Source organism: Paenibacillus sp. B01 (assembly GCF_009649995.1).
Lineage (GTDB): Bacteria > Bacillota > Bacilli > Paenibacillales > Paenibacillaceae > Paenibacillus_O > Paenibacillus_O pasadenensis.
The window spans coordinates 742,501-1,203,873 of sequence record NZ_CP045802.1 but is presented as its reverse complement, the minus strand read 5'-3'; the positions used below and the strand labels follow the sequence as shown (position 1 = coordinate 1,203,873).

383 protein-coding genes, 11 tRNA genes, 1 rRNA gene, 2 pseudogenes, 1 CRISPR repeat array, 1 riboswitch and 1 other annotated feature (2 of these 400 cut by a window edge) are annotated in these 461,373 nt (G+C 62.5%); of the genes and pseudogenes, 100 read left to right on the top strand and 297 right to left on the bottom strand.

Translation table 11 applies throughout. The features are described from left to right. The 7 genes from GE073_RS05285 to GE073_RS05255 form a co-directional block, all read right to left on the bottom strand. Positions 1-969, bottom strand: partial view of a copper resistance D family protein gene (locus GE073_RS05285; protein WP_153782946.1) — the 5' portion only. The gene continues 141 nt to the left of window position 1, outside the view; the window shows 969 of its 1,110 coding nt (coding positions 1-969); it begins with the start codon at positions 967-969; the stop codon falls past the left edge of the window. Beyond that, positions 969-1,649 (bottom strand): copper resistance CopC family protein, encoded by a 681-nt coding sequence (locus tag GE073_RS05280; RefSeq protein ID WP_153782945.1) that lies wholly within the window; start codon positions 1,647-1,649, stop codon positions 969-971. The genes GE073_RS05285 and GE073_RS05280 overlap by 1 nt, the downstream gene beginning before the upstream one ends. Positions 1,650-1,853: 204 nt before the next feature. Further along, positions 1,854-2,228 (bottom strand): ArsR/SmtB family transcription factor, encoded by a 375-nt coding sequence (locus GE073_RS05275; protein ID WP_153782944.1) that lies wholly within the window; start codon positions 2,226-2,228, stop codon positions 1,854-1,856. Between the two features lie 61 nt (positions 2,229-2,289). Continuing rightward, positions 2,290-3,387, bottom strand: coding sequence for a copper resistance D family protein (locus tag GE073_RS05270; protein ID WP_153782943.1), 1,098 nt, complete (start codon positions 3,385-3,387; stop codon positions 2,290-2,292). Between the two features lie 163 nt (positions 3,388-3,550). After that, positions 3,551-4,030: a signal peptidase II gene (gene lspA / locus GE073_RS05265; protein ID WP_228551286.1), complete on the bottom strand. Its 480-nt coding sequence runs from the start codon at positions 4,028-4,030 to the stop codon at positions 3,551-3,553. Between the two features lie 20 nt (positions 4,031-4,050). Continuing rightward, complete coding sequence (locus tag GE073_RS05260) at positions 4,051-6,156, bottom strand: DUF5693 family protein (protein ID WP_153782941.1); 2,106 nt, start codon at positions 6,154-6,156, stop codon at positions 4,051-4,053. Positions 6,157-6,657: 501 nt separating this feature from the next. Then, positions 6,658-7,362 carry a response regulator transcription factor gene (locus GE073_RS05255; RefSeq protein WP_153782940.1) on the bottom strand — a complete coding sequence of 235 codons (705 nt, stop codon included), beginning with the start codon at positions 7,360-7,362 and terminating at the stop codon, positions 6,658-6,660. A gap of 129 nt (positions 7,363-7,491) precedes the next feature. On the opposite strand from GE073_RS05255, the gene GE073_RS05250 reads away from it, so the two are divergent. Continuing rightward, the gene (locus GE073_RS05250; RefSeq protein ID WP_153782939.1) at positions 7,492-8,403 is read left to right on the top strand and encodes a cation diffusion facilitator family transporter; all 912 of its coding nucleotides are present in this window, start codon (positions 7,492-7,494) and stop codon (positions 8,401-8,403) included. Positions 8,404-8,456: 53 nt separating this feature from the next. On the opposite strand, the gene GE073_RS05245 is transcribed toward GE073_RS05250, so the two are convergent. The 7 genes from GE073_RS05245 to qoxA form a co-directional block, all read right to left on the bottom strand. Continuing rightward, positions 8,457-8,864 carry a C40 family peptidase gene (locus GE073_RS05245; protein ID WP_153784671.1) on the bottom strand — a complete coding sequence of 136 codons (408 nt, stop codon included), beginning with the start codon at positions 8,862-8,864 and terminating at the stop codon, positions 8,457-8,459. A 36-nt stretch (positions 8,865-8,900) separates the two neighbouring features. After that, a riboswitch (cyclic di-AMP (ydaO/yuaA leader) is annotated at positions 8,901-9,037 on the bottom strand. Between the two features lie 132 nt (positions 9,038-9,169). Next, a complete protein-coding gene (locus GE073_RS05240; protein ID WP_194843279.1) occupies positions 9,170-10,024 on the bottom strand; it encodes a M56 family metallopeptidase in 855 nt (284 codons plus the stop codon). Next, positions 10,017-10,457 (bottom strand): BlaI/MecI/CopY family transcriptional regulator, encoded by a 441-nt coding sequence (locus tag GE073_RS05235; protein WP_153782937.1) that lies wholly within the window; start codon positions 10,455-10,457, stop codon positions 10,017-10,019. The genes GE073_RS05240 and GE073_RS05235 overlap by 8 nt, the downstream gene beginning before the upstream one ends. Before the next feature lie 71 nt (positions 10,458-10,528). Continuing rightward, a complete protein-coding gene (qoxD, locus tag GE073_RS05230; protein WP_153782936.1) occupies positions 10,529-10,849 on the bottom strand; it encodes a cytochrome aa3 quinol oxidase subunit IV in 321 nt (106 codons plus the stop codon). After that, a complete protein-coding gene (gene qoxC, locus GE073_RS05225) occupies positions 10,842-11,465 on the bottom strand; it encodes a cytochrome aa3 quinol oxidase subunit III (RefSeq protein ID WP_153784670.1) in 624 nt (207 codons plus the stop codon). Before qoxC ends, qoxD begins: the two co-directional genes overlap by 8 nt. 10 nt (positions 11,466-11,475) lie before the next feature. Beyond that, positions 11,476-13,416, bottom strand: coding sequence for a cytochrome aa3 quinol oxidase subunit I (gene qoxB, locus GE073_RS05220; RefSeq protein WP_153782935.1), 1,941 nt, complete (start codon positions 13,414-13,416; stop codon positions 11,476-11,478). A gap of 11 nt (positions 13,417-13,427) precedes the next feature. After that, positions 13,428-14,369, bottom strand: a complete 942-nt coding sequence (gene qoxA / locus GE073_RS05215; protein WP_153782934.1) for a cytochrome aa3 quinol oxidase subunit II — start codon at positions 14,367-14,369, stop codon at positions 13,428-13,430. A 763-nt stretch (positions 14,370-15,132) separates the two neighbouring features. On the opposite strand from qoxA, the gene GE073_RS05210 reads away from it, so the two are divergent. Both GE073_RS05210 and GE073_RS05205 read left to right on the top strand, forming a co-directional pair. Next, positions 15,133-15,465 (top strand): transposase, encoded by a 333-nt coding sequence (locus GE073_RS05210; RefSeq protein WP_153782933.1) that lies wholly within the window; start codon positions 15,133-15,135, stop codon positions 15,463-15,465. Next, the gene (locus tag GE073_RS05205) at positions 15,462-16,313 is read left to right on the top strand and encodes an IS3 family transposase (RefSeq protein WP_153782932.1); all 852 of its coding nucleotides are present in this window, start codon (positions 15,462-15,464) and stop codon (positions 16,311-16,313) included. Before GE073_RS05210 ends, GE073_RS05205 begins: the two co-directional genes overlap by 4 nt. Before the next feature lie 78 nt (positions 16,314-16,391). Here the strand turns inward: GE073_RS05205 and GE073_RS05200 are convergent, their stop codons facing one another. From GE073_RS05200 to GE073_RS05185, 4 genes are all read right to left on the bottom strand, one after another. Beyond that, positions 16,392-17,441 carry a flavin-containing monooxygenase gene (locus tag GE073_RS05200; RefSeq protein WP_153782931.1) on the bottom strand — a complete coding sequence of 350 codons (1,050 nt, stop codon included), beginning with the start codon at positions 17,439-17,441 and terminating at the stop codon, positions 16,392-16,394. Positions 17,442-17,475: 34 nt separating this feature from the next. Next, the gene (locus GE073_RS05195; protein WP_153782930.1) at positions 17,476-17,892 is read right to left on the bottom strand and encodes a disulfide oxidoreductase; all 417 of its coding nucleotides are present in this window, start codon (positions 17,890-17,892) and stop codon (positions 17,476-17,478) included. Positions 17,893-17,908: 16 nt separating this feature from the next. After that, positions 17,909-18,592 (bottom strand): DsbA family protein, encoded by a 684-nt coding sequence (locus GE073_RS05190; protein ID WP_228551284.1) that lies wholly within the window; start codon positions 18,590-18,592, stop codon positions 17,909-17,911. Between the two features lie 125 nt (positions 18,593-18,717). Continuing rightward, entirely contained in the window at positions 18,718-20,136 is a 1,419-nt protein-coding gene (locus tag GE073_RS05185; protein WP_194843278.1) for a LysM peptidoglycan-binding domain-containing M23 family metallopeptidase, read from the bottom strand. 635 nt (positions 20,137-20,771) lie between these two features. On the opposite strand from GE073_RS05185, the gene GE073_RS05180 reads away from it, so the two are divergent. Continuing rightward, positions 20,772-22,943, top strand: coding sequence for a heavy metal translocating P-type ATPase (locus tag GE073_RS05180; RefSeq protein WP_153782928.1), 2,172 nt, complete (start codon positions 20,772-20,774; stop codon positions 22,941-22,943). A 72-nt stretch (positions 22,944-23,015) separates the two neighbouring features. Further along, complete coding sequence (locus tag GE073_RS05175; protein ID WP_153782927.1) at positions 23,016-23,471, top strand: hypothetical protein; 456 nt, start codon at positions 23,016-23,018, stop codon at positions 23,469-23,471. Positions 23,472-23,551: 80 nt separating this feature from the next. Here GE073_RS05175 and GE073_RS05170 read toward each other — a convergent pair whose 3' ends face one another. The 20 genes from GE073_RS05170 to coxB form a co-directional block, all read right to left on the bottom strand. Further along, positions 23,552-23,722 carry a twin-arginine translocase TatA/TatE family subunit gene (locus GE073_RS05170; protein ID WP_153782926.1) on the bottom strand — a complete coding sequence of 57 codons (171 nt, stop codon included), beginning with the start codon at positions 23,720-23,722 and terminating at the stop codon, positions 23,552-23,554. Positions 23,723-23,733: 11 nt separating this feature from the next. Beyond that, positions 23,734-24,915 (bottom strand): ZIP family metal transporter, encoded by a 1,182-nt coding sequence (locus GE073_RS05165; RefSeq protein WP_228551282.1) that lies wholly within the window; start codon positions 24,913-24,915, stop codon positions 23,734-23,736. Positions 24,916-24,946: 31 nt separating this feature from the next. Next, a complete protein-coding gene (locus GE073_RS05160; RefSeq protein ID WP_153782924.1) occupies positions 24,947-25,987 on the bottom strand; it encodes a multicopper oxidase domain-containing protein in 1,041 nt (346 codons plus the stop codon). A gap of 781 nt (positions 25,988-26,768) precedes the next feature. Beyond that, a complete protein-coding gene (locus GE073_RS05155) occupies positions 26,769-28,520 on the bottom strand; it encodes a UvrD-helicase domain-containing protein (RefSeq protein ID WP_153782923.1) in 1,752 nt (583 codons plus the stop codon). Positions 28,521-28,523: 3 nt separating this feature from the next. Next, positions 28,524-30,647 (bottom strand): ATP-dependent nuclease, encoded by a 2,124-nt coding sequence (locus GE073_RS05150; protein WP_153782922.1) that lies wholly within the window; start codon positions 30,645-30,647, stop codon positions 28,524-28,526. 507 nt (positions 30,648-31,154) lie between these two features. Beyond that, complete coding sequence (locus tag GE073_RS05145; RefSeq protein WP_153782921.1) at positions 31,155-31,949, bottom strand: hypothetical protein; 795 nt, start codon at positions 31,947-31,949, stop codon at positions 31,155-31,157. 597 nt (positions 31,950-32,546) lie between these two features. Beyond that, positions 32,547-33,863, bottom strand: a complete 1,317-nt coding sequence (locus GE073_RS05140) for an ABC transporter permease (RefSeq protein WP_153782920.1) — start codon at positions 33,861-33,863, stop codon at positions 32,547-32,549. Then, the gene (locus GE073_RS05135) at positions 33,856-34,761 is read right to left on the bottom strand and encodes an ABC transporter ATP-binding protein (RefSeq protein ID WP_153782919.1); all 906 of its coding nucleotides are present in this window, start codon (positions 34,759-34,761) and stop codon (positions 33,856-33,858) included. Before GE073_RS05135 ends, GE073_RS05140 begins: the two co-directional genes overlap by 8 nt. A 34-nt stretch (positions 34,762-34,795) precedes the next feature. After that, positions 34,796-35,743: an ABC transporter ATP-binding protein gene (locus tag GE073_RS05130; protein ID WP_228551280.1), complete on the bottom strand. Its 948-nt coding sequence runs from the start codon at positions 35,741-35,743 to the stop codon at positions 34,796-34,798. 20 nt (positions 35,744-35,763) lie between these two features. After that, positions 35,764-36,180, bottom strand: coding sequence for a GntR family transcriptional regulator (locus GE073_RS05125; protein ID WP_153782918.1), 417 nt, complete (start codon positions 36,178-36,180; stop codon positions 35,764-35,766). A 30-nt stretch (positions 36,181-36,210) separates the two neighbouring features. Continuing rightward, complete coding sequence (locus GE073_RS05120) at positions 36,211-36,936, bottom strand: hypothetical protein (RefSeq protein WP_153782917.1); 726 nt, start codon at positions 36,934-36,936, stop codon at positions 36,211-36,213. A 294-nt stretch (positions 36,937-37,230) separates the two neighbouring features. Beyond that, a complete protein-coding gene (locus GE073_RS25920) occupies positions 37,231-38,256 on the bottom strand; it encodes a protoglobin domain-containing protein (RefSeq protein WP_228551279.1) in 1,026 nt (341 codons plus the stop codon). A gap of 125 nt (positions 38,257-38,381) precedes the next feature. Then, on the bottom strand, positions 38,382-39,344 hold the full coding sequence (locus tag GE073_RS05110) for a PfkB family carbohydrate kinase (RefSeq protein WP_153782915.1): 963 nt from the start codon (positions 39,342-39,344) through the stop codon (positions 38,382-38,384). 147 nt (positions 39,345-39,491) lie between these two features. Continuing rightward, positions 39,492-40,469 carry a LacI family DNA-binding transcriptional regulator gene (locus GE073_RS05105; protein ID WP_153782914.1) on the bottom strand — a complete coding sequence of 326 codons (978 nt, stop codon included), beginning with the start codon at positions 40,467-40,469 and terminating at the stop codon, positions 39,492-39,494. A 12-nt stretch (positions 40,470-40,481) separates the two neighbouring features. Further along, positions 40,482-40,946: a DUF420 domain-containing protein gene (locus GE073_RS05100; RefSeq protein ID WP_028600337.1), complete on the bottom strand. Its 465-nt coding sequence runs from the start codon at positions 40,944-40,946 to the stop codon at positions 40,482-40,484. Positions 40,947-40,989: 43 nt separating this feature from the next. After that, on the bottom strand, positions 40,990-41,886 hold the full coding sequence (ctaG, locus tag GE073_RS05095; protein WP_028600336.1) for a cytochrome c oxidase assembly factor CtaG: 897 nt from the start codon (positions 41,884-41,886) through the stop codon (positions 40,990-40,992). Between the two features lie 141 nt (positions 41,887-42,027). After that, the gene (locus tag GE073_RS05090; protein WP_028600335.1) at positions 42,028-42,348 is read right to left on the bottom strand and encodes a cytochrome C oxidase subunit IV family protein; all 321 of its coding nucleotides are present in this window, start codon (positions 42,346-42,348) and stop codon (positions 42,028-42,030) included. A 3-nt stretch (positions 42,349-42,351) separates the two neighbouring features. Continuing rightward, positions 42,352-42,972, bottom strand: coding sequence for a cytochrome (ubi)quinol oxidase subunit III (locus tag GE073_RS05085; RefSeq protein ID WP_028600334.1), 621 nt, complete (start codon positions 42,970-42,972; stop codon positions 42,352-42,354). Next, positions 42,969-44,873 carry a cytochrome c oxidase subunit I gene (gene ctaD, locus GE073_RS05080; RefSeq protein ID WP_153782913.1) on the bottom strand — a complete coding sequence of 635 codons (1,905 nt, stop codon included), beginning with the start codon at positions 44,871-44,873 and terminating at the stop codon, positions 42,969-42,971. The genes GE073_RS05085 and ctaD overlap by 4 nt, the downstream gene beginning before the upstream one ends. Positions 44,874-44,883: 10 nt before the next feature. Beyond that, entirely contained in the window at positions 44,884-45,930 is a 1,047-nt protein-coding gene (gene coxB, locus GE073_RS05075; RefSeq protein ID WP_028600332.1) for a cytochrome c oxidase subunit II, read from the bottom strand. Between the two features lie 457 nt (positions 45,931-46,387). Here coxB and GE073_RS05070 point away from each other — a divergent pair, with 457 nt between their 5' ends. Continuing rightward, entirely contained in the window at positions 46,388-47,221 is an 834-nt protein-coding gene (locus tag GE073_RS05070; RefSeq protein WP_194843277.1) for a hypothetical protein, read from the top strand. A gap of 51 nt (positions 47,222-47,272) precedes the next feature. Here the strand turns inward: GE073_RS05070 and GE073_RS05065 are convergent, their stop codons facing one another. Beyond that, positions 47,273-48,136: a DUF421 domain-containing protein gene (locus tag GE073_RS05065; RefSeq protein WP_028600331.1), complete on the bottom strand. Its 864-nt coding sequence runs from the start codon at positions 48,134-48,136 to the stop codon at positions 47,273-47,275. A 180-nt stretch (positions 48,137-48,316) separates the two neighbouring features. Here GE073_RS05065 and GE073_RS05060 point away from each other — a divergent pair, with 180 nt between their 5' ends. From GE073_RS05060 to GE073_RS05050, 3 genes are all read left to right on the top strand, one after another. Beyond that, positions 48,317-49,093 carry an ABC transporter permease gene (locus GE073_RS05060; RefSeq protein WP_028600330.1) on the top strand — a complete coding sequence of 259 codons (777 nt, stop codon included), beginning with the start codon at positions 48,317-48,319 and terminating at the stop codon, positions 49,091-49,093. Beyond that, positions 49,090-49,905, top strand: a complete 816-nt coding sequence (locus GE073_RS05055; RefSeq protein ID WP_194843276.1) for an ABC transporter permease — start codon at positions 49,090-49,092, stop codon at positions 49,903-49,905. The genes GE073_RS05060 and GE073_RS05055 overlap by 4 nt, the downstream gene beginning before the upstream one ends. A 76-nt stretch (positions 49,906-49,981) precedes the next feature. Continuing rightward, positions 49,982-50,971, top strand: coding sequence for an ABC transporter ATP-binding protein (locus GE073_RS05050; RefSeq protein ID WP_153782912.1), 990 nt, complete (start codon positions 49,982-49,984; stop codon positions 50,969-50,971). Positions 50,972-51,171: 200 nt separating this feature from the next. Here GE073_RS05050 and GE073_RS05045 read toward each other — a convergent pair whose 3' ends face one another. Then, positions 51,172-56,421: an OmpL47-type beta-barrel domain-containing protein gene (locus GE073_RS05045; RefSeq protein ID WP_153782911.1), complete on the bottom strand. Its 5,250-nt coding sequence runs from the start codon at positions 56,419-56,421 to the stop codon at positions 51,172-51,174. A gap of 342 nt (positions 56,422-56,763) precedes the next feature. On the opposite strand from GE073_RS05045, the gene GE073_RS05040 reads away from it, so the two are divergent. Beyond that, positions 56,764-57,255 carry a C40 family peptidase gene (locus GE073_RS05040; protein ID WP_028600327.1) on the top strand — a complete coding sequence of 164 codons (492 nt, stop codon included), beginning with the start codon at positions 56,764-56,766 and terminating at the stop codon, positions 57,253-57,255. Positions 57,256-57,398: 143 nt separating this feature from the next. Here GE073_RS05040 and GE073_RS05035 read toward each other — a convergent pair whose 3' ends face one another. The 9 genes from GE073_RS05035 to GE073_RS05000 form a co-directional block, all read right to left on the bottom strand. Beyond that, positions 57,399-58,187, bottom strand: a complete 789-nt coding sequence (locus tag GE073_RS05035) for an alpha/beta hydrolase (RefSeq protein WP_101808620.1) — start codon at positions 58,185-58,187, stop codon at positions 57,399-57,401. A gap of 38 nt (positions 58,188-58,225) precedes the next feature. Next, positions 58,226-58,987 (bottom strand): sulfite exporter TauE/SafE family protein, encoded by a 762-nt coding sequence (locus tag GE073_RS05030; RefSeq protein ID WP_101808619.1) that lies wholly within the window; start codon positions 58,985-58,987, stop codon positions 58,226-58,228. A 211-nt stretch (positions 58,988-59,198) separates the two neighbouring features. Beyond that, a complete protein-coding gene (locus GE073_RS05025; protein ID WP_084137545.1) occupies positions 59,199-59,921 on the bottom strand; it encodes an amino acid ABC transporter permease in 723 nt (240 codons plus the stop codon). A 15-nt stretch (positions 59,922-59,936) separates the two neighbouring features. Continuing rightward, the gene (locus GE073_RS05020; RefSeq protein WP_028600324.1) at positions 59,937-60,587 is read right to left on the bottom strand and encodes an amino acid ABC transporter permease; all 651 of its coding nucleotides are present in this window, start codon (positions 60,585-60,587) and stop codon (positions 59,937-59,939) included. 3 nt (positions 60,588-60,590) lie between these two features. After that, positions 60,591-61,448, bottom strand: a complete 858-nt coding sequence (locus GE073_RS05015; RefSeq protein ID WP_101808618.1) for a transporter substrate-binding domain-containing protein — start codon at positions 61,446-61,448, stop codon at positions 60,591-60,593. A gap of 27 nt (positions 61,449-61,475) precedes the next feature. After that, positions 61,476-62,204: an amino acid ABC transporter ATP-binding protein gene (locus GE073_RS05010; RefSeq protein WP_101808617.1), complete on the bottom strand. Its 729-nt coding sequence runs from the start codon at positions 62,202-62,204 to the stop codon at positions 61,476-61,478. 220 nt (positions 62,205-62,424) lie between these two features. Next, positions 62,425-62,757: a thioredoxin family protein gene (locus GE073_RS05005; RefSeq protein WP_052333570.1), complete on the bottom strand. Its 333-nt coding sequence runs from the start codon at positions 62,755-62,757 to the stop codon at positions 62,425-62,427. Between the two features lie 122 nt (positions 62,758-62,879). Then, the gene (locus GE073_RS25750) at positions 62,880-63,008 is read right to left on the bottom strand and encodes a hypothetical protein (RefSeq protein ID WP_267238404.1); all 129 of its coding nucleotides are present in this window, start codon (positions 63,006-63,008) and stop codon (positions 62,880-62,882) included. A gap of 79 nt (positions 63,009-63,087) precedes the next feature. Continuing rightward, positions 63,088-64,122, bottom strand: coding sequence for a TVP38/TMEM64 family protein (locus GE073_RS05000; RefSeq protein WP_228551278.1), 1,035 nt, complete (start codon positions 64,120-64,122; stop codon positions 63,088-63,090). 298 nt (positions 64,123-64,420) lie between these two features. Between GE073_RS05000 and GE073_RS24990 the strand changes: the two genes are divergently transcribed. Further along, positions 64,421-65,239, top strand: coding sequence for an alpha/beta fold hydrolase (locus GE073_RS24990; protein WP_194843275.1), 819 nt, complete (start codon positions 64,421-64,423; stop codon positions 65,237-65,239). 686 nt (positions 65,240-65,925) lie between these two features. Here GE073_RS24990 and GE073_RS04990 read toward each other — a convergent pair. After that, positions 65,926-66,780 carry an SDR family oxidoreductase gene (locus tag GE073_RS04990; protein ID WP_153782909.1) on the bottom strand — a complete coding sequence of 285 codons (855 nt, stop codon included), beginning with the start codon at positions 66,778-66,780 and terminating at the stop codon, positions 65,926-65,928. A gap of 138 nt (positions 66,781-66,918) precedes the next feature. After that, on the bottom strand, positions 66,919-68,031 hold the full coding sequence (locus GE073_RS04985) for a GIY-YIG nuclease family protein (RefSeq protein WP_153782908.1): 1,113 nt from the start codon (positions 68,029-68,031) through the stop codon (positions 66,919-66,921). Between the two features lie 179 nt (positions 68,032-68,210). On the opposite strand from GE073_RS04985, the gene GE073_RS04980 reads away from it, so the two are divergent. After that, positions 68,211-68,423, top strand: a complete 213-nt coding sequence (locus GE073_RS04980) for a hypothetical protein (protein ID WP_153782907.1) — start codon at positions 68,211-68,213, stop codon at positions 68,421-68,423. Positions 68,424-68,536: 113 nt separating this feature from the next. Here the strand turns inward: GE073_RS04980 and GE073_RS04975 are convergent, their stop codons facing one another. Continuing rightward, positions 68,537-69,496, bottom strand: a complete 960-nt coding sequence (locus tag GE073_RS04975; protein ID WP_153782906.1) for an NAD(P)/FAD-dependent oxidoreductase — start codon at positions 69,494-69,496, stop codon at positions 68,537-68,539. A gap of 303 nt (positions 69,497-69,799) precedes the next feature. On the opposite strand from GE073_RS04975, the gene GE073_RS04970 reads away from it, so the two are divergent. Further along, positions 69,800-71,011, top strand: coding sequence for an MFS transporter (locus GE073_RS04970; protein WP_153782905.1), 1,212 nt, complete (start codon positions 69,800-69,802; stop codon positions 71,009-71,011). A 78-nt stretch (positions 71,012-71,089) separates the two neighbouring features. Here the strand turns inward: GE073_RS04970 and GE073_RS04965 are convergent, their stop codons facing one another. From GE073_RS04965 to GE073_RS04860, 21 genes are all read right to left on the bottom strand, one after another. Beyond that, entirely contained in the window at positions 71,090-71,608 is a 519-nt protein-coding gene (locus tag GE073_RS04965) for a hypothetical protein (RefSeq protein ID WP_153782904.1), read from the bottom strand. A gap of 4 nt (positions 71,609-71,612) precedes the next feature. Beyond that, a complete protein-coding gene (lepB, locus tag GE073_RS04960) occupies positions 71,613-72,137 on the bottom strand; it encodes a signal peptidase I (protein WP_194843273.1) in 525 nt (174 codons plus the stop codon). A gap of 89 nt (positions 72,138-72,226) precedes the next feature. After that, the gene (locus GE073_RS04955; protein WP_153782903.1) at positions 72,227-72,682 is read right to left on the bottom strand and encodes a VOC family protein; all 456 of its coding nucleotides are present in this window, start codon (positions 72,680-72,682) and stop codon (positions 72,227-72,229) included. Between the two features lie 393 nt (positions 72,683-73,075). Beyond that, positions 73,076-73,660, bottom strand: a complete 585-nt coding sequence (locus GE073_RS04950) for a histidine phosphatase family protein (RefSeq protein WP_153782902.1) — start codon at positions 73,658-73,660, stop codon at positions 73,076-73,078. Positions 73,661-74,144: 484 nt separating this feature from the next. Next, complete coding sequence (locus GE073_RS04945) at positions 74,145-74,510, bottom strand: DUF4180 domain-containing protein (protein WP_153782901.1); 366 nt, start codon at positions 74,508-74,510, stop codon at positions 74,145-74,147. A gap of 163 nt (positions 74,511-74,673) precedes the next feature. Then, positions 74,674-75,120, bottom strand: coding sequence for a GNAT family N-acetyltransferase (locus tag GE073_RS04940; RefSeq protein WP_153782900.1), 447 nt, complete (start codon positions 75,118-75,120; stop codon positions 74,674-74,676). 824 nt (positions 75,121-75,944) lie between these two features. Then, on the bottom strand, positions 75,945-76,397 hold the full coding sequence (locus GE073_RS04935; RefSeq protein WP_153782899.1) for a RidA family protein: 453 nt from the start codon (positions 76,395-76,397) through the stop codon (positions 75,945-75,947). A 256-nt stretch (positions 76,398-76,653) separates the two neighbouring features. Beyond that, on the bottom strand, positions 76,654-77,082 hold the full coding sequence (locus GE073_RS04930) for a hypothetical protein (protein ID WP_228551277.1): 429 nt from the start codon (positions 77,080-77,082) through the stop codon (positions 76,654-76,656). 222 nt (positions 77,083-77,304) lie between these two features. Beyond that, entirely contained in the window at positions 77,305-77,862 is a 558-nt protein-coding gene (locus GE073_RS04925) for a hypothetical protein (protein ID WP_153782897.1), read from the bottom strand. 257 nt (positions 77,863-78,119) lie between these two features. Next, complete coding sequence (locus tag GE073_RS04920) at positions 78,120-78,674, bottom strand: P-loop NTPase family protein (RefSeq protein WP_228551276.1); 555 nt, start codon at positions 78,672-78,674, stop codon at positions 78,120-78,122. A 181-nt stretch (positions 78,675-78,855) separates the two neighbouring features. After that, positions 78,856-79,155: a hypothetical protein gene (locus GE073_RS04915; RefSeq protein WP_416362084.1), complete on the bottom strand. Its 300-nt coding sequence runs from the start codon at positions 79,153-79,155 to the stop codon at positions 78,856-78,858. Between the two features lie 193 nt (positions 79,156-79,348). Next, a complete protein-coding gene (locus GE073_RS04910) occupies positions 79,349-80,095 on the bottom strand; it encodes a peptide arginase family protein (RefSeq protein ID WP_153782896.1) in 747 nt (248 codons plus the stop codon). A 169-nt stretch (positions 80,096-80,264) separates the two neighbouring features. Beyond that, on the bottom strand, positions 80,265-80,738 hold the full coding sequence (locus GE073_RS04905; RefSeq protein WP_153782895.1) for a DinB family protein: 474 nt from the start codon (positions 80,736-80,738) through the stop codon (positions 80,265-80,267). 31 nt (positions 80,739-80,769) lie between these two features. After that, on the bottom strand, positions 80,770-81,033 hold the full coding sequence (locus GE073_RS04900; protein WP_153782894.1) for a hypothetical protein: 264 nt from the start codon (positions 81,031-81,033) through the stop codon (positions 80,770-80,772). A 196-nt stretch (positions 81,034-81,229) separates the two neighbouring features. Further along, positions 81,230-81,901: a DUF998 domain-containing protein gene (locus GE073_RS04895; protein WP_153782893.1), complete on the bottom strand. Its 672-nt coding sequence runs from the start codon at positions 81,899-81,901 to the stop codon at positions 81,230-81,232. Next, positions 81,898-83,205 (bottom strand): alpha/beta fold hydrolase, encoded by a 1,308-nt coding sequence (locus tag GE073_RS25315; protein ID WP_228551275.1) that lies wholly within the window; start codon positions 83,203-83,205, stop codon positions 81,898-81,900. Before GE073_RS25315 ends, GE073_RS04895 begins: the two co-directional genes overlap by 4 nt. Positions 83,206-83,248: 43 nt before the next feature. Next, positions 83,249-83,569, bottom strand: coding sequence for an ArsR/SmtB family transcription factor (locus GE073_RS04880; RefSeq protein WP_028600310.1), 321 nt, complete (start codon positions 83,567-83,569; stop codon positions 83,249-83,251). A gap of 195 nt (positions 83,570-83,764) precedes the next feature. Beyond that, positions 83,765-87,517 carry a family 10 glycosylhydrolase gene (locus GE073_RS04875; protein ID WP_228551274.1) on the bottom strand — a complete coding sequence of 1,251 codons (3,753 nt, stop codon included), beginning with the start codon at positions 87,515-87,517 and terminating at the stop codon, positions 83,765-83,767. An 810-nt stretch (positions 87,518-88,327) separates the two neighbouring features. Beyond that, positions 88,328-88,660 (bottom strand): hypothetical protein, encoded by a 333-nt coding sequence (locus GE073_RS04870; protein WP_153782891.1) that lies wholly within the window; start codon positions 88,658-88,660, stop codon positions 88,328-88,330. Between the two features lie 674 nt (positions 88,661-89,334). Beyond that, positions 89,335-90,114, bottom strand: coding sequence for a Cof-type HAD-IIB family hydrolase (locus tag GE073_RS04865; RefSeq protein WP_028598067.1), 780 nt, complete (start codon positions 90,112-90,114; stop codon positions 89,335-89,337). A gap of 23 nt (positions 90,115-90,137) precedes the next feature. Then, complete coding sequence (locus GE073_RS04860; RefSeq protein WP_101808603.1) at positions 90,138-90,551, bottom strand: acyl-CoA thioesterase; 414 nt, start codon at positions 90,549-90,551, stop codon at positions 90,138-90,140. Positions 90,552-90,806: 255 nt separating this feature from the next. Between GE073_RS04860 and GE073_RS04855 the strand changes: the two genes are divergently transcribed. Beyond that, a complete protein-coding gene (locus GE073_RS04855) occupies positions 90,807-91,823 on the top strand; it encodes a nucleotide-binding protein (protein WP_153782890.1) in 1,017 nt (338 codons plus the stop codon). Then, the gene (locus GE073_RS04850; protein WP_127464482.1) at positions 91,820-92,071 is read left to right on the top strand and encodes a hypothetical protein; all 252 of its coding nucleotides are present in this window, start codon (positions 91,820-91,822) and stop codon (positions 92,069-92,071) included. The genes GE073_RS04855 and GE073_RS04850 overlap by 4 nt, the downstream gene beginning before the upstream one ends. A gap of 55 nt (positions 92,072-92,126) precedes the next feature. Here GE073_RS04850 and GE073_RS04845 read toward each other — a convergent pair whose 3' ends face one another. The 4 genes from GE073_RS04845 to GE073_RS04830 form a co-directional block, all read right to left on the bottom strand. Further along, on the bottom strand, positions 92,127-93,449 hold the full coding sequence (locus GE073_RS04845) for an MFS transporter (RefSeq protein ID WP_180968452.1): 1,323 nt from the start codon (positions 93,447-93,449) through the stop codon (positions 92,127-92,129). A gap of 514 nt (positions 93,450-93,963) precedes the next feature. Then, the gene (locus GE073_RS04840) at positions 93,964-95,202 is read right to left on the bottom strand and encodes a multidrug effflux MFS transporter (protein WP_228551273.1); all 1,239 of its coding nucleotides are present in this window, start codon (positions 95,200-95,202) and stop codon (positions 93,964-93,966) included. A gap of 36 nt (positions 95,203-95,238) precedes the next feature. Beyond that, the gene (locus tag GE073_RS04835) at positions 95,239-95,664 is read right to left on the bottom strand and encodes a type II toxin-antitoxin system VapC family toxin (protein WP_101808601.1); all 426 of its coding nucleotides are present in this window, start codon (positions 95,662-95,664) and stop codon (positions 95,239-95,241) included. Continuing rightward, on the bottom strand, positions 95,661-95,903 hold the full coding sequence (locus GE073_RS04830; protein WP_101808600.1) for a type II toxin-antitoxin system Phd/YefM family antitoxin: 243 nt from the start codon (positions 95,901-95,903) through the stop codon (positions 95,661-95,663). Before GE073_RS04830 ends, GE073_RS04835 begins: the two co-directional genes overlap by 4 nt. 188 nt (positions 95,904-96,091) lie before the next feature. Here GE073_RS04830 and GE073_RS04825 point away from each other — a divergent pair, with 188 nt between their 5' ends. Further along, positions 96,092-97,240, top strand: a complete 1,149-nt coding sequence (locus tag GE073_RS04825; protein ID WP_153782888.1) for a copper amine oxidase N-terminal domain-containing protein — start codon at positions 96,092-96,094, stop codon at positions 97,238-97,240. Positions 97,241-97,323: 83 nt separating this feature from the next. Here the strand turns inward: GE073_RS04825 and GE073_RS04820 are convergent, their stop codons facing one another. Next, complete coding sequence (locus tag GE073_RS04820) at positions 97,324-98,679, bottom strand: outer membrane protein assembly factor BamB family protein (protein WP_153782887.1); 1,356 nt, start codon at positions 98,677-98,679, stop codon at positions 97,324-97,326. A 151-nt stretch (positions 98,680-98,830) separates the two neighbouring features. Here GE073_RS04820 and GE073_RS04815 point away from each other — a divergent pair, with 151 nt between their 5' ends. Then, complete coding sequence (locus GE073_RS04815; RefSeq protein ID WP_153782886.1) at positions 98,831-99,529, top strand: hypothetical protein; 699 nt, start codon at positions 98,831-98,833, stop codon at positions 99,527-99,529. Between the two features lie 40 nt (positions 99,530-99,569). Here the strand turns inward: GE073_RS04815 and GE073_RS04810 are convergent, their stop codons facing one another. Both GE073_RS04810 and GE073_RS04805 read right to left on the bottom strand, forming a co-directional pair. After that, positions 99,570-100,823, bottom strand: a complete 1,254-nt coding sequence (locus tag GE073_RS04810; protein WP_228551272.1) for a YbfB/YjiJ family MFS transporter — start codon at positions 100,821-100,823, stop codon at positions 99,570-99,572. Continuing rightward, a complete protein-coding gene (locus tag GE073_RS04805) occupies positions 100,820-101,905 on the bottom strand; it encodes a polysaccharide deacetylase family protein (RefSeq protein WP_153782885.1) in 1,086 nt (361 codons plus the stop codon). The genes GE073_RS04810 and GE073_RS04805 overlap by 4 nt, the downstream gene beginning before the upstream one ends. 130 nt (positions 101,906-102,035) lie before the next feature. Between GE073_RS04805 and GE073_RS04800 the strand changes: the two genes are divergently transcribed. Next, positions 102,036-102,932 carry a LysR family transcriptional regulator gene (locus GE073_RS04800; RefSeq protein ID WP_101808595.1) on the top strand — a complete coding sequence of 299 codons (897 nt, stop codon included), beginning with the start codon at positions 102,036-102,038 and terminating at the stop codon, positions 102,930-102,932. A gap of 88 nt (positions 102,933-103,020) precedes the next feature. Here GE073_RS04800 and GE073_RS04795 read toward each other — a convergent pair whose 3' ends face one another. The 3 genes from GE073_RS04795 to GE073_RS04785 are packed head-to-tail and all read right to left on the bottom strand — an operon-like array spanning position 103,021 to position 105,991. Next, the gene (locus tag GE073_RS04795) at positions 103,021-103,932 is read right to left on the bottom strand and encodes a glycine betaine ABC transporter substrate-binding protein (RefSeq protein WP_153784659.1); all 912 of its coding nucleotides are present in this window, start codon (positions 103,930-103,932) and stop codon (positions 103,021-103,023) included. A gap of 18 nt (positions 103,933-103,950) precedes the next feature. Beyond that, the gene (locus GE073_RS04790) at positions 103,951-104,796 is read right to left on the bottom strand and encodes an ABC transporter permease (RefSeq protein ID WP_028598076.1); all 846 of its coding nucleotides are present in this window, start codon (positions 104,794-104,796) and stop codon (positions 103,951-103,953) included. Beyond that, positions 104,771-105,991 (bottom strand): quaternary amine ABC transporter ATP-binding protein, encoded by a 1,221-nt coding sequence (locus tag GE073_RS04785; RefSeq protein ID WP_101808594.1) that lies wholly within the window; start codon positions 105,989-105,991, stop codon positions 104,771-104,773. The genes GE073_RS04790 and GE073_RS04785 overlap by 26 nt, the downstream gene beginning before the upstream one ends. 248 nt (positions 105,992-106,239) lie before the next feature. On the opposite strand from GE073_RS04785, the gene GE073_RS04780 reads away from it, so the two are divergent. Then, complete coding sequence (locus tag GE073_RS04780) at positions 106,240-106,815, top strand: GbsR/MarR family transcriptional regulator (RefSeq protein ID WP_028598078.1); 576 nt, start codon at positions 106,240-106,242, stop codon at positions 106,813-106,815. Between the two features lie 337 nt (positions 106,816-107,152). Continuing rightward, positions 107,153-107,872 (top strand): GH12 family glycosyl hydrolase domain-containing protein, encoded by a 720-nt coding sequence (locus GE073_RS04775; RefSeq protein ID WP_153782884.1) that lies wholly within the window; start codon positions 107,153-107,155, stop codon positions 107,870-107,872. 184 nt (positions 107,873-108,056) lie between these two features. On the opposite strand, the gene GE073_RS04770 is transcribed toward GE073_RS04775, so the two are convergent. From GE073_RS04770 to GE073_RS04755, 4 genes are read right to left on the bottom strand one after another with little or no spacing between them, the layout of a single operon-like run. Beyond that, positions 108,057-109,133 carry an ABC transporter substrate-binding protein gene (locus tag GE073_RS04770; RefSeq protein ID WP_101808592.1) on the bottom strand — a complete coding sequence of 359 codons (1,077 nt, stop codon included), beginning with the start codon at positions 109,131-109,133 and terminating at the stop codon, positions 108,057-108,059. Further along, the gene (locus GE073_RS04765) at positions 109,130-109,978 is read right to left on the bottom strand and encodes an ABC transporter permease (protein WP_153782883.1); all 849 of its coding nucleotides are present in this window, start codon (positions 109,976-109,978) and stop codon (positions 109,130-109,132) included. Before GE073_RS04765 ends, GE073_RS04770 begins: the two co-directional genes overlap by 4 nt. Next, on the bottom strand, positions 109,975-110,778 hold the full coding sequence (locus tag GE073_RS04760) for an ABC transporter permease (RefSeq protein WP_101808590.1): 804 nt from the start codon (positions 110,776-110,778) through the stop codon (positions 109,975-109,977). The genes GE073_RS04765 and GE073_RS04760 overlap by 4 nt, the downstream gene beginning before the upstream one ends. Beyond that, a complete protein-coding gene (locus GE073_RS04755; protein WP_101808589.1) occupies positions 110,778-111,956 on the bottom strand; it encodes an ABC transporter ATP-binding protein in 1,179 nt (392 codons plus the stop codon). Before GE073_RS04755 ends, GE073_RS04760 begins: the two co-directional genes overlap by 1 nt. Positions 111,957-112,396: 440 nt before the next feature. On the opposite strand from GE073_RS04755, the gene GE073_RS04750 reads away from it, so the two are divergent. Both GE073_RS04750 and GE073_RS04745 read left to right on the top strand, forming a co-directional pair. Further along, positions 112,397-114,211: a C40 family peptidase gene (locus GE073_RS04750; RefSeq protein WP_153782882.1), complete on the top strand. Its 1,815-nt coding sequence runs from the start codon at positions 112,397-112,399 to the stop codon at positions 114,209-114,211. Between the two features lie 831 nt (positions 114,212-115,042). Continuing rightward, complete coding sequence (locus tag GE073_RS04745) at positions 115,043-116,890, top strand: hypothetical protein (protein WP_194843270.1); 1,848 nt, start codon at positions 115,043-115,045, stop codon at positions 116,888-116,890. A gap of 67 nt (positions 116,891-116,957) precedes the next feature. Here the strand turns inward: GE073_RS04745 and GE073_RS04740 are convergent, their stop codons facing one another. Further along, a complete protein-coding gene (locus tag GE073_RS04740; protein ID WP_153782880.1) occupies positions 116,958-117,596 on the bottom strand; it encodes a hypothetical protein in 639 nt (212 codons plus the stop codon). A gap of 101 nt (positions 117,597-117,697) precedes the next feature. Here GE073_RS04740 and GE073_RS04735 point away from each other — a divergent pair, with 101 nt between their 5' ends. Together GE073_RS04735 and GE073_RS04730 are read left to right on the top strand one after the other, a co-directional pair. Continuing rightward, a complete protein-coding gene (locus tag GE073_RS04735) occupies positions 117,698-118,669 on the top strand; it encodes an aldo/keto reductase (RefSeq protein WP_153784658.1) in 972 nt (323 codons plus the stop codon). 30 nt (positions 118,670-118,699) lie between these two features. Then, positions 118,700-119,152: a DoxX family protein gene (locus tag GE073_RS04730; RefSeq protein WP_228551270.1), complete on the top strand. Its 453-nt coding sequence runs from the start codon at positions 118,700-118,702 to the stop codon at positions 119,150-119,152. Between the two features lie 151 nt (positions 119,153-119,303). Here the strand turns inward: GE073_RS04730 and GE073_RS04725 are convergent, their stop codons facing one another. Further along, complete coding sequence (locus GE073_RS04725) at positions 119,304-120,779, bottom strand: DHA2 family efflux MFS transporter permease subunit (protein ID WP_153782879.1); 1,476 nt, start codon at positions 120,777-120,779, stop codon at positions 119,304-119,306. Positions 120,780-121,020: 241 nt separating this feature from the next. Between GE073_RS04725 and GE073_RS04720 the strand changes: the two genes are divergently transcribed. Continuing rightward, positions 121,021-121,644 (top strand): TetR/AcrR family transcriptional regulator, encoded by a 624-nt coding sequence (locus GE073_RS04720; RefSeq protein WP_153782878.1) that lies wholly within the window; start codon positions 121,021-121,023, stop codon positions 121,642-121,644. Positions 121,645-121,886: 242 nt separating this feature from the next. Here the strand turns inward: GE073_RS04720 and rbsK are convergent, their stop codons facing one another. Beyond that, positions 121,887-122,918: a ribokinase gene (gene rbsK / locus GE073_RS04715; RefSeq protein WP_228551269.1), complete on the bottom strand. Its 1,032-nt coding sequence runs from the start codon at positions 122,916-122,918 to the stop codon at positions 121,887-121,889. A gap of 185 nt (positions 122,919-123,103) precedes the next feature. Between rbsK and GE073_RS04710 the strand changes: the two genes are divergently transcribed. The 4 genes from GE073_RS04710 (at position 123,104) to GE073_RS04695 (ending at position 127,192) form a co-directional block, all read left to right on the top strand. Further along, on the top strand, positions 123,104-124,801 hold the full coding sequence (locus GE073_RS04710) for a M3 family oligoendopeptidase (RefSeq protein WP_416362083.1): 1,698 nt from the start codon (positions 123,104-123,106) through the stop codon (positions 124,799-124,801). A 117-nt stretch (positions 124,802-124,918) separates the two neighbouring features. Beyond that, complete coding sequence (locus GE073_RS04705; RefSeq protein ID WP_153782876.1) at positions 124,919-125,320, top strand: hypothetical protein; 402 nt, start codon at positions 124,919-124,921, stop codon at positions 125,318-125,320. 142 nt (positions 125,321-125,462) lie between these two features. Next, entirely contained in the window at positions 125,463-125,957 is a 495-nt protein-coding gene (locus GE073_RS04700; protein WP_028598088.1) for a cation:proton antiporter regulatory subunit, read from the top strand. Between the two features lie 2 nt (positions 125,958-125,959). Beyond that, positions 125,960-127,192: a cation:proton antiporter gene (locus GE073_RS04695; RefSeq protein ID WP_101808581.1), complete on the top strand. Its 1,233-nt coding sequence runs from the start codon at positions 125,960-125,962 to the stop codon at positions 127,190-127,192. Positions 127,193-127,294: 102 nt separating this feature from the next. Here the strand turns inward: GE073_RS04695 and GE073_RS04690 are convergent, their stop codons facing one another. Continuing rightward, on the bottom strand, positions 127,295-127,726 hold the full coding sequence (locus GE073_RS04690; protein WP_101808580.1) for a hypothetical protein: 432 nt from the start codon (positions 127,724-127,726) through the stop codon (positions 127,295-127,297). A gap of 126 nt (positions 127,727-127,852) precedes the next feature. Between GE073_RS04690 and GE073_RS04685 the strand changes: the two genes are divergently transcribed. From GE073_RS04685 to GE073_RS04670, 4 genes are all read left to right on the top strand, one after another. Next, positions 127,853-129,250 carry a GNAT family N-acetyltransferase gene (locus GE073_RS04685; RefSeq protein WP_153782875.1) on the top strand — a complete coding sequence of 466 codons (1,398 nt, stop codon included), beginning with the start codon at positions 127,853-127,855 and terminating at the stop codon, positions 129,248-129,250. A 173-nt stretch (positions 129,251-129,423) separates the two neighbouring features. Then, positions 129,424-130,842: an aspartate ammonia-lyase gene (aspA, locus tag GE073_RS04680; protein ID WP_153782874.1), complete on the top strand. Its 1,419-nt coding sequence runs from the start codon at positions 129,424-129,426 to the stop codon at positions 130,840-130,842. Positions 130,843-130,970: 128 nt separating this feature from the next. Further along, entirely contained in the window at positions 130,971-131,720 is a 750-nt protein-coding gene (locus GE073_RS04675; RefSeq protein WP_153782873.1) for a general stress protein, read from the top strand. Between the two features lie 3 nt (positions 131,721-131,723). Continuing rightward, positions 131,724-132,146 carry a DUF948 domain-containing protein gene (locus GE073_RS04670; protein WP_153782872.1) on the top strand — a complete coding sequence of 141 codons (423 nt, stop codon included), beginning with the start codon at positions 131,724-131,726 and terminating at the stop codon, positions 132,144-132,146. Here GE073_RS04670 and GE073_RS04665 read toward each other — a convergent pair. Together GE073_RS04665 and ald are read right to left on the bottom strand one after the other, a co-directional pair. Further along, a complete protein-coding gene (locus tag GE073_RS04665) occupies positions 132,126-132,755 on the bottom strand; it encodes a hypothetical protein (protein ID WP_153782871.1) in 630 nt (209 codons plus the stop codon). The genes GE073_RS04670 and GE073_RS04665 overlap by 21 nt on opposite strands. 49 nt (positions 132,756-132,804) lie before the next feature. Beyond that, positions 132,805-133,917 (bottom strand): alanine dehydrogenase, encoded by a 1,113-nt coding sequence (ald, locus tag GE073_RS04660; RefSeq protein WP_153782870.1) that lies wholly within the window; start codon positions 133,915-133,917, stop codon positions 132,805-132,807. Positions 133,918-134,106: 189 nt separating this feature from the next. Between ald and GE073_RS04655 the strand changes: the two genes are divergently transcribed. After that, the gene (locus GE073_RS04655; RefSeq protein ID WP_153782869.1) at positions 134,107-135,801 is read left to right on the top strand and encodes a PucR family transcriptional regulator; all 1,695 of its coding nucleotides are present in this window, start codon (positions 134,107-134,109) and stop codon (positions 135,799-135,801) included. A 162-nt stretch (positions 135,802-135,963) separates the two neighbouring features. Here the strand turns inward: GE073_RS04655 and GE073_RS04650 are convergent, their stop codons facing one another. From GE073_RS04650 to gpmA, 6 genes and pseudogenes are all read right to left on the bottom strand, one after another. Further along, complete coding sequence (locus GE073_RS04650; RefSeq protein WP_153782868.1) at positions 135,964-137,412, bottom strand: glycan biosynthesis hexose transferase WsfD; 1,449 nt, start codon at positions 137,410-137,412, stop codon at positions 135,964-135,966. A 12-nt stretch (positions 137,413-137,424) separates the two neighbouring features. Then, positions 137,425-138,471, bottom strand: a complete 1,047-nt coding sequence (locus GE073_RS04645) for a glycosyltransferase family 2 protein (RefSeq protein WP_153782867.1) — start codon at positions 138,469-138,471, stop codon at positions 137,425-137,427. A 248-nt stretch (positions 138,472-138,719) separates the two neighbouring features. Then, positions 138,720-139,514: an ABC transporter ATP-binding protein gene (locus tag GE073_RS04640; RefSeq protein WP_101808570.1), complete on the bottom strand. Its 795-nt coding sequence runs from the start codon at positions 139,512-139,514 to the stop codon at positions 138,720-138,722. 1 nt (position 139,515) lies between these two features. Next, on the bottom strand, positions 139,516-140,466 hold the full coding sequence (locus GE073_RS04635; protein ID WP_153784656.1) for an ABC transporter permease: 951 nt from the start codon (positions 140,464-140,466) through the stop codon (positions 139,516-139,518). A gap of 23 nt (positions 140,467-140,489) precedes the next feature. After that, positions 140,490-141,533, bottom strand: coding sequence for an ABC transporter substrate-binding protein (locus GE073_RS04630; protein WP_153782866.1), 1,044 nt, complete (start codon positions 141,531-141,533; stop codon positions 140,490-140,492). 291 nt (positions 141,534-141,824) lie between these two features. After that, positions 141,825-142,508, bottom strand: a pseudogene (gene gpmA, locus GE073_RS04625) (2,3-diphosphoglycerate-dependent phosphoglycerate mutase); the annotation flags it as partial. Between the two features lie 142 nt (positions 142,509-142,650). Between gpmA and GE073_RS04620 the strand changes: the two are divergent. After that, on the top strand, positions 142,651-143,319 hold the full coding sequence (locus GE073_RS04620; protein ID WP_153782864.1) for a class I SAM-dependent methyltransferase: 669 nt from the start codon (positions 142,651-142,653) through the stop codon (positions 143,317-143,319). 110 nt (positions 143,320-143,429) lie between these two features. Here the strand turns inward: GE073_RS04620 and GE073_RS04615 are convergent, their stop codons facing one another. After that, entirely contained in the window at positions 143,430-144,224 is a 795-nt protein-coding gene (locus GE073_RS04615) for a sugar phosphate isomerase/epimerase family protein (protein WP_153782863.1), read from the bottom strand. A gap of 47 nt (positions 144,225-144,271) precedes the next feature. Then, positions 144,272-145,093 (bottom strand): phytanoyl-CoA dioxygenase family protein, encoded by an 822-nt coding sequence (locus GE073_RS04610; RefSeq protein ID WP_101808566.1) that lies wholly within the window; start codon positions 145,091-145,093, stop codon positions 144,272-144,274. A 126-nt stretch (positions 145,094-145,219) separates the two neighbouring features. Between GE073_RS04610 and GE073_RS04605 the strand changes: the two genes are divergently transcribed. Next, positions 145,220-146,110 (top strand): AraC family transcriptional regulator, encoded by an 891-nt coding sequence (locus tag GE073_RS04605; RefSeq protein ID WP_153782862.1) that lies wholly within the window; start codon positions 145,220-145,222, stop codon positions 146,108-146,110. A gap of 74 nt (positions 146,111-146,184) precedes the next feature. On the opposite strand, the gene GE073_RS04600 is transcribed toward GE073_RS04605, so the two are convergent. Next, positions 146,185-149,133, bottom strand: coding sequence for a glycosyltransferase family 2 protein (locus GE073_RS04600; protein WP_153782861.1), 2,949 nt, complete (start codon positions 149,131-149,133; stop codon positions 146,185-146,187). A 151-nt stretch (positions 149,134-149,284) separates the two neighbouring features. After that, the gene (locus GE073_RS04595) at positions 149,285-150,118 is read right to left on the bottom strand and encodes an alpha/beta hydrolase (RefSeq protein ID WP_153782860.1); all 834 of its coding nucleotides are present in this window, start codon (positions 150,116-150,118) and stop codon (positions 149,285-149,287) included. 352 nt (positions 150,119-150,470) lie between these two features. On the opposite strand from GE073_RS04595, the gene GE073_RS04590 reads away from it, so the two are divergent. After that, on the top strand, positions 150,471-151,115 hold the full coding sequence (locus GE073_RS04590) for a pyroglutamyl-peptidase I (protein WP_153782859.1): 645 nt from the start codon (positions 150,471-150,473) through the stop codon (positions 151,113-151,115). A gap of 96 nt (positions 151,116-151,211) precedes the next feature. Here the strand turns inward: GE073_RS04590 and GE073_RS04585 are convergent, their stop codons facing one another. The 8 genes from GE073_RS04585 to GE073_RS04550 all read right to left on the bottom strand — a co-directional run bounded on the left by GE073_RS04585 (position 151,212) and on the right by GE073_RS04550 (position 160,987). Then, positions 151,212-151,952 (bottom strand): SDR family NAD(P)-dependent oxidoreductase, encoded by a 741-nt coding sequence (locus tag GE073_RS04585; protein ID WP_153782858.1) that lies wholly within the window; start codon positions 151,950-151,952, stop codon positions 151,212-151,214. A gap of 480 nt (positions 151,953-152,432) precedes the next feature. Then, positions 152,433-152,975: a hypothetical protein gene (locus GE073_RS04580; protein ID WP_153782857.1), complete on the bottom strand. Its 543-nt coding sequence runs from the start codon at positions 152,973-152,975 to the stop codon at positions 152,433-152,435. Positions 152,976-153,320: 345 nt separating this feature from the next. After that, positions 153,321-154,607: a Gfo/Idh/MocA family protein gene (locus GE073_RS04575; protein WP_153782856.1), complete on the bottom strand. Its 1,287-nt coding sequence runs from the start codon at positions 154,605-154,607 to the stop codon at positions 153,321-153,323. Between the two features lie 51 nt (positions 154,608-154,658). Further along, on the bottom strand, positions 154,659-156,332 hold the full coding sequence (locus GE073_RS04570; RefSeq protein ID WP_153782855.1) for an extracellular solute-binding protein: 1,674 nt from the start codon (positions 156,330-156,332) through the stop codon (positions 154,659-154,661). A 48-nt stretch (positions 156,333-156,380) separates the two neighbouring features. Next, a complete protein-coding gene (locus tag GE073_RS04565) occupies positions 156,381-157,262 on the bottom strand; it encodes a carbohydrate ABC transporter permease (protein ID WP_101808562.1) in 882 nt (293 codons plus the stop codon). A 13-nt stretch (positions 157,263-157,275) separates the two neighbouring features. Continuing rightward, positions 157,276-158,217 (bottom strand): ABC transporter permease, encoded by a 942-nt coding sequence (locus GE073_RS04560; RefSeq protein ID WP_153784655.1) that lies wholly within the window; start codon positions 158,215-158,217, stop codon positions 157,276-157,278. Between the two features lie 622 nt (positions 158,218-158,839). Continuing rightward, positions 158,840-159,541 carry a hypothetical protein gene (locus GE073_RS04555; protein WP_153782854.1) on the bottom strand — a complete coding sequence of 234 codons (702 nt, stop codon included), beginning with the start codon at positions 159,539-159,541 and terminating at the stop codon, positions 158,840-158,842. Positions 159,542-159,844: 303 nt separating this feature from the next. Continuing rightward, entirely contained in the window at positions 159,845-160,987 is a 1,143-nt protein-coding gene (locus GE073_RS04550; protein ID WP_153782853.1) for a LacI family DNA-binding transcriptional regulator, read from the bottom strand. Positions 160,988-161,139: 152 nt separating this feature from the next. Here GE073_RS04550 and GE073_RS04545 point away from each other — a divergent pair, with 152 nt between their 5' ends. The 3 genes from GE073_RS04545 (at position 161,140) to GE073_RS04535 (ending at position 164,229) form a co-directional block, all read left to right on the top strand. Beyond that, a complete protein-coding gene (locus GE073_RS04545) occupies positions 161,140-161,697 on the top strand; it encodes a helix-turn-helix domain-containing protein (RefSeq protein ID WP_153782852.1) in 558 nt (185 codons plus the stop codon). Positions 161,698-161,955: 258 nt separating this feature from the next. After that, complete coding sequence (gene tdh / locus GE073_RS04540) at positions 161,956-162,999, top strand: L-threonine 3-dehydrogenase (protein ID WP_153782851.1); 1,044 nt, start codon at positions 161,956-161,958, stop codon at positions 162,997-162,999. A gap of 51 nt (positions 163,000-163,050) precedes the next feature. Continuing rightward, entirely contained in the window at positions 163,051-164,229 is a 1,179-nt protein-coding gene (locus tag GE073_RS04535) for a glycine C-acetyltransferase (RefSeq protein WP_153782850.1), read from the top strand. A gap of 440 nt (positions 164,230-164,669) precedes the next feature. On the opposite strand, the gene GE073_RS04530 is transcribed toward GE073_RS04535, so the two are convergent. The 4 genes from GE073_RS04530 to GE073_RS04515 are packed head-to-tail and all read right to left on the bottom strand — an operon-like array spanning position 164,670 to position 168,849. Beyond that, positions 164,670-165,482, bottom strand: coding sequence for a carbohydrate ABC transporter permease (locus tag GE073_RS04530; protein ID WP_028598113.1), 813 nt, complete (start codon positions 165,480-165,482; stop codon positions 164,670-164,672). Between the two features lie 29 nt (positions 165,483-165,511). Beyond that, the gene (locus GE073_RS04525; RefSeq protein WP_028598114.1) at positions 165,512-166,384 is read right to left on the bottom strand and encodes a carbohydrate ABC transporter permease; all 873 of its coding nucleotides are present in this window, start codon (positions 166,382-166,384) and stop codon (positions 165,512-165,514) included. A 1-nt stretch (position 166,385) separates the two neighbouring features. Continuing rightward, entirely contained in the window at positions 166,386-167,588 is a 1,203-nt protein-coding gene (locus GE073_RS04520; protein ID WP_052333070.1) for an ABC transporter substrate-binding protein, read from the bottom strand. Positions 167,589-167,622: 34 nt separating this feature from the next. Next, entirely contained in the window at positions 167,623-168,849 is a 1,227-nt protein-coding gene (locus tag GE073_RS04515) for an LLM class flavin-dependent oxidoreductase (protein ID WP_052333067.1), read from the bottom strand. Positions 168,850-169,115: 266 nt separating this feature from the next. Here GE073_RS04515 and GE073_RS04510 point away from each other — a divergent pair, with 266 nt between their 5' ends. Continuing rightward, positions 169,116-169,976, top strand: a complete 861-nt coding sequence (locus GE073_RS04510) for an AraC family transcriptional regulator (protein WP_028598116.1) — start codon at positions 169,116-169,118, stop codon at positions 169,974-169,976. Positions 169,977-169,997: 21 nt separating this feature from the next. Here the strand turns inward: GE073_RS04510 and GE073_RS04505 are convergent, their stop codons facing one another. The 7 genes from GE073_RS04505 to GE073_RS04475 form a co-directional block, all read right to left on the bottom strand. Beyond that, positions 169,998-171,386, bottom strand: coding sequence for an LLM class flavin-dependent oxidoreductase (locus GE073_RS04505; RefSeq protein WP_153782849.1), 1,389 nt, complete (start codon positions 171,384-171,386; stop codon positions 169,998-170,000). After that, positions 171,383-172,246 carry an ABC transporter permease gene (locus tag GE073_RS04500; protein WP_153782848.1) on the bottom strand — a complete coding sequence of 288 codons (864 nt, stop codon included), beginning with the start codon at positions 172,244-172,246 and terminating at the stop codon, positions 171,383-171,385. Before GE073_RS04500 ends, GE073_RS04505 begins: the two co-directional genes overlap by 4 nt. Next, on the bottom strand, positions 172,247-173,044 hold the full coding sequence (locus GE073_RS04495) for an ABC transporter permease (RefSeq protein ID WP_052333068.1): 798 nt from the start codon (positions 173,042-173,044) through the stop codon (positions 172,247-172,249). A gap of 4 nt (positions 173,045-173,048) precedes the next feature. After that, complete coding sequence (locus GE073_RS04490) at positions 173,049-174,110, bottom strand: aliphatic sulfonate ABC transporter substrate-binding protein (RefSeq protein WP_043111074.1); 1,062 nt, start codon at positions 174,108-174,110, stop codon at positions 173,049-173,051. A gap of 29 nt (positions 174,111-174,139) precedes the next feature. Beyond that, the gene (locus tag GE073_RS04485; RefSeq protein WP_028598120.1) at positions 174,140-174,907 is read right to left on the bottom strand and encodes an ABC transporter ATP-binding protein; all 768 of its coding nucleotides are present in this window, start codon (positions 174,905-174,907) and stop codon (positions 174,140-174,142) included. A gap of 216 nt (positions 174,908-175,123) precedes the next feature. Next, positions 175,124-175,744 (bottom strand): TetR/AcrR family transcriptional regulator, encoded by a 621-nt coding sequence (locus tag GE073_RS04480; protein WP_028598121.1) that lies wholly within the window; start codon positions 175,742-175,744, stop codon positions 175,124-175,126. A 156-nt stretch (positions 175,745-175,900) separates the two neighbouring features. Beyond that, positions 175,901-176,764: an AraC family transcriptional regulator gene (locus tag GE073_RS04475; protein WP_043111075.1), complete on the bottom strand. Its 864-nt coding sequence runs from the start codon at positions 176,762-176,764 to the stop codon at positions 175,901-175,903. A gap of 131 nt (positions 176,765-176,895) precedes the next feature. Here GE073_RS04475 and GE073_RS04470 point away from each other — a divergent pair, with 131 nt between their 5' ends. Next, the gene (locus GE073_RS04470) at positions 176,896-178,194 is read left to right on the top strand and encodes a Gfo/Idh/MocA family protein (RefSeq protein ID WP_028598123.1); all 1,299 of its coding nucleotides are present in this window, start codon (positions 176,896-176,898) and stop codon (positions 178,192-178,194) included. A 271-nt stretch (positions 178,195-178,465) separates the two neighbouring features. Here GE073_RS04470 and GE073_RS04465 read toward each other — a convergent pair whose 3' ends face one another. From GE073_RS04465 to GE073_RS04455, 3 genes are all read right to left on the bottom strand, one after another. Further along, on the bottom strand, positions 178,466-178,990 hold the full coding sequence (locus tag GE073_RS04465) for a hypothetical protein (protein WP_153782847.1): 525 nt from the start codon (positions 178,988-178,990) through the stop codon (positions 178,466-178,468). A 235-nt stretch (positions 178,991-179,225) separates the two neighbouring features. Next, a complete protein-coding gene (locus tag GE073_RS04460) occupies positions 179,226-180,518 on the bottom strand; it encodes a glycoside hydrolase 5 family protein (RefSeq protein WP_153782846.1) in 1,293 nt (430 codons plus the stop codon). 788 nt (positions 180,519-181,306) lie between these two features. Continuing rightward, a complete protein-coding gene (locus GE073_RS04455) occupies positions 181,307-182,401 on the bottom strand; it encodes a LacI family DNA-binding transcriptional regulator (RefSeq protein WP_153782845.1) in 1,095 nt (364 codons plus the stop codon). 171 nt (positions 182,402-182,572) lie between these two features. Here GE073_RS04455 and GE073_RS04450 point away from each other — a divergent pair, with 171 nt between their 5' ends. Both GE073_RS04450 and GE073_RS04445 read left to right on the top strand, forming a co-directional pair. Beyond that, complete coding sequence (locus GE073_RS04450; protein WP_153782844.1) at positions 182,573-183,052, top strand: DinB family protein; 480 nt, start codon at positions 182,573-182,575, stop codon at positions 183,050-183,052. After that, positions 183,049-183,381, top strand: coding sequence for a hypothetical protein (locus GE073_RS04445; protein ID WP_153782843.1), 333 nt, complete (start codon positions 183,049-183,051; stop codon positions 183,379-183,381). Before GE073_RS04450 ends, GE073_RS04445 begins: the two co-directional genes overlap by 4 nt. Before the next feature lie 57 nt (positions 183,382-183,438). Here the strand turns inward: GE073_RS04445 and tyrS are convergent, their stop codons facing one another. The 6 genes from tyrS to GE073_RS25745 all read right to left on the bottom strand — a co-directional run bounded on the left by tyrS (position 183,439) and on the right by GE073_RS25745 (position 194,196). Continuing rightward, a complete protein-coding gene (gene tyrS, locus GE073_RS04440) occupies positions 183,439-184,728 on the bottom strand; it encodes a tyrosine--tRNA ligase (RefSeq protein ID WP_153782842.1) in 1,290 nt (429 codons plus the stop codon). 381 nt (positions 184,729-185,109) lie between these two features. Beyond that, positions 185,110-185,865, bottom strand: coding sequence for a class I SAM-dependent methyltransferase (locus GE073_RS04435; protein WP_028600305.1), 756 nt, complete (start codon positions 185,863-185,865; stop codon positions 185,110-185,112). A gap of 77 nt (positions 185,866-185,942) precedes the next feature. After that, positions 185,943-186,998: a GNAT family N-acetyltransferase gene (locus tag GE073_RS04430; protein ID WP_101808553.1), complete on the bottom strand. Its 1,056-nt coding sequence runs from the start codon at positions 186,996-186,998 to the stop codon at positions 185,943-185,945. A gap of 736 nt (positions 186,999-187,734) precedes the next feature. Continuing rightward, positions 187,735-188,100 (bottom strand): glyoxalase superfamily protein, encoded by a 366-nt coding sequence (locus GE073_RS04425; RefSeq protein WP_028600304.1) that lies wholly within the window; start codon positions 188,098-188,100, stop codon positions 187,735-187,737. Positions 188,101-188,104: 4 nt separating this feature from the next. Further along, entirely contained in the window at positions 188,105-188,602 is a 498-nt protein-coding gene (locus GE073_RS04420) for a hypothetical protein (protein WP_028600303.1), read from the bottom strand. A gap of 551 nt (positions 188,603-189,153) precedes the next feature. Next, positions 189,154-194,196 carry a CIA30 family protein gene (locus GE073_RS25745; RefSeq protein ID WP_194843269.1) on the bottom strand — a complete coding sequence of 1,681 codons (5,043 nt, stop codon included), beginning with the start codon at positions 194,194-194,196 and terminating at the stop codon, positions 189,154-189,156. A 290-nt stretch (positions 194,197-194,486) separates the two neighbouring features. Between GE073_RS25745 and GE073_RS04410 the strand changes: the two genes are divergently transcribed. Continuing rightward, a complete protein-coding gene (locus GE073_RS04410; RefSeq protein ID WP_153782840.1) occupies positions 194,487-194,927 on the top strand; it encodes a hypothetical protein in 441 nt (146 codons plus the stop codon). Here GE073_RS04410 and GE073_RS04405 read toward each other — a convergent pair. The 4 genes from GE073_RS04405 to GE073_RS04390 all read right to left on the bottom strand — a co-directional run bounded on the left by GE073_RS04405 (position 194,905) and on the right by GE073_RS04390 (position 202,692). After that, positions 194,905-196,194: a sensor histidine kinase gene (locus GE073_RS04405; protein WP_052333547.1), complete on the bottom strand. Its 1,290-nt coding sequence runs from the start codon at positions 196,192-196,194 to the stop codon at positions 194,905-194,907. The two genes, GE073_RS04410 and GE073_RS04405, sit on opposite strands and share 23 nt — an antisense overlap. Positions 196,195-196,217: 23 nt before the next feature. Beyond that, on the bottom strand, positions 196,218-197,870 hold the full coding sequence (locus GE073_RS04400; RefSeq protein WP_228551805.1) for a hydroxysqualene dehydroxylase: 1,653 nt from the start codon (positions 197,868-197,870) through the stop codon (positions 196,218-196,220). A gap of 543 nt (positions 197,871-198,413) precedes the next feature. After that, complete coding sequence (locus tag GE073_RS25300; protein ID WP_228551267.1) at positions 198,414-199,652, bottom strand: DNA-3-methyladenine glycosylase family protein; 1,239 nt, start codon at positions 199,650-199,652, stop codon at positions 198,414-198,416. Between the two features lie 895 nt (positions 199,653-200,547). Continuing rightward, positions 200,548-202,692, bottom strand: a complete 2,145-nt coding sequence (locus GE073_RS04390) for a beta-galactosidase (RefSeq protein WP_028600299.1) — start codon at positions 202,690-202,692, stop codon at positions 200,548-200,550. Positions 202,693-202,817: 125 nt separating this feature from the next. Here GE073_RS04390 and GE073_RS04385 point away from each other — a divergent pair, with 125 nt between their 5' ends. The 4 genes from GE073_RS04385 (at position 202,818) to GE073_RS04370 (ending at position 205,447) form a co-directional block, all read left to right on the top strand. After that, positions 202,818-203,663 carry an AraC family transcriptional regulator gene (locus GE073_RS04385; protein WP_052333545.1) on the top strand — a complete coding sequence of 282 codons (846 nt, stop codon included), beginning with the start codon at positions 202,818-202,820 and terminating at the stop codon, positions 203,661-203,663. 134 nt (positions 203,664-203,797) lie between these two features. Then, positions 203,798-204,409 carry a TetR/AcrR family transcriptional regulator gene (locus tag GE073_RS04380; RefSeq protein WP_028600297.1) on the top strand — a complete coding sequence of 204 codons (612 nt, stop codon included), beginning with the start codon at positions 203,798-203,800 and terminating at the stop codon, positions 204,407-204,409. Beyond that, the gene (locus tag GE073_RS04375; RefSeq protein ID WP_043111758.1) at positions 204,406-205,017 is read left to right on the top strand and encodes a GNAT family N-acetyltransferase; all 612 of its coding nucleotides are present in this window, start codon (positions 204,406-204,408) and stop codon (positions 205,015-205,017) included. The genes GE073_RS04380 and GE073_RS04375 overlap by 4 nt, the downstream gene beginning before the upstream one ends. 127 nt (positions 205,018-205,144) lie before the next feature. Further along, entirely contained in the window at positions 205,145-205,447 is a 303-nt protein-coding gene (locus GE073_RS04370) for a hypothetical protein (RefSeq protein ID WP_028600295.1), read from the top strand. Between the two features lie 188 nt (positions 205,448-205,635). Here GE073_RS04370 and GE073_RS04365 read toward each other — a convergent pair whose 3' ends face one another. From GE073_RS04365 to GE073_RS04350, 4 genes are all read right to left on the bottom strand, one after another. Beyond that, positions 205,636-207,225, bottom strand: coding sequence for an extracellular solute-binding protein (locus tag GE073_RS04365; protein WP_307719991.1), 1,590 nt, complete (start codon positions 207,223-207,225; stop codon positions 205,636-205,638). A gap of 172 nt (positions 207,226-207,397) precedes the next feature. Further along, a complete protein-coding gene (locus tag GE073_RS04360) occupies positions 207,398-208,285 on the bottom strand; it encodes a carbohydrate ABC transporter permease (protein ID WP_028600293.1) in 888 nt (295 codons plus the stop codon). 13 nt (positions 208,286-208,298) lie between these two features. Further along, a complete protein-coding gene (locus GE073_RS04355; RefSeq protein WP_028600292.1) occupies positions 208,299-209,213 on the bottom strand; it encodes an ABC transporter permease in 915 nt (304 codons plus the stop codon). 28 nt (positions 209,214-209,241) lie between these two features. Beyond that, positions 209,242-210,267, bottom strand: coding sequence for a LacI family DNA-binding transcriptional regulator (locus tag GE073_RS04350; protein WP_228551266.1), 1,026 nt, complete (start codon positions 210,265-210,267; stop codon positions 209,242-209,244). 247 nt (positions 210,268-210,514) lie between these two features. Between GE073_RS04350 and GE073_RS04345 the strand changes: the two genes are divergently transcribed. The 3 genes from GE073_RS04345 to GE073_RS04335 all read left to right on the top strand — a co-directional run bounded on the left by GE073_RS04345 (position 210,515) and on the right by GE073_RS04335 (position 214,302). After that, a complete protein-coding gene (locus GE073_RS04345) occupies positions 210,515-211,531 on the top strand; it encodes a LacI family DNA-binding transcriptional regulator (RefSeq protein WP_028600290.1) in 1,017 nt (338 codons plus the stop codon). A 70-nt stretch (positions 211,532-211,601) separates the two neighbouring features. Continuing rightward, a complete protein-coding gene (locus tag GE073_RS04340; RefSeq protein WP_028600289.1) occupies positions 211,602-212,543 on the top strand; it encodes a hypothetical protein in 942 nt (313 codons plus the stop codon). 250 nt (positions 212,544-212,793) lie between these two features. Then, entirely contained in the window at positions 212,794-214,302 is a 1,509-nt protein-coding gene (locus GE073_RS04335; protein ID WP_028600288.1) for a glycoside hydrolase family 30 protein, read from the top strand. 1,491 nt (positions 214,303-215,793) lie between these two features. Here GE073_RS04335 and GE073_RS04330 read toward each other — a convergent pair. The 11 genes from GE073_RS04330 to GE073_RS04280 form a co-directional block, all read right to left on the bottom strand. Further along, positions 215,794-216,726 (bottom strand): manganese-dependent inorganic pyrophosphatase, encoded by a 933-nt coding sequence (locus tag GE073_RS04330; RefSeq protein ID WP_028600287.1) that lies wholly within the window; start codon positions 216,724-216,726, stop codon positions 215,794-215,796. A 186-nt stretch (positions 216,727-216,912) separates the two neighbouring features. Continuing rightward, a complete protein-coding gene (locus tag GE073_RS04325) occupies positions 216,913-217,761 on the bottom strand; it encodes an inositol monophosphatase family protein (protein ID WP_084137532.1) in 849 nt (282 codons plus the stop codon). A gap of 49 nt (positions 217,762-217,810) precedes the next feature. After that, a complete protein-coding gene (locus GE073_RS04320; RefSeq protein WP_028600286.1) occupies positions 217,811-218,758 on the bottom strand; it encodes a ComEC/Rec2 family competence protein in 948 nt (315 codons plus the stop codon). Further along, positions 218,718-219,875 (bottom strand): ABC transporter ATP-binding protein, encoded by a 1,158-nt coding sequence (locus tag GE073_RS04315; RefSeq protein ID WP_052333544.1) that lies wholly within the window; start codon positions 219,873-219,875, stop codon positions 218,718-218,720. The genes GE073_RS04320 and GE073_RS04315 overlap by 41 nt, the downstream gene beginning before the upstream one ends. Next, a complete protein-coding gene (locus GE073_RS04310; protein ID WP_028600285.1) occupies positions 219,872-221,485 on the bottom strand; it encodes an ABC transporter permease in 1,614 nt (537 codons plus the stop codon). Before GE073_RS04310 ends, GE073_RS04315 begins: the two co-directional genes overlap by 4 nt. Before the next feature lie 94 nt (positions 221,486-221,579). After that, on the bottom strand, positions 221,580-222,695 hold the full coding sequence (locus GE073_RS04305) for an ABC transporter substrate-binding protein (protein WP_164820200.1): 1,116 nt from the start codon (positions 222,693-222,695) through the stop codon (positions 221,580-221,582). Between the two features lie 181 nt (positions 222,696-222,876). Continuing rightward, positions 222,877-223,584, bottom strand: coding sequence for a GntR family transcriptional regulator (locus tag GE073_RS04300; protein ID WP_153782839.1), 708 nt, complete (start codon positions 223,582-223,584; stop codon positions 222,877-222,879). 94 nt (positions 223,585-223,678) lie between these two features. Continuing rightward, positions 223,679-225,013 carry a hypothetical protein gene (locus tag GE073_RS04295; protein WP_194843267.1) on the bottom strand — a complete coding sequence of 445 codons (1,335 nt, stop codon included), beginning with the start codon at positions 225,011-225,013 and terminating at the stop codon, positions 223,679-223,681. Positions 225,014-225,186: 173 nt separating this feature from the next. Continuing rightward, positions 225,187-226,350: an MFS transporter gene (locus GE073_RS04290; protein ID WP_028600282.1), complete on the bottom strand. Its 1,164-nt coding sequence runs from the start codon at positions 226,348-226,350 to the stop codon at positions 225,187-225,189. Positions 226,351-226,521: 171 nt separating this feature from the next. Further along, positions 226,522-228,165 (bottom strand): MDR family MFS transporter, encoded by a 1,644-nt coding sequence (locus GE073_RS04285; RefSeq protein ID WP_028600281.1) that lies wholly within the window; start codon positions 228,163-228,165, stop codon positions 226,522-226,524. 151 nt (positions 228,166-228,316) lie between these two features. After that, positions 228,317-228,946: a TVP38/TMEM64 family protein gene (locus tag GE073_RS04280; protein WP_043111756.1), complete on the bottom strand. Its 630-nt coding sequence runs from the start codon at positions 228,944-228,946 to the stop codon at positions 228,317-228,319. Positions 228,947-229,121: 175 nt separating this feature from the next. Here GE073_RS04280 and GE073_RS04275 point away from each other — a divergent pair, with 175 nt between their 5' ends. After that, complete coding sequence (locus GE073_RS04275) at positions 229,122-229,892, top strand: ZIP family metal transporter (protein WP_101808552.1); 771 nt, start codon at positions 229,122-229,124, stop codon at positions 229,890-229,892. A 67-nt stretch (positions 229,893-229,959) separates the two neighbouring features. On the opposite strand, the gene GE073_RS04270 is transcribed toward GE073_RS04275, so the two are convergent. The 9 genes from GE073_RS04270 to GE073_RS04230 form a co-directional block, all read right to left on the bottom strand. Next, positions 229,960-230,301: a hypothetical protein gene (locus tag GE073_RS04270; protein WP_228551265.1), complete on the bottom strand. Its 342-nt coding sequence runs from the start codon at positions 230,299-230,301 to the stop codon at positions 229,960-229,962. Between the two features lie 158 nt (positions 230,302-230,459). Then, entirely contained in the window at positions 230,460-231,191 is a 732-nt protein-coding gene (locus GE073_RS04265; protein ID WP_153782837.1) for a DsbA family oxidoreductase, read from the bottom strand. A 108-nt stretch (positions 231,192-231,299) separates the two neighbouring features. Further along, positions 231,300-231,683 (bottom strand): ArsR/SmtB family transcription factor, encoded by a 384-nt coding sequence (locus GE073_RS04260; RefSeq protein ID WP_101808550.1) that lies wholly within the window; start codon positions 231,681-231,683, stop codon positions 231,300-231,302. Positions 231,684-231,687: 4 nt separating this feature from the next. After that, positions 231,688-232,116, bottom strand: coding sequence for an SRPBCC family protein (locus GE073_RS04255; protein ID WP_028600276.1), 429 nt, complete (start codon positions 232,114-232,116; stop codon positions 231,688-231,690). A gap of 117 nt (positions 232,117-232,233) precedes the next feature. Next, a complete protein-coding gene (gene pdaA / locus GE073_RS04250; protein ID WP_028600275.1) occupies positions 232,234-233,079 on the bottom strand; it encodes a delta-lactam-biosynthetic de-N-acetylase in 846 nt (281 codons plus the stop codon). Between the two features lie 273 nt (positions 233,080-233,352). Continuing rightward, positions 233,353-233,829 (bottom strand): hypothetical protein, encoded by a 477-nt coding sequence (locus GE073_RS24975; RefSeq protein ID WP_194843266.1) that lies wholly within the window; start codon positions 233,827-233,829, stop codon positions 233,353-233,355. Between the two features lie 202 nt (positions 233,830-234,031). After that, positions 234,032-235,663: a copper amine oxidase N-terminal domain-containing protein gene (locus tag GE073_RS04240; RefSeq protein ID WP_153782836.1), complete on the bottom strand. Its 1,632-nt coding sequence runs from the start codon at positions 235,661-235,663 to the stop codon at positions 234,032-234,034. 335 nt (positions 235,664-235,998) lie between these two features. Further along, positions 235,999-237,456, bottom strand: a complete 1,458-nt coding sequence (locus GE073_RS04235) for a SulP family inorganic anion transporter (protein ID WP_228551264.1) — start codon at positions 237,454-237,456, stop codon at positions 235,999-236,001. 324 nt (positions 237,457-237,780) lie between these two features. Further along, positions 237,781-239,127 (bottom strand): alpha-L-fucosidase, encoded by a 1,347-nt coding sequence (locus tag GE073_RS04230; RefSeq protein ID WP_153782834.1) that lies wholly within the window; start codon positions 239,125-239,127, stop codon positions 237,781-237,783. Positions 239,128-239,245: 118 nt separating this feature from the next. Here GE073_RS04230 and GE073_RS04225 point away from each other — a divergent pair, with 118 nt between their 5' ends. Beyond that, entirely contained in the window at positions 239,246-240,115 is an 870-nt protein-coding gene (locus GE073_RS04225) for an AraC family transcriptional regulator (protein WP_153782833.1), read from the top strand. Between the two features lie 31 nt (positions 240,116-240,146). On the opposite strand, the gene GE073_RS04220 is transcribed toward GE073_RS04225, so the two are convergent. Further along, the gene (locus GE073_RS04220; protein ID WP_153782832.1) at positions 240,147-241,187 is read right to left on the bottom strand and encodes a Gfo/Idh/MocA family protein; all 1,041 of its coding nucleotides are present in this window, start codon (positions 241,185-241,187) and stop codon (positions 240,147-240,149) included. A gap of 135 nt (positions 241,188-241,322) precedes the next feature. Here GE073_RS04220 and GE073_RS04215 point away from each other — a divergent pair, with 135 nt between their 5' ends. Further along, positions 241,323-242,198, top strand: coding sequence for a helix-turn-helix transcriptional regulator (locus GE073_RS04215; protein ID WP_153782831.1), 876 nt, complete (start codon positions 241,323-241,325; stop codon positions 242,196-242,198). A 37-nt stretch (positions 242,199-242,235) separates the two neighbouring features. Here GE073_RS04215 and GE073_RS04210 read toward each other — a convergent pair whose 3' ends face one another. From GE073_RS04210 to GE073_RS04195, 4 genes are all read right to left on the bottom strand, one after another. After that, a complete protein-coding gene (locus GE073_RS04210; RefSeq protein ID WP_228551263.1) occupies positions 242,236-243,015 on the bottom strand; it encodes an ATP-binding cassette domain-containing protein in 780 nt (259 codons plus the stop codon). After that, positions 242,939-243,763: an ABC transporter permease subunit gene (locus GE073_RS04205; RefSeq protein ID WP_228551262.1), complete on the bottom strand. Its 825-nt coding sequence runs from the start codon at positions 243,761-243,763 to the stop codon at positions 242,939-242,941. The genes GE073_RS04210 and GE073_RS04205 overlap by 77 nt, the downstream gene beginning before the upstream one ends. Positions 243,764-243,854: 91 nt before the next feature. Then, positions 243,855-245,000 (bottom strand): FMNH2-dependent alkanesulfonate monooxygenase, encoded by a 1,146-nt coding sequence (ssuD, locus tag GE073_RS04200; protein WP_153782828.1) that lies wholly within the window; start codon positions 244,998-245,000, stop codon positions 243,855-243,857. A gap of 13 nt (positions 245,001-245,013) precedes the next feature. Next, positions 245,014-246,006, bottom strand: a complete 993-nt coding sequence (locus GE073_RS04195) for a sulfonate ABC transporter substrate-binding protein (RefSeq protein ID WP_153782827.1) — start codon at positions 246,004-246,006, stop codon at positions 245,014-245,016. A gap of 278 nt (positions 246,007-246,284) precedes the next feature. Between GE073_RS04195 and GE073_RS04190 the strand changes: the two genes are divergently transcribed. The 8 genes from GE073_RS04190 (at position 246,285) to GE073_RS04155 (ending at position 259,042) form a co-directional block, all read left to right on the top strand. Then, a complete protein-coding gene (locus tag GE073_RS04190) occupies positions 246,285-247,655 on the top strand; it encodes a helix-turn-helix domain-containing protein (RefSeq protein ID WP_194843265.1) in 1,371 nt (456 codons plus the stop codon). 130 nt (positions 247,656-247,785) lie between these two features. Next, a complete protein-coding gene (locus GE073_RS04185) occupies positions 247,786-248,688 on the top strand; it encodes a hypothetical protein (RefSeq protein WP_153782825.1) in 903 nt (300 codons plus the stop codon). A 120-nt stretch (positions 248,689-248,808) separates the two neighbouring features. After that, positions 248,809-249,747, top strand: a complete 939-nt coding sequence (locus GE073_RS04180; RefSeq protein WP_153782824.1) for an ArsR/SmtB family transcription factor — start codon at positions 248,809-248,811, stop codon at positions 249,745-249,747. A 191-nt stretch (positions 249,748-249,938) separates the two neighbouring features. Then, positions 249,939-251,255 (top strand): ABC transporter substrate-binding protein, encoded by a 1,317-nt coding sequence (locus GE073_RS04175; RefSeq protein WP_153782823.1) that lies wholly within the window; start codon positions 249,939-249,941, stop codon positions 251,253-251,255. A gap of 139 nt (positions 251,256-251,394) precedes the next feature. Further along, positions 251,395-252,327, top strand: a complete 933-nt coding sequence (locus GE073_RS04170) for a carbohydrate ABC transporter permease (RefSeq protein ID WP_228551261.1) — start codon at positions 251,395-251,397, stop codon at positions 252,325-252,327. 4 nt (positions 252,328-252,331) lie between these two features. After that, a complete protein-coding gene (locus GE073_RS04165) occupies positions 252,332-253,138 on the top strand; it encodes a carbohydrate ABC transporter permease (RefSeq protein WP_028600251.1) in 807 nt (268 codons plus the stop codon). Beyond that, positions 253,135-254,154, top strand: coding sequence for an acyltransferase family protein (locus GE073_RS04160; protein WP_153782822.1), 1,020 nt, complete (start codon positions 253,135-253,137; stop codon positions 254,152-254,154). The genes GE073_RS04165 and GE073_RS04160 overlap by 4 nt, the downstream gene beginning before the upstream one ends. A gap of 196 nt (positions 254,155-254,350) precedes the next feature. After that, the gene (locus GE073_RS04155; RefSeq protein ID WP_153782821.1) at positions 254,351-259,042 is read left to right on the top strand and encodes a DUF7507 domain-containing protein; all 4,692 of its coding nucleotides are present in this window, start codon (positions 254,351-254,353) and stop codon (positions 259,040-259,042) included. A gap of 220 nt (positions 259,043-259,262) precedes the next feature. Here the strand turns inward: GE073_RS04155 and GE073_RS04150 are convergent, their stop codons facing one another. The 17 genes from GE073_RS04150 to GE073_RS25915 all read right to left on the bottom strand — a co-directional run bounded on the left by GE073_RS04150 (position 259,263) and on the right by GE073_RS25915 (position 278,840). Further along, positions 259,263-260,501 carry a hypothetical protein gene (locus GE073_RS04150; protein ID WP_153782820.1) on the bottom strand — a complete coding sequence of 413 codons (1,239 nt, stop codon included), beginning with the start codon at positions 260,499-260,501 and terminating at the stop codon, positions 259,263-259,265. Positions 260,502-260,617: 116 nt separating this feature from the next. Beyond that, positions 260,618-262,255, bottom strand: coding sequence for an FAD-dependent oxidoreductase (locus GE073_RS04145; protein WP_153782819.1), 1,638 nt, complete (start codon positions 262,253-262,255; stop codon positions 260,618-260,620). Further along, entirely contained in the window at positions 262,252-263,544 is a 1,293-nt protein-coding gene (locus tag GE073_RS04140; RefSeq protein ID WP_153782818.1) for an ROK family protein, read from the bottom strand. The genes GE073_RS04145 and GE073_RS04140 overlap by 4 nt, the downstream gene beginning before the upstream one ends. A 19-nt stretch (positions 263,545-263,563) precedes the next feature. After that, a complete protein-coding gene (locus tag GE073_RS04135) occupies positions 263,564-264,403 on the bottom strand; it encodes a MurR/RpiR family transcriptional regulator (protein WP_153782817.1) in 840 nt (279 codons plus the stop codon). Next, positions 264,381-265,094, bottom strand: coding sequence for an N-acetylmannosamine-6-phosphate 2-epimerase (locus tag GE073_RS04130; RefSeq protein ID WP_153782816.1), 714 nt, complete (start codon positions 265,092-265,094; stop codon positions 264,381-264,383). Before GE073_RS04130 ends, GE073_RS04135 begins: the two co-directional genes overlap by 23 nt. 4 nt (positions 265,095-265,098) lie before the next feature. Next, positions 265,099-266,679 (bottom strand): DUF4127 family protein, encoded by a 1,581-nt coding sequence (locus tag GE073_RS04125; RefSeq protein ID WP_153782815.1) that lies wholly within the window; start codon positions 266,677-266,679, stop codon positions 265,099-265,101. Between the two features lie 1,623 nt (positions 266,680-268,302). Continuing rightward, positions 268,303-269,292, bottom strand: a complete 990-nt coding sequence (locus GE073_RS04120) for a carbohydrate ABC transporter permease (protein ID WP_228551260.1) — start codon at positions 269,290-269,292, stop codon at positions 268,303-268,305. Continuing rightward, positions 269,289-270,176 carry a carbohydrate ABC transporter permease gene (locus GE073_RS04115; RefSeq protein WP_043111755.1) on the bottom strand — a complete coding sequence of 296 codons (888 nt, stop codon included), beginning with the start codon at positions 270,174-270,176 and terminating at the stop codon, positions 269,289-269,291. Before GE073_RS04115 ends, GE073_RS04120 begins: the two co-directional genes overlap by 4 nt. Before the next feature lie 22 nt (positions 270,177-270,198). After that, positions 270,199-271,665, bottom strand: coding sequence for an extracellular solute-binding protein (locus tag GE073_RS04110; protein WP_228551259.1), 1,467 nt, complete (start codon positions 271,663-271,665; stop codon positions 270,199-270,201). 280 nt (positions 271,666-271,945) lie between these two features. Beyond that, positions 271,946-272,203 carry a hypothetical protein gene (locus GE073_RS04105; protein WP_101808546.1) on the bottom strand — a complete coding sequence of 86 codons (258 nt, stop codon included), beginning with the start codon at positions 272,201-272,203 and terminating at the stop codon, positions 271,946-271,948. Positions 272,204-272,318: 115 nt separating this feature from the next. Beyond that, complete coding sequence (locus GE073_RS04100; protein ID WP_153782814.1) at positions 272,319-273,236, bottom strand: DNA translocase FtsK 4TM domain-containing protein; 918 nt, start codon at positions 273,234-273,236, stop codon at positions 272,319-272,321. Positions 273,237-273,333: 97 nt separating this feature from the next. Then, complete coding sequence (locus GE073_RS04095; RefSeq protein ID WP_028600238.1) at positions 273,334-273,627, bottom strand: hypothetical protein; 294 nt, start codon at positions 273,625-273,627, stop codon at positions 273,334-273,336. Between the two features lie 430 nt (positions 273,628-274,057). Beyond that, on the bottom strand, positions 274,058-274,951 hold the full coding sequence (locus GE073_RS04090; RefSeq protein ID WP_153782813.1) for a hypothetical protein: 894 nt from the start codon (positions 274,949-274,951) through the stop codon (positions 274,058-274,060). Between the two features lie 498 nt (positions 274,952-275,449). Then, positions 275,450-276,016, bottom strand: coding sequence for a histidine phosphatase family protein (locus GE073_RS04085; protein ID WP_153782812.1), 567 nt, complete (start codon positions 276,014-276,016; stop codon positions 275,450-275,452). Continuing rightward, the gene (locus GE073_RS04080) at positions 276,013-276,315 is read right to left on the bottom strand and encodes a Dabb family protein (protein WP_153782811.1); all 303 of its coding nucleotides are present in this window, start codon (positions 276,313-276,315) and stop codon (positions 276,013-276,015) included. The genes GE073_RS04085 and GE073_RS04080 overlap by 4 nt, the downstream gene beginning before the upstream one ends. Positions 276,316-276,336: 21 nt before the next feature. Beyond that, positions 276,337-277,215, bottom strand: a complete 879-nt coding sequence (locus GE073_RS04075; protein ID WP_153782810.1) for a DUF4362 domain-containing protein — start codon at positions 277,213-277,215, stop codon at positions 276,337-276,339. A gap of 173 nt (positions 277,216-277,388) precedes the next feature. Then, a complete protein-coding gene (locus GE073_RS25915) occupies positions 277,389-278,840 on the bottom strand; it encodes an aminoglycoside 6-adenylyltransferase (RefSeq protein WP_194843263.1) in 1,452 nt (483 codons plus the stop codon). A gap of 101 nt (positions 278,841-278,941) precedes the next feature. On the opposite strand from GE073_RS25915, the gene GE073_RS04065 reads away from it, so the two are divergent. After that, a complete protein-coding gene (locus tag GE073_RS04065; protein WP_373864132.1) occupies positions 278,942-279,985 on the top strand; it encodes an LLM class flavin-dependent oxidoreductase in 1,044 nt (347 codons plus the stop codon). Positions 279,986-280,070: 85 nt separating this feature from the next. On the opposite strand, the gene GE073_RS04060 is transcribed toward GE073_RS04065, so the two are convergent. Continuing rightward, on the bottom strand, positions 280,071-280,646 hold the full coding sequence (locus GE073_RS04060) for a GNAT family N-acetyltransferase (protein WP_052333535.1): 576 nt from the start codon (positions 280,644-280,646) through the stop codon (positions 280,071-280,073). Between the two features lie 251 nt (positions 280,647-280,897). Between GE073_RS04060 and GE073_RS04055 the strand changes: the two genes are divergently transcribed. Continuing rightward, positions 280,898-281,965, top strand: coding sequence for a copper amine oxidase N-terminal domain-containing protein (locus GE073_RS04055; RefSeq protein WP_153782808.1), 1,068 nt, complete (start codon positions 280,898-280,900; stop codon positions 281,963-281,965). Between the two features lie 370 nt (positions 281,966-282,335). Further along, positions 282,336-282,637: a CRISPR direct-repeat array (repeat unit 33 nt; unit sequence GTCGCTCCCCGTACCGGGAGCGTGGATTGAAAC). A gap of 459 nt (positions 282,638-283,096) precedes the next feature. Here the strand turns inward: GE073_RS04055 and GE073_RS04050 are convergent. The 17 genes from GE073_RS04050 to GE073_RS03970 all read right to left on the bottom strand — a co-directional run bounded on the left by GE073_RS04050 (position 283,097) and on the right by GE073_RS03970 (position 301,133). Then, complete coding sequence (locus GE073_RS04050; protein WP_153782807.1) at positions 283,097-283,702, bottom strand: GNAT family N-acetyltransferase; 606 nt, start codon at positions 283,700-283,702, stop codon at positions 283,097-283,099. Positions 283,703-283,880: 178 nt separating this feature from the next. Beyond that, on the bottom strand, positions 283,881-286,508 hold the full coding sequence (locus tag GE073_RS04045) for a glycosyl hydrolase (RefSeq protein WP_153782806.1): 2,628 nt from the start codon (positions 286,506-286,508) through the stop codon (positions 283,881-283,883). A 277-nt stretch (positions 286,509-286,785) separates the two neighbouring features. Continuing rightward, complete coding sequence (locus tag GE073_RS04040) at positions 286,786-287,610, bottom strand: pilus assembly protein TadG-related protein (protein ID WP_194843262.1); 825 nt, start codon at positions 287,608-287,610, stop codon at positions 286,786-286,788. Position 287,611: 1 nt separating this feature from the next. Continuing rightward, entirely contained in the window at positions 287,612-289,051 is a 1,440-nt protein-coding gene (locus tag GE073_RS04035; protein ID WP_028600226.1) for an S-layer homology domain-containing protein, read from the bottom strand. Positions 289,052-289,103: 52 nt separating this feature from the next. Beyond that, positions 289,104-289,400 carry a hypothetical protein gene (locus GE073_RS04030; protein ID WP_028600225.1) on the bottom strand — a complete coding sequence of 99 codons (297 nt, stop codon included), beginning with the start codon at positions 289,398-289,400 and terminating at the stop codon, positions 289,104-289,106. Positions 289,401-289,419: 19 nt separating this feature from the next. Then, positions 289,420-291,225, bottom strand: a complete 1,806-nt coding sequence (locus GE073_RS04025) for a hypothetical protein (RefSeq protein ID WP_153782804.1) — start codon at positions 291,223-291,225, stop codon at positions 289,420-289,422. 10 nt (positions 291,226-291,235) lie between these two features. Continuing rightward, positions 291,236-291,706, bottom strand: coding sequence for a TadE/TadG family type IV pilus assembly protein (locus GE073_RS04020; protein WP_194843261.1), 471 nt, complete (start codon positions 291,704-291,706; stop codon positions 291,236-291,238). Beyond that, complete coding sequence (locus GE073_RS04015) at positions 291,651-291,866, bottom strand: Flp family type IVb pilin (protein ID WP_043111752.1); 216 nt, start codon at positions 291,864-291,866, stop codon at positions 291,651-291,653. The genes GE073_RS04020 and GE073_RS04015 overlap by 56 nt, the downstream gene beginning before the upstream one ends. 58 nt (positions 291,867-291,924) lie before the next feature. After that, positions 291,925-292,860 carry a type II secretion system F family protein gene (locus GE073_RS04010; protein WP_153782802.1) on the bottom strand — a complete coding sequence of 312 codons (936 nt, stop codon included), beginning with the start codon at positions 292,858-292,860 and terminating at the stop codon, positions 291,925-291,927. Then, complete coding sequence (locus GE073_RS04005) at positions 292,860-293,801, bottom strand: type II secretion system F family protein (RefSeq protein ID WP_028600222.1); 942 nt, start codon at positions 293,799-293,801, stop codon at positions 292,860-292,862. The genes GE073_RS04010 and GE073_RS04005 overlap by 1 nt, the downstream gene beginning before the upstream one ends. Continuing rightward, entirely contained in the window at positions 293,788-295,137 is a 1,350-nt protein-coding gene (locus GE073_RS04000; protein WP_043111750.1) for a TadA family conjugal transfer-associated ATPase, read from the bottom strand. The genes GE073_RS04005 and GE073_RS04000 overlap by 14 nt, the downstream gene beginning before the upstream one ends. Beyond that, complete coding sequence (locus GE073_RS03995) at positions 295,085-296,320, bottom strand: CpaE/TadZ family protein (protein WP_028600221.1); 1,236 nt, start codon at positions 296,318-296,320, stop codon at positions 295,085-295,087. Before GE073_RS03995 ends, GE073_RS04000 begins: the two co-directional genes overlap by 53 nt. Before the next feature lies 1 nt (position 296,321). Then, positions 296,322-297,227, bottom strand: coding sequence for an SAF domain-containing protein (locus GE073_RS03990; protein ID WP_028600220.1), 906 nt, complete (start codon positions 297,225-297,227; stop codon positions 296,322-296,324). Positions 297,228-297,371: 144 nt separating this feature from the next. Further along, complete coding sequence (locus GE073_RS03985; protein WP_052333532.1) at positions 297,372-297,824, bottom strand: prepilin peptidase; 453 nt, start codon at positions 297,822-297,824, stop codon at positions 297,372-297,374. Positions 297,825-298,217: 393 nt separating this feature from the next. Further along, positions 298,218-299,330, bottom strand: coding sequence for an NADH:flavin oxidoreductase (locus GE073_RS03980; protein WP_153782801.1), 1,113 nt, complete (start codon positions 299,328-299,330; stop codon positions 298,218-298,220). A gap of 262 nt (positions 299,331-299,592) precedes the next feature. After that, the gene (locus tag GE073_RS03975) at positions 299,593-300,705 is read right to left on the bottom strand and encodes an NADH:flavin oxidoreductase (protein ID WP_153782800.1); all 1,113 of its coding nucleotides are present in this window, start codon (positions 300,703-300,705) and stop codon (positions 299,593-299,595) included. An 80-nt stretch (positions 300,706-300,785) separates the two neighbouring features. Next, positions 300,786-301,133, bottom strand: coding sequence for an ArsR/SmtB family transcription factor (locus GE073_RS03970; RefSeq protein WP_228551258.1), 348 nt, complete (start codon positions 301,131-301,133; stop codon positions 300,786-300,788). 228 nt (positions 301,134-301,361) lie between these two features. On the opposite strand from GE073_RS03970, the gene GE073_RS03965 reads away from it, so the two are divergent. Beyond that, positions 301,362-301,604: a hypothetical protein gene (locus tag GE073_RS03965; RefSeq protein ID WP_127464601.1), complete on the top strand. Its 243-nt coding sequence runs from the start codon at positions 301,362-301,364 to the stop codon at positions 301,602-301,604. A gap of 659 nt (positions 301,605-302,263) precedes the next feature. On the opposite strand, the gene msrA is transcribed toward GE073_RS03965, so the two are convergent. The 3 genes from msrA to GE073_RS03950 form a co-directional block, all read right to left on the bottom strand. After that, positions 302,264-303,241 (bottom strand): peptide-methionine (S)-S-oxide reductase MsrA, encoded by a 978-nt coding sequence (msrA, locus tag GE073_RS03960; protein WP_228551257.1) that lies wholly within the window; start codon positions 303,239-303,241, stop codon positions 302,264-302,266. A 72-nt stretch (positions 303,242-303,313) separates the two neighbouring features. Next, on the bottom strand, positions 303,314-304,933 hold the full coding sequence (locus tag GE073_RS03955; RefSeq protein ID WP_153784653.1) for a gamma-glutamyltransferase family protein: 1,620 nt from the start codon (positions 304,931-304,933) through the stop codon (positions 303,314-303,316). A 182-nt stretch (positions 304,934-305,115) separates the two neighbouring features. After that, entirely contained in the window at positions 305,116-305,322 is a 207-nt protein-coding gene (locus tag GE073_RS03950; protein WP_153782798.1) for a hypothetical protein, read from the bottom strand. A gap of 105 nt (positions 305,323-305,427) precedes the next feature. Here GE073_RS03950 and GE073_RS03945 point away from each other — a divergent pair, with 105 nt between their 5' ends. Beyond that, on the top strand, positions 305,428-306,396 hold the full coding sequence (locus GE073_RS03945; protein WP_153782797.1) for a quinone oxidoreductase family protein: 969 nt from the start codon (positions 305,428-305,430) through the stop codon (positions 306,394-306,396). A gap of 85 nt (positions 306,397-306,481) precedes the next feature. Here the strand turns inward: GE073_RS03945 and GE073_RS03940 are convergent, their stop codons facing one another. Then, on the bottom strand, positions 306,482-308,293 hold the full coding sequence (locus tag GE073_RS03940; RefSeq protein WP_153782796.1) for a proline--tRNA ligase: 1,812 nt from the start codon (positions 308,291-308,293) through the stop codon (positions 306,482-306,484). 158 nt (positions 308,294-308,451) lie between these two features. Between GE073_RS03940 and GE073_RS03935 the strand changes: the two genes are divergently transcribed. Then, positions 308,452-308,835: a hypothetical protein gene (locus GE073_RS03935; RefSeq protein WP_153782795.1), complete on the top strand. Its 384-nt coding sequence runs from the start codon at positions 308,452-308,454 to the stop codon at positions 308,833-308,835. A gap of 823 nt (positions 308,836-309,658) precedes the next feature. On the opposite strand, the gene GE073_RS03930 is transcribed toward GE073_RS03935, so the two are convergent. Beyond that, the gene (locus GE073_RS03930) at positions 309,659-311,410 is read right to left on the bottom strand and encodes a (Fe-S)-binding protein (RefSeq protein ID WP_228551256.1); all 1,752 of its coding nucleotides are present in this window, start codon (positions 311,408-311,410) and stop codon (positions 309,659-309,661) included. Further along, a complete protein-coding gene (locus GE073_RS03925) occupies positions 311,403-312,818 on the bottom strand; it encodes an FAD-linked oxidase C-terminal domain-containing protein (RefSeq protein ID WP_028600110.1) in 1,416 nt (471 codons plus the stop codon). The genes GE073_RS03930 and GE073_RS03925 overlap by 8 nt, the downstream gene beginning before the upstream one ends. Before the next feature lie 136 nt (positions 312,819-312,954). Between GE073_RS03925 and GE073_RS03920 the strand changes: the two genes are divergently transcribed. Then, positions 312,955-313,707: a FadR/GntR family transcriptional regulator gene (locus GE073_RS03920; RefSeq protein ID WP_052333503.1), complete on the top strand. Its 753-nt coding sequence runs from the start codon at positions 312,955-312,957 to the stop codon at positions 313,705-313,707. 42 nt (positions 313,708-313,749) lie between these two features. On the opposite strand, the gene GE073_RS03915 is transcribed toward GE073_RS03920, so the two are convergent. The 3 genes from GE073_RS03915 to GE073_RS03905 form a co-directional block, all read right to left on the bottom strand. Beyond that, complete coding sequence (locus GE073_RS03915) at positions 313,750-314,274, bottom strand: hypothetical protein (protein WP_127464499.1); 525 nt, start codon at positions 314,272-314,274, stop codon at positions 313,750-313,752. 60 nt (positions 314,275-314,334) lie between these two features. Continuing rightward, complete coding sequence (locus GE073_RS03910; RefSeq protein WP_127464498.1) at positions 314,335-315,330, bottom strand: hypothetical protein; 996 nt, start codon at positions 315,328-315,330, stop codon at positions 314,335-314,337. 240 nt (positions 315,331-315,570) lie between these two features. Continuing rightward, positions 315,571-316,689 (bottom strand): zinc-dependent alcohol dehydrogenase family protein, encoded by a 1,119-nt coding sequence (locus GE073_RS03905; RefSeq protein ID WP_228551803.1) that lies wholly within the window; start codon positions 316,687-316,689, stop codon positions 315,571-315,573. Positions 316,690-316,854: 165 nt separating this feature from the next. Here GE073_RS03905 and GE073_RS03900 point away from each other — a divergent pair, with 165 nt between their 5' ends. The 8 genes from GE073_RS03900 to GE073_RS25280 all read left to right on the top strand — a co-directional run bounded on the left by GE073_RS03900 (position 316,855) and on the right by GE073_RS25280 (position 322,935). After that, positions 316,855-317,223 (top strand): winged helix-turn-helix transcriptional regulator, encoded by a 369-nt coding sequence (locus GE073_RS03900; RefSeq protein ID WP_052333502.1) that lies wholly within the window; start codon positions 316,855-316,857, stop codon positions 317,221-317,223. A gap of 246 nt (positions 317,224-317,469) precedes the next feature. After that, positions 317,470-317,703, top strand: a binding site (T-box leader). Between the two features lie 207 nt (positions 317,704-317,910). After that, positions 317,911-319,596 (top strand): 2-isopropylmalate synthase, encoded by a 1,686-nt coding sequence (locus GE073_RS03895; protein WP_153782794.1) that lies wholly within the window; start codon positions 317,911-317,913, stop codon positions 319,594-319,596. A gap of 51 nt (positions 319,597-319,647) precedes the next feature. Continuing rightward, positions 319,648-319,857, top strand: coding sequence for a hypothetical protein (locus GE073_RS03890; RefSeq protein ID WP_153782793.1), 210 nt, complete (start codon positions 319,648-319,650; stop codon positions 319,855-319,857). 101 nt (positions 319,858-319,958) lie between these two features. Then, positions 319,959-321,194, top strand: a complete 1,236-nt coding sequence (locus tag GE073_RS03885) for an acyltransferase family protein (protein ID WP_101808534.1) — start codon at positions 319,959-319,961, stop codon at positions 321,192-321,194. 154 nt (positions 321,195-321,348) lie between these two features. After that, positions 321,349-321,648, top strand: a complete 300-nt coding sequence (locus GE073_RS03880; protein WP_146000494.1) for a hypothetical protein — start codon at positions 321,349-321,351, stop codon at positions 321,646-321,648. Between the two features lie 52 nt (positions 321,649-321,700). Beyond that, positions 321,701-322,447: a MerR family transcriptional regulator gene (locus tag GE073_RS03875; RefSeq protein WP_228551255.1), complete on the top strand. Its 747-nt coding sequence runs from the start codon at positions 321,701-321,703 to the stop codon at positions 322,445-322,447. Further along, positions 322,444-322,686, top strand: a complete 243-nt coding sequence (locus tag GE073_RS25285) for a hypothetical protein (RefSeq protein WP_228551254.1) — start codon at positions 322,444-322,446, stop codon at positions 322,684-322,686. Before GE073_RS03875 ends, GE073_RS25285 begins: the two co-directional genes overlap by 4 nt. A gap of 18 nt (positions 322,687-322,704) precedes the next feature. Then, positions 322,705-322,935, top strand: a complete 231-nt coding sequence (locus GE073_RS25280) for a hypothetical protein (RefSeq protein ID WP_323744213.1) — start codon at positions 322,705-322,707, stop codon at positions 322,933-322,935. Positions 322,936-323,011: 76 nt separating this feature from the next. On the opposite strand, the gene GE073_RS03865 is transcribed toward GE073_RS25280, so the two are convergent. From GE073_RS03865 to GE073_RS03820, 9 genes are all read right to left on the bottom strand, one after another. Then, positions 323,012-323,995 (bottom strand): ring-cleaving dioxygenase, encoded by a 984-nt coding sequence (locus GE073_RS03865; protein WP_101808533.1) that lies wholly within the window; start codon positions 323,993-323,995, stop codon positions 323,012-323,014. Positions 323,996-324,013: 18 nt separating this feature from the next. Continuing rightward, the gene (locus GE073_RS03860) at positions 324,014-324,637 is read right to left on the bottom strand and encodes an alpha/beta hydrolase (RefSeq protein ID WP_180968524.1); all 624 of its coding nucleotides are present in this window, start codon (positions 324,635-324,637) and stop codon (positions 324,014-324,016) included. A gap of 8 nt (positions 324,638-324,645) precedes the next feature. Continuing rightward, positions 324,646-325,596, bottom strand: a complete 951-nt coding sequence (locus GE073_RS03855) for a VOC family protein (RefSeq protein ID WP_028600104.1) — start codon at positions 325,594-325,596, stop codon at positions 324,646-324,648. A gap of 114 nt (positions 325,597-325,710) precedes the next feature. Then, positions 325,711-326,244: a MarR family winged helix-turn-helix transcriptional regulator gene (locus GE073_RS03850; RefSeq protein ID WP_280522975.1), complete on the bottom strand. Its 534-nt coding sequence runs from the start codon at positions 326,242-326,244 to the stop codon at positions 325,711-325,713. A gap of 181 nt (positions 326,245-326,425) precedes the next feature. Next, the gene (locus tag GE073_RS03845) at positions 326,426-327,409 is read right to left on the bottom strand and encodes a C40 family peptidase (protein ID WP_101808532.1); all 984 of its coding nucleotides are present in this window, start codon (positions 327,407-327,409) and stop codon (positions 326,426-326,428) included. An 89-nt stretch (positions 327,410-327,498) separates the two neighbouring features. Continuing rightward, positions 327,499-329,043: a solute symporter family protein gene (locus tag GE073_RS03840; protein ID WP_028600103.1), complete on the bottom strand. Its 1,545-nt coding sequence runs from the start codon at positions 329,041-329,043 to the stop codon at positions 327,499-327,501. After that, on the bottom strand, positions 329,040-329,378 hold the full coding sequence (locus tag GE073_RS03835; RefSeq protein WP_028600102.1) for a DUF485 domain-containing protein: 339 nt from the start codon (positions 329,376-329,378) through the stop codon (positions 329,040-329,042). The genes GE073_RS03840 and GE073_RS03835 overlap by 4 nt, the downstream gene beginning before the upstream one ends. A gap of 496 nt (positions 329,379-329,874) precedes the next feature. After that, positions 329,875-330,858, bottom strand: a complete 984-nt coding sequence (locus GE073_RS25275; RefSeq protein ID WP_228551253.1) for a LytR/AlgR family response regulator transcription factor — start codon at positions 330,856-330,858, stop codon at positions 329,875-329,877. Then, on the bottom strand, positions 330,855-332,780 hold the full coding sequence (locus GE073_RS03820) for a LytS/YhcK type 5TM receptor domain-containing protein (RefSeq protein ID WP_228551252.1): 1,926 nt from the start codon (positions 332,778-332,780) through the stop codon (positions 330,855-330,857). The genes GE073_RS25275 and GE073_RS03820 overlap by 4 nt, the downstream gene beginning before the upstream one ends. A 250-nt stretch (positions 332,781-333,030) precedes the next feature. On the opposite strand from GE073_RS03820, the gene GE073_RS03815 reads away from it, so the two are divergent. Continuing rightward, positions 333,031-333,432 carry a VOC family protein gene (locus GE073_RS03815; RefSeq protein ID WP_028600099.1) on the top strand — a complete coding sequence of 134 codons (402 nt, stop codon included), beginning with the start codon at positions 333,031-333,033 and terminating at the stop codon, positions 333,430-333,432. 97 nt (positions 333,433-333,529) lie between these two features. On the opposite strand, the gene GE073_RS03810 is transcribed toward GE073_RS03815, so the two are convergent. Both GE073_RS03810 and GE073_RS03805 read right to left on the bottom strand, forming a co-directional pair. Then, positions 333,530-334,090, bottom strand: a complete 561-nt coding sequence (locus GE073_RS03810) for a hypothetical protein (RefSeq protein ID WP_153782791.1) — start codon at positions 334,088-334,090, stop codon at positions 333,530-333,532. 93 nt (positions 334,091-334,183) lie between these two features. Then, positions 334,184-334,573 carry an MmcQ/YjbR family DNA-binding protein gene (locus GE073_RS03805; RefSeq protein ID WP_043111682.1) on the bottom strand — a complete coding sequence of 130 codons (390 nt, stop codon included), beginning with the start codon at positions 334,571-334,573 and terminating at the stop codon, positions 334,184-334,186. Between the two features lie 164 nt (positions 334,574-334,737). Here GE073_RS03805 and GE073_RS03800 point away from each other — a divergent pair, with 164 nt between their 5' ends. Further along, the gene (locus GE073_RS03800; protein ID WP_153782790.1) at positions 334,738-335,694 is read left to right on the top strand and encodes a hypothetical protein; all 957 of its coding nucleotides are present in this window, start codon (positions 334,738-334,740) and stop codon (positions 335,692-335,694) included. Positions 335,695-336,334: 640 nt separating this feature from the next. On the opposite strand, the gene GE073_RS25270 is transcribed toward GE073_RS03800, so the two are convergent. Both GE073_RS25270 and GE073_RS03780 read right to left on the bottom strand, forming a co-directional pair. Further along, complete coding sequence (locus GE073_RS25270) at positions 336,335-339,823, bottom strand: OmpL47-type beta-barrel domain-containing protein (protein ID WP_416362100.1); 3,489 nt, start codon at positions 339,821-339,823, stop codon at positions 336,335-336,337. A gap of 257 nt (positions 339,824-340,080) precedes the next feature. After that, positions 340,081-340,824 carry a copper homeostasis protein CutC gene (locus GE073_RS03780; protein ID WP_153782789.1) on the bottom strand — a complete coding sequence of 248 codons (744 nt, stop codon included), beginning with the start codon at positions 340,822-340,824 and terminating at the stop codon, positions 340,081-340,083. A gap of 139 nt (positions 340,825-340,963) precedes the next feature. Here GE073_RS03780 and GE073_RS03775 point away from each other — a divergent pair, with 139 nt between their 5' ends. Then, complete coding sequence (locus GE073_RS03775; protein WP_028600096.1) at positions 340,964-341,404, top strand: VOC family protein; 441 nt, start codon at positions 340,964-340,966, stop codon at positions 341,402-341,404. Between the two features lie 145 nt (positions 341,405-341,549). On the opposite strand, the gene GE073_RS03770 is transcribed toward GE073_RS03775, so the two are convergent. Further along, positions 341,550-341,828, bottom strand: a complete 279-nt coding sequence (locus tag GE073_RS03770) for a hypothetical protein (protein ID WP_127464496.1) — start codon at positions 341,826-341,828, stop codon at positions 341,550-341,552. 84 nt (positions 341,829-341,912) lie between these two features. Beyond that, positions 341,913-342,179 carry a hypothetical protein gene (locus GE073_RS03765; RefSeq protein WP_043111681.1) on the bottom strand — a complete coding sequence of 89 codons (267 nt, stop codon included), beginning with the start codon at positions 342,177-342,179 and terminating at the stop codon, positions 341,913-341,915. 236 nt (positions 342,180-342,415) lie between these two features. Here GE073_RS03765 and GE073_RS03760 point away from each other — a divergent pair, with 236 nt between their 5' ends. The 3 genes from GE073_RS03760 (at position 342,416) to cstA (ending at position 347,001) form a co-directional block, all read left to right on the top strand. After that, a complete protein-coding gene (locus GE073_RS03760) occupies positions 342,416-344,215 on the top strand; it encodes a sensor histidine kinase (RefSeq protein WP_153782788.1) in 1,800 nt (599 codons plus the stop codon). Next, entirely contained in the window at positions 344,187-344,966 is a 780-nt protein-coding gene (locus GE073_RS03755; protein WP_153782787.1) for a LytR/AlgR family response regulator transcription factor, read from the top strand. Before GE073_RS03760 ends, GE073_RS03755 begins: the two co-directional genes overlap by 29 nt. 241 nt (positions 344,967-345,207) lie before the next feature. Beyond that, positions 345,208-347,001 carry a carbon starvation protein CstA gene (gene cstA / locus GE073_RS03750; RefSeq protein WP_153782786.1) on the top strand — a complete coding sequence of 598 codons (1,794 nt, stop codon included), beginning with the start codon at positions 345,208-345,210 and terminating at the stop codon, positions 346,999-347,001. A 392-nt stretch (positions 347,002-347,393) separates the two neighbouring features. On the opposite strand, the gene GE073_RS03745 is transcribed toward cstA, so the two are convergent. Both GE073_RS03745 and GE073_RS03740 read right to left on the bottom strand, forming a co-directional pair. After that, complete coding sequence (locus tag GE073_RS03745; RefSeq protein WP_028600091.1) at positions 347,394-347,699, bottom strand: hypothetical protein; 306 nt, start codon at positions 347,697-347,699, stop codon at positions 347,394-347,396. Between the two features lie 178 nt (positions 347,700-347,877). Continuing rightward, positions 347,878-348,852 (bottom strand): beta propeller repeat protein, encoded by a 975-nt coding sequence (locus GE073_RS03740; protein WP_153782785.1) that lies wholly within the window; start codon positions 348,850-348,852, stop codon positions 347,878-347,880. Positions 348,853-349,144: 292 nt separating this feature from the next. On the opposite strand from GE073_RS03740, the gene GE073_RS03735 reads away from it, so the two are divergent. Further along, positions 349,145-350,709, top strand: a protein-coding gene (locus tag GE073_RS03735; RefSeq protein ID WP_101807520.1) for an IS3 family transposase whose coding sequence is annotated in 2 segments (ribosomal slippage) — positions 349,145-349,781 and positions 349,781-350,709 — 1,566 coding nt in all. Because the reading frame shifts where the segments join, the coding sequence is not laid out codon by codon here. 74 nt (positions 350,710-350,783) lie between these two features. Here the strand turns inward: GE073_RS03735 and GE073_RS03730 are convergent. From GE073_RS03730 to GE073_RS03650, 17 genes are all read right to left on the bottom strand, one after another. Further along, complete coding sequence (locus GE073_RS03730; protein ID WP_153782784.1) at positions 350,784-352,754, bottom strand: ABC transporter ATP-binding protein; 1,971 nt, start codon at positions 352,752-352,754, stop codon at positions 350,784-350,786. Further along, positions 352,747-354,471: an ABC transporter ATP-binding protein gene (locus GE073_RS03725; RefSeq protein ID WP_153782783.1), complete on the bottom strand. Its 1,725-nt coding sequence runs from the start codon at positions 354,469-354,471 to the stop codon at positions 352,747-352,749. The genes GE073_RS03730 and GE073_RS03725 overlap by 8 nt, the downstream gene beginning before the upstream one ends. 661 nt (positions 354,472-355,132) lie before the next feature. Beyond that, positions 355,133-355,621: a GrpB family protein gene (locus GE073_RS03720; RefSeq protein ID WP_101808527.1), complete on the bottom strand. Its 489-nt coding sequence runs from the start codon at positions 355,619-355,621 to the stop codon at positions 355,133-355,135. A gap of 1 nt (position 355,622) precedes the next feature. Next, positions 355,623-356,783, bottom strand: a complete 1,161-nt coding sequence (locus GE073_RS03715; RefSeq protein ID WP_101808526.1) for a phosphotransferase enzyme family protein — start codon at positions 356,781-356,783, stop codon at positions 355,623-355,625. A 264-nt stretch (positions 356,784-357,047) separates the two neighbouring features. Beyond that, positions 357,048-357,749 (bottom strand): DUF4166 domain-containing protein, encoded by a 702-nt coding sequence (locus GE073_RS03710; RefSeq protein WP_028600088.1) that lies wholly within the window; start codon positions 357,747-357,749, stop codon positions 357,048-357,050. Between the two features lie 169 nt (positions 357,750-357,918). After that, on the bottom strand, positions 357,919-359,157 hold the full coding sequence (locus GE073_RS03705) for a DoxX-like family protein (RefSeq protein WP_228551250.1): 1,239 nt from the start codon (positions 359,155-359,157) through the stop codon (positions 357,919-357,921). Beyond that, a complete protein-coding gene (locus tag GE073_RS03700) occupies positions 359,150-359,686 on the bottom strand; it encodes a thiol-disulfide oxidoreductase DCC family protein (RefSeq protein ID WP_084137487.1) in 537 nt (178 codons plus the stop codon). Before GE073_RS03700 ends, GE073_RS03705 begins: the two co-directional genes overlap by 8 nt. 1,001 nt (positions 359,687-360,687) lie before the next feature. Then, positions 360,688-361,485 (bottom strand): response regulator transcription factor, encoded by a 798-nt coding sequence (locus GE073_RS03695; protein ID WP_153782782.1) that lies wholly within the window; start codon positions 361,483-361,485, stop codon positions 360,688-360,690. Continuing rightward, positions 361,482-363,050, bottom strand: coding sequence for a sensor histidine kinase (locus GE073_RS03690; protein ID WP_153782781.1), 1,569 nt, complete (start codon positions 363,048-363,050; stop codon positions 361,482-361,484). Before GE073_RS03690 ends, GE073_RS03695 begins: the two co-directional genes overlap by 4 nt. A 301-nt stretch (positions 363,051-363,351) precedes the next feature. Next, positions 363,352-363,729, bottom strand: coding sequence for a sensory rhodopsin transducer (locus GE073_RS03685; RefSeq protein ID WP_028600087.1), 378 nt, complete (start codon positions 363,727-363,729; stop codon positions 363,352-363,354). 156 nt (positions 363,730-363,885) lie between these two features. After that, positions 363,886-365,136 carry a rhamnogalacturonan acetylesterase gene (locus tag GE073_RS03680; RefSeq protein WP_153782780.1) on the bottom strand — a complete coding sequence of 417 codons (1,251 nt, stop codon included), beginning with the start codon at positions 365,134-365,136 and terminating at the stop codon, positions 363,886-363,888. Positions 365,137-365,233: 97 nt separating this feature from the next. Then, positions 365,234-366,073: a carbohydrate ABC transporter permease gene (locus tag GE073_RS03675; protein ID WP_028600085.1), complete on the bottom strand. Its 840-nt coding sequence runs from the start codon at positions 366,071-366,073 to the stop codon at positions 365,234-365,236. A gap of 3 nt (positions 366,074-366,076) precedes the next feature. Beyond that, on the bottom strand, positions 366,077-366,982 hold the full coding sequence (locus GE073_RS03670) for a carbohydrate ABC transporter permease (protein ID WP_028600084.1): 906 nt from the start codon (positions 366,980-366,982) through the stop codon (positions 366,077-366,079). A gap of 205 nt (positions 366,983-367,187) precedes the next feature. Then, on the bottom strand, positions 367,188-368,480 hold the full coding sequence (locus GE073_RS03665; RefSeq protein WP_028600083.1) for an ABC transporter substrate-binding protein: 1,293 nt from the start codon (positions 368,478-368,480) through the stop codon (positions 367,188-367,190). Positions 368,481-368,631: 151 nt separating this feature from the next. Continuing rightward, on the bottom strand, positions 368,632-370,284 hold the full coding sequence (locus GE073_RS03660; RefSeq protein WP_101808523.1) for a response regulator: 1,653 nt from the start codon (positions 370,282-370,284) through the stop codon (positions 368,632-368,634). Next, complete coding sequence (locus GE073_RS03655; protein ID WP_228551249.1) at positions 370,259-372,067, bottom strand: sensor histidine kinase; 1,809 nt, start codon at positions 372,065-372,067, stop codon at positions 370,259-370,261. Before GE073_RS03655 ends, GE073_RS03660 begins: the two co-directional genes overlap by 26 nt. Positions 372,068-372,302: 235 nt before the next feature. Beyond that, positions 372,303-373,250 (bottom strand): ribose-phosphate diphosphokinase, encoded by a 948-nt coding sequence (locus tag GE073_RS03650; RefSeq protein WP_028600080.1) that lies wholly within the window; start codon positions 373,248-373,250, stop codon positions 372,303-372,305. 182 nt (positions 373,251-373,432) lie between these two features. Here GE073_RS03650 and GE073_RS03645 point away from each other — a divergent pair, with 182 nt between their 5' ends. The 3 genes from GE073_RS03645 (at position 373,433) to GE073_RS03635 (ending at position 376,359) form a co-directional block, all read left to right on the top strand. Continuing rightward, positions 373,433-374,671 (top strand): MFS transporter, encoded by a 1,239-nt coding sequence (locus GE073_RS03645; protein WP_153782779.1) that lies wholly within the window; start codon positions 373,433-373,435, stop codon positions 374,669-374,671. Positions 374,672-374,675: 4 nt separating this feature from the next. Continuing rightward, positions 374,676-375,386, top strand: a complete 711-nt coding sequence (locus tag GE073_RS03640; RefSeq protein ID WP_194843259.1) for an MOSC domain-containing protein — start codon at positions 374,676-374,678, stop codon at positions 375,384-375,386. Between the two features lie 601 nt (positions 375,387-375,987). Continuing rightward, positions 375,988-376,359: a hypothetical protein gene (locus GE073_RS03635; RefSeq protein ID WP_101808520.1), complete on the top strand. Its 372-nt coding sequence runs from the start codon at positions 375,988-375,990 to the stop codon at positions 376,357-376,359. Positions 376,360-376,376: 17 nt separating this feature from the next. Here the strand turns inward: GE073_RS03635 and GE073_RS03630 are convergent, their stop codons facing one another. Further along, positions 376,377-376,871 (bottom strand): LURP-one-related family protein, encoded by a 495-nt coding sequence (locus GE073_RS03630; RefSeq protein WP_101808519.1) that lies wholly within the window; start codon positions 376,869-376,871, stop codon positions 376,377-376,379. Between the two features lie 208 nt (positions 376,872-377,079). On the opposite strand from GE073_RS03630, the gene GE073_RS03625 reads away from it, so the two are divergent. From GE073_RS03625 to GE073_RS03615, 3 genes are all read left to right on the top strand, one after another. Further along, positions 377,080-378,609: a long-chain-fatty-acid--CoA ligase gene (locus GE073_RS03625; RefSeq protein ID WP_101808518.1), complete on the top strand. Its 1,530-nt coding sequence runs from the start codon at positions 377,080-377,082 to the stop codon at positions 378,607-378,609. Between the two features lie 256 nt (positions 378,610-378,865). Beyond that, positions 378,866-379,381 (top strand): SRPBCC domain-containing protein, encoded by a 516-nt coding sequence (locus GE073_RS03620; RefSeq protein ID WP_101808517.1) that lies wholly within the window; start codon positions 378,866-378,868, stop codon positions 379,379-379,381. A 214-nt stretch (positions 379,382-379,595) separates the two neighbouring features. After that, on the top strand, positions 379,596-381,059 hold the full coding sequence (locus GE073_RS03615; protein WP_180968445.1) for a M20/M25/M40 family metallo-hydrolase: 1,464 nt from the start codon (positions 379,596-379,598) through the stop codon (positions 381,057-381,059). A gap of 263 nt (positions 381,060-381,322) precedes the next feature. Here the strand turns inward: GE073_RS03615 and GE073_RS03610 are convergent, their stop codons facing one another. Next, complete coding sequence (locus tag GE073_RS03610) at positions 381,323-382,084, bottom strand: hypothetical protein (protein ID WP_153782777.1); 762 nt, start codon at positions 382,082-382,084, stop codon at positions 381,323-381,325. Between the two features lie 202 nt (positions 382,085-382,286). On the opposite strand from GE073_RS03610, the gene GE073_RS03605 reads away from it, so the two are divergent. From GE073_RS03605 to GE073_RS03590, 4 genes are all read left to right on the top strand, one after another. Then, positions 382,287-382,940 carry a phosphatase PAP2 family protein gene (locus GE073_RS03605; RefSeq protein WP_052333495.1) on the top strand — a complete coding sequence of 218 codons (654 nt, stop codon included), beginning with the start codon at positions 382,287-382,289 and terminating at the stop codon, positions 382,938-382,940. 215 nt (positions 382,941-383,155) lie between these two features. After that, on the top strand, positions 383,156-383,866 hold the full coding sequence (locus tag GE073_RS03600; protein WP_052333494.1) for a lysoplasmalogenase: 711 nt from the start codon (positions 383,156-383,158) through the stop codon (positions 383,864-383,866). 307 nt (positions 383,867-384,173) lie between these two features. Continuing rightward, positions 384,174-387,389 (top strand): response regulator, encoded by a 3,216-nt coding sequence (locus GE073_RS03595; RefSeq protein WP_084137481.1) that lies wholly within the window; start codon positions 384,174-384,176, stop codon positions 387,387-387,389. Between the two features lie 19 nt (positions 387,390-387,408). After that, positions 387,409-388,638 carry an ATP-binding response regulator gene (locus GE073_RS03590; RefSeq protein WP_052333493.1) on the top strand — a complete coding sequence of 410 codons (1,230 nt, stop codon included), beginning with the start codon at positions 387,409-387,411 and terminating at the stop codon, positions 388,636-388,638. An 84-nt stretch (positions 388,639-388,722) separates the two neighbouring features. On the opposite strand, the gene GE073_RS03585 is transcribed toward GE073_RS03590, so the two are convergent. The 3 genes from GE073_RS03585 to GE073_RS03575 form a co-directional block, all read right to left on the bottom strand. Then, complete coding sequence (locus GE073_RS03585) at positions 388,723-389,280, bottom strand: cysteine hydrolase family protein (protein WP_028600070.1); 558 nt, start codon at positions 389,278-389,280, stop codon at positions 388,723-388,725. A 24-nt stretch (positions 389,281-389,304) separates the two neighbouring features. Beyond that, a complete protein-coding gene (locus tag GE073_RS03580; protein WP_028600069.1) occupies positions 389,305-389,778 on the bottom strand; it encodes a GNAT family N-acetyltransferase in 474 nt (157 codons plus the stop codon). 151 nt (positions 389,779-389,929) lie between these two features. Continuing rightward, complete coding sequence (locus tag GE073_RS03575) at positions 389,930-390,589, bottom strand: FusB/FusC family EF-G-binding protein (RefSeq protein ID WP_153782776.1); 660 nt, start codon at positions 390,587-390,589, stop codon at positions 389,930-389,932. Between the two features lie 257 nt (positions 390,590-390,846). On the opposite strand from GE073_RS03575, the gene GE073_RS03570 reads away from it, so the two are divergent. Further along, entirely contained in the window at positions 390,847-391,152 is a 306-nt protein-coding gene (locus GE073_RS03570; protein WP_052333492.1) for a hypothetical protein, read from the top strand. Positions 391,153-391,291: 139 nt separating this feature from the next. On the opposite strand, the gene GE073_RS03565 is transcribed toward GE073_RS03570, so the two are convergent. The 4 genes from GE073_RS03565 to GE073_RS25740 all read right to left on the bottom strand — a co-directional run bounded on the left by GE073_RS03565 (position 391,292) and on the right by GE073_RS25740 (position 399,120). Continuing rightward, positions 391,292-393,085 (bottom strand): ABC transporter ATP-binding protein, encoded by a 1,794-nt coding sequence (locus GE073_RS03565; protein ID WP_228551798.1) that lies wholly within the window; start codon positions 393,083-393,085, stop codon positions 391,292-391,294. 55 nt (positions 393,086-393,140) lie between these two features. Then, on the bottom strand, positions 393,141-394,913 hold the full coding sequence (locus GE073_RS03560; RefSeq protein WP_153782774.1) for an ABC transporter ATP-binding protein: 1,773 nt from the start codon (positions 394,911-394,913) through the stop codon (positions 393,141-393,143). 304 nt (positions 394,914-395,217) lie between these two features. Continuing rightward, positions 395,218-395,622, bottom strand: a complete 405-nt coding sequence (locus GE073_RS03555; protein ID WP_028600065.1) for a MarR family winged helix-turn-helix transcriptional regulator — start codon at positions 395,620-395,622, stop codon at positions 395,218-395,220. 1,206 nt (positions 395,623-396,828) lie between these two features. After that, positions 396,829-399,120 (bottom strand): galactose-binding domain-containing protein, encoded by a 2,292-nt coding sequence (locus tag GE073_RS25740; protein ID WP_153782773.1) that lies wholly within the window; start codon positions 399,118-399,120, stop codon positions 396,829-396,831. Between the two features lie 197 nt (positions 399,121-399,317). On the opposite strand from GE073_RS25740, the gene GE073_RS03545 reads away from it, so the two are divergent. Then, the gene (locus tag GE073_RS03545) at positions 399,318-401,087 is read left to right on the top strand and encodes a sensor histidine kinase (RefSeq protein ID WP_153782772.1); all 1,770 of its coding nucleotides are present in this window, start codon (positions 399,318-399,320) and stop codon (positions 401,085-401,087) included. Continuing rightward, positions 401,062-402,681: a response regulator transcription factor gene (locus tag GE073_RS03540; protein WP_028600062.1), complete on the top strand. Its 1,620-nt coding sequence runs from the start codon at positions 401,062-401,064 to the stop codon at positions 402,679-402,681. Before GE073_RS03545 ends, GE073_RS03540 begins: the two co-directional genes overlap by 26 nt. Here the strand turns inward: GE073_RS03540 and GE073_RS03535 are convergent, their stop codons facing one another. The 10 genes and pseudogenes from GE073_RS03535 to GE073_RS03490 all read right to left on the bottom strand — a co-directional run. Further along, positions 402,682-403,713: a glycoside hydrolase family protein gene (locus GE073_RS03535; protein WP_153782771.1), complete on the bottom strand. Its 1,032-nt coding sequence runs from the start codon at positions 403,711-403,713 to the stop codon at positions 402,682-402,684. Positions 403,714-403,782: 69 nt separating this feature from the next. After that, positions 403,783-404,664 carry a carbohydrate ABC transporter permease gene (locus GE073_RS03530; protein WP_028600060.1) on the bottom strand — a complete coding sequence of 294 codons (882 nt, stop codon included), beginning with the start codon at positions 404,662-404,664 and terminating at the stop codon, positions 403,783-403,785. Between the two features lie 16 nt (positions 404,665-404,680). Next, a complete protein-coding gene (locus GE073_RS03525) occupies positions 404,681-405,580 on the bottom strand; it encodes an ABC transporter permease (RefSeq protein ID WP_028600059.1) in 900 nt (299 codons plus the stop codon). Between the two features lie 123 nt (positions 405,581-405,703). Further along, positions 405,704-407,401, bottom strand: coding sequence for an extracellular solute-binding protein (locus GE073_RS03520; RefSeq protein WP_153782770.1), 1,698 nt, complete (start codon positions 407,399-407,401; stop codon positions 405,704-405,706). A 118-nt stretch (positions 407,402-407,519) separates the two neighbouring features. Beyond that, positions 407,520-411,401, bottom strand: coding sequence for an S-layer homology domain-containing protein (locus GE073_RS03515; RefSeq protein WP_194843258.1), 3,882 nt, complete (start codon positions 411,399-411,401; stop codon positions 407,520-407,522). 288 nt (positions 411,402-411,689) lie between these two features. After that, on the bottom strand, positions 411,690-412,712 hold the full coding sequence (locus GE073_RS03510) for an S-layer homology domain-containing protein (RefSeq protein ID WP_153782768.1): 1,023 nt from the start codon (positions 412,710-412,712) through the stop codon (positions 411,690-411,692). 49 nt (positions 412,713-412,761) lie between these two features. After that, complete coding sequence (locus GE073_RS03505; RefSeq protein WP_194843257.1) at positions 412,762-420,006, bottom strand: sugar-binding protein; 7,245 nt, start codon at positions 420,004-420,006, stop codon at positions 412,762-412,764. A gap of 308 nt (positions 420,007-420,314) precedes the next feature. Next, complete coding sequence (locus GE073_RS03500) at positions 420,315-420,962, bottom strand: amino acid ABC transporter permease (protein WP_153782766.1); 648 nt, start codon at positions 420,960-420,962, stop codon at positions 420,315-420,317. Positions 420,963-421,082: 120 nt separating this feature from the next. Further along, positions 421,083-421,883 (bottom strand): transporter substrate-binding domain-containing protein, encoded by an 801-nt coding sequence (locus GE073_RS03495; RefSeq protein ID WP_028600052.1) that lies wholly within the window; start codon positions 421,881-421,883, stop codon positions 421,083-421,085. A 386-nt stretch (positions 421,884-422,269) separates the two neighbouring features. Continuing rightward, positions 422,270-422,782: pseudogene (locus tag GE073_RS03490) on the bottom strand (acyl-CoA thioesterase); the annotation flags it as partial. Between the two features lie 184 nt (positions 422,783-422,966). On the opposite strand from GE073_RS03490, the gene GE073_RS03485 reads away from it, so the two are divergent. After that, complete coding sequence (locus GE073_RS03485) at positions 422,967-423,860, top strand: LysR family transcriptional regulator (RefSeq protein ID WP_153782765.1); 894 nt, start codon at positions 422,967-422,969, stop codon at positions 423,858-423,860. A gap of 32 nt (positions 423,861-423,892) precedes the next feature. Here GE073_RS03485 and GE073_RS03480 read toward each other — a convergent pair whose 3' ends face one another. The 14 genes from GE073_RS03480 to GE073_RS03415 all read right to left on the bottom strand — a co-directional run bounded on the left by GE073_RS03480 (position 423,893) and on the right by GE073_RS03415 (position 442,301). Continuing rightward, positions 423,893-426,025, bottom strand: a complete 2,133-nt coding sequence (locus GE073_RS03480; protein WP_153782764.1) for a GH92 family glycosyl hydrolase — start codon at positions 426,023-426,025, stop codon at positions 423,893-423,895. Positions 426,026-426,064: 39 nt separating this feature from the next. Continuing rightward, the gene (locus GE073_RS03475; protein ID WP_101808502.1) at positions 426,065-426,901 is read right to left on the bottom strand and encodes a carbohydrate ABC transporter permease; all 837 of its coding nucleotides are present in this window, start codon (positions 426,899-426,901) and stop codon (positions 426,065-426,067) included. Between the two features lie 3 nt (positions 426,902-426,904). After that, positions 426,905-427,807 (bottom strand): carbohydrate ABC transporter permease, encoded by a 903-nt coding sequence (locus GE073_RS03470; protein WP_153782763.1) that lies wholly within the window; start codon positions 427,805-427,807, stop codon positions 426,905-426,907. A gap of 87 nt (positions 427,808-427,894) precedes the next feature. Next, entirely contained in the window at positions 427,895-429,280 is a 1,386-nt protein-coding gene (locus GE073_RS03465) for an ABC transporter substrate-binding protein (RefSeq protein ID WP_153782762.1), read from the bottom strand. Positions 429,281-429,387: 107 nt separating this feature from the next. Next, positions 429,388-432,171 carry a sensor histidine kinase gene (locus GE073_RS03460; RefSeq protein WP_153782761.1) on the bottom strand — a complete coding sequence of 928 codons (2,784 nt, stop codon included), beginning with the start codon at positions 432,169-432,171 and terminating at the stop codon, positions 429,388-429,390. 21 nt (positions 432,172-432,192) lie between these two features. Further along, positions 432,193-433,494, bottom strand: a complete 1,302-nt coding sequence (locus tag GE073_RS03455; RefSeq protein WP_153782760.1) for a response regulator — start codon at positions 433,492-433,494, stop codon at positions 432,193-432,195. A 226-nt stretch (positions 433,495-433,720) separates the two neighbouring features. Then, positions 433,721-434,260 (bottom strand): GNAT family N-acetyltransferase, encoded by a 540-nt coding sequence (locus tag GE073_RS03450; protein ID WP_153782759.1) that lies wholly within the window; start codon positions 434,258-434,260, stop codon positions 433,721-433,723. A 219-nt stretch (positions 434,261-434,479) separates the two neighbouring features. After that, complete coding sequence (locus tag GE073_RS03445) at positions 434,480-435,883, bottom strand: amidohydrolase family protein (RefSeq protein WP_153782758.1); 1,404 nt, start codon at positions 435,881-435,883, stop codon at positions 434,480-434,482. Positions 435,884-435,899: 16 nt separating this feature from the next. Further along, the gene (locus tag GE073_RS03440; protein WP_228551248.1) at positions 435,900-436,973 is read right to left on the bottom strand and encodes an ABC transporter substrate-binding protein; all 1,074 of its coding nucleotides are present in this window, start codon (positions 436,971-436,973) and stop codon (positions 435,900-435,902) included. Positions 436,974-436,991: 18 nt separating this feature from the next. After that, positions 436,992-438,329, bottom strand: a complete 1,338-nt coding sequence (locus GE073_RS03435; protein WP_153782757.1) for an amidohydrolase family protein — start codon at positions 438,327-438,329, stop codon at positions 436,992-436,994. A 58-nt stretch (positions 438,330-438,387) separates the two neighbouring features. After that, positions 438,388-439,275 carry an ABC transporter permease gene (locus GE073_RS03430; protein WP_153782756.1) on the bottom strand — a complete coding sequence of 296 codons (888 nt, stop codon included), beginning with the start codon at positions 439,273-439,275 and terminating at the stop codon, positions 438,388-438,390. Further along, on the bottom strand, positions 439,272-440,633 hold the full coding sequence (locus GE073_RS03425) for an FAD-binding oxidoreductase (protein ID WP_052333491.1): 1,362 nt from the start codon (positions 440,631-440,633) through the stop codon (positions 439,272-439,274). The genes GE073_RS03430 and GE073_RS03425 overlap by 4 nt, the downstream gene beginning before the upstream one ends. A 57-nt stretch (positions 440,634-440,690) precedes the next feature. After that, a complete protein-coding gene (locus tag GE073_RS03420; protein ID WP_028600045.1) occupies positions 440,691-441,464 on the bottom strand; it encodes an ABC transporter ATP-binding protein in 774 nt (257 codons plus the stop codon). A gap of 33 nt (positions 441,465-441,497) precedes the next feature. Continuing rightward, positions 441,498-442,301, bottom strand: a complete 804-nt coding sequence (locus tag GE073_RS03415; protein WP_153782755.1) for a creatininase family protein — start codon at positions 442,299-442,301, stop codon at positions 441,498-441,500. Between the two features lie 301 nt (positions 442,302-442,602). On the opposite strand from GE073_RS03415, the gene GE073_RS03410 reads away from it, so the two are divergent. Both GE073_RS03410 and GE073_RS03405 read left to right on the top strand, forming a co-directional pair. After that, positions 442,603-443,388 (top strand): DeoR/GlpR family DNA-binding transcription regulator, encoded by a 786-nt coding sequence (locus GE073_RS03410; protein WP_194843255.1) that lies wholly within the window; start codon positions 442,603-442,605, stop codon positions 443,386-443,388. Between the two features lie 135 nt (positions 443,389-443,523). Beyond that, positions 443,524-445,374 (top strand): glycoside hydrolase family 43 protein, encoded by a 1,851-nt coding sequence (locus GE073_RS03405; RefSeq protein WP_228551247.1) that lies wholly within the window; start codon positions 443,524-443,526, stop codon positions 445,372-445,374. Positions 445,375-445,647: 273 nt separating this feature from the next. Here GE073_RS03405 and GE073_RS03400 read toward each other — a convergent pair whose 3' ends face one another. From GE073_RS03400 to GE073_RS03295, 22 genes are all read right to left on the bottom strand, one after another. Then, a complete protein-coding gene (locus tag GE073_RS03400; RefSeq protein WP_153782752.1) occupies positions 445,648-446,157 on the bottom strand; it encodes a GNAT family N-acetyltransferase in 510 nt (169 codons plus the stop codon). 198 nt (positions 446,158-446,355) lie between these two features. Beyond that, entirely contained in the window at positions 446,356-448,191 is a 1,836-nt protein-coding gene (glmS, locus tag GE073_RS03395; RefSeq protein WP_101808493.1) for a glutamine--fructose-6-phosphate transaminase (isomerizing), read from the bottom strand. Positions 448,192-448,814: 623 nt separating this feature from the next. After that, on the bottom strand, positions 448,815-450,155 hold the full coding sequence (gene glmM, locus GE073_RS03390) for a phosphoglucosamine mutase (RefSeq protein ID WP_153782751.1): 1,341 nt from the start codon (positions 450,153-450,155) through the stop codon (positions 448,815-448,817). A gap of 190 nt (positions 450,156-450,345) precedes the next feature. After that, entirely contained in the window at positions 450,346-451,758 is a 1,413-nt protein-coding gene (locus tag GE073_RS03385; protein ID WP_028600028.1) for a CdaR family protein, read from the bottom strand. After that, positions 451,751-452,593, bottom strand: coding sequence for a diadenylate cyclase CdaA (cdaA, locus tag GE073_RS03380; protein ID WP_028600027.1), 843 nt, complete (start codon positions 452,591-452,593; stop codon positions 451,751-451,753). The genes GE073_RS03385 and cdaA overlap by 8 nt, the downstream gene beginning before the upstream one ends. Positions 452,594-452,753: 160 nt before the next feature. Further along, complete coding sequence (locus tag GE073_RS03375) at positions 452,754-453,380, bottom strand: zf-HC2 domain-containing protein (RefSeq protein ID WP_028600026.1); 627 nt, start codon at positions 453,378-453,380, stop codon at positions 452,754-452,756. 141 nt (positions 453,381-453,521) lie between these two features. Continuing rightward, positions 453,522-454,088, bottom strand: coding sequence for an RNA polymerase sigma factor SigW (gene sigW / locus GE073_RS03370; protein ID WP_028600025.1), 567 nt, complete (start codon positions 454,086-454,088; stop codon positions 453,522-453,524). Positions 454,089-454,234: 146 nt separating this feature from the next. Further along, on the bottom strand, positions 454,235-457,039 hold the full coding sequence (gene ppc, locus GE073_RS03365) for a phosphoenolpyruvate carboxylase (RefSeq protein WP_101808490.1): 2,805 nt from the start codon (positions 457,037-457,039) through the stop codon (positions 454,235-454,237). A 263-nt stretch (positions 457,040-457,302) separates the two neighbouring features. Next, positions 457,303-457,376 (bottom strand) — tRNA-Gly (locus GE073_RS03360). A gap of 29 nt (positions 457,377-457,405) precedes the next feature. Then, positions 457,406-457,482 (bottom strand) — tRNA-Pro (locus GE073_RS03355). Between the two features lie 9 nt (positions 457,483-457,491). Beyond that, positions 457,492-457,568, bottom strand: a tRNA-Arg gene (locus GE073_RS03350). A 3-nt stretch (positions 457,569-457,571) separates the two neighbouring features. Then, a tRNA-Gly gene (locus tag GE073_RS03345) sits at positions 457,572-457,646 on the bottom strand. An 83-nt stretch (positions 457,647-457,729) separates the two neighbouring features. Then, on the bottom strand, positions 457,730-458,533 hold the full coding sequence (locus tag GE073_RS03340) for a hypothetical protein (protein ID WP_153782750.1): 804 nt from the start codon (positions 458,531-458,533) through the stop codon (positions 457,730-457,732). 41 nt (positions 458,534-458,574) lie between these two features. Then, entirely contained in the window at positions 458,575-459,435 is an 861-nt protein-coding gene (locus tag GE073_RS03335; RefSeq protein ID WP_028598547.1) for an ABC transporter ATP-binding protein, read from the bottom strand. A 214-nt stretch (positions 459,436-459,649) separates the two neighbouring features. Then, positions 459,650-459,730 (bottom strand) — tRNA-Leu (locus GE073_RS03330). A 10-nt stretch (positions 459,731-459,740) separates the two neighbouring features. Further along, positions 459,741-459,813, bottom strand: a tRNA-Lys gene (locus tag GE073_RS03325). 4 nt (positions 459,814-459,817) lie between these two features. Further along, a tRNA-Gln gene (locus GE073_RS03320) sits at positions 459,818-459,892 on the bottom strand. Positions 459,893-459,902: 10 nt separating this feature from the next. Continuing rightward, positions 459,903-459,978: transfer RNA gene (locus GE073_RS03315), tRNA-Val, on the bottom strand. A 48-nt stretch (positions 459,979-460,026) separates the two neighbouring features. Further along, a tRNA-Glu gene (locus GE073_RS03310) sits at positions 460,027-460,101 on the bottom strand. A gap of 7 nt (positions 460,102-460,108) precedes the next feature. Next, positions 460,109-460,184, bottom strand: a tRNA-Thr gene (locus GE073_RS03305). Between the two features lie 3 nt (positions 460,185-460,187). Continuing rightward, positions 460,188-460,263: transfer RNA gene (locus tag GE073_RS03300), tRNA-Asn, on the bottom strand. An 85-nt stretch (positions 460,264-460,348) separates the two neighbouring features. Beyond that, positions 460,349-461,373: ribosomal RNA gene (locus tag GE073_RS03295) — 23S ribosomal RNA — on the bottom strand (it continues 1,904 nt past the right edge of the window).

The following is a 461,373-nucleotide window of genomic DNA, read 5'->3' as shown; positions in this document are numbered from 1 at the left end:
ACTAAAAACAATGCCAAGTGCGCTAAACTGGAATGTAATCTGTGCGTTTGCAGCTAGATCCTGCCCATTAAAGAAACTCCAAAGGTTTGAAACAGATACTTCACCATTCGCGAGTGTTTCGTTAAGGTCGTGAGGAGGAGCTTGTTGCGACAGATAAGCAGTTCCGAAAAAAACAGTTAACGCAAGCACAGACTCCATTCGAAGCCAAGTTAAAGGATTGAATCCAGGCTCCTTCATTAAACGCCGTCTTAGTCCAAAGCCATTCGTGATTGCTAGCGCAATAAGCGGTAAGAGTAAAGCATGCTTGATTAACAATGCCTGACCAAATGGAACGACAAGCCCTTCAACATAGTTATCCGACAGATACAACATCACCACTATGCCTGAGGCAACAGTCACCACAAAACATGTTACTGCGAGCGGGGACATCCATGCCAACCATCTTTTCCAATTGTCAGAGCCTCTTGTAAACCAAGAGACCGCCATCAAAATGCCTAGCCATAATGAAACTCCAAGCAGATGGATAGAATGCGTTGCAAAGCCTTTGTAGCCGTATAAACCTGCAGAGTGGCTTGCATATCCGACCCCCGCCAGCATGCCGATCGATAAAACCAACTGGATTACCGCGGCCAGTCTTTCATGTTTCGTTTCTATCCGCTGGTAGACCAATGAACCAAGAAGCAGTGCAAAGATTACGGTCATTATCCATCCATGGCCCACATTATAGTCCCTTAGAACCCGGTACGTAACAAATCCTACATCGTATTTCAGCTCGGTTACAAAATAAATAATAAGATTTACTACCGGGAAGGCCGAGAAAAAAACAACGGCGGCTATTAGCCAAGTTAACTGTTTTTTTGTGACCATTACCTTTGGTTTTCGATCTTCAGGGACTAAGTTTAGAAATAATAATCCAATTACCAAGGCGATACTGATATAGAGTAAAAAGTCGCCAAGTACATAAAACACTAGGCTCTCCTCCTCCTGCTAATCAGGAAGCCGATAAGGGCAACGACAACAAAAAGGCCTGCCCCCAAAGCAATATAGAGAATTGGATAGCTGGCGTTGCTCGTTTCCTGAGTTGCCTCACTCTCGCCAGCTTCAGCCGCGGCTTGATTCTCTTGTTCTATTGCGTTACTTGGAGCTGTGTTACCTGCTGTTTGGTTACCTGTATTCATGTTTCCTGTTGTTCCTGTTTCATTTGTTCCATTGGAAGCATTATTGTTTGCTGCCGGAGTATTCGCATCAGAATCGGTCTCGGGTTGTTCTGTAGCCGCCGGTTGCTCAGACACAGGAAGGTCAACAGCAAATGAATAGCTGCCTTTGATCGGATGACCGTCTACACCAACGATTTTCCAGTCAACGGTATACTTGCCTGTTGCCAGCGGTTGTTCAAGCTGACCTGACATCTCCTTTTCTTTCACCGAAATTGAATTGACTGAGATCTCTTCACCTTTATCATTCTTGAGCGTGAAGGTACTTAAATCTTCAATTGTAGTTTTGAACGTCATTTCAACGGTTGTAATCTCTTTCTGAACGGTTGCATCTTTATTGGGTGAGGCAGTATCAAGGCCAGTGTGTGCAAATGCGCTTATCGGCAACAGCAAAGTAAAGAACAATAGAACAAAACTCATCTTGATTGCTTTCATAACTAGCTATCACTCCTTTGTGTAAAAACAGTTTATCATATGTTCATATGTTGAGTATGCGAATTGTTTATGACATTTGCAAACCTCTAGAACTACAACGACTCGTTTCGCATATTATCCAGAGATGAATACAAAAAAGCCCCAAAATCGGGACTTTTTTTCGTACTCGGGTCTCCAACTTTACGTTTGGTTTCCATTTATATTTCAGCTATGACTTAAGTGCTCCATCGTCTGCAAGAAAATCTCCTTAACATGATCATCGTCTATAGAGTAGTAAACCGTTTTTCCTTCTTTCCGCCGCTTAACAATCCTCAAATTCCTCAAGAAACGAAGTTGGTGTGAAACAGCTGACTGCCCCATTCCCAACACTTCTGTTAAATCATGCACACAAAGCTCACATTGGATCAATGAGTGGATGATCTTCACCCTGGTAGGGTCGCCAAGTGCCTTGAATAGATCAGCCATATCACCTGCAGCAGGATCATCTATTAAATTTTGCTTAACCGAACTGACATTAATATTCGTCCCGTTACAGGAAGTGTCGCATGCTTCCGTTTCTTGTACTGTTTTCTCCGTCACTTTTCCACCAACCACAAATGTTTTTCGTAATTATAACACATTTGCAATTGATCATCACAGCTTATCGAAACGTGGTTGCACTCATAATTGCCAGATAAGCGCTTGAGACGAATAGTAAACCGAGCAACTGCGTCCAACGCCATCCACGTTTCTTCCAAGACATATAAAAGAGACTACCCATCAAAATAATCGAACTGATGCCTAAACCAAAGCTCAAACCGTTGAAGGAGAGCATCAAATCGATCTCTTCTGTTACGGGTTCACCGACGAAATAGTCAAACCACTGCGCAACGCCAGCCTCTCTAACCGTAAGGGATACATCATGCGGAGGAGACTGTTGTCCCATGAACCCCGTTATTGCGAAAACAAGAAGTATCGCTCCTCCCTCCATACGAAGGGAATATAAGGGATTCCAATCTGGATTTCGTTTCTGTTTGAAACGAAACATCACACCATTCATAAAGGCAAAAACAAGAAGCGGAATAATAGCCAAATGCTTTAATAGCAGCGCTTGTCCGTATGAGAGCACCCAACTATCTATATAGCTCGGTACAATAGCCTGCATCATTAGAAATCCAGATGCTGAAATCATTACGAGACATGCGACAGCAAGCGGCGTAAACCACCTCAGAAACACGAGCCAATGATTTAAATTAGTTGCAAAAAAACCTGTAACTAGGAGTGTTCCCGCCCACACGATAATCGATAAGAAATGTGCGAAGTGTCCTATAGCGCCTAACCAGCCATATAAAGAAGCAAGATGACTTGCCGAGCTTAATATCAAAGCCATTACAAATGTAAGCAAGCCGATAATGATGTACGATTGTCTCCGGTTTTCAAATGAGTTTTTGTATATAAACCAAAGAAGCAAAAAGGAGCTTGTCATGATCTTGAGATATGCCTTACCTTCTTCAAATGAAAAAAGGACATTTTTCAATGTAAGCCAAAAACCGATGTCTTCAGAGAAGAAAAAGACAATTCTTAAGACCGGCATTAAAGCCAATATAGGTATCGCAGCAATCGAGATGAAAATGACCCTGGTGGGAATGTTTATTGTTGGCCTATAGCATTGCGGTACTAAATTCATAATCGAATACCCTGCAATTAGAGAAAAGCAAAGATAAAGCAGAGCTTCGGATATCCAGGCTACTAAGGTCATTTTTCTGCCTCTTCGACTTTAGTATCCGGTTTTCTAATTGATTTACTAATACCGATTCCTAATATTCCTGCTGCACAAAGGACGACAAAGAAATACACGGCTAATTGAAACAAATAGAGCCCCTCCTTACACGATTAATCATTATTATACTATGATTTGTAGTTCAATTGGATGGTTTCATCCCGTCTATTTCCTTTTGGGCTCTGCTTTCTCTAAGATTCGAAATGATGATGCAGCCCACGCCAACTGTAACAAAGCAATCCGCTACGTTAAAGACCGGAAAATTAATCAAACGGAGATCAAACATATCGACAACTTCCGCTCTTAAAAGGCGGTCTATCAAATTACCTAATGCACCGCTGAGTATAAATGACAATCCTATTGCCATGCTCTTGTTGGACTGATGGATGCGTTTCAAATAATAAAGGACAAAGGCACTGACTACGGCAGCAATAACAATAAGCAATCCCCTTTGCTCCCAGAGAATACTGAAAGCTGCGCCGCGGTTACGAATCGAAGTTAAATGAAATATATCTGGCAGCAACGGGATCGTTCCTCCCACATCCATGCCCACCGTTATTAGCCATTTGCTGATTTGATCAATTGCGATAAGAATGACTGACAGAGCCAAGTAATAGAGCACAATTATTTTCCTCCAATACATTAGTTCATGTATTTCCCTACTCTCCCTATGAAACGCCGTTTTGCAGAATAACGACTCAATATCCTTTCCGACAATTGCCATAAGGCAATCAGAACGAGACCAATCAAGAATCCTATTCCAAGACCAAGGAACACACGAGTTAACGAAATCTTCAAAGGCGTATGAAGATGTGCAATCGTGTCGATCATCGACAACTGACCGATGGTACCCACTACCATAAAAATCCATCCGAAACGATAGCGAAGGCTGAGGAATAGACCAAGCAACAATAAGGGATGTGCCAATAAAAACTCTTTTGTTCTGGGCCGAACACCAAATTTTTCTTCCAGTGTAGTGCGAAACATAAGTTCAAACGACGACACTGTTCCAGCATTACCAGTGCGAGACAAATAGTATAAACCAGCTATACTCACTAGTACACCAACTACCACCCACAGAAAGGTGATCTTCATTGTCAGTAATCGGCGCAGGTTTTCACCAACGGACCTTTGCATATACAGAAGTGCATAGAGTGTAACCAGAGCTATTGGCACTAAATGCAGCATTCCAACTCCCCGGAATTGCTCCAGACGCAGATTATACGTTATATCACTCAGTATACCTATGATGAAAGGAAAACCAAGCATCGAAATCAGGGATAATATTATAAACAAGGACATGGCAATCAACAGACGATAGCCTGATGACCAGTTAACCTCGTTTTTTTGATTTGCACCACTCTTTTTGAAAGTAAGGTGCCCGTTACCGATTGAGCTTCCTCGCCCCCAGTAAGATCGAATACGTTTTAATGACCATATTAGAGCAAGCGTAGGCGCGCTAATTCCTGCTCCTAAAGCGAGTCCCAGGTCTAGCCATGTAGTGGAAATGAAATATAGTCCCACACTACCAATGAGACCTGCGAGAAAAGCAGGAAGATACATGTTTGAAACAAATGTACCGAGTAGAAGAGCCATCAGCGCGATAGCCCCAATGGAGACTAATATTTTTATCCATTTATACGATATAGGAGGATGAACAGAAAACATTTTAGCTTCACCTGGCGGAAATCCAAACATTCTTAATGTTTCAACCACACCGTTTTTGCCTACCAATGTCTTGTATACATTCTCCACTGAATCGGTAATAGAAGCTTTAGCAGTGTCTTTAATTGCCATCCCATTGATATAAAACATACGAATATTACGATCTTTTGCTGCAAGCAAAAAACGGTCGGTGATAGCTTCCGGTTTCATTCTCGCCGCATCTTTTTCGGATAATGACAATAAACGAACGACATTATAATTGGTTAAACGAGCAAGTGCATTAAATCCCAATTCCGGTTTGTTTAAATTTTCGATCGTTGCCAGTCCAATACCGTGTTTATTTAATAACGATGCAAAATTTTCAATACTCTTGTTTTTGTTTATGATATTATCCCCATAACCTTTAACAGCGTCACCTTCAAACAGTATCCGATTGACTCCTAGATTTTGAAACTTCGCCAGCATCCTCTCAGTCTCGACCGGATTGTAAGGTCTGTCGCGGTCAGATAGCCTCGGCATGATTTTAAACCCTTCATTGAGGAGTTGTTCAATTGCTATTGGATCGGGCTCCATTGTCTTAAGTGTGGCGTTTTCTATAGGGGTCTCCAACATAAGCCCTGTTTTCCCGCCATGCATCCAGGTACGAACAACTATACCCTCTTTATCGAATCTGTATTTAATCATGAACGTAAGTTGCCTGGCTTCTTCGGATCCCTCAAATAACAAATAAGTAAAATTTTGATTATGATTTGGGGGGTTACCCTTTAATTGATTCGCCTCTTGTTCTGTATACAGTACTAAACGTCCAGCTGTTGCTAGGTCCGATAATGTACTCTCTGAAACAACCATTGTTGTAATTCCAGCTCGTTTCAGCACAAGGAGTTGTGATTTTAAGTAATCGTCTTTTCTAGCTTGATAGGAACTAATTGTCACCAAATCACGATAATCAAACAGATATTCGATCTGTCTAGATGTACGCTCCATTTGCATCCGTGAAATACCAAACGGAATCGCAGCGACGACTCCTAATAAGGTTAGAATCCACAGCCATTTTTGAACATTCTGATTTCTGCCAGTTTGCACAGAAGTATCTCTCCTTACTTAACGTTCAATCATCCAGTAGAATAATTGTAACATATGAGAATGTATTCATACAAATGAGTAAAAATTGGCGATAAGCCCGATGGAGATGTGCAGAGGGTATCCCATTATTGTAGTGGCTACGGATGGAGCTAAGCTATGGTAAACGGTATCAATCGAGGAGTGGGTACCTGTTGTGTGGATGTGGGAGTAATTAGCGAAGCCAGAATTTCAACTGCTCTACAGAGCGATTGTCGCGCTGCACCAAGCCGGAATCTTCACCCCCTTTAGCGGTCAGCATCATCCCGTCCATCCCAACTCAAAAATAAGAAGAATACGTCTACCGTCATCAAATCTTATTACACGTTGCGTTTTTATGATCACTTATCCTTGTCCCCTTTGTCCATATACGAGATTACTGCCCACTTGCGGGTTTGATCTAGGATAATTGCCACAAAAGCAATCAAATAATAATAAATCACGCTTATCGCCCCTAAACGAGTGTTATTTCATGAACTTATAACCAACCCCCCAGACCGTTACGATCATTGCAGCCGCATCTGGCGAAAAATGATTTAACTTTTCTCGAATCCGTTTTACGTGTGTATCAACGGTCCGTACATCATATCTGTACTCATAATGCCAAACATCGGCAAGCAGTTCTTCGCGCGAAAATACTTTATCAGGTCTTCTTGATAAATAATGCAGCAAATCAAACTCTTTCGGTGTCAAGAGCACTTCTTGCCCGGCAGCCCTCACACGTCGTGCATCTCCCTCAATCACTAAGAACGGATAGACAACATTCTTTTCTAATTGTTTAACGGGAAACTCATGACCTGAAGATCGTTTCAGAACCGCTCTAACTCGATATATCACTTCACGCGGACTAAAGGGCTTTACAACATAATCATCCGCCCCGGCTTTAAATGCTTTTAATCGACTGTCCTCTTCCCCTTTAGCTGTCAACATAATGATCGGGGTATTCTTCATCCTTCGCAAATGGCTGCATACTTTAATTCCATCCATTCCAGGAATCATGACATCAAGTAAAATAATATCATACCTGTCCTCAGTGGCCATTTGGAGTGCAGTTTGGCCATCCACTGCTTCCCTTACGATGTATCCCTCCTTCTGAAGGTACATTCGGAGAACTCGTCTGATTCGTTCCTCATCGTCAACGACAAGAACTGTTAAGGATTGTCCGTACATGTTATGCCCCTTCCGACTTTCTAAGTAATAAATAATCATATATTCATATGATGGACAGTAATGCTGAATAGACCCAATTCTCGTTGGGTATATTATTTCTAAACATGCTATTGAGAGAGGTGGATACCTATGGGTCACTCCCATGATCATGCTGGACATGCTCACGGCCCAGCCAATTATAATAAAGCTTTTCTCATTGGTATTATATTGAACACTGCCTTTGTGATTACCGAAGCGACCTACGGTGTATTAAGCCATTCTCTTGCTTTAATCGCGGATGCCGGCCATAATCTAAGCGATGTCCTTGCCCTTGTTCTTTCTTGGATCGCAAGTTTGCTTGCCAAAAAAGAACCATCAAAACGTCGAACCTACGGTTATAGACGTTCTTCCATCCTAGCGGCCTTATTCAATGCGATTTTTTTATTAGTCGCTATTGGCGCAATTGCCTGGGAGGCTTTGCAACGCTTTGGTGATCCGGCGCCCGTAACTGGAAACACGGTTATCTGGGTTGCCACAGTAGGCATTATTATAAACACATTTACTGCACTCATGTTCCTTAGCGGCAGCAAGGGAGATATCAATATCCGCGGCGCATTCCTACATATGGCGGCTGATGCAGGTGTATCTCTAGGTGTCGTTATTGCCGGATTCGTTATATTGTGGACCAACTGGCTTTGGCTTGATCCGGTAATAAGCCTCGTCATTGTACTTGTTATATTCATAAGTACGTGGGGGTTATTAAAAGAATCGTTTAATCTGTCCTTAGATGCGGTGCCCAGTGGAATTAACTACTCACTCGTGAAGGAATATTTCGATAGGATTCCTTCCGTCATCAATACGCACGATCTTCACATTTGGGGAATAAGCACGACAGAAAATGCTTTAACAGTGCATCTGATCGTTTCAGATTCAATTAATCGGGATGAACTTATGAAGCGATGCTCAGCGGATTTACATGAAAAATTTAATATTGACCATGCCACGATTCAGTTGGAATCCAGCCTGTATGACTGCCCTCTAGCTCCAGATCACGTAATATAAGTAGAAATAAAAATGCAGTTCTTCGTTCGCGCCGAAGAACTGCATTTCTGCCATTATGTGGAGGAAATGACCCGGCGTGCGGTGACATAACGGGATTCATAATAGGAATCACTCATCTTGCTCACGATGACTCCTTTACTGCTGGATGAGTGAGCAAATTTCCCTCCGCCTAAATAAATACCAGCGTGAGAAATCCCCTTTCCACTCGTATTAAAAAACACAAGATCACCCTGTTTTAGGTCCTCTTTAGCAACCTCAACGCCTTCTTTAGCTTGCGTTTGAGAAGTTCGTGGCAGTTTAATCTCATACTGCTTGAATATATATATTATAAATCCCGAACAGTCAAAACCAGCTGAGCTCGTCCCTCCCCATTTATAAGGAACCCCAAGCACTTCATCAACTGCATCTTGCAAATCCCCTTCTGCAGCGAATGTTTGCTGCCCTCCAAAAATCAATGCCATACAAATTGCAATTACTGATAATGCCTTCTGCAATGCCCTTTCTCCCTTCGCAGCCTACCGAGTTAGCTTAAGGGTTCGGTTGAAGGTACCCTATAATTCCAAAGAATTAATTCACCCACATTATTAATGGTTCCCCGGCTTCTCAGATACTGAGAATTAAGCATTAATTATTCTACGATATGTAGTTTAATTCGATCTAATTCCCCCCTTTTCCTTTCTACTTATGATTAGAATCCTTTCATTTTCGTCAATCCAGATCAGAACCTGTCAGATTCTTGTCGGACTCTTAAGGTTCTGCTCCTAATCTAGACATGACTCAAAAAAGGGATGATCAACACTATAATCAAGACAGGTATTGATAACATCATTTGCCTTTTAGTAACGATCGTTATCTGCAAGCTACTCGAAGGATCTAAAATCTGTTTAATCCTGAAGTTCACGGCATCTTCAGCAAAATAAACTGTACCTTTCGTTGCTACTGTTTGGTTCTGGTGGTGAAGTAAAACTAGCAGCGCATTCCCCAGTGGCTTCGCACTGTTCATTTGACGCATCGCATATCGGTCTGCCATTAATTCCATCCATACGGAGTAATATTTCACCAAAGCCTCGATAACGGGCAAATACATAAAGCTCTTCCTAGTAAGCGTTAGTATAAGGTTTTGCAAGGGATGATAAAAACGACAGTGGTAAACTTCATGCCAAATGATGGCTTGAAGTTCATTTTTCCCAAGCACTTCAATTGCTCCGGTCGATAATACGATTTTCGGTTTCAATGCGCCCACCGCCATGGCAACAAAGGAGGGGGTCGATATGACAGTAATCCTCATATTTTCCTCAGGGAATAAAGCTTGCCACTCTCTGGACAACTCATGATTCGAGAATCTTCTCATTGATAATTCCAGGCGAAAATGTAACACTGCTTGTGAAATCAGATGGTAAAAGAATACTGCCGAAGAGTATAGGATAAGTCCATTAAAAAGTCTTTCATAAAGCATATGGTTGCTGAAAATATCAAACATAACCTGCCCTATCCAGTGTAACAAATCCGTGCTTTCCGGAACGTCTCGCAGCTGATGAAGTACACTAGATCCCATCTGATAGACCACCCAACCCACAATACAGAAAAGCAGGATCAAAATGTTTCTCGGTTTCTTAATCATGATTACCTTCATTCCTGTCGTCGAGTTCACTTAGCTTATCACGTAGTTTGTCTATTAATAGTGAATCCACCTGGTCAATACGATCCAGAAAATGACTTACGATCAGCGCATCAAAATCCTGAAATAGCCCTTCAGTAACGGCTTTGGTTTGTTCCATAATAAACTGGTCCTTATTTTGTACTGGATAAAAAAAGGTCAATTTATTCCGTCCGCCGCCACTCGTTTCTTTTCGAAGATGTCCCTTTTCCGCTAAACGAATCATGACCGTCATTACGGCAGTTAAGGAGATGGGATCTTCTTGGTTTATAATTTCATGCAATTGTTTGATGGTCAGTTTCTCTTTCTGCCAAATAATCTCCATAATCTTGGCTTCAAGTGAGCCAAAAAATCGATGCAAGCCTTCTTCATTAACGTTGTATTTATTTATTCGCAATTCTCTTTTCCTCCCGAACAGCTTTCTCTCATTTTAGCATGTCCAGTTGGATAGACAAAGAGCCGGGTAATTTAAGAGTGTCCTGAGGCTAGTACCCATACCGAACCTGCAACGACTGTGATCGCAATAAAGACTGCGAATAAAATCGTGCTGGTTTGTATCTTGCTATTTGCGCTTTCCGTTATATGCATGAACATCAATAACTGAAGAGCGGCTTGCAAGAATGCAAAACTATAAATGATGACCAGAATCGTTGAAGTAGAAAAACTCGATCCGAACGTAACAATTAAAGCAAGTACAGTAAGTAAAATTGAGAACAAATAGCCAATTAAGTGGCTCCACGGAAAACCTTTGTGAACCTTTATTGATGCTACAGCCTTCTCATTATCCATTGTTCACCATTCCTGTCAGGTAGACTCCTGTGAATATGAATATCCACACCACATCAAGAAAGTGCCAATATAAGCTTGAAATAAATACTTTGGATGAGGTTTCGGGTGTCAGTCCCTTTCTCCACAGTTGCAATAGTATGAGTATCATCCAGCCTATACCGAAAGTAACATGTACGCCATGCGTGCCGGCAAGAACAAAAAATGCAGACCAGAATGCACTGGTACCCAGTGTGGCGCCTTCATGAATATAGTTGACGAATTCATAAATCTCGTATCCTAAAAAACCAGCCCCCAGGCCAAGGGTTACCAGCAGCCATGCAACCAAGCCTTTTAAGTTCTGTTTACGCATTTGATGGATCGCTAAACCGCATGTAAAGCTGCTTGTAAGCAGCAGAAACGTTTGAATGAATACCCCTTTCATTTCAAACAGTTCTGAAGCTGTAGGACCATTTGCTGTTCGATCGGTCAACACAGCATACGTTGCGAATAAGGTAGCAAATAGTGCGATCTCAGCCCCAAGAAAGATCCAAAATCCAAGTATATTAAGCCTGCTTGTTTCCGATTGATATTCTAACGGCCCTACTTGCTGACCGTTTGAGTGCTCCGTTGATCCCATGGAAATCCCCCTATCTTTGATGATCGCGTTCAATTTCCTCCACGCTGACATAATAACCCTTATCAAAATCACACGATCGTAGAATCATCACTACGACGACACCAAGTGCACCTGCAATCGCCATCCAAAACCATTCAAACACAAGTCCAAAACCGCTTATAAAGAAAAAGATACTCATGACAAATGGTTTGCCTGAGTTACTAGGCATATGAATAGGTTGAAGAGCTTTAGGGTTGTGCTCCCCACCTTTTTTGGTTTTCTTCATAAGCCAGAAAGCATCTAGCCCTTTGACCTCCGGCACAAGAGCAAAATTGTAATGCGGCGGCACCGCCGTGGTTGTCTGCCACTCGAGGGTGCGCCCATTCCAAGCATCTCCACTTTCTTCTCGTTTTGAATGACGGATACTATAATTAATATTGTAGACAAGTAGCAAGAAGGCAGCTCCCATCATGAATCCGCCGATCGTCGCAATGAAATTGAGGCCAAACCACCCAGACTCGGCCGAGTAGGTATAGATACGTCTTGGCATGCCGGCAAGACCGAGGAAGTACATCGGCATAAAGCAGATATTGAAACCTATCATAAACAGCCAAAAACACCATTTGCCAATACGTTCATTCAATTTATGACCAAACATTTTCGGGTACCAGTAGTGCAGCCCCGCAAAACATGCAAAGACAGTACCTGCGATTAATACATAATGGAAGTGCGCAACCAAAAAGTACGTATTATGATACTGATAATCGGCTGCCGCCATTGCGAGCATGACTCCTGTTACCCCGCCTATGACAAAGTTAACGATAAATCCTAACGACCAGAGCATCGGAGTCGTAAATTGGATACTTCCCTTATACATGGTAAATAGCCAATTGAAGATTTTTACGCCTGTCGGTATTCCAATAGCCATCGTCGTAATCGAGAAAACAGAGTTCACCAATGCGCCCGAACCCATTGTGAAAAAGTGATGGACCCAAACGATAAAGCTTAGTCCGGCAATAAGAAGCATGGAGTACACCATTGCTTTGTAACCAAATAGCGTTTTTCGCGCAAAGGTACTAATGATTTCAGAGAAAATACCAAAGGCAGGCAAAATAACAATATAAACCTCCGGATGCCCCCATAACCAAAAGAGGTTCGCCCAGAGCATATCCATCCCTTCCCCGGCCAGCGTAAAGAAATGACTGCCGAAGATACGGTCAAACGTCATTAGTGCAAGTGCAACGGTGAGAATCGGGAATGCAAACACAATGATAATACTGGTCACCAAGGAGGACCAAGTAAAGATGGGCATTCTAAACAATGTCATGCCTGGAGCGCGCATCTTAAATATCGTCACGATGAAGTTGATTCCCGTCAACAATGTACCAATACCGGAAATTTGGAGCCCCATAAGATAGTAATTTTGACCGGGACCGGGGCTTAACTCATTGCTTGCAAGCGGCATGTAGCTTGTCCAACCCGCCGCAGGCGATCCCCCGATTACGAATGAGATGTTAAATAGCATCGCGCCCATAAAGAAGGTCCAGAAACTTACAGCATTTAAGAAAGGGAAAGCAACATCTCGGGCACCGATTTGCAAAGGCACGATGACATTGATCAAGCCGATTAGGAATGGCATCGCCATAAAAATTATCATGATCGTGCCATGTGTAGTAAAGATCTCATTATAATGCTGCGCGTCCAAAAACTTGGCATCCGGGACAGCAAGTTGGGTTCGCATGAGTAGGGCATCAACGCCCCCCCTAAAGAGCATCAGAACGGCAGCGATAATATACATGATACCAAGACGCTTATGGTCAACCGTTGTAAGCCATTCTCTCCAAAGCCATCCCCATTTCTTGAAATACGTCAATGTCGCCACGATTGCAATCATAGTGACGGCAATCGCTACATCAGCACCGTAAATCATGGGATTGCCCGTAACAAAGAACTCATTCCACTTCATTCTTATCTTCGCTCCTCCTAATGTGCACCTGTATGAGTCGATGACGTATCCGCTTCGTTCATTCGGTTGCTTTCATTCATGTCTACTGTTCCTTCCGGCAGTTGACCCAAGCGAACGCGAGCTCTTAATGCATACTCAGCATCTTTGGCGTGATTAACCCACGTTAAGTGCGTAGATGAGTACGTTTGTTCCTCTACATGACCTTGCAGCATAAGCTGGTCATAGATTTCTTGGGTCAATGGGGCAGCGGCTTGTGCCTTCTTCACCCACTCCATCCAATCTGATTCAGTGAGTGCTTCGACTCGAAACGTTTGTTCGGTGAAGCCTTCTCCTGTGAAATTGGCATTCCTCCCCTGGAAGATTCCCTCAACATCGGCTTGGAGGTAAAGCTGCGTCTGCATCCCAGCCATCGCATATTTTTGTCCCCCAAGGGCAGGTATCCAAAAGGATGCCATGGAATCCGCCGAAGTTAACTTAAATAAAATAGGACGCGACTTCGGGATTTTAAGATAATTGACAGTCTCGATATTTTCCTCGGGATAGCTGAATATCCATTTCCAATCTACGGAGGTTGCTTCGATGACCAGCGGCTGCGAGTCTATTGAATTTACCGGCGGCTTCTCCAAAGCGTAAATAGCTTTAACGGTTGGAATAGAGAGCGCAATGACGATTATGATTGGAATTACGGTCCATAGAATTTCAAGCCATTTACTCCCATGCTCACCTTCATAATCGATACCAGCTACTCCCGGCCGTTCCCTGAATTTGATCACAATGAACGTGAACAAGACATAGACAACGATAACAATAATGGCCATGAACAAAATGGAGTACAAAATAAGATCTTTTTGAATCTTCGCAACTGGACCCTTCGGATCTAATACAACATAATTACATCCGGACAACAGCATTACGGCTATAACCATTAACGCCATAAATAACGGCTTCATCCGTTTCATCCGTACCCACCTTCCCCAACCATGTAGTTCAGAGTAACTTCACTCTAACTTTCACTCTACATAAATTAAACTACTTTATGTAGTATTTTAGGCAAGTGTCATACCATGTTCATCCTTTGATCACGCTCAGCACACAATTCGATCACTTTTCAGCCACAAACATGAACAATTGATCATGTATAATACATCGAAATTCATCCGACAAACAGCACGCCAAGAAAATGCAGTATGCCTACGCCCATATAGTAGCCGGCTGAAGCTTCGCTTACCTCTATCTGACCGTCTAAATTTCTTGCCGGATAATAGGCATGTCCGGAGGCTCTACTTTCTCTTCCGCCTACTGGTCAAAAGCTTGCCGAGTATAAGGATGACCACGATTAAAACGACTCCCATTCCAAGATAAAACCCGGCTGGTGCAATTTGCTCGTTCGAGATCGAGTAAGATGAAGTAAGAAGTGCATTATCGGTAAAATTATTTGCATATACATCAATCGGCGCGACAATGAAAAGCAAATACAAAATGACAACGATTTGAATGATCCTCATTGAACATCTCCCTATCTCACATTTAACCACTGCCCTTTCAAAATAACATATGAGCACTTGTTCATCAATTGCATTGGGATCATTAGTTGTTTCAATTTAAAGAACATGCAAGCATAAAAAACCGACACGGACATGGTATTATCCCCTTCAAGTAGACACTCAAAAAAAACTCCATGTTATGATGGGGGTTCGAGTGGAACTTGGAGGGGATATTTTTATGGCATTAAAGGGACAAACATTCCGTACGTACACAGACGATTTCAAGTTGAAGGCGGTTAGAGCGTATCTGGAGGGTTCGGTGAGTTATAAAGTAGCAGCCGAGCGTGAGGGAATTCGTAACTGTTCGCAACTGAAGATGTGGGTGAAGAAATGGCAAAATGGGGAATCATTTGACGAGCGGAAAGCTAGCGAACCCAACCCATTGAAGGGGCGTCAGCGCACCAACTTTATCAGTGTTGAAGAAGAACGAGATTACCTAAAGGCACAGGTGGCCTACTTAAAAAAGCGGTATCCAAATCTAATAAAGGAGCAGCTCCCAGTCAGCGAATGAACTATGAAATAGTCGAAGATCTCCGCCAACTACATAGCATTACATGCCTGTTAGCCATTGCGGGGATACCACGAGCTAGCTACTACAAATGGCGTGCTACACAGCCACTGCGCAAAGCCAAACAAGATCAAGACTACGAAATCAAAGAACACATGATGGCTATACATGCTGCACATCCAGAGTTCGGTTACCCTCGGATGATGATTGCTTTGTGGGAGGCAGGCTACAGAGTGAATCATAAGAAAGTATGGCGACTTATGCGGGAGTTAGCGATTCAATCCGCTATTCGAAGGAAGCGAAGACAGTCGAATTATACACCTTCGGTGATCTATCCAAATCGCTTAAAACGTCAATTCCATGCTACTGCTCCGCAGCAAAAAATGGTGACGGATATTACGTATATTTCCGATGGAACGAACTTTCATTACTTATCCGTCATTCAAGATCTCTTCAATAATGAAATTGTCGCTTGGCAACTATCCGAACGTAACGATGTTCAGCTGGTACTGGATACAGTTAAGCAGTGGACAAGCAAAAGAGACGTGTCAGAAGCCGTGCTCCATTCGGACCAGGGCTTCCAATACACGTCTCAGGCGTACAACAAACGATTAGAGGCATTCGGCGTCAAAGGCAGCCACTCTCGCAAAGCAACCTGCCTGGATAACGCATGCATCGAATCCTTCTTTTCGCATCTCAAGACAGAGAAGCTGTACCTTAACCAGTGTAATTCAGGAGTAGAGATTCGGCAAGCTGTAGAGGACTACATATACCACTACAACTACCGCCGATTTCAGGCCAAATTGAAACAACGCGCACCGGTTGAGTACCGCTGCGCGTTGGCTGCATAGCTTTTTTTCATCTGTCTACTTGACAGGGGTATGACCAGACATCTCCGTAATCGGTTAAATATTGCTATATCTATGCTGTCAGGCCTGTTCCGTGGCCTCACAAATTTTATCTGCTATTTTCTGCGCATCAATCTTCACCCAGCCCAGAAGAGAAGACCCTCTGGAAGTCTGCCATTGCATACCGATATAATATAGTCCTTGGACGGAAGATACTCCATCGGTATGTCTTATTTGGCCATCCGAGTCGAATGCGCCAGGTATTCTAATCCACGCATCATTTCGCTTAAACCCCGTAGCCCAAATAACGTTGCTAACTTCTATGCTGCGTTGATCCGAAAATGTAATGCGTTTACCATCTGCTCTTACTGCGCGTGGATGGACAATAATTTTATTTTCTCTAATCCGATTTCTTAACTCATTACCATAGACGTATTCCGGCTTTTTCCTAAGCCATTTCCCAACAGCGGTACTTTTATGTGCTTTCATCAGCCCCGCTTTATCGAAATACCAAAAGATACTTCTGCCTAGAAGTGTTAGCGGCAGTTGTGATATTGATTTACTTGCAGCTAAGTGAACGTCATGAGTGGCTGTCAATTCACATGCGATTTGTGCCCCAGAGTTGCCAGCCCCGACAACAAGTACACTCCCGTCATGCAGCTGTGAAGCGTTACGATATTCCGAGGAATGCATTTGGTTAACAACTTCAGGTAATGATGATGCAAATTGCGGTATGGCCGGCTCCTGAAAGGGACCTGTAGCAATTACAACCTGATGAGCAAACAGTTGTTCACTTGTCAGGTTGACCTGAAACCCACCATTTTCTCTCGATATCGACAGGACATGCTCAGATGTTCTCACCGGCAAATTAAATTCCTTCGTATAGGCTTTTAAGTAAAGCGCAGCCTCATCTTTACTCGGAAATCCATCTAATTTACCCGGAAAGTCAAAACCCGGCAAACTGTTATAACGTCTTGGTGTAAACAAATGCAGCGAATCATATCGTTGCACCCATGAGTCTCCTACACTTGCGTTCCGCTCCAAAATAATAAAACTCTTATTCCTTTGGGACAGATAGTATCCGACTGCAAGTCCGGCTTGTCCAGCCCCTATTATAATAACGTCATACATTCACTGTACTCCTTTTTGCTCCTACATTCCCCTGTCATTTCTGCCGCTCGTCTTTAGTCCAGAACATGAACAACGTAATGAGTATAAACGCAATGAGAGCCAGGAACGGTATTGTAATAAATCCAAGCCAGTTAATGTAATCAAGGTTACACGGAACACCACTTTTGCACGGCTTTATCGCTGCAAACCCGGGTATCTTTTGCTCCATATAATGAAAGGTTGATATCAAACCGCCTATTATGGATAGGGGCAGCACGTATAATTTCATCTTCTTATCATCACGGTACGCGGCGATCCCCAGCAAAATACTTAACGGGTACATGGCGATTCGCTGGTACCAGCATAATTCGCACGGCATATAGCCCCGCACTTCACTAAAATAAAGGCTTCCTAGAGTGGCAACGATAGCTACAATCCAGCCAAAATACAACGAGTAGTCCCTAATCCGCATATTGGATCCCCCAGTATTACAGTTCTTCCTCGATTAATTTGACGATCGTATCATAATTGAACGGATCGGTGACCATGACATTATTAATCATGATCGTTGGGGTTTGCTTCACCTTAAAATCCTGAACCATCTGCTCATCTTGGTTGACTTCCGGCAGCGTCGATAAGTTGGATAAGGTTTGACCTAGTTCAGAGACATTGATCGCTGGTTCGATCGTTCCTGCAATCTCAAGAATCTTCTCTGTTGTTATCCATGCCGCGTCGTGATCTTCGGTTGGCTGCGCATCAAATAACGCCTTATGGAATGGCCAGAATGCCTCGGGATTCTGAGACCACACTGCCTCGCTTGCCAACGCGCCTAATCTTGACTCTTCGCCGTGAAACAATACGTTCACATAGGCGAACTTCGCTTTCCCGTTATCAATGTAGGCTTCCTTTAACTTCGGATAAATCTGCTCGCCCCACGCTTTACAGGACGGGCACTTGTAGTCACCGAATTCAACAATGGTCACTTTTGACTCAGGATCACCTACTATTGGCTGGGTAGAAGTATCGGGGCCGTTCTTGAACGAATTCGTTTCACCTCCATTCTTTAAAGCTTGATTAGATACGAACAACATCACGAATAAAGCTACAAATACTAAGGTGGAAATAACGAGAGTTTTGCGATTAGGTCCCTGACTTTGACTCTTAGATGGCAAGATTAGTCCCCCTCATTCAGTCTCAAACGCTCTAATAAACTACACAACATAGTATAATATTGCCACTAGCTTCTTACCATCGATTCTAGAGACGGGTCATTGAGAGTTAGCGAATTGTTGCATGACTATTCCAAAAATTTCAATGGATTTAGCTGTTGTCCATTCTTACGCACTTCAAAATGCAAATGTACGCCAGTAGAGCGGCCTGTCGTTCCCATTACGCCTATTTCTTCGCCCTTCTCGACTACCTGTGCTTCTTTCACGCTAATTTTGCTCAAATGCGCATAAAGGGTTCGATAACCATTTCCATGGTTGATAATAATATGGTTGCCATATCCAGAATCGTAACCGGCATACTCAACCTTGCCATGGTCCGAAGCATAGATCGAGCGATCTTGAGATACGGTATCCGTCCCCGCATGCAACCTTCCCCATCGTTTTCCGAAATGACTCGTAATCTCCGGTGATGTGATCGGCCATGCAAAAGAACCGGTACCAATCCCCTTCACTACCTTGGTACCTTGGACAATACGTTTAGGTACAGCCTTCTTAAGTATAGTCGCTTTTATGGCTTTCTCCTCTACAATCTCCCCATTGATTCTTGTCACTAAATAAGTTACTTTTTTCGTTCCTGGAGAACCATTGGATAAAACTTTAGTGACTTCGGAACGCAATGATTCATCGTAATTAACTTCGGTGCCTTGCGGTATTTCCAATGTTTCTGAAACCTCTTCTTCTGTTTTTACAGATAAAATCGGCTGTTGAACGGATAAATTCAAAACGTCCCCTATTGTGATGAGGTCATCCTGTATCCATGGATTATTATCATAAATAACCTTCAACGGAACATTAAATTTCTGCGCAATACAAGAGACACAATCTCCGCTTCTAACAGTGTACGTGACCTTCTTCTCTTCGCTTTCCTCGAGCTTTTTCATCATGGCTTTAGTAGTTAAAAAGTATTGTGAATCGATCACGATTTCTTCCATTGTAATTGACTCTACGAATTCAGTTGTCTTTACGGAAGCAGCATTTACAGGGGAAGCTGAGTAGGATAAGGCTGTGACTCGGCTATTGTTTTTAACAGGCAGATAGCGATTCTTATATTGAGTTAGAATGAGATTTGCTTCTTGCTTGCTCCTAACTACCCCAATAGGTTTATTATCGATCTCCACTAATACGCCCTTGCTTTGAATGGTGAAAAATTGTTCCAGTTCAAGAATGGTCTTCTCGTCTTCTGCTTTACCGAACCATGTCTTTATGGGAACGATAGACATCTCTTCTTCATTCGTTTCAAAGTTCACTCCCGGATGTTTACTCTTATAGGCGAGTATTTTTTGCTGCATCCATGCTTGGATGGTTTGAGGCGATGATACAATGCCTAATTCTTGATTGTTCCTGAGCAGAACGCGATATTCTGTTTTATAGTTTGAAGTTATATAGGCAGTAGCAGCAATAATCCCGAGTAATACTACAATAAAAATGAACCACTTCGATCCTTTAGGTGACAAGCCTCTGATTGATGATGATCGAATAGTCTGCATAACACTCTCCCTTACCATTTTAGTTTTCACATCTTTTTACACGTTAACATATGAATACTTATTCATCAATTATATGTTTTACAATAGCCTTGAAAATACTGTGACATTGATAATAAAAAAAGTGCTTACCATGAACATGGCAAACACTTAGTAGAACCTACCCATTTACACGCATATTGATAACGAAACTTAGTACCATTCCCATAAAAAAAACAGTCGTTATTACACCCATACTGTTGCGCCATAGCCTAATACGAAGAAAGGATTTGTCCTTAGGTTCGCTGTTTCTTTTCTTTTCCTGATACGACCTATGTAAAAACAAGAAAGTAATAAAAGCAGTTACGAAGATGCAATTTGTGAAAAACCAAACTTGTGTCCACACGATCATTGACCCCTTCATTGAGTTCTTTCGCATACAATATAACATATGCGTATATATTCATACTACATTTTTTAGCCAAGAACCTTCGAGAATCAATTGCTTTTTAGCCTAGCAACCGCGTGACAGGGCATGACTTCGGTCTGAAGGGGTACAGTATTAGAAAAGCCCAAAAACAGTAAACAGGTTTGACTTTTCGAACCAATCGTTTTAATATATGAACAAATACTCATATGTTATGAAAGAAGGCGGTTTTGTGAACGAGTATCGGGTTAAAGGCCTGTCCTGCGGAAACTGCGCAATGGGGTTAGAGCATCAGATAAAGGAACTGGAACATGGCGATACGGCTACGCTTAGCTACAATACCGGTAAGCTAAAATTGGACCCTCGGGTATCGTTACCCCAAGTCGAAAAGATTCTAAAAACCGATAATGCCTATATTGATCGAAGCCAAGAGCATTCCCATAACGCCCATTCTGGTCACGCACATGGGGATGGGGATCATAAACACGAGCATGCTCATTCCCACGGTCATGCCCATTCTCACGACCATGCCCATGATCACAGTCATGAACACGGGAATTCTAAGATAATCAAATTGTTAGTTGTCGCCACAATTATCTATCTAGCGGCAGTGTTCGCTGCGGACCAAGTTAATAATATCCTGCAGATTGGATTATATTTAGTTGCAATCGTCTTAAGCGGTTATTCTACCTTCCTAAGGGGACTAAAAAACCTTTTTGCCCTTCGATTCAATATTGATACCCTAATGACGATCGCGTTGACAGGAGCTGTTGCAATTGGCGAGTGGAAAGAAGCTACGCTTGTCGCCCTCCTGTTCGGACTCAATGAACTGCTTGAAGGACTCGGGATGGAAAAAGCCCGCCGCTCAATGGAGACCCTTCTTAAAGTAGCCCCTAAGGAAGCGGTCCGTCTTGAGAACGGGATTGAAACCATCGTTCCCATTGCTTCTCTAAAAGTTGGAGATCTGGTTGTAGTCAAACCAGGCGAGAAGATCCCGTCCGATGGATGGGTAGAGGAAGGCAAAAGCTCGGTGAACGAAGCGGCTATTACCGGGGAATCGCTTCCTGTTGAGAAAGAGAGCGGCGAACGGGTTTTCGGCGGGAGCGTCAATAATGAAGGGCTCTTGAAAGTACGAATCGAAAAGGCATATCAAGACTCTTCGCTGGCTCGAATTCTCCATCTCGTCGAAGAAGCGCAGGAAACCAAAACACCGACCGAGTTGTTTATTAATAAGTTTGCGCGTTACTATACGCCGCTAATCATGATTATTGCTGCCCTTGTTATCTTGATCCCTCCACTATTTCTCGGCGGAGATTGGGGCACCTGGGTATACCAAGGTCTGGCCGTTCTCATTGTAGGGTGCCCATGCGCGCTTATCCTTTCTTCCCCGATCGCGATTGTGTCTGGCATCACACGCAATGCGCGCAACGGTATTCTCATTAAAGGCGGCGTGTTTCTTGAGCAATTGGGGAAAATCGATACCCTTGCATTCGATAAAACAGGTACGTTGACGAAAGGCGAGCCTCACGTCGAACAGCTTGTCGTTTATGATGAAGAACGCTTTTTAAAGGTCGCAGGCTCGATCGAGAAATCGTCCTCACATCCGCTTGCTAAAGCAATCATGAAAAAAATTAGCGATGAGAATATCGAGATTGTTGATCCTGACGAGATTCAAACGGTTTCCGGGCAAGGCATCATCGCTCGGATACAAGGCACACAGTTCTGGCTCGGCAACGAGAAAAGTATGGGACATCTCGTTATCCCTACAGAAGTACGTTCCCAAATCGATGCCTTAAAAGAAAGTGGATTAACACTCGTATTAGTTGCAGATCAAGAACGAATACTCGGCATGTTCGGCATCGCCGACGAAATACGTGAAGAAAGCAAGGATGTCATCGCGAGGCTTCATCGGGTTGGAATCCGGCAAACGGTTATGCTTACAGGCGACCATCAGAAGACAGCTGAAAAAGTGGCTTCCCTGGTAGGTGTTAGCAAGTTCTACGGCAATCTCCTCCCAGAGGACAAAGTAAGCAAAATACAGGAGCTTGGTCAAAGAGGTACGGTCGCCATGATCGGCGATGGCATTAATGATGCGCCTGCGTTGGCATCAGCCCAACTAGGGATTGCAATGGGCAAGGGTACCGACAGTGCAATCGAGACAGCTGATATTGTCCTTATGCAAGACCACCTTGGTAAGCTTCCAGAGGCCGTTTCGGTAGCCAAGAGAGTAAACACGGTTATTAAATTCAATATTGCCTTCTCCCTAGGATTGAAGATAATCGCGCTACTTTTAACAATACCGGGTTGGCTTACACTGTGGTTTGCCATTCTATCTGACATGGGCGCAACTATATTTGTCACCTTAGTTAGCTTGACGATCCTTATTGGTAAAAAACAAGGTTAAATGTTTAGGCAGAGTTTAGCACTCTGCCTTTTTCTTTGTGTTGCAGTCATTAAACTATGGAGGGAATGAAATATGCTTGTTAAAGTAACAACAATTTTCAATTGCGATTCAGAAGAATTATTTCATGAAGTGAAAAAATCTAAGTCCCTTCTTTATATAGCAAAACCGCTTGTGAAATTTGTTCACTCCCCGGAATCCCCCATACCAGAAGTGTGGGAAGATGGTAGATACCTTGTCAGTATGTACTTATTGGGGTTTATTCCGTTCGGCAAACAATGGATCGTCATATCTGTCCATAATGACATTAAACACATTAGGGACAATGGTTATAGTAGATTAATAAAAAAATGGGACCACAATATACACTTAACAAAATTAGGTGACAATAAAACCCTTTACGTGGATACAATCGAAATAAATGCAGGGATACTAACATATTTTATTGTGTTGTTTGCTCATGTATTTTATAGGTGGCGACAAAAAAGATGGTGTAAGCTTCTAAATAATAACTTTGATTATGACGGATAGTAGTCCGTTTTTACTCCCCTCAATAATAAAGAGCATCGTCGTACAACGATGCTCAACGATGCTCTTTATCGTATTAAACTTCATTTCTGTTTCTCAGCTTCTGCATCCATTCCTTCTCGTGTACCTTTCCGAAATTCGGAAAATGTTGAACCAATAGCTCTTCCGAGCTGTGGGAGCTTAGACGGTCCGAAAAGAAGCAGCCCAGCGACAATAATGACCAGAATACCAGTTACCCCAATACCGTAAGGCATAGCCATCCCCCCTAGAAATTCACTAATAGTGCAGTCGCATACATGACCGCGATTCCAAGCGTTATTCCAAGGAAATTGAACCAACTAACCGCTGGGATTTGGATACGCTGGGATTCTCGTAGGATCATCTTGCTGATCACATATACCACCTGCAAAATCGCGCCTGCACCTATGCCGAAAAATAAAGCAGCTAAGGTGTCATTGAAGATAAAACCACCTGTCCAGGTACCCAGAATGGCCGGTGCCCCTGCAATAAGCGCGAGGGAGGCGAATACGTTCCACTTCGGCTTCGCGTTAAGGAGCGGTGCTGCTATACCAACTCCCTCGGTAACGTTATGGAGCGTAAACCCGATAATTAGGAACGTCCCCAAGGCAGCCTCTCCTGCCGCGAATGCAGCACCTATGGCGAGACCTTCCCCAAAGTTATGAAGTCCTATGCCGGCAGCTATTTTATAGGCTATCCCATGTTGATTGCTGTTCTTATCCTTGTTTTTGTTATTCCCTGATTGATCGACTGCAAGGAGGAATAAGAAGCTAAGTATAGCCCCAATCCATACGAGCCCGGTGCCTTGAAATACATTCGGTGCTTCAGCACCTAACTCAAGGCCTTCCTGCATGGTATCGATAACCAAGAAAACCAGCAGACCTACGGTAAAAGCTAATACAGCCTGCATCCCTCTTATCGAAAACCGGCGTAACAACGGATACCAAAGAAGACCCAGTCCCACAGGAACAATACCAACATAGAACCCGATCAAAGCATATTGCATGAAACGATTTGCATCTGGTTCAGGCGTTTTCATCGCCGCGGCTACTTCTCCAGCAAAAATGATTCCATTCGAGGTGATAAGACGAATTTCATGAGGATCTCCTTCTACCCATGGATAGGGTATCGCAATCTTAGCCCGATCGAAGCGATCTAAAGTCGGGCTTGGATCAAAGGTTGCATTCCAGAACGCATCATCGACGACAACCTGCGCAATCGTCACCTCTTCAGGACCACTGTTCAGAATAGTGACTTCAAAACCTTCATCTAGCAGCGTGATTCGCTCGATATCTATGACCTCAATCGGTGCAGCTTGTTGCTCCTCTACGCCACTTCCTACTTTAGTTATTAACGTAATGATTACAGTAAGTATCAGAAGAGGACCCAGAGCCCAGACCCAAACCTTTCCGCTTTTACCTAATCGCAATATCCTTCACCTCCTATGAACGGCTTGTGTACTATTCGACTTGGAAGAATCCCATCCAACCAAGCTCCGTAAATTCGCTCTGATGCGCATGAAACATGTACTTCCCAGGTGCAGGGAATATGATTTCTACAAGGCCTCGTTCTCCCTGGCATTGCATAATGGTATCAGTAAAAGCAGGTCTAGCCTCAGGATCTGCCCCTGTAGCGTAGTAGTGAAAATAATTCGCATGCAAGTGGAAGGAATTAATAAGATCAAATTCTGTCATATTGCTAATATAGATTCGAATCAACTCCCCTGCCCTTACCTTGATCGGCCTCGACATATATGCAAAGGCATATCCATTAACAGTGTACACCTCATTCTCGCCATCCAAATCCAGGTCAAACCCGTTCATAACCATAGAGAACTCTTTGGCCGGCTTACGTGGAACTTTGGGGTCGATAATGAAATTACCATAGAGTCCTTTATGAATATGTCTTGTAAAAGGTTGAACGTGGCAATGATAAACTTGCATCCCCGCAGGCTTCGCCTCAAACTCATAAATGAACGTCTCACCCGGAAGGACTGGCTCTAGACCATCCATATCTGTTGGATGAATGCCATGAAAATGAATGGAGTGAGGGTGTGCTGAACCGTTTCGGAAGGTGACTCTCACAATGTCTCCTTCTGTACATCGAAGCGTAGGACCAGGAATGGTGCCATTATAAGCCCATCCTGGGAACCGAATTCCTTTAGCAATTTCCAGTTCCCAATCTGCTGCGATCATCTCGTAGTCTCTGACTGTCCTCCCGTCAGCTCGCACGCTTACCTTCCCATAATCAAATGCTGTCAGTGCTTGAACTGCCTTCTCTAGCCCTTCTGTCATTTCTGCTCCTGGGTCATAACCATGCGACATACTCTGATGGCCTTGTGCTTTCAGCTTATCGTGTGCATCGTGCTTCGTCGTGTCTTGTGCTGCCTTCGCAAACATGGAAACGGGGTTCATTATTGAACTCCCCAACAATCCAACTATTCCCCCCGCACCAATCTTCAATATATTGCGTCTGCTTATTCTCGTTTTTGGATCCAACATGGAATGCCCCCTTCTGGTAATTGAAACATTCTCTCGACCAAAAAATATAGACTAACGAAAAACTATTTTCCTTAGGACAAAATGTTTCCTGAAGGAAACTTTAATTCGAATATATGCTATTATCTGGGCGCTGTAAACCACTTTTTTCTAAGGCTTGTCCAATATAAAAAGAGACCCTTAGGGGTCTCATCAAAACCGAGCAGTAAAAGCTTCACCTGCCGCTCGTCATTTTGTTATACTTAACACAATTAACCAACAGGGACGCAAGGAGGGGGAAGAGTTGGCTCCTGTAATTAAACGCAATATAATAAGGTGCCTGAGCTGCAACGATATGTTAGAATCAAGGCACAGATATGATTATCGATCTTGTGGCTGCGGATCTGTATCAATTGATGGAGGTATGGATTATTTAAGACGATCGTTCCCTTCTGGAAATCCTGAAGATTGGTATGAGGAATTGTCTGAGTATATTGCCTCGGACACTGACGATGACTTTATCGGTTAAAGTATAAGATTAAGAGAAACACCTTTGGATAACAAATTTGCTCTCCTCTAACGAGGTGTCCTAGAGCCTCTAGCGCCCCAATATTTATAAGGAGCCTTTAGGAGGTTATATCCCCGAAGCCCTAGACTACAACCTCAATTATTAAAACCGAATCCAAAGCTTTGGAATGCAAAAAGACCCGATTAATTACACTCGGGACCTTTCGTGTTATTTGTACATCTTGACTAGCTCTCGCCTCCAAATTTTCATCCACCAACCGACTGTTCAGCTAAGTCTTCAAATATCAATACTATCAAAATTATAATTCAAGTCTCGTAACTGCTTATTTATTTCAGTGTTATACTTTCTACCAACTTCTGATATTAAATGCAGGTTTTTTTTGGCTCTAGAACAAATAACATATAACAACTTTTTTGACGATTCTTCCGAAGCTTGACTGTTATTCCTTAAAGAGAAGTGTGGAATAAGACCCTCGAGTAGTCCGAATGCAATTACTGTCGTGAACTCTTCCCCCTTAACACCCTGACAGGTGTTTACAACAACCCCCTTATGCTGCTTAAACATAGTTCTGAAGCTGGAAATATCTAGTGAAGATAGAGAAAGTTCCTTCTGCAGTCTTTGTTTCAAACCGTTGAAAAACGCATTGTAATGCTCTTCAAGTAAATGATGATCTGCCAATTGGATTTTCAATTTCTGAAGGAACTCGCTAAATGACTCGCGCAAAAACAGTTCGCCATCATATTGATGAGAGTGGATCGAATTAATAATTTTTAATAGGCCCCTTGGTTCCAAATCGTATGGGCTACCGGTGAACTGATTCATTTCTCGTAGTACTTCATTGGCCCAGCGAATACGATTCATATAAAGACTAGGCTGTGGTTCTGTTAGAAATAATCGTGCAACTTTAAACCAAAAATTCTCAGCTCGACGTGGTAGTGGAGATAATCCCGGTGCATCAAAATCAATATGCGGCAATAATATCTTTAAACGTCTTGCCATTGGAATTAGTAACATCCACTGGGGTGCTATAACACATATTTCATTCATAGGAATACCTTTTTGAATACTCCTGTTAATTAAACTTGCGATTTCTTCAGTTAATGAGTCAACGTCCACAACATCATTAAGAGTAATTTCCCCTTGCACTCGTGAAGTCTCTCCTAAAGCAGTTATTTCAAGATCTGTGAGTTGAAAAGTACGATATAGATCAATAATTCTTTGGGAGGACCGGTAGTTTCCTGACAGGTTGCAATGTGTAATTGAATAGCCGCCGATTTCTTCGACAATTTCTCCAAGGGATTTTGCAACCCCTCCTAAAGTGTCAAATATTGCTTGATCAGGATCTCCGACGAATAATACCCTAGTAATACCATTTCCACAACTAACAATTTTACCTATAATTCCGTACTGTAAATCTGAGGTATCTTGATACTCGTCAACAAATATTCTTGGAAATAAACTTGACAACGTTTTTGCGATTTGAGGGCGTTCGGTAAGAATTTGAAAAGCAATATAAAGTATCATGTCAAAATCGATCAATTTATTACTCTCCAGATAATTATGATATTCTATAACAATATCCCTTTTGCTCTGGGTTACGTTTAGAACATCTCCACTACGATTAAACTTTGTATTAACTCCGTCGTAATACCTTAATCCATAATCTTCTTTTAGCCTTGATAAAAGTGCCTCCTGTCTATGCTCATCAATTACAGTAAAGCCATTTTTGGTTTTATCATGATAGCCAGCATAGGGTTTTATAATCCATTCCAAACAAAAAGAATGAATTGTGCCAGTCCACAATTGGCTTGTTTCAATGTTCATCAAATCTATTCTGCTTTGAATTTCATCCGCAGCTCTGTTAGTAAATGTAAGAGCGATCAAGAACTTTTTGCGTTCGATTGTCGAAAGTTCATGTGCAATCTTTCTAGTCAGTGTCCTAGTCTTGCCACTTCCAGGACAGGCTGTGACTAATATATTTCCTTCCATATCAATAATTCTTTGTTGTTCAGGATTAAGACCATCCATACCTTACAACCCCATCTTATATAGTAGTTCCGTTAGTTGATCGTCGGGTAAGTTTTCCTTATAGCTTTTCATATACTCCTCAATATAAAGAGTATGCTCAAGATTTTGCGCTCTCAGTCGCTCCCTAATTTCAAAGACTGTTTGGTAATCTAGGTCCTCCGCAATAAATGATTCGATGCGGAAATCAGCCATTTTTTCAAAGTGTCGATCAGATAAATGCGAACACGCGAATGCGACAGCGTCTAAAATATACTCAGGTATATACGTTTTATAAGACATCTCTTCAGCAACTAAAACTGCCATCCAACCTTTTCCTACTTTTTTAGCCAGCCTCAGAACTTCAACCCCGGATGTACTTACTTCCTGCTCTTCTAATATTTTTTTGGATTTTGCAATATCCGTTGGTCTTTCATAAATTTGCTCTAAACAATTAACAATCTCATATGCATTATCATTCAATAAAAAATCCACTTCAAAAGTATAATTTGCAAAATACGAATTAACCCATTGATTGGATTGATATTCATTTAATAGAGCATCTTGTCTTCGTACACCAACCTCTTGGGAAGCTCGACATTTTTTTTGAAAAGGAGTATCACTAGCCGGATTGGTTGGTAATGGGATTACAGACTTATCTAAGTCCGTGATAATTGCACAACGTCTTTGGATTCTCTCGTCAGCAAAGAGGTTAGCGACGTGTGTGAATACGGTACTACTTACACTCACTAAGCTGATACCAACCTCATCTAAGCTAATGTTAAACACTGCTTTAAACATTGCAGGAATAAGTATTAGCTCCGCATCTCCCTCGACAAGGATTACACTTTTTGCGAAGAGTAAGTTGGATCTGACCGCGTCTAGATACCTTTCAATTTTCTTGCATTCCTCTGCTCCTAACCCATTACTTGGCTGGAAAACCATCGCTTCCTGTTTTCGTTTAGCTAATATATTTACAGAGCGTATCTTATTGGCTGCGGAAATATGAGTTGAATGTGTTGAAATAATAACTTGGGTATTACGGTAACTTGATTTTTCGAATAACGTTTTTTGGATATGAGTATGAATGTGAGATTCGGGTTCCTCTATTAATAAAAAATGCGCGACTTTATTTGTCGAGATTTTTAACTCATACTCAAGTAATTTAAGGCTAATATAAATGAGGTTTGCACCGCCCAAGCTAAGTTCACTTAATTGACCCTGGTACCCATCATCATCAGAATCGCCGACCCACAAGGTAAGGGATTGAAGTAATTTCTCAAGATCAGATGGTAGTTGTGACTTGATGTCAATAAGCGGTGAATATGTGATACCTACTGTATTTTGAAGCGTGGCTCTTATTCGCGCCTTCATTTCATGCACTTCATCTAACGTACTGATTGATGTATTAAGATCATTCACTTGCTCAATGATACGCGCGCCATCAATTCCATCACTCATACCACGCATCAAGTTAAGTAATGGGTTGCTTTTAATGTTACGGAGTTCATATACTGCATCCCTTAGCGCCTTTACGTACGTACAACTTACCTCGTTATACAAAGAAAATTTGTTTGCGGGTACTCCCAAAATTTCTTGCGCTTCAACAGCCGGATCAGGAAAATTCATTTGCGAAAAATCACCGACAAACCTATTGTAAATCGCATCATCAGCGAAATTTGCTGTTCCTCGACAAGTAAAGACGGTTTCATAATCGTCGATCGAAATGCTCGATAACAGAGTATTTAGGTCTGCACGATTTCTCCCATTTGTAGTAATTTCAAAAAGCCGTTGACGAACTGCTTTCTTAGGTCGATAAAACATACAATATGTACCTTTAGACGTTTCATCCATATGCTCAATACCGTGTGATAGGTTTTGAATCCCTTCACTTGTATCCAAGTCAGAGAACTCCATATTAATAATGATCCAGTGGCCCTTCCAACCATCAGTAATACTTCTGTTAAAATCACTTTCCGTCAATTTAGTGGATCTTGGAAGCTCATCATCTAATAATAGCCGCATCGCATGAAATACATTCGTTTTTCCAGCCCCATTCTCGCCAATCAGTGTATTAACACCGTCAGTAAAATGGAACGTTGCCTTCTTAAAGTTTCTAAAATTCCGAAAATCAACTTTTGAAATATACAATTTCCACACCTCTTATATGTATTAATCGCTTACCTAATTTGTACCTGCCAATTACCTCAAGTGCTACTATTGCATTAGTATACTGTACACTTGCTGTTTTCTTTGTCGAATAATGCAAAAGGATGGTTGAGTATTTTCTAAAATTATTCCGTGGCTCCGCCACTGACAGCGATTCTCAAGGCTCTGCCGCGGCAGTTATTAGCAGAAATTAAAATAGCACTGACCAATTTTAAAGATATTGCAAGAAATCCTCCTCGCCTCTGAATTTTTCGCCGCGCATGCTCCTGATTTCGCCGTCTTCTAATGTCGATATCGCGTCAATTGCTGGTGCTATAGATAGGAGGCCGTCACATAGGTCTGGACAAACGCTCTGCTTTAGTGTCCTCATACATCATTCATTTGGACATTCAATGTGCATCGCGGCTACGTCGTATTCCTCAAAAGAAAAAACAGCCGAATGTTTGTCAGCTGTCGTAAGTAAGGTGAATCATAATCGCAACGATTTGTTTATGTCGGGGCATTAAAATGAAACAGATTCACAAAGTCTTGTTTCGAATCGAAAGTATATTGAATAAAATGTTCTTTTTTTACATCTACCTCTTGACTCCAAAGTCTAAAGCCCAGACCACTTGTATCTAATTCCACGATTACATAATCGAGGTCTAATTCATAACACTCTTTATATTCGTGCGCCGGTGACGGGAAGTTGTTTTTAAATTTGTCGTTATATGGGGGCTTAAAATAGTTTATTAGAGCAGCTTCTGCAACAGCAATATTTTGCTTAGCAGACACTTGTAAAAATCGGGTGTTATTCTTTTTTGATTCAACTAAGTTATGAATGTAGCTTCTTAGGTCATCTGAGGGTTCATTGGGATCGAAGAACGCAATTGAGTTAGGAGTAAATCTCCAAGCTGTCAACCAAATATCGCTATCCCAACTTCTTTCACTATATATTTTTTGTACTGTTTCATGATGTTGCAACCGATCGAAAACATTGCGTGTAGGCGTTTCCTTAGAACCAAAAGCGCGGCCAATATACAATACTTCAAGATCCATGATAGATAAGTCCAGTTCAGAATGAACAAGGAAGGTTTGAAATACTAATACAGCATGAGCCTTAAATACTGACTTATTAGAGGTTTCAATAATTACATATTGATCGTTCAGTTCAAAGCTCACCTTAAGAATCATGCCATCCATAGGGATTTGAATACCAACATCCTTAAAAGTACCATTATGGGCAATTCGGATACTTCCTTTAAAAACTGTCCCTACAATATCGAATGAGGATGTGTTGAACATGATAAGAGTTCGTCTACCGACCATGTAAATGTGAAAGTTATCCCCGTTATTTTTAAACAGATCCTTGAGAGTGTTAAGTTGATCCTGTTTAAACATATACGTGTAGTTTTGAACTAGCGAGATCCCTATATTATTTATCGAAAACACCTCTATAGGATAGATTTTATACTAATATTTTAACAGGACCTAGAAGCTTATTCTATTCACTACCAGACCATTAGCTTACGGTACTGCATATTATTATTTTACAAGCAAAATAACCAATCAATACGATGATTGGTTATTTTCTATGTCGCCATAGTACAACGTTACACTGTTTTATTTCTCCGATCGTAGATGGCTAGTGTACAGAGTCTCTGTTTGCGTTATTCCCATCTCTTTCGAAAAACGTCATTTTATCACAAAGATGTTTTTCTGCAATTTCCCTAATAGAAAACTTCTTACACTTATTCGCCTATGTTCCAGAAACTCAGTATTTTCAAAGTCTCTAGCACTATTGATCAAACCTTATACCGCCATAATATTATCAACCTACCGCCAAAATACTATCAAGTTTCCGCCATTATTAAATAAAGTTTACATTTACTCCCCTTGAGATCAGATTTTATAGGCCTTCATCGCCTTGCGCAGCTCCTTGAAGCTCGGGCGCTTGCCGTAGAGCAGCACGCCGGTGCGGTAGATCTTGGCCGACAGCCAGCCGAAGACGTAGATGCTGACGAGCATGATGATCAGCGAGACGCCAATCTCCCAGTATTCGACGCTGCCGACGCCGGAGCGCAGCACCATGACGTACGGCGAGAAGAACGGGATGAACGAGGTGATCTTCACCAGCATGCTGTCTGGAGCGGCCAGGTTGAACATGCCGAGGTAGAAGCCGCCGAGCGACAGGAACGTGAGCGGCATGACCGCCTGGCCGAGATCCTCGGTGCGGCTGACGAGCGAGCCGACGGCCGCGTACAGCGTCGCGTACAGGAAATAGCCGGTCAGGTAGAACAGCAGCGCCACGATCAGCAGGTCGGGGCTGACCTCGGACAGATGGATGTTCATGTCCCCGAGCGCTCCCTTGTTCGTCGGCAGGCTGACGTTGACGAACACGGCCAGCACGTAGATCGCGATCTGCAGCAGGCCGACGAGGAACATGCCGAAGATTTTGCCGAACATGCTGTTCAGCGGCGATACGCTCGTGATGAGCACCTCCATGATGCGCGAGCTCTTCTCCGTCGTCACCTCGCTGGCGATGATCTGTCCCGTCGCCATGATCGACATGAACAGCAGGAACAGGATCGCGTAGACGAGGCCCATGTTGATGCCCTGCTGGGTAGCGGAGCGTCCGTCCTCCTCGCCGGTGCCCGCGTTGATCTGCACCGACTTGACGTCGACCGGCGAGTAGAGCAGCTGCTTCTGCTCGGGCGTCAGGCCGGCGGCGTTCGCCTTGACGAGCTGCAGTCCGGCCCGCAGCTCCTCGGCGGAAGAGCCGTCCATCATCTTCTCGGACTTGTAGACGGCGTCGTAAAAACCCGTGTCCGCGTTCGGCTGGAGCTGGATATAGCCGTCGATGCGGCCGTCCGCGATCGCAGCCTTCAGCGCGGCTTCATCCGCGGCCGCATCGCCGGAGGCGTCGATCGGCACCATCGCGAGGCTGCGCGCCTCCTCCGGCTGGGAGGCGAAATACTCCTCCAGCCAGCCGCCGACGAGCGTCGGCGTGACGCGGCTCTCCGCCGCCTCGGCCTGGACGGACGCGTAGCCGACCTGCTTGGCGCTGGAGCCGCCCTCTCCTTTGAACAAGGAGATGATGTAGGGCAGGTTGATGACGAGCGAGAGGATGGCGACGAGGATGATCGTCGTAACGATGAACGCCTTGCCTCTCGTCTTGTTGCGGAACGTGAATCCGGTTACGTTCAGGAAATCATTCATGCGTCTCACCTACCGTCTTGATGAAGATTTCGTTGAGCGTCGGCTCGAGGATCTCGAACCGGCTCACTTCCGCCTGCGCCATCGCATGGCGCAGGATGCCCCTGCCGGACGCCTCGTCGGCGATCCGGATCTCCCAGCCTCCCTGCTCGAGCGCCTTCACGCCGAGCACGCCCGGCAGCCGCTCCAGTCCGTCGATGTCGCCGTCGGCGGCAAGCCGCACCTTTTCTCGCGGGAAGCGGCCCTTGATCTCCTTGAGGCTGCCCTTGAGCACCTCATTGCCGTACCGCAGGATCGTGATCTGGCGGCACAGCTCCTCGACATGCTCCATGCGGTGCGTCGAGAACAGGATCGTCGAGCCGTTGTCGCGCAGCTCCTTGACCGTCGCCTTGAGCAGCTCGACGTTGACGGGGTCGAGGCCGCTGAACGCCTCGTCGAGGATGAGCAGCTGCGGCTGGTGGATGATCGTCGCGATGAACTGGATCTTCTGCTGGTTGCCCTTGGACAGCTCCTCCACCCGCTTGCCGTAATACTCCGGCACGCCGAAGCGCTCCAGCCACTGCTTGAGGCTCCTGTCGGCGTCGGCCGCCGACATGCCCTTGAGGCGGGCGAGATAGACGAGCTGGTCGCTCACCTTCACCTTCGGGTAGAGGCCCCGCTCCTCCGGCAAGTAGCCGATGCGGCGCAGCTGCTCCTTGGAGTAAGGCTTGCCGTCGTACAGGATCTTTCCTTCGTCCGGGAAGATCAGTCCGAGCACCATGCGCATCGTCGTCGTCTTGCCGGCGCCGTTCGCTCCGAGCAAGCCGTAGATCTCCCCGCGGTCCACCTCCAGGCTGATGCCGTTCACGGCGGTCTTGTCTCCGTACTGCTTGACGACCTGGTCGACTACTAGCGGCTTCATCGTTCGCATTCCCCCATTCGTTGGTAAAAAAAGCTCATCGCGCCTGCCGGATCAGCTGCTCCATGATCTCGTCGAGCTCGAGGGCGCGCTGGCCGGTGATCGGCAGCCCTCGCTCCCGGCACCAGCCTTCCGCTTCCCAGGCCCGGCTCGTCACGACGCGGCAGGTGCCGCCTCCCGACTCCTCGGCCTGGACAAGGCCGGGCAGGTCGGCGACATCGCCTTCCGACACGGCGCCCCCGAGTCCCGGCCCGACGTAGAACCGGTGCCAGGAGGAGAGCAGCTCATCCTTCTCGTACACGCCGATGATCCGGCCGTCCGCCATGATCGCGATGTAGTCGGCCAGCCGCTTGACCTCGTCCAGAATATGCGTGGCCATCAGGATCGTATGCCGCCCCCGCTCCATATAGCGGTGCAGCTCGCCGACCAGCTTGCGCCAGGACAGCGGATCGAGGCCCGAGGAAGGCTCGTCGAGCAGCAGCAGCTCCGGCTCGCGGGCGAGCGCCAGCGCCAGCTCGAACTTGCGCCGCATGCCCTTGGACATCTTGCCGAGCCGCTTGGACGGCTCTACCTCGAATTCCCGCAGCAGCCGCTCGAACTCGCCTTGATTCCAGTCCGGGTACCAGGCGGAGACGAACTCCGCCTGGCTCGTGCCGCGGAGCGAGGCTTCGATCTTGCTGTCCTCCTCCGGCACATAGGCCATCCGCCGCTTGAGCTCCGTATCGTCGAGGCCATCGCCGACGCGCTCGCCGAGCAGGCGGATCTCCCCCTCGTCCGCCGCTGTCAGGCCGAGCAGCAGCCGGAACGTCGAGCTCTTGCCGCTGCCGTTCGGGCCGACGATCGCGGTGACGCAGCCGACCGGAGCTTCCAGGTTGAGCGGCCCGAGCCGGAACGCCTTGCGCAGCTGGACCGCCCCGTGGAGCCATACCGCCGCTCCCGCCGTCTCCCGCTCGGCAGCTCTCGCTTCCGTGTTCATCTCCCGCATGCCAGCCTCTCCCTTCTCCGTCATGATGGGTCCTGCCTATCGCCTGTCTCCGGTCCGCAGCGCCGGTCCAGCTCGACGGCGAACAGCCGCTCCAGCTCCGCCCGCTCCAGCCCGGCGGCCAGGCCGGCGTCGACGGCCGCGCGGATCGCTTCCTCGGCCAATTGCCGCAGCTGCCTCGTGCCGGCCTCGGAATCGACCTTGGCGACAAAGGTGCCGCTGCCCTGGCGAGAGCGCAGCAGCCCCTCGGCCTCGAGATCCTGATACACCCGCCGGATCGTGATGAGGCTGCAGCCGAGCGACTGGGCCAGCTCCCGATTGGACGGGAGCAGCGTATTTTCGGTCAGCTGCCCGCTGACGATGAGCGCCCGCAGCTGCGATTCGATCTGATGATACAGCGGTTCCGCGCTGTTGTCGTTGATTTGGATGGGAAGCCGCACGGCCGCACCTCGTTTCGTTCGTTATCGCCCTCAGGCGTGCAGGCTGCGCCTGCCGATCGAGCGCGCCATCAGCCGCTGGACGACGAGCGTGACCGCCGCTCCCGCGGCTGCCGTCGCCAGCATCGGCAGCCAGCGGCCGGCCGCGGCCTGCTCCAGCGCCCAGCGCATGATCTCGAAGCCGCTCACGGAGAGGACCACGCCGACGCCGATGAGGACGACCGTGACGACGGAGCAGAAGAGCAGGTAGCGCTTGCCGTCCATCACGATCTCCATCCAGGCGTACAGGCTCCCTCCCGCCGCCGCATAGCCGATCCAGAACAGCGAGTAGAGCGCCATCCCGGCCGGATCGACCTCATGCCTCAGCACCATCGCGTATTGAAGGACCAGCAGCAGCAGCAGCGACGGCACGAGCAGCGACAGCATCGTCAGCAGCCGGCCGGCCGCGATCTGGCTGCCGGTGATCGGCAGCTGCCTCCATGCGGCGAGCTTGCCGGACATATAGTTCAGCCGCCATCCGCCCAGCGTCGCCCGGTTCAGGAAAAAGCCGAAGCAAGGCAGAAGCGCCAGCATGAAGAAATTGGCCGCGCCGCCCGGGTACCAGGCGCCGTCCCTCGCCTGCGGCTCGGTCACATCGCCGAGCAGCGGTATGGTCATCAGCGTGAAGTACAGCACCAGGATCAGGTTGAACCAGGATCCGTGTCCGGCCAGGCTCCATTCGTATCGGGCCAGCCTGACGGCCCCTTTCCACGTGCTCACTTGCGTAGCCTCCCTGTGCGCCCCGGCCGCCAAGCGGCCCTATTCGGTCTATATAATGTATATATCTTTATATACACTATACACAGCGTTTCCTGCTTCTGTCAATAGGTCGAGACGATAAAAAAACCCGCATCGCCCCGCCTCCTCGGCGGGTTCGATGCGGGCTGCCGCATGCGGCGGCGCTGGTCTCAAGCGTTCGCTTGGACGCGGCGCAATTCAATCGTTCGGCCAGCTCGGCCAAGAGGCGGAGCGGCGGAGCGGCGGCGCTATCCGCCACGGACCGGCTCCCCCCGACTAGACGGATTCGGCCGCCTCGGCCTTTTCCTTCAGCCGCTCCAGCTCCTTCGACACCTTTTCGATCATGCCGATGAACAAGCCGAGCTCCGTGGAGCTCGCCGCCTGCTCCTGCGCCGCTCCCGACGTTTCGGCGGAGAGAGCCTGCACGCGGGACAGCGCGGCCGTGATCGCCTCCAGCTTGTCCTGGATGAGGTCGAGCGACTCCTTGGAGTGCCGGGCAAGCTTGCGCACCTCGCCGGCGACGACCTCGAAGCCTCGCCCGGCCTCGCCGGCCCGAGCCGCCTCGATGGCGGCGTTGAGCCCGAGCAGATGGGTCTGCTCGGAGATGCCGTTCATGACCGAGCCCATCGATTCGATGCCGCCGATCTGCTCGCCGAGCAGATCCAGCTGCGCCATCGTCTGCTCCTGCGATTCTACGGTCCGCACCGCCAGGCGGCCGACCGTATCGGCGCTGCGCCCGACCTGCTCCATGCCGGCGGCCAGCTCCTGCACGGCGGCGTTGACTCCGTGCAGGATGTCGCTCTGGCTGTCGCTGATGCGCTGCAGCTTCGCCTTTTCGTCCCGCTCGTACGCCTCCAGCACGAGCTGGGAGTCGAGGTTGAACATCTTGGTCAGCGCATGCAGCACCGGCCGCCAGCGGTCCGGCAGCGCTGCCGCCAGATGCGCGGAGGCGAGGTCGAGATAGATCATGTACGTGCCGAGATACCACTGGCTCGTCAGTCCGATCCGCGAGTGGATCGCGCCAATCTTCAGCCTCTCCTCGAAGTAGCGTTCATCGATCGCGCCCTCCGTCATCGACAGGAAATAGCGCTTCTGCGCCCCCATGAGCCGGTCCAGCGAGCTGTGCCGCTCGATCAGCGCCTTCAGCTCGGGCTGCCGCACGATCTGCCCGTAAAGCGCCTCCACGATGCCGTCGGCCGCCGCCTCGAAGACGGGCGCCGCTCCCCGCAGGAGCTGCAAGTCCTCTTCCTTCAGTCCGATGTAGTCCAGCTGTTTCTGCCTTGCTTCGGATAAGGCGATCACCGTGTCCATCTCCTTGTATCTCGTTGTCGTCCATCTGAATCTTATCGGGTGTCAGGCTCGGAAAATGTAGCTTGCCCTCCCGCACAGCAGGGGGAAGCCTCGAGCCCTGGCGCTGCCGGACAGGCTCAGCGCCTGCCGGCGAGCAGCTCCTCGACCTCATGCGGCCTCGGCAGCGCCGCGATCGCGCCCGGCCGCGTCGTCGTAATCGCCGCCGCCGCGTTGGCGTAGGCGAGCAGCTCGCGCGCCGCCCGCTCGTCGATGCCGGAGCGGAAGTCCGGCCGCCGCTGCACGCCGTACAGCAGCGCTCCGATGAACGAGTCGCCCGCCGCCGTCGTATCGACCGCCTTCACCGCATGGCCGGGCACGTCCGCGCGGAAGCCGCGGCTCAGCCACGTCGCGCCCGCCGGGCCGCGCGTGTAGATGACATGCTCGACGTCTCCGGCCAGCAGCGAGCTCAGCGCCTCCTCCTCGTCGTCGATGCCCGTGATGAACGCGAGCTCCTCGTCGCTGATCTTGACGATCCGCGCGAGCGGCAGGAACTCCAGGATCGCCTGGCGGCAAGCTTCCGGCGACGGCCAGAGCGGCAGCCGCACGTTCGGATCGAAGCTGACGATGCCTCCCGCCTCGCGGCACTTGGCGATGGCCGCTCGATGGGCCTCCTTGACCGGAGCGTCGATGAGGTCGACCGAGCAGAAGTGGAGCACGTCTCCTGCCGCGAACCAGTCGCCGATCTCCTCCGGCCGCAGCAGCATGTCCGCGCTCGGGCTGCGGTAGAAGCTGAAGTCCCGGTTGCCGTCTTCCTTGAGGCTGACGAACGCCAACGCCGTATTCGCCTCGCGGGTGCGAAGGACGCGCGTCGTGTCGACGCCGACCTCGTCCATCGTCTCTACGAGGAAGTCTCCGAACGCATCCTCTCCGAGCTTGCCGATGAAGGCGCTGGCTCCGCCGAGGCGGGCGACCGCGCAGGCGACGTTGGCCGGAGCGCCGCCCGCCGCTTTCGAGAAGGCCGTCACCTCCTTCAGTCCGACTCCCTTCTCCGCCGGAATCCAGTCGATCAGCGCTTCTCCGATTGTGAACACGCGACTCATCCTTCGCCTCTCCTCTCGATGCTTCCGATGCTCGGCCATCACCCTTGATATGCGCATTATAGGATGAGCCGGCATCATGTGTCAAACGTTTGACATGCCAGCTGAAAAATAAGCTCTCCCACGCGGCCGAAGCCGCCTCGGAGAGCATCAGGTCGTGCCGCGCTGGACCAGCGTGACCGGCAGCGGCCTCGCCGGCTCGAGCGGAATCCCCTCCAGCTGCCGCACCAGGCAGTCGACCGCCAGCGCCGCCATGTCCGCAAGCGGCTGGCGGATCGTCGTCAAGCCGGGCTGCAGCCAGCGGCTGACGCCGGAGTCGTCATAACCGACGAGCTTGATCCGTTCCGGCACGCGCCAGCCCGCCTCGGCGCAGGCTTGCAGCGCATAGGCCGCCATCAGATCGCTCGTAAAGAACAGTCCGTCCGCCCGGGGATGCTGCTTGAGCACGCGCGCCATCAGCTCCGGATAGCCTGTCTCGTCCAGCGCGTCCCCGGCCGTCTCGACGATGTCGGCCTGCACGCCGGCTGTGCGGGCGGCTTGCAGGAAGCCGCTCGTGCGCCCGGCCGTGAACATGTTCGGCTTGTAGCGGCCGCTGACCATGACGAGCCTGGAGCAGCCTCTCTCGATCAGATGCTCGGCCGCGAGGCGCCCTCCCTGCTCGTTGTCCGAGGTGAACCACGGAATGTCGGGCGAGAGCCTGCGGTCGAAGCTTGCCATCGGCGCCTTCAACTTGCGGTATTCCTCGACGTCCAGCTCATGGCTGCCGAGGATGATGCCGTCGACGCGGTTGCGCGCCAGCAGCCCGAGCAGCTCCCTTTCCTTGGATGCGTCGAACCCGGAGTGGCAGAGCATGAGCTTGTAGCCGCGCTCGCAGGCCGCGGCCTCGACATGATGGGTCAGCTCGCCGAAAAAGGGATGCGCCGTCGTCGGCACGATCAGGCCGAACACATGCGACTGCTTGCGCAGCAGCGAGCGGGCGATCTCGCTCGGCTCGTAGCCGAGCTCGTCCATCGCCCGCCGCACCTTCGCTCTCGTCGCCTCGCTGATATAGCCCCGGTCGTTCATGACCCGGGATACCGTCGTCACGGACACGCCCGCTCGGGCCGCGACATCATGGATGGTCGCCATGCGCAGCGCTCCTTACAGCCGGAACAGGATGTCGAATACCGGCTTCGTATGTCCGCCCGGATACATGATGTACAGCATGATGTAGACCGCCACGCCGGTGATCGCGGTGATGAACCAGATGACCGAGGTGACGCGTCCGAGCCGGCGGTGCTTGGCGAACTTCTCCTTGAAGCCGAGCGTGAGCGTCGTGATGCCGAATACGGCTGCGACCGTCGCCAGCACGATGTGGAAGATCAGGAAGACGTAATAGTACGGGGCGAGGCTATCCGGGCCGCCCCAATCCGTATTGCCGACGAGCAGCGTACGGGACGAATAGATGATGAAGAACACGATCGCGGCGATGGCGCCGGCGATCATCATTTTTTTGTGGGCCTCGAGCCGGCGCTTGATCGCCAAGCTCCAGCCGATGGCGACCAGAATGGCGCTGACGACGATGAAGAACGTGCTGATGGTCGGAAATAACGTGTACAGATCCAAGCTGATTCCTCCGCTTCGGGATGTAGGCGCGCGAGCCGTCCGGTCAGACCGGATCGGCTCCGCGCACGTCGCTGTCGTTGCCGGCATTTTCGTGGCGGTACCACTGGGCGAAGATGATGCCCAGGATGCAGCCGTACATGATCTCCTGTACGAGCTTCATCAGGATGCCGCCGAGCTGCTGGTCTTCCTTGGCGCTCATGAGGTTGAAGAACATCGGCCCCTGGAAATTGTCCAGCAGCCATTTTGTGTCGCCGGAGACGCAGAAGCTCATTGCTTGCGCCCAGACGTTCGGATCGTTGTACACCGCGTACATGGACTCTCCGGCGAAGATGATGAGCGCGCAGGCCGGCGTCAGCAGCACGCCGCTTGCGAATACGTAGGCCATCTTGCGCAGGCCGTTCAGGCGCGTCCACTCCGGCACCGGAGAGGTGATCTGCCACCACATGATCATCGCGGCGATGAAGAGCGCCAGATAATACGCCTCATGCAGCCAGTAGCGCGTCATCACATAGTCATGGATGTCCGGCAGATGGTAGAGCGAGAACAGGACATTGAACAGCAGCAGAGAAAAGATCGGGTTCATGACCGGGCTCAGCCGCTTCCAGAACGGGGCGCCGAAGGCCGAGCGCCATATGTACGCGGGCGTGCCCAGGATAAGGAGCGGCGGCGCGATCAGATAGCTGATCGACATGTTCGCCATATGGAAGCTGAACATGAGATGGCCGAGCAGATTGAGCGGTCCGCCCTGCGCGAGATAAAGCAGCACGAGGCCGGATACGGCCATCACCTGCTGCCAGAAGCTCGGCCGTTTCTCCAGCGGATGATGCTTTTGCCTCCATGGTCCGATCAGGTAGAAGTAGCCGATCAGCATCGCCAGCATAATGAAGAGCAGCCAAGGGCTCCAGAGCGCCTTGAAGCTGAAGTATTCGAGTCCAAGCATAACGATTCATCTCCTTCAAGCTTACTTTACCGGATGCGGACAGCCAAGGCAAAGGGCAATATTGCGAACGCTGTCATGCCCGCCGCCAAAATAAAAAAGAGGAGGTCTGCGGGCAGACGCTCCTCTATGGTCATGCGCGGCTTACCACCAAGTCCAGTATTCCGCCATGATGACAATCGTAAACACGACGAACACTCCGGTGAGAATGCCGACGATCGGGAACAGATGTCCCCGGTCCTTCATATGCATCCAGAAGCCCATCTGGATGATGACCTGCAGCACGGCCATGACGAGCAGCAGGATGTACGTGAAGGAGGCGTTGATCTCTCCGCCGATGACCGTCGCGAAGGCGACGAGCGTCAGCAGCATCGAGAAGATGTAGGCGACGATATGCTTGCGCGGGCCTTCGTGCTTATGCCGCTTGGCGGGTTCTTCGGAATGGGTCGTATGATTGGCTGCCATTCGTTACCCCACCTTTCCCATCAGATAGACGACGGTGAAGATGAATACCCATACGACGTCGATGAAGTGCCAGTACATGCCGGCGACGTATACCTTCGGAGCCGTCACGACCGTCAGTCCCTTGCGGTAGACCTGCCCGATCAGGAGCGAGATCCACACGATGCCGAACAGGACGTGCGCGCCGTGGAAGCCGACGAGCGTATAGAACGACGAGCTGAAGGCGCTCGTGCTGAACTTATGTCCCTCATGGACGTAATGGAAGAACTCGTAGATCTCGAGGCCGAGGAAGCCGAGGCCGAGCACGACCGTCACGATCAGCCACAGCTGCATCGACTTCACCTGATTGCGGTGCATCGCCTGGATGGCGAACACGCTCGTCAGGGAGGAGGTCAGGAGCAGCACCGTCGCGATCGCGACGAGCGAAAGCTTGAACAGCTCCTGGCTGGTCGGGTTGCCGTCGCCGACCTGGTCGCGGAGCGCCAGGAAGGCGGAGAAGAGGGTGCCGAACAGCACCGTCTCGCCTCCGAGGAACAGCCAGAATCCGAGAACCTTGTTGCGTCCTTCCAGGGTCGCGCGTTCCGGCTCATGAGGCAGCTGGCCGTCTAGATGCGAATGTGCGCTCATGCCTTAACCCCCTTGCCCGTAATTTCATCCGGCTCGATGTGGAAGCCGTGGTCGTCCTTGAGGGAACGGACCACCATGCAGCCCAGCGTAATGAGCAGGCCGGCGCCTGCTACCGCATGCGAGGCGAACAGGTCGTGCATGATGCCGGTCCATTCGTTCTCGGCGTACATGAAGCCGTAGCCGGCGATGAACAGACCGAGCGACATCAGGAACGGCAGGATCGACGGAGACGGCATATGGATCGGTCCGATCGGCTCGGCCGGCGTCATCGCCTCGTTGCCATCCATTTTTTCTTTCCAAAGCGCGTCGTAGCCGCGGACGAGCGGAGTCTGCGCGAAATTGTATTCCGGAGCCGGGGAAGGAATGGACCATTCGAGCGTGCGGCCGTCTTCCCACGGATCGTCGCCTGCCGTTTTCGGCTTGGCGGCCGTGACGATGATGTTGATGATGAACAGGATCGTGCCGACGCCCATCAGGAACGCGCCGATCGTGCTGATCAGGTTCATCGTGTTGAAGCCCAGTCCGTCCAGATACGTCCAGACACGGCGCGGCATGCCGAGCAGGCCGAGGAAGTGCTGCACGAAGAACGTCAGGTGGAAGCCGATGAAGAACGTCCAGAACGTCAGCTTGGCGAGACCCTCATTCAGCATGCGGCCGAACATCTTCGGCCACCAGTAGTGGAGGCCGGCGAACAGGCCGAGCACGAGGCCGCCGACGATGACGTAGTGGAAGTGGGCGACGACGAAGTAGCTGTCATGATATTGGAAGTCCGCCGGCGCGGCCGCCAGCATGACGCCGGTGACGCCGCCCATGACGAACGTCGGGACGAAGCCGACCGCGAACAGGTTGGCAGCCGTGAACTTGATCGAGCCGCCCCACATCGTGAAGATCCAGTTGAAGATCTTGATGCCGGTCGGCACGGCGATCAGCATCGTCGCGATGGAGAACAGCGCGTTGGCTACAGGACCGAGGCCGACCGTGAACATATGGTGGGCCCATACCATGAAGCCGAGGAAGCCGATCAGCACCGTCGCGAACACCATCGAGCTGTAGCCGAACAGGCGCTTGCGCGAGAAGGTGCTGATGACCTCGGAAATGATGCCGAAGGCCGGAAGGATCAGGATATAGACCTCAGGGTGACCGAAGATCCAGAAGATATGCTCCCAGAGGACGGTATTGCCGCCGCCGCTGACTTCGAAGAAGTTCGCGGAGAATAGGCGGTCGAACATCAGCGCGACCAGGCCGACCGTCAGCGCCGGGAAAGCGAACAGGATCAGCGCCGAGGTGATGAACACGGTCCAGGTGAACATCGGCATGCGCATGAAGCTCATGCCCGGAGCGCGCATGTTGATGATCGTGACGAGGAAGTTGATGCCGCCGATCAGCGTTCCGATGCCCGCGATCTGCAAGCCGAGGACGTAGTAGTCGACGCCTTTGTGCGTGCTGTAGGTCGGGCTTGCCAGCGGCAGGTAAGAGGTCCAGCCTGCATCCGGCACCGCCTGGGCGATCCAGCTGAGGTTCAGCAGCAGGCCGCCGAACAGGAACGTCCAGAAGCCGAGCGCGTTGAGGAACGGAAACGCGACGTCGCGCGCTCCGATCTGCAGCGGCACGATGGCGTTCATCATCGCGAAGATGACCGGCATCGCCGCGAGGAAGATCATCGTCGTGCCGTGCATCGTCAGCAGCTCGTTGTATGTATCCGCTCCGACAAAGTCGTTGAGCGGCTTCCAGAGCTGGACCCGGATCAGCAGCGCCTCGAGGCCGCCGATCAGGAAGAAGAATCCACCGGCAATCAGGTAAAGGATGCCGATTTTTTTGTGGTCAACAGTCGTAAGCCAGTCCATAAGACCGGTATAACGCTTGACCGGATGTGCATGAGCCAAGGCTGGTACCCCCTTCATTACCGATAGGTTATTGCTCCACGTTCAGCTTGTATTCCGACAGATACTTGGCGATGCCTTCGATCTGTTCCGGAGTCAGGTCAACCTTCGGCATGGAGTTGCCAGGCTTAACCGCTTGCGGATCTTCGATCCAGCGCTTCAAGTTGTCATGCGTCGTGCCTTCGTTCTTGTACTGCGGGTCGTCCGTATTGACGAGGATGCCTGCGATGGTCTCCTTGTCGCCGATGCCGGTCAGGTTCGGATACAGCTGCAAGCCTTTGTCGCCGACAGCGTGGCAAGTGAGGCATTGCTTCTCGAACACTTCGGCGATCGCCGGATCGGCCGGCAGCTTGCCCGGCTCCTTCATCGCCGCTACCCAGCGGTCGAAGGCGCCTTCGTTGACGGACTTGACCTTGAAGTCCATCAGAGCATGCGAAGGCCCGCAAAGCTCGGCGCATTTGCCGAGGTAGACGCCGTCGTGATCGGCGCTGAAGAACATCGTATTGACGTTCGCGCCCGGGTTCGTGTCGATCTTGCCCGCGAGCGCCGGAATCCAGAACGAGTGGATGACGTCGGCAGACTTCGCCTGCACCGATACCGTCTTGCCCGTCGGGATCATGAGCTCCTGGGAGGTCTTGATTCCGTATTGCGGGTATTCGAATTCCCACCAGTATTGATGAGCGGTTACGATGACCTGAACCGCATCGGGATCTTTCGTGTAGTCCTTGGCTAGGCCGAATACATGCTTGACCGTCGGCACGGCGAGGATCAGCAGCAGCACGATCGGAACGACCGTCCAGATGATCTCCAGCTTGTGGTTGCCTTCCACCTGTACCGGAATCTTGTCGTTCGGACGCCGACGGAACTTGACGATGACGTAGAACGCCAGCGCGAATACAACGATGACGACGAGCACCATGATCAGAATGGACAGCTTCATCAATCCAAATTGAGCTTCCGCCACCGGACCTTGCGGATTTAGAGTGGACAAATCCTCCCGTCCGCAAGCGGACAAGAGCAAGGCCATCCCTGCGAGCAGCGGCAGGAGACGTCGTGCAAGGTGCCACCTTTTCATCATTCATCAACCCCACTTTTGACATTTTAGCCATTTGCCCAAGCAAAAACGGAGAACCGCCGGAGGGCGGCTATCCGTTTACGGAATCAATTTAGAAGTTGGAAAACCCGCCGGCAAAGCCGGTTAAACGCTTTCTCTTCCTTATGTACGGCTTGCGGCAAATGCTTCATGCACAGCTGTAAAATGGCAACTCCTGCATGTCAATTACACTTTATTAAATATAAAGTTGAAGCCCTTGATTGTCAATGTTCCACAGAGAGTTCACAAATTGTTCTCAAAGCTGTCAAAAAAGCGATTTCGCGCGATTTGACCGGTCCTAGCGGATGTTTCTCCCGCCTGCTCCTTATCATTTTTAACCAAAGCCGTGGGCATTTATGTATGCTCCCGAGGACGCATATTTGAAGCTCTGGGGCGAACCCTAACGGCATGGCTCGAAACTCTGAAGGAGGCCTGATGACCGATGCCAATCCCGCGCAAGACCGCCCTGCTCCACTCGCTGCTCGTCCTGTCGATCGCCGCTTCGGGCTGCGGCTACAAGCAGCTCGTGCAGGACAGCGACCAGAACTACGGCACCCGCCAGAAGAACGATCCGAAAGCGTACGGCAGCAAGATGTACGGCAAGTCCGGCTCTACCGCCGGCCAGCACGACAACCGCTTCATGGAATACAGCGCCCATCTGTCGCGCGAGGTGACGGGCCTGAACGGCGTCGCCCAAGGCATCGTCATGCTGACGGACCGCAACGCCTACGTCGGCATCGTGCTCGACTGGACCGCGACCCAGCCCGTCAAGAGCGGCAGCAAGATCATGCGCGAGCAAGACAACGGCGGCTGGATGGAAGGCGTCTACGACAACAAGACCGGCAGCGACACCTGGACCAACCGCCAGCTCGTCACGCCTTATAATTCCTACTTCTCCGTCAACGACCACAACGAGCTGTCGTCCAAGCTGAAGCAGACGATCGCCATCCGCGTGCGCAAGCTCGCTCCATCCGTGCAGGAGGTCCATATCACGGCCAATCGCGACGTCGTCAACCAGTTCGTCGAGTACGCGCGCGAGTCATGGGGCGGCCGCGATCTGAACCGCTACGTCAAGCCGTTCAACGTGCTCGTGCAGAAGCATTTTGCCGGCGGAGCCGCCATGCCGGTGCCGCTCAACCTCATCAAGGAACGCGCCGCGAAGGGCAAGAGCGTCGAAGGAACCTCGATCTCGCAGAGCGGCCATGCCGGCAGCAACCCGAGCAGCGGCAGCTTCGGCAGTCCGGGACTGGCGCGCGGCGAGAAGCCGCGGCGCTGACAGCCCTCGTTCTGTTTCTTCATATTATATAGTAGCTATTCGAGCGGGAGGTCACTTCAGCTCCGGCTGCGCCTGGCGAATCACTTGCTTCAGCTGGCGCGAGCAGGAGAGAAGCGCCTCCCGCTCTTCTTCGCTGCGGGCGAATCGGCCGAACTGCTCGAAGTCCGACTCGCATTGCTGCAGCGTCTGCAGCAGCTGCTGGCGCGCGGTCTGCTTGGCCGGAGCGAGCGATCCGTCCTGCGAGCCGGTCTGCACGTCCAGCTGGCCCTGATCGTCGATCTGGGCGAGGAATACGCTCTCCGGCTTCACCTTGAGCTTCGCCAGCTCATGGCGCAGCCACTGCTCGTCCTTGCCGGTGCTGCGGAGCGGCTCCTGAAGAACCTCGCCGTCCATCATGACGGTCTGCGGCTCCGTCTCCTTCGACATCTTCCAGCCGAGCATGGCGGGCGTGAGCGGCTGGTTCTCCTTTTTCAGCAGAAGGTTGATCTCTCCGCTCTTCTCCATGACGGCGAATTCGACCTCCGCCACCTTGAATACACTCTTCTTGCGCAGCTGCTCGAGCAGCTCGTCGAGCGTGATCCGCTCCTTGAACAGATTCGTCTCCAGGATGGACCCGTTCTTGATGAGCACCGTGCCTTGCCCGTCCGCGATGCCGCGGACCCAGCGGCTCTTGAGCGTCCAGAACTCGATGCCGACGGATACGATCGTCCAGGTGCCGATGGCGACGAACCCCAGGTACCACTCTGTATCGGTGTCGAGCGAGATGTAGCCGGCGATGTTGCCGATCGTGATGCCGGTAATGTATTCGAACAGGGACAGCTGGGAGATCTGCCGCTTGCCGAGCAGCTTCGTCACGAGGAACAGGACGACGACCGAGCTCAGCGTTCGCAGAATAATCTCGAGCCATAACGACATTCAGGCTCCTCCTTCCTTCCGTATGTTTCCTAATCTGCTCCAATCCCCGTACGTCCATGCGCGCGAAAAAAAGTTGTTGCCATCCTCACCATCAAGATGGTAGGATGTTTTTCCGCTCTCTGCCGCATTTCACCTTATTTTCCGGACATTTCAGGATGATCTTTCGAAATGAGGTGCCTCATGGTCTTTTTCGCGCTTGCGCGCGCCAGCTTTTCCCGCAACCTGCAGTATCGGGCTTCCCATCTGCTCCATAATGGAGCAAGCGCCATGTTCGGCTTCATCTACCTGTCGATCTGGATCGGCATCGGCGAAGGCCGCGATCTCGGCGAGTACGGCCTCAGCGGGCTCGTCTCCTACGTCGCCCTCAACCAATGCCTGCTCTGGGTCACCTCGTTCACGACGTTCGGCCTTGGCATGCCGCAGCTGGTGAGAACCGGCGCGATCGCCATCGAGCTTGCTCGTCCCGTGCATCTGTTCTACAGCATGATGAGCCGCGAGTGGGGCACGATCGCTTACCAGCTGCTGTACAAAAGCTTGCCGATCTACTTGCTGTACGTATTCCTTGTCCCGCTGCGCCTGCCCGCCGGCCTCGCCGAGACGGCCGCATTTTTCGCCGCGCTTCTATGCGCCGCCTACCTGGCACTCTGCATCCAGTATCTGATCGGGGCCGTCTCGCTCTGGACGACCGAGGCGATGTGGCTGCACTGGGTCAACAACGCCCTGCTGATGCTGTTCTCCGGCTTCCTCGTCCCGATCGAATGGCTGCCCGGCTGGCTCGCCTGGCTGAGCCGCTGGTCGTTTTACCCGTCCCTGCAGTACATACCGACCCGCATCTATCTCGGGATGGACGGCATCGCCGCCGTGCTGCCCTCGCTGGCCTGGTGCGCGGCGCTCACCGCGCTCTGCTTCGCCGCCACCGGCGCGATGCGCCGCCGAACGGAGGTGCAGGGAGGATGACGACGCTCCGCTCCGTGCGCGGCCTGATCGCCATGCACCTGCTGCTGATCCGCTTCAGCTTCCGCAGCAGCATGCAGTACCGCTTCAACTTCTGGTTCGGCACGATCGCCTCTGCCGTCATCGCGTCGGTGGAGTTTTCCTTGCTCGCCGTCATCCTCGCGCGCTTCGGCGCGATCCAGGGCTGGACGCTGACCGAGTCCGCCTACCTGTACGCGGTGCTGGTGCTGGCCAAGGCGCTGTACCGCTCATTGGCCTCCGACGTGCATCATCTGGAGAAATACCTGGTCAGCGGCGATCTCGACGGTCTGCTGCTGCGGCCCGTGCCCGTGCTGCTGGCGCTCATGACGAGGAACTTCTCGGTCCGCGTCGGAGAGACGCTGCTCGGCGCCTCGATGCTCGCCTACAGCTTGGCCGCGCTCGCGCGGGACGGCGCGATCGAGCTGTGGGTCGCGCTGCCGCTTACGCTGGCGGCCGTCGTGAACGGAGCGCTGCTGCTGTTCGGCATCGGGCTCGCGACCGCGGCCATGGGCTTCTGGATGACGCGGATCGAGGTGCTGCAGAACATGACGGAGGATGCCGCCCACACGGCGGTGCGCTATCCGCTGTCGATCTATCCGGGATGGCTGAAAGCGCTGCTTTCGACTGCCCTTCCCGTCGCCTTCGTCAATTACTGGCCGGCGATGTTCATTCTCAAAGGCGCTGTCGGCGGCTGGACGCTCGCGCTGAGCACAGCTGCCTCCGCCGCGGCGCTGGCCGCAGGCGGCTGGCTGTGGAGCCGCGGCCTGCGCAGCTATCAGAGCACCGGCTCGTAATAGCGCTTTCGCTTCCAATTCCAATCCAATTCCGATCCAATTCCGATTCCAATTCAAATAAGGAGGCCTGTCTCTCATGATCGAAGCCGCCCATCTGCATAAGTCCTTCAAGCTGCGAAAGCCCGGTCCGCGCAAAGGACTGCGCTCGCTGATCGGCGGACCGACCTTCGTCAAGGAAGCGGTGCGCGACGTCAGCTTCACGATCGCCTCCGGCGAGTTCACCGGCTTCATCGGCCCGAACGGCGCCGGCAAGTCGACGACGATCAAGATGCTGTCGGGCATCCTGCATCCGAGCTCGGGCTCGGTCCGGCTCGGCGGCATCGATCCCCATCGCCGCCGGGTCGAGACCGCGCGCACGCTCGGCGTGCTGTTCGGGCAGCGCACGCAGCTGTGGTGGGACCTGCCGCTGCGGGACTCGTTCGAGGTGCTCGGCGCGATGTACCGCATGGATCCGCAGCGCCGCCGAGCGCGGCTTGCCGAGCTCGACGGCCTGCTGCGGCTTGGCGAATTCCTCGACACGCCGGTGCGCAAGCTGTCGCTCGGCCAGCGCATGCGCGGCGACCTCGCTGCCGCGCTGCTGCATGAGCCGCCCATCCTCATTCTCGACGAGCCGACGATCGGCCTCGACGTTTCCGCCAAGCGGGATATCCGCTCCCTGCTGCGCAGCATCAACGAGGAGCTCGGCACGACGATCCTGCTGACGACCCACGACATGGACGACATCGAGCAGCTGTGCGGCCGCGTGCTCGTGCTCACGGACGGCACGCTCAGCTACGACGGGCCGATCGGCGGATTGCGCTCGCGCATCGGCATGCCGGCGTCGATCGAGGCGACGTACCGGACGCTTGAGCAGGCGCAGGCGGCGTGGAGCGCCCTGCAGCGGCTGGACTCCGCAAGCCTCGCCGCAGTCGGCCTCCAGGAGCGGACGCTCACCGTCCAGTGCAGCCTGGAGCAAAGCCGCTTCATGGACGTGCTGCGCAAGCTGGAGGCGTACGGAGAGCTCGAGGACGCGCGCATGCGCGAAGCCGATTTCGAGGATGCCGTCCAGCGGCTGTACGCGAATTAGCGCGGCGCATCGCCGCAACAGGAAAAAGGCTGTCTCCCGTCGATGAAGTCGACGGAGGGACAGCCTTTTTTTGGCGAAAGAGGCTCGTTCAGGCAGCCCGGCGGCGGGGCTTGCCAGTAGTATATTTACCACTGAAGCGGGCCGTTTCCCGACGGCGGGGCTTGTCAGTATGATTCGGCATTTTACTGTCAGCGGGCCGGCTATAGCGACGGAGAGCCGTCGCGCGCATCCATCATCCGCATGAGCAGAACCGCCGCTTCGGCACGCGTGGCCGCGGCAGCCGGGCCGAAGCTTCCGTCCGGCCGGCCGCCAGCCAAGCCGCGTTCGATCGCTGCGGAAACGTAGCCCGCCGCCCAGGCTGGAATGCGGGAGCGGTCGGCCACATGGCGCAGCGCCGAAGCGGCGGCCTCTTGAGCGAGCGGCTCCAGCCGCAGCGCGTTGCCGGCCATGACGAGCATTTCCGCGCGCGTGACGACCGCGTCCGGGCGGAAGGTGCCGTCCTCGTAGCCGCGCACGATGCCGCGCGCTCGAGCTTCACCGACCGCCTGCAGCGCCCAATCCGGAATTCGGGCCGCGTCGCGGAAAGATGCCGCGACGTCGGCGCCGGATCGCGGACCGGCGCCGTCCGGCAGCGGTTCCAGCGCGTTCAGGAGCATGACTGCGAACTGCGCTCGCGTCAGCCCGTTGTTCGGACGGAACGTTCCGTCCGCGAAGCCGCTCACGATGCCGCAGCCGAACGCTTCGGCAATCGCCTGCGAGGCCCAGTGGCCTTTCAGATCCGTAAAGGGCGCCGCGTTGCCGGAAGCGCAGCGCGGCGGCGCAGGAGTCTCGGCAGGCATGCCGCCTGGCGTCGGCTCTGCCGGTCCGGCAGGCGCCGTACTGGGCGCCGGCGTGTCCGGCGGCTCCGTCGGAACCGGCTGCGGACTCGGTGTCGCTGTCGCAGGCGGGGCAGGCGTACCTGGCTGCTCCGGGCTCGGTGTCGCGGGAGGCTCCGGCGTCGGCGTTCCCGTGGGTTCCGGTGTCGGCGTTGCCGGCACTTCCGGCGTCGGCGTTGCCGGAGGTTCCGGCGTCGGCGTTTTCGGAGGCTCCGGCGTCGGTGTTGCCGGGGGCTTCGGCGTCGGCGGCGGTTCGGCGCGGTAGATCGTCAGCTCATAAGCCTGGACGGTTGTCCCGTCCTCTGCCGTCACGACAAGGCTCACCGTCTGCTCTCCGACACGGAGGAGCAGCGGATTCGGAGCAGGCGCGCCTCCGATCTCGAGCCGCACCGATGCGCCGGCATGAGCCGGCTCAGCCTCGATGTACGCCTCCTCCATCTCAAAAGGAGCATTCGCTGTGTAGCGGTAGGTCGTTTCCGTCACCGTCTCGTTCAGCTTCAGTCCCGTCACGGCCAGCGCGCGCAAGCCGGAGTTCCCCGACACGACAGTGAATCGCAGCGGCTCGGACAGCGGGCTCGCGTGTCCGGCCCGATCGACGGCCTGGGCTTGCACGGCGTAGGTCCCCAGCTCGAGCGAGCGATCAGGGACGTAGCGCCAGCTTCCGGCTTCGTCGGCTTGGATCGTACCGATGCTCTCGCCGTCCAGATACAGCCGGACCTGCGCGAAGCTTTCCGCGACGCCGCTGAGCAGCGGCCTGGCAATCGACGAGCTGCTATCCGCTGCTGGCAGCAGAATGGACGGCGCATCAGGAGGCCTTGTATCCACCGTCCACGCCGAAGGCTCGGACTCCGGACTGGCATTGCCTGCCGCATCCGCCGCCACGGCGCTCAGCCGATATGTTCCGTCGGCGAGCGGGCTCGGAGCCGGCAGGCTCCATGCGCCGGGAATTCCGTTGTAAACAGCGTAAGTGACGCCGACGACCGTATCGTTCAGCAGAACGGTTACTCGAGCGCCCGGCTCCGCTGTTCCGGAGAAGCTTGCCGGCGCTGCGGGGAGCCAGGCATCCGGGTCAGGATCGAGGACGATCGGCGCCGCCGGAGCCTCCGTGTCTACGGAGAAGCTTCTTGCCGCGCTCGGACCGCTGCGGTTGCCGAGCGCATCCGCAGCATGCAGCACGACCGAGTAGCTGCCGTCTGCCAAAGCCGCAGGAGCGGCGAGCGACCAGCGGCCTTCCGCATCCGCCGCATCCTCTCCCCACAATTCTCCGCTCACCGTCACCTGGACGATCGCCATCGGCTCGGCGATCCCTTCCAGCACGATCTCGCCCGTGTTCAGGCTTGCGCCATCCGCCGGAGACTGAAGCTGTGGAGCCGCAGGGGCCGTACGGTCGATCTTCACAACGGCCGATGCGGCCGGGCTGGTGTTGCCCGCCCGGTCCACCGTCCGCGCCTCGATGGTCGTCTCGCCTTCCGCGCTTACCGTCAGCGGGCCGCTGTAGGTTGTCCAGCCCAGCATCGTCGCTCCCGTCAAACGGTACTCCGTCCGGCTGACGCCGGAGCCGCCGCTGTCCGTGCCGGCCGCTACCGTCACGCTCACGCTGGCCGCGTTCGTCCAGCCGACCGCGCTCGGCGTCACCGTCGGCGCGGTCGGCGCGGCGCGGTCGATGAGGATCGGCTCCAGTACGAGCGACCCGACATTGCCCGCCCGGTCGACGGTCCGGGCATGCACCGTCGTCTGGCCGGGAGCCGTCACGGCAAATGGGCCGGTGTAAGTCGTCCAATCTTGAACGGTTGCCGCCGTAAGTCGATATTCGACGCGAGCAACGCCCGAAGCCGCGTCCGTTCCCGGCGCGATGCTGACCTGAACTTCCGCCTCGCGAGTCCAGCCGACGACGCTCTGGCTGATCGTCGCAATACCCGGCGCCGTGCGGTCGATCCGCACGACGGCGGATGACGACGGCCCGGCGTTCCCCGCGCCGTCTACCGTGCGCGCCTCGACGGTCGTCTCGCCTTCCGCGCTCACCGCCACCGGGCCGCCGCTGTAGGCGGTCCAGACTCGCGTCGTCGCTCCCGTCAGCCGGTACTCCGTCCGGCTGACGCCCGAGCCGCCGCTGTCCGCTCCCGCCGCCACCGTCACGCTGACGCTCGCCGCGTTGCTCCAGCCGGCCGCGCCCGGCGTCACTGTCGGCGCGCCCGGCGCCGTGCGGTCGATCCGCACGACGGCGGATGACGACGGACCGGCGTTCCCCGCTCCGTCCACCGTCCGCGCCTCGACAGTCGTCTCGCCTTCCGCGCTCACCGCCACCGGGCCGCCGCTATAGGCCGTCCAGATCCGCGTCGTCGCTCCCGTCAGCCGGTACTCCGTCCGGCTGACGCCCGAGCCGCCGCTGTCCGCTCCCGCCGCCACCGTCACGCTGACGCTCGCCGCGTTGCTCCAGCCGGCTGCGCTCGGCGTCACCGTCGGCGCGCCCGGCGCCGTGCGGTCGATCCGCACCGTGCCGGTCCCCGCAGAGCTGACATTCCCCGCGCCGTCCACCGTGCGCGCCTCGACGGTCGTCTCTCCTTCCGCGCTCACCGCCACCGGGCCGCCGCTGTAGGCGGTCCAGCTCCGCGTCGTCGCTCCCGTCAGCCGGTACTCCGTCCGGCTGACGCCCGAGCCGCCGCTGTCCGTTCCCGCCGCTACCGTCACGCTGACGCTCGCCGCGTTGCTCCAGCCGGCTGCGCTCGGCGTCACCGTCGGCGCGCCCGGCGCCGTGCGGTCGATCCGCACGACGGCGGATGACGACGACCCGACATTCCCCGCGCCGTCCACCGTGCGCGCCTCGACAGTCGTCTCGCCTTCCGCGCTCACCGCCACCGGACCGCTATAGGCCGTCCAGCTCCGCGTCGTCGCTCCCGTCAGCCGGTACTCCGTCCGGCTGACGCCCGAGCCGCCGCTGTCCGCTCCCGCCGCCACCGTCACGCTGACGCTCGCCGCGTTGCTCCAGCCGGCTGCGCTCGGCGTCACCGTCGGCGCGCCCGGCGCCATGCGGTCGATCCGCACCGTGCCGGTCCCCGCAGAGCTGACATTCCCCGCGCCGTCCACCGTGCGCGCCTCGACGGTCGTCTCGCCTTCCGCGCTCACCGCCACCGGGCCGCCGCTGTAGGCGGTCCAGACTCGCGTCGTCGCTCCCGTCAGCCGGTACTCCGTCCGGCTGACGCCCGAGCCGCCGCTGTCCGCTCCCGCCGCCACCGTCACGCTGACGCTCGCCGCGTTGCTCCAGCCGGCTGCGCCCGGCGTCACCGTCGGCGCGCCCGGCGCCGTGCGGTCGATCCGCACGATGGAGCTTGCCAGCGGACTGGCGTTGCCAGTCTGGTCGATCGTGCGCGCCTCGACCGTCGTCTGTCCTTCCGCCGTTATGACGAAGGTCCCTTCAGCCGGCACTTCCGTCCAATCCTGGACCGTCGCGCCGCTCAGCCGATATTCGGTCCGGGCGACGCCGCTCTCTCCGTCCGTGCCCGGCACGACGGACACCGTCACTTCCCCGGCATTCGTCCAGCCTCCCGGCGCTCCGGACAGAACCGGCGACGTCGGCAGCTCGAAGTCGAACGTAAGCTGGTAAACCTTGCGGCTTAGCTCGTACGTGTCTTCGTTGTAGCCGCCGATGACGAACACCTTGCCTCCTGCCTGCACCAGGCTGGCGTTCGACAAGCGGCCGACGTTGGGGCTGTCCAGGCTCCATTTCCCCGTCGACGGATCGTAGAGGGAGAAATTCCGGTTGCCCATGACAAGGACAAGCCCGTTGTCGAGCGTCAGCTGGGCATGCCGGAAATAGATGTCCCAGCCGTCGTAAGGCAGCGAGGCCGTCTTGCTCCATCCGTCCAGAGCCGGGTCGTACAGATAGCTGTTGAACGAATAGGCATACCCGCTCAACCCCCCGGTCAGCAGCACTCTGCCGTCCTTCAGCGTGCTTTGCGCCGCTCCATAGACGGGAATCGGCAGCGGCGAGCCCTCGCTCCAGGCGTCGCGGGCCGGATCGTACAGATACACGTCGTCATACGTCTCGCTCCGGCCTGCCGAGTAAATCTCGTTGGAGCCGCCGGCGATCATGGCGCGACCGTCCCGCAGCGTCGACTGCGCGTTGCCCAGCATCGTCTTCGGCAGCGGAGCCGCCGAAGTCCATAAGCCTGTCGCCGGATTGTACAAGCGGGCTTCGTCGGTATAGACATAGCCGATCCTGTCGCGGAAAGAGTTCCCGCCCGTCACGAGAACGCTGCCGCCGCTCAGCTCCGACTGCTGATGATAGGCGAGCTGGAGCGGGCTGCCGAACGGCGACCAGGTGAGCGTGCGGGGATCGAACCGGTACGAGCTCGGCGCGAACCCGTTGTTCGAAGCATGCTGTCCTCCCGTCGCCACGATCTCGCTGCCTCCGCGGGCCGAGCTTGCCCGGATTCCGCTTAGCGCAGCGGGAAAGTCGGAGGTAGGAGGCAAAACCTCCATCTTCACCGCTGCCGCGGCCTGGCCTCCCCACGCCAGTCCCGCAGCGGCGGCGATCGCCAGCGCCAGCAGCCCCGGCCTTCGTTTTCTTCTCCTCATCTAGCGGCACCCTCCTTGCTTGTCCATCGTTTTTCACAGGAGTCTTCAGTGTAGGACCATCGGCCCTGTCCCGCCTATTGACGAACGTTAACGGCAGACGAAAAACGGCCGCAAGCAAAAGGTTGCAGCTTGAATCGCGCATGAGAGCATTCTCATTTTTTTCTCACAAACGGACCGAATCCCTTGGCAGCGCTCGCCTTGGCATCTCAGAGGAAAGGCTTGGCAACAAATCGATGTGGTATGGTTGTCTCACCGGATCAGCAAGCAGCTCGGCCGACCCCAAGCGGCGGTCAGGGCCCACGGGAATCCCCTTACATTCAAACGAAAAGAGGAATAGACATCATGAACTACATCATCGGAAAATCGTTCACGAAAAAACTTGCCGCTGCAGCGATCGCGCTGTCCATCGCCATTGCCGGATCGGTCGCGCTTCCCGCGACCAGCGCTGCCGCAGCCGAAGTGTCGACCTCTTCCAAAGCCTCCACCGTCGTCTCCGCAGCGCGCAGCCAGATGGGCACGCCTTATAAATTCGGCGCTTCCACGAGCACGACGAGATACTTCGACTGCTCCAGCCTGATGAAATACGCCTATAAAAAAGCCGGCATCAACCTGCCGCGCACGTCCAAAGCCCAATCGAAGGTCGGCAAGTACGTCTCCAAGAGCAATCTGAAGGCCGGCGACCTCGTATTCTTCTACTCCCCGATCTCCCATGTCGGCATGTATATCGGCGGCGGCAAGATCATCCACACGTACGGCAAGCCAGGGGTGACGATCGACACGATCAACTCCGGCTGGTGGAGCAACAACTACACGACGGCCCGCCGCGTGCTGTAACGATTCCTTGGATCGATAAACGGATTAAAAAAGCTGCTTCCGCCGCCCGAAAGGGCGATGGAAGCAGCTTTTTCTGTTGCCGCGCGGCGAGGAGCCGGCTCTGGCGCAGCGGACCAATCCAGCCCCCGCAGTCCGCAGAGGCATCAGAGCTGCTGCAGCGGCAGCCATTCCAGGACGCGCCGGATCTGCGCGTCCCAGTAGCCCCATTCATGCTCGCCGGGGCCTTCCTCGTACGTCAGCGGCAGGCCGAGCGACCGGGCATGCTCGCGGAAGGCGACATTTTCTCCGTAGAGGAAATCCTCCGTGCCGCAGCACTGGTACAGGAGCGGCTGCCGTGCCTTCGGAAGGCTGGACAGCTGTTCCGCAAGCGCGAACAAATCATTCGGCCCGCCGACGGCTTCCTCCCGCTTGCCGAGGATCGACTCGACCTCGGCGAGAGCCACCACGCCGGCCCTGTCGTAACGGCCGCGAATGTCGAGCCCGCCCGAGAGGCTGGCGACCGCCGCGAAGCGGTCCGGACAAGCCAGTCCCAGCTTGAACGCGCCGTAGCCGCCCATCGAGAGGCCTGCGGCGAACGTATCCTCGCGGCGGTCCGACAGCGGAAACAGCGCGCCCGCGATCTCGGGCAGCTCCTCGCTGACGAACGTCCAGTAGCGGTGGCCGACCTTCATGTCCGTGTAAAAGCTGCGCGCCACGGCCGGCATGACGACCGCCAGGCCGTACTGGGCCGCATAACGCTCGATCGACGTGCGGCGCAGCCAGATCGAGTGGTCGTCGGACAAGCCGTGCAGCAGGTAGAGCACCGGGAAGCGGCCGTCGGCCGCCTTGCCCTCCAGTCCGATCTGCCGCTTCGTCTGCTGCGGCAAAATGACGTTCATCGAGCAGCTCAGTCCGAGCACGTCGGAGAAGAAACTGGTTTGCGCAAGCGCCATGAGCAAAATCCCCTTTTCAATAGGATGGTAAGGCTGGTTCAGCCGCGCAGCAGCTCCCAGGCCTGCCGCAGGAGCAGCAGCGTGCTGACGGCGATGAACAGCGGCCGCACGTAGCGGGCTCCGCGCCGGATCGCCAGGCGCGAGCCGGCGAGCGAGCCGAGCACCATGAAGGCGCCCATCGTGAGGCCGATCGTCCAGTCGATGCTCTGCAGCAGGGCGAAGGTCGCCAGGCTGGCGACGTTGCTGCCGAAGTTGAGCGCTTTGGCGTTGCCGGCGGCCCGCACGAAGTCGTATCCGGCCATCAGGAACACGAAGATCAGGAACGAGCCCGTGCCCGGACCGAAAAAGCCGTCGTACCCGCCGAGCGCGAACGCCGCGCAGGCGATCAGCGCCGCCGAGCGGCGGGTGAACGCCCGCCGCGCCTGGCCGTCGACGCCCCAGCTGCGCTTGAATACGGTATAGACCGTGATGAGCGAGAGCAGGACGACGACGAGCGGGCGCAGCCAGTCGGACGGCAGCAGTTGGAGCAGCAGCGTGCCGCCGGCCGCGCCGGCGACGGTCAGCGGGAACAGGCGCCGCACGATCCGGCCCTCGATCTTGCCCGAGCGGAGGAAGGCCAGCATGCTCGTCAGCGAGCCCATCGTGCCGGCCAGCTTGTTCGTGCCGAGCGCCAGATGCGGCGGCAGTCCCGCCGACATCAGCACGGGCACCGAGACGAGCCCGCCGCCTCCGACGACAGAGTCGACGAAGGCCGCCAGGAAGCCGCCTGCCGCGATCCAGACGAATAGTTCCCAGCTCATCTTAGCCGACCTCATTTGTTAGGTAGAATTAGGTGCCGCCGCCGGGCGGCGACGCTCTTTCATTGTAGGCTCGCTGCACGGAAGCTGTCTACGGGATCTGTCGGTCTGCCGCTTCAAAAAGCGCCGCCGCCAGCGCAACGCAAACGGGACGAAGAAGGGAGACCCCCCTCTTCGTCCCGTTCGTGGCGCAAAGAACGCCTTTCCTGTCGATTCAAGCCTGCGCCTTGGCCGTGGCAGCCGGCGCCGCCGGCTTGCCCTTGCCCGCGCCGGGCGTACGCCGGCGCGCGCCTTCGTTGCTCTCCAGCCGCTTGGACAGCAGCGAGAGGCTGTAATTGACGGCGAAGTACAGCACGGCCGCGAGCAGCAGCACCGGGAACACGTACGATACGTCGTGCCCGTAGACGATGTTGGCGCTGTGCATCAGCTCCGGCAAGGAGATGACGACCGCAAGCGACGTATCCTTGAGCAGCGAGATGAACTGGCTGACGAGCGGAGGCACCATGCGGCGCATCCCGATCGGCAGCACGACATGCCGCAGCGTCTGCGCCTGGGTGAGGCCCGACGAGCGCGCCGCCTCCACGAGCCCTTTATTGACCGACTGCAAGCCGCTGCGCACGATCTCGCTGATCATCGCGCCTTCGAACAGCGTCAGCGCCACGACCGCCGCCCAGAACGTGGACAGCTGGATGCCGACCTCCGGCAAGGCGAACTTGACGAAGAAGATGATGAGCAGCAGCGGCAGGTTGCGGATCGTCTCGACGACGAGCATCGTCAGCGTCCCCAGCCCTTTGATCCGGCTGTAGCGGATGAGGCCGAGAGCCGTGCCGAGGATGAAGCTGAGCACGATCGCGACGGCGGCGACGATAAGCGTCATGCCGAAGCCTTTGAGCAGGAATAGCAAATTGTCGGAGCTGAATGCGCCTGCGAAGTCCATGCCGATTCCTCCTCTCTAGCCCGTCCGCGCCAGCTTGCGCTCAAGCACGTTGGTCGCATAGGCCAGCGGAACGGTCAGGATCAGATAGAACGCCGCCGCGACCATATAGGTCTCCATCGTCTGGAACGTATAGCTGTTGACGTTGTCGGCGAAGTACATCAGGTCGAAGCCAGCGACGACCCCGAGAATCGACGAGTTCTTGACCAGGTTCAGAAACTGGTTGGTGATCGGCGGAATGACGATGCGCACCGCCTGCGGCAGAATGACGAGCCGCATCGCCTGCACGTAGCTGAGGCCGGTCGAGCGCGCCGCCTCCATCTGCCCGGCCGGGACCGACTGGATGCCGGCCCGCACCGCCTCGGCGATGAACGCCGAGGTGTAGATCATGAGGCCGAGCGTGCCGGAGGCGAAGCCGTCCAGATCGGCGCCGAGCGACGGCAGGCCGAGGTAGAAGATGTACACGACGAGCAGCAGCGGGATGTTGCGGAAAAACTCGACGTACGCCGTGCCGATCGCCCGCAGCGCCTTCCACGGCGCGATGCGCATGACGGCGAGCACGAGGCCGAGGACAAAGCTGCCGGCCAGCCCGAGCAGGCTGGCGTAGATCGTATTCTTAAAGCCCTCGAGGAAATCTCCGGAGTAGGAGCCGACAAAGGAGAAGTCCATCCGTTATTCCTCCGGCGGCTTCTCGCCCATCCATTTCTCATAGAGGGCCGCGTAGTCGCCGCTGTCCTTCAGTTCCTTGAGCGTCTCGTTGACGGCGGCGACGAGATCGGCATTACCCTTCTTGGCGGCGATGCCGTAAGGCTCGTCGGTGAACGTGCCTCCGACGACGACATACTCCGGATCCTGCTGGCTCATGCCGAACAGAATCGCGTTGTCGGTCGTCAGCACCTCGCCCTTGCCGGCCTTGAGCGCGGTGAACGCCTCCTGGTAGTTCTCGTACTGCTGCACGCGCAGGCCCGGCACCTTCTCCTCGATGTTCTTGATCGAGGTGGCGCCCTTCTGGCCGATGACCTTGGTGTCCTTGGTCACGTCGTCGATGCTTTTGATCGCGCTGCCCTTCTTGACGAGCAGCGACTGGCCGGCGTGGAAATACACATCCGAGAAGTCGACCTGCGTCTTGCGCTCCTCGTTGATCGTCATCGTCGCCACGATGAGATCGATCTCGCCGTTGTCGAGCATCGGGATGCGCGTCTTGCTCGTCACTTCCTTGAGCTCGAGCTTCGTCTCGTCGCCGAGGATCTTCTTGGCGATCGCGCGCGCGACGTCGATGTCGAAGCCTTCGACCTCGCCGCTGCCGGGATCCTTCAGGCCGAACAGCTTCGTGTCGAACTTGACGCCGACGACGAGCTTGCCGCGGTCCTTGATCGCCTGCACGGCGGAGCCATCGTCTGCCGGAGCGGTCGACGCCGAGCCGCCCGTATTCGTCGACGCCGGCTCGTTTTTCGCGCCGCATCCGGTCAGGGCGACTGTCGCCAGCAGCAGCAGGGATGCCCCTGCGCCAAGCCATCTTCTTTTTCTCATCTTTTCTCGTCCCCTTTCGATCTCGTGCTAATGGTTGATGACGCGGCTCAGGAAGTCGCGCGCCCGCGGCTGCTCAGGCTGCCGGAAGAAGTCGGCCGGAGCGGCCTGCTCCACGATGCGGCCCTCGTCCATGAAGACGACCCGGTCCGCGACCTCGCGGGCGAAGCCCATCTCATGCGTCACGACGGCCATCGTCATGCCTTCCTTGGCCAGCAGCTTCATGACGGAGAGCACCTCGCCGATGACCTCCGGATCGAGCGCCGACGTCGGCTCGTCGAACAGCATGACGTTCGGCTTCATCGCGAGCCCCCTGGCGATCGCCACCCGCTGCTGCTGGCCGCCCGACAGCTCCGACGGATAGGACTCCGCCTTGTCCGGGATGCCGACCTTCTCCAGGTAGTGCATCGCCGTGCGCCGCGCTTCCTCCTTGCTCACCTTGCCGGCCTGCACCGGCGCGAGCGTGATGTTGTCGATGACCTTCAGATGCGGGTACAGGTTGAAATGCTGGAATACCATGCCGATGCCACGGCGCAGCGCGTTGATGTCCGTCGTCTTGTCATGCACGGAGACGCCGCCGATGGTAAGGCTGCCGCCGGAGATGTCCTCCAGGCGGTTGATGCAGCGGAGCAGCGTGCTCTTGCCGGAGCCCGAAGGGCCGATGATGACGACGACCTCGCCCTCGGCGATATCCAGATCGATGTCCTTCAGCACGTGAAAGCTGCCGTAATGCTTGTTGACCTGCCGGAAAGAGATCATGCCTGGCCTCCCATTCGGAATTTTGAACTACCTCTAGGCCATGAACTCGATAAAACGTCATGGTCGTGTCAAATATCATAACCTAACCCTCCGATATTTTGAATAAAAAAATAAATCCGGGCTCATTTATGCGACTTTTTTCCCATAAATAGAAAAAAATCCACCCAATATGTCAGGTAGATTAACGCGAATGATGTCGAATGCTTTCCTATCGTCGGCCTCAACCGTGCGGCTGGTCCTGCCGCTTTTGTCTCAGAGCCTCGTACAGGTCGCCCGCGGACCTCATCGCATAGACGATCCGGTACGGGACGCCGTCCTCCAGCAGCGCGAGCGCCGGCACGCTGGCGATCTTCCACCGCTCCCGCAGCGTCGGCGCAAAGTTCACGTTCAGCTTCTGCACCGGCATCGTCCCCGGCGCGGCCGCGGCGATTTCCAGCATGCGCTCGGCTACCTTGCAGGTGCCGCACAGCGGCGTCGCAAAAAAGACCGCCTCCTGGCGGTGAAGCCTTCCGATCGCCATGAATTCCTTCTCGCTCGTTTCCGTCAACCCCATGCTCCCCCAGCCTTTCTTTTTTCTTCGTTGCGGCGCGGCGCCAGGCTGGCCCGGCTCCCGCTTCTGCGCTTTCGACTTTCGGCTTTCGGCTTTCGGCTTTCGGCTTATCGTGTTCCGCTTTTTCACTTTTCTGCTTTTCGTTTTCCGCCAGGCCAGTCCCGGCTTGTTTCGGCATCGCCGCCGCGTCCTTCCTGCTTGCCATTCCCATGCGCCGGCAGCTTGCCGGCCATCCAGCGCGGCATGTATTCCATGATGTCGCTCCTCCCAAGGATGCGAGTCGTTCGAGGCCTCCTCTTCAGGCTTTTCATGCCCGCGCGAGCGCCCGCTCAGTCAGTCGGCTTCCGGAGGAGAGGCGGGACGAGCAGTCAGCATCCGGTAGGCGATGAAGACCGCCGCGAGGAACGCCAGGTAAGCGAGCACGAGCGCGCCGATCCGCAGCGGACCGCTGCCGCCGCTGCCGCCGAGCGTGGCGAAGAACAGCATGCCGGGCGCCTTGCCGAGCAGCGAGGCCGCTGCATAGGTCCGCAGCCGGATGCCGGTGAGCGCGGCGTAGGCGTCGACCGTCATTTCCGGCACGACGGGCACGACCCTCGCGACGAGCACGAACAGGAACGGGCTGCGCTCCGTCAGCCGCACGAGCCGATCGAGCCGGCCGGTCCGCTCCAGCCAGGCGCGGCCGCGGTCGCGGAACAGCAGGCGGAAGCCCGCGTAGGATGCGAGGCATGCGAGCCAGGTGGCGCTCAGGCTGATGACGCCGCCTCCGAGCGCGCCGAACAGATAGCCGAGCGTGGCGATGACGGCCGCGTACGGGAACACCGGGAAAAACGCCAGCGCAAACGCCGCCGCCAGCATCGGCAGCGGCGCCGGCCGCGCTCCGGCCAGCCAGGCCGAGATCGCCTCGCGCTCGTACCAGACGAGCGCGAGCAGCGCCGCGTACAGCAGCACGGCGAGCAGGCGCGGCCAGATGCGCCTCGGCCCGCTCTCTCGGGCCCGGCGGAGTCGATGCGGACGCTCCGGCGCTCTCTCTGGGGCGCGGTCCGGACCGGGCGGACGCTCCCGCGCGTCCTCTCGGGCGCGGGCCGGACGGCTCGGATTCTCCGGCGCGTCCTCTCGGGCGCGGGTCGGACGGCTCGGATTCACCGGCGCGTCCTCTCGGGCGCGGGTCGGACGGCTCGGATTCTGCGGCATCTCCTCTCGGGCGCGGGCCGGACGGCTCGGATTCCCCGGCGCGTCCTCTCGGGCGCGGGCCGGATGGCTCGGATTCTCCGGCACGTCCTCTCGGGCGCGGGCCGGACGGTCCGAGCGCTCTTCAGGCTCCTGCCCGCCCAGCCGGCTTCCGCCACCGGAATCGAAGCTTCTATTCACCGCCATCCCCCTTTCGGCTCATCGTTCGTTTCGTCCATGGCGCGACTGGCGCCTCGCTCCGCGCAGGTCAGGGCTTGTCATCCATTATATGCCCAAGCGATGCGAAAAGATCAACTTCGGCAAGCCCGATCCGATCCCATCATCCTGCGGCGGCGGCCTCCGTCCGAAGCCGAGCAGGCTTGCGGCCACCTTCCCTTGCCAGGCTGCCTGCCGGGAAGCCTGCCGGCCGCAGGCGCTCATATGCGGGCCGGACGGCTCATACAGTAACAGACGATCTCGTGAAAAGGAGGCTTTTTCCATGACCTGGGTGCCGACCGACGACGGCGTCTCGCTGTATGCCCATCAGTCCGGCCCTGCCGGCGGCCAGACCGTGCTGCTCCTCCACGGCTGGCCGCTCAGCCATCGCATGTTCGATCGCCAGCTGGCGCTGCTGCCGGAAGCCGGCATCCGCTGCGTCGCGCCGGACCTGCGCGGCTTCGGCCGCTCCGACGCGCCGGCGGACGGCTACGGCAGCGACCGGCTTGCCGACGACCTGCGGCGCATCGTCGATGCGCTCGGACTGGAGCGCTTCGCGCTTGCCGCCTTTTCCTCCGCAGCCGCGACGGCCGTCCGCTACATGAGCCGGCACGCGGGCAGCGGCGTCAGCGGCCTGCTGCTGATCTCGCCGGCCGCGCCGTCCCTGCTCCAGCCGGATGCTCCGACAGCCGACGAGGCGAGCGGACGGCTCGAGCGGCTCATCCGCCACGCCCGGCTCGACCGGCCGCAGATGGCGGCGGAGTTCGCCCGCCAGCTTTTTTACCGCTACCACAGCCCGGAGTATATGAGCTGGTTTTCCGGCCTCGCGATGGACAGTCCGCTTAGCGCGACGCTCGGCCTCGCCCGCGCCATGCAGCAGGAGCGGACGAGCGCGGAGGAGCTCACCCGAATCGCCGTTCCGACGGTGGTGTTCTACGGCGCCCACGACCGGGTCGTTACGCCCGAGGCAGCCCAAGGACTGGCCGCCGCCATACCGGGCGCGTCGGCGGTCCGGTTCGCCAAGAGCGGCCACGGCTTGTTCCAGGACGAAGCCGACCGCTTCCAGCTGGAGCTGGAGCAATTCATCCGCGGCCTGCCATGAGGGCAAGTCGCCGCCCGAGGGAACCGGAGCGGTTTGCCCGCAGCTTGCCCGCGGCTTGCCTGCAGCTTGCCTGCAGCTTGCCTGCGGCTTGCCTGCGGCTTGCCCGCAGCTTGCCTGCGGCTTGCCCGCAGCTTGCCTGCGGTTTGCCCGCAGCTTGCCTTGATGGCGTCGGCTCTGTTTCACAGTCGCAGACACTTGCCAATCTGAAGCCGTTACCAGTTGCCCACGGCATCCGTCCTTAGGCGCGCCGCCACAGGCTAACGACGGATCAGATTGTTAGAGGGGCTAAATCACGACTCCGAAAAATGCAACGACTCGTGATACGCTTAGATGCAGCAAAACTCCTCAAAAGCCTGCAAAAACGAGAAGCGGGCGGGTTTAAGCGTCTGAGCCGTCGTTAGAAATCCGCATAGGCGAAAAAACGGCCTGTAAGCGTCTCAGTCGTCGTTAGCAAAGCCGCCCTCAGCGTAGCCGGCAGGATCGAGCACTTAGGAATCCGGCATCGGGCAAGGGCATGCAACAATAAAAGAGCGGGCTGCCGGGAGCAGCTCGCTCTTACTTCATGCTCCGCGGCCATCCGCGGTTCATCCTCTTCCATCATCTTCCATCCTCTCCCATCCGCCGTCCATCTGCCGTCCATCCTCGTCCATCTGCCGCCCATCCGCCGTCAAAGCCTCGTCAAAGCCTCAGTCCCAGCGCACGCCCGTCTGCTGCTCGCTCCATGCCCACAGGCGCCGGGCCGCGTCGAGATCCTCCGCCTTGGCGGCGGGCCGCAGCGGCTTGCTGTCGGCGTAGTACAAGCTCCCCTCGCGGCCGCCCTCCTCGGACAGCGCCAGATGGATCGCCGTCGCGGCCCCCTCCTCCGCCGTCTGGAAAAACGGCCGCAGCAGCTTGTAGACACCGCGCCCGAAGCCGGTTTCCCGGCTGACGCCGAGGCTTGTCGCCACCGCTCCAGGATGGAGCGCATGGGCGCGGACCGCCGTCTCCCGCAGCCGCTCGCGCAGCTCCAGCGTGAACAGCAGGTTCGCAAGCTTGGACTGGGCGTAGCCTTTGACCACGTTGAAGCCTTTGCGCAGATGCGGGTCGGGATCGTGAATCCGCCCCGCCTTATGCGCCCCGGAGGACACGACGACGATTCTCGCCGCCGGGGCTGCGAGCAGCGCGGGCAGCAGGCGCCCGGTCAGCGCGAAATGGCCGAGATGGTTGACGCCGAGCATCCGCTCGAAGCCGTCCTCCGTCTCCTCGCGCCGAATCGTGACGACTCCGGCGTTGTTCACGAGTACGTCGAGCCGCGGGTAGCGGCTGTGGAACCGCTCCGCGAAAGCCTCGATGCTCGCCAGCGAGGCGAGGTCGGCGGTCATCAGCTCGATGTCCGCCGGACCAGGCCCGCTGCGCCGCAGCGCTTCCTCCCGAGCCGCCTCTCCGCGTCCCGGATCGCGGCTCAGCAGCACGACCCTCGCTCCCGAGCGGGCCAGTCCGATGACCGTTTCGAGACCCATGCCGGCGTTCCCGCCGGTGACTAGCATGATTGGCTGCGCCATCGCTCAAGCCCTCCTTTTCTTCTCCATTACCTCGGAGAGGCTCCGCCGAAGCCGCGCGGATCGTGTCCCGCCCTGCCCTAGCCGTCGTTTCTCGCGCCAGTCAGTCTCGTCCCCTTCCCGCCCCGCCTCGCGCCCTCTTCAACGCTTGGCCGCCGCTGCCGCTGCCGCCTCCATGCGGAACTCGTAGTTCTGCTTGCACAGCTGGAGCAGCGAATGCTTCAAGCCGCGCTTCGGCAGCGTGATGACAAGCGCAGGCCGCGAGCGGTCCGCAGGCCGCCGCAGCGCCCGGCGCACGGCCGCCGGGTCGGCGATGCGGTTGACGATCAGCTCGTCCGGCAGCTGCTGCTCGCGGTAGCGGCGGATCAGGAAGCGGTCGCAGGCCGCCTCCCCGCCGCCATCAAGGCCATGCAGCTGCAGCTCGCGCAGCATGCCCTGCTGGACCTTGGCCACGAGCACAGTGTCCTCGCCGAAGTAAAGCACCTCCTGCATCAGATCCGTTTCCCGGTCGACGATCTGCTGCTCCGGCGTCTTCTCCAGGTTGCGGATGTGGCTCAGCATGTTCTGGGCCTTCTCGAACTTGAGCTGCTCCGCGTACTCCGTCATCTGGGCGTACATGCGGGCGACGAGCGCATCCTTGCTCCCGTCGAACAGCAGCTCCGACACCTGGCGCACCTGCTCTATGTACTCCTCGCGGCTCATATGGCCTTCGCAGATGCCGCCGCAGCGCCCGATATGGTACAGCAGGCAAGCCCGCTTGGGCAGCTTCGTGCAAGAGCGCAGCTTGTAGTGGTCGGCGACGAACTCCAGCAGCTCGTTGCGGAAACGCGCGCTCGCGAACGGCCCGAACCGCTTGCCCGGAGCCGCCGTGGCGGCGATCCGCTCCTCCGGCTCCCTGCGGTCGCGGTAATGCACCGCCAGACGCGGAATCTCCTCGTCGGTGAGCATCAGGTAGGCGTAGCCGCTGTTGTCCTTCTTGAGCGCCCGATTGTACGGAGGCTTGTGGATCTTGATGAGATTGTTCTCGAGCAGCAGGCTCTCCGTCTCGTTGTTGACGAGCAGCACCTCGATGCGGGCGATGTTCGCCACCAGCTCCCGCAGCCGCTTGCTCTTGTGGTTCGTATGGAAATAGGACCGCAGGCGGCTCCTTAGATTCTTTGATTTTCCGACGTACAGCAGCCGTTCCTGCTCATCGCGCATCAGATAGCAGCCCGGCTTCTCGGGATAGTCGCCTGCCTTGAACATAAAGGCCATCGCCTGAAGTTCCCCCTCGCGTGCGGAGTTCCTGGAGCTCCAACAGCCAAACAAACGTTCCAGGAGCTTCATTGTACCCTCGGCCTCTGGAAAAGGGAAGATCAGTCGCGCCCCATATGGAAGGTGCTGGTCGATATGTTATAATTCAGACAATTCTCGATTTAAGGAGGCTGACTGCCATGGCGTCGACTGCCCGCCGTCCCAGCGCTGCGTCATCGTTCCGCATTATCGAAAAGGATCCTGTCTTCTCTGCGCTCGACATTTTCAGGGGAGCCTATCTACGCCTCGCCTTCGTCTCCGCGCTGTCGGCGCTCACGCTCCGCCGCAGTCCGGCGATCGAGCGCTGGCGCGCCAACGCCGCCCGGCTCGCGCAGGAAAGCCGGCGCGTTTGACTGCCGCAAGCTGGAATTGCACATTCGAGGAGATCCAGCCTTGAAAGACAAAAAGAACCGCTCCAAGGAGTCGGTTCTTTTTCTCATCCAACAGCAATTCCCCGACCGGCCTCTCAGCCCTTGCCCGCCACATGCTCCACCGCATCCCGCAGCGGCTGCAGCAGCTCGCTGCCCTCGCGGCCGACGAGGCTCTTGTGCATCCAGATCGCCGCCTGCGAGCCGTCGCCCATGGCGATCGACGCCTGCTCCGAGTGGGCGAGCACGTCGCCGGCCGCCCACACATGCTTCACGTTCGTCATTTTCGTGCGCGGATCGGCCTCGATGTGGCGGTTGGCATGCAGCTTCACGCCGAGCTGCTCCGCCAGCTGCGAGCGCACCTCGTTGCCGCCGAAGGCGACGAACGCGCGGCCGCCCTCGATCCACTCCCCGCCCGCCAGCCGCACGCCGCGCAGCTGGTCGCCTTCCGCGTCCAGCTCGGCGATCGACTCGTCCACGATGCGGATGCCCTTTTCCCCCAGCTTGTCCCGCAGCTCCGCGGACACTTCCTTGCGTTCATGGTTGATGTACACCAGATCCTCGGTCCAATAGGCCAGGATGCGAGCCATCGAAGCGCCGGCATCGCCCGAGCCCATGACGATCGCGCGCCGTCCCGTCAGCTCGTAGCCGTCGCAGTCCGGGCAGACGTAGACGCTGATGCCGAGACATGGCCGCAAGCCCTCGAGCGGCGGCAGCCGGTCCATGACGCCGGTCGCGAGCAGCAGCCGCCGGCCCTCGTACGTCTCGCCCGACTCCCCGTGCACGGCGAAGCCTTCCCCGTCGAGCGCCAAGGCGCGCACCGCCTTGTCCTTGACGAAGCGCACGCCGGCCTTCTCCGCCTGGATTCTCCCCGCCTTGCGCAGCTCCGGCCCGCTGACGCCGTCGGTCCAGCCGATCAGGTTGTGGTAGCGGAGGCAGAAGCTCGAGCGTCCGTCCTCCGAATCGACGACAAGCACGCGGTGATTGTACCGTCCGAGCTGCACGGCGGCGCTGAGCCCGGCCAGTCCGCCTCCGACGATGAGCGCATCATATCGCATCGGTTCCTCTTCCTTTCCTCTCCAGCCTGTTTCCGTATTATTACCGAATCGAGGCGGCTCCTAATCGGACCTTCTGCCGGATCGGCCAGCCGGCTAGCCTTTTGGCGGATGCCCGTTTTTCCCGTCGCGGGTTGGAATATCCAGAGGGGAGGAGTACAATATAGAGGACGGAAGTGTGCGGATTAGGTTTATCTCGTCTCCTCGGAGACGGTTTTTCTTCTCGTTCGGAGAGGTCGTGGAGCCTCCCTATTCTCGGCTACGATCCGGGTCCGGCCAGCCCTGGAAAGGATCTGAAGCGCCTTTATGGCAGACACTTATTTATGGAAGCGCAACTTGATCGTCCTATGGACCGGCGTCTTTTTCTGCAGCACCGCTTATTCGATCTCCATCCCCTTCATGCCGATGTTCCTGCGCAACGATCTCGGCGTCACGAGCCATCTGACGCTCTGGTCAGGCATCGCGTTCGGCATCACCTTCCTCGCCAGCGCCCTGATCGCCCCGTACTGGGGTTCCCTCTCGGACAAATACGGACGAAGGCCGATGCTCATCCGCTCCGGCTTCGCGCTCGCCGCGCTGTACATGGCGACCTACTTCGTCCATGATCCCTATCTGTTCCTGGCGCTGCGCATCGGCCAAGGCCTGCTTGCCGGCTACGTGCCCGCGGCGATCGCGCTCGTCGGCACCAACACGCCCGAGAGCAAGGCCGGCTACGCGCTCGGCATCATGGCGACGTCCGGGGCGACCGGCGGCATCATCGGCCCGCTCATCGGCGGCGTCGTCAGCCATTACTTCAGCAACCGCGAGAGCTTCCTGTTCTCCGGCTGCATCGTGCTCGTCTCGGCGCTGATCGCCGTCTTTTTCGTCAAAGAGCATAAGTTCAACCGCCAGGCCGTGCGCTCGCCGATCCGCGCCGACCTCAAGGAGGCGTTCTCGAACCGCGTCTTCGTCACGATGCTCGGCCTCGTCGCGCTCGGCACGTTCTCCGTCATGATCCTGGAGCCGCTGCTCACCGTCTACATGATGGATCTCGGCGGCAACGAGGGCAATGCCAGCCTCGTCGCGGGCTTCGTGTTCTCCGCCGTCGGCATCGCCACGCTCATCGCCGCTCCGCAGTGGGGCAAGTTCGGCCCGCGCATCGGCTACACCAACGTGCTCGTCATCGGCCTCATGGGCGGCGGCATCGGCAACCTGCTTCAGTTCTTCGTCCATGACTTCGTCGCGTTCGGCGCGCTCCGCTTCCTGTATGGCCTCTGCTTCGCGGGCGTCTATCCGGCGCTGAACGCGCTCATCGTCAAAGTGACCGCGCCGGAATTCCGCGGCCGCGCCTTCGCGCTCAACCAGTCGGCGACGCAGCTCGCCACGATGATGGGCCCGATCATCGGCGGCGTGCTCGGCGGCATCCTGCCGATCCGCTGGGTGTTCGTCATCAACGGCGCGATGCTGATCGGAGCCGCGCTGCTCATCCGCAGCCGGCACCTGGAGCGGCACGCGGTTTTGGCGGCGAAGAGTTCTTGATTCTCTCGAAGCCGCTATCGAAATGGAAAGAACCTCTCGAAAATCCGAGAGGTTCTTTTTGTTCCATTTTGATGTTTTTTAGAAAAGCTTAGCCAGATATTCATTCGAAATCTCATGAATGACATAGATAATAACCGCGAGGTTCAACAAACTGAACCCAATGAGCAGCATTTTTTCTTCGGTACTTGAGACAAACCATTTGTTTAGCTGGAATCCCAGCGAAATACTTTCGCCAATCAAATTAATCGGCAACACCACAAGGGTATAGAACACGACGACCAGCACGATTTCCAGAAATTGTCCGATCAATAACGAAATGAATAAGACACCCAAATGAACGATCGGCCACGCGATGATGATGTTGGCTGCCGGTGTTGATTTGCGGATCAGATATCCAAGCACGAATCTAAAGCCTGCCAACAAGAACGTGAATCCGAGCGAATATGGAACTGGAACAGCTCCATGACTGAATAGTTCTGCATCTAGTCGATCAAAAACGATATAACCGATCACAGAAGCAAAGAGAGCTAGAACGACCAGTAAACCTGCAAGCAGCTTTCTCATTTCGGGCTCAATATCGTTTATTTTTGTCTTCATGGGATCATCGACTTTCTTCCCCGTTTCCGAAAATCAGGTGCGTGGGCAAGGTCAGAATAACCTTGCCGATCAAGTCTTCCTCATCCACAAAAGGCGTCTCCCACATATGAGCATCGTAACTTTGGTTGCGGTTGTCGCCTAGAAAGAAATACTGCTTCTCCGGCACTTGGATCGGACCAAACTCATACCTCATCGGCTCTTTAATATAAGGCTCCTCGATTCTTTCCTCGTTCCGATAAAGCACGCCGTCTTTAATTTGAATCGTATCTCCCGGCAGTCCGATAAGCCTCTTCACATATCTCTTGCCTGCCTCCTCTTCAACCGGCGGATAGAAGACGATCCTGTCGCCATGACGGAGATGCGTGATCGGCAGAAGTTTTTCGACAACAACACGGTCCTTGACCTGGATGGTCGGAATCATCGAGCCGGTCGGGACGACCATCGCCTCGACGACATAGGTTCGAATGAGCAGAGAGCAGACTAACGCGATCATCAGACTAGGAATCCATGTTTTCAAGAAACGCTTCAATGCGCCACCTCATTCGGGTTTAAATGCCTTCCCTGTCTTCACGTTTTCATTCGGCTCAAGCTTTCCCTGATCGATGCAAACAGCATATTTCACTTGATTTTGAGCTGTTCGGCCAGTCCAACTAGAATCCCTTCGACGCCACGAATGTAGCAGAGCCGATAGGAGTCGCCGTACTGGACCACTTCGCCAACGAGCTCAGCCCCGTGCTTGCGGATAAGGCGAGAGACCAGCTCGTCTATATCTTGAACGGCAAACATGACCCGAAGATAACCGAGCGCGTTTACCGGAGCCGTCCGATGATCGGATATCGTAGGCGGAGTGAGGAATCTCGAAAGCTCAATTCGGCTATGGCCGTCTGGAGTAGCCATCATGGCGATCTCCACGTTTTGATTTCCTAGCCCGGTTACGCGGCCGGCCCACTCTCCTTCGACATTGGCTCGCCCTTCAAGCCTCAAACCGATCTCCTCGAAGAAAGCAATTGCCTCATCAAGGGATTCGACAACGATGCCGACATTGTCCATTCGGAGCAGGTTGTTGGTGGTCATGGAATTACCTCCTATGAAATCTCATTCATGTCATCGCGTCAATTCCGCTTTCCAATTTCACGACTCCTAGGTTAGTCAATTAATAATCATCAGAGGTATAACTCTTTTGGCACTGAGGGCATTCCAAGGAGAAAGTCTTTTTGAATTCCTTCATATACGAATATCTCCCCATAAAATTAGACCATCCTTCACCAAGAAATTGATCATGGGAGACTCTTTTTAGTCTAGTATCACAGTATTTGCAGTTGTGTCTTTTAAAAAAATAATCCTTGACCTGATCTATCGTCAGCTCTATTTCATAGATTCTGTTGTTTCCATATCGAGCAAGAAAAAGTCCAAGACCAACTACAGCAATAGCGGCTACAACAATGAATACAATTAATCTTGAGTCCGTCATGCCTTTCTATCCTTTTGTTCACTCCATAGCCTTGTTACCGCTTGCAGTTCCAAGCCTTCAAATTGCAATTTGTACACGTCCGGTTTGGTCGTCTGATTCATGAAGTCGAATTCGTACCGGGAATCAAAATAGTTCATCATCAACGTCATCACATTGCCGTGGGATCCGATAACAATTTTTTGCCCTTTGCATTCATCTAAAATCTTCTTCAGCACACTTACCGATCGTTTCTGACAAACCGTGCTTGATTCTCCTCCTGGCAATGCAAAGTCAGGGTCTTCGAACGATTTCTTCAGAGCCGGCATGAAGTATTCATCCGAAATGAAATCGTCTGAATAATGCCTCTCTCTGAAATCCTCATCCGTCTTGATCTCCACCCCCAACTCCTTGGCCAACCCCTCCAAAGTGAGCACGGCTCGAGCATAAGGACTGGATATGATTCTGTCTATTCCTTCGTCCCTCAGCATGCTTGTTATCATTTCTGCATCCAAGCTTCCCTTTGAGGTCAGGCCTCTCGTTCTTTCATTTCCTTCTGCGTAGGACGACTCCGCATGCCTGACCATGTAGATGATGGTGTTCATTGAATCCTCCTCGGAATGCCTGGCATCCTTATCCCGTGCTGAGCTAATGGGAGTAGGGAAAAGATCCATATGGGGATAAACTTCAACCTTCATATTGAACTTTCAATAGAGCTGCAAAAGGGACTTATTTGATTTGGTTCACATTTTGCGGCGAAACTAATTTCAAAGAAAAAATATGTCCACAGTCTTTACATGCAACAGCTTGGATAACGGAATAATTCTTCGTGAATGGGAGTTTTCTTTGCGATGTTATTGTTGTAAAAACGACACCACCAAAACCTGTTGAAAGCTTTCCCTCTATAGTATTTTCTGAATTACATATTTCACAATTCATAATAATTGTGCTCCTTCATCTATACACTGAGCTATCTATCATCTCATGGAGCCATCGGAGTAGGATAAGCGTACATCGAAGCGCGATTAAGATGATAAAAGATGTGGCCTACTTCTTCGAATCAACGTGTACAGTTTTAGTCTGTAAAACTTATACCCTGCTTAATTTTTCAATAGCCTGTTCTTCATTGGACAAGAAAAATATATCCCTTCCATTATTGCTCTCATATATAAAATCCTTAAGGCTCTTACTTGAATAACTTGAAAAATCCCCAACAATCGCGATCTTCGTTCGATAATTAATGAACTTTTGAAGTATTTCTCCCGCAAGTCGCGTTTTCAAATCAAAGAACTCCTCGCATATCGCTGATTTATTTAAAACTATTCTATTGCAACCTGTTTCATAACTAACCGTTGCCATAAAATCCAAGGCTGACTGGACATCAGTAATGAGTTCTTCATTGCTAGTAACAATGGCAATCTCTACTCCATTTTGTTCAATTTTTCTTGTATTCATAGTTATCCTCCAGTTGATATTAGTTTTTAAAAACTTCTTTATTTTCGGGTTTCGGCCATTTCTAATAATGTTGTTGTATTGACGACGCCAACCACCTTAAGGCATCGATGGGTGCCGGCCGCGATGCGATTATCCAGTTTTCATCTGACTTCAAATAATAATTTCAAGGCTTTGTCCATTCATACTTTATATCTTCAAGCTCCTCTTCATTTTCATTTCCTCTACAAACGATCTTAAATCCGTTTCTCTCATAAAATTTCTGAGCTTTCTTATTCACTTCAAATGTGTATAAAAATAGTCTTTTATCAGATTGCTGTTTAGCAAGATCTAAGAGCCTTTTCCCTATTCCTCTCCCTTGATATTGAGTATGAATATATAATTGATTAACCCAATTCTCATTACAGGCGAGTATGCCTATTACTTGCTTGTTTGTATCTTCAATTGCTAGAAATACCTTATTATTATCGATCAATATATGGTTCAGAAAATATACATGGTCTTCAAAAGAATGTTTCTCTTTTTGTCCAATTGCTTGTTCCTTGCTGTCTCTCCACATCTGAACTGTTTGTAACGCAAAGGTAGGATCATATTCGATAATTGTAAATTCCATTCGTACCAGCTCCTGCTACTCTGTTCTAGATACTATAAAGTATTCTGAAACTGTTTTTCGAACTCGGAGATTTCCGATAACGTTGTTTCCTCCCCGAACCTCACTCGCTTAAGTGAGCGTCAGCGAGCGGGTCGTAGAATTAGCCAGTTCAGGTTGTCCAGCTGTTACTACTCCCCCGAAATCTCTTCGGTCCGTATTTAAGGCGTCAGCCCGAAGTGGGGATGCGGTGTTGCGGATGTGTCCGGCTGATTATGCTTCTTCGCCACTGAAATGCCTCATCGATTTACATCGAGCTGCCGCCGGACCGAGGGGCGCCAACGTTGACCCGATGCGTGAATATGATGTCTTCGGCACTTGGAAGATCTGAGGCTCTAATTGAGTATATATTTCTCGATCTTCTATTGACGTTTTTATCGTTAGTGTTATTCCATCTTCCTGGAGAACAGCAAACACTTTATTCTTAAGTCGGAATGAAGGTTTTCCCCAATGTCTGCCTCGTAGGATTCAGGCAAATTCATAATATATTCTCGGATCTCATGAACTGGTATCATTTCATCCCCTTTTGAATTTCTGTGGTTTGAGTGATGTTCTTACCGAGTTTTCACCTAACGTCTTACGCATTCACGAACCCAAAAGGCTTAAGCTGCCGCGCGATCAAACGAAGTTATCGCCACGCCGGGTCCAAGACTTAGTCTCTCAGGTGTTGTCCGCTGAATCCGCTTCTCCGAATTGCCTCCGGCGAACCGAGGGAGCGACAGCGACCGATGCGTGAGTGCGGTGTTAGGTGATGCCCTAGCCCTCTTGATTCGCTCCAATTGGTCTTTCTATTCTTCCACCTCAAAGATGGAGTCTACAATGATTGGGAGATTGCCCCTCACAGAAGTTGCCCCAAAAACAGATCTTGCATGTATGCCTTTATCTTTAAAAACTTCGAACATCAATTCCGAAAATCCATTTAATACTAAGTGATGCTCCTCAAAATCTGGCTCGGCGTTCACAAACCCTTGAACCTTCACTACTCTCTTTACTTTATCTAATGAACCAAGCCCCTCTTTGACTACGGCTAGCACTTCTATGCCCGTCTGCCGTGCAAATTCGTAGCCATCTCGGGTATTATAATCCTTTCCTAACTTGCCCTTGGGGTTCCCGCTTGGTCCTTTTCCGGAGACAAACATCAAGCCATTCACAATTACAAAGTTTGTATAACTGGCTGCCGGATTACTTGCAAGTGGAAGTGTAATCCCTAGGCTTAGCAAATGCTCTTCAATTTGTCCCATCCTTGAATTCGCTCCTTTACAATATCTCGCTGGGATTTCACCTAACGTTCTTGTATTCACGACGTCGAAAGACTTAAGGGACTGCTGGATTGGCGCTGCCACCCAGCACACCGGTTCGCGCAGCGAGATTAGTCTTGCAGATGTGTCCGGCTGAATAGCTTCCTGGAAGCTCACTTCGGTCCGGACCGAGGGCGTATGCCCGATGCGTGAATGCGGTGTTATTTGACGTTGCCCACTTCATGAATTAACATTCGAATTATCTTAATTTCTCTTCAATTTTTAAATTTAACTTTTTAAAATATTCAATTAATTTTTCTGATTCTTGTTTAAATCCATTTGAGTAAGAAACAGATATCCCATTAGATCCTGTATATTCAAAGCTCAACCCTTTAAATCCGCCTCTCGATCCGACATATTTAGTTATGTTTTTAGCGGTTTTAAATTCTTCTAACCTCTGCTTTCTTTGGACTTCCAATTCTTCTAAATATTTTTGATCAATTATTTCTAAAGAAGACCAAAGTACATCTAGAGAACCTAACCCAGGAAAATGTACTCCCGTAAAATTATCGTTAGCTCGCGACCAACTCCCATAACTCCCGATTGTATAACCTTCAGTTCCAGCCACAAGGCCATTAAGGTATTGTGTTAAATCAACAGTTAATTTTACTTGAATTCTCTTATGCACTTTGATTTGTCCCTCCTTAAAAATAATCATTAGGTAATGTCATATACCGTTCTTGTATTCACGAACCCGAGAGGCTTAGGGCGACCAACGGGAGCCGTGTCGAAGACTTAGCCTCGCAGGAGTTGTCTGGCTGCATCAGCTTCCCCGAAATGCCCCGGTCCAGACCAAGGGCAAATGCCCGCCGCGTGAATACGGTGTTATGCGATGCCTCGGCTTCTCTGATTAGACTACAAAATTCCCCTCTATATATTTCATAAGCTCTTCATACTCATTCCAGAATGATTCAATTTGTCCTTCGAATTGTTCCCATTCGGATTTAATATTTCTTCGACCTTCAAAGAATTTATAAGTCTCAATAGCAAAATTATATATGACAATTGCATACTCTTGGGCCGGCACTATAACTTCATCTCCAGGATAAAGTACTAGTTCGTTCTTAACAAAGTTACTCAGTTTAATGTCATCATCTAATAACGTAACATTCCACTTAATACTTGAGGGACAGAAAAGCATGTACACACCACAACAATTAATTAAAGTATCTTCGCTAATTCCTTCAAAGAAATAAACCGGTGGAGCAACTTTAGAATTGGGGTAACCATACTTTACAGTCCTCATCAATGCCAAGGCTGCTTCGTTTATAACCCAATCTCCATCCTCTTCACTAGAAATGACTCTATCATTTATTCGAATTAATAATTGCCCATGTGAGCATGGCTCTGTCGGATCATCTGATAAGAATTTATGACTTAAGATCTTTATTTCAATTTTCTCATTCATACTGAAACATCCTTATACATTTATTAATTCATTAAATAATGGTCTTATTATGCCCTTCCGAGGTTTCGCATAACGTCTCTTGTGTTCACGAACCCGAGAGGCTTAAGTGACCGAAGGGAACGGGGCGCCAGCCTTAGCCTCACAGGAGTTGTCCGGCAGAATTTACCCTCGGCTTTTCTACTTCCGTCCGGACCAAGGGCGAATGCCCGCAGCGTGAACACGGTGTTATCGGATGTTGCCACTCCTCAGAATAACTATCAGGGATGAAATGTTTTTAAGTTTTTATTGTCAGTTAATCTAATAAGTTTATTTTCATGTAATTGTAATCTCTCTTCAAAGTTAGCCCGATTTTTTTCAAAATCATTGGTCCAAATGTACATCATCTTTAACATTTTTATATCTGGTTTATAATTACTTTTTTCAACACCGAACTTTTGTTTTAGGAATCTTACAAATATTCTAAGCCTCCGTTTCCACAACGGAGTATCAAGGAAAATGATTGTGTCAGCCATATCAAATAAGCATCGATAAGATTCTCTATCTGTTCCTTCAAATATCCAAGATCCCAGACTATCAATCTTGTTAATTACCGCAATCTGTTCTTCTTGTGTTCGTTTATATCTTTCATTTTCTGTTTGGATGTGAACAATACAGTCTAGTTCAAACCACGGGATACTTAATGTCTTTGATAGTCTCTTGGCTAAAGTTGTTTTACCACTTGCTACAATTCCGATTATTAAGATTTTATTCATTTGAAGTTTAGCTCCTAATGAATTAATACTATTTGGTAATTTCCGATAACGTTCTTGCATCCCCGAACCTCACTGGCTTAAGTGAGCGTCAGCGAGCGGGTCGGAGACTTAGCCAGTGCAGGTTGTCCGGCTGTTGCTTCTCCCTTGACATCTCTTCGGTTCGGATCGAGGGCGTCAGCCCGAAGTGGGGATGCGGTGTTATCGGATGTTAATGCCTTCTTCGAATCGACTATACTTGTTTTTATTCAAGCATTACGTATGTTTGTTCAAGATGCATTACTAATTTTAAAGCAGATGCTTTCGAGTAATGGTTTGGCTTATCTTTTTTAATTATACATATGATATTTCCGGCTTCACCTTGAGATAAATTTGTCAGTTGTAGATTATCATCATTGTCATAAATATATGAAACTAAATATTCATTAAAATCATCTGACTTATGAACCACATTCAAACCGATTCCATATAATCTAACTCTCGTACCAGCCCAAATGATTTGGTTGTCTTCTAACTCCTTAAGTGGTATCCAGTCTTTTGTCATGTCTTTTAACCCCACAGCATTAATTTCCGATAACGTTTCGTATATTCACGACACCCGGCGAATGCCGGGTGTGTCCACAGCAACCACTTCTCTGAAGCCGCTTCTGGGACCGAGGGCGAAAGTCCGATGCGTGAATATGGTGTTATAGGATGTCAGCGCCTTCTTCGAATTGCTTGCCAAAATTAATACGTTGTTAAATCTCAATCATGTAATCTCTTATTACTTCCAACATAAAGTCCGCTGATTTTGGAGTATATCCGGGTGATTGACAAAAAACTATATAATCGAATTTTTCTTTTGCTTGATAATCTTTCCAAGGTGTTAATCTATATGGAATCTCCTTATCTAATTTTGTTGGAGGAATCGTTCCATCAATGATCTTTTCGTAGTACATTCCGATTTTAATATCTTGGGGATATGCCTTAAACTGAAACATTTTTTCTTTGTCAGAAAAGTTTTTTAAATGAGCTCGAATAATATCATTATCCCAAGATTCATGTAGAACAAAATCAATTTCATTGATCCATCCGCATGCTAGTGCATACGATAAATAATTCCCCATATAAACTTTTTTTGTATCAAGATATCTTCTCCTATTATCGATCGGATGATTATTCAATTCCCCCATAATGTATACATATCCACTATCTCCTAAACCAGTATCAGAATGGGCATCTATATGCGTTACCTTGAAAGGAGTTTTCAATGTTTTAGAATCAATTAGTTCATCCCAAAAGAAAAATGCTTCGTGATGATTAACTATAACTCTTCCTTGTATTGGATTTTTTTTAGACAATAAGCATCTGTCCTCAAGAAATTTTCTGAATTCTTGTTCACTCCAAGTATTGAAATCGTCACTATCTAAACGGTCGTCTTCATTAATCCAATGAGCAATTTGGTCCAGAAAAAAGTCCATATCGATGTCTAAGATATTCTTCACTTGTATCGTCTCCTTTTCATTTTTTAAATATTTTTGGGGTTATGTTTGCGCTGATTTCCTATAACGTCTTATTTCTGTATTTCTAAAAACCTTCCTTAATCCGGGTGTTTCTGTACTTGTACGCGAAGCATCTACAATGGGGAGGATTTGCGAACACGCCCCCTCGTTCCTATCTCCTCAAAAACAATATATAGTCCGTCCCGATACCGGGATGTCCCAGCGAGCGGAGGATCGTAGAGATATTTCCTCGGTGATAAGCTCCGTGATACAGAACTTGCCGGACGATGTCCGAGATCTTGCTTTGAAACTCCTTGCCGGCTAAATTGCGGTACGTAATGACTGACTCCGAATCGGGGTTGTTGTCCAAAAACTGCCGCATGGTTTTGAATACGCCTTCGAAAGCCAGACGAGCCTGTTCCACCGTCTGGAATGGACGTGGAGTCAATGAAGGCGCCAGCTCTCCCTTCAGACGGGCAAGCCAGATCTCTTCCGCCGCGGCCAGGTGGCCCAGCACTTCCGCCAGACTCGCGAAGCCGAGCTGGACTTCCTGGGTCAGCGTACCGGCGGGCAATGTTTCCAGATGCTCCAGCACCCGCATCGAGGCCCAAGCATGATACTCATAGTCGTCATAAAGTCGGGTCATTCCGTATTCTCCTCCATTCTCCTGCGAGCCTTCATTCTTCCAGCCCGATCCCGTCCAGCGGACTCCAAACCGGGCGAAGTCGGCCGAGCGACCGCCATGCCTGGATCGGCCGTCCAGATGGGAATTGCCAGCGGGCGCTGCCTGCGGCAAGCCAGCTGATGCAACCCGCAGAGAGGCGGCTGGCCGCTGCGGCAAGCCGCTTCCTCCCCGCTGCCTTCTTGATGGCTTCAATGTCGAAGACAATCGTGCTCCAAGAAACCCATTGATCGTTTTTCCTTGCGATTCGTACGTGCATGGCGCTTCATCTCCTTCAGTATACCTCGCCTGCCTAAATGTGGAAATAAAAAAAGAGATTCAAGTCCGCCTCGGAAGGAGGCGGTCTGAATCTCCGATGCTTTCGGATAAAAGGATGCTTGTCTTGCATAAATTGGCTAGCCGACAACAACTTCAGTATACAAGGCAGACCTTGATTTGGAAATAACCCCGCCGCTTCAACGATTCGAATTCAGCCGAGCCAGCTTGGCGGCATGACTTCCCACGAGGAGCAGCCAGGCGACTTCCGTCAAAATCAGGAATCGTCCATACAGACCGGTCCGAACCTCGGGACCGAATTGTCCATCTTGGGGAATTTGCAGCACGAATGCGAGCATCGCAACGATGGCAAGAACCGAACTGGCGATCAGCGCTTTTTTCACAGGCCGCCAAGCCTCGAGCCGCCCTAACGAAAGACTGATGAACAAAGCGGCTGCCGGCGTGTAGTCCAGCATCGCCCCGATGGAGTGCATGCTGCCGCTGAATGTGGCGTCATCCGGATGAATGGAGATCGGATCGGTGGCGAAGATGCCCGCGATCGCGACGCCTATGGCGCTGATGCCGAGGATGACAAGCCCGATGGATCCCGCAACCGAGCGGACATGCGGAACGATCGCGAGCGCCACGCAGATTTGCGCCGTACCCAGCAATCCGAAAGCCAGATGCATGATCCAGCCAAAGTCGCCTAGCGCGTATTCACTGATAAAACGCCAGGTTGGATCAAATTCGGGCTGCAGCAGATGCAGGCTGACCAAGAGAACCACGAACAGTCCGCTGCAGAAGACGGATGCAAGCGCGAGCCGGAGAGCCTTCTCCGTCAATGGTTTTGCCAGGACGGGCTTCTGAATCATCGCTTGAAATCCACGACAGCTTGTGCCACGGCTTCAGGGGCCATGATGACTGCGGAATGGTCTTGGCCGACGAGGGAATGAGCCGTCGCCCTTGGCAGAAGCTCGACAAGCGCGCGTGCCGCCTCATGGAGAAACGGCTCGCTGTTCTCCCCGGTCAGGATCAAGGTCGGAGCGCTATGTTCCCATCTGCCGGCCGGCAGCGGGTTTCCGGATTGCGCCGTTCCCATGATCGTTCCATCGTAAGCGAGCGTATGGGCCAGCAGCTCCATTTTGTTCCACGAAGGATCGGCTTTCATGTACCCGATGTATTCTTCCGGTATGCCTAAGGCTTCGGATGCAAAATATTCGACGGCTTCGGATCTCTTTCCAGCTTCGACAAGCGAATTCAACTGGTCGACATAGCCGCCAGGAACAGGCTTGCGGCTGTCGCTCACAATGAACGGCGGCTCGAATAGAAAGACCTTCGCGATCGAATCCGCCAGCCTGTTGGCCGCCTCGAGCGCCAATACGGCTCCGGACGAGCTCCCGAACAAGCTGGCTTGTCCGCCGGCGGCGGCAATCAGCGCTTCGATGTCTTCCACCTCTCGGACTGTATCGTAAGGCGCGGTATCTGCACTGCGTCCGCGTCCTCGTCGATCGTAATTGTAAACGGTGAAATGGCCCGACAAGCGTTCGGCTAACGGCTCGGCATCCTGATGATCCGCCGCTGCCGATGAAATCAGGATCAGGGCCGGACCGGTCCCTTGTTTGACATAAGCAATTTTTGTCCCATCCTTCGAAATGACAGTCTCCATTGAGTCCTTGCCTCCCTGTAAAGTTTCCAAATAGTCTTCCAGCCGGTCATAGGCATCCGTGAAGCCTTCGATCATGCCCATCGCCTCCGCGTTGTCCAGCTGGTCGCTGGAAGCGAATCGCGTCACGATGCTGATTTTTGTTCCGCCGCTTTGCGCCTCGAAGGATACGGTCGTATGCATTTCGCTGTCCGAAACGATCTTCCACTCGCTGTCGGCAAAACGGTCGGTGTACACCAGCCTGCTCGGCGCCTCGACTTCATCGTAGGCCGCTCTGCAATAGGCGGTCTCGCCGCTGCCGTCATCCGCTTGGAGACTGTAGCGCCACGCTCCTCCTGGCCGTACGTCCATTTCATAGACGGTCGTGGTCCAGCCCTTTGGGCCCCACCACCGGACGATATGCATCGGCTGCGTCCAGCCTTCCCATGCAAGCTGGGCAGGCATCGCAACGGTTCGTTCGATCGTGAGCTCCCTGCGCTCGCGGTCTTTGCGAACGGTCGTTTTTGTTTTCATCGAATATCACCTTTCTCGTGGGCTCGTGGATTGTCCATGCCTGTCATTGATCCTCCTTCTTAATGGAATCCAGCATTGTCTGCTCAAACGCATCCAGACGCTCTTCCCACAGAATGCGGAAGGAATCGAACCATTCGTCCAGCTCCTGGAAAGGCCCGGCTTCGAGGCTGTAGATCCGCAATTGAGCCTTGCTGCGCGATCGCACGAGACCGGCTTCTCCCAAGATGCGCAAATGACGGGATACTTGCGGCTGGCCCAATCCCAAGGCTTGAACGATTTCTCCTACGGATTTCGGTCCGTTTTTCAGCAATTCGACGATGTTGAACCGACTCGGTTCAGCAAGGGCAAGCAAGGTCAGCTGCATGGTTGTTGTTCTCATGAGCCTAATATATATCAATTGGTGTATATACGTCAACATATATATAAAAAGAAGACCATCGCCGCCGCGGCCATGAGATGCCTGCCGGAGCGCTTGGCCTGCCTTGCCGTACCGAAAAAAGCCCCGAACGGATTCGTTCGGGGCTTCTTTTCCCATCTTAGTCATGCTGGTACCTCAACGCTACCGCTTCACCACGACTGTCAGCTCGCCGCTCGCCGTCACGCCGGCGGCGTTGGCCAGCTCGACGCGGTAGACGTACGTGCCCGGAGCCCGATCCGCGACGTCGGTGAACGCTCGCTGCGCCGCAGGAGTGTTCGCCTCCAGCGCCTGCGTGTCGATCAGCGCGCCGTTCTCGTACAGGCGGTATTCGGTCGCATTGGTGCCCCACCACAGGTTGGCGGTGATCCGGTAGCGGCCGTCGCCGTCCCAGTTGTCATGCGATACGTCCGGCTTGCCCGGCGCCGCGTCGGTCACCTGCACGGTGAGCGGCGCGCTCGCCGTCGTGCCGGAAGCGTTGCTCAGCTCGGCGGTGTAGACGTAGGTGCCGTTCGGCTTGCCTTCCAGCTCGGTCCGCACCGACTGCGCCGCCGGCGTCCGGTCGTCCAGCAGGACGGTCCGGATGAGCTTGCCGTTCTCGTAAAGGCGGTACACCGTGCCGTTGTTGCCCCACCACAGGTTCATCGTGACGGCGTACTTGCCGTCCTTCAGTCCGTAGGCCTGGCCGCTCGTATCGCTCAGCTGCGGCTTGCCCGGAGCGAGCTTGGCGTCTCCGCCTTCCCTCACCGTGACGGTGGCCGGCGCGCTCGCGGCGCTTTCGTTGTGCGCGCGGTCCAGCGCCGTGACGACGTAGGTGTAGGTGCGGCCCGCTACGGCCGAGTCATCCGTATAAAGCGGCTCGGCGCCGAGCGCGCTGCGGTGCAGCACCGCCTGGATGGCGGATGCTTCCCCGATGCTGCCCGCCTTCGCGCCGTCGAAGCGGTAGATCACATAGCTGGCCGCGTCCGCGGATGCGCTGGCTTGCCAGCTGACGAGCACGTCGCCGCTCGCCTGGGCGGCTGCCGCCGCGCCCGGCGCGGCCGGAGGCTCGGCGTCCAGCCAAGGCATCGCCGGCACGAGCGCCGGATCGCGATGCAGCTCCGCCTGCAGCCGATCGGTTACGCCGAGCGGATTCAGCTCGAACCATTTCGCGCTGAAATACATGCTGCCCTTCACGGCCTCGTAGCCGCGGTTCAGGATGATCTGGCCGGGCAGCTCCTCGGGATTGCGCCAGCCCTCGGCATCCGTGCCGACGCGGTAGATCGCCTGGCCGGCGTACAGATGCACGTTTTTGCCCGCGACCTCGCGGCTCCACCAGTCGACCAGCTTCTCGTAGGCGGCCGGCGAGTAGCCCATGTTCCAATAGATCTGCGGCGTGATGTAGTCGATCCACTCCTCGGCGATCCAGGTGCGGGAGTCGGCGTAGATCGCGCTGTAGCTGCTGAGGCCGTTCGTGTCCGAGCCGGTCGGGTCCTCGCTCTTGTTGCGCCAGATGCCGAACGGACTGATGCCGAACTTGACGTACGGCTTCTCGGCCTTGATCGCCTCGCCCATCGTCTGCACGAACGTGTTCACGTTGCTCCTGCGCCAGTCCGCCTTGGCGAGCGTGCCGCCGGACGCCTGGTAAGCCGCGTACTGGACCTCGTCCGGGAAGTCGACGCCCGTCACCGGATACGGGTAGAAGTAGTCGTCGAAATGCACCGCATCGATGTCGTACTTGCCTACGACCTCCATGATGCTGTCCCGGATATGCTGCTGCGCCTCGGGAATCGCCGGATTCAGGTACAGCTTGCCGCCGTAGCTGATCCGCCATTCGGGATGGAGCACCGCGACGTTGTTCGGCGCGAGCTTGCTCACGTCGTCCTGGATGCTGACGCGGTACGGGTTGAACCACGCATGGAATTCCATGCCGCGGCGGTGGACCTCCTCCAGCATGAACGCCAGCGGGTCATAGCCGGGATCTTTCCCTTGCGTGCCCGTCAGCCATTCGGACCACGGCGCCATTGCCGAGGGGTAAAAGGCGTCCGCCGTCGGCTTCACCTGCACGATCGCGGCATTCATGCCGGCCGCCTGCAGCTCGTCGAGCAGCGCGATGAAGTCCTGCTTCTGCTGCTCGGGGTCGGTGACGCCCTTGCGCGGCCAGTCGATGTTGTCGACCGTCGCGATCCAGGCGGCGCGCATCTCGCGCTTCGGCGCGGCCATCGTCTCGCCGACGACGAGATAGACGCTGCTCGTCTTGCCTTGGTACGTCGCCGTGATGCGGGCCGCGCCCTTGGCCTTGCCTGTCACGACGCCGCTCGCGGCGATCTCGGCGACGGCCGGATTGCTGCTCGTGTAGGCGACGCCTTCGGTCAGCTTGACCGGCGCCGGCAGCCGCGTGTACGTGCCCGTGACGAGCGTCTGCGCGCTGTCGCCCGGATTCAGCGAGCGCAGGCTCGCCAGCTCGATCGACTGCAGCACCGGCACCGGATCGGCGACGGTCGCCTGCATCGTCGCCTGCTGGCCGCCGAAGCGCGCCGTCAGCACGGCGGAGCCGGCCTTCAGCGCCTGCAGGCGGCCGTCCGGCGACACGCTCAGCACCGCCGGATCGCTGCTCGACAGCTCGGCTCCGGCGATCAGACGCACGGGAACTTCAGGCGCGGAGGCGTAGATGGCGAAGGCTTTCAGCTCCGCGGCCGCTCCCGTCTCGAGGCGGGTCGGCGCCGACAGCTCGACAGTCTGGACGACCGGCGCCTCGTAGGTGACGGCCACGACCGTCGATGCCTCGACCGGCTGTCCCGGCACCTGCGCGGTGATGATCGCCGTGCCGGGCATGCCGGCGACGACCGTGCCGCTCGCATCCACGGAGGCGACCGTCTCGTCGCTGCTCCGGTAGGCGAGGCCCGTGGAAGCGAGGCGCTCCGGGGCGGTGCGGCCGGCGTATGTAGCTTCGACGAAGCTCGCTCGCGTCTCGCCCGTCTGCAGCGGGCCGAGTCCTTGAAGCGTCAGCTCATGCGTCGGCGGCGCGGCGGCGAACGCCGTCAGCTGGTCGAAGCGGAGCGCGCCGGCGTTTTTGTTCGTATCCTTCGTCTCGGCGAGGTAGATCTGGGAGAGCTTGAGCGGACGGGGCAGGTTGGAAGGGATATTGGCGGTGACGTATTTCCAGCCGGTCCAGTTCACGCTTGCCGCCAGGTCGACGACCGACTTCACGCCGGCGGCGTCGATGACCTGCATGCGCAGCCAGTGGTTCTGGCCGTCGCCGTTGACCCAGAGGCCGAGCTGCGCGGCGCTGCCCGGAATCGGCTTGCCCAGCGTGCCGTCGCTGTGGTTGAAGTTGAGATAAGCCGCCGACGTCCCGGTCGTGCCGGTAAAGTCATACGACAGCTTCATCGCGTAGCGGCCATGCGGAATTTCTTCCGGCCGCGCGGCCGGATCGAGGCGCGCCGACACCGCGCGCACCGAGGTGACCTGCAGATGGCTCGTCTGCTCAAACGGGTCGACGAGCGCTTGCGAAGCGGCAGCCGTTTCCAGCGCAGCGGCAGGCGCGGGAGCTGCGGCAAGCGCAGATGCGTCGAGCGCAGCGGCAGGTGCGGGAGCTGCGGGAGCGTCGGGCGCAGGAGCTGCGGGAGCGTCGGGCGCATCGGCAGGCGCGGGAGCTGCGGCAGGCGCGGGAGCAGCAGCAGGCGACGATTTTTCGGGCGCCTCCGCTGCAAGCGCCGGCGGGGCTTCAAGCTCGGACGAGGCGATTGCCGGCAGAGCGGCGAGCTGCTCTGCCGCATGGGCCGGCAAAGCCGCAAGCCCGGCCGCATCGGCCGTGCCGGCCAGGCCGAGGCCCGGCAGAACGGCGGTCCAGCCGAGCACGAGCGCCGCCGCCATCGGGAAAGTCCTTTTCAACGCATTTTTCAACACCAACTTCACTTCTCCCCTTCCAGTGGCTTTGAAATCGTTTCCACTTTCAGAGTAGTAGATTTATTTTAAGATTTCAATATATTTTGAAATTTAATTTTACTTTGGAACAAAGTTTTGACACTTTGTACAGTCGAGAGCAGCGGACGGGAGCTTCTGCGATTCCGTTGAAGCTCCGATTTTAGGAGGTTCAGCTCCCTCGCTGCGCGCTAGGAACCTTTCCGATTCTGCATCATCGCCCGCACGGCAGCACGCGAAGGATTTTACAGGTGGGCAGGAATCCGGTGCAGCTGCTTAACGAGGGAGTCGAAAGTTCCTTCGCGGCCTGGAATCCGGCAAAGGGGCTCGACGAGGGAGTCGAAAGTTCCTTCGAGGGCTGAAATCCGGCGCAGCTGCTTAACGAGGGAGTCGAGAGTACCTTCGTGGCCTGGAATCCGGCAAAGGGGCTCGACGAGGGAGTCGAAAGTTCCTTCGTGGGCTGAAATCCGGCGCAGCTGCTTAACGAGGGAATCGAAAGTGCCTTCGTGGGCAGGAACTCGGCGCGGCTGCTTAACGAGGGAGTCGAAAGTTCCTTCGTGGGCAGGAACTCGGTGCGGCTTCTCGACGAGGGAGTCGAAAGTTCCTTCGTGGGCAGGAACTCGGCGCGGCTGCTTAACGAGGGAGTCGAAATTTCCTTCGCGGGCAGGAACTCGGCGCAGCTGCTTAACGAGGGAGTCGAAAGTACCTTCGCGGGCAGGAAATCGGCTTAGCGGCTGCCGGGCAGCCCCTAATTGAGCCGCCTTCCGTTCAATAGAATGAAGTTCGGCTTCAGCCCTTTGAAATCTATTTCCCATAAGCCCCACGGTTCTGCAGCCGATAGACGACTCCATCCTCCACGACGGCGATCGCTTCCTGCGGGTCTATGTCACGGATGGAGTAGACCTCCGCTCCGGTCCGGAACCGATTGGAGCCGAAGTTGCCGGACTCGGCTGCTTCGTGATCGGAGTAGGCTTTGATCCGGCCCAGCTTCTCCTGCAATTGATCGGCGGGGATCGAGTCCTTCAGTTCGTAGATATGATCCCTGTAGATGACGAAATGAAACGCCCAGTCAGAGCTTGAAACCGAGCAGCCGCAAAGCAGAAGCAACACCAGCATGCCGCTTGCCCATCTTTTCAATGCAATCAGCTCCTTCGGACTTTCCTCCATTGTCGAATCAATTCCCTGCCTTTTCAAGAAGAGAAAAGGATACTACGAGCTCGACTACTATTTTGTATGAAACGTCGTACAAATCCTCTATGAAATAGGTCGATTCCGACCCATTTGTACGATAAAACACACAAAATCCCCAACGGGATTTCCAAGACGATCGAATTTGTAAGAGAAATCATACAAAACGCTCTGAATGCTCTCCATGAGATCAAAGTTTGTGTGATTAATCACATAAGCAGCTTCATTCTTTTTCGTCATGCGTCGCCAAGAGCCCTGGTCCTCTTGCGCGACAGGCCCTCGACATGATTCCGGCGCTTCAACAAGTTGCTGGCCTTCACCACTCTGCGAAGCATGCGGCGGTCAGTCCGCCCTGCTTGCAGAGACTGCTCCGGAGGATCAAGGAATCCGGGGTTCAGAGCAATCGGAGGGAGGGACTGCCCGCGCAGCGGGGGTTCGCTCTCGGCATGTCATGCCGAGCTGCACGCGAAGCGCAGCCAGCCCGCAGCCAGCCCCTGCGCCTCCCGACCGCACGCTGCCCGCGCAGCGCAGCCGGCGGCCCTCCCAACAAAAAAGGCCCAGACGCCATTCCGCGCCCAAGCCCGATTCCCATCCTTTACAGCCGCCCCGCCAACTCCCAATCCTTACAGCAGCCCCACCAGCTCCAGCCCATGCCGGATGCCGTCCTCGGCCACATCCTTCGTCACATGCTTCGCCGCCTTCTGCACGCTCTCGACCGCGTTGCCCATGGCGACGCTGTTGTGCACCGTCTGCAGCATCTCGATGTCGTTCAGCCCGTCGCCGAACGCATACACATCCTCCGGGCGCACGCCGGCGAGCTTGCGGTACGTCTCGATGCCCTGCGCCTTGGAGCCGCCGAGCGGCAGCACGTCCATCGAGAACTGATGCCAGCGGATGAACCCGAGCTCCGGGAATTCCTCGCGGTACTTCATCTCGTCGCCGATCGTGCAGAACAGCAGGCACTGGTAGATCTCGCGGCCGATATGGTAGTCCTTGTCCCAAGCCATCGTCTTGTCGACGAGCTCGAGCGAGGCCATGCTCTCCTCGATGTAGTCGTGGCGCTCGATGTTCGCCTTCATCGCCTCGTCGTTCATGTAGACGATCGGATGGTCGAGCTCCAGCGCGCGCTCGGTGATCTTCTGCACAAGATCAGGACGGATCGGATTGCGCAGGATGACCTCTCCCCGACGCACCGCGAACTGGCCGTTGTAGCTGATGTACGAGTCGATGCCGAGCTCCTCGCGGATCTCCCGGAACATGAACGGGCCGCGGCCCGTGGCGATCGCCACCTCGTGTCCGGCGTCCTGCAGCTCGCGCACGGCCTGCTTGGCCGAAGCCGGGATGCGCTTGTCATGGTCGAGCAGCGTTCCGTCCACGTCGAAAAAAATCAGTTTGCCTGTCATCGATAGTCCCCCTTGAATGTCTCTTAAGCGGTGGCCGCTCCGTCCGCCGCCAGCGCCGCGCGCAGCCGCTCCGGCAGCTCCCGGCTCCGGCGCTCGGCCGCGTCCAGGCAGACGCTCGTCACCTCGGCATCGGCGCGCGCCGCGCCGCCGGCATCGAGCAGCTCCTGACGGAGCGCGTAGCTCGTGCGTCCGATCCGCAGCGCGGACGTGCGGACGACGAGCTTTTCCCCCTGCACGCACTCGCGGCGGTAGTTGATGTTCACGTTGACCGTCACCGTCTGGATGCCCAGCTCCAGAAAAGCCGCGTAATCCAGCCCGGCGCGCTCATACCAGTCCTCCCGGCCCCACTCCAGATACTCCAGATACTTCGCGTTGTTCACATGCCCGTTGACGTCGATCTCCGTCGAGCGGACGACCAGCTCCAGCTCCGATGGCATCCCGAGCCCTCCTCCCCGCAACTCCGCCGGATACGGCAAAAAATCCGCCGACGGCGGATGGATCATGAAAGCGTTGCCGCCCAGCGGGCCAATCACAGACAGGATAACACAGGTTCCGGACAGGGGCAAAGCACCTCCCCAGGCGCTCTTCGAGGCCGGGCATCGAGAGCAGGCTCTTTCCCGCATCGGGACGGGCCTGTATACTTACTTTTGCGAGCGGTTTTGGAAGTTCATGCCTTTGAAGGGGATGCTTGAATGACGATATCGAGGAGGCCGAGGGCGTTCATCGGCAGCTCCGCCGAAGCGATCCCGATCGCGCGGGCGGTCGCCGAAGCGATCGAAAGGCAGGTCGAGGTGAACGCCTGGTACGCCAATACGTTCCAAGCGAACGATTATACGATGGAGGCGCTCGAGCGCGAGCTGGATGCGAACGACTTCGGCATCTTCGTTTTTGCCGCCGAGGATGTCGCTACCATCCGCAATGAAACGCACTTCATCACCCGCGACAACACCTTGTATGAAATGGGGCTGTTCTGGGGGCGGCTCGGACGCAGGCGCGTCTTTTGCCTCGTGCCCAGCGTCGTGCCGCAGCCGAAGGAGGCCGGCCCGGCCTCGATCCATCTGCCGTCCGATCTGGACGGCCTCACCCTGCTCCGCTATGACGCCGCTCATTCGCGAGGTCCGCACAGCGGGGTATCCACGGCATGCGGACGGATCCTGACGGCGATGCGCAGCGAAGGCCCGTTCAAGCAGCGGCATGAGATTCTCGCCGAGAGCGAGACGCTCGTCCAGCGCAAGGACAGCGTGCTGCATTTTTTCTGGGAGTTCCTCAAAAACGTCGACATCGCGGATGCGGAGCAGCGCTATGCCGCCTACGCCGAGGCGATCCGCAATTCCATCCTCCCTCCGGCCGGCTACCGCACGACAGGCGCCGCGCTCTGGAAGCTCACGGACGACGGGCATATCCGCCAGGTCGGCGGCAACGTAGGCCGCGGCCGGACGTTCCCGATCCGCGCCGACCAGGGAAGATCCGCGGAGGACGAGCCGATCATCGTCGTCAGGGTCCATCTGGACGGGCGCTGGAGCTTCTTCAGCCGCAGGGCGATTGCTGACGTGCATGTCCTGTGTTATCCTTTGGGTAGTGAACATGTTCTGTCGGTCCATTTTTCGGGCAGCCGGCCTCTGGCCGCCGACCGATTGAAGGAGATTGTCGAGATGAACGACGATCTTCTGGCGACCGTCCGCAGCCTGATCGGAGGCGATTCGAGATGAAGCGTACCGGCAAGTCGAATAGTCGTGGATTCGGATCCATCAACGGCCGCAGCCGCGCCGGCCAGGCAGGAGCTCGGGCGGCAGCCGCCCGTCGGCTCAGGCCGATGATGGGCAGCCTGGCGGAGGACCCTGCAGCGGTCGTCGGCAGTCGGGTGTTTGTCGGGCCTTCCGTCGAGGGCGCCGATGTGGAGTTTATCGAGATCGTACGGGGCCCGGTTTCCGAACGGAAGCCGTCCTTCGCCCGCTAACGAAATGCAAGAGCGCATGGCCTCGGCCATGCGCTCTTTTCGTTTGGCTGACAGATCAGCCGGACACGGCAGTCGAGCCCGCAGCGGCGGCGGCCGGAGCGGCGGCAGCCGGAGCAGCGGCGACTGCGGAGGCCGCCTCCCGCTCCTCCTCGCGGACGAAGCGGGGCAGCGTCGCCAAATAGATAGCGGCGGCGACCAGCAGCAGCGCGCCGATGAACAGATGCAGCCCCTCGACCGAGAACAGGCTCGGGAACAGCCAGGCGATCAGGCCGAGCATCAGCGTCTGGCCGCCCATCATGATCGGGTCGATCCAGGCGTTGACCCGCCCCATCTTCTCCGGCGCGACGAGCTTCGGCAGCCAGCCGCCGATCGCGATGTTGAACGGAGCGAGGAACAGCGCCGCGACGAAGGTGAAAGTGAGGTAAGCCCAGGGCGAGGTCGACCAGCCGAGGCCGAACACGCAGACCGCCGCAGCGGACATGCAGGCGATGATGACTTTGTGCAGGGCGAACTTGCCGACGAGCACCGAGCCGATCGTGCTTCCGATCAGGAAGCCGACGCCCATGAACACCGAGAACATCGAGACGTAGAACGGATAGTTCTCTCCGGCGAGCTTGTATTTCATCGTCAGCATGGGCAGCATGGCGAAGCAGCCGTTGATGAGGCCGAACAGGATGAAGCCGGCGAGCAGCGAGGCGAGCAGCTTGCGGCTCAGGATGTAGCGGAGGCCTTCGCGAAAATCGCCCCATACCGACGGCAGGCGCAGCGAGGAAAGGCGGCTGCGGCCGTTCGGCAGGCGGACCGCCTCCGGCACGCGCAGTCCCCGCAGCAGCAGCGCGCCGATCAGGAAGCCGATCAGATCGACCGTCACTGCGCCGAGCACGCCGACCGAGTGGTAGACGAGCGCGCCGAGTCCCGTGCCGAACAGCATGAACACGCCCATGATCGACTGGTTGAGGCCGGCCGCCCTGACGTACTGGCTGTCATGCAGGATGCCCTGCAGCATGGCGCTTTCCGCCGGATAGTAGAACTTTGTCACCGCGCTGCGGAGAAAAAGGAGCAGGAAGATCATCGGGATCCAGACGTCGGAGGCGATGGCTCCGACGATGAGCGCCGACAGGCCGGCGCGGATCCAGAGCGAGTTCTCGGCGATCCGCTTGCGGTCGAAGCGGTCGGCGAACACGCCGACGAACAGGAAGACGAGCAGCGTCGGCGCGGAGTACATCATCTCGGCGACCGTCGCGTAGGCGGGCTGGCTGGAGAAGCGGTCGAGCAGGTAGAACGCGAACGCCATCATGCCGATCGTCGCGGCCAGCTGCGAGCAGACCGTTGCGAAGAACAAGCGGGCGAACGTGCGGTTGCGGAACAATTCGATCATGGCGGATCCCATCCTTTTTCCGGGGGAGTAGTTCATCTGCTTCCAAGTATAGGATGGGAGGCCGTGTCCGATGAAGCGGCGCGGGGATGAACCTGCGCTCGTTCCCTGGCCTGCGAAGGGACTCGGTCCCGAGACGGAGGCGGGCGGGGACGGAGACGGGACGGAGGCGGGGCAAAAAACGTGAAGGCACCTGTTCGAGCCTAGTTGCCCGATTTTTCCGCGTAACTCCGCCGTGAAGGCACCTGTTCGAGCCTAGTTGCTCGGTTTTTCCGCGCAACTCCGCCGTGAAGGCACCTGTTCGAGCCCAGTTGCTCGGTTTTTCCGCGTAACTCCGCCGTGAAGGCACCTATTCGAGCCTAGTTGCTCGGTTTTTCCGCGTAACTCCGACGTGAAGGCACTTGTTCGAGCCTTGTTACTCGGTTTTTCCGCGTAACTCCGACGTGAAGGCACTTGTTCGAGCCTTGTTACTCGGTTTTTCCGCGTAACTCCGACGTAAAAGCGGTGGAATCACCGCTCAGGCCGCCCGTCGGCGGCCGAGCAGCGCCGCCATCGCCAGCAGCGCGAGCGCCTGGGCGCCTGCGATGACGAGCGCGAGCGGCAGCGCGCTCGATACGCCGCCGAGTCCGGACAGCGGCGAGGCGAGCGCGCCGGTCAGGAACTGCAGCATGCCGAGCAGCGCCGAGGCGCTGCCGGCGGCTTGGCCGGCGTTTTCCATGGCGAGCGACGAGGCGCAGGTGCCGACGATGCCGACGCTCGAGACGACGACGAACAACGAGGCGAGCACCGCCCACAGCCCCAGGTCCAGCAGCGCCGACAGCAGCAGGCTGGCTCCGCCGGCCATCGCGAACCAGACGCCGGTCCGCAGCAGCCGCTCCGTGCTGTAGCGCAGCACGAGCCGGCCGGTCAGCTGCGAGGCGAGGATGATGCCGATGCCGTTGGCCGCAAAGATGAAGCTGTACGCGGACGAGCTGACGCCGTACACGCCCTGCAGCACGAACGTCGAGCCGGAGATGTAGGCGAACATCGCGCCGGACACGAGGCTCATCGTCAGCACGACGCCCATGAAGGAACGGTCCCGGAGGAAATGGCCGAAGTTGCCGAGCGTCTGCCCCAGCCCGCCGGTCGTACGCCGCTCCCGCGGCAGCGTCTCCGGCAGCGCCAGCGCCGCCGAGACGAGCAGCAGCACGCCGAGGACCGTCAGGAAGTAGAATGTGCCGCGCCAGTCGGTGAAGCGCAGCAGCTGGGCGCCGAAGATCGGCGCGAGGATCGGGGCCGCTCCGTTGATGAGCATGAGGCGCGAGAAGAAGCGCGTCATCTCCCGGCCGGAATACAGGTCGCGCACGACGGCGCGCGCGATGACGATGCCGGCCGCTCCCGACAGCCCCTGCACGAGCCGGCAGAGCAGCAGCATGCCGATCGTCGGGCTCAGCGCGCAAAGCAGCGAGGCGGCCGCGTAGATGCCGAGCGCCAGCAGCAGCGGACGCCTGCGGCCGAGCGCGTCGCTGAGCGGTCCCGCCAGCAGCTGGCCGGCGGCGAGGCCGACCAGGCAGGCGGTCAGGCTGAGCTGGCCGAGCGACTCGGAGGCGCCGAGATCGCGGGTGAGCTCCGGGAGCGCCGGCAAGTACATGTCGAGCGAGAAAGGGCCGATCGCCGTCAGCGATCCGAGCATGACGGCCAGCCCCCAGTTGCGCGAGGCGGGCGCCGATGCCGCGACGGACGCTTCAGCTGGATTCGGCGGGTTTGATGGATTCAAGTCAAGTTCCTTCTTTCGAATTGTCGATGCTTTGGATTACTTGTTTATCCATGGGTTGAAAACGGAAGCCTTGCAACGCTCCAAGTCATGCACATTGCGGGTTACAACCGTTAAATGATGGGCAATGGCTGTAGCTGCAATCAGGCTGTCCATGACCGGCAGCGGCGTTCCGTTTCTTTCCGCTTGTCCCTGGATGCTGCCCCACGCAAGCAGGGTATCCAGATCAAGGGGGAGAACTCGCCCGTCAAACCGACTGCTCAAGTCCTGGTCGATCCAGACTTGCAATCGTTCGGCACGGTTTTTGTCGCTTAATTTGGAAATCCCTTTTTGTAATTCTCCAAACGTGATGACGCTTAAGAATAGTGTGGATTCGTCTCGTTCATCAATCCAGCGTAGGACGCCTGAATCGGGTTCCTTCTTTACAAGTTCGGAAATTACGTTCGTATCCAGAAGATAATTCATAAATCAACTTCCCGGGCGATATCCTGGCTTCGATCCAAATCGAGATCGTACAGAGGAGAGTCCTTGAAAAAATCCGTCAGACGCGTTTTCGGTTTCGTTAAACGTTGATATTCTTCCATCGACAGAACGACTGCTGCAGGCATCCCCCGTACCGTTATCATTTGGGGGCCTTCATCGGCTGCTTTCTTCACGACGGAGCTTAATTGATTCTTAGCGTCTTGAAGCTGCCACTGCATCATGAAAATCTCCTCCAATCGCAATCGGCTAGACTGTCTAGCTATAATTAGTATAGCACATCCTTAGCGTTTCATTCGCCCAAAATGGAAGCTATGCTAGCCCCATGGAGTGAAATAAAGTAAAATTCAATCATCACCAAATTATGTAAGAATTTCATCAACATTCAACTCCGATAAAATTGAGGTGCACGATGAAAGCAAAAATGATTGTCCTGCTGTTCGCTTCAACCTTGCTCCTGGCGTTCAGCTGCCCGGCCTACGCAAGCCCGCTTTATGACATTTATGAAGACGTAACGGAAACGGACTTAAAAGGCAGCTTGATCCTTTCTCCCGAAAGCTCCTTGGCGTTCATCAACGGGCACGATGTCTCCGGCGTCCAGCCGATCGTCAGAGAGGGAAGGACATTGGTCCCCCTTCGCTTTGTGTCGGAAGGATTGGGCGCTAAGGTTGCTTTCCATCCGAAAGACCAATCCATCACGATCCAATACGCCGGCAAGTCGATTCTCCTTCAAGCTGGAAAAAAGACGATTTCAATAGATGGCCGCGTGCACGAGATGGATGCAGCAGCAATCCGGTACAACCAATCCACCTATATTCCCTTGAGGCAGATCGGCGAGGCGCTTGATAAAAAAGTCGTCTATTTGAAAAAGACAACCTTCCAGCCCTACAGCTTGATCGTCATCCGGGATGCTGATGCCGCGGCGATCGAAAACTCCAGCCTCATGCTCGTCTGTCAATTGCTTTACCAAGGAAAAGCCATGGTTTACAGCGACCGCTTTACGAGCTTCATCAAAGAAAACGGCCAATTGTTCATCAGCACTAATTTTTACTCTTTCCATCCTTTTGTCTATCATGACTATGTTCCGGTGAAAAACGAGGTTCGGCTCGGGGACATCTGGTTCAATACCGACATAGGCCATTTTTATTTGAATTATGCCTTCGGCACGACTCAGGAATTTATTTTATATCGTGTGGATGGAGAAACGATCACCCGGGTAGCGGTTGAAAAAGCCCCGATCAAGGCAGTGAAAACGTATCGGGACGATGTCTACTTTTTGACAAGCTATGAGCGCGGCTTGCTCAATGCCCATGAAACGACCAATCTGAAAGCGGCAACGTTCCACGACGGGAAATGGGCGGCGGACTTTTTGGGGGAGCCCGGCTATTATTACGGCTTTGACACGTTGGGCAAAGCCTATGAATGGCCGATCACGGATGACGGCATCTCTACCTTCGGCTATCAACGCTCCGGGAATCTAAGCTCGGAAGAAAGGAAAAAAACGTTCGGGTTTTATCAGCTCGATCTGAAGGGGCATCGCCACGAGCGTATGACGCGATAAAAGCAACGGCCCGTCGAAGCTCTCCTTGAGAAGAGTTTCAACGGACCTTTGCTTCAATGCGGATGTTCGGCATGCTCCCTGCGCTAGCGAGGCAGCTTCACAGCCATAAGCCTGCCCTTCGTCTGCACGATCAGCACATCGCCTGTCTTGAGCGTCGGCCCGTACTCGCGCGAGCCTGTCGCCACCTTGAGCAGCGGCTCCGTCGTCTGCAGGTCGAAGCCGTACAGATACCCGTCCGACTGCGCGCTGAAGATGCGGTTCCCGTAAATCTCGCTGCGCACGACCGGGTTGTCGGCCAGCCACGTCACCGGATGGCCGTTGGCCGTCTTGATTCCATACAAGCCGCCGTTGTCCTGGCTGACCAGCAAAATGCGCCCTCCCTGCGGCGGTCCGGCCAGCTGCATCCGCTCATTCCGCTTGAAGTAGGTCTCGACGGGTTTGGCGCCTGCCGCATAAGACTTGAAATCAAACTTGAACAGCTTCGCGCCGCCCCCGTCCACGTACAGGTCGTTTTTATCCAGCGCCAGGATCGGGCTGCGGATCGGATAAGGCGGCGAGCCTTCCACTTCATAGTCGTAGAGGCGGGTTCCCTTGACGGCTCCGCTCCTCAGGCTCAGCACCGGCATCTCAATCTGCCGCTCGGGCGTACGATCCATGTCCGCGAGCATCCACATCTCTTTCACCGTATAAACGAGCCCGTCCCGGACGAGCAGAGGCGCGCCTGTTCGGTTCGCCGTCCACAGCAGCTTGCCCGTCGCCGCGTCGACCGCATTGAGCTGGGTCGAGGTGATCGCTCCGGATACGACATACGTCAAAAGCAGCACTCCGTCATGCTCGGACAAGCTGTACGGCCCCATGCCCATCGGCTCCTTGACGTCCGCCCACAACCGCTTCCCGTCGGAGGCGCGCAGCGCGGTCAGGCCATCGTCGTTGAGCGCATAGATGCGGTCCTTTCCGATGAACGGAGTTCGGCCGTCCGCCTGCATGCCGGCCTGGGAGATCCATTTCCTCTTGCCGGTGGCAGCCGACAGCGCCGCGATGCGGCCGTCCTTATGGACGACGACCGCCAGATCCGCGGCCAGCTTGACGAAAGGCCTCAGGTCCTTTCCGTAAGAGAAAAGCACCTTGCCGTCAGCCGCGCTGCGGGCGACGAGCTTCGAGCCGGAGATCGCGTACACGATGCCGTTCTCTGCCGCCGCGTTGCCTTCATAGAAAAAGCCGTTCGCTCCCGGTACATCGATGGAAGCAGTCCATAGGGGCTTCGCCAATGGAGCGGTCCGCTCCGCCGGGGCATAGCCCGGAACCGACAGCGACGGCATTTCCGCTCGCACCGGCGCAGCAGACAGGACAGGGACGAGCAGCAGCGCGGCGCCGAGGATGGCGCAGCCGGCTCGACGAAAAGCTTTCGAGGCCATTTTCTTCCTGCGAAAATCAATCATTTAAAATGACTCCTCTCCACGACCGGCCGAAGAAGAAGCCTTTCGAACGGCCTGATCGGTCTAATAGGGCGACTCCCATTTCCAGTTGCACCCATATCTAGACGAGCCATCCGGCAAAAGGTTGCGCGTCGTGGAAGGAGCCTGATCGCAAATGAATTCGCTCTTGCTGTCGACCGGCTCGGTCGCCCTTGCAGCCGCCTGCCTCGTGCTGCTGTCCATTCTCGGCTGGCTGCTCGCGGCGACGCGGCGCAAGCCCGGCGGCGCGGCCGCCGCTCCAGCCCCCCTCCCGGACCCCGCCGATCACGGCTTCCTCCGCATGCTTCGGTGCGCAGGACCGATCCTGCTCGGCATGCTGCTCGTGCTGGCGCTCGGCCTCGCCTCGATCGGCTTCAGCCTGCTCGGCAGCGTGGATGGCCCGCGCTCTCAGCCGGGCGACATCGCCTTCCGGCTGTCCGTCGATCGTGGCCTCTACGAGATTCAGCCGGTCTGGCAGCGCGAGCCCGAAGGCTCCGATCTCGGCCGCGATGCGGTCCTGCTCGTGCTCCCGTACGGCACGACTCCAGCCGATGCCTCTCCCGCTCTCCAATCGGAGAGCATGGAGACTCGCCGGCTGCGCAGCGAATTCGTCGCGTGGGGTCGTTCCTTGCCCGATCCGCCTGCGGCTCCAGCCTACCTGATTCCCGTCGATCCGGCACGGCCGGAGATCGTCTCCTTCCGCCTGCCGGAATCCGTCGATCCCGGCTCGGTCCGCCTCTTCTACGCCCATGGCCGAGCGGAGCCGATGGACCTCCCCGAGCTCTGGTTCCGTGAGATCCGGCACTCCGATCTCGCCTCGCCGCCTCGCCGCTGACCGGCACTCCGATCTCGCCTCGCCGCCTCCCCGCTGACCGTCACGCCTGCTCCGCCCGCTCCCGCCGCTGCTGCCGCCCGTACCAAGCCGCCAGCGCCGCTGCGATCGCCATGAAGATCGCGCTGGACGCGACCCCGGCCTGCAGCCCGTACCGTTCGACCGCCGCGCCGCCGACGATCGGGCCGATGATCTGTCCCGAGGCGAAAAAAGCCGTCGCCAGGCTCAGGCAGGCCGCATACGCATGGGGCGGAACTTGCCGGCGAAGCAGCGCCGTCGTCATGAGCGGCGGCGTAATGAACGACACGAGCCCGACCCCTGCCGCTCCCATCACGGTGACCCACATCTCGTCGAAAATCGCCCCGCCCGCGCCGAGCGTCCCTAGCGCCAATCCGATCGCAAGCGTATGCCCGCTCGGCCACCGGTCGATCGCTTTGCCTCCGATCCATCCGTTGAACAAGCCGGCGAAGCCGATTCCCGACCAGATCAGCCCGGCATAGAGGGTCGGAACGCCTTTGCTCGTCACATAGGGAATCAGATACGTGAAGTAGATGATGTAGCCCCAGCCGAAAAAGAAATACGAAGCGACCAGCAGCAGATGCTTCTTCGGGCTGAGCAGGAGGCGATATGCCTTCTCCCTCGCATCGTGCTGCTGCGGCTCCGGCCGGGAGCCTGCAGGATGGGCTGCGGCTTTCCTCGCGGCAAGCTCGAATCCGCAGGCGGCCACGATGCCGAATGCGCCCATGAGCGCCCAGGCTTGCCTCCACCCTTGCAAGCGCGAAGGATCGATGGCGAAGGGGGCGAGAAATCCCGTCAGCAGAATGCCGGCGGAGCCGCCGAGCCAGATGAGGCCCGATGCCGTCCCTCTTTCCTCCGGCCGGACGGCATCCAGCGCGATCGACAGCACCAGCACGGTCGCGAACGCCGACAGCCAGCCGATCGCCAGCCGCCACAGCCCGAGCTGCACGAGGCGCCCGCTGAACGCCGAGCCGATCAGCGTCAGCCCGAGCAGCAGGCAGGAGGCACGGTTCATCGCCGCCCTGCGGCCGGGGAACCGCGCGATCAGCAGAGGGAGGCTCAAGGTTCCGGCCAAATACCCGATGAAGTTGACGGTGCCCAGCGTCCCCAGCTGGCCGTAGCTTCCTCCGATCGCCCTCTGGATGCCCGGCAGGAGCATGCCGTAGGACAGCCGGGAAAAGCCGAGGATGACGGCAAACAGCAGCGACGCCCAGAGCGTGAGCGGATTGAACGCGGAGCGCATCTCCAGGACGGCCCCCTGCTCCGCCGCAGCCGTCATCCGTTCAACCGGACGATCTCCGCTTCGATGCCCATCTGCTCGCAAAGCTTGCGGATGCGGCGCATGTCCAGCGCGGTCGAGATCCATCCGCAGCCCGCGGCGGATGCCTCATGAGCCGCCCATTGCAGCACATAGACCAAGGCATCGGCATGCGCTTCCTTCGTCGCGAAGTCCTCCAGCACCAGCGTGCCGCCCTTGACCGAAGCACGCGCGTACGCCCAATGCTGGCCGGCGAAGCTGCGGGCGGCGAACCGCGTCTCCCCCTCCGCTTGGACGGCGGCGGAGAGCATCTCCAGCCATTTCCCGTAAGCGCCGGCTCCCGTCGGAGCTTTCGGATTCCCCCATTCCAGCGAATCGGCGGCCAGCCTGCGCAGCTCCTCGCCCTCCTCCACACGTCTCCACTGCTCGCCCAGGAACGCGCTCGAAGGAGCCGCCTTGAAGCGGACCTGCCAGGCGCGCTCGCGGATCGGGATGCCGTCCGCATGCAGCAGCTCGGAGACGGGAACGGAGGCCAGGCCTTCGGCTTGGGCATGGCGGACGAGCGAGCGGACCGCCTGCGGCGTCTCTTTTGCGTTTTCGTTGGCATGGAACACGAGGATCGCCCCCGGGATCAGCGCCGGAATCGCCCGCTCCACGAGCTGGGCGCTCGGCGGTCCCGACCAGTCGACCGTATCCTCCCCTTCGACGAGCAGGTAATCCCACTCCCGCAGCCATTCCAGGTTCTCTTCCCGATAAGAGGCGTAAGGAAACCGCAAGATCGCCGGAGCCGGCCGGCCCGTCGCTTCCTGATAAGCGAGCTCGGCCAGCTGCAGCTCCTCGAAAAAGACGTCCCGGCTCACCTCCGCCATCCGGCGGTGATGGTACGTATGCATGGCGAGCTCATGGCCTCTGGCCAGCAGCTCCCTTGCCTTCTGCGGATGGCGGTCGAACCACTCGCCCGTCAGGAAAAACGTCCCTCGCGCGCCCCCCTGCTCGAGCGCCTCGAGCCAGGCGTCGATCGAGATCCGCATCGGACCGTCATCGAACGTAAAGGCGCATAGAGCCGCCTCCGGATTGCCGCGAGTTATTGTTGCCGCTGTCATGGTGCATCCCCCTTTGGAGGCATCGCTTCCATGCGGATGCCGTCGGCCCTATTGTAAAAGGCGAGGAATGTTTTGTAAAATTGAATAATATGAACTATTCATTCGATAAACGCAAACAAAGGAGGGAGCCATGGATCTTCGTGCCTTAAAAACCTTCGAGGCCTGCGCGCGTCTCGGACATTTCCTGAAAGCCGCCGAGGAGCTCCAGTACGCCCCCTCTACGGTCACCTTGCAGATCCAGCGCCTCGAGGCCGATCTCGGCGCTTCCTTGTTCCTGCGCGACGGCAAGCGCATGATCGTGACCGAGGCCGGCCGCTGGCTGCAGCAGGAGGCCGCGGCGCTGCTGAAGTCGATCGGGACGATGAGGCAGACCGTATCGGATATTGCGGCGGGTGAGAGCGGCTCGGTGCGCTTCGCCGCGATCGAGCCGGTCGCCAGCCAGCAGCTCGCGGCCGTCGTCGCGGATTTTTGCATGAAGCGGCCGGACGTGGACGTGTCGATGGAAGTAAGCGGCAGCCGGTCGATCGCGGAGCGGGTTCGGGACGGCGAGCTGGACTTCGGCATCTGCTCGGCCCCGCCGGCCGCGCTCCTGCTGGAGTTCGAGCCGCTGATCGAGGAGCGGCTGGGGGTCATGCTGCGCAAGAGCCATCCGCTGGCCGGCCGAGACCGCATCGAGGCCCGCGATCTGGCGGGCCATGCCGTGCTCGTCAAGGAGCCGACCTGCATCTATCGGGAGCTCTGGGACAAGGCGATCGGTCCGACGGGACGCGACCGGATCGCCTGCCGGGAGGTCGGAAGCTTCTACGTCATCCAGCGAATGGTCAAGGCCGGCTTCGGCATCGGCATCGTCCCGATGTACAGCGGGCTGGAGCAGGACGGCTCCTTGTCCATCCGGCCGCTGGCCGATCTGGAGCCCGTCGTGCAGGTCGGCCTCGCTTCCCGAACCAAGCCTTTGCTCGGCAAGGCGGCCCTGTCGTTGATGGAGGCGGTCCGAGGCATCGGAGAGCCCGTCCCGAACGCCGGGTAAGCTCCGGGCTCTCGCCCCCGGATGCAAAAAAAACCGTTTCGAGCCATGTCTCCATGGCTCGAAACGGCTTTCCTGCCGGCGAGGCTCCTCAGCCGGCCAGATCCTCGATGGACGAGACGTCCATGTACGATGGCACGACCAGGCCGAGCTTCGTTCCCTTGAGGTTCGCGCCGAGGTCCTCGTACTTGCCCTCGTACTGCTCCGCATAGTCCTTGTGCGTGATCGGCAGCCAGGCCGCGACCATCGCGTCGGCGTCGCCGCCGGCTACGCCTGCCCACATCGGGCCGGCCTCGACCTGCATCAGCTCGGTCTTGTAGCCGAGCCGGTGCTCGAGCACCCAGCCGACGACATTCGTGCTGGCGATCTCGGAATCCCAGGCGACATAGGCGAGCTTGATCGTCTCGCCGGCGCCCGGCTCGATGCCGTCGACCCAGCCGTCGATCATCGCCGCGTTGTCCTCCGCCCAGGCGGCGGCAGCATCGGCCGGCTCCGCGCCTTCCTGCACGGCCGCCATCACCTTCGCCATGTCGGCGTCGGTCCACTCGAAGCGGTCGAGGAATTCATACGCGGACGGCGCGTCTTCCTTGAGGCCGAGGCGGGCGACCGTGCGGATCTCCTCGTCCTCGCCGAACGACTTCTTCGGATCGTCCAAGTACTTGAGGTCGTACTTGGCGAACATCCAGTGCGGCGTCCAGCCGGTGACGATGATCGGGTCCTCGTTCTTGACCGCCTTGTCGAGCGCGACGGCCATCGCCGCCGAAGAGCCCTCGACGAGCGTCCAGTCCGTCAGGCCGTAGTCCGTGACGGCGCGGTCCGCCGCGGCCATCAGGCCGGCGCCGGGGTCGATGCCGATGATCTTGTGGCCTACCGCCGCGCCGATGGAGCCGCTGCCGCCGCTCCCGGACGCTTCTCCGCCTGCGTTTGCGCCCTCATTGCCGTTCGACGAGCAGCCTGCCAAGACCAGCGCCGTCGCGATCGCGGCGGTTCCAAGCGTCTTCATCCATTTTTTGTTCAACGTTTACCCTCTCCTGTCTGCTTGTCTTTTTCCTTTGACCAGATGCTGCGTCAGGCGGTCCAGGAAGATCGCCAGAATGACGATCGCCAGCCCCGCCTCGAAGCCTTTGCCGGTCTTGATCTGGCTGACCGCCCGATAGACGTCCGCTCCGATGCCCTGCGCGCCGATCAGCGACGCGATGACGACCATCGACAGCGCCAGCATGATCGTCTGGTTGATGCCCGCCATGATGGAAGGCACGGCCAGCGGCAGCTGCACCTTGACCAGCTTCTGCGCCGGCGTCGAGCCGAACGAGTCGGCCGCCTCCACGAGGTCGGCCGGCACCTGGCGGATGCCGAGGTTCGTCAGCCGGATCGTCGGCGGCACGGCGAAGATGACCGAAGCAATGACGCCGGGCACGACGCCCAGGTTGAAAAACGTCACGGCCGGGATCAGATAGACGAAGGCCGGCATCGTCTGCATGAAGTCGAGGATCGGCGTCACGATCTGCTGCGTCCGCTTGCTGCGGGCGCAGGCGATGCCGATCGGGATGCCGATGACGATGCTTACGATCGCCGACGTCAGCACGAGCGCGAGCGTATCCATCGTATGGTCCCAGTACCCGAGGTTGTCGATCAGGAACAGTCCGACGAGCGTGAACAGCGCCATCTTCCAGCGCATGAACCGCCAGGCGAGAGCGGCCAGCAGCACGATCATCGCCAGCGCGGGCAGCAGATGCAGCACGTAGGAAATGCCCTCGACCGCGCCTTCGATGCCGGCCGCGATCGGATCGAGCACGAACCCGAGGCTGCTCTCGATCCAGTCGACCGCCGCGTCGACCCATTTATCCAGCGGAAGTTTCGGAAGCATCTCCGTCCACCTCCCGTCCCGGCACATGTCCGGCCAGCGCGCCGAGCACCGCTCCGCGCACGATGACGCCGACGATGCGGCCGGTCTCGTTCACGACGGCGACCGGCACCTTGCTGCTGCCGACGAGCTCGAACAGCTCGTTCAGCAGCACGCCGGGAGCGACCGTCGGCGCATCGCGAATGACGATGTCCTCGAGCGGCAAGCCGCGGCGCGCCGCCTCCGAGGCGTCCTCCGCCGTCAGCACGCCGATCAGCCGGCGGCTGCGGTCGGTGACGAACAGATTGGAGATGCCGCTCTCCCGCATGAGCTGCAGCGCGACCCGCGCGCCGCGGTCGATGCCGATCGTCTCCGGCCGGCGCATCACATGCGCCGCCGTCAGCACCTTGGACAGATCGACATCCTCGACGAAGCGCTCGACGTATTCGCTCGCCGGATTGACCATGATCTCCTCCGGCGTGCCGATCTGCACGATCGCGCCGTCCTTCATGAGGGCGATTCGGTCGCCGATGCGCAGCGCCTCGTCGAGGTCATGCGTGATGAAGACGATCGTCTTTTTCATCGTGTCCTGCAGATCGAGCAGCTCATCCTGCATGTCCTTGCGGATCAGCGGATCGAGCGCGCTGAACGCCTCGTCCATGAGCAGGATGTCGGGATCGTTCGCCAGCGCGCGGGCCAGCCCGACGCGCTGCTGCATGCCGCCGCTCAGCTCGTCGGGATAGCTGTCCGCCCGCGTTTCCAAGCCGACCAGCTTCAGCGCCTCGCGGGCTTTCGGCTCCCGCTCGGCCTTCGGCACCTTTTGCACCTCGAGCCCGTACTCCACGTTCTCGAGCAGCGTGCGATGCGGGAACAGGGCGAACTTCTGGAACACCATGCTGATCTTTTTCTGCCGCACGGTCCTCAGCTGATCCGCCCCGAGCCGCGTAATCTCCTGCCCGTCGATCTCGATCATGCCCGATGTCGGCTCGATCAGCCGGTTGAGCAGCCGGACGAGCGTCGACTTGCCGCTGCCGGACAGCCCCATGATGACGAAGATCTCGCCCGGCTCCACCGAAAAGGACACCCGATTGACCCCTACCGTATGTTTCGTCTCGTTGAAAATGCGGTCCTTCGACCAGCCCTGACCGAGCAGGGCGGAAATCCGTTTCGGATCCTCGCCGAATACCTTGGTCAGGTCCTTGACTTCAATGATGGGCAAATGCCTGCACCTCCTTGCGCCGCGGCCCCATCGGCCGGGCATTCACTCGAACCAGTCTAGCGAATGAAACCCGAAACCGTCAACCGTTAATTCCGTATATTTCGTATGTACGGTTTTTACTGTACAAAGTATATCTCCCATATCCTCCCGTTTCCTTACCGATCCTCCCAATCGCATCGCTTTACATTGGGGAATTTGTCTCATACAATTATTTTGTCAGCCGAGAAGGCGATGAAGGAGCGGACAAGATGAACGACAAATTTGCCGGACTGGAGCCAGATCAGGAGCAGGCGATCCACAAAGCCCGCAAGCGGGTGATCGAGTCCATCGGCAAGAACATGGATCTGTACGGGATCACGCAATCGACCGGGCTGCTGTACGGCCTCATGTTTTTCCAGGACAAGCCGATGAATCTCGACGAGATGGGACAGGCGATGGAGATGAGCAAGACCAGCATGAGCACGGGCATCCGGACGCTGGTCGATTTGAATATGGTCAACAAGGTGTGGGAAAAGGGCTCGCGCAAGGACCTGTACGAGGTCGAGCGGGACTGGCATCAGACGTTCGCGGACTTTTTCGTCTTGAAATGGCGGAAAGCGGTGGAGATGAACCTGACGGCGCTGCGGCGCTCGCAGAACGAGCTCGTCAAGCTTGCCGAAGGAGCGTCCGCGGAGACAGCCGAGCCGGTGCGGGCGGCCGTGGCCGGCGATCTCGACAAGATCGGCCAGGCGATCGCCTATTACTTGTGGCTGGACCGGGTCATCGACTTGCTGGAATCCGGCGGCATCTACGAGCATGTGCCCAAGGAGCCGGACTCCGACTGAGGCATGGCGCGGACGGACAAGCCCCGCGCGGGCAGCGGCTCGTCCCGAGCCTTGAGCCTGCGCGAACGAGAGCGGGAACGGAAGGAAGCTTCCGTCCCCGCTTTTCGGCATGCCTTTTTTCGCCTTCCGACCTCTAATTTAAATGGGATTTTTCGTCTATTTTTGTGGGTATTTCCTATTCCTTCCTTCATGCTAAAATGCAGATGCGCCCTCATGATAGCGCTTCCAATAAGAAGCACCGAGCGCCAATCCACAAGCGAAAGGAGGACCGCAGCCCGCCGCTGCCGGCCTTGCCCGGCCTCCCAACCCGAATCGTAAATCAAAGGAGATGAACGTAATGAAAAAAACAACGCGCCTGACCGCCTTCCTCAGCGTGCTGATCGGCTCGCTGCTGCTGTCCGCCACCGCCTTCGCCGCCGTCTGGACAAGCTCGGCCCAATGGGGCAGCTGGTCGAACGGCGGCTACACCGTCTACAACAACATCTGGGGCAGCGGCGCCGGCACGCAGACGATCTGGGCCGACTCGTACAGCAAATGGGGCGTGACCGCCAACCATCCGAACACGGGCGGCATCAAGTCGTACCCGAACAGCACTCGGCCGATCAACACGCAGCTGGCGGCGCTGTCCAGCCTCAAGAGCTCCTTCAACGTCACCGTGCCTTCGAGCGGCTCGAGCTTCGTCGCCGCCTACGACATCTGGAGCGGCAACAACGCGCATGAGATCATGCTGTGGATGAACAAGCAGGGCGCCGTCGGTCCGATCGCCGGCTCCTGGGATTCAAACGGCAATCCGGTCGCGAACTTCACGAACGTGAGCGTCGGCGGCCATACGTGGAACGTGTACAAGGGCAGCAACGGCTCCAATGACGTGTTCTCCTTCGTCCGCACGAGCAATACGAGCTCCGGCACGGTCGACGTGCTCGCCATCCTGAACTGGTGCAAGTCCAAGGGCTGGATGGGCAACGAGATCGTAAACAGCGTGCAGTTCGGCTATGAGATCACCTCCGCGCCGAACGCCACGTTCACGACGAACAGCTACTCCGTCAGCTTCTCGTAAGCCGCAGCCGGATCGGATAAGCGCGGCAGGCGGAGCCGCTCTCTGCGCCGCCGCCGGTGCGCCGTCATCCATTCCATCCCTGAAAAAAGGGGCTGTCCCGCGAGGCCGAATCGAATCGGCCTTGCGGACAGCCCCTTTTTCCATGCCGCTTCCCCGGCAAGGGGGAGCGGCGGCTTCGGGCGGTTCATTTGCGATGCATCTTGAACTCGAGGAACAGCTCGTTGTAATGCGACAGCATGCGCTTGCCGAGGTTGTCGTACACCTCGAGCCGGCTCGTCAGCTGCGGCGGCGGATAAAAGCGCTCGTCGGAGCGGATCTCCTCCGGCAGCAGCGGCACCGCGTCCTTGTTCGGCGTCGAGTAGCCGACGTACTCCGCGTTGCGCGCGGCATGCTCGGGCTCGAGCATGAAGTCCATGAACCGGTACGCGCCGTCCAGGTTGCGGGCCGTGCGCGGGATGACCATGTTGTCGAACCAGACGTTGGAGCCTTCCTTCGGAATCACGTAGTCCAGCTTGTCGTTCTCGTCCATGATCTCGGCCGCGTCGCCCGACCAGACGACGCCGGCAGTAGCTTCCTCGTTCGCCAGCAGCATCTTGATCTCGTCGCCGACGATCGCCTTGACGTTGGGCGTCAGCTTCTGCAGCTTGGCCAGCGCCTCCTGCAGATGGGCTTCGTTCGTATCGTTGAGCGAGTAGCCGAGGCTGTTGAGGCCGAAGCCGATCACCTCGCGCGCGCCGTCGACGAGCATGAGTCCGTTGCCCAGGCGCGGGTCCCACAGATCGTCCCAGCTGTCGAACACGAGCCCGTCCGGCACGAGCTCCGGATTGTAGACGATGCCGACCGTGCCCCAGAAGTACGGGACGGAATAGCCGTTGCCCGGATCGAAGCGCAGGTCGAGGAAGCGCTCGTCGATATGCTTCAGGTTCGGCAGCTTGGCATGGTCGATCGGCAGCAGCAGCCCCTCCTGCTTCATCTTGTCGATCGCGTACTCCGAAGGCATCGCCACGTCGTACGTCGTGCCGCCCTGTTGGATCTTGGTCATCATCGCCTCGTTGGAGTCGAACGTCTGGTAGATGACGGTGATGCCCGTCTCCTTCTGGAACTCCTCGAGCAGCTCGGGGTCGATGTAGTCGCCCCAGTTGTAGATGGTCAGCGTATTGGCGCCCGAGTAGCCCTGGCTGGAGTTCAGCCAGGACGTGAGATACAGGCAGCCGAGCGCGACGACGAGGATCGCCGCGAACGAGCGGATCAGGCTTTTCATGGCGTTCCCTCCTTGGCCGCTCCACGCGCCGCGCCGCCGCGGCCGGCCGCCGCCTGCGCGCCCGTGCCGCTGCGCCGCGTGAGGAAGTAGTACCCCGCCACCAGCAGCATCGTGAACAGGAAGATGAGCGTCGACAAGGCGTTGATCGACAGCGAGATGCCCTGCCGCGCCCGCGAGTAGATCTCCACCGACAGCGTGGAGAAGCCGTTGCCCGTCACGAAAAACGTGACGGCGAAGTCGTCGAGCGAATACGTCAGCGCCATGAAGAAGCCGGCGAAGATGCCGGGCTTGATGAACGGCAGCACGACGCCGGTCAGCACCTGCCAGCGGCTCGCGCCGAGATCGCGCGCCGCGTCGATGAGCGTCGGGCTCATCTCCTGCAGCTTGGGCAGCACCATCAGCACGACGATCGGCACGCTGAAGGCGATATGCGCGAGCAGCACCGACACGAAGCCGAGGCGGATGCCGATCATCGTGAACAGGATCAGGAACGACGCGCCGATGATGACGTCGGGGCTGACGATCAGCACGTTGTTGAAGCTGAGCAAAGTGTTTTTCGTCCGGCGGCGGCGCGCCTCGTGGATCGCCAGCGCGCCGAACACGCCGAGCACGGTCGACAGCAGCCCGGACAGCAGGGCGATGACGAGCGTGTTCAGCACGATGATGAGCAGCCGCGTATCGGCGAACACCTCGCGGTACCAGTCGAGCGTGAAGCCGTCGTAGCCGTGCATCGTGCCGCCGCTGTTGAACGAATAGGCCATCAGATAGAAGATCGGCGCGTACATGATCGCGAACACCGCGATCAGATACAGGTTGGACCAGCGCCAGCGCCTGCTCTCGCTCATCGGATCACCCCCTTGCGCTGTCCGGCCGCGAACATGATCGCCACCATGACGAGGATGAGGAACACCGCGATCGTCGAGCCCATGCCCCAGTCCTGGGTGACGAGGAAATGCTGCTCGATCGCCGTGCCGAGCGTGATGACGCGGTTGCCGGCGACGAGGCGCGTAATCATGAACAGCGACAGCGCCGGGATGAACACGGCCTGGCAGCCGGCCTTCACCCCGTCGATCGTCAGCGGGAACACGACCTTGGCGAACGTCGTCCACGCCGAGGCGCCGAGATCGCGCGCGGCGAACACGAGCGACGGATTGAGCTCCTCGAGCGCGTTGAAGATCGGCAGGATCATGAACGGGATGAAGATGTACACCGAGACGAACACGAAGCTGAAGTCGGTGAACAGAATCTGCTGCGTGCCGATGCCGACGAGCTCCAGCAGCTGGTTGACCGAGCCGTACGTGCCGAAAATGCCGAGAAACGCATACACCTTGAGCAGCAGGTTGATCCACGTCGGCAGGATGATGAGCAGCAGCCACAGCTGCTTGTGCTTGGCGCGCGTCAGCGCCCATGCCGCCGGATAGGCGACGAGCAGCGAGAACAGCGTGATCAGCAGCGCGTACCAGAACGAGCTGAGCGTCATCCGCAGGTACACCGGGGTGAAGAAGCGCGCGTAGTTGTCGAGCGTCAGCGCGCCCTCCACGTCGAACAGCGAGCGGTACGCGATGAGCGCGATCGGCGCCGCGACGAACAGCACGATCCACAGCGTGTACGGCACGAGGAAAAGGTTGCGGCTGCGGACGGACACTAGCTGTTCCCTCCCGGGCGGCCGGTCTCGACGATCGGCGGCCCTTCGCCAAGCTCGCGCCGCAGCGCGGCTTCCTCGGCATTCTCCGCTTCCTCATAGCCCTCGAGGCGGCGGTCGAAGTCCTCCTCCGACTCGCCGAAGCGCATGACGTGGATCGCCTCCGGGTCGAAGTCCAGCCCGATCGCCTCGCCGACGACCGCCTTGCGGGTCGAGTGGACCATCCACTCGTTGCCGGAGTCGTCCATGCAGATGATCTCGTAGTGCACGCCGCGGAACAGCTGCGTGTCGACGGTCGCGGCCAGCTTGCCCGCTCCCGCCGCCGTCATCTCCAGATCCTCCGGGCGGATGACGATCTCGACCGGCTCGCCGCGCCGCAGGCCGCGGTCGACGCATTCGAACTCCTTGCCGGCGAACTCGACGCGGTAGTCGTCGAGCATGCGCCCCGGCACGATGTTGGACTCGCCGATGAAGTCCGCGACGAAGCGGTTGATCGGCTCGTCGTAGATGTCGGTCGGCGTGCCGCTTTGCTCGATGATGCCTTTGTTGAGCACGAAAATCTCGTCCGACATCGCCAGCGCCTCCTCCTGGTCATGCGTGACGAAGATGAACGTGATGCCGAGGCGGCGCTGCAGCTCGCGCAGCTCGTACTGCATCTCCGTGCGCAGCTTGAGGTCGAGCGCCGACAGCGGCTCGTCGAGCAGCAGCAGCTTCGGCTCGTTGACGATCGCGCGGGCGATCGCCACGCGCTGGCGCTGGCCGCCGGACATCTCGCGGATCTCCCGCTTGCCGTAGCCCTCCAGGTTGACGAAGCGCAGCGCCTCCTCGACCTTGCGCTCGATCTCGTCCTTCTTGAGCTTGCGGATGCGCAGGCCGAAGGCGACGTTGTCGAACACGTTCAGATGAGGAAACAGCGCGTAGTCCTGAAACACCGTATTGACCTGCCGCTTGTTCGCGGGCAGGTCGTTGATGAGCTTGCCGTCCATGCGGATCTCGCCGCTCGTCGGCTCCATAAAGCCCGCGATGAGGCGGAGGATCGTCGTCTTGCCGCAGCCCGACGGGCCGAGCAGGGTGTAGAACTTGCCCCTCTCGATGTCGAAGGATACGTCGTTCAGCACGGGAACGCCGTCCTCGTATTGCTTGGTTACTCCCCGGAACGAAATGACCGGTACCTGCTCCATGCCGCAGCTTCCCTCCTGTTCAGCGCCTGTGCGTCTGTCCGCCCGGCTTTGCGAGCCGCTGCGGGACAGGCTTGATCATGCCCCCATTATACCCCAAACGGCGCGCTCTGGGACGTTTTTCCGCCAGATGCGGCTCCTCCGGCGGGACGCCGGGGCCGACCGGAGCCTTACGCCGGAGCCGACCGGAGCCTTACGCCGCAGGCCGCAAGGCCCAGCCCGGACCGTCCGGCGTTTGATTTTTTGCCGTCGCCGGCCCTCTCGGCCCCGATCTATCGGGATAAGAAGAGCGGACAGGGACTTTCGAAGGGGATAGATGAAAATCGAAATGACGCAACTATCGTGACGCAAGTCCGATTAACAGAATTCGACATCCTGTTATAATTCAGGTTGATCCGGCCCTTTAGGCCCCCTTACATCATGACGAGACCAGGAGTGAGTTCATGCGACGTTTGATCCAGACCGGCACCGCCTTTGCCCTGATCGCAGCGGCAGGAGCGGGAGCCGCAGCCCCCGCCGGAGCCAGCCTCCCATCCCCATCCGGCTCCCCTTACGCCGATGCCGCCTCCGCTCGAGTGCTCGCCGGCATGGCCGGCGCAGGCGCGCCCTCTTCCCTGTCCGCCGAAGCCGACGCGCCTTTCTCGGAGCGGGGAACCCCTCAGGCGCTCGGCGGCGCGATCGCCGACTATGCGCTCGACTACGTCGGCACCCCCTATCAGTACGGCGGCGCTTCGCCCGCCGGCTTCGACGCTTCCGGCTTCCTGCAGTACATCTATCGCTTCTCCGCCGCCGAGGTCCAGCTGCCCCGCACGGTCGCCGCGCAGTTCGAGAACGGCGCGCCGGTAGGCGGGCAAAGCCTGCTGCTGCCCGGGGACGCCGTCTTTTTCCGCAGCGGCGCGGCCGTCTCCTTCGCCGGCATCTACATCGGCAACAAGGAATTCGTCTCCGCCACCGTCGACGGCGTCAAGCGCTCGTCGCTCGCCTCCGCCTACTGGCAGGAGCGGTATGCCGGCGCACGCCGCATGACGGAGAAGGCGCCATCCGCCGGAGGCGGGTCGGGCACGAGCGCAGGCTCGGGCGTCGGCACAGGGACGGGCGCTGGCAGCGGCTCGGGCGCTGGCACAGGATCTGGGACGGGCACAGGCTCCGGCGCAGGCACAGGATCTGGGACGGGCGCTGGCAGCGGCTCCAGCAACGGGCTGGCCGGCCCCGATCAGACGCGCGCCGCGATGCGGGAGAACGCCTATTTCGCCTCCGTATCCCGGTTCCTGGACAAGGCCAAGCCCGTGCTGGACGCCTCCGCCTACAACCGGCTGGCGGACAAGGCCGAGCTCGCCTTCCAGCAGTACGAGCAAGGCCTGTACCCGGCGATGCTCGCCGCGCATGAGGAGATCATCGACGAGGTCGAAGCGCTCCCTGCCGACGCGCGGAGCCGGATCGGCATCAAGGGCAGCGAGCTGTACGGCTCCTCCATCCCCGCCGGCCTGTACACGGTCGCGGCCAACGGAGAGCTGAAGCTGAAGAACGAGAGCGGCTACTCCGTCACGCTTTCCCAGCGCGCCGCCGCGGAGCAGCTGTGGAAGCAGGTGCAGGCCGCGTATCCGAAGGCGTATCTCGCTCTCGTCAAGGAGCTGCGGCTGGACGTCCATCGCGGCGGCCTGTCCCGGGTGGAGACGCTTGCCAAAGGAAGCGTGCGGCTCGTGCTCGACCCGTCGGATCTGACGCCGGGAGCGGTGCAGAAGACGCGCTGGTCGCTCGCGCGCGAGCTCGGCAAGCTCGTCACGCAGCAAGGTCCCGCCGGCTCGCAGCTCGATCATCTCGGCGGCGCCTCGTCCGCGCTCGGCGGCGCGGGCGGCCTGGTCGGGGGCGCCTTCGCCGGTCCCGCCGCCGGCAGCAGCCAGTGGCTCTATGCTCGCAAGGACTCGCTCCTGACGGCCTACTACGGCAAGTTCTGGCCGGCCGAGGTCGCCTCCGCGGCGCGCGCCGGCAAGCCGATGACGACGCTCTATACGAAGCTGTTCTTCCGCGACGCGAGCGCCTATCAGGCGCAGGAGGACATCGCCGACGCCTGGGCCGCGTTCCTGCTCTACGACAAGCCGGCCAAGCCCGCCGATCGCCGCGACGAGAAGATCCTCTTCTTCTACGCCAAGCCGGAGCTGGTCTCCGTGCGCGCCCAATACCGCAGCGGCGTCGGCCTCTCCAAGTCGTATCCGAAAACGACCACCTTCGCCGACCTGATCGGTCCGCGCACCTGGTAGCGGCTTCGCCGGCTCGCCGGCGAAGCGACGGTAGCTGATGCCTTGGGAGCCCGAGCGGCAACTGGCGCAGCTGGCGGCCGGCGGCTCCCTGGCGAAGCGACGGCTGCCGACGCCTTGGCAGCCCGAGCGGCAACTGCCTCAGCTGGCTGCCGTCGGCTCCTTGGCGAAACGACGGCTGCCGATGCCTTGATAGACGAACGAGACGCAGCGGAGCGAGGCTCCGGCTCGGCTCGTTTTTTCATTTTCCCTTGTTTCGTCGGCATGCAGTCGATGGCTTGCCCGGATTCCACGGTTGCGCCGAATCCAAGGCACATTTATGCCTTGGTTCGCCCGGTTTCCACGGTTGCACCGAATCCAAGGCACATTTATGCCTTGGTTCGCCCGGTTTCCACGGTTGCACCGAATCCAAGGCACATTTATGCCTTGGTTCGCCCGGATTCCACGGTTGCACCGAATCCAAGGCACATTTCTGCCTTGGTTCGCCCGGCTCCCGGTCGTAGGGCCGGATCCAAGGCACATTTCTGCCTTGGTTCGCCCGCTTCCCGGCCGGAGGGCCGAATCCAAGGCACATTTCTGCCTTGGTTGGCCCGCTTCCCGGTCGTAGGGCCGGATCCAAGGCACATTTCTGCCTTGGTTGGGCCCGCTTCCCGGCCGGAGGGCCGAATCCAAGGCATATTTCTGCCTTGGTTCGCCCGGCTCCGGCCCGGTTCTCGCGCGCAGTCGCCCCTGCAAGTCCGTTTTTTCCGCGCTCCCCCCGCCTGTTGTCCCTTTCCAACTGCCGCGGCCGTTCATATGGTAAGAGATAGAGCGGAAGGAGTGGAAGATCGGCACATGAACGGATCGGACGTCGTCATGACCATATGGGCGGAAAAAGGGCTGCGTCAGATCTACTGCGACCGCGCGTCGGACTCATCCTTCGTCCGCGAGCTGGCCGGGGCTGCCCGGCGGGCAGGCCTGTCCGTCCACGGCTGCTCCAGCCTGGCGGCCGCGCTGAGCGCGGCGGAAGGCTATGCTCTCGCCTCCGGCTCCCCGGCGGCTGCGATCGGGACAAGCGCAGAGCTGTCCCGCGCCGAGGCGGCCTCGATCCGGGCGCTGTCGGCCGCGAGCGTGCCGCTGCTGCTGCTGCTGCCCGGCTGCGCCGGCAGGCCGTCGCGGTCCGGCTCGGGCTTCAAGTCGAGCGCATTGCTGCGGCAGGAGGACGACTGCCGCAGCACGCTGGAAAAAGCTTATTTCCTTGCGGCGCGGCACGGCCGGAAGGGTCCTGCGCTCGTGCGGCTGGCTCCTTCCTTCGCCGGCGAACGCTCGCGCCGCCCGCCCTTCTCCATGCCCGCCTACGAGGACAGCGAGGATTATATGGAACGGCTCGTCTCCGAGCCGCCGATCCGCGACGAGCAGCTGGACCGGATCGCGGACGGACTCGCGCGCGCTCGGAGGCCCCTGATCGTCGTCGGCGGCGGCGTGCTTCATGCCGGAGCGGCGGCGGAGCTGGGAGAGTTCATCGCCCTGACCGACATCCCGGCGGCAGCGACTCCCGGCGGCTGGAGCGCGCTTGCCGGGGGAGGCCGTCCCGTGCAGAATCTTGTCCTCCCTGTGACGTCGCTTCCCGGCGGCCGGAACGTCCTGCCGGGCGAAGTGCCGAACGCGCAAACCGGCCTCCCTGCGGCAGCAGCTCCCGACGAGGGAAGCGCTCTGCCGGGCGGCGTTCCGACTGCACGCGAGCTGCCGGCTCAAGGTCGGCAGGCGCCAGCCGACTATGTGCTCGTGCTCGGCAGCGGAGAGCCGGCTCCGGCCGCATCCGGGGCGCGCATCGACATCGATCCGGCTGCGCTGGCGCGACCGGAAGAGGCCGCTCTCGAACGGCTGCAAAGCGACATCCGGCTGTTCCTGACCGCGCTCTCGGCGCGCTGGCTCGCACGCGGACTGCGGCGGCAGCCGGCTCTGCTCCCGCAGACGCCGGAGCCGGCACCCGGCTGCGAAGCTCCATGCGGTCCGATTCCTCCGGCCGCCCCGGTTCCTCCAGCTGCCGAGCTCCTGCCACCGGGCGGTCCGATTCTCCCAGCCGCAGCACTACCTCCGGCTGCACCGCTACCTCCGGCATCTGCGTTACCTTCAGCCTCCGCGCGTCCTCCGGCCGCCTTGGTTCCTTCGGCTGCCGAGCTCCTGCCACCGAGTGGCCCGATTCTCCCGGCCGCGGCGCTACCTCCGGCTGCACCTCTACCTCCGGCCGCTGCGTTACCTCCAGCCTCCGCGCACCCTCCGGCCCCCCCGGTTCCTCCGGCTGCCGAGCTCCTGCCACCGGGCGGCCCGCTCGCCCCGGCTCTCGCGTCCAGCCCCGTCGATCCGGTTATCCCGGACGACGCTGCGGACGGCGCGGAAAGCTGCCGCCTCCCCGGCTCCGTGCTGCTCGCCCGCCGCGGCTGGTCCGGCTTGCCCGAGCTGCAGCGACTGCTGCTGCTCGAGCCGGGACAGCGGCTGCTGCTGCTCGCGGGGCCGGCGGGGCATGAGGCGGACGCCGCGCTCGGCGCGTCGCACGGCGCTCCGAGCGCGGACGTCACGCTGCTTTTGCCCTGCGCCGCGGGCAGGGGCGCGCCGCTGCTGCGTCCCCCTGCCCGCGGCGCCCCGTCGGCGCGGGTGGCGCGGCTGAGGCGCCCCTCCGCCCGGCCAATGCCAAAGGCCTGAGCGGCTGCCGTCCGGCAGCCCTCAGGCCTCGGGATATGCTATAATCGGGGGAACGGCCGGTCCGGCATCAGCTGCCGGCCAATCGGTCCACGGCTTGCTGCACGCCGGCCTCGGCGATGCCGTTCAGCTGCGGAAAGCCCTTGTCCTCCAGGCTGACGGTGCGTCCGCCCTGAATCGGGTAGACGCCCTGCAGCAGCCCGAGCGGCACATAGCTGTCCGTGCCTTCGAGCTTGTGCAGGAACAGCAGGTAATCCGGTCCCGTCGCCCATGCGCCGGGATAGCGTTCGTTGGCCTCCAGCTGCGACGGCGGCGGCAGCGGCTCGATCCCGGTCGTGACGACCGTCAGCTCGTTGCTGCCGCCGCCTTTGATCCAGCGCTTGACCGTGAACTTCTGCACGAAGTTGACCAGCCTGCCCTGCGGGGCGCTCTGGCCGGTCTGCACCATGCGGTCGCTCTCGCCGAAGCTCCCCACGGCGATGCCGTCCGCATGGCGGACAAGCTCCGACGCGCTCGCCTGGCTCTGCTCCGGCACGACATCCTGGTCGAGCCGAAATGGCGCCGCCTGCGCCGTGCCCGGAGCCGCCAGCGCGCCGGCCGCCGCGACCGCCAGCACCGCCGGCAGCGCCGCCAGCCGGCATGCCAGCAGCCCTCCCGGAGCCTTGCCTCGCAGCAGCTCCTGCAGCTTTTTCTTCAATCGGGAATACATCGCTCGCTTCACCCTTCCAGTCGTTTCCTAGCGGTAGTATGCATAGGAGGCTGGAAAATCATCCATCACCTCGAATCAGGAGGAGGAACGTTCCCATGACCATGACGTACCGCAAGCTCGGCGCGAGCGGCCTGACCGTCTCCGCGCTCGGCCTCGGCACGAACGCCTTCGGCAAGCGGACCGGCGAGGAGGAGAGCATCCGCATCGTCCACGCCGCGCTCGACGCCGGCATCACCTTCCTCGATACGGCCAACATCTATGCGGGCACGCTCAGCGAGACGATCATCGGGAAGGCGCTCGCCGGCCGCCGCGCGGATGCCGTGCTGACGACCAAGGCCGGCCTGCCGCGCGGCGAAGGGCCGGGGAAGCGCGGAGCGTCGAGGGCGCATCTGACGGCCGAGCTCGAGGGCAGTCTGCGCCGGCTCGGCACCGATTACGTCGACCTGTACCAGATCCATACGTTCGATCCCGAGACGCCGCTGGAGGAGACGCTGCGCACGCTCGAGGACATGGTCCGCTCCGGCAAGGTCCGCTACATCGGCGCGTCCAACTATCAGGCGTGGGAGCTGATGAAAGCGCTCGGCATCAGCGACCGGCTGCAGCTGGAGCGCTACGTCTCCATCCAGACGAGCTACTCGCTCGCCGACCGCACGCCGGAGCTGGAGCTCGTGCCGCTCTGCCTCGACCAAGGCATCGGACTCATCCCTTACTTCCCGCTCGCGGGAGGCATCCTCACGGGCAAATACGCCGCCGGAGCGGAAGCCCCGCCCGGCTCGCGGCTCGACAAGGACGGCTCGTTCGGCCGCTTCCTGAAAGGCGACGTCATCGGCCTCGGCCAGGATGTCGCCGAGCTGGCCGAGGAGGCGGGCTGCGAGCCGGCCGCGCTGTCGATCCGCTGGCTGATGGACAAGCCGGCCGTCTCGACCGTCATCGCCGGCGCGACGAGCGTCGAGCAGCTGACGGCCAATCTGCGCAGCCTCGAGCTCGCGCTCGAGCCGTCCATCCAGGACGAGCTGGAGCGCATCAGCCGGCCGTTCCGCTACGGCGAGCCGTTCGCCCGCTACCGGATCTGACGCGCCACCGATGAGGAGGAATCGAAGCTCATGACATCCGCTTCCGACCTGCGCTATTTCCAGACGACCTGGCCGCGGCTGATCGGCCTGCTGCTGTTCGCCGCGCTGATGGTCGCGGCCTGCCTGTACCACTTCCGCGAGCCGGACGGCTTCGCGGCGATGCTGCCGGACTGGGTGCCGCTGCGGCTGCCGATCGTCTACGCGACCGCCATTCTCGAGCTGGCCATCGCCGCGCTGGTCCTCGTGCCGGCGACGCGCGGCTGGACCGGCCTGTTCGCCGCGCTTTACCTGGTCGTGATCGTCGTCGCCAACGTCTACGCCGCCGCGCGCGGCATTCCGGCTCCGGGCAGCGACAGCGCCTCCAAAACGGCGCTCTGGCTGCGCGTCGCCGCCCAGCCGCTGCTCGTCTGGTGGGCGCTCTGGTGCACCCGCTACCCTTCCCGCGACACGTCGCTCAAAGGCCCGCCGCGCAAAGCCCGCTGACCGCCCGGCGGCCGCTGGCCATGAGCGCGCCCCGGTCCGCCTGACGACCGCATGCGGGCCCTGCTCCGCCAAAAAGGCGCTTCGCTCCCCGCAAGGGGACGCGAAGCGCCTTTTTGCTGCTGCGGACCTGCTTCATGGACGAAGCGAAGCGTCAGTGCCCGCCCATCATCATGCCCGGCTCGGAAGAAGGCGCGGCGCCTTCCTGCGGCTTCGGACGGCTCAGCAGGAAGCCGAGCACGACGCCGGTCGCCGCGATCCAGATGAGCAGCGCGAACGTGTCGCCGTACGAGGCGCTGAGCAGCTCGGCGGGCTGCGCGCCCAGCTCCGGGCCGTTGTCCTTGATGCGGCCGGTCAGGTAGGTCGAGAGGCCGGCGATGGCGAACGAGCTGACGACCTGCTGCGCCGCCGCCGTCAGCGACGTGACGCGTCCGACCAGCTGGGCCGGAGCCGACTGGATGATATGCGTGTTGAGCGGCATCATCGACAGGCCCATGCCGGCGCCGATCAGCGCGAGCGGCAGGATGAGCGAGCCGACGCCGGTGTCCGCCTCGATGCCGGAGAGCAGGAACGCCGCCACGCTCACGAGCGCCATGCCCGTCATGACGAGCGGGCGCGCCCCGACCTTGTCGTACAGCCTGCCGCCGATCGGCATGAACAGGCCGGCGGCGAGCGCCTGCGGCAGCAGGATGAGGCCGGTGTCCAGCGCCCCGTAGCCTTTGGCCGTCTGCAGGAACAGCGGCAGCAGGAAGATCGTGCCGAACAGCGCCGCCTGGGAGATCCATTGCACGAGGATGCCCTTGGTGAAGTTCGGCGAGCGGAATACGCGCAGCTCGAGCAGCGGGTTCGAGCGGCGCAGCTCCGCGATGATGAAGACGACGAGCGCAACGCCGCCGACGATGAGTCCCGTCAGCGTGCGCGCCGACGTCCAGTCCGTGCCGCCCTCGGAGACGCCGTAGGCGAGCGCGGCGAACGCCAGCGGGCCGAACACGATGCCCATCATGTCGAGCACGGGCACCGTCTGGCGGTCGATGACCGGCAGCGTGCGCAGCGCGACGATGACGGCGATGACGCCGATCGGCAGGTTGATGAGGAAGATCCAGTGCCAGGACACGTACTCCACGAGCCAGCCCGAGACGACCGGACCGAGCGCCGGAGCGAGCAGCATCGGGATGCCGATCATGCCCATCACCGCGCCGACCTTGCCCGGAGGCGCGATCCGATACGTGAACGCCATCGCGATCGGCGCGACCATGCCCCCGCCGAGCCCTTGCAGCACGCGGAACGCGATCAGCTGCTCCGCGCTGCCGGCCATCGCGCACAGCGCGGAGCCGAGCGTGAACAGCACGACGGACAGAATGAAGATCGTCTTGGCTCCGAACCGGTCCGACAGCCAGCCGGCCAGCGGGATGACTGCGGCCTGCGCGAGCGCGTAGCCGGTGATCGTCCACTGGATGAGCGACAGCGACGCGCCTCCGAAGTCCTGCTGCAGCTTCGGCACGGCGACGTTCATCGCCGTCCCGTCCAGAATGACCATGAACATTCCGATGATGATCGCCACCAGCGGCGCCAGTATGGCCCGCATCGACAGCTCCGGTCCGGCCGGGCCGCCCCCTGCGACTTGCGACATGCTCTCCACTCCTTCATCTCTCTTTTCCTTCCCTCCGCCCGGAGGCGCCGGCCGCGGTCCGCCCTTCATTGACCCCTGCCCGCAGAAGGGATAAAATAAGGCAGCAAGCGGCTTCGAGCCGTCCGGTACGGCAAGCGGACAATTGTCCGCTTATGGGAAACGTTTTGACTATAGCGGACAATTGTCCGCCTGTCAACGACGTTTTTTAGTTGTAAACTTTTTAGGAAAGAGATGAAAGCGCATGCCGATTCCGGATAAACGAAAAGGATCCCGCGAGCTGAGCGCATCCATATTGGATACGGCGCGCAGCCTGTTCGCCGAGCATGGCGTCGATGCGGTCAGCATGCACCAGATCGCCAAGGCGGCCGGAGTCGGCCAGGGCACCTTGTACCGCCGGTACGCCCAGAAGGGCGACCTGTGCCTATGCCTGATGGAGGAGGAGTTCCACAGGCTGCGGGAGTCGATCCTCGTCCGGCTGGAAGCGCTCGCCGGCGAGCCTCCGTGCGTGCGTCTGGCGGCGTTGGCGACGCTCGTCGTCGAGCATCTGATCGCGGACAGCCGCATCGTCGAAGCGATGCACACGGCGATCTACAACGGGCGCAACACGTTCAAGGAGATCGAGCAGTTCTATGAGAGCCCTCCCTACCGCTTCCTGTACGAGACGATCCAGGCGCTGCTGGACGAAGCCCGGATCAAGGGACAGACGATCGAGGCGGTCGATCCGGCCGTGAGCGCCCATCTGCTCATCTCGCTGTTCTCGCCGCAGTCGCTGCTTCATCTGCACGAAAAGCTGGAGGTCGATCCCGAGGAGATCGTCCGGCGCATCGTCTGCACCGCGATCCGGCCGCTGTTCCGCGCGGAGTAGCGCCGCGCCGGCCGCTTTTTTCGCCGTGTCCGCACGCGCGGCTTCCCCGATCCGAGGCATCGCGCCCGCGATGCTTCGGATTTTTTCTGTCGGCGTCCTCTCCGCATCGCCTTGGTCCGACGCGAAAAAGCCGCCCCGGCCGTTCGGAAGAACGGTCGGGGCGGCCGAAGCCAAGCCTGCTGGCGCAGGGTAAAGCCTGCTGTCGCCAGAGCACAGCCGGCGGCGCGAATGCGCCTCAAGCCTCAAGCCTGCTGCAGCGCCGCTTCGACCTCCTCGCGGGAGGGCAGGCCGTCCTGCGCGCCGAAGCGCGTCACCGCCAGCGAGGCCGCCTGCACGGCGAAGCGCAGCGCCTCCAGCAGCTCGGCGTCGCCCGCGGCGGCTCCCTGCGCGGCCAGCTCCGCGAGCTTGACGCACAGCGCCGCGTTCAGCGTGTCGCCGGCTCCGGTCGTATCGACGACCTCGACGCGCGGCGCCGGCACCGTCACGAGGCGTCCGTCCTCGCCGACGAACGAGCAGCCGGCGGCGCCGCGCGTGACGATGACGCGGCCGCCCACGCTTGCCTGCCAGGCGGCGATCGCCTCGCGCAGCTCGTCCTCCGACTCGGCGGATGCCCCCGTCAAGGCGGCGAACTCGGTCTCGTTCGGCGTGATGTAGTCGGCGAGCTCGAGCAGCTCCCGGGGCAGCTGCTGCGCCGGCGCGGGATTGAGCACCGTCGCGACGCCGGCCTCGCGGGCGATGCGCAGCGCCGCGCGCACGCCCTCCAGCGGGATCTCGAGCTGCACGAGCAGCGCCTGCGCGCGCTCGATCGACTCGCGCCGGCTTTCCACCCACGCCTCGCCGCATTCCCCGTTCGCGCCGGCGACGATGACGATGCAGTTGTCCTCCGGCGTATGATAGATCGAGGCGACGCCGGTCGGCTCGCTCGGATGGACGCCGATGCCGGAGGCGCCGACCCCCATCCGCCGCATCTGCTCCAGCAGCTGCTTGCCGAAGGCATCCTCGCCGACGCGGCCGATCATCTCGGTCGCCGCTCCAAGCCGGGCGCAGCCGGCCGCCTGATTGGCGCCTTTGCCGCCGGGCAGCGTATGCAGCGCGCTGCCGCTGATCGTCTCTCCGGCCAGCGGCATCCGGCCCATGCTGATGACCAGATCCATATTGAGGCTGCCGGCCACGGCGACGCGCGGCGGCGCCGCCGCGCGTCCCGGGACGTCCCGCCTTTGCGGCGCGGCTTCCGGAGCCGCTCCGTTCCTCTCGTTCGCTCCTTGCTTCATCATGCCTGCACGCACCTTTCCTTCATTTCAGCCTCTCTCATTCTAGCTCATTTCAAGCTTCCTGCGCAGGGGAGCGATGGCGGGAAAGCACGGCTATAAGGAAATTCGCCTCCACCGGCAATCGCCGATCCGGTATAATGGAGATTGTTTCCTGCAGGACGACAACGATAACGAAAGAGGTGTCCCTCGTGTTGAAATTCAGCGAATACCGCTACGAACGGCCGGACCGCGAAGCGGCAGCCGACGCCTTCAAGGAAAAGATCGCCGCCATGCGCGCCGCCGCCAGCCTCGAGGAGCTGCTGGAGGCGATCTCCGCCGTGAACAAGCTGCGCAACGAGATCGAGACGATGTTCCAGCTCGTCTACATCCGCCACTCCATCAATACCGAGGATGCCTTCTACAAAGCCGAGCAGGACTACTCCGACGAGACGTCCCCGATCCTCCAGGAGTACGTCACGGACTACTACCGCGCCCTCACCGAGTCCCCGTTCCGCAGCGGGATCGAGGAGAAGTACGGCACGCAGCTGCTGCGCACGGCCGAGCTCGCGCTCAAGACGTTCAAGCCGGAGATCATCGAGGACCTCCAGCTCGAGAACAAGCTGCGCACCGAATACAGCCAGCTGATCGCCTCCGCCCGGATTCCGTTCGACGGCGAGGAGCGCACGCTGTCCCAGCTGACGCCGTATACCCAGTCGACGGATCGCGCCACCCGCAAAAGCGCCAGCGAAGCGGCCTTCGGCTTCCTCGCCGGCAACGAGGCCGAGCTCGACCGCATCTACGACGAGCTCGTCCAGGTGCGCACGCGCATCGCCCGCCAGCTCGGCTACGAGAACTACGTGCAGCTCGGCTACGACCGCCTCGGCCGCACCGATTACGACGCGGCGATGGTCGCGAACTTCCGCCGCCAGGTGCGCGAGCATATCGTGCCGGTCGCCTCCCGCCTGTACGAGCGCCAGCAGGCCCGCATCGGCGTGGACAAGCTCCATTACTACGACGAGGGCTTCCGCTTCAAGAGCGGCAACCCGACGCCCAAGGGCGATCCCGACTGGATCCTCGAGCAGGGACGACGCATGTACCGCGAGATGAGCCCCGAGCTCGACGAGTTCTTCACGTTCATGTCCGAGCGCGAGCTGCTCGACCTGCTGAGCAAGAAGGGCAAGGAAGGCGGCGGCTACTGCACGTACATCTTCGATTACGAGTCGCCGTTCATCTTCGCCAACTTCAACGGCACCTCCGGCGACATCGACGTGCTGACGCATGAGGCGGGCCACGCGTTCCAGGTGTACATGAGCCGCGGCTTCGACGTGCCGGAGTATTTGTGGCCGACGATGGAGGCGGCGGAGATCCACTCCATGAGCATGGAGTTCCTCGCTTGGCCGTGGATGGAGCTGTTCTTCCAAGAAGATACGGACAAATACCGCTTCGACCATCTCGCCTCCGCGCTCAGCTTCATTCCGTATGGCGTGAGCGTCGACGAGTTCCAGCACTTCGTCTACGAGCATCCCGAGGCGACGCCGGCCGAGCGCAAGGCCAAGTGGCGGGAAATCGAGCGCGTCTACACGCCGCATCGCAGCTTCGACGGCAACGCCTACCTTGAAGGCGGCGGCCGCTGGCAGCGCCAGAGCCACATCTACCAGACGCCGTTCTACTATATCGACTACACGCTGGCCCAGCTGTGCGCCTTCCAGTTCTGGAAGCGCTCGAGGGAGGACTTCGACGCCGCCTGGCAGGACTACCTCGCTCTTTGCCGGCTCGGCGGCAGCAAGTCCTTCACCGCGCTCGCCGCTAGCGCGGGGCTGCTGTCTCCGTTCGAGGACGGCTCCGTGACGAGCGTCATCGGCGAGATCCGCAGCTGGCTCGACAGCGTCGACGACAGCAGCTTCTAAGCCCTTTTTTCCGCAGCCCTTTCCTTGAATTTCAAGGAAAAGGGCTGTTTTTTGCCACCAAATCGCTTTTATTCCGTATAATAAGGGTAATTAGCTAACAAAAAGGGGGGAAAGGTCATGATGAATCGCTCGGGCTCGCCCGCACGCTGGCTTACGCTGCTGCTGGTCGCCCTGATCCTGATCTGCTCCACGCCCACCCCTCCGATCCTGCTGCCGGAAGCAGCCGCCGCCGGGGCGGCCGCCGAAAGCGCCATGTCCCGTTCGTTCGACACCGGCGTGCCCGTGACGGCCCGCTCCTATGCGGCCGAACGGGAGCAGTCGGGTCCGCTCCATCGTCCCGATCCTCCGTCGCAAGCTCCGTCCGCGCTCGCGCCGCCCTTGGCCGCCGCGATTTTGATGCTGGCCGCGGTATTCGCCGCTCCCGCCTGGTCGCGCAAGCTGCGCACCGCGCCATCCGTCGCCCGCCGGCTCGTCCGCTGCCTGCTCGCTCCTGTCCGCAGCGCCTCTTATGCCGCCTGACGCAAGGCTCGTCCTCCCCCCGCCCGGCCTGTCGCCGCGCGGAGCGGACGCTCTCTGCTTTTTCGGCGGGGAGCGATAGGATTCGGCTTTTTTCGGCAAGCTAACGCACTAGAGGAGAGAACCCACTACAGGAGGTAGATGTATGGACATCAGAGAGACGTACCTGCCGGGAATCGGCAAAAAATTCCAGATCAAGTCGCGCGGGGGCGACGTGCTGATCGTCGTCGTGCATGACGACGGCCGCCGCGAGTGCTATATGGAAGCGGATCGGGACAACGACTTCAAGCCCGTCTTCTCGCTCGACGACGACGAGGCGCGCATGCTCGCCTCCATCGTCGGCGGCATGCAATACAAGCCGCGCGCGCTGGAGAACATCGAGATGGTGCTCGACGACCTCATCATCGAATGGTACCGGGTGGAGCCGACCTACAAGAGCGTCGGCAGCTCCATCGGGCAGCTCGGAGTCCGCAACCGTTCCGGCGCGAGCGTGCTCGCCGTCGTCGAGAAAGGCGGAGCGACGAAGCATATCAACCCGGGACCCGATCTGGTCCTCACCGAGGAGGCACTCCTGATCGTAGCCGGCGAACGCAGCCAGCAAAAGGCGTTCCGCGACATCCTGAAGAACGGATGTGAGTGACGATGGACCATCTCGTCATGGAAATCGGCCTCGCCATCGGCCTCGTCGCGCTTGCAGGCATACTGTCCGCCAAGCTCAAGTTTTCCGTCATCCCGTTCTACATCATTGTCGGCATGCTCGTCGGCCCGCATGCGTTCAAGATCGGACACTTCGACTTCCGCTTCGTCGAAAGCGCCGAGCTCATCCACTTCTTCGGCCGCATCGGCGTGCTGTTCCTGCTGCTGTACCTCGGCCTTGAATTCTCCGTCGGCCGGCTCATTAAGTCGGGCAAGTCGATCGTCGTCGGAGGCAGCATCTACATCGGCATCAACTTCACGCTCGGCCTGCTCTACGGCTTCCTGACCGGCCTGCCGCTGTCCGAGGTGCTGATCATCGCCGGCATCACGACGATCTCCTCCAGCGCCATCGTCGCCAAGGTGCTCGTCGACCTGAAGCGGACCGCCAACCAGGAGACCGAGATGATCCTCGGCATCATCATGTTCGAGGACGTCTTCCTGGCCCTCTACATCTCCATCGTATCCGGCCTCGTGCTCAGCTCGTCCTCGAGCCTCGGCGGCGTGCTGCTGTCGGCGCTGATCGCGCTCGTGTTCATGCTCGGCGTGCTCATCGTCGGACGCAAGCTCGTCCCTCAGCTGAACCGCTGGCTCGACATCCGCTCCAACGAGCTGTTCCTGCTCATCGTATTCGGCTCGCTGTTCCTGATCGCAGGCTTCGCCGAGACGATCCACGTCGCCGAGGCGATCGGCGCGCTGCTCGTCGGGCTCGTGCTGGCCGAGACCCAGCATGCCCACCGCATCGAAAAGCTCATCCTGCCGTTCCGCGATTTCTTCGGAGCGATGTTCTTCTTCAGCTTCGGCCTCACGATCGATCCGACCGCCCTTGGCGGAGCCGTATGGATGGCGCTCGGCGCTGTCGCGATCACGCTGGTCGGCAACTTCGCCGCAGGCATGCTCGCGGGCCGCAGCGCGGGCATTCCGCCGTACGCCTCCGCCAAGATCGGCCTGACGATCGTCGCGCGCGGCGAGTTCTCGATCATCATGGCCAATCTGGCGATGGCCGGCGGCCTGGCCGCCATCATTCAGCCGTTCGCCGCGCTGTACGTGCTGATCCTCGCGATTCTCGGGCCGCTGCTGACCAAGGAAAGCAAGTGGGTATTCCGGATGCTCGATCCGATCTTCAAGTTCAACGCTCGCTACGACCGCCGGCAGCAGCAGGCTCCGGAGACGAGCAGCTGACGATCCGCCGGCCGGCGCCTTGCCGCCGCGCCGGTTCCTCCACTCGCCAAAAAGCGGTCAGAGCCCTAGGCTGCTGACCGCTTTCTTTTTTGCCGGCTTGCCCTACGTGTCGGAGGAGCCGATGAAGTTGAAGCTTTCCGGTCCGACGCGCGTGGCGCCGAGAGCCGAGACCGAGGCGAATACGGTGTAGGTCTGGACGGCGTTCGGAGCGAAGAAGTCGGAGCCGGCGATATTGATGAGCTGCGGTCCGAGCAGGCTGATGTCGAGCACCTGGGCAGCGGAGAAGACAAGCGTATCCGTCGGCAGCGTGCCGCGCACGACGCTGATCGTCACCGTCGTCGCCACCGGCAGCAAGCCGAGCTGGATGGCCATCATGCCGACAAAATCGACCCGCGTCTGACCTGAGACTCCGGCAGTCAGGTCGAGCGTCTGCTGGGCGATAAGCTGATCTTCGTTGATGATCGTGATCGGAATTGCGATCGAGTTCGCGAAGCTGGCGTTCTGGCTAGTCTTAAGATCAAGGAAGCGGGACATAGGAACCCTCCTTTCCAACGAGGATAGGATAGCATATGATAGGTTTCTAGATTTGGAATGGATGGAAGCCCCTTCGCGCCATATTTCTCTCCATCCGCATTCTTGCCGCCAAAGGAGTGAGTCCGCATGAAGCAGCTGCGCAAGCGCCTGAACCGACAGGAGCTGAACGAGGCCGTCGCCCTCGCCGACCGGATTTTCCGCGAGGAAGGCGAGCCCTCGATGGGGACGAGCTTTCCCCGCATCTTCGATCCGGCGATCGGCTTGTCGATCGGCATCGCCGAGGAGGGCCGCCTCGTCTCGTTCATCGGGTTCGTGCCCCATCAGATCCGGATCGGCCCCGCGCTGCTGAGCGTCTGCGCGCTCGGCTCCGTCTGCACGCATCCCGACTATCGGGGGCAGGGACATGCCAGCGTGCTGCTCCAGGAAGCGTTCCATCAGGCGGAGCGGATGGAAGCGGCGCTCATGCTCGTCTCCGGCACGCGCTCCCTCTACCGGCGGGGCGGCTGCCATGCCTTCGGCTCGGTGCGCCGCTACCGCCTCGCCGCCGCGCCGGACGCGGCGCAGACGCTGCCGCCGGGCATGCGCGTCCGGCCGATGGCGGCCGACGACTGGTTCCGGCTCAAGGAGCTTGCCGACGCCAAGCCGGCCGGCTATTTGCGCAGCATCCCCGACTTCGCGTCCGAGCTGGCGAGCGAAGCGGTCGCGGCGATGTACGGCTTCCATCACGAGGTGCTCGTCGCCGAGGCTGCCGGTCGGCTGCTCGCCTATGTCGTCATCGCCGCCGGACCGATCCCGGACGGCTCCGACCTGGAGCCGTTCGTCGTCGAATGGGGCGGCAAGGCCGCCGACGTCCTGCCGCTCGCGCGCGCAGCGATGGCGCAGCTGGAGCTCTCCTCCCTGCTGCTGTTCGCTTCCGCCCATGAGCGCCGCATGATGCAGCTGCTGGAAGGGCATCCTTACACCGACAGCCACAACCAAGGCACCGTCCGCATCATGAACCTGCCGCTGCTCTGGCGGCAGCTGCAGCCATACTTCGAGGCGAAAGCGGCGGCAGCCGGCAGCCGGCTCCCGGACTGGACCGTCGAGCGGCTGGCCGAGGGCGAGCATGCCCTCGCGCTTGACGGGCGCCTCATACCGCTGAGCGCGCGCGACTGGACGCTGCTCCTGTTCGACGGACCCGACGCCGAGCCGGATGACGGTCCTGACGCCTTCGTCCGGCAGCAGGCCGCGGAGCGCGAGCGCGATTCGGCGGATCTGCTGCCCGCGCTCGCCGGCGCCTCCGGCGGCAGCGCCGAGGCCGAATCGGCGGCCGCGAGCGAGAGCGGCGGCGCTTCGAGCCGGGCTCGGGCCTCCGGCCGCACCGGCAAGCCCGGCACGGCCGCAGCCGCGGCGGAATGCCCGGCCGACCCCCGCTCCTCGAGCGGGACGAGCCGCCATTTGCCTTTGACCGATGCCGAAGCCCGGCAGCTGCGGACCTACTTTCCGCTCCCGTTTCCATATACGGCCGGACTCAGCTATATTTGACCGGCTCCTGCGTCCTTCGCCCGTGCGCCTTGCTGCCCGCGAAGGACGCTTTCTGTTTCGCGGCAGAGCATTAGCGCGAGCTTTTGACGGAAGGGCGGGGCGCATGGTAGAATCTGCCCGGCTTCACCCTCGGCTTGTACGAGAGAAGGATATGCAGAAGGGATGAATAGAAGATGGCGTTTAGACTCGAGCATGACTTTCTTGGAGAAAAAGAAGTTCCGGAGAGCGCCTATTACGGCATCCAGACGCTCCGCGCCGTCGAAAACTTCCCGATCACCGGCGTGCCGATCCATCCGGAGCTGCTCGTCGCGCTGGCCCATGTGAAAAAAGCCGCCGCACGCGCCAACATGGACGTCCATCTGCTGCAGTCGTCGATCGGCGAAGCGATCGTGAAGGCGTCCGAAGAGGTGATCGAGCAGCAGCTGCTCGACCAGTTCATCGTCGACAGCATTCAAGGCGGCGCCGGGACGTCCATCAATATGAACATGAACGAGGTGCTGGCCAACCGGGCGCTCGAGCTGCTCGGACGGGAAAAGGGCGACTACTTCCACTGCAGTCCGAACAACCATGTGAACATGTCGCAGTCGACGAACGACGCGATCCCGACCGCGCTGCGCATCGCCGCCTATACGCTGACCCAGCATCTGCTCGAGGCGCTGCAAGCGCTGCAGGACGGCTTCCTCGCCAAGCGCGACGAGTTCGACAGCGTCATCAAGATGGGCCGCACGCATCTGCAGGATGCCGTGCCGATCCGCCTCGGCCAGGAATTCGGCGCCTACGCCGCCGTGCTCGGCCGCGACATCGCCCGCATCCGCAGCGCGGCCCTTCATGCGCTGACCGTCAACATGGGCGCGACGGCGGTCGGCACCGGCCTCAACGCCAAGCCGGAGTACATTTCCTCCGTCATCGCCCATCTGCAGGAGCAGACGGGGCTGCCGATCCGCGCCGCCGACGATCTCGTCGACGCCACGCAGAACAGCGACGCCTACACCGAGCTGTCGGCCGCCCTCAAGGTATGCGCGGTCAACCTGTCCAAAATCTGCAACGACATCCGCCTGATGGCTTCCGGTCCGCGCGTCGGCCTCGCCGAGCTGTCGCTGCCGCCGCGCCAGCCGGGCTCGTCGATCATGCCGGGCAAGGTCAATCCCGTCATGGCCGAGGTCGTCAACCAGGTCGCCTTCCAGGTGATGGGCAACGACCATACGCTGTGCATGGCATGCGAGGCGGGACAGTTCGAGCTCAACGTCATGGGTCCGGTCATCGCCTTCAACCTGCTGCAGTCGCTCAAGATTCTGCGCAACGGCGTCGACGTGTTCCTCCGCCATGCCGTCGAGGGCATGCAGGCGAACCGCGAGCGCTGCGAGAGCTATGTCGCGAACTCGTTCGGCATCGTCACCGCGCTCAACCCGCATCTCGGATACGAGGTGGCGGCCCAGCTCGTCAAGGAGGCGCTCGCGACCGGCCTGACGATCCGCGAGCTGATCCTCGAGCGCGGCCTGCTTACGCCGGAGGAGATGACCGAGATTCTCGATCCGTACGCGATGACCTCGCCCGGCATTGCCGGCGAGCATCTGCTCGAGGACGCGAAGTAATTTCCGGTTCTAAAAGAAATGTTGCCGCCCTGCCCGTCCGCCTTGTTTGCGCCGCTTGTCCCCTTGGTGATGTTCTGAGTAGCTCGAGCTGACAGAGAGGACATTCGACCAACCGAGGAGGAATCGAGATGACGGCACCAGTGGTAGGGATATTCCGAACGGAGAAGGATGCGCTGCATGCGATGGAGGAGCTGAAGGCCGCCGGCTGGAGCAAGGAGCAGCTGTCGGTCATACGGCGGACCCGCGAGGAGGTATGCCGGGTAGAGTCGCAGACGGGAACGAACGCTTCGGAGGGCATGGTGTCCGGAGGGCTGGCCGGGGCCGTGCTCGGCGGGGCGGCGGGCGTGCTGGCGACGGCGGGCTTGCTGTTCGTGCCCGGCATCGGGCCGCTGCTGGCGGCCGGGCCGATCGCTACGGTGCTGGCCGGAGCGGCGTTCGGCGGCAGCGCCGGCACGCTTGTCGGCGGCCTCGCCGGCCTCGGCATCCCGGATCATCAAGCGGAGCAGTACCGGACGCTCGTCGAGCAGGATCATGTGCTCGTCATCGCTACGGCCGACGCAGGCAATCAGGCGCTGGCGGAGCGGATCGTGACGGCATGCGGCTCGCTCGAAGGGGCTGCCGCCGAATTGGCGGCCGCAGAGGCGATCGCGCTGGACAGGGGCCGGCTGCGCGACGAGGCCGCGGCTCCCGGCTCGGCGGACCGCGCCGTCCGCCTGAACCGGGTGCGGGAGGAATCCGCCGCCGCGGCCGGAGCCGCATCGGGCGCAGCGGCCGAGGACGTGCGGGTGCTGATCGGTCCGCGGCCCGGCGAGAGCACGGTCGACGCTCCCGCTCCGGCGCAGGAGCTGATCGTGCCGATCCCGCCGGCGGGAGAGTAAGCGATGACGCTCGCCGGAGCAAGCGCCGCGCTCGCCTCCCTGTCCCTGGCCGCAGTCGCCTGGTTCGGCATCCAGTCGCTGCGCAAGCTCCGCTCGACGCTCGACGAGGTGCAGCAGACCGTAGCCGAGCTGCGGAGCCGGATCGATCCGCTCGCGGGCGAAGCGACCTCCCTCGTCCGGACGGCGAACAGCACGATCCGCGAGGTGAAAGGCCGCATCACGACGGTCGATCCGCTGCTGGACAGCGCTCATGACGTAGGCGACGTCATCCATCAGGTCGCCGAATCGTTCAAGCAGGCGATGGCCGAAAAAAGCGTCGGCTCCCGCCCTGGCGCCGCCCCGCGTCCGAGCCGCCCGCTCCCGGGAGAAGCTGTCTCGATCCGCATCGGCGGCCCTTCGGCGGCTTCAGGCCCGCGCAGCCGGTAGCGGATCGGCTCGCGAGGACGAAGCGTCGGACGCGACGGCAGCCCGCATGTCGCGGACCGCGCTTCCGCCGACCGACCAAAGCCCCTCTCGCGATGCGAGAGGGGCTTTTTCGGGCCGCTGGGGCGTGTATGGAAACCACCGGCAGAACCGAGGCACTTTCCGCTCCCTCATGGAGCCGATGTGCACGTTCTGCGCGAGCCGAGGCACTTTCCGCTCCCTCGTGAAGCCGATGTGCACGTTCTGCGCGAGCCAAGGCACTTTCCGCTCCCTCGTTGAGCCGATGCGCACGTTCTGCGCGAGCCAAGGCACTTTCCGCTCCCTCGTGGAGCCGATGCGCCCATTCTGCGCGAGCCGAGGCACTTTACGCTCCCTCGTGGAGCCGATGCGCACGTTCTGCGCGAGCCAAGGCACTTTCCGCTCCCTCGTGGAGCCGATGCGCCCGTTCTGCGCGCACCAAGGCACTTTCCGCTCCCTCATGGAGCCGATGCGCCCATTCTGCGCGAGCCAAGGCACTTTACGCTCCCTCGTGGAGCCGATGCGCACGTTCTGCGCGAGCCGAGGCGCTTTCCGCTCCCCGGCGCCGCCAGTCCAGAGGAAGTGAGGACGCATCCCATCCTGCTTCCGATGGACCTGCTCGCTTCACATGCGGACGAGTCCGCTACACCAGCTCCAGCACCGGCTTATACGTATAGCCGAGGTCGCGGGCGACCGCCTCGTAGGTGATATGGCCGCCCATCGCGTTGACGCCCTCGCGGATCGGCTGCGAGGCGCGGATCGCGGCCGCGGCGCCGAGCGAGGCGAGCTGCAGCGCGAACGGCAGCGTCGCGTTCGTGAGCGCCATCGTCGATGTGTACGGCACCGCGCCAGGGATGTTGGCGACGGCGTAGTGCAGCACGCCATGCTTTTCGAATACCGGATCGTCATGCGTCGTGATGCGGTCGATCGTCTCGACGCTGCCGCCCTGGTCGATCGCCACGTCGACGATGACGGAGCCTTTCTCCATCGAGCGCACCATCTCCTCGGTGACGAGCTTCGGCGCCTTGCCGCCTGGGATGAGCACGGTCGAAATGACGAGGTCCGACTCGCGCACCGACTCCGCCAGATTGTGCGTCGTCGACTGCAGCGTCTGCAGGCGGCTGCCGAAGACGAGCGCCAGGTCGCGCAGCCGGTTCGTGTTCGTGTCGAGCACGGTCACGTCCGCGCCGAGGCCGACCGCCAGCTGCACCGAGCTCGTGCCGGCGATGCCCGCGCCGATGACCGTCACCTTGCCGCGCTTCACGCCGGTCACGCCGGACAGCAGCTTGCCCTTGCCGCCGTAGGCCTTCTCCAGCATCTGCGCGCCGACCTGTACCGCCATCCGGCCGGCCACCTCGCTCATCGGCGCGAGCAGCGGCAGCGCGCCGTTCACGCGGATCGTCTCGTAGGCGACCGCCGTCACGCCCGACGCGCGCAGCGCCTCCGCCAGCTCCGGCTCGGCCGCCAGATGCAGATAGGCGAACAGCAGCAGCCCTTCGCGGAAGAAGCCGTATTCGGCCGGCAGCGGCTCCTTCACCTTCATCACCATCTCGCTCCTGCCCCATACCTCCGCCGCTTCCGGCGCGATCGACGCGCCGGCCGCCTCGTACAGCGCGTCGGCGAATCCGCTCTCCTCGCCTGCGCCGCGCTCGATCAGCACGCTATGGCCGGCCCGGATCAGCTCGGCCGCTCCCATCGGGGTAAGGGCGACGCGGTTCTCGTTGTTTTTGATTTCCTTCGGAATTCCGATTTTCATGGGACAGGCACCTCGTCTATAATAGGGTTGTTTTCCTTTTTCTATGGTACGGCAGCGCGGGACGGGCGGCATCTTACACGTTGTCGAAGCTTTCGCCGCCGCGGGTCGACGTGTTGCCGATAGCTGACATGAACCGGAAGGCGTCTCCTTGCTTCAACTATATGCTCCACGGAAAGGTGTTGTCCCTCCATGAACGTGACGGACTTGCAAGTACGGGACATCCTGCAGCGCCCCTTGTTCGCAGGCGCCAGGCTGGCCGCGGGCGGCCTGGGGATCGGCCGTCCGGTCGGGTGGGTGCATGTGATCGAGATCGTGCGCAACGCGCCTTTCGTCAGCCGCCATGATCTTATTCTTACCACAGGACTGTGGCTCAAACAGTCGATCCAGGATCGGCTCGACTATGTCCGCCAGCTGATCGTGCAGGAAGCGGCCGGCCTCATCCTCGAGCTCGGCACGAGCATCGACGAAGTGCCGGAGGAGGTGCTGGAGCTGGCGGAGGAGCATGGCTTTCCCGTCATCGTCTTTGACCGGCCGGTCCGCTTCTCCGATATTACCCAGGATATCCACGCCCTCATCCTCGGCCGGCGGCGCGGGCAGCAGGATGCGGCCGACCGCTTCGCGCGGCGGCTGCAGCAGCTGACGCTGCAGCACAGCGACATCGCCGCCGTGCTGCGCCTGCTGCATGCCGACACCGGCCGGCAGACGCTGTTCTACTCGCTGCTGGAGCCGGACCGGCATCATCCGCCGCTCGCCGCCGAGCCGGAGCTGCGCGAGCTGGCCGGGCTCGACGTGCGCGAGCTGGAGCAGGCGGGGCGCTTCGGCGACGGGTTCGGCCCGCTGCTGCTGCCGCTGGAGCAGGGCGGGCAGCTGCTGCTGCGCCCGGTGCTCGGCTACGGCCAGCTGCTGGCCGCCGTCGGGCTCGTCGTCGAGGACGCCGAGGAGGCGGAGCTGCGCTCGCCCTATCTGGAGGCGGCCGCCTCCGCCGCGGCCGCGCTGACGCTGCGCACGCAGTTCAGCCGCGAGCATGACGCGCGCCGCCAGGACCGCCTCATCCCCGAGCTGATGGAGGGAAAAGCCCGCAGCGAGGAGCAGGCCCGCTCGCTCGCCGGCCTGCCTGCCGGCGGCGCCGGCGCCGCGCTCGCGCTGCTGCTCGAGCTCGATGCCGACGACGGCGAGGATCGCGGCGACCGGCTCGAGGGAGCGGCGCGCGACCTGCCCGTGCTGCTGCGCACCTTGCTGCGCAAGCACGGCCTGCGCGGCAGCCTGCACGCGGAGTCGGCCTCGCTGACGCGGCTGCTGCTGCTGGCGGACGGCTCGTTCGCCGCCGCCGAGCAGCGGCTGCTCGGCGGCGCGCGGCGCGTGCTCGAGGACGCGCTGCGCTACGCCGGCGAGCAGCTCGGCGGCATGCGGCTGCGCGCCGCCGCGGGCAAAGCCCGCGGAGCGCTGCTCGACGCGCCCGCCGCGTTCCGCGAGGCCGGCCAGGCGCTCGAGATCGCGCGGCGCGTGCCGGAGCTTGGAGAGGCCGTCTTTTACCATGAGCTCGGCGCTTATCAGCTGCTGCAGGCGATACCGGACGCGCAGCTGCTGGGCGGCTACGTGCAGGACCATCTCGGCCCGATCCTGCAGCTGGAGAAGGAAGCCCGCCGGCAGCTGCTCGAGACGCTCGACATGTACCTCAAATGCTTCGGCTCCAAGCACGAGACGGCGCGGCGGCTGTTCATCCACCGGCAGACGCTCTACAACCGGATGGAGCGGCTGAACGAGCTGATCGGCGATCCGTTCCGCGAGCCTCACAAGCGGATCGGCCTGGAGATGGCGCTCATGGCGTACAAGCTCCGCACCGGAGCCGCCATTGCCCGCGGCCCGGGCCCGGGCGAGGCGTAAGCTCTCGCCGAGGGACGCGGCGAACAAGGGAACTTTTTCCCTTGCGGGGCCACGAAGGCCGAGAAACGCGGTTGGCGCGTCAGTCTCCTTCCCAACAAAAAGAACGTCCCCGCCAGGCTGGCGGGGACGTTCTTTGGCATTCGCGCGCATGAGCGCCCGAGGTTAATAGCGGTACGATCCGTAGCCGCTGCGGCGGCGCCGTCCGCCGATCAGGCCGGCGATCCGGTGGACGAGCCATGCGGCGGCGGCGACGAGCATCATGTCGGAGGCCGCGTTGTAGAGGAACAGATGCTTCTCCAGGTCGGCCAGCCCGTCTCCGACGACGGGGATGACGAACGAGAAGACGCCGACGAACGCGACGAGCAGCATCAGCTCCGCCGTCATGCGGCCCGCCGTGCTGCGGGCGCGCAGCCATTCGACGACGCAGACGGCTGCGTAGAGCAGGTAGAAGAGCGCCACGAACCACAGCGAGCGCGGCATGAACTCCGCCTTGAGCCGGCTCCAGCCGCTGTAGCGGTCGCTGAGCGCGAGCGCCGGCTTGCCCTCGCTCTTTTCGTAGTTGCCGAGATAGCTGATCTTCAGCTGCACGCCCCGCTCGGCCGCCCGGTCGAGCAGGCCGATCAGCCGCTGCGGATGCGTCGCGTAGAACAGCATCACCTTGCCGTGCGACATGCGGTCGTAAAAGTCCTCCTTCATCTCCGGCGCCTCCTGCTTGATCGGGGCGTCCGTCTGGAAGAAGTTCGTGCCCGCGTTGACCGCCAGCTTCTCCGGCAGGCCGAGATCGCGCAGGTCGCCCTTGACGTCCGGCGATTCGTTGAGGATGCCGAAAAAGACGGTCTGGTACAGGTTGATATGCTTGAGCCCGTCCGGCGCGAACGCGTAGAGCAGCGCGGACAGCAGGAACAACGTCGAGCAGCCCCACAGCACGCAGCGCCGCCACGCCCGGTCCCAGCGCAGCGGGAGCAGCCGCAGGCCGTACAGCGCCAGCACGATGCCGATCGGCGTATTCTGCAGCTTGGCCGTCGCGAGCATGAACGCGCAGACGAAGAAGAGCAGCGCCGCCCCGGTCGTCGGCTTGTCCTGCTGAGCCAGCCTCAGGCCAGTCGCGGCCGTGAGCAGCAGGAAAAGCAGCGACACCGGCTCCGCGAAGAATGAGTTGAAATACGCGACATACCGGACGTCGAGGAATACGAACAGCAGCCCCGCCGCCAGCATGAGCGCCGCGGACAGGCTATGCCGCCTGCCGGAGCGGACGATTAGGAAGACGGCGGAGACGAGCAGCGCCGAGTAGACCGCGCCGAGAAAGCGCACGTTGAACAGCGTCTGGTCGTACAGCCAGCCGAGCGAGCGGGCGATGTAGACCGGAATCAGCTGGGAGGTGATGTAGGCGCCGCGAAGCCCTTCGTAGTCGAACACCGAGTTGGCCCAGCCGAAAAACCGGTCCTCGTAGCTGACGGCCGCCGGATTGTAGTCGAGCCCCGCCGTCATGAGCACGCGCAGGAAGTCGCCGTTGTCGGCCATGCCGACGAACGGCGAGGCGAACAGCAGTCCGATCAGGATGCCGATCGCGGCCGCGGCCGCGGCATATTCGAGCTTGATGCGTTCGTTCAAGCCTGGCACCCCCTAGTACAAGGCAGGAGCAGGAGCGGCGGATGCTCCTTCCTGCTCTGCCTCGACTTGCTCGCGGACCGCGCCCTCGCCCCTCTGCCGCACGGCCGGAGGCAGCTCCCGCTCGACGATGTACAGCGGGCGACGCTTCACCTCGCGGTAGATCTTGCCGATGTACTCGCCGATCAGGCCGATCGAGAGCAGCTGCACCCCGCCGATGAACCAGAGCGAGACGATGAGCGACGACCAGCCGCTGACTGCCCGGCCCATCAGGTTGGAGACGATGCCGTAGATGGCCATGACGATGCTGACGGCGAACACGGCGAAGCCCGCCGCCGTCACCATCCGGATCGGCTTCACCGACAGCGAGGTGATGCCCTCCAGCGCGAAGCTGATCATCTTTTTGAGCGGATACTTGGACTCTCCCGCCGCCCGCTCGAGCCGCTCATAATAGACGATGCCGGTCTGGTAGCCGAGCATCGGCACCATGCCGCGCAGGAAGATGTTTACCTCGGAGAAGCGGGACAGCTCGTCCAGCGCGCGGCGGCTCATGAGCCGGTAGTCGGCGTGGTTGTTCACGATGCGCAGGCCGAGGCCTTCCATCACCTTGTAAAAGCCTTCGGCTGTCGTGCGCTTGAACCAGGTGTCGCGCTGCCGGCTGCTGCGCACGCCGTAGACGATGTCGCAGCCTTCGCGGTAGCGCAGCACCATGTCGCGGATGACGCGGACGTCGTCCTGCAGGTCGGCGTCGATGCTGACGAGGCAGTCGGCATGGCGCCGCGCCGTCATGAGGCCGCCCAGCAAGGCGCTCTGATGGCCGACGTTGCCGGCCAGATTGAGGCCGGAGACGCGGCGGTAGCGCTCCTTGAGATCGGCGATGAGCGGCCAGGTGCGGTCCCGGCTGCCGTCGTTGACGAACAGGATGAAGCTCTCCGGAGACACGAGCCCTTCCTTTTCCAGGCCGGCCAGCACCGCGTCCAGCTCGACGACGGTCAGCTCCAGCACTTCCTCCTCGTTGTAGCACGGCACGACGATGCCGAGTATCGGCTGCTGCTTGAACATAGCTTTCACTCCTACTCTGAGCCCGAGGCAAAATGATGCCTAATTATACCTCATCCTTCGGCAGAAATCCTTAATCATGCATGAACGGACGAAAACTTCCCCCATCGCATGCCGGAATCGTCCCCCTCGGCGCTTCTGCCGGGCGGCGCCGGCCCTTCCCTGCTCAGCCTTGCCCGAAGCGCGTCGCTTCAATCAAAAAAAGCGTCCAGGCCGCCTGCGAGGGCGGGCCTGGAACGCCTGTCTGTCTGTCAGCCGAGCACGAGCCGGTCGTCGGCCAGCTTTTGGCCGCTGATCTGCTCGAACTCGCCGAGCAGCCGCTGGACGGTGAGGCCGTCCTTGCGGCTGGCCGGGATGTCGAGGATGATGCGGCCCTTGTCCATCATGATGAGGCGGTTGCCGAGGCGGATCGCCTGCTCCATGTTGTGCGTGACCATGAGCGTCGTCAGGTTCATCTCGCGCACGAGCGTCTCCGTCAGCCGCGTGATCAGCTCGGCGCGGGCCGGGTCGAGCGCCGCCGTATGCTCGTCGAGCAGCAGGATGTCCGGCTCGGTGAACGTCGCCATCAGCAGGCTGAGCGCCTGGCGCTCGCCGCCCGACAGCAGGCCGACCTTGGCGGTGAGCCGATTTTCCAGGCCGATGCCGAGCTTGGACAGCTGCGCGCGGAATACGGCGCGGCGGCGGCTCGTCACCGCCCAGCTGAGGCCGCGCTTGCGGCCCCGGTTGTACGCCATCGCGAGATTTTCCTCGATCGTCATGTTCGGCGCGGTGCCGGCCATCGGATCCTGGAACACGCGGCCGATCCAGCGGCTGCGCTGCGCTTCGGAGCGGACGGTGATGTCCGTGCCGCCGATCGACACCGAGCCGAGATCGGGCTTCATGACGCCGGAGATCAGGTTCATGAGCGTCGACTTGCCGGCGCCGTTGCTGCCGATGACAGTGACGAAGTCGCCCTTGTCCAGATGCAGGTTGACGTCCATCAGAGCGACCTTCTCGTCGACGGTGCCGGGATTGAACAGCTTGGAAGCGGATCGGATCGTCAGCATGTCATTTCCCTCCCTTGGCCGAGGCGGAGGCGATCTCCGCCGTGCGGCGCCGCGCCTGGCGCCGCTGCTTGAGCGCGCGGTTGGCCGTCGGCACGACGAGCGCCACGATGACGATGGCCGCCGTGATGATCTTGAGATCGGAGCTCTTGAGATGGAGCCAGTCCGCGTTCAGCGCGGCCGCGATGACGACGCGGTAGACGACCGCGCCGACGACGACGGCGAGCGTCGTGCCGAGCACGCCGCGGGCGCCGAAGATCGCCTCGCCGATGATGACCGACGCCAGGCCGATGACGATCATGCCGATGCCCATGCTGATGTCGGCGAAGCCGGCATCCTGGGCGATCAGCGCCCCGGAGAGCGCGACGAGCCCGTTGGAGAGGCTGACGCCGATGATCGTCGTCCGGTCGGTGTTGCCGCCGAAGCTGCGGATCATGCGCTTGTTGTCGCCGGTCGCGCGCAGCGACAGGCCCAGGTCGGTCTTGAGGAAGGCGAACAGCAGCAGCCAGACGATGCCCGCGACGACGGCGAGCATCGCCAGATACAGCCACGAGATGCCGCCGATCGTCCAGGCATCGGACTTGATGAAGCCGCCGAACAGGCTGTCCTGGACCTTGACCGGCAGGTTCGGCTTGCCCATGATGCGCAGGTTGATGCTGTACAGGGCGATCATCATGAGGATGCCGGCCAGCAGGCCGTTGATCTTGCCCTTCGTATGGAGCAGGCCCGTGCAGGCGCCTGCCGCCATGCCCCCCGCCATGCCGGCGAGCGTCGCCAGCAGGGGCGATTGCCCGTGGCTGATCATCAGCACCGAGATGGCGGCTCCGGTCGTGAAGCTGCCGTCCACGGTCAGATCGGGAAAATCAAGGATGCGGTACGTGATGTAGACCCCGAGCGCCATCAAGGCATAGATGAGTCCGAGCTCAAGCGCTCCGTTGAAGGAGACGAGGGACATGATCGACACGGCAGAAACACCTCTTATTGGATAATATTCGCTTCCGGATCCTTCACCTGGCTCTTCATGGCGTCGGTCACCGTGATGCCTTGGGCTTCAGCGGCTTTGAGATTGAGGATCAGATCAAGCTTCTCTTGCATCTTGACCGGCATGTCGCCGGGATTTTTGCCGTCCTTGAGCACCTCGGCGGCCATTTGGCCGACCTGGTAGCCGTGGTCGTAGTATTTGAAGCCGACCGTGGCGAAGGCGCCCTTTTCGACCGTGTCGCGGTCGCTGGAGAAGAACGGGATCTTGTTGGCATTGGCGACCTCGATGATGGAGTCCACGCCGCTGACGACCATGTTGTCGAGGGCGATGAACAGCGCGTCGGCCTTGCCTATGAGCGATTCGGCGGCCTGCTTCACCTCGGAGGTGTTCGTGACGGACGCCTTGACCAGCTTGATGTCATGCTTGGCGAGCGCCTGCTCGGCGTTGTCGGCCATGATGACCGCGTTGGACTCGCCCTCGTTGATGACCATGCCGACGCTCTTCACGTTCGGGAAGTCGGAGGCGATGAAGTCCATCAGCTGCACGACTGCCGCCGGATTCGTATCGGAGGCGCCGGTGACGTTGCCGCCCGGCTTGTCCAGGCTCGTCACGATTTCGGAAGCGACCGGATCCGTCACCGCTGCGAAGAGGACCGGCATGTCGGTTACTTTGTCCACAAGCGCCTTGGCCGACGGCGTCGCGATGCCGAGCGCCAGATCCGCCTTGCTGCCAGAGATCTTCTGCGCGATCGACAGGTTGTTGCTCTGGTCGCCCTGAGCCGAGTCGAAGTCGACCTTGAGGTTGTCGCCCTCGACGATGCCCGCGTCCTTGAGCGCGTCAAGGAAGCCTTGGCGCGTCGCGTCGAGCGACGGGTGCTCGACGATCTGCGAGATCGCGATCGTATAGGACTTGCCGTCGGCGTTTGCCGCCGCCGTCGGAGCCGGGCTCGCCGCGCCGCCCTCGTTGCTCGATTTGGCGCCGCAGCCGGAGGCGACGAGCGCGAGCGACACGAGTGCCGCCGCCAACATTCTCTTGTTCATTTCAGATCCCCTTTTCGTGTATGAAATGGAAAAGACAAGCATTTTTTCACCAATAACTTTACCAAATGTAAAACTCAGTACCACCAGTTTAAGTCCCTTTGTTCCATTCGTCAATTAAAGCATGACTGCCCAAGCGGGTCGAAGCGTCGGTTCGGAGCAGGAGCAACGCCCTGTCCGGATGATCCGCCGGCGCGCGGCAAAAAAGCGGGAAGGCCGGCCCGGCCTTCCCGCTTCGCGGCCAATCATTCGGAGCGCACGTCCGGCGCTCCCTCTGCCGCCTCGCTCGTTTTCCTCCAAATAATAATGGCGGATCGGCCGCAGGCTGTCATCCAGCTCGTAGACGAGCGGCGTGCCGGTCGGAATGTTGAGCGTCGCGATGCCGTCGCCCGGGATGTCGTCCAGGTAGCGGACGAGCGCGCGGATCGTATTGCCGTGCGCGACGAGCAGCACCCGCCGGTTCTCGTGCAGCGACGGCTCCACCTTTTCCCGCCAGTAGGCGAGCACCCGCTCTTCCGTGTCGTCGAGGTTCTCCGTCACCGGCACCCGGTCCGCGATCGCCTTGTACTTCGGATCCGTCCCCTCGTACCTCGGATCGGACTTGTCCAGCGCGGGAGGACGCACGCTCACCGAGCGCCGCCACAGATGCACCTGCTCCTCCCCGTACTTGCGGGCCGTCTCCTCCTTGTTGAGCCCCTGCAGGGCGCCGTAATGGCGCTCGTTGAGCATCCACGTCTTGTCGGTCGGAATCCACAGCAGCCCCATCTCGTCCTGCATGATCCAGAGCGTGCGGATCGCCCGCTTCAGCACCGACGTGCAGGCGATGTCGAAGACGAACTTGTTCTGGCGGAGGATCGCTCCCGCTCTCCTCGCCTCCTCCTTGCCCCGCTCGGTCAGATCGACGTCGGTCCAGCCGGTGAACCGGTTCTGCTCGTTGTACTCGCTTTGCCCATGGCGGACAAGCACGATTTTGATCACTTACAGGCCGCCTCCTTCCTTCTGTTTCCGCTCTCTCTTTCAGTTTACCCGTCCCGGGCGGAATGAGACCAATCCCCGTCTACCCGGGGGATTTCCTTCATACGGTAGAAGCAGCGTCTCCACGCGAAAGGAGCCTGAAGCCATGAAGGAAACCTGGACGCTGCACGAGCCCGATTTTGAGTTTGAAAGGCTTTCGCCCCTGTTCCGCAGCGAGTCCGCCTGGCGCGGCCATCTCGCCTTCGGCTACGACCTCGTCGCCAACCTGCGCCCGGCCGCCGTCGTCGAGCTCGGCACCCATTACGGCGCTTCCTTTTTCAGCTTTTGCCAGGCGGCCAAGGATCTCGGGCTCGCAGATACGGCGCTGCATGCCGTCGATACATGGGAGGGCGATGCCCATGCCGGCCGCTACGGCCACGGCGTCTATGAGCTCGCCAGCCGCGCCGCCGCCCTCTATCCGGGCGCCCGGCTCGTCCGCGCTTCGTTCGACGAGGCGTGCGGCCGGTTCGCCGACGACTCCATCGACATCCTGCATATCGACGGGCTCCACACGTACGAGGCCGTCCGCCACGACTGCGAGACGTGGCTGCCCAAGCTCGCTCCCGGCGGGCTGCTGCTGCTGCATGACATCGAGGTGAGGATCGGCGACTTCGGCGTGTGGAAATGGTGGGCGGAGCTGGCCGCGGGCTGCCCGTCCGTATCGTTCGGCCACTCGGCCGGACTCGGCGTCGCCGCTCCGAAAGGAGAGCATCCCGCGATCGGGCTGCTGCGCGGCCGGCTCGCGGAGCTGCAGGCGCATTATGCCCGCGGCTGATGCCGGCATCCGGCATCAGCAAAATCGCGTTTCCTCCGGTCCGGGACCGGAGGAAACGCGATTTTGCCGCAAAAGGGCAGACGCGCGGCGCGCGGCAGGCTCCGAAACGCTCAGCCCTGCAGCCGCTCGCGGGCATGCTCCCGCATCCATTCGTTGAGCTCCCACAGGTCGGCCACCGGCTGCCGGGTGAAAGGGAGCGTCGGCAAGTAGCCGGGCGGGCCGAACTCCGCCGTGAACGTAAGCTGCGGGCTGCCGGCAGCTCTCCGGACGGCCGCGATGTCCCGCCACCAGCCCGTGAACAGCTCCAGCTCGCGGGCGTATTCCGGCGCGGCGGGATGCGGCACCTGCGGGCCTTGGGGATGGCCGATCCGCCCATGGATATGGAAGGAGCGGGCGATCGCCTGCTCGAGATGGTCCTGCTGATCCTCCAGATGCGACTCGCATACGGCCATCCAGTGGCTGAAGTCGGCCGCCAGCTTCAGCTCGGGAAACTTGCGCAGCAGCCGCGACGTCGTCCACGGCGTGAACATCGCGCGCCCGCGATGCGTCTCATGGCAGACGGTCGCCCCATGCCGCCGCTCGATCTCCAGCGCCGCGTCGAAAAAGCGGTCCTGCTCCTCCTCCGGCATGGCGTCGCGCGCGCTGTGCGACACGATCGCCGCCGGCCGGAACGCCGCCGCCCGCTCCATCTGCTGCCTGAACGAGGCGACATGATCGCCGTCCGTGAACAGCTGCACGATCAGCTGCAGTCCGTGCCGCTCCAGCAGCGCCTCCAGCAGCGCCTCCTCTCCGACCGGCGGCAGAGGCATCTCGACCCCCGCATAGCCATGGGCGGCGGCACGGGACAGCTTGTCCTCCAGCGTCCCCTCCATCCCCCACAGCGCCTTGAAAAACAGCAGCTTCATCGGCTTTCCCCTTTCTACGCCTTTGAGTCCGGCTGCGGCCGGCTTGATTATGGATACAAAATCGGGTTGAGCCGGCTCGCGGCGGCATCTCCCGGCGAGAGCTCGGGGAACCAGCGGGCCAGATCGCTCCGGCGCGCGCCGCTGTCCGGCTCGGCGATCGTCAGCCCGTCGGCGATGTAGATGACGGTCATGACCTCGCGCATGAGGCTCGTCGGGTTGCCCGGCGCGCTGTGCAGCGTCCAGCCGGCGTGGAACGTGGCGTCGCCTGCCGCCATCGCGCCGTAGTTGATCTGCGGCAGTCCTTTTTGCTCGATATAGGCCTTCAGCGTCCGATGCGACTCGTCCGATATCTCCTGCTTGGAAATGTAGCCGTTCTTGTGGGAGCCCGACACGAAGGTCATCGAGCCGACCTCCTCGGGCACCGGTACGAGCGGCATCCAGAGCGTGATCGTCTTGTCCGTATCGAGCGGCCAGTAGATCTGATCCTGATGCCAGGGCGTATGCCCGCCGCCCGGCTCCTTGAACAAGGCCTGGTCATGGTAGATGCGCACCGCAGGCACGCCCATCAGGTCGGCGGCGGCTTTGGCGAAGCGGCGGGCGAACACGAACCTTCGAGCCGCCTCGCTCAGCTCCCAGACGTTGCCGATCTGGATGAAGGCCTTGCCGTACGTATCGCGCTCCTCCAGCGGCTTGGTGTGATAGTTGTGCTCCCGCACGACCTCGCCGATCACCTCGCGGTAGGCGGCGATCTCGTCCGGCCGCGCCAGCTGCCGGATGATCGCATGCCCGTCGCGAAGATAGCCTTCCCGCTCGGCGGCAGACAGCTCCACCGTGTCGTTCAGCTCCGGAAGTTGGTTCCCTATGCTCATGGCTTTCGCGCTCCTTATCGGTAAAATCGCTTTCATAAAGGAGTTTATCGCGATTTTACTTTCCTGTATGTGCATGGCATGATGATTGGAGTTGCCTAAAATGACTGACTTGCGAAAGGAGCCGCCATGGACCTGCTTCCCGACTCCGCCGCCCTTCCGATCGTCCCCTACATCCGGGAAAGCGACTTCGCCGTCCGCCCGGCTTATTACTTTCCCTTCCGCAAGCTGCTCGACTACCTGTTCATCTACATCCGCAAGGGCGAGCTCCATGTCGTGGCCGACGGGACGAGCCATCGGTTCGAGGAAGGCCAGTTCTGCCTGCTCCAGCCGGGCACGGTCCACGATCTGAGGGCGGACGGGGCCAATGAGACGCCCTTTGCGCATATGGATATTTTCTATGAGCCCCAACGGGAAAAAAGCTTTCCTACGCGGCCGGGCCAGCTGGACCTCGCTTCTTTTGCCCACCTGATGCAGCCGAGGCTGAACGACTTCGACGGCATCGCCATCCCCGTCCTGCTGCAGCCGCAGAAGCCCCATCTCTACCGGCATCTCCTTCTCGAGATGGTGGAAAGCTGGCAGGACCGCGACCCGCTGTCCAAGCTGAAGGCGCAAGCGGCGGCCACCCGGCTCGTGCACCTCGTCTTGCAGGATCACGCGCATCCCGCCGCTTCCAAGCCGGGCCGCCCTCAGCTGGACTGGATTCCGTCCTACTTCTCCTTCCATCTGGCCGACCCGCTGGACATCGAGGAGCTGGCCCGGCGCGCCCATCTGTCGACGTCCCGCTTCCGGGCCGTCTTCCGCGAGCGCTTCGGGCTTCCGCCCCATCGCTATCTGATGGAGCTGCGGCTCGAGCATGCGCGGGAGCTGCTCGCCGGCTCGGACCATACCGCGTCCCAAATCGCGGATTATTGCGGATTTTCGAGCCTCAGCCACTTCCATCATGCTTTCCGGGCGCGGATGGGCGCCTCGCCCGGCGCTTACCGCGAGCAGAGCCGAAAAGCCGGCCCGGCGGAATGAGGAGCGCCGAGGGGCGCCAGCATGCGGCCCGGACTGAGGGGCGCCAGCATACGGCCCGGACCGAGGCCGCCCGCTCAAGACGGCGAGCGGGCGGCTCCGTACCAGGACAGCGGCTTGGGCGCCCAATCGTACTCGTAGAGCACCGCCTCGATCCGATGCTGGACCACGATGTCGGCGCTGGCGCGCGCAGCCCATTCGTCATCCTCGCCGTAGCCGATGTCCAGGTACCGATGCCGCAGCGCCAGCTCCCGGCGGTAGGCCATCAGATGGTTGGGCTTGCGGGTATACCCCTCCGCGTCGCTGCCATGATCCAGCTCGATTCCGTACCGGCATAGGCGGGAAGGCGATCCGTCCGCGTGCACCCGCACGTCGAACACGATGCAGTCCGCGTCCGGCTCGCTGCGGATCGCCGCGAGCAGCCGCTCGGCATAGCCGTCGGCGATCCGGTCGTCGTCGTCGACGAAGGCGACGAACTTCCCTTGGGCGAGCTCCAGCAGCGCGTTGCGCTTGGCTCCGGTCGTCCGCAGCCGGTTGTCCGTCAGCGCCAGCAGCTCCACCGGACGTCCGTGCGCCTGGGCCCGCAGCCGCTCCAGCAGGACGGACAGCGAGGCGCTTCGCTCTGGCAGCGAGGGAATCAGCACGGACAGCAGCGGCTGCTCCGAGCCGCCCCCGCTCATGCGCTCCGCCATCATCTCCCGATTGGCCTCGATGCTGCGCTGCCCCGGCGGCGCGTGGACCGCCGCCGCTTCGTTGCTGAGCCAGGCCAGCTCCGGCCGGCCGAGTCGGTCGTCGCAGACCGCCAGCTGCAGCCTCGGCAGCCAGCGTAGATCCGGATCCAGCCGTCTTCCGAGCTGGCGCTCGCAGGAGACGGCGAGCTCGGCGAGACGGAGCCAGACCGACGCGCTCTCGTAGTCGAGCTCCTCCATCGCCTTCGCTCCGGCGCGGTAGCAGGCCAAGGCCGGGGCCGACAGATCCAGCTCCGGCTCAGAGCTGCGCAGCGTGCGATGCCAGTAGCTCCCCCTCCTCCACGTAAGCCGCATGAAGCCCGATACGCGCATCCAGGCATCGACCCTTTTTTCGAACAGCTCTCCGCCGTAAGCCGGGTACCGCTCCGATGCCGGATGGCGCTCCCCGTAGATGCGCGCGCGAAAATCGAGCGTCCGCACGAGGTAGCACTGGTCGGAGAAGCCATAGCCGAGATGGAAGTCGCCGTCGGTCAGCAGCGCCTCCCGCGCCGCTTCGTCCATCCGCCCGTTCGGCACCGGATTCGCCGCGACGATCGACCGCTGCAGCCGCATCCGCTCCAGGCACGGCCGCAGCCAGTCGGTCGGCTCCTCCAGCATGCAGTCGCCCGCATAATGGAGCAGATATTCCGTGCGGCAGCGATAAAGGGCGACCAGCTCGGCGATCGAGTAGCGATAGCCTCCCTGGAAGTCCTCCTCCGTCAGGCCGAAAAAGAGCAGCGCCTCCTCGCTATGCTCGTCGACGAGCACGCAGTCCGTCAGCACGCCTTCGTCGACGAGCCGCCGCGCATGGCGGAGGACGAGCTCGGGCCGTTCGACATTGTTGACGTACAGGATCCGCTCGGCAAACGGAAACCGATGCTGCGCGATCGCCCGGCTCAGGCGGTCGGTCAGCAGCAGCTCGCGCCAGTCCCGCTCGTAGCACTTCGTCTCAAAGGTGACACCGGGCCGCAGCACCGGAGCCGGACCGCCGCCGGTCGGCCTCGCCAGCGGCGCGGCGTACCCGCCGGCGGCGGCGTCCCAGCGCGGACGCGCCGACGCGAGGACCAGGCGGCTGGCCGCCGCGTCCCGCAGCCGTGTCGGCTGGACCGCCTCGGCCGCGAGCCGCTCGCCCTCGGCCGCCTCCGGCTGCGCCGCCGGGACCTGCATCCCCTCGCGCCCGGCCGCCCCCGGCTGCGCCGTCGGGACCCGCAGCCGCACCGGCTCGATCGCCGCCAGCGGCTCCTCCGGCCGCCGCAGCCGGGCCAGCAGCCGGCGCGCCTCCTCCGGCGCGAGCTCCTCGCCGGCGCGCAGCCACAGCGCATGCTCGCGGCCGGCCTCCTCCAGCGCGGCCCTCGCTCCGGCCGGCTCGCCGAGCTCGGCGCGCACCGTCTTGAGGTCGCGCTCGCGGCCGAGCCGCGCCGTCCGCTCCCAGCCCTCGCGGCCGTGATGGACGAGCAGGATCTCGTCCGCCAGTCCGCGGATGGAGGCGAGCGTCGCGTCGAGCGCCGCCTCGTCCGCCTCGCCGCCGATGCCGATCGAGCAGCTGACGGCCGGCGACCGCCGATACAGCAGCTCGACCGGATCCTCTCCCCACTTGGCCCGCGCCACCTGGCGGCCCTGCTCCAGCAGCATGCTCAGGTCCTGATCCTCCAGCGCGTTCATCGTCACATGTCCGTAGTGATGCACGAACGAATCGCAGGCGACGAGCAGCCGCCAGCCGTCGCGCCGCAGCCGCAGGCACAGATCGTCGTCCTCGTAGTTGCCGAGACCGTAGCCTTCGTCGAAGCCGCCCATCTCCAGCGCCAGCCGGCGGCGCAGCAGCAGGCAGAACCCGACGAGCCGCGGCAGCTCCCAGCTGCGTCCGCGCCAGCCGGCCGCGCGCTGCGCCGCGAACGGCTCCAGGCCGTCGATGCCCGGGCCGTACGGGGCGTCGACCCGCTGCGGCCCGCTGACGTAATTCGAGACCGGACCGACCATGCCGCATAGCGGCTCCCGCTCGAGCAGCCTTTCCATCGCCTCCAGCCAGCCGGCCGTGACGACGGTGTCGTTGTTGAGGAACAGCACGTTGTCCCCCTCGGCCAGCGCCAGCCCCTGGTTGCAGCCCTTGGCGAAGCCTTCGTTGCGGCGGTTGAGCTCCGTCTTGAAGCCGCTCTGCCGGAGCAGCTCCGCCGTGCCGTCCGTCGAGCCGTTGTCGACGACGATGAGCTCGTAGTCGGACGTATGCGCCTGCACGCTCTCCAGGCAGCGGAGCGTATAGTCCAGCTGGTTGTGCGTCAGTATGACGATGCTTGTCTTCATAGCAAAAGCCGCCTCCTCTGCCTCATCTATATGAGGCTTGGAAAGGCGGCATGACGATCGATCTCCGCTCGTTCAGCAAGGCGGCCATTTGGCGGCCGAGCCGACCTTTTCGTGGGATTGGAGCTGACGGATCGTCCCTGACAACAGGCTGTCAGCTATTGCCGCAGCGTCCCAGCATCCAGTCGGCGGCGCAGGCGAGCACCTCCTGCCGGCCCGCCTCGGCATGCAGCTCATGCCGGAAGCCCGGCCATTCGCGGTAGGAGCAGCGCTCTCCCGCGCGCTGCGCGAAGCGCCGGCTCGCCCGCGGCGACGTGATGCGGTCGGCCCCGCCGTGCATGAGCAGCAGCGGCACGCTCAGCTCCGGCGCGTGGCTCAGCGCCCAGCGGCCCGCCTGGCTGACGGCGGCGAACGTGCGCAGCGTGATCCGTCCGTGCCGCAGCGGATCCTCGTCATAGCGGCGCTGCATGTCCGGGTCGGAGGTGCCCCGGCGGTTCGCGCCGACCAGGCGATAGCCGGGCTGCATGCGCTCGCGGAGGCGGCCCCACAGCAGCTTTGCCGGCGGCGGCGCCGGAGCCAGCTTCAGCCACGGTCCCGCCACGACGGCTCCGGCGAGCGGCGGGCGGCGTCGCAGCATGAAGTTGAGCGCTACATTTCCGCCCATGCTGTGGCAGAACAGGAACCGCGGCAGCCCCGGCCAGCGGCGCTGCATGTCCTCGACGATCCGTTCCACGGGCTCCAGCAGCGCGTCGTAGCCGGGGCAGTCGCCGCGCCGGCCTTCTGTCCGGCCATGCCCCCGCTGGTCGAAGGCGATCACCGCGAAGCCGCGCTCCGTGAAGAACGAAGCCACATGCGCGTAGGCGCCGCAATGCTCGCCCAGCCCGTGCACGATGCCGACCGCGGCGACCGGCTCGCCCTCCGGCATCCAGCGGCAGCCGTAGATGCTGACGCCGTCGCGGCTTTTCCAGCTCAGCTCCTCGTAGGACATCGATCCTTCCTCCTTTGACGTTTCGGTTTGCCTTTTCTTCCTATTACCCTGTATGCAGGACGCTCTGTTGCCGTGCGGCGAAAAAAGGGCTTGGCCCCGGCCGGACAGGCATGGAATAATGGCGAGAGAAGATTCGTCGCCCATAACCTGTGAAGCTAGGGCGTGTTTGCAAACCCGCTCAGGCTTTTTGCCCCCTGCTTCGTCACGCAGGCTCGACGTACCCCCGGTACGCCTTCGCCTACGTTCCTCGCAGGGATTAAAAATTCGGCAATATCGGCTTCCTTCGGAGGTTGCAAACACGCCCTAGAGAACCTGCGGCTGCGGCCGCGAGCGAAAAGGAGCCTTTCCTTCCATGAGAAACCTGCTTATTACCGGCTTCGAGCCCTTCGGGGGCAGCCGCATCAACCCGACCGAGGCGCTGATGGCATCCATCCGCGAGGAATCGTTCCCCGGCGCCGCCGTCCATACGCTGCTGCTGCCGGTCGTCTTCGGCGAGTGCGCCGAGCGGCTCAAGCGGGAAATCGACCGCCTGCAGCCGGATGCCGTCCTCTGCTGCGGCCTGGCCGCCGGACGCGCGGCCGTCACGCCGGAGCGGATCGCCGTCAACGCGATGGACGTGCCGGCCGGCGCCGCTTTTGGCGACAACGACGGCAATCGCCCGCAGGACGAGCCGATCCGGGCCGGCGGGCCGGACGGCCTGTTCGCCACGCTGCCGATCCGCCGCATCGAGCTGGCGCTGCGAGCGGCGGGCATCCCCGCCTCCATCTCGGACACCGCGGGCTTGTTCATCTGCAACAATACGATGTACGCCGCTCTCGACCATGTCCGCGACAGCGGGTCAGGCGCCCTCGCCGGCTTCATCCACTTCCCCGCCTCGACGGAGCTGGCGCTGGACAAGCCCGGCCTGCCCTCGCTGCCCCAGTCCATGCTGCATGACGCGCTGCGTATCGCGATCGCCGAGACGCTGGCGGAGCTGGACGAGCGGAGCGGAGCCTGAACAGCTTGACGCGCGAAAGGGGAGGCTCCGGAACGTTCCGGAGCCTCCCCTTTGTCCATGGCGCTGCCGCTCGCCGGCTGCCATGGCCTTGCTGCGCTACACCGCCGTATATCCGCCATCGACGAGCAGGCTCGCTCCGGTGACGAAGGAAGCGTCGTCGCTGGCGAGGAACAGCACCGCCGCCGCGACCTCCTCCGGCCGGCCGAGCCGCGCCATCGGATGCAGCGACACGAGATGCTGCGTGATCGCCTCCGTGCGGCCGCCGATGAGCGGCGTGTCGATGTAGCCCGGGCAAACGGCGTTCACGCGGATGCCCCTAGCCGCGTAATCGGCGGCCATCGACTGAGTCAGCAGCTTCACGCCGCCCTTGGCGGCCGCGTAGGCGCTGACCGAGCCTTTGCCGACATGGCTGTGGATCGAGCCGCAGTTGACGATGACGCCGCCGCCCTGCGCCAGCATCTGCTGGACGGCGTACTTGTCGCACAGGAAGACGCCCGTCAGGTTGATGTCGATCGTCCGCGCCCAAGCCTCATGGCTCAGCTGGTCGACCGGCGCGTCCTTGGCGATGCCCGCGTTGGCGAACAGGATGTCCAGCCGCCCGAACGTCCGCACCGTCTCGTCGACCATGCGCTTCACCTGCTCCTCGCTCGTCACGTCCGTCTTGACGAACAGCGCCTCGTGGCCAAGCCCCTTCAGACGCTCCGCCTCGGCCTGTCCTTGATCGGCGAAGTCCGCGATGACGACCTTGGCGCCCTCCTCCGCGAACTTCTGCACGGTCGCGGCTCCGATGCCGCTCGCGCCGCCGGTGACGACGGCGACCTTGTCCTTGAACCTCATGTCCATCTCTCCCATCCGGATCGGATCGCGGGAGCCGTGGCCCCCGTTCCACTCTCTAGATTGGTTCGGCTTTCCTTTTCCTATGCAGATTCACGGATGCCGCTCTGGAGATCGGACCGATGCGCCGGGAAAAGGAAAGGAGCTGCCTCAAGTCGAGGCAGCTCCTGGCTCGGGTCCAAGGCATAGGACTGCCTTGGATTGGCGAAGTCGGGCCCGAGCACCGAATCCAAGGCATATTTCTGCCCTGGATGGAGGGAATTAAGGCCCGATAACCGAATCCAAGGCACATTTCTGCCCTGGATGGAGGGAATTCAGGCCCGATAACCGAATCCAAGGCACATTTCTGCCTTGAATTGAGGAATTCGGGCCCCGATAACCGAATCCAAGGCACATTTCTGCCCTGGATTGAGTAATTCGGCCCCGAAAATAAAATCCAAGGCACATTTCTGCCTTGGATTTCCCGCCTCAGGCCCGCCGCGCTCAGCGGATGCCGCGGCGCTTGCGCGAGCTCGGCTTGTTGACGGCTTTGCCGCCGCCGCCGACCGCGTCCTGCTGCCATGTGCCGGGGCTGCCGATCGCGGAGTTCGTGCCGCCCGTGCTGCTTCGGCCGGCCCCGCTGGCGAACTGCGTGGCGGAGGAGCTCTGCGTCCCCTTCGCCAGCTTGACGATCTGGTCATTGATGACGATGACCAGCTCCTTGCCGCCCGGCACGCGCAGCAGCGGCCGAGAGCCGCCGACGCGGCCGCCCTTCAGCCCGATGTTGCGCGCCGTGCCGCCGGCGCCGACGCTCTCCTGCTGGCGCGTCCACGGCGAGTCGATCGCCGCGTTGCTGCCGGATGCGCTGCTGCGCCCGGCTCCGCTGGCGATCTGGGTCGTGTTCGGGGCGTTCGTGTACTGGCGGTTGATGACGCAGACGATGCGGTCGATGCCGCCGAGCGGCGCTTTCGCGACGATTCTGCGGCGGTCTTTCTCGATGATGACGATCACATGACCTGGTGTGCGGGGCAGAGGAATCAACTCCATGCTCAAAATGGCTTGCTGCTCCCATCCTATGCCTGCCCCCCGGATGCCCGTCAGGGATGTCCGCCTGCCCGGACATCCCGTCGCGCGCCCGCCCACCTTCCTGCCGCCCCTCCGCCCCGCTCGCCGCCCCACCTTCCTGCCGCCCCTCCGCCCGCTCGCCGCCCCGCCTTCCTGACGCGTCTCCGCCCGCTCGCCGCCCCGCCTTCCTGACGCGTCTCCGCCCGCTCGCCGCCCCGCCTTCCTGACGCGTCTCCGCCCGCTCGCCGCCCCGCTTCCTGCCACGCCTCCGCCCGCGCACCGGCCCCGCTTCCTGCCGAGCCTCCGCCCCCTTCGCCTCGGCCGCCGCTACTCCTTCACTCCAGCCGCCCCGGCCGCTCCGGCCGCGCGCAGCTCCTGCGCATACTCGTCGAGCCGCACGGGAGCGCCTCCGGCGAGGCGCGATTTCTCCGCCGCGAACGCCATCAGATGGCTGCGCACGGAAGCGGCCGCGGACGTCAGGCTTTCCTGCCCGCCGTAGTTCCGCACTTCCTCGATGAAGCTGCGCACGATGCCGCTGTCGCCGCCGCCGTGGCCGGACCAGGTCACCGGCGGGTGGATGATCGTCTTTTGGCCGGTCAGAAAGTCGTACACGGTGATGAGGTCGTCCTCGCCGCGGATCTCGCCGCGCGTGCCCATGATCTGGATGCGCCGCTCCTGCTCATGCGTGAAGCCGCTCATGCTGAACATCGCCGTCGCGCCGCCGTCGAACTCCATCGCCACGACCTGATGGTCGACGACGTTGTTGTCGCTGCGGTAGACGCAGCGGCCGTAGTCGGTCGTGCGCAGCCCGTGCAGGATCGTCTCCCGCTCCAGATCGTCGCAGAAATGCCCCGCCCAGCCCATATACGGCTTGCTCAGGTAGAAGCGCGTCGCCGAGTAAGGGCAGTCCGGCTCGACGGCGCAGTCGAGGCAGCGGTCCGCCGAGCCCGGCGGCGCCTGCTCCTCGCGGAAATGCATCCGCGAGCCGAACGAGCTGACGCTCGTGCAGGGCTTGTCGATCAGCCAGCTCAGCACGTCCATGTCGTGGCAGGACTTGGCGAGGATCATCGGGCTCGCCTTGTCGGAGTTGTTCCAGTTGCCCCTCACGAAGCTGTGCGCGATATGCCAGTAGCCGACGTTCTCGTTGAGCTGGATCGAGGCGACCTCGCCGATCGTCCCGTCCGTGATCAGCTTCTTGATCGCCGCCCAGAACGGCGTATACCGCAGCACATGGCAGATCGTCAGCAGCCGGCCGTGGTCGCGGGCCGCCTGCTCCATGTCGAGGCATTCCAGCGGATCGGGCGACATCGGCTTCTCCAGCAGCACGTGGTAGCCTGCCGCGAGCGCGCGCATCGTCGGCTCGTAGTGCATCCGGTCCTGCGTGCAGATGATGGCGATGTCCGCCTTCCGCGGTCCGTCCAGCAGCGGCTCCCAGCTGGCGTAGCGCTCCTCGGGAGGCACGCCGTGCTGCTCGGCGGTCCGCTCCAGCCGCACCGGGTCGAGCTCCGCGACCGCCGTCAGCTTCAGCTCATGCGGACGATCGAGCGCATAAGGAGCGTAGCCCTTGGCTCCGCGCGCCCCCGCGCCGATCAATACAGCCGTCAGTTGTGCCATGTTGTCTCTCCTTGCTTCTATAATATAGATGGCTCCGCCTGCGTCCGAAGCCTACCCGTTCGAGCCGATCGTGCGGTCGAGGGCGGACTGGTAGATCTCGATGTACCGCTTCAGCCCCATGCTCTCCAGCGTCGAGACATAAGCGTCCCACTCGCCGGTTCCATTCAGGATGAACTTGTCGCGCATCTCGTCGACGTACGTCTGGATGTCCGTGCCGAGCGTCCCCATCTCCTCCTGCTCCTCTTGGGCGAAGTTGAAGCCCGGCCAGACCTGATCCGCCTGCAGCGTGTACGGGTCGGCCTTTTTCGAGTTCTCGACCGAGGTCGGCAGCCCTTCGGCGCCTTTGAAGTACTTGTGCGTGACGAAGCCCGGATAGTAGCCGCCCGGCCAGATCAGATACTGGCTGACCGCCTGGTCGAGGCTGAGCCCGGCCTTGTTGTTCTTGATGTCCTCCGTGTAGTCGACGCTGCCGTCCGCGTTCTCCACGTACGTCTCGTCCTTCCAGCCCATGAAGAAGTTGCGGATGCCCTCGTCCCCGTAAAAATAGTCCATCCAGCGGATCATCGCCTCGGGATGCTCCGCCTTGTCCGTCAAGGCGAACATGCCGATGTTGCCGAGCGGCGCGCCGAGGTACGTGTACATCCGGTCGCCGTGCGGCCCTTCCAGCACGGGCAGGCCGACGTAGCCCTGCTGGTTGTAGATCGCCACCGGGTCGACGTTGTCGACGACGCCGAGCAGCCCTTCCGCGCCTTTCGCGTCGATCTCCTCCGCCTTGACCGAAGCGATGTCCTTCTCCAGCAAGCCGTCCTTGTACAGGCCGTGCACGAACTCCAGCAGCTCCTTGTAGCGCTCGGAGGAGGGCACGAAGCGGACCTTGCCGGCCGCCTCCGGATCCTCGTCTACGTACGGGTTGGCCGTGCCGTGGTTGTTCAGGCCGTAGGCGCCCTTCAGATAGTTCACGAGGCCGAGCGTGCCGACGCCGCCCCAAGCGATCTCGTCGGGCTTGCCGTTGCCGTTCGGATCGCCGGTCTTGATCGCCTTCAGCATTTCCTTGAACTGCTCCAGGTTCGCCGGCTCCGCGACGCCGAGCTTGTCGAGCCACTCCTTCTTGATCCACGGCGTGTTGAAGAAGACGGAGCGGAATTCCGGGTCGTACACCGTCGGCAGCGAGTAGATATTGCCGTCCGGCATCGTGATGCCTTGCTTGATGACCGGGTACTTTTCCATGAGCGCCTTGAAGTTCGGGGCGTAGCGGTCGATCAGATCGTTCAGCGGCAGGAACACGCCCTGGTCGCCGTACTTGGCCACATCCGTCTTCGGAAAAGCGGAGGCGAAAAACAGCTCCGGATAATTGCCGCCGGCGAGCAGCAGGTTGCGCTTCTCCTTGAGCACGTCCTTCTGCACCGTCTCCCATTCCACATGGATGTTCGTGCGCGCCTCATAGTCGGTCCACAGCTTGAGCGTGCTCCAGTCGACGTTGGCCATGAACTTGCCGGCGAAGCCGCTGACCGTGATCTTCTCGCCGACGATCGGGAAGCCGCTCTCGTTCAGTCCGGCCGGAGCGGCAGCGTCGGCCTTGGTCCCGCCGTCTCCGCCTGCGCCGTTTTCACCGCTGCCGCCGCTTGCGTTTCCTGCGCCGTCGCCGTTGCTGCATGCCGCCAGCATTGCCGCCGCGAGCGCCAGCGCCAGCATCCCCTTCGTCCGCTTCCGTTTGCTTCTCTCCATGTTCCTACCCCTCCCGATTGATCGTTCGATATGGATCGATATGGAAGATCAGCCCTTGATGGCGCCGACCAGAATCCCCTTGACGAAATACCGCTGCAGGAACGGATAGAGCAGCAGCATCGGAATGTTCGCGACGATCAGCACGGCGTACTTGATGCCCTCGACCGCCTGCCTCGCCTTGATCGCCGACTCGGTCGAAGCCCGCACCATGTCGTCGGTCTGGCCTTGGATCAGAATCTCGCGCAGGATGAGCTGCAGCGGGAATTTCGGCCGGTCCGACAAATAGAGCAGCGCGTTGAAAAAGGCGTTCCAGTGGCCGACCGCATAGAACAGCACGGTGACGGCGAGGATCGGCATCGACAGCGGCAGCACGACGCGCAGCAGCGTGCCGAAGCTCGAGCAGCCGTCGATGACGGCCGCCTCCTGGATCTCCGGCGGAATCGACTGCTGGAAGTAGGTGCGCATGATGATGATGTTCCAGATCGACACCGCTCCCGGCAGAATCATGACCCAGAACGTGTCGAGCAGGCCGAGGTTCTTGATGAGCAGGTACGACGGGATGAGGCCGCCGCCGAAAAACATCGTGAACACCATCAGGCCCATGAACAGGCTGCGGCCGACGAAGTCGGAGCGCGACAGCGGATAGGCGGCGAGCACCGTCATCGTCAGGTTGAGGGCGGTTCCGGCCACGGTGTAGAGCACCGTGTTCAGGAAGCCGCGCAGGATCGCGTCGTTGTCCAGAATCTTCGCGTACGAGTCGATGGTGAAGCCTTTGGGCCAGAGCCAGATCTCGCCGTTCATGATCTTGAGCGGCTCGCTGAAGGAAGCGATCAGCACATAATACAGGGGATACAGGACGATCAGCGAAACGATGCCGAGCACGGCGTAGACGACGATGCCAAACGCTCTGTCCTCGCGGGTAGCGGGCATGGCGGTTCCCTCCTTACCACAGGCTGCTGCCGCCGGCGCGGCGGGCGATCGAATTGACGGTGACGAGCAGGATGAAGTTGATGACGGCGCTGAACAGTCCGATCGCCGCCGAGAAGCTGTAGTTCGCGTCCAGGATGCCGCTGCGGTACACATAGGTGTCGATGATGTCCGAGCTCGCGAAGTTCAGGTTGTTCTGCATGAGCAGCACCTTCTCGAAGCCGATCGACATGATGCTGCCGACGTTCAGGATGAGCAGGATGAGGATCGTCGGGCGGATGCCCGGCAGGTTGATGTGCCAGATGCGCCGCAGCCGGCTCGCCCCGTCGACGCGGGCCGCCTCGTGCAGGGCGGGATCGATGCCGCCGAGCGCGGCCAGGTAGATGATCGAGCTCCAGCCCATCGTCTGCCAGACGTCGGAGAGCACGTACAGCGTTTTGAACCAGGCGGAATCGGCCATGAAGTTGACGGATTCGCCTCCGAGCGAGACGAGCATCGTGTTGACGAGGCCGTAGCGGGGGTTGAGGAAGATCATGAGCATGCCGACGACGACGACCGTCGAGAGGAAGTGCGGCGCGTACGTGACCGTCTGCACGAACTTCTTGAACTTCTCCGAGCCGGCCTCGTTCAGCAGGAGGGCGAGCAGGATCGGGATCGGAAAGCCGACCGCCAGCAGATAGGCGCCGAGCTCGAGCGTGTTCGTCAGCAGCCGCTCGAAGAAGTAGCTGTCGAAGAAGCGCTCGAAATGCTTGAAGCCGGCCCACGGGCTGTCCCAGATGCCCTTGTTGATGCGGAAGTCCTTGAACGCGATCTGGATGCCGTACATCGGGGCGTAATGGAACACGAGATAGTAGGCGATGACCGGCGCGATCATGACGTACAGCTGCCAGTTGCGGGCGATCCGGCGGCCGAGCGGCGCTCCGCCGCCGGCACGGGCGAGCGGCCGGCGGAGCCGCATAAGCCGCTGAGGCGCGGACGCCCCGCCGGTTGCGGGCGGCGCGGGCGGTGGCGACGCAGATGTCGCGAGCGCGGCCGGCGGCGCGGACGGCGACGCAGATGCCGCGAGTGCAGCAGGCGGCGCGGACGGCGACGCAGATGTCGCGAGCGCGGCAGGCAGCGCGGACGGGGCGGGCGGCGGGCCCAGTGGCGACGCAGGCATCGCGCCGGCTTGCTGCTGAAGGTTGGCCACGACTGTTCTCCCCCTAGCACGTTAGTTTAGCGAATCCATTGTCAGCTTCTCTAACACAGCTCGATAGTAGCAGGCTTCGCTCCAAACCGTCAACCAAAAATTCCAACTATTCATTGGATTTGGAATGAGAGTTTAGCTTGTTCGTTGCATCGGATGCCGCCAAACGCCACTTCGTTGTCGATTTTAAGATAAAGATAGCGCTTCCAAAGATATGATGCTTAGATTATCAGATTTTTTTTCGGTCGACAAGATCAATTTTTGGTTTCCCACATCCAAATAATTTGGATTCGAGCCCATATAGATCAAACCAGACGATTTCTCGCCCGACGCTTTGCGAGCAAAACACAAAAAGACGAGGCCAGGGCGGCTGGCCTCGTCTTTTTGTGTTTTTTCATCCTGCCCGGCCCGTTCGGTCCGCTTCGCTCGGTTTTTCCATCGTAGCGCGCGATCCGCCTTCTTGGTTGGCTGAATCCTGGCACATCGTCGCGACGAGGGAGTCGAGAGTGCCTTGGGTGGCGGTAATCCGGCACATCGTCGCGACGAGGGAGTCGAGAGTGCCTTGGGTGGCGGTAATCCGGCACATCGTCGCGACGAGGGAGTCGAGAGTGCCTTGGGTGGCAGTAATCCGGCGCGCCGGCGCGACGAGGGAGTCGAGAGTGCCTTGGGTGGCAGTAATCCGGCGCGCCGGCGCGACGAGGGAGTCGAGAGTGCCTTGGGTGGCAGTAATCCGGCACATCGACACGACGAGGGAGTCGAGAGTGCCTTGGGTGGCAGTAATCCGGCGCGCCGGCGCGACGAGGGAGTCGAGAGTGCCTTGGGTGGCAGTAATCCGGCGCGCCGGCGCGACGAGGGAGTCGAGAGTGCCTTGGGTGGCAGTAATCCGGCACATCGACACGACGAGGGAGTCGAGAGTGCCTTGGGTGGCGGTAATCCGGCACATCGTCGCGACGAGGGAGTCGAGAGTGCCTTGGGTGGCGGTAATCCGGCGCGCCGGCGCGACGAGGGAGTCGAGAGTGCCTTGGGTGGCAGTAATCCGGCACATCGACACGACGAGGGAGTCGAGAGTGCCTTGGGTGGCGGTAATCCGGCACATCGTCGCGACGAGGGAGTCGAGAGTGCCTTGGGTGGCAGTAATCCGGCGCGCCGGCGCGCCCTACTCATGGTTTTTTCGTGCGTAGCGCAGGCTCGCGGGCTACACGCGGTTTTTCCGTGCATAGCCCGACCAGGGCTTGCGCTTGTGGAAGGCATTGTCCGAGCCGAATGGCGGCCGTCCTGACACCTTCAGCGCCAATAAGTCCTCTCCCTCGATTGCGCCAATGGCCATAAGTCCGTCATGGCCGCGCCTCCAGCTTCTCCGCCGCTCTCTCCGTCGACCACTCACCGGCTTCGCCAGGCCCTACTCGACCGCCTTCTCCGCGCCCTTCTCCACCGCCCTCTCCGCCAACGATTCCGCCGCTCTCTCCGCACCATTCTCCACCGACTTCTCCGCCGCTTCCGCATCCGCGCCACCCGGCGCCGCGCCGGAGGACTCGCGAACGATCAGCTCGCAGGGGAGCAGCAGCTTCCTTGCGCCATGGTGCTCGCCCTGCGCGTAGTCCAGCAGGAACGTGCAGGCGGCGCCGCCGATCTCCTCCCGGGGCACGTGGACCGAGGTGAGCGGCGGCGACGTGTACTGGGCGAACTCGATGTTGTCCATTCCGACGAAGGCGATGTCCTCCGGGATGCGCAGTCCCGAGTCGATGACCGCCCGCATGGCGGGAATCGCCAGCGAATCGCTCGCGCAGAAGATGGCGCTCGGCCGTTCGGCCGGCCCCAGCCTTCTCAGCATGTCGAGCGTCTCGCTGTAGCTTTTTTCGATGATCCACTCGGAATTGACGATCCAGCGCGGATCGGGATGCCGATCCGCCTCCAGCATCGCGAACTTGTAGCCGATGTAGCGCTCGTCCCGCTCCAGAGTGCGGTCGAACGCCGGTCCTCCGACGAAGCCGATCCGCGCATGCCCTCTCTCCTGCAAATGGCGGACCGCCAGCCGAGCGGCCGCCAGCCGATCGCAATCGACGATCGGGACGCCGAAGATGGATTCGTCGTTGAGGCTGACGCCGACGATCGGCACGCCCGCCGCCGCCAGCTGCCCGTACAGCCGCGAATCGTACCAGCTGAGCGCCAGCACGCCGCGGGTGCCGCTTTCCTCCAGCATGGACGCCAGCCGTCCCGGCTCCCGCAGCTCCTCGCTCGCCCGCATCAGCGCCGGCGGCTGGCCGAGCTCCTCCAGCTTGCGGTGAAAGCCTTCCAGCACGGCGGTGAAATAAGGGTGATGGCCCATCAGGCCGCCCGGCAGGATGCAGGCCAGCTGGACGCGATCCGCTCCTGCCGCATGAGCCGGTCCCCCCTGCAGCGGATAGCCCAGCTCCCGCGCGGCATCCAGCACCCGGCGCTTCGTCTCCTCGCTGACCGGACGAGTCCGGTCTCCGCTGATCGCGCGGGAAACGGTCGATATCGATACGCCGAGCCGCTCGGCGATGTCTTTGAGCTTAGCCAATGCTTTCTTCCTCTCCGGCATCGCGCCTGAATTGCTCTCATCTTAGCACAAGAGGCGAACCGAGTTACAGCGCCCCCGAATCTGCCGATAGCGCGCTGACGCTTCATCGTGCTAGAATAAGAGATCATGTTCCTTTCGCACGGAGGTGTCTCATGGATACGATGGTGCTGCGCGTCGCCCGCAACCTCAAGAGAATCCGCAAGTCCAGGGGCCACAGCCTGGACAAGCTGTCCGAGCTGACCGGCGTCAGCAAGACGATGCTCGCCCAGATCGAGCGCGCCGACTCCAACCCGACGATCACGATCCTGTGGAAAATCGCCAGCGGCCTGCGCATCTCGGTGTCCGACCTGATCGAAGAGGACCGCACGAGCGTGACGCTCGTTCCCGCCTCGACGGTCGTGCCGATTACGGCCGACGACGGCCGCTACGCGAGCTATCCGCTGTTTCCGTACCATGACGAGTCCCGCTTCGAGATCTACCGCGTCGTCATGCAGCCCGGCTGCGCCTACGAGTCCGAGCCCCATCACGAGGGCGTCGAGGAGTACGTCGTCGTCACGCGCGGCGCGCTGCGCCTGCGCATCGGCGAGGAGTGGCACGCGGCAGCCGCAGGCGACGCCATCCGCTTCAGCGCGGACCAGCCTCATGCCTACCACAACGAATCCGCCGAGGATGTCACCGAGCTGCAGAGCATCATCCGCTATCCGTTCTGAGCGGACCCCATCGCTCGATCCGGCCCGCCGGCTCGAGCCGGCGCTGAACCTGCGTCGCATTACCGCTTCCACCACCCAAGCCGGCCCTGCGCCGGCTTTTTTTGTTGTTTACAAAAGACCGCCGCCTAATATACTATTACATACGCGGTTGTTCTTTATAGTGAACATATGTACTTTATCAAGCGCTGCCATAACGGAGAAAAGCGTTCAAGCGGCATCCCGTCCCCATCCCGCCGCGCAAAAAAAGGAGAATGCCCCATGCCAACGACGATGACCGGCCTCGTAAAGGCCGAACGCAAGCCCGGAGCCGTGCTCCGGGAGCTGCCGATTCCGCAGATCGGACCGGACGAGGTCCGCATCCGCGTGAAGGCCAGCTCCATCTGCGGAACGGACATGCACATCTATCGCTGGGACGAGTGGGCGGAGCAGAACGTCGTCACGCCCAATGTGTTCGGCCATGAATTCGCCGGCATCGTCGACGAGGTCGGCAGCTCCGTGCGCGGCATCGCCCCCGGCGACCCCGTGTCCGCCGAAGGCCACATCGTCTGCGGCGTCTGCAAGCAGTGCCGCTCGGGCAACGCCCATGTGTGCCCGCACACCCGCAGCTTCGGCATCAGCGCGCCGGGCTGCTTCGCGGATTATGCCGTCACCAAGGCGGTCAACGTCATCCCGAACGACCCGTCGCTGCCGCATGAGCTCGCTTGCCTGCAGGACCCGCTCGGCAACGCGGTGCATACGGTGCTGTCCGGCGACATCGTCGGCCGCTCCGTCGCCGTCGTCGGCTGCGGGCCGATCGGCCTGATGGCGATCCAGGTCGCCAAGGCGGTCGGAGCCGGCCGCATCATCGCGGTCGATCTGCATGACTATCGGCTCGGCATGGCGGCGAAGCTCGGCGCGGACGCCTGCCTGAAGCCGTCGCCCGGCCTCGACACGGCCGAAGAGCTTCGGCGCCTGACGGACGGAGCCGGCATCGAGGTCGGCCTGGAGATGTCCGGCAGCGGCGCCGCGATCTCGAGCCTGCTCGAGGCGATGGCTCCCGCCGGCCGCGTCTCGCTGCTCGGCATCCCTCCCAAGGCGGTGCCGATCGATCTGGGGCGCCATGTCATTTTCAAAGGACTCGAGGTGCACGGCATCACGGGGCGGCGGATGTACCGGACGTGGCATCAGCTCAAGGGGCTGCTCGACTCCAAGCGGATCGACCTGCAGCCGCTCGTCGACCATACGTTCACGCTGGACCGCTTTGAGGAAGCGTTCGAGCTGATGGGCTCGGGACAGTGCGCCAAGATCGTGTTCAAGCATTAGCGCCAGCATTCATGACGGGCAGCCCGCCGGCTGCGGAAGGAGAGGAAAGCGATGGCAGGATTGGACTTTCTGAAGGGCGAGCTCGAGGAGCTGAAGCGGCAAGGGAAATACCGGCTGCCCGCCGTCTGGGAAAGCGGCTCGGGAGCGTGGATGGAAATCGGCGGCAGGCGCGTGCTGCAGATGGCGTCCAACAACTATCTCGGCTTGACGGACCACCCGCGGCTCAAGCGCGCGGCCATCGAGGCGACGGAGAAGTACGGCGTCGGCGCCGGCTCCGTCCGCACGATTTCCGGCACGCTGGACATCCATGAGCAGCTCGAGCTGGAGCTGGCGCGGTTCAAGGGCACGGAAGCCGCGCTCGTGTTCCAGTCCGGCTTCACGACGAACCAGGGCGTGTTCGGCACGCTGCTGCAGGAAGGCGACGTCGTCATCAGCGACGAGCTTAACCACGCCAGCATCATCGACGGCATCCGGCTGACCAAGGCGGCGCGCCGCATTTACAAGCACAAGGACATGGACAGCCTGGAGCAGGCGCTGCGGGAATCGTCCGGCTACCGGACGCGCTTCGTCGTGACCGACGGCGTGTTCAGCATGGACGGCGACATCGCGCCGCTGCCGCAGATCGTGGAGCTGGCGGAGCGCTACGACGCGGTCGTCTGCGTCGACGACGCGCATGCGAGCGGCGTGCTGGGACGGTTCGGCAAAGGCTCGACGGATCATTTCGGCCTCCACGGCCGGGTGCACATCCAGATCGGCACGCTGTCCAAGGCGGTCGGCGTCGTCGGCGGCTATGCCGCCGGCAGCCGGGAGCTCAAGGAGTATCTCATCCACAAGGCGCGGCCGTTCCTGTTCAGCACGTCGCAGACGCCGGCCGTAGCGGCCGCCTGCCTGGAAGCGATCCGCGTGCTGCAGGACAGCCCCGAGCTGGGCGAGCGCCTGCACGCCTCCGCCGCGTCGTTCCGCGCGCAGCTGCAGGCGGACGGCTTCGACACCGGCGTCAGCGAGACGCCGATCCTGCCGATCGTCATCGGCGACTCGGCGCAGACGATGCGCTTCTCGGCGCGGCTGCTGGAGCTCGGCGTGTTCGCGCCCGGCATCGTCTACCCGACGGTCGCCGAGGGCAAGGGCCGCGTCCGCTTCATCGTCACCGCGATGCACAGCGACGACGACCTCGCCTTCGCGCGCGACGCGCTGCTGCAGGCCGGACGGGAGTTCGGCCTGATCGGCTAGCAGGGCCGATTCGACGTGACGGCTGCACTTCTCGCATCCAAGCCACCGTCCACGTTCCATCCGCAGGCGAAGTACAAGGCGCTCATCGACCATTGCCGCGGCTGCAGGTATTCTTCCACAAGACCAGATCGGAGCAGGGATGGGATTCTTCCAAGGCGCGCTCTATCTTGGAGCAGGATCAGGAGCGAGCCTCATAGGAGCTTTCCTGTATTGCCGTCCTGGTCGCCTTGATTATGTGGATAAGTAAACCTGTGGGTAAGTGAGCAAGTTTTTCAATTTCATTAAAATTCCTCCTCTTAGGCTGTTCAAAGCGGGGATAACTCTGTGTATAACCTGTGAACTCACAAAAAAGCCGGCCCGCGGATGCGGAGCCGGCTGATGCTGTTCCAGGTCGGCGTTCATCGGGACGGCGGCGCTGGCCCCGCAATGGCGGATCTCCGCTACCCCTTCACCGCTCCGGCCGTCATGCCGGCGACGAAGAACCGCTGCAGGAAGACGAACAGGACGACCATCGGCAGCGAGGCGAGCGCCACGCCTGCCAGCAGCATCGTATAGTTGGTCACGTACTCCCCGCGGAACTGCATGAGCGCGAGCGGCAGCGTCAGGTTGTCGCGGCTCCCGAGCAGCAGCATCGGCATCAGCAGGTCGTTCCAGGACATGACGAACAGGAAGGCCGTGACCGATGCGACCGCAGGCTTGGACAGCGGCATGGCGATGCTGGCGTACAGCCGCCATTCTCCGCAGCCGTCGATGCTGCCCGCCTCGAGCAGCTCGCGGTGCAGCCCCTGCATGAAGCTGCTCAGCATGAAGACCGTGATCGGCAGCAGCAGCGCGGCCGACACGAGGACGAGGCCCCAAAGGCGGTCGGACCAGCCGAGGCTGCGGACGAGCGAGTACAGCGGCAGCATGTTCACCTGGGACGGCACGATGAGGCCGAGGGTGAACAGGCCGGCGATCCACTTGCCCGCGCGGCCGCCCCAGCGGACGGAAGCGTAGGCGATGAGGCTGCCGAGCAGCAGCGTCAGCAGCACGGTGCCGAGCGTGACCGTCACGCTGTTGAGGAGGTAGGCCCACATCGGCTGGCTTTCGAACAGCCCCCGGATGTTGGCCAAAGTCATCGGCTTCGGCCAGCTCAGCGGCTTGGTGAAGAAGGCGGACGGCTCCTTCAGCGTGGAGACGAGCAGGAAATACAAGGGCGCGGCCACAACGGCCGCATAGAGCGCCAGGCAGGCGCGCCGAATCCATCGGCCCACGGTCGCCCCCTCCTTTCGGGAATCATCGGTCAATAGCTGGCGCGGTCGGCCCGCAGCGCCTTGAACTGCGCGTAGGTCAGCAGGCCGAGCACGGCCAGGAACAGCATGGAGCCGGCGGAGGCCAGGCCGAAGCGGTAGCTTGCGAACGCGGTGTGGTAGATGTAGGTGGACAGGATCTCCGTCGCATGGTTCGGCCCGCCGTCCGTCATGACGAAGATGAGGTCGAACGCCTTGAACGACTGGATCGTCGTGTAGGCGACGACGATCGTCGCCGACGGCGCCAGCAGCGGCCAGGTGATGCGGCGGAAAATCTGCAGCCGGTTCCCTCCCTCGATGCGCGCCGACTCGTACAGCTCGGCGGGAATCGACTGCAGCCCCGCGATGAACACGATCATCATCTGCCCGGCGTGGGCCCACACCTGGACGAACGCGATCGAGTAGATGGCGATGTCCTTGCTGCCGATCCAGTTGCGCGTCCAGCTCTCCAGGCCCGCGGCGCGGAGCGAGGCGTTCAGCATGCCGATGCCGGGATCGTAGACGAACGACCAGATGAGCCCGACCGAGACGGAGGAGAGGATCGCCGGAAAGAAGTACAGCGCCCGCAGCGCCGTGCTCGAGCGGGAGTTCCGGGCGAGCAGGAGCGCCAGGCCGAGCGACAGGGCCGACTGGGCGATGACGACGGCCAGCATGAACTTGACGTTGTTGAAGACGGCTTTTTGGAACACGAGGCTCTCCAGGCTCGTCGCGTAGTTGTCCAAGCCGACAAAACGGAAGGACGGCGAGAGGCCGTCCCAGTCCGTAAAGGAATAGAACAGGCCCGCTGCCGTCGGGTAGAGGAACAAGAAGCCGTACAGAAGCACTCCGGGAAGCAGGAACAGCAGCAGCGTCCTTTTTCTCGCCATCCTATTTCACCAGGTTCTGGTCAACCGCAGCCTGGGCTTCGGAGGCCGCTTCCTCCGGCGAGGAGCCGCCGAGCACCGCCTGGATGGAGCCGGTGACCGCCTTCTGGTTGTCGGCGTTCTTGATCGTGAAGCGCGGCTGGAACAGCGTCTTGCGCGTGCTCCACTCGGTCGCGACCTTCAGCTCCGGCGTCGAGTACTCCACGTCCTTGACGGTCACGTTCTGGCCGGTGGCGTTGGCGTATTCCGAGGCGATCTCCTTGCCGCTGAGGAAGTCGAGGAACTTGCGCGCCTCGTCCGGATGCTTGGAGCGGCTGTTCACGCCGAGCAGGAAGGTGCTCGTGTGCACGCCCTCGTACTTGGCCTCGCCCGCCGCCACCGTGATCGGAGCGAGCAGCTTCTGCTCCAGGCCGGGGTTCTGCTTGGCGTTCTGCGCGAGCTGGTAGGAGCCGCTCGCCAGCATGGCCGCCTTCTCCTGGATGAACAGCGCGCCTGCGGCCGCGTCCTTCGTGCCGAGCGCGTCCGGCTGGAAGTAGCCCTTGTCGTTCAGCTCCTTGATCTGCGAGAGCGTCTTGACCCACCACTCGTCGGTGAGCTTCGCTTCTCCGGCCTCGACCTTCTCGAAGATATCCTCGCTCGGCTCGTTGTTCATCACCATCGTGTTCATGAACTGGCCCGGGCCGATGTCCGCGCCGGCGAACGCGATCGGGATGACGCCGTTCTGCTTGAGCGTCTCGCAGAGGGCGAGGAAGCCTTCCCAGTCCTTGGGCGGAGTCAGGCCGTACTTGTCGAACAGCTTGACGTTGTAGATCGGATCGTTGTAGACGAGCTGGTACGGCACCGCCAGCTGCTTGCCGTCCTTGACGCCCGGCTGGATCAGGTCGGCGTTGAAGCGGCCCAGAAAGTCGGCGCCGGTCAGGTCCGCGAACTGTCCGGCCTTGGACAGCGCCTCGAACTGCGCGCCCGGGAACGAGGCGAACACGTCGCCGGCCGAGCCGTCCGTCAGCTTGGCCGCCGCCGCCGTCTGGTACTGGTCGGACGGGAGCGTCTGCATGTCGACTTTGATGCCGGGATTCTGCTGCTGGAATTTCTCGATGATCTTGTTCAGCGCCTCTACGTCTTCCCCGCGCCAGTGAAGGAAGCTGATCTTGACCTCCTTTCCGCCTGACGAGCTGTCGCCGCCCGAAGAACCGCAGGCGCTGAGCATCGCTCCCAAAGCGATGGTGCCTGCCAGAAGCGCATTACGTACGTTGAACACGGGCCATACCTCCTGATGGCAGCTCCTGCTGCCGGGATGATTTCACTTGCAGAGCTCTCCATTTCTCGTGAAACTTCGGCATCGCCTCGCGGCCGAACCGCTCGGCCTCCTCCAGATGGGGATAGCCGGAAAGGATGAAGGACGTGACGCCGAGCTCGGCGTACTCGATCAGCCGGTCGCTGACCTGCTCCGCCGTGCCGACGATGAGGATCGCTCCGCCGGAGCGGACAGTCGACAGCCCCGTCCACAGGTTCGGCCCGGCCACATAGCGGCTCGCCTCCGACTGCTCCCGCAGCTCGTTCTGGCGGCGCTGGTTCGTGGCGTCCGTGGCAGCGAAGCTCCGCTGCGCCTGCTCGCGCGCCTCGGGGGATACCTTGCTGATGATCTCCCACGCCGCGGCCCAAGCCTCCTCCTCCGTATCGCGGACGAGCACCTGCGCCCGCAGGCCGTACCGCAGCGGACGCTTCAAGCCCTCCGACTGCTCCAGCTCGGCGCGAATCCGCTCCACGTCCTCGATCTGCTCGCGGATCCAGTCGTGGGGCTCCCCCCACATGAGGAACGTCTCGGCGTGGCGGATGGCCGTTTCCTTGGCCGCCCGCGAGCTGCCGCCCAGATAGAACGGAGGATGCGGCCGCTGCACCGTGCGCGGCGAGCTGACCGGCCGCGAGAACTGGTAGTACTTGCCCTGGAACGGCTGGATCTCCCCGCCTGTTCCTTGCGCGCCGCCGAACTCCGAGGGCGTCAGGCCTTCCGCGCCCGTCCATGCCTGGCGCATCACCTCGAGGTATTCGCCGGCGCGCTCGTAGCGCTCGTCATGGGCATGGGCGAGCGGATCGCCCAGCTCCTCCAGGTCGGCGACGGAGCTGCCGGTGACGACGTTGATCATCGCCCTTCCCCCGGAGAGCACGTCGAGCGCGGCGCCCATGCGGGCGGCCAGGACGGGAGCGACGAGCCCCGGCCGCACGGCGACCAGGGGGCGCAGGCTCCGGGTATGGCTCATGACCGCCGATCCGACGACCCAGGCGTCGAGGCAGGCGCCGCCGGTCGGGATGAGTGCGAAGCCGAAGCCCGCCGCCTCGGCCGCCTTGGCCACATCGATCAGATAGTCAAGGGAAGGCTCCCTTTCCGGAGCGACGCCGACATAACGTCCGTCGCCCGCCGTCGGGAGGAACCAGCCGAACTCTACCGTTTCATTCGCCGCGTTTGCCATGCCTGCATCCTTCTTTCTGCTGTAAATTGAATCCATCATCAGCCGCCAGTTGACTGGAATATAACCAACCTATATAGTCGGATTACTGTGAGATTCATCATAGCAAGAGCGGAGCCTTCGCGGAATGTCATTTTGCGTGGTTCCCGGCTTGTCAATTTGTCGGGTGGATCCATTCGGAACAACGGAAAAAGGAACGGCACGGGGCCGTTCCTTGGCGGAGAGATGGAAAAAAGCGGGGACGAAGAGAAAGAAAGGAGAGGCGCGACATGCCTGTGACGAAGCGGGAAGACCATCAGGAAAAGCTGGAGATCGCCTTTTTCACCCCATCCGGCTATGAGCTGGCCTCGCCGGCCTGGCCGATCCGGATCGGCCGCAACCGGACCAAGGAAGGCTACCGCATCGGGCCGCGGACGACGCCCTTCCACTATCTGATCGCCGTCGCGGAAGGAGAAGGCGAATTCCTCCAGGGCGGCGGACGCTATCGCCTCGGGCCGGGCGACCTGTTCGCGCTGTTTCCCGAGACGATCCACGAGTATTATGCCTCGCCGGACAACCGGCTGCAGCAGCTCATCCTGGCCTTCGACGGACCGGAGGCCGCAGCCCTGCTGGAGCGCGGCGGGCTGACCCCGGAGCGCCCCCATCGGAGCGGGCTCTCGGCGGGAGAGCTTATGCGCTGCCTCGACCGCTTCCTGGAGGAGGCCGACGGGGAGCCGTCGGACCTCGCGCGTCTGGCGCGCTTCCATGAAGCGATGGCGCTGCTGGCCGAGGCCTCGCCCGGCGCGGGCCGCCGGCCCGCCGAGGAAGGGTGGCTGCGGCAGGCCCGCGATTACATCGACCTCCACTATGCGGGCGGCATCACCGTATCCGGGGCGGCCGACCATGTCGGCATCGACCGGACCCACTTCTCCAAGCGGTTCCGAGAAGCCTACGGCGTCACGCCGATCCGCTACATCCAGGGGCTCAAGCTGGCGGAGGCCGAGCGGCTGCTCGGACACACCTCGCTCACGTTGTCGGAAATCGCCTACTCGGTCGGATACCCCGACCTGTTCTCGTTCTCCAAGGCGTTCAAGAAGCATAAAGGCCGGTCGCCCAGCGAGTGCCGCAGCAAAGCGGCGGGCCCGGACTGAAGGCCGGGGCCGCGCTGCCCGTCATTCAGCAAGAAGCCCCGATGCCTGCGCCGCGGCCGGCCGGCCCGCCGGCCGCGCGCCCAGCGCGCCCGCGGCCGGGCGCTCCAGGCCGAGATGGCCGCGCAGCGTGCGGCTCTCGTATTCGCGGCGGAACAGGCCGCGCCGCTGCAGGATCGGCACGACCTCGTCGACGAACGTGTCGAGATCGCCGGGCAGCACCGGCGGCATGACGTTGAAGCCGTCGCAGGCGCTCGAGCGGAACCAGTCCTCGATGAGGTCGGCGAGCTTCTCCGGCGTGCCGACGAACTGCAGATGGCCGCGCGCGCCGAGCAGCCGCCGCCCGAGCTCCAGGATGCTGAGCCCGTCCTTGCGGGCCAGGTCCATGATGAGCTGCACGCGGCTCTTCATTCCGTTGGACGCCTCCACCGGATCGGGGATGTCGGGCAGCGGCCCGTCCGGCGGATAGCCGGACAGGTCGAACTGGAGCATGCCGGAGAGGAAGCCGCTCGCCTCCTCCGGCCGGATCAGGTCGAGCAGCTCCCGCTCGCGGCGGCGCGCCTCCTCCTCGGTCGAGCCGAGGATCGGCGACAGCCCGGGCATGATGTGCAGGCTGCCCGGCCTCCGGCCGGCCTCGGCCAGCTTGCCTTTCATCACGGCATAAAACGACCGGGCCGCCTCGACATGCGGCTGCGCGGTGAAGATCACCTCCGCGACGCGGGCGGCGAACGCCTGGCCCGGCTCGGACGAGCCCGCCTGGATGAGCACCGGATAGCCCTGCGGCGGACGGGGCACGTTGAGCGTCCCATGCGCCGAATACCAGCTGCCGTCGTAGTCGACGGGCCGAAGCTTGGCGGCGTCGGCGAAAATGCCGGACTGCCGGTCCATGACGAGCCCGCCGTCGTCCCAACTGTCCCACAGGCTGGCGACGACCTCGACGAACTCCTCCGCCATCCGGTAGCGCACGCCGTGCTCGGGATGCCGGTCGCGGCCGAAGTTGCGCGCCTCGGCATCCGTCTGCGACGTGACGATGTTCCAGCCGGCGCGCCCGCCGCTGATATGGTCGAGCGTCGCGAACTTGCGGGCGGCGTTGTACGGCTCGTTGTACGTCGTGCTCATCGTCGCCGTCAGTCCGATCCGCTCGGTCGCCGTCGAGATCGCCGACAGCAGCGCGATCGGGTCCATCATGCCGGCGGCGGCATGGGTCGGGTAGATCAGATGCAGCAGGTCGGCGAAAAAGATCATGTCGAACTTGCCCCGCTCCGCCGTCCGCGCCATCCGCACGTAATTCGCGATGTCGAACATCGCCTCCACGCCGGAGTCCGGATGCCTCCAGCCGGCATGATGATGCCCCGTGAAATAAAGGAACGCCCCCAGATGGAGCTGCTCTCCCTCTCGCCTCTTGTCGCTCATAGTCCCTTCTCCTTTCCGTCCTGGAACGGCCGCCGCCACCGGAGCCAGCGCAGCTCCAGCCGCCTGACGCCGGCATCCGTCAGCTTGCCCGCCAGCATGAACAGCACGATGCCGACGAACACGAGATCCGTCTGCGCGTACACGCGCGCGTCCTGGATCATGTAGCCGATGCCCTCGCTCGCTCCCATCATCTCCGCCACCGACAGCATCAGCCAGGAGACGCCGGCCGACAGCCGCGCCCCGAGCAGGATGTTCGGCAGCGCCGCCGGCAGGATGAGGCCTCTCACCAGCTGCAGGCGGGTGAACTGCAGCACGCGCGTCACCTCGTACAGCTTGGCCTCCGCGCTGCGGACGCCCAGATAGGTGTGGAAGTACACCGGGAAAAAGGCGCCGAGCGCGATGAGCAGCCCTTTGGAAAACTCGCCCACGCCGAACCAGAGGATGAACAGCGGAATGACCGCGAGCAGCGGCACTGTCCGCAGCATCTGCAGCGACGGGTCGAGCAGCCGCTGCGCCCAGCGGCCGAGCCCGGTGAACAGGCCGAACAGCAGCCCGGTCGCGCCGCCGAGCAGGAAGCCCGCCGCCGCCCGGCGGAAGCTCGCCCACGCATGCTCGCCGAGCTCGCCGCTTGCGAGCAGCCGCAGCGCCGAGGCGGCGATGACGCTCGGCGCGGGCAGCATCGCCGGCGAGACGAGGCCGGCGCGCGCGGCCGCTTCCCAGACGAGCAGGACGGCGAGCGGCAGCAGCCAGCCCTGCGCCCAGCGGGGCATCCCGAGCCAGTCCCGCTGCCGCGCCGCCTCGGCGCGCGGCGCCGTGACGGCGCGTGCCTGCGCCTTCGCCGCTTGCGGATCAGCCGCCATCTACTCCACCCCCTTGAGCGTCGTCTGCCAGCGCAGCAGGCGGCGCTCCAGCAGCTTGACGATGGAGTCGGTGAGCTTGCCCGCCGCCGCGAAGACGAGGATGCCGACGAAGATGACCGACGTCAGCGAGAACGAGCGCGCGTCGTTCAAAATGTAGCCGAGCCCGTCGCTCGAGCCCATCAGCTCCGCCACGACGAGGCCGAGCCAGCTCACGCCGAGCGAGAGCCGGACGCCGAGCAGGATCGACGGCAGCGCGGCCGGCAGGATGAGATGCCGCAGCGTCTGGCTGCGCGTGAACTGCAGGACGCGGGCGACGTCGAACAGCTGGCGGTCGACCGAGCGCACGCCGAGGAACGCGTTGACGTACAGCGGGAAAAACGCGCCTTTGGCGATCAGCAGGATTTTGGACGCCTCGCCGAAGCCGAACCACAGAATGAACAGCGGCGCGACCGCCAGATGGGGCAGCATGCGCAGCATCTGCAGCGTCGGATCGACGAGCCGCTCGGCCCGCCAGGAAAAGCCGACCCACAGCCCGGCGGCAAGTCCGAGCCCGCCTCCGAGCACGAAGCCGAGCAGCGCCCGCCAGGCCGAAATGCCGAGGTTCAGCGGCAGCTCGCCGCTGCGGCTCATCGCCGCGAATTCCTCCGCGATCGCCGACGGAGGCGGCAGCAGCACTTCGTTCAGCCAGCCGCCCCAGGCGGCCGCCTGCCAGGCGGCCAGAATCGACAAGGGCAGCAGCAGGCCGACCAGCGCATTCAGCAGAGCCGCCTTGGTCCGGGATGGCTCCAGCATCGTCATGACCTCACTTTCCGCCGCTTGCTTCGGCTTCGGCTTGCTTCAGCGCTTCCTCGACGAAGCGGTTGTCGAAAACTTCCTTGACGTCGATCCCCTTGCGGATCGTGCCGAGCTCGAACTGGAAGTCGGCCGTCTGCTGCTGCTCGGCAATCACCTCGTCCGTCACCGAGATGTTGATGAACGCCGAGCGCTCCTGCATGCCCTGCACGAGCGCAAGCGGAATGCCGCGCTCGTCGGCGTACCGTTGGAACGCCTCTTCCTGATGCGCCTTCTCCCACTCGATCGCCTGCTGCAGCACCTTGAGGTACAGCGTGACCAGCTCCGGATGCTGCTCGGCGAGCTCCGCCCGCACGAGCTGGAACGACGGCGACAGGATGCCGCTCGACGCGCCGTCGGCGATCACCCGGCCTTTGCCGGAGAGCGCGTTCAGCGTGATGTACGGGTCCCAGGTCGCCCAGGCGTCGACCTTGCCGCCCTCGAATGCCGGCTGCGTCTCGTCCGGCTGCAGCTGGATGACCTGCAGGTCCGATTCGGACAGGCCCTCGGCGTCCAGCAGGCGGTACAGGAAGTTGTAGGCGTTGCTGCCCTTCGTCACCGCCACCTTTTTGCCCTTGAGGTCGGCGACCGACTGGATCGGACTGTCCTGCGGCACGATGAGGGCGACGTTGTTGCGGCCCTCGAGCACCTGCGAGACGATCTTGAACTTCACGCCGGCCGCCTGCGCGGAGATCGGCGGCATGTTGCCCATGCCCGCGAAGTCGAGATGGCTCGACGCCATCGCCTCGACCATCGGCGGCCCGCTCTGGAATTCGATCCACTCCACCTTGGCGCCGAGCTTGCCGAACGCGTCCTCGAACCATTTCTCCTCCTGCGCCTTGCCGAACAGGCCGCCCTTGCCCTGCACGCCGATCTTGACCGTCAGCCCCTCGGCGGACGCGGCCCCGGCAGCTCCTGCCGAAGGCTTCTCCGCCCCCTCGTCCGCTCCGCCTCCGCCGCAAGCCGACAGCGCAAGCGCTCCGAGCAGCAGCATGGCGGCGATCCAGCCCTTCTTTCCCTTTTTCCGTTCCATCTTTCGTCTCCCCCTCTTGTGCATGTCCGTCAAATGCCCGCGCCAGGATCCGGCACCGGCGCCTCCTCGACCTTTTCGAACTCCCGCAGCACGACGCCGCGGATCTCCTGGAACGGCGCTCCCGTCCGCTGGCGCGGATAGGGCAGATCGACGCTCACGACGCGCCGGATGTGGCCCGGACGCGGGTTCATGATGACGACCTGCTGGCCGAGAAACACCGCTTCGTCGAGGTCATGCGTCACGAACAGCATCGTCGTCCGGTCCGCCTGCCAGATGTCCAGCAGCACCTCCTGCATATGCGCCCGGGTGAACGCGTCGAGCGCGCCGAACGGCTCGTCGAGCAGCAGCACCTTGGGCCGCCGCAGCAGCGCCCGGGCGATCGCCACGCGCTGCGCCATGCCGCCGGACAGCTCCGACGGATAGGCCTTCTCGAAGCCCTTCAGCCGGACGAGCTCGATCAGCTCCCCGACCCGGCGCCGCACGGCCGCGTCCCGCAGGGAGGCGTTGGCGGCGATATTCTTCTCCACCGTCCACCACGGGAACAGGCGCGGCTCCTGGAAGATGACGCCCTTCTCCACGCTCGGTCCCTCGATCGGCCGCCCGTCCAGCGTGATCGAGCCTTCGTAGGAGGCGTCCAGCCCGGCGGCGATCTTGAGCAGCGTGCTCTTGCCGCAGCCGCTCGGACCGATGAACGTGACCAGCCTTCCTGGGCCGATCTCCAGCCGGATGTCCCGCAGCGCGACGACCTCCCCGGCCGGAGCCGGAAAGATCTTGGTCAGTCCTTGGATCGCCAGCATGCTACCCCATCCTTTCGATGACAGCGATAATGATTATTCCTCCCCGCTAACTGGGATTTTGAGGAATAAAAAAAGGAGATGCGCAGCCAGCCGAGAAGAGGGCTCTGTTCGAACAGTCAGCCCCTCTTCCTCAGCGGTCCGCGGCATCTCCGGTCGGTCCGGTCGATTCGCATTCCACAAACCGAATATCGATTCGGTTAGTATGCCTGAATTCTATCAAGCGTCTCTCCTCCTGTCAAGCGCTTCGCGCCGGCCGGCAAAAAGATCGACGACGCTCGCCGCCCGCATCGGCACCGGCACCTCGGATCCTGGCATCCGCTGCAGCGTCAGCCCCTGGATCAGGCTCGTGAAGTAGAACGCCAGCTCCAGCGGATCGCCCTCCGGCGCCGTGCCCTCGGCTTGTCCCTGCGCGATGATCGCGGCGACCGGCTGCAGGTTGACGGTGAAGCGGCCGGTCACGTCGCGGCGCAGCTCCTCCGACGCCTCGGACAGCCGGGCCGTATGGATGAGGATCGTATGCGCCCAGCTGTTGCCGAGCGCCAGCCAGTTCTCCGCGATCGTCAGCAGCTTGGCGCGGGCCTCGCCGGGACCGTCCGCGACCGAGCGGACGAACTCGCCGTAGCCGGTCTGCCCCCGGCGCAGCACCTCCGCGAAGATCTCTTCCTTGGACTTGAAGTAGTGATACAGGTTGCCGATGCTGATGCCGGCCGCTCCGGCGATATGCTGCATCGAGGCCGAGCCGACGCCCTTGACCGCCATCACCTCGATCGCCGCGTCCAAGATGTCGTTCATGCGCTGCTCCCGCTGCTGCAGGTCCTTTTCCGCGTTTCTCGCCATTCTCGCTCGCTCCTCCCTGGAATCATCCGCCATTATATCCCAATCGAAGCGCCAGGTGAAGCAGGGCTTGTCGTGGAGCCACAGATGGTTCAAGTGGCGCCGGGACACGCAGGATCGGGGTGCCGGAAGCGAATGCGCGCGGGGCTCCGGACCCTCTCAGCTCCGCCGGAACGAAGCGCGGTACGCCCGCGGCGGCATGCGCACGATCGACTTGAACACTTTTTCGAAATGCGGAAAGCTGTCGAAGCCGACCTGCCCGGCGATCGCCGTGATGCGCTCGTCCGTCTCGCGCAGCAGCCGCTGGGCCGCCTTGATCCGCGTCAGCGCGACGTACTCGGTGAAGGCGAAGCCCATGTGGCGCTTGAACGAACGGCTCAGATGGCTCGGGCTGAGGAAAAAGCGCTCGCTCAACCCGCCCAGCGTCAGCGGCTCGGCATAGCTCTCGGAAATGCAGCGCGCCACCGCGGCCATCCGCTCGGCGGCCGGCGACGCCGACGGCTCCGGCTGGCGGCGGCTCTGCTCGCGGCGCGTCAGCCGCGCCGCGAGCAGCAGCGCCTGCTCGGCGAGGCGCCGAGCCGCCAGCCCATGCCCCGGCTGACGCTCCTGCAGCTCGCGCAGCAGCTCATGGAGCAGCCGCTCGAGCCGCATTCCTTCCGGACCGGACGCGGCCAGCACCCGCCTGCCTTCCCGGAACGGCGAGCGCAGCAGCTCCGCCTCTTCCTCCGGCCGTCCCTCGAACCAGGCGTCGTCGTAGTAGATCACGATCCGCTCGTGGCCCGGCTCTCCGGCGTCGAACGTCTTGTGCACCTCGCCGCCCGGCACGAAGACGAGATCGCCGCTCCGCACCGGGTATACCCGGTCGCCGATGAAGTAGCTCCGCTCGCCCTGGAACAGGTAGTACAGCTCATGCTGCGGGTGCATGTGGTCCTCCGCCATCGCGTAAAAGCCCTCGCGCCGGTTGTACTCGAGCCTGACGCGCGCGTCCTCCGAGACGTACCTCAGCTCCACGGTTTCGTTCATCCCGCCGCCTCCTAGCGCAAAAATTGCGTCCTTTCTCTGAATTCTAGCATAATCGCAGAGGAAATACGCTTGATCTTGCGGTACGCTTGCCTCATCAACATCAACGGAAAGAGGAAAGGGAGAGTGCGAGCATGAGCGCGAAACGGAAGACCTATGCCCAGGTCGGCACCGGCGGCCGGGCCGAATTCTACTATGGAGCGATCGCCTCGACGTTCCAGGAGACGAGCGAGCTCGTCGCCTTTTGCGACATCAACGAGACGCGGATGGACTACGCCAACCGGATGCTGGTCGAAAAGTACGGTAGCCGCGCGGTGCCGACGTACCGGAGCGACCGCTTCGAGGAGATGATCGCGGCGGAGAAGCCCGACTGCGTCATCGTCACGAGCGTCGACCGCACGCATCACGCCTACATCATCCGGGCGCTCGAGCTCGGCTGCGACGTCATCACCGAGAAGCCGATGACCGTCGACGCCGAGAAATGCCAGCAGATCCTCGACGCGGCGGAGCGGACCGGACGCAGCGTCCGCGTCACGTTCAACTACCGCTATGCCCCGCATCATACGAAGGCGCGCGAGCTGATCGAGTCGGGCGCGATCGGCGACGTGACGAGCGTGCATTTCGAGTGGCTGCTCAATACGCAGCACGGCGCGGACTACTTCCGCCGCTGGCATCGCGACAAGCGCAACAGCGGCGGCCTGCTCGTGCACAAGTCGACGCATCACTTCGACCTCGTCAACTTCTGGATCGGCTCCGAGCCGGAAACCGTCTTCGCGATGGGCGACCTGCGCTTCTACGGCCGCGAGAACGCCGAGGCGCGCGGCGTCACGGCGTTCTACGACCGGGCGACCGGCAGCGAGCTCGCCCAGGACGATCACTTCGCCCTCCATCTCGACCGCAACGAGCATCTGAAGGCGATGTACCTCGACGCGGAAAAAGAAGACGGCTACCGCCGCGACCAGAGCGTGTTCGGCGACGGCATCTCGATCGAGGACACGATGAGCGTGCTCGTCCGGTACAAGAACAAAGCGCTGCTGACGTATTCGCTGAACGCCTACATGCCTTGGGAGGGCTACCGGATCTCGTTCAGCGGCACGAAGGGCCGGATCGAGATGAGCGTCGTCGAGCAGTCGTACGTCAACTCGGGCGGCGACAAGGCGCTCGAGGGGGCGGCCAAGGGCGTCAGCCTGCTCGTGCTGCCGATGTTCGGCGAGCCTTGGCAGGCCGAGATCGAGCGCAAGGAGGGCGGCCACGGCGGCGGCGATCCGGAGCTGCTGCGCGACCTGTTCGGCGAGCCGCTGCCCGACCGGTTCCGGCGCGCGGCGGACCATATCGACGGCGCTCGCTCCATCCTGACCGGCATCGCCGCCAACCGCTCGATCGCGACCGGCCTGCCGGTGCGGACGGACAGCCTGGTGCGCTTCGCTCGGTAGGGCAGGCGCAGGAGCTGGGGGCAAGGGGTGGCGCCGGTGCGGCGGGGGTGGAGCCGTAACGCGGCGCTCGCGGGGGCGGAGGCGTAGTGCGGGGCGCTGCGGGCGCGTAGGCGTTTAGCGGCGCGGCGGGGGCGGAGGCGTGGAGCGGCGCGGGGCGCGGGTTGGTGCGCTGCGCGCGGGTGCGGAGGCGTAGAGCACAGCGGGCGCGGCGGGGAATGTACAAACACAAAATCGCACTCCTCGCGGCTCCCCCCCTCACGCCTTCCGGTCACTAACCAAAATCCAAGGCACTTTTCTGCCTTGGATTGGCCGGCCCGGCCCGGAAAATTAAATCCAAGGCACTTTTCTGCCTTGGTTCCGCCGATCCGGCCCGAAAAATTAAATCCAAGGCACTTTTCTGCCTTGGTTCGGCCGTCCCGGCCCGAAAAATTAAATCCAAGGCACTTTTCTGCCTTGGTTCCGCCGATCCGGCCTGGAAAATTAAATCCAAGGCACTTTTCTGCCTTGGTTTCGCCGACCCGGCCCAGAAAATTAAATCCAAGGCACTTTTCTGCCTTGGTTCGGCCGGCCCGGCCCGGAAAATTAAATCCAAGGCACTTTTCTGCCTTGGATTGGCCGATCCGGCCCGGAAAATTAAATCCAAGGCACTTTTCTGCCTTGGTTCGGCCGACCCGGCCCGGAAAATTAAATCCAAGGCACTTTTCTGCCTTGGTTCCGCCGACCCGGCCCAGAAAATTAAATCCAAGGCACTTTTCTGCCTTGGTCCCGCCGATCCGGCCTGGAAAATTAAATCCAAGGCACTTTTCTGCCTTGGTTCCGCCGACCAGGCCCAACCAGGCCCGACATCAAAAAAGCTGTCCCATGGAGTCCATTGCCTGGCTCCAGGGACAGCTTTTTCGCGCCATCTGCACCTCTCGCGAGCTGCAGCCAGGCCAAGATCAACTGCGCACGCCCCCGCCCAATGTCGCCGATACGCTCCTTCAACGAGGCAGCTTCGCGCCGCAACCGCGCTTGCGCGCGGCGTAGACGGCTCAGCTGACTGGCGTGAACGGCTCCGACTCGAACGGCTCCGACCACGGTCCGGCCGCGCCGTCGGGCGCGATCGCCCGCACGCGGTACCAGGTCCTCGTCCCGTGAGCGCGGGTCGGGTCATGCCATGGCATGTCGTGGTCCGCCGGTCGGGCGTCGAAGACGGCCGTCCACGGTCCGGCCGCTCCGCGCGTGCTCTTTTCAACCGTGTAGCGAGCCGCTCCGACGACGCCGCGAAAGACGACGCGCTCGGCCGCCGAGGCGACCGTCGGCGCATCCGGCACCAGGCACGAGGACACTTCGCGTCCGCTCATCCGAAAGGCATGGCTGCGCAGCTCGAGACAGCGCCGCTCATAGTCCCCGCTTACGCCCGTACCGGGATAGTGCAGGGAGAAGCCGTCGTAGTGGGGAACATAGCCGGCGTCATCCGCATGGGGAAACAGCGACCAGAACAGCGTGCCGGAGACGCTGCCGTCTGCTTCCGCCCGCTCCAGAAACGCCTCCAGCCCGTCCTCCGTCCAGCCGAATTCGCCGCAGATATATACCTTGCCGGCGGCTGCCGTCTCCGCCGCGTCGCGCGCCAGAGCCTCCGCGTTCGCGGGATAATAGTGAACGTCGAGGATGTCCAGCTCCTCGATGCCGAGCTTGTCGCGGTCCAGCTCGAACTGCTTGCCGTGCGCGACGAGATGGTTGCCGTCGAGGCTTTTGATGTAAGCGGCCATTTCCTTGACCCACTCCGCCGGCGCATCGTTCAGCTCGTTGCCGAGCTCCCACGCCAGAATCGTCGGATCGTCGCGGTACGCCATTCCTGTAAGCGCATTCACCCGAGTAAGCAGCATGGCGATGTAGCGCTTGAACATTTCCTTGATCTCCGGATCGGAATAAAAGGCCCGCGGATCCTCCAGCCCTCTCCAGCCCGCGAAGGTGGAGCGTCCGCCGTGGTAGTAGGACCAGTTGCAGACGAACGGCACGATCAGCCGCAGTCCACGCGCCGCAGCCTCGCGGACCGCGAAGTCCACCCGGCGCAGCGCCTCTTCGTTGAAGCGATCCGGCTCCGGCATGATCGAAAGCGGATGCCCTTGAGACGCGCCAAGCGTATGCGAGCGAACGACGGTCGCCCCCATCTCCAGCGCCGTGTCCAGCGCGTCGCGGACGCGGAACTCCGTCGGCCAAGCCACTCCCTCGACATTCTCGTCGAGCCCGAGCCAGTAGACATTCGGTCCCGCGAACCGGAACGGCTCGCCGTTCAGCTCCAGCCGGCTGCCTGTGCGGGCAACAAACCCGTTGCTCCTCATGATCGATCCCCGCCTTACGTCCTTGGTTTCATAGTGTTGCCATGACAAGAATAGCATTTGCGGATCATGATTTCAACTTATTTTAACTTATTATAGTTAAGTTTCATTAGTTGAATTCTTCAGGAGGAAAAGAAGCGGCTCCAAGGAGTCCCTCGTAGGGTGGGCTGATTGGGCAGCCCTTTTCCGTGAGACGGGGGAGAAAATCGGCGCTAAGGGCAATGGGGCGGTGAGGGACCAGCTGCGCTAACGAAACGAAGAGACGCTATTGAGTTGAAATGAGGGGGGTTGGAGCTTCTAACGATACAGCGAATCGCTATGGGGGAGTTTTTCGTCGATTCAGCCGCTTGTTAAGCCAAATAGCGCTTTTGAGGTTCGTTAGCCGTTTTGTCGAGGCGTTTTGAACGAAATAGCGCTTCTGAGGTTCGTTAGTCGTTTTGACGAGGCTTGATGGAATGCATCCTGCTGGGGAGGCTGGAGAAAACGGCAACGGGGCGCGGGCAGCCTGCTGCTGGTTGTGGGAGGAAAAGAAGCCGGTTTGGTGGCGGCCCGGCATTGCCGCGAACGGCGCTCCGCCAAGGGCATTCTCGCCCTTGCTTCGCGGCTCCACCGCGAGCGACGCCCAGCAAGGGCATTCTCGCCCTTGCTTCGCGGCTCCGCCGCAGTCGGCGCTCCGCCAAGGGCATTCTCGCCCTTTCTTCGCGGCTCCGCCGCAGTCGGCGCTCCGCCAAGGGCATTCTCGCCCTTGCTTCGCGGCTCCGCCGCAGTCGCCTCCCCCCGCCGGCAACCCTTCAAGCTCCGGCCGTAGCCGCGCTCTCCGCCTCCGTGTCCCCGCCCCCGGCGCCTGCCGCCGGAACGGTCGAGGCCCGCTTCACCAGCGCCGTCGACAGCATGACCAGCTCCGGCAGCTTCTCCGGCTCGGCGATGCGGCCGAGCACGATCTGCACCGCGCGCGAGCCCATCTCTTCCTTGGGCACCTTGACCGTCGTCAAGCCCGGCTGGTTCAGCTCCGCCAGCGTCAAATCGTCGAAGCCGACGATCGAGACGTCGGCCGGGCACTCCAGCCCGAGCGGCTGCAGCACTTTGAGCGCGTCGAAGGCGATCAGGTCGTTGGCGCAGAACATCGCCGTGACCGGGCGCTCCGCCCGCAGCTCCCGCTCCAGCGAAGCCGCGAACTCCGGCTTGGTGTACATGCCGCTGCCGCTTACGCCCATCCCCCCGACGACCGCCAGCCCCGCCGCATCCTTGGGACGCTTGCGGTTGTGCGCGGCGATGGCGTCCTCGAACCCGCGGCGGCGTTCGGAGAAGCTCCACGTCGTATCGGCGTCGCCGACAAACGCGAGGCGGCGGTGGCCTTCGCGCAGCAGCAGCTGAGCGGCCTGGCTCGCGCCGAGATAGTTGTTGGCCATGACCAGATCCAGATCGGGATGCTGAGCGTCCGGATCGACGAGCACGAACGGCAGCTTGCGCTTCGTCAGCTGATCGGTGTAGGCTTCCGGCAGCTGGCCGAGCACGACGACGCCGTCCACCTTGCGCTCGGTGATGCCGAGGGGCATGCCGTCCTTCACCTTCATCGTCACGTCGATGCTCGACAGCAGCATGCTGTAGCCCTGCTTGGCCAGCTCGGCGTCGATGCCCTTGATGATCTTGCCCCAGTACTCGGGATCGTCCAGATAAGCCCGCGGCATGAGCACGGCCAGATTGCCCGTGCCCGGAGCCGAGCCCGGCTTGCGGCCCTTGATCCGGTAGCCCTCCTCCTCGGCGGTTTTCCAGATGATCTCGCGCGTCACCTCGTTCACGGCGCTGTCCCCGGACAACGCCTTGGATACAAGCGCTTTGGAGACGTTCAATTTATCGGCGATCATTTGCAGCGTTACTTTTTTCATGAAGCCCATCCCTTCGGCATCGGAGCAAGAATTTGCTCCTTCCAGCATAACGTCTGGGGAGTCTTTTTTCAACTTTTTTCAATTCTTTATGCGGCAGGACGAGCTTCTCATCGCCCTCTTCTTCCTTTACGATAGAGGCAGGCAAAGAATGCCGCTCAAGGAGGAATCGCCATGCAGGTATGGTTCAAGTACAACTGGATCGTTCGCGACCAATGGTACGAATGGTGCGCCCAGCTGCCGGAGGAGGAGCTCGTTCGGAAAAGGATCGGCGGCATGGGGAGCATCCTCAAGACGCTTCAGCACATCCTCGACGTGGAATGGAGCTGGATCCAGCAGCTCCGGGAAGCCGACTTCGCCTCCGAGCCGGTTCCGTGGCTCGCCACGCTCGCCGAGGTGAGGGAGCTGGACCGTCAATACCGGTCCGACATCGAGCCGTTCATCCTCGGCTGGGACGACTCCATGGAGACGCGCCCGATGGAGGACGTCGCCTCCGACGGACACGTCGAGCAGCACGCCTGGGGCGAGGTCATGCGGCATGTGCTGGCCCATGAGATCCACCATATCGGGCAGCTGTCCATCTGGGCGCGGGAGCTCGGGCTGAAGCCGGTGTCGGCCAACCTCATCGGCAAGGGCCTGATTCCGATCCGATGAAGTACGTCAAGCTGCATGCCTACCATGTCCAAAAAGAAAAGCGGGACGAGTACCTCGACCTTCAGCGCCAAGCCGCCGAGGTCTATGGCCGGCATGCTTCGTTCCGCACGCTCTTTTTGAACAGCATGGAAGACGAGACGAGATGGATCGAAATCACGACGTATGACTCCGAAGAAAGCTACGCCGAAGCGATCCGCCTCATCGACGAGGAGCCGGAAATAGGCGATTTGTTCCGGCGCTTCAAGTCCCTTCTTGTCCAGGAGAACGCCGAGATCGTCGAGGAAGACTTCAAGCTGGCCAAGGAAATCGTCGTCCGGACGACGGAATGAACCGAAAAAAGCGGGATGAGGCCGAGCGCTGCTCGGCTTCATCCCGCTTTTGTCCGGCTACGATTCGAACTTCACGAGGTAGTAGTTCTTCTTGCCGCGGCGCAGCACGAGGTAGCGGCCATGCAGGCGATGCTCCGCCGTCAGCGCGGTGTCGATGCCCGTCTGCTTGACGCCGTTCACGGCTACCGCTCCGCTCTCGATGTCCTGCTTGGCCTGGCGGCGCGACGGAGCGGCCTTCGTCTCGACGAGCAGGTCGATCAGGCCGGTCGACTCGGCGTCCGCGAGCACGGTCGTCGGCATGTCCGACAGCGCCTCGACGAGCTCGTCCTCGCTCAGCTGCGTGACGTCGCCGGAGAACAGCGCGGCCGTGATCTTCTCTGCGCTCTCCACCGCCTGCTCGCCGTGCACGATGCGCGTCACCTGGCGGGCGAGCTCGCGCTGCGCCTCGCGCTTCTCCGGCTGCGAGGCGACGAGCGCTTCGAAGCTCGCGATCTCCTCGCGCGTCAGGAACGTGAAGTACTTGAGGAAGCGGATGACGTCCGCGTCGTCGGTGTTGATCCAGAACTGGTAGAACGCGTACGCGCTCGTCTTGGAGCGGTCGAGCCAGATCGCGCCGGACTCGGACTTGCCGAACTTCTTGCCGTCGCTCTTGGTCACGAGCGGCATCGTGATGCCGTACGCGCCGCTGCCGCCGGTCTTGCCGATCAGGTCAAGGCCCGCCGTGATGTTGCCCCACTGGTCGCTGCCGCCGAGCTGCAGCCGCACGCCGTGGTCCTGGTTCAGCTTGTAGAAGTCGTACGCCTGCAGGATCATGTAGCTGAACTCCGTGAACGAGATGCCGTTGGCCAGCCGCGAGTCGACCGAGTCCTTGGCGAGCATGTAGTTGACGGTGAAGTTCTTGCCGATGTCGCGCAGGAACGTAATGATGTCGAGCGGCGCCAGCCAGTCGTAGTTGCTGACGAGGCGGGCCGGATTGCTCGGCGTCTCGAAGTCGAGGAAGCGCGACAGCTGCTTGCCGAGCGCCTGCGTCCAGCCGGCGACCGTCTCGTCCGTGTTGAGCGAGCGCTCCGTGGAACGGCCGCTCGGATCGCCGATCAGGCCGGTGCCGCCGCCGACGAGCGCGATCGAGTTGTGGCCCGCCAGCTGGAAGCGGCGCAGCATCAGGATCGGCAGCAGGCTGCCGATGTGCAGACTGTCGGCCGTCGGGTCGAAGCCGCAGTACAGCGTGATCGGCCCTTCCGCCAGCGCTTTTTCCAGCTCCTCGCGGTTCGTGACCTGGTAGACCAGGCCCCTGTACTCCAGATCTTCGAGCAGCGCCGCGTTCACGGCCGCTTGGTGCGTTGTCATCTCGTATCCCTCCATTATGATCGTTCGTGGAAAGGTGGAAAAAGAAAAGACCCCTCCCTGTCCAAAGACAGGGACGAGTCATCGCGGTACCACCCTGAGTTGAGCCGCGGCGCAGGCTGCCTCAGAAGGCAAGCCCGGAGCGGGGCTCCGCTCTGCCGGATAACGGCCGGCTGCCGTCCGCGCCCTTCTGCCATGGAGGCAGGTTCGGACGCGCAAGCTCCAGGATGTAATTCGCGGGCGGCTGTCGCTCCGGCTCGCACCAACCGCCGGCTCTCTGATCCGCAGATTCGCTCCGCTACTGCTTCCCTTCCACGCTTCTATGCTTGTTCGCTCTCACTTTAGCGAATGGCGCGGCGCTTGTCAATCCGCTGCCGCGCCGCCCTAGACCTCGCCGCTGAACACCTCGGTCTCGTAGTCGAAGTCGACCGTCCCGTCCTGCTGCGTCTCGTCGAAGATGCGGCGCAGCTCCGCCAGCATCGGCTCATGCCGCGGATCGCCGGCTTGCGGCGCGTAGGACGAGGAGAGCAGCCGCCCTTTGACGCCCTCGTAGTCGAACCGCTGGCGGTTCGGGAACGCGCGGCGCGTCATCGTGCCTTCGCGGAAAAACGCCTGCAGCTGCTCCGGCGAGATGTTGCGATGGTTGACGCGGGCGTAGTCGGTGCCGTGCTCGTGCAGCAGCGCCTCGTAGCGCTCGAGGAACGGCGTGCCGGACGTCAGCCGCGAATTCCACACGAGAAAGACGCGCTTGCCCGGCCGCAGGATGCGCGCGAACTCCGCCTTGGCCGCCTGCTGGTCGAACCAGTGGAACGACTGCGCGCAGACGATCGCGTCGAGCGACTCGCTCGCCAGCCCCGTATCCTCCGCCGGCGCCAGCATGATGCCGAACAGCTCGTTCGGGCCATGCGCCGCCCAAGCCGCGCGGGCCATGTCGGCGTTCGGCTCGATCGCCATGACGCGCAGCCCCCTTTCCATCAGGAGGCCCGAAAAAATGCCCGTGCCCGCCCCGATGTCGGCCACCGCCGACTCCGGCGCCAGTCCTCCCTGCTCCAGGATGGCGTCGATCGCCTCCGCCGGATAGCCCGGCCGGAACTTGACGTAGTCCTCCACTCGGCTGGAGAAGCGTTCCTTGCTGTCCATGTCCATTCCTCCCGATCCCGCTTCCTCAGGGCGTGCTTGCACCCCCATCGGCGGAAGCTTGTGCATCCCTTACCGTATCAGACCGGATCGTCCGAGGCAACCATCCTGCTGAAAATGAGCTCCGGATCGCCCTCGTCCAGATGGTCGACGATGCCGCTCGGCTCGAAGCCCGCCGCCTCCAGCAGCGCCCGCATCGGCTCGTTGGAGCGGTTCGTCGAGGTGAAGGCGCGCTCGCCGGGGCCGCGCTCCAGCCAGCTCTGCAGCAGCCGGCGGCCGATGCCGGTGCGCCGCTCGCCGGGATGCACGATCAGCAGCTGCAGGAACGGCCGTCCGAAAAAGCTGCGGTCCCAGGCGGCGCAGCCGGACAGCCGGCCCTCCCGCTCGGCGACGAGGCAGCAGCCGGCCGCCGCGTAGGCGGCGAGCGCTTCCCGGCGGCCGCCGTGGCCGACGACGAGCGCGTCGAGCTCCGCCAGCGCGTCGAGATCGGCCGGGACGGCCGGGCGCACGGCGAAGCCGGAGGCCGGCGGCGAGCCGGCGCGCCGGGCGGCATCGGCGGCGCGGGCAGCTGGCGGCGCCGATGCGCGGCTGAGCGCCTCGCCGATGCGGAAGCGGAACAGCTTGCCGAAGCCGTAGTACTCCATGTCCTCGTCCGTCTCCTCATAACCGCCGTCTCCGGCCGCGCCGAGCAGCGTCCTGCGCCAGAACGAGACCGCTCCCGCGTTGCGCTCCGACGCCGTCGTGAACAGCGCCCAGCGGCCCGGATGGCGGCGGAACACTTCGCAGGCGGCCCGTTCGGCACGGCCTTGTCCCCGGTAAGGCCGCAGCAGGAAAAATTCCTGCAGCGTGAACTCGCTGCCGTCGACCGCGTACGGGCCCGAAGCGACGAGCGCGAAGCCCGCCGGCAAGCCGTCCTCGACGATGAGGTAAGGGAACAGCAGCCCCTCTTTTTCCCACCAGATGGCGAACTCCGCCTGCTGCTCCTGCAGCGTCCGAATGTCGTCTTCCTCCTCGAAGACGCCGTGCCGGTTCGGCCGCACGCCGCGGATGCCCGCCAAATCATGGAGATAGAGCGGGTACAGGTTCATGAGAATCGGCTTGCGGTCGAGGCCGCAAGGTTCGATGATGAGCGTCATGCGATATCGTACTCCCGTCTTGAAGCGTTTCCTCCAGCCTAACAAGCGCGGCGCCGAAAGGACAGGCCCGATCCGGGTATAGCCGTTCTTGCCCGGCCATCCATCGCGGCAAGGATATCCTGGCTTCTCCCTGTTTCATGATGGAACGTTCCTGCTCGAGTCGGCTGTCCCGCTCCCCGACTCGCGTGCTACGCGCGGTTTTTCCTCGCGTAGCCGCCGCTTGCCATCCGTACTCGCGTGCTACGCGCAGTTTTTCCTCGCCTAGCCGCCTCTTGCCATCCGCACTCGCGTGCTACGCGCAGTTTTTCCTCGCGTAGCCGCCTCTCCCCAGCCGCACTCGCGTGCTACGCGCAGTTTTTCCTCGCGTAGCCGCCTCTCCCCATTCGCACTCGCGTGCTACGCGCAGTTTTCCCTCGCTTAACCGCCTCTCCCCATTCGCACTCGCGTGCTACGCGCAGTTTTTCCTCGCGTAGCCGCCTCTCCCCATTCGCACTCGCGTGCTACGCGCAGTTTTCCCTCGCTTAACCGCCTCTCCCCAGCCGAGCGAGTCAATCTCAGCCGCACGACGGCAGTCCGGACGTTTCCGAACGACATTTCCTCTCCAGCAAGGCGAGGGACGCTAGGCGTGTTTGCAAACACGCTTAGGGGCATCTATCCCCTTTTCCCCCTGCTTCTTCGTCACGCAGGGATCAAAAATCCGACCCCATCTGCTTCCTTCGGGGGATGAAAACACGCCCTAGCTCTCCCGCTCGAAGAATGTCAGACGATTGCCGTTAGGGTCCTGCACCGTCATTTCCAGTCCGCCCCAGGGCGGCTTTTCGAGGCCAGGCCTCGCGTAGCGGTAAGCTTTCGCCAGCAGGGACTGCTGGTAGGCTTTCACGCCGCCGGTCTCGATCCGCACATTCGCCCCCGGGATCCCGTCGCCGAAGTGCTCCGACAGATGCAGCTCGCAGCCGCCCAGCGACAGGAACAGGTAAAGCGGCATCGACGGCTCGTGCCGATGCTCGCCGAGCAGCTCCGCCCCGAGGAAGTCCAGGTAGAACTCCCTCGTCTTTTCGACATCGAGCATCCTCAGCACAGGCACGATTCGTTTGCACTCCATTGGCTCATTCCCCTTTCATAGCGTCGATCAGCCGATCGAACTCGGCGCGGTCGAAGCCTCCGATAATGGTGTAGCTCTCGCTAGCATCGCGCTTGCCGATCGTGACGCTTTGGGATCTCAGCGTTACCATCGTCGGATCGTCTAGCTTGCCTTTTTCATAGATCGAGACGGAGTAGGTATTCAAAATGCCGTCGATCGCCGGCTCAGGACTGAACGGCCCGCGTGCCAGCTTCATCGGAGCGAGCGCCTCGAGCAGCGCGGTCATGCGCGCCATGCTGTCGGTCTTGATTGAGGTTTCCTCTGCCTGTTCATCCCACCTCATGACATAGATCCGATCGAGTTGGCCCGCTCCCCCCGGATCGATTCCCTGCTTTTCCAGCGTCGTCCGCCAAGGAAGATTCGCATTGGCCAGGAAGCCGAGTACGAGGATCGTCGCCAGTCCGAGGCGGATTACGATTTGTTGCCAGCTCCAAGCTCTTCTCTCTTTCAGCGTCCTGCTCATCCGCCGCCTCCTCCTTGTCCTCCGTGAGATTTATCCTAGCAGAGAAGCGCTTCCCTTGTAAGTCTTTTCCATAACAAACGGCCCGCCTATTCTATGGAATGGGCGGGCCGCTCGGGATTAGAGAAAGCGAGGGGGTTATTGCTGGACGGAGCGTCGGCGGTTGAAGCCTAACGACGAATCAGCTCGTTACGAGGCCGAATTCAACCCTGGCCAAAACGTAACGACTCGTGAGACGCTTAGAGTTGAAAAAAAGCGTCAAATGGGCGGAAAGAACGAGATTGGAGACGTGTAAGCGTCTGAGGCGTCGTTAGCGGATCGGGAAACGGAGAAAACGGCCTCTAAGCGTTTGACGCGTCGTTAGGACCTGTCGAGCGACCCGCGTTCTTTGAAAACTTCCGCAAGCCCCATGACGGCGGTCTGGACCCAATCGACGCCGCCTCGCATCACCCGTACGCCCCATGACGGCAGTCCGGCCCCGTCAGCGCATCATCTAACGCCGCCTAAAGGTACCTGCCGCCGCTATCTTCCTTAGGAGAAAGCGGCGGCCCGCCTTACGGCAGCAGCTTCAGCAGCCGCTGCAGGATGACCGCGGCCTGCGCGCGGGTCGCTTGGCCTTTCGGCTGCAGCGTGTCCGCGCCAGTGCCGTTCATGATGCCGGCGGCGACGAGCTCCGCGAGCGCGCCGCGGGCATACGCCGCCGCTCGGCCGGCGTCGCGGAAGCCGCTCAGCGCAGAAGCGTCGCCCGCCGGGGAAACCCCGGCATGACGCAGATAGCGCGCCGCCAGCACAGCCATCTCCTCGCGGGTGATCTCGCGTCCCGGCTCGAAGCGTCCGCCGCCGGTGCCGCTGACGAGCCCCAGCTCGGCCGCGGCCGCGACCGCCTCCGCATACCATGCGTCCGCCTTCACATCGCCGAATCCGCTATCCGTCCCCGTGGACGCCAAGCCGAAGACGCGATGCAGCATCGTGATGAATTCGGCGCGCGTGACCGGCTTGCCCGGCTCGAAGACGCCCGGAGCCGTGCCGCGCAAAATGCCCTTGGCCGTCAGCTCGGCGATCGCGTCGCGCGCCCATGGAGCAACATCCAGATCGCGGAACGCCGGCATCGGGCTCGACGTCGGAGACGGAGATGCCGTCGGGCCGGCCGTCGGCTGCGGCGCGACGCTCGGCGAAGCGCTCGGCGTCACGCTTGGCGTCGGCGTTGACGTCGGGCTTGGCGTCTCGCCTCCGCCTGGCGTCGGCGTCGGCTCCTCGCTCGGTGCTGGCGTCGGCGTCGGCTCCTCGCTCGGCTTCGGCGTCGACGTCGGATCTCCGCTCGGCTTCGGCTTCGGCGTCGGGTTCTCGCTCGGCTTCGGCGTCGGCTCGCTGCCGCCTCCTTCAAGCACGCTCGTCTTGACCAAGGTCAGGTCATCGACCTTGATCCAGTTGCCGCCGAGATCCTTGGAATGGATAGCAACGGTCAGCTTGCCCTCGCGCACCTCGAGGCCGCTCAGGCGGACGCTTGCCCAGCTCGCCTCGCCTTTCGGAATCGCCGCAGCCTTCGCAGCGCCGCCATCTCCGACCGCGATCACCTCCGCGGCGAGCTGGCCGCCCTTGGACTTCGTCCAGGCGCGAACCTCGTAGACGCCCGGCTCGAGCCCTGCCACCTCCTGCGAGGTCGTGACTTCATAGGCCGTGTCGTTCCAGTGGACGAGCGAGAACTTGTCCGTGCGGGCTCCGCCCTCGAGCTTGACGATGCCGCCCGTCACGTCGGCTCCGGCCGCGTCCTTGCTGCTCCAATGCTTCGGCAGCACCGGCCAGGCCGCCTCGTCGACGGCTTCCTCGAAGCCCGGATTGAGCAGCAGGTTCTTCACGACCGGCTCGGCGCCGTCGTCATACGTGTTGCCCGGCACGTCGACCTTTAGAACGAGCTTGTCCGTGGCTGCGGCCGTGCCGTCGAAGCGCTCCGCCACCGCGACGACCTCCTTCTCGCCGTTGGCGATGCGCGAGGTCGAGTACGACCAGCGTCCATCCGCTCCGACCGGCGCATGGAAGCGGTCCTTGCCGATGCTCAGGAGCACGTCCTTCACGCCGCTCGCCGTCCCGCGCAGCGTCGTCGGCAGCGTCTTCACCTCGGAGGCGGACTTGTCGATCGCCACCTGCGCGCCCTCCAGCTCCTCGAGGAAATTCGCGCCCTGGATGTCGTCGATGTAGATCGTGCCCGCGCTCGACCGCGAGTCCGGCGATCCGCCGAGATAAAGCGAGAACGTCTTGATCAGCCGGCTCGAATCCGGCCGCGCGTCGGCGCTGCCGCCGTACCAGCCCGGATGGCGGAACGCGTCGAACGGCACCTGCACGAGCCGCGGATCGCTGCCGCGCATGATCATTTTCGTTTCCCAGAACTTGCCGTCCTCGTCCGAGAACTGGATCGCCAGCTCGTTGCCAGCGCCGTCCGGCTGCAGCCAGAAGCTGAAGCCGTCATAGCCGCTCAGGCGTAGGTAGTCCGGCGAGAAGCTGCCTCCGGCATAGCCCGGCCCGCTGAAGTCATAGTCCATGCGCAGGCCGTAGCCCCCTTCGGACTTGCGCGAGGCGTCGAGCGACACGTCGAGCAGGCCGCCGCCGGCATTGCGGGCGAACGCCTTCTGCACAAGCGCGTTGTAGCCGCCGTAGCCCTCGAAGTTGTCCAGCTTGGACGCGTTCGCAAGCTTCACTTCGTCGATTGCGATCGACCCGGACGAAGCCGATGCCGACTCGCCCCCGCTCACGATCAGCGCGAACCGCTGGACCGAGCTCAGGTCCATCGCCCCTTCGCCGGCGGCGTCTTTGCTCCACTCCGGCTGGACGAAGTCCGCCAGCTTGATCTCGACGACGCGAGCCGCCGTCCCGGACAGCGCGACCGGCGCTTCCCAGACGCGCCCATCGCCGGCCGTCAGCTGGAAGCTCAGCTTGTTGCCGCTGCCGTCCGGCTTCACCCAGGCATGCAGCGCGTCGAAGCCGCTCAGATCCGCTCCGCCGAGCGGGCGGGACAAGCCGGCATATCCTGCCGAGCCGAGCTCGTAGCCGAGCCGGACACCGTAGCTGCCCTTGAAGCGGGACTCGCCGTCCAGCGCGATCGAGATTCCGTCTCCGTTCTCATTGCGCTCATACCGGGCGGCGATCGAGTCGTCGCGGCCGAAGTCGTACTCGCCGTCCTCCATCACATTCGCCGGAGGAGCCTCCGTCAGCGGCACGAGGCTGCTGCCGTAGCCGAGCTCGACGCGGGCCAGCCCGATTCCGTCCGCCCCGTCCGGGAACAGCGCGCGGACATAGCGCACCGACGCCGGCAGATCGAAGCTCGAATAGGCGAGCTTGCTCCAGCCCTCGGCGGCCGCTTCCTTCGTCAGGGCAGGCTGCAGCGGAACGTAGGCGATGCCGTCGATGGACGCCTCCAGCTTCAGCCCCGCGCTGCCTTCCGGCGCATAGGCGACGAACCGGTAGGAGCTCAGATCGGCCGGCACCGAATAGACGAGCGACGCCTCGGCAGATCCCGCATTCGCCAGCACCGCCTGGCCGCCGGTCGCCTCGCTGCCGTCCCGCCGCTCCAGCGCGTCCGACTTGGACGCCGGCAGCTCCGCGAACTCGCGGTCGACGACGAAGCCCTTGCGGCTGCGCTCCGGCACCGCCTGCCAGCCCGTGCCGTCGTAGTCGTATTCCAGCTCGACGCGGTCGACCTTGACCCGCGCGCCGCCCTCGAGCAGCAGCTTGACGAAGCGGGTGTCCGCCGGCAGGCTGCCGGCCGTCGACCAGCCGTCCTGCACGTCCGCCGCGACCTCGGCATATCCCGCGTACGGCTCGCTCGACGCGAACCAGCGGACCTGGCCGGAGCCCTCGACCTTCGCCGCGGCGCGCTTCAGCGCGACCGGGGAAGCATACGTGATCGTGCCGCCGGACTCGCTGCCGACATGAGCCTTGAAGCCGATGCCGAGCTCGTTCCAGCTGTCCGCCGCGTTCGTCACGTTGGACGTATGGTCGAACGCATAGGTGCTGCGGGTTTCGAGCGGGCTCTGCAGCAAGCTCATCTCATCGGCGATGAGATGGCGCGCCGCCTCGACGGCGACGACGTTCGACCAGGCGGACTGGCCGCTCTCGTTCACGCCGCGCACCCGGTACTGGTAGCTGACGCCGGTGATGGCCCGCTCGTCATGGAACGCCTTCGTCCCGGCGCGTCCGCCGTCCGAAAAGCTTTCGACGACCGTCTCCCACGTCTCGCCGTCCTCGGAGCGCTGCACCTCGTAGCCGGACGCCCCGACCGAGCCTTGCCAGCGGATGTCCGCGACCGACTCGATCGGCAGCAGCTTCGGCGCGCCGTCCGGAGCCGGAATCGGCGGCACCGCCGTCGCCTTGGCCGCGTCGAGCTTGTCCATATAATGCGCGTACTTGTATACCGTGCGGATGATGCCGGTCTCGCCGTAATAATCGCCGGCCGAGAAGCCCGGCCAGTGGTAGGACGCCCAGTTGCCCGGGTTCTCGTCATGCCAGTAGAAGCCGCCGTCCTCCTTGTGCGGGCGCAGCGACCAGATGAGCGCGCCGGAGGTGCCGTTCTGCAGCGCCGCGTCGAACAGCGCGTCGACCGGCTCCTTGTCCGTGTAAAGGCCGAACTCCCCGAGGATGTACGGCTTCTTTCCTTTGGAGACGGCCCGGTCCCCGTTCACCTTGTCGATGAAGTTGCCGGTGTAGAAATGGTTGCCGACGACGTCGATGTTCGGGTCCGTCAGCGAATCCGGATGGATCGCGAACCGCCCGTCGAGCAGCAGCTGCTTCGGCTGCAGCTCCTCCTTGATGTAGCGGGCGATCTCCGTCGTCCACGCCTGCGGGAACTTGTCCTGGTTGTAGCCGCCGAGCTCGTTGCCGGTCTCCCAGGCGAGGATCGCCTTGTCGTCCTTGTATTTCACGCCGGTGATCGTGTTCGTCCGGTTCAGCATGTAGGCGACCGTCTGCTTGAACAGATCGATGACCTTCTCGTCCGTGTAGAACTTCCAGCCGTCCGGGTCCGTCGCCGCGTCGCCGGTGATCGTGCCGGGATAAACGAAGTTCACGAAGCTCTCGATGCCGCCGACCCACTGCCACTGGTCGACGAACGGCACGATGACCCGCACGCCGGTGCGGTTCGCCAGGGCAAGCATCCGGTCCATCTTGCGGAAGCCCTCCTCGCTGAACTGCATGACGCCGTCCGCGTCCGGACCGAGGATGAACGCCGAGCCGGCGTTGGAGCCGTCATAGCGCAGCACCGACGGCACGTAGGAGCGCGTCACCTTGCCGCCCATCGCGGAAATCGTGCGCAGCGCGTCGTCCTGCGCGAACTCGGGATCGCCGAGCGCGCCGGGATAGTTGAGCGAGGCGAAGCGGAACTCCTGCTCGCCGTCCATCAGCCTGTCGCCGTCTACGGTGATGTAGGTCTGGAATGCCGACGGCTCCGCGAGCCCGTATACGGCCTCGGCGGCCGTCGGCTCGTCCGGCTGGCCGGCAGGCGCAGCAGCCGCAGCCGAGCCGATGCCTCCTGCCGGAGCGGCCAGGGCCAGGATGAGAAGCCAGCATAAAAACGCTTTCATAATGGATTGCGGATGATGCTTGTTCATGAAGCTCATGCCTCCCGAATGTGATTGTGAGTTGCCCGAACTGCGGCCAAGCGGTTTGACTTGCCCTCCCTTCCGAGCTTGTTAGGCGAACGGATTGGCAGCGTTTCCTCTAATTCAACGAAATTATAGTTTTACCTAAACTTTATGTCAACAAATTTTAATTTAAATCAACTTTCCAAAAAAGCGGCCGCACCGCATAAGCTAAGGCAGAGGAATCCGCGCCGCTGCCGATAGCCGCTGCCGGTAGCTGCTGCCCGCTAGCCGCTGCCGGAAGGAAAGGAGGACGGCCCATGCCTTCCCGCCCCAGACGCCCGTCGCGTCTCGTCTGCCGCCATCAGGTCCGAGTCCGCCTGGAAGCTCCGGCCGCCGACGCCGCCCCCTCCTCGCCGGCCGGCCCGAAAAAACAACGCAAAGACGCCTCCGCTCCGAAGAGCGAAGGCGTCGCGATCCATGTCGCCGCCGGCGGCGTCTATCTGATCCGCGTCACGGCCGAGGGCTTCGCCGGCACGGCGCCGCTGCCGTGCCTGACGGTCGGCGGCAGCCTGCTCGCCGGCATGCTGTACGATCCGCCCGAGGACGGCCGCGTATCGGGCTGGCTGCTCGCCCGGCTGCCCGCGGGCTGCCTGCTGAAGCTCGAGGACCGCTCCTTTCCGCTCCCGCTGCCGCGCGGCGCCGCTCCGCCTGCGGCAGGCAGGCTGTGGGAGCTGACTATGGAGCGGGTAGGGGGATGACCGGCTCGTCCTCCGGCTTGAGCGGCAGATGCACCTCGCAGATCGTGCCTTGACCCGGCTTGCTGCGGAAGTAGAGCCTTCCGCCCATCGCCTGGATCAGATTGGTGACGACCATCAGGCCGAGTCCGGTTCCTTTTTCCTTGGTCGTGTAGAACGGCATGCCGATCCGCTTGAGCTGCTGCTCGTTCATGCCGATGCCGGTATCGCGGATGAAGATAAGCACCTTGCCGTTCTCCTTGCGGGAGCTGACCGTCAGCACGCCGCCCTCCGGCATCGACTCGACGGCGTTTTTCATGATGTTGAGCAGGCATTGCTGCAGCTTCTTGGAGTCGCCGACGACCGGCAGCTCGTCGTGGACGCCATGCCTCGACACGAGCTCCACCCCGGTCATGACGCACAGCGGCTTGACCCACTGCTCGACGCTCGCCAGCTCCTGGCGGACGTCGAGCAGCCGGGGCTCGTCCACGGACGGCTTGCTGTAGTTGAGGTAGTCGGTGATGATGGCGTTCGCTCCGTCGATGCCCTCCAGCGCGTTCGTCCGGTAGCGCTCGAGCGTCGCCGAGTCGAGGCCGGAGCGGCCCATCAGCTGCAGGAAGCCGCGCGCCGTCGTCAGCGGATTGCGGATCTCATGCGAGATCGAGGCGGTCAGCTGGCCGATGAGATGATATTTCTCAGCGTTGAAAAGCTCCTCCGTCAGCCGCTCCTGGTGCTTGACCAGATAGTAGGTGTAGGCGACGAGCGGAGACGACAGCAGCGTGCCGATGCCGGTCGCCAGCATCCGCTGATGGTCCATCGTCTCGGAGGTCGCCAGCGACACGCCGACGAACAGCGCCATGTAGCCGCTGACGAGCAGGAAGTGCATCGTCAGCATGCGCCTCACCGTCTCCGGCGACGGCATCCGGTAGTGGTAGGCGATGCCGGCCGCCGCGACGATCGTCGCGGAGATCGTTCCCGGCGCCCATTCGTTGCCCGCGATGAAGATGTTGCCCCAGATGAACGCGGCCGCTGTCGCCACTCCCGGGATCCAGCCCTCGTAGATGGCGATCAGCGCGACGCATACCGGCACCAGGTGGAAGGCATAGACGAGCGGATCGATCTCCTCGTAGCCCAGATAGAAGTAGGACATCAGCGCCAGGATGCCGACGAACAGCAGCTTGCGTCCGAAGCGCATGAAGGACACCCGCGGCGTGATGATGAGGAACAGCAGGCAGGCGGTCAGATAGTACATCAACCCCTGAAATTCGCGCGCAAGAATGTATTCGATCACGGCAAGGCTTTCCTTCCGATCAGCTAGCCGACAATCTTGCCGTTCCAGGGAAGGCCGTCTTCCCATCGGGACTTGTCGTTGCGCTGCCACAGCCCGAGCAGCTCGAACGCGTACATGTCCCAGATCCGGCATTTGTCGGCCTTGATCTCATAATGATCTATAATGGCGTTGACGGCCCGCCTGGCCGCCTCGTTGGCTCCCTCCATCGTCGCCAGGTCCGTATTGGTGCGGACATAGTCGGAGGCGAGGTAGAAATTGGGGATCGCGGTGTAGGCGTTCGGCCGCAGATCCCACGTATGGACCCGGTTCACGAGCAGAGGCTCCATGTTGGTCGCCCCGTGCGGATTCGGAAACTGGATGTCCTCGTCGAGGAACCACGCCTCCAGCAGCCCGTCATGGAGCACGTCGCCGCTATGGTTGAAATGGTCCTTGAGCTGCTGCCATACTTCCTGCTTGATCTCCTCGGCCGAGCATTGCATCGCCGGCTTGCCGAACAGGACGCCCTTGGACTCCCAGTCGGAGACGTCGACCGAGAGGATGCCCTTGACCTTGCCGTTGCCGTATTCGGACAGATCGACGCCCGGCCAGAACTGCTTCTGGGAGACGAGCGTCAGCGCCCACGGGCTGTCCATGCAGATGATATGACCGTGGATCAGCTCGACGTCCTCGTTCAGATAGAACTGGATGCCGTTCATCCACTCGACCGACTCGCTCAGCGGCTTGATGCTGCCGAGCAGCGGATCGGCCTGCACCAGCTCGTCGGTGAGCAGGCCCGCCATCACCTCGACCGGCAGCGCCGCGATGTAGCAGTCGCCGACGACAAGCTGCTCCTGTCCGTCCAGCAGCACGGTCGCTCCGACGATGGAGCCCTTCTCGCAATGGATCGCCTTGACCGGCGCGCCTCGGTAGAATTTTACGCCCAGCGATTCGAGATGATCGTACCAGGGGAACAGCCAAGCCTCGTTGGTCGGCCCGTTCAGCAGCCGGTCGGCGCTGCCGCCCGGCGTCACCATGTCGAGCATGAGCGTCGCGCCGACCGTGCCGATCGTGCAGGCGTTCGCTTCCTGCGCCTTGGCCGCGACGAGGATGCGGGAGAGGCCGACGAAGATGCGCTTGAACTGCTCCGACTGCTTGTCCGCCTCGATGAAGTCCCACCACGACACCCGCTGGTAGTCGAGGTAGCGGCGCAGCTTGCTGCTGGAGGCGAGCTCGAACAGCTTCGCGCCGTACAGCGCCGCCTCCTCCGCCGTCAGGCCGAGATGGTTTTCGAACAGCGACGTGAACAGCACCTTCAGATCGGAGATCGATTCGGGGAACTCCGTAATGAACGGGAGCATGTCGCGGTCGTCGAAGGCGAGCCCGAGCCGCGTGCCCTCGACCAGGTTGTCGAACACGCTCTTGCGTCCGTTTCCGAGCAGCTGGTCGAGCACGCCGCCGCGCGCGCCGCTTTGGAGCGGGATCCTCTTCATCGTGTCGGTCACATGCTGGTAGAACTTCGGGAAGAAGCGGAACCCGTGCTCTCCCGGCAGATCCTTCCTTCCGTCGATGCCCGTGCCCTTGGCCTCCATGCTGCGGGCCTTGCCGCCGGGAACCTCTCTCGCCTCGTAGACGGACACCTCGAAACCGCGTTCGGCCAGCTCATGGGCTGCGCTCATTCCCGCGACTCCTCCGCCCAATATGACAACTTTCGGCAGCCTTTTCTCCAAGCTTCCTTCTCCTCCTCTAGCATCCTCGATTTGATCGGCTTCACCAATAGGCCTGCACTCGTATAAACGCTCTCCATATAGTACCATCGCACTAATGTCAGTTGCTGTCGATTATTATCGGTTATTGAAATATTTCTCGTTAATGGTCGCTCTACGAGAAATGGAATCGCTTGGAAATCCGCGCAGCGCATCGCTTTCTCCAGCGGCGGGCGTTGCGCGGAAGCGGCTTTCGGCAGGCGGAAGGGCCGTTCCGAGGCGGCTTCCGGGCGCTCGGCCGCTGCCGCAGGAAAGCAAAAAAAAGAGAGACGGAAGGCCGCAGCCTCCGTCTCTCGCGCCATCGTTCGCTAGGGCGTGTTTGCATGCCCCGAAGGAAGCAGATGTGACCGAATTTTTGATCCCTGCGAGGAACGTAGGCGAAGGCGTACCGGGGGTACGTCAAGCCTGCGTGACGAAGCAGGGGGCAAAAAGGCGGGGATAGATGCCCCTGAGCGGGTTTGCAAGCACGCCCTAGACCTAATACAGCGTCCGCCACAAATAAAAAGTCGCATAGGCCTCCCAGCCTGCCCAGGCACGGGCATGCTCGCGCACTTCGGGCTCGGTCGGCTTGCGCTCCAGGCCGGCCTGAACGCGGATCGCATGCTGCAGGCCGACGTCGGCGGCGGGCAGCGCCTCGGCCATGCGCAGGCAGCGCATCATGACGTAATGCGCGGTCCACGGCCCGATGCCGCGGACCGCCGTCAGCCTTTTTTCCGCAGCCGACCAGCCGGCCGCAGCGAGCTCCCTCTTGTCCAGCTCGCCGGCCGCGACATGACGCGCGACGCCGATCAGATACTCCGACTTGCGCGTCGTCATCTGCAGCGCCGCGATGTCGGACGGCTCCAGCGCGGCGACCGCCGCAGGCTTCGGGAAGCACCAATACGTCCAGCCCCCGTGGCGGACCGAGCGGCCGAACGACTCCGTGAAGCGCTTTTTGAGCGCATAGGCGAACGGCAGGTTGATCTGCTGGCCGATGATGCCCCAGCAGGCGGCCTCGAACAGATCGGGGATGCCGACCATCCGCAGGCCGCGAAACGTCTCCGCCGCCTCTTTCAGCAGCGGGTCGGCGGCCGCCAGCCGGTAGAACGGCGCCAGGTCGCGGTCCAGGTCGAACCACTCCTCGGCGTAGCGCCGCACATGCGCCTGCATCGCCGGGGAAGGCCGGGCGGCGGCAGGCGCGGGCGGGTCGGCGGGCTCGAGTGCCGGGCGAGCGGCCGAGGGCTCAGCGGCGGACGTTGGCGCGACTGGAGCGGCGGGCGGGAGACCGCTCGCCGGGTCTTCAGGCGCGGGCTCGCTCGCTGGGCGAGCGGCCGAGAGCGCTGCGGGTGCAGCCGCAGCGGCGGACGGCGCTGCGGACGGCGACGAGTCGGCGGCGGAGGCGGTTGCCGGGAGGCCGCCGATTGTTCGGGCGGACGTTGGCCCGGCGCGCCCCGCGGCTGGAGCGGCGGGCTCGGGCTCGCTCGCATCCGTGCCGATCGGCACGAATTCCGCCTCGAGCGCATGGACATCGTCCCGGCAGCGGAAGCGGACCAGCGCCAGCTCGCCCTCCCGCTCGAACAGCTTCGTCACCTCGCTGCCGTCGACCCGGTACAGCGCCTCGTCGCTCGATCTCGCCAAGTAGCCCAGCACCGCCGGCCAGCTGAACAGCTCCGGCAACTCAATCCGCAGGCGGCTCGCCTCTTCCTGCGCCGCTCCGTTTCTATCGGTCGTTTCCATGCTGCTTCCTCCCTCCTGTCATTCCCTGACTCTACCTTTCTCGCGCCCAAGTTGTCCATAGCCGAATCTTGCGCTTTCATGGGACTCTCCGGGAGTGTTGCCTCCTACTCGTTCTATCTTTTCTCGGAGCTCGGCTAGCAGAACGGCGCCAGCATGATTCGGCGCGGCGACGCGACGAGGGAGTCGAGAGTGCCTTGATTAGTGAAAACCCGGCGCGGCGACTCCACGAGGGAGTCGAGAGGGCCTTGGTTGGTGGGAACCCAGCGCGACGACTCCACGAGGGAGTCGAAAGTGCCTTGGTTGGCGGAAACCCAGCACTTCGGCGCGACGAGGGAGTCTAGAGTGCCTCGGTTGGCGGAAACCCGGCGCGGCGACTCGACGGGGGAATCGAGAGTGCCTTGGTTAGCGGAGACCCGGCACTTCGACTCCACGAGGGAGTCCAGAGTGCCTTGGCTAGCGGATACCCGGCGCGGCGACGCAACGAGGGAGTCGAGAGTGCCTTGGTTGGCAGGAATCCGACACGGCGACTCCACGAGGGAGTCGAAAGGGCCTTGGTTGGCGGATATCCGGCGCATCGACGCCTCGAGGGAGTCGAGAGTGCCTTGGTTGGCGGAAACCCGGCGCGGCGACGCGACGAGGGAGTCCAAAGTGCCTTGGCTGGCGGAGACCCGGCGCGGCGACTCGACGGGGGAATCGAGAGTGCCTTGGTTAGCGGAGACCCGGCACTTCGACTCCACGAGGGAGTCGAGAGTGCCTTGGCTGGCAAAAACCTGGCCCATCGACGCGACGAGGGAGCCTCATGTCCTTACAAAAAACAAGCCGCTCCGAGCGTCCATACGGACGTTCGGAGCGGCTTCAATTATAAAGAGCTGGCTTCGCACGCCGCGCGCCGGCGCTATGCCCGCTGGCGGATGATCCGCACGCCGCGCGCCGGCACGCTGACGCGTCCGGCCGCCACGCTCGCGCCGCCGCCGAGCAGGTCGTCGCCGCCCGAGCTCAGCTCGGCCCAGCCTTCCTCGGCCGCATGGTTGAGCAGGAACAGGTAGCGCTGGCCGTCCTTCACGCGCGCCGCCGTCTCCAGCTCCGCCGACGCCTCGGCGACGAGCGGCTCGATGCCGTTCTCCGCGCACACCTCGCGCAGGAAGTCGCCGAGGAACGCCTCGTCCGGGCTCGTCGCGACGTACCACGCCCGTCCGGCTCCGAAGCGGTTGACGGTCAGCGCCGGCATGCCCGCATAGAAGTCGTCGCCATACACGGCCTTCACCTCGGCGCCCTCGCTATGGATGAGGTCGCACAGCAGGCCGCACTCGTACTCGGCGAGCCCGGACGCGCCGCCAGCTATCCGCGCGGACGTCCCTGCCGCCGCCGTGCCGGCATGCTCCGAGCCCGCCGCGGTCTGCCGCTGCGCCTCGGCAGCTGCATCCTCCGCGCCGCCGCTCCAAGCCGAGCTCAGCACGATGCGGTTCCGCTGCTCCGGCAGCAGCGCGTCGATCTCCTCCGACCAGATGCCGAGCACCTGGCGCAGCTCGCCCGGGTAGCCGCCCGTACGCACGATGTCCCGCTCGTCGACGATGCCGCTGAAAAACGTCGTGATGAACGTGCCGCCGGCCTCGACGAACCGCTCGACCGCCGCGGCGAAGCCCGGCTTCACCATGTACATGACGGGCGCGATGACGACGCGGTAGCGCGAGAAGTCCGCGTCCACGCCGATCATGTCGGCCGCAACCTGCTGCTTGGCGAGAGCGTCGTAGTACTTGTGGGCTTCTTTCACATAATCGAGCGCCACGGTCGGACCGCTGCTGAGATCGATCGCCCAGCGGTTCTCCCAGTCGAAGACGATGCCGACCGCGGCGTCGCCGCGCGCGTCCAGCAGCTCGCCGCCGACCGCCTGCAGCTCGCCGCCGAGCTCCGCCACCTCGCGGAACACGCGCGTATGCTCATGCCCGACATGCTCGATGACCGCGCCGTGGTACTTCTCGCAGGCGCCGATCGAGCGGCGCAGCTGGAAGAACATGACCGTGTCCGCGCCGTGCGCGACCGCCTGCCAGCTCCACAGCCGCATGACGCCGGGCCGCTTGAGCGAGTTGTACGCCTGCCAGTTCTGCTGGCTCGGCGTCTGCTCCATGAGCATGAACGGCTGGCCGTCCTTCAGGCCGCGCATCAGGTCATGGGCCATGGCGGTCAGGCTGTGCGGGGTGTCGATCGACGGGTAGTTGTCCCAGGAGACGACGTCCATTTCCTTGGCCCATTTGAAGTAGTCGAGTTCGGGGTAAAATCCCATCAGGTTCGTCGTCACCGGAATGTCCGGGGTAAGCGCCTTCACCGCATCGCGCTCCAGCTTGAAGCAGTCCAGCAGGCTGTCCGACTGGAAGCGGCGGTAGTCGAGCGAGATGCCCTGGAAGTTCGTGCGGCTGCCGCCCCACTCCTCGCTCAGCGCGTTCGGCGGCACGACCTCTTCCCAATCATAGAACGTATGGCCCCAGAAACGGGTGTTCCAGGAGCGGTTCAGCTCCTCGAGCGAGCCGTAGCGCTGCTGCAGCCAGGAGCGGAAGCCCGCGGCGCAGTTGTCGCAGTAGCAGTAGCCGCCGTACTCGTTGCTCACATGCCAGATGAGCAGCGCCGGATGGCTGCCGTAGCGCTCGGCCAGCTTCGTCGCCAGCGCGGCGCTGAACTTGCGGTAGGCCGGGCTGTTCGGGCAGGAGTTGTGGCGGCCGCCGAAGCGCCGCTTGCGCCCGTCGAAATCGACGCGCAGCACGTCGGGATGGCGGCGCGCCATCCACGCCGGATGCGCCCCCGTGCCGGTCGCCAGGCAGATGCCGATGCCTTGGCCGTGCAGCAGCTCGAACTGCTCGTCGAGCCAGGCGAAGTCGTACGTGTCCTCGTCCGGCTGGTCGAGCGCCCACGAGAACACGTTGATCGTGGCGACGTCGATGCCGGCGAGCTTGAACATCCGATGGTCCTCGGACCATGTCTCGGCGTCCCACTGCTCGGGATTGTAATCGCCTCCATACCAGATCTTAGGCAGCTTGTTCGAGATCATCAGAAGCCCCTCTTTCGAATGGGATATAAGGATATCCCCATTGTATCCCTTCCCCAATTCCCTTGATATCCAAGGATATGGACATCTAATATAACAATATGGAACTGTCGAAAGGAGAGAGCCGCATGCAGCAGCCCGGACCGCGTCATCGCCGCATCGTCGCCGTCGAGCTCAAGGAAAGGCCGCTTCCGCTCCGGCTGGAAAGCCTCGGCTTCAATCCGGACCAGGAGCCGTTCCATCGTCCGGACGGCTATTCCGTCTACCACTGGCTGCAGACCGTCTCCGGAGAAGGCCGGATCGAATGGGGCGGACGCTCGGAGACGCTCCGCTCCGGAAGCGGCCTGCTGCTGCCTCCGGGAGCGCCCCACCGGTACCGGAGCGCGGACGACTCGATCTGGAAAACGGTCTACATGACGTTCAGCGGCGGCGAGGCCGCGGCGCTGCTCGCCTCGCTCGGCCTCGCCGCGCCGGGGCTGTACCGCTGGGAGGAGGAATCTCCGCTCGGCTCGCTGCTGCTCGGCTCGCTCGGCCAGCTCGAGGCCGCGTCCGATCCGCTCGGCCTGGAAGCGTCGCAGCAGGCGTACCGCTTCCTGCTCGCGCTCGGCACGTACGCCAGCGCCGACGCCGGCACCGCCGTCATGCAGCAGCTGCGCCAGCTGGAGCCGCTGCTCGCCTGGCTCGAGGCGAACCTGCACCGGCCGGCCGTCGGCCTGGACGACATGGCGGCGCAGGCCGGCGTATCCGGCCGGCGGCTGAACACGCTGTTCCGCAGCTTGTTCGGCCTCTCGCCCTACGCCTATCTGCTGCGGCTGCGCATCCGCCGGGCGCGCGAGCTGCTGCTCAGCCGCCCCGGCGCTCCGCTGCGGGCGATCGCCCAGGACAGCGGCTTCCGCGACGTCAGCCATTTCATCGCCACGTTCCGCAGGCTGACCGGCGATACGCCGGACCGGTTCCGCAGCGGCCGGCCGTAAGCCGGCGAAATCAGCCGATTCGGACCGTACTCGCCGAGTCGGCTCGCGGCGATGCGCCTTGACGGTGCACGTTGACAGTCTGCTTCATTGATTTTATAATGAATAAAATTTCATTCATTAAAGGGGAGGGTGAAGTGCCCCGTACACCGGAACAATATGAGGCCATGCGCCTTGCAACCCGAGTCAAAATCCAGACAGCGGCGATGCAGCTGTTCGTTCGTCAAGGATACGGTTCCACCAATGTTCAGCATATTGCCGATCAAGCGGGCATCAGCACGGGTCTGATGTACCGTCATTACAAGACAAAGGAGCAGCTTTTCGAGGAGCTGCTGCAGTTCGCCATCTCCGGATTGGAGACGCTGATCGCCAGATTTCAGACCTGCGACAAGCCTGCTGAGGAACTGGCACGGTTCGCGGACGAGGTGTATTCGGATCTGTCTTCCGGCGATGACTTGGGACACCTCATGCTGTTGATGACGCAATCCTTCTTCTCCGCGGAGACGGCCGATCGGAAAGCGGCTCTCATGCAGATCAATGCCGATCTTCTGCAAGCGACTGCCGCGCTCATCGTTCAAGGACAGCGTCAAGGCCAGATTCGCAATGGCAATGCTCTCGAGATGGCGCTCTATTTCTTTTCCTCGATTCAGGGACTGGCGACGATGAAGGTGATGCTGGGGGAAGGATTTTCGATGCCGTCGAGACCGCTCTTGACCTTGGTTTTCAAAAAGGAAGGGGAATCGTCATGAAGCATTCCGACGCCTTTGAAGTTGTTCGGGCCGACCGCGCGGGCCCAGAGGCCAGGAACCAAATGGCGGAGATTTTCGCCGAAGGCTTCTCGCAGTGGCTCTCGTTTTTTTCCAAGGACCGGGATATCATCGCAAAGGCATTCGCCCATATGTTCGTGCTGGATCAATTTTATGTGGCGCTCGCCGGCGATCGCGTGGCGGCCTTCGGCGCCTGCACCGACTGTCGCCGCTTCTCCGTAAACCTTCAGAGCGCGCCTCTCCGCCGGCATCTGGGCTGGTTCAAGGGCTCGATGGCCGCTCTCATTCTGAAGAGGGAATTCCAAAAGCCCTTTGTCGACCCGCCGGCGGAAACGGGGTCGGTCGAGTTCATCGGCACCGCCTTGTCCTTCCGCGGCCAAGGAGCGGCTTCGGCGGTGATTCGACATATGCTGGATCATCTGCCGTACCGCACCTATCTGATCGAAGAGGTCGCGGATACCAATGTTCCGGCCATGCGCCTGTATGAGAAGCTGGGGTTCACGGAATACAAGCGCAAGTCCCTATCCCCCAAGCAGGCCCGCAGAGCCGGGTTCCATCACATGATCTCGCTGCGTCTGGAGAAGGCGTGAGACGTTGCAAAGCCTGCCCGAGATTCGGGCAGGCTTTGTTCAACTCTCCATCATGGGACAATTCCTCGCCGGCATACACTGAGGCGCAGACACTCCGCATCCGCGTCCGGAAGGGAGGCGAACCGCCGTGCTCCAGCGCTTGCTCCGCAAGCGGATGATCCTCGTCATCGTGCCGAGGTACTCCATCCATCAGTTCCTCTGGTGCGACTTCGGCGCCAGCTCGCTTTGCGGATGGGTGATGGAGGAGAACGACTTCACCCGCGTCGCCGTTTTCGTCGGCAGCTCAGCGGTTCCCGTCCTGCTGCGCCGCTCCGTCAACTCCCCGCGCAGCCCGCTGCGGCCGCGCCTGCTGCAGACGCATGACCGCCTCTGGTCAAAGCGCGCCAAGGCGGTGCCGCTCGTCGCGGCTTCCGCAGCCGCTCCTTGCTGACGTTGACCGTTCACGGGATGAAAGGTCTCCCCTCAAATCATTTCATAAGGTAGACTATTATAGGAAAAGTGAAGGATAAGAAAGAGTTCATCGACGCGCCAAAACACGCCCCAAGGTCCTGATGTGGACCGGGGCGTGTTTGGTTTGCCGACAGGGTTCAGCTGCCTGACGGCGCCGTACCGCCGCTCCTACTGGATGCCCTTCTCGTCGAAGTAGGCGTTCGCCTGCTCCTGCACATAGGCGAGCACTTGATCGACACCGGCCGCCTTGAGCTGCTTGCGGTACGTCTCGAGCGCCTTGTCGACGTCCGGCACGAGGCCCATCATCAGCGGCATGCCGTACTGCTGGATGACCTGGTTGACGGCCGCCTGCTGCGATTTGACCGGCTTATAGTCCATGATGATCGGCGCGAAGATGTTCGGCTTGCTCTCGGCCTTGAACTCCTCCATGAGCGCCGGGAACTCCGTCCAGCCGCCCGCCTGCTGCTCCTTGGCGAGGCTCGTGACGCGCCAGCCCCAGCTCGTGATGCCGTAGCCCTTGAAGTTCTTGTCGTTCTCCTTGCCCTTCGGCGGCGAGATGGCGAGCTTGCCATCGTCGCTAAGCGAGTAATGCGTGTCCTGGATGCCGTACGTCAGCAGGTCGAAGTAGCGGGAGTCCGTGCGGATCTTCTCCAGCGCCATCAGCGAGCGCTCGGCGTTTTTGGAGCTTTTCGGCACGGCCATCGCGTTGTTGACCGACAGCGTCGGCATCGCGTAGCCATGGAAGCGCGTGAACGGGAAGTAGGCGTAGTCGGTGCCTTTGTTCGTCTTCTCGGCGTCGACGATGAAGCCGCCCGCGCCCGGCGCGTTGCGCCAGTAGGCGCCGCCGGTGCCGGCCTTCAGGGCATCGCCGGCTTCCTTCTGCGAGCTCAGCGTATCGGAGGTCCAGAAGCCTTTTTGCGACCAGGTCTTCATCCGCTTCACGAACTGCTCGAACTCCGGCGTCTCCGCGTAGTTGACGATGTCGCGCGGCGCATCATACGACTTGGCGACGATGACGCCGCTGTCTCCGCCAATCTGCTCGTAGCCGTGGTATGCCTTGAACAGCGTGAACACCTCGTTCCACGCCTTGCCGTTGATCGGCGTCACCTTCTTCTGCGTCTTGACCGCGTCCAGGTACGCCTCGATCGAGTCGAGATCCTTGATCTCCGGCACGTTCAGCTCCTTGCGCCAGTCCTCCCGATAGACGAGGCCGTCCGGCGTGTACTCGGGGTACGTGCTCGGCACGGCGTAGATCTTGCCGTTGACGGTCGCCTCGTCCCAGTCCTGCTTGGGCACCGCCTTCCACGTCTCGGGCATGTAGGTCGGGAGCAGGTCGTTCAGCTCCTTGAACGCCCCCTGGTCCGCGAACTTGTAGTAGTCGGCCCATGTCGAGGCGAACACCATGTCGACCTTCTCGCCGGACGTCAGCAGCAGGTTGTACTTCGTCTGCCAGTCGTTCCACGTCGTGAAGTTCAGCTTGATCGTCGCATTGATGTCCTTCTCCAGCATCGCGTTGATCTGGTCCTGGATCTTCGGGCTGTCGGCATGGCCGTCCCCGAGCACGTACCAGACGAGCTCGACCTTCTTGGACGTGTCGATCGCCTTCGCTTCGCCGGAGCCGCTGTTCGCCGCCGCCCCCGCGTTCGCGTTCGCCTCGCTGCCTCCGCTGCCGTTTCCATTGCCGTTGCCGCTGCAGCCGGCGAGCGCCGTCGCCAGCAGCGCCGTCGTCATCAGCAGGCCGATTGTTTTTTTGCTCACGTTGACTCCTCCTCTAGGTTCATCCCTATGCTTTGAAAAAGTCCTCCGCCGTCCGGTCGAGCCCGGCGAAGCGGCTGCCTCGGCAGAGACAGTCGCTTCGCCGGGCCCGATCGGACCCGGCCGTCCGCGCCTGATCCGGCTCCGGCACGGACGCGGAGAGGCCCGCTTTCGGTCAGCCTTTCACCGCCCCGATCGTCAGTCCCTTCACGAAGAAGCGCTGGACGAACGGATACAGGAACACGATCGGCCCCGTCACGATGATCGCCGCGGCCATCTTGAGCGTCTCCGCCGGCGGCTTGAAGTCCGGCGACAGGTTGCCGGCGATGCTCGTCTTGAGCACGGCGGCGCTGGCGAGGATCTTGTACAGCAGGAACTGCAGCGGGTACTTGGACTCGGTCGTGATGAACAGATTGGCCATGAACCAGTCGTTCCAGAAGCCGAGCGCCATGAACAGCCCGATCGTCGCCAGGCTCGGCGCGGACAGCGGCAGGATCAGCTTCAGGTAGATCGTGAACTCGCCGGCGCCGTCGATCTTGGCCGATTCCGGGATCGACTCGGGGATCGACTTCATGAAGTTTTTCATCAGGATGATGTTCCACGCGCTCACCAGCACCGGCACGAGCAGCGCCAGGTAGCTGTCCTTGAGCTGCAGGTAGTTGACGATGAGGATGTACCACGGGATGAGGCCGCCGCTGAACAGCGTCGTGAAGTAGATGAAGAAGCTCAAGCTGTTGCGGTACTTGAACTCCTGGCGGCTCAGCACGTAGCCCGCCATCGAGGTGAGGAACAGCCCCAGCGCGGTGCCGGCGAGCGTCAGCAGGATCGTGACGCGGTAAGCGTCGAAGATCTGCTCCGGATTGCTGAAGACGGCGCGGTACGCTTCGAGCGACCATTGGTCGGGGATGAGCTTGAAGCCCTCGGCGATGATTTCCTGCTCGGACGAGAACGAGCCGGACAGCACGAGCAGGAACGGCAGCAGGCAGAGCAGCGCGAACAGGCTGATGAGGACATAGCCGATCGTGTTGAACAGTACGGTCGAGCGTTCGGTACGGATCTTCACCTTTTCATTCCTCCTAGAACAGGGCGTAGTCTTCGCGCGTCTTGCGAATGACGTAGTTGACGGCCAGCACGAGGATGAGGCCGAAGAAGCTCTGGTACAGGCCCGCCGCGGTGCCCATGCCGATGTCGAAGTTGACGGCCAGCGACCGGTACACGTACGTGTCGATGATGTCCGTCGAGTTGAACAGCACGCCGTTGTTGCCGATGATCTGGTAGAACAGGTCGAACTGCCCCTTGAGGATGCCGCCGAGGCTGAGCAGGATGAGCAGGATGAACGTCGGCACGAGCAGCGGCAGCGTGATGTGGCGGATGCGCTGGAAGATGTTCGCCCCGTCGATCTTGGCCGCCTCGTGGTATTCGTCGCTGATGCTCATGATCGCGGCGAGGTAGATGATCGTGCCGTAGCCGAGTCCTTTCCACAGGTTGAAAAAGACGATGATGTACTTCCACGGCGCCGTGTTCAGGTAGAAGTCGTACGGCTGGAAGCCGAGCTGCACGAGCACCGTGTTCACGAGCCCGTTGCTGGAGTTGAACAGGTTGAACACGAACGCGCCGACGAGCACGAACGAGACGAAGAACGGCAGGAACATGACCGACTGCGTGATCTTGCGGAACCACTTGCCGGGCAGCTCGCTGAGGAAGATGGCGCAGATCAGCTGCAGCGCGTTGCCGAGCAGGATGAACGCCAGGTTGTAGAGCACGGTGTTTTTGGTCAGCGTCCAGAGCACGCCCGACTCGTACAGGAAGCGGAAGTTCTGCATCCCGACGAACTCGCTGCCGAACAGCCCTCCGTCGAAGCTGAAGTTGGTGAACGCGTAGTAGACGCCGATCATCGGCAGGTAGGAGAAGACGACGAAGAACAGCAGCGTTGGCGCGATCATGAGGAACAGCATCCGGTTGCGCGACCATTCCCTCAAGAAGCCTTGCATCAGAGCACCTCCGAATTTGTGTAATCGATTACTTATTATTGAAAATGGACGAGCCCCGAACGAGCAGCCGCGAGCCGACCTCGAAGCAGCGCGTGCCAGGGCAGCGGCCCTCGCCGAGCTGGTCGATGAGCTTCTCGGCGAGCAGCGCGCCCATCGCATGCTTGGGCGGATCGACCGTGCTGAGCGCCGGATCGACATGCCTGCCGACGCGGTTGTTGTCGACGCCGACGACGGCCATGCCCGCGGGGATCGGGATGCCGAGCTCCGCGCAGGCGCGGTAGATGCCGAGCGCCATCTCGTCGTTGGCGGCGAAGACGGCCGTGAACGCGGACGATCGTTCGCGCAGCCGCAGGAACGCCTCGTAGCCTCCTGGCTCGCTGAAGCCGCCGCTGTCGATCAGCTCCGGGCGGAACGGCAGCGACGCCTGGCGCAGCGCCTTCATGTAGCCCTCGAGCCGCTCGTAGCTGTCGGTCGCGTCCGCGAAGCCGCTCAGGAAGGCGATCCGCTCATGCCCTTGCGCGATCAGATGCGTCACCGCCTCTGTCGCCGCGCCGACGTTGTCGGTATAGACGCACGGGATGGCCGGATGGTCGATCCGGCGGCCGATCACGCCGAGCGCGTAGCCGCGGTCGGCATAGGCGGCCAGCTCCGCGTCGCCGAGCATCGGCGCGATCAGGATGATGCCGTCGACGGTGCGGTCCATCGCCAGCGTCATGTAGTCGGCTTCCTTCTCCCGCTGGTTCTGCGCGTCGCAGATGAGGATCTTGTAGCGGAGCGCGCCGGCCGTGTTCTCGATGCCCTTGATGATCTCGGCATAATAGGAGACCAGGATGTCCGAGACGATGACGGCCAAGGTCGACGTCTTCAGGTGGCGCAGGCTCTTGGCCGAGGCGTTGGGCATGTAGCGGAGCCGCCGGACGGCCTCCTCGACCCGGCCGCGCGCCGACGGACTGACGGGACCGCTGCCGTTCAGCACCCGCGACACCGTCGCCGCCGACACGCCGGCCGTCCGCGCCACGTCTACAATCGTGGCATCCGGCTTGCGTGATGGCAAATGGCATCCCTTTCTCTCCCGAACCCGATTGGTATCGATTACATCGGACGAAGCCAAGCGGCCCCGAAAGCGCTCCTGCGGTCCGAACCGGCTCGCATCCGGCGCTTCTTCATCCGGTAAGCCGAATATATCAGCAATTTGTAATCGATTTCAACAACTTTTTTTCCGGTTGCCTCGGGCTGCGAATGTCGGCTAAAATGAAAGTTGGTCTGAAAACGATTACTCCGCAAAGAAGGTCGAGTCTACGATGGACGTGAAAATCATCGATGTCGCCCGCGCTGCCGGCGTCTCCACCGCAACCGTGTCGCGCGTGCTGAACGGGAGCCCCGGCGTCACGCCGAAGACGCGCAGCCGCGTCGAATCCGCCGTGCGGGAGCTCGGCTATCATCCCAACGCGGTCGCCAAAAACCTGCGCGTGCAGAAAACGAAGACGATCGCCGTCATCGTCCAGGACATCAACGTCTCCTACTTCACCGAGATCGTGAAGGGGATTGAAAATATGGCGTACGTCAAGCACTACAAGGTGCTCATCTGCGACTCGGAAAACCAGGCGGCCAAGGAGCTGGAGTACCTCAACCTGCTCATGAACCGCACGGTCGACGCGGCCATCCTCGTCTCGCCGCTCGTCGGCGACGAGCAGCTCGCCGAGATCGCGGAGCGCGGCTACTCGATCGCCGTCATCGGCCGGCATATCGGGCATGAGCAGATTCCGTGCATCTATACGGACAACGTCAAGTTCTCGCTCGAGGTCGTCCGCCATCTGGCCGAGATGGGCCACCGCGACATCGCGTTCTTGAGCGGCTTCGCCGACTCCATCGACAGCTACGAGCGGCTCGAGGGCTACATGAAGGCGCTCAAGGAGCAGCGCCTGCCGTTCCGGCCGGAGCTCATCGACAGCGGCGGCTTCAGCGAGAGCGGCGGCTACGAGGCGATGGGCCGGCTGCTCGACCGCTCCGGCGGCTCCGTGACCGCCGTCTATGCGGCCAACGACGAGATGGCGCTCGGCGTCTACAAATGCTGCCGCGAGCGCGGCCTCCGCATCCCCGAGGATATCGCCGTCGTCGGCGTCGACAACAACCGGATCAGCAAGTACATCTCGCCGTCGCTCAGCACGGTCAACCAGCCGAAGTACACGATGGGCGCGCTGCTCGTCGAGAAGCTGATCGACTCCATGAACGAGGACCAGTTCGGCGACAAGCGCGTGTTCAAGGTCGACTCCGAGCTGCTCGTGCGCGGCAGCTCGTCCTTCCGACGGGAAGGCTAGCCTGACTCTCAGCCGCCTGCCGAGGCGGGTTTCCGCCATCCAAGGTACTCTCGACTCCCTCGTGGCGTCGATGTGCCGGGTTCCCGCCAACCAAGGCACTTTCGAGTCCCTCGCCGCGCTGATGTGCCGGGTTTCCGCCAACCAAGGCACTCTCTACTCCCTCGCCGCGCCGGTGCGCCGGATTCCCGCCATCCAAAACACTTTCGATTCCCTCGTCACGCTGATGTGCCGGGTTTCCGCCATCCAAGGCACTCTCGACTCCCTCTGCGCGCTGATGTGCCGGGTTTCCGCCAACCAAGGCACTCTCTACTCCCTCGCCGCGCCGGTGCGCCGGATTCCCGCCATCCAAGGCACTTTCGACTCCCTCGGCGCGTCGCCGCGTTGGGTTTCCGCCAACCAAGGCACTTTCGATTCCCCTGTCGCGCCGTTGCGCCGGGTTCCCGCCATCCAAGGTACTCTCGACTCCCTCGTCACGCCGGTGCGCCGGGTTCCCTCCATCCAAGGCACTCTCGACTCCCTCGGCGCGTCGCCGCGCCGGGTCTCCACCAACCAAGGCACTTTCGACTCCCTCGCCGCGCTGATGTGCCGGGTTCCCTCCATCCAAGGTACTCTCGACTCCCTCGTTGCGCCGGTGCGCCGGGTTTCCGCCAACCAAGGCACTCTCGACTTCCTCGTGGCGTCGATGTGCCGGATTCCCGCCAACCAAGGCACTCTTGACTCCCTCGCCGCGCTGTTGCGCCGGATTTCCGCCAACCAAGGCACTTTCGAGTCCCTCGCCGCGCTGATGTGCCGGGTTTCCGCCAACCAAGGCACTCTTGACTCCCTCGCCGCGCCGGTGCGCCGGGTTTCCGCCATCCAAGGCACTTTCGACTCCCTCGCCGCGTCGCCGCGCCGGGTTCCCGCCAACCAAGGCACTTTCGACTCCCTCGTGGCGCCGGTGCGCGATTTCTCCCATGGCCCGACCTGTTTTTGCCGAGCGCGCACGAGAAAGCGACCTGCCGCGCGCACCTGAAAAAAAGGGGTTGATTTCCGGCCCATTCATCGAGTACGATATTCCCACTCCGCAGGAAACGCTTCCAGAAGCTGCATCAATGCAAGCCGTTTTCGGGCGAGTTTTTTTCAATGGAAGTTTGTAATCGATTACAAATTCATGCTTCTGAATCGAGGTGAGGCAGCCATCCGCGGCCGGCTGCAGAGCTGTCCGTGCCTGTCCGCATCAATTCTTCTCATCCCGACCCCATCCCCGAAAGGAGAACCCGATCATGTCCGACTGGAAGAAAAAAACCGCCGCCGTCGCGCTCGCCGCTGCCCTCGTCTCCGCCGGAGGCACTTATTCCGCCCCGCCCGCCAAAGCCGCAGGAGAGCAGGTCGAAGTGTGGATTTCCACGTCCGATCCGAACAGTGAGCCCGCCGTCGGCCTCAGCCCGAGCGCCCGCCTGACGCGCATCGGCGACAAAAGCTTCAGTACGAGCGCCGGAAGCGCCGACTTCACGATCAGCGTCGATGAGAACACGACGTTCCAGCAGATGGACGGCTTCGGCGTCTCCATGACCGATTCGTCGGCATGGCTGATGAACTACAAGCTGGACGCGAACAAACGCGCCGAGGTGATGGAGCGGCTGTTCGGACAGACCGGCATCGGCCTCAGCGTGCTGCGCCAGCCGATCGGCAGCTCCGACTTCGCCTGGTCCGCCTATACGTATGCCGATACGGCCAATGACACGGCGCTGAACCAGTTTTCCATCGGAAGGGATCTGCCCTACATCGTGCCGATGGTCAAGCAGGCGATCGCCAAAAACCCGAACATCAAGGTGTTCGGCTCCCCTTGGAGCGCTCCCGCCTGGATGAAGTATTCCAATACGCTCAACGGCGGCAAGCTGCGCGCGGAGCATTACGGCACGTACGCGAACTATTTCAAGAAATACATTCAGGCCTACCAGGCCCAAGGCATCCCGATCTACGCCGTCACCGTGCAGAACGAGCCGCTGTACGAGCCGACGCATTACCCTTCGATGGGCATGAACACGCAAGACGAGATCGGCTTCATCGGCGACTATCTCGGCCCGACGCTGCGCGGCGCCGGCATCAACACGAAGATCATCGCATTCGACCACAACTTCCTGGACTGGAGCTTCCCGAACACCGTCATCAACAGCCTGAAAAGCTCCGGCAAGGGCGGCTACATCGACGGCAGCGCGTTCCATCACTACGACAGCGGCGACGGCTCTACGATGACGCAGCTGCGGAACAACCATCCGGACAAGGGCATCTGGTTCACCGAGGGCGGCTTCGGCAACTGGAACGATCCGCAGAACGGCACGTCCCAGGGCTTCGACAACATGATGAACGAGTTCATCAACATCACCCGCAACTGGTCGAAGACGATCATCCTCTGGAACGCCGCGCTCGACCAGAAGGACGGCCCGGCGCTGCTCGCGGCCAACAACACCAACAAGGGCATGATTACGATCCGCAACTCCGACAACCGCAACGACGCGCCGGAGAACGTCGTGACGTATCACAAGCAGTATTATCTGCTCGGCCATTTCAGCAAGTTCGTCGTGCCCGGCGCGTACCGCGTGCAGAGCAATACCGGCAGCGAGATCAAAAGCGTCGCGTTCCGCAATCCGGACGGCTCCAAAGTCGTCGTCGCCTACAACTCGTCCAGCTCGGCCCGGAACGTCAAGGTCCAGTGGGGCAGCCAGTCTTTCAACGTCAGCGTGCCTGGCAAGTCCGCGATGACGTACAAATGGTACGGCAACCGCTCGTAGCGGAAGCCGGGAGAGCGGCGGGCAGGACGGGACGGCCTATCGGCCGGGATGGCAGGCGGCGACGGTGGGCGGAGGGCCATGGCCGATGCCCGAGCCGACGGCCACGACCGGTAGGTCGGGACGGCAGGCGGGCTCTTCCGTACAAAAAACAGGCTGCAGCCCGGGGAGACCGCAGCTCGATTCCAGTGCTGCAACCCGATAATATCGGGTTGCGGGCTCTCGGCAGCTCGGTTCCAATGCTGCAACCCGATAATATCGGGTTAGGGACTCCCCGCAGCTCAGTTCCAATGCTGCAACCCGATAAAATCGGGTTGCAGGCTCTCGGCAGCCCAGTTCCAGTGCTGCAGCCCGATAAAATCGGGTTGCGGGCTCTCCGCAGCTCAGTTCCAGTGCTGCAACCCGATAAAATCGGGTTGCGGGCTCTCGGCAGCTCGGTTCCAGTGCTGCAACCCGATAAAATCGGGTTGCAGGCTATCCGCAGCTCAGTTCCAGTGCTGTAACCCGATAAAATCGGGTTGCAGGCTCTCGGCAGCTCGGTTCCAGTGCTGCAACCCGATAAAATCGGGTTGCGGGCTCTCCGGAGAGCGGAGCCGCCCGCAAAGCAGATGTCCTCAAACGTGAATAAAATGGGGTAGACGACCGGAAAGCGGGACCGAAAAGGCCCCGCTTTTCAGAGCGGGCATCGAAACCGGCAAACCGCTTCGCGGAGCAGGGACTCGCTCCGATCTCCCTGCTGCCCAGATTCCATTGAACCCACTCCCCTGCAGGGGGGAATTCGGCCTCCAAGGGAACCGCTGCTGCTTCTCCACGAGTCCCCGTGCTCTTCGCTGCTGGTCCTTGAACATGCACCGCTTCGCGGGGGAGCCTCCGATTACTGAAATCGGACTCACATCCAAGCGCTCCGCTGACCATTGCTCCCTAATTCTCCAACTGTCTGCACACCCGAGTTACTCGGTGTTTCCGCGCAACTCCTCCCGTTTCCCCTACTGCGCACCCGAGTTACTCGGTTTTTCCGCGCAACTCCGCCCCTTTCCCATATTGCACACCCGAGTTACTCGGTTTTTCCGCGCAACTCCGCCCGTTTCCCCTGCTGCGCACCCGAGTTACTCGGTTTTTCCGCGCAACTCCGCCCGGTTCCCCTACTGCACACCTGAGTTACTCGGTTTTTCCGCGCAACTCCGCCCGTTCCGCCGACAGCGCACTCCAACCAACTCGATTTCTTCGACTTGCTGGCTCGACTTCGCGCCTCCAAGCACCTGCCAGCTCGATTTCGACTAAGACTGCCGTCTCCCGGGTATGCGGGAGGCAGTTCCCCTTGGCCTGCGCAGCGGCCTCCTTGTCCCATAAACCGGCTGCTCCCGCTCGTTCCGAAGGCCCGCTCAAAGCAGTCCTTTCACGCAAAAAATCAGCCCTGTCGCCAGGGCCGATTTTGATCTTGCGCAACCGCAACGAGGAGCAGGATCGGCCTTTCGGCCCCCCCCCCTGGTCCCTTTATTTTTTGGACAGGATGTCCGTCAGAACCGGAACGACCTGCGACTTGCGGGACACGATGCCCTTCAGCGTCGCCTTGTTGTCGTCGAGCTTGACGCCGAACGCTTCCTCGAACGCGGCCGTATGCTTGCCGAGCGCGATCGCGACGGAGTCGTTGTTGAGGATGTCCGTCGTGACGAAGACGAACAGGTCCAGCCCTTTGGAGGCGATGATGTCGTTCAGCGCCGCTTCGACCTCGGCCTGGCGGGAGAACACGTCGTTCAGGTCGACCGCGTTCACTTGCGCGATCTCGACCTTGGCGGAGCCCATCGAGAACTCCTTGGAGTCGAGGCTGATCAGCTCGGCGACGGTTTTGTCGCTCAGGTCAGCGCCGGCCTTGAGCATGTTCAGGCCGTACTCGTCGGCGTTCACGCCGGCGATCTCGGCGAGCTCGCGAGCGGCCGCCACGTCCTGCTCCGTGCAGGTCGGGGACTTGAACAGCAGCGAGTCGGAGATGATCGCCGACAGCATGAGGCCCGCGATTTCCTTTTTGACCGGCACGCCGTGCTCCTTGTACAGCTTGAGCAGGATCGTCGCCGTGCAGCCGACCGGCTCGGCGCGGTAGTACAGCGGAGCCTTGGTCTCGAAGTTGGCGATGCGGTGATGGTCGATGACCTCGATGACCGTCACTTCGTCGATGTCGGCCGCGCTCTGCTGGCGCTCGTTGTGGTCGACGAGGATGACTTGCTTCGCTTCGGCGGCTACGGCTTCGACGAGACGGGGAGCGGCGACGCCGAACTGGTCCAGCGCATACTGCGTCTCGCTGCCGACCGCGCCGAGGCGGATCGCTTCCGCTTCGACGCCGATCTGGTTCTTGAGCTCCGCATAGGCGATCGCCGAGCAGATCGTGTCCGTGTCGGGATTTTTATGGCCGAAAACAAGTACTTTGCTCATGTCAATGTTCTCCTTCGCTAACTGGAATCGGGATTCGAATAAGACCTGTCCCCGATTATACCTTAAATCCGCCCCGAGAACCATCCCTTTCATCGTCAATCCGACCCCTCCGATCGCGCTGCGGCCCCCCGTTCCCGCTCGGTTTTTCTCCTCTGCCGCCGACGGACGCCCTCCCCGCCGGCCCGTTCAAACGCTGCCGGCCCGCGCCTCGTCTCCCTTCAGCCTCAACGCGTCCAGAAGCCCGCTCTGCAGGGCCGGGTTCGAGGCGACAAGACTGCGCTCGCTCAAGCGGTAAGGGCCGGCGGAGGCGGTCGTCGCCGCGCCGCCCGCCTCGAGCAGGATGATCAGCCCGGCCGCGACATCCCATGGATACAGCCCGTCATGCCAAAATCCGCTCAGCCTGCCGCAGGCCACGAGGCATAGATCGAGGCTGGCGGCGCCGAAGATCCGGACCGTGCGCGCCGTGCCGGCGATGCGGTTCATTTGCGCGATCGCTCGCGAGCCTTCGCGCCAGTCGGATGCCTGAAAGCCGGTCGCGAGCGTCGCGTCGGGCAAGGACCGCTCCTCGCTGACCCGGATCGGCTGGCCGTTCCGATAAGCGCCTTTGCCGGCGGAAGCATGGTACAGCTCCCCCGTCGAAGGATTGTAGACGACGCCATGCAGCAGGCAGCCGTCCTTCATGATGCCGATCGACACGGCGAAATGCTCGATTCCGTGCACGAAATTGATCGTTCCGTCGATCGGATCGACGATCCAGCCGCAGCCCGGCAGCGGCTGCTCCATGAAGCGGAACGGATCGCCCGCGCCGTCCGTCTCCTCCGACAGGATCCAGTGGTCCGGATAGTCTCGCGCGATCGCCTGCCGCAGCAGCTGCTCGCTGCGCAGATCGACCTCGGTCACCAGGTCGGCGTGGTTCGCTTTGTCGCGGATCCGGTAGGGCTCGCTCATGCCTCGCAGAATCTGGTCGCCCGCCTCTTTGGCATAACGGATCGCCGAAGCCAGCATCGCTTCTCCGCCTTCTTGGTCTCTATTCATTGAATCCGGAAACTCCCTTTCTTGGCCTAGAATCGCGGAGCGCCGCCTTTCAGCCGCCGATCTCCGCGTGGATCCGTCCGCGCGCCAGCAGGAGGCTCTCCCCCGGCGGCACCGATCCCGTCAGGCACAGCCTGCTCCCGGAGCCGCGAAGCATTCCGTTCCAGCGCTCTGCCAGCGGCTCCGCCCGCTCCGCGCAGATCGGGATGACGCATGCCTCCGGCCGCACCAGCTCCAGCAGCCAAGCCTGAAAGCTGTCCTCCAGCCCGTGATGCGGCGCCTTCCATATCCGGCTCGCCAGTCGGCTCCTTCGCGCCAGACGCGTCCAGCCCCCCTCCATCAGATCGCCGCCGAACAGCACGCCGACCGTTTCGTCGCCATCCGCCGTCAGCCGGTAGACCGAGCTGTCGTCGTTCGACTTGTCGAAAAAGCCGGCCAGCTCGGCCAGCCGCTCCTCCTCGGGACGTCCGTCCGCATCGAAAACGCTGTGGAGAACCTCAAGCGCGGGGAGCGGATCGTCCTGCCACGGGTACAGATGCTCCAGCCGGAAGCCGTGCTCCTCCCAGACGACGGAGCTCTCCGCCGATGCGTGCCGAGATCTCCAGCGGATCTCGGTTCCCCGAGCCTCCAGCAGCCGGATCAGCTCCCGATACGTCTCCAGGATGCCGCAAACGCGCCTGGTCAGCTCCGAAGCCTCCCGCTCCAGCTCCGGACGGAAGCGGACGGCCCGCTCGGGAAGCCCGTACGGCAAAATCGCGAGCGCGACCTCGACGCTGCGGACGACGTCGAGCAAGCCGTTCAGATGATCCTCATGCAGATGCGTCACGATCATGGCGTCCAGCCGGCGCAACCCGCGGCGCTCCATCCAGCGAAGCGGATGGTCCCGCCCCTCGGCGAGCGAGCCGTCTCCGCCATCGATCAGCGTCAACGCCCCGGACGGCAGCCGGATGAAATGGGCGTCACCCCAGCCGACGTTCAGAAAGTGGACGGATGCGTTCATGCGTCTCGCCTTCCTTTCTTTCGGAATCCGCCTCATCCGACAGGACATGGATCTTGTCGGCGGCGCACGACAGGCGGACCGTGCCGTCCAGCACGCCGGTGACGCTCGGATCGGCATCGTCCACGATCAGCGTCGTCTCCCCGCACTGCACCTCATACCGGACCTGGCGCCCCAGGAAGCTGCTGCCGGATATCGCCCCCATCCAGCGGTTCTCCGGCTCCGCATCGCCCTCGTCCGCTCCGATGCGGAGGCATTCGGGCCGGATCATCAGCGTCGCCCTGTCGCCCGGCCGGAACGTCCTCCCGGCAGAGGAGGCGCGCAGCAGCACGTCCCGGCAGCGGACGAGCAGGACTCCGTCCCGCACGTCCTCCACGATGCCGGCCAGCAGGTTGGCCGTTCCGACAAAGTCGGCCACAAACGCATTGGCCGGCTCGTAGTAGACCTCCCAGGGCGTGCCGGCCTGGCGAATGCGCCCTTTTTCGAACACCGCGACATAGTCGGACAAGGACAGCGCCTCGTCCTGGTCGTGGGTGACGAATACGGCGGTAATGCCGGCGCGCCGCTGCAGCTCGCGCAGCTCGCGGCGGACCTCGACCCGCATCTTGGCGTCGAGATTGCTCAGCGGCTCGTCCATCAGCAGGATGTCACGGCCGGTGACGAGCGCCCTAGCGAACGCCACCCGCTGCTGCTGCCCGCCGCTGAGCTGCTTCGGCAGCCGCTTTTCCAGCCCCTGCAGGCCGAACAGGTCCATCATCTCGCCGACCCGCGCGGCCGTTTCGGCCTTGCGGGCTTTTTGCAGCTTCAGGCCGTAGGCGATATTCTCCTGCACCGTCATATGGGGAAACAGCGCATAGTCCTGGAAAACGAGCGGCGTCTTGCGGCGGAATGCCGGAACTCCGTTCATCTCGGCTCCGTCGATGCGGATGCTTCCGCTGTCCGGCTCGTCGAAGCCGGCGAGCAGCCGCAGCAAGGTCGTCTTGCCGCAGCCGCTCGGCCCGAGCAGCGTCGTGAAGCTGCCTCGCGGAACGTCCAGCGTGACGCTCCGCAGGGCGGAGAAGGCGCCGAACGACTTGGTCACGTCGTCGATTCGAATATGCGGCTGAGCAGCGTTGTTCATGATTTCCTCCGATCGTAGGCGAACAGGATCAGCCGCGAGGCGGCCAGCAGGGCAAAGGCGATCAGGATGAGCGTGACGGTGAGCGCCGACGCGCCTCCCCAGACGCCGCTTTGGACGAGGCTCAGGATGGAGATCGTGCCGACGGATGTGGACGACGAATACAGGAAGATGATGACGCTCAGACAGGTGACCGAACGCAGGAACGAGAGCGTGAAGCCGGAGAGGATCGGGCCTCTCAGCAGCGGCAGCAGGACGCTTCGCAGCGTGCGGAGGGTGCCTCCGCCAAGGTTCAGCGACGCCTCCTCCAGCGATCTTCCGATCTGCTGCAGGCCTGCGAGGCATGCGCTGTAGCAGGTCGGCAAGTTCCAGAACAGCAGCGCCAGCACCATGATCGCGGACGTGCCTGCCAGCTCGAAGGGCGGCCCGTTGAACGCCATCGCGAAGCCGAGGCCGAGAAAGACGCCGGGAACGGCGCCGGGCAGAATCGCCAGGACGTCGAGCAGCCGGTTGATGCCGACCTGCTTGCGCTGGACGAGATAAGCGAGCAGCATAGCCAGCGCGACGGCGCCGAGAGAGGAGACGGCCGCGAAGCGGATGCTGTTCCATAGCTCGCTGCCTTTGGCGGTCACATACTTCATGTTCTGCAAGGTGAGGCTCCAGTCATAGCCCCATGTCCGGGCGAACGCCCCGTAGACCAGTACGCCGTATACGGCGAGCACGAAGAGCGAGACGAACAGGCAGCAGGCGAACAGGCTCCATTTGAGCGCCGGCGGCGCGGGATAAGCCTTGAGGCTCGATTCCTTGCCCGTGACGGTCACGTACGAGCGCTTCCCCACCCACAGCCGATTGACGAGAAAGAGGACAAGCGCGGGCACGAGCAGGGCGGTCGACAGCACGGACGCCGCCGACAGGTCGAACCAGCCGGACATCTGCATGTAGGCTTCCGTAGGAAGCAAGGCGAAGTTGCCCGCGATGATCATCGGATTGCCGAAGTCCGCGAGCACGTTCATCGCGGCGATCAGCGCGCCTCCGGCAATGCCCGGACGGCAGAGCGGCAGAAAGACATGCCGGAACGCCTGCCAGCGCGAGGCGCCCAGATTATGCGCCGCATGCTCCAGATGAGCGGCCGCGGCCTGCATCACGCCGTGGATGACCGTGAAGGCGTAAGGGAAAAAGGTGATCGTCTGCACGAGCCATAACCCCTGCCAGCCGTAAATGTCGAGGTTCAGATGAAGCAGATGCTTGGATACGAGTCCTTGCCTGCCGAACAGCAGGATATAGGAAAGCGCCACGATGAAAGGCGGCGAGACGACCGGAAGCAGCGTAATGAACCGGAAAAAGCCTTTCAGCGGGATGTCGAGCCTGACGATGGAATAAGCGAAAAGGAACGCGAGCGCGGTGCAGGATGCGGTCGACAGCACCGTCATGAACAAGCTGTTCAAGCCGGCGCGCATCCAGCGCTCGTTGGTCAGCAGCTGCAAATAATCGGCCGCGCCAGGATAGCTGACGACCTTGACGACCGGCCACAGCACAAATACGCAGGCAGTCGCCAGGACGGCGGCGAGGACAAGGAAAAGGACGGGCTCGCGCTTGAGCTTCTTGATGGCCATCTACCCCGTTTCAGAAAAAACTACCTGCTCCGACGCCGCTCTCCGCCCGGGTTCGGAGCGGAGCGAGACGGCGGAGCAGGCTGACTTCGGCGTTTCAGTTCGTGCCGGTCATTCCGACGAACCGCTTCACGACTTCTTCCTTCATGGCGGCAGCCTTTTCGCGGTCGTACTCGACGAGGCTGATCTCCTCGATTTTCGGCATGCCCTCCGGAGGCGCCACATCGGCCCGGACGGAGTAGCGGTTCGACAGCTTCGTGTTCAGCTCTCCGGCTTCTTTGGTCAGCAGCCAGTCCACGAACGCTTTGGCGTTGTCGACATTGGCCCCGCCCTTGACGATGCCGACGCCGCCGATTTCAAATGCGGTCTGCTCCGGCACGATCGCCTTGATCGGATAGCCTTGCTTCATCGTCTTGACGATGTCGTGCGCCCAGGACATGCCCGCGATGAATTCGCCCGTCGCGGTCAGGTTGATTCCGTCGCCGGCCTTTTGCGTGTAGTGATGGACGTTGCCGTTCAGCTTCTCGAGGTATTCCCAGCCCTGCTGCTCGCCGAGGCGGAACAGCTGGTCCGCGACGAAGATGTAGCCGCCGCCCGCGGTCGCCGGATTGGACGTGATGAACTGCCTCTTGTACGACTCATCCAGCAGGTCGTCCCATGTTTTCGGCTCCTGCACGCCCTTGGGCGCAAGCTCCTTCTCGAAGCGCTCCGTGTTCAGCACGATGCCGAGGACGCCCATATACCAGCCCTGCCAGTAGCCGTTCGGATCGTTGAACTTGGCATCGATCTGGCTGGCGTTGGCCGACGTATACTTCTCCAGCAGTCCTTGCTCGGCCAGCGGCTGGTAGAACTCGACCGATCCGCCGACCAGGATGTCCGCTTTGGGAGCATCCTTCTCGGCCTGGACCCGAGTGCTCGCCTCGCCAGCGCTGCCGAGGTTGAGCGATTCGATCTCGATGCCGGTATCTTTCTTGAACTGGTCCTTGAGCTGGATGACGTCATCCTCGTTCAACGCCGAGTAGACGACCAGCTTTTTCGACGCCGGCGCGCTCGGCGACGGCTCGGCTCCGGCCTCCGCTTGCGCAGAGCCCGACCCGGAATTCGCTTCTCCGGCGGAGCCGCCGTTCTGGCCGCAAGCCGTCACCGTCAATGTCGCGGCAAGCGCAGTCGCCAGAATCATGCCTTTTCTCGTTTTACCCCATCTCCACTCCATGCCAGATCCTCCTTTTATCTCTCCCAAGCTGTCTGACAGCTTTAGAATAACGGAGAATGATTTGCCCCATGTCAGCATTTTGTGAACCCTTTTTTAAGAAAAAAAAAGCATCCGCCATTAAGGCGGATGCTTCATGCTTCATGCTTCCTGATTCATGCTCATGCAGCCGGGGAGAAATCGTTCAGTCTCGCCGGACGACGAGCTTGAACGCGCTGCTTTTCAAATAATCCAAGGAGTAGAACACGGGACGGTCGTTCTCGTCGACATGCAGCTGCTTCAGCAGGATCAGCTCGCCGCCGAGCACCTCGGCCGCCTTCCGATCCCGTTCGCTGGCCGTGCCGACCGCGCTGATCTCGGTCAGCGCATAGGCGATGCGGATGCCGAGCTTGCGGTCTAAAAAGTCGAATATGGCGCCGGAGAAGCCTTCGTCGAAATGACCGCCTGCGATCTCCCGGGGAAAGATGTTGTAGTAGAACGCCACCTTCTGCCCGTCCGCCGTCCGAATCCGCTCCAGCACCACGACCGGCTCGTCCGTCCGCAGCTTCTCCATCCATTCCGGCTCGGCCTCGCGCGCATACACGCTGACGTCCGCCTCGCTCACCTTGTAGCCTACGCTCTGGATCATCTCGCCGAGACTGCGCAGCTTGTTCAGCGAATTCTCGATCGAAAAAGGCCGTTCGTTCACATAGGTGCCGACGCCGTTCCGGCTGAGCAGGACGCCTTCCCTCTGCAGCATCTTCAGCGCCTCCCGCAAAGTGGGGCGGCTCACGTCGAATTGCTTGGCGAGCGCCGGCTCGGACGGAAGCTTGTCGCCCGGCTCGAGCTCCCCGGACTGAATTCTGCGCTCGATTTCTTCTTTGACCAGGATATAACGAGGTTTCTTTTCCATTTGGCGGGTTTCCCTTTGTCTTTGGCTAGAATACCCTCATTATTCCGCAAAAGGGAAGGCAACGCAATGCCGGAGCGCCGAGCGGCGCCGGTCTTTATTTCGCTTCGACGGATGCGGTCAGCTTGGCTTGGCCGTTGCTGGTCACGGCATTGACCCAGGACGCGGTCGTCCCTGGCGCAACGACGGCGGACACATAGCCCATGTCGTCGTCTCCCGACGTTCCGTCGGAATCATACACATGGATCTCGACATTCGTATTCGACGGCTTGGCGACATAGACGGCATTGTAGCTGTCGGAGAATTGAGGTCCGAATTCCGCATCGTTGGCGCCGAATACGATCCGGTAGTCCTGCAATTTCGGAGCGTCGTTCTTTTTCCAGAACCTCGCATCCGTCTGCCCTTGGCCGTTGACGTACGCCTTGATGTAGATGTCGCTCTTGCCGCCGAAAGGATCTCGGTCCTCCAGGCTCTGCACGCTCTCGAGCACGATCTTGTGCGAGTAATACGGGTTGTGCACATACTGATGCGAAAACGCGCCGAGACCGTTCAGATGCACGTCGACATGATGGGCCGGATCGGACCAGTTCATGCCTTGCAGCGCAGGACCGTCGTCGCTGTCGTCCCAGCCCCAAGGCGCATTGGCGGAATTGGACGTGTAGTTGTCGCCTCGGATCGTTCCCCAGGACGAGAAAATCGAGGAATCATGCCTTTTTGCCCACAGGTCGCCCCACTCCAGGAGCGCATAGCCGTAGTGATGGACGTAGCTGCCGGTGGCGTTCGTCGGGAACTCCGCCGTGCCCGTATAGTCGTATACGATGCCGTCGCCGCCAGGCGCGCTCGACCCGTCATAGGCTTTGATGCCGTGCCCGCCGCTCGGGCTTTGGCCGTTCGCCTGACTGAACACCTTCGGATGGCTTCCGTTGAACAGCACGCCGCCGTCCACGTTGTCCGAGCCGGAGGTGATGGTCGGATCGTTCGTGTAGTCGTACCACTGGTTATGCGCCATCGTCTCCATCAGATGGAACTTGCCGTACTCGGAGCCGTCCTTGCGGATGACGACGATGATGCCTTCCAGGTCGTTCTCATGCGCGTCGAGCGGTCTCGTATAGGCGTCGTCCCGGGGATGGAACAAATCGTACTCGATGAAATAATGCGTCAGCGTCTCCGCGACCTTGTAGTACACATACGCTTTCTGCTCGTAGTTGTGCAGATTGTCCCAGTTGTTGAGCGGCAAATAATCCCCGTCATAGTTGAAGCTGGAGATGAAGTCCGCCCTCGCGTCGAGGTCTGCGTTGACGTCCTGATAAATTTGCGGCGCCCAATGAGCCGCCAGATCCGCATAGCTCGGCGCCGCATGGCTCGTCCCGCCTGCGCCTCCCAACAACGATGCCGCCAGTACCGATCCGACCAGAGCCAGTTTCTTCCACATTCCTTGCTCCTCCATTTCAAATCGAGCGTTATTTTTTGAAGCTGTCTGACATCTATGATTATAAGCACGCTCCTCACCGCCGATCTAGACGCGCTTTGTTAAATGAAAAGCCGAATTGGATCAGGGAATCCAATCGAAAAAGGCCCCCGAAGGGGCCTTGCGCTCGAATTCAATCAACGTCCTTCGTCCGAAAGAGCCCGGGAGGAGCGGCTGCGGGCCAGCGCCAGGCCGAGCAGCAGCCCGAGCAGGGACAGGCCCGACATCGTCACATACATCGTCTGGCCGCCGAAGCGGTCGAACAGCCAGCCGCCGGCGTAGGAAGCGACGATGCCGGACACGCCGAAGAACAGCAGCGCCAGCACCGTCTGGCCGGTCGCCCTCCACTCCTGCGGCACGATCCGGTACAGGTACTGGATCGCCGCCGAGTAGAATACCGGGAACGTGATGATCTGCAGCAGCTGCAGCAGGACGAGCCCGAACGGCTCCGTGATCCATGCGCTCAGGAAGAAGCGGATGAAGTAGAAGAAGCCGGCGATGGAGATGAGCAGCAGCTCGCGGCCGCGGCGCAGCCACCAGAAGCTGAGCGCGAATACGGCGATCTCGCTGCCCGCCGCTAGGAACCAGGCTTGGCCGAGCAGCTCCGGCCCGCCTCCGAGCGAGCCGATGTAGACGCCGAGGAACGTGTCGTTCACGCGCTGCGGGACGGCGCTGATGAAGATCAGCAGCAGGAACAGCGCCGTCTGCCGGTTCCGCAGGAAGCCGGCCAGGCTGGCAAGCCGCACGGGCTCCCCGGAAGCGTCGGCATCCGGCATGAGGAATCCGGCCAGCAGGCATAGCGCGCCGACGGCGGCGAATGTGAGGCCGAGGCTGGAAGCGCCGAAGCCGGACATGATGTAGCCGACCGCCAGCGACATGACGGCATAGCCGAACGCGCCGTAGGTGCGGATCGAGCCGTAGCTGACGCCGCGGCTCTCCGCCGTGCGGAAGTTCAGGCTTTCGAGCAGAGGGTCGATCGGCATCAAGCAGAAGTACAGCAGCATCGCCAGGCCGAGCAGCAGCGGGAAGCTAGCCGTGCCGTAAAGGAAATACCCGATGACCGCCGAGCATACGGTGAGCAGCAGCATGATCTTGCGCACCGTGCGCAGCCGGTCGCTGATCATGCCCCACAGCGGCTGGGCGATGATCGTGACGAAGCCGCCGGTGCCGGTGATGAGCCCGATCTGCATTGGGGTCAGTCCCTTTTGATCCAGATAGACGGGCATGAACGAGACGAACATGGCGAGCAGGGAGAAATAGAGGAAGTTGTAGGCCTTGAGAGTGGACGTTCCTTGGCGCATCGGATGGTCAAGCCTCTTTCACGGAAATTCGCGCGCATGCGGATCGTGGCGTCGGACATGGGAAGCGCGTCTACCCAGCATACCACAGCCGAGGGGCTGGCCTGCGCAAAAAAAACCGGAGGCCGCAGGAAAATCCCTGCAGCCCCCGGTCCGGGGAGCGCATGCATGAGCTCAATGGGCCGAAGCGTACTCGCGCTCCTGCTCGGCGACGGCCGCGGGGTCCATCTTGCCGTTGCCCATGAAGAAGGCGCATAGCAGCGCCAGCGCCGCCGGCACGATCGCCCAAGCGAACGTCTGCACGATCGACGACGACAGGCCGCCCGTAATCCGCTCGAGCAGATCCGGCGGAATCTGGGCGCGCAGGGCGGGGTCCATCAGCTCGCGCGGATCATGCAGCGTGAAGCCGGGAAGGCCCGCTCCGTCGGCCGCGCCCGCGACCGCTCCGCCCGCCGTGCCCGCGGCTCCCGCCGCGTCGGCGCCGGCAGCCGCCCCCGGCTGGGCGCCGCCGGCCGCTCCGCCGAGCGCCGATTCCAGCTTGCGCGTGAACAGATGGCTCTGGATGATGCCGAACACCGTGATGCCGACCGCCATGCCGAGCGTGCGCAGGAAGCTCAGCGTCGAGCTCGCCGCGCCGCGGTCCTGGACCGGCACCGAGAACATGCAGGCGTTGCTCAGCACGGAGAACGAAGCGCCGATGCCGAGGCCGACGAGCACCATGAACAGGCGCATCACCCAGATGTTCGTGCCGGCGCCGATCGTCGTCAGCAGCGCGAGGCCGACCACGAGCAGCGCGAGCGTCGGAATCATCAGCGTGCGGTACTTGAACTTGGTCATGAGGAAGCCGCCGAGCGTCGCCGTGACGACCGAGCCGACCATCATCGGCAGCAGCACGAGGCCGGAGTTCGTCGCCTTGCCGCCCATGACGCCGGAGATGAAGATCGGGATGTACATCGAGGCGGAGATGAACGCCGCGCCGGCGAAGATGCCGACGAGATTGCTCGAGGCGTAGACGCGGCTGCGGAACATGCGGAACGTAATGATCGGCTCCTTGGCCCGCAGCTCGAACAGCACGAACAGCACCGTCAGCACGGCGAAGCCGCCGAACAGCCCGAGGATGAGCGCGGAGTCCCAGCCGTACGTCGTGCCGCCGATCGTCTTGCCGCCGAGCTCGAGCGCGAAGATAAGGCAGATGACCGCCCCGACGAGCGTCGCCGCTCCGCCCCAGTCGATGATCTGGCGGCTATGCTTCTGCGACTCGCGATAGAAGCCCCAGACGAAGATCAGCGAGATCAGTCCGAGCGGCAGATTGATGTAGAAGATCCAGTTCCAGTGGATGTAATCCGTAATGTACGCTCCGAGCAGCGGCCCGAAGATGCTGGAGAGGCCGAATACCGCTCCGAACAGGCCGCCGAGCTTGCCGCGCTGCTCCGCCGGCACCGCGTCGAACATGATCGTGAAGGCGACCGGAATCATCGCGCCGCCGCCAAGGCCCTGGATCGCCCGGTACAGCGCCAGCTGCTCGATCGAGGCGGCCGTGCCGCAAAGGGCCGATCCGATCATGAAGACGATGAGTCCGAACACGAAAAACCGCTTGCGCCCGTACATGTCGGACAGCTTGCCGAAAATCGGCATGCCGGCCATTTCGGCGACCATGTACGCCGAGGTGACCCAGACGAACTTGTCGAGTCCGCCGAGCTCGCCTACAATGGTTCCCATAGCGGTCGACACGATCGTCTGATCCATCGAGGCCATGAGCATGCCGAGCAGCAGCCCGGCAATGACCAGCCCAACGGGATTGCGGGTGGCTTGTTTCATTTGCTGATCCTCTTCCTTTCCTGCTTGCGTCCCTTTGGCCGGGACGCGTCCTTCATCATTATAGCCACGGCAGCCGTCCGCAAAATCAGCCCGCAGACGGATGTCCCCGGCGATATTTTTATTCTAAAGCAAATCCCCTGACAGCTGCCTGTCAGGGGGTGGACGCAGGTGCGGAAGCCTCTTCCTCCGACGCCGGCTTCATGAATTTTTTCTCGATCGCCTTGCAGGCCGCCCACGAAAGGAACAGGAGCAGCGCGACGAAGGCGAGCTGCAGCGGGTCGCGGTAGAAGCGCCCGACGTCGTGGCCGACATAGGAGACGACCAGCGCCATGATCCCCTTGCCGACGCCGACCGCCGCGAAAAAGCGGCCGATCGGCATGCGCGACACCGCGGCCGCCATGTTGACGAGCACGAACGGTCCGACCGGGAACAGGCTGAGGACGAACACGTAGCTGAACGCGTTGCGCCGGATCCAGCTCATGCTCGCCTTCACCTTGGGCTTGTCCGCCCAGCGGCGGGCGAGGCGGTGGCCGGAGGCGGCCCGCACGGCCAGGAACGTCGTCATGCAGCCGGCGACGAGGCCGAGCCAGGAGTAGAGGAACCCGGCCCAGAGGCCGTACGCCGCGGCATTCGTGCCGATGAGCAGCAGCGTCGGCAGCGGGGGCACGAAGGATTTGAGGAAAGGAAGCAGGATGCCGGGCAGCGGACCATAGGATCGGTACCGCTCGAGCAGCTCCAGCAGCCGTTCTTCCGTCATATAAGACATCAATTGGTCAAGCATGTGGCATGGACTCCTTCCGCAGGAGCCGGCGCGGCCGGAAGCTCCTTGGGCTATCGGCTTCATTGTACTCCGTGCCTGGCGCGGAAGGAAGCCTCGGACGCGGCATATTATCCCTTGATCGGCATATCCTACAAAACGAACCTACCGGCCAGCCGGCCGGCACGAAGGAGAGTCTATGAATCCCATCCTGCTCGGCAGCATCGCGACGGCGGTGTGCACGGTCATCGGCGCGCTGCCCGCCCTGTTCATTACGAATATCACTCACCGCGGCAAGGACATCCTGCTCGCCTTCACGGCCGGCATCATGGTCGCCGCCTCGACGTACGGGCTCATCCCGAGCGCGCTCAAGCTGTCCGGGCTGCCGGCGGTCGCGATCGGCATCCTGCTCGGCACGATCGTGCTCATGCTGCTGGAGCTCATCCTGCCCCATACCGATCCTTCGCATGACTCCGACCTCGACCTGTCGCCCGGCTCGGCCGCGGCGCGGCGCGGCTGGCTCGGCATGGACCGCAGCTCGATGCTGTTCTTGACGGCGATGGCGCTGCACAACCTGCCGGAGGGGCTGTCGGTCGGAGTCAGCTACGGCAGCAGCGAAGCCCAGCTCGGCCCGATCGTCGCAATCAGCATCGGCCTGCAAAACATTCCGGAGGGCTTCCTGACGGCGCTGTTCCTCATTACCCAAGGGATGCGCCGCGGCTACGCCGTGCTCATGGCCATCGGCACCGGCGTGCTCGAGCTGATCGCCGCGCTTGTCGGCGTCAGCTTCGTGGCGGCGATCGAGACGGTCGTCCCTTACGGCCTCGCCTTCGCGGCCGGCGCGATGCTGTTCGTCGTCTACAAGGAGCTCATCCCCGAAAGCCACGGCGACGGCAACGAGCGCGTGGCGACGTTCTCGTTCATCATCGGCCTGCTGACGATGATCGCGATGACGCATTCGCTCGGGTAAGGCGGGGCGATGTCGGCCCTGAAGCAAGAAACCCCCTTCTTCCTGACGGAGGAGGGGGCTCCTTGCTTTATTTTTTTGCCCATTTCGACTCGATTGCGACAACGACAGGATAGGCCAGGAGAAAAAGAACGGCGAGGGTTGTGGAGAACTCGAAGGAGCTCCTGAACTTTTGCATCGTCCATCCGTCTTCCCCGAAAACCCAACGGGCAACGAAATTGGAGGGAGCAATTCCGTCGCTTGCTCCTGGAATCAGGTTGTGCGTGTAATTTTGCGCCAGACAGATGGTCGCAAGGAAGCAGAGCAAGAGGGCAAGGAGCATGCCCTTTGCGTACGGCAACGGAACCCCCGCCCATTTGAAAGCAGCTGCGGAGCCGAACAGAAAAACGAGGCAAAAAAGAATGACCGCCATCCGCATCCCCCCGTTCTAAAATGATTTCACCTGCATGAACGCGGTTCAAGCCGATAAAGTTGCTGCGAACAAAAAAGCTGGCCCCACAGGTCCCTCTTCCGAGACCTGTGGAGCCAGCCTTTTTCCTTTTAGACGCAGGTGCGTGTCATGCCGGCCTGCTAGCTCCGTTCCGGCAGCTCGCAAGCCTCGTCGCCCGGAGCGCAGGCCGCGCCCGCATCGCCGGCAGACTCGGGGGCCGCGCCGGCGGCTTCCGCCTGGCGCTCGTCCCAGGCCTGGCGGAGCACCTGCAGGAAGGCGTCGGGATGCTGCGCGCCCGAGACGCCGTATTTGCGGTCGAGCACGTAGAACGGCACGCCCTGGATGCCGAGCTGCGCCCCGTCCTGCTCCTCCGCCCTCACCTGCTCGAAGTAGCGGTCCGACTCCAGCACCGCGAACGCCTCCGCGCGCGGCAGCCCCGCTTCTTCCGCCAGCGCCTCCAGCACCTTGCGGTCCTCGAGCAGCAGGCCGTCGGTGAAGTAGGCCTTGAACAGCCGCTCGGCCATCGCGTCGCCCTTGCCTTGCTCCTTGGCCCACGCCATGAGGCGATGCGCGTCGAACGTATTGCCCGGCTTCATCGCCTCGAAGTCGAACTTGAGGCCAAGCTGCGCCGCCTGCTGGCCGAGATTCTCGTTGCTCTGGCGCGCCTTTTCAATCGACATGCCGTACTTGGCGGCGAGCAGCTCATGAATGCTGCGGCCCGGCTCGTGCACGGCCGACGGGTCGAGCTCGAAGCTGCGGTAGACGACCTCGATGCCGTCCTTGTGCTCGAACGCTTCGAGCGCCTCCTGGAATCTCCTCTTGCCGATAAAACAGAACGGACAGGCGTAGTCCGACCAAATTTCAACCTTCATCGTCATACCCGCTTTCCGGCGGCTGCAGCCGCCTTTGAACTGTAACCATATTGGTTACATGGTATCATACGACATCGCCCGCGGGCAAACGTACGGCCTTGCCGCCGGCTACGAGCCTCCGCCTTCGCCAGCCGGCTGATCCTCCGCCGGGCCGCCTGCCTCCGCCGGCTCCGGCCCTTCCACATGCAGCCGGAGCGCCTGCAGCTTGTTTTCCCAGTAGCGGTCGAAATAGGCCAGCCAGCGCTTCAGCTCGCGCAGCGGATCGGCGTCCATGCGGTAGCGCGTCTCGCGGCCGGTCCTGCGCTCATGCACGAGCCCGGCATCGGCGAGGATGCGCAGATGCTTGGAGACGGCGGCTCGGGTCATGTCGAAATGCGGCGTCACTTCCTTGAGCGGCAGCTCGCCCGCGTCCTGAAGCAGCTGCAGCATGCGGCGACGGCTCGGGTCGGCGATCGCCTGATAGACATCCGCGCTGGGCTCCCGCAGCGGCACGGGCTCAGCCCTCCAGCACGGCGGCCAGCTTCTTCACGATGCCGGCCCAGCCTCCATTCATCCGCTCGCGCACCTCGCGGTGGGACTGGCCGAACTCGGTCACGCCGTCCTCCGACCAGCCGCCGTGGATGACGGTGAACTCGGTCACGCCGGGCTCCAGCTCCTTCAGCTCGAACGCGACGCTCCACTGCTCGCCCCAGTCGAAGCTCAGGCGATGCGGCGGGGACAGCTCGGTCACGCGGCAGCGCGAGTCGCCGAACGGCCCGGCATGCAGAATGAATTCGGCGCCCTCCTCGGCGACGAACGTATTCGGCATGAACCAGGCCTCAATGCCCGCCGAGGTGGCGGCTGCTTCCCATACTTTTTCGATCGGCGCTCGTAGCACCTGCACCTGACGGATTTCCGGCAGCTGGCGGTCGGATGACGATGGCATCATAATTCCTCCTTGAGTTCGTTGAACATAGAAAAAGGATACCATATGGTATCCTTTTTGGCAATTCCGGCGGGACGGAGACCTCCAACCGCCAGCTCCGCTTCCTGTTTAGAGCGCTCAGCGGTACGTCCGCTTCTCCATTCCGTCGAGGCTTTTGAACTCATAGCCTTGCGCGCGCGCGCCGTCGATGATCCGGCCCAGCGCCTGCGTATTGTCGCTCGACACCGCATGCAGCAGCAGCACCGCGCCCGGATGCAGCTGCTCCATCACGTTGCGGTAAGCGTAATCCGCTCCGCGCTGCGCGGACGTGTCCCAGTCCTTGTAGGCGACCGACCAGAAGACGTTGCGGTAGCCCTCGGCTCCGCTGGCGGCGAGCATCGGCTCCGAAAAAATGCCGCGCGGGGCGCGCAGATAATCCATCTTCTGGACGCCGGTCAGCTCGGCGACCGCCTTTTTCACATCGGCCAGCTCCTGCCTGATCTTCTCCGGCGGCAGCGTGCTCATGTCCGGGTGGCTCCACGAATGGTTGCCGATCAGATGGCCCTCCGCCGCCATCCGCTTGACAAGCTCCGGCTCCGTCTTGACGTAATGCCCGGTGATGAAGAAAATCGCCGGCACGTTCTTCTCCTTGAGCACGTCGAGGATCGTCCCCGTCAGCCCGTCCTTCTCGTAGCCGTTGTCGAACGTCAGGTACAGCTCCTTGCGGGACGTGTCGCCGAGGAATACGGCGCCATGCTTCTCCAGCATCGGCTGGAAGCCTTCCTCCGCGATCGACGGCAGCTCGCCGTTTTTGCTTTTCTTGAAGCCGAAATGGTACGCCTTGCTCCAGCCTGCGGCAGGAGCCGCATCCGCTGACGGCGGAGCCGGCTCCGCCGCCGCCCGGCCGAGCGGCAGCCCCGCGCTTGCGACCGCTCCCGCGATCAGCACAGCCGCTCCGGCGGCTTGCCACCAACGTTTCGCCATTCTGTTCCCCTCCCGCTTTCATGATGCGCGCTCTGCTTTGTTTTGCCGCAAACGGCGGCCGCTTATGCATAAGCCGAGGGGAATCCGTTACGACGTTTAATTTACATGTGCATAACTTTTCATGTGGATAACTGTGCAACCTTTTCACAAGCTTAACTTTCCTGGGCATAGCGGCTGTTCATAGTGGGGATAATTCTGTGCATAAAGCAAAAAGCCGGCTCCGCGACAAAACGCGGATGCCGGCTTCGGGGCCGAAGGGCTGGGGATGGACGATCAGCTCGCCGGAGGCTCGGCCTTGGCCAGCGACGTCAGCATCAGCTGCTTCGCCTGCGGGTCGCCCTCGACCGGCTGCTCGGTATACTCGAACGAGACGAGATCGCCCGGCTCCAGCTCGAAGGCCGCTTCGGCCGTTCCTTCGCCAAGCTGGAACGACTCATGCCGACCGTCCATCTCGATCTCGATCGTATGCGAATCGGCCAGGCCGCTGAACTTGCCTTCGCCTTTTTTGGCTTCCGGCTCGGACGGAGCGGCGGATGGCGCAGGCTCTTCCGAAGGCGATGCCGACGGTGCCGGCGGGCTTGGCGAAGGAGAAGGAGCCGCGGAGGGCGAAGGGCTGACGCTAGGCAGCGGCGACGGGGATGCCCCCTGCAGCGGCTCGTTCGAGCCGGAGCAGCCGGCCAGCGCCAGCAGCAGCACGGCTCCGGATAGAGACAGCAGCCTCGTTTTTGACCGTGATGTACGTTTGTTCATATGAAGTGACACCTCCAATCCCTACAACGAGCGGGGGCTTGGATAAGTTGCCCGCTGGCGCAAAACCCGACTAAAGTCCAGCTGGGAACGCAAAAAAGCTCCCGCCCATGGGCGGGAGCTTCACGGATGATGCGGGCCGCGATGCCGGCGTTGTCCGGCTCGTCGGCGATGGCGCTGCGAGCGCCCTCGCGCTCGGCACGGATCAGTTCATCTGCGTCAGCGTGATGGAGCCGTCCTTGGCGGCGAAAGCGACGTTCCAGTCCAGCAGCTCGGCGATGAAGCGCAGCGGCACGAGCGTACGGCCGTTCTTGTCGATGACCGGAGCGGCCGGAGCCGTCATGCTTTGGCCGTTGACCGAGTACGTTTTCTGGTTCACCCAGAAGCCGAGCTTGTCGGAGCCGGCGCTGATCCAGACTGCCTTGGCCTTGCCGTCGAAGCTGACCGTCGCGCCGATGCCCTCGCTCAGGAAGCGAAGCGGGATGTACGTCATGCCGTTCCACATGACCGGCGTCGTATCCATCTGGGTCGTGCCGCCGTTGATGTTCAGCTGCATGCTGTTCAGCTTCATCCAGACCGTCGTCATGGACGGCTCGACCGGAGCCGGAGTCGGCGTCGGTGTCGGCGCTGGCGTCGCTTCGGCGAACATCGACGGCTTCTGCTTGACGATCGCGTCGCCGAGGCCTTGGCCGACGCCGAAGACGAACTTGAAGCCTTCGCGGTCCGTCGCGTAAGCCGCATCGTAATTGCCGGCGGCGTAGCTGTCGAACGCCATCTGGATCTGGCTCTCATGCTTCAGAAGCGCTTCGGTAGCGGCGGCAGCCGGCAGCTTGCCTTCGGTGGCGGTGCCGAGGAACGAGCCGAAGTCCTTCGAGAACGTGTTGAAGCGCGCTTGAACGGCCTGCTTGGCGGCCATGTCGCCGGCCTTCACGGCGTTCACGTAGTCCGACTGGGCGTTGATGTGGTCGCCGGTCCACAGCTTCTCGAACGCGTCGGCTCCGGCGCTGCCGTACAGGGACGCGATCGCCGCTTTCCAGTCGGCGGTGTTCATCGCCTCGGCGCCGACGAGCGCGGAGGCGTCCTTCGCTCCGTCGAACTGCTTCTGCATCTGCAGCACCGACAGCGCCACATGCTCGGACACGAGCCTATTCAGCGTCGAGCGCAAATCGGCGGCCTTCGTATCGACGGAGGAGCCGCCGAACTTATCCGGCATCTGCTTGACGATCGCGCCGGACAGCGCCTTGCTGATCGTGAACATCGTCTTGTAGCCTTCGCGATACGCTTTGTACGCATCGGCGTAGTCGCCCTGCACATACTCGTCGAATACGGTCTGCACCTGCGCCTCATGCAGCTTCAGCGCGTCCATGGCGGCTGCCTTCGGGAGGTTGTTCGCGGTCGCCGCGGCGAGGAACGTGGAGAATTCGTCCACGAAGCCCTGCACCTTCGCTTCCGCCGCTTTTACCGCGTCGGCGTTGTTCATCTTCTTGGCCTTGGCCAGCTCGTCGGTGGAAGCGTTGTGCGAACGGAAGATGCGGCCGAACTCGTCCGCTCCGGCTTTGCCGTACAGCATCTCGATCGCCGGCAGCATGTCGAGCGCGTTCTGGTCGAGCGCCTTGAGGGCGGCCGCCGCATCCTTGGAGCCGTCATACGCTTTGGTCATCGCCGCGACGGCGAGCGCGAAGTGCTCCGAGAGCAGATGGTCGAGGCTGGCGCGCAGATCGGCGGCCGGCGTCACGGCCGTAGGCGCCGCGGCCGGGGCGGGGGCGGCCGCAGCCCATCCGGCTGGGATGGCGAGGGCGAGGGTCAGGACAGGGGCGAGCGCTTTCGTGATCTTCATGAACAGTCACTCCTTCGGGTATGGGGTCAATGCGGATTGCCGTGGCTGGCTCCGTCCGGGGATGATGCCCGGCGGTCGGCTTGAGCTGCTTTCATGGAGTGGAACGCAGGCCGGATCCGTTTGGATGACTCTTTTTTGCTTTATTTTTTATTTTTTAAACCGGTTTCAACCTGGTTTTATGGGGGTAATTCATTGCTTTCTTCTTCAACATCCCCTGACTTGCCCATGTAAAATTACATAATATTACATTAATTTAAAAGGAGCGCATGCGAAAAAGGATGGGAGGAAGCGGCTGCTTCCTCCCATCCTTTGTTGGCTGCACGATGCGTCTTCCTCTACAGCGTGCCGTACGATTCCAAGCCCATCTTCTCGACGAGCCGGCCGCTCTCCTCGTTGAGCCCGACGACGTCGCAGCTTTTGCCGGCCTCCAGGTACTTGCCCCGGATGCGGGCGATCGCATTGACGCCGGAGTGATCCCACACATGGGCGTCCGAAAAGTCGATCGTCACGCGCTCGGGATCGCCGGCCGCGTCGAAGGCGTCGCCGAAATCGGTCGCCGTCGCGAAAAACAGCTGGCCGCTCACCGCATAGCGCAGGCTGCCGTCCGGCTGCGGCTGCGCCTTCACGGCGATGCGCGAGATGCGCCGGGCGAAGATGACCGCGCTCAGCAGCACGCCGACGATGACGCCGAGGCCGAGGTTATGCGTGTACAGGACGACGCCGACGGTCGCCAGCATGACGATCGAGTCGCCGATCGGGGCGCGCTTCAGCTCGCCGAGCGACTTCCAGTTGAACGAGCCGATCGCGACCATGAACATGACGCCGACGAGCGCCGCCATCGGGATCTGCTTGACGACCGGACTGAGGAACAGGATCAGCAGCAGCAGGACGACGCCCGCCGTCAGCGTCGACAGCCGCGTGCGTCCGCCGGAGCGCACGTTGATGACCGATTGGCCGATCATCGCGCAGCCCGCCATGCCGCCGAAGAAGCCGGTGGCGAAGTTGGCGATGCCCTGGCCTTTGACCTCGCGGTTCTTGTCGCTCGGCGTATCGGTGATCTCGTCGAGGATGTTGGACGTCAGCAGCGACTCCAGCAGCCCGACGAGCGCCATCGAGGCCGAGTAGGGCAGGATGATGAGCAGATTGTCCAGGTTCGGAACGAAGTCCGGCAGATGCAGCATCGGCAGCGTGCCGGAGAAGTCGGCGATGTCGCCGACGGTCAGCGCGTCGAGCTTGAAGATCATGGCGACGGCGGACACGACGATGATCGCGGCGAGCGCGGACGGGAACGCGCGGGTCAGCTTCGGCAGCCCGAACACGATAGCGAGCGCGAGGCCGACGAGCGCGTACATCGTCCAGCCCTGGCCCTGGAAGTGCACGAGCTGGGCCATGAAGATCATGATCGCCAGCGCGTTCACGAAGCCGTTCATGACCGAATGCGGCACGAAGCGGATCAGGCTGCCGAGCTTCAGCCAGCCGATGACGAGCTGGATGATGCCGGTCAGGATCGTCGCGGCGAACAGGTATTCCACGCCGTGGTCGCGGACGAGGCCGACCATGAGCAGCGCGAGCGCGCCGGTGGCGGCGGAGATCATCGCCGGACGGCCGCCGGCGAACGAGATGATGATGGCGATCATGCAGGACGTGATGAGCCCGACCATCGGGCTGACGCCCGCGATGATCGAAAAGGCCAGCGTCTCGGGAATGAGCGCCAAAGCGACAGTGATGCCGGACAGGATGTTCGTTCCCGGATTCGGGAGCCACTCCTGCTTCCAGCGGGATATGCGGTTCAAGACAAATGTACCCTCCTGATGAGCGGAATTTCCGATGCACCTCTTCTAACCGAGCATTATAAGGCTTTTAGGAAAAGCCGGCGACAAGCCCGGAAGTCAAAGAAAGCGCAATCATCGAAATGAATCGCGCCCATTCTCGCTGCTGCGGCTCTTTTCTATGGGGATCGATTCAAGTAAGGTCAAGATCGGGGCGGGAGACGGCCCCCTGCCCCGTGGGGATTCGCGCCATAAAAAGCGAACCGGCGAAGCAACGAGTGCTTCGCCGGTTGGCGGACGCTTGTTCAGGCGATGCGGCGCGGGAGAGGCCGCCGTGCCGGCAAGCCCTTACGGCCTCCCCTGGCTTCCCGATTTCCCATGCCGATCGTTCAGCGTGATCTCGACGACGGTATCCAGCTCATCCGGCAGCGGATAAGTGAAGTGCTCCGGCTGCGCGAAGTTGAAGAATTCATCGTTCGGATACAGCCGGGCATTCCACGGACGCGAGACGAACAGCTCCGAGCCGTCTTCCAGCAGCCTCGCTTTTTTCACCTGGCCGCCCAGACCGGACAGATTGACCGGACCGACGCTTTCTTCAAAGATATGCGCATACAGCTTGTCGCCCTTGCGCGTGTAGCGGCCCCACTCCGGCTTGTCGAGGTCCGCTTCCCCGCAGCCGTAGACGCTTTCCCCGTTCCGGCGCATCCAGGCGCCTACCTCCGCCAGGACGCTCAGCGATCGCCGCGGAATCTCTCCCTTCGCGTCCGGTCCGACATTGAGCAGCAGATTGCCGTTTTTGCTCACGCACTCGACCAGCTTGCGGATGACGGTTTTCGCCGACTTGTACGCATGGTCGTTCGCCGCATAGCCCCAGTTGTTGTTCAGCGTCATGCAGGCTTCCCAGGGGATCGGTCGGCCGTCCTCGTCCGTAATGCCCTGCGGAGGGATGATCTGCTCCGGCGAAGCGAAATCGCCCGAGAAGAAGCTCGGGGTCCGGGAACAGATCGAGCCCCCTTCTTCCCCGCTCGCCTCGAGCCGGTTGTCGACGATGATCTGCGGCTGGAGCTCGCGGATCATCGTCATCAGCTCGGTCGCCCGCCATTTTTCCCCTCTCATGTCGTCGTAAGAGAAGTCGAACCACATGATGTCCAGCTTGCCGTACCCGGTGAGCAGCTCGCGCACCTGCGCATGCATGTCGTCCAGGTAGGCGTCGAAGCGCTCCGGATCGCGCCGGAAGCTCTCGTCGTCGCGCATCGGATGGATGCGGTCGCCGTACGCCGGGAAATCCGGATGATGCCAGTCGATGAGCGAGAAGTAGAGGCCGACCTTCAGCCCTTCCTCGCGGAACGCATCGAGGAACTCGCGGACGAGGTCTCTTCCGCATGGCGTGTTCGTCGACTTGTACGTCGTATGCTTGCTGTCGAACAGGCAGAAGCCGTCATGATGCTTGGCCGTCAGCACCGCATAGGTCATGCCTGCATCCTTGGCCGCCTTCGCCCATGCTTTCGGATCGTACCGGTCCGGGTTGAACTCGTCCACATAAGTCTGATAGTCCTCGTCGCTCATCCTCTCGAAGCTGCGCACCCATTCGCCTCGTGCCGGAATCGCATAGATTCCCCAATGGATGAACATGCCGAAGCGGTCATGTCGGAACCACTCCGTCCGTTCGGTACGTTGCCTGATCAACTCATTCATGCCCTAGCGCCTCCCCATGTTCGGTATAGCCCAAGTCTAGCAATGAATTGTGATAAGCTATAGGCAGCAAGTTAGCTTCCTGCGGGGATGAAATTAACCAATTGAACGAGGGATACGGATGCACGACAATGACGCCATGCCGGGCGCGATGCTCCAGCATCTTCAAGTCAGCCTGGTCGAAGCCTACTACACGGAGTGCTCGCCCGAGTGGCGCGAGCTTGATTATGTGCCGTCTTACAATAAATTCTATCTGATCTGCGGCGGCGAGGGCTGGATCGACATCGACGGCCGCTCCTATGCTCCCGTCGCGGGCCAGCTCTGCCATATGCCGGCGCATGTCCGCCAGTCCTACTCCGCCATAAGCGACCGCCCCTACCGCAAGTATTGGTGCCATTTCACCGCAGCGCTGGGAGGGTTGGATCTGTTTCAATGGATCGACGTCCCGCCGCTGCTGAACGTTCCGCCGGACCGGCTGGATTCGCTGACCCGGCTGTTCCGCGAGCTTGCGGAGCTGCATGCCGACGGCGGCTGGCTGGCGCGGATCCGGGAGAAAGCAGTCCTGCTCGAAGTCATCGGCTTTTTCCTCGCCGAGTCGAACCCGCAGCTGCGGATCACCGCCGGCAAGCGAGACGAGATCGAACGCCTGCGGCAGATCGACTCCTTCATTGAAGAACGCTTGTCCGAGGCGCTTACGCTGGACGACCTGTCCCGGCATGTCCATCTGCATCCCAACTATCTCGTGCGCTACTTCAACAAGCATCTCGCCGTCTCTCCGCTCAAGTACCTGAACCGAAAGCGCATCCAACGCGCGCGCGCCCTGCTGGAGGCCGGCGGACTCAGCATCAAGGACATCGCCGCGCAGGTCGGCTTTCCGGACACCAACCATTTCTCCAAGGTGTTCCGCAAGGAGATGAGCTGCTCTCCGTCCGAGTACCGGGCCAGGCAAACCTCCGGAGCGAGGGCGGCGCATGGCGACGAGCCGGTCTGACGTCTCGTATCGCTGCCATGCTGATCTCCTCCTATTCGATCGCGATCCATCGCTGCTGCTCGAACGACTCCACGATGGCATCCACCGCCCGCTGGTTCGCCAGCCCGTCCTCGATCGTCGCGTCGAGGCCGTCTCCGCCGCCCTGCAGCAGCTGGACGAAGGACCGCATCTGATCGGCGTGGAACGCCTCCGGGATGTCGACCGCGCGGAACGCCTCGTCGCCGTCCAGCCGGATGCGGAGCGTATCGTCCTCCTCCAGCCGGTAGACGAGCGCGCCCTGGGTGCCGAAAATCTCGATCCGCTGGTAATTGCCGCGGCCGCTCGCGAAGCGGGAGATCGCCATCGTCGACGAGATGCCGCCCTCGAGGCGGGAGAGCACATGGCAAAAGTCGTCGACGTCGACCTCGCCCTGCCCGGAGCCGTCCAGCAGGTCGCGCTGCGGCACGATCGTGCCGGCATCGGCGACGACGCGCTCGGTGTCGCCGATCAGGAAGCGGGTCAGGTCCAGGATATGGCTGCCCAGATCGCCGATCGCGCCCGATCCCGTCTTCTCCTTGCGGAACCTCCAGACGAGCGGAATGCGCTCGTCCATCGCCCAGCCCTGCATGTACTGGCTGTGGACATGCAGGATCTTGCCCAGCCGCCCCTCCTTGATGAGCTGCCTCGCGTACCGGGCGGCTTTTTTGTAGCGATAGGAAAAGCAGATCAGATGCGGAATTGGAGACGCTTTCAACAGCTGCGCCAGCTCCGCCGCTTCCGCCGCGTCCATCGCCACCGGCTTCTCCAGCGCGAACGGCTTGCCGCTCGCAATCGCCAGCTTGGCCAGCCCGTAATGGCTCTCGTTCGGCGTGCCGATCATGACCGCGTCCAGCTCGGGATCGCGCAGCATCGCCTCCGGCTCCTCGTACACGCGCGCTGCCGGCAGCCCCCACTCGACCCTGCGCCGCTCGAGCGGCTCCGGGCTGCTGTCGCATATCGACCAGATTTCCGCATCGGGAATCTTCTTCAGTCCGTCCGCATAAAAGGAGGCTATTCCTCCGACTCCAATGAATCCGATTTTCAAGGCCGCCATTCCCGCTCACCTCTGTTGTCCGTTTGGATTGAACTCCACTCCCAGCATAGGATAGGATGGACGGGATGAACATGGCTGTTTCAGACCTCATTTGTCCAATCGCGACTTTTACGTGGAAAGGCGGCGCTCCCTCCCATGATCTCGATCAATCTGGACTTCGCTCCGCAGGTGGCGCTGGCCGGCTTCATTTCCTACGGCAGCCCCTGGATGCATTTCCGGCGCGTCTCCGACGAGCCCATCCTCTACCTCGTCAAAAGCGGCGAGCTGCATCTGCTCGAGGACGGGCAGCCGCATGTCCTGCGCAGCGGCGACGCCCTCCTGCTCGAGGCCGGACTGGAGCATGAAGGAACAGCCGCCCATGCGTGCGACTATTACTACATCCACTTCAGGCACCCGGAGCTGATCCGCCTGCCCTCAGGCGGGACGGAGCCGCTCGTCTCCTCCTTCTTCCGTGAAGAAGAGGAGGAGGCGGACAGCCGCTGCCGCTTCCCGAAGCAGTTCCACATCCCCGCCCTGTTCTCCCGCTCTCCGGCCGCCGGCGTCCTGAGCGAGCTCATCCAGCTGCAGCGGCGCAAGCAGTACAACCGCGTCTTGGCCTCGCTGAAGCTGGCGGAGCTGTTCGTCTGGCTGTCGCGCGAGCATATGCTGGCGCAGCTGCAGCGCAGCCGCAAGCGGACGTCCCGGCTCGACCTGGCCGCGCATGAGCTGCTCGACCGCATCCACCAGGACGATGCCGGCAAATGGACGGGCGAGCGGATCGAGCGCGAGCTCGGCTGCAGCTTCGACGCCCTGAACCGCTCGTTCCGCCAGCTCGCCGGCATGCCGATCGCGCAGTACGCCAACAAGGTGCGCATCGACCGCGCCTGCGAGCTGCTGCGGACGACGACGCTTCGCGTCGGCGAGATCGGCCGCCTCGTCGGCTTCGAGGACGTCTATTCCTTCAGCAAGGCGTTCAAGAAAAGCAAAGGCGTCCCTCCCAGCGCCTACGGCGCGGGAGGGACGGAAGTCTAGCGTGCATATATGCAGCCTCCAAAGGAAGCCGATGCCGTTAAATCGTATACACCTGCTCGCGCCGCCGCTCCGCCTCCGCATCCCGTTCGAGGATGCGGTCGAGGATCGTCCGCTCGTAATGCGCGAACGAGCTGTCATGCTCGCGCGGGCGGTCGAGCCGGATGTCGAGGTCGAGCCCGATGCGCCCCTCCTCGATCAGAATGACCCGGTCGGCCAGCGCCACCGCCTCGCTCACGTCATGCGTGACGAGCACGGCGGTGAAGCCCTGCTCGCGCCACAGCCGCTCGATCAGCTGCTGCATCTCGATGCGCGTCAGCGCGTCCAGCGCGCCGAGCGGCTCGTCGAGCAGCAGCAAGCCGGGCTGCCCGCCGAGCGCGCGGGCTAGCGCGACCCGCTGCCGCTGTCCGCCGGACAGCACGCCCGGCCACTCGTCCGCCCGGTCGCCGAGGCCGACCTGCTCCAGCGCGCGTTGCGCCTGGGCGCGGTCGGTCCCGCCGCTGGCGACGCGCACGTTGTCGAGGGCGCTTTTCCACGGCAGCAGCCGCGCGTCCTGGAACAGCATCCGCGTCCGGTCGCCGATGCCCGCTACCGGCTCGCCGTCGAGGCTGACGCTGCCCGAGCTCGGGGCGTCCAGCCCCGCGATCAGCCGCAGCAGCGTGCTCTTGCCGCAGCCGCTGCGTCCGACGATGGCGACGAACTGGCCCGCCGGCACGTCGAGCTCCACTTCATGCAGCACCTGCTTATCCCCGAACCGCTTTGCCGCCTGCCGGATCTGCAGCCTCGCTCCGGAGGCCGCCCGCCTCTGCTCTGCGCCCACGCCGCCCGCCTCCTTTCCTGTCGACCGCATAGTTGGGATTCCATTGCAGCAGCCGCTCCTCCAGCGCCTTGGCCGCGAGGTCGGACAGCTTGCCGAGCGCCGCATAAAGCAGAATCGCCAGCACGACGATGTCGAGCCGCATGAACTCGCGGGCGTTCATCGCCATGTAGCCGATGCCGCTGTTGGCGCTGATCGTCTCGGAGACGATCAGCGTCAGCCACATGAGGCCGAGCGCGTAGCGCACGCCGACGAGGATCGAGGCGAGCGCTCCCGGCAGGATGACATGCCGGTACAGCGCCGCGCCGCGGATCTTGTACACGCGCGCCATCTCCAGCAGGCCGGGATCGATCGAGCGGATGCCGTGCAGCGTGTTGAGGTAGATCGGGAAGAACACGCCCAGCACGACGAGAAACACCTTGGCCGTCTCGCCGATGCCGAACCAGAGGATGACGAGCGGGATCAGCGCCAGATGGGGCACGTTGCGCACCATCTGGATCGTGCTGTCGAGCAGCCGGTTGGCGCTGTGGGACAGGCCGTTCAGCAGTCCCAGCGCGAAGCCGATGCCGCCGCCGATGAGGAAGCCGAGCAGCGCCCGCTGGGTGCTGCTCCAGATGTAGCGCAGCAGCTCGCCGGTGCGGGCGAGCTGGATGCCCGCTTCCGCCACCTTGAGCGGCGTAGGAAGCGTGCGCGAGGACACGGCGCCGTAATGCCCGAGCAGCTGCCAGGCGACCAGGATGGCCGCCGGCACCAGGAACGGGGTCAGGCGGCTGTCCGTCCAGGAACGTTTGGATGCGGACCTTTCGATGGGTACCTCCTCCTTCTGCCCTCGAATGACGGGCCTAGCGTCCGCCGGAGGCGACCGCGTCCGGCAGCAGGTCGTTGGCGACGATCTCGCCCGATGCCCGCAGGCGCGTGCGGATCGGATCGGCCTGCGGCTTCAGGTCGAGCAGCGGGAACAGCAACTCGGCGGTGCGGTAGGCTTCCTCCAGATGCGGATAGCCGGACAGGATGAACGTGTCGATGCCGAGCGACTCGTATTCGCGGATGCGCTCGGCGACCGTCTGCGGATCGCCGACGAGCGCCGTGCCGGCTCCGCCGCGCACGAGGCCGACGCCGGCCCACAGGTTCGGCGAGATCTCCAGCTTAGAGCGGTCTCCGCCATGCAGCCGGGCCATCCGCTGCTGGCCGACCGAATCGTAGCGGGCGAACACCTTTTGCGCCTCGGCGATCGTGCGGTCGTCCACATGGCGGATGAGCTCGTCGGCCGCCTCCCACGCCTGCTCGTTCGTCTCGCGCACGATGACATGCAGCCGGATGCCGAAGCGCAGCTTGCGCCCGCGGGCGGCGGCCGCCTCGCGCGCCTGGTCGAGCTTGGCGGCGACGTCGGCCGGAGGCTCGCCCCAGGTCAGGTAGACGTCGGCATGGTCGGCGGCGACCTCCTGGCCCGCCGGCGACGAGCCGCCGAAGTAAAGCGGCGGATACGGCTGCTGCAGCGGCGGATAGAGCAGCTGCCCGCCGTCGCTTCGCAGATGCTTGCCTTGGAAATGCACCTTTTCGCCGGACAGGAACTGCCGATAGATGCTCAGAAACTCGTCCGTCAGCTCGTAGCGCTCGCCATGCGGCAGGAACAGGCCGTCTCCGGCCAGCTCCTCCGGATCGCCGCCCGTCACGATGTTCACGAGCAGCCGCCCGCCGGACAGCCGGTCGAACGTGGACGCCATGCGCGCCGCCGTCGCCGGCGCCATCATGCCGGGGCGGATCGCCACCAGATACTTGAGCCGCTGCGTCGCCGGGATGAGCGCCGAGGCGGCGACCCAGGCGTCCTCGCAGGAGCGGCCCGTCGGCAGCAGCACGCCGCCGTAGCCGAGCCGGTCGGCCGCCACGGCGATCTGCTTCATATAGTCGTAGTCGACGGCGCGGGCGCCGTCGCTCGTGCCGAGATAGCGGCCGTCTCCATGCAGCGGGATGAACCAGAACAATTCCATTGTTTTCTCCTCCTCAAGGCTTCTTCCAGGCGGCTTCCTTCACGTCGAGCTTATCGGGGATGAGCTTCAGCTCCAGGAACGCGTCGGCGATGCGCTGCTGCTCGGCAAGCGTCCCGTCGTCGATCTCCTCGATGCCGAAGGCGCGATGGCCCATCGCCTGCTCCAGGGACGGCACGTCGATGCCGAGCTCCGGCGACAGCAGCTCCGCCGCGCGCTTCGGATCCTCCTCCGCCCACACGTCGGCTTCCTTCAAGGCGTCCAGCACGACCTCCACCGCCTCGGCATGCTTATCCGCGAACGAGCGCGAGGCGAGCACGAACTCATAGTTCTTGACGAGGCCCTCCCCGTCGGCGAGCACCCTCGCCTTGGTCGCGAGCTGCGCCGCCGAGTAGAACGGCTCCCAGATGACCCAGGCGTCGACGCTGCCGCTCTCGAACGCGGCCCTCGCGTCTGCCGGCGGCAGGAACACCGTCTCGATGTCGCCGTACGGGACGCCGGCCTGCTCCAGCGCCTTCACGAGCAGGTAATGCACGTTCGAGCCTTTGTTGAGCGCGACCTTCTTGCCCTTCAGGTCGGCGACGGACTGGACCTCGGAGTTCTCCGGCACGAGGATCGCCTCCGCCTTGGGACTTGCCGGCGAGCGGGCCAGGTAGACGAGCGGCGTGCCGGCCGCCTGCGCGAATATCGGCGGCGCCTCGCCGGTGTGGCCGATATCCACGCTGCCGACGTTCATCGCCTCGAGCAGCTGCGGGCCGCCCGGGAACAGCGTCCATTCGGCCTTGTAGCCGATCTCCGCCAGCTTCTCGTCGAGCCCGCCCTTGCCCTTGAGCAGGTTGACGCTGCCGTACTTCTGGTAGCCGATATGGATGACGCCGCCTTTTGAGGCCGGGTCGGAGCTGCCACCGCTCGCCGGCTCATCGCCGGCGCTGCCGCATGCCGCGGCAGCCAGCAGAAGCGCCCCGCTCAGCAGCAGGCCGGCGGCTTGGCGCCATGATCGTTCTCTCATCTTCATCCACTCCATCCGATGTCAATTCCAACTAATCAACTTTGAATAATCGAAAATTATCACCGCCATAAGAAGATGTCAATAAAAGGAGGAAAAAGGAGGAGCTGCGAGGACGAATGAGGAGAAATGAGGAACATCGAGAATGCGGCGGCACGGCGGGGATTGATCTTTGCACCTCCGTCCGCTAAAGTGAATCTTATATAATTCCCACCTGTTAACTTGGATAAATGGATCGCTCGACCATCTGCCGATGTGCTGCCCAAGGAGGAGACCTGCCCATGCAAGCGTTCAATCTGATTCCGCTTCAGGAAGCGATGCAGCTGCTCGGCGTCAGCCGGGCTACGATCGACCGCTGGCGCAAGGAGCGGCAGCTGCCTGTCGTCAAGCTCGGCAAGGAGGTGTGGGTCGACCGCTCGCAGCTGGAGCAGTGGGTGCGCGCGCGCGGCGGGCTCGCCGGGACGGACGCCGGCCGTTTTGCCGGGGCGGAGCCGCCGCCGGACGCCGGCCGGTTTGCCGGGGCAGTACCGTCGCCGGCCGCCGACGGGGCCTCAAGTCCGCTCCGAGCGGAGCTGCCCCCGGCAGCCGGCGCTTTTCCCAGCTTTGCCGGGTTCGCGGCTGCCGCGCGGACAGAGCGCTTCATCACGGTCGGCTATCAGAGCGGCGCCGCCCTGCTCTGGAGCGCGCTCGTCGTCAAGCGCCTCGGCTGGTTCGAGGAGGAGCTGGCTCTGCTCGAGCCGCATGCGCGGTGGCGCGTCTCCTGGCGGCATGCCGACAGCGGCATGGAGCTGGTGGAGGAGCTGATCGCCGGACGCGTGCAGATCGCCTCGGTCGGCGACTACCCGATCGCCGCGAGCCGCGAGCTCGGGCGGCTGCTGCCGCGCTTCCGGCCGCAGATGCTCGCCTTCGACGGCAAGAGCGAGGGCGGCTCCGGCATCTCGCTCGTCGTCCGCGCCGGCAGCGGCATGCGCCGGGAGGAGCAGCTCGGCTCCTCGCTCATCTCGACGGTCGGGCGCTCCAGCGCCTCTCGCCGGCTGCAGGAAGTGCTGCGGCGCGGCCGCCTCGACGGCACGCCGGTGCTGCATCACGGACGGATGGCCGATTGCCTCGGCGGACTGCTGGACGGACGGACCGAGGCGGCGATGCTTTGGGAGCCGTATCTGACGTGGGTGCGGAGGATCGGAGCGGGCGTCGCCTTGGAGGGAGAGAGCGGCGGCGGCGACTACCTGACCGGCATCATGGCGGACGCCGGCTGGGCCGAGGCCCAGCAGTCCGCTGCGGTCGCCTATCTCAAGGCGCATCTGCGGGCCCATGCGCTCATGCGCCGCGATCCCGGAGCCGCCGCCGTGCTGATCGGGGAGGAAAGCGGCTTTCCGCTCGAGGTCGTCGCCTCCGTCCTCGGCTCCATCCGCTGGGATGCCAGCGTGTCGAGCCGCGACCTCGCGACGCTCGACCGGCTCGAGCCGGCGGCCCGCGCGGCCGGCGCAGACACGCCGGACCGCGGCGAGGCGCTGCGCAGAGCCATGCAGGAGGCGGCGTCTCCGCCGGCGTTCCGGCCGTCCTATCTGCAGGAGGCGGTGCGGGCGCTCCGCCTGCCGAGCCTGCCGGACATCCCTCTTCCGCAGGAGTGGGCGGAGGACGGCATTTATTGAGGGCGACGGCGGGCGATCAACCAAAAACAAATGACCGCAAGGAGGAACCAGGCCGATGAAAGCAAAGGCTCGCCGGATAAGCTCAAAACTCCGGTCCGCAAACGTTGTCCTCCATGACGGAGCAGGCAACATGCTGTCTCGAGGCGGAGCAGGCTCGCCTCCAAGCGCCGAGCCAGCTGCGGGCCGCCTGGAAGAAGCCGAGCTTTATCGGCCTCTTACGATCAACTTCGGCTCGCTCGCGCTGCCTCCGACGCTGCGCCTGCTGCAGCGGTGGAACGAATCGCTCGGCGACTCCGAGACCTTTTATGGCCTATTCGGATTTTACTTGCAGACCGGCGGCTTCAGATATGCGAATACGCCGTGCGATGCGGTCGTATTCGGCTCGACGGGCATGGACGGCATTCACTTCGCGCTGCTGACGGACTTCGGCCGCTCGGCCGATCTGGAGCAAGCGCCGGTCATCTGCGTGTCGCCCATGGAATTCGACGATCCGAGCACCGTCATCGCGCGCAATCTAAGAGAGTTCCTCTCCTACGGGGAGCAGGATTGGGCGCTGTTCTACAACGTTTTTGCCGATGAGCGGCAATGGAGAAGCTTCCAGGAGAAGTCCGCCCGAGAGCAGGCCGAATCGCAATGGCGAAGGAGCGACGAGGAGGAAAGCCGGCTCGGCGCGCTCCGCAAGCAATTCCTGGCTGAGGCCGGCCTCAGCGCGATGGCTGACGGCTGGACGAACCTGCAGGCCGTCCGTCTGGAGCGGGCGGAGCGGCGCTCCATCCCGACCGCCGACAGCCTGGGCGTCATCGAGCCTGCCGAGCCGGGCTGGAACGGGACGCTCCCTCCGCTCGGCCGCGACACATCCCCGGATGAAAGCGAGCTGGAGCCGTGGCTGCGCCAAGCGCCGCGTCATGCCAGGCTGGCGGCGATCCGCCTGCTCCAGCATCACGGACTTTCCCCCGCCCTCGCGGCGCTGCTCGCCGACGAGCTGCAGGCGCTAGGTCTCGGCGAGGACGCGCTTCGACTGCTGTTCGAGTGATTTCATGCCCTTCGAGCTTTTATTCCAAGAATCTTGATTTGATTCACGCCGGAATAGTAAAATGAATGGGCTTGGAAGAATCATCCCGAATGAAGACGGAAGCGGAGGAGCCGAGCCCCTATGCTGGACATCACCATCAATGAGCCCGATCGGCTGGTGCAGATCGCGCATGCGTTGTCGACCCGGGCCAGGGTCGACATCCTCCGGCTGCTGAACGCGAAGAGCCTGAACGTCATCGAGATCGCGGAAGCGCTGCAGCTGCCGGTATCGACCGTGGCCAACCACGTGAAGCTGCTGGAAGCCGCCAAGCTCATCCACACCGAGCTGCTGCCGGCGACGCGAGGCGCGATGAAGGTATGCAGCCGCAGCTACGACGACATCCTCATCACGCTCAATACATCGGTCCACTGGTCCAAGGACGACGTGTCCGTCTACGAGGTCGAGCTGCCGATCGGCCAGTACAGCAACTGCGAGGTGCATCCGACCTGCGGCCAGGCCAGCGCCGAGGGCATGCTCATCCGCGAGGACGAGCCGGCCAGCTTTTATCACCCGAACCATGTCGGCGCGCAGCTCATCTGGTTCCGCAAAGGCTACCTGGACTACCTGCTGCCGCTCGAGCTGCCGAAAAACGCCCGCCCCGAGGCGATCGAGTTCTCCATGGAGCTGTGCTCGGAGGCGCCCAACTTCGACAACGACTGGCCCTCGGACATCACGCTCTGGATCAACGACGTCGAGATCGGCACGTGGACGAGTCCCGGAGATTTCGGCGACCGGCGCGGCAAGCTGAACCCCGACTGGTGGATCGACTGGGCGACGCAGTACGGCCTGCTCAAAACTTGGCGCGTCGACAAGGAACGGACGACGATCGACATGGACAAGGTGTCCGACGTCTCGCTCGCCGATCTGGCGCTGGAGGGCCGCCACCATCTGAAGCTGCGGATCGGCATCAAGTCCGACGCGCTGCACAAGGGCGGCATCAACCTGTTCGGGCGTCAATTCGGCGACTATCCGCAGGATATCGTCATGAAAGTGCATTACGTTCTTGCCGATCCAGAATAAAGAGCTCTTTGCTACAGGATATCCGTAGCAAAAAGCTCTTTCTTTTTATTTATTTTCATTTTCCCGTTTGAAAGCGTTGACAACTTCGCCAAACGGTCTTATATTCGGCTTAAAGGTACACGTTTCGTGTAATAAAACATAATTGTTGTCCTTGTGCCTTTGAGGAAGAACGATGAAAAGGGAGGCTCGACATGAACTCAAGACGTAGATGGGCGATCGCTCTGCTGCTCTCGCTCGCGCTGGCGGCGAGCGCCTGCAGCGGAGGCAATGAAGGCGGCCAAGGAACCGGCGACGACGGGGGCGGCAGCGGCGACGGAAAAGGCGGCAAGGTGACGCTGTCGTCGTGGACGCTGTTCAGCGGCGGCGACGGCGACAACATGCAGGCGATGATCGACGCGTTCAACAGCGAGCATCCCGACATCAAGGTCGAGAACACGGTGCTCGAGTGGGGCGAGTATTACACGAAGCTGATTACGGCGGTTGGCAACGGCAACGGTCCCGACATCGGCATCTCCCACACGTCCCGGCTGCCCGATCTGATCAACCAGGGCGTCGTGTCCAGCATGGACGACGCGGCCGAGGCGGCCGGCATCGACTGGTCGACGTTCAACCCGAACATCCTCGGCGCGACGGTCGTGGACGGCAAGCATTATGCCGTGCCGATCGACACGCATCCGTTCGTCATGTACTACAACAAAAAGCTGCTGAAGGAGGCCGGGCTGCTCGGCGAGGACGGCAAGCCGGTGTTCGACAATACGGCCGACGGCTTCGTGCAGCTGCTGACGGCGCTGAAGGAGAAGCTGCCGAAAAACGCCATGCCGCTCGCGCTGCCGAGCGCCAACGACGACGTGTTCCGCCTCTGGTGGGCGCTGTACCATCAGCTCGGCGGCAACGACGTCATCAGCGACGACCTGAAGTCGGCCGCGCTGGACAGCGGCAAGGCGGTCCAGGCGATGCAGTACGTGCAGGACCTGTTCCACAAGCACAAGGTCATCCGCCTGAACGACCCGGACTTCGTGAAGAGCTTCCAGAGCGGCACGGCGGCGATCATCATGACGGGCGTCTGGACGACCGGCGTCTGGGAATCGACCAAGGGCCTGGAATTCGGTGCGATGCCGATTCCGAAAATCTTCGACAAGGAAGCGACTTGGGGCGACTCCCACACCGTCATCCTCCCGGTCACGAAAAAGGAGGATCCCGAGAAGCGCAAGGCGGCCGCGATCTTCGCCGACTACCTGGCGCAAAAAGGCGCCCTGTGGGCGAAGGCGGGCCATATCCCGGCGAAGCCGGCCATCTTTGACAGCGCGGAGTTCAAGGCGCTGCCGTACCGGAGCGACTACGTCTCCGTGGCGAGCACCGTCGCCTTCAACAAGCCGTCGGAGAAAAACTGGCAGATCCGCGACCTGGCGATGTTCAAGTTCCTGAACGAGGTATGGGCGAACAAGATGAGCCCCGACGACGCGGCCGTGAAGATCCAGGCCGAAATCGACAAGGTGCTGAAGCAATAGCCGCCTGCCGGCGGGCGATCCGGTCCGTCCGGGCTCAGCCGGCAAGCGAAGCTGCGTTTCAAGGCCGCATCCGGCGGGCGAGTCCAGGCATTCGGCCGGCTCGCCCGCCGGATGCGCGCACACAAGGAGGGGATGAAGAGTGGCAATCGGTCCAGGGGCGAAGGCGGAGCTGGCGCCTGCCGGCGCCAAGCGCAAAAGACGCTGGGCGGGCGCGCAGGCGTTCGTGTTCCTCGCGCCCTTTTTCGCCGTTTATGTGCTGTTCACGATATGGCCGATGCTCAAGGGCGTGCAGATCAGCTTTTTCAAATGGACGCTGATCCGCAAGATGGAATATGTAGGCCTCGGCAACTTCAGCAAGCTGATGCAGGATGCGGAGTTCTGGGCGTCGGTCTGGCATTCGACGATCTTCGTGCTGCTCACGACGCCGCTCATGCTGGCGCTGTCGCTCGGGCTCGCGCTGATCGCAAACCGCCATTCGCGGCTGCGCAAGCTGTACCGCATTTCCTTTTTCATGCCGAGCGTCATGTCGGTGGCCGTCGCCTCCTTCCTCGGCCTGTTCATCTTCCAGCCCTATACGGGCCTGCTGAACTCGCTCCTGCATCTGGTCCGGCTGCTGCCGGCCGAGCAGGAGATCTTCTGGCTGTCGGAGGTGTCGCTGTCGTGGATCGCGATCACGGCGCTGACGCTCTGGTGGACGGTTGGCTTCAACTTCGTGCTGTACCTCTCGGCGCTGCAGGAGATGCCGGAGGAGCTGTACGAGGCGGCGCGGCTCGACGGCGCGACGAACGGCCAGATCTTCCGCCGCATCACGCTGCCGCTGCTCGCCCCGATCACCCGCATGATCATGATGCTGCAGATCATCGCCTCGTTCAAGGTGTTCCTGCAGATCTACATCATGACGGGCGGCGGCCCGCTCGACAAGACGAGGCCGGTCATCCAGTACATCTGGCAGACCGGATTCCGCCAGAACGACCTCGGCTACGCTTCGGCGATGTCGTACGTGCTGTTCTTCATCCTGCTCGCGCTGTCGGCGCTGCAATACGGCTTCAATCGACGGAAGGAGGCGGACTAGCCGCATGAAATGGATCTACCGCATCGTGTCACTGCTGGTCGCGGCCGTGTTCCTGCTGCCGATCCTCTGGATGCTGACCGTCTCGGTCAAGGAGGAGGGCATGCCGATCGTCACCGTGCTGGACTGGGTGAAGCCCCCCTACTCGCTCGCCGTCTACGGCGAGGTGCTGCAGGCGACGAAGCTGCCGCTGTGGGTATGGAACAGCTTCTTCATCGCCGTCTGCGTCACCGCGCTGACGATCGTGATCGCGGCGATGGCCGGCTTCGCGCTGTCCAAGATCAAGTTCCGGATGAAGGCGGCCGTCTTTTTCGCCGTGCTGGCCGGCCTGCTCATTCCCGGCGAGGCGATCCTCATCCCGCTCTACCAGGTGGCCAAGGACATGGGCCTGCTGAACACCTACCTCGGACTCATCCTGCCTTCGCTGGCCTCGCCGATCGCCATCATCGTGCTCAAGAGCTTCTTCGACGGCGTCCCGAACGACCTGCTCGAAAGCGTGCAGATCGACGGCGGCGGCAACTGGCGGATCTTCTTCAGCATCATGCTGCCGCTCACCCGGCCGGCCGTCGCCTCGATGGCGATCCTGACGTTCATCGGCTCGTGGAACAACTTCCTCTGGCCGTTCATGTCCGTCACCGACGACAATCTGTTCACGCTGCCGATGGGCATCCCGACGCTGATGAGCCAGTACACGGTCGACTACGTCAAGCCGATGGTCATCAATACAATCTCCTCGCTGCCGATCTTCCTGCTGTTCCTCGTCTTCGAGAAGCAGATCATCAAAGGGGTCAGCCTGTCGGGCATCAAAGGATGAGCGCCTCCCTGCAGCCGCCCCGCGAGCGGGCGATCGACCGGTTCAAGGGCCTCCTCGTCATCGGCATGGTCTATGGCCATGTCCTGCAGTTCTTCAGCGATCCGGCGATCTTTCCCGCGGCCGGCCGGATCATCGACGCCGTCAACCTGATCACGTTCTCCGGCTTCGTCTTCAGCTTCGGCTACGTGTCGCGGCTGGCCTATTACGCCAAGCCGCTGCGGCGAGCCGCTCCGCGGATGCTGCTGGCCGCGCTCAAGACGCTGCTCGCCTTCTACATCTCCGGGCTGGCGTTCCGCCTATTCATCGACCGGCGGCCGCCGGATTGGGAGACGCTGAAGCCGATCCTGCTGCTGCAGGACATGCCGGGCTGGTCGGAGTTCCTGCTGTCGTTCACCTACTTGACGCTGGCCGGCCTGATCCTGTTCGTCCCTCTGCAAAGGCTGGCGGAAAAGCCGCGGCTCGCCTTCCCGGCCGCCGCCCTGCTGCTGCTGACGACGTTCCTGCCGTACGAGGCGGTGACGTGGCCGCCGCTCGGACCGCTCCTCGGCACGCGGCAGTTCGCCTCGTTCCCGGTGCTGCAGTATTTCCCGTACTACTTGCTCGGCATGCTGTTCGCCCGCTGGCGCATCGGCTGGCATCCCGGCGTGCTGGCGGGCTCGCTCGCGGCCTCCGGCCTGTTCGTCTGGCTCGTCCTCGATGCAGGCGGACTGCCCGAGCGGTTCCCGCCGTCCATCGGGTGGATCGCCGGGCCGGCGCTGGCGCTGTACGGCTATTATCTGCTCTCCCGGCTGATGGAGCGCTGTCCGCGCCCGTTCGCGCCGCTCGAAGCGCTGGGCCGGAACGTGCTCTGGTGCTTGCTGTTCAGCAACCTGCTCGTCTTCTCGCTCAAAAGCATCCAGGCCGACGATCTTCCCCGCTCGCCCGCGGAAGCGCTGCGGCTGGCGCTGATCGTGCTGGCCGTCGTCGGCTTCAGCATCGGACTGATCGTCAAAGCCCCGCGCCGAAGCGGACGATGACGGACAGAGGGCGCGGGACGCCGGCCGCGCGCTGCGGCGGACGGCCAAGGGCGCGGCTGACCCTCGGACGGCGGAGCCGTCGCTCGGCTGAGCCGTCGTCCGGCGTCCCGCAAGAGAGTTCCCGCATACGGACATTCCTTCCCGTCATAGGGTAAGCCTAGCGCGCCTATGGCGAAGAAGGAGGCCTGTCCATCGCATGAGCGTTTATGTCGCCAACAGCGGCTCCAACACCGTGTCGGTCATCGACCAGACGACGAACAGCGTCGTCGCGACGATTCCCGGCTTTTTCACCCCCCAGCAGCTGGACGCCACCCCCGACGGAACCCGCGTCTATGTCGCCAACCTGGCGAACGGGACGGTATCCGTCATCGACACCGCCGCCAACGCCATCGTCGGCACGATCGCGGTCGGAGGCGGGCCGAACGGCATCGTCGTCGATCGGACCGGCACGCGGGGCTATGTGACCAACTCGACCGACGGCACCGTCTCGGTGCTGGACCTGACGTCCGACACGGTGATCGCGACCGTTCGCGTCGGCATCAATCCGGTCGGCGTCGACGTCACGCCGAACAATCAGTTCGTCTACGTCGCCAACCAGATCTCGAACACCGTGTCCGTCTTCCGCACGTCGGACTACGCGATCGTCGCCACGATCCCGGTGGACGCGACGCCGATCGGCGTGCGCGTCGCTCCGGGCGGCGCCTACGTCTATGTGACGACCCGGGCGCTCGGCGTCGTCGACATCATCTCCGTGACGAGCAATACGGTCGTCGGCACGCTGCCGACGGGCATCGCGCCGATCGGCGTGGCGACAGACGGCGTCCAGGTGTTCGTGGCGAACGAGGTGTCCGGCTCGGTCTCGGTCATCAATCCGATTTCCAACCAGCTCGTCTCGACGATCGCGACGAACGCCTTTCCGCAGTACATCGCCATCGACGCCAGCACCCGCTACCTGTATGTGAGCACGCGCACGAACGTCGTCTCGGTCATCGACCGCCAGTCGAACCGGATCGTCGCGTCCGTGCCGGTCGGCGACCAGTCCATCGGCATTGTCGTCGTGCCGAAGTTCAATCGCAATCCCGCGATCCGGGCGGAAAAAACGGTCAACGGCCTCGAATCGGTGACGGCGATGCCGGGAGATACAGTGTTCTTCCAGCTGCGCGTCACGAATATCGGCAACACGCTGCTCAGCCAGATCCAGGTGCTGGACGCGCTCGATCCGCCGGGAGCGGCGCTGCTGAACGAGACGATCGAGAGCCTCGCGCCCGGCGCCTCCATCACCCGCGAGCTGAGCTATGTCATCCCGTCGCCGCCCCCGGCGTCCATCCTGGAAAATCGGCTGACGGCATCGGCGCCGCTGTCGGGCGTCTCGGCCGAAGCCGCCGCCTCCATCCTCGTCGAGACGCAGCAGCCCGGCTTGTCCGTCGTCAAGGCCGGCGACCGGACGGAAGCGGCTCCCGGCGACACCGTCATCTATACGGTCACCGTGACCAATACCGGCACGACGGACCTGACGGACATCCTCATCGCCGATCCGCTGGTCGGCTTCGACCAGACGATCAGCCTGCTTCCCGCCGGCGAGAGCTTGCAGCTGCAGTACGGCTTCGTCGTGCCGGCAGGGACGGAGGCCGGTCTCGAGCTAGTCAACACGGCGACGGCATCGGCATCGGACGGCACGAGCGCCGAGGACAGCTTCTCCGTCGTCGTCGCCGCCGTCCCTTCGCTCGCATTCACCAAGGAAGCCGATCCCGCCACCGCCGTCGCGGGAGAGAGCATCCACTACACGTTCCGCGTCGTCAACACCGGCAACGTGCCGCTGACGGGACTCGTCATCTCCGACCCCGGCATCGGCGTCTCCTTCACGATCGACAGCCTCCAGGTCGGGGCCGCCGCCGTGCGGGAAGCCGACTTCGTCCTGCCCGAGGGGACGCGGCCCGGCCTGTTCGTCAACACGGCGACGGCGACGAGCCGGGAAGGCGTGCAGGCGAGCGCCTCCGACTCGGTCGAGATCGCGCCTACCGCCCGCATCATCCTCAACAAGTCGGCCTCTCCGACGCAGGCGGCGCCGGGAGAGACGGTCGTCTACACGATTACGGTCATCAACGCCGGAACCGCCGTGCTGACGAACGTACGGGTCCGGGATCCTTTCCTCGGCCTCGATCAGGTCGTCGACAGCCTCGTGCCGGGAGCGCGCGTCTCGTTCACGGAGACGTATACGGTTCCGGAGGGCGCGCTCGCCGGCACCGTCATCACCAATACCGCCTCCGTCGTCACCGACCAGACGCCGCTCATCGAGCAAGGCGCCACCGTGACCGTGACGGAGGTGCCCGACATCCTTCTCGTCAAGACCGTCTCGCCGGAAAGCGCGCGGCCGGGAGAGACGGTCGCCTACACGCTCGTCGTCACGAATACGGGCAACACCGTCCTGACGTCAGCGCTGGTGGAGGATCCGCAGGCGCGGCTGACGCAGAACCTGCCCGATCTGGATCCGGGCGAGAGCCAGACGGGAACGGTGCTCTACGTCGTCCCCGAGGACGCGCCGGAGACGGTCGTCAACGTCGCGATCGCCGAGGGAAAAAGCTCCACGGCGACCGTCAGCGACGAGGACGAGGCCGACCTGTTCGTCATCCGCGAGGCGATCGCGCTGAGCAAGATCGCCGATCGCGCCGAGGCCAGGCCGGGCGACCGGATCAACTATACGCTCGCGGTGGAGAATACCGGCAATGCCGCGCTGAGCAATCTCGTGCTGACCGACGAGGAGCTCGGCTTCACCGTCGACATCCTCGAGCTGGAGATCGGACAGACGCTGCTGTTCACGCTCTCCTACATCGCGCCCTACGAGCCGGGCGGCACGGTCGTCGCCAATACGTCCGTCGTCTCCAACGCGTTCGTCTCGGCCGAAGCCTCCGCCGCCGTCGTCATCGCCGCAGTGCCGGGGCTGGCGCTGCGCAAGACGGCGTCCGAAACGGCCGTCGCTCCAGGCGACGTCGTCACCTATACGATCGTCGCGACCAACACCGGCAACGTGCCGCTGCCGGACGTAGCGGTCTCCGATCCGCTGCTCGGCATCGCCACACCTCCGGCTCCGCTCGCGATCGGCGAGAGCCTGACGCTGACCGGCACCTATACGATCCCGCCCGGCACTCCGGGAGGCACGATCGTCGGGAACACGTCGACGGCGACGTCCTCCCTGACGCCTCCGGCGCAGAGCGGCGCCTCGGTCATCGTTACGCCCGCGCCGGTGCTGAACATCGCCAAGACGGCCGACCGGGCGATCGCGGCGCCCGGCGAGACGATCGCCTATACGATCGTCGTCTCCAATCCGACGACGGGGACCGTTGCCGGCGCGACCGTCGCCGACGACCTGCTCGGCTTCTCCGAGACGATCGCGAGCCTGCCCCCCGGCGGCCAGGCGACGTTCCAGGCCGTCTACGTCGTGCCGGCAGACGCGCCGGCCGGGTCGGTCATCAGCAACGTCTCCACCGTCTCCGTGCCGGGGGCGCTGACCTTCAGCGCCGAGGCGAGCGTGACGGTCGCGGCGGCGCCGGCCATCTCGGTCGTCAAGACGCCGAGCGTCGAGAGCGCCCCGGCCGGCAGCCTGGTGACCTACGAGGTGACGCTGGTCAACACGGGCAATACGACGCTGACGAATCTCGTGCTGACCGACTCGGTGTTGTCGGCGACGGTCGTCATCCAGTATTTGCTGCCGGGCGAGTCCCAGAGCCAGCTGTTCGCGCTGAAGCTGCCGCTCGGCGTCGAGCCGGGAACGACGCTGACCAACACCGTCACCGTGCAGACGGACCAGCTGCCGCCCGCGCAGGACAGCGCCGGCGTGGTCGTCCTCCCGCCTCCGGACGTAGAGATCGTCGCTTCTCCGCTGCCCGCCTACGCGCGTCCCGGCCAGAGCGTGCCCGTGACGATCGTCGTCACGAACCGCTCGGAGACGACGCTGACGAATCTCGTCGTCATCAACGAGCTCACCGGCACGAACAGCGTCTTCCCGAGGCTCCTGCCCGGAGGCGTCATCACGCTGGAGCGCCTCGTCGCGATTCCGCCCGGAACGCGGGCCGGGACGGAGTTCCCGAGCGTCGCCACCCTTGAGACGGATCAGACGCCGATCCAAACCGCGCCGATCCTCATCATCGTCCTGGCCGTCCCGGCGCTCCGGCTGGAAAAGAGCGTCAGCACGCCGCAGGCGATCGCCGGAGAGACGATCCGGTTCCGCATCCTCGGCGAGAACGTCGGCAATACGACTTTGAACGGCATCCTGACGGATCCTCTGCTCGGCATCACCGTCGGTCCCGGCACGATGCTGTACCGAGGACGGGTGCTGATCTCGCAGCCGTATGCGATTCCGGTCGAGACGGCGAACGGCACGATCATCACGAACACCGTGCGGGCCGATAGCGTGCCGCCCGGCATCGGGACCTCCGCCTCAGCGTCGGTGCAGGTGCTGCGCGTGCTCGACGTGACCAAAAAGGCGGACGCTCGCGACAGCTACATCGGCGCCGTCCTCCGCTTCTCCGTCCATGTCGCGAACGACAGCGCCTTTACGGCAACGAACGCCGTGCTGACGGACGCGCTGCCGCCGTCGCTGGCCTTCGTGCCCGGCAGCCTCGTCGTCGGCGGCGTCCCGCAGCCGGGACGGGCGCTGTCCGGCGGCGTGCCGCTCGGCACGATCGCGCCGGGACATCGGGTCGTCGTCGAATTCGCGACGCGCGTGCTCTCGATTCCGCGGAGCGACGCCGCCGCCGGAGACGCGGCGAGCGGCACCCTCTTCAACCAGGCCGTCGTCACGTTCGGCGTGCGCTCGCCGTCGGGCCGCGCGATTACGACGCGCGCCGTGTCCAACCGGGCGCAGGTGACGATTACGGAAGAGGAGGAATAGGCGGGCAACAAGAAAAACCAGGAAGAAGCGGAGCCGCGCTCCGCTTCTTCCTGGTTTTTGGCGTTCATGCGGCCTAGCCGCATGCAAGGCAAAGCGCCTGCGAGCAAAGCGGACAAGGGAACTTGTTCCCTTTATGCGCGCCGATCTCTTGCCTCGCCTGCGAACAAGGGCATTTGTTCCCTTGCTGCGCGCGCCGAGCCGGCCCGACGCCGGAATCGGCCTACTTGTTCGTAAAGTACAGCACCTGCGGCCCCGATGAGCCGCCGGTCAGGCTGAGCCGCGACGGCACCGTCTTGCCCTTCTTGCCGACCTTGAGCTCGGCGAACTGCCATGCCTGGGTGTAGTTCAGGTAGCCCGAGCTGAGCCGCTTGTTCGCCCAGCCGAGCGTATAGTGGCCCGAGCCGCCCGAAGGATTGAGATAGACGCCGACCGTGCGCTTGCCCTCGCTCGTATTGTCGATCTGCACGTTGAAGTCGTAGATGACGCCGTAGTTGCCGCTGTTGACGACGCTCTCGCCGGTCGTCGCGTCGACGCCCGGCTCGTACTCGCCCGGCATGAAGTCGGCCCACTGGCCCGACGGCGCGGACGAGACGCGGATGAGCGCATTGCCCAGCGAGGTGTCGTAGACGAGCGTGCCCGTGCGGTCATAATGCGGGAACGTGCCCCGCACATGCTTGTCGCGCGGCAGGATCGGCTCCGCGAGCGGATCGGGACGCGCGCCGGCGTAGCCGAGCGTCGTCACCGTGACCGGCGCGCTGCCGCCGCCGGGCGCTTCGGCGCGCAGCTGCAGGAAGCCGCTCGCCGTGTACGTGACCGGCACCGCATGCGACACCCAGTAGCTTTGCCCCGGCAGCAGCACGGCGACCGGACGGCGCGAGCCGCGGTCGGCCAGGAACGCCTCGAGGCCGATCTGGCCGGCGATGTCCGGGTAGTAATCGACCCCGGCGCCGGCTCCTTCCTCGTAGAGCTTGACCTTGTAGCCGCTCGTGTTCGTGACGGCGACGGCGACCTGCAGCTCCGCGCCGGTCTTGTTGTAGTGGTGGTAGAACACCCGGAACGAGCCGCTGACCGTATCCCGGTAAAAGCCTCCCGGAGTCGTCGGCGACTCCGGCGAATCGCTCAGGATGAGCGGTCCGCCGGCAGGCGAGAGCGCCGGCTTGCTCAAGGCGACGGCCGGCTTCAGCGTCTCGATCGGCACGATGAGGTTCGGCGTGGCCATCGCCGCCGCCTGCAGCGAGGCCGAGCCCGACGCGCTCCCGCCTCCGAGCCCGGCGGCCGCGGAGGCGTCCCGTTCCGGCAGCGGCGTCCCGTCCGCGGCGCGCAGCGCGGCGGCGCTGCCGCCCTCCGGCTCCGCCGCGCCGAGCCCCGCCTGCGGCGAGGCCATCGCCGATCCGCTTGCCAGCAGCGCTGCGGCCAGTACGGCCGGCAGCAGCTTTTTCCCGTTCCATCTTCTTCTCAACGTATCCCTCCTCCAAAATGATCATTCCCGACCCGGCGTCCCGGCATGCCTGAAGCATGCCGTCCTTCCGCTTCGCTTCGGAGCGGCCACCACCTCCTTCGAGAGTTGCGGCTGGCTTACTTCGGCGCTTCCACGACCTCCTGCGCGACCTGATCCGACCAGTGCAGCTGCACGCCATGCGCGCTCAGCCGCTCCTGGTAGCCCGTCCGCAGCGCCGCGTCGCCGTGCACCTCGCGCGGACGGCGCGAGACGTCGAGGCAGTACGCCGCGAGCAGCCCGGCCGCCTCGCCGACGTTCCACTCGGTCGGATGGAGCCGGTAGCAGCCGTTGGAGATCTGGGTGACGCCGATGTTCTTGCACGCGGGCAGCAGATTGGCCGTGCGGACCGGGATCAGCGCGCCGAGCGGAATTTCGTACGGATAGCTCGGGATGTAGAAGCTGCGATGCGTGACGGTCGTATGATGCAGGTCCAGATGGTAGCTGCCGACGCCGACGCTGTCCTCGTACCGCCGGATGCCCTCCGCGCCGCGCAGCTCCTTGCTCACGTCCGCCTCGGTCACCGTCTGCAGCGCGCGGATGCGCCGCGACTCGCGGATATAGACCGACTTGGCGAGGCCGTCCTCCGTGCCGACGATGTCGCCGCGCAGCCGCAGGCCGGGCCAGCCCTTGCCCCCGTCCAGCCGCGGCGCGTCCGTCTGCAGCCAGTACACGACGGACAGCGTCAGCTGGCGCGCGGCGTACAGCCGGTCGCGGCGCACGTCGTCCGGCACGTCCATGATGGAGCCGAGATAGTAGTCGTTCTGCGCCCAGTTGAGCAGCGACTGCTCGCCGGGATAGAGCGGGACGGCCAGATGGCGCGGGTCGATGATGCGGCGGTAGTCCCACAGCGACGTGACGCCCTGGTCGTTCGGCAGCAGCGTGAACTCCTTCTTCTTGGTCGTATCGTTCGCGTCGGTGGCGAACCAGCTCAGCAGCGGATACGGGCTGAAAGGCGGCACGAGCCGGCTCCAGTAGCCGAACATCTCCGGCGGCTTTTCTGGCTTGAAATCGGCTCCCGGCACGTACTCCATCGCGCCGACATGGGTGAACGCCTGCACGTCGTCCGGCAAAGCCTCCTCCGGTGCATGCGGCTCCCCGGTCTCGGCGCGCGACTCCGCTCCGATCCGGTACTCCGTGCCGGTCAGCGGCAGCAGCTCGCCGGTCTCCGTCGCATCGAGCACATAGGCTCCGGCGAGCTCGATCCGGCGGCTGCCGCCGCGCACGCTCACCGTCACCGAGCGCACCTCGTCCCCCTCGACCTGCGCCGAGGCGGGAGAGGCATGATAGAGCACGCGCAGCCGTCCGCTGTTTACATACGGCGCGAGCATCGCCTGCAGCACGGCAAGCGCGACGCGCGGCTCATGCGCGAGGCGGCTCACCCAGCCGCTGCCGGGGTTGAGGATCGGGTTGGCCCGCGCCTGCTCGGTGAGCGGATAGCTGTCGCGGTAGTAGTCGCGGATGCGCTCGCGCAGCTCGCGGAATGACGCCGTGCAGCCCTCCGTCTCGATCCAGCGATGCTCGTCGGGCGGCACCGCCTGCGAGGTGAGCTGACCGCCGATCCAGTCGGTCTCCTCCGTCAGGATGACGCTTTTGCCGGCGCGTGCCGCGGCCAGCGCGGCCGCCGTGCCGCCAAGGCCGCCTCCGATGATGACGATGTCCGCCTCCAGACGCTCGTCCGGACGCTTGCCGCCTCTCTGGCTTGTCGGTTCGTTCATGACGATTCCTCCTTCGTGATGCCGGGCTCAAGGCCGGCTTCGTTGCTGCTGGCGATGCCGCCTTCGTCGGCGCCGGAGCGGGCCAGGCCGCCGTCCAGCCGCTCGGCCGCCATCAGCGCCGCGCCGATGCAGCCGGCGAGCGGACCGAGCTGCGCCGGGACGACGGTCAGCCTGGCCGCGCCCTCCGCCGCCAGCGCCTCGTCCAGCAGCGGCCGCCAGGCGGCCAGCGACTCGGCTCCGCCGCCGCCGAGCACGACGGCCGCAGGATCGAGCCCCGCCTGCAGGTTGGCGAGAAAAAGCGCCAGCCGCGCCGCGTACTCCCGCATCGCATCCTGCGCCGCGCCGTCGCGCTCGAACAGCAGCCGCTCCAGCTCCGCAGGCGACAGGCCCGGCCGGCCCAAGCGACGCGACGCGCCGTGCATCAGAGCGGAGCCGGACAGGTACGTCTCCGCGCAGCCGCGGCGGCCGCAGTTGCAGGGCCGCCCGCCCGGCACGAGCACGGCGTGGCCCCATTCGCCGCCGCTCCAGCCGGCGCCGCGGAGAAGCCGGCCGCCGGCGAGATTGGCGCCGCCGACGCCGGTGCCGAGCGTCAGCAGGACGGCGTCGGGCAGGCCGCGCGCGGCCCCGAGCCGCGCCTCGCCGAGCAGCGCGGCGTTGGCGTCGTTGTCGGCGCAGGCCGGCAAGCCGAAGCTGCGCTCGGCCCACTCGGCCAGGCGCAGCCCGGTCCAGCCGGGCAGATTCGCGGTCGCGTACACGACCGCGCCGCGCTCCGCGTCGATGCGGCCGGCGCTGGCGATGCCGAGCGCGGCCGCGTCCGGGCAGCGCTCCAGCAGCTCGAGGACGAGCGCCTCCGCGGTCCGCAGCACCGCCTCCCGGCCGCGCGCCGCCTCGGTCGGGAGAGAAGCCTGCGCGAGCAGCCGCCCGCTCGGCGAGAGCACGGCTCCCTTGATGCCGGTGCCGCCGATGTCGATGCCGAGGATCGGCTTTGCCCGGGCGATGCCGGTTCTGCGGCGCTCGTCCGGCGGGCTTTCTCGGGCGATGCCGGTTATGCGGCCGTCCGGCGGGCCTTCTCGGGCGATGCCGGTTCCGTGGCACTCGTCCGGTGGGCCTTCTCGGGCGATGCCGGTTCCGCGGCGCCCGTCCGGCGGGCCTTCCCGGGCGACGACGGTTCCGCGGCGGCCATCCGGCGGGCCTTCCCGGGCGATGCCGGTTCTGCGGCGGCCGTCCGGCGGGCCTTTCCCGGTGACGCCGCCGTCAGCGGGGCCGACGGCTTCCTTTTCCCGGCTCATGCTCGCTCCCCCTCCCGTCTCAATAGATCCGCTCGATGACCGCCTTGGCCATGCGCTCGCGCATCTCGCGGGTGCGCGGCAGGTCGTGGCGGGCCAGACCCTCGCAGATGAGGTCGATGACGAGCAGCTGCGACATCTTGGCGCCGATGGACCCGCCCTCGAGCGGCGACTCCTTGCCGGCGGTCAGCAGCACGAGATCGGCCTCCGCCGTGATCGGCGACTTGGCATAGTTCGTGATCGCGATGATGTACGCGCCTTGCTGGCGCGCCTTGGACAGCAGGTCGACCGTGTCGAGCGTGCTGCCGCTCAGGCTGATGCCGATGGCGACGTCGCCCCGCCCCATCGTCACCGCCATCATCGCCTGGATATGGGCGTCGGTCGCCGCTTCGGCCCGGAGGCCGATGCGGAGCAGGCGGTTTTTGGCGTCGAGCGCCGTCAGCCCGGACGTGCCGACGCCGAACAGCTGCACATAGCCCGCCTCGTGGATGCGCCGCACCGCCTCGTCCAGCTTGGTCCGGTCGAGCAGATCCATCGTGTCGGCCAGGATCGAGGCGAGCTCGCGGTGGACGAGCGCCGGGAAGTCGCCGTCGTCCTCGCCCGCCTCGGGCGAGCCGTCCCGCGCCTGACGATGGGGGCTGTAATCCTGGGCGAGCGCCAGCTTGAAGTCCTGGTAGCCTTTGAACCCGATCGCCCGGCAGAAGCGCATCACCGTCGTCTCGCCTACGCCCGACAGATCCGCCAGCTCCGTGACGGAGCGGTACATGATCGACTCCGAGGCGCCGAGCACGTAGTCGGCGACCTTCTGCTCGGACTTCGTGAGCGAAGGGTAGTACGAGCTAACTTTTAACTTTAGATCCATCGGATCGCTCCCTCCCGCCCGCCGCTGCCGCGGCAAAACGTTCCGTAATGAGCTGCGGCCGCGTAATCGCCGAGCCGACGACGACCGCATGCGCGCCTCTGGCCAGCAGCGCCGGGATCTGCGACGGCTCGGTAACCCGGCCTTCGGCGAACACCGGCACGTCCAGCCGCTGCGCCGCGCGCTCGACGAGCGCGTAGTCGGGGCCGGTGCGGCTGACCGAGTACGGCGTGTAGCCCGACAGCGTCGTGGACACGCAATCCGCTCCGATCCGCTGCGCCTCGATCGCCTCCTCCAGCGTGCTCACATCGGCCATCGCGGGCACGCCCCGCTCCTGCATCCGCCGCACGAGCTGCGCCGCGGAGCAGCCGCCCGGACGCGCGCGCAGCGTCGCGTCGAAGGCGATCATGTCCGCCCCGGCGTCCAGCAGCTCCTCCACCTCCCGCAAAGTCGGCGTGATGTAGACCGGGCTGCCCGGATAGTCCCGCTTGACGATGCCGATGACCGGCAGCCCCGTCGCCTCCTTGATGCTGCGCACGTCCCCGGGTCCGTTGGCCCGGATCGCCTTCGCCCCGCCCTGCTTCGCGGCAAGCGCCATGCGCGCCATGATGTCCGCTCCGTGGAGCGGCTCCTCCGGCAGCGCCTGGCAGGAGACGATCAGTCCCCCTCTCACTTGCTCCCATAGGGTCGCCATGTCTTCACTCCCTGTCTTCGCTGATCGTCGGCCTTCCCGCATCGCCTTCCGTCGCCTCTACCCGCAGCCCGACCTCGAACATGCGGCTCCACGGCAGGCGGCAGTCCTCGATGCGGATGCGGAGCGGCCCGTCGTTGAACCCCTCCCGTTCCAAAAACAGCTCCAGCGCCTCCCGCACGAGCCGCGCCGCTTCGCCGCGCTCGCCGTCGACGTTGAAATAGTCCATGCCCCGCTCCCGGATGACGCCGTCCGCCAGCGGCCGGCGGACAGCGGCGCAGTAGCCGTAGTCCTCGGCGATGCGCAGCCCGAGGAAGTCGAGCTGCGCCGGCGTGCGGCCGCAGCGGGCATGCTGCAGCAGCAGCTGCGCGATCGCCGTGCCGAGCGTATTGCCGCTCGTATTCCAGCCGGCGATGCCGGCCAGCTCGGGGAGCAGGCCCTTGGCCTGAAGCAGCCGCAGCAGCTGCAGGTCGCCGCCGTTCGCATAAGCGACATCGGCGAGCGCCGCGGGCTTGCCGAGCGTGCGGACCGCATGCTCGGCGTATTCCGCCAGCTCCTGCACGCTGCGCTGCACGTCGTAGGCGGCATTGGGCCGCAGCTGGTCGTTCGACTCCGCCATCGGGCCGCCCGGCGAGTTGACGAGCAGCACGAGCTGCGCGTCCGCGGCGCTCTCGGCGAGCAGCGCTCCTGCCGCCAGCAGCTGCGCCTTGACGCTTTCGCCGAGCGGACGGTCCTCGTAGAGCGGCACGATTTGCGGACCGAGCGTGCTGGCGTAGCGGGCATAGACGAGCGGGCGCGATTGGCTGGTCCGCTCGACCGCGAGCCGGGCGAGCAGCGTGCAGCCGGCCTCGTCCGCGCCGGGATACATGAGCGTGCGCGTCTCGGCGCCGAGCTCGCGGATGCGCTGGCGGACGGCCTGCTGGTCGAGCGCGGTCCAGCCGTACGGCGCCGCGTCGTCCTGCGGCAGCGCGAGGAAGTCGATCGTGCCGTCGGCCGCCAGCTCGAGCGAGGCGCGATTGGCGGAGGCGTTGACGGCGCGTCTTTCCAGGTAATCGTCGCGCACGTCCTCCGGCAGCCGCATGCGAATGCGGCTCAGCTCATGCTGCTCCTCGGCGATGGCGAGGCCGAGCTGCTCGCGGTGGCCGAGGTAGCCGAGCCGGAACAGCTCCCGCCCCCAGTCGGCGTAATAGTCCGGCTCCTCGTCGCTGCTCGAATATTGCGGACAGCGCATGATGAGGTGGAACGCGTACAGCCGGATGTCCGGCCTGCGCTCGCGGATGCGGCGCAGCCGCTCGAGCGGACGCGCCGCCTCATGCTCGCCGAGCCGATGCAGCCGCGACGGGACGATGCCGCCGTACAGCAGCGTGTCGATCGACACGATCGCCGCCTCGGCGTCCTCGGCCTCGCGCTCCAGCCAGTCGCCGAGCTCGGCGATGCGGCCGGGGCGCTTCTTGCGCCCCATCCACTCGAGCGGCGGCCGGACCAGCTCGAGCTCAGTGTCCCTGGCGAGCAGCCAGGGAAAGTCATAGTTGCAGGGCCGCTCGTCCAGCGGCAGATACACCACCTTGCCCCGCTTCGGATTGTCCATGCTCCTCCTTGCCTCCTTTCGTCGCTTGGCGGCCGGGCGGCGGTCGAAGCCGCTCGGGGAACGGAGCCTCGGGTTCGGCTGGCTCGACTGGCCGCTGGCGCCGCTCCGGGGACGGAACCTCGGGTTCGACTGGCCGCTGGCGCCGCTCCTGGGACGGAACCTCTGGTTCGCCCTTTCCGCTGACGCCGCTCCGGGGACGGAACCTCTGGTTCGACTGGCCGCTGACGCCGCTCCGCGGACGGAACCTCTCTCCGATTCCGCTGAAGCCCAGATTCCTCTGATCTCCTTTTCCGAAACGGAAGGAATCCGGCCTTCAAGGGAACCGCTGCCGCTTCTCCAAGAGGTTTCCGTCCCCTCCGCTCCTGCTCTCGAATCACCATCTGAACGCGCACCTCGAACCCCGAGTAACTCAAGGTTTGTTCGCCTGCAACCAGTTTTTTTCGGGTTGCATCTCACCGACCGCGCTTCTGGATACCTGTAGCCGGACTTTTTCGGGTTGCATCACCCGGACCCCGCTTCCGGACACCTGTAACCGGACTTTTTCGGGTTACAGCTCTCGAATCGCTTTCTGGACACCTGTAACCGGACTTTTTCGGGCTACAGCCCTCGAATCGCTTTTCTGGACACCTGTAACCGGACTTTTTCGGGTTATTGCCTGCCGGGCGCTCTCCTCGAACCCTAGTAACCCGATTTTTTCGAGCTATTCCCCGCCGGACGCCTACCTCGAACCTCAGTAACCCGATTGGCCTCGTGGATCGCACCCGAGTTACTCGGTTTTTCCGCGTTACTCCGACCGTTGGAGCCTTCTTGCCCCCGAGTTACTCGGTTTTTCCGCGTTACTCCGACCGTTGGAGCCTTCTCGCACCCGAGTTACTCGGTTTTTCCGCGCAACTCCGACCATTTGGGCCTTCTTGCCCCCGAGTTACTCGGTTTTTCCGCGCATCTCCGACCGTTGGAGCCTTCTCGCACCCGAGTTACTCGGTTTTTCCGCGCATCTCCGACCGTTGGAGCCTTCTCGCACCCGAGTTACTCGGTTTTTCCGCGCATCTCCGACCGTTGGAGCCTTCTCGCACCCGAGTTACTCGGTTTTTCCGCGTAACACCGATCTTCGTGCGTGTTGCTTTAAGGTTGTGCCCGTATCTTCTTCAGCGAGTAGAAGGTCTGCGTCGTTAACGTTCAGCAGAGCGAACAGTTAACGCGAGCTCGACGCAGCACTTCTATAGTGAAGCTTGGAGCTTCACACCAGAGAACGCGCAGCGGGTCTGGCGATTGGCAAAAGCCTTTCGGCTGCGACTGCGGCCGGGCTCGCCCCGCTTGCTGCGTTCCCGCCAGAGCGGAGCGCCTCCGTTGTCCTGTAGAAGCGGCAGCGGTCGCATTTGTCGGCGGATTCCCTCCTCGTCAGAGGCAGGGAAATCAAGGAATCCGACGACAAGAGCGGATCGGAAGGACAATGGAGAGCGCGCAGCGGGGTTGGCGGACTCCAGCACGGTTCGGCGCGCACAGCGAGCTCGGCAAGCTTCCCGCACGGCTCGCCAGAAACCGGCTTCGGCTCGGCGGGGCCAGCACGGTTCGCTCAGCAACGGTTCCGGCTAAGCGAAGCGGCTTTGCGAACCCCGCCGAAAGCTACCCTTTCACCGCCCCGGAAATGCCCTCCATGTAATAGCGCTGCGTAAACAGGAACACCACGATGATCGGCAGCACCGACAGGATCGTGCCCGCGGCGATCCAGCCGAAGTTGTACGCGAACTGGCCGTTCAGGTAGGTCAGCGCCGACGCGAGCGGATACTGGGCCGGGTCGTCCAGCACGACGATCGGCCAGAGGAAGCTGTTCCAGTACGACATGAACTCCAGCAGCGCGATCACCGCGATGCCCGGCTTGACCATCGGGACCATCAGCCGCCACCAGATGCGCAGCTCCGACGCGCCGTCGACCTTGCCGGAGTCGCGGATGTCGTCGGGCACGCCGAGGAACGTCTGCCGCATGAGGAAGATGTTGAACACCGACACCGCCGAAGGAAGCACGACGCCGAAAAACGAGCCGAGCAGCCCGAACCAGGTGATCGTCAGATAATGCACGACAAGCGCCGTCGCAGAAGGGATGATCATCGTCGCGACGAGCACGCCGAACACGAGCGAGCGTCCCTTGAAGCGCATCTTGGCGAGCGGATACGCCGTCGACAGCGAGAGCAGGATGTTCAGCACGAGGCCGAGGCCGGTGATGATGAGCGTGTTGCCGATGTACTTGGGAAAGTCGATGAAGCTCCACACCTGCGTATAGTTGTCGAGCTTGATGAACGTCGGGAAGATCGCCGGGGGAAACTTGAACACGTTGGTGCCCGGCATGAGCGAGACGCTGAGCAGCCACAGGAACGGCCCCATCATGAACAGCGCGAGCGCCAGCAGCAGCGCATAGCCGACCAGCAGTCCCGGGATGCGGCGGACGAGCCGCCAGCCCCGGCTTCGGCCTGAGCCCGCCGGCTCCGTGCCGCGGCGGCCCGGACCGGCGCCTGCCGTTAGGCCGCCGCGAAGCGGATCTGCTCCTGGCGCGCCGCCCAGAGCTCCCGCCTTGATTTCCGCTGCCGCCGGGCCGCCGCCTTCAGATAAGTTCATCATCCGTAAGGATTCACCCCTCCCTGCCGGTTGAACCGGAACACGATGACGCTCAGCACGCCGACGATGACGCTGACGATGAGGCCGAGCGCGGAGGCGTAGCCGAAGTTCAGCTGCTCCAGGCCCTGCTCGTAGATGTACAGGCTGCTCGTCAGCGTCGACGTGCCGGGCCCGCCCTGCGTCAGCACGAACATCTCGTCGAAGACGCGGATCGCGCCCATGAGCGAGATGAGGCTGCAGAAGAAGATGTACGGCCGCAGCAGCGGAATCGTGATCAGGCGGACGCGCTGCGCGCGCGAAGCCCCGTCGACGATCGCCGCCTCGTAGAGGTCGGCCGGGATCGACTGCAGGCCGGCGAGATACAGCATCATGTAGTAGCCGAGCCCTTTCCACAAGGTGATGAACATGAGCACGTACAGCGCCGTCGAGCTGGTCGACAGCCAGCCGATCTTCTGGTCGGTGATGCCGAGGGTGATGAGGATGTAGTTGACGACGCCGTTCTGGCTGAGCAGCCAGTTCCACATGAGGGCGACGGCGACCATCGACGTCACGACCGGGATGTAGTAGGCCGCCCGGAACGCCTGGATGCCCGGGATGCGGCTGTTGACGAGGATCGCGATCAGGATGGACAGGATCTGCAGCACCGGCACGACGATGATGTAGAGCACGGAGTTCCAGAGCGAGACGAGGAAGCTGTCGTCGGCGAACGCCCGGCGGAAGTTGTCCAGTCCGATGAACTTCGTCTCCCCCAGCACCGAGTAGTCGGTCAGGGCGAGCGGGATGCTGTACACGATCGGGAAAAGCACGAACACGCCGATGACGAGAAGGCCCGGAGCCATGAAGCTCCAGGCCGGCAGCGCGTCGGAAGCAAGCGTTCTTCTGCGCATCGGAATCTCACCGTCCTTGACGTTATTTCGGAGCGATCGCCTCGTTCACCTTGGCGGCGGCAGCCTCGACGCCCGCCTTGACGTCGCCGCCGTTCAGGATGATCTCCTGCAGCTGGCGGGCGATCGCCGAGTTGATGTCGCCGGCGGCCGGGATGCCGAGGTAGTACTCCTGCGCCTTGTCGAGGCTTTTCACCGAAGCGATCTTCGCCTGCGACTCGAGCGTATTGTCGGATTCCGTGAAGAACGGATCCTCGATCGACGCCTTGGTCGACGGCAGCGTGTTCGCGAACTTGGCGAAGGCCGTCTGGTTGGCCGCGTTGGTGACGAAGACGGCGAAGTCGGCGGCGGCCTGCGGGTTCTTGGCGTTTTTCGGCACGACGAGGTTCATCGAGTTGGAATAGATCAGGTCGGCCTTGCCGGTCGGCAGCGGCACGGCGATCGTCTTGGCGTACACGTCGGGCGCCGCCGACTTGAGCTTGTTGATGAATGTCGGTCCCGACAGCTCGAAGGCGACCTGCTCGCTGGAGTAGTATTCGACCTGCTTCTGGAAGTTCGCGTCGTCCTTGACGATGACGCCGTCATCGACGAGCTTTTTCAGCTGCTCGACGACCGCGATGCCGGCGTCCGTGTTGAACGCGGCGCTCTTGCGCTCGTCATCGAGGATCGGCACGCCGTCGCTCGGCAGCAGGTTCGCCCCGAACTGCGTCGCGTAGCCGGCGGCGCCGGTCTTTTCCTTGACCTGGCGCGACCACTCGTACAGCTCCTCCTTCGTCTTCGGCGGGTTGGCCGGATCGAGCCCGGCCTTTTCGACGAGCTCCTTGTTCATGTAGAGCACCTGGGTGCCGGTGTACCAGGGCAGCGCGTACGGCTTGCCGTCGAACACGGTGGAGTCGAAGATGCCGGGGAAAAAGCTGCTCTTCGTCTCGTCCGAGATGAGTGCGCCGAGATCGGCCAGCGCCCCCTTCGTCGCGAGCTGGCTCGCGAACTCGGTGTTGAGGTTGACGACATCCGGCGCGTTTTTGCCGCCGGCCGTGGCGAGCAGCTTGGTCGTGATCGCGTCGTACGGATAGTCCTTCCAATCGACCGTCACGCCGGGATGGGCTTTTTGATACTCGTCGATGAGTCCGTTGATGTAGTCATTGAACGTCGGCTGAAGCGAGATCGTCCAGAACTCCAGCTTCGCTTCCTGCACGGAAGGAGCGGGGCTGGCGCTGTCGCCGGGACTGGCGCCCGGGCTGGCCGTCGGCGCGGAGCCGGGGCCGTTCGAGCCACCGTTGCCGCAGGCGGCTGCCAGCAGCATCAGCGCCGCGAGCGCGCCGGTCGAGGCGAGACGGATCGGATGGAGCGGACGGGAGCTTCGGGAGGCGCGAAGGACGGCTGTCGGCGGAATCGTGGAGCGATGGGCGGTTGAAGCGCTCGAATTACTGCGGTTCGTCGGGTCGGAGGAAGCAGGGGCCAAGCCGGATGTTGCGGAGCTGCGGTTAACCATGTCATGAGCCACCCTCTCTTGATTTCTTGAGACTTGTTGGACAAGTTCTGCAGAAGCCACGGAGCGAATCGATGATGCCGGCCAATCCATGCGGTCGCAAAGGAAGGATGAGGCTATGGAGATTTCGTTAAGTCACCGCTAGTATAACAGCGGTTTCCAGCATTGGGAAGTATTTTTCTCCATATTATTTTTATTTTCTGGAGAATATTTTCGGAATTGGGTATGAAAAAGGCGCCTATCGCGGCGCCATGGACGACCCGGCCGTTCAAGCGGAAGCTGTTCACGGCATGATGGAGATCAGCAGGCTGACGACGTACAGCCCGAGCCCCCACCAGGCGGCGGCATGCTTCTGGTCCTCGTTGAGCTTGGACCTGGGACGAAGCAGGAAATAGAACAGCAGGAAGCCGAGCGGGATCGGAAGAAAGATCAGCCGCAGGCCGAGGGTCGCCAGAAACAGATAGCCGAACAGCTTGAGGAAGAGGAAGTCCTCGTCCTCCTGGCGGCCGTTCAGCAGTACGAGCGCGATGATGACCGGCACGGCGGTAGATCAGCAGGAACAGCATGGTCATGAACCTCCAAGCGTCAAGAGTCGGCTCCTGAAAAAGCCGCGGCAGCAAATAAAAGAGCAGGCAGGCGAACCGGACGGAGACAAGTCAGCCCGGCTGGACGTCCTGCGTCGGAATGACATGCCAGACGAACTTGTCCTCCTTGCCCTGCTCGGAATCCGTCTTGCCGCGCGCCTGCAGGATGTAGCCGTGAACCGGCTCCTCGCCGGCCGGCTTGATGCCGTCCGCCTGCAGCAGGCGCCGGATCGGAGAAGGCTCGACCGGCCCCGCCGGGCCGTTGAACAAGAGGAGCTCGAGCTCACGCAGCTTGGCCGGGCCGCTCGCCGCCTCCATCGTCATCCTCTCCAGATTGTCCGGCGACAAAAGCTGCAGGAATCGCTCCGGATCGATCCGGTACACGCCGGAGGAGCCGCTGGCGAACGAAAGCGCGGCTTCATCGTTCAGAGAGCGGCGCCTCGTCCGCTCGACGATCGCTTGGCCGCTCTCCGGCTCATAGCGCACCTCGATCGTATAGTCTCCCTTGCTGTCGCGGGCCGTGACTTGGTACTGCAGGCTGCGGATACGGCCGTCCGGCTCCTGCACGAGCTGGAACCGGTCGAGCCGCTCGTCCGTCGACTCGCCGCCTCCCGCGATGCGCCGCCAGTCGCCGGCCAGATCGAGCCGCTCCGCCTGTCCGGACTGGACGGCGAAGCTGCGCTCCCGCTCGAACAGGCGCTGATCGAGCGCCGGAATGGCGATTCCGGCGGCGAAAATCGCCAGCCCGGCGATCGCCGCGCCTCTTTTGGCCCGGACGTTAGGCTTGGCCCGAGCAAGGAGCATCAGGCAGATCAAAAAGCCGAGCGGGAACGAGAACGCAGGGAAGCGGAAGGAGAACGCCCCGAGCGCCGCATAGCCGATGAGCTTCCACCCTCGGTGCGGCTCGTCGGGGCTGCTCTTCCGGTACAGCCAGACGAGCCCCGCCGCTGCCAGCAGCGTCGGAACCCATTCCACCCAAGCTGGAACCAACAATCCCACTCCTTTCTACTTTTTCCATCATAGAGAAAAAGCCAGAGGACGGGAAGAAGGAATCTGCTTCCATACCGGACTCATCGCGCCTCGGACGTCAGAAGATCAGTCCGACCACCAGCCGAATGAGAAGCACGCCGAGGCCCCAGAACGCCGCGCTTTCCTTGACGGCCCGGTTGGATCGCATCTTGCCGTGAAGCAGCAGCCAGTAGAGGATGAATCCGAGCGGCACCGGCAGCACGGAGAGGAACAGCACGAAGCCTCCGAGCAGGTAGCAGCCGATCAGCTTGAGGAAGAGCCATTCCTCCTCGCGCTCCCGCTGGGCATACAAGGAAGCCAGAATGACGATCGCCACCAGCAGCCAGAACAGCATAAGCACCGAACCGAGCATGAGCCTCGCCTCCTCGGGTGGAGTTGCCTGAGACGCCTTCCTCCAGCTTATGGCCGGTGAAGCGCTCCCATGTCGCCGCGGACAAAAAGGACGGGCCGAGGCCCGTCCAGGGGGAGGGCCGGAGGGCGGAACGGGAAGGCGGAACGGGAAGGCGGGGCAGGACGGCGGGGCGGGACGGCGGGGCGGGACGGCGGGGCGGGACGGCGGAGCGGGCGAGCCGGAGGTTCAGGGCCCAAGGGGCGAGTCGGAGGTTCAGGGCCCAAGGGGTGAGGCGGAGAGGCGAGCGGGAGGCCGGGCGCGCGAGGAGCGGAATGGGCGAGGACGGGCGAACTCCAGATGGCCGGAAAATCCGGTGAAGACCGGCATCCGCCTGCCGCGGACGCAGCGGCCGAAGCTCGAATCACGCGCTCGCCTGTCGTGGCCGGCCGCTTTAGAACAAGTAGTATGCGGGCGCGGCGCAGCCCTCGAACAGCTCCGGATCGCGGCAGCCGTACACGACGACCGCAGCGGCTGTCTCGTACGGCTCCGCTACGTTCGGCAGCGGCTCGACCTCGCCGTCGTGGCCGATCCGGAAGGCGGGCTGGAAGCCCTTCGGATCCAAAAACGCCGTACCGTTGGCGAACCACATCGTCGGCACCTCCAGCCGCAGCCGGTCCGCATCCGCCCTCTCCGGCGCGGGAGCAAGCTCGGCCAGAACTTCCGGCCGCAGGCGCTCCAGCACCAGTTCGGCGCTTAACCCATCGGGAGGCGAGCCTCCGCCATCTCGGCCGAGCCGCTGCACGACCGCATGGCCTTTCTCCGGCGCGTACTCGACCTGGTAGCGATACGAGCCGTTCCCGCTCCAGACGCTGACCGCATAGTTCAACTGAATCACCGCTCCGCTCCGGTCATAGACGAACTCGAAGCGCTCCAGCCGATCCTCGGAGCTCGCGGCGTCTTCTCCCTTGAACCGCTCCCAGTCATCCTGCAGGGACAGCTGCGAGATCTGGGCCGCCTCCACCGGATAGCTGCGCTCGCGTTCGAGCCAGCTCTGCTCGGCTGCCGGCAAGGCAAGCGCCAGGAAAAACAGCAGCAAGCCCGCGAACGCGGCGCTGTGCTTGGCGGCGCGGTTCGGCTTGGGCTTCGCCTGGAGCAGCAGCAGGAACAGCGCATAGCCGAGCGGCAGCGGGAAGCCGTTCAGGCGCAGCATGAAGGCGCCGAGCAGCAGATAGCCGAGCAGCTTCCAGAGCAGATGGCGCTCCTGCTCCTTGCGGCGGCTATAGATGAAGGCCAGCGCCAGCACAGCCAGCACGGGCAAGGGCCAGAGCCAGGGGGATATCGTCATGGGCGCCTCTCCTTTCACAATCCAGATATCGATATGAACATCGGTTAGACGCGCCATGGGACCGATTCGTTGCGGGGCAGTCCGATGCGCATGCGCCTGCTTGCTTCGAGGCTTACGACGCCTGAGCTCGTTAGACAGCAGAAAACCGCCTGTTGGCGAAGCTAACGACGCGTGAGACGCTTAACCGCTGAAAAACGGCTGAAATCCCTCGTTTTCAGAGGAATTTGGCTTTCTTAGCGTCTGGCGCGTCGTTAGATTCCGGGGAGACGTGAAAAAGAGGCTCTAGCGAGCTGATTCGTCGTTAGAGCCGCAGCATGGGGCAGCTGCGCCGTCATGCACGCTGCCGGCACCATGCCTGGCTCGTGCTCATGCGCGTTCCCTCCATTCGGCGCCGTCCTCTCCTTCCTTACCCGATCCGGGCGGATGATACCGTGAATTCCGTCACACGCATGCCCGCCGGAGGCGAAAAAAACCGGCAGCCCCGCTGCCGGTCCATCGTTACTTGCCGTCCCGGATCGGCCTGATCCGGGCTCCGCCCTCGCCGATCGCGAGCTCGAACACATCGGGATTGCGCATCGCGCGCCACCCGTCATAGCCGAACGCCGGGTCGAACGCCCCGACGAGCAGCGCCAGCAGGTTGCCGTGCGATACCGCCGCCGCGGCCTTGCCCGCGCCCACGCTCCGCTCCAGCTCCGCGATTGCGGCTTGGCCTCGCTCCAGCGCCTCGCGCCCGCTTTCGCCGCCGTCCAGCCGCAGCTCCGGATCGAGGAAGGAGGCGCGCAGCCGCTCCTCCCAATCCGGCAGCGGCGCGGCGGACAGCACGCGCTCGGCCAGCCGCGCGTCCTCCTCGACCGGCAGTCCCGCCGCCGCCGCGAACGGCGCGATCGTATCCAGCGCCCGCAAGTACGGGCTCGAGACGATGCGCTCGATGCCGCGGCCGGCGAGAAGCTCCGCCAGGCGCTCCGCCTGGACCGCTCCCTCCGCCGTCAGCTCGGCCTGCGGCTCCTGACCGGACGCGCGGGCGTGGCGGATCAGGTAGATCGTCTTGTCCGCGGCCGGGCTCATCCGAACGGGTAGTCGACGACGACGACCTGCTCCACGAGCCCTTCCAGCCGCGAGACGAACGCCTGATGCGCCGGATGCGGACCGTAGTCGCGCAGCGCCTCCCGATCCGTGAACGTGACGCGCAGGCCGAGCGTGAAGCCGTGGATGTTGTCCGTCTCCTCCGTCTCGTTGAAGCCGCAGGTCAGCTCGATGATGCCCGGCACCTGCCCCCGCAGCCCGCGCAGCAGCGCGAGCAGCTCCTCCTGCTCGGCCGCCTCCAGCGGCCGGTTGAATTTGAACGATACGAGATGCTCCATCATGGGCTTCTCCTCCTTTTTCATCTAGCTCCCGCCGCCCGTGCCGCTCAGCCGCAGCAGGAACGGCGAGGCTTCCTCGCCGCACTCCGCCAGCGAATAGACCGTATCCTCGCCGGCCTCCCCTTCCTCCAGCCGCTTGCAGAAATAGATCCGGGGATGCTCCTTGGTCGCATAGCCGTCGAAGCGGTCGTCTCTCCGGTAGCGGATCGTGCCGTCTTCAAGCGACAGGTTCTCGAAGATCGGAGCCCCCTCGATCGTATACGACGTGATCTGGACGGCCGCCTCCTCGCCCCGCCCGACCTTCTCGGCGAACGCCTGCCAGACGTCCGCGTTGAACTGTCCTCGGAGGCCGAAAACGACGTCGCCGTTCTTGACAGCTTGCTCGGACGTGTAGCCCTTGCTCAAGACAAGCTCGGCCAGCTGCTTCGCCGCCGCCGCAGAGATCGTGTACCCGGTATGGGTATTTGCGACCTCCATCGCCATGCCCTTCATCCCTTCCGTCCGGGGACCGCCGAGCGGAAGCCACAGATGATACGCCTTCCTCGCGCCGCTCTCGCTCTGCAGCACGAGGTCGAGGTCGGGCTCGGCCACGTCCAGGATGCCCTCGATCCGCTCGCTGGAGCGGATCGCTTCCTCGAAAGGCTCGATCTCCGCGCTCTCCTCGAACAGCGCGAGCGGAGCCGGGTTGACCTCGCCGAAGCCGAGCGAGCGGCTGACGACGGCCGCCCGTCCTTGCTCGGGCAGCGCTCCGGCTTCTGCCTGCGCCTCAGCCGGAGCGGGGCTCCCGGACGAGGCCTGAGCTCCGCTGCCGGACGGCAGCTCCGGCCCGGACGAGCAGCCGCCCGCCAGCAGGCCGGCGAGCAGCAGCGCCGCCAGCGCTTTTGGGTGCAGCATTCGTTTCATGACTTTCCCTCCTCTTCCTTCCTACGGACGCGCTGCATGGAGAAAAGGTTCCCGTCTCGCAAAGAGAGGCGCGTCGGCCATGCGGCAGACACGCCTCGGACGCGCCTCGGGCGCGGGCTGGAGCGCGGCCGCCGCGGTGCCGGGCGGAGCCTTGAATCCGGCCGGCCGGGGCGCTAGCGCTGTCCCGTATCGCTTTTCACCTCGAGCAGATAGCGGCGCACGCGGCGCTCCTCCTCCTCGTCGTACGCCAGGCCCAGCCGGGCGGCGACATCGCGCGCCGACGAGCGGAACAGCTCGGCCATGCGCAGCAGCGCCGTCCAGACCGACTCGCGGTCCGCGGACGGGTAGGTCGCGAGCAGCGCCTGCCACGATTCGGCCGGCAGCCAGCGGTCCAGGTACTTGCCGCTTTTGCCCGTGCTGACGGCGAAGCCGTGCCGAGCTCCCGCCTGCCAGTCCAGCATCTGCAGCAGCATCGCCCGCACCGGGCCGTTCAGATGGTCGAGCGCGTACAGCGGCTCGTCGCGCCACAGCCCCTTGGCGACGTAGGTCGATACCCACCAGAACTCATTCGCGCAGTCGGCGAACTCGCTTCCGCGCGGCGGCCGGACATGGAAGTCCGCGTCGCTCGGCTCCGGCAGCTCCGGCAGCCTGCCGTCCTTGTCGAGCAGGATGCGGGTCAGCCGGTCCTCGGCCAAATATGCGTCCGTCTGCTCCAGCGGGATGAGCCGCAGGTCGATCCGGTTGCCGTCCGCCAGCTGCATCAGATAGGCGAAGCGCCCGCCGCCGTCCGGGGGGATCAGCCCCATCCGCTCCGGCATCTGCAGGATGACGCGCTCGCCGAACACGTCGATCCAGCTGTCGTCGGTGAGGTATGCGTCCAGCTCCGTCACGAGGTAGACGACGTCGTAGTCCTGGAGCTTGTCTCGCGGCGCCAGCGGATTGACGCGCGAGCCGTTCAGGCAGACGGCGCGGACGCGCTCGTCCGCCCGGGCGACGCCAAGGATAAGCGCCGTCATCTCGTCCTCGGAACGGCGCGGCGGACGGGCGGAGTCTTCTCCGGACTCGCTCTCCAGCTTCCGCGCCTCGGCATCTCCAGCCGCCATCCTTTCCGCCGCCTCCGCCCATGCCTCCGCCTCCTGCACGAGCCGCTGCACGAACGGCTGCTTGGCCTCCTGGTATGCATGCGTATCGTCCGGGAACCGCTCCGCCAGCTCGCGCTTATGCTCGCCGTACGCTCGCGCGCGCTCCGGATGCGCCTCCAGATAGTCGCGGAACCGCAGGTGGACGCCGATCTGCGGCGCTCCCGCCTCGAACGCATGCAGATGCGCGGTTCGCCGGTCTCCTCCCTGGGCATAAAAGCGACGTCCAGGAATTCCGTTCTCTCCCTTGGCCTCGTACCCGAGCTGCGCAAAGGCGTCCTCCAGCGCGTCCAGCGCCTGCACGCTGCGCACGACGGCGAGCAGGTCGACGACCGGCTTGGCCCAGCCGATCGCCTCGACCGACGTGCTGCCGATGTGATGCAGCTCCAGCAGCTCGCCGCCGAGCATCGCCTCGAGCCAGGCCATCTCCGTCTCCGCCCGCTCCCGCCATTGCGGCGTCCACGGACGGACATCGGTCTTCCGCATTCCAGCTCCCCCTTTTGACTTACTATAGTTGAGAAACATTATATTTTATAGTATGATGAAGCCATGAAGCATCTAGATTGGAGATGAACGATATGGCATCGATGGAAATCGGCATCAGCACGTTCCTAGAGGCGGCGCCGCATCCGGGGACGGGCCAGCCGAAAAATCACGCCGAGCGGCTGCGCGAGGCGGTCGAGGAGATCGTGCTCGCCGACCAGGTCGGGCTCGACGTCTACGGCATCGGCGAGCATCACCGCCCGGACTACGCCGGCTCCGCGCCGGCGGTCATTCTGGCGGCCGCGGCCGCGCAGACCAAGCATATCCGCCTGACGAGCGCCGTGACGGTGCTGTCGTCCGACGATCCCGTGCGCGTGTACCAGCAGTTCGCGACGCTCGACGGCATCTCGAACGGACGCGCCGAAATCATGGCGGGACGGGGCTCGTTCATCGAGTCGTTCCCTTTGTTCGGCTATAGCCTCGACGATTACAACGAGCTGTTCGACGAGAAGCTCGAGCTGCTGCTCGACATCGCCAAGTCGGAAAAGGTAAGCTGGCGCGGCGGCCTGCGCCCGGCGATCGAGGACCGCGGCGTCTATCCGCGCGCGGTGCAGGATCCGCTGCCGGTCTGGATCGCCACCGGCGGCAACTCTCAGTCGACGATCCGCGCCGGCCTGCTCGGCCTGCCTGTCGCCTATGCGATCATCGGCGGCATGCCGGAGAGCTTCGCGCCGCTCGTCGACCTGTACAAGCGCGCCGCCGCCCAAGCCGGACATGACGTGTCCAAGCTGCAGATCGCGACGCACTCCCACGGCTTCCTCGCCGACACGAAGCAGGCTGCGGCCGACCTGCTGTATGAGCCGTACCGCGCGCAGATGAACAAGATCGGCGCCGAGCGCGGCTGGCAGGCGAGCTTCGACCGCCGGGCGTTCGACGCCGCCTGCGATCCGCGCGGCGCGCTGTACGTCGGCGATCCGGAGTACGTCGCGGAGAAGATCCTGCTGCTTCACAAGAACCTCGGCGTGACGCGCTTCTTCCATCATGTCGACGTCAGCGCCGTGCCGCATCGCGACGTGCTGCGCTCGATCGAGCTGCTCGGTACGAAGGTCGCCCCGATCGTGCGGCGCGAGCTGGCCAAGCTCGGCTGAGCAGCGTCCTCCGGCGGTCTGCCAAGGCCCTCGTCCCTGATCGGGACGGGGGCCTTGGTCGTTGTTTCGCCCGAAACCGGCTGCGCTAGCCGAGCCGGCGCGCCAGCTCGATCTGCCCGAACGTCGAAGCGCTGAGCACGGCGTCGCCGACCACCTTGACCGCCTCGGCGAATCCCAGCGTAACCCAAAAGCGGAGTCCGGTCCAATTTTTCAAATCAACCGCCGCCCTTATCCTGCGAAAGCCGAGAGCTTCGGCCTGCGCGGCGATGCCCTCGACGAGCTCGCGCCCGATGCCAGTCCCCCGCAACGAAGCGTCGACGCCAAAATAACCGATGTACAAATCCTCCTCGCCCGGATAACCGTGGTACAGCTCCAGGATGGCGGCCGGCCGCGCGGCGCCGTCCTCCTCCCGCAGCCAGGCGAGCTGCAGGCGGACCCGATCCGCGCTGCCGCCAGGGGGCACATCGGGATTCCCTTTCAGCACCCGACCGACATAGCCTTCTTCGGCCGAACGGCCGGTCCATTCCGGCAGCGGACCCGCCTCGACGAACAGACGGCTCGCCGCCGTCTCGTCCTCCGGCGACACCTCCCGAACCGTCAGGCGCTCCGTGCTCCAACAGGCGGGAATCAGCTTAGGCGGCCGCTTCGAAAGCCCCGTCATGCCATCACTCCTTCGATTACAATCTAATTAGATTATAATCGAATTTGTGTTGATTGTCGACAGGCGAACGCGTCGCAACTGGAAGAGAATAGCATCGCCTGACGCAGCAGCAACCCGAAAGGTTGCGGTAAAATCAGGTTTTTTTCCGCCTTGGGCATGCAACCTTCCGACGCAGCGGCGCGTTTGGGAGAAGGAAGACGGGTAATAACTCGTATCCAGACCCCCATAACCGAACAGGAGTGACTAAAGCAATGAAAAAACCGACCAAGACGATTCCAGCCCTGCTGTCCGTCGCAGCCCTGTCCCTTGCCGCATCTTCCGTCATCGCCGCCAGCCCGGCGGGAGCGATCGTGCCGATCTCCGCGCCGCTGCCGGACTCGAGCGTCCAGAACGAGCAGCAGCAGCCGGCCGTGCCGAACTATATGAGCGTCACCGGAACGGTGAAGGAAATCTCCGACAGCAAGACGAAGGAAGGCGCCAAGACCGTCTCCCTCCAGGATGACAAAGGCGAGATCATCGCCAACGTGACCGTCTCCGGCGACACCTACGTCGCCGCCCCGGACAAGCTGCAGGCGGGCACGAAGTGGAACGCCTACTACGACGCCAAGAAGCCGATGCTCATGATCTACCCGCCGCAATTCGAGGCCGAGGTGCTCGTGCCGGTCGAAGAAACTGCTTCGTGGAAGGTCGACCGCTTCAAGGCTGCGGAAGGCGACGCCGGACAGCTGATCAGCGAGGACGGCCAGCTCGTGCTCAACGTTTCCGAGCAGACCCCGCTCGTGCTTGAGGACGGCACGGCGTTCACCGGCGACCTGAAGGGCCGCGCCCTGGCGGTCAAATACAGCGTGACGACACGCAGCTTGCCGCCGCAGACGTCGCCGGAGCAGATCGTCGTGCTGTTCGAAGAAGCCGTGCCGCCGATCGGCACGCTGCCGGAGCCAGGCGAAGGCGGAACGATCGACGTCGCCGGCTTCCCGATCGTCGTCGAAGGCAAGAAGCTGGCCGGTCCATCGCCGTATACGAGCAAGGACGGCACGGTCATGGTGCCGCTGCGCGCCGTCGTCGAGGCGCTCGGCCAGAAGCTGACATGGGACGCGTCCACCAAGTCGAGCCGCATCGGCCTCGCCACGACGCTGACGGTCGGCAAGGACTACTACGTCTACAACAAGATGGCTCCAATCGAGCTCGGCGCCGCTCCGGCGCTCGTCGACGGCAAGACGTACGTGCCGCTGCAGTTCTTCCGCGACGTCATGATGCTGAACAACGCCTACGTGTTCGAAGGCCAGATCGACATCAACAACCAGGAGAAGATGGAGTAGGATCTATGGAATGAACGCAGGGCTGTTCCCGACGCCGTCTCACGGCGCGGGGGCAGCCCTGCTTGGCTTTCAGACGGCTTCGCGTGGAGGCAGGTTGGAGGCGATGGAAGCACGGCGCTTCCGGCCCGATAAGGAAGACATTGGCAGCGTAATGAAGATCAAGTATGATTGAAAGTAGAGCGGGTGCTTGGTGCGAATGCCAAGCTCCCATGAAAACCCCGGGGGATTCGCACCTCGAAACTTGTCGAATCGAGCCTGAAATCACACTTTATCGATTATGTCAAGAATGTGGTCATACTTTTTAAGTTGATTGAAGTAGGAAAAGAGGATGGTTACATACCTGCAGGGTATGTAACTGCATTTTTTCGCTGTCGCTCCCCGTACCGGGAGCGTGGATTGAAACCCGAGCAGCACCAGCGAGCCGCAGCCCCAGACCCCGTCGCTCCCCGTACCGGGAGCGTGGATTGAAACATCGCTGACCTGCCGCTGACGCTGAACGACCGCGGTCGCTCCCCGTACCGGGAGCGTGGATTGAAACCTGAGGTGGTTACTGGGCTAGACGCGATCCCCCAGTCGCTCCCCGTACCGGGAGCGTGGATTGAAACCGCAGCTACTACAACAAGGTGCAGATCAAGACGCGTCGCTCCCCGTACCGGGAGCGTGGATTGAAACAGCGGCAAGAAGAAATGGATCATCGTCGGCGCGAGTCGCTCCCCGCATGGGAGCGTGGATTGAAACGAGAACTCGACGCTGATCGGCATGTACTTCATCAAGGTTACTCCCCGTACGGGGAGCATGGGTTGAAACGGTCAGGAGGGCTCGGGGCCAGAAAGGGGCTTTGAGTTACTCCCCCATGGGGAGCATGGACTAAAACTAAACATGGCCACGTATGGCACAATAACATCCTAACGTCGCTTCCTACACGGGAAGAAGGAAGAAATGCCCGAGCTCCAGCGATTAACGCCTGCCACACCTTGCCCTTCCCCGCACTCCCCCAATCCACGACAACGAGAAAACAGGTAAACGCGACATGCTGCCGCGCTTACCTGTTTTGTATTCTTCCCGCAGCCAAAGCTTAATCCAAGTCAGCTAGGCAAGTGTCCGAGATTCCAACAAGAATTTTCCTCATGTCTATTCCGTCATCGCCCTCTCCCCATTGCTCCTTCGGAGAACATAAGAGTTGTACTCATCCTGCTCGATCTCCAGCTTGCCCTGAAAATCAAACCCGCATTTTTCGAGGACTCGATTGGACGGCAGGTTGCGGACAAGCGCGACCGCGCACAGAGCCTCGACATCGGCCTGATCAAACAAGTAGCGTATCATCGCTTGTGCCGCTTGAGCCGCATAGCCTCTGCCCCGATGATCCTTGGAGACGGCGTACATGATCTCGCGGTTCGGCCAGGGCAGCTCATCCTTGATTCCGGAGCAGCACCAGCCGATCAGCTCCCCCGTCTCCTTCAAAATAATCCCCAACCGAAGACGCAGCTCGCCGACGTCTTCTTTTTGCTTGACCGCCTGCAGAAACCGCTTGGTCTCCGGAATCTCATATTGGAGCAGCCACTCCTTGCGCGTATCCTTGGATACGTTCCATCCCGGCAAGTAGGAATGAATCTCCGGCTGCCAGGTCAAGGAGTGAAAACGATCCAGATCCTCGGCGATGAACTCTCTCAGCATGATGTGCTCCCCGTCGAGCCGGAGGATCTGATCCTCCCCGCTAGATGAAACATGATTTCCCATGAATCTGCCCCCTATCGGCCATCGAATGATGTCTTCTCATTCATCCTAACACCGCCGGGAGCTTCAAGGCGGAGCCAAAACGACTATAACGGGTTCCAACCGAAAAAGCGTCCGAACCGCTCGTTAGAACGGTACGGACGCTCCTTCAGTCGTTGCTCCTACGCCGCCTGTCTAATCGCTAATGCGTATACGTATAATGCGGCGAATCATACTGCGGACCGCTCTTCTCGTAGGTGAACCACAGCTCGATCGACTGCCCGGAGGTCAGCCCCTGGATCGTGTGCGTCCAGGTCGAGCCGCTCTTGATCATGCGCACGTTCTGCTGGTTCGCTCCGTTCACAAGATAGTGGACGTCCACATAGGCCGCGGCGGTGCTGGGCGTGAACGCGATCGACTCCGAGGAGCCGCTCTTCGTCACCGTGGCGGTGAAGTCCGCATGGGTGTAGGTCTGGCCAGCCGGCGGCGTCGGTGTCGGCGTGGCCGTTGGCGTTGGTGTCGCCGTTGGCGTCGCCGTCGGCGTTGGCGTTGGTGTAGGCGTCGGGGTCGGATTGCTGCCGCCCGCGCCTTCCGTCGCCGAGCCGTTCGCCGGCACGCTCATCGTCTTGCCGTCGGAGAACGTCACCGTGATCGCCGAGTTCGTCAGGTTGTAGGCGGTGTAGGTCTTCACGCCGTTTTTGTTGAACACGGCATAGGCCGGCGTATTGGCCGTGACCGTGCGGTCCTGGTTGCCGATCGCGTCGAGATTGTAGATCCAGTGGTACGCGAACGCTTTGGAATTGCCTGCTTCTGCCGACAGCGCGCCGCCGCGCGAGGTCCAGAAGCTTTTGGCTTCGCCGGGGTTCGAGATCGCGCGGTACATGTAGATCAGGTCCTCCCACGCGTCAAAGCTCGTGCCGCCGTTCTCCGACACCAGCGCGTTGTAGTTGCGCGTCGTGTAGTCCGGGTACTGCGTCAGGTAGAGCGAGGCGCCGGTGAAGGGCAGCCAGTTGATGCCGTGCACTTCCTCCGGGTTGCCGGTCCACCAGGTGCCGTCACCGACGGTCTTGCCGCCCCATACCATGCTCGCCGTGGAGCGCGTGAAGCCGGCCGGCCGGTTCTGGTTGTTGACGTCGAACCAGTATTCGTTGATCGCGTTCATCTCGGTCGTGTACAGGTAGATGCCCGTGTCGCGCGCGGTCGTGTCGCCGGTCGCCTGGCCCCACAGGATCATGCCCGCCCAGGCGTTCATGCCCTCGGAGGAGGATTCGTTGTTGTTGCCGTCGCCGAAGCGCGCATGGCCGGCCGCCCAGGAGTGGCCCGCGTACGGATCGAAGTTGCGCAGATACGGGAACATCGAGTCGCTGCGGCTGCTGCTCGCGATGTCGCGGATGAGCAGGTTGACCATCGGTCCCCACTGCGTCGCCCAGGCTTTGTCCACGCGGGCGATCTCGGCGGCCGCCTTGATGAAGTAGCCATAGTGGAAATGATGGTCGTTGAGCTCGTTGTTCGAGCCGTAGCTGGCCGGGTAGCCGATGACCGTTCCCCAGGTGTTGTTGTAGTAGAACACCTGCGACGATTTCAGATTGCCGGCGCTGTCGCTCGACTTGAACCAGCTTTGCAGAATCGTCTTGATCTCGCTGCGGAATTTGTTCGCCGCCGTCGTGTCGCCGACCTGGTCGGCGATCGGGGCGAGCGAGGCGAGCTTGCCGAGGCGCTTGCCGATCCAGTACGTGTCGCCGTCGCCTGTGTACGTCTCGGCTTCCGCCTGGTCGACGTACTGCTGCAGCTGCTGGCGGTTGTACGAGCCTTTATCCGGCAGGCTAGGCAATACTCCGTAATACTTCATCTTCGTCTGGAAGGAGCTCCCTTCCCCGACCTTCATCTGGCCGCGCACGGAGTTGTAGGCGTATGAAGTCAGCGCCGTGCTGCTGTTCTTCCACTGATGCGGATAGAGCGCGAACAGCGTGCCCGTCTGCGTGCCCTGCTTAGCCTGAGTCGTGAACGCGTACGTCGTCGTCACCTCGCTGGCGGAGGCGTTGTACGAATAGCTGGCCGTCGTGCCCGTCACATGCGAGTAGGCGTACTGGGCGAACTTCGACAGCGTCGCCGCGGAGTTGTCCGGCAGCGCCGCGACGGAGAAGTAGCTCGTGCCGCTGTTCGTCAGCGTCTTGTCGCCGATGCCGCTCCACGTCGTGCCGCTGGCGCCGAACAGGCCGTAATGCGCGCCCGCGACCGTAATGCCGAGCACCGGCGTCGAGGCGCTGCCCGACCAGATCGTCGGCGTGTCATAGAAGCTGATTTTCGGGCTGCCGCCCGCGTAGGTGAAATACACATACGGCGAGCCGTGGCCGTAGCTGACGTTCATCTCGCTCGCGCCGCTCTTGTACTGGGCTTTGACGAACCAGTCGCTGAAGCCGTCGACCTTGGCGTCCGGGAAGCTCGCGACGGCCGAGTGGCCGACCGTGAAGTCGTGGATGTCGTTGATCCAGCCGCAGACGCAGCTCGAATTGGCCGTGATCCGGTTGCCCGGATAGTAGATGCGGATGCCGCCGGAGCCGTTTTTCATCGCCAGCGGATGCGGATACTGGGCCTCCGAGTACGTGTCCCAGGCGAGGTTGCTCCACCAGTCGTTGGTCGGCATCGCGCCGGTGACGTTGCCCGTCTTGTAGATCTGGCTTTGCACGTTGACCGCTCCGGGCGGCAGCACCGTCGAGTACGAGCCCGCGCCGAGCGCGACCTCGCCGCTATAGGCGGTAGCCGCTCCGGCCGGGACGGCGACCGCGGCGAGCAGGCTGAGCAGCAGCAGCCAGGCGATTCGTTTGTTCATCATGGTCCTCCTTGGGAAATGGGATGGAGATCAAGCCGATAAGGAAACGCTTTCATCTTTTGTCGCCATCAGCTCCTCTCTCCTCCAGCGTAGCAGGACGGGACAACCGTTCCTAGGCATCGGATTTCAGGTCGATTCCCATTATTTCACATGGATGGCTGCGCTTGGCCTGGTTTCTCCAAGCCAAAAAGCACCATGGAGGCGCCTAAGCCGCCTCCATGGCGCTTGTCGGTTTCGCTGCCCGCTCGGAAGAGCCGGCGTAGCCCTGCTGCCTTGCCTACCAGTAAATCATCATCGGCACCTTGCTGCTGACGTCGATCGGAATTTCCTTGGAGCCGAGCGCCGCCGCCGCCTTGGCCGTCAAGTCGCTCCGAATGCCGATCGTCTCGAGGGTGATCGTACGGCCCGACTCCAGCAGGAACTTCGGCTTGCGCTCGTACGGGAACTCCAGTCCGCCGTTCGGCAAGCCTTCGTTGCGCCGGGCCGTCTCGCGGGCGGCCGCGCTGATGCGGCCCGAATGGCGCTTGACCGTGTCGTAGAGCAGGTCGCCGTTGCGCGTGGCGGTGAAGGAGTCGGCGAAATACCGTTCCCGGACGATGCGCATCCAGTTGTCCGACAGCCAGTCGGCATCGCGGAACCGCTCTTCCTCGACGATCTCGTCATAGAGGCGCTCGTCGTCGAATTCGCCCCGCTCGGATGGCGGAGCGCTCGGCGTCGGCGTCGAAGTCGGCGTGGCGGTCGCGTCCGGCAGCCCTCCCGCCGGCGAGCTCGGCGTCGGCGTCGGCACGGACGTAGGAGTCGGCTCCGGCGTCCTCCGCGCCTCCTGCTCGCCTTCATGCAGCTTGCGCGCCTGAGCGCCCGCCTCCTGCTCCAGCGCTTCCTCGTACAGCTCCTTGATCGTCTCCACCGCCGCCAGCGCCGCCGCGTCCGCGACGTTCTGCGCCTGCCGCTTCTCGATGAAGACCGTGTAGAAGTAGAACAGATAGATCGCGAGCAGAATGAACATCGCCATCATGCCGATGCCGAGCAGCGACATGCCTCCGCGTTCGTCGCGCAGCAGCCGCGCCAGCCGGCCGCGCCTCGCTCCGTCGAGCGCGTCCATCTCAGTCCTCCGCCTCGACTTCGGCATTCTGCGTGATCCAGTAGGCCGCCTCGGCGCGCGTGACCGGCTTTTGCGGCTCGAGCTTCTTGTCCGCTCCGAACGTATCGAGGTACGGCGGCGTGTCCCAGTTCGAGCTGACGTAGGCTTGAACGCCGCCGAGAAAGATCTTGCCGACCTTGTCCCGATCCTCGAAGTTGCGCAGATTGACCTCGGATACCTCCGCCGCCAAAGGCTTGACGACGAGGCCGTAGCGCTGGTACCAGCCCCACAGCACGGTCAGCTGCTCGCGGGTGAGCGGCTCGGACAGCCGCATCGTGCCGTCGGGGAAGCCCGAGATGATGCCGGCCTGCGTCAGGCCCTCCACCAGCTCGTAGCCTTCATCCTGCTGCTTGACGTCGGAGTAGGTCGGCTCCGGCGCGCGGAAAGGAATGACGCCCTTGTCGTCGTACGCCGCCATCCAGCGGATGAATTCGAAGCGCAGGATCGGCTCGTCCGGGCGGAAAGCCCCCGAGCCGTCCAGCACGCCGGCGACCTGTCCGGCCAGCTTGGCGACGGCGGCTTCGCGCTTGTGGCCGGCGATGTCGGACGGGGCGGCAGCGGGGGCGGCCTCCTCGATGCCTTGGACCTCGACCTGCACCTTAGGCGCGGGAGGCGAGAAGCCGTCTCCGCCCGACTCCTCGCCCGCGTTCTCGACGATCCAGTACGCGGCCTGCGAGCGGCTGACGAGCGCCTCTGCCGCCAGGCGGGACGTGTCGCCGAACGTCCGGAGATATGGCTTCCCGTCTGCCACGGATACATAGTGCGCGACCGCGCGAATGTAAGGCTCGGGAATCTCCTTGCGATCCTCGCGGCTCATGATCACCACCTCGGATGAAAGGCGGTCCCGATCGGACTCCTTGATCGACGCGCGGTCCTGGTACCAGGCCCAAAGCCGCGCCAGCTCGCCGCGCTGCAGCGGCCCGTCCAGCTGCAGCGGCTTGCCCGGCTCGGCCCCGAGCCGGCCTGCCTCGACCAGTCCATGGATCCAGCCGTAATCGGGGCTGTCCGCTTCGAGATCGGGATACATCGGCGGCTTCGACAAGTCTGCGTCCTCCAGGCCTTTGTCGTCGTAAGCGGTCATCCAGCGCAGGAAGTCGCCCTTCGTGACCGGCGCGGAAGGCTCGAACAAGCCTCCTGAAGAGGGCGTCGCGATCCCGCTCTCGAGCAGCTTGACGATCTGCTCGCGGAACTTGTGATCGCCGATATCCGTGACGACGACGGATGCCGGCGCCGCGGATGCGGTCGGCACCGGCGTGCCGACCGGTCCTTCGGTCGCGGACGGCGAAGCGGCCGCCGACGGTTTGGGCGACGGCTGCTCGGCGTTGCCGCCGGAGCAGGCTGCGGCGACCATGCCGGTGAGCAGCAGCAAGGCCGCGGCCTTGCTCGTAGAAGAGGGCTTCATCGATTCACAGCCTTTTTTCCGGCTTGCGCAGCCGGGTAGTAGAGTCACAGAGTCAATTCATATAGAAGCGATACAGGTTGAGCCCGCCGAACACGACGACCGCCAGCACGATCCGGATGAGGTAGGAGCGCCGCGTCTGCGCGTCGCCCCGGATGTACATCAGGATCATGACGGCCAGCGCGGGCAGGAAAAACAACAGGAAGAGCCAGATGCCCGTCTCGAAGGTAATGTAGTCATGGTTGCCGCCGAGATAGGCAATTAGGAAGCAGCCTGCGATGAAGAAGATATTGGCCGCCGTCATCGCCTTGGTCAGCTTCTTTTCATCCATGCGTCTGATTTTTTCGATCATGGAAAGCTTCCTTTCCGAGTCAATTCTTGTCCAGCAGCGGCTTGCCTTGCTTGATCGCCTCGTCGCCGCCGACCTCCACCGCTTCCTGCAGCGATCCTTCGCGGCTCTGCAGCCGGTCGAGCGCGTCCTGATTCCGCTGCAGCTGGTCGAGCTGGCGCTGGGTCACGCGATTGCCGCTATCGTCCCAGCGGCTGATGTTGTTCGCGTTCGCCGTGTCGTTCCAGATCCGATTGAGCTCAATGTTGGTGATCGTCCGGTTGCGGTTCGGAACGACCGTTTCGACGGTCCGCCCCCCGAGATCGGAGAACGAGGTGCCGATGTCCTGCTCGGAGCGCAGCCGGTTCAAGCGGCCGCCGAACAGGCTTTGCAGCACGAAGCCTTTGAAGAAGCCGGACGCCGCGGCTGTCTCGGGATCCAGCTTTTCCTTGGGCTTCGCCAGCGCGACGATGACGTTCTCGAACGTCTGGGAAAAGGTCGCCGCCACCCGCTTGCCGAGCGGGCTGCGCGCCGCCGCGCCGAGAGCGTCGCCGACCCGGTCGAAGACAAGCGCGCCGACGAAGCTTTCGACGGCCATCAGGCCGACTTCGCCTACTGTCGGCAGCTTGCCTTCAAACGTCATCTTGATGCCCATGTTCATGACCATGTTGACGGCCGTGCTGAACTGGAACGTCTTCGACGTCAGCGTGCTTTTCAACGCCGCCACCGGATGCTTCGCCATGTTCAGGAAGCCGCTCTTGAGATTGCCCATGGCGGACTTGGCGAAGCTGGCCATGCGGGAGCCTGCCGTGCGCAGCGCGCTCTTGAGGCCGGCGGAGCGGACGAGCTGGATGCCCCCGCGCACCGCTCCGAACACGCCGGCGTGGCCGAGCGTCAGCACGGTTCCTGCCGCCAGCCCGCCGATGCCCATCGCCTTGACGAAGCTGAAGCTGTCTCCGGCGACGAGCGCGTAGATGCCGCCCGCGATCGCGCCGACGACGAGCGCCGCGATGATGACCGGCGCCGCGAACGTGATGCCGATGATTGCCGCCACCCCGACGACGACGCCGACGACGATCGCTGCGCCGAGCAAGCCTCCGCCGGCGCCTTTGGCAAACTGCACGGTATTGTCCCACAGCTTCTCATACCACGGCTTGCCGCCGTCGGTGTCGGCGCCGCCAGGATCGGACTTTCCGGGATCGGAAGTGCCTGGATCGATGTCTCCGGGATCGGTGTCGCCGGAGTCAGTGTCGCCAGAGTCAGTATCACCGGGCTCGGTGTCGCCGCCATCGGTGCTGCCGGGATCGGTTGTACCATCCGGATCAGTCGTCCCGTCCGGATCAGTCGTGCCGTCCGTGTCGGTCGTGCCGTCCCTGTCGGTCGTCCCGTCCGTGTCGGTATTCCCGCCATCGACGCGGCCCGGATCGGTCGTTCCATCCGGATCCGCCCCGTCCGGATCTGCCCCGCCGGGATCCGTGACGCCGGGATCCGCCCCGCCCGGATCGGTCTGGCCGGGATCGGCGCTGCCGGGATCGACCTCGCCCGGATCCGCCGATCCCGGGTCCGTATCGTCGCTGTCGCCGGTCGACCCCGGATCGGGCGGTCCCGGCGAGGCGGCATCGCCGGCGTCGTAGTCCGGCCTGCCGGTCGAGCCGTCCGGCACCGCGACCTCGATCGAGGAGGCCGGCTTCTCCGCGCCTTTGTCGGGTATCTCATAGGAGTCCAGCCCGGTGCCGATGCCGCTGTCCGCCTCCGCCAGAGCCGGCACGGCGGCATGCGCCGCGCCGCCCAGCAGCAGCATCAGCAGGATCAGGGCGCGCGTCCAGCTGCGGATTCGAATCGGTCTCACCTCCATGAACCTATTCGTTCGCTTTTTCCTTCATGACCGTCACTTGCGTGCTTATCGGCACCGCCCAGCCGGAGCCGAACAGCGAGCCTGTCACCATCGGCGACTCCAGCACGACGCGCACGGTCACATATTCACCGCTCTCGGAGCGGGAGATTTCACGGATGCCGTAGCTGCCCGCCGTGTTGCGGACCGCTTGTTCATAATGGGGGCCGGCGCCGTCCGCGACCATCGCGGCGCGAGCGCCTTCCATCGCGGCCTGCTTGGCCACGACGGCCGTCATGCCGACGAGCGCGAACTGCACGACGACGAGCACCATGAGCAGGAACAGCGGGACGATGCCGACGAACTCGATCGCCTGCGCCCCGCGCTCGTCGCGCAGCGAACGGAAAAGCGGGCGGACCGCTTGCCGTCCGCCCGAAGCGCTCTTAAATCTTGATCTTGTCGATGAAGCCTTCGATTTTCTCCTTGAGCTTCGAAGCAATGCCACCATCCCCAAACATTGAGAGTAACGCGATGATCAGCACGACGGCTACGGCCGCGATGCCGATGTACTCGATCGCCTGCGCTCCGCGCTGGTTGCTCAGATAGCTGCGCGCCTGCTGTGCTTTTGCGTACAGATGAATGCCAAGAGTCCGGATCATTGGGAAGTCACCTCCTCTCAAGTCGAATGCGGCCTGCGGAAGCGGGAATCCCGTCCGCTTACAGCCCGTTCAGCCCGTCCCAGCTGAAGCCGATGCCTTCCGGGTTGTAGATGAAGTTGAGCACCAGCATGCCGACGATGAACAGGATGACGCCGGGCAGAATGACGAACGTCGTGATCAGCGTCACCTTCGGCCCCGCCTTGGCGGCCCGTTCCTTGACGGCCGAGACGCGCACGTCGCGCATGTCCTCGGCGAGCGTCTTGAACGTGCTCGAGATCGGCACGCCGAGCCGGCTGCCCTGGAGGAGCGACAGGATGAGCATCTCGAGCGGCTTGGACTGGTTGCGGTTCATGAGCCGCATGTAGGCCTGCTCGCGCGGCACGCCGATGTCCAGCTCCTGCTGGAACCGGCCCAGCTCCTCGCGCAGCGGCCCCTCCATCGTGCGCACGATCTGCTTCATCGCCGGGTCGAGCGGCACGCCCGCCTGCAGCGTCACGCTCATCGCGTCCATGAAGTCCGGCAGGTCGACGCCGATCTGATCCTGCCGGCCCGCTGCGGCCGAGCGCAGCCAGAGTGACGGCCAGACGAGGCCAAGGCCGAACAGCAGCAGCACGAAGATCGAGCTGAAGCCGATGAGCGAGAGCATGGTGCCGGCGAGCAGGCCCGCGAACAGGCAGAGGAAGCGGAAGCCGTAGAACGTGTCCAGCGTAAGCCCGTGCGGGTGCCCGGCCAGCGCCAGCCGCCGCTCCAGCAGCTCGTCGCTGGCGAACAGCTTGAACCTGCGCCCGAGCGGCGTCAGCCCCTCGGACCAGCGGAAGACGAGGGCGGCGATCCGGGCCGGCAGCCGGTCCTTCTTCTTCTTTTCCTTTTCGATGAGTCCAAGCCGCTGCATCAGCGAGATCCGCTTGATCCAGAACCAGCCGAACAGCGCCATCGACAGCGCCCACAGTCCGAGGGCCGCGTAGAGCAGCCTGACCGGCCATTCCATCTGCATCACGCCTTTATCCGGGATACTTTCTGGATCAGCACGAAGCCGATCGCCATCAGCACGACGACCGCCGCCAGCAGGATCAGGCCCGGCAGCGTGAAGATCGGGGTGATGAAGCCTTTGAACACCATGTTGAACACGAACACGAGAAAGACCGGCATGAGCGCCAGCGTCACCGCGATGTAGCGGGACTCCGCCGTCTGGTTGCTGATCTCGCGGTTCACCCGCTCGCGCTCCTCGAGCGTGCGCGCCAGATGGTCGAGCGCCGCGCCGAGGTTGCCGCCCGCCTGCCGCTGCACGAGGATCGTCTGCGTCATGAGCCGGATGTCCTTGCTCGTGAAGCGCTCATGCACCCGCTCCAGCACGTCGCCGACGCCGGTGCCCATCTGCAGCTCGCGCGACATCGTCTGGAACAGGAAGCCGGCCGGAGGCTTGATCTCGCGCGCGACCATATCGATGCCCTGCTGGATGCTCATGCCGGCGCGCACGCAGCTCGAGAGCATGCGGCAGATTTCCGGCAGCTGCCGGTTGATCTGCTCGCCGAACTTCTGCCGGCGGCTCTTGAGAATCTGCTTGGAGCCGAGGTTGACCGCCAGATAGGCGATGAGCAGGTTGTACGGAAAGCCGAGGCTGAGCAGGCTCGCGATCAGCAGGCTGATGACGGCCCATGCGCCGCTCAGCAGCGACAGCCACTGCAGCGGCGTCAGCTTGATATGCGCCGCCTGGAGGCGGTCCGCCCAGCCTCGCCCGTAGTCGGAGGCGTCGAGCCGCAGCGACAGCCGGCGGACGGCGCTGCGGCTCGCGCGCGCCTCCTCGGTATGCAGCGGCGTCAGCTTGCGGCTGAGCGCGTTCATGCCCCGCCGCGCCTGCACGAGCTCGATCATGCCGTACAGGCCGAGCGCGGCCGCGGCGAACACGGTCAGCAGGAACAGGCTATGCTCCGGCATGGCTCATCTCCCCCTCGCGGTCCGGCAAGTAGAAGTCGAGGCCGAGGTCGTAGCCGAGCGCGGCGATCTTGCCGTGGCACTCCGGCACGTAGCCCGTCGTCTCGAAATGGCCGATGCCGAGCCCGTTTTTGTCCGTCCCGGTCCGCCGGTAGCGGAACAGCTCCTTCAGCTTCAGCTGTCCGTCCTCGTCCGCCGCCTCCGCGATCGAGACGATCTTGCGCGTGCCGTCCGGCAGGCGCAGCGTCTGCACGACGAGCTGGATCGCCGCGCTGATGAACGGGCGGACGACATCCGCCGTCATCGAGGCGTTGGACATGAGGATCATCGCCTCGAGCCGGCTCATCGCATCCTTGGGCGAGTTGGCGTGGATCGTCGTGAGCGAGCCCTCATGGCCGGTGTTCATCGCCTGCAGCATGTCGAGCGCCTCGCCGCCGCGCACCTCGCCGACGATGATGCGGTCGGGGCGCATGCGCAGCGCGTTCTTGACGAGATGGCGGATCGTGATCTCGCCCGTCCCCTCCATGTTGGCGGGGCGAGCCTCGAGCGAGACGCAGTTTTTGCGGCCGAGCCGCAGCTCGGCCATGTCCTCGATCGTGATGACCCGCTCGCCGACCGGGATCGCCGCGGAGACGATGTTGAGCAGCGTCGTCTTGCCGCTGCCCGTGCCGCCCGAGATGAGCAGGTTCATCTTGCCGGCGACCGCCGCCTCGAGGAACCGCGCCATCTTTTCGGAGAGCGAGCCGAAGCCGAGCAGGTCCTTCATGCCGTACGGATCCTTCTTGAACTTGCGGATCGTCAGCACGGGGCCGTGCAAGGCGATCGGCGGGATCGCGGCGTTGACGCGGCTGCCGTCCTCGAGCCGTCCGTCGACGAGCGGCGAGCTCTCGTCCACCCGCCGTCCGATCGGGGCGACGATGCGGTCGATGATGTGCCGGATATGGTCCTGGTTCTTGAACTGGACGCTCGCCTGGCTGATCCGGCCCTTTTTCTCGATGTAGATCTCGCTCGGGCCGTTGACCATGATCTCCGTAATCTCGTCGTCCTGCAGCAGCGGCTCGAGCGGCCCGTAGCCGACGGAATCGTCGAGGATCATGTCGAGCAGGCGCGTCTTGTCCATCTGCGTGATGATGACCTTCTCCTGCTCCATCATCTCCGTGATCAGCTTCTCGATCGTCTTGCGCTTCTGGTAGGTCGGGAGCCGGATCAGCTGGTCGAGGTTCGTCTCCTTGAGCAGCCGCTCCTTGTAGTGGTTGAACAGTCCGTCCAGAAAGTCCTGCGGCTTCTCAGAAGCCGGCCTGTCGTCCAAGCTGCTGCTGAGCCGCTGGAAGATCGACATGGACCTCGCCTCCTTCTTCCTGGAGCAGCCGCTTCGCCAGCTCGGCGTATTCCTTGAGCGGGCCGCGCATCCGCTTGATCTTCATGCCGGGCTCGACATGCAGCGGCTTGCCGACATTCATCCGGGTCTGCAGGCCGCGCTTGACGTCCTCCGGGATGACCCCGATGACCGGCACCGACACCATCTTGGCGAGATCGTCCAGCGTCACGTCGGCCTTTTTGCTGTGGCGGTTGACGACGATCGACAGCTGCTCCGGATCGGTCAGATGGTAGCGGTCGATGATGTCCAGCGCATGCTTCATCCGCACAATCGACGGACGGTCGACGGCGAGCAGGTACAGCACGCGGTCGGCGTTGCCGAGCGCCGCGATCGACACCTCGTCGAGCGGCTTGGGCAGATCGAGCACGATGTAGTCGAAATGCTGGCGGCAAGCGCTGAACAGCAGCTCCATGTCGCTGCCGCCGAACGTCTCCGCCTCCTGCGGATGCGCCGGGGACAGCAGCACCTGGACGCCGGACGGGTCCAGCTTGTACAGGACATTGCTCAGCTGGCTGTACGTCAGCTCCTGCAGCACCGACTTGAGGTCGCCGAGATCCCGCTCGGCCTGGATGTCCAGGTAGTGCTGCAGGCCGCCGTACTGCATGTTGAGGTCGACGAGCAGCACGCGCGCGCCGGGCTTCATCGCCAGCATCTGGGACAAATGAAGCGCGGCGGTCGTCGTCCCGGAGCCGCCGGACGCGCTGTACAGGGCATAGATGCGGCCGCCGGACGCGCGGCTCGCGCGCCCCGCAGGTCCGCCCCGGTAGGCGCGGACGAGGCGCTGCGCCTTTTGCACCGACGCCTCCAGCTGGTCGAGCTCGTCGGGGATGCGCAGCACGTCGGCGATGCCGGCGCGGTACAGCTCGCGGATCTGGGCGAAGTCGCCGCTGCGGCTCAGATAGAGGATCGGCGCCGATTCGTTGACCTTCTTGAGCTGCTGCACGACCGCCGTCAGGTCGATCGCCTCCAGCGGCTCCGCCAGCAGGACGACGCGCGGCTCCGCCGGGCTCAGCTCCATGTAGGCCTCGCGCGGCTTGGCGATCTGCTCGCCGATCGTGAAGTTGAGGAACGTCACGTTCTGCCGCAGCTGCTGCATGAGCCGGCTGTCGTCGGTAATGAGGGCGAGCTTGGCGTTGTCGCTCATGTCATTGTCCTCCCTTCGCCGGCGAAGCGGACGGAGACGGCTTCACGGACGGGCTTGGCTTGGCGGCGGAGTCCGGGGCAGCCTGCGTCTTGGCGGCCGAGCCGGAGCCCGGCGCGGCGCCGGCCGTGCCGGAATCCGGCGCGGTCCCGGCAGCGCCGGAGCTGGATGCGGCGCCGGATGCGGCGCCCGCTGCCGGCGAGGCCGACGGGACCGGAGACGCGGGCGGCGAAGCGCTCGGCGCGGCTGCGTCCGGCAGGGACCCTTTTTCCTGCGCGGCCTTGGCGTTCCCGGTCTTGAGCAGCCGCACCTCCTTGCCGTAGTTGAGCGCCCACACGACGCTCTTGGCATCCGCGAGCTTGACCATGACGCCGACGGCCGTAATCTCGTCGCCGGTCTTGTGCACGCTGCTGACGGTAACGCCCTTGAGCAGCACCTGCGTCGTGCGCCGGTCGGCTCCGGCCGTCTGGCCGCCCTCGCCGTCCTGCTCGTAGGAGATGAGCAGGTCGACCTGATCGTAAGCGTCGATCTGATCGTCGAACACCGCCAGCGGGGCGCGCAGCAGCACTTGGCGGAAGTCGCCCGAGACGAGGCTGTTGTCGCGCAGCATCGCCTGCGTGATGACGGCTCCTTTGACGATCGGAACCATCGAGACGCGGCCGATCAGATCGGCGGGCGATTCGATCAGGCTGTCGAGCATGTATTTCCGAGGCAGCTCCTGCTCCTCGAGCAAGGTCTCGTCGATCACCCTGCCGGCCGGAATGTCGCTGCCCGCCACCTGCACGGTGACCAGCTCGCCGAGACTGTCTTTCGTTTCCTGCATGTAGCTGGAGAAGAGAATGACGGCCGCCGCTCCGAAGGCTAGCGAGAGCAGCAGCAGCAGCAGCGCGCGCCGCTTGGATTCGAACATCGTCTGAACACCTCTTGGTCGATGATGTAGGGGCAATGCGGTGAATCGTCGGAGCCCAGATCCGGGCGGATGGGAGCCATGCCGCGCTGGGCGGACGTTCGGAATCGGATGCGGGCGGCATCCGGATGCGGCAGGCAGCCGGGCTCAGCCCGCCCACGCCGCCAGCATCACGGCGCCGGCGCCGACGGCGAAAAACGGCGCCATCGGCAGCTCTGCCGCGCTGACGCGGCGGGGCATGAGCCTGCGCAGAAGCAGCAGCGGCCAAGCCAGCAGCCCTGCCGCGAGAAATCCCGCCGTCATGGCGGCCAAGCCGCCCAAGGCTCCGAGCGCCGCGCCGATGGCGGCCAGCAGCTTGATGTCTCCCCCTCCGAACAAGCCTCGGGAGAGGAAGGCGACGAGCAGCCCGGCGGCCAGCAGCCCCGCCGCTCCGCCGAGCGCGGCGAGAATGCCTGCTCCCGCCGGATGGACCGCATGGAGCGCGACGAAGTACAGCAGCGCCGGGATCGTGGCATGATCGTAGATTTTCCGTACGGCGAGGTCGGTCGCGACGCTGTATGCCAGCAGCAGTCCCAAAGGCACATATAGCCAGCCGCTCAAAATCGGATCCCTTCCTTCTAATGCCACCCATTGTGTCAAAAAAAGTTTTGCCAAGTAAATAAGGCTTTTGGCGCGGACGGTTTTTCAATTAACTTTCTTTTTGTAACTCTAGTGCCAAAACGATCGAGAATTTCTTCTTTTTTCCTGTTCTCGTGTATATAAACCGTTTTTTTTCGTTTGAAAACAGTTCTTTCGGCTTAGTAACTTTTGCTCAGAAGAATGGTATCAATATATCGTTATTTCCCGAGCCTCCCAACGGGAATGCGACTTCCGTCGGACAATGCCTGCAGCAAAAAAGCCGCCTCGCCGGTCATCGTGACCGGCGAAGCGGCTTTGCAGGTTCGTGCTTCGAGACGGCGGCGCAGGCGCCGCTCAAGCGCCGCTCGGCAAGGCTCAGCTTAGGCTGCCGAGCGCCTCGCGCGAGAACGGCTGCAGCTCCGACACGCGGCCGTCGCGGATCTTCTCCGCCCAGGCCGGATCGGTCAGCAGCGCGCGGCCGACGCCGACGAGATCGAATTCTTCGTTGTCCAGCCGCTTGATCAGCTCCTCGATGCGCGGCTCCTCGCCGCCCTTGCCATCGGGGGACACGCTAGCAAACGCGGCATCCAGGCCGACCGAGCCGACCGTAATGACCGGCTTGCCGGTAATGCGGCGCGTCCAGCCGGCCAGGTTGAGCGGCGAGCCCTCGAACTCCGGCTCCCAGAAGCGGCGCGTCGAGGCGTGGAACACATCGACTCCGGCGGCGCTCAGCGGGGCGAGGAAGCGCTCCAGCTCCTCCGGCGTCGACGCGAGCTTGTTGCCGTAGTCCACATATTTGAACTGCGAGAAGCGGAACACGATCGGGAAGTCCGGTCCGACCGCCTCGCGCACGGCCTCGATCACCTCGACGGCAAAGCGGGCGCGCCCCGCGAGATCGCCGCCATATTCGTCGTCGCGCTGGTTCGTGCGCTCCCAGAAGAACTGGTCGATCAGGTAGCCGTGCGCGCCATGGATCTCGACGCCGTCGAAGCCGATGCGCTTCGCCTCGGCGGCCGCATCCGCGTAAGCCTTCACGAGGCCGCGGATTTCCTCCACGGTCAGCGGCTCGGATACCTTTTCGCCGGTCAGCGACAGTCCCGACGGACCGATCGGCAGCGCGTCCGACTCGGGGAAGGCCGATGCCTCGCGGACGGTCCCGACATGCCAGATCTGGGGAATGATCTTGCCTCCGGCCTCATGCACCTCGCGCACGACATTCGCCCAGCCCTCCAGCGCGTCGGCGCCGTAGAAATGCGGCACGTCCCGGTCCGATGCGGCCGCCGGATGGTCGATGATCGTGCCTTCCGTAATGATGAGCCCTACGCCGTGCTCGGCGCGGCGGCGATAATAGGCGGCGACGTCGGCGCCAGGCACGCCGCCGGGCGAAAAGCTGCGCGTCATCGGCGCCATCACGACGCGGTTGTCGAGCTTCAGCTTGCCGCCCTCGAACGGACGGAACAGCGGCGCGGCATGGGTAGCGGTAGACATGATCAAAGGCCTCCTCGACGATCCTGAATTTGTATATCTATATTTATAAATATATAGATTAATGAGCGCAAAAGCAACCTTTATCTTTCGGTTGCCCGCAGCTCTGCGGCGAGAAGAGGGGACCGGACCGACTGCGCAGGTCCGGTCCGGTCTTGCTCGAGGGGCTGCCGAAGCCGACGCCATCCGGAAACTCAGCGCGCGCCTGCGTTGGAGACAGGGAGACGGGCCGTATGCGGAGCGCGGCCTCGACCTGCTTCGCGCCTCAGCTCAGGCTGCCGAGCGCCTCGCGCGAGAACGGCTGCAGCTCCGACACGCGGCCGTCGCGGATCTTCTCCGCCCAGGCCGGATCGGTCAGCAGCGCGCGGCCGACGCCGACGAGGTCGAATTCTTCCTTTTCCAGCCGCTCGATCAGCTCCTCGATGCCAGCCGTCTCGCCGCCCTTGCCCTCGGTGAACACGCTCGTGAACGTCGAATCCAGGCCGACCGAGCCGACCGTAATGACCGGCTTGCCGGTAATGCGGCGCGTCCAGCCGGCCAGGTTGAGCGCAGAGCCCTCGAACTCCGGCTCCCAGAAGCGGCGCGTCGAGGCGTGGAACACATCGACTCCGGCGGCGCTCAGCGGGGCGAGGAAGCGCTCCAGCTCCTCCGGCGTCGGCGCGAGCTTGGCGTCGTAGTCCACCGGCTTCCACTGCGAGAAGCGGAATACGATCGGGAAGTCCGGTCCGACCGCCTCGCGCACGGCCTCGATCACCTCGACGGCAAAGCGGGCACGCCCCGCGAGATCGCCGCCGTACTCGTCGTCGCGCTTGTTCGTGCGCTCCCAGAAAAACTGGTCGATCAGGTAGCCGTGCGCGCCGTGGATCTCGACGCCGTCGAAGCCGATGCGCTTCGCCTCGGCGGCCGCATCCGCGTAAGCCTTCACGAGGCCGCGGATTTCCTCCACGGTCAGCGGCTCGGATACCTTTTCACCCGTCAGCGACAGTCCCGACGGACCGATCGGCAGCGCGTCCGACTCCGGGAAAGTCGAGGCTTGGCGAGCGGTGCCGACATGCCAGATCTGGGGAATGATCTTGCCTCCGGCCTCATGCACCTCGCGCACGACGCGAGCCCAGCCCGCCAGCGCCTCCGCGCCGTAGAAATGCGGCACGTTCCGGTCCGCTGCAGCCGCCGGATGGTCGATGACCGTGCCTTCGGTAATGATCAGCCCTACGCCGTGCTCGGCGCGGCGGCGGTAATAAGCGGCGACGTCGGCGCCAGGCACGCCGCCGGGCGAAAAGCCGCGCGTCATCGGCGCCATCACGACGCGGTTGTCGAGCTTCAGCTTGCCGCCCTCGAACGGACGGAACAGCGGCGCGGCATGGGTAGCGGTAGACATGGTCAAAAATTCCTCCTAGACATCCTGTTTTGTAATTCTATATTCATGAATATATAGATCAATGGACGCAAGAGCAACCCTTATTCTTTGGTTGCCTGCAGCTCCGCGGCTAGATCGGCGAGGAACGCCTTGATCGCCGCTTCGTTGCGCCGGTAATAGGTCCACTGTCCGAAGCGGCGCGACTCCAGCAGGCCGGCCTTTTGCATCGAGGCGAGATACGAAGAGATGACCGACTGCGTCAATCCGGACTTGTCCTGGATGCTGCCGACGCAGACGCCGCCCGGGAACTCGGAACGCACCTGCTCCGGGGACAGAGGGAACTGGCCGTCTACATCTCGCAGCCAGCACAGGATGTTCAGCCTCGTCTCGTTGGAGATCGCCTTGAGGATGCCTAGTCTTTCGTCGTTCGACATCGGTACCGTGCTCATGCCTATGCCTCCGTTTCTTAGGTCTGGTCTTCCCAGTATAGCAAAAGTCCTGTCGATGAGAAAAATGAAACCGAGATTATAATTCCTTCAGACTCGTCTGCCGGAGCATTCCGTCATGCTAAGATCGAGCAGGCGACCAAAGCTTGGAAAAAATCGCCCTCGGAATCCGCCGCCGTGTCCGCGCCGGCCCGCCGATTCCAATCCATTCGCTACGGGAGGATATCGACCATGAGAACGATCGACGAGCTTGAACATACAGCAAGGGTACATACCGTCATTGAAGTCGTGAAGGAGGTGCTCGGCGACACTGTGCTGACCGATGAGTTCATCGCCAGCCTGCGGCGCATGAGCTTCGAGGAGCTCGGCCAGTTCGTGCTGCGCCTCGTGACGACGCGCGAGCTCGATGCGGCTTTCCTGGCCGTCTCGGCCATGGATGCCGAAGTCCAGCAGCAGCAGCTCGGCTTCGCTTGAGCAGGGGCTGCTAGCTGCAGGAGCAGGCCTTATAGGCCGCGCCGGGCGGCTGGTGGCGCGCCGGGCGGGCTGTGTTGCTGCGCCGGGCGGGCTGTGTTGCTGCGCCGGGCGGGCTGTTGGCGCGCCCTGCGGGCTGCGGCTCCGCTCGCGGAGCGCGGCTACGCCCGGGGGAGCCGACTGAGGCTCCTCCCGGGAAGCGCTGCGGCATCCTGCGCACGAAAGAGGCTGTCCCAGGTCGTTCGAACGACCTGGGGCAGCCTCTTTGCCTTTCATGAAGGCACTTCCGACTCCTTCAATCCATCCAATGCGCCTGACACGCCCGATGAAGGCACTCTTGACTCCCTCCATTCATCCCCACGCACCCAACCGCCCCATGAAGGCACTCTCGACTCCCTTAATTCAGTCCACGCACCCAAGCCGCCCGATGAAGGCACTCTCGACTCCCTTAATTCATCCCCACGCACCCAAGCGCCCGATGAAGGCACTCTCGACTCCCTCCATTCACCCCCACGCACTCAACCGCCCGATGAAGGCACTCTCGACTCCCTTCATTCACCCCCACGCACCCAAGCCGCCCGATGAAGGCACTCTCGACTCCCTCCATTCATCCCCACACACTCAACCGCCCCATGAAGGCATTTTCGACTCCTTCATGCGAGTCAACGCATCTCCTCCCATAGCGCGAGCTGGCCGGCATAGCCTTCCTCCGCCAGCCGGCTGCAGGGCACGAATCGCACCGCCGCCGAGTAGACACGATAATGCCCTCCGCCGCCTGTCGCGTCCGCTTCCCGCAGCGCATAGCCGAGGAACAGCCCGCTCAGCCGCGACAGCAGCGCCGTCCGCGGCGGGCCGGAGCCGAGCTCCGCCTCGCGGACGATCAGGCCGTCATGAAGCGGCCGCCGGAAGGCCGGCCATCCGTCGCCGGCATCGAATTGATCCGGCGTGCCGAACAGCGGATCGCCCGTCAGCAGGTCGACGTAGATGCCTTGCTCCGGCTGGCTCCAGTACGCATTGGCATAAGCCGGCTCGGGCCGGCGCTCCAGCGCGGTCAGCCTTTGCTCCGCCGTCAGCAGGCTTTCCAGCCGCTTGCGGTCCCGCTCCCGCTTCCAGTGGCGGCGCAGGAAAGCATCCCTCCCCGAGGCCTGGCGATACAGCCGGTAATGGCCGAAGCGCCGCCGATGATACTGCTGATGCTCGTCCTCTGCCGGGTAGAACGGGCCTGCCGCCACGATCTCCGTGGCGATCCGTCCCTTGAAGCGCCCGCTCCGCTCCAGCGCCCGCCGCGAAGCCTCCGCCAGCTCGCGCTGCCGCTCGTCCTGGACGAAGATCGCCGTCCGATACGAAGCGCCTCGATCCTGGAACTGGCCTCCCGCATCCGTCGGATCAATCTGCCGCCAGAACAGGTCGAGCAGCCGCTCATACGGAAAAAGGCGCGGATCGAACTCGATCCGCACCGCTTCCGCGTGGCCGGTCGTCTCCGACGCCACCCGCTCGTACGTCGGGTCGTCCGTCCAGCCGCCCGTGTAGCCCGACGTGACCGACAGGATGCCCGGCAGCCGCTCGAACGGCTCGACCATGCACCAGAAGCAGCCCCCGGCAAAAACCGCGACGCCGACAGCAGGCTCCCTGCCGTCCACGGCAACGGCATCGCTCCCGTCCGGCGCTGCCCCGCGACGCCGCAGCCAGCGGCCGACTAGCCGCCGCATCGGCTAGAAGCCCGCGACGATGCCGTCCGTGCGGAAGTCGGTGCCGCCGCACAGCACGCCCGTCGCCGGATCGCGCAGGATGATCTGTCCGCGCCCGAACGAGCCGAAGCCGTCTTCCCGCCGCACGGCATGGCCCATCCGCTCCAGCGCCTCCGCGACGTCCGCCGGGAAATGCGGCTCGACCGAGACGCTGAGCCCCTCGTGCCATTGCCAGCGCGGCGCGTCGAGCGCCGCCTGCGGATGCAGGTTGTAGTCGACCAGGTTCATGACCGCCTGCACATGGCCCTGCGGCTGCATATAACCGCCCATCACGCCGAACGGACCGACCGGCTGGCCGCCGCCGCGCGTGAGGAAGCCGGGGATGATCGTGTGGTACGTCTTTTTGCCCGCCAGCAGCGCGTTCGCATGGGACGGAACGAGCGAGAAGTCCGCGCCGCGGTTCTGCAGCGCGATGCCGGTGCCCGGCACGACGATGCCCGAGCCGAAGCCCATGTAGTTGCTCTGGATGAACGACACCATGTTGCCCTCGTTGTCTGCCGTCGCCAAATAGACCGTGCCGCTGCCGCCTGGACGGCCGGGCTCCGGCATCATCGCCTGCGGCCCGATCAGGCCGCGGCGGAGCGCCGCATATTCCGGAGAGAGCAGCTGCTCGGGCGCGACCTTCATATGGCGCGGATCGGTCAGATGCTTCAGTCCGTCGGCAAAAGCAAGCTTCGTCGCTTCGAGCTGCCGATGGATCGCTTCCGCCCCAAGCCTTTCCTCCGGCCGGAACTCGAAGCCGTCCAGAATCGACAGCGCCTGCAGCGCGACCAGCCCCTGGCCGCTCGGCGGAATCTCCCACACCTCGAAATCGCGATAACGGACATGGATCGGGTCGACCCACTCCGGCGCGTAGGCGGCCAGATCGGCCGCGGTCAGGAAGCCGCCGCGCTCCCAGATGCAGGCGTGGATCCGCTCGGCCAGCTCGCCCTCGTAAAAGCTGCGCGCCCCGCTGCGTCCGATCGAGCGGAGCGTCTCGGCATGCGCCGGCGAAGCCCACAGCTCGCCGGCCCGCGGCGCGCGGCCATGCGGAGCGAAGGTCTCCATCCAGGCGGCGACGTCCTCGGCGGACAGCTGCTTGCCGTAGGACTGAAAAGCCCGGTCCCAATAATAGGCCGCGACCGGCGAGACCGGAAAGCCTTGCTCCGCATAGCTCGCCGCCGGCTCCAGCAGCTCGTCCAGCCCGAGCCGCCCGAAGCGGGAGCTCAGCTCGGCCCAGGCGGCCGGCGCGCCCGGCACCGTCACCGGGATGGCGCCGAGGCGGGGCATCGCTTCATGGCCGCGCTCCCGCAGCGCGTCGATCGAGATCGACGCCGGCGCCGGGCCGTTGCCGCTGAGGCCGTGCAGGCGGCCGCCCGTCCAGACGAGCGCGAAGGCGTCGCCCCCGATGCCGTTGGAGCAGGGCTCGACGACCGTCAGCGCGGCCGCGGCCGCGACGGCGGCGTCGATCGCGTTGCCGCCTTGGCGCAGGATGTCGAGCCCGGCCTGCGCCGCGAGCGGCTGCGAGGTCGCGACCATGCCTCTGCGGGCGTAGGCTGGCTGACGATAGGAAGGATGCGGATGATGGAGCGGATCAAAGGTCATGGACACGTTCGGTAAGCCTCCTTGGAAGGGAAAATTCTTCCTCCAGTATACCATCCGCAGCCCGCAGGCGCGCGCCGAACCGCCTACATACATCCTTCCACCGTCCTCCCAACGTCCTCCAACCTTCCTCTGACCGTCTTCCCACCGTCCTCCCAACGCCCTCCCATCGGCCCGCCGCTGATTTAGTGTCCGATCCGATGCGCCGCCTCGTCCGCGTCCGCCCAGCCGCTGGCCGCCAGCAGCAGCACCGCGCACAGGATCAATCCCGCGCCGACGGCCGCTGCGTAGCGGCTGTTCAGGCGCGAGCCTTTGCGGGCGGCGAGCAGCATCGCCGCTCCTACGGCGGCCAACAGCGCCGCGACGAGCCCTAGTCCGGCATGTTCCCCCATGGTGCCTTCGCCTCCTTCGCATCGAATGCCAGCGTCCACTATACTACAAGGAGAGAACGCGCAGCCCAAGGATATAGATTCGCATAGGGGAAGGGGAGACGACGAATGAAAGCATTGGTTTTTCACGCCTTCGGAGGACCGGAGACGCTCCGATACGAGGAGCTGGCCGATCCTGTCATCGGGGAGGGAGAGGTGCTCGTCCGCATGGAGGCGATCGGCCTGAACTTCGCGGACATCTATCGCCGCAGCGGCACCTACCATCTGACCGGGCAGCCGCCCTACATCCTCGGCTACGAGGGAGCGGGAGTCATCGAGCAGACGGGAAAAGGTGCCGGCGCGCTGCGGCCGGGCGATCGCGTCGCGTTCGCCGATGTCCCCCACGCCAACGCCGAGCTGGTCAAGGCGCCGGTCGACCGGATCATTCCGCTCCCGGACGACATCTCCTGCGAGCAGGCGGCGGCCTTGCTGCTGCAAGGGCTGACCGCCCACTACCTCGTGCAGGACAGCTATGCGGTCTCGGCCGGCGACGACGTGCTCGTCCATGCCGCTGCCGGCGGCGTCGGCCAGCTGCTCGTGCAGATGGCGGCGGCCAAAGGCGCGCGCGTGCTCGGCCTGACGTCCTCCGAGGCCAAGCGCGAGACCGCCCTGCGATCAGGCGCGGACGAAGCGCTGCTGTACGGCCCGGACTGGGCCGGCGAGGCGCGCCGGTGGAGCCGGGACGGCCAAGGCGTGACGGTCGCCTACGACTCCGTCGGCTCGACGCTCCCGAGCAGCTTCGCCGCGGTGCGGACGCGGGGAACGGTCGTCTTTTACGGCATGGCCGGAGGAGATCCGGAGCCTGTCGATCCGCGCATGCTCATGGACACGTCCAAGACGCTGACCGGCGGCGACCTGTGGAACCACGTCACGACGGCGGAGGAGCGCGTCGCCCGCTCGGGCGAGCTGTTCCAGTGGATCCGCGGCGGGCGGCTGCGGCTGGCGGACATCCGCCGGTTTCCTTTGAAAGACGGCGCCGAAGCCCACCGCCTGCTCGAAAGCCGGCTGCACAGCGGGAAGATCGTGCTGCTTCCCTGAACCGCCGGCACAGCTGCGTCGTTGATGCCCGCCTGCATTTAAAAAGCCCATTCGCCGCGTGGCGGATGGGCTTTTGGAGCATCGCTCAGCTCGGCCGGAAGCGCTCCAGCACGCGCCGGACCGCCTCCTCGGCGGACACGGCCTCCTTGCCGAGGCCGCTTCTCTCGACGTATTCGACTGCGCCGTTCACGGCATCGCGGCCGACGACGAGGCGCACGGGGATGCCGATCAGATCGGCGTCCTTGAACTTCACGCCGGGGCGCTCGTCCCGGTCGTCCAGCAGCGTCTCCACGCCGGCGGCGGAGAGCTGATCGTAGAGGCGCTCGGCGAGCGCCTGCTGAGCCTCGTCCTTCGCGGACACCGCCATCACATGCACATGAAAAGGAGCGAGCGCATCCGGCCAGACGAGGCCATGCCCGTCCTGCGACTGCTCCGCCGCGGCGGCGAGCGCGCGCGAGACGCCGATGCCGTAGCAGCCCATGACGATCGGCCGCTCCTTGCCCGCCTTGTCCAGGTAGAGCGCGCCCAGCTTCTCGCTGTACTTCGTGCCGAGCTTGAACACATGGCCGAGCTCGATGCCCCGGCTGAGCGTCAGGCGGCCTTCCTCGCAGCGGGGGCAGCCGTCGCCCTCGGCCGCGTTGCGGAAAGAGCCCGTCCGCTTCAGCGGAAAGTCCCGTCCCGGGACGACTCCGAGCAGATGGAAGCCTTCCTCGCCGGCCCCGGCGACCGCCGAAGCGAGCGCGGCCGCGTCCCGATCGACGAGCATCGGCACGTCGAGGCCGACCGGTCCGGCGAAGCCCGGCTTGGCGCCGGTCGCGCGCAGCACCGTCTCGGCATCCGCCAGCTCGAGCGCGTCCTCCTCGCGAGCGAGCCCATCCTCCCGCAGCCGCTGCAGCACCTTGAGCTCGTTGATCTCATGATCTCCGCGAACGACGACGGCGACGGGCGTGCCGCCGGCGACGAACAGCAGCGTCTTGAGGATGCCGGCCGGCGGCACGTCCAGATAAGCGGATACTTCCGCGATCGTCCGGGCATCCGGCGTCGCTGCGCGCTCCGGCGCCGCGGCGGCGGCGATGGGAGCGGCCGCGGCAGATGGCGGGTCCGTTGCGGAGAAGTCGTCTGCGGCGGGCGTCGAGGGGCCCGTCGTCAGGGACGAAGCGGCGGCGGGGGCGGCCGGCCGCGCCTCGGCCTTTTCCAGATTGGCGGCGTACTCGCAGCGGCTGCAGGAGACGATCGTATCCTCGCCGATGTCCGCCAGCGCCATGAACTCATGCGTGCCCCCGTCGCCGCCGATCGCTCCGGCATCCGCCTCGACGGCGCGGTAGCGCAGGCCGAGCCGGCTGAAGATCCGGTGATATGCCGCGAGCATCGCGCCGTAGGCGCGGTCCAGCCCTTCGCGGTCCGCGTCGAAGGAATACGCATCCTTCATCAGGAACTCCCGTCCGCGCAGCAGGCCGTAGCGGGGGCGGCGCTCGTCGCGGAACTTCGTCTGGATCTGGTACAGCGCGAGCGGCAGCTTGCGGTAGCTGGACACTTCCACTCCGACGAGGGCGGTCACGGCCTCCTCGTGGGTCGGCCCGAGCGCAAACTCGCGGTCGTGGCGGTCGCGCAGCCGCATCAGCTCGGGGCCGTACACATCGTAGCGGCCGGACTGCCGCCACAGCTCGGCCGGCTGCAGCGCGGGCAGAAGCGTTTCCTGAGCGCCGGCGCGGTCCATTTCCTCGCGGATGATCCGCTCGATCTTGCCCAGCACGCGCCGCCCGAGCGGCAGGTACGAGTAGACGCCGGCGGCGAGCTGCCGGATCATGCCGGCGCGCTGCATGAGCGCATGGCTGGACGCTTCCGCGTCGCCGGGGGCTTCGCGCAGAGTAGGGAGCAGCATTCGACTTTGACGCATGGGATTCACACTCCTATGGGATGGGATGGATAAAAATGCAATGCATGGGCAGCCAGACATCGGGAGCTTGAAAAATTTAAAACGAAGCCATTCGTCCTAGCCGTCGATTCGAACCTCCGGCGCGGGGCCAAGGCGCTCTCGACTCCCTCGTCGAGCCGATGCGCCGGATCTCCACGAATCAAGGCACTCTCGGTTCCCTGGCGCTGCCAGTGCGCCGGATCGACGCGAACCAAGGCACTCTCGACTCCCTCGTCGAGCCGATGCGCCGGATCTCCGCGAACCAAGGCACTCTCGACTCCCTCGTCGAGCCGGTGCGCCGGATCTCCGCGAACCAAGGCACTCTCGACTCCCTCGTCGAGCCAGTGCGCCGGATCGACGCGAATCAAGGCACTCTCGGTTCCCTCGTGGAGCCGATGCGCCGGATCTCCACGAATCAAGGCACTCTCGGTTCCCTCGTGGAGCCGATGCGCCGGATCTCCGCGAACCAAGGCACTTTAGACTCCCTGGTGCTGCCAGTGCGGACGAAGCGACGATTTTTCTAGCCGGACGATCGGATGCTTAAAAACAAAAAGCGACGCACTCGTCTAGGGACGAATGCGTCGCGGTACCACCCTGGTTCAGCTGTCGGCCGCCTCATCGGCAGCGTCAGCCCTCTTGCGGATAACGGCCGCTACCGGCAGCTCGCCGCCGCCATGGGAAAGGGCAGGACGAGCTGCAGCTCGCAAGGTGGGAGTCCGATCCTTCGCACGGGAAGCCTCTCAGCCGGGAGCTTCCTTTCTGGGCGGGCGAATGGTGGAGCGGGGTGGCCTTGGTCGTCGCTGTTGCTGGATTGATTAGGCATTACGATACTCCATGAAGCCCGAGGGCGTCAAGGGGCGACTGGTTATGCCTGGCATGGGGCCAGGGAAGTTGGGCTTAGCTTGGCTGCGGCTTGGATGAACCTGGCATGGACCTGCACCAGGCCTTGCGCGGAGCCTCGCCCTTTCTACTACGCAGAAATCCTCGCCCTGGCGAGCCAGAGGGAGCATCTCCGCCTCGGCGCCTCCACCAGCGGTAAATTTACCACATACGCGCGCCATTCCCTCCTCGGCGTCATCCCTCGTCTAGCCGAATGGGCGGCGAAAAGAACTCCGGTGCGCTCGCAGACGCTCTTTGCGTGATAAATTCCAGCCAGGCCTCCCCGATCCGCGATACCAAGGCTTGGAATCGAATGCCGAAAAAGAACCCGATCCTGAAAGACAGATCGGATTCCTGTTCGTTTTCCGGCTATGCCTTTCCGGTTATGCCCTTCCGGCTATGCCTTCCCGGCTTCGCTTTTTCGGCTTCGCTTTTTGGCTACGCTTGCCCGGTTCTACGCTATCCGTTCTAGCTCTTTCCGGCCGCGACCCGCTCATGCAGGAAGTCGACCACATGCATGACCTTCATCGTCGCCGGATCGCCGTGCTTGTGCACGCCGAGCTTCATCTGCAGCAGGCAGCCGGGGTTGCTCGTCAACAGGTAGCTCGCGCCGGTCGCGCCGGCATGCTCCATCTTGTGCTCCAGCAGCTGCCCGGCCATCTCCGGCTGCAGCACGTTGTAGATGCCCGCCGAGCCGCAGCAGCGGTCGGACTCCCGCATCTCCACGAACTCGACGCCGCCGGTCTGGCGGATGAGCTGGCGAGGCTCGGACGAGCCTTTCATGCCGTTGCGCAAATGGCAGGAATCCTGGTACGTGACCCGCACCGGCGGGCGCGTCTCGCCAGCGGCAGCCGGGTCCGTGCCGAGGGCGGAAGAGCATCCGCCGCCGCAGGCCGAGTTCGACCACGCCGCAGCGGCGGCCTCGCCTGCCGCCTGCAGCGCACCTTCCAGCGGCAGGCGGCCGCTGGCGACGAGCAGCCGGCTGACGTCGACGACGCGTGCCGCGAAAGCCTGCGCCAGCTCCGCATAATCCGGATCGTCCTGCAGCAGATGCCCGTACTCGACGAGCTGCGCCCCGCAGCCGCCCGCATTGGAGACGATCCACTCGATGCCGCCGTCGCGGAACGCCTCCAAATTGCGCCGGGCGAGCCCGCGCGCCTGATCCAGCTCGCCGCTGTGCGCATGGAGCGCTCCGCAGCAGGCCTGCTCGCGCGGGATGACGACGTCATAGCCCGCCTGTGCCAGCAGCTCCGCCGTATTCACGTTCGTGCCGGCGAACAGCACATCCATGATGCAGCCGCGGAACAGCGCCACCCGCCCGAGCGATTCGCCTTGGGCCGGCAAGTACGTGCCGATCCGCTCGATCACCCCGCGTGAAGAGGCATCCGGCAGGATCTCCTCCATCTCGCGGATCGGCGCGGGGAACAGCTTCATGATGCCGGCGCCGCGCGCGACGCGGCGCAGCCCCGACTTCTGGTACAGGGCGAGCGCGCCGCCGAGCGCCCGCAGGCTGCCTCGCTTCGGAAAGACGCCGCGGAACAGCGCCGCGCGGACGCCTTTGACAGGAACATTATGGTCGGAGTGGTCCTCCAGCGCGTCGCGCGCCTGCTCGATCAGCTGGCCGTACTTCACGTCCGCCGGGCAGGCCGGCTCGCAGGCGCGGCAGCCGAGACAGTGGTTCATCTGCGCGCGGAAGCTCTCGTCCGGGTCCATCAGGCCGTCGGCGACGGCCTTCATGAGCGCGATCCGGCCGCGCGGCGACTCCGGCTCGATGCCGGTCTCGCGGAACGTCGGGCAAGCCGGCAGGCAAAAGCCGCAGCGCATGCAGTTCGTCAGCTGGTCGTAATCCAGCTTGGCGAGCAGCGTGCGGGCCAGCGGATTGGCATGCTCGATCTGCGGCTTGCCGAAGCCGGAGCCGGAGCCGTGCGACGGTCCGGAACCGGGATGAGTCGCGCCTGGCAAGCCGTGCGGTGCCGCTTCCGTCGAAGCGCCCGCCGCCGTGCCGGTGCCCGGCAGCGCCGCGTGCAGGACGCCGCCGGCGTCCGCTGCCGAGCCCCCTGCCGACGCCATCCAGGCCGACGCCGAAGGCCGGCGCTCGGCCGGCAGCTCCTGCGCGAGCGCGGCCAGCCCGGCCGGCGCGGACGTCCATCCCAGGCCGAGCGAGAGCGCCGCCGCCCGCCGCGGCTTCAGCCGCTCCTTCAGGCTCATGCGGTCAGCCATGCTGGATCACCACCCTTTTGCGCCGGTCCTTGGCGAACATCTTGCCGGGGTTGAGCAGGCCAAGCGGGTCGAACGCGGCCTTGATGGCCTCCATCACCGCCATGCCGCTCTCGCCGACCTTCCACTCCAGGTACGGCGCCTTCACGACGCCGACGCCGTGCTCGCCGGTGATCGTGCCGCCCATCGAGATCGCCGCTTCAAAAATTTCCGCAAACGCCTCCTCGACCCGGTGCACCTCCTCCGCGTCGCGCGCGTCGGTCGTCGCCGTCGGATGCAGGTTGCCGTCGCCGGCATGGCCGAACGTCGCGATGTTCACCCCATGCTTGGCCGCGATCTCGCCGATGCGCCGCACCATGTCCGCGATGCGCGAGCGCGGCACGGTCGCATCCTCGAGGATCGTCGTCGGCCGCAGGCGGGCGAGCGCCGTGAAGGCGCTGCGCCGCGCCGCGATCAGGCGCTCCGCGTGCTCGCGCGTCTCGGCGACCTCGACGCGGTCGGCCCGCTCGGCGAGGCAGACCGCGCGGATCGCCTCCATGTCGCGCTCGACGACCTCCGGCTCGCCGTCCTGCTCGATGAGCAGGATCGCCTCCATGTCGCGCGGCAGCCCGAGCTTGGCGAAATCGTCGACGACCCGGATCGTCGGGTTGTCGAGAATTTCCAGCGTGGCCGGAATGATCCGGCTCTCGATGATGCGCGAGACGGTGCGGGCCGCACCCTGCAGGTCGCGGTACATCGCGAGCATCGTCTTTTTCGCCGCCGGCGGCGGCACGAGCTTCAGCGTCGCTTCCGTCACGATCGCCAGCGTCCCCTCCGAGCCGACGAGCAGCTTGGTCAGGTCGTAGCCGGCGACGTCCTTCACCAGCTTGCCGCCGGTGCGGATGATCTCGCCGCTCGCCAGCACCGCTTCGAGCCCGAGCACATAGTCCTTGGTCGTGCCGTACTTCAGCCCGCGCAGGCCGCCGGAGTTCTCGCTGATGTTGCCCCCGATCGTCGAGATCTTCATGCTGCTCGGATCCGGCGGATAGAACAGCCCGAGCGACTCGACATGGTCGGTGAACGTCTGCGTGATGAGTCCCGGCTGCACCGTCGCCGTCAGATTGTCCAGATCGACCTCGAGGATGCGGTTCATGCGATGCATGACCAGCACGACGCCGCCCTGCAACGGCACCGTCCCCCCGCACAGGTTCGAGCCCGAGCCGCGCGTCACGACTGGCACCCGATGCTTCGTCAGCAGCTTCATGATCTCCGACACCTGCTCCGTCGTCTCCGGGTACACGACCCCGTCCGGCAGGCTCTGCAGCATCGGCGTCCCGTCGTACGAATGGGCGACACGCGCCTCCATGTCGTCACGCGCATGCTTCTCCCCGACGATGGCCTGCAGCCGCTCCAGCAGCGATTGTTCCAGCATGTTCGCTCCTCCTATGCAACCCGATCTATTCATCAGGTCATCAGATGACTTATGTCGCTCATTATATGCTATAATGCTGGCATTGACTAGGGAGCGTTTGCAAAAACGCTCTGAGGAATTCGGAGGGCGAGGCTGCATGAAGATCACATCCGCCAAAAACCACGAGCTCGTCGCGGGCCATATGCTGGAGCAGATCCAGAGCGGCGCCTGGCAGCCGGGGCAGCGTCTGCCGTCGGTCGTCGAGCTGGCCGAGCAGTACGGCGTCGGCCGCTCCACGATCCGCGAGGCGACGAGCGCGCTCAAGGCGACCGGCTGGCTCGACGTGCGCCATGGCGGCGGCACGTTCGTCAAGGCGGTGCTGCCGAGCGACCCCCGCCACGGCGCGGACATGCTGTTCGAGAGCGCCGGCTCGCTCGCCGAGCTGCTCGAGGTGCGGCGCGCGCTCGAGGCCGGCGCGGTGCGGCTTGCCGCCTTGCGCCGCGGCGAGCCGGAGCTGGCGCGGCTGCGCGAGGCGTTCGCGCAGATGCGCCAGGCGCTGGAGCTCGGCGACACGGCGGCCGGGGAGCGCGCGGACACCGCGTTCCACATGGCGATCGCCGGCGCGGCCGGCAACCCGCTGCTCGCCGGCATGATGGAGTCGCTCGCGGACCGCTTCGAGGCGACGATCCGGCAGACGCGGGAGCTGCGCTTCTACCGCGAGCCGGGCACGGCCGAGCGGCTGCTTGAAGAGCACGCGGGCATCCTGGACGCGATCGAGCGCGGTGACGCCTCGCTCGCCGAGCGGCGGCTGACCGCCCATCTCGACGGCGTGCTCGCCGCGCTGCAGGAGGCGATCGCCGGGGGAAAGTTAAACCTAGAGACTATGAACAAAAACAATAAAATCAATTAAAGACAAAGCAGGTTACCGCCTGCTTTGTCTATTTTAGCATCCTTATTTGGGATCTGTTCTAATAACAAAAGCAATCTCTCTTTGTTCTCCCCCCCATTTTCCAATTACTCTAAATCCTCTAAACGTAGAACCTTGGTTATAATCGCTTATATTTGAGCTTAAGTTTGTTGCGAAATGTTCCAATATTGGAATCCTATATAATTCGCCTTTTTTCTGTAATTCGATGGTTTTTTGGGACCCTCTATATTTTAATGTCCCGTCTTGATTTAGAATATCATCAAATAAAATGAGCGAATCAGGGTTCTCTTCTTTAAATTCAATTGTAATCATCTCTCCTATTTTAATATAAGGTATATTCTCTTTATCCTGTTTCATTAATTCCTTTAAAGAATATATATTTTCATAATCAAAACTCTTTGTATTACTAGATAAATATCTTAATATATTTTCATTGTTTTTTATAACAATAGTACCTTTAACTTGACTGTCCAAGGTTTTCTCTTCACATCCATAAGTAACTATAGAAATACCAAACAATAAAAGAGTTATAATCATTTTCCTAATCATATACTAATACAACCTCCACAAATTTATAAAGCTCAGTATAAATATACTGAGCTTTATAAATTAATTCTTTTTCCAAATTGTTAAAGTACTAGAGTCATAAGGAGAATATCCTGCTGTATGTTTCATTACAGGGCCTTGTCCCCATTTTGAAATTATTTTTAACGAAGTAGCACTTGCTATTGGCCCAGCTGCTTCATACACAATTCCAGAGTGGTCACCATTATTATAAAAGACCCTAGTGTTTATACCTGCATTAATTAAGTTTGAGAAACTTGAATAACTTCCATCTGACATATATTTACTGGGGTCATTCATCCAATACGTATTTCCAGTACTATTAGAGTACCATGCATAAGAGTGACAGTTAAAATTAGTTGTTGATGTAGAACTATAGGTAGCATTTGGATATTGCTGTTGTACCGATTGATTCAAATCAGATTTTTGAATAAGTGTTAGCTCCTCACCTCTTATTATAACAGGAACAATAGATCCTTTAGGAGTTTGAACTGTTGCTGATGTATACGCTACCCTAGTAGATGCATCTGATTCAGAACTAAGATACTTATCCATTTTTTCTTGAGCATCAAGTTTATTACTGACCTTACCCCATATAGTTTTATCACTCAAAAGAATTGCTATTGATAATTGATCCAATGATTCCCCTTGTTTTAATTCCAAGTTTTTATTAAGTGCTTCTAAAAGTTTTTCACCAGCATCATTTCTTTCGAGTAGAGCCTTAAAAGCACTAGATTCATTTTCCAAAACTTTTAGACCTTGCTCATATGAATTAAAAAGATAAATTGTAGAATCAAGTAAAGGATAGTCTAGTACAGCTTTAATAAGGTCTTCAGTTGACATATTATTTAACTCTGTGCTTGAAATTTTAGAGGCCTCAACCATCTCTCTTTTCGTTTTTAATTTGGACCATTCAATTTTATTCTCAGGAGTAAGCTGATATTTAAAACCCTTTGAATTGGCACTGGCAGTCTGTCCACTAAAATTAATACTTAATGCAAGGAGTAGTGATAAGGAAATTGTTAATGTTTTTTTCTTCAAACAAATACCTCCATTTTTAATTCATGTTATTTCTGGTTTTTAATTTTTAAACACCGAATAAATAAATATTATAATATAACCCTTTTCTTGTAAACGTATATTTCTTAAAATGGTAAGTTAGTCTCGGTAGACTTTGTGACTTAGAGGCTATATCATCGGTTTTCCTACATTTTTCGACATTTATTAAGACAACTTTTTTGTCTTCGCTAATGAAATGGGAGGCTAGCACAAACTATCCATTTAAGGTAGAGCAATTTTTCTTCGCAGAAGCTTTTTAGTTGCTTTTTTCGCAGCCTTGTCTGCCTCAGAGGCTGCGGTCGACGGCAGCGGCCGCAGGCGATGCTGCTCCAGCACGATCTTGCCGACATGCTCGCCTGCCGTGAGCCGCGCGAAAGCCTCCTCATACCGCTCCAGCGGGTAGACGCGGTCGATGGCCGGCCGCAGGCGATGCTGCTCCAGCGCGCGGATCATCGCCTCGAACATGTCCCGGCTGCCGACGCTGACCGCTTGCAGGCGCGCCCGGTGCTGGATCGCCGGCACGATGCGGAAGCCCTCGACCGCGCCGCCCGACAGCAGTCCGACGAGGCTGATGCGTCCGCCTTGGCGCAGCGACTCCACCGAACGGTTCAGCGTGTCCGCGCCGCCGACGTCCAGCACATGGTCCGCTCCGCGTCCGCCGGTCAGGCGCAGCACCTCGCGTTCCCACTCCGGGTGCTCCCGGTAGTTGATGCCCTCGTCGGCTCCCAGCTCCCGCGCCCGCTGCAGCTTGTCCTCGCGGCTCGACAGCACGATGACGCGCGCGCCTTGCAGCTTGGCGAGCTGCAGCGCGAACACGGCCACGCCGCCCGTGCCCTGCACGACGACGGTATCGCCAGCCTTCACCCGCCCCTCCTCCACGATCGCCTGCCTGGCGGTCACCGCCGCGCACGGGAGAGCGGCCGCCTCGGCATCGCTCAGATACGCCGGCACGGCGACGAGCGATTGCTCCGGGAATACCCGGTATTCCGAGAACACTCCGTCCAGCGGGCCTCCGAGCGAGCTGGCCCGGCTTTCCACCGTCACCTCGCCGGAGATCCACTCCTGGAAAAAGATGCCGCTGACCCGCTCGCCGACCGCGAACCGGCTCGTTCCGGGTCCGAGCCGCATGATCTCCCCGACAGCGTCGGAGCCGAGCACGAGCGGCTGCGCCAGATCCCAGCCGTATACCCCCTCGATGAATCCGGCATCCCGCGCATTGAGCGACACGGCCCGGATGCGAACCAGCGCTTCCCCTGGCCCCGGCTCCGGAATCGACCGGCTCGCCAGGCTCACTCCCTCCATCCCAAGCTTCCCTTGCAGCTGCAGCGCCTTCATCGTCATCCTGCTCACGCTTCCTCTCTCCGTCCAGCCGCCGGCGGAACGCCTCCTATTCCCGAGTTGCGTTCTCGGGTATGGCCTTCATGCTAGCAGATCGGCTATACTCGGGGTAGAAGGCACTTTGTCGTGCACGGGTTACCCCAATGTGACCTGGGAGGCGTTGGATCGATGAGCAATGCCGAAACATCCGGGCTGGCCGCCAAGCGAAAGCCCGACATCTCGCCCGACCGCTGCGACTACACCAAGTTCCTGGACATCGTCTCGAGCAAATGGAGCGCGCTGATCCTGTACGCGCTGGAAGACGGCCCCGTGCGCTTCGGCGAGATGGGGCGGCGCATCGAGGGCATCTCCAAAAAAATGCAGACCCAGACGCTGCGCCAGCTGGAGAGGGACGGCCTTGTCCATCGCGAGCTGACGCCGCTCGGCCAGTCGCTGATCGGACCGCTGCGCGAGCTGAAGCGGTGGGCTTCGGCTCATCACGGCGAGGTGGTGCAGGCCCGGGACAACTATGACCGAACCTTGGAGCGCGCCGACTGACGGCCGCCTAGCCGGGCGGCTTGGCTGGAGGCATTCCGCCAAATCCGCGCCTCGGTCCGGCCTAGGCCAGAGCTGTCTCTTCTCCGCACTTCTCCGCACTTCTCCGCACTTCTCCGCACTTCTCCGCACTTCTCCGCACTTCTCCGCACTTCTCCGCCTGGCGGGAGCCGCCTCTTTCCCCCCTGCTTGACAACCTTCGAACCGATGGCCTATACTCTTCCCTAATTCAAGCTTTGCTTCATACCTTCAAAAGTCATGATTAGAACCAGTAGGATGGAATCGACCTTTCAGAGAGCCGCCGGGTGGTGCGAGGCGGCAGGAGCGCTCCGTCCGAACTCCTCTATGAACTGCTGCCTGACAACGTAGGGCCAGCCGGAATTCCACCGTTACAGGGATAGATGGTGATGGCCATCGAACAAGATCATGCCTGCGTTCAGGCATGAATTAGAGTGGTACCGCGGGTTATGCCCCGCCTCTATGCGTAGAGGCGGGGCTTTTTGCGTTCCGGCGGTGATCGGCGGGGCTCCTGAGCCCCCCGCTCACCGCCGCGAGGCGCGAGAATTGCGCCGGCTCGTCCGTCAGGACGGAAGCCTTGGACGCATGCTGCCGGAAGGATTCCGGGTCCTTCCGGCCCCGCTTCACATACACGGCCTTTCCACCCAACCGAACCCTAAGGAGATGACGAGGATGAACCGCAACATCATCGTACTGGATACGACGCTGCGCGACGGAGAACAGGTGCCGGGAGCGAAGCTCAACATGCCGCAAAAAATCGAGATGGCCCAGCAGCTGAAGCGGCTCGGCGTCGACATCATCGAGGCGGGCTTCCCCGCTTCGTCGCAGGGCGACTTCGAGGCGGTGCAGGCGATCGCGCGCAGCGTCGGCGACTCCGTCTCGATCACCGCGCTCGGACGCGCCGTCAAGAGCGACATCGACGCCGTCTACGAGAGCATCAAGCTCGCGCAGGACCCGCTCATCCATATCGTGCTCGGCACGTCGAACATCCATGTCGAGAAGAAGTTCAGCCGCTCCAAGGAAGCCGTGCTGCAGATGGGCGTCGACGCCGTGCGCTACGCCAAGACGCTGCTGCCTGCCGTGCAGTATTCGACCGAGGACGCCTCGCGCTCGGAATTCGAGTACCTGTGGGCGACGATCGAGGCGGTCGTGAAGGCCGGCGCGACGATGATCAACGTGCCGGATACGGTCGGCTTCGCCGTGCCGGAGGAGTTCGGCGACCTGATCCGCCGCATCAACGAGCGGCTCAAAAACCTCGACGATCGCGTCGTGCTGAGCGTGCATTGCCACAACGACCTCGGCCTGGCGACGGCCAACACGCTGAGCGCGATCCGCGGCGGCGCCGACAAGGTCGAGGTGACGATCAACGGACTCGGCGAGCGCGCCGGCAACACCTCGCTGGAGGAGGTCGTCATGGGGCTGAAGGTGCGGGAGAGCTTCTACCGGGCGCAGACGAGCATCAACACGAAGGAGCTGATCCGCAGCTCGCGCCTGCTCACCCATCTGACCGGCCTCGACGTGCAGGTCAACAAGGCGATCACCGGGGAGAACGCCTTTGCCCACTCCTCCGGCATCCACCAGGACGGCCTGCTCAAGGACAAGAACGTGTACGAGATCATGTCGCCCGAGGACGTCGGCGCGGACAGCATGGAGCTCGTGCTGACCGCCCGCTCCGGCCGGCATGCGTTCAAGCATGCGGTGGAAAAAATGGGCTTCGACACCTCGGACGGGGCTGAGTTCGAGGCGCTTTTCGCGCAGTTCCTGGAGCTGGCCGACACCAAGAAGGAGGTGTACGACCATGACGTCTATTACCTCGCCTCCAGCCGGTCCGGCGCGTCCCGCAGCGGCGGCAAGGAGCTGTACGAGCTCGATTCGTTCCAGGTCATCACGAACGACCTGTACCCGACCGCGACCGTGCAGCTGCGCAAGGGCGGCGAGGCGGTGAAGGGCAGTGCCGTCGGCGACGGCCCGATCGACGCGCTGTACACCGTGCTGCGCCAGCTCGTCGGCATCGACGCGGAGCTGAAGGACTACAAGATCAGCAGCCTGTCGCGCGGCAAGGAAGCGATCGGACGCGTCAACATCCGGCTCGCGGTCGGCGGCCGCTCCTACTCCGGCCGGGCGATGGACACCGACATCATCAAGGCGAGCGCAGGCGCGTTCCTGAACGCGGTCAACGCGGCGCTGCTGGACGAGGGGGCCGGGACGACGGCGGAGCAAGCGGCGGCGAACGAGGGCGCGGAGCAGGCGGCAACGGGGCAAGTCGCAGAGCACGCGGCGGCAGCTTCAACGTCGGGGCAGGCGGCAGCGAGCAAGCAGCGGGGGCATCGTCGGAGCAAGCGGCAGGCACCGCTGTGACCGGGGGCGCGGCGGCAGCGGCGCCATCCGCCTCCGCGGCGGAGTAGCGGCGTGGCGGACACGTCCTGGAAGCTGGATCAGGTGACGGAGCATGATTTGCAGGAAGTGGCGGGGGCATTCCGTTCGGCGCGGGACAAGGCCGACAACCGGCTGGAGCCGGCGTTCGAGCAGGGCGAGACGCTGCAGAGGATCGGCTTCGCCCACGCCGACTGCTGGTTCAAGTGGTTCGAGCTCGCCGTGTTCGGGGGCGTGAAGCCGTAGAGTTTCACACAAAGATTCATTAGCATTTCCTCATTTGGGTTTAAAATCCATAATACGGGTGTTAAGGTAAGGTAAAACATTCCGGGTGGACAACGAACGCCATGAACGATGTTTCTTTAGACAACAAGCTCGTCTATTTGGATGGCTTGCGCGGACTGGCGGCCTTTGCCGTCGTGATTTCGCACTATATGCAGGTATTCTATCCCGCTGCGCTCAGCGGCAATCCGCAGCAGGCCCATTCGCAGTGGGATGTCGGGTACGGACAGACTCCGCTCAACCTGTTTTACAACGGCCAATTCGCCGTATGCTTGTTTTTCGTGCTCAGCGGATACGTGCTCAGCGTGCGCTTTTTCGAGCGACAGCTTGATCCGGAAGCTTTTCTCCAATCGCTGCAATCCAGTGCCGTCCGCCGTTACCTCCGTCTTGCCGTGCCGGCTGCGGCGTCCGTAGGCCTTGTCTACCTCGGCTTGATGACGCATGCTTTTCATCTCCAGGACATATGGGAAGCGACTGGGACGGACATGAAAAAGGACTACTATGCTCTGGACCAGCATCTTTACACCGTCATCAAAGCAGCGGTCTTTGATCCGTTTTTCCGCTTTGAAAGCCACCCCTACAATCCCGTCCTGTGGACAATGAGCTATGAATTGCTGGGCTCCTTCCTCATTTTCGGCTTCATCGCCCTTTTCGGTCGAGCGAAAAGAAGATGGATCGTCTATGCGGTGCTGTCCCTCGCGTTCATCCAGACTTACTTCGTCGCTTTTCTGTGGGGAATGCTGCTGGCCGATCTGCTCCGTGGCAGATGGATCCGCCGGACGAGGTCGACCCTGCTCGTGCTGGCCGCAGGAATCTATCTCGGTTCAGCGCCCTACATCCCACTGAAAGGAACGATGTACGAGCCGATTGCGGCCACGACCGCCTTGATCAATGGATGGATTCAGCTCGACCTGAATTCCCGGCTGCTCGCTCGCACCGCAGGCGCGGCCATGATCCTGTTTGCCCTGCAGCGGCTGAAGCCGCTGCAGCTTCTTTTGGCATGGAGACCGTTCGCTTATTTAGGAAAAGTGTCCTTTTCGCTCTACCTCGTCCATTTCACGGTCCTGACGACGTTTTCCGCGTACGTGTTCAGCAAGGCGATGGCCCACTTCGGCTACAACATCGCCTATGCGATTACGTTCGCGGCTTCTATGCCGCCCTTGTTCATCCTGTCGCATTTTTACATGAAGCACATCGATCAAGGCGCGATCAAGCTCGCTCGAAGCGTAGAACAGAAGATGACGGCGCCATCCGCGATGCGCCGCCGAGCGGAAACGGACGACTCTACCCTGTCGGGATGAACGTTTTCGTTAAAAACTCCTTAAAGCGCGAGTTTCCCCACTCGTTCAAGACTATTCAAAGGCTATTCCGCTAGGATTCCATATGCTTCAATGCTTATTGCATTTGAATTTGATTTATAAAGTCGTTTGAACTCCTGTACTCTTTTGGAGGATCATGGACAAAAGCTTGAATCTGACGAGCTGCCAGAGTACGATTCAAAGACTGTATGCTCGAAATAAAACTCCCGTAATAAGCGGATTCAACCTTTTCACATCCCTTCCTTCATCAGCATCAATTAAAAAAGAAGCGCCTTCCGAGGAAGACGCTTCTTTTTCATTCCCGACCCTTCAGCCCTTCGCTGTCGGCAGCGGCTTCAGCTTCGCCTCGATCGCCTCGATCGCCTCGATTCGAGGGGATTTTTTTGGAGGTATTTTAAGTTGTCGTTTTGCATATAACGTTTATTATGGATATTGAAAAATCACAAACAAATGAAGTAAAATGGAAGGAGATGAAGGAGCTGATGCATATGAGCAGGGCTGTCTTTGATTATGCTCAAGAACAAATCGAAATGGCCTATCATGAACAAAATCCAGTTCTGTTGGAAAAAGAAACGGATTATGTTTTCACGAAACTGCTTGCCAGCTTATCCACGTTGTTTCCTGAACAGCTAGTTGGCATTTCCATCAAGCCGTTTTTGTTTTCGACAAGTCATTTATTCTCCTCCACCCATAAAAATAAATTGTTCAAGTGGCTGGATCGCCTGTACCAGTTGGATCTGCCTGCTTCCGACATGGATTTCGGCAAACTGAAGATCGACTTTGAACTTTGGTATTACGAACTGGGCGGCGATTTCATCGAGTTCTCCTACCAGAAAAGCTACTTGATGAAGCCATCTGAAGCAGCAGAAGCGCTTGGCATATCGACCGTCACGCTGCACAAGTACATCAAACAGGGACTGGAATGTTTGGATAACGGATCTCAAAATAAAATCCCTAAACATGCCGTGGAGTTGCTGAAGGATCCTGTTTATGGCGTTCTCATGCAATTGATCGGACAAAAGAAAAAGCGCCTTCATCAAAAGCCTGCCGAACGATTGGGAGAAATTTACAAAGAAATTGCGGAGTACCAAATTCGTTATGGGGCGGCAACGGTTCACGAAGCTTTTGCTGAATATGACGGAGATGAAATGGATGATCCGACCGACTATTACCGATGGAAGGATCTAACGGAAGAAATAACTGAAATTTTAAAAGACACAGGAGGGGGCAAGTGAGGAAAACGAATGCTCCCTCGCTCCTATTCCCTGCAGATATTCCGGAGCTTCTTGAAGAGTTCCATGATCTTTTTCAAACGTATGAAAGATTTCAGGACAGAGAGTCCATCTATGCCGATTTTAGGATGGACCGTAAACGGCTCGAAGTCGTTTTTCCCTTAAAGGAACATCCCATTCATGGAATTACCGGACTGAGGGCTTATGAAAAATACGACGATCAGGGCTGCGTAGAAAAATAGGACTATCAATGGAAACGCATCCTGCCTAAAGGCGGCATTCAGGCCACTCATATCTCTTCCTGGGGAAACGAGCCGCATGACGCGCCCGGGACACCTGAGGAATACCGAACTGAGACCGAACCTCATCATCATCACTATGATCCCGCTGATCGAAGGAAACGGAGAGAAAACTGGACGGTCAGAACTTTGCGAGACGCTTTGCTCTTTGTAAAAGAATACATAGATAGCGGCAGGGAGTACACGGGTTGACGGTAGAACCAGCCCGACAGGCAGCAACAAAAAAAGCGCCTTCCTCGGAAGACGCTTCTTTTTCATTCCCGACTCTTCAGCCCTTCGCCGTCGACAGCGGCTTCAGCCTCGCCTCGATCGCCTCGCGCTTCGGCTCGAGGAACGGGGGCAGCGCCAGCGCCTCGCCGAGGCTGTCCAGCGGCTCGTCGGTGTCGAAGCCGGGACCGTCGGTCGCCAGCTCGAACAGGATGCCGCTGGGCTCGCGGAAGTACAGCGACCGGAAGTAATACCGGTCCACATAGCCCGAGTTGCCGAAGCCCGCCTGCCCGATGCGCTCCACCCACTCGCGCAGCGCCTCTTCGTCCTCGACGCGGAACGCGACATGGTGCACGCCGCCGCGGCCGAGCCGCTCGCGGTCGAGGTCGTGGCGCTCCTCGACATGCACCTCGGCGCCGCTGCCGCCCTCGGCGACCTCGACGACGACGATGTCCGGCTGTCCCGGCACGTCGGCCGGATAGGCGCTTTTGCGGCGGAAGCCCATCAGCTCCGTCAGCACCCGCAGCGTCGGCTCTGCGTCCGCCACGGTGAGCCGCACCGGGCCGAGCCCGAGCACGCCGTGCTCCGGCGGCACCGGGCCGCCTTCCCAGGCGACGCCGGCCGGCACGCCGACGTTGCGCTCGTCGGAGACCAGCCGCATGCGCTGCCCTTCCGGATCGCGAAAGTCGAGCGTCAGCTTCCCGTCGCGCTCCTGCGGCTCGTCATGCTCGACGCCGAGCCGGTCGAAGCGGTCGATCCACCAGCCGATCGAGGCGTCGGTCGGGATGCGCAGCGACGTCGTCGAGATGCTGGAGACGCCGTCCCGGTTGCGCCCCATCATCGGGAGCTCGAAGAAGGTCAGCTCCGTGCCGGGATTGCCTTTTTCATCGCCGTAGAACAGATGGTACATGCTCGTGTCGTCCTGGTTGACCGTCTTCTTGACGAGCCGCATGCCCATGACCTGCGTGTAGAAATCGTAGTTGTTCGCCGCTCGGGCCGTCATGGCCGAGACGTGGTGGATGCCTTTAAGTCCGTTTGCCGCCATTGTCGTTTCCTCCTCCGCTCAGTTCTGTCCCGCCTGGCCGAACGTCCGCTTGAACCATTCCGCCGCCGCCCGGGCTTCCGTGCCCGTCAGCTGGTGGCCGTAGTTTTCCCAATGCACCTCGACCTCGGCGCCCGCTCCGCGCAGCAGCTCCGTCAGCTCCTCCGTCTCATGCGGCGGGCAGATGCGGTCGTTCGCTCCCGCTCCGATGAATACCGGCATGCCGCCGAGCGCCGGCAGCTGCAGGCCGCGCCGGGGCACCATCGGGTGATGCAGCGCCGCGCCGCGGAACGACTCCTGCTCATGAAAGATCAGGCTCGCCGCGATGTTCGCGCCGTTGGAGTAGCCGACCGCGACCATATTGCTCCGGTCGAGGCCGTATTCGGCCGCCGCCGCATCCAGGAACGCATGGAGCTCGCCGGTGCGCAGCACGAGATCCTCCTCGTCGAAGACGCCTTCCGCCAGCCGGCGGAAAAAGCGGGGCATGCCGTTCTCGAGCACCTTGCCCCGAACGGACAGCAGCGCCGAATCGGGCGAGATCATCGCGCCGAGGCCGAGCAGATCATGCTCGTTGCCGCCCGTGCCATGCAGCAGCACGAGCGTCGGAGCCGCCGGGTTTTTGCCTTCTTGGTAAACGTGGATCATGTCCAGGCTCATTGTTGTCCCTCCTTCAGCTTGCGGACCTCGATCGGCAGCAAGCCGTCCTCGATCTGCTGGCGATGCGGCTCGTACCAGGACGGCAGCATCAGCTTGGCGCCCATCTCCTCGGCCGGCTCGTCGACCGCGAAGCCGGGAGGATCCGTCGCGATCTCGAACAGGATGCCCCCGCTCTCGCGGAAGTACACGGCGTTGAAATACTGGCGGTCGATGACCGGAGTCGGCTGGAAGCCCGCTGCCGCCGCGGCTTTGCGCCACTCCTCATGCTCGTCGAAATCCTTGGCGCGCCAGGCGATGTGGTGGACCGTGCCCGCGCCGCCATTGCCCCAGTCCATGTCTCCGACCGGCACGTCGATGACGTTGCCGAGCTCGCCTTCGCCGCGGAAGCGGGCATAGCCGTCCTGCTCGCCGTCCGGCGTCAGGCCGAGCGTGCCGACGAGCGTGCGCCGGGTGCCTGCGCTGTCCGTGCTGTAGAGCACGGCGCCGCCGAAGCCCTTGATCGCGCGATCCGCCGGAATGTCCGCGAAGCCCCATGTATTCAGCGGGCCTTCCTCGCGCTCGACGATTTCCAGCCGCATGCCTTCGCGGTCCGCGAACTGCAGGAACGTCTCGCCGAAGCGCTCGGTCCGCCGCGCCTCGACGCCGAAGCCGGCCAGCCGCTCCTCCCAGTACGGCAGCGCGCCGACCGGGACGCTGAGCGTCGTGATGCCGACCTGGCCGCCGCCGATCCGGCCCTTGCGCGAGCCCGGATGCGGGAAGAACGTCAGGATCGTGCCCGGCGAGCCGCCCTCGTCGCCGAAGTACAGATGGTATACTTCCGGCGCGTCGAAGTTGATCGTCTTTTTGACCATCCGCAGCCCGAGCACGCCGGCATAGAAGTCGACGATGCCCTGCGGGTCGGTCGCGAACGCGGTGATGTGGTGGATGCCTTTCGTCACAGGCTTCATGAATGATGCCTCCCTATTATCTTAAAGTTAAAGTATTAGACCTGAAGCGGCGAATTATGCAATGCGCGCGGCGCGGCGGGCAGGAATGCGCGTCTGCGCCCGCCCCTTCCGCTCCTACCCGGCCTCCGCCCCTTTGCCGAGCTTCTTGAGCAGCTCGGACAACTGCCGCTTCTCCTCCGTGTCGAGCGCGCCGGTCAGCCGGTGGATATGCTCCGCGTGGGAGGGAAAGATCGAATCGAACAGCTGCCGTCCCTCGTCCGTCAGCTCTGCGAACGTCACGCGGCGGTCATCCGGAGACGGGATGCGCCGCAGCAGCCCTTTCTTCTCGAGCTTGTCGATGTTGTAGGTGACGCTGCCGCTCGTGACGAGGATCTTCTCGCCGATCTGCTGCAGCGGGATGCGTCCTTTATTGTAGAGGACCTCCAGCACGGTGAACTCGGAAGGCGACAAGCCGTAGCCCTTCATGTCGCGAATCGCCGGATCCATCACGGAGCGGTACGCCTTGGAGAGGACGACGAACACCTTGAGCGAAAGCTCCCGGTCCGCAGCGGCATCCGCTGAGCCAGGCGCCGCGTCTGCGCCCGTCGCTTCTGGCGCGCCGGGTCCCCCTGTCGTTTCGTTCAGCTCCCGATCCATTTCGTCCTTCATGACGGCATCCCACTTTCGTTTCTTCTTTAATTCAAATATCTTAAATTAAAGATAATAGAAATTGCAGCGGTTGTCAACCTTAGCCGCGGCTGCTCCGCGCAGCGATGCTAATTTGGAAAAAGGAGCCGTCCGAGGTCGTCGCGTCGACGCCCGTGGACAGCCCCTCCTTTCAAGGTCCTGCTTAAAGCACCCGCTTCGCGAAAAGGAAGCGGCCTTTCCAATAGTCGTTGAACTCGTCGATGACGACGCCCGGATCGCCGTAGGTGTGGATCATCTTGCCGTTGCCCGCGAAGATGCTGACATGGCCGACGACCTTGTTGCTGTCGAAGCGGCCCGGCGTGTAGAAGAAGAGCAGATCGCCCGGCTGAAGATCGCTTTGGGATACGCTCCTTCCCAGCTGTCCCTGCTCCCTCGACGTGCGCGGCAAGGATACGCCGACCTTCTCGAACACATACTGGGTGAACGACGAGCAGTCGAAGCGCTTCGTGCTCTCGTACGTGCCGCTGCCGAAATCGTACGGTGTGCCGAGGAAGCGGCGCGCGAGCGACAGCAGCTTGTCCGCATCGGCGGCCGACAGCGTGCCGTATCTGCCGCCGATCGTCTGCGGCCGCGACGTTTCGCTCATCTGCATCGAGATGCCGCGCTGCGTGCTGCTCTTGGCGCTGTCCTGGATCGGCGTGAACCGGAGCTCGCGCGACTGCGCGTTCCAGCGCACCGGCGTCTCGAGCAGCGCCGTCAGCGATTCCGCCGACACGCTCGACTTGCCGCCGATCGACTGCGGCGCGGACGGCAGCTGCACGACGCGGCCGCCGCTCATCGCGTTGCGGTCGCCAAGCCGCAGCCGATAGGCCGCGTCGGTATCGCCGATCGCGTAGCCGTCGCGCAGCTCGCGCACCTGCATGTTGAGCGCCCGCGCGGCATGCTCGATCGGCAGCCATACTTGGCCATCCGCGCCCGTCGCCATCGGCACGCCGGTGACGCGCGTCTTTCCGACGACGATCGTGCCCGCTTCCAGCTGCTGCGAGACCTGCTGCATCTTCATGCGCGCCTCGTCGTACGGCCGCTCCGCCTGCGTGCCGCAGCTCGCCGCCAGCGCAGCCGACGCCGCCAGCAGCGCCTTCAGCGCCGCCCTTCGCGCGGCTTGCGGCCGCTTTTCCTTTGCCATGTCCAACACTCCCCGGAGTCAATGTAAGCTCTCTCCTAGGGTGGATCGGATGCGGAAAATTATGCGCGCGCTCCCTGCGGCTGCGGCAGTCAGTTCGACGTCGGCAGCTCCGCGATGCCGGTGTTGGCCTTGACGAGCACCTCGTCGAACTTGGCCTCGTCCGTCCGGGACGAGAAGTACGTGCCGAGGAAGGCGCCGAGGAAGCCGAGCGGGATCGAGATGATGCCCGGGTTGGTCAGGTCGATGAGCGGCGTGCCGACGAGGATCGCCTTGCCCGCGACCGGATTCCAGACGTTCGGGCTGATCATGACGAGGAACAGGGCCGAGATAAGGCCGGTCAGCATGCCGGTGACCGCGCCGGCGGTGTTGAACCGCTTCCAGAACACGGTGAACAGGATGACCGGCAGGTTCGCGCTTGCCGCGACGGCGAACGCCAGCGAGACGAGGAAGGCGACGTTCAGCTTCTGCGCGAACAGCGCCAGGAGGATCGAGACGATGGCGACGCCGACGGAGGCGTACTTGGCCATGCGCACCTGCTCCTTCTCCTTGGCCTTGCCTTTGCGCAGGATATGGTTGTAGAAGTCATGCGAGAAGGCCGAGGCGGCTGACAGGACGAGTCCCGCGACGACCGCGAGGATCGTGGCGAAGGCGACAGCGGAGACAAAGGCGAACAGGAACTCGCCTCCGAGCACCTTGGCGAGCAGCGGCGCGGCCATGTTGCCGGCGGCGTTGGCCTCGACGATCGCGGCCTCGCCGACGAAGGCGGCTGCGCCGAAGCCGAGGAACAGCGTCATGACGTAGAAGACGCCGATGATCCAGGTCGCGACGACGACGGACTTGCGCGCGGTCGGCGCGTCCTTGACCGTGAAGAAGCGGATCAGGATATGCGGCAGGCCGGCGGTGCCGAGCACAAGCGCCAGGTTGAGCGAGATCGTGTCGAGCCCGTTCGTGAACTTGTTGCCCGGATTGAGGAACGCCTCACCGAGGCCGGTGGCCGTCTTCATCTCGGTGAACATATGGCCGACGTTGAAGTCGAACTTGGCGAATACGATGAGCGAGATGATGAGCGTGCCGGCCATGAGCAGCACGCACTTGATGATCTGCACCCAGCTCGTCGCCGTCATGCCGCCGAAGACGACGTAGACGGTCATGAGCACGCCCACAATGAGCACGCTCGTCGTATAGTCGAGGCTCGGGATGAGCAGGGCGATCAGGCCGCCCGCGCCGACGAGCTGCGCGATCATGTAGAAGATCGAGATGACGATCGAGTTGAGCGCGGCGACGCCGCGGATCTTCGCCTGGTTGAAGCGCGCGGCGATCATGTCGGCCATTGTGTAGCGGCCGAGGTTGCGCAGCGGCTCGGCGACCAGGTACAGCACGACGAGATAGGCGACGAGGAAGCCGATGCTGTAGAAGAAGCCGTCGAAGCCGAACAGCGCGATCATGCCGGCGATGCCGAGGAACGAGGCCGCGGACATGTAGTCGCCCGCGATCGCGAGCCCGTTCTGCCAGCCGGTCAGTCCGCCTCCGGCGGTGTAGAATTCATTGGCGGTCTTCGTTTTTTTGGAGGCGTAGTAGGTGATGACGAGCGTGCCGAGCACGATCAGCAGGAACAGCAGGAACGCGGTGTTCATGACGTCTTCCGTCCTTTCTTGTCCGGGGCTTGGCCGCGCTCGGCGACCTCGGCCTTGATGGCTTCGACCATCTCGTCGAAGCGGGCGGCCCTGCGGGTGTAGATGATGCAGAGCGCCCACGTCATGATGAACTGCGCGCTGGCGAGCAGCCACGCCCAGGAGACGGGACCGACGGCCGGCTCGTTGAGCACGGTCGAGAAGGCGGTCAGGAGCGGGAGCGTGAAGTAGAAGGCCAGGAAGAAAACGCTCATGGGAAGCAGAAACTGTTTCTTCTTGCGAAGCAGCCTGCGGAACGAATCCGAATGGGCTACATCCGTGTACGTCAGTTTGGACACCGGACTTCCTCCTTTATGAAAACGCTTCCCTATAACTATAGCGAGCGTCGGGCGAAGAAGGAACGGGGTCGGCGCGAAACGTCGGAATCGGGGCGCGAACGGTTGGAAATTCAAACTTGACTCGCCAGCGAGCGAACAGAGCGTTCTGGCCGCATTAGGGTCGAGAATGATCCTGCAGGGAGGGCCACGCTGTGCGCCAGTCGCGCTGCGCCGCCAGTCCCGCCGCCCATCGCGACGAGCGAGTCGGGCGTTCCCATTCGCCTGCTCCGCCAGCTAATGATACTCACAGCCCTTATTCCTTCCGATTCGCGCCGAATGGAATGCTAACGATACGGACAGGCCTTATTGCTGCCCAAGTCGCTCCCAAAGCCGCTTTTTCGACAAAATAGCGCTCCTCCGTATCGATAGCTCCGAAAAAGCCATCCAAACCGCCAAATAGCGCTTGCTGGTATCGTTAGGGTCAGGCAGGGGGCGCTGCGCCGCCAGACGCATCCGCTCAGCTTCCTTCCAGCAGCCGCAGCATGTCCTTCGCGGCTGCGCGCGAGACCGGAATGCGCTCTCCCTCGGCATGCTTCAGCACCAGATTGTACGCACCGTTGAACCAGGGCTCGATCTCCTTGATATAGTCGAGATGGACGAGATAGCTGCGATGCGGGCGAAAAAAGCCGCGGCCGAGCCGTTCCTCCAGCTCCTGCAGCGTCTGCCGGGTGAAATGGTCCGAGCCGTCGGCCATGCGCAGGCGCGTGGACTTGTCCTCCTTGGCGGCGTACAGCAGCAGCGCCGCGTCAAGCACGACCATGCGGCCGCCGTCCTCGACGAGCAGCCGCGCCTTGCGCGGAACGGAGGCGGCTGGATCTATGCCAGCGTGATCGATTCTCGGGACGGCTCCGGCGGCGGGAGAAGCGGCGGCCGAGGCCGCCTCGCCCTCTTGCTGACCGGACGGCCGGACCGAGCCCTCCAAAGACGGGGCGGCGGACAAGTCCGCTCCGGCCGCCGCCTCGGCGAGCGGGCGATCCGCGCCGCCCTCCGTCTCCGGCAACATGCCGCCTGCCGGCCCGTCCTCCCGGCTCGCCGGCTCCGTCCCCGCTTCCTTGCGCTGCCGCAGCCGGGCCAGCGCTTCGCGCAGCCGCTCCTCCTCGTACGGCTTGAGCAGGTAGTCGACCGCCTCGACGCCGAACGCCTCCACCGCATAGCGGTCGTAGGCAGTCGTGAACACGATCATCGGCGCGGAGCCCTCCTCCCGCAGCCGCCGAGCCGCCTGCAGGCCGCTGCCCTCCGGCATCTCCACGTCGAGGAACAGCGCGTCCGGCCGCAGGCGGCGGGCCTGCTCCAGCGCCTCGCGCCCGCTGCACGCCTGGCCGACCAGCTCTACGCCGGCCTCCCGCGACAGCAGGTAGACGAGCTCCTCCCGCGCGAGCCGCTCGTCGTCGGCGATGAGCACGGTCAGCGATCGCCCCGTGCCTTTCTCCAAGTCTCTCAATCCGCATCCCTCCTCGCCCGCGGCAGCCGGAACGTCACGCGGCTCCCGCCCTCGGGCAGATTCTCATATACGAGCGCAGCCTCCGCTCCGACGAGCCGGATGAGCCGCTGATTGACGTTGTACACGCCGAGACCGTTGCTCGCCCCCGCCGCGTCCGGCTCTGCGGCCGGAGGCTTAGCGTCCGGCGCGGCGCGGGGCCCGGCTTGCAGCGGCGCCTGCGACGCTGCGCCGAGCGGCGCCTGCGGCACCGCCTCCAGCGTCGCCAGCGGCGCGGCCCCTAGCAGCGGCAGCAGCTCCGCCCGGATGCCGGTGCCGTTGTCCCGCACGGAAATGAGGATCCCTTCCGCATCCGCCTCCGCTTCGACGGCAGCCGCTCCGCCGGCCGGCCGGCTCGCCAGTCCGTGGCGGATGCAGTTTTCCACGAGCGGCTGCAGCGTCGACGGCGGGATGAACGCATCGGGCAGCCCGTCGCCCGAGAGGCCCCGCAGCTCCATCTGGTCGCCGAAGCGCACGCGCAGGATGTCCAGATACGCGCCGAGATGCTCCAGCTCCTGGCTCAGCGGGATGAGCGGCGAGTGCGCCGTGCGCAGGCTCGCCCGCATGAACTGCGCGAGCTGCCGCGTCAGCTGCCGCGCGTCGTCCGGCGCGGTGCGGATAAGCGTAACGATGGAATTAAGCGTGTTGAACAGAAAATGAGGATGGATCTGCGCCTGCAGCGCCCTCAGCTCGGCGTCCTTGGTCAGCACCTCCAGCTCCGCCGCCCGCGACAGCGTCAGCTGCGTCGAGAGCAGGCGGGCGAGGCCCGCCGCGAACTCCTCCTCGATGCGCCGCACCTGCCGGCGGCTGCGGTAGAACAGCTGCAGCGCGCCGACCGGCTGGCCGGCCTGCCGGAACGGGATGAGCACGACGGCGCCCGGCCCCTGCTTGCTCTCCAGCACGCCGCGCCTGGCGAGCGCCGCGGCCCGCTGCCGCAGCCTTCCCCCTGCCGGATGCGGCGGCTCCTCCTCCGTCCGCGTCGGCTCGGCGACGAGCACCCGGTCCTCTTGCAGCGCGCGTCGGCACAGCGCCGAGGCGAGCGGATGCTCGGGCCGGAACCGCTCCGCGCCGGGACCGCAATGCGCCAGCACGGCGGCCGTATCCGCCACGGCGACCGCGTCGACTCCGAGCGCGCTCGCGAGCTCGCGGGCCGCGGCGGCCGCCCGGTCGGGCGTGAGCTGGCCTTCCAGATGCGGCAGCACCGTGCCGGCGACCGCGAGCGCCCGCTGCGTTTCCGCCGCCCCGGCGCGCTCCTGCTCGCCGAGCGCGACCTGAATCATCGCGACGAACAAGGCGATGCCGAGGCTGCTGGAGATGACCATCGGCATGCCGATCTCGTTGACGAGGCGGATCGACTCCGGCGACGCGGTCGTGGCGATGAGGATGACGCCCATCTGCAGGATCGGGGCGAACACGCCGATGAAAAACGCCTTGATCGGCGCGATGATCCGCTCTTCATAGAAGAAGCGCGCGACCAGCCCGGCAAGCAGCCCGATGATCGGCGTGGAGATGAGGTAGGCCTCCGCGGCCATCCCGCCGAGCGAGGCGGCGTACGCGCCGGCGATGAGGCCCGCTCCGGCCCCGACGCTCGCTCCGCCGAGCAGCCCGCCAAGCACGACGCCGATCAGCGCCGAGTGCGCCAGCAGCTGATCGGGCCGCGCCTCGCGGATCCAGAAGGCGGCGTCCATGCCGCCCGGTCCCGCCAGCACGCCCGCATGCGTGCCGGCGATGCCGATGAGGCCGAACATGACGGCGTGCAGCAATCCCGTCCGCAGTGTGACGGCGCGGTCGAGCAGCATGCGGAACAGCGGCAGCCGGGTCATGATGAACATCAGGATGAGCAGCATGCCCATCCTTTCGATGAGCGCGCGCGTGTAGGCTTCCATCGCGTCCGTCCTTTCGGTTCTTTTCATATGGTAGCGCATACATGGTTGAAAATGGACAATCGCTTGCCTGTATTGTACCCGATCCGGCGCTCCGCCGGAATGAGGCTCCGCGCACAAAGAGTCTCGAGCCGGACGATCGGTCCGCCGGACGCCTTCCGTCAGGATGGCGATCCGGAAGAAATCCGCCTCCCCTGGTTCGGTTATGCTTAGACGTGAAAGCACACTCCCCTTCGAAAGGTTGGAATCCTCCATGGCCAAGCTTACTCCGTACCTCATGTCCGTCAACGCCCGTCAGCAGGCGGAATTTTATATCGAAGCGCTCGGCGGCGAAATTCTGAACGTCATGACGCATGACCAGATGCCCGGCGCCGGACCGGACGCCTCGGACAAGGTGCTCCACATGACGATCGTCGCCGGCGGCGTGACGTTTTTCCTATGTGACGGCATCCTGACGCCGCAGCCGGGCAGCCATACGTTCCTGTCGCTGGAGTTCACGGACGACGCGGATGCGCGCAGCGCCTTTGACCGCTTGTCGCAGGACGGCCAAATCTACCATCCGCTCGAGCAGGCGTTCTGGGGCACGCTGTTCGGCCAGCTGACGGATCGCTTCGGCGTGAACTGGATGATTACGACGGAGCAGCAGACCCGGTAGGCGGAGCTTCGCCGTTTCGTCGGAAAATCAAAAAAGGGCTGTCCCCGGTCAAACTCGTTGACCGTCGAGGACAGCCCTTTTGGGGCCGTTCAGCCGCTCACGCCCGGCTCAGCTCGTAGAATACGCCGTCCAGAATCATCAACAGCGTCGACTCGTCCTTGATGAAGAACGTGCCGCTTGGTCCCGCGAAATCTTTGATCTCGACTGTCTGCGCCGACTCTCCTTCGATGCCGAGATCGCTCAGCTGCATCCGGTAATCCTGAGCGAACTGCTCGGCGGTCAAGGACTTCTCCTCGTACACGGGATTCGCCGTCTCGGCGTCGCCGAAGCGGGCCGATTCCTTGGAGAAGGACGCCTCCTGGCCGATCAGGGATTCATCCGGTCCGGCGGATACGGGCGTGCTGGCCACGTCGCCGGTCACCTTCCACTCGCCGAAATAGCGGACGGCTCCGGCCTCGGCCCCGCTGCCGGCATTGTCCGTGCCGCCGGTCTCGGCGGGCGGCGCCGCCCCCGACGGCTGCACGCTCGCCGACGCTTGCGGCGATGGAGCCGCGGCCGTCGGGGACGGGCTCGGCTCGTTCGTCGCGTTGGAGCAGGCGGCGAGCGCGATCGAGGCTCCGAGCAGCAGCACGGCCGCTTTTCTCGTTTTCATGGTCATGGGATTGCTCCTCCCTCGTTGTCGGTGAAATAGCAAAAAAGCCTGCCTGAGCAGCAAGCTCCTTTCCCTTCCCTTACCTCGTTCCGCTTCCACCTAATCGCCGCGATCCGGAAACGCCCGCTTCAAGCTGGCCGCCAGCTCGGCTCGAACCGCCTTGGGCAAGCCCGCCACGACGAGCAGATAGCTCTCCTGGAGCATGCCCTCCACGACGTCGTCCGGCACGGCGCCGCCGAGCACGACGGTGTTCCAGTGCCGCTTGTTCATGTGATAGCCCGGCAGCACTGCGTCCGGGTACGTCTCCCGCTGCAGCCACGCCTCGTCCGGACTGACCTTGAGATTGACGCTCTCGACCCCTCCGGTGGAGCCGAGCAGGGCGAACATCTTGTCCTTCACGAACAGCACCGGCATATGCGGGTCGAACGGGGTTTTCACGCTCGCGCCGGGGTAGCCGAGGCCGATCCGCAGAAGCTTTTCGTGGTTCATCGTTTACCTCCCGAATGGTTGATCCTGCTACTGGTTATCGCACTTAATCGCTTGCCGGTCAAGGGATGCGCGGCCCGTGTCCGTGATTGCCCTGCAACCTTCTCGTGTAAGAACCGTCTGAGAGAGCAACCGCAGCATCCCATCCAACACAGGAGGAGATCATCATGAAAAAGAGGTTGAAAACGACAGCCGCATCGCTGCTCGTCCTGTCGCTGACGGCTGGCGGAGCCGGCTCCGCCTTCGCGCTGCAGGGCCAGCCGGCCCCGGCGCCGGGCCATGCGGCCATTACGGCCGTGACTGAAGCGTCCTCGTCCCAGCAGCACTACCGGGAGTACATCTCGATCCTCGCCTCCGGCAATCTCGCCCGAGCCGTCAACTACCTGAACAACCATCTGTCCAAGGTCGACAGCTGGACCGCCTCGATGATGGCGCTGCGCCTTGAGAACGCCCAAAACGCCGCGCTCGGCAAGCTGCAGCATCGCTATGAGCAGAGCGGCGTGCAAAAGGCGATCGACGACGCCTGGAGGGCGGGCGGCAGCGGCACGTATACATCGCTGCTGAAGCATGCGAAGGGCGAGAGCGTCCGCAAGCTGCTGGCCGATTCTCGCGATCAGGGCTATGCCGTCGCGACGGCGGAGGGCATGTTTTTCCCGGTGATCAACTACCCGCTGTACGAGAACTGGAAAAGCCGCGTCACCGCCGACATCCAGCTGTACGTCAAGCTGATGGCCGACGAGGTGCGCAAGCCGACGCTGCGCGACGCCGGTCTCGTCATCGGCTGGGGCGAGCTGCTGCAGCGCGATCTCGACGCGGAGAAGTTCCTGCTGCAGTACAGGAGCTCGAACCGCTACAAGGCGGTGAGCGAGCGCTACGAGCAGCTCAAGACGCATCTGTTCTACGGCAGCAACAATACGCCGCTGTTCGACTACGATACCAAGAAGATCGACGCCGAGGCGCTGGCCGCTTACAAGAAGGCCGTCGCCGACGCCGCCAGCTCCAGCAGCTTCACTCCGCTGCTGATGAAGGTCAAAAACTTCCTGACGGTCGTCGAGCGCAACGACGGAAAATACACCGACGACGTGAAGAAATGGCTGAGCGTCCAGGCGCCGACCGGCGCTTGATGGAGCGAGGACAGCCCGAACTGAATCGGGCGGCGCGGCGCGGGCGGCCTCGTTTGGCGGCTGCAGCCCGATTAAATCGGGTTGCATAGCTCGCGCGGCCTCGTTCAGCGGCTGCAGCCCGATCAATTCGGGTTGCGCGGCGCCGCCCACTTGTGCCTCCTTCCAGATTCAAGAAACTAAAAAAAGCAAAAACCGGCTGCGACAGCCGGTTTTGCTTTTTTTAAGGAGCAAGAACTCTTAGGGCTGCCCCGGCGCCGGCTGCTGGCGCGTCCTAACGCCATTTTTGCCGTTTAGGAGCTCGCTTTCTTCGTTGCGGCGCGTCCTAACGTCATTTTTGCCGTTAAGGAGCTCGCTTCCTTCGCTGTGGCGCTTCCTAACGCCATTTTTGCCGTTAAGGAGCCCGCTTCCTTCGCTGTGGCGCTCTGCTGGGATACCGATGCGCATTTCAACCCGAGGCCATGCTTCCCGCAAGGCCGCGCCTCTCAGGGTTCGCCCCTTCCGCTCATTAAGATCCGCTTCTCTCGGAATCCGCCTATCAGGATCCGCCCTCTAGGATCTGCTTCGCTCAGAGCTCGCTCCTCTCAGGCTTCGCTCCCCGCTTAGAAGACCCACAAGCGCTGCGCGTCTCCACGCTTCAACGTCAGCGGCTGACGACGACCTGGATCGTGTCGCTCGACGTGACGCCGGCGGCGTTGACGAGCTCGACGCGATAGCTATAGACGCCGGGCGCACGGCCAGCAAGGTCCGTGAACGCGGACTGCGCGCTCGGCGTCGACGCGCTCAGCGCCTGGACGTCGATGAGCGTGCCGTTTTCGTACAGCCGGTACTCCGTCGCGTTCGTGCCCCACCACAGATTGGCCGAGATGCGGTAGCTGCCGTCGCCGTCCCAGTTGTTGTGCGACACGGACGGCTTGCCCGGATTGGCGTCGGTCACGGCGACGCGGAGCTGCGCGCTTTTCGTGACGCCATGCGGATTGATCAGCTCTGCCGTGTAGACGTAGACGCCGTTTTTCTTGCCGCTGAACTCGGTGCGGACCGATTGGGCGGCCGGCGTGCGGTCCGCCAGCACCTCGGCGCGGACGAGCATCCCGTTTTCATAGAGTCGGAAAATGGAGCCGTTCTCGCCCCACCACAAATTCATCGTCACGGCATACTGGCCGTCCCGCAGCCCGTTCTTGTGGCCGCTGTCGTCGCTCAGCACCGGCACGCCCGGAGCGCCGGACGCGCCGCCCGCTTGCGCCCGCACCTGGAACGCCGTCGTCTGCTCCGCCACGTTGCCCGCAAGATCGGTCACGACATAACGGATCGTGTGGCTGCCGAGTCCAAGATCGGCCGCGAGCCGCGAGCTGCCGCTCTCGATCGACAGTCCGTCCAGCAGCAGCTCGCTCGCCGCGATGCCGGAGATCGCGTCGGAGGCGGCGAGCTCGAAGCGCAGCTCGTCCGTAAAGCCAGCGTCCGTCACCGGAGCGCCGGACTGCGTCAGCTGGACGGTCGGCACGGTGCGGTCGAGGCGCACGACGGCGGTTTTGGCCGCCTCGCGGTTGCCGGCCGCATCGACGGAGTAGTAACGGATCGTCGTCTCGCCCTCGCTTTCGACGGACGCCGGTCCCGCATAGCGGATCGGCTCCCCGCCGTTCAGCGTGTAGAAGGTCGCCAGCTCGCCGGCCCGGTCATCCGTCGCAGCCAGCGTGAACGCGGCCGGCTCGCGATGCCAGCCTGCCGCATTGGGCTCGCCGGACAGCGTCAGCGCGGTCGAAGGCGCGATGCGGTCTGCCGGGGCGGCGATATCCTCCGGTCCGCGCGGCTTGAGCTGATAGGTTCCCTTGAAGATCGAGGCGATGCCCTGCAGCACGACGCGGTCGCCGTTGCCGTAGCCGAACTCGCTCCGGCTCAGGCCAGTGCGGACGTCGACGCGGATACGGGTCTTGGTGCCGGCATCGGTCGTCGCATCGAACTCGAACGATCCGCTCGGAGCCGCATCGGCGAGATTCGAGATGACCGCCTCGCCGATCGAGACGAGCGTGCCTTGGTTGGCGTCCGAGACGCCGGCGGCATCGGCGGCCGCCGGCGGCGCTCCGCCGCCGACGACGCTGAGCGCGCTCAGGTCGGTCAGCTCCAGCTCGGTGTTGTAGACGGCGAGCCGGCCGGTCAGCGTCACGCGGTCGCCGGCCTTGACGCCGGGCGCGCTTTGGAAGACGTAGATGCCGCCGCTCTCGTCCTGCAGGTAGAACGACTCGCCGCCGCCGTAGATGCCCGGCTCATGCAGCGCCGTCCCGGTCAGCGTCACGGTCGTGCCGGCGGGCAGCGCCCGCGCCGCGGCAATCGACAGCGCCGGCGTCGGGCTTGGGCTGACGCTCGGCGTCGCGCTGGCCGTCGGCGTCGGCGTCGCGCCCGGGCTGGCCGTCGGCGTTGCCGTCGGCTCCGGCGTCGCGCTCGGCGTCGGCGTCGCCGTTGGCGTCGCGCTCGGGCTGGCCGGCGGCGTTGCTGTCGGCGTCGGCAGCGGCTCCGCCGGCACGTCGCCGAGCGTCGCCGGGGAGGTCTTGAGGTTCGTGCCGTTCAGCCGCAGCCGCATGTTGGCCGCGCCGCTGGAGCCGGGCTTCAGCCGCACGGTCAGCTCCTTGGACGCATAGCCCGCGCTGTCCGCCTGCAGGCTGAACGCCGCGCTGTACGCATACGCGCTCGGCCAGCTGCCGTCGGCATTCTGCACCTGGGCGATCTGCGTGCCGTTCGCTGTCGTGTACACGCCGAAGCTGTACCCGGACACCGTCTGTCCCGGCGTCAGGCCGCTCGCCGTGACGCGCAGCGGGAACTCGGCGCCGGAATTCGGCAGCACGGCCTGCGCCTCGAAGCCGTAGCCGACCGTGCCCGGAGCCGGCGTCGGCGAGCTTGTCGGCGTCGGGGTGCCGCTCGGCGACGCCGTCGGCGAAGCGCTCGGGCTTGGCGTCGAGCCGCCGACATAGCCGTAGGAGCCGGCCTTGAACGTCGCCGGGTCGTACCATTTGTAGCCGGCGCTCGGCGCGGCCCAAGGCTCGGCCTGCGGCTCGGTCGACGCGGCCGGATTCTCCATCGCGAGCAGCGGCGTCGGCGAGTCGAGCTGCAGCCCGTCCACCTGGGCGAAGCTCGTGTAGCTTTCGTCCACGGACAGCCAGTCGATCAGGTTGACGAGCAGCCGGCCGTCGTCCTGCTCCTTGAAGCCGTCATACGTCGTCTTGCGCGCGCCCGTCTCCTCCCGCAGGTACTTCGGCGTCGCATCCTCGACCGGCGAGGAGTCGCCGATGAACGCCGCCTTGCCTGCGCCCTTCTTGGAAACGGCGACGTACGGGCCTTCCTCGACGCCGCCGCCGTTGTAGACGCCCTGGTCGACGGCGCTGCCCCATTTCTGGTTCGTCTTCGGCACGTAGACGATGCCCTTGGCCTTGGCCGGGTCGACGATTGCGAGCGTGGAGCCGGCATGCATCGCGACCGCTCCCACGCCCTGCGTGATGCCGAAGGACTGCGCCGGAGGCACGATGACGTTCGCGTTCAGGTCGCCGAGCGCATTGTAGCGGAAGCGGATGCCGAACTGCTCGGCCAGCCAGTCGGAGCTGACGACGCCCTGCATCGCGGCGGACGCGGCTTCCTCGGCGCTCATCCCTTTGGCCGGATTGCTCCACGCTCCGCGGCGGTAGCCGTTGTACACCTCGCTGCCGTCCCAGCGGTTCTTGTTGCGGTCGGCGTTGTAATGGTCCCCGATGAAAAAGACGCTGCCGCCCCCGTCCACGTACGCGGCCAGCGCCGCCTGCTCGCTCGCCTTCAGCGGCACTTGCGCCTCCGCCGTCACGAACACGTCGTACGGCTGCAGGTCCGCCAGCGCGATCGGGCCGGACTTGCGCAGCTCCTGCACATCGTAGCCGTTCTGCGCGAGCGCGTTGCCGAAGTCCGAGAAGCCGCCGTCGATGACCCAATCGGCCGCTCCGGCCGTATTGCCGTGCGCGTTGTCGAACAGGATCTTCTTGCCGGCATTGTGGTTGACGACCTTGGCCTTGATGAACGGCGCCGGGTCGGCGGGTCCTTCGGCATGGGCGACGCTGCCTCCCCAGGCGAGCGGCGCCGCAGGCAGCGCGACGGCTGCCGCGAGCAGCGCGCTCATCCATCTTTTGCCCCAGCTGCGGGACGGGTGCTTGTCCTTCATCCGGATCCTCCTCCGAGATCTACTGCGAATCAGCCGCCTTCCCGGCGGACTGTGGCCCTATCGTAGCATGCACATCGGTTCTCGAGGGTTGAAAATTTGTAAAAAAAAGAAGATCAGGAAATTCGTCCTGATCTTCCAGTCACGCTTCGACAGCGGCGGGGAAGGGCTTTTCGCCCTTCCTTTTCCGCGCGCGCACGATCTCTGCCGCGGCCGCGTCAGCTTCGGAGCGGCGGCTGGCCGCCGCTCCCGCCTGCGGCTGCCCTCTCCGCCTCCAGCCGGCCGAGGATGTCCCGCAGCTCGCGCACCCGCTCCGGCAAAACCTGGCGCAGCGGATGCCCGTCGACGCGGACGGACGATCCCGCATGCACCTCCCGGACGCCCGTCTCGCGGACGAGCTCCTCCAATCCGACGGCCCGGATGCCGCTGCCCGCGAGAATCTCGATGCCCGTGCCCGCCGCGGCCTGCACGAGCCGGCGCAGCTCCGGCGCCGCCTCCGGAGCGGTCCGGCGGCCGCCCGACGTCAGGATGCGGTCGATCTGCGGGTAACGGGCGAGCGCCGCCAGCGCTTCCTCCAGGTCGCGCGCCTCGTCGAACGCGCGATGGAACGTCACGCTCAGATGCTCAGCTTCCCCGAGCAGCAGCTCCAGCGCCGCCGCGTCGACGGTCCGCTCGGCCGTCAGCGCGCCGAGCACGATGCCCGCCGCGCGCGTGCGCCGGATGGCGCGGATGTCCGCGCGCATCACCGCAAGCTCTTCCCGGTCGTAGCGGAAGCTCAGGCTATGCGGCCGGATCATGACGTTCACCGGGATCGACGCCCGCTCCGCCACCGCCTCGGCCAGCCCGATGCTCGGCGTCAGCCCGCCTTCGAGCATGCCGCTGACGAGCTCGATCCGGTCCGCTCCGCCGCGCTCGGCGGCCAGCGCGTCCTCCGGCCTCGTCGCGATGATTTCCAGCTTCATTTTGCGCATCTCCCTTTTCGCGACTCGTCGCTTTTCGTCTTTTTTTGCCCATCATGGCGATCCAGAAGAAACGGCCCCTCGGCGGAAGGGCTACAATAGGCTCATCCCCGAATCCGCCTGATTAAAGGAGAGATCGAACATGGCTTACGCGCCGAAAATGACCTTCATCAACCTGCCCGTGCAGGACATGGAGCGCTCCACAGCATTCTACCGCTCGCTTGGACTGGAGTTCAACGAGCAGATGACGAACGACGAGGGCGCCTGCGTCATCCTCAACGAGAACACGTTCCTCATGCTGCTGATCCACCCGTTCTACAAAAAGTTCATCCGCAAGGACATCGCCGACGCGCGCACGAGCGAGCTCATCCTCGCCCTCTCCGCCGACAGCCGCGAGCAGGTAGACGAGCTGATCGGCAAGGCGCTCTCTGCCGGCGCGGCCGAGGCGGCCGATCCGCAGGACATGGGATTCATGTACTCCCGCAGCATCGAGGACCTCGACGGCCATCTGATCGAGATCATGTTCTACGATCCTGCCGCGGCCGCAGCCGCCTATGCGGAAGGCCAAGAACAGCAGGCCTAACCAAGGCTTGCCGTGCTCGCTCCCCTCCCGGGCTCGTCTTCATCCCCTATTTTAGCGATTTTTCGGCAGCCTGCGCAGATAGACTTGATTCCATATCAAAAAAAGGACGAAGCCGAGCAGGAGCCCGGCCTTCGTCCTTTTTGGCTTATTGCGTCGTCCGCTCGTCCAGCACCGGACGGTAGGCGTCGATGACGATCTTGGCCGCCGATTCGGCGCCAAGCTTCATCGACTCGTCCAGCGCCTGGGCGATCTCCATCTGCAGCCGCGCCACCTTGCTGACGCGCTGGGCTTCCAGCAGCTCCAGCAGCTCGGGCAGCGCCTCCTCCGCCGTTGCCGGCTCCGGCTCCCTGCCGGGGCGCTTGAGCAGCAGCAGCTTGCCGTCGGTCATGAGCAGGCTTCCGTCCAACAATCGGTATTCGTTCATCTTCACCGACCTCCGCTTCGGATTTCCTATTCCCTTCTTTTACCCATATGGGCAAGAAACTAGCAGCATCGGAGAAAAAAACGCTCAGAACGGCAGCAATTCCAACGCCAGCGCGACGGATTCGTGAAGGACCGACCCGAGGAAAACCAGCACATGGGCCGCGATCAGCAGGCGCAGCGGCCGATTCAGCCAAGCCGGAAGATGCCGCAGCGAGCGGCTTATGCGGAAGCCGGTGACAATATGGCCGTGGCGGATGACGTCATTGAACGGCTCGCGGTCCTTCAGCTCCTCGGGCATGGACGGCGGCACGGTCAGATGGAGCGACTTGTCCTCAAACGGATTGTAAGCCATGGAAATGCCTCCTTTGCAAAGTCGGACGGCGTATCGGCCAGGCGGAAGTCGGCGGCCGGCCGCCGCAAAAGCTGCGGCAAGCCGGCGCGGATGTCATGCAATTTCTGGTCTGATTCCATTTTAATGGAAGATGACTTGAAACTCCAGCTTTCTCGCCCGAGGGGTCCCGCCGCAGGCTGGGCTTTTTAGGGTATAATCAGTCGCAGAACCCGATCCATAAAAGCGAGGGAATGCCCGTGGTCCATCTGCTGCCGCTCATGCTGGAGCGCGTCGGCCTGCTGCTCATCATCGTCTTCCTGCTCTCGCGCATGAAGTCGTTCCGCCAGATCATCCGCCACGAGCATCGGCTCAAGGACAAGCTGCTGCTCATCGCCATCTTCGGCGTGTTCGGCATCGTCAGCAACTATACCGGCATCAAGATCAGCGGCGGCCTCGTCGCCACCGAGCCGTGGCAGACCGCCGTCGACGCGGACAGCGCGATCGCCAATACGCGCGTGCTCGGCGTCGCGCTCGGCGGCCTGCTCGGGGGGCCGCTCGTCGGCCTCGGCGCCGGCCTCGTCGCCGGCCTGCACCGGATGTCGCTCGGCGGCTTCACCGCTTATGCCTGCGGCTTCTCCACGATCTTCGCCGGCATCGTCACCGGCCTGCTCGGGCCGCGGCTGCGGCGCGCCGGCAAGCGCATGACCGGCTGGGCCGTCGTCATCGGCATCGTCATGGAGTGCATTCAGATGGGACTGATCCTGCTGTTCGCGCGGCCTCTCGATACGGCGCTGCAGCTCGTCGAGGTGATCGCGCTGCCGATGATCGTCATCAACGGCTTCGGCACGCTGCTGTTCATGCTGTTCATCCAGTCGATCCTGCAGGAGGGCGAGCGCACGAGCGCGCTGCAGACGTACAAGGCGCTGCATATCGCCGACCTGACGCTGCCGTTTTTCCGCCAGGGGCTGAACGTCCGCTCCTCGCGCGAGGTCGCCGCCATCATGCTGCGCGAGACGACGGCCGACGCGATCTCCATCACCGACCGCGAGACGGTGCTCGCCCACGCCGGCGCCGCCTCCGACCATCACATCCCGCTGCAGAGCCTGTCGACGCAGCTCACCCGCAACGTGCTGGAGCACGGGACGCTGCTCAAGGCCAAGACGCGCGAGGCGATCGCCTGCGAGCATGAGGGCTGCCCGCTGCGGGCCGCGATCGTGCTGCCGCTGCGCGTGCACGGCCAGACGGCCGGCACGCTCAAGCTGTATTTCACCGATCCGCTGCAGATGGACCTCGTCGAGCAGGAGCTGGCCGAAGGGCTCAGCCGCCTGTTCTCGACCCAGCTGGAGCTCGCGGAGGCCGAGCGGCTCAGCCGCCTGCTCAAGGACGCGGAGGTCAAGGCGCTGCAGGCGCAGGTGCATCCGCATTTCCTGTTCAACGCGATCAACACGATCTCCGCGCTCGTCCGCACCGAGCCCGAGACGGCGCGCAAGCTGCTGCTGCAGCTCGGCGTCTTTTTCCGCAGCAACCTGCAGGGCGCGCGGCAGATGCTCATCCCGCTGCGCAGCGAGCTGGAGCATGTCGAGGCGTATCTGACGCTGGAAAAGGCTCGCTTCCCCGGCCGCTACGACGTGCGGCTGGACATCGATCCGGAGCTCGAAACCGTGCTCGTGCCGCCGTTCACGCTGCAGCCGCTCGTGGAGAACGCCGTCCGCCATGCCTTCGGCCCGGCGCTGAAGGGAAAGCGCCCGTTCCGCGTGTCCGTCCGCGCCGTCCGCGACGGCGAGCGGATGCGGCTGGAGACGCAGGACAACGGCGTCGGCATCGCGCCGGAGCGGCTCTCGTCGATCGGCAGCGAGCCGGTCGAATCGGCAGCGGGCACCGGCACGGCGCTTCATAATATCCGCACCCGCATCGAGGAAATCTATCAGGGAGAGGCGTCGTTCGAGATCATCAGCCGCCCCGGCGAGGGCACGACCGTCGTGCTGGCCGTGCCGGTCCGCTCCCAGGCGCAGACAGGAGGAGAGCCCTATGTTGAAAGTCTATCTCGTCGAGGATGAGCCGCTCGCGCGCGACGAGCTGGCCTATCTGCTCCGGCGGACGCGGAAGGTCGACATCGTCGGCGAGGCCGAGACGGCGGAGGAGGCGCTGCGCGGCATCGCCGACTCCGCGCCCGACGTCGTCTTCCTCGACATCCAGCTGTCGGAGGCGAGCGGACTCGACGTCGCCCGCCGGCTGCAGCGGCTGGAGCGGCCGCCCGCGATCGTGTTCGCGACCGCTTATGACGAGCATGCGCTCCAGGCGTTCGACCTGGACGCGGCCGACTACATCCTCAAGCCGTACGACGAGGAGCGCATCCGCCAGACGATCGACAAGCTGTCGCGGCGGCTCGAGGCGGCTGCGCAGCCGGGCGGCGGCAGCGCAGCCGGCGGCGGAGCGGCGCATGCCTCGGCAGCTCCGGGAGCTTCGGCGCCGAGCCGCACCGGCAAGCTCGCCGTCGCCGTCGACGAGCGCATCGTGCTGCTGCCGGTCGGCGACATCCTTTACCTCGCCTCCGAGGAGGGCAAGACGCGCATCGCGCTCGCGGACGGCAAAGCCTACGTCAGCGCCGAGCCGCTCGTCGCGTTCGAGCAGAAGCTGCAGGGCACGCCGATCGCGCGCGTGCATCGGGCGTTCCTCGTCCATGTGGACGCGATCGCGGAAATCCAGCCGTGGTTCCACTCCACCTGCACGCTCATCCTGCGCTCCGGCGACAAGGTCCCGGTCAGCCGCACCCATCTCAAGGAGCTGAAGCAGCGGCTCGGGTGGTAGGCGGGGCGCGGAGCGGCAGGCGCAGGGTCTCCCGACGGCCGCCGAAGCGGCTGCTTGGCCGAGCCTATCCCCGGCCCCAGGACGCTCCAAGCGCCCGACTTTTTCGTGAAGGCGCTTCCGCTCATCCGGCTCGCCGTGCATTTCATCCCCCGACGGCCGCTTTTCATCGTGAAAACGCTCCCGAACCCGTTTGCATCCCTTATGCTGGACGAAACAACGGGTTTCTTAGGGAGGTCACAACATGAATGCGGTTTCAATCGTCATCGGGTCGATCTGTTTCCTTCTGATTGCCTACCGCCTATATGGAACGTTCATCGCCTACAAAGTGCTCAAGCTGGACGACTCCAAGCCGACGCCGGCGCATGAGCTGGAGGACGGCAAGGACTATGTCCCGACCAACAAATGGGTCGCCTTCGGCCACCACTTCGCGGCCATCGCGGCAGCCGGTCCGCTCGTCGGTCCGATCCTCGCGGCGCAGTTCGGCTATTTGCCCGGCCTGCTCTGGCTGCTGATCGGCGCCGTCGTCGGCGGCGCGGTGCATGACGCGGTCGTGCTGTTCGCCTCGATGCGGCGCGGCGGCAAGTCGCTGTCCGAGGTCGCCAAGGAGGAGCTCGGTCCGGTCGCCGGCTTCTGCACGGGCCTGGCTATGCTGTTCATCATCACGATCACGATGGCCGGCCTGTCGATGGTCGTGCTGCATGCGCTCGAGAACAACCCTTGGGGCACGTTCGCGGTCGCCATCACGATCCCGATCGCCATGGGCGTCGGCCTGTTCTACAAAAAGACCGGCAACCTCAAGCTCGCCTCGACCGTCGGCTTCATCCTGCTCCTAATCGGCGTGTTCGCCGGCCCGTACATCCAGGACACGATGCTCGGCGACTGGCTGACGATCGACGCCAAGACGCTGGCGATCATCCTGCCGATCTACGCCTTCTTCGCCGCCGCCCTGCCGGTATGGCTGCTGCTCGCCCCGCGCGACTACCTCAGCAGCTTCATGAAGATCGGCGTGTTCATCGCGCTCATCATCGGCGTCTTCGTCATCAACCCGGAGATCCAGTTCCCGGCGTTCACGCAGTTCATCGGCGGCGGCGGCCCGATCATCGCCGGACCGGTATGGCCGTTCATCTCGATCACGATCGCCTGCGGCGCGATCTCCGGCTTCCACGCGTTCATCGGCTCCGGCACGACGCCGAAGATGATCAACCGCTGGAGCGACATCAAGCCGGTCGCCTTCGGCGCGATGCTCGTCGAGTGCCTCGTCGCCATCATGGCGCTCATCGCAGCCACGGCCCTGATGCCGGGCGACTACTTCGCCATCAACTCCAAGCCGGAAGTGTTCGAGGCGCTCGGAATGAGTACCGTGCATCTGTCCGAGCTGAACCGCGAGATCGGCCTCGAGCTCGAAGGCCGCACCGGCGGCGCGGTCACGCTGGCCGTCGGCATGACGTACATTTTCACCAAGATTCCGTGGTTCGAAAACATGGCGCCGTACTTCTTCCAATTCGTCATCATGTTCGAAGCCGTGTTCATCCTGACCGCGATCGACGCCGGCACGCGCGTCTCCCGCTACCTGATCCAGGACTTCTTCGGCGAGATCTACAAGCCGCTGAAGCGCGTCGACTGGGTGCCGGGCACGATCTTCGCCAGCGTGCTCGCCTGCTTCATGTGGGGCTACCTGCTGTATTCCGGCGACATCAGCTCCGTCTGGGCGCTGTTCGGCGTCTCCAATCAGCTGATGGCCTCGATCGGCCTCATCATCGGCGCGACGGTCATCCTGCGCATCGCCGACAAGCGGCGCTACATGCTGACCTGCCTCATCCCGCTCGCCTACCTGTTCGTCACCGTCAATTATGCGGGCTACTGGATGGTGACCAACGTGTACCTGAACGCTGCGGCCGCCGGCTACAACGTGCTGAACGGCGTGCTGTCGATCATCATGCTCGTGCTCGGCATCATCATCATCGTCGCTGCCATCCGCAACTGGATCCAGACGTTCAACCATCCCCGGGCGAAGCTCAATTCGCTGAAGGCGTAGGATGGCACGGGTTGAAAAGCAGAGCAAAAAACCGGAATGCCTTCGGGCATTCCGGTTTTTTTATCGTTGCCATTCCCCAAAGAAATACGCTCAGACCGCCTTTTGATGACGCTGCCGACCGCGCTCAGCCGCTGGCCGGAGCTGCCCTTTGGCCGAAGCCTCCCTCCCCTCGGCCTCCGGGCTAACGATACTGACAAGCCTTATTCCGTAAAATATTCGCCTCGCTGAATTTTAACGAACCTACATGACCTTATTGCCGCCGAATTCGCTCCAAACACGGCTTTTTCAACCAAATAGCGTCTCTCAGTTTCGTTAGCCTCAAAAAAGCACGCAAAAACGCCGAATAGCGCTCGTCCGTATCGTTAGAAATCCAAGGGGTCCAGTCATCGGCTTCATTCCTGGTTGGCTCGCGACGTCCGTGCCGCCATATAGGCCGCCAGCGTCAGCAAAGCCGCAGCGAAGGAGAACAGCGCCGCATTCTCCGCTCCGGAGGAGTCCGTTCGAAACAGAACCAGGTAGCTGTCGCTTTCCGTCGAGCCCTTCAGCGCCATCATTTTGTACACCGAGTAGACGCTGTTCAGCAGCAGCAGCTGCAGAAGCGCGAACAGAGCGGCCTCCCCTTTGCGAGGATGGCTCAAAATCGCATAAGCCAGGATGAGCATGGAAAAGATGAACATCAGTCCGTAAAGAAATGCCATGGCTGGCACGCCGGCCCTGCGAAGAATTATCCTCCCTCCGATCACGCAGATGATGAAGCACAGCGAAGACGCCGAACTTAAAGCAGCTTATTCCAAACGGTAGTCAGCAAGGGGGTGGAGCGTGACCTAAATTGCCAGCGTCCTTATCCTACTCGCCCTGCACACCAGCCTGCTGCGGTTAATAATTTAGCTTAAGAGAAACATCTCTATACTTAAATTCGATATCTTCATCCAACCTACCTACTCCGATTATCCCTCCATTCCCGTAGGCAACGTCATAAATGAATTTATTTTTAGGAATATTTTTTATACTCCAATTAACACCGTCCGAAGAATTGATTATTACATTGTTTCCAACAAAGTAAAAATTATTATTAAAAAAATGCCCATTTTGGAAGGTATCTTTTACTCGTAAAACAGGATCCCACTTTATAGCATCTAATGAACTCCATATAACAGCTCCATTATCATCTAATCCACCTATAGCAATAAACATTCCATTCCCATATGCAATTGAAGTTAGATACCCTCCTCCATCCATATAAGGAAATTGCGTGGTCTCCCATGAAACTCCGTCTTTGGAAGTAGATGCTTCATAAGGGCCAACGGCAACAAATTTCCCATCTGCAAAACATAAATCACTTCTTGGACTCCAATATAGGGAGGATTCATCGTAATCCCATGATATTCCGTCTTTGGATCTCATCACACCTCCATGTCCCAAAGAAACAAAAACACCATTTCCATATGCAACATTATGACGTTGATTTTTAAAGTCATCCAATACTTTAACCCATTCGATTCCATCTAACGATCTATAAATCACATTATTACCAACTGCAATGAATTGATTTTCAACAAATCTAATATCATTTAATACTTCATTATAATTAAATTCGGAATCATTGACGATACTTCTCCAATCAACTCCATTGGTGGAAGCAACGATTATCCCATTTCCTACTCCCACGAACATGGAGTTTCCAAAAGCAATAGAGGTGACTATTCCATCAAGAGGTTTCTTATTCCATTCAGCTATTATTCCATCGTCAGATTCTAAGACGGTCAGATTATCTTTCGAAAAATAATTTACGATGATTACTGTTATAGAAATAATAAACATGAGTGAAAGTACAAGTCCCGCTCTTCTCAACAACACTCCTCCAACTATAAAGAGTTATTTAATCCGTAAAATCCTATATCTATTTTATCGAGGGTCCTAAGAGAGTACATTAGAGTGGTTCCCAAAAAGAATGTCTTTACCCGACGCTTTGGCACAGATCGTCCAAAAGAGAAGAAGCCTGAGGCGGTCGGAGAAACAGAGCCCATGGGCCGAGTCGTCTCCCCTTTCCGCAACGACCAAAAGCCGTCCCGGCAACTGATATGCTCCCCTTTAGGTAGACAGGTGAAATAATAAAAACCTGTTTATCAAGGGGAGTTTTTTCATGTCTCAAATAAATGAGTACTGCGGAGAAGAGAAATTGGCCATTCTGAAGGAGTATGAAGCAGGACGGGGATCACGAAGAGACATCGCTTGTAAATATAACATTAACGTCAGTACGTTGAAGGAATGGCGACGTCGTTATGAACTGTACGGATTCGAAGGGTTAGCATGGCGTGCAGAGAATAAGAGCTACTCAGTGGAACTTAAACTTCAGGCTGTTCAAGATTATCTATCTGGAAAGTACTCACAGAATGAAATCATAAGGAAGTACCATATGGCAAGCCGTACACAGCTCCGAAACTGGATTAAGAAGTATAATAGTCATAGCGGTCTAAGACCGTATAAGAACGGGGGCGGAGCCGCTATGACAAAGGGACGGACAACGACTTGGGAAGAACGAATGGACATTGTAATCTATTGCTTATCGCAAAATCGAAACTATCAAAAAGCAGTAGAGAAATATCACGTTTCTTATCAGCAAGTTTACGGATGGGTAAAGAAGTACGAAGCAGATGGCGAGAACGCTTTGCGAGACGGCAGAGGGCGCACAAAGGCACCTGAAGAGTTATCTGAGGTCGACCAGCAAAAGCTCGCCATGAAGAAACTGGAGTACGAGGTTGAGCGGCTTCGGGCGGAGAATTCTTTCTTAAAAAAGTTACAGGAGTTTCAAGGGAGGCGTCGCTAAGCGGACATCGACAGGAAAACATTTATCTCGCTATCCAAGCCGTGCAGCAGGCAGAAGCGCTTAGCATACAGCTACTGTGCAAGGTGGCGGAGATTCCAAGGTCAAGCTACTACAAGTGGCTCAGTCACAAGCCTAGCCAACGACAGTTGGAGAACCAGGAGCTTACGGCGGTCATGATGACGTTATATGAAAAGGTTGAAGGCACCTTCGGTTACCGTCAATTAACGCTGCATATGCGTCGACAAACGGAGAAGCGGATTAACCACAAACGCGTGTATCGTCTGATGAAGATAAAAGGGATTCAGTCCGTCATTCGCAGGAAGAAAAAGAAATATGAACGTTCTACACCGCAGCACGTAGCTGAGAACGTATTAAACCGTGCGTTTCAAGCGGAAGCACCGAACGAAAAGTGGCTAACGGATGTCACTGAATTTAAATATGGCAACGGTCAGAAGGCCTATTTAAGCGCCATTCTCGACCTTCATGATAAATCGATTGTTTCTTATGTACTGGGACATTCCAATAATAATCCGCTCGTGTTTAAAACATTGAAGTTGGCGCTAAAGGCAGCGCCAAGAAGCAAAGCGCTCCTTCATAGCGACCGGGGCTTCCAGTACACGTCTTCGAGTTTTAAGAAAATGTTGGATAAGGCTAAGCTGAAGCAGAGCATGTCCCGGGTCGGACGTTGTATTGATAACGGTCCTATGGAATCTTTTTGGGGAACGTTGAAATGTGAGAAGTACTACTTGCATAAATACCAAACTTTTGAGCAGCTAAAGAACGATATTGATGATTACATCCACTTTTACAATTACGAACGATTGCAGAAAAAACTAAACGGCCTCAGTCCCATTGAATTTAGGGCTAAGGCCGCTTCATAGATCTTTATTTTTTGTACTGTCTACTTGACGGGGTGCAGTTCAAACCCGGGACGGCTGTTTCTCTATTGGCCTCGTCACTTGAAAGAGCTGCGCTTCGGACCGGAGCCGGCGGCTTGCACGTCCGCCTCCGCCGCCTCCGACACCCTCGACCCCGCCGACTCGCTGGCGCTGTCGACCGACTCGCCGCGCTGCGTGCTGCGGTACAGCTCGGCGTAAAAGCCGTCCTGCGCCAGCAGCTCGTCATGCGAGCCGTGCTCCAGCAGGCGGCCGTCCTTGAGCACGAGGATGCGGTCCGCCTCGCGGATCGTGCCGAGCCGGTGCGCGATGACGAAGCTCGTGCGGCCCTGCATGAGCCGCTGCAGCCCTTCCTGGATCTTGATCTCCGTCACCGTGTCGATGCTGCTCGTCGCCTCGTCGAGCACGAGCATGGACGGATCGGCCAAAATCGCCCTCGCGATCGCGAGCAGCTGCCGCTGGCCGCTGCTGATGCCGCTGCCGTCCGCGCTCAGCCGCTTGTCGTAGCCGCCCTTGAGGCGCACGATGAAGCTGTGGGCGTTGGCCAGCTTGGCGGCCTCCTCGACCTCCGCGTCGGTGGCGTCCAGCCGGCCGTAGCGGATGTTCTCGCGGATCGTGCCCTCGAACAGGAACGAGTCCTGCAGCACGAACGCCATCTGCGAGCGCAGGCTGTCCCGCCGGATCGACGCCAGGTCGCGGCCGTCGAGCGTGATCCGTCCCTCCGTCGGCTCATAGAACCGCGACAGCAGGTTGATGAGCGTCGTCTTGCCCGCGCCGGTCGGACCGACGAGCGCGATCATCTCGCCCGGCCGAGCCGTGAAGCTGACGCCGGAAAGGATTGGCTTGCCCTCGTCGTACGCGAAGCCGACGTGCTCGAACCGCACTTCCCCCAAGACGCGCTCGATCGGCTGCGCCGCGCCGTCTTCCTTTTCCTCCGTGTCCTCGTCCATGATCTCGAACACCCGCTCCGCCCCCGCGATCGCCGACAGCAGCGTGTTCCACTGGTTGGCCAGGTCGTTGAGCGGCCTCGTGAACTGGCGGGAATACTCGGCGAACACGATGATCGTGCCGACCGTGATGACGTCCCGCGTGGCCAGGATGCCGCCGATGCCGGCGACGATGGCGAAGCTGAGGTTGTTGAGGCTGTTCATCACCTTGGGGATGAAGCCGGAGATCGTCTGCGCCCAGAAGCCGGCGGCGCGGATGCCTTCGTTGCGCGCGCGGAACTCGCCCTGGACGCGCTCCTCCTGGGAGAACGCCTTGATGATGCGCTGGCCGGACAGCGTCTCCTCGATGTAGCCGTTGAGCTCGCCGAGGCTGCGCTGCCGCACCTTGAACAGCGGGCCGGTGCGGCGGGTGATCCAGCGGATGCCGATGAACATAAGCGGCACGACCGTGAACGTCAGCAGCGTCAGCAGCGGGCTCAGCCACAGCATGACCGAGACGGTGCCGACGAGCGTCAGCACGCTGGAGAAGATCTGAATCGCCGAGCTGTTGAGCGTGCCGCTGACGTTCTCGATGTCGTTGGTCAGGCGGCTCATGATCTCGCCCTGCTGGCGCCGCCCGTAGAACGGGATCGGCAGCCGGTGCAGATGCGCGAACAGGTCGGTCCGCAGCCGGTACACCGTCTCCTGCGCGATCGAGATCATCCAGACGTTGTGCGTCCAGGAGACGGCCGAGGTCAGCACGTACACCCCGCCGAGCAGCAGCAGGAACCATCCCCATGGAAAATCGGGCGCGTTCGCCGCGCCTTCATCGAGATAAAGGTCGACCGCCTGGCCGACGAGGTACGGCCCGAGCAGCGCGAGGCCGGAGCTGAGCGCGACGAGCGCCAGTACGGCCGTCAGCTTGAGCTTGCGCTCCGCCAGGTAGCCCCATAGCCGCCGCAGCGTGCCGGACATGTTTTTCGCGCGGGCCTTGGGGCGCGTGCCGCCGCGGTGGCCGCCGCCTTGCGCCGCCTCCGGCATGGAGGCGGCAGAGTCTGTCTCCGGCTGGGGGACGCGGAACGGGTCCAGCCATCGTTCACGCATGGCGCGCCTCCTTTCCCGCTTGCGACTCCACGATGCGGCGGTACAGCCCGGAGCCGCGCAGCAGCTCCGCATGCGTGCCGGACGCGATCAGGCGCCCTTCGTCGAGCAGCAGGATGAGATCCGCCGAAGCGGTCGATGCGATCTTCTGGGTGATGAGGAACGTCGTGCAGCGCAGCGCCTCGAGCTCGCCGAGCAGCGCGGCCTCGGTCTTGACGTCGAGCGCGCTCGTGCTGTCGTCGAGGACGAGCAGCTGCGGCTCGCGCACGAGCGCGCGGGCGATCGACAGCCGCTGCTTCTGGCCGCCGGACAGGTTGACGCCGCGCTGGCCGAGCCGCGTCTCGTAGCCCTGCGGCAGGTTCAGGATCGTCTCGTGCAGCTGGGCGGCGCGGGCGGCCTCGGCGATCTGCGCGTCGGTCGCCTCGGGGCGGCCCCAGGCGATGTTTTCGCGCACCGTGCCGGAAAACAGCACCGCCTCCTGCGGCACGTACCCGATGCTCCCGCGCAGCGAGCGCACGTCAAGCCGGCGGACGTCGGTCCCGCCGACGCGCACCTCGCCCGCGTCCGCGTCGTACAGCCGCAGCAGCAGCTGGGCGAGCGCCGACTTGCCGGAGCCGGTCGCGCCGAGGATGGCGATCCGCGAGCCGGCCGGCGCGCGGAACGAGATGTCCTCCAGCGTCGCCCGGTCGCTGTCCGGATAGGTGAAGGAGACGTTTTTGAATTCGACATCCGCGCCGGCGAGTCGCTCGACGCCTGCGCGCTCGGCGCTGGAGGCGGCGTCGCCCGAGCGCAGCACCTCGCGGATGCGGCCCGCCGAGGCGCCCGCGCGCGAGAACATCGCGGCGATCCACGCGAGCATGCTCATCGCGCCGATCGTGCGCAGCGCGTAGTTGACGACGGCGACGGTCTCGCCCTCGGTCGCCGTGCCGGAGGCGATGTCGAGCCGGCCGAACCAGAGGATCGCGAGGATCGCCGCGTTGACGAGCAGCATGATGAACGGCAGCGTCGTCTCGGTCAGCCGCAGCGCGCCGACGGTGCCGCGCATGAGCTCGCCGCTCGCCTCGCGGAAGCGGCGGTTCTCCTGGTCCATGCGGACGAAGACGCGGATGAGGCGGATGCCGGTCAGATTTTCCTGAATGACGCCGTTGACCCGGTCAAGCCGCTGCTGCACCAGCTGGAACAAGCGGCCCGCGCGCCGGATCATCCACCAGACGAACAGCAGCAGCGGCGGTACGCTTGCCGCCAGCATGAGGCCGAGCTTGAGGTTGACGATCATCGCCATGATGACGCTTCCAGCAACGACGAGCGGGATGCGCGTCATGAAGCGCAGCGCCATGAAGATCGTCTCCTGCACCTGGCTCACGTCGCCGGTCAGGCGGGTGATGAGCGAGGAGGAGGCGAAGCGGCTGAACGTCTCGAAGGCGAAGCCTTGCACCTTGGCATAGAGCCGCTCGCGCAGGTCGTAGCCGAAGCCTTGGGCGGCGTAGGCCGCATAGTAGGAACCGATGATGCCTGCCGCGAACGCCAGCAGCGCGCCTCCGGCCAGCACGCCGCCCCACATCCAGACGACGCCGGTGTCGCCGGCGCGGATGCCCGCGTCGATGATGCGCGAGATGATGAACGGCTGCGAGAGCTCGACGGCCAGCTCCAGCAGCATCATGAAGAGGGCGACGCCGGCCGACAGCCGGTACTTGCCCAGCGATGACAGAACCTTGTCCATGAGTCGAGTGGTGCACCTCCCAGATGATGGTCTCTATGCTACCAGTATACCCCAACTCTATCTTAGAAATAAAAGATTGGCGGCGGGCTTGGCGGCAGGCTTGGCCTTAGGGATGGCGCTTGGCTTGATCGGTTCTTCGCCTATTGGCAAGAAGGAGCGAGCGGTTACCGGCGCGGCGCGCTGCCTTGCCCGTCCAGTCCGGATGCGAGGACGGGCTGCGCGGTTCGGCGGACAGGTTTTGGAGGCATGGAAAAAATCCAAGGCAGATTTGTGCCTTGGATTGGGCCGTTCGGCGGGATTCCGGCGGATCCAGGGCAGGTTTGTGCCTTGGATCGGGCTGTTCGGCGGGATTCCCGGGGATCCAAGGCAGATTTGTGCCTTGGATCGGGCTGTTCGGCGGAATTCCGGCGGATCCAGGGCAGGTTTGTGCCTTGGATCGGGCTGTTCGGCGGGATTCCCAGGGATCCAGGGCAGGTTTGTGCCTTGGATCGGGCCGTTCGGCGGGATTCCCAGGGATCCAGGGCAGGTTTGTGCCTTGGATTGGGCTGTTCGGCGGGATTCCGGCGGATCCAGGGCAGATTTGTGCCTTGGATCGGGCGTTCGGCGGGACGTAGGAGGGCACGGTGCTCCTAGACGAAGGGCATATTCTTTCGCCCGAAGACTAATTCGCCCCCCTACCCAAAATTTCCGCGAAAAACGCCGCCTTGGCCTCGCGGTACTCGTCCATGCTCTCGCCGTCGAACCGGAGCTTGAGCGCGTCGTACCGCTCGCGCAGCTGCGGATCGGCTGCCAGCGCGTCCCGGAGCCGCGCGAAAAAATCCATGTCCGACCCGATCGCCGTCAGCTGCACGCCGAGCGGCGGATCGGCGTCGTCGCGCTTGAACGAGCGGAAGCTCTCCGTCCGGCCGCTGCCCTCGTTTTCGTCGTAAAGCCGCTCCAGCGCGGCCTCCGCCTCCGCCATCCGCTCCAGCGGCACGCGCACCTGCAGGTCGAGGTCGCCCTTGGTCCGGCTGCCCGGCACCGCCGTGCTGCCGATATGCTGGACGTCCGCGTCCGGCAGCAGCTCGCGGATGCGGGCGGCTTCCCGGCGGAAGGCCGCCTCCGCCCGCTCGAACAGAGCCGGATCGCGGCTCAGCGACATCCGCTCCATGTCAGTCCCTCCGTTCCGATGCCGCCTTGGCCGCCGGAGCCGGCTGTCCCGCCGCTTCGGCCGCCAGCGCGCGGAAGTCAAGCTTGGAGATCGGCTCGCCGGCGACGATGCGGGCGCGGATCTCGGCGATCCAGTCGGCCATGCGGCCGACCTTTTCCGACTCGTCGAGCTTCTTGGCCAGCACGGTGTAGAGGACGAGGTCCCGCATGCGCATGAACAGCCCGATCCGGTCCAGCCAGTCCAGGTCCAGCTCATGCTCGGAGGCGTAGCCTTCGTAAAAAGGCTGGAAAAACGCAGCCGCGTACGCCTCCCGCTCGACCTCCGGCAGCTGCTGCACCGCCGCTCCGCCGAGCGCGTAGTAGAGCGGGATCGCCAGATCGTGCACGAACCAGTTGTACTCCGCGTCGTCGAAGTCGAACACCGTCAGCTTGCCTTCATGCGCGTGGAAGTTGCCTTGGTGGATATCGCCGTGGATGAGGCCGTAGCTGTCGTCCGCAAGCGGCAGCCGCCGCAGCTCCTCCAGCACCTCTTCGAACCGGTCCAGCAGCTCCGGCTCGCCGGCCAGATACTGGCCGCGGCTCACGGTCAGCTCCTCCTCATGCCAATGATGGCGCGGATGATGAGCTTCATACGAGGCGCTGGCCCGATGCAGGCGACCGGTGACGGCGCCCCACTCGCGCACGAGCGCCGGATCCCAGCCGTCCGGCCCGGCCGCGGCGCGGGCGCCGGGCGCCTTGCGGAAGCGGCTGGCGTAGAACCGGCTGCCGTCCGCAGCCTCCAGCGGCACGACCCACTCGCCGGAGAGCGCGGGCTCGCAGGCGGCGACGTCCGCTTCCAGCCCTGAGGCGGCCAGATGGCGCAGCCAGCGGAGCTCTTCCTCCACCTGCTCCGCGCTGCGGTGGCTGCTGTGGGTGAGGCGCAGAATCGCCGGATCGCCCTCGCGATCCTCCAGCTCGAAGAGGTAGTTTTCGAAGTCGCCCAGCTTGCGAGGCTCTCCCTGCAGGCCGAACGCCTCGGCGGCGCGGGCGAGGATGTCGGGGGTGAAAAGGATGGATACGCTCGCTTCCATGAACAGGTCTCCTGTCGTTTTGGGATGGGAAAAGCGGCTGCCGGGGGCGGCGAGGCCGCATCGAACCGGACCGTAGCGCGGCTTTCCTTCCATCGTAAACGAACTCCCCTTCCAGCGGAAGAGGAGCTTCAGGGCAAGAACGGTTATAGCGGAAAGAGCGGAGCGAGAGCAGCCGAGCGACAGGCTGAGCGAGAGTGGACAGAGCGGGCGAGCGGCGGGAGAAAGGTCCAGATCCGCATACGGAGAAACAAGAGCCGGCGGAGCATCCCTTTCAAAGGAGGAGGGCCTTGGGACGGCAGGCGCCCGGCCGGCAGACCCGCTCCAGGCCGGATCAAGCCGGCGGCTGCGCCCCGTCCGCTACTCGCGCCCCTCGGTCCTCCGCGGCAGGACGTCCGCCGGCGGCGGCTCCTGGCCGACCTCCAGCAGCTCGCCGGCAAAGCTGCCGTCGTAGCGGAACACGTCGCCGAGCAGCGGATTGCGCACGCGCACCTCGATGCGGAAGCGGCAGGCGCGGTCGTCGTACCACTCATGCACATCGGCCGCGCCGGTCAGCAGCTCCGGGAAGCGGAAGCCGAGCCAGCCCTCGTAAAAGCGCTGCGCGCCCGAACGGATGCGGATGCCGCCCCACTCCGACGGCTCCGCCTCGATGTCCACCGCCAGATGCTGGCGGTTGCCGAGATAATCGACGATGCAGCCGCGCTCGCGGCTGTAGATCATCGTCGCGTCGAAGCGGCGCTCCTGCCGGCCGAAGCGGAATGAGCGGATCCAGGTGACCGTCTCGCGGCCGAAGCGGTCGCGGTAAGCGTAGTTGCGGATCGTGAACGGCACGTCGCAGCCGCTTTGCGGAAACATGATATGGCGCGTCGTTCCGATGCAGAGCGGAAGCGCGGCCAGCCGATTATGCCACACCTCGTGCATGACTCCCGTGCCGAGCGCGGCGAGGCCGGAGCGGCTGTGCAGCGAGAAGCGCTCGCGGATGCGAGGATGCAGCTCCGCGAAGCGGGCTCCGAGCGCCTGCTCATAGATGGAGCGTGGGGCTTCGTCCAGGCCAAGCGGCATGCGGTCCGCCGCGGAGGCGGCGGGCGGCGCGGGCGGCAGCTGCAGAGCGGAAGCGCCGGCAGGGCTTGAACGGCGGAGAACGCTCGCGGATGCGGAAGAAGCGAAGCCGCGAGGCGTGATCGAGGCTGCGGAAGAAGCGAAGCCGCAGGGCGTGATCGAGGCGCTGGAATCAGCGGGAGGACGGATCATCGAAAAGGCTCCTTTCGAAGTCGAGTGGGATGTCAGCGGCACCGTGCGATCCGTCCGCGCCCGAACGCGAGCGGAGCGGCGAATCGGCATCCGCTCGGCGCCGAGCCGCTTCCGATGCGGACGGCGGCTGGCGGCGGCAGCGGCCGGCGCGCGGGACGAAGGGCTGCGCCAGCAGCGCGGCCGCGCTCAGGCCGAGCATCGGCAGCGTCAGCGTGAGCGCGCTGAACGGCTCGGCCAGCTGCTCCGGGCGGGATATCAGCGCGCCGGCGGCAAGCGCGGCGAGCAGCACGCCCTGCCAGCGCAGCAGCCGGGCGGAGCGGCCGAGCAGCAGCGCCGCTCCAAGCGCCGCTTCGCCGAGCCCAAGCGCGGCCAGCGACATCCGGGCCGCCTCCGGCGAAAAGCCGAGGCCATGCAGCAGACGCAGCTCCTCCGACGACGGCAGCAGCAGCTTGGGCACGAGGCCTTCGTACAGCCACAGCCCGGAGAGCAGCGCCAGCGATACGGCGTACACGAGCGCGAGGCGCAGCGTCAGCTCGGGCGCCCAGCCTTTTTCGAGCCAGAGGCGGAGCCGGTCGAAGCTCCAGGCGGTCGCCCAGCCCATGAGCGGGCGGAAGACGAAGCGGTCCAGCAGCCGGCCGGACGCGCCGAAGCGGGTCGAGTACGTGTAGCGCGTCAGGAAGCGCAGCTCGCCGGGCCGCTCGCCCGGCTCGTACCGCCAGAAGCCGGCGCCGCTGCGGATGAGCGACAGCCTTTGCGGTGATTGGAACTGCAGCGCGGATACCCGTACGCCATCCGGACCGGTGCGCTCGCGCGTCGCGCCGCTGCCCCGGATCGCCAGCCCGAAGCCGATGCGCGTCGTGTAGAGGAAGCGCTGCGCTTCGCCTTCCTCGCGCGGGAGATAACGGATCGAGCTGAAGCGCAGGTCCCAGCGCTCATGCTGCTCCGGCTGCTGCGTATGCCGCCAGAGCTCCTCCATCGTGCAGCGCATGGCCAGCTCGACGTATACGGGCTTGCCAACGGGTCTGCGAGCATCGGCGGACGGCTCCGGCCGACCGGACTGCTTGCGAGACTCCGCCGACGGTTCCACCTGCTCCGGCTGGCGGCCGGCTTCCGCTGGCGGCTCCGGCCGACCGGACTGCCTGCGAGCCTCCGCCGACGACTCCACCTGCTCCGGCTGGCGGCGGGCTTCCGCCGCAGCCTCTATCTTCCGCTCACGCATCTTTTCCGCCTCCCGTCTCCGATGCCGCCGCAGCATCCTCTCTCACCGCCAGCCGCTCCTGCCCGAGCCGAAACGTCCGCGCCTGCTCCATGCCTTGCAGCAGCCGGCCGCTCAGCTCGCGTCCTTGCTCCACGGAGCAAGCTGCTCCGTGCACGCCGATCGGCGCGCCGACTCCAGTCAGCCGGCCGAGCCGATGCCGCACGGCGGCGATGCCGGCGTAAGCGGCGTCGCGCAGCGGCCGCGGCACGAGGCGAAGGGCGCTCAGCAGCGGCCACCCCCCGTCCAGCAGCCGGAACAGCTCGAGCGAGGCGGACGAGCGCGCGTAGGCGCGCCCGTCCTTCAGCAGCACGAAGCTGTCCGTCCGCGCTCCGTCGAGCCCGTGGCCGCGCAGCAGATACTGCCCCTCCTCCGACTGGAGAGCGGCGAAGCGAAGTCCGCCCGCGCGCTCTCTTTTGGCCGCGAAACGAGCCAGCCCGCCGCATAGCGCGCACTCCCCGTCCACCAGCGCCACCGCCTCGATCGGCCTCATGCGGCTCCCTCCCTTCGCGGGACGGCTGTCCGTGGTCGTCCCTGATCTGCCATCATCGTACCGCTGCGGCTGCTTTCGCGGCAGGCCCCAGTTTCATAGGCCCTCTGCCGCTGCGCCTCCACTCCGCGTCCCGGCGGATGCGGCTCCCGCTTCAAGGCTGCGGCATGACGGACTCCGGGACAGCCCGCCAGAGACCCTCCACGCCAAAAAAACCGCTGCCGCTTCCTTCTTCCACACGAACTCCGTCTCGCTTCTGGCTTCTGCAGAGAGCGTTTGGCGGGACACGGACTCCTTTCCTTTACTGTCCATGCCCGCTCCCCCCTCCGTCCCGTCTACATGCCCGTATGCTCGATTTTTCCGAGTCGTTCCGCCAGTTCGCCTGCATGCCGAGCTGATCGCGCAATTTGTCCGCTACCTTATCCACTCTTCATTCGTGGGTCGTATTGGAATTCCGGCCTCATGAACGTTCCTCATCGCTGGCGCAGGCCATGGTCCCCCAAATCATGCAAACGAGGGGAGCGGAACGAGCCGATGCCTTTCGTAGAAGCGACAGAGAGGTCCTCTTGGAAGTCGGATGGCCTTCGCCTGGGACGTCGGAAAATCCGGGCATCCGGCTTCCAGTGGAACCGGAGAAAGGCTCGGCTTGCGCAGCGGGCTAACCTTTCGGATCATTGAACATGGTGCTGAGGACGCTGCGCTGCCGACGAACCGCGCTCCTTAAAGGCAAAAATGACGTTAGCACGCGCTCATGCCGACAAACCGCGCTCCCTAAAGGCAAAAATGACGTTAGGATGCGCTGATGCCGACGAACCTCGCTCCCTAAAGGCAAAAATGACGTTAGCACGCGCGGTTCTCGTCAAAAATACCCGCTTCAAGGCTGCGGCATGACGGACTCCGGGACAGCCCGCCAGAGTCCCTCCACGCCAAAAAAAGCTTGCCAGGCGCAAGCCTTTCGATTCATGCGCTCCTCGCGCCTCTGATCCTCCGCCGAAACGAATCTCCTACCGCTGCTCGCCGCCGTCCGGCTCGCGGTCGTCGCCCCGGCGCAGCCGGCGCACGGCCTCGCGGCTCGAGCTCGCGCCGAGCTTCTTGAGGATGCGGTTCACCTGGTTCTTGAGCGTGCTCTCGCTCTTGAACAGCTTCCGCCCGATCTCGGCCTGCGTGCGGCCATCCTCGATCAGCTCGAACACCTCGCGCTCGGCCGGCGTCAGCGGCTGCAGCCGTTCCTCCCGCTTCAGGCGGCGAAATTCCTTGAGCAGCGCCTGCATCGGCGCCGGACGGCGCACCGCGTCGCGGATCGCGGCCGGCAGGTCCGCGTAGCGGCTTTTTTCCACATAGCTCGCCGCCCCCGCTCCGAACGAGCGCGTCATCATCGCTTCGTCCCCGACCGAGGTCAGCATGACGATCGGCACCTCGCGCAGCTCCAGCAGGTCGGCCGCGACCGCGATGCCGTCCCGCATGCCGTCACCGAGCTGGATGTCCATCAGCACCGCGTCGAAGTCGAGCGAGCGGGCCGCCTCAAGCGCCTGCTCCGGCCCCGCCGCCCAGCCCGCCACTACCAGGTCAGGCTCCGCCTCCAGGTACAGCGTCATGGAGCGCACCCACTCCGGGTCGTCCTCGACGATCAGCAGCCGGATCGACGCCGCATTATGCCGCTTCCCGTCCGGCTCCCGCACGGCGCGGCCGTACTCGCCCCGGCACTCGCCCCGGTCCGCGCCTCCGTTCCCGGATTCCCGCTCCCGCGCTTCCTCCGCCGCTTCTCCGCCTGTGCTCGGGGGCCTCGCCTCCGAATCTCTCATCGCCGCTCCTCCTCTCCGCCCTGCCTGCCGAGCTGCGGCAGCCGCAGCTCCGCCCTCGTGCCGCCGCCCTCCCGGCGCTCCAGCCGCACGCTGCCGCCCGCCATCCGCATCGCCTGATGCGCGTAGGACAGCCCGATGCCGTAGTTCATGCGCCCGCTCTTCGTGCTGTAGAACGGCTCGAACGCCTGCGCCAGCCGCTCCGCCGCGATGCCCTCGCCCGTATCGTCCACCCGGATGAGCAGGCGCCGGCGCTGCCGCTGCGCGTTCACGACCGCCTCGCCGCCAGCCGGCGTCGCTTCGATCGCATTCGCGAGCAGATTAACGAGCGATTCCTCCAGGTGAAAAGGATCCGCCAACGCCACCTCCGGCACGCCCCCGGACCGGACGCTCACTTGAACGCCCCGGGACGCGGCGAGCGGAGCGCTCCGCTCCGCCGCGCGCGCCAGCAGCTCGGGCAGCCGCACCGGCTCCGCCTGCCAGCGGATCGCTTTCAGCTGCGTCTGCAGCCGCTCCACCGTCTCCAGCATGCGGCCGGCGGAGCGCTGGATCTGCTGCAGCTGCTCGGCTCCGCGGACCGCCGGCTTCGATGGCGGAGGCGCCGACGCCGGGGGAGGCTCCGCTGCAGGAGCCGCGACTGCAGGTGCAGGGTCTGTGCCGACGGCTGCAGGAGCAGCCGGCTCCTTGGCGGCATCCCCGCGCTCCAGCTCCCGCCGCAGCAGCTCGGAGGCGAGGCTGATCTTGCCCAGCTCGTTTTTGAGCGAGTGGTTGAGCATCGACGCTCCGAGGCCGGCGGCGCGCATCGCGCTCTCCAGCGGATCTCGCTCCAGCCGCAGCCGGATGCCGAGCACGCCGTACAGGAACAGCCCCGCCGCCGCGGCGCCCATCGAGAAGACGATGAACAGCGATACATACCGGAAAAAATCGAAGTCCGGCGAGATCGCCCGCCCGACATTGATCAGCCCGAGCACCGCGAGCAGCGTCGGCACCATGATGACGGCCATGATCGCCCGCGAGCGCCGCTTCAGCGGATGCGCCTCGCGGCGCACGGCCAGGATCATCGCGGCGCATGCGGCAAGATAGTACGGAGCGGTCCAGACGAGCAGCAGCCCGTAATGGGGACCGCCTCCCCGCAGCAGCGCCTCGCCCAGCGACACTAGCGGCGGCAGCAGCAGGATCAGGGCGACGAGCGGGCTGGCGCCGCCATTCGCGACGCGCCATCCGCTTCCGCCGCTCGTCCCGCCCGTCGCGACGCGCCATCCGCTTCCGCCGCTCGTCCGGCCCGTCGCGACGCTCCGTCCGCTTCCGCCGCTCGCCCCGCCCGTCCCGGCGAGCAGTCCGCTCCAGACGAGCGCGAACACGAGCACCGCCCACGGCGTCAGGCAGGCGTTGAGCAGCTCCAGCGCTCTTGCTCCTGCGGGCTGGCCCGCCCGCTCCAGCCAGGAAGCGGCGCCGCCCAGCGAGGCCAGCGCCAGAAACGCCGCCGCCCAGCGGCTCTCCGCCTCGCGCGGCCGCGCCAGCAGCGCCGCCGCTCCGGCGGCCAGCAAGGCGAAGAAATAGATGAGCATCGCGGCGCCTCCTCTCCCCGGCGAAGTCTGTCCCGGCTCGCAGCCTTCTTCCCGCTGCGGAATGCCATAGATTTACTTTACCGAGCCGGCGGCGGATAGACAAGCGAGCATCATCGTTTGTACGATAAATCGCACAAAACGATCCCTGCGTTCGCCAGACGATCAAAATCGGGATGATCCATCATACAGATCAAGCAAAAACAGACCGCCAGCACCTCGAAGGTGGGCGGTCTGCTTTTGCTGCCGGCTTTATGAGATCAAAGCGAACGCTGTCCTCCACGCGCCAGCATCCCCGCCCGGCTCAGCTCCGCTCCAGCGGATGCGCCATGACGCTCATGAGCGCGAGCTCCGGCTGCGTCGAGTCGAGCCGGCTGTACTGCACGACGACCGGCACCGAGCTCGCCACGGTGACGGCGTAGGGCACGCCCGCGGGAATGCGCTCGCCGCCGCTGGCGAGGCCGGCGGTGCGGATATGGCGGGTGCGGCGGCCCGGCACCGTCTCGACGATGCCTGCGAGCGGCTCGCGGTCCTCGAAGTAGACGGTCAGCTCCAGCTCGGCCGGCTCGTCGCCGGCATTGAGCACGCAGATGCTCTCGTGGCTCTCCAGCGACCCGCTGCTGAGCGGCGGGATGTAGCCGTCCGGGATGATCCAGCTGCGGCTGCCTAAAGCTTGGGACATGATGGCTCCTCCTGTCGGTTGTCGGTTGTCGGATGTCGGATGTCGGATGTCGGATGTCAGCGTCGGCGACGACGCGCCTGCCGCTTTCTTTTCGACGCGGGCTGGAACGGATCCTCCACGGTCCACGGCCGGCCGGCAGCGGACTGCACGCCCGCGTCAAATGGAGCCCGGGCCCTCCGCGCTCTCGCGCAGGTACATGGCCAGCGGCTGCAGCCGGAGCCGGCGGATCTCCGCCGCCACGAGGCCGGCGAGGCGGACGGCACCGCGCTCCTGGAAATGCGTGTTGTCGCGCGTGCCGGATGGGTGGTTCAGCGACTCGCCGGGCAGCAGCCACATGAAGTCGTCCTTGGTGCCTTCGGGACCGGCCGCCTCGAACAGCTCCCGACTGAGCTCCGCCAGGTCGATCAGCGGCACGCCTTCCTCGGCGGCCAGCTCGCGCATCGCGGCCGGATAGTCGCCATGCGTATCCCGCAGCCGTCCCTCGGCATCGAAATCGCGCCGCTGCATCGACGTGACGAGAACCGCATGCGCCTGCCGCTCGCGAGCGCCGCTCACATAACGGCGCAGCGTGTCCTTGTAGCTGCCGAACGGCTCGGTGAACCGCTCGGCGTCGTTCTTCTGGTCGTTGTGCCCGAACTGCACGAACAGCCAGTCCCCCGGCTTCAGCCGCTCCAGAATCGCCTCCAGCCGCCCCTCGCGAATGAAGCTGAGCGAGCTGCGCCCTGAGACGGCGTGGTTGTCGACCGCGACGTCATGCTTGAACCGCGCCGGCAGCGCCTGTCCCCAGCCGAAATACGGATAGCCGGACGCCGGCTGGTCGCAGACGGTGGAATCTCCGGCGAGAAAAAGCCCGACCGCCTGAGGAGCCGGCGTCACGGTCAGCTCGCACAGCCGCGGCGCCTTGCCGGACAGCCGCAGCCGCAGCCGGCCGCCCCGCACGGCCGCAGCGAACAGCTCCTCGGCGTAGACGCCCGCCGGACGCTCCAGCAGCGGCAGCACGAGGCTGCCCTCGCCGAGCCTCACGCTCGTCGACGTCGCATGCCGCTCGTCGCCGCAGCGCACTCGGACGTGATAGATGCCGTCCGGCACTGCCACGGCGAATACGGCCTGCGCCGGAATCAGGATGCCTTCGCCGCCGGGCCGCAGCCGCTCGTGCACAGTCGAGCCCGGCTCGAAGCCCCAGCCGCGCTCGTCGCTGTAAGCATCGTCTGCCCGCACCTGCGCCGCGCCCGGCGGCGGCTCGCCCGGCCCGAAGGCGAAGCGCAGCTCCGCCGCGCCCCGGCCCGTTGCCGGCGGCTCGGCGGCGCTTGCTTCGGGCGCTTCGCCCGCTTGCCGCCTGGCGCCCTCGACAGGCGCAGCTCCGTCCTGGCGCGCCCCGGCGTCTCCATCCGGCAGATCCGCGTTCATCCTTGCCGCTTCCTTTTCCATGCCGCTCATCCCTTCGTTCCGGCTTCTCCATCCGGCAGCTCCGCGTTCGTCCTTGCCGCTTCCTCTTCCATGCCGCTCATCCCTTCAGCCCGCTCGTCGCCATGCCCTGCACGATATGCTTCTGGAACGCGAAGAACAGGGCGATGACCGGCACGAGGCTGACGATCGACATCGCGAACATCGCGCCCCAGTTGGACGTCGACTCGCTGTCGAGGAACATCTTGAGCGCCATCGAGACGGTGTACTTGTCCGGAGAGTTGAGGTAGAGCACCGGACCGAGCAGGTCCTCCCACCGCCAGTAGAAGGAGAAGATCGCCGCCGTCGCCAGCGAGGAGCGCAGCAGCGGCAGGATAATCCGGGCGTACAGCCGCAGCTTGCCGCAGCCGTCGATCGTCGCCGCCTCGTCAAGCTCGCGCGGAATCGTGCGGATGAACTGCACCATCAGGAAGATGAAGAACGGGATGCCGAAAAACTGCGGCACGACGATCGGCGCGATCGAGTTGAGCCAGCCGAGCTTGGTGAAGATGACGTACTGCGGCACGAGCACGACGTCATGCGGCAGCATGAGCGTCACCATCATGAGCGCAAACCACAGGTTGCGCCCGCGGAAGCTCAGCCGCGCGAAGCCGAAGGCGATGAGCGAGCTCGACAGCACCGCTCCGATCGTCGACAGCACGACGATGACGAGCGAGTTCCAGATGTACGTCATGAACGGGTAGCCCGCGGTTCCCTTCCAGCCGTCGGCGTAGTTGCTCCACACCCACTTGTCCGGCAGCAGCGACTCGGCCGTGACGAAGATGAGCCGGCTCTCCTTGAAGCTGCTCATGAGCATCCACAGCACCGGATAGAGCATGAGCACGGCCAGCGCGATGGCGAACAGATGATAGACGGGCCATTTGATCGTTTTCCAGGCCATCGGTCAGCGCCCCCCTTCCGACTCGTAGAACACCCAGTACTTGGAGACGAAAAACAGCACGGCGGTCATGATGCCGACGATGATCAGCATGACCCACGCCATCGCCGAGGCGTAGCCCATGTTGTTGAACATGAACGCCTGGCGGAACAGGTACAGCGAGTAGAGCATCGTGCCGTCCATCGGGCCGCCCTCGCCCTTGGAGATGATGTAGGCGGGCACGAACGTCATGAAGGCGCTGATCGTCTGCATGATCAGGTTGAACAGGATGATCGGGCTAAGCAGCGGCAGCGTGATCCGGAAGAAGCGCCGGGCCGGGCCCGCGCCGTCGACGCCTGCGGCTTCGTACATTTCCGGCGAGATGTTCTTGAGGCCCGCCAGGAAGATGAGCATGGACGAGCCGAACTGCCAGACGGAGAGCGTGACGAGCATGCCGAGCGCCGCGTTCGGATCGCCGAACCAGCTGACCGGGCCGAGCCCGATCGCGATCAGCGCGCTGTTGACGATACCCTCGCTGCCGAAGATGTTGCGCCACATGATCGATACGGCCACGCTGCCGCCGATGATCGACGGGAGGTAGAACAGCGTGCGGTACGTCCCGATCAGGCGCGAGCCGTTGTTGAGCAGCATCGCGATGAACAGCGCGAACATGAGCCGCAGCGGCACGCCGACGAAGACGTACAGGAACGTCACGCGCAGGGAGTTCATGTACTTGGGATCGCCAGTGAACATCTTGACGAAGTTGTCGAGCCCGATCCAGCGCGGAGCGCTGAACAGGTTGTAGCTCGTGAAGCTGAGGTAGAGCGAGATGAACATCGGGATCAGCGTGAAGGCCAGGAAGCCGATGACGAACGGGCTGATGAAGGCATAGCCGGTCAGATCGTTGCGGAGCGCGGTGTTTCGCTTGAGCATGGTCTCTCTCCTTTCTCATCCGGCGGCGGAAGCCCGGCGGGCCGGCAGCGGGCGCGGGGCGCGCAGGCGCCCAGCGTCCCCGCAGAGGAGAAAAGCCGCCCGGACGGCGGCTTCTCCCCTCAAGCCCTTGCTCCCCCGTCCCGCAGCGCGCCGCTCCGGTTCGGGGAAAGCCCCGCTGCTCGCAGCGCCGCGGCCGGACGTTTCTCTATTTGTTGGCGGCGAGCACTTCGCTGGCCGTCTTGCGGAACGAGGCCGCGGCCTGCTCCGGCGTGATGCGGCCGAAGTTCAGCTCCTCGATGAGGTCGGCAAGCGCGGCGATCACTTCCGGCGAGCCGGTCGGCGGCGGCGGGCTCATCGGCGAGGCTTTCGGCTCCATCTCGGAGACGAAATCGAACACCTGCTTGACCGGCTCGTCGAGCTCGCCGGCGATCGCTTCCTTGATCGCGGAGCTGATCGGCACGCCGCGCTCGCCCTTGATGATCTTGTTCGCCTCGACGTCGTTCACCCAGAAGTCGATGAACTTCGCCGCCTCCTCCTTGGCCTTGGAGTTGTTCGTGATCGCCCAGTACATGCTCGGCTGCATGTAGATGCCCTTCTCCATGTCCGGCCCCATCATCGGAGCCAGGGCGAGCGGGCGGGCGGCGGCCTTCTGCAGGCCGACGAACTGGTTGGACCACTGGAAGACGCCGATGCCGGTGCCCTTCACGAGGTCGGACTCCTCGAGGACGCCCTTGATCTGGTTCAGGTAATCCGGCGAGCGCAGCGCTTTTTCCTTGACGAGATCCGCCTGGATGCGGAAGAAGTCCGTGAACAGCTTGTCGTCGTCGTAGCCGAGCGCGTTGCCCTCCTCGTTGTAGAGCGTCTCGCCCTTCGTGCGCAGGTAGTAGTTGAAGAAGATGTCCGGCGCGAACCCGGAGTCAAAGTACAGCCCCTTGGAGCCGGTCTGCCGGGCCATCTCCTCGTACTTCTCCCACGTCCAGTCGGCCGGGATGCTGTCGATGCCGCCCTTTTTCAGCAGCTCCGGATCGTAGTGGAAGCCAAGCACGTTGACGCCGATCGGGATGCCGTACTGCTTGCCGCCCAGCAGGCCCGTGCCGAGCACGCTCTCGCTGACGTCGCCGACCTGGATCTGGTTGTTCAGGTACGGCTCGAGCTCGGCGAGCTGGCCGTTCTTGGCGTATTGGCTGATGTAGGAAATGTCCATCTGCACGATGTCCGGCAGCTGCTTCGCCGCCGCTTGCGGAGCGAGCTTTTTCCAGTAGTCGTCGAAGGACGCGTACTCCACGTCGATCTTGACGTTCGGATGCTTGCTCGTATACAGGTCGATGACCTGCTGGGTATAGGCGTGGCGGGAATCCGAGCCCCACCAGGCGATGCGCAGCGATACGGGATCGTCTGCGGAGCCGCCGGCCGGCGCGTCGTTGCCGGAGCTGCAGGCGGATAGGGCTGTAGAGGCGAGCGTAACGGCGGCCAGCAGGCCGAGCATTCTTCTTTTCATCGCATGATCTCCCCTTGGTTGGCAAGTCGGAAGCCGAAGGCGCTGCCGGCTCGGTCGCTTGCCCGCCGGCTGTCAGCGCTTTCTTTCTTCCCTTGGCTCTATTGTCTCAAGTCCGGCTTGCTCCCGGAATCCAAAAAGCAGAGCCATCCCGTTAAAAATCAGAGGGGCATTTTTTGAACTCGCTCGGCGTCCGTCCCGTCCATTTTTTGAACACCTGGCTGAAATAAGGCGCGTTGTCGCCGAAGCCGAACCGCTCCGCCAGCTCGGCGACGCGCGCGTCTCCGCCGCTGCGGATATGCCGGCACGCCTCGCGGATGCGATGCCGGTTCAGGTAGGCGGAGAAGCTCTCCCCGGTCGCCTTCTTGAACATCTTGCCGACATAGTCGGCGTTCATGAACAGCTGGCCGGCCGCGACCGCCCCGAGCGTCAGGCCGGAATCGGCGTAGTCCTGCTCGATAATCGCGATCAGCCGCTCGACGGCCGACGACTGGCGGCTCAGCGTCAGGCGGTGGTAATGGTCGGCGAGCCGCATCGCGCTGTCCGTGACGAACTCGCCGAGCCCGGCGAGCGTGTCGATGCCGGACAGCTCCGCCGCCCGCAGCGTGAACGCCTCGGCCTCCGCCTCGGGGCAGACGCGGATCATCGCCGCATACAGCTGCAGCACGCAGGAGCGGGCCGCCGGCAGCGCCGCCCGCCGCTCCGCCAGCTCGCCGAGAAAGCGCTCGATCTCCAGGCGCGCCTCGTCCGCCAGGCCGGAGCGCAGCAGCAGGCAGAGCCGCTCCTCGTCCGGCTCCGGCAGCGCCTCGGCGCCTTGCGCCGCCGGCAGGTCGCTGCGGACGATGAGGCTGTCGTCGCCGACGTAGAACCGGTGCGCGAGGCACTCCCGCGCCTCGCGATACAGCCGGCGCGCCTCGACCATCCGGCCCGCGCTGCTGAGCGCGGCCGTCGCCTCCAGCTTGTAGAAGCGCCGGAACGTTTCCTGCACGCGGCCGATGCGCGCCTCCAGCTCCGGCGCGAGCCGCTGCGGCGAGCCGGCTTTGGCCTCCTTAACCCGCATCGTCCCGACCGCCTCGACCGCCCCGTCCGTCCCGCGCGCAGCCTCGTCGTCCGGCTCGCCGCCGTCGTCCAGCACGACCAGCAGCGTGCCGTCGATCGTCGTGCTGAGCAGGATGCCGGGGATGAGCTCCGCCGCGATGTTGGACAGCGCGAACAGCTGCGCGTAATCCGGCTCGCCCGCCGGGCTGAGCAGCATGAGCCGCACGGGCCGGCCGTCCAGCTCCATGCCGAACAGGCTCTGGTACAGCGCCAGATCGCGGCTGCCGTAGGTGCGGTTCGTGATGAACTCCTTGAGGAACTGCTCCTTCACATGCGGCAGCATGCGGCGGTAGCGCTGCTCCATCTCCGAGAGGAAGCCGTCCCGCTCGTCCTCCTCCTCCAGCTCCCGCGCCAGCTCCGTCAGCGCCTCGCCGATCTGCTGCTCGCTGCATGGCTTGAGCAGGTAGTGGCGGACGCCGTGCTGCATCGCGCGGCGGGCGTAGTCGAAGTCCTTGTACCCGGTCAGCATCGCGAAACGGATGCGCGGATGCCGCTCCGCCGTCCGCTCCACGAGGCCGAGCCCGTCGAGGCCCGGCATCCGGATGTCGGTCAGCACAAGGTCGGGACGCTCCCGCTCGATCGCCTCCAGCGCCTCGAGCCCGTTGCGCGCCGTTCCGGCGAGCCGCAGGCCGAGCCCGCTCCAGTCCAGCACTTTGGCGATGCCCTCCACGATCAGCCTTTCGTCATCGACCAGCAGCACGCTTCGCATGGCTTGTCTCCTCCCTTTCCTCCGTATAAGGCATGTCCAGCCTGACCGTCGTTCCCTTGCCCTCGGCGCTTTCGATCTCGAGGCTCGCGTCGCCTCCATACGTCAGCCGCAGCCGTTCGGCGATGTTCGCCAGGCCGATGCCTTGACCGCGCGTGCGCACCTCGCCCCGGCGCAGCCGCTCCACGAACTCCGGCGGCATGCCCGGCCCCGTATCGGATACGGCCAGCCGCAGCCGGCCTCCGGACGTGGACGCGCTCACCGTGATGACGCATGGCTCGATCATCGGCTCCAGCGCGTAGTGGACGGCGTTCTCCACGAGCGGCTGCAGCGTCAGCTTGGGCAGCAGCGCCGGCAGCGCCTCCTCCTCCGCCTCCAGCCGGAAGTCCAGCCGCTCCTCGTAGCGGATCGCCTGGATCGTGACGTAGCTGCGCACGAGCTCCAGCTCCTGCTCCAGCGGGAGCAGGTCCTCGGTGCCGCTGATCGAGCTGCGCATCAGATGGCCGAGCGCCTCGACCATCTCGGAGATGCTTCTCTGCCCGTTCATCTTGGCCTGCCAGTTGATCGACTCGAGCGTGTTGTACAGGAAATGCGGATTGATCTGCGCCTGCAGCGCCTTCAGCTCCGCCTCGCGGATCGTCAGCTGCTTGGCGTAGTTCTCGTCGATCAGCTCGCGGATGCGCTGCAGCATCATCGTGAACGTCCGATGCAGGATGCCCGCCTCGTGATGGGACAGCTCCGGCACCGCGCCGAGCGACTGCTCCTCGAGCCGGTCGAGCTGGCCCTTCTCGATCTGCCGCATCTTGCGCAGCAGCAGCAGCATCGGCCGGTTGATGCTGCTTGAAAGCATCGCGCCGAGCAGCAGCGCGGCGAGGAAGATGGCGACGAAGCTGGCCAGCACGATCCGCTTGACCGCGGTCAGCTGGCGGAACATCTCGTCGAATGGCGTGACGTACAAATACGTCCAGCCCATGTTCTTGGACGCCATGAGCGCCGTGAAATACTCGCCTCCGGCATAGGACTCCACGCCGTACGGCTTGCCCTGCGCGGCGGTGCGGGCCGCCTCCGCGGCCGTCAGCGGCATGTCGTCCGCGAGCGGATAGATGATGTCCTTGCCGTCCGTCAGGATGAGGCGCGCCTGGCCCGGGCCCGTATCCATCTGATCCTCGATGATGCGGTCGATGCGCGTCCGGATGATCAGCGTGCCCAGGTTGTCGAACGTCAGGTTCTGCGTCGTGAACGAGCGGATCTTGCGCACCGAGAGCAGCGCCGCCCGCTTGTCCGCGGTCACCTTCCACGCATGCGCCCCGTCCGTCCGCTCGGCGAGCGCGACCAGATCGAGCTGCATGCCGGCGGTGATGCCTTCGCGGTTGCCCGCGGAGATCGGGATGCCGCGCGTGTCGATGAGCAGGATCGAATAGACATCCTTCTCCGATCCGGCATAGCTGATCAGCTGGTCGGCGACCCGCTTGCGCAGCACGTTCTGCTCGTACGACGTCGGCGAGCCGCTCAGCTTGCCGAGCGCCTGCTGGATGACCGGGTCGGCCAGCACGCGGAAGCTGAGTCCCTCCACCTCCCGCAGCCGGTTCTCGATGGCGATCGACGACGTGCCGAGCACCTGCGACGATTTCTCGTAGATCTGGCGGTCGTAGATTCGGAACACATAGCCGAGCACGAGCTGGTAGAACACGAAGCAGCCGATCATCAGCACCGACAGCAGCAGCAGCATCTTGTGATGGATCGACAGATTGTTGTAAGCGCTTCTAATTCGGTTCAGGCGCGGCATGCCGGACCTCCTTCGGATGCGGATGGCGGTCTCGGCCCTAGGCCGAGTTTTTATTAGAAAGTATAGCACGCAAGCCGCCGCCGAGGGCGCGCAGCCGGCATGTTTCCGGATTTTTGCCGGCTTTCGCCGGAAAAGTGAAGCCTCTGCCGAACGCGAAAAGCCCTGCCGCCGGATCGGATCCGGGGAGCAGGGCCTGGGGCGCGGCCGTTCGGGCGCGGACTCGCGCGGCGCGCCGTCAGATGCCGCGGTTTTTGAACAAGGTGGCGATGGAGCCGCCGTAGATGTTGGAGCGGATCGCCTCGGTGAACAGGCCCGCCGTCGGGATGACGGTGAGCTTGTCCGACGGGCTGGCCTGCTGCAGGATCGAGTCGGTGACGACGATCTCGCGGATATGCGGATGGTTGAGCTTCTCCAGCGCGTCGCCGGAGAACAGGCCGTGCGTAGCGGCGATGACGACGTCGCGGCCGCCTTTCTCCACGAGCTTCTCGACGACGTTGAACAGCGTGCGGCCGGTGTCGATGATGTCCTCGATGATGACCGGCGTCTTGTCCTTGACGTCGCCGATGACATGCATCTTCTCCTCGCCGGTATGCGGATCGTGGTTCGTCACGACCATCGCGAACGGCGCATGCAGATAGTTGGCCAGCTTCTCGGCGGTGGAGGCCCGGCCGGCGTCCGGCGAGACGATGACCGGGTTCTCGATGTTCTTGGCGCGGATGTGCTCGGTCAGCTCGTCCAGCGCGGTCAGATGGTCGACCGGGAAGGTGAAGAAGCCCTGGATCGCCGCCGTGTGGAGGTCCAGCGTGATGATCCGCGACGCTCCGGCCGTATGCAGCAGGTCGGCGACCAGCTTGGCCGAGATCGCCTCGCGCGGATGGCGCTTGCGCTCCTGGCGGGCGTAGCCGTAGTACGGCATGATGATGTTGATCGTCTTGGCCGAGGCGCGCTTGGCCGCGTCGATCATGATCAGCAGCTCCATGAAGTTCTCGTTGACCGGATCGGACAGCGACTGCACGATGAAGATATGGCAGGTCCGGATCGGCTCGCCGTAGGAGACGTACAGCTCGCCGTTGTCGAACTGGCTCAGCGTCACCTCGCCGAGCGGCAGCCCGAGCTGCTCGCTGATGCTTTTGGCCAGCGGAACATTGGAGGATCCGCTGAAAATTTTCACTTTATCCGTCATTAGGTATTCTTTCCCTCCCGCGCATTGGATGAGCCTTTGCCCTCATTATAGCCCATCTTCGGGCAAAACTGCAGTCCGCTCGCGGGAAAACGTCCTACGGCTACTTATTTGTTCTCTGAAAAATCGCTATACTGGACGAAACAGACGCTGCTTCCCGCATCAAAGAAAGGAAGGTCGGCTTCATGAACCCAATCCCGGACGAGCCGGGACGCATCGTCCGAGGCTCGGACGACTACCGGCGCGCCGGCCGTTCGCTGTTCGTGGCCGGCGCGGCCACGTTCGGCATGCTGTACAGCGTGCAGCCGCTGCTGCCCGAGTTCGCCCGCGAGTTCGGGCAGACGCCGGCCGGAGCCAGCCTCACGCTGTCGGTCAGCACGGTGCTGCTCGCCGCCGCGCTGCCGATCGCCGGACTGCTGTCCGACCGCATCGGCCGCAAGCGCGTCATGGAAGCATCGCTGCTGCTGGCGAGCCTGATCTGCCTCGCTGCGGCGCTGGCGCCGGGGTTCGCCTCGCTGCTGGCGCTGCGCGCGCTGCTGGGCATCCTGCTGGCCGGACTGCCGGCCGTAGCGATGACCTACCTCGCGGAGGAAATGGATCCCGCCAGCCTCGGCGCCGCGATGGGGCTGTACATCAGCGGCAACTCCATCGGCGGCCTTGCCGGCCGCGGCGCGGTCAGCACGATCAGCGACCTCGCCGGCTGGCGCTGGGGCGTCGGAGCGGTCGCGCTGTGCGGCCTGCTCGCCGCCTGGCAGCTCATGCGCCGACTGCCGGAGCCGCGCCGGAGCGCGGCGAATCGGACGACGCCGCAGGAGATGCTGGCGCATTCGCGCCGCCATCTGCGGCGGCCCGTCCTGCTCGCGCTGTTCGGCATCGGCGCGGTGCTGATGGGCGGCTTCGTCACGCTGTACAGCTATCTCGCCTTCCGGCTGCTGGCCCCGCCGTTCGAGCTGCCGCAAGCGTGGGTCGGCTGGATCTTCATCCTGTTCCTGACCGGCTCGGTCAGCTCCCCGCTCATGGGCAGGCTGCGCGACCGACGCGCCGCGCTCGGCCTGGCGCTCGGCCTGCTGGCCGCCGGGCTGGCGCTGACGCTGCCGGAGCAGCTCGGCCTCACGCTGCTCGGCACGGCGCTGTTCACGGCGGGATTTTTCGGCGGACATGCCGTCGCCAGCGCCTGGGTCGGAGCGGCCGCGCCCGCAGGACGCGCGCAGGCGTCCTCGCTGTACCTGCTGTTCTACTATGCCGGCTCGAGCCTGGGCGGGACGGCCGGCGGCCTCGCCTGGAGCGCGGCCGGCTGGCCGGGCGTCGTCCGCCTGATCGGCGGCATGCTGGCCGCCGGACTGCTGCTGTGGCTGGCCCTTTGCCTGCTGCCGTCGGCTCGCCTCTCGGCCCGTCCCTATGATCTCGACAAAGGAGAACGATGAACGCATGCGAATCGGACAAACAAGCGAAATCTGGCGCTATCCCGTCAAGTCGATGGGAGGCGAGCGGCTGCAAGGCGTCTCCGTCGAGCGGTACGGCCTGGAAGGCGACCGCTTCTGCAGCCTGTACGACGAAGCCAAGGAAGGCTGGAGCAGCTACCATACCGCCCGCAAGTTCCCCGCCCTGCTGATGTACCGCGCCGCCTACGGGGAAGAAGGCGTGCGCGTCGATTCCCCGCTCGGCCCCTCCTACCGCTGGGAGCCCGCCCTCGGGGACGAGCTGGAGCAGGTGACGGGCACGCGCATGTCGATGAGCGCGGAAGGAGCTCCCGGCCGCGAAGGCAACGGCTTGATGGCGGTCGACGCCGCCAGCGTGCTGATCGTCACCGACGCTTCCCTGCGGCGGCTGAAGGCCGCTTGGGGCAAGGAGGCCGAAGCCCTTCGCTTTCGACCGAACCTGCTGCTGCGGACGGACGAACCCGAGCTCGACGACGAGTCGCTGCTCGGCGCGCGGCTGCGCATCGGCGGCGCGCTGCTGCAGGTCGATTCGTTCTGCCAGCGCTGCTCGATGGTCAATTACGATCCGGACAGCCTGGAGCGCGATCCGTCGCTGCTGCGCGTCGTGAACGACCGCTTCGGGCTGAGCTTCGGGCTGTACGCCTCGGTTCTCGAGCCGGGCCGGATCGCCGAGGGCGATGCCGCTCTGCGCGAGGGCTGAGCGCTAGGCGGGGCGCGCGGGCTGAGCGCTAGGCGGGGCGCCTGTGGGCCGGGCGAGGGCCGAATCGCCGAGGGCGATGCCGCGCTGCTCGAGGGCTGAGCGCTAGGCGAGGCGCCTGCGGGCCGGGCGGAGCTCGGTCTTGCGAGCGGCTAATCCAGTCGAAGCGCGGAGGACCGCTTGCGACGAATCAGAGCGTTAGCAGCCCCAAAAAGGGCGGCTCCCAACTCTAACGACGCGTCACGCGCTTAGCCCTGCAAAAGGCCGGAAAAACATGCAGAATCATGCGAGCGGCCTATTGGAAGCGTCTGACGCGTCGTTACGTTTTTGGAAGCGCGAAAAAAAGGGCTCTAAGCGTCTGAGGCGTCGTTGGCAACGGATGGGAACGACTCAATTCCAGCGGAACCGTCGGAAACCACCTTTCGCAAAAGCCGCGAGCCGAACCAATCGGCAGCACGCGGCGGTCCGACCGGAGGCATGCTGCCGCAGGCTGGCCCTGGGTAAGGAAGTAGTCGTTCATGCTCCCCCGGCAGGCGCCCCGAACCTTTCGCAGCTTCTATCATATTCTGCTAGGGAAGCCAATCCGAAAGGAAGATTCCCTCCGATGAAACCTGTGCAAGCCAGCCAGACCTATCCCCGCCTCACCGTTTACTCCGAAGAGCGCTACGGCGGCGTCAGCCGCATCTACCGGGGCAACCTCGGCATCCGCGATACGGACCGTATCCTCGACGGCTTTGAGAGCCTTCGCTTCTTCTCCACCAGCCCGAACGCCACGCTCGTCGTCTTCTCGGAGACGCGCTTCCGCGGCAACTTCCGCGTCTACCGCGGCTCGGTCCGCAACCTGCCCGATCTGGACGATCTGATCGGCGGCGAGGATGTCGAGTCGCTGATCTCGACGAACCAATCGCTGACCGACGCGCAGATCCGCGAGATCCGCCGCACGGGCTCGCTGCCCGCCGGCTACCGTCTGCTCTAGCGGTTCTCCGCCAGCGCTCAGACGCCTCCCGCTGCCGCCGACTGCTTCTGCATCGCGTTCATGCCGAGAATGACCGCCGCCCACTCCAGCGGCGGCACTTGGCATTCGCCGCACTCGAGGCGGAAAGCTCCGGCCGACATCCAGCCGCTCACCCGCTCGAAGCGGCCCACGATCCGCCCGTCCTCGTCGGCGATCTCGTACTCTTTGGACATCGCGGGCGACGTCAGCTGGTAGACGCCTCGACCGTAGCTGTCATATTCGAAGCGCTTGGAGAAAAAGGCCATCCGCCAGCGCAGCTGTCCGATCTCCTCGCCGCCGGCCTGCAGCACCCTCCACTTGCTCGAAAAGGCCAGGAACCTGCCTTCGTACAAGCTTTCGCCCGCTGCGCCGAAAATCTCCAGCGAGGAGCCGAACGCGCTCCTCAGGTCGACCTTGCCGATCGGCCGGCCGGACGCGTCCATGATCTCGGTTTCGCCGGAGCTGAAGAAGTTGTCCCGGAAATAAAGCTCCATCTCACTCATCCTCTCCAAATCTAGTCATCTGGATAAATTCCCTTGCTTCACTAGATTATACCATCTCCATCGCGATCGCCCCACCCTCGCTGCCGGCATCCCGGCAAAAAACGCGCAGGGATTCGGAAGCGCTTCCGCGAATAAGATGGCAGTGAGTCATCGCAGATCCTTCCCCGCCTACCTAGACGAAAAAGGAGCTGACTGAAGCATGAGCTGGAACCTGGTCGAAGCGCTCGAGAACAGCGCGGCAAGCTTCCCGGAACGGGAAGCGTACGTCTACCGAGGAGCAAGCGCCACCTATGCGGAGCTGATCGAGCAGGTGCGCCGCTGCGCCGCCGGCCTGGCCGCCGAAGGCATCGCCAAAGGCGACAAGGTCGTGCTGCTGCTCGGCAACGCCCCGGAGTTCATCGCCTCCCTCTACGGCGCGCTCGCCCTCGGAGCGATCGTCGTGCCCGTCAATCCGACCTATACGGCGGATGAGCTCGCGTACATCCTCGCCGACAGCGGAGCCCGCGCCGCGATCGCCGCCGCGCCGCTGCGGCCGCTGCTCGCCGCCCTGCAAGCCCGGCTGCCCCGCCCGATCCAGCCTTTCTACGTCGGCGAAGAAGAAGGCGAGGATTCCTTTGCCCGTCTGCTGCAGCTCGGCGCCGGACATCTTGAATCCGCTTACATCGACGAAGAGGACACCGCCGTCATCCTCTACACCTCGGGCACGACCGGCAAGCCGAAGGGCGCGATGCTGTCCCATCGCAATCTGGCGACAAACGCCGAATCGGTCTATACGATGTTCGAGCTGACCGAAAACGAGCGCGCCGTGGCCGTGCTGCCGATGTTCCACATCTACTCCCTGACCGTCTGCCTGAACGCTCCGCTCGCGGTCGGCGCCTGCATCGTCATCCTCCCGCGCTTCCATCCGGTGGAGACGATCGCGGCGATCCGCGAGCAGCGGGCGACGATGTTCTCCGGCGTGCCGACGATGTACGCCTACCTGCTGCAGGTGCCGGACGCGACGGCCGCCGACTTCGCCACGCTCCGGCTCTGCTCCTCCGGCGGCGCCTCGCTGCCCGTGGAGATGCTGCGCAAGGTCGAGGAGCGGTTCGGCGTCGTCATCTACGAGGGCTACGGCCTGTCGGAAGCGGCGCCGGTGACGGCGTTCAATCCGCTCGGCGGCAAGCGCAAGCCGGGCTCGGTCGGCGTCGACATCCCGCGCGTCACGAACCGCATCGTCGATCACCAGGGCAACGAGGTGCCGCGCGGCGAGATCGGCGAGCTGATCGTGCAGGGGCCGAACGTCATGCAAGGCTACTACAAGCTGCCGGACGCCACGGCCGAGGCGCTGCGGGGCGGCTGGCTCCATACCGGCGACATCGCCCGCATGGACGAGGAAGGCTACATCTATATCGTCGACCGCATGAAGGACATGATCAACGTCGGCGGCTTCAACGTCTATCCGCGCGAGGTCGAGGAGGTGCTCTACCGCCATCCCGGCGTCTTCGAGGCGGCCGTCGTCGGCGTGCCTGACGAGACGCTCGGAGAGGCGGTCAAGGCGTACGTCGTCCGCAGCGACGAGGCGCTGACGGCCGAGGAACTGGCCGCCTTCTGCAGCGGCAGCCTCGTCAAGTACAAGCGGCCGACGGCGATCGAGTTCCTCGCCGAGCTGCCCAAGAACAGCTCCGGCAAGACGCTGCGGCGGGCGCTCAAGGAGAAGGCCCAGCAGCCTCCTTCGGCGCAGGCGTAGGCCGCAACGGATCGGATCGGCAGTCAAGCCGATGCTGCTGTCGATGCCTATGCGGCGGTTCGGACGCCGGCGGGAGCGGTCGATGCGGAAGATACGAAGAGCCGGTAGAAGGGCAGACGGACAGCCGCCTGCTGCCGGCTCTTATTCTTTATTTAGAATATTCCTTGACAGGAATATTCAAATGAAGCTATAGTGGATTCATGGCTAACGCATCCATGGAACTTGCACCGACTACTTTTCGAGGAGGAATGGGATCATGACCACGAGCATGCGGATCCGGGTCGAGGGCAATCAGTTCATAATGGAGAGGACCTTCGGCGCTCCGAAGGATCTCGTATTCCGCGCTTTTACCGAAGCCGAGCATCTGAAGAAATGGTGGGGACCGCGCGGCTGGACGCTGACAAGATGCGACATCGACTTCCGCCCCGGCGGCGTCTGGCATTACTGCATGAAGTGCGAGGATCCGGCGCAGGGCGACTTCTACGGCATGGAATCCTGGGGCAAGACGATCTATAAGGAAACGAATCCGCAAGACTTCTATTCCTGTACGGACTACTTCTCGGACGAGGAAGGCACGATCAACGAGGAGCTGCCTCCGTGCTTCACGGAGCTGGAGTTCGTGGAGCGGGACGGCTCTACGACCGTCATCAACCGCAGCCGCTACGAGACGGCGGCGCAGCTGCAGTCGGTCATTGACATGGGCATGGAGCATGGCGTCCGCGAAACATGGGACCGGCTCGAGGAGCATCTGGCCGCCGTTCAATCCGCCTGAACCGGACGGGCCGAGGCGAACCGGCTGCCGCCGCCCGCCGGCGGCGATGCGGCTTCGTCCCGGTCCGGACCCCACATCGGATTCGGGCCGGCATGCCGGGGGAATCCGCTCTTCTTCGGGAAGAGAATGTTATCCGTTGACGCGCGGAGGCGGCATTGGTACGGTGGACTTGTACTCCCCGAACCTATCCCCCATGCAAAGGCGGAGATCCCCCATGCCCCAGCCCGCAGTCTCGATCCTGCTTCTCCTGCTCGCGCTCCTGCTCGTCCTGGCGGCCGTCCTGCTCGTGCGGGCAGCGCGGTTCCGGCCCGATGCGGCCGACCTCGCGCCCCATGCCGGCGGCGGCGAGCCGATCCCTGTCGACGCGGATGCCGCCGCCGGCAGGCTGTCCCAGCTGATCCGCAAGCGCACCGTCTCGAGCCGCGAGCCGTCATCGGCCGACCGCGCCGAGTTCCGCTCGCTGCTGGATCTGCTGCCGGATCTCTATCCCGCCGCCCATCGGGCGCTGGAGCGGGAGATCGTGAACGGCCGCACGCTGCTCTACCGGTGGCAAGGGGCTGAGCCGGAGGCGCCGACCGTGCTCATGTCCCATTTTGACGTCGTGCCTGCGGAAGAAGAGGGCTGGCTCCATCCGCCGTTCTCCGGCGAGATCGCGGACGGACGCGTCTGGGGGCGGGGAGCAATTGATACGAAAGGCACGCTCGTCTGCATTCTCGAGGCGGTCGAGCAGCTCGTCGCCAGCGGCTTCAAGCCGAAGCGCGACATCTACCTCTCGTTCTGCGACGACGAAGAGATCGCGGGCGACGGCGCGCCGACCCATGTGCGCCTGCTGCAGGAGCGCGGCATCCGGCCCGGCCTCGTCGTCGACGAGGGCGGCGCCGTGGTGGAGAACATCTTCCCCGGGGTGCGCGGACCGATCGCCGTCGTCGGCGTCGCCGAGAAGGGCGTCAGCGACTTCGAGCTGGTCGTGCGCGGCGCGGGCGGACATGCCTCCGCCCCGCCCCGCCTCGGTCCGGCGTTCCGGCTGGCGCGGGCGATCCAGCGGCTGGAGCGGCGGCCGCCGAAGCCGTTTTTCCCGCCGCCGACGCTGGACATGCTCGATACGCTCGGACGGCGCTCCTCGTTCGGCTACCGGATCCTGTTCGCCAATCTATGGCTGCTGCGTCCGCTGCTGGCGCGCTTGTTCCACCGGCTCTCGCCGGAAACGAGGGCGCTCAGCTCGACGACGATCGCCGTGACGACGCTGCAGGGCAGTCCGGCCGCCAACGTCCTGCCCGCCGAGGCGAAGGCTGGCGCCAATGTGCGCGTCGCCGTCGGAGAAACGGCCGCAGGCGTCGCCGCGCGCATGCGGCGGGCGATCGCCGACGATGCCGTCGAGCTCCGCATCGTGCGGGCGGGCGATCCTTCGCCCGTCTCGACGACGCGGGAGGAGCCGTACCGGATCGTGGCCGCGGCGATCCGCGGCACGTATCCCGAGGCGGCCGTGACGCCGTACGTCATGCTCGGAGGCAGCGACTCGCGGCATTTCGCCGCGGTGTGGCCGTATGTATACCGTTTCACCCCGTACGAGCTGAGCCGCGAGGAGCGCGAGACGATCCACGCCGCGAACGAGTCGCTGCCCATCCGCAAGCTCGGCAAAGGCATCGAGTTCTATATCCGCCTCATCCGCAGCGTGTAGCGGACAGCAAAGAAGCGAAGCCCGACCTTCCGGGCTTCGCTTCTTTTTCGTCATCGGCCGAGGCATGGAGGCGCGCCTGACGACGGGTTCGGCGCGAGCGCTAGGGCGTGTTTGCATACTCCGAAGGGAGCCGATAGGGCCGAATTTTTGGTCCTTGCGAGGAACGTAGGCGAAGGCGTACCGGGGGTACGTCGAGTCTGCGTGACAAAGCAGGGGGCAAAAAGGCGGTGATAGATGCCCCTGAACGGGTTTGCAAACACGCCCTAGAACAGCAGGCTGAACAGCACGAGCAGCACAACCGCATACGACGCGATCGAAGCGGCGATGAACGCGAAGCGCCGCTCCTGGCGCACCTCGAACAGCTCCGCCGTGCCCGTCACCGTCGTCGCCAGCGTCACGAGCAGCGTGACGACGAGCAGCAGCAGCGACAGCCGGATGCTCGCCAGCGCCGCGATGCCGGCCGCGGCGAAGCCTGCGCCCGACAAGAGCTGCATCGCGCCGAGCGGCACGGCAGCCTGGAGGAGGCTGCGCTTGCGGCTGCCGAAGCGGCTCCCGAACAGGTACAGGCTGCCCAGCAGCGCCGCCAGCGACAGCGCTCCCCCGAGCAGCATCCTCAGCGCGAGGCCGAAGTCAAAGCCCGGCTCGTAGGCGAACAGGCCGCCGAAGCCGAACAGGCTGTAGAACAGCCCCTGCAGCGCCTTTTGCATGAACAGCGTCCAGACCAGGAAGCCGAGCACGGATGCGCCGAGGCCGATCCAGCCGTAAGCCGAGTCCCGCTCCGGCTCCTCCCGCAGCCCCTGCAGCGGATCGCGCAGCAGCGCGGCCAGACGGCGGCCGTCCACCTGCTTGAGGCGCGCCGCAGCCGCGCCGCCCATGCCCTTGGCCGAAGCGCCTTGGGCCGCCAAGGAGGCAGCCGCTTCATGCTCGGCCGCGAACGGCGGCGCGGATCGGCCGTAAGACGGCGGACGCTCCTCTTCCTCACGGAGATCGGCTGGAATCGGACGGTTTTGCGGATCAGTAGACATGACTTGAAATCCTCCCTTTTTATGGTCGATTAAGGGGAATATCGGCAATTCCGCCTCTGTCCGACACCTCGATCTGCTTGCGGGCGATAGCGCCTTTCCGATTCGTCGCGGCTCCGAGGCCCTCCGGACCGGTTTTCCTGTGTTCCCGCTTCTTTCCCGTGCTATAATGCGGGATGAAAACATGGAAGAAAGGCGGATTGACATGAAAGCATGGCTCATCGCGGCTGCGGCCGCGCTCGCCTTCGCGGCGCTCGCGCTCTGGGCGCCGATGGACGGCACGGCACCGATCGACGATTCCATCCGCGGCTCCTGGTCGCTGACGGCGGAGGAGCAGCCCGCCGCCGCCATGGAGGCGCTCAACAAGCTCGGCTCGACAGCCGTCTTCGCCGGAGCGACGCTGCTGGCCGCGGCGCTGTCGTGGGCATTCGGACGGCGGCGCCAGGCCGTCGTCGTCATTGGCACGGTGCTGGCCGCCCTGCTGCTGAACAGCGGGCTCAAGGAGTGGCTTCAGCGCCCCCGCCCGGAGCACGCCGGCTGGATCGAAGCGAGCGGCTACAGCTTCCCGAGCGGCAACGCGATGGTCGGCATGGCGCTGTACGGCCTGCTCGCCGTCATCGCCTGGCGCGGAGCGCGCAGCGGCTGGCTGAGGCTGGCAGCCGCCGCGGCCGCCGTCCTCGTCATCGGCGCCGTCGGCTACTGCCGCCTTTATTTCGGCGTCCACTACGCGACGGACATCGCCGCCGGCTACGCGGCCGGACTGTTCTGCGCGGCGGCCGGCGCCGCTCTGCTCGGGCCGGGCGGCTCCCGCAGCTCCGCGCTGCGCCGCCGCGGATCGCATCCGACGTTCCCGGGCTAGGACGGCGGCCGCCGCCCCTCGCCGCTTGAAGCCGCGCCAAAAGCCGCATGCGCTTGAACCGCATGCGGCTTTTTGGCGCGGCTGGCCAAGCCTTGCCCGGCAGCGCCTCCCCGCCGCCCGCCCTCGGCTGCTGTTCGAATCCGCGTTCCCGCTATATAATCTGTGTAAACGGTTGCAGATGCAGCCGCAACATTCGCCGCCATGGAGGAACGCTCATGCCAACGCCCAAGCTCGACCCCAAGTCTCCAGCCGAGCCCAAGTCCGCTTCCCGGCTCGTCCTGCCCCTGCTCATCGCCCTGATGGGGCTGATCTACATCTTCGCCGTTCCGTTCGAGCCGGAAGCGCTCAAGCTGACGTTCAAGCTCGTCCCGATGGCGCTCATCTTCGCCTACGCCTGGACCCGTCTGCCAAAGCCAGCCGACCGCCGGCCATGGCAGACGCTGGGGCTGATCGGCCTCGTCTTCTGCGCGGTCGGCGACGGCACGCTGCGCTGGTTCGTGATCGGGCTGAGCGCCTTTCTGATCGGCCATCTGTTCTATCTGTCGTCGTTCCTCCTGCGCATGCGCTTCTCGCCGCTGCGGATCGCCGCGCTCCTGCCGCTGGCCGCCTACGGCATCTTCATGGGCATGCGCCTCGTCGAGGCGCTGCGCGGCAGCGGCCAGACCGGCCTGATCGTTCCCGTCATCGCGTACGTCGCCGTCATCTCGCTGATGGCCTGGTCGGCCATCCAGACCGGAGACCGCCAGGCGATCGCGGGCAGCCTGCTGTTCGTCGCCTCCGATTCCATCCTCTCCTGGAACCTCTTCGTCGCGGACGTGCCGTTCTCCCATGCGCTCATCATGCTGACCTACTACGGCGCCCAGTTCCTGATCGCCGGCAGCCTGAGCTCCCGCGGCTCAGACGCCGCGCCGGCCCTTCGACGCTAGGCGGGCGGCTTGGCGGAGCTCCCTCGAAGGCGGCTCGGCCGCCTGGCCTCCATGCCGATCCCGGCCGGCCGCATGCGCCCTCGGGCCGCCGACGCCAGTCCGTCCCCTCCCGTCATTCGGCCCCTTTCACGCCCAGGGGGCCTTTTTTTGCCATTCCGGCCGCCCGAGCCCCTCCTCCTCCCTCTCCCGCCGTTTCTCTCTCCGATCCTTCTATCGCCTCTTCCTTCCCTCGCATTCCCTATCTATTGGAGGTTTGAAGAAGGTATAATGGAACGATGCCTAGATTCCATCCGGGAGGTGAGGACGCTTGAGAATTCAAAGCAAGATCAGCTCGCTTGTCGTCGTCCTGACCTTGACATATTTCATCGGATTGGCTTGGATTCAAGCCGATCCCGTACTGACGGCCGTCTCTACGGCCGTCGCCGCCGCCGGCATCGCCGCCTCCGCCTGGCATAGCCGGAGCCTCGGCCGGCGGATGCGCGCCGGCTTGGCCGAGACCGCCGGCATCGCCGAGCGCATCGAGCGCGGCGAGCCGGTCGCGTCCGCCGCCGCGGATGCGCCAGCGGACGAGCTCGGGGCCATCGCCGGCTCGTTCCGTCAGATCGCCCGCAGCCTGCATGTCAAGACCGAGCAGGAGCGGACGCTGCGCCTGCAAGCCGAGGAGGAGGCCTGGCTCAACGCCCGCGTCTCGGAGATGGCCATCCTGCTGCAAGGCTCGATCGAGGTGGGCGCGGCTTCCCGCATCTTCCTCGCCAAGCTCGCCTCGTCGGTCGACGCGAGCTGCGGCGCTCTCTACGCGCTGCGTCCCGACGGGGCCTACCATGCGGCCGCCGGCTACGCGCATGACGAGGCCGAGCTGCCGTCCGAGCCGGTGCGGCTCGGACAAGGACTCGTCGGCCAATGCGCGGAAAACCGCGCGATGATCGAGCTCGCCGAGGTGCCGCCGGGTTATATCCGCGTCCGCTCGGGACTCGGCGCCGCCGAGCCGGCCGCCCTGCTGCTCGTGCCGATCCTCTACGAGGACAAAGCCGTCGCCGTGCTGGAGCTGGCTTCTTTCCGCGGCTTCAGCGGCAAGGAGCGCCAGCTGATCGGCCGCGTCGGCGCGGACATGGGCATCCTTATCAACACGCTCGCGGACGTCGCCCGCATCGACGAGCTGCTGCGCGAGACGCAGCTCCAGAAGGAGGAGCTCGAGTCCCAGACCGAGGAGCTGCAGGTCCAGGCCGAGGAGCTGCAGCTGCAGACGGAGGAGCTGCAGGCCCAGACCGAGGAGCTCAAAGCCCAAACGGACCAGCTGCATCGTCAGTCGCTCGATCTGGAGGCGTCCAACGAGCAGCTGCGGCTGCAGGCCGAGGAGCTGCGCGGGCAGACGGAGCAGCTGGAGGCGTCCAACCGCTCGCTGCTTGCCCAGACGGAGCTGTCCGAACGCCAGAAGCTGGAGATTCAGGCCCAGGCGGAGGAGATCCTGCTCGCCGCGCAGCATAAGTCCGAGTTCCTCGCCAACGTCTCGCATGAGCTGCGCACGCCGCTCAACAGCCTGCTCATCCTCTCCCAGATCCTCGCGGAGAACAGGCCGGGCAACCTTGTCGGCAAGCAGCTGGAGTACATCCATACGATTTATTCCTCCGGCAAGGACCTGCTGCAGCTGATCGACGAGATCCTCGACCTGGCCAAGCTCGAGACCGGGAAGATGACGCCGGTCATCGAGCCGACCGAGCTGCAGGACATCGCCGGCCGGCTGTACCGCATGTTCGAGCAGCAGGCGCAGAGCAAGGAGCTCGCGTTCGACATCCGCATCGCGCCGGACGCCCCGGATTCCATCGATACCGACGGCCACCGGGCGCAGCAGATTTTGCGCAACCTGCTGTCCAACGCCCTTAAGTTCACGGACGAGGGCTCCGTCGCCTTGAGCATCCGCAAAGGCGCGGCCGCAGCCGACGAGGTCGTCTTCGAGGTCGAGGATACCGGCATCGGCGTGCCGACCGCGAAGCTCGAGTCGATCTTCGAAGCGTTCCAGCAGGCGGACGGCACGACCAGCCGCAAGTACGGCGGCACGGGACTCGGCCTGACGATCAGCCGCGAGCTGGCCGAGCTGCTCAGCGGGCGCATCGAGGCGGAGTCGACGCCGGGACAGGGCAGCCGGTTCCGGCTCGTCCTGCCTGCTCGCCAGAGCGAGGCCCGTGCCCAAGCCGCCGCGGCGGCGCAGGCCACGATCTCGATCGCCGAGAAGGCGAAGGCTCCGGCCGCCGCCAAGTTCATGGAATCGTTCGTGCCGGACATCTCGATCTCCAACCCGAAGCTGCTGCAATTTTCGGAAATGGAGGACGATCGGGACCGCATCGAGCCGGGCGACGCCGTGCTGCTCATCATCGAGGACGACGCGGCCTATGCCGCGATCCTGCTGAAGCTCGCCCGAAACCGCGGCTTCAAGGCGCTCGTCGCCTTCCAGGGCGACCAAGGGCTCGCGCTCGCCCATGCGTACAAGCCCGACGCGATCGTGCTCGACACCGACCTGCCCGTGCTCGACGGCCGGTCGATCATCAGCCGGCTCAAGAGCCGTCCGGAGCTGCGCCATATCCCGGTCCACGTCATCTCGACGGAGGATCGGGACCAGCAGACGCTCAGCCTCGGCGCGCTGTCCTTCTGGAAGAAGCCGAGCGGCGAGGACGAGCTGGCGACGGCGTTCCTCGAGATCGACTCCTACATCCGCCGCAAGGAGAAAAGCCTGCTCATCGTCGAGGACAACGCCGACCTGCGGCATAGCCTCGTCGCCTATATCGGCCACCCCGACGTCCGCATCACCGCCGTCGGCAGCGGACGGGAGGCGCTGGAGCAGCTGATGATGCAGCATTTCGACTGCATGGTGCTCGATCTCGGCCTGTCGGACATCTCCGGCTTCGATCTGCTGGAGCAGGTCAAGACGAACCGCAAGCTGCAGACGCTGCCGACGATCATCTATACCGGCAAGGAGCTGAGCCGCCAGGACGAGCAGAAGCTCAAGCAATACGCGGAGAGCATCGTCATCAAAAACGTCCGCTCGATGGAGCGGCTCTACGACGAGACGGCGCTGTACCTGCATCGCCGCACCGCGGACCTGCCGCCGGACAAGCGGCAGCTGATCGAGAAGCTGCATGATCCCGCGGCCGCGTTCGAGGGCAAGCGCATCCTCATCGTCGACGACGACATGCGCAACATCTTCGCCCTCTCGAGCGTGCTCGAGGGCTACAACATGGACATCAGCTTCGCCCAGAACGGACGCGAGGCCGTGCGGCTGCTGCGCGAGACGCCGGATGTCGAGCTCGTCTTCATGGACATCATGATGCCGGAGATGGACGGCTACGAGACGATGCGCGCGATCCGCTCCGATCCGGCGTTCCGGACCCTCGCCATCATCGCGCTCACCGCGCGGGCGATGGAGGAGGACCGGATCCGCTGCCTCGACGCCGGCGCCTCCGACTACATGCCCAAGCCGATCAATACGACGCAGCTCGTCACGATGCTCAAGACTTGGCTGATCAACTAGAAAGAAAGGCGGTGCCCCATTGCACAGGCAATCGGATATTCCCGTCAACATCCTGCTGGTCGACGACCGGCCGGACGAATACACCTCGATCGCGGCGCTTCTGCAGGACCGCCCTTACAAGCTGCTCGGCGCGACCTCCGGCATGCTCGCGCTCAAGGCGCTGCTGGAAAACGACATCGCCCTCATCCTGATGGACGTCCTCATGCCGGACATGAACGGCTTCGAGACCGCGCGCCGGATCAAGATGCGCAAGAAGTCGCAGGACATCCCGATCGTGTTCCTCACCTCGCTCACCTCGGAGCTGGAGGATTATATGAAGGCGTACTCCGCCGGCGCGATCGACTACATCACGAAGCCGCTTCATCCCGACATCCTGCTCAGCAAGATCGACGCCTTCGCCAGCTTTTATCTCGCGCGCAAGGAGCTGCAGCTCAAGAGCGACCAGCTGCTGCTGCGGACGCAGGAGCTGGAGGCGCGCAATCGCGAGATGACCGCGCTCAAGGAGCAGGCGGAGGCGGCGCTGCGGGTCAAATCGGGCTTCCTGGACATGATCAGCCATGAGATCCGCACGCCGCTCGGCGGCATCCTCTCGATGTCCGAGCTGATGCTCGAGGGCAATCTGCCGGAGGAGGAGCGGCATCATGCCGAGGTGATCCATAAAAGCGGCCAGGGCCTCATGACGATCGTGAACCAGATCCTCGACTATTCCCGGATGGAAAACGGCAAGATGGAGCTGCACCGCCAGCCGTTCGAGCTGGAGGTCGTGCTCGGCGATACGCTCGACCTGTTCCGTCCGATGGCCGAGGAGCGGGGGCTCAGCCTGGAATCGTACGTCGCCCCTTCCTTGCCGCGCACGCTGATCGGGGACGCCGGCCGTCTGAAGCAGGTGCTCTCCAACCTGATCGCCAACGCGATCCGCCACACCGAGGCGGGCGGCGTGAAGGTGTACGTCAACGAGCGCGGAGCGTCGGACGCATCGTTGCAGCTGGAGTTCGTCGTGGAGGACACGGGCATCGGCATCCCGCCGGACAAGATGGACCTGCTGTTCCAGCCGTTCATCCAGCTCGACGCCCCTTCGGCAAAGCGCGGCGGCACCGGCCTCGGCCTGTCCATCAGCAAGACGCTGGTCGAGCTGATGGGCGGCACGATCAGCGCCTCGTCGCAGGTCGGAGACGGCACGATGTTCATCTTCACGATCCTGGCCGCGCTTTCGCTGGACGGCGACAGCGCCGAGGAGAAGGCGGAATGAAACAAATGGAGCGCAGGATGTTATCCTGCGCTCCATTTGCATGAAAAAACATCGACTTCCCATCACGCGCCGGCATGCCGTCCGTCAGCGGTACTTGTCATGCGGCGGCTCGAACAGCGGGTCGTCCGCAGGGCGTGCCAGCGCGAACGGACCGTTGTTCGCATAGCCGTGCAGCGTCGCGTTATGATGGGCGATGATCTGCTCGGCCGGCAGGACAGGCGAGTCGCTCGTCGAATGGCCGTCGCGCACGAGCGTGACGTCGAACCCGTGCAGCGTGGCGGCGCGCACCGCCGTATCGATGCAGTACTGCGTCATGCAGCCGGCGATGACGCAGTGCGTCACGTCATGCTCGCGCAGATGCTCGAGCAGTCCGGTCTCGTGGAACGAGCTGACCGCCGTTTTGTCGAACAGGACGGCGTCCGGCGGAATCCGCAGCGCGGGATGGACGTCGAAGCCCTCTCCCTCTCCGCCGCCGATGGACTTGTCCCGCACGAAGACGATGCGGGCTCCCGCCCGCTCCGCCTGCTCGACCGCTTTGCCGATCGCGGCGAACAGCCGCTCCGGCTCGAAGATCGGAACCTCTCCTCCGTTTCCTTCTACCAGGTCCTTCTGCACGTCGATCACCAGCAGCGCTTGAGCCATTGTTCTTCCTCCTCGAAGTGGGGGTTATAGATCCCGGATATACCAGGCGTCGCAGGCGTAATGCTCCGATCCCGCAAGCGGCTCCCGCAGCGGCGCGAAGCCGTTCTTCTCGTAAAAGCGCTCCGCCGCCTTCATGCTCGTCAGCGTCTCCAGATAGCACTGCCGATAACGGCCCCGGGCGAAGCCGAGCGCCTCGGCGAGCAGCAGCCGGGCGGCGCCCGTACCGCGCGCGGACGGCCGCAGGTACATCTTTTGCAGCTCGCACACGTCGGCCGAGCCGGCGAATTCGGCGATGCCGCAGCCTCCCGCGACCTCGCCTTCGTCGTCCAGGGCGACCCAGTAGCCGCGCCCCGGCTCGCGGTAATACGCGTGCAGGTCATGCAGGCTGGCGTCCTCCCAGGCGAGGCCGGAGCGGTTGCCGCCGAACTCAATTAGGCTGGCGCGGATAATGCCGGCCATGCGTTCGTTGTCGCGCGGCTCCAGCAAGCGGATGTCCATGTTTCGAAAAAGCTCCTCTCTATGCTTCAGCTGCAGCATCGCGACTGCAGAGTCGCGACCTTTCTCGCCTGCTCCATCCTCATCGCTCTCCGCTCGCGGATGAAAAAGCACCTGGCCCCTGCACGAGGCCAGGTCCGAAGCCTGCGCGCGGTCAGCGCGCGGTCACGTCGCGGACGAACCGCTCCAGCGGACCGGCATCCTCGATCTGCCGGTTGCAGGCGGCGCTGTCCAGGCAGATGTAGTTGCCGATCGCCTTGTAGTAGTCCGGCGACGCCTTGACTGGCCGATGCTTGGCGATGGCGGTGAACAGGCCGACCTCGCTATGATGCCGGCAGGCGAAGCAGACGTTTTTGCCCCGGACGGAGCCCGTCACGCTGCCCTCGACGCCGACGCGGCTTCCGTCGATGTCGCAGACGAGGAACATGCGCCCGCTGCCGGCTTCCGTCCAGCCGAGATACGTCGTCCGCTCGAGCTCAAGCGCGCCCGGATCCGGGCCCTTGAGCTTCTTGGCCTTGGGGAACAGCCGGCGCAGCTCGCCCTCCGCGAGCGCCGGAAACGGAAGCCGGTACGCTTGCAGCGCTTGCAGCCCGAGGCGGAAATCATCCGCCGCATGCCAATCGGCGATCGGCTCCAGCAGGGCGCGCTGCCCGGCGTCCGCGTCCGGGAAAGCCTCGTACAGCGCCAGCTGCACGCCCTCGCGCACCGAGCGGAGCACCTTCGGGTCTGCCGCCGAGGCGCAGGCCTGCTGCAGCAGCCGCGCCTGATGCTGAATGATGTTGAAGTGATGGTTTCGGATAAATGGGGGGGTCATGATTAACGCTCCTTATGGTTAAGATGGTTGAATCTTCATAAGGTGCAAAGCCCCATTTTCGGAAACGATCGGCGGGCGATATCGTCTTCAGCCGGATATGCCCCATGCAAAGGATCGCCCCTCAATCAGGCTTTGCATGAGTCCGGCGTCTCCCGGCAACGTGATTTGCCATCCGTACCAATCCCCCTTTCCTCCAGTATAGGAGCCCGTTCGGACGGCGGCAACCTCGGCAGGGAGAAAGATCGGCTATCGAGGCGATGCGGGCGAGAGGCGGATTCCCCGATATCCGGGTCCGCCTGCCGGAGGAGCAGTTCCCTCCGCCGTCCAACTCGCGCAGCCGCGACGAGCTTCAGCAGGGGCTGGAGGAGCTGGCCGGGCGCATTCCTGCCGCTGGCGGAAGCGACGGCGACATCGGCGCCGCTCCCGGCGGGCGCATCGAGCACGGCTGGTTCGGCTGGCTGGACGCGCGCGAGTGGCTGGAGCTGGCGGGCATGCATTTCCGCCACCACCTGCGGCAGCAGAGGGAGCTGGAGCAGTTCCTTTCGAAGGAAGGCAGCCTCTGAGAGGCTCCGGCGCAGTCCGGTTGAAGGGACCGTGAGCGTCGAGCGATGCTCCCCCCTGCCCTGCAACAAAAACGCCGCCCAAGCTCGATGCCCCGGAAACGGGAATCGGGCTTGGGCGGCTGGTTTGCTTTCCGTCGGCTCAGGAAACCTGCTCGAACTGGCTGTTGTACAGCTCGGCGTAGAAGCCGCCGCGCGCCAGCAGCTCGTCATGCGTGCCGGTCTCGAGGATGTCGCCGTCCTTCATGACGAGGATGCGGTCGGCGTTTTTGATCGTGGACAGCCGGTGGGCGATGACGAACGACGTCTTGCCGGCGGAGAGCCGGTCCATCGCCCGCTGGATGAGCAGCTCGGTGCGCGTGTCGACGGAGCTCGTCGCCTCGTCGAGGATGAGCAGCGGCGCGTCGTCGATCATCGCCCGCGCGATCGTGAGCAGCTGCTTCTGTCCGGCCGACAGGCTGGCGCGGTCGCCCAGCACAGTGTCGTAGCCGTCCGGCAGCGTGCGGATGAAGTGGTCCAGGCCGACGGCGCGGCAAGCCTCCTCGATCTGCGCGTCGGTGACGTCCGGACGGGCGAAGGCGATGTTGTCGCGGATCGTGCCCTCGAACAGCCAGGTGTCCTGCAGCACCATGCTGAACAGGTCATGCACGTCCTCCCGCGTCATCCGGTCGATCGGCACGCCGTCGATGAGGATCTCGCCTCCGCTCAGCTCATAGAACCGCATGAGCAGGTTGACGAGCGTCGTCTTGCCGGCCCCGGTCGGGCCGACGATGGCGATCTTCTGCCCGGCCTCCGCCTTCATCGAGAAGTCCTTGATGACGTCCTTGTCGGCCGTGTAGCCGAAGCGCGCATGGCGGAACTCGACCTCGCCCTTGACCTGCGCCAGCTTCGTCGTCTTGGCGCTCTCGTCCGCCAGCTCCTCCTCCTCGAGGAACTCGAACACGCGCTCGCTCGCGGCGGCCGTCGCCTGCAGGTTCGTCGCCGCCTGGGCGATCTGGCCGAGCGGCTGCGTGAACAGCCGGATGTAGATCATGAAGGCGACGATCGTGCCGATGCTGATCGTATTCGAGGTGACGAGCATCGCGCCGACGACGCAGATCGCGACGTAGCCGAGGTTGCCGACGAAGCCCATGATCGGCATCATGAGGCCGGACATGAACTGCGATTTCCAGGCGCTGCCGTACAGCTTGCCGTTCAGATCGTGGAAGGCGGCCTTGGCCTCTTCCTCGGCGTTGTACGCCTTGACGACCGCGTGGCCGGAGTACGTCTCCTCGATATGGCCGTTCAGCCGCCCGAGCACCTCCTGCTGGGCGACGAACCAGCGCTGCGAATGCTTCATGATGACGCTCATGAGCGCGAAGCCGACGATCGTCGAGACGACGGCCGTGATGGCGAGGATCCAGTTCGTATAGACCATCATGACGAGCGCGCCGACGAACAGGGCGACGGACGAGACGAGCATGCCGAGGCTGTTGTTGAGCGTCTGCCCGATCATGTCGATGTCGTTCGTGACGCGGCTCAGTACGTTGCCGTAGCTCGTCGAGTCGAAGTAGCGCAGCGGCATGCGGTTGATCTTGGCGGAGATCTCGGTCCGCATCTTGTTCGTGATGCGCTGGGTGACCGTCGCCATGATGAAGCCCTGCGCGTAGTTGAAGATCAGGCCGGCGCCGTACAGCGCCGCGAGCAGCAGCACGATCCGGTTGATCGCGTCGATGTCGATCGTCCCGCGGATGCCCTCCTGGATCTTGTCGGTAATGTTGCGCAGCAGGTCCGGCCCGATGACGTTCAGCGCGGATCCGGCCAGCGCCAGCACGAGCGCCAGCGCGATGGCCGGCATGTACTTGCGGCAGTAGGCGGCCAGCTTGCGGAGCGTGGCGCGGAAGTCCTTCGCCTTGTCGCCGGGCATCATGCCTCCGCCCATCGGTCCGCCCCCCATGGGGCCGCCTCCGGGATGGCCCCGTCGAGGCGTTTTGCGGCTGTCTTCCGTCGTGTCAGGCTGATTCGATCGTGCCATGGGCGAGTTCCTCCTTGGATAGCTGGGAAAGGGCGATCTCCTGGTACGTCGGGCAGTCCTGCAGCAGCTCCTCATGCGTGCCGCTGCCGACGATGCGCCCGTCCTCGAGCACGAGGATGCGGTCGGCGTCCTTGATCGTGCCGATGCGCTGGGCGACGATGAGCGTCGTCGCGCCGCCGGTCTCCCGGCGCAGCGCGGCGCGCAGCTCGCGGTCGGTGCGGTAGTCGAGCGCCGAGAACGAGTCGTCGAACAGGTAGATGTCCGGCCGCCGGTAGACGGCGCGCGCGATCGACAGCCGCTGCTTCTGGCCGCCGGAGACGTTGTCCCCGCCCTGGGCGATGCGGCCCTCGTACTGCCCTTCCATGGACTCGACAAAATCGGTTCCTTGCGCGATCGCGACCGCCCGCCGGACGCCCTCCTCGGCTTCGCGCCCCGGCTCGGCGCTGCCGTAGGCGACGTTGGCGGCGACGGTGCCGCTGAACAGCACCGCCCGCTGGGAGACGTAGCCGAGCTTGGCGCGCAGCGCGTGCTGGCTGTAGCGGCGCACGTCGATGCCGTCGACGAGCACCTCGCCTGCGGCGACGTCATAGAAGCGCGGAACCAGGTTCAGCACGCTCGTCTTGCCGCTGCCGGTCGAGCCGATGATCGCCACCGTCTCGCCCTTGCGCGCCTTGAAGCTGATGTCCCGCAGCACCGGCTCCTCGGCGCCCGGATACTTGAAGCTGACGTTCCGGAACTCGATGCCGCCCTCGCCGCTGCCCTTCGTCTCGACGCCGTCCTTGATCGCGGCTTCCGTATTCAGCACCTCCAGAATCCGCTTGGCCGAGATGGCCGCGCGCGGCGCCATGATGAAGATCATGCTGACCATCATGAACGCCATCACGACCTGCATCGCATACGAGGTGAACACGACCATATTGGAAAAGATCCCGATGCGATCCGTGCCCGGCGCATCCTGGATCAGGTAAGCGCCGATCGCGTAGATCGAGACGCTGAGGCCGGACATGATGATCGTCATGCCGGGACCGATGATCGCCATCAGCCGGCTGGCGAACAGGTTCGTGCCGGTCAGCTCGCGGTTCGCCCGGTCGAACTTGGCCTCCTGGTACGCCGCCGCGTTGTAAGCGCGGATGACGCGCAGGCCGGTCAGGTTCTCGCGGGTGATGCGGTTCAGGTTGTCGGTCAGCCCCTGGATGATGCGGAACTTGGGGATCGCGAACACGATGATGACGCTCAGCATGACGATGAGCGCGACGACGGCGGCGCCGGTCGCCGCCGTCCACTCCCAGCTCTTTCCGGAAATTTTGGCGATCGCCCAGACCGCGAGGATCGGCGCCTTGAGCATCACCTGCAGCCCCATCGCCACGATCATCTGAACCTGCGTCACGTCATTGGTCGAACGGGTGATGAGGCTGGCCGTCGAGAAGCCGTTGATCTCCTGATGGGAGAACGACAGCGTCCGATCGAACACCATGCCGCGCAGCCGCATCGCCAGCCCCGCCGCCACCTTGGCGGCGAACCAGCCGACGATGACCGATGTCAGCACGCTGCCGACGGCGCACAGCAGCATGTAGGTGCCCGGCTCCATCAGATCGGCCGCGCGCGTGCCCTCCGTCTGGATGAGCGTCGTGATCTCGGCCATGTAATCCGGCAGCCGCAAGTCAAGCCACACCTGGACGATGATGAAGATCAGGCTGTACAGGACGAACCCCCACTCGCCCTTCGTCAGATACTTGAACAGCTTCAGCATCGAATTCCTTCCCTCCTATATTTCTTCTAGTATAAGATACATGTGCAAAAGAAACGCAGCGCCCGGATGGGGCTGCGGAACTGCCGCATTCATGGCGCCTGCCGGCGCTTGGGAGGCGCGCTTCCGAGGCAACGACGGGGCGCCTGCTGGCGCTTGGGAGGCGCGTTCGACGCTTCGGCGGGGCGCTCTGCCGGCGCTTGGGAAATGCGTTCGACGCTTCGGCTGGGGCGCCTGCCGGCGCTTCCTGAGGCAACGACGGGGCGCTCTGCTGGCGCTCCCCGAGAGCCGCCGCGCCGAATGGCGCTCACGGCATCAGCAGCTTGACGAGCCGCACGAACTCGCGTGCGTCCCGCTCGCTCAGCCGGCTAAGCATCTGCTCGGTCTGGGCGATATGCTCGGCCCTGCGGTCGATCAGAAACTTTTTGCCGGCATCGGTGTAGTAGACGAGCACGCGGCGCCGGTCCTCGGAATCGGTGCAGCGCAGGATCATCCCCTTTTTCTCCAGCGTCTTGAGCGCCGAGGCGATCCGGCCCGTGCTGACGGACAGGGATTCGCTCAGCTCTCCGGCGGATGCGCCGTTTTTGCGCAGGAGCAAGTAGAGCAGGATGCCCATCTCCCCTCGCGAGAACTGTCCCGACTCCTCGAAGGCGGGCTTGCTCGCGCGAGCTACATGCTCGAACATTTCTTCGGCCAGCTGCTTGTAATCCACGACGGTTCACCTGCTTAAATAGCTTATACTGTAAGATAATAAGCGGGCAGAGGTACGCTGTCAATCGGTCGCGGGTCGGAGGGGGGGGATGCGGCGCTGGAATGCGGTGCACGTGTCGAGCCCATGCAGAGCAGCGGCGAGCCGCACAGCGTTCTGGAATGCAGAGCAAGCGGCGAGCCGCTCAGCGTGCTGAAATGCAGAACAAGCGGCGAGCCGCTCAGCGTGCTGGAATGCAGAGCAGCGGCGAGCCGCAGGACGACTGGAACCTGCACCCGCTTCGCGGTACGGAGACTCGTTCCGATCTCCCTGGAGCCCAGATTCCTTTGATTCCCTGTTCCGAAACGGAAGGAATCCGGCCTCCAAGGGAACCGCTGCCGCTTCTCCACGAGCCCCCGTCCGCTTCGCTCTCCAGGTTCAATCCTACTCCAAACCACTCCCCTTACGGAACGTATCGGTCCTACCGTGAAAGACCCTGCGCTCGCGACGGCAGTCCCGCCTCCATCCCGGGGGCGCTTAACCCGCTCGGTTGCGGAAAAAGCGGGCTTGCCCAGACGGTTCTCCGCTCCCTTTCGGCGCAGCCGTGAAAGAATCCGCGCTCGTCGCTCGCTGTTCAATGCCCGGTCTACGGGCTGCAACCCGAAAGAATCGGGTTGCAGACGCTCCCAAGCCCCGGTCTACGAGCTGGAACCCGAAATAATCGGGTTGCAGACGTTCCCAAGCCCGGTCTGCGAGCTGTAACCCGAAATAATCGGGTTGCAGACGTTCCCAAGCCCGGTCTGCGAGCTGCAACCCGAAATAATCGGGTTGCAGACGTTCCCAAGCCCGGTCTACGAGCTGGAACCCGAAATTATCGGGTTGCAGACATTCCCAAGCCCGGTCTACGAGCTGGAACCCGAAATAATCGGGTTACAGACGCTCCCAAGCCCGGTTCCCGAGCTGTAACCCGAAATAATCGGGTTGCAGCTGTTCTAATGCCCGGCTTGCGAGCTGCAAGCAAACCCATGGACGGCGGAAAAAGAAAAGAGACGATGGAGCGGGAAGCATGTGTCGGGAATGGCCAATTCCAACGGCTCCTCGATCTAGAATCAAATGGAACCGAGCACGAGCAGCCGCTCCAGTCTCCCTCGCCCTGGCAGCCTCGGGTTCGTCATGCAAAAAAAGCGCCGCGGGAAAAGCCCGGGCGCTCCTGAACAAGCATGTCGGCCGCTACTGGAAGACGCGGACGTAGTCGACGAACATGTCGATCTGGTTGCCGTAGCGGTCCAGCTCGACCGGCCAGCCGCCGCCGAGGGCAAGGTTCAGCATGAAGTACATCGGCGTCTTGGCCTGCTCGAACGTAGCATGCCGCCACACCTCGACGTTGTCGATGTAGTAGATCGTGTCAGTTGGCGTAATCTTCGTCCCATAGACATGCCAGACGGACGCGTTGTCGCCGAAGGCGAACGAATTGCTCGTGCATACCGTCTCGTGGATTTCCGGCGATCCGCTCCACCAATGCTGCGAGCGGCAGGAGCCGGCCGGGTTGTGGCCGTAGGCCTCGATCGTGTCGATCTCCGCCGTCGACGGCACGTTCTGCGAGATGCTGTTTTGCGACATGAGCCAGAACGCCGGCCATGCGCCTTTGCCCGCCGGCATCAGGATGCGGGCCTCGAAGTAGCCGTACTGCGCGGCGACGCCGGTGCCGTCCGTGCGGACGGACGACAGCAAGCCGCCGAAGTGCGTCCGGTTCCAGCCCATCGGATCGACATAGCCGGCCGGCGTTTTGGTCGAGCGGATGCGCAGGTACTGGCCGCCCAGGATCGAGAACGGATTATGCGGACCGTTCGGATCGGCGAAGATCGCCTCCCCGAACTCCGAGCCGCCCGGGCTGTCCGGCTTGGCGGCGGCGTATGTCGCGCCGGCTCCGGTGCGGGAGGCCGAGAGCGGGCCGGTGAAGTCGTCCGCGAACAGCACGCTCATGCCGGACGCCTGCGGCGGCGCGGAAGGCAGCCCCTGCTTCCAGACGACTCCCCCTTCATTGTACAGCTGCACATAACAGTTGTCGGAACGGGTGAAGTTCGGATTGCCCTCGGGGCTGTCCCAAGCGCTCAGGATGACCGTGACGGGACCGTGCGGGAACGAGTTCGCGGGAAAGACGATCTCGCCGTAGCCGCTGGCATCGGGCGTCGTGCGGGCGAACCAGCTGTCGTACCCGTTGGCCCCCGGGTTGGCCGTGTCCGGCTGATGCCAGGAGCGCGCCCATACGTTCTGCATGCCTGGCGCATAGAACTTGATCGTCACTGTACCGTTGATGGAGGCTCCGTACGAAGGCGAGACGACGCTGACCTGGTAATTCGGATAAGCGCCAGGAGTCGGCGTGGCGGTCGGCGTCGGCGTCGGCGTTGGCGTGACGGTCGGCGTCGGCGTCGGCGTGACGGTCGGTGTTGGCGTCGGCGTGGCGGTCGGCGTTGGCGTCGGCGTCGGCGTCGAGCCGCCTCCCGTGCCGGCGTAGACGATTTCCGTCGCGCCGGACTTGGCGCCGGAGGCGTGGGTGAATACGACGCGGAATTTAGAGGAGACGATCGCGCTGAAGCTGACCGTGTTCAGCTGGCCGCCTGCCGGCTGGGCCGGAGACTTGGACTGGCCGGGCACGCTCGCCCAGGCCGAGCCGCTCCAATATTGAACGTCATAGCTGGCCGGCGCCTGCACCCCGGCGCCGTCCGAGTACAGGTACAGCTTCGCCTGGCTGACGGTCGCCGCGCTGCCGAAGGCGGTCTCCACCCAGTCCGAAGCGTTGGGCGATCCGTAGGCGGTCCAGCGGTTGCGCGGGTTGTCGGTGTAGGAGATGATGCCGTCCTTCACCTGCGAGACCGCATCCATGCCGTACGTGTAGGAAGCCGAGGCCGTGCCGCCGGCGATCGGCGCCGGCGTCGGACCGGTGGTCGGTGTCGCGGTCGGCGTTGGCGTGACGGTCGGCGTCGCGGAAGGCGTCGCGGAAGGCGTCGACGATAGGCCGTAGGCGATCTCGCTCGCGGCGCTCTTTGCTCCGGAGGCGTGCGTGAATACGACGCGGAACTTGGACGCCGATACCGCCGTGAACGTCGCCGTGTTCAGCTGGTTCGCCGCCGGCTGGGCGGGGGACTTGGCTTGGCCGGGCGCGCTTGCCCAGGCCGTGCCGGTCCAGTACTGGACGTCGTAGCTCGCCGGAGCCTTGATGCCCGATCCGTCTCCGTACAGATGCAGGTCCACCTTGGATCGGCTCTGCGCGCTGCCGAAGTCGGTCTGCACCCAGTCCGAGGCGTTCGGCGACTCGTAGGCCGACCAGCGGTTGCGAGGCGAGTCCGTGTAGGAGACGATGCCGTCCTTGACTTGCGCGACGCTGTCCATCGAGAACGTATACGACGCCGACACGGCCGCTCCGCTGTCTGTCGCCGACGCGGGAGCCGGCGGCGCGCCGGCTCCCGCCAGCAGCGCGACGAGCAGTCCATAACTCCACACCTTTCGCTTCTTGCTTCTCATCAAGCTGAATCATCCTCTCTCTGAACCGAAGTTGGCCTGGCTCACCCATTCTAGACCGGAAGCGTTTCCATTCCATCTGCAGCTGTCAACCTTCCGCTCTGCCCTCCTTGACTTGTTCGTTCCGATGCGTAGGAGCGGCGGGCTATCCGGGCTATAATGAAAAAAAAGACGCCCCCAAGCGGGAGGAGCCTGACGGCATGAGAACGTTCCTGAGCCGATTGACCATCTACCCGAAGCTGGTGCTGAGCTTCCTGCTGCTGCTCGTCCCGCTCGTCGCCATCAGCCTGCTCATGAACGCGCAGAGCGAAAGGCTCGTGCGCGACGAGATCATCCGCTCGACGCAGGCCAAGGCCGCTTCCTACATGCGCGTGCTGGAGTACGATTTCGGTCCGCTCATCACGCTCCAGCAGCAGTATGCCTTCGACGACGAGATTCGGGCGCTCGCCTACTCCTCGATCATCATGTCGGACCAGCAGTACACGGAGTCGATCCAGAACGTGCAGAAAAAGCTGACGACGCTCAAGTTCATGAGCTCGTACGTCTCCGACGCGTTTGTGCTGTTTCCCGGACTCGACCGCAAAGTATCGGCGGACAGCTACGGATCGGTCGATCCGGAGCAGGCGGCGGCGCTCAACCAGGTCATCAATCCCTATGAGGCGCCCTTCCTCGTCGATCGCGGCCGCCTCTGGCTGAGCAGCCCGTATCCAAGCTCGCCGCCGGTCGGCAAGGGCTTCACGATCGGCATGGAGCTGTCCGGAGCGTCGATCCGGCGCCTGCTGTCGGGCTTCGAGCTGACCGGAGAAGGAGCCGCCATGCTGACGAACGCGCAGATGAGCTGGCAAGAGAGCTACGGCCCGCTGCCGGACGACGCCACGGGATTCCGCGAGGAGCTTGCCTCCCGCATGGAGGCCGGCAGCAAAAGCGGCCTGTTCCTGCTGCGCGGCGGCGATGGGCGCAAGTATGCCTTCTACGAGACCTCCTCCCGGCTCGGGCTGACGCTCGTGCTGTTCCTCGACGAGCGGAGCTTCCTCGGACCGATCCAACGCTTCGGCAACTGGACGCTGCTGCTGGCCGCCGCCTCGACGCTGCTCGCCCTGCTGTTCGCGTACGGCTTGTACCGGATCATCCACAGCCCGCTGCGAGAGCTGGTCCGCGCCTTCAAGAGCCTGGAGAAGGGCGATCTCTCGTTCAAGCTCCGCTACCGGTCCCGCGACGAGTTCAACTACTTGTACCTGCAGTACAACCGGACCGTCTCGCGCCTGCAGGAGCTGATCGACGAGGCGTACGTGCAGCAGTATCAGGTCAAGGCAGCCGAGCTGAAGCAGCTGCAGTCGCAGATCAATCCGCATTTCCTGTACAACTGCCTGTTCAACCTGTACCGCCTCGCCAAGCTGCAGGAGCATGACAAGGTAGCCGCCTTCACCAAGCATCTGGGCGACTACTTCCGCTATGTGACCAAAAACGCCGACAAGGTGCCGCTGCGGCAGGAAATGATGTTCGTGAACGCCTACGCCGCCATCCAGACGATCCGCTTCGAGGAGCATATCCGCGTCGAGCTGGACCCGATCCCGCCGGGATGGGAGGAGCTCGCCGTGCCGAAGCTGCTGCTGCAGCCGCTCGTGGAGAACGCCTATCACCACGGCCTGGAGGACCGCTCCGGGCAAGGACTTGTCCGGTTGTCGTTCCGCGAGGAGGACGGCCGGCTGCTCGTCCATGTGGACGACAACGGCGAAGCGCTCGACGAGGAGCGGCTGGACGCGATCCGCAAGCTGCTGGGCGATCCGGGCTTCCCGTCGGACAGCGAAGGACTGCGCAACGTCCAGCTGCGGCTGCGGCTGCACTTCGGCGAAGGCGCGCGCCTGACAGCCGACCGCAGCCCGCTCGGCGGCCTGTCGCTGACTCTCGTCCTGCCTGCCGAACAACAAAGGAGGAGCATCCAAGATGAAGCTGCTGATCGTGGACAATGAGCCGAATATCGTCCGGGGAATCCGGCATCTGATGGAGACCGAGGCGCCTTGGCCGCTGGAGGCGCTCACGGCGACATCCGCCGCCGAGGCGCTGGAGCAGCTGGAGCGGCATCCGATCGACGTCGCGCTGCTCGACATCCGCATGCCCGGCATGAGCGGCCTCGAGCTGCAGGCGGTCATGCGCGAGAGATGGCCGGCCTGCAAGGTCGTCTTTCTCTCGGGGTATGACGACTTCTCCTACATCCAGAAGGCTATGCGCGGCGGCAGCGTCGACTACGTGCTGAAAATGGACGGCGACGAGGCGATCCTGGAGGCGGTCGGCAAGGCGATCGGAGAGCTCGCCGAGTCCGAACGGATGAGCCGGCTGCTGGAGCAGGCCCGCGCGGCGATGGAGCAGTCGCTGTCGGCGCTGCGGCGCGACTACGCGCGGCAGCTGCTGGCCGGCACGGCCCCCGTCCGGCAGGAGCGCTTCGACGAGCTGCGGCTCGGGCTCGACGCGTCGCGCCCCGTCCTGCCGCTGCTCGCCCGCATCGACGAATGGGGCGCGGTCCGCTCCGACGCCGACAAGGCGCTGCTATGCTATGCGCTCGACAATATCATGCAGGAGCTGCTGGCCGGCAGCCGCATCGTCTGCTTCCTGGAGGAGGATGGCCTGGTCGGCCTGGCGCAGCCGGAGCCGGACGCCGCGCCAGACGGCTGGGCGAAGCGTCTGCACGATCAGCTCGAGCAGGTGCAGGAAGCGAGCCGCACGTACCTCAAGCTGCCGGTCTCGCTCGTCGCCGCCGAAAAGGCCGTGCCCTGGCAAGGCTTGCCGGCGAAGCAGGCCGAGCTGCGGCGCATCCTTTTTTACGGCTACGGCCAGCGCAAGGAAATGCTGCTCACCGACCGCGTGCTGCTCAACCATGCCCCGGCAGGAGCCGGGCAGCCGAGCGAAGCGCTCGTCGAGGCGCAGAACCGGCTCAAGCAGGTGCTGGACGCCGATCCGGCGCTGGACATGAAGCTGCTGGACGACTTCGATCGGCTCGCCGCCCTCTCGCGCCAGCTCGGCGGGCGGCATCCGTTCCTTTACGAGATGTACAACGGCATCACCTACATGCTGCTGTCGACCGCCAACCGCTCCGCGCGCGGCGACGAGTCCGAGCCGGCGTCCTGGACGGCGCGCCTGTCCTCGCTGGACGCCCATCCGACCTGGGAGCATGCCCTCGATGCGCTGCGCTCCGCGCTCGAGAGCCTGCTGGAGAGCCGTCGGCGCGAAAGCGAGGCCGGCACCCATCAGGTCATCGGCCGGCTGACCGGATTCATCGAAAGCCATCTCGACGAGGACCTGTCGCTGAACCGTCTCGCCGATCTCGTCTACCTCAACCCGACCTACCTGTCCCGGCTGTTCAAGCAGCAGGCCGGCGTCGGGCTGTCCGAGCATATCGCGAGCCTGCGGCTCGCCCGCTCCTGCGATCTGCTGAAATATTCGCGCATGAAAATACAGGATGTCGCAGCGAAAGTCGGGTTCGACTCGGCGACATCCTTCGGACGGTTTTTCAAACGGGAAATGAATGCGACTCCCCAGGAATACCGGGATCGGGAAGGCGGCGGCTGATCAGAGCGGCCGGCTCGTCGCGACGGCGATGCTCCGCAGCTCGCCCCCCGCTCCGCTCCACGCTGGATCTCCGGGACGGGCGGGGCGGCAGGCGCAGTAAAAGTGGTACAGCGTCCCCTCCCAGCGGACGACGAACGACTTGTGCGCATGCGTCTGGTCGATCTCGCCCGGCGCTCCATGCGGCAGCGAAGGCTCGGGCAGGATGCGCCACGACTCCAGGTCGCGGGAGAGCGCGAGCAGCCCTTGCGCATGCTCGCCGTCGAAGCCGAACCCGAAATTGACCCACCAGCCGCTCGGCTTGTCGAAGCGGATGCACGGATCGCTGACATATCGGCTGTAGAACGTTCCTTCGCTGACGGCAAGCAGAGGATTGGCCGGATGCCGCTGCCAGACGCGCAGGTCGTCCGACCAGGCGAGCCCGGTCTGCTCGATCCACGGCCAGTCGGGCTTCTCCTTGGCGTTGTAGAACATCCAGTAGCGCCCCTCATGCTCCAGCAGGCAGCATTTGTACAGTCCGCCGCGCTCCCACTCCCCGCCATCGCCGAACGTCATCACCGGCTCGGGAAGACGATGCCACTCCAGCAGCTCCTCGTCCTCGCACCAGGCCAGCCCCATCGCCGCTCCCCCCTCCTCATAGCCGAAGTCCGGGTAGGCGTGATAGATCATCCAGTAGCGTCCGTCGACCTTCTTGAGCCGGGGCGTCTCGTCCAGATCGCTGCTCTCCAGCAGCATCCACGAGCCCGCCGCTCCGACATGGTCCCAGCGGGAGTCGTCCGTCCCCCGTCCGAGAATGACGCCGAGCCGCGTCCAGGCCAGCAGATCGTCGCTCGCGGCGAGCGCCGTCTGGTAGCCGCGCCCGTCGAAGCCGATATGCATCATGTAGAATCGATCCCGATGGCGGAAGACGAACGGGCAGTCGACCGCCTCGGAGTCATAGCGCCCGGGCTCGCCCGACGGCAGCAGGACCGGCTCGGGACGGCGATGCGGAGCGTGCAGGCGGGCCAGGTCCGGCAATGGATGGACGTCCGGCATTAGATCGACGTCCGACTCAGGGTGAACGTCTGACTTTGGGTGAGCGTCTGACATAAGGCAGTCTCCTCTCTATTCCTTGACGCTGCCGACGACGATGCCTTTGATGAAAAAGCGCTGCAGGAACGGATAGACGCAGATGATCGGCAGCGCCGCCAGGAAAATCTGCGCGCCCTTGAGCGTGCGGTCGGATACGGCGGCAAGCGTCGCGGCGTCCGACATCGTGACGAGCGTCAGGTCGCGGTTGATGACGACTGTCTGCAGATAGCTCTGCAGCGGATACTCGCTCGGGGAGTTCATCAGGATGAGGCCGTCGAACCAGGAATTCCAGTGGCCGACCATCGAGAACAGGATAAGCGTGGCGATCGCCGGCATCGACAGCGGCACATAGATGCTCCACAGGATGCGCCAGTGGCCCGCGCCGTCGACAAAGGCCGCCTCCTCCAGCTCCCGCGGCAGGCCGCGGTAGAAATTGAGCAGCAGCACGGCGTTGAACACGTTGACCGCGCCGGGCAGCACGAGCGCCCAGATCGAGCCGAGCAGGCCGAGCTTCTGGATGATCAGGTACCACGGGATGAGACCGCCGCCGACGAGGATCGTGACGACAAAAAACCAGACGTAGACGGTGCGGCCCTTGAAGGCGGCCGGCTCCTTGGACAGCGGATAGGCGAGCGTGATCGTCAGCAGCATGTTGATGGCGGTGCCGAGCAGCAGCCGCTCGACGCTGATGAGGAGCGCCCGCAGAAACTCGGGCTTGTTCAGCACGAATTCGTACGACTGCAGCGTGAAGTCGACCGGCCAGAGCGTGACGAGTCCGGCGCCGGCGGCGGAGCTGGAGCTGAGCGAGACGGCGAGCACGTTGACGAGCGGGAACAGGCAGAGCAGCGCGAGCAGCAGCAGGAAGCCGGCGTTGAAGGCGTTGAAGACGCGCCCTGCGCGGGTGAGATGATTCATGGCGACTCGCTCCTTTCTAGAAAATCCGATAGTTCGCCAGCCGGTACGCGAGGTAGTAGGACACCGAGATGAGGATGACCGACACGATCGACTTCATCAGTCCGACGGCGGTCGCGAGGCTGTACTGGGCCTGCTCGAGGCCGATCCGGTACACGAGCGTGTCGATGATGTCGCCGGTCTCGTAGACGACCGGGCTGTACAGGTTGAAGATCTGGTCGAAGCCGGCGTTCAGCACGTTGCCCAGGCTGAGCGTCGCCAGCAGCACGATGACGGGGATCATGCCGGGCAGCGTGATGTGCAGCGTCTGCTTCCAGCGGTTCGCGCCGTCGATGACGGCTGCCTCGTAGAGCGCGGGATTGATGCCGGCGAGCGCCGCGAGATAAACGATCGTGCTGAAGCCGAATTCCTTCCACACGTCCGATACGACCACGACCGCCGGGAACCAGCGCGCATCGCCGAGGAAAAAGACCGGCTCGATGCCGAACGCGCCGAGCAGCTGGTTGATGATGCCCTGCGACGGAGAGAGGATGTCGATCAGGATGCCGCCCAGAATGATCCAGGACAGAAAATGCGGCAGGTAGATCATCGTCTGGATCCAGCGCTTGAACAGCTGCAGCCGCAGCTCGTTGAGCAGCAGCGAGACGACGATCGGCACGGCCAGGCCGGCGACGATCTTCATGCAGGCGATGACGAGCGTATTGCGCACGACCGTGCCGATCTCCGGCAGCTGGAGCATGTAGCGAAAGTTGTCCAGCCCGTTGAACGGGGAGTCCAAGATGCCTTTGATGATCGAGAATTTCTGGAAGGCGATGACGAGCCCTCCGATCGGACCGTAGCTGAAGATCAGCACGAGCACGAGCGACGGTAAGACCATGAGATGAAGAGGCAGCTGGCGTCTCGCCTTGGCGCTGAACATGGGAATGCCCTCCTTTTGAAAAAAAAGCGGCGGCCAAGAGACCGCCATCCGCAGCCAAACCGCAGGAAAGGGATCGGAAGCAGCTCCGATCCCCCCGATTCGTCCGTCCGAGTCCGGAGGAACTCAGCCGTTTTTAGTGGCGTACCAGTCGTTCACTTCCTTGGTGATCTGCTCGCCGCCGAGCTTGCTCCAGTCGGTGACGAACTTGTCGAACGTATCGAGCGAGGCGCCGAGAATGATCTTGGTGAACGTCTCGAGCACGAGCTTGTCGAGGATGGCCTGCTTCTCGCTCATCGTCGGCGTCTGAGCGCCGAAGAACTCGCTTTTCATCAGGTTGCCGGCATCGACGTAGTTTTTGCCGATGACATCCCACGAGCCGCCGACGCCGAATACTTTGTTCGTGCCCCAGTTCGCCTTGTCGCCGTCCTGGAACTTCTTGATTTTGTCATAGTAGTCCTTGCCCTCCGGATTAAGCGCCGCAGGATCGCCGGACTCGAGCGCGGCGACAACCTGCTTGTGGATGGCGAGCAGCCCCTCCGGGGTGCCGAAGCCGTTGGACATGAGCGCGTATTTGAAGAACTCCACGCCGTCCTTGCTGTGGAACGTCGCCGGCTCGGCGTTTTCGCTGACGATCTTTTCGTTGTACAGGTTGAACAGCTTGATGATCGCCTCGGGATGCTCCGCGCCTTTGCGGACGACCCAGAAGGAGTTGAAGTCGGCCTTGGACTGGGCTTTGGCCGGCTCGCTGTCCGCGGACAGCACCGGGTAGGCGCCCCACTCGGCGTTCGGGTCCTTGGTCACGCTGTCCTGCAGCGGCCAGAGCGGATTCCACATCGCGCCGTAGCTCATGCCGACCTTGCCCGCCGCTTGCAGCTCGGCCGACTTGCCGCCGTCCTTGACGGCGAACTCCTTGTCGATCATGCCGGCCTTGTACAGCTCCTGCAGCTTGCCGAGCGCGGTTTTCATCTCCGGCTGGACGCTGCCGTAGACGAGCTTGCCGGAGTCGTCCTTGATCCAGATGTTGGCGTAGGCGTGATAGCCGTTCATGAGGCCGGTGAAGTCCGGGTAGCCGCCGAACAGATCCTTGGAGCCGGCCAGCGCGTACGTGTCCTTCTTGCCGTTGCCGTCCGGATCCTGGTTCGTGAAGGCGTCGGCGATCGCCATGAAGTCGTCCATCGTTTTCGGCTCCGGCAGGTTCAGCTTCTTCAGCCAGTCCGTGCGCACCCACAGCAGCGGAGCTCCGCCGAGATAATCCTCGGCCGGCGGAATCGCGAGCAGCTTGCCGTCATAGGAGGCGGCCGCCTTGGCGTTCGTGCCGCGCTCGACCATCTCCTTGGTGAGCGGCGAGCCGTAGGTCTCCAGCAGCGGCGTCAGATCCTCCAGCATGTCGGCCTCGGCCAGCTGCTGGAATTGCTTGGAGTCGACCATGAACAGATCCGGCAGCTCGCCGGAGGTGATCGACAGGTTCATCTTCTGGCTGTACTGGTCGCCGCTGACGACCCATTGGTTTTTGACCTGGATGCCCAGCTCGCTCTCGTAGGCGCGGTACCAGACGTTGTCGTCGATCGAGTCGCCTCCGTTGAACTTGAAGCTCGAGTCGGTGTAGCGGACCGTCGTCAGCTCGATCGGCGGATCGTACTTGGCGTTCGGATCGACCGGAGCAGCCGACGGCTGGGCGGACGGCGACGCTGTCCCTTCCGGCGAGCCTGCGGCTCCATTCGCCGCGTTGCCGCCGCTTCCTCCGTTGCTGCTGCAGGCGCTCGTAATGGCGAGCAGCAGGACGAGCGATAGCGCTGCGCTTCGTTGACGGATCTTTTTCATCTGCGTTGCCTCCCCTTATGTCATGCTTGTCGCTGCCTTGCGTTTCTTCCATGAGTCCATCATAAGGGATGCGGCATCCCGGTAAAATCGTCGTCTGTTTACTTTCCCTCTACCGCTATCAACTATGTCCCAGCTGTTCAAGAGCTCCGTACAGCAGGCGGACTGCTTCGGCTCGTGTCGCCTTTTCTTCCGGACGCAGCTTCCCGCCGCTGCCCTGGACGATGCCCATGCCAAGAAGCGACTGCATCGCTTCCTGCGCATAGCCCGACATCCGGCCGCTATCGGCAAAAGCGTTCAACGCGTCAGCAGAGCCAGGCTGCAAGCGGATGCCATGCGCCTGCATGGCGCGATAAAGCAGCGTCATCATTTCCTCCCTCGTCACCGAGGCTGCCGGGCGGAACGACACTCCATCGCCTGCCGCTATGCCGAGCTTGCGCGCGGCGGAAAGGGCAGCCGCATAATAAGCGGCGGCATCCACATCCTTGAAGCCGGCGTCGGAGGAATCCGGCTGCCACTCGAACAGGCGGGAGAGCATAAGGATAAAATCGGCCCGCTTCATCTCCGAGGCAGGCCCGAAGCGGCTGGCGCCGGTGCCGGCGATGATGCCGCGCGCGGCGAGCGCATCCAGCGGCTTCTGCGCCCAGCCCAGATGCCCCGTATCCGTGAAGGCGGCCGGCGCGAAATCAGGAACGAACGAGCCTGACGATCCGACCGTGAAGCTCAGGATGCCCCGCTCCGCATCGAATCGGCTGTTCGGGATCGGCAGCAGGCGGCCGCCCTCCAGCACGCGCTTCGCGACGAGCGCCTGTGGACGAAGCTTCTGCTCGGCCGACGCCGGGAAGGACGCTTCAAGCGTCAGCCCGGACGCTCCTGAGGCGACGGCGAACGGATTGCCTCCGGATTCAAGCCGCAGCTGCAGCGTAGGCCCGATGTTCAGCGTCAGCCTGAGGCCGCCGCTCGCGCCGAGGCTGCCCGGGACTGAGATCATGCCGCCGGGCAGCAGGATGCTTGTCGTGAAGCCGGCGCGGGAGCCGTCGACGAGCGCCGCAGGCAGCTCCAGCGAATAGGAATCGGACGTCGCGGCTTGCTGCGCATCGAGGACGAGGCTGCGAAGGCCGTCCGACTGCTTCAACAGCTGCGCCCAGGCTTCAGGCGCAAGTCCAGCCGTCCATGCTCCGTCCTTGACCGAACCGGACAACGGCAGACGCAGCGTGCCGTTCTCCACGGACGGCGTCGGCGTCGGGCTTGCGCCGGCGCTCGGCGTCGGCGTCAGGCTTGCGCTGGCGCTCGGCGTCGGCGTCGGACTTGCGCTGGCGCTCGGCGTCGGCGTCGGGCTTGCGCTGGCGCTCGGCGTCGGCGTCGGGCTTGCGCCGGCGCTCGGCGTCGGCGTCGCCTCGCCCTTTTTCGGCTCGAATACCCGCACATAGTCGACATACATGTCGAGCTGGTCGCCGTACTGCGCCAGGTCGATCGGCCAGCCTCCGCCGAGAGCCAGGTTCAACATGAAATAAAGCGGCGTATTCGCCTGCTCGAACGTGTCATGCCTCCACACTTCTATGTTGTCGATATAATAGATGACTTCCGACTTCGTCACCTTCGCGCCGTACAGATGCCAGGTCGAGGCGCTGTCGCCGAAGGAAAAGCTGTTCGGCAGGCAGCTCGTGCCGTGAGTCTCGGGCTGGCCGGCCCACCAATGCTTCGCTTGGCATACCCCCTGCGGATTATGGCCGTAGCCTTCGACGATGTCGATCTCCGCCGTAGACGGGCGGCCGCTTGCCCCGGTACTGTCCTGGGACATGAGCCAGAACGCGGGCCATGCGCCTTTGCCGGCCGGCATCTGGATGCGGGCCTCGAAGTAGCCGTTCGTCGCCGCAAAGCCCGAGCCGTCAACTCTCACGGAGGACAACAAGCCGCTCACGTGCTCGCGGTGCCAGCCTTGCGGATCGGCGTAGTCCGCCGGAGCCTTGCTTGCGCGGATGCGCAGGAAGTTTTCGCCGAGCACAGCGAACGGATTGACGCTGCCCGCCGGATCAGCAAAGATCGCCTCGCCGAACTCGGAGCCGTTCGGCCAATCCGGCTTGATGGCTGCATATTTCGCTCCCTCGCCGGTTCTGGATACGGACAGCGGGCCGTTGAAGTCATCCTCGAACACGACGTCCATGCCTTCCGCCTGCGGCGGCGCAGCATCCGGAATTCCATTGTTCCAAACGACGCCGCCTTCGTTGTACAGCTGCACATAGCTGCGGGCCGACTTGACGAAATCGGGATCGCCGGGCGCGGAATCCCAGGCCTGCAGGACGATCGTCAGCGGACCGTGCGGCAGCTTGTCCGCATCGATCGACAAGGCAGCCTCGTCGGCCTCGTTCGGAACGGCCTGGCCGATCAGGGCGCTGTAGCCGCTCGGGTCTTCATGATCGGCATCCGGCTGATGCCAGACACGGGCCTCGATATTTTTCATGCCGGGCGCCTTGAAGGCGAGTTCGAACTCGCCCTGGACGGAAGAGCCGATAGCCGGAGCTAAAATCTCCAGCTCAGGATCGCGTTCCACCGGAGGCGGATTGTCCGGCATCGGCTCCTTTCGCGTATCGACGAGCTTCAGCTCGGTCATGCCGCTGCGGGCTGCGCCAGCATGCGTCAGGACGATGCGAAAACGGTCCGACATGACCGGATCGAAGCGCACCAGATTGAGCGTGTCCGCTGTAGGCGACGCCGGCTCGCGGATTTGATTCGGCGCCGGCTGCCAGGCCGATCCGTCCCAATATTCCAGCTCGTAGGCTTGCGGAACGACCACTCCGCCGCCGTCATCGAAGAAGTAGAGTCCGGCCGCATCTTTGGAAAACACGCTCCCATAGTGGATCTGAACCCAGTCCTGGGCGTTCGGAGAGCCATAGGAGGTCCAGCGGTTGCGCGGGAAGTCGGTATACGAGACGATGTCGTCGTTGAGCTGCGCGATAGCGTCCCCTCCGTTCGTGTAAGAGGCGCTGGCGACGCCGCTATCCGGTTCGGCCGGCAGGGACTGTTCAAAGGAGTCGACGTACTGGATCTCGGTCATCCCCGCTTTGGCGGCTCCATAGACGAGAACGACGCGGAACTTCTGCGCCGTCACCGGCTTGAAGCGGACCGTATTGAGCGTATTGCCCGCCGGCTCGGCCGGTGTCTTGACCTGCTCCTCGGCGCTGACCCATGCTCCCTGCGAATCCTGGTACTGGATGTCGTAGGAGGCCGGCGCTTGGACCCCGCCGCCGTCGGCATACAGGAACAATCCGGCCGCATCCTTGCGAACCGGCACGCCGAAGTTCGACTGCACCCAGTCGGAGGCGTTCGGCGACTCGTAGGAGGTCCACCGGTTGGCCGGCTTTGCTCCATAAGAGACAATGCCGTCGTTCACGTGGCTGACCTGGTCGAGCCGGAACGTATACGAGGCCGACACGATGCCGAGCGGTGCAAGCTCCGCGCCGGGCAGCGCCTCTGTGGACGAGTCGAACAGCTGGATTTCCGTAGCGCCGCTCTTGCTCCCCGAATGCGTGAACACGATGCGGAACTTCGAGGCTTGGACGGGATCGAATCGAAGGAGGTTCAGCTCGTTGCCGGCCGGCTCGGCCGGCTGCGCGGACAGGCCGGCTACGCTGTTCCACTCCGTCCCGTCCCACGCCTGCACATCGAGCGCCTGAGGCGGAGTAACGCCGCCTCCGTCCGAGAACAGATAGACGGCCGCGGCATCGCGCGTCGTCCCGCCTCCGAAGTCGAACTCGATCCAATCCGATGAATTCGGGGATTCGTACGAGGTCCAGCGGTTTTTCGGGGCATCATTGTAGGAAACGATGCCATCGGCGACATGCGCCAGGTTGTCCCCGTGATACGTGTAGGAGGCGGATAGCGCCGGCTCCGGCAGCTCCTCTCCAGGCGACTCGGCAGATGCCGGCGCCGGGACGAATCCGAACAGCATCGCCAAGCTCAGCGCCAGTGCCGTTCCTTTGATCCACGGTGCTCTTTTTTTCATGATCTGCATTCCCTCCGTCTCTTCATGGCTGCATCGCGCTGCTGGCTATGGACAGCCAGGCTTGCGCTTGCCCGCAGCGCGATAGCTCAACGATAAGGGAGGACGGTCGCCGGGGAAATCGTCCGATGCCGACATCGAGTCTGCATTTGTTTACCGATCGAATCTCGATTGATTTCCGGATGATTTTCAGACACTAAAAAACGCATCTCCCGGATGATTCATTGGAGCAGCCGTCATGGCTTGCCAATGTCCATCCAAGAGATGCGTCTCCACCTACATTCTCAGCCCTTAGCCCATCATCGCCAGCATCCGGTGCAGCAGCACGGCCAGCTCGGCCCGCGTCGTCGAGGCTTGCGGCATGAGCCGGTCGCGGCTCCCCTTCACGATTCCGGAGGAGACGAGACGAGCGGCCGGCTCGATCGCATAGGCGGACAAGGCGTCCCGGTCCGAAAATGCCGCCAGCGCCGCTTGCGCATCGGACTCGGCGAGCGGCCGGCCGATCGTCGCCAGCGCGCGGTCCAGCATCGTCATCAGCTCCTGCCGCGTCACCGGGGACTCCGGCCGAAACCGGCCATCCGCGTCGCCGTTCAGGATGCCGGCCGCGCGCAAGCTTCCGATGGCCGAAGCATAATACTTGCCCGGAGTTACGTCAGGAAACGCTTCTGCCGCAGCGCCGCCCTCGATGCCGAAGGCGCGCACGGCCATCAAGGCCAGATCCCCGCGCTTGACCGGCTTGCCCGGCTCGAACAGGCCTTGGCCCGTTCCGTTGACGATGCCGAGCTTCGACAGCTCCGAGATTGCTTCTGCCGCCCAGCTCCACTTCGCGTCGACGTCGCGGAACGATGCGGCCGTCGAGGCGACCGGGATGGAGACGGCCGCCGATACGGAGACCGTTTCCATCTTCAGCGCCGAGTCGACCGTCTTCAAGCTCGCGAGGGAGATGCGCGCTGTGCCTGTGCCGACCGGCTCAAAGAGCAGCGTCGCCAGCTCGGTCGAGCCTTTTTTTCCGGCGACAGGCCCGATCATCGTATGCGCGAAGCGGACCGTCCCTTCGCTTTCGATCGGAGCGGTCGACATGCCCGGCATGGCGCTGGCCGCTTTTTTGAACCGAAGCCTTGCCGTATCATAGGACAGCGTCGCGTCGAAGGCATAGAGATCGGTCAAATTCTCGCCTCGCAGCACGACTTGAATGTCTCCGGAGGGAGAAACGGAAGCCTTCAGCGAGTAGGCCGGAGAAGCCGCCGCATAGGACGGCCGCGCTCCGAGCAGCAGGACGAACGACAAGACAAGCAGCATAGCTAGACGCGGCATCGTTGCATTCCTCCTATTTTGGTCTTGTCATCCGTAGGTGAATGATGCCCTACTCCGCCAGCCAGTCGTCCAGGATGAGGCGCGCGACGGCCGCGAGCGCTTGAATCGTAATCTCCCCGGAGTCAAACAAATCGGCAGCTGCGACATCCTGCCAGCCGGCATCGGTCGATTTTTTGCCGAAGGCTTTGACCAGCAGGGCCAAATCCTTGACCGTCACGCTTGTTTGACCCGGGACGAGCGTAATGATGCGGGTCAAAAACGTCTGATGCGCCGACTCGATCGCGCTTTTGGCCTGATCCACCTGCGCCTGAGTCGCGGCTGGATCGCCGCTGACGGCGGAGGCGCTGTCGATCGCCGCTTGCAGAACCGCCTTGGAGCCGACGGCGTATTGGCCGACCTTCGTGCCTTCCTTGGCCTTGCTCGCCTTGGCTTTGGCCGCATTGACGGCGGCGGCCAGAGCCGTCTTATCCGCCGAGCCGACGATGACCTTGCCGGTGAACAGGCTGACGGCATCGGCAAGCGCCGCTGCGGCTGCATTCAGCTCGGCTTGCGTCGCCGAAGCATTGCCGTATACGGCCGCCGCGGCGTCGATTGCCGTTTGCAGCTCCGCCTTGGCTCCGACAGGGTACTGTCCCGCCGCCGTGCCTTCGACAGCGCTGTCATGCCGCGCTTGCGCGCTGGCGATCGCGGCGCCCAGCGCGCTGCGGTCGACGTCGACGATCGCGATCGACGCGGCGCTTCCGGCGACATTGGCCGTCGCGCTATCATCTCCTGCCGTCGACAGCGCGAGGAGCGAGACGGCGGCCGTCCCGGTTCCGGCACCGGCTTTGACCGAGCCGCGCAGCCGCAGCAGATCGCCGCCTTGGTCGATCGCTGCGCCCGTGCTCGCCAGCAGCAGACGGAGCTGGCCCTGCTCGGGCTTGACGGCGCTGCCGATCAGCTGCAGTCCGTCGAGGAGGGAAGCCGCGGCCCCCTCCGCCAAGGCGAGCTTGCCGTCCTCCGCGGCGACGGTCTCGAAGGCGAGCTTGGAGGCATCATACGCCAGCGTGACGTCGATGACGGAGAACGGCTCGCTGACGCCGTCGATGCCGACGGTCCATTCAAACGGCTGGCCGATCCGAGCCGAGGCGGGAGCGGTCAGCTTGCCGACCAGCTCCTCGGGCTGCTCCGTGCCGCCGCCGGTCTGAAGCGACGATTGGGAGGAGAGCAGCAGATCGCCGAATTTCGTCGGACTTTTGCCGGAGCCGATGCCGTCCATATACCGCAGATAGCCTTCGCGTCCGTTTCCGTCATTGTCGTTCACCAGCACCGAGAGTCCGAGATTCGTCGCATTCGCGGCGGCCGGCTTCTGGCTGTCGGTCAAGACGGCGTCCCAGGGGAAGGCGATGACGTAATACGTCTTGCCGGCCGCTTCATCGCGGCTGAATTTGTAGCGGATGTCATTTAGATTGCCGCCCGCAACCGGTCCCCAGCTCTCGACGCCGAGCGCGGAGACGCCGGTGGCCGCATTGTACGAAGCGATGAATCTCGGATGGTCCGTATCCTGATCGACACGGGTTTTCCGCTCCGGATCGAACGACACCTGCAGGCTGTCCGCTCCCCAGGCTTCGCCCACATTGGCCGCATTCATGCTGTGGACGTCATCCTTCACTTCCAGCGCCAGATACAAGTATTGATCGTCCCATTTTACGAGCTGTTTCCCCGAGCGGTCGCTCTCCGTAGCTGGCGAGCCGTCAAACGTGACCGACTGCAGCTGCGTCCCCGCCGCCCCCGCCCACTGAGCCGGGTCGATGACGCCGTTCACCTCGATCGGAGCGTCCGCGTTGACGCGGGTCGCCGTCAGGCTGGACAGCGGCTTGGTCAACGTCTGGTCGTAGCCGTCCCCGTTCGTAATGCGGAAGGTGAATGAGGTCCGGCTGTCCGGGTTGAGCGACGGAGCCGGGATCGTCACCGTCTGCTTCGCTCCGGCCTCGATCGAATCGAACGGATAGCTGCCGGCCGATCCGGATGGCGCGGTCACTTGCACCGTACCGGCTTCAAGAGTGCCGGAGCTGCGCTTGTTGGACAGCTCGACCTTCACCTCGTAGCCGGTTCCATCGGCTTTCAGGGCCGGATAGATTTCGATGCCGAGCGAATCGGCGCTGTTTTTCGCCAGCAGCGAACGCGCCTTGTACCGCGTGCCGTCGGCCGCGACCGGAGTGATCTGCAGCCGCTCCTCTTTTTTGATGGAGCTCTCGGGCACATGCAGCACGATCGTATCCTTGGCTGCTCCCGCTGCGAACGATCCGCCCGACACGACGCTCCAGCCTTGCGGCAGCTCGATGTCGTACGTGCCGGAGAGCGCCTTGGCTCCGTCCGTCACGCGATTGATCTCGACGGCCAGATCGCTGCCGGGCGTGAAGGAGACCGGACTGTAAGCCGCCGTGTCAAAAATGACGCTTGGACGATTCGACGGATTCTCATACACGCGCACCCAGTCGATGTACATGTCCGATTCGTACCCGTAGCGGTCGAATCCATAACCCGGCGCATACGAATCGGTATTGTTCGTGATGGCGTTGTTGACTAGGAAGTAGTTCCCTTTCCGCCAGGAGAGCGGAAGCGTCTTTTCCCGGTACACCTGCTTGTTGTCGAAATAATACGTCGTATACTCCTCGGCGACGTGGACGGCATACGTATGGAATCCCATCGCGATATTGCCGGCATCGCTGCCGAGCAGCTGGACCGTGTTCACGGACTTGCCGTCCGTATCCTGCGCATACTCGTAGCCCCAAGGATGAGTCGCGATATTATAGCCGGATGTCGTCGGCAAGTAAGCCTCGATGATGTCCAGCTCGTCCGTATGCACGTCTCCGACGCCGGTCAGCGTCCAGAATGCCGGCCATTGCAGCGGGTTCGCTCCGACGAAAAAGCGCGTTTCCAAATACTGCTCCGTATACGGCTGCGTGCGGAATCCGACGCCGTCGTCGCCGACCGAGCTCAGGAATCCCGTCGTGAAGTTGCGCTGATAGCCGTCCACGCTGGCCGGCAGCTTGTCTTCATAATAGGTCGTCTTGATGCGCAGATAGTCTTCCACTTGCGAGAACGGATTGTACTCGCTCTCGAATTTGGCGAACAAGGCGCCGCCGTAATCCTGATAGTCCGGCTTGTGGGACGTATAGGTCGTGCGGACGCCGCCGGCCGTCTTGCCCGTGGCCGAAATCGTCGGCATCGTCTTGAAGTCGTCCGCGAACGTCACCTGCAGGCCGTTCCCTTGCAGCTCCGCCGGCAGCGCCGCGCTGTCGAGGCCGATATTCCATTCGACCCCGCCGTTGTTGTAGAACTGGAAGTAATCCTCGATCTCCGTTCCGTCCGACTTGAACGCCTTCACCTTGACCGCGGTCGGGCCATGGGGGAACTCGTCGGCATCGAACGCGAACGAGCCCTTTCCTTCAGGGTCCAGCGTCACCGAAGCGAGCTCGACGATGTAGCCGCCCGGGTCCGGATGAGCCGCATCCGGCTGATGCAGCATATAGGCCTTGGCCGTCGCGTAGCCCCCTGGAGCCGTGAATTCGAGCTCCGTCTGCCCTTCGATCTCCGCCCGGTAAGCCGGAGACAGCAAGGTGACGAGATTCGGCAGCGCCTGCTTCGGGGCGACGATCCCGACCGACAGCTGCGGATAGACGTTGCCGCCAGCCTTGGGCGTGATCTTGATCTTTCCGGATTGAAGCGTATAGGATTCCGGCACCTGCACGACGATCGTATCGGTTGCCTGGCCTGCCGCAAAGCTTCCTCCGGAGAGGACGGACCAGCCCTGGGACGGGAAAGCCACGCTGTACGTGCCGGACAGCTGCTGCGCCGCTTCGTCCCGCGTGATCGCGAACGACGCCTGCTCTCCTTGCGTCACGTTCAGCGTCTCGGGCGCGCTGAACCCGGCTACGACCGCGGTCGGATCATCGACGTAGCGGAACCCGGTGACGACGACGTCCCCGCGGCTGTCGTCTCCTTTGACCTTGAGCTCCAGCACATGATTGCCGCCGTGCAGGCCCGTGCGTTCCAGCACCTTGGCGTTGCTGTCATTCACGGCGCTTTTGGAGTCGATCGTCTGGAGGAACTCGCCGTCCAGGTAAGCGTCCAGCAGGCCGCCTTCGTCATAGGTTCTCATGAAGACCGATACCGCCGTGCCTTTGAAGTCGAACTTTACGCTCTGTCCGTCGTTCCCGCTCTGGGAATGGTTGTACATCCAGCCCCAGTTGTCGCTCCACCAGCCTCCGTTGGCCGTAAAATAAGCCTTGTTCTGGGTCGCGGGATTGAAGTTGGCCCAGCTGCCGCTCGAGCCGCCGTCCTTGCTGCGGTAAGGATAGGTCGAGCTGTTGACGTCGATCGTGCGCGGCTGCGTCGACGGCGCATAGTTGTATTCGAAGCCCTCGATCGCGATGCTTCCGGACGAAGTCGCTCTCAGCTCCACCATATGGTAGCCTGCGCCAAGTCCGCTTTTGCTGAACACCCGCTTTTTCCCGCTGGTGCCGGCGCTGTCGACCGAGGCCTGCTTCTCTCCGTCGAGGTAGATGTCGAAGCTTTTGCCCCCGTCGAAATAGCGGGCATACAGCGCGACCGCGTCTCCTTCGAACTCGAATTTCAACGAATCGCCTATTCCGGCATTGATATACATCCAGCTCCAGTTGTCGCTCCACCAGTTGCCGTTGAAGGTGAACGGATACGTCGGCTGGGAGCTGCGCTTGAACTCGTTCCAGCTTCCCGCAGAGCCCCCGGACAGCGACACATACGGATAGGCCGCCGAATTGATCGAACGGATCTGATCGCCTGTAATCGCCGGCGCTTCCGGAGCGTCAGGCGCCCGCATCAAGACCTTGATCGGCTTGTAGGAGCCGTCGCTCGCCGTCGGCGTAATGGTCAAGACCCCTGACTTCTTCGTATAGGCAGCGGGCACTTTCACGATAATCGAATCGGCATAACGATTCGTCGTGAAGCTTTGGCTCGTGAGCGGCTTGAACTCTCCGTTTTGCTTGACCAGCCAGCCTTCCGAGGGGAACTCAAGCTCATAGCTGCCGAAGCGTGTTCCTGCGGCGCCGTTGCGCTGGATATTCACGGTCAGCTCATCTCCGGGCCCTGCCGAAAATATCGTTTGATCCGCCGTGAATTTGGCCAGATTGGGATCCTCGAGATGACGGTATTCAAATCCTACGATGCGAATGTAAGAGCCTCCAGGCACAGCGGAAGAATCGGTGCCTTTTACATTCAACGTATGATCGCCGTTCTCTAGCCCGTCGATTTCATAGGCCCGAACCGATTTTTCCTCGCCGCTGCTCAAATTGACGCGCTGCTTGAACTGGCCGTCGACCAGGATGTCGACTTCGCCGCAGGTGCTGCACTGCATCAGCTCCACCGCAGCGGATATGCCGTTGAACTTGAACTGCATGTCGGACTGCGGCTCGTTGCGGACATACATCCAGCTCCAGCTGTCGCGCCACCAGCCTCCGCCGACGACGTTGAAGTATTGCTCCTCGTTGGCCGCGGGATCATAGCTGCTCCATGCTCCGGCCTGCTCGCCCGACAAGCTGCGGTACGGATAGGTCGAGCTGTCGACCCGAATCAGCTCGCCGTCGGTTCCCGTCGCATTGGCTTTGACGACAATGGGCGGATACGAGGTGCCCGCGCTGTCTGTCGGCGTGATCGTGATCGATTCCGTCGTCTCGTAGGCCTGAGGCACGAGGAAGGCCAACTCGTCGGAGTCGGATCCGGAGGCGAACGCCACTTCATGCGGCTCGGCCATCGGGATGAACGTTCCCGACTCGTCCATGATCTTCCATCCGTCCGGAGCGCTTACTGCGTAGTGGCCGGAAAGCGCCTTTGCCTCCGCGTTGCGGCTGACCTTGACGCGCACGACGTCGCCAGGGAGCGCTTTTTTCTCCTGCTCGCTCTCGAAGCGCACCGTTCCCGGCGCGTCCTGGTATACGCGCACCCAGTCGATATACGTTTCCGCCTGATTGCCATAACGGGTAAACCCGCCTGGCATCTCGAAATTGGCGAAAGGATCGCTGCTGCCGTCGCTGATTCCGTAGTGGTCCGACACAGCGGCGTTGATGATGAAATAATTCCCGTACTCCCAGCTGAACGGCAGCGTCTTGTGCTTCGCGACTTGAATGTTGTCGCAGTAGTAGTACGTCCATTCCTTCGTGATGTAGGTGGCCAGCGTATGGAATCCCATCGCCAGGTTGATGTTGCCGAATTCCGGCGCATCCAGCTCCACCTTTGCTCCGCCGCCGAGCTTCGAAGCATCGTAGCCGGCTGCCGGCCCTTTGTCGTAGCCCCAAGGATGCCAGGCGATCTGATAGCCGGCCGGCGTGCCCATGTAGCCTTCGATAATATCGATCTCATCGCTCGGCTCGTTGGGCAAGTTCGCGTTCTGCACATAACCGTTGGCGGTTAACGTCCAGAAAGCCGGCCACATGCCGGGATTGGCGCCGAAAAACATCTTCGCTTCAAAATACTGGTTGCGTCCGCCTTCCGTGTAGAAGCCTCCGCCCGCCTGGTTCATCGAGCTCAGGTAGCCGGTGCTGATCTTCTGTCCCCAATAGTCGTTGCGGACATAGCCGGTCGGGTGATAGGTCGTCGTCAGCTTCATCAGCTCGTTGTCCTGGATGGCGAACGGATTGTAAGGCCCGTCGAAATCCTCGAATGCGCCCCAGCCGAACATGCCGCCGCGCGCCTCGTCGATTTTAGCCGAAGCGTACTTCGCTCCGATGCCGGTTTTGTTGATGGCCGGCATCGTTTTGAAATCGTCGCTGAACACGACGTCCATGCCTGCCGTCACCGGATTGGCGGGCGCTTCGTCGAGTCCGAGCTTCCACCGCACGCCGGCTTTGTTGTACAGCTGCAGGTAGGCGTTGTCGAGCTCCGCCCCATTTTGAAATACCTGGATTCGAATCGTAATGGGACCGTACGGATATTGGCTGGCGGGGAACGAAATCGTGCCGTTGCCGCTCGTCAAGGCGACCTCGCCCACCAATTCCTTCGTCCCGTTGCTGTCGCTTGCCAGATCGGCAGGCTGCTTTTGGGAATAAATCTTGGCCGTGGTGCCAAGCTGGTTGTAAAACTCGATGTCGATCGTATCGTCCGTGATCTCAGACCGATACGCCGGCGACAGGATGCTGGTGAAGCGGTCTCCGGCTCCGCTTTCCGCCGCTTTTGCGATCCCTTGCAGGCCTGTCCCGCTCATCAAGCTGGAAAGGAGCATGGCGAAGGCCATGACGAGCATCATCGAACGATGAGCGCTCTTCTTTCTACCCGACATTTTCATTCCTCCCTGATTCGAGTTGAGATGGATCGGATGGACATGACGCCTTCCTTCAGCATTCATGCCGCATTCGCGTCTTTTTTCTTCGTCCTGCCCCCCCCTTTCGATGCTTGTCGACGGCAATAGCCACGCTTTGCGGCCCATGCCGGATATTCCCATCGTACCGTTCCTTTGAAAGCCTTTACATAGGGTAAACCTCCGCTTTTCTAAGGCAAAACGATTGGATTGGAGGCACGGTTTGACGAACGCAGGCGAAAAAAAAGACGCCTCGTCGAAGGCGTCTTTACTTCCATGCGTCCTGGCGGCTACACCCGCTTCTCCACCGCCTGCAGCGCTTTGCTCAGCAGATAGGTGAGGATGAAGTAGATGATGGCCGCGGTCATGTACGGCTCCCATACTTTGAGATACTGGCCTTTCATCGCGTTGCTCCAGTACATGAGCTCGGGCACGGCGATATAGGCGACGAGCGAGGAGTCCTTGACGAGCACGATGAACTCGTTGCCGAACGCCGGGATCATCCGCTTGACCGCCTGCGGCAGGACGACGTAGCGCATCGACTGCCAGCGCGTCAGCCCGAGCGACAGCGCCGCCTCCTCCTGGCCGGGATCGATCGACTGGATGCCCGCCCGGTAGATCTCGCCGGTGTAGGCGGCCGAGTTGAGCGACAGCGCGACGATCGCGGCGGCGAAGGCATGCGTCGTGCCCAGCACCATCGGCACGAGCATGAAGTGGGTGATCATGATCTGCAGGATGAGCGGCGTCCCGCGGAAAAAGTTGATGTAGGCGCTGGCCGGCCAGCGCAGCCACCAGCGGCGCGACATTTTGGCGAAGCTGATGCCGAGCCCGAGCAGCGCGCCAAGCGCGATGGACAGCAGCGAAATGCCGATCGTAATGCCCGTGCCCCTCAGCAGCAGGGGCAGATAGTCCCACACGATGTCGAAATCGAACTTCACAAGCCGCTCTCCCCTCTTGGATGATGAGGCGCGGGGCGGGAAGCCCAGCCGCGAAAAGAGGCATGCGCCGCAGCCTTGCGCCCGCGCATGCCTCCGATCGGTCCCTCCCGCCCGCTCGTCCTACTTGACGTTCACGAGATCGCTCGTGTCCGGCTCGACGCCGATCCACTTCTTGTACATCTCCTTGTACTCGGCGCTCGCGCGCACCTTCTCGACGGCGGCGTCGATCTTCGCCTTCAGCTCGCTCCCCTTGGGGAACATGATGCCGTAGTACTCCGGAGCGAAGTTAGTCTTGTCAAAGATGGCGTCGAACTTCTTGTCCGGATTGTTCTCGACATAAGCCTGCACGACGGCAAAGTCGGCCACGACCGCGTCGACGCCGCCCTTGTCCAGCTCGAGCAGCGCCTCGGCGTTGCTGGCGAAGCGCTTGAGGTCCGTGTTGCCGTCCCCCATGATGCCCTTCATGAGCTCCTCGGCCGTCGTCGCGCCCTGGACCGCGACCTTTTTGTCCTTCAGCTCCAGCGCGTCCTTGACTCCGGCGCCTTCCTTGGTCAGGATCATGTTCACAGACTCGAAGTACGGGATCGAGAAGTCGTACGTCTTTTTGCGGTCGTCGCTGATCGAGATCGCCGAGATCGCCGCGTCGTAGGCGCTCTTCTCGCCCTTCTCCAGATCGGCGAACAGCGGGTCCCAGCCGGTGTTCGTCAGCTCGTAGCTCAGCCCTGCTTCCTTCATGACCGCATCGAGGAAGTCGACGTCGAAGCCGACGATCTTGTCCTTGTCCATGCTCTCCATCGGCGCGTAGCTCGCATCGGTGGCGATTTTCAGCGTCTCTCCGCCGCTTGCCGCCTCGTTGCCGCCGCAGGCCGCCAGCGTCACCCCAAGCAGCGCGATCATGCCGACTGTCGTCCATTTCTTCATGAGCGATCCCCCTATGACTATCAATGTAAGAATATATAACATGATCGTACCATAGATTTTTCGGAGTTCAATCCCTGCACGCGGGTTTTGCTCAAAAAAAAGCCCGCCGGACAGCCCCGGCGGGCAAATGGACCACATTCGCGGCAGCTTGTCTACCACTCGCTGCCCCAGGCATTGGCGTACGCTTCCGTCAGGCGCGGAGCAGGCGCGTCGGCCGCCGCGAGGCGGCCGGCAGGCCGCGGACCCGCGGGCGCGCCGCTGCCGGCCGCCGGCTCCTCCCGCGGCTCGAGCCTTGCGCCCGCCGGCTCCAGCCCGGCGCGCGCCGCCGAGCGCCCGCCGACCCGCTGAGGACGGCTCGCGCGCTTCTCGTCCAGCGTCTGCTTCGCCTTGCGCAGGCTGAAGTCCGGGCCGAGCACCTCGGCGAACAGCTTGCTTTCCTTGCGCCGCACCTGGCGCGCTTGCTTGCGCTCCGCGGCCGTCTCATGCAGCCGCTGCTCCTCCAGCGTCTCCGGGATGACCGGCGCAACCTCGGCCGGACGGCCGTCCTCGCCGAGCGCGACGAACGTCAGGAACGACGTCGCGCATACTTTGCGCTCGCCGGACAGCAGATCCTCCGTGACGACGCGGACGAAAATCTCCATCGACGTCTTGTGCGCCCAGGTCACGAAGGCGGACAGGCATACCGCGTCGCCTTTTTTGACCGGGTGCAGGAAATCGACCGAGTCGGTCGAGGCGGTGACGACCGGACGGCGCGCATGGCGCGTCGCGGCGATCGTGGCGACGTCGTCGATGTAGGCCATCAGCTTGCCGCCGAAAATCGTTCCGTGATGGTTCGTGTCGGGCGGCAGCACGATCGACGCTTTGATCGTATAGGAATCGCTGGCCGGCTTGGCCGGCATCGCTTGGTGGTGGGGAATCATAGCCATAACCCTTCTTTCGTTCGGATTGGTTCCGGCCTGGACCGGAAGTGCCCTTAATTGTACACGCGATTAAACTATAGATAAAATACATATAAGGAATGGATTTCATTCCATATGTCTATAGTAAATCCGAGCGTCACGAACGAAAGGCGGAACGATTTCATTGGATATCCGGCAATTGACCTACTTCGCCGCCGTCGCCCGGCACGGCAGCTTTACAAAGGCGGCCCGCGAGCTGCATGTGACGCAGCCGACGCTGTCCAAGATGGTCCGCCTGCTCGAGGAGGAGCTGGGCGCGACGCTGTTCGACCGCTCGTCCAAGCAGATCGCGCTGACCGATGCGGGCGAGACGATCCTGCGCTCGTCGCAGGGAATCCTGCGCTCGATCGAGGCGATGGCGGCCGAGCTCGACGATCTCGCGCAGGCGCGCAAGGGCACGCTGCGGCTCGGCATTCCGCCGATGATCGGCGTGCATGTATTTCCCTCGCTGATCGAGCGGTTCCACAGCCGCTATCCGCAGATCCGGCTGCAGCTCGTCGAGCGCGGAGGCAAGCGGATCGAGGAGGAGGTCGACAGCGGCGATCTCGACGTCGGGCTCGTCATCCTGCCGATGGCCCAGCAGGAGAAGTTCCATCTGCTGCCGTGCCTGGACGAGCCGCTGCATCTCATCGCGCCGCGCGACCACTGGGCGGCGGGCCGCGAGAGCGTCGAGCTCGGCGAGCTGGCGCGGGAGCCGTTCCTGCTGTTCCGCGACGAGTTCACGCTTCATCATCTCATCCTCGACGGCTGCAGGCAGGTCGGGTTCGAGCCGGACATCGTGTTCGAGAGCTCGCAGTGGGACTTCATGGTGCAGCTCGTCGGAGCGCGGTTCGGCATCACGCTGCTGCCCGGCGGCATGCGCCGCTCGCTCGATCCGAAGCGCTTCCTCGTCATCCCGGTCGTCCGGCCGACGATGCTGTGGAGCCTCAACATGATCTGGAAAAAGGACAAGTACCTGAGCTATGCCGCGCGGGAGTGGATCGCGTTCATGCAGCAGGAATGGCCGCCGGCGACGTAAGGCGTGAGACGCAAGACGCCAGCTCAGGCCGCTCAGGATGGCGGCGCTCCGAGCCCCCAGGCGCGGTTCGGGCGCTCGCCCATCTCCAGCACGAGCTCCCCTCCCGCCGCGAGCGCGTCATGCGCGATGCGCGGCACATGCAGCGGCTCGCCGTTCAGCATCGCCGACTGGATGTACTTTCGCCGGGCCGAGGCGCCGCGCGCGGCGATGCGGAACGTCCCGCCGCCGGGCAGGGCGATGTCGATCTCCTCGAACAGCGGGCTGCCGATCTCATAGAAGGGCTTGCCCGGACAGATCGGATACAGGCCGATCGCGCTGAACGCATACCAGGACGACAGCGCTCCGTTGTCCTCGTCGCCGCACAGCCCGAGCGGATGATCGTGGTACCAGAGGTCCATGATCTGCCGCAGCCTGCGCTGCGTCTTCCACGGCGAGCGGGTGTAATTGTACAGATACGGGATATGGAACGCCGGCTCGTTGCCCTGGCAGTATTGGCCGATGAGGCCCGTGCTGTCCGGAAACAGGCCCAGGAAACGGTATTTGGCGCCGTCGTAAGGCTCCTGGAACAGCTGGTCCAGCCTCTGCTCGAACGCTTCCGGTCCGCCCATGAGGCCGATCAGCCCCTCGATGTCGTGCTGGACATGGAACGAGTAGATCCAGGCGTTGCACTCCGAGAAATAATCCCGTCCGCCGAGGCCGCCCCCGAACTTCGGATCGAACGGCTCGATCCAGCTGCCATCGGCCGCGCGCGGCGCCATGAAGCCGATGTCGGGACGATACAGATGACGGTAGTTCTGGCCCCGCTCCAGGAAATGCCGATAGTCCTCCTCCTTGCCGAGCGCCTGCGCCATCTGCGCCACGCACCAGTCGTCGTAGGCATGCTCCAGCGTCACGGCGACCGCCTGCCTCCGCTCGAAGCCGTCTACCTCGGGCACCGTCTCGGCCTCGCCGGGACGCAGCGCCGGGAAAAATCCCTGCTCCAGGTAGACCCGGTCAAGCTCGGTCAGCGGCCCGTGAACCCACGGCAGCATCGTCACTTCCATGGCGTTTTTGCGCATCGCCTCGTAGGCGAGCTCCGCATCGAAGCCGCGCAGCCCCTTGGCGTAGGCGTCCCAGATCATCGCCGCCGCATGGTTGCCGGTCATGATCGGCAGATCGCCCTGCGGATACGGGAACTGCGGCAGCCAGCCGCACTGCTGATACATGCGCAGGTAGGAGCGGATCATCGCTTCCTTGCGCTGCGGGTCGAGCAGCAGCTGCAGCGGATGGTGGCAGCGATAGGCATCCCACATCTGGTCGCGGATATAAAAGGCATCGTCGGGCAGCTCGTGCACGGCATCGTCGCAGCCGCTGTAGTAGCGGCCCTCCTCCGTCACGTCGCTCATGTTCAGGAGCGAGCGGTACAAGGCGGTATAGTACGCCGATTGCTGAGCCGCCGTGCCGCCGCGGACGGAGATGCGCCCGAGCGCGTCGTTCCATGCCGCCTCGGCGGCGGCGGCGGCCTGCTCGAGCGTCAGCGCCGCGACCTCGCGCTCGCGGTTGCGGCGCGCCTGCTCCGCATCGATCTGCGAGAGCCCGACCCGAACCTCGAGCACCCCGTCGGCGGCCGGTCCGAAGCGCAGCAGCAAGCCCCGCTTGCCGGCGCCCGACCACGGCTCGACGGACAGCGGGCGCTCGGAGAAGCGCAGCGCGGCGAACAGCGGCGCCCCGCCGAGCTTGCCGCCGACCGCCGCCTCCTCCGTCGCCGCAGCCTCGGCCGCGATGCCGTCCGGGGCGCCGAGCGACAGGACGCGGCTGCTGCCGGGCGGATAGACGAAGCGATAGATCGCCGCCTGCGCGGTCACCGCCAGCTGGACGGCGATGCCCTCGTCCTCCAGCAGCGCCTCGTAGCGATGCGGACGCGCCGTCTCCAGCTCATGGTCGTACAGCGAGCGCAGCTCCGCCGCCTGCCCGGCTTCCGCCGCGCAGGCCGGCATGAGCCAGCCGTGCCCGACCGGGAAGCCGTAGATATGATCGGCCAGATAGCGGTCCGGCATGCCCGGAGTCGTGATCGGAGCCAGCTTCATCATGCCGTGCGGCAGCGATGACACCGGCGACGTGCTGGTGAGCAGATGGCCGACGCCTCCGATATGAGGACGGACAAGCTCGGCTAGCGAATGGTTCATGATGCATTCCTCGTTTCCATGATCGGATCGGCCGTACAGTCAGCCCTTGACGCCGGTCGTGACGATGCCCTCTACGATATAGCGCTGTCCCATGAAAAAGGTAATGACGACCGGCAGCATCAGCAGCAGTCCGGCCGCGACGGATACCTGCTGGATGATCTGCTTGGAGCCGCTCGCCGTATAGCCGATCGTGCTGAGCGCGGTCGCCAGCGTATAGTTGTCCGGCCGCAAGTACATGAACGGACCCATGACGTCGTTCCAGGAGCCGTGGAAGTTCATGATCGTCACGGTCGCGACGACCGGCAGCGACATCGGCAGGAAGATGTTCCAATACGTGCGGAAGATGGAGCAGCCGTCGATGCGGGCCGCCTCCTCCATTTCGACCGGGATCGCCGAGAAGAACTGCCGGTACAGGAAGATGAAAAACGCGTTGCCGCCGATCGCCCACAGGATGAACGGCCACAGCGTATCGATCAGCCCGATCTTGAAGATGAGGATGTACGAGGGAATCTGCGTCACGATGGCCGGCAGCATCATCGTGGACAGGACGAACATGAACATGACGTTGCGTCCCGGCGCCGCGATGCGGGCGAAGGCGTATCCGACGAGCCCGCTCGACAGCGTCGACAGCACGACCGATATGACGCTGAGAATGACCGAGTTTTTGGCGTAGTTCCAAAAATCGATCAGCGTCGTGGCATCAACAAAATTTTGCAGCTTGAAGCTCGCCGGAGCGATCGTCGGCATGGCGTACCAATCGTTGAGGGCGTTGACGACCGCCAAATACATCGGAAACATGAACACGGCGGAGAAAAGAAGGAGCAGCATGTATCGAAGAGCTCGGCTCGTTTTATTCAACCCAATCGTTCCTGTCATGCGCTATCGCCCCTGATCGGTTTCATAGTAGACCCAGTATTTGCTCGTGGTGAAGACGACGATGGACAGAATCAAGATGACGACGAACAGCACCCACAGCAGCGCCATGCCGTAGGCGAATCGCTGCGTGGCGAATATTTGCTGGAAGGCATGCACCGCATACAGATAGTTCGGCTGGATCGGCCGCGACAGCATCTCGGTGCCGTTGAGCATGATCGGCTGCAGGTAGACCTGCAGGGAGCCGATGATGCCGGTAATGAAATTGAAGAAGATGACGGGCGTCATCAAAGGAAGCGTAATTTTGCGGAAGCGCTGCAAGCCGGAGGCGCCGTCGATCTGCGACGCTTCGTACAGATCCCGCGGAATGCCCTTGAGGCCTGCCAAATAGATGAGGATGCCCCCGCCGGCGCCCCAGGTCATCATGATGACGAGCGAGACGGTGGCGTAATCGTACCCGAGCCAGTTGATCTCAGGCATGCCGAACCAGCCGATGACGCTGTTCAGGATGCCTCCGTTGCTGGAGAACATCAGCTTCCACATGACGATGGCCGAGAAGATCGGCACGAGCGAAGGCAAGTAAAAGATCGTGCGGAAGACGCCCAGCCCCTTGATGCTGCCATTGAGCATGACGGCGAGCATGAACGCGACGACCAGCCCGATCGGCACGCTGAACAAGGTGAACACCAGCGTCCGCCCCAGCGCGTACATCGCATCGGAATCCGTGAACACCAGCTGATAATTGCGGAAGCCGACAAAGGACAGATCATCCATATTGAATCCGTAGTAATTGGTGAAGCTGAGATAAAAGCCGTACAAGAGCGGGAATAGTCCAAGCCCTAAAAAGATGATCAGCCAAGGCGAGATCATCGAGTAGAACGCGATCGTAGTTCTGGTCTTCTGCTTCATTCCTCTCACCTCTGAAGGGACAAGATCAAGGACGCGGGCCTAAGCTGGACCCGTCGTCCCTGACCTCGGCATGATTCATGCTGCCCGCTATTTGATGGCGTTTTTCGCTTCCTGGATGACGACGTTGGCGTCCTTGGTCATGCCCGCGACGGCTGCATCGACGGATGACTTGCCGAAGAACAGCGGCTGCGTGTATTTCTCGAAGATGCCGGAGCCTCCGTCCGACAGATAAGGGTTGACCGGCAGGAAGTCATTGGCATACTGGGACTCATCGTCCAGAACCGTCTTCAGGCGCTTGTCGAACTCGGTCGCCTGCGGCAGCTCCGTAAGCAGGTTGCTGAATGCCGGCACGCCCCAGCCTTGCTTCGAGCGGTCTTCCGCCGGCTTGCCGCCGAGGAACCATTCGAAAAAGGCGAACGCTTCGTCGGGATGCGGCGAGTTTTTGTTGATGATCGCGCCCGTCGCTCCGCCCGGAGGCGCCACGCGCTTGCCTCCCGGTGCGATCGGAGTCGGCAGCATGCCGAAGTCTTCGATATGCTTGGCCGCCTCTTCGTTGCCGCGGATGACCCCGCCATACCAGTAGCCGTTGATCATCATGGCGGACTTGTTGGCCAGGAACACATCGCCGCCGCTCGTCTGGTCGTTGTTGACCGAGTTCGGACCGACGTTCGCCTTGACGGCGTCCGTCCACATCGAGATGAAGTCCTTGACCTCCGGCAGGTTGAAGTCGACCGAGCTGAAGTCGCTTGCGTTGACGTTGACGCCTGCGCTCGCCAAATATTGCATCAGCAGGTTGAAGTTCGGCTCCGTCTTGCCCCACTCGTTGGCGGACAAGCCGTACTGAACGATCTTGTCGCCTTCCTTGATCGTCAGCTTTTTGGCGAGGTCCAGCACCTCCGGCCAGGTCAGCGGCTTGGAAGCATCCGGAACCGGCACGCCGGCCGCGTCAAACGCCTTTTTGTTGTAGAAAATGGCAAAGTCGTTGGACCAGTCCTTCGGCAGGCCGTAAATCGGGCCTTCTCCGATTTTTTTGCCGTCAAAGCGGAATACGTTCGCTACCGGCAGCAGTTGATCCCGCTTGATCACCGTGCTCTTCTCGATGCGATCCGTCAGATCGAGCGCAATGCCGCGAATGACGTACGAGGGCAGATCGAAGACGCCGCTGATCCGGAGCACGTCCGGAGCGCTGTTTGTCGCCAGCTGCGCGGCGAGCTTCGTTTTGTCCACGTCTTCCAGCTCGATCTTGATGTTGGGATGAGCCGCTTCGAATTCGGCGATCTGTTCGGGAGAGATCTCGCCCGTCCCGAATGTCGTGCGGATCGTCACGGTTTCGGCCGGCTTGCTGCTCTCGGTCGGCTTGGCGCCGTCATTGCTGGCTGCCGCGTTGTCCGCAGGCGCGTTGCCGCCGTTGTTGCCGCATGCCGCGACGACGACCATCATTGCCGCCATAGTTGCGGCCAGACGTTTCTTCATGTCTAATCCCCCTAAAGCTAGAGTAGGTTTACGATGGCTTGCCCTTTCATCATAGATCTTCGCGCCGGCAGGCTGTAGGGGGGATCCTTCCGATTTCTATGGTAGAATTAAGCTTCCTCGCCTCCGGTCCAGGGCAGAAGGATTCGGACGGTCGTCCCCTGCATCGGCCCGCTTGCGATCGCCATCGACATCGCCTCTTTGTAATACAGCTTCAATCGCAGGTAGACGTTTTTCAGTCCGATCCCCCGATCTTCCGGAGACCATTCCGACAGTCCGGATGCCCATTCCGTCTCCAGTCGAGCCCGATCCTTTTCGCTCATGCCGATGCCGTTGTCCGACACGGTCAGCTCCAGGCCCGCTTCGAGCCGTTCGGCGCGGATGACGATCCGGCCGCCTTCCTCCCACCCTTCGAATCCATGCTTGATCGAGTTTTCCAGAATCGGCTGGAGAATGAAGCGGAGCACCGGATACGGCCGAGCCTCCGCTTCGATTTCAAAGCTGTAGTCAAAGCTGCCGAAACGGGCCTGCTGGATTTTCAAATAATTGGCCGCGTGGTTCAGCTCGCGGTCCAGAGGCGCCGTATCGGCTCCCTTCGCGATGCTGTAGCGAAGCAGATCCGCGAGCGCATTCACGGTCGAGCTGACCTCGCGGTTGCCGTTCCTCATGCTCTGCATATTGATCATTTCCAGCGTGTTGTAGAGGAAATGCGGATTGATCTGGGCCTGAAGCATATGCAGCTCGGCCTGCGTCTTGAGCGACATCAGCTCGTTCTGTCGGATCTTGTTCTGCGCGTTCTCTTCGGTGATGCGCCTGTTCTGGGCCGTGGTCAGCTCCAGCTGGGCGATCATCCGGTTGTAGCTCGTCACGATGCCGGCAAGCTCTCCCCGCTGCTCCTGGTCCAGCTGACGGGGAATGCCGTCTCCCTCGGCTGCATGCATCGTCTCGCGCAGCCTCTGGATCGGGCGGGTAAGCACATAGGCCATCGCGATCGCCGCTCCGGCCGCGATCACAAACACGAGCATGATGCTGAGCGCATACTGCTGCTGAAACGCCTGGCTTTTGACCAGCGCATCGTTGAACATGAATTCCAGTTCGATCTTCCAGCTCGTCCCGGCAAGCCGGTCTGAATAGCGATAGGTCAGGCCGCTTTTGGACGCTTCCGTCATCGTGCGGTACGCATTGACCCTCTCGCCGTTTGAATCCGCGATGACGAAGGCGACTCGAATCTGATCCGTCTCCACGAGACGGAACAGCGTATCTTTCGGCACCACGAGCAGATAGGCGGCTCGGTTCTGGAATTGAATGTCCAGCCGTTTGACGACGGCGACGGACAGATGATTGAACACATCGCGATATTGGGTCAGCCAGTACGCATCGTCGCGGTTTTCCAGCAGGCGAAAATCCGTTTTGAAATTATCGATGTTGTTGGAAAAAATCGAGGAGTACATGCTCTTCCCGGAATCGTCCAGCAAAACAAAATAAGAGATGTCGTTCAAGCCGGGAAACAGCTTGAGGTCGACCTGATCCTCCGAGACGGCCCGATTGACCTGGTTGTCGATCAAGTAATTTTGAAACTGGCGGCTGCTCCCGATCTGGTTCGTCACATTTTTGGCATAGCGAATCTGGTTGCCGATGCTGGTGACCGACCACTTGCCGAGCTTGTCCGCCGACTGCGAGATCCAGGAGCTGACCTCGCTGTTGATCGTTCGCGAGAACAGGAGTCCGTTCACGACGGCGGGCAGCATGAGCGCTGCGCTGAACATGATCATGAACTGGGTCCGCATGGAAATGCGGCGGAAGCGGTTTCGGACGATCGCCTCCGGAATCGGACGCAGCACCATTTCATTGTTCGCGTTGACCAGCTTGTTTTTCAATCGGCTCGATACGGTTCGGAAAGGACGGAAGATTTGCTTGAGGTAGGCATAGGTGAAGATGGACACGGCCGCTAGCGTCAGGCCGGATACCAGGACGAGCCGGCGCAGCAGATCGGACTGCTTGAGGAAGTCGTCGGTTTTTTCCGAGGTGTATACGATCCGCAGATCAAACGTAGGCAGCGGAAGGACGGTATGCCGGTTTCCATCGGCCCCCTCCTTGTCCGTTCCCTGCGCCTGAACGACCGCGCTGCGGAAGGAGGCTTCATCCGAAGTGGACCAGAGCAGCTGGTCCTTGGCGTTGACGACCGAAAATCGGGCGTCGCCGATGCCATCCGGCATGACCCGGCGGAACAGGTCTTTGTTCAAGACGAATAGCACGAGAATATTCTTGTTTCCCCGGACCATGACGGGCTGGTCGTCCAGATCGTCGATCATTGCTTCGATCGCGGCGCGGTTCTCCTCGCTGAGCAGTCCGCTCGTCTCCCGGTATTTGCTCAAGTACTCGCCTTTGCCATACCGGCTGATCTGATTGTAGTTGCTGATGAAAAAATCATAGATTTTGGCGTAGCTCAAGGCGTCGATGTTCAGATCGGGCATCTCCTTGAACTCGCCCCCGACGGTTTTTCGGTAGCTCAGCTGATTCTGGTTGGAGCCGATGAAATAAATCGACTGGAACAGCTCGGGAGAGATCCGCAGCGAGTCCAGCTTTTCATTCAGAAGCTCCTTTTCCCGGGCGACATATTCCTCGGGCCTCAGCTTCATCAAGTTGCGGAACAAATTGCTGTAATCGGACGTCTGGAGCAGCAGCATCAGGCTGTTCATGTCGCTGAGCTCGTTCAAGGTATTCCGTTGAAACTGCTCCGCCTGCAAGGATTCGGTCTGCTCGCTCATCGCCCGGCTGACGGAGCCGGCATATCTGTAGCCGATGTACATCAGCACGACCTGCGTCGCAAGCGCCATCAGCAGCGTCAACAACACGATTCGTCCAAGCGTCAAGCCGGACTTCCCGTCTCTCATCCCCCTTGCCCCTCCCACCGGTCAGCCGTTATGCTGCAGCCGGCTGCGATATTCGCTCGGCGTCTTTCCGGTATTCCGCTTGAACAGCTCGGAAAAATAAGCCGGATCGTTATAGCCGACAAGCTCGACGATCTCGTAGATCTTATAGCTGTTGTCCATCATCAGCTGCTTGGCCTTGTCCATGCGGATCGAGGTCAAATATTTCAGGAACGTTTCGTTCCGCTGCTTGAACAAGGACGAGAGATGGCCGACGGAGACATAGACGTGATCGGCGACTTCCTTGAGCGTCAAGCTGCGGTTGTAATGCTCCATGATATAGCGCTTTGCTTCCAGCAGCAGGCTGCTGTCTCCTTCCGATTCCGTCGAAGGAGCATCGGCACGCTCATGCGAGGCCTCTCGGTTCGGCAGCCATTTCCCGGCGTTGCCGATATAGGCTCCGGGCGACGCAAAGGTCTCAAGCGCGCGCCTCGCCTCCGCGATCGATTCATCCAGCCGCAGCGGGTCGGACGTGCGGGGACCATGCGCCAGCGAGAAGGTGGATCGGAACAGGCCCATATATCGCTGCAACTGCTCCGGCAGCCCCATGAGCTCCTGCTCCCGGTCTCCTTTTGCAAGAAGAGCGACATTCCCCGTAGACGGCTCCAGCCAGTGGTACCCGCAGCCCTGCGAATCCCAGATATCGTCGAGAATATTGTCCAGCGCGAACGAAAGGAGCTTGCGATCTTTGTCGGAGACGGACGCGTCCGGACGCGCGAAACGATCCATTCGAAGCAGCGCGGCGGAGAAGTCGTCTCCATCCAGCAGAACCTCGCCCTCCGCCCCGTCCTGCTCCAGCAGGTCGCGGTCGACTCTCCCTTCGAACAGCCGCTGCAAAAAGCTTTTCCGCAGCACCTTGGACAGCTGTCCCGCCTTGCGCTTCAACACTTCCACGCGCCATTCATGCTGCTTCTGCTCGTCCAGGCGTCCGACGAGGCGAGCGAAAGCGCGCCTCATGTCGTCGAACACGACCGGCTTGAGCAAATAATCCGAAGCCCCGTTGCGAATAGCCTCCTGGGCATAGTCAAAATCGTTGTAGCCCGATAAAATGATGACCTTTATAAAAGGATATTGATATGACAGCGCTTGCATCAAAGCCAATCCGTCTAGGAACGGCATGCGGATATCGGTCAGCACGATATCGACCGGCTTCTCGGCGATCGCCTGCAGCGCCTCCAGCCCATGCGCGCAGACGCCGGCCGGCTCGATGCCCAGCCGCTCCCAGTCCCAGCCTGCCAGTCCTTCCCGGATCTCCTTCTCGTCATCCACAATCAGCAGTCGATACATGGGTTCACCTCTTGGCCCGGAGTTTGGCAGTAATTATACCTCAATCGAATGGCCTCATGTAGAAGGAGATCCTTCCTTTCTGCACGCCGAGTGTGCAAAATCGCGCCATCTGGTCGAGCGGACGGCAAAAAGCCGCGATCCGTCTCCGGAGAAACGGACCGCGGCTTGCCTTGATCGTTCTTGCTTGAAAGCATGCGCGCTTCGGCACGGGCCGACAATGATGCCGTCAGCGATCGGCGGGATTGAGGATCGCCATCACCTGATGATCCTCCCAGACGCCGTTGATCTTGACGTTTTGGCGGGCGATGCCTTCCTTGTGGAAGCCGGCCTTCTCCATCGTGCGGATGGAGCCCGGATTGCGCGGCGAGGCCTCGCCGGTGACGCGGTGGAAGCGCAGCTCCTCGAAGGCGTAGCGGACGACCTGCTTCAGCGCCTCCGTCATGTAGCCCTTGCCGTTATGCGCCTGGTCGAGGTTGAAGCCGACCATGCAGCTCTGGAGCAGGCCGCGCGCCACGAACGACAAGCCGATGCTGCCGATGACCGACTCGTCCGCCCGCAGGCAGATGACGAACGAATAGCGCGTGTCGTTCTCGTGCTGGGCTTTGGAGGTGCGGATCGACTCGAGCTGATGCTCCTCCGTATAGAATTCATCGCCCGGCGCGGGCGAGAACTGCTCGAAAAAGGCGCGGTTCCGGCGATACAGATCGGCCAGCTGCGCGGCATCGGATTCCTCTGGATAGCGGATGAATACGTTTGATTCCGACATGTTCATTCTCCTTCGAACGATTGGATTAACCGCATAGAGGATAAGCCTGATGTAGGATCATCCTCATGAAGGGTTAACCGCATTATAGCATCGATCTCAGGTCCAAGCCCGCTCAGCCGCGCCTTTTGCGCATCGCCATGCCGATGCCCGCCGCGATCCACAGGAAATAAGCAGCAAAAAGCCCATGCGGCCTGCCGCATGGGCTTGCTCTTCGCCCGCCTACCTCTCCGTCCCGGAGAGGATCGGCCGTTCCTTCGCCGCTCCCTGGCCGCCGTCGGCGGCCGCAGGAGGCCCGGCTGCCCGGCCGCCGGGCAGCAGCCTCGTGACCGCCGGGACCGTCTCGGCGACGAGCCTGCCTTCGCGGAACACATGCCGCGGCGCCGGGCGCAGCCGGATCAGCTCGCTCTCGTCCAGCGCGTCGAAGAGCAGGAACGACGCCGGATCGCCGACGCGCAAGCCGGCCGCTCCGTCCGCCGGCTTGCCGAGCCCCATGGCCGCCCGCGCGCCCGAGGCGATCATGCCGATCAGCGCGCGCAGCTCCGAGCGGCCGCTCATATGGGCCAGATGCGCCGCCATATGGGCCGCGTCGAGCGGATTGCCCGTGCCGAGCGGGTAGAACGGGCTGCGGATGTCGTCGTGGGCGAGCGCGACGTTCACCCCCGTTTCATGGAATTCCTTGATGCGGGTGAGCCCCCTTCCTTTCGGATAGCCGTCGCTGCGCCCTTGGGTCACGCTGTTGATGAGCGGACAGGCGACGATCGACAGGCCCGACTGCCGGACGAGCGGCAGCAGCTTTTGAAAATACGGCTCGTTGTAATAGGCCGCCGCGTTGGCATGCGCCGCCGCGACCCGCCCGCTCCCGCCCAGGCCGGTCGCCAAGGCGAGCGAGGCCGCGACCTCGAGGAAGCGGGACTGCCCGTCGTCCGTCTCGTCGCAGAACAGATGCACCTGCGCGCCGCTCCGCTCGGCCAGCGCGAACGCCGCGCGCAGCGAGGCGACGCCTTCCTCGCGCGTGCGCTCCAGATGCGGCACCGCCGATACGCCGTCGGCTCCGAGGCGGAGCGCCTCCCGCATCCGCTCCAGGTTGGACGGACACGACTCGATCCCGTCCTGGGGAAAGGCGATCGCCTGCAGGCGGATCCGGTCCCGCCACCGCTCCTTGAGCTCAAGCACAGCCCGCAGGGCGGTCAGCTGCGGATCGCCGATGTCGACCATCGTCCGCAGCTCCAGCACGCCGTAGCCGAGGTACAGCTCCAGCGTCCGCTCGGCCCGCTCCAGCACATCCTCGCGGGTGAGGGCGGCTCGGCGCGAGCTCCAGATGCCGATCCCCTCCGCCAGCGTGCCGCTCTCGTTCCAAGCCGGCATGCCGGCGGTGAGCGCGGTATCCAGATGGACATGAGCTTCCGCGAACGGCAGCAGCAGCAGCAGTCCGCCGGCTTCGAAGCGCCGCTTCGCCGGCGCCAGCCGAAGCGCGCTCCCCTCCGGCAGCGGCTGCCCGGCCGCTGCCGGCTCTGCGGCAAGCGCTCCGACCGCCGCGATGCGGCCGTCGACAATGCCGATATCGACGGCGCCGCCGCCGGGCAGGCGGGCATTCGTCAGGAGCAGGTCATAGGGTATGGTCATTGAACCGCCTCCATCGTCATGGGCTCGGCAGGAACTCGTTCGTGAACACGCCGTCGATCGGCTCGGCTTCCGTCAGCAGGCCGATCTCGACGAGCTGCCGCTGCAGCCCCTCCCAGATGTCCTTGCTCATGTAGCCGACTCCGTTCGTCTCGGCATCGCCGCCGTAGACGAGCGGCTCCAGCGCCTTCGTGCCGAAGGCCATCGCTTCGAGCTTCAGATCCGGATTGCTCTTCTGCATGACGAGATTGATCTCCTCGGCGTTGTCGCGGTAATAGTTCCAGCCCTTCACGGATGCCTCGACGTACGCCTTGACCCGGTCCGGATGCTTCTTGAGGTAGTCCTCCGTCGTGTAGAGGACGTTGCCGTACTGCTTGTAGCCGAGGTCGTAGTTGAGGAAAGAGTCGACCGCGACGCCTTGCTGCTCCATCGTATAGGGCTCGGAGGTGACGTACATCTGGGTGGCCGAATCCGGATCGTCGACGAAGTTCGCGAGCGAGCCGGTATACTTCATCTCCTCGACGCCGTCGAGCTTGTAGGCCCGCTTCAGGTATTCCCAGAACGCCACGCCGCTGCCCACATAGACCTTATGGCCGTTCAGCTCGGACACGTCCTTGTACTTGCCTTTGTGGTACATGATGCCCTGCGGGTTTTTCTGGAACGTGGCGGCGATCGCGACGAGCGGGATTCCGTTCTGGCGCGCCAGCAGAATCTCGTCCGCCTGCCCCATGCCGAACTCCGCCTTGCCGGAGGCGACGATCTGCGTCGACGAGATGCCCGGGCCGCCGGACTGGATCGTCATGTCGAGGCCCGCTTCCTTGTAAAAGTCCTTGGCGAGCGCCGCGTACTGCCCGCCATGCTCCGGCTGGGCGAACCAGTTCGTCACCTGCGTCACCTTGGCGAGCTCGGCCGGCGGCGCGGACGCCTCCGGCGCAGCCGTCGCCGAGCCGGACGGCGACGGAGCCGCCCCGTTCGAGCTTCCGCCTTCATTGCCGCCGTTCGACCCGCATGCGGACAACGCCATGGCCGCCGCCAGCGCCGCCATCCCTGCCGCTTTCCTCATCGCCTTGCTTGCCGTCTTCCGATTGTCCATGTTCTTTTCCTCCCCGATCTATAGGTTCTTTCCGACAATCGCTTCCGCTCCGGCCGACAGCTCCTCGCGCCGCAGCACCGAGGCGCTGATCCAGCCGCCGCGGCGGCAAACCCAGCGCGATGACGGCAGCTCCTGCAGCAGCTCCTCGCCGGAGGCGGCGCCCAGCACGACGAACGATGCCGCGCAGCCCGGCGCGACGCCGTAATTCCGGACGCCCGCCAGCGCGGCCGGAGCCTCGGTCAGCATCCGCAGCACCGTCCGCACATGCTCCTCTCCGGCCAGATGCGCGGCATACGCGCCGATAAGGCCGATCTGCAGCAGGTCGCCTTTGCCGAACGGATGGAACGGATCCTGAATGTTGTCGGAGGCGGCGGCGACCGTGACGCCTGCCTCCAGCAGCTCCTTGACGCGGGTGAGGCCGCGCCGCACGTTGCCCCGGTCGCCCCGTCCCTGCAAATACAGATTGACCGCGGGCAGCGTCACGGCGCCGACGCCGGCCTCCCGCATGCCGGCGATCAGGCGCTCCGCGTCCTCCTGCGGCATCGCCGACAGCGAGCACAGATGGCCCGCCGTCGCCCGGCCGCCGTAGCCATGCCGCCGGACGGCGTCGCAGAACAGCCCGATCGTCCTCATCTGCGGGTCGTCGGTCTCGTCGAGATGCAGGTCGACGGGCCGGTCCGCTCCCGCCGCAAGCGCCAGCGCCCACTCGATGCCAGCGCCCGGATCGTCTGTCAGATGGGGGGCTCCGCCGATTCCGTCGACCCCCATGCGCAGCGTTTCCCCGGCGAACTCGCTCAGCTCCTCATGCCGCCGATGCTCATACGCGAACATCGGAAACAGCTGGAGGTCGACGATGTCCCGCAGCGACTCCCTCGCCTCGAGCGCCGCCTCGACTGAGCGCATCGCCACGTCGCGGCCCAGATGCAGCGGCACGTCGAGATGGGTGCGCAGCAGCAGGCTGCCGTAGGACGCCGCCGTCCGCGCGCCGCGCATGATGCGCTCGCGGAGCTCCTCCTTGGAAAACCCGGCGACATGGGCGCGATAGTTGTCGATCGCCTCCCGCAGCGTGCCGGAGCGGTTGCGGACGGACGGCAGCGAGTACGCCTTGTCCAGATGCAGATGGACGTCGACGAACGCCGGCAGCAGCGTCCGCCCCTGCAGATCGACCGTCGCCGCTCCCCGCAGCTCGCCGAGCCCCGCCTGGCCGATCGGCAGCGCCTCCGGCGCCGCCAGCCATCCTTCCTCCTGCCGCTCGACGCTCCTCCAGGCTCCGTCCTCGAGGACGAGACGGTGCAGGCGGCCTTCCTCCTTCAGCGGCAGCCGTGCGTTGACAAGCTCGATCCTGCCTTGCTCCATCGGCTCTCCTCCTCTCCTCGCAGCGGCCTGCGGCGGCCGCCGCGGCTCTCCCTGCGCTTCAACCTTCCGACGAGTTCAGCTCGGACTCGTGCCAGGAGCTGAGCAGCCATTTGGACAGCCGGCTGACGAGCAGGAAAAAGGCGATGCCGAGCAGCGAGGCGGCAAGCCCGCAGGCGAACAGATACGCGGTCTGCAGGCGCGCGGCGGCGACGGTGATCGCATAGCCGAGGCCGCCCTTGCCGCCGCCGATGCCCGCGATGTACTCGCCGACGATCGCCCCGATGACGGCGAGCGTGCATGATATTTTCAGCCCGGCCACGATGAACGGCAGCGCGGCGGGCAGGCGGAGGCGGAACATCGTCTGCAGCGGGGAGGCGTTGTACAGATGGAACAGGTTCTTCATGTTGTGGTCCGTGGAGTTGAGGCCGATCAGCGTGTTGGAGAGCATCGGGAAAAAGCCGATCAGGAAGGCGATGATGACGATGGCGTTCATGCCGGCGCCGAACCAGATGACGATGATCGGCGCGATCGCGACGATCGGGATCGTCTGCATGACGATGGCATACGGGTAGATGCTCCGCTCCACGAGCTTGGAGCTGGCGAGCGCGATCGCCAGGCCGACGCCGAGCAGCACGCTGAGCAGGAAGCCGAGCACCGCCTCCGACATCGTCGTGTAGACGGATACCCACAGGTTCGAGGCGTTGGCCGACGCGGCGGCGACGATGTCGGACGGCTTGGGCAGCAGGTACGGCTTCATGCCAGCCAGCCGGCAGAACAGCTCCCAGCCTCCGATGACGACGAGGAACGCGACGGCCGGCGGCAGCGCCGAGCGCAGCCTGGCGGCGAGCCGGGACGTCCGCCCCGCTCCGGGAGCGGCGGCCGCTCCGTTCGGGGAAGCGCTCCGCAGCGGCAAGGCGATGCTTTCGGCAGCGATCTCCTCTCTCATCGTCCATCCCCCCTTGCCGATCCGGCGACCGGCAGCTGCAGCTTGCCGGGATTGAGCAGCCCCTTCGGATCGTTGGCCCGCTTGGCGGCGAGCATCGCCTCGAGACGGCCGCGGCCGCCGGATTCCAGCTTGTACGTATGCGGATCGTTGATGCCGACGCCGATCGACTCGCAGAAGGCGATGATCTCGTACAGCCGCTCCTCGGTCGTATAGCGCACGATCGGCAGCGCCGACGGCATGACCGTGCCGCCGGAGCGGACGAACTCCAGATGGAGCAGCAGCTCGTCGCCGAAGCGCGACTTCAGCTCGGAGATCTGCTCCATGAACCGGATCGGATCGAACCCGGCCTGCAGGTAGGTGAGCGTCGGATCGGCGTTCAGCGCCCAGAGCGTCGTATGGTTCCAGGTGAAGTCGGACAAGCCGATGCCCTGGCGATAGCGGTCCGCGGGCACGGCGTAGCCGATCCGGCCGCCCTCGGCCTCGGCGAGCGCGGCCAGCGCCGCCTCATTGCCCTCCTCGACCTCCAGCAGGCAGGCGGCCGCTCCGCTTTCCAGCTTTTTGACGAGCGGCTTGAAAAAGGACGGGATCGGCCACTCGACCGGCGCGACGAGCCGCTTGCGGATCGAGTCCGTCAGGCTGAGCGCATAGCAGAAGCGGCAGGCGGCCTCGAACTCGTCGAACTGCGCGACCGCCTGGCTCCACTCCGTGCGCTCCGCGATCGGCAGCGTCAGCTCGGTCAGGACGCCGTTCGTGCCGTAGTTGTGGATGTACGCCTGCAGCTCCGCTCCTTTGACGACGAGCCGCCGCGGCGACTCCTCCATCGTCCAGACGACCGCCTCCAGCACGTTGCCGTCCCACAGATTGCCGTAGGTGATGGAGCCGATGCCGCCGGAGCCGCCGCAGACGAAGCCGCCGACCGTCGCCTTCATGAACGTGCTCGGATAGATGCGCAGCTCCTTGCCCTGCTCGCGCAGCCGTTTCTCGAGCGCGCCGAGCCGCACGCCGGCCTGGACGCGGACGAACGCGTCCGTCGCCTCCAGCACCGCGTCGAGGCGGCTGAGATCGAGCACGAGGCCGCCGTCCAGCGGGACGGCCTGGCCGTAGTTGCCCGTGCCCGCGCCGCGCGTCGTCACGGGAATGTCATGGCGATAAGCGTAGGCCAGCACTTCGGCGACCTCCCGCTCGGCCTCCGGCTGCACGATGCCGTCGGCTCTTTTGCCGCGCAGCAGCGGCTCCAGCACGGGCGAATACCAGTAGTAGTCCTTGGACAGCTTCTCGCGCTGCTCCTCTCCGAGCAGCAGCCGCTCCTCTCCGACGATGCCGGCCAGGCCGGCCGACCATTCAGGCTTGACGGTCATGGACAAGTCTCCCTTCCAATCTATGGATTCGTTGCGCCAGGGCAGGACGGCTCGCGGTCAATGCTTCAGCGCTTCCGAGACGGAGCGGACAAGCTCGCCGAAGCGCGGGGTCGTGCGGAACGAGGCGTCGCGGGGAAAAGGCACGGGGACGTCGATCGTCGCGGCCACCTTGCCGGGGCGCGGCGTCATGACGACGACGCGGGTCGAGAGGAACACCGCCTCGAACACGTTATGCGTCACGAACAGCACGGTCATCTCCTTGTTGCGGCTCCAGATGTCCAGCAGCTCGAGCTGCAGCGTCTGCCTCGTGATCTCGTCGAGCGCGCCGAACGGCTCATCCATCAGCAGCAGCTTCGGCTTCGAGACGAGCGCGCGGGCGATCGACACGCGCATCTTCATCCCGCCGGACAGCTGCCTCGGCATCGCCTTGACGTAGTCCTTGAGGCCGACCAGCTCCAGCGCCTGCTCCGCCTCCTCCCGCCGCTGCTTGCGGGACATGCCGCGCAGCGCGAGCGGCAGCGACACGTTGTCGACGACCGAGCTCCACGGGAGCAGCGTATGGTCCTGGAACACAAAGGCGGTGTCGCTCTGCTTGCGCGCCTGCTGCGGACTCGTCCCCATCACCTCGAGCGTGCCGCCGGTCGCGCCGGACAGCCCGGTAATCAGCTTGAACACGGTCGACTTGCCGCAGCCCGACGGGCCGACGAAGCAGAGGAACTCGCCTTCGCGGACGGACAGATCGACCTCCTGCAAAGCCGTCGTGCCGTTCGGATACACCTTGGACACCGAATCCATCCGAACCCATTCTTTCGTAGACGCCATCGCTTCCATGCCTATCGCCTCCTTGTTGCGGATGCCCGAGCCTCAGGCTCGGAGAGACTCCATCTCGAACGCCGCGATCGTCGTCAGCGCCTCCGCCAGCCGCGGCCCGGCCAGCTCCAGCATCGCCGCGCCGCGCTCCGCGGTCGCCGCGGTGGCGTCGCCGGCGGCGCCGCTCGCCGAGATGTCGTCCATCACCCAGGCGAACGACTTGGCGCGGAAGGAAAAGTAGGGCAGCTGCGGGAAGCGCGGCATTTCCCGCGGCGCCAGCTCCGGATGGACCCAGTCCGGGCACACCGCCAGGACGAGCGACGTCTCCACGTCGCCGGCATGGATGCCCGCCGCCTTTTCCTCGTCGCTCGTGAACGAATCGCTGTACCCGACCGCGCCCGGGTCGAGCCGGAACACCGCCAGCCCCGTCGCGATGCGGATCTCCCGCGCCATCATGCCGAGCAGGTCGGCGTTGCCGCCATGCGTGTTGAACAACAGCAGCTTGCGGAACCCGGCGCGCGCCAGCGATTCCGCGATGTCCTGCAGCACAAGCATCAGCGTCTGCGCGGACAGCGTGATCGTGCCCGGATGTCCTTTATGCTCGGTGCTCTTGCCGTAGGCGAGCGACGGCAGCAGCCAGATCGGCGCCTCGTCCGGCAGATGCTCGAACGCCGCCGCCATCATCGCCTCTCCGATCAGCGTGTCGGTGAACACCGGCATGTGAGGGCCGTGCTGCTCGACGGCGCCGACCGGCAGCACGACGAGCGCGTCCTCCTTGGGCAGCGCCGCGATTTCACGGCTCGTCAGCCGCGGCAGGAAATGCCGCTCGTACGCCTTGCCTTCATAACGGAATGCCATCTCTCCCGCTCCTTTTATGTCATATAGTCTGACATATATCTGTTTTTTTCGGCTTGAATGCCGTTTATCCGGCCTGGATGAAGGCCGTTCCCCCTTCCCTTCTTTTCGATCATGTGTGGTTTCCTGACATCTATATCTCCCTTATATCACAGAGAAACATGCTTTGGCTAGCTCTTTTTCACATTTTCGAACATCCATTATGTTCATTTTCGTGCTGACAACCGCTTGCACTCACGCTATAATGCAAACAGAACGCAAGAGTCGAACGCAGGGCTGCTGCGGAAAAAGGAGGATATCGATCATGCTCATGGGAACGAGACAGCATGAAATCATGAAGCTGCTCGAGCTCAGGCAGCAGGCGACGATCGCGGAGCTGGCGGAGGCGTTCCAGGTCTCGCAGATGACGATCCGCAGGGATCTGGAGCAGCTGCAGGCGGAGGGCAAGATCCAGCGCTCGCATGGAGGAGCGGTCAAGGTGCAGCGCTTCATGGGCGCCGGCTACGACCAGCGGGCGAGCGAGAACCGCTCCGAGAAGCTGGCGATCGCCCGGGCGGCGGCGAGGCATGTCGAGGACGGGATGAGCATCATTCTGGATGCGGGGACGACGATCGCGGCGATGGTCGGCGAGCTGGAGCGGTTCAAGGGGCTGAAGATCATCACCCGCGACCTGCATACGGCGCTGCTGCTGTCCGACGAGAAGCGCTTCGGCAGCTTCGACGTGTACTGCACGGGCGGCAGGATCAGCAAGTGGGCGTACAGCCTCGACGGCATCTACGCCGAGAAGATGCTCGGCTCGGTCACCGTCGACGCGGCGTTCCTCACCTGCGAGGCCGTGTCGCATGCCAAGGGCGCGATGGCCTGGTCGCCGGTGCTCGTCGGCCCGCGCGAGGCGGCGATGAACGCCGCCGCCAAGAGCTATCTGCTCGCGGACGCCGACAAGTTCAGCTACAGCTCGCTCGCCATCTTCGCCCCGGCGGACGGCTTCGACGAGATCATCACCGACGACCGGCTCGACGAGGCGGAGGCGGACGCCTATCGGGCCGCCGGCATCGCGCTTCATGTGGCGAAGGCGGAGCAGCCGGTCTAAGGCGCGCATCGGGGCAAGAGCAATTTTGTGCTATTCCCCGACTTTTTTTGTTGTGGGAAACGACGAGGACATTCCCCTATGATAGGGAGAAAAGGGCGTTCCTTACGTTCATTTCCGCAAGGGGGAGAGTTCTCGTTGTCCATTCATGGCAATCGTTATTTCGGCTATCTGATGGCCCATTTCATCGGGGAACAGCCCGACGGAGAGCAAGTCTACTTTTCCTATAGCGAGGACGGGCTCCATTGGAAAGACCTGAACGCCGGCCTGCCGGCGCTCCGCTCCGAGCTCGGGGAGAAGGGCGTGCGCGATCCGTTCCTCGTCCGCGACCCGCAGGAGAACAAGTTCTATCTGATCGCCACCGATCTCCGCATCGCAAACGGCAAAGGCTGGGAAGCCGCCGTCGAGGCGGGCAGCCGCGACATCATCGTCTGGGAGTCGGCCGATCTGGTGAGCTGGTCCGACCCGCGCGCGATCACCGTCGGCGTCGACGGCGCAGGCTGCGTCTGGGCGCCGGAAGCTATCTATGACGAAGAAAGCAGGGACTTTCTCGTCTACTGGGCGTCCGCCACGCAGCTGCCGCATGAACAAGAGCGCAAGCAGAAAATATACAGCTCCCGCACGAAGGACTTCCGCAGCTTCGCCCCGGCCGAGCTGTATATCGAACGGGACAACCATGTCATCGACACGACGATGATCGCCCATGGCGGCGCCTACTATCGCTATTCCAAGGACGAGACGACCAAGACGATCCTCGTCGAAAAGGGCTCCTCTCTGCACAAGGATGCGTTCGTCCCCGTGCAGGCGCCGGCGCTCGAGCAGCTGTACGGCGTGGAAGGGCCGCAGATCTATAAGCGGAGCGGCCGCGAGGAATGGTGCCTCATCGTCGACCGCTTCGCCGAAGGAAAAGGCTATCTGCCGCTGCTGACGAGCGATCTGGACAGCGGCGAATTCCGCGTGCTGGCGGACGAGGAGTTCGATCTGGGCCGGTCCAAAAAGCGCCATGGCGGCGTCCTGCCGATCACCGCCGAGGAATGCGGCCGCCTGCTGGCGGCATACGGCGACGGCCATCAGGCGCTGCCCGGACAATTCGCCGATCCCGATCTGGCGAAGTTCGGCGACCGGTATTATCTCTACCCGACGACCGACGGCTTCACCGGCTGGTCGGGCGGCAGCTTCAGCGTATTCTCCTCGTCCGACTTGCGGGAATGGAAGGACGAGGGCGTCATTCTGGATCTGGCTGCCGGCGATGTCCCTTGGGCCGTCGGCAGCGCGTGGGCTCCGGCCATCGCCAGCAAGGACGGGAAGTATTTCTTCTATTTCTGCGGCAAGACGCCAAGCGGCGTCAGCGCCATCGGCGTGGCGACGGCGCCGTCGCCGACGGGACCTTTCCGCGCCGAGCCGGAGCCGCTGCTGACGATGGATCAGATGGAGCGGCTCGGCATCGCCATGGGGCAGACGATCGACCCGTCCGTCTATGTCGAGGAGGACGGCACGGCCTACCTGCTGTTCGGCAACGGCCATGGCGCGATCGTGCAGCTCACGGACGATCGGGTCGGCGTCGTCGAGGAGACGATGGCGAACATCGACGGCCTGCACGAATTCCGCGAGGCGGTCGCCGTCCTGAAGCGCGGCGGGCTGTACCATTTCACCTGGTCCTGCGACGACACCGGCAGCGAGGATTACCGGGTCCACTACGGCACGTCGGAGCGGCTTTACGGGCCGGTCGCCTACCGCGGCACGATTCTGGCGAAAAACAAAGAGCTGGACATGCTCGGCACCGGCCATCATTCGATCCTGCACGAGCCCGACGCCGACCGCTGTTGGATCGCCTATCACCGCTTCGTCACGCCGCTCACGCGGTTCCCGGACGGAAAAGGCTACCATCGCGAGACCTGCATCAGCCCGCTCCGCTTCGGCGCGGACGGCCTGATGGAGCCGGTGCGGCTCGAGCTCGGGCTGGAGCCGATCGAGAAGCAGCGGGCTTGAGGCGAACCAGCTGACACTCGCGGCCCACGTAGCGGGCCGCCTTACCGATCATGCAACGGCGGTGCATTACCTTTAACGAACTGAAAGCTAAAGCCCGTCAACAGAATGGAGACGTCAAACCGAAAAGGAGCCGGCCCTGGCAGGGCCGACTCCTTTTTCGGTTGCTTGTCGTTCAGAGAGATCGCTGCGCCCACTCTTTTATCGGCAATGCCACCTCAAGAACATCCGTATTCGACGTATCGATTGTCGGCATCGGCGGGTCGAGGGCTGATTTTATTCATTCTCCCCGATCGTCAACCTCCAGTCATTACATCGTATTTTAGTACCAACGGGGTACTCAAAATCACATTCACCGGCAAATGAGAAGCCGAGTTTGCGACAAATGGCATTAGAAGCAGGATTGTTGATTTTAGGAAAAGCATGAATGAATCTATGTTTCCATTCAGAACGGATAGAAGCTATGGCTTCCGCTGTTGCTTCTGTCGCTATCCCTCTGCCTTGAAATGCCGGCAAAACACTCCACCCTATCTCATAAATAGCTTCTCCTTGCCAAGTCTGATCCCAATAGCCGACACTGCCAACGACCTCAAGCTGCGGAAGCAGGAGGATCTTGAACATTCGTCCGGTTCCTTTTTGGGCGATTTCAATGTAGCGAGTATGACGAGCTAGGATTTTTTCCTCCGTTTCTGGACCGCCAAAGTGCACGGTCATCTCTGCTGAATTTAATTGGCGGAGCAACCCTAGATCCCCTTCATCCCAAAGTTCAAGGATTACCTTTGGCATTCCTTTGTTCCATCATGTTAATCACCTCACGGTTTTATTTCCGTTCGAATCTAGATCGTAGAAGATCAACGGTTCTCCGTCCAATTATATCAGAACATACATTCTCGTTTTGACAAAATAAAAAAAGGACTGCCCGAAGGCAGCCCCCAAATAAAGAGTCATGTTGTTGTTCTTGATGTCGACTTCGCGACTCTCTGCTTACTCCACCGTCACGCTCTTCGCCAGGTTCCGCGGCTTGTCGACGTCGTTGCCGCGAGCCAGGGAAGCGTGGTAGCTGAGCAGCTGCAGCGGCACGACCGACAGGGCCGGCGTAAGCAGCGGCAGCGTGCGCGGGATCGAGAACGTCTCGTCGACCGATTTGGCGACCTCGTCCTCGTAGCCGGAGTTGGCGATGCCGATCACATGCGCCCCGCGCGCCTTCACTTCCTTGATGTTGCTCAGCGTCTTCTCGTACAGGTCTTCCTGAGTGACCAGCGCGATGACCGGAATTCCGTCCTCGATCAGCGCCAGCGTGCCGTGCTTGAGCTCGCCTGCCGCATAAGCCTCGGAGTGGATGTAGCTGATCTCCTTGAGCTTGAGCGAGCCTTCCTGGGCGACGGCGAAGTCGAGGCCGCGGCCGATGAAGAACAGATTGTCATGCTTCGACACGGCTTCCGCCACGCCCTTGAACAGCTCCGCCTGCTCCAGGATGCTTTCGACCTGCTCCGGCAGCCGGTGCATCGCTTCGACAATGTCGACGACTTGGGCCTGATCGATCGTGCCGCGCTCCTGAGCCAGGTACAGTCCGAGCAGATAAAACGCGATCAGCTGCGAGGAGTAAGCCTTCGTCGAAGCGACGGCGATCTCCGGCCCCGCCCACGTCGTGATGACGTCGTCCGCATCGCGGGCGACCGAGCTGCCGACAACGTTGGTGATCGCCAGCACGCGGGCTCCATTGCGCTTCGCTTCGCGCAGCGCCGCGAGCGTGTCGGCCGTCTCGCCCGACTGGCTGACGACGATGACGAGCGTATCCGGCGTGATGATCGGCGAGCGGTAGCGGTATTCCGAAGCGACATCCGTCTCGACCGGGATGCGCGCCAGGCTCTCGATGACCGTCTTGCCGACGAGGCCGGCGTGGAACGCCGTTCCGCAAGCGACGATATGCACGCGGCTGATGCCGCGGATCTGCTCAGTCGTCATGCCGATCTCTTTGCTCAGCGTGACGGATTTGCCGTCCTCGGCGATGCGGCCCATCATCGTGTCCCGATACGCCTTCGGCTGCTCATGGATCTCCTTCAGCATGAAGTGGTCGAAGCCGGCCTTTTCAGCCGTGACGAGATCCCAGTCGACATGGAATATTTCCTTGGAAATAATGTCGCCCTCCGTCGTCATCAGTTCGACACCGGCGCGCGTCAAAACCGCCATTTCGCCATCGTTCAGGATGTAGACGTTGCGCGTATATTCCAGGATCGCCGGAATGTCCGAGCCGATGAAGTTCTCGTTCTCGCCGATGCCGATGACGAGCGGGCTGGCAAAGCGTACCGCGACCAGCTTGGTCGGCTCGTATTCCGTCAGCACGCCGAGCGCGTACGCGCCTCTCATGCGCTTGACGGCGCGCTGCACGGCGCTTACGATGTCGCCTTGATACTCGTCGGCGATCAAGTGGGAGATGACCTCGGTGTCGGTTTCGGACACGAACGTATGGCCTTTGGCCGACAGCTCTTCCTTGAGGTCAAGGTAATTTTCGACAATGCCGTTGTGCACGACGGAGAACTTGGCGCTGTTGTCCGTATGCGGGTGGGAGTTGACGTCCGACGGCTTGCCGTGGGTCGCCCAGCGCGTATGGCCGATGCCGACGGAGCCTTCGATCGGCTCGCTCTTCAGCTTATCCTCCAGATTCGCCAGACGGCCTTTGGACTTGCGGATCTCCAGACCGTTGTCCGTGAACACCGCGATGCCCGCCGAGTCATAGCCCCGGTACTCCAGCTTTTTCAGACCTTCGATGAGTACTTCCTTGGAGTCCCGATTGCCGATATAGCCCACGATTCCACACATAAGAAAAGAAACCTCCGTATGCGGCCGCAAGCCGCTCCGGTAAGGATGCCATGAATCCAGGCTGATGGCAGTATTCAATTGAACCTCCGGCCAGCGGCCGGGGCATCCGTTCCGTCCGAGCGGCTTGCCCGCTCAGTTGTAGTTTGATAAGGATTAGTATCATCGCATCGGACCGCGGCTATCCCTGCAAGAGGAATCTCGCCCGCGTCCGGATTAAAGTCGTTTCAAGGGCATGTTCGCCATCCGTTTGTGGGACCGGTTGCCCGCGTCCTTTTGCCGGAATGGCTGTCGATGTCATGCTCCACCGGAAGGTCCCCGCCGAAAATTTCGAACACCTTCACCTCGTCAGCTTGACGGATCAATGCTGCCGGCATCTCTTCGCAACGGGCGAAGAGGCCGGGGGATGGATCGGCTTGATCGTCGCAAGCTCTGGCGCTTGTGATGCTGGATGGGCGTACCTCGATCCTCGCTTTCCTGCTGGAATAAAAGAAATGCAATACGCTCTATCATATTCGATGCGGGCTTGGCTGGCAACCCCGGAACGTCGGGAAATCCATCCTGGTTCCGCCGCTAGGGGACATTAACCCGGGACAGGCCCGGGTTAAACGACCCGCTGCAAGCGATTAGCCGAGCTCGGATTTGACGACATGCACGATCTCGTCGACATAAGCCGCCACCTGATCCTTGTCGGGACCTTCGGCCATGACGCGGATGAGCGACTCGGTGCCGGACGGACGGACGAGCACGCGGCCGTTGTCGCCGAGCTCCCGCTCGACCTTGTGCACCGCCGACAGGATCGCCTCGTTGTCGTTGTACAGCGTCTTGTCGGCCACCCGCACATTGATGAGCACTTGCGGATACTTGCGCATGAGGCCCCGCAGCTCGCTCAGCTTGCGGCCGGACTGCACGAGCGTGTCGGTCAGCTGCAGCGCCGTCAGGATGCCGTCTCCGGTCGTATTGTGGTCGAGGAAAATGACATGCCCGGACTGCTCGCCGCCGAGGTTGTAGCCGCCTCTGCGCATCTCCTCCATCACGTAGCGGTCGCCGACCGCGGTGCGCGCCGTCTGCAGGCCGAGGCCTTCCGCCGCCTTGAAGAAGCCGATGTTGCTCATGACGGTCGTCACGACCGTATCGCCCTTGAGCGTGCCGGCGCGCTTCATGGCGTCGCCGCAGATGCAGAGGATGAAATCGCCGTCGACCTCTTCGCCGCGCTCGTCGATCGCGATCAGCCGGTCGGCGTCGCCGTCGAAGCTGAGGCCCAGATCGGCGCCGTGGCGCAGCACTTCATCGCGCAGATGCTCCGGATGCGTAGAGCCGACGCCGTCGTTGATATTCCGCCCGTTCGGCTCCGCGCCGACGGTGACGATCTCCGCTCCCAGCTCGCGGAACACTTGCGGTGCCAGCTCGTAAGCCGAGCCGTTCGCGCAGTCGAGCACGATCTTGAGCCCGTCGAAGCGGGTGCGGATCGTCGTCTTGAGGAAATCGAGGTATTCGCGCTTGCCGCTCTCATGCTCCTCGACCGTGCCGATGTCGCCGCCGACCGGGCGCGGCAGCTCGTCGCTCTCCGCATCCATGAGACGCTCGATCTCGAGCTCCGTCTCGTCCGACAGCTTGAATCCGTCGCCGCCGAAAAACTTGATTCCGTTGTCCGCGACCGGATTATGCGACGCGGAGATCATGACGCCCGCATCCGCCTTCAGCTGGCGGGTCAGGTAAGCGACCGCCGGCGTCGAGACGACGCCGAGCCGGATGACGCTCGCTCCGATCGACAGCAGGCCGGCGATCAGCGCCGACTCCAGCATCGGTCCGGAGATCCGGGTGTCGAGTCCGATGACGACCGTCGGCTTATGCGCTCCTGCCGTCAGGACATAACCGCCGCAGCGGCCGATCTTATAGGCAAGCTCCGGCGTGAGCTCGAGGTTTGCGACCCCGCGTACTCCGTCGGTTCCAAAATATTTTCCCATGTATTCCTGCTGCCCCTTTTCGGATTGAGGTGGATAGTGAATCGGATGAATGGTATTGATTATAAAGTGTTCATGCCGTTAACGCTATGGCGGGTTAATCCAGTCCTTGGCCTCGCGCCCATTCGATATCATACGCACGGTCGGAGACGATAGGTTCCACAAAAAAAGAGCGGAAGGGAGCCGCGGCGTTTCAACGCCGCCCCTCTCCGCTGTCTGCGCCATCGCCGCTGCCGGCACCGGCGTCGTTCTCGTTGCCGGATCCATGGGACGGGCCGGAGCCTCCGCTCGAGTCGTTCTCGCCCTGCCCGCGGTCCGGAGATGGCGTCGGCGTCGGCGATGGCGTCGCGCTGCCGCCTTCCGGCCTGCCCATGGCCGCCTCGCTGGCCGTCAGACGCACGGTGACGGTCGGAGCCGGATCGACGGCCGTCACATAGTTCGGCAGCGTCAGCTGCAGCCGCACCTCATGCGCGCCCTCCTTGAGGTCCTGCAGGTCGGCGACGGCGCGGATGTCTCCGGCCGTCAGCCCGGACAGCTCGTCCGGGGTGCCGCGCACGCGCACGCCGATCGTGCCGCCTGTCGGAGCCTCCAGAGCCGCATCGAGGCCGCTGCCCGCATTTTCGAGCGTAATCGGCACCTGCAGCGTCTTCACGTCGGAGGAAGCGAGCGTCACGCGCACCTTGACCTTGCTCGGCTCGACCGCCTTCATGCCCTCGGGAGGAAGCAGCTCCAGCTCGACGTCGCCCGTCGCCCGGATCTGGGACAGATCGACGTCGGCGGCGAGCAGATTGACCGAGTCCAGCAGCAAGCGATCGCCGTATACGGTCACCTCGCTCACGTCGGAATCGATCGCCTCCAGCGACAGACCGGCCGGCAGGCTGCCTCTCGTGCCGATCTGCAGCGGCACGGCCTTGCCCGGCATCGTGATCGGCACCTCGACGTCGAGCGTCGCCGGGGCGATGACGGCTCCCTGAATTTCATTGCCCGACTTATCGAAGACGATCATGCGGGCTTTTTTGTCTCGCACCGTCTCGGTCTCGCCCTCGACGTTGACGAATACTTTGACCGATCCGACGCGGGCCAGGTCCTGGGCCGGCAGCGTCACTTGCACGGTGCTGCCCGGACGGATGACCGGAGCGCCGAGCTCGTATCCTTCGGCCGGCTTGCCTTGGGTGACGACGCCGGCGTCGAACGTGCCGCTCTCCAGCCGGTCGATGATCACCTCGACCATCGACGGCGATACGTTGAGTAGCTCGATGCCCCGGGGCAGCTTGCCGACCGTGAGCGGAATCGTATAGCTGCCCGGGCCTTTGCCGCTCAGATTGACGCTGACCGTATAATCGCCATCCTCGGCGAAGGCGAGCGCCGAGCGGCTGCCGCGCACCATCAGCTTGGCGACGCTCGGCTCGAGCACCTTGAGCGCATAGGCGCTTTCGTCGAGCCCCTCGGTCTGGATGCGCAGCATGTCGACGCTTTTGGTCTCCGTCGTCGACGTGACCGTATTGGGCGTCGATTCCGGATCGAAGTGAACGACCGCCCACAGCAGGACGCCGATGACGATCGAGAGAATTTTGAGGGCGGTCGGATGGCTCAGCCATCTATCCATTGGCTTCCCCTTCTTTCTTTTTGCGGAACGGGAACTTGGACTTCGTCTTGGACGTCTGTCCGTTCTGCTGGGTTAGCTCCTCGAACAGCTTGGAAATGAGCGACTCTTCCTTGATGTCGCGCACGATCATGCCGCCGACGGCAAGCGTTACCTGCCCGGTCTCCTCCGATACGACGACCGATACCGCGTCGGTCACCTCGCTCACGCCGATCGCGGCGCGATGCCTCGTGCCGAGCTCCTTGCTGATGAACGGATTTTCCGACAACGGCAAGTAGCAGGCCGCGGCCATGATCTGCGAGCCGCGGATGATGACCGCTCCGTCGTGAAGAGGCGTATTCGGCGTGAACATGTTGATGAGCAGCTCCGAGCTGATGCGAGACTCCATCTTGATGCCGGATTCGATCAGCTCGTTCAGTCCGGTATGCCGCTCGAAGACGATCAGCGCGCCGATGCGCCGCTTGGACATGTACTGGACGGCCTTGATCAGCTCCATGATGCGCTCGTTCACCTGGTCGCGGTCGAGCGACGACGTACGGGCGAACAGTTTGCCCCGGCCGAGCTGCTCCAGCGCTCGCCGCAGCTCCGGCTGGAAGATGATGATGATCGTGACGACGCCGAAGGTGAACATCTGATTCATGAGCCACTTGAGCGTATACAGATCGAACCAGGTGCTGATCGCCCAGGTGAGCACCAGCAGCAGGATGCCCTTGATCAGCTGCACGGCGCGCGTTCCGCGTACGAGCAGGATCATTTTATAGATAATGTAACTGACGATCCCGATATCGATGATGTTCCGGATCCAGTTCTGCCACGTCATTTCCGTGAAAAATCTCATATCCGATACCCCCGCCCGCTGCCTGCGGTCCCTTCTCTATGTATGGCCGAAGACCTTGATTCCATCGTTTAGTCGTAACCCTATTCTTTTCTAGGTATCATAACATAAATCCTTTTTCGGCCAAAAAAAATGCCCCCTGCGCGCAGGGGGCGTCACCCGTTCACGGCGTGCTGCCGAACGATTGGGTCACTTTGTACCAGAAGCGGTCCAGCAGCTGGTCGATCATGCGGGACTGGCCGGCGATATGCGCCGTGGACGCAGTGAGGAGCGATCCGTCGATGACGGTCACGCTGCCTTCCACGTCCCCGCGCACATCGGCGGTTCCATTCTCCACGGTCAGATTTCCGTAGATCTTGACGCCCTCCGGCACGATGACCGTATGACCGTCGATGACGACCTGCTTGAGGTCGTCGCCGCGCACGATCAGCTCGGAGCCGTTGTTCACCGTCGGCGCCAGGCTGGCCAGCATGACGACCACGAATACGGCTGCTGCCGTGACGGCAGGATGTCTGCGAATCCATCCCGTCCAGTCTCTATGACGAGCGGGAGGAGGAATTTGTTTTAGAATCTTGTCGGTGAGCGCTGCGGAAGCGGCCGGCGTCATCGCCTGTCCCTTTGGCTCAGCCATAACCGAGGTGAGCAGCGCTTCGGTCTTCTCCAGCTGTTCGAACCGGGCTCTGCATGCCGGACAGGAAAGCAGATGCTGCTTGAGGGTAAGGCAATCCTCGCGCGGCAGCTCGCCGTCGATATAGTCGTGCATCCAAACGATAGCGACATTGCAATTCATGGCAGCCAGTCCTTTCTTCAGGGTACAGAGGCAGGCCCTGCCCGTCGTCTCGCATCGGCGCGCGGACGCCTCGATGCCAAGTCTACCTATAAGGTACGTTTGATGGCGGAAGGTGTTTCATTTTTTATGGCCCGGATGAGCCTATAATTTATGCTCGAGCTTCTTGCGCAGGAACTCCCGTCCGCGATGGACGCGCGTCTTGATCGTCGTCACCGGCATGTCGAGCACGTCGCCGATCTCCTGCAGCGAAAGATCCTCCAGATAGCGGAGCACCATCACGCTCTTGTACTTGGGAGGCAGCGTGTCGATGGCCGAGCGGATGATCCGCTGCGTCTCCGAGAGCAGCACCTCGTCCTCCGGAGAGGCATCCTCGCTGGCGAACATCGAATAGCCGTCCAGGCCGTCATGCTCGGGCAGCTCGGCATCCAGCGAGAAGCCGGGCTTGCGGCGGCGAAGACGGTCGATGGCTAGATTGGTCGTGATGCGGTAGATCCAGGTCGAGAACTTCATGGACTCGTCGTAGCGCTCCATGTTGCGGAAGACGCGCAGAAACGTCTCCTGCACGGTGTCCTCCGCCTCCTGGCGGTTGTACAGCATCCGGTATGCAAGATGGTAAAGCTTGTCCTGGTACATGCCGACGAGCTCCGCGAACGCTCTCTGATCTCCCTTGAGAGAGAGGCGGACCAAGTTGGCTTCGATGGATTTCACGGCCTACATTCCTCCAGACTAACCGGACTGTCTAGCCCATGGTAATTCACGCGCATGGAAAAAGCAAGAACGTTCCATGACAGGAAAAAGCCGTGCGCAGCCGGTGCGCACGGCATGGGACGGTAGGGAATAGTCCTTTCAGCAGATCAACCGGTATTGCGGAGGCCGGCGGCGATTCCGTTGATCGTCAGGAGCACTTCGCGCAGCAGCTCCGCGTCGTCCTCCTCCGCCTCGCGCTTCTGGCGCAGCTCGGTGAGCAGCTCCACTTGCAGGTAGCTGAGCGGATCGACGTACGGATTGCGCAAGCGGATCGATTCCTGGATGACCGGCACGTTGTCGAGAATTTCCTTTTGGCCGGTAATGTCCAAGATCATCCGCAGCGTCAGCGAGTACTCCTGCTCGACCAGCTGAAAGATGCGGTCGCGCACGGCGGCGTTCTTGATCATGCCGGCGTACTGGCGGGCGATGAGCAGATCGGCCTTGGCCATCGCCATCTGCAGGTTGTCGACAAGCTGGCGGAAGAACGGGAAGCCCTTATACATATCGCGCAGCGTCTGCAGGCGGGTCTCGTCGCCCTGGACGTACTGGCGGAACGCCGTGCCCGATGCATACCAGGCAGGCAGCAGATAGCGGCTCTGCGTCCATGCGAACACCCATGGGATCGCGCGCAGGTCCTCGAAGCGGTCGCTGTTCTTGCGCTTCGACGGACGGGATCCGATGTTGAGCTCGCCCACCTCGGAGAGAGGCGTCGACTCCTTGAAGAACTCCATGAAGTCCGGATCGCGGAAGATCAGATCCTGGTACTTCTCCTGAGCCGTCTCGGAAATTTCCTTGGCGATCTCGGCCCACTCCGGCATCTGCTCCGGCATCTGCTCCGGATGGCTCGCCAGGCGCGCCGCCGTGAGCAGCGCCCAGGTCGCCTGCTCCAGGCTGCGGTAGGCGATGCCCTGCATCGAGTAGCGGGAGGACAAGACCTCTCCCTGCTCGGTGATCTTGATGCCGCCGCCGACCGTATGAGGCGGCTGGGCCAGGATGCTGCGGCCGAGCGGCATGCCGCCGCGGCCGAGCGCGCCGCCGCGGCCGTGGAAGAACTTGAGCTTCACGCCGTGGCGCGAGCCGGTCTCGGTGATGTCGATGAGCGCGCAGCGGAGCTCCCAGTTGGCGGTGACGACGCCGCCGTCCTTGTTGCTGTCGGAGTAGCCGAGCATGATCTCGTGCAGATTGCCGCGAGCCTCGACTCCCTTGCGGTAGAGCGGCAGCTCGAACAGCCTTTGCATAATGCCAGGTGCGGCATGCAGGTCGTCGATCGTCTCGAACAGCGGCACCGACTGCAGCGTGCAGCGGACCGTGCCGTCCGCCTCTTGGCGGAACAGGCCGACTTCCTTGGCGAACACCATCACCTCGAGCATGTCGCTGGCGCCCTGGGTCATGCTGATCAGATAGCTCGAGATGCAGGACTCGCCGAACTCCTGCTGCGCCCGGTAGATCGTCTGGTAGACGTCCAGGCATTCCCGCGTGGATTCGGTGTAATCCAGATGGGAGGAGGTCAGCGGACGCGGATCGTTCAGCAGCCGGTCCAGCAGCTCGATCTTCTCCTCTTCGGAGAGGGAGGCGTAATCCGGCGTGATGTTCATCTTGGCCAGAATCTCGGCCATCGCCGATTCATGCTCCTTGGAGTGCTGGCGGACGTCGAGCGCCGCCATATGGAAGCCGAACAGCTCGACCTGGCGAATCAGCTTGCGCACATGCGAGTCGGCCGTGTAGTCGGCGTAGTGGGAGCGCAGCGAGCGGTCGATGAGCAGCAGGTCCTGCTTGAACTCCTCGGGGCCGTTGTAGCGCTTCGCCGTGCCTTTGAGGGCATCGTCGCCGGTGTTCGCCAGCTTCTCGAGCATGTAGCAGAGCTTGACCTTGTACGGCTCCCTGCTGTTGCGCCATTTGTCGATTCCGCGGAGCTCGACGGCCTGCTCGTCGGCCTCGATCGAGCTGAGCAGCTCGGACGGAACGTCGATGATGTTGGTGCTGAAGCTGAGGATGTCCATCCATTCCTTCAGGACCGTCTGGTACTTGCTCAGCGCCAGCTGCTTGTGGAGCGTCAGCGTCTCCCAGGTGACCTTGGCTTTGACGGACGGGTTGCCGTCGCGGTCTCCGCCGATCCAGGAACCGAACTTGAGATAGGTGGGGACATGCCATTGCTCCTGCGGGTAGTACTTGTGCAGGCAGCGCTCCAGCTCCTCGTAGACATTCGGAAGCACTTCGAACAGCGTCTCGTCGAAGTAGTACAAGCCGTTGCGGACCTCGTCGATGACGGTCGGCTTGCGGTCGCGCAGCTCGTCGGTCTGCCAGAGGATCTGCACGTCGTTGAGCAGGCCGGCGCGCAGCTTCTCCCGCTCGCGATGCGTGAGCGTCGGATTGTCGAGCTCCATCAGCCCGAGCGCGATGCGCTTGTGGATGTCCTGCACGACGCGGCGGGTCGCTTCCGTCGGATGGGCGGTCATGACGAGCTCGAGCGAGATGCCGTCCAGCATCGACTTGACGCCGTCGACCCCGATGCCGCGCTCATGAAGCACTTGAACCGCCGCCTCGATCGAGCCCGGCTGCACGCTTTCACCCACCGAGCGCTCGTAATCCCGCTTGCGGCGGATGCGGTGGTTCTGCTCGGCGATATTCACCAGCTGGAAGTAGACCGCGAACGCGCGGATGACCTGGTGACGGATCTCCGGGCCGAGCGTCGTGATCGTCTTCTTGAATTCCTCGTACAGCTCGTTGACGAATTCGGCGCGCAGCGCCTTGCTCATCTCGCGGATCCTCTCGACCACCTCGAGCAGCTCGTCGCCGCCTTGGTGGACAAGCACTTCACCCAATAGATTGCCCATGAACCTTACGTCTCGGCGCAGCAAGTTGTTCGATTGCGGGCGAGCCGTCGCTTGGGCCGTTGCAGCCTGTTCCGACATGATGTTCCTCCTCCTGGTTCGCTCCTAAGGCTGCGGAAAGAACCAAATCGTAAGCATAGCCAGCCTGGCGCTGAATCCCTGAACGCCGCTCCTGGCGCGTCTTTCCCGGTTGCAGGTGACTTCAAATCGCTTTTCCCATCATACTACAAAAGCTATAGGGATAGAAGACGGTCCGGGGCAGGTTTTTTTGCCCAAGCACTGTGTTAAAGCGTTGACGTTACAAAAAAACCTTGCCGCTAGGCAAGGTTTGAAGGTTTCTCTATTGGAGCGGGTGATGGGAATCGAACCCACGCTATCAGCTTGGAAGGCTGAAGTTCTACCATTGAACTACACCCGCAAACGAAATCGACAGGCAAGTTGAAGCAATGGTCGGGATGACACGATTTGAACATGCGACCCCCTGGTCCCAAACCAGGTGCTCTACCAAGCTGAGCTACATCCCGTTGTATAAATGGCGTGCCCGGAGAGATTCGAACTCCCGACCTTTTGATTCGTAGTCAAATGCTCTATCCAGCTGAGCTACGGGCACGTATGGAGCGGAAGACGGGAATCGAACCCGCGACCCTCGCCTTGGCAAGGCGATGCTCTACCGCTGAGCCACTTCCGCTTGTCGAAGAACTTTTTGTTCAGCGCGACAAGTAATAATATATCAGGCCCATCGTCCGAATGCAAGTCCTTTTTCAAAAAAAATTAGGCGCGAGCGGAGCAGAGCTCCTCGTACATCCTTTTCCTCTCTCCCGGCTTGAGTCTGGGACAGTTGTAGCAGTGCTTGGCGTACTCGGTCTTGAACGCCAGGCAGCAGCCTCCCCTCAGCGGCAGCTTCGTTCCCGGCTCATAGGGGCTGTCGACATATGTGAATCGGATAGCCATCGGATTGCGCCGTTCTCCGACCGCCTCCCCCGGCATCTCTCCGACGGCATAAGCGAAGTCCTGCTCCAGCGCCTGCCGCAGCTCCGGCCGTTCCGCCGCCTGCAGCAGGAACGTCTTCGTATGGTTCAGGCCGCTGGCGGCCAATCTCCACAGCTCATGGGTCCTGACACCCGCACGGTCGGCGAGATGACGGAATACAGGCGCGACAAGCGTGCCGTAGAACCGATCGATCTGCTCGCAGCGCTGCTCCGCGGAGAGCAGCTGCGGCGTCTCCTCCAGCTCCAGAGCATCGGTACGGAACGCGATGGAGGCATAAGAGGCTCCCTCCGCTTTGTAGAGCATCATTTCCCAGCGGGAAGGGTCTAGCGGAAAGCTTCCGGCTCCGCTGGCGAGGACATGATGGAACGTGCCGGCCAGCGCGCGCAGCCAGGACGGAAAGTAGGTCGCGGCCGGTTCGATGGAACGAGACGGAATGAGCTCCGCGTAGCCCCGAAGGAAGGCATCGGCCGTCTCCGGATCGGTCGAGAGCGCCTCGAGCGTAGCGGCAACCCGTACGCCGTCCGGAACCGATTCCAACAATCCAAGCTTGCCGTACAGCAGTTCTCTCGTTGCGTTGCGATCCATCGGTCAGCAGACCCCTCTCGAAATGAAAAATACCGGCGGGGTCAAACCCCTGCCGGCTGCAGCACGCGCTGCTTCTCGCCCTGGCTCTCGGCTGCCGGGCGCTCCACCGTCCGCTCTCCCATCGCGAGCGCGTAAGGGAGGCATAGCGGCACTCCCGTGCGCGGATCGCTCACGATATCGGCTTCGATGCCGAAGACATCCCTCATCACCTTCGGCGTCACGACTTCGTCCGGATTGCCTTCCGCCAGCACGGTGCCCGACTTGATCGCGATCATGTGATGAGCGAACCGGGAGGCATGGTTGAGGTCATGCACGACCATGACGATCGTCCGGTTTTCCTTGGAGTTCAGCTGCTGGAGCAGCTGCAACACGTCGAGCTGATGCGCCATGTCCAGGAACGTCGTCGGTTCGTCCAGGAACAGGATGTCCGTCTCCTGGGCGAGCGCCATCGCGATCCAGCCGCGCTGGCGTTGTCCGCCGGACAGCTGGTCGACCGGACGATCGGCGAACTCCGTCATGCCCGTCGCATCCAGCGCCCAAGCGACGATTTCGCGGTCTTCCTTACGCATCGAGCTGAACCCTTTTTGATAGGGGAAACGGCCGTAGGAGACGAGCTCCTGCACGGTCAGACCATCCGGGGCGGTCGGGTTTTGCGGCAGGATGGCGAGTTCCTTGGCCACTTCCCGCGTCGACTGCTTGTGGATCGACTTGCCGTCCAGCAGCACCTGCCCGTTTTGCGGCGACATCAGACGAGCCATCGTCTTGAGGATGGTCGATTTGCCGGATCCGTTCGAGCCTACGAGCGCCGTGATCTTGCCTTGCGGAATGCGTAAATTGAGGTCCCGCACGATCTGTCTCTTCTCATAGGCTATATCCAGCTGGCTGGTTTCCAATCGAACCATGCTGCAAGCTCCTCTCTGCTGCCGGAGCGGCGCTCCGAATCCTTGATAACGATTATCATTATAACCATTATGATAACGGTTCTCACTATCGTTGTCAAAAGAAACCTTCGCGCACGCTCGCAGCGCGAGTTGTTGATCAAAAGCAGGTGATTTTCTTTTGGATAAACAAAAAAGCCTTCGGTCCGTGAGGACTGAAGGCGATGGTTCGTAACTATGCGCGTAGAGGGACTTGAACCCCCACGCCGGAGGCGCCAGAACCTAAATCTGGTGCGTCTGCCAATTCCGCCATACGCGCGAATGAAAGATGAGCCATGAAGGACTCGAACCTTCGACACCCTGATTAAAAGTCAGGTGCTCTACCAACTGAGCTAATGGCTCTTGATGGCTGGGGATTCAGGGATCGAACCTGAGAATGACGGAGTCAAAGTCCGTTGCCTTACCGCTTGGCTAATCCCCAACAAATAAAGTGGTGGAAGCTGAGGGGATCGAACCCCCGACCCTCTGCTTGTAAGGCAGATGCTCTCCCAGCTGAGCTAAGCTTCCTCCGTAGAATGGCTCGGAACATCCATTCTTATGTAGAAATAAAAAAAATGGTGACCCGTAGGGGATTCGAACCCCTGTTACCTCCGTGAAAGGGAGGTGTCTTAACCCCTTGACCAACGGGCCACGCATATGGAGCTCTCAACCGGGATCGAACCGGTGACCTCATCCTTACCATGGATGCACTCTACCTACTGAGCTATGAGAGCAAATGGCTCCCCGAACAGGACTCGAACCTGTGACAACTCGATTAACAGTCGAGTGCTCTACCAACTGAGCTATCAGGGAATATGAAGCGATAGGATGCTTCAGGACTTGCGCCCTGAAAACTGAATCGAACGAAATGCCGTGCTGACCGGCTGTTCTTGCTAAGTAGGATAAGCCCTCGACCGATTAGTACTCGTCAGCTGCACACGTTGCCGCGCTTCCACCTCGAGCCTATCGACCTGGTCGTCTTCCAGGGGTCTTACATACTGGGAAATCTCATCTTGAGGGGGGCTTCGCGCTTAGATGCTTTCAGCGCTTATCCCGTCCGTACGTAGCTACCCAGCGGTGCTCCTGGCGGAACAACTGGTACACCAGCGGTACGTCCATCCCGGTCCTCTCGTACTAAGGACAGCTCCTCTCAAATTTCCTACGCCCACGACAGATAGGGACCGAACTGTCTCACGACGTTCTGAACCCAGCTCGCGTACCGCTTTAATGGGCGAACAGCCCAACCCTTGGGACCTACTTCAGCCCCAGGATGCGATGAGCCGACATCGAGGTGCCAAACCTCCCCGTCGATGTGGACTCTTGGGGGAGATAAGCCTGTTATCCCCAGGGTAGCTTTTATCCGTTGAGCGATGGCCCTTCCATTCGGTACCACCGGATCACTAAGCCCGACTTTCGTCCCTGCTCGACTTGTTGGTCTCGCAGTCAAGCTCCCTTATGCCTTTGCACGCTTCGAATGATTTCCAACCATTCTGAGGGAACCTTTGGGCGCCTCCGTTACATTTTAGGAGGCGACCGCCCCAGTCAAACTGCCCGCCTGACACGGTCCCTTCACCGGTTTCACGGTGACAGGTTAGAACTCCGATACGATCAGGGTGGTATCCCAACGGCGCCTCCTCCGAAGCTGGCGCTCCGGCTTCCTAGGCTCCCACCTATCCTGTACAGATCGTACCAAAGTCCAATATCAAGCTGCAGTAAAGCTCCATGGGGTCTTTCCGTCTTGTCGCGGGTAACCTGCATCTTCACAGGTAGTAAAATTTCACCGGATCTCTCGTTGAGACAGCGCCCAAGTCGTTACGCCATTCGTGCGGGTCAGAATTTACCTGACAAGGAATTTCGCTACCTTAGGACCGTTATAGTTACGGCCGCCGTTTACTGGGGCTTCGGTTCACAGCTTCGGGTTGC

What these genes read in the sequence shown, in the direction of transcription:
- GE073_RS04240 (WP_153782836.1), bottom strand. Translation starts at nt 235,663, where the DNA reads ATGAAGATCACGAAAGCGCTCGCCCCTGTCCTGACCCTCGCCCTCGCC.
- GE073_RS03535 (WP_153782771.1), bottom strand. Translation starts at nt 403,713, where the DNA reads ATGCCGGACGTCCATCCATTGCCGGACCTGGCCCGCCTGCACGCTCCG.
- GE073_RS04010 (WP_153782802.1), bottom strand. Translation starts at nt 292,860, where the DNA reads ATGCAGATGGAATGGCCGGTCAGGCTGCTCTACGCGGCCCTCGGACTG.
- GE073_RS04055 (WP_153782808.1), top strand. Translation starts at nt 280,898, where the DNA reads ATGAAAAAACCGACCAAGACGATTCCAGCCCTGCTGTCCGTCGCAGCC.
- GE073_RS04865 (WP_028598067.1), bottom strand. Translation starts at nt 90,114, where the DNA reads ATGACAGGCAAACTGATTTTTTTCGACGTGGACGGAACGCTGCTCGAC.
- GE073_RS04800 (WP_101808595.1), top strand. Translation starts at nt 102,036, where the DNA reads ATGGATCTTCGTGCCTTAAAAACCTTCGAGGCCTGCGCGCGTCTCGGA.
- GE073_RS03660 (WP_101808523.1), bottom strand. Translation starts at nt 370,284, where the DNA reads ATGCGAAGCGTGCTGCTGGTCGATGACGAAAGGCTGATCGTGGAGGGC.
- GE073_RS04510 (WP_028598116.1), top strand. Translation starts at nt 169,116, where the DNA reads ATGCCTGTGACGAAGCGGGAAGACCATCAGGAAAAGCTGGAGATCGCC.
- GE073_RS04940 (WP_153782900.1), bottom strand. Translation starts at nt 75,120, where the DNA reads ATGGAATTTACAATTATCGAATATGATCCTACCTTTGCGTTACAAACA.
- GE073_RS04175 (WP_153782823.1), top strand. Translation starts at nt 249,939, where the DNA reads ATGAACTCAAGACGTAGATGGGCGATCGCTCTGCTGCTCTCGCTCGCG.
- GE073_RS05045 (WP_153782911.1), bottom strand. Translation starts at nt 56,421, where the DNA reads ATGAGGAGAAGAAAACGAAGGCCGGGGCTGCTGGCGCTGGCGATCGCC.
- GE073_RS04860 (WP_101808603.1), bottom strand. Translation starts at nt 90,551, where the DNA reads ATGCCATCGGAGCTGGAGCTGGTCGTCCGCTCGACGGAGATCGACGTC.
- GE073_RS03855 (WP_028600104.1), bottom strand. Translation starts at nt 325,596, where the DNA reads ATGAAGCCTGTGACGAAAGGCATCCACCACATCACCGCGTTCGCGACC.
- GE073_RS03450 (WP_153782759.1), bottom strand. Translation starts at nt 434,260, where the DNA reads ATGTCGGAATCAAACGTATTCATCCGCTATCCAGAGGAATCCGATGCC.
- ssuD (WP_153782828.1), bottom strand. Translation starts at nt 245,000, where the DNA reads ATGGAATTGTTCTGGTTCATCCCGCTGCATGGAGACGGCCGCTATCTC.
- GE073_RS04750 (WP_153782882.1), top strand. Translation starts at nt 112,397, where the DNA reads ATGCGACGTTTGATCCAGACCGGCACCGCCTTTGCCCTGATCGCAGCG.
- GE073_RS04345 (WP_028600290.1), top strand. Translation starts at nt 210,515, where the DNA reads ATGGACGTGAAAATCATCGATGTCGCCCGCGCTGCCGGCGTCTCCACC.
- GE073_RS04825 (WP_153782888.1), top strand. Translation starts at nt 96,092, where the DNA reads ATGAAAGCAAAAATGATTGTCCTGCTGTTCGCTTCAACCTTGCTCCTG.
- GE073_RS03940 (WP_153782796.1), bottom strand. Translation starts at nt 308,293, where the DNA reads ATGCGTCAAAGTCGAATGCTGCTCCCTACTCTGCGCGAAGCCCCCGGC.
- GE073_RS04305 (WP_164820200.1), bottom strand. Translation starts at nt 222,695, where the DNA reads ATGGAGTGGAGATGGGGTAAAACGAGAAAAGGCATGATTCTGGCGACT.
- GE073_RS04730 (WP_228551270.1), top strand. Translation starts at nt 118,700, where the DNA reads ATGACATCCGCTTCCGACCTGCGCTATTTCCAGACGACCTGGCCGCGG.
- GE073_RS03385 (WP_028600028.1), bottom strand. Translation starts at nt 451,758, where the DNA reads ATGGATAGATGGCTGAGCCATCCGACCGCCCTCAAAATTCTCTCGATC.
- GE073_RS04585 (WP_153782858.1), bottom strand. Translation starts at nt 151,952, where the DNA reads ATGAGGTTCAAGGACAAGGTCGCCGTCGTCACCGGCGGCGCGAGCGGC.
- GE073_RS04475 (WP_043111075.1), bottom strand. Translation starts at nt 176,764, where the DNA reads ATGAACGAAACCGTGGAGCTGAGGTACGTCTCGGAGGACGCGCGCGTC.
- GE073_RS03820 (WP_228551252.1), bottom strand. Translation starts at nt 332,780, where the DNA reads ATGGAAGCCTACACGCGCGCGCTCATCGAAAGGATGGGCATGCTGCTC.
- GE073_RS05040 (WP_028600327.1), top strand. Translation starts at nt 56,764, where the DNA reads ATGAACTACATCATCGGAAAATCGTTCACGAAAAAACTTGCCGCTGCA.
- GE073_RS03645 (WP_153782779.1), top strand. Translation starts at nt 373,433, where the DNA reads ATGAACCCAATCCCGGACGAGCCGGGACGCATCGTCCGAGGCTCGGAC.
- GE073_RS03690 (WP_153782781.1), bottom strand. Translation starts at nt 363,050, where the DNA reads ATGCTCATCTATTTCTTCGCCTTGCTGGCCGCCGGAGCGGCGGCGCTG.
- pdaA (WP_028600275.1), bottom strand. Translation starts at nt 233,079, where the DNA reads ATGGCGAAACGTTGGTGGCAAGCCGCCGGAGCGGCTGTGCTGATCGCG.
- GE073_RS04450 (WP_153782844.1), top strand. Translation starts at nt 182,573, where the DNA reads ATGCAGGTATGGTTCAAGTACAACTGGATCGTTCGCGACCAATGGTAC.
- GE073_RS03975 (WP_153782800.1), bottom strand. Translation starts at nt 300,705, where the DNA reads ATGTCTACCGCTACCCATGCCGCGCCGCTGTTCCGTCCGTTCGAGGGC.
- GE073_RS04880 (WP_028600310.1), bottom strand. Translation starts at nt 83,569, where the DNA reads ATGCAGCTGACCTTGCTTGCCCTTGCTGAACCGAGTCGGTTCAACATC.
- GE073_RS04545 (WP_153782852.1), top strand. Translation starts at nt 161,140, where the DNA reads ATGGATACGATGGTGCTGCGCGTCGCCCGCAACCTCAAGAGAATCCGC.
- GE073_RS04030 (WP_028600225.1), bottom strand. Translation starts at nt 289,400, where the DNA reads ATGATCGAAAAAATCAGACGCATGGATGAAAAGAAGCTGACCAAGGCG.
- GE073_RS04725 (WP_153782879.1), bottom strand. Translation starts at nt 120,779, where the DNA reads ATGTCGCAAGTCGCAGGGGGCGGCCCGGCCGGACCGGAGCTGTCGATG.
- GE073_RS04575 (WP_153782856.1), bottom strand. Translation starts at nt 154,607, where the DNA reads ATGGCACAACTGACGGCTGTATTGATCGGCGCGGGGGCGCGCGGAGCC.
- GE073_RS04185 (WP_153782825.1), top strand. Translation starts at nt 247,786, where the DNA reads ATGCTGTCTCGAGGCGGAGCAGGCTCGCCTCCAAGCGCCGAGCCAGCT.
- GE073_RS04420 (WP_028600303.1), bottom strand. Translation starts at nt 188,602, where the DNA reads ATGAGCAGGACGCTGAAAGAGAGAAGAGCTTGGAGCTGGCAACAAATC.
- GE073_RS03410 (WP_194843255.1), top strand. Translation starts at nt 442,603, where the DNA reads ATGCTCATGGGAACGAGACAGCATGAAATCATGAAGCTGCTCGAGCTC.
- GE073_RS05010 (WP_101808617.1), bottom strand. Translation starts at nt 62,204, where the DNA reads ATGATCTCTTTCCGGCAGGTCAACAAGCATTACGGCAGCTTTCACGTG.
- GE073_RS25915 (WP_194843263.1), bottom strand. Translation starts at nt 278,840, where the DNA reads ATGCGGAAGACCGATGTCCGTCCGTGGACGCCGCAATGGCGGGAGCGG.
- GE073_RS04310 (WP_028600285.1), bottom strand. Translation starts at nt 221,485, where the DNA reads ATGGCCATCAAGAAGCTCAAGCGCGAGCCCGTCCTTTTCCTTGTCCTC.
- GE073_RS03720 (WP_101808527.1), bottom strand. Translation starts at nt 355,621, where the DNA reads ATGGAGCGGATGTCGCTGAGCCGCGATCCGGCTCTGTTCGAGCGGGCG.
- GE073_RS03470 (WP_153782763.1), bottom strand. Translation starts at nt 427,807, where the DNA reads ATGAAGCAGAAGACCAGAACTACGATCGCGTTCTACTCGATGATCTCG.
- GE073_RS04050 (WP_153782807.1), bottom strand. Translation starts at nt 283,702, where the DNA reads ATGGGAAATCATGTTTCATCTAGCGGGGAGGATCAGATCCTCCGGCTC.
- GE073_RS03510 (WP_153782768.1), bottom strand. Translation starts at nt 412,712, where the DNA reads ATGCCGCGTCTAGCTATGCTGCTTGTCTTGTCGTTCGTCCTGCTGCTC.
- GE073_RS04000 (WP_043111750.1), bottom strand. Translation starts at nt 295,137, where the DNA reads ATGTCGATCTTCCAGCGGCTCAGCAGCAGCTTGGACGACAGGCCGGCT.
- GE073_RS05050 (WP_153782912.1), top strand. Translation starts at nt 49,982, where the DNA reads ATGATCGAAGCCGCCCATCTGCATAAGTCCTTCAAGCTGCGAAAGCCC.
- GE073_RS05250 (WP_153782939.1), top strand. Translation starts at nt 7,492, where the DNA reads ATGGGTCACTCCCATGATCATGCTGGACATGCTCACGGCCCAGCCAAT.
- GE073_RS03725 (WP_153782783.1), bottom strand. Translation starts at nt 354,471, where the DNA reads ATGGACAAGGTTCTGTCATCGCTGGGCAAGTACCGGCTGTCGGCCGGC.
- GE073_RS04675 (WP_153782873.1), top strand. Translation starts at nt 130,971, where the DNA reads ATGACGGCACCAGTGGTAGGGATATTCCGAACGGAGAAGGATGCGCTG.
- GE073_RS04375 (WP_043111758.1), top strand. Translation starts at nt 204,406, where the DNA reads ATGAAGCATTCCGACGCCTTTGAAGTTGTTCGGGCCGACCGCGCGGGC.
- GE073_RS04720 (WP_153782878.1), top strand. Translation starts at nt 121,021, where the DNA reads ATGCCGATTCCGGATAAACGAAAAGGATCCCGCGAGCTGAGCGCATCC.
- GE073_RS04895 (WP_153782893.1), bottom strand. Translation starts at nt 81,901, where the DNA reads ATGATTCAGAAGCCCGTCCTGGCAAAACCATTGACGGAGAAGGCTCTC.
- GE073_RS03525 (WP_028600059.1), bottom strand. Translation starts at nt 405,580, where the DNA reads ATGTTCAGCGCCAAGGCGAGACGCCAGCTGCCTCTTCATCTCATGGTC.
- GE073_RS03675 (WP_028600085.1), bottom strand. Translation starts at nt 366,073, where the DNA reads ATGGCCTGGAAAACGATCAAATGGCCCGTCTATCATCTGTTCGCCATC.
- GE073_RS04970 (WP_153782905.1), top strand. Translation starts at nt 69,800, where the DNA reads ATGGCAGACACTTATTTATGGAAGCGCAACTTGATCGTCCTATGGACC.
- rbsK (WP_228551269.1), bottom strand. Translation starts at nt 122,918, where the DNA reads ATGATGAAGCAAGGAGCGAACGAGAGGAACGGAGCGGCTCCGGAAGCC.
- GE073_RS04955 (WP_153782903.1), bottom strand. Translation starts at nt 72,682, where the DNA reads ATGACCACCAACAACCTGCTCCGAATGGACAATGTCGGCATCGTTGTC.
- GE073_RS04950 (WP_153782902.1), bottom strand. Translation starts at nt 73,660, where the DNA reads ATGAACACCATCATCTACATGGTCAGGCATGCGGAGTCGTCCTACGCA.
- GE073_RS04900 (WP_153782894.1), bottom strand. Translation starts at nt 81,033, where the DNA reads ATGCACGTACGAATCGCAAGGAAAAACGATCAATGGGTTTCTTGGAGC.
- GE073_RS03640 (WP_194843259.1), top strand. Translation starts at nt 374,676, where the DNA reads ATGCGAATCGGACAAACAAGCGAAATCTGGCGCTATCCCGTCAAGTCG.
- GE073_RS03935 (WP_153782795.1), top strand. Translation starts at nt 308,452, where the DNA reads ATGCGCCGGATCTCCACGAATCAAGGCACTCTCGGTTCCCTGGCGCTG.
- GE073_RS04120 (WP_228551260.1), bottom strand. Translation starts at nt 269,292, where the DNA reads ATGATGAACTTATCTGAAGGCGGCGGCCCGGCGGCAGCGGAAATCAAG.
- GE073_RS03615 (WP_180968445.1), top strand. Translation starts at nt 379,596, where the DNA reads ATGCCCCAGCCCGCAGTCTCGATCCTGCTTCTCCTGCTCGCGCTCCTG.
- tyrS (WP_153782842.1), bottom strand. Translation starts at nt 184,728, where the DNA reads ATGACAACGCACCAAGCGGCCGTGAACGCGGCGCTGCTCGAAGATCTG.
- GE073_RS04445 (WP_153782843.1), top strand. Translation starts at nt 183,049, where the DNA reads ATGAAGTACGTCAAGCTGCATGCCTACCATGTCCAAAAAGAAAAGCGG.
- GE073_RS04815 (WP_153782886.1), top strand. Translation starts at nt 98,831, where the DNA reads ATGAATTCGCTCTTGCTGTCGACCGGCTCGGTCGCCCTTGCAGCCGCC.
- GE073_RS04770 (WP_101808592.1), bottom strand. Translation starts at nt 109,133, where the DNA reads ATGAAAAGCCTGATCCGCTCGTTCGCGGCGATCCTCGTCGTCGCGCTC.
- GE073_RS04390 (WP_028600299.1), bottom strand. Translation starts at nt 202,692, where the DNA reads ATGATCTCGAACAAGCTGCCTAAGATCTGGTATGGAGGCGATTACAAT.
- GE073_RS03765 (WP_043111681.1), bottom strand. Translation starts at nt 342,179, where the DNA reads ATGGCTTACAATCCGTTTGAGGACAAGTCGCTCCATCTGACCGTGCCG.
- cdaA (WP_028600027.1), bottom strand. Translation starts at nt 452,593, where the DNA reads ATGAGATTTTTCACGGAAATGACGTGGCAGAACTGGATCCGGAACATC.
- GE073_RS03400 (WP_153782752.1), bottom strand. Translation starts at nt 446,157, where the DNA reads ATGCCAAAGGTAATCCTTGAACTTTGGGATGAAGGGGATCTAGGGTTG.
- qoxA (WP_153782934.1), bottom strand. Translation starts at nt 14,369, where the DNA reads ATGAAACGGATGAAGCCGTTATTTATGGCGTTAATGGTTATAGCCGTA.
- GE073_RS04110 (WP_228551259.1), bottom strand. Translation starts at nt 271,665, where the DNA reads ATGGTTAACCGCAGCTCCGCAACATCCGGCTTGGCCCCTGCTTCCTCC.
- GE073_RS04685 (WP_153782875.1), top strand. Translation starts at nt 127,853, where the DNA reads ATGAAGCAGCTGCGCAAGCGCCTGAACCGACAGGAGCTGAACGAGGCC.
- GE073_RS03515 (WP_194843258.1), bottom strand. Translation starts at nt 411,401, where the DNA reads ATGAAAAAAAGAGCACCGTGGATCAAAGGAACGGCACTGGCGCTGAGC.
- GE073_RS03620 (WP_101808517.1), top strand. Translation starts at nt 378,866, where the DNA reads ATGACCACGAGCATGCGGATCCGGGTCGAGGGCAATCAGTTCATAATG.
- GE073_RS03810 (WP_153782791.1), bottom strand. Translation starts at nt 334,090, where the DNA reads ATGACCATGAAAACGAGAAAAGCGGCCGTGCTGCTGCTCGGAGCCTCG.
- GE073_RS04255 (WP_028600276.1), bottom strand. Translation starts at nt 232,116, where the DNA reads ATGCCATCGTCATCCGACCGCCAGCTGCCGGAAATCCGTCAGGTGCAG.
- GE073_RS25750 (WP_267238404.1), bottom strand. Translation starts at nt 63,008, where the DNA reads ATGGAATACATGCCGCGCTGGATGGCCGGCAAGCTGCCGGCGCATGGG.
- GE073_RS05210 (WP_153782933.1), top strand. Translation starts at nt 15,133, where the DNA reads ATGGCATTAAAGGGACAAACATTCCGTACGTACACAGACGATTTCAAG.
- GE073_RS03900 (WP_052333502.1), top strand. Translation starts at nt 316,855, where the DNA reads ATGAGCAATGCCGAAACATCCGGGCTGGCCGCCAAGCGAAAGCCCGAC.
- GE073_RS03540 (WP_028600062.1), top strand. Translation starts at nt 401,062, where the DNA reads ATGAAGCTGCTGATCGTGGACAATGAGCCGAATATCGTCCGGGGAATC.
- GE073_RS03430 (WP_153782756.1), bottom strand. Translation starts at nt 439,275, where the DNA reads ATGAGAGAGGAGATCGCTGCCGAAAGCATCGCCTTGCCGCTGCGGAGC.
- GE073_RS03685 (WP_028600087.1), bottom strand. Translation starts at nt 363,729, where the DNA reads ATGTCCCAAGCTTTAGGCAGCCGCAGCTGGATCATCCCGGACGGCTAC.
- GE073_RS04295 (WP_194843267.1), bottom strand. Translation starts at nt 225,013, where the DNA reads ATGTGGAAGAAACTGGCTCTGGTCGGATCGGTACTGGCGGCATCGTTG.
- GE073_RS04090 (WP_153782813.1), bottom strand. Translation starts at nt 274,951, where the DNA reads ATGACGATATCCCCCTGGCTCTGGCCCTTGCCCGTGCTGGCTGTGCTG.
- GE073_RS03745 (WP_028600091.1), bottom strand. Translation starts at nt 347,699, where the DNA reads ATGGCATTTCTTTACGGACTGATGTTCATCTTTTCCATGCTCATCCTG.
- GE073_RS03715 (WP_101808526.1), bottom strand. Translation starts at nt 356,783, where the DNA reads ATGGAAGGAAAGCCGCGCTACGGTCCGGTTCGATGCGGCCTCGCCGCC.
- GE073_RS03585 (WP_028600070.1), bottom strand. Translation starts at nt 389,280, where the DNA reads ATGGCTCAAGCGCTGCTGGTGATCGACGTGCAGAAGGACCTGGTAGAA.
- GE073_RS05280 (WP_153782945.1), bottom strand. Translation starts at nt 1,649, where the DNA reads ATGAAAGCAATCAAGATGAGTTTTGTTCTATTGTTCTTTACTTTGCTG.
- GE073_RS04230 (WP_153782834.1), bottom strand. Translation starts at nt 239,127, where the DNA reads ATGAATGAGTTGATCAGGCAACGTACCGAACGGACGGAGTGGTTCCGA.
- GE073_RS03440 (WP_228551248.1), bottom strand. Translation starts at nt 436,973, where the DNA reads ATGGACAATCGGAAGACGGCAAGCAAGGCGATGAGGAAAGCGGCAGGG.
- GE073_RS05145 (WP_153782921.1), bottom strand. Translation starts at nt 31,949, where the DNA reads ATGTTCAACACATCCTCATTCGATATTGTAGGGACAGTTTTTAAAGGA.
- GE073_RS04855 (WP_153782890.1), top strand. Translation starts at nt 90,807, where the DNA reads ATGACGATATCGAGGAGGCCGAGGGCGTTCATCGGCAGCTCCGCCGAA.
- GE073_RS05070 (WP_194843277.1), top strand. Translation starts at nt 46,388, where the DNA reads ATGCCAATCCCGCGCAAGACCGCCCTGCTCCACTCGCTGCTCGTCCTG.
- GE073_RS03580 (WP_028600069.1), bottom strand. Translation starts at nt 389,778, where the DNA reads ATGGACATCCGCTTGCTGGAGCCGCGCGACAACGAACGCATGGCCGGC.
- GE073_RS04620 (WP_153782864.1), top strand. Translation starts at nt 142,651, where the DNA reads ATGAAGGAAACCTGGACGCTGCACGAGCCCGATTTTGAGTTTGAAAGG.
- GE073_RS04430 (WP_101808553.1), bottom strand. Translation starts at nt 186,998, where the DNA reads ATGACGCTCATCATCGAACCTTGCGGCCTCGACCGCAAGCCGATTCTC.
- GE073_RS03375 (WP_028600026.1), bottom strand. Translation starts at nt 453,380, where the DNA reads ATGAATTGCAATGTCGCTATCGTTTGGATGCACGACTATATCGACGGC.
- GE073_RS04500 (WP_153782848.1), bottom strand. Translation starts at nt 172,246, where the DNA reads ATGGCGGCTGATCCGCAAGCGGCGAAGGCGCAGGCACGCGCCGTCACG.
- GE073_RS04670 (WP_153782872.1), top strand. Translation starts at nt 131,724, where the DNA reads ATGACGCTCGCCGGAGCAAGCGCCGCGCTCGCCTCCCTGTCCCTGGCC.
- GE073_RS03625 (WP_101808518.1), top strand. Translation starts at nt 377,080, where the DNA reads ATGAGCTGGAACCTGGTCGAAGCGCTCGAGAACAGCGCGGCAAGCTTC.
- GE073_RS03700 (WP_084137487.1), bottom strand. Translation starts at nt 359,686, where the DNA reads ATGAGGCCGATCGAGGCGGTGGCGCTGGTGGACGGGGAGTGCGCGCTA.
- GE073_RS04290 (WP_028600282.1), bottom strand. Translation starts at nt 226,350, where the DNA reads ATGCGCCAAGGAACGTCCACTCTCAAGGCCTACAACTTCCTCTATTTC.
- GE073_RS04115 (WP_043111755.1), bottom strand. Translation starts at nt 270,176, where the DNA reads ATGCGCAGAAGAACGCTTGCTTCCGACGCGCTGCCGGCCTGGAGCTTC.
- GE073_RS05205 (WP_153782932.1), top strand. Translation starts at nt 15,462, where the DNA reads ATGAACTATGAAATAGTCGAAGATCTCCGCCAACTACATAGCATTACA.
- aspA (WP_153782874.1), top strand. Translation starts at nt 129,424, where the DNA reads ATGGCGTTTAGACTCGAGCATGACTTTCTTGGAGAAAAAGAAGTTCCG.
- GE073_RS04745 (WP_194843270.1), top strand. Translation starts at nt 115,043, where the DNA reads ATGAACGGATCGGACGTCGTCATGACCATATGGGCGGAAAAAGGGCTG.
- GE073_RS04425 (WP_028600304.1), bottom strand. Translation starts at nt 188,100, where the DNA reads ATGGAGTGCAAACGAATCGTGCCTGTGCTGAGGATGCTCGATGTCGAA.
- GE073_RS04280 (WP_043111756.1), bottom strand. Translation starts at nt 228,946, where the DNA reads ATGCTTGACCAATTGATGTCTTATATGACGGAAGAACGGCTGCTGGAG.
- GE073_RS03815 (WP_028600099.1), top strand. Translation starts at nt 333,031, where the DNA reads ATGGCCAAGCTTACTCCGTACCTCATGTCCGTCAACGCCCGTCAGCAG.
- GE073_RS03905 (WP_228551803.1), bottom strand. Translation starts at nt 316,689, where the DNA reads ATGACGATGAAGGCGCTGCAGCTGCAAGGGAAGCTTGGGATGGAGGGA.
- GE073_RS04630 (WP_153782866.1), bottom strand. Translation starts at nt 141,533, where the DNA reads ATGAACAAGAGAATGTTGGCGGCGGCACTCGTGTCGCTCGCGCTCGTC.
- glmM (WP_153782751.1), bottom strand. Translation starts at nt 450,155, where the DNA reads ATGGGAAAATATTTTGGAACCGACGGAGTACGCGGGGTCGCAAACCTC.
- GE073_RS03780 (WP_153782789.1), bottom strand. Translation starts at nt 340,824, where the DNA reads ATGAAGCTGGAAATCATCGCGACGAGGCCGGAGGACGCGCTGGCCGCC.
- GE073_RS04035 (WP_028600226.1), bottom strand. Translation starts at nt 289,051, where the DNA reads ATGAAGCCCTCTTCTACGAGCAAGGCCGCGGCCTTGCTGCTGCTCACC.
- GE073_RS04335 (WP_028600288.1), top strand. Translation starts at nt 212,794, where the DNA reads ATGTCCGACTGGAAGAAAAAAACCGCCGCCGTCGCGCTCGCCGCTGCC.
- GE073_RS24975 (WP_194843266.1), bottom strand. Translation starts at nt 233,829, where the DNA reads ATGAACAAACGTACATCACGGTCAAAAACGAGGCTGCTGTCTCTATCC.
- GE073_RS04765 (WP_153782883.1), bottom strand. Translation starts at nt 109,978, where the DNA reads ATGAGCGAGAGCAGGCGCTGGCGCTGGTCCAACCTGTATCTGATCGCG.
- GE073_RS04985 (WP_153782908.1), bottom strand. Translation starts at nt 68,031, where the DNA reads ATGGCCTTTATGTTCAAGGCAGGCGACTATCCCGAGAAGCCGGGCTGC.
- GE073_RS25745 (WP_194843269.1), bottom strand. Translation starts at nt 194,196, where the DNA reads ATGAACAAGCATCATCCGCAATCCATTATGAAAGCGTTTTTATGCTGG.
- coxB (WP_028600332.1), bottom strand. Translation starts at nt 45,930, where the DNA reads ATGATGAAAAGGTGGCACCTTGCACGACGTCTCCTGCCGCTGCTCGCA.
- GE073_RS03610 (WP_153782777.1), bottom strand. Translation starts at nt 382,084, where the DNA reads ATGTCTACTGATCCGCAAAACCGTCCGATTCCAGCCGATCTCCGTGAG.
- GE073_RS04605 (WP_153782862.1), top strand. Translation starts at nt 145,220, where the DNA reads ATGGACCTGCTTCCCGACTCCGCCGCCCTTCCGATCGTCCCCTACATC.
- GE073_RS05155 (WP_153782923.1), bottom strand. Translation starts at nt 28,520, where the DNA reads ATGGATGGTCTTAATCCTGAACAACAAAGAATTATTGATATGGAAGGA.
- GE073_RS25300 (WP_228551267.1), bottom strand. Translation starts at nt 199,652, where the DNA reads ATGGAAACGACCGATAGAAACGGAGCGGCGCAGGAAGAGGCGAGCCGC.
- GE073_RS05195 (WP_153782930.1), bottom strand. Translation starts at nt 17,892, where the DNA reads ATGCGGATTAGGGACTACTCGTTGTATTTTGGCTGGATTGTAGCTATC.
- GE073_RS04155 (WP_153782821.1), top strand. Translation starts at nt 254,351, where the DNA reads ATGAGCGTTTATGTCGCCAACAGCGGCTCCAACACCGTGTCGGTCATC.
- GE073_RS03695 (WP_153782782.1), bottom strand. Translation starts at nt 361,485, where the DNA reads ATGAGAGATTCGGAGGCGAGGCCCCCGAGCACAGGCGGAGAAGCGGCG.
- GE073_RS25315 (WP_228551275.1), bottom strand. Translation starts at nt 83,205, where the DNA reads ATGAAAACAAAAACGACCGTTCGCAAAGACCGCGAGCGCAGGGAGCTC.
- GE073_RS04460 (WP_153782846.1), bottom strand. Translation starts at nt 180,518, where the DNA reads ATGAGGAGCAACGGGTTTGTTGCCCGCACAGGCAGCCGGCTGGAGCTG.
- GE073_RS04225 (WP_153782833.1), top strand. Translation starts at nt 239,246, where the DNA reads ATGCACGACAATGACGCCATGCCGGGCGCGATGCTCCAGCATCTTCAA.
- GE073_RS04325 (WP_084137532.1), bottom strand. Translation starts at nt 217,761, where the DNA reads ATGAATAGAGACCAAGAAGGCGGAGAAGCGATGCTGGCTTCGGCGATC.
- qoxC (WP_153784670.1), bottom strand. Translation starts at nt 11,465, where the DNA reads ATGGGATCAACGGAGCACTCAAACGGTCAGCAAGTAGGGCCGTTAGAA.
- GE073_RS03775 (WP_028600096.1), top strand. Translation starts at nt 340,964, where the DNA reads ATGGCTTACGCGCCGAAAATGACCTTCATCAACCTGCCCGTGCAGGAC.
- GE073_RS03925 (WP_028600110.1), bottom strand. Translation starts at nt 312,818, where the DNA reads ATGCTGGAACAATCGCTGCTGGAGCGGCTGCAGGCCATCGTCGGGGAG.
- GE073_RS03545 (WP_153782772.1), top strand. Translation starts at nt 399,318, where the DNA reads ATGAGAACGTTCCTGAGCCGATTGACCATCTACCCGAAGCTGGTGCTG.
- GE073_RS03920 (WP_052333503.1), top strand. Translation starts at nt 312,955, where the DNA reads ATGAAGATCACATCCGCCAAAAACCACGAGCTCGTCGCGGGCCATATG.
- GE073_RS04810 (WP_228551272.1), bottom strand. Translation starts at nt 100,823, where the DNA reads ATGACGGCTGCGGCGGAGCAGGGGGCCGTCCTGGAGATGCGCTCCGCG.
- GE073_RS04560 (WP_153784655.1), bottom strand. Translation starts at nt 158,217, where the DNA reads ATGCGGCTCCGCCGGCCGCTCGCCCGTGCCGGCGGCGGAGCGCCGCTC.
- GE073_RS03475 (WP_101808502.1), bottom strand. Translation starts at nt 426,901, where the DNA reads ATGACAGGAACGATTGGGTTGAATAAAACGAGCCGAGCTCTTCGATAC.
- GE073_RS04215 (WP_153782831.1), top strand. Translation starts at nt 241,323, where the DNA reads ATGATCTCGATCAATCTGGACTTCGCTCCGCAGGTGGCGCTGGCCGGC.
- GE073_RS05245 (WP_153784671.1), bottom strand. Translation starts at nt 8,864, where the DNA reads ATGGCATTGATTTTTGGAGGGCAGCAAACATTCGCTGCAGAAGGGGAT.
- GE073_RS04180 (WP_153782824.1), top strand. Translation starts at nt 248,809, where the DNA reads ATGCTGGACATCACCATCAATGAGCCCGATCGGCTGGTGCAGATCGCG.
- GE073_RS04220 (WP_153782832.1), bottom strand. Translation starts at nt 241,187, where the DNA reads ATGGCGGCCTTGAAAATCGGATTCATTGGAGTCGGAGGAATAGCCTCC.
- GE073_RS04580 (WP_153782857.1), bottom strand. Translation starts at nt 152,975, where the DNA reads ATGGAGTTGATTCCTCTGCCCCGCACACCAGGTCATGTGATCGTCATC.
- GE073_RS04645 (WP_153782867.1), bottom strand. Translation starts at nt 138,471, where the DNA reads ATGTTCAAGCAGCAGCCGATACTCGGCATCGTCGTGCCGTGCTACAAC.
- GE073_RS04145 (WP_153782819.1), bottom strand. Translation starts at nt 262,255, where the DNA reads ATGAACGAACCGACAAGCCAGAGAGGCGGCAAGCGTCCGGACGAGCGT.
- GE073_RS04690 (WP_101808580.1), bottom strand. Translation starts at nt 127,726, where the DNA reads ATGTCCCGCTTCCTTGATCTTAAGACTAGCCAGAACGCCAGCTTCGCG.
- GE073_RS04505 (WP_153782849.1), bottom strand. Translation starts at nt 171,386, where the DNA reads ATGAGCGACAAGAGGCGAGAGGGAGAGCAGCTCCATCTGGGGGCGTTC.
- GE073_RS04535 (WP_153782850.1), top strand. Translation starts at nt 163,051, where the DNA reads ATGGCAGGATTGGACTTTCTGAAGGGCGAGCTCGAGGAGCTGAAGCGG.
- GE073_RS03990 (WP_028600220.1), bottom strand. Translation starts at nt 297,227, where the DNA reads ATGTTCGAATCCAAGCGGCGCGCGCTGCTGCTGCTGCTGCTCTCGCTA.
- GE073_RS03420 (WP_028600045.1), bottom strand. Translation starts at nt 441,464, where the DNA reads ATGGAAGCGATGGCGTCTACGAAAGAATGGGTTCGGATGGATTCGGTG.
- glmS (WP_101808493.1), bottom strand. Translation starts at nt 448,191, where the DNA reads ATGTGTGGAATCGTGGGCTATATCGGCAATCGGGACTCCAAGGAAGTA.
- GE073_RS03665 (WP_028600083.1), bottom strand. Translation starts at nt 368,480, where the DNA reads ATGAAAAGAAGAATGCTCGGCCTGCTGGCCGCCGTTACGCTCGCCTCT.
- GE073_RS04385 (WP_052333545.1), top strand. Translation starts at nt 202,818, where the DNA reads ATGCAGCAGCCCGGACCGCGTCATCGCCGCATCGTCGCCGTCGAGCTC.
- GE073_RS04485 (WP_028598120.1), bottom strand. Translation starts at nt 174,907, where the DNA reads ATGCTGGCGATCCAAGGACTGACCAAGATCTTTCCGGCTCCGGCCGGG.
- GE073_RS04945 (WP_153782901.1), bottom strand. Translation starts at nt 74,510, where the DNA reads ATGAATACAAGAAAAATTGAACAAAATGGAGTAGAGATTGCCATTGTT.
- GE073_RS03845 (WP_101808532.1), bottom strand. Translation starts at nt 327,409, where the DNA reads ATGGCAAAGGAAAAGCGGCCGCAAGCCGCGCGAAGGGCGGCGCTGAAG.
- GE073_RS04195 (WP_153782827.1), bottom strand. Translation starts at nt 246,006, where the DNA reads ATGAGAGAACGATCATGGCGCCAAGCCGCCGGCCTGCTGCTGAGCGGG.
- GE073_RS03865 (WP_101808533.1), bottom strand. Translation starts at nt 323,995, where the DNA reads ATGGCGGCAAACGGACTTAAAGGCATCCACCACGTCTCGGCCATGACG.
- GE073_RS04470 (WP_028598123.1), top strand. Translation starts at nt 176,896, where the DNA reads ATGAGCGCGAAACGGAAGACCTATGCCCAGGTCGGCACCGGCGGCCGG.
- GE073_RS03970 (WP_228551258.1), bottom strand. Translation starts at nt 301,133, where the DNA reads ATGAGCACGGTACCGATGTCGAACGACGAAAGACTAGGCATCCTCAAG.
- GE073_RS05140 (WP_153782920.1), bottom strand. Translation starts at nt 33,863, where the DNA reads ATGAATGATTTCCTGAACGTAACCGGATTCACGTTCCGCAACAAGACG.
- GE073_RS04045 (WP_153782806.1), bottom strand. Translation starts at nt 286,508, where the DNA reads ATGAACAAACGAATCGCCTGGCTGCTGCTGCTCAGCCTGCTCGCCGCG.
- GE073_RS04435 (WP_028600305.1), bottom strand. Translation starts at nt 185,865, where the DNA reads ATGGACAGCAAGGAACGCTTCTCCAGCCGAGTGGAGGACTACGTCAAG.
- GE073_RS03800 (WP_153782790.1), top strand. Translation starts at nt 334,738, where the DNA reads ATGAAAAAGAGGTTGAAAACGACAGCCGCATCGCTGCTCGTCCTGTCG.
- GE073_RS03480 (WP_153782764.1), bottom strand. Translation starts at nt 426,025, where the DNA reads ATGAACCATTCGCTAGCCGAGCTTGTCCGTCCTCATATCGGAGGCGTC.
- GE073_RS04615 (WP_153782863.1), bottom strand. Translation starts at nt 144,224, where the DNA reads ATGAAGCTGCTGTTTTTCAAGGCGCTGTGGGGGATGGAGGGGACGCTG.
- GE073_RS03425 (WP_052333491.1), bottom strand. Translation starts at nt 440,633, where the DNA reads ATGACCGTCAAGCCTGAATGGTCGGCCGGCCTGGCCGGCATCGTCGGA.
- GE073_RS03770 (WP_127464496.1), bottom strand. Translation starts at nt 341,828, where the DNA reads ATGAACGAATACCGATTGTTGGACGGAAGCCTGCTCATGACCGACGGC.
- GE073_RS04925 (WP_153782897.1), bottom strand. Translation starts at nt 77,862, where the DNA reads ATGAATGAGAAAATTGAAATAAAGATCTTAAGTCATAAATTCTTATCA.
- GE073_RS04515 (WP_052333067.1), bottom strand. Translation starts at nt 168,849, where the DNA reads ATGGCAAACGCGGCGAATGAAACGGTAGAGTTCGGCTGGTTCCTCCCG.
- GE073_RS03860 (WP_180968524.1), bottom strand. Translation starts at nt 324,637, where the DNA reads ATGATCCACGTTTACCAAGAAGGCAAAAACCCGGCGGCTCCGACGCTC.
- GE073_RS04330 (WP_028600287.1), bottom strand. Translation starts at nt 216,726, where the DNA reads ATGAGCAAAGTACTTGTTTTCGGCCATAAAAATCCCGACACGGACACG.
- GE073_RS03955 (WP_153784653.1), bottom strand. Translation starts at nt 304,933, where the DNA reads ATGACCTTTGATCCGCTCCATCATCCGCATCCTTCCTATCGTCAGCCA.
- GE073_RS04480 (WP_028598121.1), bottom strand. Translation starts at nt 175,744, where the DNA reads ATGGCGAGAAACGCGGAAAAGGACCTGCAGCAGCGGGAGCAGCGCATG.
- GE073_RS03965 (WP_127464601.1), top strand. Translation starts at nt 301,362, where the DNA reads ATGAGAACGATCGACGAGCTTGAACATACAGCAAGGGTACATACCGTC.
- GE073_RS04835 (WP_101808601.1), bottom strand. Translation starts at nt 95,664, where the DNA reads ATGAATTATCTTCTGGATACGAACGTAATTTCCGAACTTGTAAAGAAG.
- GE073_RS03950 (WP_153782798.1), bottom strand. Translation starts at nt 305,322, where the DNA reads ATGGGGGAACATGCCGGACTAGGGCTCGTCGCGGCGCTGTTGGCCGCC.
- GE073_RS04665 (WP_153782871.1), bottom strand. Translation starts at nt 132,755, where the DNA reads ATGCGTCCTCACTTCCTCTGGACTGGCGGCGCCGGGGAGCGGAAAGCG.
- GE073_RS04830 (WP_101808600.1), bottom strand. Translation starts at nt 95,903, where the DNA reads ATGATGCAGTGGCAGCTTCAAGACGCTAAGAATCAATTAAGCTCCGTC.
- ald (WP_153782870.1), bottom strand. Translation starts at nt 133,917, where the DNA reads ATGAAAATCGGAATTCCGAAGGAAATCAAAAACAACGAGAACCGCGTC.
- GE073_RS04285 (WP_028600281.1), bottom strand. Translation starts at nt 228,165, where the DNA reads ATGAAACAAGCCACCCGCAATCCCGTTGGGCTGGTCATTGCCGGGCTG.
- GE073_RS04165 (WP_028600251.1), top strand. Translation starts at nt 252,332, where the DNA reads ATGAAATGGATCTACCGCATCGTGTCACTGCTGGTCGCGGCCGTGTTC.
- GE073_RS05175 (WP_153782927.1), top strand. Translation starts at nt 23,016, where the DNA reads ATGCTTGTTAAAGTAACAACAATTTTCAATTGCGATTCAGAAGAATTA.
- GE073_RS03850 (WP_280522975.1), bottom strand. Translation starts at nt 326,244, where the DNA reads ATGAAGGACGAAATGGATCGGGAGCTGAACGAAACGACAGGGGGACCC.
- GE073_RS03655 (WP_228551249.1), bottom strand. Translation starts at nt 372,067, where the DNA reads ATGCCGCGCCTGAACCGAATTAGAAGCGCTTACAACAATCTGTCGATC.
- GE073_RS04275 (WP_101808552.1), top strand. Translation starts at nt 229,122, where the DNA reads ATGAATCCCATCCTGCTCGGCAGCATCGCGACGGCGGTGTGCACGGTC.
- GE073_RS05055 (WP_194843276.1), top strand. Translation starts at nt 49,090, where the DNA reads ATGACGACGCTCCGCTCCGTGCGCGGCCTGATCGCCATGCACCTGCTG.
- GE073_RS04565 (WP_101808562.1), bottom strand. Translation starts at nt 157,262, where the DNA reads ATGCCCGCTACCCGCGAGGACAGAGCGTTTGGCATCGTCGTCTACGCC.
- GE073_RS03805 (WP_043111682.1), bottom strand. Translation starts at nt 334,573, where the DNA reads ATGAACCACGAAAAGCTTCTGCGGATCGGCCTCGGCTACCCCGGCGCG.
- GE073_RS04695 (WP_101808581.1), top strand. Translation starts at nt 125,960, where the DNA reads ATGGACCATCTCGTCATGGAAATCGGCCTCGCCATCGGCCTCGTCGCG.
- GE073_RS04190 (WP_194843265.1), top strand. Translation starts at nt 246,285, where the DNA reads ATGCAAGCGTTCAATCTGATTCCGCTTCAGGAAGCGATGCAGCTGCTC.
- GE073_RS04005 (WP_028600222.1), bottom strand. Translation starts at nt 293,801, where the DNA reads ATGCCGGAGCATAGCCTGTTCCTGCTGACCGTGTTCGCCGCGGCCGCG.
- cstA (WP_153782786.1), top strand. Translation starts at nt 345,208, where the DNA reads ATGAATGCGGTTTCAATCGTCATCGGGTCGATCTGTTTCCTTCTGATT.
- GE073_RS04340 (WP_028600289.1), top strand. Translation starts at nt 211,602, where the DNA reads ATGTGCCGGGTTCCCGCCAACCAAGGCACTTTCGAGTCCCTCGCCGCG.
- GE073_RS04490 (WP_043111074.1), bottom strand. Translation starts at nt 174,110, where the DNA reads ATGGAACGGAAAAAGGGAAAGAAGGGCTGGATCGCCGCCATGCTGCTG.
- GE073_RS04320 (WP_028600286.1), bottom strand. Translation starts at nt 218,758, where the DNA reads ATGAACGCATCCGTCCACTTTCTGAACGTCGGCTGGGGTGACGCCCAT.
- GE073_RS04495 (WP_052333068.1), bottom strand. Translation starts at nt 173,044, where the DNA reads ATGACGATGCTGGAGCCATCCCGGACCAAGGCGGCTCTGCTGAATGCG.
- GE073_RS04805 (WP_153782885.1), bottom strand. Translation starts at nt 101,905, where the DNA reads ATGACAGCGGCAACAATAACTCGCGGCAATCCGGAGGCGGCTCTATGC.
- GE073_RS05020 (WP_028600324.1), bottom strand. Translation starts at nt 60,587, where the DNA reads ATGGACTTCTCCTTTGTCGGCTCCTACTCCGGAGATTTCCTCGAGGGC.
- GE073_RS05255 (WP_153782940.1), bottom strand. Translation starts at nt 7,362, where the DNA reads ATGTACGGACAATCCTTAACAGTTCTTGTCGTTGACGATGAGGAACGA.
- GE073_RS04455 (WP_153782845.1), bottom strand. Translation starts at nt 182,401, where the DNA reads ATGAAAAAAGTAACGCTGCAAATGATCGCCGATAAATTGAACGTCTCC.
- GE073_RS04555 (WP_153782854.1), bottom strand. Translation starts at nt 159,541, where the DNA reads ATGTGCCGGATTACCGCCACCCAAGGCACTCTCGACTCCCTCGTCGTG.
- GE073_RS03730 (WP_153782784.1), bottom strand. Translation starts at nt 352,754, where the DNA reads ATGCGTGAACGATGGCTGGACCCGTTCCGCGTCCCCCAGCCGGAGACA.
- GE073_RS04355 (WP_028600292.1), bottom strand. Translation starts at nt 209,213, where the DNA reads ATGCAAGGCTTCTTGAGGGAATGGTCGCGCAACCGGATGCTGTTCCTC.
- GE073_RS03650 (WP_028600080.1), bottom strand. Translation starts at nt 373,250, where the DNA reads ATGACGGATAAAGTGAAAATTTTCAGCGGATCCTCCAATGTTCCGCTG.
- GE073_RS04965 (WP_153782904.1), bottom strand. Translation starts at nt 71,608, where the DNA reads ATGAAGACAAAAATAAACGATATTGAGCCCGAAATGAGAAAGCTGCTT.
- GE073_RS03980 (WP_153782801.1), bottom strand. Translation starts at nt 299,330, where the DNA reads ATGTCTACCGCTACCCATGCCGCGCCGCTGTTCCGTCCGTTCGAGGGC.
- GE073_RS04850 (WP_127464482.1), top strand. Translation starts at nt 91,820, where the DNA reads ATGAAGCGTACCGGCAAGTCGAATAGTCGTGGATTCGGATCCATCAAC.
- GE073_RS05090 (WP_028600335.1), bottom strand. Translation starts at nt 42,348, where the DNA reads ATGGCAGCCAATCATACGACCCATTCCGAAGAACCCGCCAAGCGGCAT.
- GE073_RS04570 (WP_153782855.1), bottom strand. Translation starts at nt 156,332, where the DNA reads ATGGAGAGAAGCAAACGGAAGCGGACGAAGGGGATGCTGGCGCTGGCG.
- GE073_RS25270 (WP_416362100.1), bottom strand. Translation starts at nt 339,823, where the DNA reads ATGAGCGCGCTGCTCGCGGCAGCCGTCGCGCTGCCTGCGGCGCCGCTC.
- GE073_RS03710 (WP_028600088.1), bottom strand. Translation starts at nt 357,749, where the DNA reads ATGCCGCTTGGCCTGGACGAAGCCCCACGCTCCATCTATGAGCAGGCG.
- tdh (WP_153782851.1), top strand. Translation starts at nt 161,956, where the DNA reads ATGCCAACGACGATGACCGGCCTCGTAAAGGCCGAACGCAAGCCCGGA.
- GE073_RS03840 (WP_028600103.1), bottom strand. Translation starts at nt 329,043, where the DNA reads ATGAACACCGCGTTCCTGCTGTTCCTGCTGATCGTGCTCGGCACGCTC.
- qoxD (WP_153782936.1), bottom strand. Translation starts at nt 10,849, where the DNA reads ATGGATAATGAGAAGGCTGTAGCATCAATAAAGGTTCACAAAGGTTTT.
- ppc (WP_101808490.1), bottom strand. Translation starts at nt 457,039, where the DNA reads ATGTCGGAACAGGCTGCAACGGCCCAAGCGACGGCTCGCCCGCAATCG.
- GE073_RS03605 (WP_052333495.1), top strand. Translation starts at nt 382,287, where the DNA reads ATGAAAGCATGGCTCATCGCGGCTGCGGCCGCGCTCGCCTTCGCGGCG.
- GE073_RS04600 (WP_153782861.1), bottom strand. Translation starts at nt 149,133, where the DNA reads ATGAAGACAAGCATCGTCATACTGACGCACAACCAGCTGGACTATACG.
- GE073_RS03875 (WP_228551255.1), top strand. Translation starts at nt 321,701, where the DNA reads ATGAGCAGGGCTGTCTTTGATTATGCTCAAGAACAAATCGAAATGGCC.
- GE073_RS03880 (WP_146000494.1), top strand. Translation starts at nt 321,349, where the DNA reads ATGGACAAAAGCTTGAATCTGACGAGCTGCCAGAGTACGATTCAAAGA.
- GE073_RS04080 (WP_153782811.1), bottom strand. Translation starts at nt 276,315, where the DNA reads ATGATGGAGCATCTCGTATCGTTCAAATTCAACCGGCCGCTGGAGGCG.
- GE073_RS04820 (WP_153782887.1), bottom strand. Translation starts at nt 98,679, where the DNA reads ATGATTGATTTTCGCAGGAAGAAAATGGCCTCGAAAGCTTTTCGTCGA.
- GE073_RS05130 (WP_228551280.1), bottom strand. Translation starts at nt 35,743, where the DNA reads ATGCGGGAGATGAACACGGAAGCGAGAGCTGCCGAGCGGGAGACGGCG.
- GE073_RS04845 (WP_180968452.1), bottom strand. Translation starts at nt 93,449, where the DNA reads ATGATCGAATTGTTCCGCAACCGCACGTTCGCCCGCTTGTTCTTCGCA.
- GE073_RS03340 (WP_153782750.1), bottom strand. Translation starts at nt 458,533, where the DNA reads ATGGATCGCAACGCAACGAGAGAACTGCTGTACGGCAAGCTTGGATTG.
- GE073_RS04060 (WP_052333535.1), bottom strand. Translation starts at nt 280,646, where the DNA reads ATGACGGGGCTTTCGAAGCGGCCGCCTAAGCTGATTCCCGCCTGTTGG.
- GE073_RS05015 (WP_101808618.1), bottom strand. Translation starts at nt 61,448, where the DNA reads ATGAGAAAAAGAAGATGGCTTGGCGCAGGGGCATCCCTGCTGCTGCTG.
- GE073_RS04990 (WP_153782909.1), bottom strand. Translation starts at nt 66,780, where the DNA reads ATGGCGCAGCCAATCATGCTAGTCACCGGCGGGAACGCCGGCATGGGT.
- GE073_RS03680 (WP_153782780.1), bottom strand. Translation starts at nt 365,136, where the DNA reads ATGAACGCGGATCTGCCGGATGGAGACGCCGGGGCGCGCCAGGACGGA.
- GE073_RS04085 (WP_153782812.1), bottom strand. Translation starts at nt 276,016, where the DNA reads ATGAGCCCGGCCGCGGACAAGACGATCTACCTGATCCGCCACGCCCGC.
- GE073_RS04920 (WP_228551276.1), bottom strand. Translation starts at nt 78,674, where the DNA reads ATGCAAGAACGTTATCGGAAATTACCAAATAGTATTAATTCATTAGGA.
- GE073_RS04135 (WP_153782817.1), bottom strand. Translation starts at nt 264,403, where the DNA reads ATGGATCTAAAGTTAAAAGTTAGCTCGTACTACCCTTCGCTCACGAAG.
- GE073_RS04140 (WP_153782818.1), bottom strand. Translation starts at nt 263,544, where the DNA reads ATGAGCCGGGAAAAGGAAGCCGTCGGCCCCGCTGACGGCGGCGTCACC.
- GE073_RS04410 (WP_153782840.1), top strand. Translation starts at nt 194,487, where the DNA reads ATGCCTTCCCGCCCCAGACGCCCGTCGCGTCTCGTCTGCCGCCATCAG.
- GE073_RS03460 (WP_153782761.1), bottom strand. Translation starts at nt 432,171, where the DNA reads ATGAGAGACGGGAAGTCCGGCTTGACGCTTGGACGAATCGTGTTGTTG.
- ctaG (WP_028600336.1), bottom strand. Translation starts at nt 41,886, where the DNA reads ATGCTTGGACTCGAATACTTCAGCTTCAAGGCGCTCTGGAGCCCTTGG.
- GE073_RS04125 (WP_153782815.1), bottom strand. Translation starts at nt 266,679, where the DNA reads ATGGACAATCCGAAGCGGGGCAAGGTGGTGTATCTGCCGCTGGACGAG.
- GE073_RS03895 (WP_153782794.1), top strand. Translation starts at nt 317,911, where the DNA reads ATGAACCGCAACATCATCGTACTGGATACGACGCTGCGCGACGGAGAA.
- GE073_RS03435 (WP_153782757.1), bottom strand. Translation starts at nt 438,329, where the DNA reads ATGGAGCAAGGCAGGATCGAGCTTGTCAACGCACGGCTGCCGCTGAAG.
- GE073_RS24990 (WP_194843275.1), top strand. Translation starts at nt 64,421, where the DNA reads ATGACCTGGGTGCCGACCGACGACGGCGTCTCGCTGTATGCCCATCAG.
- GE073_RS05240 (WP_194843279.1), bottom strand. Translation starts at nt 10,024, where the DNA reads ATGATTAAGAAACCGAGAAACATTTTGATCCTGCTTTTCTGTATTGTG.
- GE073_RS05060 (WP_028600330.1), top strand. Translation starts at nt 48,317, where the DNA reads ATGGTCTTTTTCGCGCTTGCGCGCGCCAGCTTTTCCCGCAACCTGCAG.
- GE073_RS03560 (WP_153782774.1), bottom strand. Translation starts at nt 394,913, where the DNA reads ATGCTGAAGCTGTTCAAGTATCTGACGAAGGGCGAGTGGGGGTTCGTC.
- GE073_RS05025 (WP_084137545.1), bottom strand. Translation starts at nt 59,921, where the DNA reads ATGGACTTCGCAGGCGCATTCAGCTCCGACAATTTGCTATTCCTGCTC.
- GE073_RS04095 (WP_028600238.1), bottom strand. Translation starts at nt 273,627, where the DNA reads ATGCTCGGTTCGGTGCTTATGCTGTTCTGGCTGCTGGTGGCGATCGTC.
- GE073_RS03930 (WP_228551256.1), bottom strand. Translation starts at nt 311,410, where the DNA reads ATGGCTGACCGCATGAGCCTGAAGGAGCGGCTGAAGCCGCGGCGGGCG.
- GE073_RS04040 (WP_194843262.1), bottom strand. Translation starts at nt 287,610, where the DNA reads ATGGACGCGCTCGACGGAGCGAGGCGCGGCCGGCTGGCGCGGCTGCTG.
- GE073_RS04795 (WP_153784659.1), bottom strand. Translation starts at nt 103,932, where the DNA reads ATGAAGACGCTTGGAACCGCCGCGATCGCGACGGCGCTGGTCTTGGCA.
- GE073_RS03565 (WP_228551798.1), bottom strand. Translation starts at nt 393,085, where the DNA reads ATGGGGGGCGGACCGATGGGCGGAGGCATGATGCCCGGCGACAAGGCG.
- GE073_RS04975 (WP_153782906.1), bottom strand. Translation starts at nt 69,496, where the DNA reads ATGCGATATGATGCGCTCATCGTCGGAGGCGGACTGGCCGGGCTCAGC.
- GE073_RS04265 (WP_153782837.1), bottom strand. Translation starts at nt 231,191, where the DNA reads ATGAAGGTTGAAATTTGGTCGGACTACGCCTGTCCGTTCTGTTTTATC.
- GE073_RS05065 (WP_028600331.1), bottom strand. Translation starts at nt 48,136, where the DNA reads ATGTCGTTATGGCTCGAGATTATTCTGCGAACGCTGAGCTCGGTCGTC.
- GE073_RS05035 (WP_101808620.1), bottom strand. Translation starts at nt 58,187, where the DNA reads ATGGCGCTTGCGCAAACCAGTTTCTTCTCCGACGTGCTCGGACTGAGC.
- GE073_RS04595 (WP_153782860.1), bottom strand. Translation starts at nt 150,118, where the DNA reads ATGTCCTACGAGGAGCTGAGCTGGAAAAGCCGCGACGGCGTCAGCATC.
- GE073_RS03445 (WP_153782758.1), bottom strand. Translation starts at nt 435,883, where the DNA reads ATGACCATACCCTATGACCTGCTCCTGACGAATGCCCGCCTGCCCGGC.
- GE073_RS04790 (WP_028598076.1), bottom strand. Translation starts at nt 104,796, where the DNA reads ATGCTTCCGAAACTTCCGCTGGATAAATGGGTCGACGCGGCGGTCGAC.
- GE073_RS25740 (WP_153782773.1), bottom strand. Translation starts at nt 399,120, where the DNA reads ATGAGAAGCAAGAAGCGAAAGGTGTGGAGTTATGGACTGCTCGTCGCG.
- GE073_RS04655 (WP_153782869.1), top strand. Translation starts at nt 134,107, where the DNA reads ATGAACGTGACGGACTTGCAAGTACGGGACATCCTGCAGCGCCCCTTG.
- GE073_RS05085 (WP_028600334.1), bottom strand. Translation starts at nt 42,972, where the DNA reads ATGAGCGCACATTCGCATCTAGACGGCCAGCTGCCTCATGAGCCGGAA.
- GE073_RS03915 (WP_127464499.1), bottom strand. Translation starts at nt 314,274, where the DNA reads ATGATTAGGAAAATGATTATAACTCTTTTATTGTTTGGTATTTCTATA.
- GE073_RS04780 (WP_028598078.1), top strand. Translation starts at nt 106,240, where the DNA reads ATGAACGACAAATTTGCCGGACTGGAGCCAGATCAGGAGCAGGCGATC.
- ctaD (WP_153782913.1), bottom strand. Translation starts at nt 44,873, where the DNA reads ATGAAGGGGGTACCAGCCTTGGCTCATGCACATCCGGTCAAGCGTTAT.
- GE073_RS04590 (WP_153782859.1), top strand. Translation starts at nt 150,471, where the DNA reads ATGAGAAACCTGCTTATTACCGGCTTCGAGCCCTTCGGGGGCAGCCGC.
- GE073_RS03600 (WP_052333494.1), top strand. Translation starts at nt 383,156, where the DNA reads ATGCCAACGCCCAAGCTCGACCCCAAGTCTCCAGCCGAGCCCAAGTCC.
- GE073_RS03465 (WP_153782762.1), bottom strand. Translation starts at nt 429,280, where the DNA reads ATGAAGAAACGTCTGGCCGCAACTATGGCGGCAATGATGGTCGTCGTC.
- GE073_RS04705 (WP_153782876.1), top strand. Translation starts at nt 124,919, where the DNA reads ATGATGAATCGCTCGGGCTCGCCCGCACGCTGGCTTACGCTGCTGCTG.
- GE073_RS03885 (WP_101808534.1), top strand. Translation starts at nt 319,959, where the DNA reads ATGAACGATGTTTCTTTAGACAACAAGCTCGTCTATTTGGATGGCTTG.
- GE073_RS03530 (WP_028600060.1), bottom strand. Translation starts at nt 404,664, where the DNA reads ATGAATCATCTCACCCGCGCAGGGCGCGTCTTCAACGCCTTCAACGCC.
- GE073_RS04065 (WP_373864132.1), top strand. Translation starts at nt 278,942, where the DNA reads ATGGAAATCGGCATCAGCACGTTCCTAGAGGCGGCGCCGCATCCGGGG.
- GE073_RS05105 (WP_153782914.1), bottom strand. Translation starts at nt 40,469, where the DNA reads ATGGCGACCATCCATGATGTCGCGGCCCGAGCGGGCGTGTCCGTGACG.
- GE073_RS05185 (WP_194843278.1), bottom strand. Translation starts at nt 20,136, where the DNA reads ATGCAGACTATTCGATCATCATCAATCAGAGGCTTGTCACCTAAAGGA.
- GE073_RS05270 (WP_153782943.1), bottom strand. Translation starts at nt 3,387, where the DNA reads ATGACCTTAGTAGCCTGGATATCCGAAGCTCTGCTTTATCTTTGCTTT.
- GE073_RS04015 (WP_043111752.1), bottom strand. Translation starts at nt 291,866, where the DNA reads ATGATCCGGACTCTTGGCATTCATCTGTACGCAAAAGCACAGCAGGCG.
- GE073_RS04775 (WP_153782884.1), top strand. Translation starts at nt 107,153, where the DNA reads ATGAAAAAAACAACGCGCCTGACCGCCTTCCTCAGCGTGCTGATCGGC.
- GE073_RS03945 (WP_153782797.1), top strand. Translation starts at nt 305,428, where the DNA reads ATGAAAGCATTGGTTTTTCACGCCTTCGGAGGACCGGAGACGCTCCGA.
- GE073_RS05170 (WP_153782926.1), bottom strand. Translation starts at nt 23,722, where the DNA reads ATGCCTTACGGTATTGGGGTAACTGGTATTCTGGTCATTATTGTCGCT.
- GE073_RS04315 (WP_052333544.1), bottom strand. Translation starts at nt 219,875, where the DNA reads ATGAACAACGCTGCTCAGCCGCATATTCGAATCGACGACGTGACCAAG.
- GE073_RS04735 (WP_153784658.1), top strand. Translation starts at nt 117,698, where the DNA reads ATGACGTACCGCAAGCTCGGCGCGAGCGGCCTGACCGTCTCCGCGCTC.
- GE073_RS05160 (WP_153782924.1), bottom strand. Translation starts at nt 25,987, where the DNA reads ATGTTGGATCCAAAAACGAGAATAAGCAGACGCAATATATTGAAGATT.
- GE073_RS03505 (WP_194843257.1), bottom strand. Translation starts at nt 420,006, where the DNA reads ATGTCGGGTAGAAAGAAGAGCGCTCATCGTTCGATGATGCTCGTCATG.
- GE073_RS04610 (WP_101808566.1), bottom strand. Translation starts at nt 145,093, where the DNA reads ATGAGCATAGGGAACCAACTTCCGGAGCTGAACGACACGGTGGAGCTG.
- GE073_RS05005 (WP_052333570.1), bottom strand. Translation starts at nt 62,757, where the DNA reads ATGGGGTTGACGGAAACGAGCGAGAAGGAATTCATGGCGATCGGAAGG.
- GE073_RS04700 (WP_028598088.1), top strand. Translation starts at nt 125,463, where the DNA reads ATGGACATCAGAGAGACGTACCTGCCGGGAATCGGCAAAAAATTCCAG.
- GE073_RS04915 (WP_416362084.1), bottom strand. Translation starts at nt 79,155, where the DNA reads ATGACAAAAGACTGGATACCACTTAAGGAGTTAGAAGACAACCAAATC.
- GE073_RS04980 (WP_153782907.1), top strand. Translation starts at nt 68,211, where the DNA reads ATGGCGTCGACTGCCCGCCGTCCCAGCGCTGCGTCATCGTTCCGCATT.
- GE073_RS04740 (WP_153782880.1), bottom strand. Translation starts at nt 117,596, where the DNA reads ATGTATTCCCGATTGAAGAAAAAGCTGCAGGAGCTGCTGCGAGGCAAG.
- GE073_RS04130 (WP_153782816.1), bottom strand. Translation starts at nt 265,094, where the DNA reads ATGGCGACCCTATGGGAGCAAGTGAGAGGGGGACTGATCGTCTCCTGC.
- GE073_RS04300 (WP_153782839.1), bottom strand. Translation starts at nt 223,584, where the DNA reads ATGGAAAAGAAACCTCGTTATATCCTGGTCAAAGAAGAAATCGAGCGC.
- GE073_RS04755 (WP_101808589.1), bottom strand. Translation starts at nt 111,956, where the DNA reads ATGGAGCAGGTACCGGTCATTTCGTTCCGGGGAGTAACCAAGCAATAC.
- GE073_RS04075 (WP_153782810.1), bottom strand. Translation starts at nt 277,215, where the DNA reads ATGAAACGAATGCTGCACCCAAAAGCGCTGGCGGCGCTGCTGCTCGCC.
- GE073_RS04160 (WP_153782822.1), top strand. Translation starts at nt 253,135, where the DNA reads ATGAGCGCCTCCCTGCAGCCGCCCCGCGAGCGGGCGATCGACCGGTTC.
- GE073_RS03670 (WP_028600084.1), bottom strand. Translation starts at nt 366,982, where the DNA reads ATGCTCAAGCGAAACACCGCGCTCCGCAACGATCTGACCGGCTATGCC.
- GE073_RS03575 (WP_153782776.1), bottom strand. Translation starts at nt 390,589, where the DNA reads ATGACCCCCCCATTTATCCGAAACCATCACTTCAACATCATTCAGCAT.
- GE073_RS03335 (WP_028598547.1), bottom strand. Translation starts at nt 459,435, where the DNA reads ATGGTTCGATTGGAAACCAGCCAGCTGGATATAGCCTATGAGAAGAGA.
- GE073_RS05110 (WP_153782915.1), bottom strand. Translation starts at nt 39,344, where the DNA reads ATGAGTCGCGTGTTCACAATCGGAGAAGCGCTGATCGACTGGATTCCG.
- GE073_RS03570 (WP_052333492.1), top strand. Translation starts at nt 390,847, where the DNA reads ATGCGGGCGAGAGGCGGATTCCCCGATATCCGGGTCCGCCTGCCGGAG.
- GE073_RS03495 (WP_028600052.1), bottom strand. Translation starts at nt 421,883, where the DNA reads ATGAAGAAATGGACGACAGTCGGCATGATCGCGCTGCTTGGGGTGACG.
- GE073_RS04635 (WP_153784656.1), bottom strand. Translation starts at nt 140,466, where the DNA reads ATGTCCCTCGTCTCCTTCAACGGAGCGCTTGAGCTCGGACTCATCTAT.
- GE073_RS03455 (WP_153782760.1), bottom strand. Translation starts at nt 433,494, where the DNA reads ATGTATCGACTGCTGATTGTGGATGACGAGAAGGAGATCCGGGAAGGA.
- GE073_RS04935 (WP_153782899.1), bottom strand. Translation starts at nt 76,397, where the DNA reads ATGGGACAAATTGAAGAGCATTTGCTAAGCCTAGGGATTACACTTCCA.
- GE073_RS04525 (WP_028598114.1), bottom strand. Translation starts at nt 166,384, where the DNA reads ATGGCGAGAAAAAGGACGCTGCTGCTGTTCCTGCTTCCCGGAGTGCTT.
- GE073_RS05030 (WP_101808619.1), bottom strand. Translation starts at nt 58,987, where the DNA reads ATGAGCTGGGAACTATTCGTCTGGATCGCGGCAGGCGGCTTCCTGGCG.
- GE073_RS03520 (WP_153782770.1), bottom strand. Translation starts at nt 407,401, where the DNA reads ATGAAAAAGATCCGTCAACGAAGCGCAGCGCTATCGCTCGTCCTGCTG.
- GE073_RS05135 (WP_153782919.1), bottom strand. Translation starts at nt 34,761, where the DNA reads ATGAAGCCGCTAGTAGTCGACCAGGTCGTCAAGCAGTACGGAGACAAG.
- GE073_RS03755 (WP_153782787.1), top strand. Translation starts at nt 344,187, where the DNA reads ATGTTGAAAGTCTATCTCGTCGAGGATGAGCCGCTCGCGCGCGACGAG.
- GE073_RS03635 (WP_101808520.1), top strand. Translation starts at nt 375,988, where the DNA reads ATGAAACCTGTGCAAGCCAGCCAGACCTATCCCCGCCTCACCGTTTAC.
- GE073_RS05200 (WP_153782931.1), bottom strand. Translation starts at nt 17,441, where the DNA reads ATGTATGACGTTATTATAATAGGGGCTGGACAAGCCGGACTTGCAGTC.
- GE073_RS04270 (WP_228551265.1), bottom strand. Translation starts at nt 230,301, where the DNA reads ATGGCGGTCATTCTTTTTTGCCTCGTTTTTCTGTTCGGCTCCGCAGCT.
- GE073_RS03630 (WP_101808519.1), bottom strand. Translation starts at nt 376,871, where the DNA reads ATGGAGCTTTATTTCCGGGACAACTTCTTCAGCTCCGGCGAAACCGAG.
- GE073_RS03415 (WP_153782755.1), bottom strand. Translation starts at nt 442,301, where the DNA reads ATGGCATTCCGTTATGAAGGCAAGGCGTACGAGCGGCATTTCCTGCCG.
- GE073_RS03995 (WP_028600221.1), bottom strand. Translation starts at nt 296,320, where the DNA reads ATGAGCGACAACGCCAAGCTCGCCCTCATTACCGACGACAGCCGGCTC.
- GE073_RS04905 (WP_153782895.1), bottom strand. Translation starts at nt 80,738, where the DNA reads ATGACCCGACTTTATGACGACTATGAGTATCATGCTTGGGCCTCGATG.
- GE073_RS04640 (WP_101808570.1), bottom strand. Translation starts at nt 139,514, where the DNA reads ATGCTGACGATCCGATCCGCTTCCAAGCTGTTCAATCCCGGCACCGTC.
- GE073_RS04520 (WP_052333070.1), bottom strand. Translation starts at nt 167,588, where the DNA reads ATGCTCAGCGCCTGCGGTTCTTCGGGCGGCGACAGCTCGTCAGGCGGA.
- GE073_RS03705 (WP_228551250.1), bottom strand. Translation starts at nt 359,157, where the DNA reads ATGCGTGAGCGGAAGATAGAGGCTGCGGCGGAAGCCCGCCGCCAGCCG.